Here is a 461,373-nt window from a genome sequence, read left to right on the forward strand (position 1 = left end):
CAACCTGCTGGCCTCCCGCACCGTCCAGGGCAATGTGGAGCTCCCGCTGGAGATCCTCGGCGTCACCGGCCGCGAACGGTCCCGCAAGGCGCTCGAACTCCTCGACCTGGTCGGCCTCGCCGACAAGGCCAAGGCCTACCCGGGGCAGCTCTCCGGCGGCCAGAAGCAGCGCGTCGGCATCGCCCGCGCACTCGCCGGCGACCCCAAGGTGCTGCTCTCCGACGAGGCGACCTCGGCCCTGGACCCCGAGACCACCCGCTCCATCCTCCAGCTGCTGCGCGACCTCAACCGGCAGCTCGGTCTCACCGTCCTGCTCATCACGCACGAGATGGACGTCGTCAAGACGATCTGCGACTCCGCCGCGCTGATGCAGAAGGGACGCATCGTCGAGTCCGGCACCGTCGGCGACCTGCTCGCCACTCCCGGCTCCGAACTCGCCCACGAGCTGTTCCCGGTCGGCGGCAGCGCCTCCGGCCCCGACACCACGGTCGTCGACGTCACCTTCCACGGTGACGCGGCCGGCCGGCCGGTGATCTCGCAGCTCTCCCGTACGTACAACATCGACATCTCGATCCTGGGTGCCGCGATGGACACCGTCGGCGGCAGGCAGATCGGCCGGATGCGCATCGAGCTGCCCGGCCGGTTCGAGGAGAACGTCGTCCCGATCGGCTTCCTGCGCGAGCAGGGACTGCAGGCCGAGCTCGTCGACGGCACAGAGACCGAACCCGTCATCATCCCCGCACCGCTCACCAAGGAGGTGGCGAAGTGACCTGGTCCGAAATGCAGCCGCTGCTGACACAGGGCACCGTCGACACCCTCTACATGGTCCTGTGGTCCGCGGCCGTCACCGTCCTCGTCGGACTGCCGCTCGGTGTCCTGCTCGTTCTCACGGACAAGGGCGGGCTGTTGCAGAACACCCCGGTGAACAAGGTCATCGGCGTGATCGTGAACATCGGCCGCTCGCTGCCGTTCATCATTCTGCTGATCGCCCTGATCCCCTTCACCACCTGGGTCGTGGGCACCTTCATCGGCCCGACCGCGATGATCGTGCCGCTCGCCGTCGGCGCCATCCCCTTCTTCGCCCGGCTCGTCGAGACGGCGGTCCGCGAGGTCGACCACGGGCTCGTCGAAGCGGTCCAGTCCATGGGCGGCTCCATCCCGACGATCGTCCGCAAGGTCCTCCTCCCGCAGGCGCTGCCGTCCCTCGTCTCCGGCGTCACCACCACCGTCATCGTGCTCATCGGCTACTCCGCGATGGCCGGAGCGGTCGGCGGCGAAGGGCTCGGCTCCAAGGCCGTCACCTACGGATTCCAGCGCTTCGACAACCAGTTCATGCTCATCACCGTGGTGCTGCTGGTCGTCATCGTGACCGTGATCCAGCTGATCGGCGACGGAGCCGTACGCCTGCTGGCCCGCCGCGGCCGCACCACCTCCTGAGACTTCTCCTCCCCGAGCCCGCACTCCTTGTCCGGGCGTACCACCATCACCACCTGAAAGAGGCACTCTTCGTGCGTAAGAACATCAAGATCACCGCTGCTGCCGCCGCCACCGCCGCACTCGCCTTCGGCCTCACCGCCTGCGGTACGGACTCCGACCCGGCGTCCAAGGCCGAGACCGGAGCCAAGGCCGACACCTCCAAGGCCCTCGTCGTCGCCGCGTCCCCGACGCCGCACGCCGACATCCTGGACTTCGTCAAGAAGAACCTGGCGGCCAAGGCCGGCCTCAAGCTGGAGGTCAAGGAGTTCACGGACTACGTCCTGCCGAACACCGCCACCGAGACCGGCCAGGTCGACGCCAACTTCTTCCAGCACCAGCCCTACCTGGACGACTTCAACAAGAAGAACGACACCCACCTGGTCTCCGTCGGCACCGTGCACCTGGAGCCCCTCGGCCTCTACTCCAAGAAGGTCAAGGACCTGGGCGACATCAAGTCCGGCCAGACCATCGCCGTACCCAACGACACCACCAACGAGGGCCGTGCGCTCCAGCTCCTCGCCGAGAACGGCCTGATCACCCTCAAGGACGGCGTCGGCACCAGCGCCAAGCTGAGCGACATCACCGACAAGAAGGGCCTGGAGTTCAAGGAGCTGGAGGCCGCAACCGTCCCCCGCGCCCTGAACGACGTGGACGCCGCCGTCATCAACGGCAACTACGCCATCGAGGCCGACCTCAAGCCCGCCAAGAACTCCCTGGCCCTGGAGAAGGCCGACGGCAACCCGTACGCCAACATCATCGCCGTGAAGAAGGGCAACGAGAAGGACCCCCGCGTCCAGAAGCTCGTGAAGCTCCTCCACTCCGACGAGGTCAAGAAGTTCATCGAGGACACCTACCAGGGCTCGGTCATCCCGGCCTTCGGTACCGCAGCCAAGTCCTGACCCCGGCACGGCACTTGCTCACAGAGCCCCGCACACCCCTCCCGGGTGCGCGGGGCTCCGCCGTGCAGACCCGGCCATGCACAAGGCCGACCCGATGCTGCATGCTGTGCCTTTACACGGTCTTCGGCATGGAGCTGCGCATGACTTCCACCTTTCCGGACATCTCCATCAGCACGGACCGGTTGGTGCTGCGCCCGTTCGACATGGCGGACGTCCCCGCGCACATCGAGATGATGAACGACGAACTCGTCGTCGCCTGGACCGAGGCACCCCAGCCCTACACCCAGGTCGACGCCGAACGCTGGGTCCGCAGGATCGCTCCCGCACAGCGCACCAAGGGCGACGGCATCGTGCTGGCCGTCACCGAGTTCCTCACCCAGCGCCTCGTCGGCTCGGTGCGGCTGCGCAACACCGACTGGCGCACCCGCGCCACCGAGGCCGCCTACATCACCGCCCCGTGGGCGCGTGGCGAGGGCTACGCCACCGAGGCCATGCTGGCCCTGTCCCAGTGGCTCTTCCGCGACCAGGCCTTCGAGCGCGTCGAACTGCGCACCGCCGCCGACAACACCGCCTCCCAGCAGGTCGCGCAGAAGCTCGGCTGCATCAGTGAGGGAGTGCTGCGCAACGCCCGCATAGCCCGCTCACAGACCGAGGACGGAGGATGGACCGACATCAGGACCGATCTGATCGTCTGGGGCCTGCTTCCCGAGGACCTCGAAGGGGTCGCCGAAGAGCTTGCCGACGCCGGTGGCTACGGCACCTACAACGACTGGAACTGAGAGCGTCCGACTTTCCCGGGGCCCCGACGCCGCACTGGTCCGGACCAGGTAACCTCACCCTGCCCGACCCCGGGCGACCAGCCCCACCTGCGACAACTCCAGGAGACTGACGACAGATGGCCGACCGGGTCACAGTGATCGGCTGGGACGGCTCGCCACTGACCAGAGTGGCCACGGCCGCGCTCTCGGCCGCCACCCTCGTCGCCGGCGCCGCCCACCACCTCGCGCTGCCCGAAGTCCCGCACGGTGCGGAGCGGATCCGCCTCGGCTCCGTCGACCTCGCGGCCCGCCGGATCGCCGGCCACCGCGGCAGCGCCGTGGTCCTCGCCGACGGAGACCCCGGTTTCTTCGGGGTCGTCCGCACACTGCGCGCACCCGAGCACGGCCTCGAAGTCGAAGTGGTGCCCGCCGTCTCCTCGGTCGCCACCGCCTTCGCCCGCGCCGGCATGCCGTGGGAGGACGCGCAGACGGTCGTCGCCCACCCCCGCACCCTGCGCCGCGCCGTGAACGTCTGCCGCGCCCACCACAAGGTCGCCGTCCTCACCTCGCCCGGTGCGGGCCCCGCCGAACTCGCCCTCCTGCTCGAAGGAGTCCACCGCACCTTCGTCATCTGCGAGGAACTCGGCACCGACCGCGAACAGGTCACCGTCGTCACCTCCGACGCCGCCGCCGACCATGTCTGGCGCGACCCCAACGTCGTCATCGTCATCGGCGGAGGGCCCGAACAGCGGGCCGAAGGAGCCTGGATCGCCGGCCGCCACCCCGCCTACCCCCAGGGCGTACGCGGCTGGGCGCTGCCCGCCGACGCCTACCGGGGCACCACGACGGACGCCAGGGGCGAGAGCGGCGAGGGCGAGGCCCCCGGGCTCCGCGCCGCTCAACTCGCCCACCTCGGGCCCCGCACCGGGGACCTGCTCTGGGACATCGGCTCCGGCAGCGGCGCCCTGGCCGTGGAGGCCGCCCGCTTCGGCGCGGCGGTCCTGGCCGTCGACAGCGACCCGGACGCCTGTGCCCGTACGGCCGCGGCTGCCCGGGCCTTCGGCGTCCAGCTCCAGGTCGTCGAGGGCCGGGCCCCGCATGTGCTGGAACGGTTGCCCGAACCCGACGTCGTACGGATCGGAGGCGGCGGCGCCCCTGTCGTCATCGCCGTCGCCGACCGCAGGCCCGAGCGGATCGTGACGCATGCGTCGACCCGGGACGAGGCGGAGGCGCTGGGTGCGGCCCTCGCGGAGAACGGCTATACGGTCGCCTGCTCCCTCCTCCAGTCCGTCGAACTCGACACGGCCGCATGGTCGGAGCGCGAACGCACAGTCGTCTTCCTGCTGTCCGCGCTGCGTTCGGACCTTGCCCCCTGACCCGGTCGGCATACGGTGCGAGGTAGGCTGGCCGATCGTTGCACCGCGCCCGGACGTTCGTCGCTTCGTTCGTCAATGTCCGGAAAAGGGGACTGTTTTGGCCCCCGTTGTGGTACGGCAGAACCGGGGGACGCGCAACGTGGCGCAGTCCACAGCGAGCCGTGGCGAAATGTCCTGCCGCGGCGGCGAACGACCGCGAGAATGCAGTATGTCCGCGACCGATTCGTGCCGCGCGGCTCGCCCGCTCGTTCCACTGGACGAGCACCGGCGTGCCGCGTTCGGGCGTCCCGGGCGAAGGGCCGAAGAAGCACTGACGATGGGCGAGGGGTACGCATGAGTGACACCGGCCAGATCCCGGGCGAGGGACTGCCGGAGAACGCAGGCATGGTGGAGCAGACGGGCATCCCCGCCCCGGACGCTTACACCTTCCTCGACCCCTCCGAGCATGCGTCCGAGGACGACGACCTCCTGCTGATGCCGAGCGCCCAGGGCGCCTGGAGCGAACCCCAGGCCGGCCAGGCCCCGCTGCCCGGACAGGGCGGCGGGTACGAGCCAGGACCCGTCCCCCAGCCGCAGCACATGCTGCAGGGTGACGCCGGAGCACAGGCCCCGGTCCCGTTCCAGGAGCAGGTCCCGGCGTACGCCATGCAGCAGGCCGCGGCCCAGTCGCTTCAGGAGAGCGGCCAGGGCACCCATGAGTCCGGCGGCCGCAACTCCGGGCATGTCGACCTCGGCGGCGTGCGTATCCCGTCGCCCGTCCACGCGCCGGCGCAGACCCAGGTACCCGTGACTCAGTCCCAGAGCCATACCCAGGCACCTGTGCGCCGCCCGCTGCACCGCGGCCCGGCCTCCGCCGAATCCGGCCCCTCCTACGGTGGTACGTCCGGCGGCGTGGTCCGTTCGCTGGCCGACCGTGGCCCGGCGGGCGCGCCCCAGCCGCAGGCCCAGCCCCCGATGCAGGCCGCCGTTCAGGCACCCGCACGGCACGCCGGCCCGGTCACCGCCGAACCCGAGTACTTCGAACTGCCCGCCGACGAGGTGGCCGCGCTCCCGGGACCGCAGCTCGGCGAGATCCCGCCGCAGGGCGTGGGTCAGTGGGCCGCTCAGGCCTCGCCGCAGGCCGTCGTGCCCGTCGTGGACGCGGAGCCGTCGGCACCGGAGGTGACGGCAGCAGAAACGGTCGTCCCGGAGCCGGTCGCCGCGGAGCCGGTTGCGCCGGAGCCGGTTGTTGCGGAGCAGGTCCTCCCGGAGCCGGTGGCCGAGGAGCCCGTGGCCGAGGTGCAGGCGCAGGAGCCCGCGCCGGTCGAGCAGCCCGTCGAGCCGGTGGCAGTCGAGCCGGTAGCCGTCGAGTCGGTAGCCGTCGAGCCCGCGCCCCTCGTGGCCGATGAGCCGGTACCCGCACCCGCGGCGGTCGGGGCGCCGGACGAGGCCCCCGAGGAGGCGCCCCCGGCCGAGGTTCTGGCGGAAGCCGCTCCCTTGCACGCGGCACCTGCCGAGGCCGCACCTGCCGAGGCCGTCGCACCCGCTGAGGCCGTAGCCCCGTCCGAGGCCGCACCCGCTGAGGAGCCGGTCGCCGAGGCAGTGCTCGCCGAGGCCCCGGCCGCCGAAGCCCCGGCCGAGGAAGCCCCGGTCGACGTCGAGGTCGCGGCAGCCGTGCAGCCGCCGGTGGAGCCGGTTCCCGACGGAGGAACCCTGGGCCGGTTCGTGCCCGTGGCCGACACGCTGCCGACCGCACCGCACCCGGCTCCGGCGCCTGTGTCCGAGCAGTCGGCAGAGCCCGCTCCGGAGGCCGTGGCAGCCGTCACGGAGACCGGTCCGGCCGAGGCGGTGGAGACGGTCGCGGTCGTTGAGGCCACTGCTCCGGAATCCGTGGTCCTGCCCGAGCCGGAGACGGGTCCCGAGGTCATCGAGACCCCGGACCTCACGGACAGTCACGGCTACTTGGAGCCCGCACGGCCCGAGGCCGTCGAACCCGAGCCGGAGACCCGGGCGGCCGAGCCCGCGGAGACCGTCGAGGCTCCCGCAACGGTCGACGAGCCCGAAGCCTCCGACGCCCCGGCCGTCGAGGCCGAGGAGGTGCCCGTCGCCTCGCCCCCCGCCCCCGGCTACGACGACGCCGAGCGCGAGGCCGTACTGCGCGTCATGCGCGAGCGCCGCGACATCCGCAACGGCTTCCGCAGCGACCCCATCCCGCACGAGGTGCTCCTGCGGGTCCTGGAGGCCGCGCACACGGCGCCCAGCGTCGGGCACTCGCAGCCCTGGGACTTCGTCGTCATCCGCTCCGCGGAGACCCGCCGCTCCATGCACGAACTGGCTCAGCACCAGCGCGAGGCCTACGCGAAGTCGCTTCCCAAGGCGCGGGCGAAGCAGTTCAAGGAACTGAAGATCGAGGCGATCGTCGACACCCCGGTCAACATCGTCGTCACGGCGGACCCCACCCGCGGTGGCCGCCACACCCTCGGCCGGCACACCCAGCCGCAGATGGCCCCGTACTCCTCGGCGCTCGCCGTCGAGAACCTGTGGCTCGCCGCACGCGCCGAAGGCCTCGGCGTCGGTTGGGTCAGCTTCTTCGACGAGCGCGAGATGGTCCGCGCCCTCGGCCTGCCCGAGCACCTCGAAGTCGTGGCGTACCTCTGTGTCGGTTACGTCGACGAGTTCCCGGAGGAGCCCGAGCTGATGCAGGCGGGCTGGTCCAAGCGCCGCCCGCTGTCCTGGGTCGTCCACGAGGAGACGTACGGCCGCCGCGCCCTGCCCGGTGAGGAGCCGCACAACCTGCTCCAGGAGACCATCGCCGGTATCCGGCCACTGGACGCCAAGGCGCTGGGCGAGGCGTGGGAGCGCCAGAAGCGGATGACCAAGCCGGCCGGTGCGCTCGGCATGCTGGAGATCATCTCGGCGCAGCTCTCCGGGCTCTCCCGGATGTGCCCGCCGCCGATCCCGGAACCCGCGGCCGTCGCGATCTTCGCGGGTGACCACGGAGTGCACGCCCAGGGCGTCACGGCCTGGCCGCAGGAGGTCACCGGCCAGATGGTCGCCAACTTCCTCGGCGGCGGCGCGGTCTGCAACGCCTTCGCGGCCCAGGTCGGTGCCGAGGTGTGCGTGGTCGACGTCGGTGTGGCCATGGAACTGCCCGCGCAGCCCGGCCTGCTGCCCCGAAAGGTGCGCGCCGGAACGGCGGACTTCACGACCGGCCCCGCGCTCACCCGCGAGGAGGTCGTCGCCGCGATCGAGGTCGGCATCGAGACCGCCCGCGATCTGGTGGCGGCAGGCAACAAGGGCCTGCTGACGGGCGAGATGGGCATCGCCAACACCACGGCGTCCGCCGCCCTGATCTGTGTGTACACGGGGATGGACCCGGCCGAGGTGACCGGCCGCGGCACCGGTATCAACGACGAGATGCACGCCCGCAAGATCGATGTGGTGCGCCGCGCCCTCGACCTGCACCAGCCGGACCCGGCCGACCCGATCGGCGTACTGGCGGCCGTGGGCGGCCTGGAGCACGCCGCGATGGCCGGCTTCCTGCTCGGCGGCGCGTCGCTCCGTACGCCGGTCATCCTCGACGGCGTGAGCGCGGGCGCCGCGGCCCTGGTCGCACGCGCCATCGCCCCGGAGGCGCTGGCCGCCTGCATCGCGGGCCACCGCAGCGCCGAGCCCGGCCACGTCGCCGCGCTCAACAAGCTGGGCCTGCGCCCGCTGGTCGACCTCGACCTCCGCCTCGGCGAGGGCACGGGCGCGCTGCTGGCGCTGCCGATCGTGCAGAGCGCGGCCCGCGCGATGCACGAGGTGGCCACGTTCGACTCGGCGGGCGTCACGGAGAAGTAGCGCAGCCGCGGGGGTTTCGGGGGCGCTACCCCCCGGACCCCCGCTCCTCAATCGCCGGAGGGGCTTGATTCTGCCCGTCCTGCTTGATTTCGCGCGCGGGCGGAGGCAATTCCGGCCTCGCTGGCGCTTGAGGCGCGGGGTCCGGGGCGGAGCCCCGATCGGCCCCGCGCCCCACCCCGTATCGTGAACCCCACCCCCACCCCCGCCCCACCCCCGCACGTCACAGCCGCTCCACCGCCGCAGCGGCCGCAGCCCCCGCATCGCACGAGGAGCCCGCACCGCCATGGCCGAGCACGCCGATCACCCCGCCTACCCTGTCGGACTGCGCCTGAGCGGGCGCCGCGTAGTCGTCGTAGGCGGCGGCCAGGTCGCGCAGCGCCGTCTCCCCGCCCTCATCGCGGCCGGCGCCGACATCGTCCTCGTATCGCCGGCCGCCACCCCGTCCGTCGAGGCGATGGCGGACGCCGGCGAGATCCGCTGGGAGCGCCGCCCGTACGCCGACGGGGACCTGGCCGACACCTGGTACGCCCTCATCGCCTCCGACGACACAGCGGCCAACGACGCCGCCTCAGCCGAGGCCGAGCGCACCCGCACCTGGTGCGTCCGCAGCGACAACGCGGACGCCGCCACCGCCTGGACCCCCGCCACCGGCCGCAGCGAGGGCGTGACGGTCGCCGTGCTCACCACCGACGCCCACGGCCGAGACCCGCGCCACTCCGCAGCCGTCCGCGACGCCATCGTCGAGGGCCTGCGCGACGGCACCCTCGCCGCACCCCACCACCGCACCCGGGCCCCCGGCGTCTCCCTGGTCGGCGGCGGCCCCGGCGACCCGGACCTGATCACGGTCCGTGGCCGCCGCCTCCTCGCCGAGGCGGACGTCGTCATCGCGGACCGGCTCGGCCCGCGCGACCTGCTCGACGAACTCCCGCCGCACGTCGAGGTGATCGACGCCGCGAAGATCCCGTACGGGCGCTACATGGCGCAGGAGGCGATCAACAACGCCCTGATCGAGCACGCCAAGGCGGGCAAGGCCGTCGTGCGGCTCAAGGGCGGCGACCCGTTCGTCTTCGGACGCGGCATGGAGGAGGCCCAGGCGCTCGCCGCCGAAGGCATCCCGTGCACCGTCGTGCCCGGCATCTCCAGCTCGATCTCGGTTCCCGGAGCGGCCGGCATCCCCGTCACCCACCGCGGTGTGGCCCATGAGTTCACCGTGGTCAGCGGCCATGTCGCCCCCGACGACGAGCGTTCGCTGGTCGACTGGGAGGCCCTCGCCCGGCTGCGCGGCACCCTCGTGCTCCTGATGGCCGTCGACAAGATCGGCGCCATCGCCCGTACGCTCATCGCCCACGGCAAGTCCCCCGAGACCCCGGTCGCCCTGGTTCAGGAAGGGACCACGGCCGCCCAGCGCCGGGTCGACGCGACGCTCGCCACGGTCGCCGAACGGGCCGTGGCCGAGGACGTCCGCCCGCCCGCCGTCATCGTCATCGGCGACGTCGTCGCGGTCGGCCCGGAAGCCGCCGTGCGGACCGCCGAGTAACCAGCGGTAACGGATCTTCCTCCAGACCGTTGGCACCACACACCGGACAAGGCAGTATCAACCTGTGGCTGATCTCATCACCGTCGACGACCCCGACGACCCCCGCCTGAGCGACTACATCGGTCTGACCGATGTCGAGCTCCGGCGCAGGCGAGAGCCTGCCGAGGGCCTGTTCATCGCCGAGGGGGAGAAGGTGATCAGACGCGCCAGGCACGCCGGGTACGAGATGCGCTCCATGCTGCTCTCGGCGAAGTGGGTCGACCTGATGCGCGACGTCATCGACGAGGTTCCGGCGCCCGTGTACGCGGTCAGCCCCGAACTGGCCGAACGCGTCACCGGCTACCACGTGCACCGCGGCGCCCTCGCCTCCATGCAGCGCAAGCCCCTGCCGACGGCCGACGAACTGCTCCGCACGACCCGCCGCGTGGCCGTCACGGAGGCCGACGGCGACCCGGCGGACACCGGCGCGACGTCGCCTTCGGGCCCACCGGAACGTGCTGGCCAATGCCGTATCGCGATCTTCGAGGACATCGTCGACCACGCCAACCTGGGTGCGGCCTTCCGTAATGCGGCGGCTCTGGGAGTCGACGCCGTATTCCTCACCCCGCGCTGTGCCGACCCTCTTTACAGGCGGGCCGTGAAGGTGTCCATGGGGGCTGTTCTCGCGGTCCCGTACGCCAGGTTCGAGTCATGGCCGCGTGACGCCGAGGTCATCCGGAAGGACGGCTTCGTGCTCGCGGCCCTGGCCATCTCGGCGAGTTCCATCACTCTCGACGAACTCGCCGGCCGCCGTCACGAGAAGCTTGCCCTGATGCTGGGCACGGAGGGGGAGGGGCTGTCGGCCGGTGCGCTCCTCGCCGCCGACGAGCATGTACGCATCCCGATGGATGCCGGTGTCGACTCCCTGAACGTGGCAGCCGCCTCGGCTGTCGCCTTCTACGCCACCCGGCCGAGGTCCGACTGACCCCGGATGCCGAGAACCATGATCGCGTCATGAACGCGTAGGCGTTTGCCCGGGCGTGCGGCTACTGCTCGCTGTGCCCCTGGGTCTGGCCCTGGCCCGCGCCGAGACCACGGGCCGGTCCCTGACAGCCCTGAGCCGCCGCGATACCCAGCGCCACCAACAGCGTCACCACGACGAAGACCACCAACCGCTGCCGCAACAGCCGGGGATTGGCGGGACGCCGGCCGGTCGAGGTCGTGCGGGCGCCGGGCCGGGTACCCGGCCTGCCGTTCGTCCCCGCCGGGCCCTGAGGCCGCTTTCCCGAACGCGTCGTGCTGCGCGGCGGCTGCTGTTGCGCGGGCCGCGAACCACCGGTGCGGGGCGCCGCCGGACGCGCCGCCGCCTGCCGGCTCTGCGGCCGGGACACCGGAGCGGGACCGGGCGCGCGACGCGTCTGCTGCTCGGTGTACGGGCCGTCCAGGCGCCCGGTCGGCCGGTCCGCCTCCTGCGCCGAGCGCTGGGCGGGCGGCCTGCTCTCGTGCAGCCCCTGGGCCTCCCGCGCCGCGATCTCCTTCAGCCGCATGGAGAGTTGCAGCGTGCTGGGCCGCTCCTCCGGGTCCTTCGCCAGGCACGCGCTCACCAGTGGGGCGAGCGCGTCGTGCACGTCGTACAGCTGAGGCTCCTCGTGCACCACGCGGTAGAGCATCACCTCGGAACTGCCGTGCCCGAAAGGTGAGTCGGCCATGGCGGCGTATGCCAGCGTGGCCCCGAGGGAGAAGACGTCCGTCGCGGGCGTCACCGCCGCGCCCCGCACCTGCTCGGGCGCGAGGAAGCCGGGCGAACCCACCGCCGTACCGACGTGCGTGAGGGTGGAGGCACCGGTCGCCCAGGCGATGCCGAAGTCGATGATCCGGGGGCCCTTGGGGGACAGGAGGATGTTCGACGGCTTCAGGTCACGGTGCACGACTCCGGCCTCGTGCACCGCCACCAAGCCCTCGGAGAGCGCGGCCCCGATCGAGGCCACCTCGGCGGCCGACAGCGGGCCTTCCTCGGCCACCTTGTCGTGCAGCGAGGGCCCCGGAACGTACTGCGTCGCGAACCACGGGCGGTCCGCCTCCAGGTCGGCGGCGACCAGCCGTGCTGTACAGCCGCCGCGGATGCGCCGGGCGGCGGACACCTCGCGGGCGAACCGCGAGCGGAACTCCTGATCCTCCGCCAGATCGGGGCGGATCACCTTCAGCGCCACCCGCTGGCCCCGCCGGTCCGAGCCGAGGTAGACGACACCCATGCCGCCAGCCCCGAGCCGCCGGTGCAGCCTGAACGAGCCGACGACACGCGGGTCCTCGCGCCGGAGCCGCATCATCGCCATGTCTGCCCATCCCCGCTGCCTGGTCCGCCTGACGAGGCACAGCTTACGTACCCGCCGCCCGGGGCGCTCAGAGGCCGCGCCCTCGCCGGAGAATCGATTGTCAGTGCCGGGTGGGAAACTTGAGGAGTGGTCAGGGAGCCGCGGATCCAGGCTCCCGGGCCCGTGCGAGATCTCAAAGGTCCGTCGCAGAAGGGGGATTGGATCAATGAAGGGCGATCGAGTCGAGATAGTCGTGGACGCCGGAGACACGACCCGAACCTACGAAGTAGTGGCATCCAGGGCAGGGCGCAGGGTGGAGACCGCGGTCCGCCGCGGGGTGGTCGAAGTGAGTGAAGTCACTCGAAACGGATCAGTGGTGCGCACCGCCCGTTTCATGTCGACCAGGGTGCTCGCCCTGGTCGAACAACCGGTCCCCAGGGAGGACGGCTCCGAGCGTCCCCTCCGGGATGACCCCAACGTCCGGTAGACCCGTCTCCACCCAGGGGAGTACGCCGACTACCCACGGCTCATCCTCCGGGAGGCCCGGCATTCGGTACGCGGGCATGACGCCGCCCGCTTCCCGGGTACCTAATGTTGAAGTCAAGCGGCGGGCGCCGCACTCGTCCCCCGAGGTCAAACGCCCGCCGCTCCACATCAGGTCAGGAGAGGAACCATGGCGGACACGGCAGCGCGGACGATCATCCGCACGCAGGGACGCAGGGCCTATGCCTCGTTCGGCAGCCGCCCGTCGTCCGGCAAGCGTCACCCGCTGGTGGCGACGGTCATGGTTCTTCCTCTGGCGGCCCTGCTCGCAGTCGTCTTCGGCGGCTGGGAAGCGGTGGTCACACAGGCGTCGTCCGTGGGCGTGATGCTGGGGCGCTGAGCGGCGCCCCGGGTCCGGAAGAGCGGTCCGGACCGGGACATCCGGCCAACAACCCCGTGGGGACGGGGGTGCGGCGGACGGCAGCGTTTGTCCGGTCAGCTGGGGAGCTGACCGGACATCGCGCTGTCCGGGGCCGTGCGGGCACGGATGGATGCCGCGGCTGGGCCCGGCACCGGGAGCCGCCGACCCCGTGCGCCGGCCGGCCGGCGCGATCCGCGTACGCTCTCCGGCGGGCGCGGCACCGGCCGGGCCCGCCGATCCTGTGCCACCGGGGGAGTCCGTGACCACCGCAGTCGTACGTGCGCTGGGCGCCCTCGCCCACGAAGCGGCCCACGCCCGTTCCGGGCCCCGCGGCGGCTGCCCGGCACCCGCCGTCCTCGCGGACCGGGCGGACGGCACCGTGGTCCGCTGCGGCTCCGTCGTCGCCAAGGCCCACGCCGCCGGTACGGACATCGCCGCGCTGTCCGTACGCCTCGGCCTGGCCGCCGACCCAGGTCTGGCCGGCATCCTGCTCGCCCCCCTCCCCGTGCCGCCCGGCGCGGGACCGGAAGTGACCGCCGCCGTCTCGCCGTTCCTGACCGAGCTGCACGGCCGTCCGGTCACCCTGTGGCCCTACGGGGAACCGGTGGACCCCGGCGACCCGGACGACGCGCCGTGGGAGGAGGCGGCCGTCCTGCTGGCCCGCCTCCACCGTGCCGGGAGCAGGGCGGACCGGCCCGCACCGGGCGGTTCCCCAGTGCCACCGCCCATGCGCGGCCCGGCGAAGGCCGCGCTCGCCGTGGCCCGGATGCGGGCGGCCCGGCCGGGCGATCCGGCCACGGCCCCCGTGCTCGCGGCCTGGCGCGGTCTGCCGCCCTGGGCGCGGGACGAGGCCCCCGCTCCCGAACACCGTGCGCAGGGTCTCTGCCACGGCGATCTGCACCTGGGCCAGCTCGTCCGGCACCCCACCCCTCACGGTGCGTGGCTGCTGATCGACGTCGACGACGCGGGGCCTGGCGACCCGGCCTGGGACCTCGCGCGGCCGGCCGCCTGGTACGCGGCCGGACTGCTGCCCCCCGAGGTCTGGTTCCGCTTCCTGGGCGCCTACCGGGCCGCGGGCGGCCCCGCGGTGGGCGCCGACGGTGACCCGTGGGCCGAGCTGGATCCCGCCGCCCGCGCCCTGACCGTACAGACGGCGGCACTGGCGCTCGCCAAGTCCGCGGCGGAGCGCAGGGTTCCGGATGAGGTGGAACAGGTGATGATCGACGCCTGTGCCCGAATTGCCGCTCTCCCGCCCGAGTTGGCCGCCGAACACTCGTCGTAGGGTGAACCGACCGCCGTCGGGCATGCATTCCGGCGACGGCTAACCGACGGCGAGGAGTGAGCCCGCAGATGCAGTGTCCCAAGTGCCACGCACAGATGCAGACGTACAACCGCAATGGCATTCAGATCGAGCAGTGCAGCGGCTGCCGGGGGATATTCCTGGACTACGGCGAGCTGGAGTCCCTGACCCGCATGGAGGCGCAGTGGACGCAGCAGGCTCCGCCGGCGCCGCCCGCGCCGCAGGCCTACCCCGCGGCACCGGCACCCGCCTGGGGCGCCCCGCAGCACCACGGTGGACACCACCAGGGCCACTACCGGCAGAAGAGCTTCGGCCGGATGCTCTTCTCGTCCTGATCCGGACCGCCCCGCGCCGTGGCCCGGATGTGTCCCGTCCGGGCCACGGCGGCGGGCACCTGCGACAACGGCGAAGCCCCGGTCGTCGAGACGACCGGGGCTTCGAAGGGTGCGCGATACTGGGATTGAACCAGTGACCTCTTCCGTGTCAGGGAAGCGCTCTCCCGCTGAGCTAATCGCGCAGGGTGAACCTGCGTGTACTGCGTGCGCGATACTGGGATTGAACCAGTGACCTCTTCCGTGTCAGGGAAGCGCTCTCCCGCTGAGCTAATCGCGCGGGGACCCTTGCGGATCAGTGGACGATACTGGGATTGAACCAGTGACCCCTTCCGTGTCAGGGAAGTGCTCTCCCGCTGAGCTAATCGTCCTTGGAGGTGGAGACGGGATTTGAACCCGTGTAGACGGCTTTGCAGGCCGTTGCCTCGCCTCTCGGCCACTCCACCAGGGGTGGGGGTTCGGGAAAAATCCCCCACCTTCTGCGAGCGGACGACCAGGTTCGAACTGGCGACCTCAACCTTGGCAAGGTTGCGCTCTACCAACTGAGCTACGTCCGCTTGTCGGTTCCGGTTCACTTGCGCGTCCCGGCGACGTGTTGAACTCTAGCGGATTCCGGGGCCAGTACAAAAACGCGTTTGTGCAGCGTGCTGAGGTGCGCTCGCCCCGGCGCAGGTCACCGCGCGCCGTCCTAGACTCACCGACGTGCACGACCTCGCTCCAATGGCCCGCTTCGGCGGCCTCGTCGCCTCCGATCTGCAGGATGTGACCAGTGATCCCGCAGCCCTCGACTCATCCGGCTTCTGGGCGGTATCGGCCGGTTTCGAGGGCCGGCTCGTCTGCGCCCGCTTCGCCACCGTGCGCACCGCGGCGGTGCCCGCACCGGTGCGCGGTGCCTGGCGTGGCCCCGCCGCCGGTGACTGGACCTCGTCCCTCGACCGCGCCGCATACACGGCAGGTGTACGCCGCATCCGCGCGTACATCGCGACGGGCGAGGTCTACCAGGCCAATCTCTGCCGCGTACTGACGGCGCCGCTGCCCGATCCGGCCGCGGCGGACGTGGACGCCCTCACCGCACTGCTGGCGCGGGGTAACCCGGCCCCGTACGCAGGAACGATTCGGCTGCCCGGCCACGGCGTCGGGATCGCGACCGCCTCGCCGGAGCTGTTCCTGCGCAGGGACGGCCGCACGGTCGAGTCCGGACCGATCAAGGGCACCGGCCGCACCGAGGCCGATCTGCTGGAGAAGGACCATGCCGAGAACGTGATGATCGTCGACCTGGTCCGCAACGACCTGGGCCGGGTCTGCGCCACCGGATCGGTCACGGTCCCCGACCTCTGCGCCGTCGAGAAGCACCCGGGCCTCGTCCACCTCGTCTCGACCGTGCGCGGCCGGCTCGCCGACGGCGTCGGCTGGCCGGAGCTGCTTGCCGCGGCCTTTCCGCCGGGATCGGTGACCGGGGCCCCCAAGACCAGTGCGCTGAGGATCATCGAGGAACTGGAGACCGCCCCGCGCGGTCCGTACTGCGGCGGCATCGGCTGGGTGGACGCGGACCGGGCCACCGCCTCCCTCGCCGTGGGCATCCGCACCTTCTGGACCGACCGCACGGGCGACGCTCCGGTGCTGCGGTTCGGCACCGGAGCCGGTATCACCTGGGGCTCGGATCCGGAGCGTGAGTGGGACGAGACCGAACTGAAGGCGTCCAGGCTGCTCGCGGTAGCGTCGGGCGCCTACGAAGCAACCGGAAGGACCGCACCATGAAGATCTGGGTCAACGGGCGACTGCGGGCCGCCGATGACGCCCGGGTGTCCGTGCTCGACCACGGGCTGACCGTCGGCGACGGCATCTTCGAGACGGTGAGGACCGCCGGCGGCAGGCCGTTCGCACTCACCCGCCACCTCGACCGGCTGACCCGCTCCGCCCTGGGCCTCGGCCTGCCCGCGCCCGACCTGGACGAGGTGCGCCGGGCCTGCGCCGCCGTGATCGAGGCCAATCCCGCCGCGCTCGGCAGACTCCGCATCACCTACACCGGCGGGATCTCGCCGCTCGGCTCGGACCGGGGCACCGCGGGCCCCGGCCTGGTCGTCGCCCTCGGCGAGGTGACGCGTCGCCCGGACACCACGGCCGTCATCACGGTCCCCTGGACACGCAACGAACGCGGCGCGCTCACCGGGCTCAAGACCACCTCGTACGCGGAGAACGTCGTCGCCCTCGCCCGTGCCCACGAGCGCGGCGCCTCCGAGGCGCTGTTCGCCAACACCGTCGGCCGGCTCTGCGAAGGCACCGGCTCCAATGTCTTCGTCGTCCTCGACGGGCAGCTGCACACGCCGCCGGTCGCCTCCGGCTGTCTGGCCGGGATCACCCGCGCACTGGCGGTGGAGTGGGCCGGGGCGCAGGAGACGGACCTGCCGTTCGACGTCCTGGACCGGGCCGAGGAGATCTTCCTGACCTCCACCCTCCGCGACATCCAGGCCGTCCACCGGGTCGACGGCCGGGAGCTGCCCGGCGGGCCGGGTCCGGTGACCGCCAAGGCCATGCGCGTCTTCGACGAGCGGGCCGCCGACGATCTGGACCCGTGACCATAACGTCAGGACGGCAGGCCCGCTGAGCGGCCCGTCCCCGTAAAAGCGGATGACGGGCCCGTGCGCAGGGGATAGAAATCCTCTGATGACCACGACACTCCGGCCCTCCGGGCCGATCCAGCCAGGCGCCGACGGCGCACAGAGCCGCGCGTACGACGTGTGCGACAACGGGCGCCCCGTCGGCACCGTGGAAATCGCCACGGAACCCGGGTCGGACGGCGCGACGGGGATGCTGAGCTCCGTGCGGATCGACGAGCCGGTCCGGCGGCGAGGCCGCGGCACCATCGCCGCGCTGGCGGCCGAGGAGGTGCTGCGGGGCTGGGGCTGTACGCAGGTGCAGGCGGAGGTCGCCCCCGACAACACCGCGGGCCAACGGCTGACCACCGCACTCGGCTACACCGAACGCAGCCGGAACATGATCAAACAGCTGCCCGCCGACCCCCCGGCACTGCCCGACGGGCTGTCCGCACGGCCGATGACGCCCGAGGAGTACACGGACTGGGAGGACCGCGCGATCGCCGGGTACGCGGAGAGCCTGGTGACACGCGGCACCCCGCGGGAGTCGGCGCTGCGGGCGGCCCGCGCCTCGCACGCCAGGCATCTGCCGCAGGGCCTGGCCACCGAGGGCGCGCAACTGCACCACCTCATCCACGAGGACGAGAAGGCCGGGTTCCTCTGGGTGGCGCGATACGAGATGCACCCCGGCCAGGTGGTCGGCTATGTCTTCGATGTCGAGGTGGACGAACGCTTCCGGGGGCGGGGTTTCGGCCGGGCGCTGATGCTCCAGGCCGAACGTCTCGCGCTCGCCGCCGGCGACACGCGGCTGGGCCTGCACGTCGTCACGGCCAACACACCGGCACTCCGGCTGTACGAGTCGCTCGGCTACCGGCCGACCCGCCACAACCTGACCAAACCACTCTGACCTGCCGGTCGGCCGCGCGGGACATCGGCTGACGGCGGCCCCGGGGCGTCGTCGGCAGCCCGGCCCGCGCGCCGCTCCCCGTCCTCAGCCCTGTTCGGCGAGCAGCCGGTCGGTGATCGCCTCGATCCGTTCACGCAGTCCGTCCTGGCTCTTGCCGCCGTCCAGCCGCTCGCCACCGATCACGTACGTGGGCGTGCCGGTGACCCCGATCGCCTTGCCCTCGGCCTGGTCGGCGTCGACGATCAGCATGTGGCGGCCGTCGATCAGGGCGGTGTCGAACTCCTCGGCGTCCAGACCCAGTTCCCCCGCCACCTCGACCAGCAGCGGTTCGCCGGTGCGGCCCAGGTCGGCGGTGCGGGCGAGCACCGCCTCGATGTACGGCCAGTCCTTGCCCTGCGCCGCGGCCTCCTCGGCGGCCTGCGCGGCGGCGAAGGCGTGCTTGTGCTTCTCCAGCGGGAAGTGCCGGAACCGGATGTCGATCCGGTCGCCGTACCGGGCGCGCAGGGCGTGCACATCGGTGAGGGCGTGGTGGCAGTCGGGGCACTGGAGCTCGCACCAGACTTCGAGGACGACCGGTGCTGCGGGGGTGGAATCGCTCATGGGGCCAGTCTCCCAGGGTGCGCGGGGGTGCCACGACCGGCATCGGGCGGAGCGGGCGGTGGGCGGCGTCTTCCGTCGGCCCCGATCTGGGCCGTACGGCACCTGGGGAGGATTCCGGCCCTGAAATGTCCCTGATGTGGGCTCGGGGCGTGGCCGTCCGCCCGGTCGCCGGTGCAGGATGGAAGGGACGTTTCCCCTGCGCCTGGAGGCCCCGATGCTTGCCGAGACCATTTGCTCCGCGGTGTCCGCGGCGGGCTTGGGCATCGCCGCCGTCACCGCGTACCGGAAGCGGTTCCTCACGGCGACCAGGATCGCCGCCTACTCGCTGGTCCCGATCGGTCTGGTGCTGACCGGCGTCGTCGAGTGGGTGTCGGACATCGCCTTCAAGCCGAGCGTCTGGCTCGGCTTCGGAGTGCTGGGGGTGGCCTGGCTGCTGTTCATGACGACGCGCGCGATCGAGCGCCGGGGCGGTGGCACCCGCAAGGAGCGCAAGGCGGCGGCCCGGGCCGCGCAGAGCGACGCGGTGGCACCGGCGGCTTCGGCCCCCTCGCTGGGGGCGGGCGTACCGGCTGCCGACCCGCGGCAGAAGCCGAAGAAGCAGTCCACCGCCGCGGGGTCGGGCGACGACTTCAGCGACATCGAGGCCATCCTGAAGAAGCACGGCATCTGAGCACCGCCCGGTCCGGGCGCCTGCCTCTCGGACCGCTTGGGGGTCGGTGACCCCGCTCGCATGAATCGATTCAGGTATGATCCTTGACGGCATTCGGCCGGGGGGCTAGCGTCCCGACCGGATTGAAACAATTCATTCACGCCCGTCCGTAAGATGGGGTGACGCCGCTTGACGAGCGCGGCCGGGGCAGTGGGGCAGGACTAGTGGCGCGTGTGGCAGGGATCAAGGATGTGGCCCGGCAGGCCGGGGTCTCCGTGGGCACGGTCTCCAATGTGATCAACCGCCCCGAGGCGGTGCTGCCCGACACCCGGGCCCGGGTGCTGGCCGCCATCGAGGAGCTCGGCTACGTCCGCAGCGAGTCGGCCCGCCAGCTCAGGGCCGGCCGCAGCCGGATCATGGCACTCCTCGTCCTGGACATGGGCAACCCCTTCTTCGTCGACGTGGCCCGCGGGGCCGAACGTGCCGCCCGGCAGGCGGGGCTCGGCGTGATGGTCTGCAACAGCGGCCAGAGCCCCGCGGAGGAGGCCGAATACCTCGGCCTCTTCGCGGAACAGCGCGTATGCGGCGTACTGGTCACCCCGGCCGACGCGACCGGCCGCAACCTCGAGTCCTTCGCCCGCCACCGGATTCCCTATGTTCTGGTGGACCGGGTGGCATCCGGCACCGGGACCTGCGCCGTCTCCGTCGACGACGTGCGGGGCGGTACCCTGGCCGTCGGCCATCTGATCTCGGCCGGCCACCGCTCGGTGGCGTACGTCAGTGGCCCCGGCGACCTGCACCAGATCAGGGACCGCCGCCAGGGCGCGCTGACCGCCCTCGCCGAGGCCGGGCTGCCGCCCGAGGCGCTGGTGGAGATCCCCTCCGACCGCCTCGACGTCGCGGCGGGCCGTGACGCCGGGGCCCGGCTGCTCGGGCTCGTCCCGCGTCCCACCGCGGTGTTCTGCGCGAACGACCTGCTCGCCCTGGGCGTGCTCCAGGCCCTGTACGCGGCGGGGGTGCGGGTGCCTCAGGACATCGCCATCGTCGGGTACGACGACATCGAATTCGCCGCCGCCGCTGCCGTCCCGCTCACCTCTGTCCGTCAGCCCGCGGTCGTGATGGGCCGGATGGCCGCCGAACTCCTGCTGGAGGAGGCGGACGACGAGGGCGGCACCCACGAACACCGCAGCGTCGTGCTCCAGCCGGAACTCGTCGTGCGCGCGTCGAGTTCCACGCCCCGCTGAGCCCTGCCGCCCGGCCGGCCCCTCAGACTTCCCTCTCCCGTTCCTTCCTCTGCCGTTCCTTCCGCATGCCCGAAATGGAGACGCCGTGTCCCTGTTCGACCTGCCCTTGGATGAACTCCGCACCTACCGGCCGGAGTCCGGTGAACCCGACGACTTCGACGCCTTCTGGCGCCGCACCCTCGACGAAGCCGGCGCGCACCCGCTGGACGCCGAATTCAGTTCCTACGACGCCGCGTTGAGTCATGTCGACGTCCACGACGTGTCGTTCGCCGGCTGGGGCGGCCACCGCATACGCGCCTGGCTGAACGTGCCGGCGGGCGCCGAGGGCCCCCTGCCGACCGTCGTCCACTACCTCGGTTACGGCAGCGGGCGCGGACTGCCGCACGACCACCTGGTCTGGCCCGCCGCCGGCTGGGCCACCCTGGTCGTGGACACCCGCGGCCAGGGCGCCGTCAACAGCCATTCGGCGGGCTCCACCGCCGACCCGCACGGCGGCGCCAACCCGCAGTCGCCCGGATTCATGACCCGCGGCATCCTCGACCCCGACGAGTACTACTACCGCCGGGTGTTCACCGACGCGGTGCGCGCCGTCGAGGTGGCCCGCGCCCACCCGTCCGTCGACCCGGACCGGATCGTCGTGCACGGCGGCAGCCAGGGCGGCGGCATCGCCCAGGCGGTGGCGGGGCTCAGCCCGCACGTCAGGGCCGCGCTCGTCGACGTACCGTTCCTGACGCACTACCGGCGGGCCGTCGAGATCACCGACAAGGACCCGTACCAGGAGATCGTGCGTTTCCTGGCCACCCAGCACGGCCATGCCGACCAGGTGTTCCGGACTCTTTCCTACTTCGACGGCATCAGCTTCGCCGCCCGGGCGGACATGCCGGTGCTGTACTCGGTGGCTCTGATGGACCCCATCTGCCCGCCGTCCACGGTCTTCGCCGCCTACAACAACTGGGCAGGCCCCAAGGAGATCGAGGTCTACCCCTGGAACGGCCACGAGGGCGGCACATCGGTCCACCGCGCGGTGCAGCTGCGTATGCTGCGCGACCTGGGCTGACCGGAGCGGGGCCGGGGTGCGGGGCGCGGAGGACCGCAAGCCTGCCGGGGAGCGGAGTTCCGAAAGCCTGCAGGGAAGAGCGAAGTCCCGAATGCCTGACGGATGATCGGACGCCGGAGCGATTCGGCGCGCCCTGTGAGGAGTGAACTACCCTCGTGAAAAGGTGTGTTGGCTGCCCGAGGGGGCCGGTCTGCGTCATGATCGTCCCGAGATGGTGGACACCTCCCGGGGCGATGCCCCCGCACCCCCCGCCGAAGAGCCGCGTGGCTGCCTCTTCGCGCTTTCCCAGCCCCCTCTGATGATCTTCCTCACGGTGATCGGCGGCCTGCTGCTGATGGCCGCGTTGCACGATCTCTTCGTGCTGTGAACCGTCAGCCGGCCGCTTCCCTGCGGCGCGCCCGGTACGCGGCGACGTGCAAGCGGTTACCGCAGGTGCGGCTGGAGCAGTAGCGACGGGAGCGGTTGCGCGAGAGGTCGACGAAGGCGTGCCGGCAGTCCGGCGCCTCGCAGCGCCGCAGCCGCTCCGTCTCGCCCGCCACGATGATGAAGGCGAGGGCCATGCCGCAGTCGGCCGCCAGGTGGTCGGCGAGCGAGGCGTCCGGCGCGAAGTAGTGCACGTGCCAGTCGTAGCCGTCGTGGTTGCTGAGCTGCGGCGTGGTGCCCGCGGCGGCCACGAGTGTGTTGACGAGCGAGGCGGCGACCTGTGCGTCGGTCGCGGCGAAGACGTCGGCGAACCGCGCCCGTACGTCGTGGACGGCGCGGAGGTCCTTCTCGTCGAGTTCGTTCACGCCGCTCACCCGGTGGCGTCCGGCGAACGCGTAGAGCGCCTCGATGTCGGCGAGCCCGTCGACGGGTGAGCCGCCCTCGGGCCGCTCGCTCTCCGGCGCGGTGTTCACCAGATCGACCACCGTTTCGAGGGCGATCCGGGTGTCGTGGGGGATCAGCACGCTTCCGCTCCCTGGCCTCCGGCGGGCAGGACGCCCGCCGATGCCGGCTGACTCTACTGGCACGGTCCTGACGCGTCGGGGCGCGAGGGCCCTTTGAGGCCCCTGGGGCACGTTGCGGCCGCCCGTTGCGCCCACTCGCCCACTGGATGGGGAAGGGGCTCCAGGGGGCGTCTGGCGGCCTCGTGGAGGCACCGGTGGGGGTGCGGCGGTGTGACGGGGGAGCGGGGAACGCGGACCGGCGCCGTCACCACGGTGGATTCCGTGGTGACGGCGCCGGTGTCAGCCCTATGAGGTTGTCCGTGCGGTGCCGTCTCCCCGAGTCGACGGCGCCGTGCGGCTCTCGGCCTGGCTCAGCTTTCGGCCAGGATGTGTGAGAGCTCCGTATCGAGATCGAAGTGACGATGCTCGGTCCCTGGCGGAACCGCGGCGTCGGTCCTTTTCAGGAACGACTCCAGGGCCCGCGCAGGGGCCTCCAGCAGGGCTTCGCCCTCTGGAGAACTCAGTGCGATACAGACGACGCCCTGGCCGTGACTACGGGATGGCCAGACGCGGACGTCTCCGGTGCCGGTGGGCCTGTGCAGCCCCTCGGCAAGGAGGTCGCGGGCGAAAACCCACTCGACCGTTTCCTCCGCTCCGGTGTGGAAGGTGGCGTGCACGGCATACGGATCGGCCGTGTCATACCGCAGGCCCGCGGGTACAGGCAGTGAGGACTCGCTCGACACAACGAGGCGCAGGTGCAGCTCGCAGCTGACCGTGGTGTTCATAAGCGCCAGGGCCTTTCGCTCAGTGTGCGCTCGGGGATTCGCACGTCGGCGAAATCGACATGCCACCTACGGTGGTGTTGTAAACCCCTCTGACCGTTTTGTGATCCTTCAGGTAGCTCGTACAGCGGTGTGTAACTTTGGGTGATGCGGCCATTCCGGTGACGAGGAGCGTTCCGGTAGGTTGACCCCCATGAATGCGGAGAGTGACGAGCGGGACGGAGCCGCCGCACCGGCGGATCCGGCGCCCGCGACGGGGGATGTGCCGAAGAGCGTGACGGGGGACGTCACGGAGGGTGTGACGAAGGAGGACAGGGAGCTCGGCTCCAGGGCGCCCGGGTTCATCAAGGCGTCCAGGACGCTGCACCTGAGCTGGCAGGTCGGTGTGTTCGTGGTCGGCCTGGCCGTGGTGGCGGCCGGCATCGTCATGCTGCCGCTGCCCGGTCCCGGCTGGCTGGTGATCTTCGGCGGCATGGCGATCTGGGCGACCGAGTTCGTCTGGGCCCAGCTGGTGCTGCGCTGGACGCGCCGGAAGGTCACCGAGGCCGCCCAGCGCGCGCTCGATCCCAAGGTCCGGCGGCGCAACATCGCGCTCACGGCGATCGGTCTCGTGATCATCGCGGTGCTGGTGGGGATCTATGTGTGGAAGTTCGGAATCGTCATGCCGTGGAAGATCAACGAGTGACCCGGGGATGGTCGGGGGGCGCCGCTGACATGGGGTAATGTTTGGCGTGCGCCCGGGCGATTAGCTCAGTGGGAGAGCGCTTCGTTCACACCGAAGAGGTCACTGGTTCGAACCCAGTATCGCCCACCCCGGACCGACGGCCCGGAAGCTTCTGAAGCTTCCGGGCCGTCGGCGTTTTTGCGTGTGTCGTTCAAGCGCTTCGACTGATTTTCGTCCCAACTGTTGACGTCGCCGGTGCCGCTCCTTACCTTGACCCGGCAAGCGCTTTCTAAAACGATTCAATCAAGCGTAGGGGCGAACTATGTCTCGGAACCAGGGCATGGACCGGCGGCAGATGCTGAAGCTCGCGGGCTTCTCGGCTGCGGGTCTCGGGCTGACCGCGGCCGGCTGCGGCTCGGGCGGCGGCTCGAACGGGCCGGTCACCATCCGGCATGCCTGGTGGGGCGCCGACGACCGGGCGAAGAAGGTCCAGGAGTGCGTCACGCTCTTCGAGAAGAAGCACCCGAAGATCAAGGTGAAGACGGACTTCCAGCAGTACCCGGACTTCTGGAAGAAGTTCAACACCCAGGCGGCCGGCGGCAACCCGCCGGACGTCATCCAGAACGCGGTCACCTTCCTGCGCAAGTACGAGGCGAAGAACGTCCTGCTCGACCTCAACCCGCAGGCGAAGAAGGGCAACCTCAAGCTCGAGGGCTTCCGCGCCGGACTGGAGAAGTTCGCCGAGATCGACGGCAAGCTGCTCGGTGTGCCGGTCGGCAGCAACTCGATGGCCCTGGTCATCGACGAGAAGGTCTTCGAGAAGGCCGGCGTCGACCACAGCCTCGGCTGGACCTGGGACGACTGGTACGCGGGGCTGCAGAAGATCAAGTCCGGTCAGGGCATAGCCGGCGACTCCGGTCCGCACGGCGTCATGTACCTCTACGACCTGATCCTCCGCCAGAACGGCAAGGCGTTCTTCACCGAGGAGGGCATGGGCTTCGGCGAGAGCGAACTGCTGCCGTACTGGACCGAGGCGCTCGCCAGGGTCAAGTCCGGCGTCTACGCCGACCAGAAGAAGGTCGAGCAGATCAAGCCCGCCTCCGCACTCGCCAAGGGCCTCTCCGCCGGGGAGTTCACCTGGGACAACTTCTCCGTCCGCTACAGCGCGGAGGGCAAGAGCAGCTACAGCCTCGCGCCCATCCCGACCACCGACGGCAAGAAGACCGGCCAGTACCTCGGCTCGCTGATGCTCAGCGGCACGGCCCGCACCAAGCACCCCGCCGAGGTCGCCACCTTCATCAGCTTCATGACCCACGACCCCGCTGTCGCCCGCATCATGGGCTACGACCGCGGAGTCCCCGCCACCACCGCCCAGTTCGAGGCCTTCCAGCCCACCGACGCCCCGAGCAAGGCGATCGGCGCGTACGAGACCGAGATCGCCAAGGCGGGCGTGCTGGAGCCCATCACCCCGCACCCGGCCGGTGCCGACGTCGTCGAGGCCGCGTTCCTGCGCATCGGCGGCGACATGTCCCTGGGCAAGGCCTCGCCGGAGGACTCCGTCAAGCAGTTCTTCTCCGAGGCGAAGACCGCCCTCGCCTCGAACTGAGAGGAATGACGCGGTGACTCACATCCAGACCTCCACGAGCGGCCCGGTCCTCGACAAGGACCTCGCCGCCGTGGAGCGGAGCGGCCCGGGACGCAAGACCCGCCCCGCTCCGCGACCGCGGGGCCACCGCGAGAATCTGACCGGCTATCTCTTCATGTCGCCCTGGATCGCGGGCTTCCTGTTCCTGATCGCCGGACCCATGGTCTTCTCGCTGTACCTCGCGTTCACCGACTACAACCTCTTCGACGCCCCGAAATGGGTCGGCCTGAAGAACTTCACCGACATGTTCGCCGACCCCCGCTGGCGCCAGTCGGTCAAGGTGACCTCCTGGTACGTGGTGATCGGCACCCCGATCAAGCTGGCCGCCGCACTCGCCGTCGCCATGCTGCTGGCCCAGAAGCGCTGGGGTCAGTCGTTCTACCGGGCCGCGTTCTACGCGCCGTCGCTGATCGGTGCGAGCGTCTCGGCCGCCATCGTCTGGCGCGCCCTGTTCTCCGACGACGCCGTCGTCGACCGGGGGCAGCAACTGTTCGGCATCGACGCCGGCGGCTGGATCGGCGACCCGGACATGATCATCTATGCGCTGGTGGGCCTCACGGTCTGGCAGTTCGGCGCCCCGATGGTGATCTTCCTGGCCGGCCTCAAGCAGGTCCCCAGAGAGCTGTACGAGGCCGCGGAGATGGACGGGGCGGGCCCTTGGCGCCGGTTCTGGAGCGTCACCCTGCCGATGATCTCCCCGGTGCTGTTCTTCAACGTCCTGCTGGAGACCATCCACTCCTTCCAGATCTTCGGATCGGCCTACATCGTCAGCAACGGCAGCTGCGGCCCGGCCGACGCGACGCTCGTCTACACCTGTTACCTGTACGACCAGGGCTTCGCGAACAGCCGGATGGGCTTCGCCTCCGCCATGGCATGGCTGCTGCTCGTCGCCGTGGGCCTGGTCACCGCCGTGCTGTTCTGGTCCCAGAAGCGCTGGGTGCACTACGAGGAGGGGGCCCGATGACCCCGATGGACACCACTGCCGTACGACGCCGGCTTCCCGGCTCCCTCGCCTGGCACATCGGCGCGCTCGCCCTCCTGGTGGTGGTTCTCTACCCGGTGGTGTGGACGATCGGCGCCTCGTTCAAGCCGAGCGAGGACATCGTCGGCGCGCTGAACCTCTTCCCGACCGACCCGATCACCGACAACTACCACCGGCTCGCCGACGGCATCGCCGACATCCCGATCTGGAAGTTCTTCCTGAACTCGGCCTACATCTCGGTCGGTTCCGTGATCGGCGTCGTCATCTCCTGTTCGCTCACGGCCTACGCCTTCACCAAGGTCCGCTTCGCCGGGCGCAACGCCATGTTCGCCATCATGATCGGGACGCTGCTGCTCCCGTACCACGTACTGATCATTCCGCAGTACGTGATGTTCCAGAAGCTGGAGCTGATCAACACCTTCACTCCGCTGCTGATCGGCAAGTACCTGGCCACCGACGCCTTCTTCGTCTTCCTGATGGTCCAGTTCATGCGCGGGCTGCCCAAGGAACTCGACGAGGCCGCGCGGCTGGACGGCTGCGGGCACCTGCGGATCTACTGGTCGATCGTGATGCCGCTGTGCCGGCCCGCGCTCATCACCAGCGCCATCTTCACCTTCATCCAGGCCTGGAACGACTTCATGGGCCCGCTGCTCTACCTCAACGAGCCGGACAAGTACACCGTCTCGATGGGGCTGCGGATGTTCATCGACCAGGACGCCGTCGCCGACTACGGCGGCATGATCGCGATGTCACTCGTGGCCCTGCTGCCGGTGCTCGCCTTCTTCCTGGCCTTCCAGCGCTACCTCATCGACGGCATGGCCACCTCCGGCCTGAAGGGCTGAGCACCCCGTGGCGACGAAATCCCCCGCCGCACCCAGGACCTCCTTCGTCCGGGAGCGATTCAGCGTCTTCTCCGAATGCCTGCTCACCGGCGTGTGGATCACCGTCGCCGCCCTGCCGCTCGTCACGTTCCCCGCGGCCTTCGCCGCGGGGAGCCGGCACCTGCGCCGCTACCTGGCCGGTGAGGCGGGCGGGCTGCGGGAGTTCGCCGCCGATGTACGGGAGGCGTTCCGCAGCGGCTGGCGGGTCTCCCTGCTGTGGTGGGCGGCGCTCGCGCTGCTCGCCTTCGACTGGCAGGTCGCCCGGTCCGGACTGCTGCCGGGCGGCCGTCCGCTCATGGCGGTGAGCCTGCTCGGCCTGCCGGCCGTGGCCGTCTGGGGGCTGCGTACGGCTGCCGCCTGGCACCCCGGAACCCCCTGGGCGCAGACCGTGCGGACCGCGGGCCGCCGGACCTTCACCGACCCGGCAGGATCCCTCCTGCTCGTCGGCGGATTCGTCGCCCTGGCCCTCGCCACCTGGCAGATTCCGCCCCTGGCCGCACCCGCCCTCGGCTGTCTCGCCGCGGCGGCGGTCGCCGCCGACCGCCGCTGACCCGGCGGCCGGACCCACCTACCGAACCACCTCCCACCACGCGTCAGCGTGCGATCAGTCATGCCCATTTTCGCCACGAGTTCTCGCCACGAATTGGAGTCGTGATGTCCCCGATCCCCCGCCGTACCGTCCTCAAGGCAGCCGCCGTCGCCGGCGCGGCCACCTCCTTCTCCTGGGTGCTCAACGACACCGCCCAGCAGGCCAACGCCGCCACCGGGAAGGCCACCGAAGGCCCAGTCGAGATCGGCTGGCTGGAGGAGGACGGCCTCGGCGCCGCCCCCGGCTCCACCTTCGGTGTCCCCTGGGCCAAGGGCCGCTTCCCCGCCGACCAGAAGTTCGCCCTGGCCACCGCCGACGGCAAGGACATTCCCGTCCAGACCTGGGCCACCGCCAAATGGCCCGACGGCTCCCTGAAGTGGACCGCCCACGCGGTCGGCCCCGAGGCCGCGGGCGCCAAGAAGTTCACCCTCACCACCGGCGAACCCGCCACCGCCACCCACAAGGTCAGCGTCAAGAACAGCGGCGGCTCGATCACCGTCTCCACCGGAGTCATCACCGCGAAGATCGGCAAGACCGGCTCCTCGCTCGTCACCTCCCTCACCCGAGGCTCGACCGAGATCGCCAAGGACGGCCGCCTCGTCCTCATCCGACAGGGCGAGATCGAGGACGGCGACCAGGGGCAGGAGAAGTACGAACGCTTCGAGAGCGCCATCAGCAAGACCGAGGTGGAACAGAGCGGGCCCGTCCGCGCCGTCGTCCGCATCGACGGCAAGCACCGGCACGGCAACCGCTCCTGGCTCCCGTTCTCCGTCCGTCTCTACTTCTACGCGGGCGCCGAATCGTTCCGCATGATGCACACCATCACCTTCGACGGCACCCAGGAACCCGGCAAGGCGAGCGGCGACTTCATCCGCGGCCTCGGCGTCCGCTTCACCGTCCCCATGCGCGACGAGACCTACGACCGCCACGTCCGCATCGGCGGCGACGAGACGGGCATGCTCCGCGAAGCCGTCAAGGGCATCACCGGACTGCGCCGCGACCCGGGAGCGGCAGTCCAGGCCGCCCAGTTCGAGGGCACGAAGCTGCCCGACCCGGCCACCTGGGACCAGCGCGTCACCACCCGCCTCCCGCTCATCCCCACCTGGGGCGACTACACCCTCAGCCAGCTCTCCGCCGACGGCTTCTCGCTGCGCAAGCGCACCAAGAAGGGCCACGGCTGGATCGCCGCCGGCGGCGGACGGCGCGCCTCCGGATTCGGTTACGTGGGCGGCGCAAGCGGCGGACTCTCCTTCGGGCTGCGCGACTTCTGGGAGAAGTTCCCCGCCCAGCTCGACATCCGCGGCGCCGACACCGACGCCGCCGAGGTCACCCTCTGGCTCTGGTCTCCCGAGGCCGAACCGATGGACCTGCGCTTCTACCACGACGGCCTCGGCCAGGACACCTTCGCCGAACAGCTCGAAGGCCTCAACATCACCTACGAGGACTACGAGCCCGGCTTCGGCACCCCGTACGGCATCGCCCGCACCAGCGAACTCGTCTTCTGGGCCAACGACTCCACCCCCAGCGCCGAGGCCCTCGCCCAGCAGACCCGCACCGTCCGTACCCTCCCGCAGCTCGTCGCCCCGCCGTCCCAGCTCATCGGGGCCGGCGTCTTCGGCGGACTCTTCTCCCCGGTCGACCGCTCCACGCCCGCCAAGGCGAAGATCGAGGACCACCTGGACTTCCTTTTCACGTACTACAAGGACCAGGTCGAGATGCGCCGCTGGTACGGCTTCTGGGACTACGGCGACATCATGCACTCGTACGACCCCGCCCGGCACCAGTGGCGCTACGACGTCGGCGGCTACGCCTGGGACAACTCCGAACTCTCGCCCGACCTCTGGCTCTGGTACGCCTACCTGCGCTCCGGACGCGCCGACATCTTCCGCTTCGCCGAGGCCATGACCCGCCACACCGGCGAGGTCGACGTCTACCACCTCGGCGACTGGGCCGGCCTCGGCACCCGCCACGGCGTCCAGCACTACGCCGACAGCGCCAAGCAGCAGCGCATCGCCAACACCACCTACCGGCGCTTCTACTACTTCCTCACCGCGGACGAACGCGTCGGCGACCTGATGCGCGCCAACGTCGACTCCGACGAGACCTTCCTCGGCCTCGACCCCCTCCGCAAGATCCGCACCGAGCCCTACACCCCGGACCGCCACGCCCTGTCCGTCGGCTTCGGCACCGACTGGAGCGGACTCGTCTCCGCCTGGCTCACCGAATGGGAACGCGGCGGACCGCAGGCCGAGAAGGCCAAGGCCCGCGTGCTCGGCACCATGGAGACGATCGCCGCCCAGCCCAATGGATTCGTCCAGGGCAGCGGCCTCTACGACCTGGACACCGGCAAGTTCGCCGTCGCCACCGAACCCGTCGTCAGCGTCTCCCACCTGTCCGGCGTCTTCGGCCTCAACGAACTGTGCGCCGAACTCATCGGCCTGATCGACATGCCGAAGTTCAAGGAGGCGTACCTCGACTACTGCCGCTACTTCAACGCCACCAAGGCCGAACAGACCGCCCGCTACGGTTCCAACTTCGGCACCCTGCTCCTCTTCCAGGGCCACTCCAGGATGGACGCCTACGCCGCCGTGCAGACGGGCGACGAGAAGCTCGCCGCCCGTGCCTGGGAGAAGTTCTACAACAGCGACGGCTACAAGGAATCCGCCCCCTGGAAGACCGAGAAGGTGAGTGGCCCGGTCACCACCGTCCCGGGCAGCGAGGCCAACTGGGTCTACACCAACGACACCGCGCTGTACGGACTCGCCGCCATCGAGAACCTCGCCCTCGTCGCGGACCACATGCCGGCCTGAGGCCCATGAGGGCGCCCCGGGCCGGCATGCGGCAGATCACCGCATCCGGCCCAGGGCGTCCCGCAGCCGCCGGGCATCCCGCAGCCGCTTCTCGTACGTCGCCCCCACCGCCAGCAGCAGCACCCCGGCCAGCGCCGGCGCCACCCAGCGCGGCATCGCACCCACCACCTGCACCACATACGGCGCCAGCTCGTGCAACGCGTCCAGCGCCAGCACCGCACCGCCCAGCACCAACAGGGCCTGGAGCCGCAGCCGCGCCCCCAGCAGTGTGATCACCAGCGCCGCCACCCCCAGCAGCAACGGCCGCAGCCAGTGCGGATCGCCCCAGGCGGCGAAGAGCGCCGGCACCAGAGTCACCGCCAGGCCCGCCCCGTACGCAGTCCACGAGGACGCCGCGGGATCGCGACGACGGCGCAGCACGCCGATCACGAGCGCCGGCACGGTCACCGGCAGCGTGTACGCCTCCGGGGACGACACCCCGGAGGCCGACAGCCGCACCCAGGACGCCAGGACGAACAGCACCGTCGCCAGGTACCCGGCCACCTTCCGCCGCTCCGGGCGCAGCGCCGTACCCGCCGCCAGCACTCCGCCGAGGGCCAGCACCAGAGCCAGGAACGGCGGGTCGTCCAGAGCCGCCACGACCGCGGCGAGGCCCACCGCCGCGCCGGTCAGTTCGAGCGGCAGCGCCACCGGGTGCCCCTTCAGCCGTGCACCCAGCCCCGCCGTCACCGCCGGGACGACGAGCAGCACCGGCGCCGTCTCGTACGCTTCGAGCCCCATCGACGCACCGAACGCGACAGCGAGCACCGCGGCACAGACCACCGCCGCACACGCCAGCACCGCCTGCACGGACACGAACACCGCGGAACGCGACGGTTCCCCCGGCGCGTCCAACGCCGTCGCAGCTCCGGCGAACAACAGCAACAGCGCCCCGAACACCGCGTAGGTGGCAGGCTCCGAACCCAGTGACAGCAACGCCACGTCCACCGCACCCGCCGACGCACACACCCACGCGCTCACCGCCACACCCGTCATCCCGCGGCGCGACGCGCCCGACGCGAGGGCCACCACCGCCGCGACGAGCATCCACTGCAGCGCGACAGCCGCCGTGTACGAGACGTCCAGCGCGGGCGGCAGCACCGTGAGGCCCGCCCAGCCGACCACCACCGCCGACGCCGCCAAGGCCGTCCGCCACACGGGCCCGGGGGACAGCGCCGGCCCTGCCCACCGCACCACGCCCTCCCACGACCGGTACGCAGCCCCGAGCGCGGCGGCCACCATCAGCAGCACCACCGGAGCCGCCGCCATCTCCTGCCACGGCAGGTCCGTGGCCCCCAACGCACCCCGGACCCCAGTGCCCGGCATCCCCGACCACAGCCGGCCCAGCTGAGCCACCGGACCCACCAGCACCACCGCGACCGGGGCGGCGGAGAACAGCACCGACGCGACCGTCACCGAACCCGCCGCCCACACCAGCCCCCGCACGGCCGGACGCCCCAGCGGAGCCCGTACGCCCAGCAGCAGCAGCCCACCGCACACCAGATACACCGGAACCGCCCAGCCACCTGACACACCGGCGGCCGGCACCCCGCCCACCGCCGCGACGGCGGCCAGCCCGGCCACAGCTCCACCCGCCCCCGCGAGAGCCACCGGCGCCCGCCGGGCACCCGCGAGAGCGATCACCGCACCTGCGAGGAGCAGCGCCCCCGGCACCACCGCACCTGCCGGCCCCTCGGCCGACACCGACTTCACCAGAGCCACCAGCAGCCCGGAACCGCCCGTGGCCCAGAGACCGGCACAGGCCGTGACCCGGACCGCAACTCCCTTGAACCACACGGCGATCACGCAGTCCAGTGCGGCCGTCGCCAGCAGCGCGACGGCGAACACCAGGGCATCCGCCTCCCCGGCCCACGCCCACAGCACCAGCGGCAGCTGCGCGCTGAGCACTGCCAGCGGGAGCGGCAGCCGCAGCCGGTCCAGCAGCAGACCGTAGAGGGCCCAGAGCCCCGCCAGCACGGCCGAGGCGGCCGCCGCGTAACCGAGCACGCCGGCTTCCGGAACCGCGACCAGGTAGAGGGCGAAGGCGTCCAGCACCATCAGCACGGACGCCAGCGCCCCGAGCGCCTCCGCCGTCGAGGACAGGCCCCGCCGAAGGAGCATCGCGGGCGCGGCCAGAGCCGCGACCGTGACAGCGGTCAGGACCGCAGAACGGCCGCCGATCCCCATCTGACCCCAGCTGACCAGGGTGAACGCGATCGCGGCGATCGTCAGCAGCAGCCCGCCGAGGACGAGCAGCACATTCTGCGCGCTACCGGTACGGACCGGGGGAGCGGGCGGCGCGAACGGCGGCGCGAATGGAGCCGGAGCCCCGGCACGGGCCGGAAGCTGCGGGAACTGCGGCGCGTGCGGCGTGGCCGGCCGGGGACCGGGCGCCTGCAGCACGTTCAGCAGCCAGGTACGACGGGTCAGCAGCTGGGACCGGCGGAGATCGAGCCGGGCGAGCTCACGGTCGAGGATGACCAGTTCCTCGGCGGGTGGCGGCACATGTTCCATGCAGGCGAGTGTGGTCCCGGCCACGCGACCGGGTATGCGCACGCGTACTCAGATCCCCGGCTGAGTACGCGCATCCTGGAGACATGGACTGGAGTCACTACCGATTCGTCAGTGTCTGGGACCTTCCTGCTCCGCCCGGCACCGTCTACGCACACCTCGAACGCGTCGAGCACTACCCGCAATGGTGGCCCCAGGTCCGCGAGGTCACCCCCGTCGACGACACCTCCGGCACCGCCCGGATCCGCTCCCTCCTCCCGTACGACCTCGTCATGACCATGTGCGCACGCCGCCGGGACCTGCCCGGCGGCATCCTCGAAGTGACGCTCACCGGCGACCTCGAAGGCTGGGCGCGCTGGACCGTCGTGCCGCGCGGTGCCGGGAGCCGTGCCACGTACGAACAGGAGGTCGTGGTGCGCCGTGCGCTGATGCGGGTCCTCGCGGTGCCGGGACGGCCCGTGTTCCGGGCCAATCACGCCCTGATGATGCGGGCCGGACGACGCGGTCTCGCGGCCCGGCTGGAAGCGGTTTGAACCACACCCGCCGAGCCCTGTATGGTTCAACCCGTTCCCGGGCGATTAGCTCAGTGGGAGAGCGCTTCGTTCACACCGAAGAGGTCACTGGTTCGAACCCAGTATCGCCCACCCCGGGAGAGGCCGGTCCGTCAGCAACACCGACGGACCGGCCTCTGCGTGTCCGGGTGCCGGAACCGCATCCGCTCACGCCGCGGCACGGAACTCCGGGCGCAGCGGCCAGGCCGGGTCCACCGTCTCCGGCGTCCCGCTCTTGGCGAACCAGGCCTGCAGGCCACGTGCCTGGGCGGCATGCCACACCGCCTGGAGCGTGTGCAGCTCCGCCGGTGACAGCCGCTCCAGACGGGTCGCGAACCGTCGCCCCACCGCACGGACCAGCTCCAGCGACGCCGCCGCATCGGCCGCCGCGTCGTGGGCGCCGTCCAGCACCACCCCGTACAGCTCGCAGAGATCCGTGAGCGTGCGCCGGCCCTTGCGGTAGCGGTCCAGATGCTTGTCGAGCACCCGCGGATCCAGCACACACAGCGAGGTGTTCTCCAGGTAGCCGGCGAGCGACGACGCCCGGTGCCGCCGCAGCTCCCGGTCCAGCAGCGTCAGATCGAACGGCGCGTTCATCACCACCAGCGGCCGGCCCGCCGCGCTCTGCTCGGCCAGCGCCCTGGCTATCTCCTCGACCACCGGCGCGGGCCACCGCCCGTTGCGCTGCAGGTGGTCGTCGGTCAGGCCGTGGATCTCCGTCGCCCCCACGGGCACCGGAATTCCCGGATTCACCAGCCAGCGGGTGACACGCGGCCGCCCGCCGGCGCTGTCCTGGACGACGAGCGCGGCCGAAACGATCCGGTCCTGCTCGACGTCCACTCCCGTCGTCTCGGTGTCGAAAGCGGCCAGTGGCCCCTCGTACCAATGAGTCATCCCCGAACTCCTCGCGCCCGAGCGGCAGATGGTGAGATTCCTCTGCCCGGTTCGGTGATACCCGCACCCTTTGCCTGATACGCCGTTTGAGGCCCGTCCTGTGCGGTGACAACACAGTTGACGGGGCTGGAGGTTGAAACGCCGCCGCGTCCAACTCACCCATCGGCACAGCCCGGAAGGCCTACGGAGCCATGGCGCTCGCGCAGCCCGAACCGAGTGGACTGCTGCCCCAGCGGTCCGCACCGCTGCGCGGCGCACTCGCCACCACCGCCTGCATGGAGACCCTCCAGGTGGGGTACTTGCACGCGGTCGCGGCCGCGGCGGGGTGCTCTCTGTCGCAGCCCTTCCCCGACAACGGCATCGACTGGCACGTCAGCCACGGAGCCCCCGGTCATGTCGTCGACGACGAGGTGACCATCAAGGTCCAGCTGAAGTGCACCTACCAGATACCGGCCCGCCCGCCCGGCCCGACGTTCGCCTTCACGCTCGACAACGCCCACCTCGTGAAGCTCGCACGCACCCCCGTGTCCGTGCACAAGATCCTCGTCGTGATGCTCGTGCCCCGCAGCCAGGACGACTGGCTGCGGGCCGGACACGACCGCCTCGACCTGCGGCACTGCTGTTACTGGACCAACCTGGCCGGTCACGCCGTGACCGGCCGGCACCGGACCACCGTGCGGATCCCGACCTCGCGCATCTTCGACGACCGAGCGCTCTGCGAGATCATGACCCGTGTCGGGGCGGGAGGGAGACCCTGATGCACCTGCCGATGGACGAGCCCGTCAACGAAGTGTTCCCGTCAGCCGTCCGACCCCACCCCGGTGAGCCCGCAGGGCCCTGGCCCACCGGCTCACCGGACGGCGGCCTTCCCGCCCCTGCCCGCGTCGACCCCGCGGTCCTCGGCGTCCTGCTCGCCCGGCACGGCTGGCAGCGGCGCGGCGGTGCGGCCGGGCGCTACAGCCGCTGGACCCCGCCCGGCCCGCCCGGCGGCTCCACCAGCCTGCTCGTGCCCGACACCACCGCGTTCCCCGACAGCGAGGACCTGCTGGGCGAGGCCCTGACCGCCCTGGCCCGCAGCGCCGCCCCCTCCGCCCGCGAGGTCCTGGTCTCGCTCACCGTCCCCAGCGACGAGATCCGCTGGTGGCGCGACGTGCCCGAACCGGCCGCCGGAGCCGTCGGGGCGGCCAGCTGGACCGGGGCGGAGCAGCTGCACGGTGCGGCCCGGCAGATCCTGCTGGCCGGCGCGCTCGCCGTCCGCGGCCGGGCCGGCTACCACGGCGCCCGCCACCGCCGCCGCGCCCTGGCGACGCTCGGCTCCGTCCTGATCGGCCCCGCACCGGGCGGCCGCGACCTCACGGCGTTCGTCCCCGTCGAGGCGGACCGCCCCCTCGCCGTCCGGCTCTACCACGCCCTGCACGCCGCCCGGGAGGCCGTCGACTACCAACGGGCCACCGGCGGCATGGAGGCCTTCGACACCGCCGTCGAGGCGGGCGTCAGCCGCGAACTGACCGAGGCGGTCATCGCGCTCGTCCGGGGATCGGAGGGGGCCGGGATCGCACTGGACTGGGCGCCCGCGGCCGGAGCCCCCGACGGCTGCCCGGCACGCCCCGAACCGGTCGAGTTCTCCCCGGGCGACCTGCCGGCCCTTCGCCGGGCGGGCGCCCGCTACCTCCGGGACGAGCCCGCGGTGACGGTACGGATCACCGGCGCCGTCGTCCGCCTGCGCCGCTCGGGTCCGCGCGGGGCCGGAATCGTACGGCTGCGGGTCCTGGCAGGCGCGGAGGTGCCGCACGTACGGCTGGAGCTCGACGAGGAGGCGTACCGGATCGCGGGGCAGGCGCACCTGGTGGGGCTGCCGGTGCGGGTGGAGGGCAGGCTGGAGAGCCGGGGCGGCTTCCGGCGGCTGACCAGGGCCTCGCAGGTGGTTCCGGTGCAGGTCGACGAGGAGGAACGGGACCGGCTGATGAAGTCGCTCCAGGAGAACGTCGACTATTTCGAGGAGGCGTGCACGGGGGAGTAGCGGGGCGGCGGCGGCCCATTTCGCTATGGGGGCCGTGGGCTCGGTACGATTCCCCTTGCGTCCGCCATGGGAATGCGGGTGCGCCCCCTCAGTCAGGAGAGACCGGTGTCAGACGTCCGTGTGACCATCCAACGCGATTCCGAGCGGGAAGAGCGCGTGGTGACGACGGGCACTACGGCAGCCGAGCTCTTCCCCGGCGAGCGCACCGTCGTCGCCGCCCGCATCGCCGGTGAACTGAAGGACCTCGCGTACGTCCTCGCCGACGGCGAGACCGTCGAGCCCGTCCTGATCTCCTCCGAGGACGGCCTCAACATCCTGCGGCACTCCACCGCACATGTCATGGCCCAGGCTGTGCAGGAGCTCCACCCCGAGGCCAAGCTGGGCATCGGCCCGCCGGTCAAGGACGGCTTCTACTACGACTTCGACGTCGAGAAGCCGTTCACGCCCGAGGACCTCAAGGCCATCGAGAAGAAGATGCAGGAGATCCAGAAGCGGGGCCAGAAGTTCTCCCGCCGGGTCGTGACGGACGAGGCGGCCCGCGAGGAGCTCGCCGACGAGCCGTACAAGCTGGAGCTCATCGGCATCAAGGGTTCCGCCTCCTCCGACGACGGCGCGGATGTCGAGGTGGGCGGCGGCGAGCTGACCATCTACGACAACCTCGACCCGAAGACCGGCGAGCTGTGCTGGAAGGACCTCTGCCGGGGCCCGCACCTGCCGACCACCCGGTTCATTCCGGCGTTCAAGCTGATGCGGAACGCGGCTGCCTACTGGCGGGGCAGTGAGCGCAATCCCATGCTCCAGCGCATCTACGGGACCGCCTGGCCGACCAAGGACGAGCTGAAGGCGCACCTGGAGTTCCTGGAGGAGGCCGCCAAGCGCGACCACCGCAAGCTCGGCAACGAGCTGGACCTCTTCTCCTTCCCCGACGAGATCGGTCCTGGCCTCGCCGTCTTCCACCCCAAGGGCGGCGTCATCCGCCGGGCCATGGAGGACTACTCGCGCCGCCGCCACGAGGAGGAGGGCTACGAGTTCGTCTACTCGCCGCACGCCACCAAGGGCAAGCTCTTCGAGAAGTCCGGCCACCTGGACTGGTACGCCGACGGCATGTACCCGCCCATGCAGCTCGACGACGGGGTGGACTACTACCTCAAGCCGATGAACTGCCCGATGCACAACCTGATCTTCGACGCCCGCGGCCGTTCGTACCGCGAACTGCCCCTGCGCCTCTTTGAGTTCGGGACGGTGTACCGGTACGAGAAGTCGGGCGTCGTGCACGGGCTGACCCGCTCGCGCGGCTTCACGCAGGACGACGCGCACATCTACTGCACCAAGGAGCAGATGGCGGAGGAGCTGGACCGGACGCTCACCTTCGTCCTGAACCTGCTCCGCGACTACGGTCTGACCGACTTCTACCTGGAGCTGTCCACCAAGGACCCGGAGAAGTTCGTCGGGTCGGACGAGGCCTGGGAAGAGGCCACGGCAACGCTGCAGCAGGTCGCCGAGAAGCAGGGCCTGCCGCTGGTCCCGGACCCGGGCGGCGCCGCGTTCTACGGCCCGAAGATCTCGGTGCAGTGCAAGGACGCCATCGGCCGGACCTGGCAGATGTCGACCGTGCAGCTCGACTTCAACCTGCCGGAGCGCTTCGACCTGGAGTACACCGGCCCCGACGGCACCAAGCAGCGCCCGGTCATGATCCACCGCGCCCTGTTCGGCTCCATCGAGCGCTTCTTCGCCGTGCTCCTGGAGCACTACGCGGGTGCGTTCCCGGTGTGGCTGGCGCCCGTCCAGGCGGTCGGCATCCCGATCGGCGACGCGCACATTCCGTACCTCCAGGAGTTCGCGGCCAAGGCCCGTAAGCAGGGGCTGCGGGTCGACGTGGACGCGTCGTCGGACCGGATGCAGAAGAAGATCCGCAACCAGCAGAAGGCCAAGGTTCCCTTCATGATCATCGCTGGTGACGAGGACATGGCCAACGGGGCCGTCTCCTTCCGCTACCGCGACGGTTCGCAGGAGAACGGCATTCCGGTCGAGGACGCCATCGCCAAGATCGCCAAGGCCGTCGAGGAGCGCGTCCAGGTCTGATCCGTGCCCGGCAGGGGCCCCCGGCGAGCTACCCGCTCACCGGGGGCCCTTCTCGTCCTCCCGCCGGAACACCTGGACGAGCCACGACGAGAACGAACCCGTCACCGCCCCCAGCAGCGCCAGCCCGCAGGCCATCAGGAACGCCGCGACGACCCGGCCCCACGGCGTCACCGGCACGGCATCCCCGTACCCCACCGTCGTGAGCGTCGCGCAGGCCCACCAGACCGAGTCGCCGAAGGTCCGGATCGAGGCGCCGGGTGCGTCGTGCTCCTGGTGGTAGACCGCGAGGGACGCGGAGAAGCCGAGCAGCAGGGCCGTCAGGCCCGCGTACGACATCACCCGCGCGTACAGGCTCAGCCGCGGCTCATCGTGGCGCTTCTGGATGGCCGTGTAGACCTTGACCAGGCGCAGCGGGCGCAGCAGCGGCAGCAGGAGCACGATCGTGTCGAGCCAGCGCACCCGGAAGAAGCGGTGGCCCAGGCCGCTGAGCCGGATCCGTACGGCGTAGTCGACGACGAAGAGCAGCCAGGTGGCGGCGACCAGGGCGAGGGCGAGGTCGTGCCAGGGTTCGGCGTCGTCCGGGGCGAGGACGCGGACCGCGTAGCCGAGCATGAACAGCAGTGAGGCGGCGAAGAGCGGTACCTCGGTGCGCTGCTCCCAGAGGGTGAGGGCGGGTGAGGGCCGGGCCGGGGTGCGGTCGCTCATCGGCCCAGCATCGCGGCGAGTGGACGGGATCGGCCCCGGCGACACGCTTTGCACGGGGTACGCAATATGCTGATCGGCATGACGAGTGAGCCGGAGCAGCAGATCGGAGTGGGAACGCCCGATGCGTTCCAGCGCCTGTGGACGCCCCACCGGATGGCGTACATCCAGGGCGAGAACAAGCCGACCGGCCCGGAGGCCGGCGACGGCTGTCCGTTCTGTGAGATCCCTTCGAAGTCGGATGAGGACGGGCTCGTCGTCGCGCGCGGCGAGAAGGTCTATGCCGTGCTGAATCTGTATCCGTACAACGGTGGGCACCTGATGGTGGTGCCGTACCGGCATGTCGCGGACTACACGGAGCTGGACGGTCCGGAGACGCTGGAGCTCGCCGACTTCACCAAGCGTGCGATGACGGCGCTGCGTGCGGCCTCGGGGGCGCACGGTTTCAATATCGGGATGAATCAGGGTGCTGTGGCGGGTGCGGGTATTGCCGCGCATCTGCATCAGCATCTGGTGCCCCGTTGGGGTGGTGACACCAACTTCATGCCGGTGGTGGGTCACACCAAGGTGCTGCCGCAGCTGCTGGGCGACACGCGCAGGATGCTGGCCGACGCCTGGCCGCGCAGCGGCTGATTCCGTCTTTTCTCTTTCGTCGTGCGGGGCGCCCCGGTTTTCCGGGGCGCCCTTTGCCGTTCGTCCTAGGCGTCGTAGAGGTCGGCCTTGCGTGGGGTGGGGTCCTGGACGAGTCCGCTCAGTATCGAGGAGCGGTTGTCGAAGCGTTCGGTGTCGACGCCGTTCTCGTTCAGGACCTTGATGGCGGCGCTGTGCACGACGCGCAGTACGGGTGTGGCGGCGCGCATCGCGTCGTCGGCCATGAAGCGGTGGCGCCACGGCTTCTCGGCCCAGGCGTGCCGGAGTCCGAAGGGTTCGGGCAGGGCGATCTTGCCGCCGAGGTAGTCGAGGAGGGGCGGGTACCAGGTGAAGGGGGCGCGCAGGGCGAGGCGGACGACTTCCTTGGACTCGACCAGTGCCAGCGTGATGTCGCGGGTCTCCCAGAACTTGACGGTCTTGTTGACCGTCTTCTTCTTGGCCGCGGGCTTGCTGGTGAACAGGGAGTGGACGGGGCCGAGGGCGTGTCCGGTGACTTCGATGCGCAGGGTCTCGAAGAGCACGGTGACGGTGATCATCATGGTGATGACCAGCTGGCCGTCCCAGAGGGTGAACTGGACGCCCAGGTAGTGGCGGTCGCCGCCGCCGAACTGCTGGTGGTTGCAGATCCGCTGTATTTCGTGGGGCTTGACCTGGAAGGTGGCGACGTCCTCGCCCTCGGGGCGGGAGACCGCGTCGGCGTTCTCCCCGACGGGCGAGACGATCCAGTGGGTGACCGAGGGGGTGGGGAACCCGCCGGTGTTCAGCGGGCCGCGCTCCAGCATCTTGAGCTGGTCGTGCATGACGCGTATCAGGTCCCAGCTGCGGAACTGGTGGAACTCCTTGCCGGGCTCCTTGGAGACGAGGTCCTCGGCGAGCTGCCAGCTGCCCCAGCGGGTGCCCATGCCGAGGATGCCCTTGGGGCCGGCGTAGAAGACGGAGTTGGACTGCTGTTCGGCGGAGAGCTTCTCCAGCCCCTGGCGGAGTGCCTCGCGGGCTGTCTCGTTGGGGTTCTTCGGTACGGCTTCGGGGATCTTGGCAATGACGCCGCCGCCGGAGAGCAGGCCCTCCCAGCGGGCGCGCATGTCCTGGGCGGAGGTCTCGGCTATCCGTTTGGCGATCAGCCAGCCGATGACCGGGGCGATGATCATCGCTCGCAGGTACAGCCCCAGGAGTCCGGTGAGGGGCGATTTGATCAGGAGGAACAGGGCGGCGATGCCGATGATGGGCAGCAGGGCGCTGCCCAGGGCGGCGAGGGCCTTGTCCTTGGTGTTGGCGAGGCCGTCGCGCAGCCGGAAGGCGATCACCCACAGCAGCATTCCGGGCAGGAAGACGAAGCCGAACAGGGCTGTCACGACGGTGAGTTTGGTGTCGCGGGCCTTGCGGAGGCGGGTCGCGGACAGGCAGTGCTCGACGACGGTCTGCGGGTCGCTGCCGAAGGACTGGATGAGGGCTTTCCGTGCGCCGCCGAGCATGCGCTCCTGGACGGCGCGGGAGAAGGCCTCGCCGAGGTTGGGTTTGAAGTAGGCGGATTTGAAGAGCTTGGAACGCCCTTCCTTCACTTCGGACTTGTGCCACTCGCTGTTGGCTTTGAGGATTTCCTCCACCGGGGTGTCGCGGTACGCGGCAGAGGCGAGGGCGTTGGTCGCCACCGCCGCTCCTGCCGCCCCCTGGAGCGGAATCTGCGCTCCGGGAGAGAAATCGAATCCGTTGCTGGCCACTGTCGCCCCCACTCGCCGCCGAGGAACCGCTCCTGCGGCTGTTTCCCAACTGCCGGGCCCGGCACACTTTCTGAGCTGGGAGCACAGCGTATCGTCCGAATAGGTACGCCGTCCGGCCCTGTGGACAACGTTGAACGGTCGGGGTCGTTATGTACCTTTCTTATCGTTCTCCTGTTGTTCGTGGAGGCGGTCGGCGAGCTGTCGGGGCATGGCTTCGTGGCGGGCGTAGGTGCGGTCGAAACGGCCGGTTCCATGGGACAGCGAGCGCAGGTCGACGGCGTAGCGGCCGATTTCCAGCTCCGGGACCTCGGCCCGTACGAGGGTGCGTCCGGTGCCGGACTGCTCGGTGCCGGTCACCCGGCCGCGGCGGCCGGAGAGATCGCTCATGACCGGGCCGACGTAGTCGTCGGGGATCAGTACACGGACCTCGGCGACGGGTTCCAGGAGCTGGATGCGGGTGTCGTCCGCGGCCTCGCGCAGGGCCAGGGCGCCCGCGGTCTGGAAGGCGGCGTCGGAGGAGTCCACGGAGTGGGACCTGCCGTCCCGCAGGGTCACGCGCACGTCGACCAGCGGATGTCCGGCGGTGAGGCCGCGGGCGGCCTGGGCGCGGATGCCCTTCTCGACGGACGGGACGAACTGGCGGGGTACCGATCCGCCGACCACCTTGTCGACGAACTCGATGCCGGAGCCGGGCGGCAGCGGTTCGACGTCGATCTCGCAGATGGCGTACTGGCCGTGGCCGCCGGACTGTTTGACGTGGCGGCCACGGCCAGTGGACGGCCCGCCGAACGTCTCGCGCAGCGCGACGCGGTGGGGGACGGCGTCGACCTGTACGCCGTAACGGGTGCGAAGCCGGTCCAGCGCCACGTCCAGATGGGCTTCCCCGAGGCACCACAGGACGACCTGGTGGGTGTCCTGGTTCTGTTCCAGGCGCATGGTCGGGTCCTCGGCGACGAGGCGTGCGAGGCCCTGGGAGAGCTTGTCCTCGTCGGCCTTGCCGTGTGCCTCGATGGCGAGCGGCAGCAGCGGGTCGGGCATGGTCCACGGTTCCATCAGCAGGGGATGGTCCGGGCCGGACAGGGTGTCGCCGGTCTCGGCGGCGTCCAGCCGGGCGACGCAGGCGAGATCGCCGGCGATGCAGGCGGTGAGGGGACGCTGCTGTTTGCCGAAGGGGGAGGAGAGGGCTCCGACGCGGATCTCGGCCTCGTGGAAGGGCCGGGCCTCGTGGCCGGGGTCGTCGAGCCCATGGCCGGATATGTGCACCGTGTCGTCGGGGCGCAGGGTGCCGGAGAAGACGCGGACGAGCGAGAGCCGGCCGACGTAGGGGTCGGAGGCCGTCTTGACGACTTCGGCGGCCAGGTCGCCCTGCGGGTCGCAGTCCAGGGCGGGGAGCGAGGTGCCGTGCAGGGTGGTGACGGCGGGCAGGGGGCGTTCGAGCGGGGTGGGGAAGCCGCCCGTGATCAGGTCGAGGAGTTCGACGGTGCCGATGCCCTGGCGGGCGCCGTCGGCGGCGGGTGCGGCGGTGAGGACGGGGTGGAAGGTGCCGCGTGCGACGGCGCGTTCGAGGTCGTCGACGAGTGTCCTGATGTCGATGGGTGTGCCGTCGAGGTAGCGGTCCATCAGGGTCTCGTCCTCGCTCTCGGCGATGATCCCCTCGATCAGCCGGTTGCGGGCGTCGGCCAGGAGTGTCTGCTGGGACGCGGCAGGCGGGTGTTCCTGCCGTTCCCCGCCGGAGTAGTCGAAGATCCGCTGGGTGAGCAGCCCCGTGAGGCCGGTCAGCGGCGCGTGTCCGTCCGGGGTCTCGGGGCCGTGCACCGGCAGATAGAGGGGGAGCACGGCGTCGGGGTCGTCGCCGCCGAAGATCTCGCCGCAGATCCGGGTCATCGCGTCGAAGGAGGTGCGGGCGGTGTCCAGGTGGGTGACGACGATGGCGCGCGGCATGCCGACCGCCGCGCACTCCTCCCAGACGGCGCGGGTGGTGCCGGCGACGGCGTCGGCCTCCTGGGCGGCCGAGACGACGAAGAGGGCCGCGTCCGCCGCGCGCAGACCGGCCCTGAGTTCCCCGACGAAGTCGGCGTAGCCGGGGCTGTCCAGCAGGTTGATCTTGACTCCGTCCCATGTGACGGGGACGAGGGAGAGCGAGACGGAGCGCTGTCGGCGCTGCTCGATCCCGTCGTGGTCGGAGACCGTGGTGCCGTCCTCGACCCGGCCCGCCCGGTTGACCGCGCCCGCGGTCTGTGCGAGGGCCTCGACGAGGGTGGTCTTGCCGGAGCCGCTGTGGCCGACCAGGACCACGTTCCGGATGGCGGAGGGGTGGTCGGCCGTCGCTGCTCTTCCGGCGGCTCCGGTGTGCGTGTGTGTCTTGTCGCCCATGGCGCGTGCCTCCCGGGTGGTGGCGCCGGGCGGGGGCCCGCCGGCGCGGGATGGGGAGCGATTGCACGGGCACGGGGGAGCCGCCACGGCGGCTACGGCGACGCCCGCGGTAGTTCCGAGCTTTCCACTCGGGCCGGGTCACGTCCATACGCCGTGCGCCGCGGCGGGCTCCGACGCCGGTCCGGCGACATCCCCCAGGGTGCCCGGACGGTGGAGTGCGGCGGGCGTGACTACGATGGGCCAGTGCCCCTCCCGGCAAGTTTTGCCCCGTCGGGCGAACATTGCCGGTCGCGGCACTAGGAGGGTGCTGAAGGGCCCGGCCGGGCTCGCGGCGCCCGGAACGCACGTCTGCGGCGTTGCCGAAACGTTCCCATGGCGGAGTCAGGGGACGCTCCGGCGCCTTGCAGCCGCACGCACCGGACGCCGCCCTGATCCGGCCAGGACCTTCAGCACCCTCCAGCCGGTGGCCGATGGGGCCATGCGGCCCACCGAGCCCTCGGGAAGGCCATGCTGAACAAGTACGCGCGTGCATTCTTTACGCGTGTCCTCACGCCGTTCGCCGCGCTGTTGCTCCGTCTGGGCGTGAGCCCCGACGCGGTCACTCTGATCGGCACGGCCGGGGTGATGGCAGGTGCGCTGGTCTTCTTCCCGATGGGGGAGTTCTTCTGGGGCACGATCGTCATCACGATCTTCGTCTTCTCCGACCTCGTCGACGGCAACATGGCACGCCAGGCCGGTATCTCCAGCCGCTGGGGCGCGTTCCTGGACTCGACGCTCGACCGGGTGGCCGACGGGGCGATCTTCGCGGGCTTCGCGCTCTGGTACGCGGGCAGCGGCGACGACAACATCCTGTGCGCGGTCGCGATCTTCTGCCTGGCGAGCGGCCAGGTGGTCTCGTACACCAAGGCGCGTGGCGAGTCGATCGGTCTGCCGGTGGCGGTCAACGGGCTCGTGGAGCGTGCCGAACGCCTGGTGATCTCGCTGGTGGCCGCCGGTCTGGCGGGTCTGCACAAGTTCGGTGTGCCGGGGATCGACATCCTGCTGCCGATCGCGCTGTGGATCGTCGCGGTGGGCAGCCTGGTGACGCTGGTGCAGCGGGTCGTGACCGTGCGCCGCGAGTCCGCCGAGGCCGACGCGGCTGCCGCGGTATCGGCTGCGGCGGACCGGGGGAGCGAGGCCGCGCAGTGAGCGCCGTACCCGGGGACGCGAAGCCCGGACCGAAGGAGCGGCTGAGCGACGGGCTGTACGGACTCGGCTGGGCCGCGGTCAAGAAGCTGCCCGAGCCGGTCGCGCAGGCCCTCTTCCGTACCCTGGCCGACCAGGTGTGGAAGCGGCGCGGCAAGAGCGTGCTGCGGCTGGAGTCGAATCTGGCGCGGGTCGTTCCGGACGCGAGTCCGGCCCGGCTCGCGGCGCTGTCCAAGGCCGGGATGCGCTCGTACATGCGCTACTGGATGGAGTCGTTCCGGCTGCCCACATGGACCCCGGAGCGGATCAAGGCGTCCATCGACGTGACGGACGCGCACCGGCTGACCGAGGGACTGGACGCGGGGCGCGGTGTCGTTCTCGCGCTGCCGCACCTGGGGAACTGGGACCTGGCGGGGGCGTGGGTCACCACGGACCTGAAGGTTCCGTTCACCACGGTCGCCGAGCGGCTCAAGCCCGAGTCGCTCTACGACCGGTTCGTGGCGTACCGCGAGGGCCTGGGCATGGAGGTGCTCGCGCACAACGGCGGGACCGCGTTCGGGACGCTGGCGCGCCGGCTGCGCGAGGGCGGACTCGTCTGCCTGGTCGCCGACCGCGACCTGTCGGCCTCCGGCGTCGAGGTGACGTTCTTCGGCGACACGGCCCGGATGCCCGCCGGGCCGGCCCTGCTGGCCCAGCAGACCGGTGCACTGCTGCTGCCGGTCACCCTGTCCTACGACGACACGCCGGTGATGAAGGCGCGGATCCATCCGGCCGTCGAGGTGCCCGGCTCAGGTAGCCGTGCCGAGAAGACGTCCCTGATGACACAGGCCCTGGCCGACGCGTTCGCCCTGGGCATCGCCGAGCACCCGGAGGACTGGCACATGCTGCAACGGCTCTGGCTCGCCGACCTCGAATCCCGCGGGGACTAGGGCGTGTTTTGAAAGTCCCGCCTGCCCGGCGGCGTCTGGCACGCACGCTCGCGGCGTTGCGGAAATGCCCTAGTAGCTCCGCTACGAGACCACTTCCGCGCCTTGCGATCGCACGCACCAGACGCCGCCGGGCCCGCCCTTCGGGCGGACGGCGCTACTTTCAAAACACGCCCTGGGGCCTTTGGGCTGGGTCATGCCGGGCTCGCGGGTTCCGGGATGCGCATCTGCCGAGTTGTCGGCGGTCGCCCATGCTCCACAGTCTCCTCCGCCTTGCAGTTGCACGCACCGGACCCCGCTCCCTGATCCGGCCTGATCCGAACGAAAGGCCCCAGCAGTGAAGATCGGCATCGTCTGCCCGTACTCCTGGGACGTCCCGGGCGGCGTGCAGTTCCACATCCGTGATCTGGCCGAGCATCTGATCCGGCTCGGCCACCAGGTCTCCGTGCTGGCCCCGGCCGACGACGAGACGCCGCTGCCGCCGTACGTGGTGTCCGCGGGCCGTGCCGTGCCCGTCCCGTACAACGGCTCCGTCGCCCGGCTGAACTTCGGCTTCCTGTCCGCGGCGCGGGTGCGGCGGTGGCTGCACGACGGCACGTTCGACGTGATCCACATCCATGAGCCGACCTCGCCGTCGCTGGGGCTGCTGACGTGCTGGGCGGCGCAGGGGCCGATCGTCGCCACGTTCCACACGTCCAATCCGCGCTCGCGGGCGATGATCGCCGCCTACCCGATCCTCCAGCCGGCGCTGGAGAAGATCAGCGCGCGCATCGCGGTGAGCGAGTACGCGCGCCGGACCCTGGTCGAGCACCTGGGCGGCGACGCGGTGGTCATCCCCAACGGGGTGGACGTCGGGTTCTTTGCCGCGGCCGAACCCAGGCCCGAGTGGCAGGGCGGCACGATCGGCTTCATCGGGCGCATCGACGAGCCCCGCAAGGGCCTGCCCGTCCTGATGCGGGCGCTGCCCGCGATCCTGGCCGCACGTCCGGACACACGGCTGCTGGTGGCGGGCCGGGGCGACGAGGAGGAGGCCGTCGCCTCGCTGCCCAAGGAGATGCGTGCACGCGTCGAGTTCCTCGGCATGGTGAGCGACGAGGACAAGGCACGGCTGCTGCGCAGCGTCGACGTGTACGTCGCGCCCAACACCGGCGGCGAGAGCTTCGGCATCATCCTGGTCGAGGCCATGTCGGCGGGCGCACCGGTTCTGGCCAGCGATCTGGACGCGTTCGCGCAGGTCCTGGACCTGGGTGCGGCGGGGGAGCTGTTCGCCAACGAGGACGCGGACGCCCTGGCCACGGCGGCGATCCGGCTGCTGGGCGACCCGGAACGGCGTGCGGAGCTGCGCGAGCGCGGCAGCGCACATGTGCGGCGCTTCGACTGGTCGACGGTCGGGGCGGACATCCTCGCGGTGTACGAGACGGTGGCGGACGGGGCCGCGTCGGTGGCGGCGGACGAACGCACGGGGCTGCGGGCCCGGTTCGGGCTGGCCCGGGACTGAGACCCTCCCCGGACGGCGCCCGCGCCGCCCGGGGACACCGTCCGGCGCCCGCTCCCCGGTAGCCTTTCCGCCCGTGACCGAAACCCTCATCTGGACCGCCGTCGTGCTCATCGCGATCGGCCTGTACCTCAGCTGGACCGCCGGCCGTCTCGACCGGCTGCACACCCGCATCGACGCGGCCCGCGCCGCCCTCGACGCCCAACTGCTGCGCCGCGCCTCGGTCACCCAGGAACTCGCCACGTCCGGTGTCCTCGACCCTGCCGCCTCCATCGTGCTGTACGAGGCCGCGCACGCCGCCCGCCAGTCGGAGGAGGAACACCGCGAGGTCGCCGAGAGCGAGCTGAGCACCGCCCTGCGCGCGGTGTTCGGCGAGCGGGCGCAGGTCGAGGCGGTCAAGGAGATCCCGGGCGGCGAGGAGGCGGCATCGGAGCTGGCCGCGGCGGTGCGCCGGGTCCCGATGGCGCGCAGGTTCCACAACGACGCGGTGCGGGCGGCGCGTGCGCTGCGCCGCCACCGCACGGTGCGCTGGTTCCGGCTCGCCGGGCACGCCCCGTTCCCGCTGGCGTTCGAGATGGACGACGAGCCGCCGGTCGCCCTCGCGGACCGTCCGGTCAGCTGACGACGGCGGCGGGCGGGGCCCGGCGGGGGTCCGCCCGCCGCCGCACCGGGCCAAAACGATCCACCGGCCTTCCATTGGCCCTTGCTGTGGACTGGTGCCGGAGAGTTTGCTCAGCAGTGCATCACCCCTGCACGTTCAGCACCCTTTTCTCCCAGTGAGGTCGATCCGTGTCCACGAATCCCGCCACCCCGCAGTCCGCCGACGCCCCCGCCACCGGCACCGCCCGCGTCAAGCGCGGCATGGCCGAGCAGCTCAAGGGCGGCGTGATCATGGACGTCGTCAACGCCGAGCAGGCGAAGATCGCCGAGGACGCGGGCGCCGTGGCCGTCATGGCCCTGGAGCGGGTTCCGGCCGACATCCGCAAGGACGGCGGCGTGGCCCGGATGTCGGACCCGACCATGATCGAGGAGATCATCGAGTCGGTCTCCATCCCGGTGATGGCGAAGTCCCGCATCGGACACTTCGTCGAGGCCCAGGTTCTGCAGTCCCTCGGCGTCGACTACATCGACGAGTCCGAGGTCCTCACCCCGGCCGACGAGGTCAACCACAGCGACAAGTTCGCGTTCACCACCCCGTTCGTCTGTGGCGCCACCAACCTGGGCGAGGCCCTGCGCCGTATCGCCGAGGGCGCGGCCATGATCCGCTCGAAGGGCGAGGCCGGCACCGGCAACGTCGTCGAGGCCGTCCGCCACCTGCGCCAGATCAAGAACGAGATCGCCCGGCTGCGCGGCTACGACAACAACGAGCTGTACGCCGCCGCCAAGGACCTCCGCGCCCCGTACGAGCTGGTCAAGGAGGTCGCCGAGCTCGGCAAGCTGCCCGTCGTCCTCTTCTCCGCAGGTGGCGTCGCCACCCCGGCCGACGCCGCGCTGATGCGCCAGCTCGGTGCCGAGGGCGTCTTCGTCGGCTCCGGCATCTTCAAGTCCGGCGACCCGGCCAAGCGCGCCGCCGCCATCGTGAAGGCCACCACCTTCTACGACGACCCGAAGATCATCGCGGACGCCTCGCGCAACCTGGGCGAGGCCATGGTCGGCATCAACTGCGACACCCTGCCCGAGGCCGAGCGCTACGCCAACCGTGGCTGGTAGTCACTGATGAGCGACACCCCTGTGATCGGTGTCCTGGCTCTCCAGGGCGACGTACGGGAACACCTGATCGCCCTGGCCTCGGCGGACGCCCTGGCCAGGCCGGTCCGGCGGCCCGAGGAACTCGCCGAGGTCGACGGGCTGGTCATACCCGGCGGCGAGTCCACCACGATGTCCAAACTGGCCGCCCTTTTCGGCATGCTGGAACCCCTGCGCGAGCGGGTACGGGCCGGGATGCCGGTCTACGGCACCTGCGCCGGGATGATCCTGCTCGCCGACAAGATCCTCGACCCGCGCTCGGGCCAGGAGACCGTCGGCGGCATCGACATGATCGTGCGCCGTAACGCTTTCGGGCGGCAGAACGAGTCCTTCGAAGCGGCCGTCGAGGTCGCCGGGATCGAGGGCGGCCCGGTCGAGGGCGTCTTCATCCGGGCCCCCTGGGTCGAGTCCGTGGGCGCGCAGGCCGAGGTGGTGGCCGAGCACGGCGGTCACATCGTGGCGGTACGGCAGGGAAACGCCCTTGCCACGTCATTCCACCCGGAACTGACCGGCGATCACCGGCTTCACGCGTACTTCGTCGACATGGTGCGCGCAGTCAGCTGACTCGACCCCGGTAGGATCTCTCGGGTTCGTACGGAATTTGGTGACGCGAAGGAGAAGGCAGATGTCCGGCCACTCTAAATGGGCTACGACGAAGCACAAGAAGGCCGTGATTGACGCCAAGCGCGGCAAGCTCTTCGCGAAGCTGATCAAGAACATCGAGGTCGCGGCCCGCACCGGCGGGGTGGACCCCGAGGGCAACCCGACCCTTGTGGACGCGATCCAGAAGGCGAAGAAGAGCTCGGTCCCGAACAAGAACATCGACTCCGCGGTCAAGCGCGGTGGCGGTCTCGAAGCGGGCGGCGTCGACTACCAGACGATCATGTACGAAGGCTACGGCCCGAACGGTGTCGCGGTGCTCATCGAGTGCCTCACCGACAACCGCAACCGTGCCGCCTCCGACGTACGTGTCGCGATGACGCGCAACGGCGGCTCGATGGCCGACCCGGGCTCGGTCTCGTACCTGTTCAACCGCAAGGGCGTCGTGATCGTCCCCAAGGGTGAGCTGTCCGAGGACGACGTGCTGGGTGCGGTGCTCGACGCCGGCGCCGAGGAGGTCAACGACCTCGGTGAGAGCTACGAGGTCGTCAGCGAGGCCACCGACATGGTCGCGGTCCGCACCGCGCTCCAGGAGGCGGGCATCGACTACGACTCGGCCGAGGCCAACTTCCTGCCCACCATGCAGGTCGACCTCGACGAAGAGGGTGCGCGCAAGATCTTCAAACTGATCGACGCGCTGGAGGACAGCGACGACGTGCAGAACGTCTTCGCCAACTTCGACGTCTCCGACGAGGTCATGGAGAAGGTCGACGCCTGAGAGGCTGCCGACTGACCTGCACAGCTTTCCGTGGACGGGCCGACGGGGACACACCCCGTCGGCCCGTCGCATTGTCAGTGCGAGCCGATAGCCTCCAGGAACAGTTGACCGATCGGCAGGGAGGGGGCGAACCGTGCGGGTACTCGGCGTGGACCCCGGGCTCACCCGGTGCGGCGTCGGAGTCGTCGAAGGCGTCGCGGGCCGGCCCCTGACGATGCTCGGCGTCGGAGTCGTGCGCACCCCCGCGGACGCGGAGCTCGGCCACCGGCTGGTGGCCATCGAGCGCGGCATCGAGGAGTGGCTCGACGAGCACCGACCGGAGTACGTGGCCGTGGAGCGGGTGTTCGCCCAGCACAACGTCCGTACGGTGATGGGCACCGCCCAGGCCAGCGCGGTCGCCATGCTCTGCGCGTCCCGCCGCGGCATCCCCGTAGCCCTGCACACGCCCAGTGAGGTCAAGGCCGCCGTCACCGGCAGCGGACGTGCGGACAAGGCGCAGGTCGGCGCCATGGTGACCCGGCTCCTGCGCCTGGACGCCCCGCCGAAGCCCGCGGACGCCGCCGACGCCCTCGCCCTCGCCATCTGCCACATCTGGCGCGCCCCCGCGCTCAACCGCCTCCAGCAGGCGCACGCGGCGGCCGCAGCGGCTGCCCGCTCCCCGCGCGTCCCGCGCACCACAGCAGCCCCCGTCCGGAAGGTCCCCCGATGATCGCCTTCGTCAGCGGCCCCGTCGCCGCGCTCTCCCCGACCACGGCCGTGATCGAGGTCGGCGGCATCGGCATGGCCATCCAGTGCGCACCGAACACCCTCGCCGGCCTCCGTGTCGGCAAGGAGGCCAAGCTCGCCACCTCCCTCGTCGTACGGGAGGACTCGCTGACGCTCTACGGCTTCGCCGACGACGACGAACGGCAGGTCTTCGAGCTCCTCCAGACCGCCAGCGGGGTCGGGCCCCGGGTCGCCCAGGCCATGCTGGCCACACACAGCCCGGACGCCCTGCGTATCGCCGTGGCCACCGGCGACGAGAAGGCGCTCACCGCCGTGTCCGGCATCGGCAAGAAGGGCGCGCAGAAGCTCCTGCTCGAACTGAAGGACCGACTCGGCGAACCGGTCGGCGCCCACATCGGCCAGCAGGGCATCGGCACCGCGGTCTCCTCCTCCTGGCGCGACCAGCTCCAGGCAGCCCTGATCGGCCTCGGCTACGCCACCCGCGAGGCGGACGAAGCGGTGTCCGCCGTGGCGCCGCAGGCGGAGGCTGCCCTCGCGGAAGGCGCCCAGCCGCCCGTGCCGCAGCTGCTGCGCGCCGCCCTGCAGACCCTCAACCGCGCGCGCTGAGCGGACCCGGGCACCACCCCTGACGCCCGGCCCGGCACCCCACGGACCGGCACCGAAACACCCGAGGCGGGACTGACGAGATGAACTGGGACGAGACCGGACCCGACACCGACGAGCTCCTCGACGAGCGGCTCGTCGACGCCGGCGCGGACGGCGAGGACACCGCGGTCGAGGCGGCGCTGCGCCCCAAGGACCTCGATGAGTTCGTCGGCCAGGAGAAGGTGCGCGAACAGCTCGACCTGGTCCTCAAGGCGGCCCGCGCCCGCGGCGCGACCGCCGACCACGTGCTGCTCTCCGGCGCCCCGGGGCTGGGCAAGACCACCCTCTCGATGATCATCGCGGCCGAGATGAACGCGCCGATCAGGATCACCTCCGGCCCCGCCATCCAGCACGCGGGCGATCTGGCGGCCATCCTGTCCTCGCTGCAGGAGGGCGAGGTCCTCTTCCTCGACGAGATCCACCGCATGTCCCGGCCCGCCGAGGAGATGCTCTACATGGCCATGGAGGACTTCCGGGTCGACGTGATCGTCGGCAAGGGGCCCGGGGCCACCGCCATCCCGCTGGAACTGCCGCCCTTCACCCTGGTCGGCGCGACCACCAGGGCGGGACTGCTGCCGCCCCCGCTGCGCGACCGCTTCGGCTTCACCGGGCACATGGAGTTCTACGCCCCGAACGAGCTGGAACGGGTGATTCACCGCTCGGCCGGACTCCTGGACGTCGCGATAGACGTCGAGGGCGCCGCCGAGATCGCCGGGCGTTCGCGCGGCACACCCCGTATCGCCAACCGGCTGCTGCGCCGGGTCCGGGACTACGCCCAGGTCAAGGCCGACGGCAGGATCGACCGGGAGATCGCCGTCGCGGCCCTGCGGGTGTACGAGGTCGACGCCAGGGGCCTCGACCGGCTGGACCGGGCCGTTCTCGGCGCCCTGCTGAAACTCTTCGGCGGCGGCCCGGTCGGCCTGTCCACGCTCGCGGTTGCCGTGGGGGAGGAGCGCGAAACGGTCGAGGAGGTCGCGGAGCCCTTTCTCGTACGGGAAGGACTGCTGGCCAGGACGCCGCGGGGGCGGGTCGCGACCCCGGCCGCCTGGGCCCATCTCGGGCTGGTGCCTCCGCAGCACGACGGAAAGGGACAACAGGGTCTGTTCGGGGCGTGATGCATCACAGGTTGACCCACAGAGGAACCACGGTGCCATGCTGGGCGTTGTTCCATCGATGCGGACTCGCTTAGACTCCGCCGATGCCGCCCTTAAAGGTCGGTGTACCCACCCCCGTAGACCAGGCCGCCTTCCAGCGCGGTCGTGCGAAGGAAAATCGTCCCGTGAATCCCGTGACTCTCCTCCCCTTCATCGTGCTCATCGGGGCCATGTTCCTGATGACGCGGTCCGCCAAGAAGAAGCAGGCGGCGGCTGCGAACATGCGCAATGAAATGCAGCCCGGCACCGGCGTCCGGACGATCGGGGGCATGTACGCCACCGTCAAGGAGCTTCACGACGACTCGGTTCTCCTTGAGATCGCTCCCGGCGTCCACGCCGTCTACGCCAAGAACTCGATCGGTGCCGTCCTGGACGACGCGGAGTACAACCGCATCGTCCACGGTGACGAAGAGGAGCTCGACGTCGACGGCGCGGTCGTGCCGGACGACGCCTCCTCGCTGATCGAGGCGGACGACGCCGACGAGGTCACCTCGGACGACGCGAAGACCGACCTGGTCAAGAAGACCGAGGCGGACGACGCGGAGCAGGCCGACGACAAGGCCGACAAGAAGTCCGAGGGCAAGGCCGACGGCGAGGCCGACGCGAAGTAGCACACGACCCGGGGATGCCGTGAGCCCACAGGCATCCGGCCATCCCCGGACCGTGCGGTCTTCTGCGGGGGCGGGTCCCCACTAAACTTCGTGGCCGCTCGGGCGCGTACCCGGCGCGGGGCGGTTGGACAGGGAGAAACGAGAAGGTGGCAGCACCGAAGAAGGGCCGAGGACCGGCCGGCGGTCAGGGCAGGCCGGGGCGATCCCTGGCTCTGATCCTGATCGCCATGGTCGCTCTCACCGGCGGGATGTTCCTCGCCGACCAGCCGACGCCGCGACTCGGCATCGACCTGGCCGGTGGCACGTCCATCACGCTGGAGGCGAAGGCCGAGCCCGGCCAGGAGTCGGCGATCAACAAGACCAACATGGATACGGCGGTCCAGATCATGGAGCGCCGCGTCAACGGTCTTGGTGTCTCCGAGGCCGAGGTCCAGACCCAGGGCGATCGCAACATCATCGTCAACATCCCCAAGGGCACGAACTCCGCCCAGGCCCGTGAGCAGGTCGGTACGACCGCCAAGCTCTACTTCCGGCCGGTGCTGACCGTCGCCCAGGGAACGCCCACGCCCGCGCCGAGCGCCTCGTCCTCCGACAAGGCCAGCCCGTCCGCCAAGCCGAGCGCCTCCGCCTCGGACAAGGCGAGCAGCTCGTCCGCGAAGCCGAGCGCGAGCGCCACCACCCAGGGCCGCGCGGTCACCGGCGCCCTGAAGGCGGACTCCACGCCGACGCCCAAGGCGAGCACCACGCCCAAGGCGAGCTCCACCCCGACCGCCTCCGCCGAGGAGCAGGCGGCCGCAGCCGATCTGCAGAAGAAGTTCGAGGCGCTGGACTGCTCCAGCAAGGCCTCCCGCTCCAAGGCGTCCCAGGGCACCAAGGCCACCGACACGGTGGTCGCGTGTGAGCAGGACGGCTCCGCCAAGTACGTACTCGGCCCGGCCGAGGTCGACGGTACGGACGTGGACAGTGCCAAGGCGGCGATCAACCAGCAGAACGGTCAGTGGATCGTTCAGATGGAGTTCACCGGCGGCGGCGCCAAGAAGTTCCACACGACCACGGGCAAGCTCGCCCAGCAGCAGTCGCCGCAGAACCAGTTCGCCATCGCGCTCGACGGCGAAGTCGTCTCGGCGCCTTCCGTGAGCGAGGCGCTGAGCGCCAACGCCGAAATCTCCGGCAGCTTCGACCAGCAGTCCGCCGAGGAACTGGCCAACGTGCTCTCCTACGGTGCGCTGCCGCTCTCCTTCCAGGAGCAGAGCGTCACCACCGTCACCGCCGCCCTCGGTGGCGAGCAGCTCCGCGCGGGCCTCATCGCGGGCGCCATCGGCCTCGCCCTGGTGGTCATCTACCTGGTGGCCTACTACCGCGGGCTGGCGTTCATCGCGCTGCTCAGCCTCCTGGTCTCCGGCATCCTGACCTACACGATCATGTCGCTGCTCGGCCCGGCCATCGGCTTCGCGCTGAACCTGCCCGCGGTCTGTGGTGCCATCGTGGCGATCGGTATCACCGCGGACTCGTTCATCGTGTACTTCGAACGCATCCGGGACGAGATCCGCGAGGGCCGCACACTGCGCCCGGCCGTCGAACGGGCCTGGCCGCGTGCCAGGCGCACCATCCTCGTCTCCGACTTCGTGTCGTTCCTGGCGGCGGCGGTCCTGTTCGTGGTCACCGTCGGCAAGGTCCAGGGCTTCGCGTTCACGCTGGGCCTCACCACCCTGCTCGACGTGGTCGTGGTCTTCCTCTTCACCAAGCCCGTCATGACGCTCATGGCCCGCACGAAGTTCTTCGCGAGCGGTCACCCGTGGTCCGGACTGGACCCGAAGCGGCTCGGCGCCAAGCCGCCGCTGCGCCGGTCGCGCCGTGTCAACGCCCCCACCGACCCGAAGGAGGCGTGAGATGTCGCGACTCGGCAATCTCGGCGCCCGTCTCTACCGCGGCGAGGTCGGCTACGACTTCATCGGCAAGCGCAAGATCTGGTACGGCGTCTCGATCCTGATCACGATCACGGCCATCGTCGGCCTGGCGGTCAGCGGCCTGAACATGGGCATCGAGTTCAAGGGCGGTGCCGTCTTCACCACCCCGAAGACGAGCGTCTCCGTCGACAAGGCGGAGGAGCTGGCGTCCGAGTCCTCGGGACACCAGGCCATCGTCCAGAAGCTGGGCAACGGCGGTCTGCGTATCCAGATCACCGAGGTGGACACCGCCAAGTCCGACCAGATCAAGGACGAGCTCTCCAAGGGTCTCGACGTCCCGACCGAGAAGATCGCGGCCGACCTGGTCGGCCCCAGCTGGGGTGAGCAGATCGCCAACAAGGCCTGGACCGGCCTCGGCGTCTTCATGGTCCTCGTCGTGATCTACCTGGCGATCGCCTTCGAATGGCGGATGGCCATCGCGGCCCTCGTCGCGCTGATCCACGACATCACCATCACGGTCGGTGTCTACGCGCTCGTGGGCTTCGAGGTCACCCCGGGCACCGTGATCGGTCTGCTGACGATCCTCGGTTACTCCCTCTACGACACGGTCGTCGTCTTCGACAGCCTCAAGGAGGGCACGAAGGGGATCACCAAGCAGACCCGGTGGACGTACAGCGAGATCGCCAACCGTTCCATCAACGGCACACTGGTCCGCTCGATCAACACCACGGTCGTCGCCCTACTGCCGGTCGCCGGTCTGCTGTTCATCGGTGGCGGTGTCCTCGGCGCCGGCATGCTGAACGACATCTCGCTGGCCCTCTTCGTCGGCCTCGCGGCCGGTGCGTACTCCTCGATCTTCATCGCCACTCCGCTCGTCGCCGACCTCAAGGAACGCGAACCGCAGATGAAGGCGCTGAAGAAGCGGATCCTCGCCAAGCGTGCGGCTGCCGCCGCCAAGGGGGAGCCCAACGAGGCCGAGCTGGCGGACGAGCGGTCCCCCGAGGACGCCGCGCCCGCCGGTGCGGTCGTCGGACAGCGCCAGGAGCCCCCCAGGGGCCACGGCAGGACCCCGGGGAACCGTCGATGACCAGCACCACCGAAAGCACCAGGGACCTCCTGCTCAGCCGGATCCGTGATGTGGCGGACTACCCGAAGCCGGGAGTGATGTTCAAGGACATCACTCCGCTGCTCGCGGACCCGGTCGCGTTCACGGCTCTTACGGACGCCCTCGCGGAACTGTGCGTACGGCACGGCGCCACGAAGATCGTCGGCCTGGAGGCCCGCGGCTTCATCCTGGCCGCACCGGTCGCGGTACGGGCGGGCCTCGGCTTCATCCCCGTCCGCAAGGCCGGGAAGCTGCCGGGAGCCACGCTCGGCCAGGTGTACGAGCTGGAATACGGCACCGCGGAGATCGAGGTCCACGCGGAGGACCTGTCGGCCGACGACCGCGTCATGGTCATCGACGACGTCCTGGCCACCGGCGGCACCGCCGGAGCCTCCCTGGAGCTGATCCGGCGGGCCGGAGCCCGGGTCGCCGGCGTTGCCGTCCTCATGGAACTGGGATTCCTGGCCGGCCGCGAACGTCTGGCACCGCATCTGCAGGGTGCTCCGCTGGAGGCCCTGATCACGGTCTGAACGACTGCCGGACGGCAGCAGGCACAGCTACACGCACCACGCGGCGGGCATCCGGGAACAACCGGGTGCCCGTCCCGCGTTGTGAGGGCTCTCACGGTCCCCGGGCGAGCTCCGGCCGCAGGGTCGATACGATGGCCTTTCCGGGTGTCCGGATCCGCACGAGGAGTGCTCTTGCCAGACGAGGCCCAGCCAGTCGCCGCCCCGCAGCCCGACAAGCCCGAGGCGGCCCCAGCCACGCCCGCGACGCAGCAGCCCGCGGAGAAGCCGAAGCCCCCGGCCCCGGAGCCCGGCACAGGTCCGGCCCCCGCCGAAGCGAACGGGCCCGCGCCCGCTTCCCCCGCGCAGCCGGCCGTCCCCGTCCCGCCGGCCCCCACGGCGCCGAAGCCGCCCGCCAAGCCCGCAGCGGCACCGGTCGCCCCCGCAGGTCCGGTGGCCCGTACCGGCGGCTCGTCCAACCGGGTGAGGGCCAGGCTGGCCCGCCTCGGTGTGCAGCGCTCCAGCCCGTACAACCCGGTCCTGGAACCGTTGCTGCGTACCGTCCGCAGCAACGACCCCAAGATCGAGAGCGCCACGCTGCGGCAGATCGAGAAGGCCTACCAGGTCGCCGAGCGCTGGCACCGCGGCCAGAAGCGCAAGAGCGGCGACCCGTACATCACGCATCCGCTCGCCGTGACGACGATCCTCGCCGAGCTGGGCATGGATCCGGCCACCCTGATGGCAGGGCTGCTGCACGACACGGTCGAGGACACCGAGTACGGCCTGGACACGCTGCGCCGCGACTTCGGCGACCAGGTCGCCCTGCTGGTCGACGGCGTCACCAAGCTGGACAAGGTCAAGTTCGGCGAGGCCGCGCAGGCCGAGACCGTACGCAAGATGGTCGTCGCCATGGCCAAGGACCCCCGGGTCCTCGTCATCAAGCTCGCCGACCGGCTGCACAACATGCGCACCATGCGGTATCTCAAGCGGGAGAAGCAGGAGAAGAAGGCCCGCGAGACGCTGGAGATCTACGCTCCCCTGGCCCACCGCCTGGGCATGAACACCATCAAGTGGGAGCTGGAGGACCTCGCCTTCGCGATCCTCTACCCCAAGATGTACGACGAGATCGTCCGCCTCGTCGCCGAGCGGGCGCCCAAGCGCGACGAGTACCTCGCCATAGTGACCGACGAGGTCCAGTCCGACCTGCGCGCCGCCCGCATCAAGGCCACCGTCACCGGACGGCCGAAGCACTACTACAGCGTCTACCAGAAGATGATCGTGCGAGGCCGTGACTTCGCCGAGATCTATGACCTGGTGGGCATCAGGGTGCTCGTGGACACGGTCCGCGACTGCTACGCGGCGCTCGGCACCGTGCACGCGCGATGGAATCCGGTCCCCGGCCGGTTCAAGGACTACATCGCGATGCCCAAGTTCAACATGTACCAGTCGCTGCACACCACGGTGATCGGCCCCAGCGGCAAGCCCGTCGAGCTGCAGATCCGTACGTTCGACATGCACCGCCGCGCCGAGTACGGCATCGCCGCGCACTGGAAGTACAAGCAGGAAGCCGTCGCGGGCGCCTCCAAGGTGCGCACCGACGTCCCCAAGAACACCGGCCGCGGCCAGGACACCGTCAACGACATGGCGTGGCTGCGCCAGCTTCTCGACTGGCAGAAGGAGACCGAGGACCCCAGCGAGTTCCTGGAGTCCCTGCGCTTCGACCTCTCGCGCAACGAGGTCTTCGTCTTCACGCCGAAGGGCGACGTCATAGCGCTCCCCGCGGGGGCGACACCGGTCGACTTCGCGTACGCCGTCCATACGGAGGTCGGCCACCGGACCATAGGAGCACGGGTCAACGGGCGGCTCGTCCCGCTGGAGTCGACGCTCGACAACGGCGACCTGGTGGAGGTCTTCACCTCCAAGGCGGTCGGCGCCGGGCCCTCCCGTGACTGGCTCGGCTTCGTCAAGTCGCCGCGGGCCCGCAACAAGATCCGTGCCTGGTTCTCCAAGGAGCGCAGGGACGAGGCGATCGAGCAGGGCAAGGACTCCATCGCGCGGGCCATGCGCAAGCAGAACCTGCCGATCCAGCGCATCCTGACCGGCGACTCGCTCGTCACGCTCGCCCACGAGATGCGCTACCCCGACATCTCGTCCCTCTACGCCGCGATCGGCGAGGGCCATGTGGCAGCGGCCGGCGTCGTGCAGAAGCTCGTGCAGGCCCTCGGCGGCGAGGACGCGGCCAACGAGGACCTGGCGGAGAGCTCCCCGCCCTCGCACGGCCGCAACAAGCGCCGGGCCAAGGCGGATCCGGGCGTGGTCGTCAAGGGCGTCGAGGACGTCTGGGTCAAGCTGGCCCGCTGTTGTACGCCCGTGCCGGGCGACCCGATCATCGGCTTCGTCACCCGGGGCAGCGGCGTCTCCGTGCACCGCGCGGACTGCGTCAACGTGGACTCGCTCTCGCAGCAGCCGGAGCGGATCCTGGAGGTCGAGTGGGCGCCCACGCAGTCCTCGGTCTTCCTGGTCGCCATCCAGGTCGAGGCGCTGGACCGCTCCCGGCTCCTGTCGGACGTCACGAGGATCCTGTCCGACCAGCACGTCAACATCCTGTCCGCGGCCGTGCAGACGTCCCGCGACCGGGTGGCCACCTCGCGCTTCACCTTCGAGATGGGCGACCCCAAGCACCTCGGGCACGTCCTGAAGGCCGTACGGAGCGTGGAGGGCGTCTACGACGTCTACCGGGTGACTTCGGCCCGCAGGCCGTGACAGCGAGCCTGCGGGCACGTCCCAGGACATGGAGCGGGCCCGGTACGCATCGCGTACCGGGCCCGCTCCATGTCCTGCCGAAGCCGGTCAGCCGCCGAACTCCTCCAGGCCCTTCAGAGCCTGGTCCAGGAGTGCCTGCCGGCCCTCCAGCTCACGGGCCAGCTTGTCGGCGCGGGCGTTGTTGCCCGAGGCGCGGGCGGTGTCGATCTGCGTACGCAGCTTGTCGACGGCCGCCTGGAGCTGCCCGGTCAGACCCGCGGCACGGGCCCGTGCCTCCGGGTTGGTCCGGCGCCACTCCGACTCCTCGGCCTCCTGGAGCGCCCGCTCCACCGCCTGCATCCGCCCCTCGACCTTGGGGCGGGCGTCACGCGGTACGTGGCCGATGGCCTCCCAGCGCTCGTTGAGGGCCCGGAACGCGGCCCTGGCCGCCTTCAGGTCCTTCACCGGCACCAGCTTCTCGGCCTCGACCGCGAGCTCCTCCTTGAGCGTGAGGTTCTCGCCCTGCTCCGCGTCGCGCTCGGCGAAGACCCCGTTACGAGCGGCGAAGAAGACGTCCTGGGCACCGCGGAAGCGTTCCCACAGGGCGTCCTCCGCCTCGCGCTGGGCGCGGCCCGCCGCCTTCCAGTCGGTCATCAGGTCGCGGTAGCGGGCAGCCGTGACGCCCCAGTCCGTGGACCCGGAGAGCGACTCGGCCTCGACGACCAGCTTCTCCTTGACCTTGCGGGCCTCCTCGCGCTGGGCGTCCAGCGAGGCGAAGTGGGCCTTGCGGCGCTTGGAGAACGCCGAGCGCGCATGCGAGAAGCGGTGCCACAGCTCGTCGTCCGACTTGCGGTCGAGCCGCGGCAGGCCCTTCCACGTGTCGACGAGTGCGCGCAGCCGCTCACCCGCGGAGCGCCACTGCTCGCTCTGCGCCAGCTCCTCGGCCTCGACGACCAGCGCCTCCTTGGCGTGCTTCGCCTCGTCGGTCTGCTTGGCCTTCTGCGCCTTGCGCTCCTCGCGCCGAGAGTCGACCGTCGCGACCAGGGCGTCCAGCCGCTTGCGCAACGCCTCCAGGTCGCCGACGGCGTGATGCTCGTCGACCTGTCCCCGCAGATGCTCGATGGCGGTCGTCGCGTCCTTCGCCGACAGGTCGGTGGTCTTCACCCGCCGTTCGAGGAGGCCGATCTCGACCACAATGCCCTCGTACTTGCGCTCGAAATAAGCCAGGGCCTCTTCCGGAGAACCGGCCTGCCACGATCCGACGACCTGCTCGCCATCGGCTGTACGCACGTACACGGTGCCTGTCTCGTCGACACGGCCCCACGGGTCGCTGCTCACAGCGCCTCCTCCACCTGATGCCCGTGAGGGGGTTCGCCCCCCTGGCATCGTCCACAGTTTCCTGGGGCGGGCTGCGCCCGCCCTGCACAACGCCAATCTAGGCGAAGGGCCGCCCGGCTGTCCGCACTCAGCGCGGCCGAAAATTATCCGGCCGCACCGAGTGACCGCTGGACGGAGATCCTGCCGGGTCCGCCGGGGTTCAGGCCTTGTCGACGGCCGCCTTCGAGATGTCCACGGCCTTCTTCGGCGCACCGTCGGCAGCGCCGCCGGTGACTCCCGCCTTGCCGATGGCCTCGACGGCCTTCAGCGAGTCCGCGTCCATGGTGCCGAACGGCGTGTAGCTGGGCGGCAGTTTGCTGTCCTTGTAGACGAGGAAGAACTGGCTGCCGCCGGTGTGCGCCTGGCCGGTGTTGGCCATCGCCACGGTGCCTGCCGGGTAGGTCACGGTGCCGTCGGCGCCCGCCTTGCCCAGCGCGGTCAGATTCTCGTCGGGAATCGTGTAGCCGGGACCGCCGGTGCCGTCGCCCTTCGGGTCGCCGCACTGCAGGACGAAGATGCCCTGTGTGGTCAGCCGGTGGCACTTCGTGCCGTCGAAGAACTTCTTGTCGGCAAGGGACTTGAACGAGTTCGTCGTGTGCGGGGTCTTCGCCGCGTCCATGTTGAACGATATGTCGCCCTGGCTCGTCTTGAGCGACATCGTGTACTTCGCCGTTTTGTCGATCTTCATCGCGGGCTCGGGCTTGGACTCCTCGCTCGCCGAGGGAGAGGGCGCGGCCGAGGCCGACGGGCTCTGGCTCGCGGCCGCACCGGCCTTGCTGTCCTTGTCGTCGTCACCGCTGGTGGCGAAGTAGGTGGCACCGCCGATGACCGCCACCACGGCTACTGCGGAGGCGATGACGACGGTCAGCCGCCTCGTCCTTCGTCGGGCGTCCTCCCGGCGCTGCTGCTGCCGCTCGAACTTCTCCCTGGCGAGCTGCCGCCGCCGCTGATCGCTGCTGACCACCGGGTGATCTCCTTGTACGTCGTGTGATCGGGCCTGGGTTGCCCCGTACCGTATATGGGTTAGCTGTGGAATGAGGAGCGCCGGTAGGCTCTGAACTGCTGCGACCGCGCAGCCGACCTCCCTCGTCGGACGACCATTAAGGACGATCGTGCTCATTGCCGGGTTCCCCGCCGGGGCCTGGGGGACCAACTGTTACCTGGTCGCCCCCGCCGCGGGTGAGGAGTGCGTGATCATCGACCCGGGCCACCAGGCCGCCTCCGGGGTCGAGGAAGCGCTGAAGAAGCATCGGCTGAAGCCCGTCGCCGTCGTGCTCACCCACGGCCACATCGACCACGTCGCCTCGGTCGTCCCGGTGTGCGGGGCGCACGACGTCCCCGCCTGGATCCACCCCGAGGACCGCTACATGATGAGTGACCCGGAGAAGGCCCTCGGCCGCTCCATCGGGATGCCGCTCATGGGTGAGCTGACCGTGGGGGAGCCGGACGACGTCAAGGAGCTGAGCGACGGCGCGCAGCTGCTGCTGGCCGGTATGGAGTTCGGCGTCTCGCATGCGCCCGGCCATACGAAGGGGTCGGTGACGTTCAGGATGCCCGAGGCCGCGGAGATTCCGCAGGTTCTCTTCTCGGGCGACCTGCTCTTCGCCGGCTCCGTCGGACGCACCGACCTGCCCGGCGGCGACCACGCCGAGCTCCTCGAGTCGCTGGCCCGCGTGTGCCTGCCGCTCGACGACTCGACCGTGGTGCTGTCCGGCCACGGCCCCCAGACGACCATCGGCCGCGAGCGCGCCACCAATCCGTATCTGAGCGGTATGGACGCGCCCCGACGAGGAATGTGACGAGAGCGACATCGTGAGCACCTTCAAGGCCCCCAAGGGCACGTACGACCTGACCCCGCCCGACTCCGCGAAGTATCTCGCCGTGCGCGAGGCGATCTCCGCACCGCTGAAGAACTCCGGCTACGGCTACATCGAGACCCCGGGCTTCGAGGACGTGGCCCTCTTCTCGCGCGGCGTCGGTGAGTCCACCGACATCGTGTCCAAGGAGATGTACACCCTCACCACCAAGGGCGGCTCCGAGCTCGCCCTGCGCCCCGAGGGCACCGCGTCCGTGCTGCGCGCCGCGCTGGAGGCCAACCTCCACAAGCTCGGCAACCTGCCGGTCAAGCTCTGGTACTCCGGCTCGTACTACCGCTACGAGCGCCCGCAGAAGGGCCGTTACCGCCACTTCTCGCAGGTCGGCGCCGAGGCGATCGGCGCCGAGGACCCGGTCCTGGATGCCGAGCTGATCATCCTGGCCGACCAGGCGTACCGCTCCCTGGGCCTGCGGGAGTTCCGCATCCTGCTGAACTCGCTGGGCGACAAGGAGTGCCGGCCCGTCTACCGGGACGCGCTCCAGGGCTTCCTGCGTGAGCTCGACCTCGACGAGGAGACCCGCCGGCGCATCGAGATCAACCCGCTCCGGGTCCTCGACGACAAGCGCCCCGAGGTCCAGAAGCAGCTGACCGGCGCCCCGGTACTGCGCGACTACCTGTGCGACGCCTGCAAGGCGTACCACGAGGAGGTCCGGGACCTGCTCAACGCGGCAGGTGTCGTGTACGAGGACGACGAGAAGCTCGTCCGCGGCCTCGACTACTACACCCGCACCACCTTCGAGTTCGTCCACGACGGTCTGGGCTCCCAGTCGGCGGTCGGCGGCGGCGGCCGGTACGACGGCCTGTCCGAGATGATCGGCGGACCGGCGCTCCCGTCGGTCGGCTGGGCGCTCGGCGTGGACCGCACCGTGCTCGCGCTGGAGGCGGAGGGCATCGAGCTCGAACTGCCCTCCACCACCAGCGTCTTCGCCGTGCCGCTCGGCGAGGAGGCGCGTCGGGTGCTGTTCGGTGTCGTCACGCAGCTGCGCCGCGAGGGCGTGGCCGCGGACTTCGCGTTCGGGGGCCGCGGGCTGAAGGGCGCGATGAAGAGCGCCAACCGCTCGGGCGCGCGCTTCACGATCGTGGCCGGCGAGCGCGACCTGGCCGAGGGGATCGTCCAGCTCAAGGACATGGAGTCCGGTGAGCAGACGGCCGTGCCCCTCGCCGAGGTGACCGAGACGGTCCGCGCGCGCCTCGCCTGAACCATCCGTCGCGGGCGGGCCGTACGGCCCGCCCGCGACCGGTGCGTAAAGAGGGCCCCCTTCAACAGGGGGCCGCGGGTACCCCGTTCCGCTGCCGTCAACGTGGCGGTCTCTCCATCATCCTGCCGGGCGATTTCCATCCCCGGACGGCAGTGACAACCCGCGGGCGGGGCGGATGTCGTCAAAGGACGTGCGCAGACGCCCTCGTCACGGCGGCGACGGCCCGACGCCCCCTCTTTCCGCGCGGTCCGCGCCCACGTCAGCGCGCGCATCTTTATGTTCATCGAACGGAAGACCGGTGCGGCCGTACGGCACAATGACCGTGCCCCAGCAGGCCACTCACTGACGGAACGGCGATATGACGACTGCAGCGGTTGACCACCCCTCCTCCGACCAGGAGGAGGACGGCGGGAAGAGGACCATCGGCGGCAGTCGCGCGCTGGCGCTGCTGCTGATGATCACGGGCGCTGCCGGACTCCTCGCCGCGTGGGTCATCACCATCGACAAGCTCAAGCTGATGGAGGACCCCAACTTCGTTCCGGGCTGCAGTCTCAACCCGGTGGTGGCCTGCGGCAACATCATGAAGAGCGACCAGGCGTCGGCCTTCGGCTTCCCGAACCCGATGCTCGGTATGGCCACCTACCCCGTGATCATCGGGATCGGTCTGGCCCTGCTGGCGGGCGCGCGCTTCCGCAGCTGGTACTGGCTGGGGATGAACGCGGGCACGCTGTTCGGCGTCGGCTTCTGCACCTGGCTCCAGTACCAGTCGCTGTACAACATCAACTCGCTGTGCCTGTGGTGCTGCCTGGCCTGGGTCGCCACGATCCTCATGTTCTGCTACGTCACCACGCACAACATCAAGCACCGGATCATTCCGGCGCCGAGCTGGCTGCGCAACGGGCTCACGGAGTTCCACTGGGTGCCCCCGGTGCTGTGGATCGGGATCATCGGCATGCTGATCCTGACCCGCTGGTGGGACTTCTGGACCAGCTGACAGGTCCGCCCGCCGCTGCCGGGCCCCACCGGCCCGGCGGGGATGTCAGTGCGGTGACATAGGCTTCAAAACGTGGAGCCCGACCTCTTTACCGCAGCTGCCGAAGACCGCCAGGAGAAGGACCCGTCCAGCAGCCCCCTCGCTGTCCGGATGCGTCCTCGTACCCTCGACGAGGTCGTGGGCCAGCAGCATCTGCTCAAGCCGGGCTCGCCACTGCGCCGCCTCGTCGGCGAGGGGAGCGGGGGACCGGCCGGCCCGTCCTCGGTGATTCTCTGGGGTCCGCCCGGCATCGGGAAGACGACTCTGGCGTATGTGGTCAGCAAGGCCACGAACAAACGATTCGTCGAGCTCTCCGCGATCACCGCGGGTGTCAAGGAAGTACGGGCCGTGATCGAGGGCGCCCGTCGCGCCACCGGCGGCTACGGCAAGGAGACCGTCCTCTTCCTGGACGAGATCCACCGTTTCTCCAAGGCCCAGCAGGACTCCCTGCTCCCGGCCGTGGAGAACCGCTGGGTCACGCTGATCGCCGCGACCACCGAGAATCCCTACTTCTCGATCATCTCGCCGCTCCTCTCGCGTTCGCTGCTGCTCACGCTGGAGTCGCTGACCGACGACGATTTGCGCGCCCTGCTGCACCGGGCCCTGACCGACGAGCGCGGACTCGGTGGCGCGGTGACGCTGCCCGAGGACGCGGAGGAGCATCTGCTGCGCATCGCCGGGGGCGACGCGCGCCGGGCGCTGACGGCGCTGGAGGCGGCGGCCGGCGCGGCGATGTCCAAGCAGGAGGAGGAGATCACCCTCCTCACCCTGGAGGAGACCGTCGACCGGGCGGCGGTGAAGTACGACCGGGACGGCGACCAGCACTACGACGTGGCGAGTGCGCTGATCAAGTCGATCCGCGGCTCCGACGTCGACGCGGCCCTGCATTACCTGGCCCGGATGATCGAGGCGGGGGAGGACCCCCGGTTCATCGCCCGGCGGCTGATGATCTCGGCCAGCGAGGACATCGGTCTCGCCGACCCCACGGCACTGCCCACGGCGGTCGCGGCGGCCCAGGCCGTGGCGCTGATCGGTTTCCCGGAGGCGGCGCTCACCCTCAGCCATGCCACGATCGCGCTGGCGCTCGCCCCGAAGTCCAACGCGGCGACGCTGGCGATCTTCGCGGCCCAGGAGGACGTACGCAAGGGCCTGGCCGGTGCGGTCCCGGCCCATCTGCGCGACGGCCACTACAAGGGCGCCGCCAAGCTGGGCCACGCCCAGGGCTACGTCTACCCGCACGATGTCCCCGGCGGCATCGCCGCCCAGCAGTACGCCCCGGATGCCGTCCGCGACAAGCGCTACTACCGGCCCACCCGCTACGGGGCCGAGGCGCGGTACGCGGATGTCGCGGACCGGGTCCGTGAGCGTCTGGGCCGTACGGACACCGAAGGCGGCGCGAGCGCGCCGGACGGTTCGTAGGAGCCGGTCTCAGTGCGCTGCGGCATCGAAGAGGGTGCGCATGGCGTGGCGCAGCTCCACCACGTCGCGTACCGGCTCGGGGAACTCGAAGCGCGCGTCGAAGCAGGGCCCGTTCCGTTCGAAGAAGCGGACCCGCAGCCCGTGCCGGTCCAGCGCGACCGGTACGACGGACGGCGGGTTCACGGCGCCGGTCCGGGCCGCCCGCTCGCCGAGCAGTTCGCACAGCGTCCCCAGCCGGTCCCCGTGCGCCGCGTGCAGATGCTGGAGCAGCTCCGCCTCGTGGGCGGCGAGGGGGTCGGCGGCCGCGTCCCGCAGCTCCTCCGGCTCGACCGGCTCCGCGCCCCAGAGATCCTCGACGTGGGCCTCACCCGTCTCCAGCCGCAGCAGCATCCGGCCGGGACCGGCGATTCCGGGTACGGAGGTGAGCCAGCCGCAGACGCGGGCCCGGCCCCGGATGCGGTGCGGTACGGCGACCGGGGCGACGTCCGTGATCTCCAGCACGGCCGTCAGCTCGTCGTCCTGGGCGTGGGTCGCGGCCCGTACGGCCGGGGAATCAGCGGGGAATTCAAGGAAGAGGTCGCCGTCCGGACCCACGGTCCGGGACAGCGGCATCAGCTGGTCCGAGCCCGCTGTCTCCAGCCCGGGGATGAGCAGCACCGCGGAGCAGGTACTCTGTACGAGAGTTCGTGTGCGCTCGGCTGCTGACGGCATCCGTGTGTTTTCAAGCCCGCTGGGACGCGGCTGACCACGATCAGATCGGCCTTCCGTCGTAGCAGCACTTCTATGTGTGCTGCCGCTGTCTGTGCTGTCCGTGACGTGTGTGGTGTTCCCAGGGCGAGACATGCGATCTCCTTGAGTAAGGTGAGCCTAACCTAACCTACAACGGAGGTCTGGAGAACGTGCCTAATCAGTCGCGTCCCAAGGTCAAGAAGAGCCGCGCGCTCGGCATTGCGCTGACGCCGAAGGCTGTCAAGTACTTCGAGGCCCGCCCCTACCCGCCGGGCGAGCACGGCCGCGGCCGCAAGCAGAACTCGGACTACAAGGTCCGTCTGCTCGAGAAGCAGCGTCTGCGCGCCCAGTACGACATCAGCGAGCGCCAGATGGCGCGTGCCTACGACCGCGCCAAGAAGGCCGAAGGCAAGACGGGTGAGGCGCTGGTCGTCGAGCTCGAGCGCCGCCTCGACGCTCTGGTGCTGCGTTCCGGTATCGCCAAGACGATCTACCAGGCCCGCCAGATGGTCGTTCACGGCCACATCGAGGTCAACGGTGGCAAGGTCGACAAGCCGTCGTTCCGTGTCCGCCCGGACGACATCATCATGGTCCGCGAGCGCAGCCGCGAGAAGTACCCCTTCCAGGTTGCCCGCGAGGGTGGTTACGACACCGACGGTGAGACCCCGCGCTACCTGCAGGTGAACCTGAAGGCCCTGGCCTTCCGCCTTGACCGGGACCCGAACCGCAAGGAAATCCCCGTGATCTGCGACGAGCAGCTCGTCGTCGAGTACTACGCCCGCTGATTCAGGCGTAGCCGCTCTTCACCGGCGCTCAGGCCCGCCCCTCCCCGATCGGGGAGGCGGCGGGCTTTCGCGTCTTCCCGGCCGGGGGTGGCGGCTCCTGTCCGTCGGGGCGTTCGTCGGGCCGGCCCGACAGCGCCCTGGCCACCACCGCGTCCGTGCCCAGCTTGCCGCCGGTGCGCAGCTCCGCCGCGTACACCGTCTCACCCAGCTCATGACGGGCCAGCTCAGCGCACCGGACCCGGGGCCTGCCGTAGTACGCCGAACCGAACAGCGGCAACCCGACCGAGGGCCAGATCCGGTCGGCGGCTCCTTGCAGCAGCGCCGCCTCGGCGGCGTCGCCCTCGACCACCGTGACGAGCGCCAGCAGCTCCAGGGCGAGCACGGTGCCCAGCCGGTCGTGGAAGGTGTGGCTGATGGCCAGCGACTCCCCGAGCAACTCCCGCGCCCGGCCGGGGCGGCCCCGTTGCAGTGAGGCGAACCCCAGGACGTACAGGGCATAGCTGAGCGCCCACCGCTCCCCGTGGTCCTCGCAGATCTCCCGCACCTCTTCGCAGATCGCGACCGCGCCGTCCAGATCCCCCTGGAATCCGGTCGCCATGGCCAGTTCGACCTGGGCCATCAGCACATTGCTGTTCAGCTCGCCGAGCTCCCGGTAGCGGCCCAGCGCCTCCTGCAGCAGTTCGTGTGCGCGCCCCATGTCGTCCGTGACCAGGGCCAGGCAGCCTGTGCGGTGCAGCGCGTACGCCGATGCCACGGCGTCACCCGCCAGATCCGCCTCCTCCCGGCACTCGGACAGTGCCGAGATCGCGCCCACCGGATCGCCCTGGAGCACCGCGACGTACCCGAGCACCCACAGCGCCTTCAGCCGCGAGGTGTCGTACGGCGTCGCCTCCTCCCGTACGTGTTCCAGCCAGTGCCGGCCCTCCGAGAGGCGTCCGCAGCCGACCCACAGGAACCAGAGCGTGCCCGCCAGGTACTGCGCGAGATGCGCCTCCTCCGGGCTCTCCAGCGAACACTCCATGGCCCGCCGCAGATTCGGCAGCTCGCTCTCCACCCGGGCGGCGACCTCGGCCTGCCGCGGGCTGAACCAGTCGAGCTCGCACCAGGTCGCGAGCCCCAGGAACCAGTCCCGGTGGCGGCGGCGCAGCCGGTCGGTGTCACCCGTGGCCGCCAGCCACTCGGCGCCGTACTCCCGCACCGTGTCCAGCATCCGGTAGCGGGCGCCGACGGCCGATTCCTCCCGCAGGACGACGGACTGCGCGAGCAGCCCGGACAGCACGTCCAGCACCGAGTCGGCCGGCAGATCGGGGCCGCTGCAGATGTACTCGGCCGCCTCCAGGTCGAACTGCCCGGCGAAGACGGAGAGCCGCGCCCACAGCAGCCGCTGTTCCGGGGCGCAGAGCTCATGACTCCAGCCGATGGCCGTACGGAGCGTCTGGTGCCGGGCGAGGGCGCTGCGGCTGCTCCCGGTCAGCAGCCGGAACCGGTCGTCCAGCCGCTGCAGCACCTGCTCCGCCGACAGGGCGCGAAGCCGGCCGGCGGCCAGCTCCAGCGCGAGCGGAATGCCGTCAAGGCGGCGGCACAGCTCCAGGGCGGTGCCCCGCGTGTGCTCGGTCAGCCGGAACTCGGGCTGCACCGAGGCGGCCCGCTCGGCGAACAGCAGCAAGGCGTCCTCGTCGCGCATGGTCGCGAGCGGGTAGCCGGTCTCGCCGTCGAGGTCCAGCGGCAGCCGGCCGGCCGTCAGTACCCGCAGCCGCGGAGCCCGGCGCAGCAGATCCCGTACCAACTCGGCACAGGTGTCCACCAGATGCTCGAAACCGTCGATCACCAGGAGGAGCCGGCGCTCGGCACAGTGTTCGAGGAGTGTCGTGCGGGGCGGCCTGCTCGTGTGATCGGTGAGGCCCAGCGCGTCGACCAGAGCGTGTTCCAGCAGCGCGGGATCGTGGACCGCGGACAGCTCCACCAGCCAGACCCCGTCGCAGTACCGTTTCTCCAGGAGCGCCGCCACCCTGGTGACCAGCCGGGTCTTGCCGACACCGCCCACCCCGACGACGGTGACGAGCCGGGACTCCTCCAGCAGCCCGACGACCTCGGCCAACTCGCTGTCGCGCCCCACGAATCTGTTCAGTTCCGCGGGGAGATTGCCCGGGTGACGGGGGGCGGGAGCCTCGGGGGAGGTGGCGGGAGGGCTTGAATCGTCGGGGGACGGAAAGGGGCGCTGAGGGCGTCGCATGAAACACGCAGAGTACTGGCCCGAAAGCGCTCCGTACAATCTCGTTGCGGGAACTCCCACGGGGCCGGCCCGCAATGCGGTACAAGGCGTGAGCCCCGGCGCGATAGGCTCGGGAACGGTGATCGGCCGCCGCGACGGCCGTCGCCGAAGAGCAGGAAACAAGACAGACAGACGACAAGCCAGAGAGCGGTGCACTGTGTCCGGTGGTGAGGTGGCCGGGATCCTGGTGGCCGTCTTCTGGGCGATCCTGGTTTCGTTCCTCGCCGTCGTGCTGGTGAGGCTCGCCCAGACGCTCAGGGCGACCACGAAACTCGTGGCGGACGTGACCGAACAGGCCGTGCCGCTGCTCGCCGACGCCTCCGCGACCGTACGTTCCGCACAGACCCAGCTCGACAAGGTCGACGCGATCGCGACGGACGTCCAGGAAGTCACCTCCAACGCCTCGGCGCTCTCCTCCACCGTCGCCTCCACCTTCGGCGGCCCGCTGGTCAAGGTCGCGGCGTTCGGTTACGGGGTCCGGCAGGCCATCGGCCGCAAGACCGGTCCCGAACCGGAAGCGCGCTCCCGGCGCTCGGTGATTGTCGGCCGGACCGTGCCGTCCGCGCGTGGCAAAAAGCGCAACGGCAGAAACTCCCGCGGATCGAAGGACTGACGCAGCGATGTTCCGCCGTACGTTCTGGTTCACCGCCGGCGCAGCCGCCGGCGTCTGGGCCACCGCCAAGGTCAACCGGAAGATCAAGCAGCTGACCCCCGAGAGCCTCGCGGCGCAGGCCGCCGACAAGGCGCTCGTGGCCGGTCACAAGCTCAAGGACTTCGCCCTGGACGTCCGCGAGGGCATGGCCAGGCGCGAGGCCGAACTGGGCGAGGCGCTCGGGCTCGAAGCACCCGTCGACCCCGATCTCCCCGTGCAGCGCCACTTCGCCGTCGAGGCGGCCGAGCCCGAGGCGCACCGCACGCTTCCCCCCACGTCACGCACCTACAACTCGTACAACCGGAATGAGGACCACTGATGGAGTCGGCTGAAATTCGCCGCCGCTGGCTGAGCTTCTACGAGGAGCGCGGTCACACCGTTGTCCCTTCGGCGTCGCTCATCGCGGACGACCCGACTCTGCTGCTCGTCCCGGCGGGCATGGTGCCCTTCAAGCCGTACTTCCTCGGCGAGGTCAAGCCGCCCGCCCCGCGCGTCACCAGTGTGCAGAAGTGCGTCCGTACGCCGGACATCGAAGAGGTCGGCAAGACCACCCGGCACGGCACCTTCTTCCAGATGTGCGGGAACTTCTCCTTCGGCGACTACTTCAAGGAAGGCGCCATCGAGTACGCCTGGGAGCTGCTCACCAGCTCCGTGGCGGACGGCGGCTTCGCTCTCGACCCCGAGCGTCTGTGGATCACGGTCTACCTCGACGACGACGAGGCCGAGCAGATCTGGCGCGACAAGATCGGTGTCCCGGCCGAGCGCATCCAGCGCCTGGGCAAGAAGGACAACTTCTGGTCCATGGGCGTCCCCGGCCCCTGCGGCCCGTGTTCCGAGATCAACTACGACCGCGGCCCCGAGTTCGGCGTCGAGGGCGGCCCGGCCGTCAACGACGAGCGGTACGTGGAGATCTGGAACCTGGTCTTCATGCAGTACGAGCGCGGCGCCGGCGACGGCAAGGACGACTTCCCGATCCTCGGCGACCTGCCGTCCAAGAACATCGACACCGGCCTCGGCCTCGAACGCCTCGCGATGATCCTGCAGGGCGTGCAGAACATGTACGAGACCGACACCCTGCGCGTCGTCATGGACAAGGCCACCGGACTCACCGGGGTCCGCTACGGCGCCGCAGCCGGCACGGACGTCTCGCTGCGCGTGGTGGCCGACCACATCCGTACCTCCGTCATGCTCATCGGCGACGGCGTCACCCCCGGCAACGAGGGCCGCGGTTACGTGCTGCGCCGCATCATGCGCCGGGCGATCCGCAACATGCGCCTGATGGGCGCCACCGGATCCGTCGTCAGCGAACTGGTCGACGTCGTGATCAACACGATGGGGCTGCAGTACCCCGAGCTGATCACCGACCGCAAGCGCATCGAGACCGTCGCGCTCGCCGAGGAGGCCGCCTTCCTCAAGGCCCTCAAGGGCGGCACCAACATCCTGGAGACCGCCGTCACCGAGACCAGGGCCGCCGGCGGCCGGGTCCTCGCCGGTGACAAGGCGTTCCTGCTCCACGACACCTGGGGCTTCCCGATCGACCTCACCCTGGAGATGGCCGCCGAACAGGGCCTCTCCGTGGACGAGGACGGCTTCCGCCGCCTCATGCAGGAGCAGCGGGACAAGGCCAAGGCCGACGCCAGGGCCAAGAAGACCGGTCACGCCGACCTGTCCGCCTACCGCGAGGTCGCCGACCACTCCGGCGTCACCGAGTTCACCGGGTACACCTCCACCGAGGGCGAGTCGACCGTCGTCGGTCTCCTCGTGGACGGCGTCTCCTCGCCCGCGGCCTCCGAGGGCGACGAGGTCGAGGTCGTCCTGGACCGCACCCCGTTCTACGCAGAGGGCGGCGGCCAGCTCGCCGACCAGGGCCGCATCCGGCTCCACAACGGTGCCGTCATCCAGGTGCGCGACGTCCAGCAGCCGGTCCCCGGTGTCTCCGTCCACAAGGGCTCGGTCCAGGTCGGCGAGGTGACGGTCGGCGCCTCGGCCCTCGCCACCATCGACAACACCCGCCGCCGCGCGATCGCCCGCGCCCACAGCGCCACCCACCTCACGCACCAGGCGCTGCGTGACGCGCTCGGCCCGACGGCCGCCCAGGCCGGTTCGGAGAACTCCCCGGGCCGCTTCCGCTTCGACTTCGGTTCGCCCGCCGCCGTGCCCGGCACGGTCCTCGTCGACGTCGAGCAGAAGATCAACGAGGTCCTCTCGCGGGAGCTCGACGTACAGGCCGAGGTCATGTCGATCGACGAGGCCAAGAAGCAGGGCGCCATCGCCGAGTTCGGCGAGAAGTACGGCGAGCGGGTCCGCGTAGTCACCATCGGCGACTTCTCCAAGGAGCTGTGCGGCGGCACGCACGTCGGCAACACCGCCCAGCTCGGCCTGGTGAAGCTGCTCGGCGAGTCGTCCATCGGCTCCGGAGTGCGCCGCATCGAGGCCCTCGTCGGCGTCGACGCGTACAACTTCCTCGCCAAGGAGCACACGGTCGTCGCCCAGCTCCAGGAGCTGGTCAAGGGCCGCTCCGAGGAGCTCCCGGAGAAGATCGCCGCCATGCTCGGCAAGCTGAAGGACGCCGAGAAGGAGATCGAGAAGTTCCGCGCGGAGAAGGTCCTGGCGGCCGCCGCAGGCCTGGTCGACTCCGCCAAGGACGTACGGGGCGTCGCCCTGGTCACCGGCCAGGTGCCGGACGGCACCTCCGCCGACGACCTGCGCAAGCTCGTCCTCGACGTCCGCGGGCGCATCCAGGGCGGCCGGCCGGCCGTCGTGGCCCTGTTCACCACGGCCAACGGCCGCCCGCTGACCGTCATCGCCACCAACGAGGCCGCCCGTGAGCGCGGCCTCAAGGCCGGTGACCTGGTCCGTACCGCCGCCAAGACGCTCGGTGGCGGGGGCGGCGGCAAGCCGGACGTCGCCCAGGGCGGCGGCACCGACCCGGACGCCATCGGTGAGGCCGTCGCCGCTGTCGAACGCCTCGTCACCGAGACGGCGTGACGCCGGACATGACGATGCGCCGCGGTCGCCGCCTGGCGATCGACGTCGGGGACGCCCGGATCGGGGTCGCCTCGTGCGACCCCGACGGGATCCTGGCCACGCCGGTGGAGACCGTGCCGGGACGCGATGTCCCGGCCGCCCACCGGCGGCTCGGGCAGATCGTCCAGGAGTACGAGCCGATCGAGGTCATCGTCGGTCTGCCCAGGTCCCTGGGCGGCGGTGAGGGACCGGCCGCGGCCAAGGTCCGCGCCTTCACCGATGTGCTCGCCCGCGCGGTTGCACCCATTCCGGTGCGATTGGTGGACGAGAGGATGACCACAGTGACGGCCAGTCAGGGGCTGCGCGCATCGGGCGTGAAGTCCAAAAAAGGCCGATCCGTCATCGACCAGGCTGCCGCTGTGGTGATCCTCCAGAACGCTCTGGAGTCCGAACGGGCTTCGGGCAAGCCACCCGGCGAGGGCGTCGAAGTGGTTGTCTGATCGCGATACGGTAACGTTCCGCGCGATGCGGCGGTGTTCGAACAAACACCGCACAGCAAAGAGACGGAACGTCGTCTCGCGGCTCAAGGGGATCGATGACTGAGTATGGCCGGGGCCCCGGCTCCGAACCGTGGCATCCCGAGGATCCCCTTTACGGGGACCAGGGATGGGGAGGCGGGCAGCAGCCTGCTCCCGGCCAGAACCAGTACGGCAGCCAGCAGCAGCCCTACCCGCAGGACCCGTACGCCCAGCAGCAGCCGCAGGACCCGTACGCGCAGCAACAGCAGGACCCCTACGCGCAGCAACAGCAGGACCCCTACGCGCAGCAACAGCAGGATCCGTACGCCCAGCAGCCGCAGTACCAGCAGCAGCCCCCCTACGGCGCCCAGCAGGACCCGTACGCCCAGCAGCCTCCCTACAACGGCGGCTGGGACACCGGTCAGCAGCCCGCCGGGATGCCGTACGAGGGCCAGCCCGCCGATCCGTACGGCTACGGCGAGACGAACGACTACTACGGCACCCCTGAGGCCTACCCGCCGCCGCAGCCCCCGGGCCGCCGCGAGGCCGAACCCGCACCGGCTCCGGCGCAGAACCCGGACTGGGACCCCGAGGTCCAGCCGGAGGAGACGCACCCCTTCTTCACCGGCGCGGACGACGGCGGCGACGCCAAGGATGACGACTACGACGACGACCCCCGCGAGTCCCGCCGCGGTGACGGCGGGGGCGAGCGGCGCGGCAAGGGCAAGAAGAAGAAGGGCCGCAGCGGCTGCGCCTGCCTGGTGGTCTCCCTCGTCCTGGCCGGCGGCCTCGGCGGAGTGGGCTACTTCGGTTACTCGTTCTACAAGGACAAGTTCGGTTCGGCCCCCGACTATTCGGGCAGCGGCTCGGGTTCGGTCGAGGTGGAGATCCCGAAGGGTTCGTACGGGTACGACATCGGCAACATCCTGAAGAAGCTGGGTGTGGTCAAGAGCGTCGACGCGTTCGTCTCCGCGCAGAACGAGAACCCCAAGGGGAAGTCGATCCAGGCCGGGGTCTATCTCCTCCACGAGGAGATGTCGGCGGCCGAGGCCGTGAAGATGATGGTCGACCCGAAGAGCCAGAACCTTCTGGTGATTCCTGAGGGAACGCGCAATGCCGCCGTCTACGCGATGGTCGACAGCAAGCTGGACCTCAAAAAAGGCACGACCGCGGGCATCGCCAAGTCCAAGAAGTCCGAACTGGGACTGCCCGGCTGGGCGGGCAAGAGCAAGGACATCAAGGACCCGCTGGAAGGATTCCTCTACCCGGCCGCATATCCGGTCACCAAGGCGACCGAGCCGGAGGCGATTCTCAAGAAGATGGTCTCGCGGTCCAATGAGGAGTACGAAGACCTCGACCTCGAAGCAACCGCCAAGAAGTACAAGCTGGATGGCCCGTGGCAGGTTCTCACCGTGGCCAGTCTGGTCCAGGCGGAGGGCCTCACGCATGACGACTTCCGTAAGATGGCCGAGGTCGTCTACAACCGCCTGAAGCCGGACAACACGGCCACGAATCGGTTGCTCGAATTCGACTCGGCATTCAATTACCTCACCAAGCAGAGCAATATCAAGATCAACCTCGATAAGATCCGGAGCAACCCGGATCCCTACAACACCTATTACCATCCCGGCCTTCCGCCCGGCCCCATCAGTAATCCCGGCGACGAAGCTCTGCGTGCCACGCTCAGTCCCACTGCCGGCGGGTGGATGTTCTTCATCTCGCTCGACGGCAAGAAGACCGAGTTCACCAAGACGGCTGCGGAGCATGCGAAACTCACGGCGAAATTCAATGAACTCCATGACATCGGCTGACGCGCGCCATCGTGCAGCCGTCCTCGGCTCGCCCATCGCCCATTCGCTCTCCCCGGTCCTGCACCGGGCCGCGTACGCCGAACTCGGCCTCGACGACTGGTCGTACGACCGGTTCGACGTGGACGAGGCGGCGCTCCCCGGCTTTGTCCGGGGCCTGGATTCCTCCTGGGCGGGGCTCTCCCTCACCATGCCGCTGAAGCGGGCGATCATCCCGCTGCTGGACTCGGTCAGCGAGACCGCGGCCTCCGTGGAGGCCGTGAACACGGTCGTCTTCACCGAGGACGGCGGGCGGGCCGGTGACAACACCGATATCCCCGGCATGATCGCCGCCCTGCGCGAGCGCGGCGTCGAGAAGACCGAGTCCGCCGCGGTCCTCGGCGCCGGAGCCACCGCCTCGTCCGCGGTCGCCGCGCTTGCGCAGATCTGTACGGGGCCGGTCACGGCCTACGTCCGCAGCCGCGAGCGCGGTGACGAGATGCGCGGCTGGGGCGAGCGGCTCGGGGTCGATGTGCGGATCGCCGACTGGGCCGAGGCCGAACAGGCCCTGCGCGCCCCGCTGGTCATCGCGACCACGCCGGCCGGTGCCACGGACGGGCTGATGGACGCCGTCCCGGAGCATCCCGGCACGCTCTTCGATGTGCTGTACGAGCCCTGGCCCACCGGACTCGCATCCTCCTGGGCGGCCCGCAACGGCGCAATCATCGGAGGTCTTGACCTCCTGGTGCACCAGGCCGTCCTCCAGGTCGAGCAGATGACGGGCCGCTCACCCGCGCCGCTGGCCGCCATGCGGCAGGCCGGCGAACAGGCGCTGGCCGCCCGCTGACCGCACATCCGGCCCGCCCGCTCCGTCCGTCTGCTGGACCGGCGGCGGGCCGAGGGCCCCGGTCGTGGGAGGATCGAGGGCGGCGGGCCAGGGCCGCGCACCCGGTCGCGCCGTTGCAGTTACAGGCGCGAGCATGAGGAGCACCGTTGAGCAGGTTGCGCTGGCTGACCGCCGGAGAGTCGCACGGCCCCGCACTGGTGGCGACGCTGGAGGGTCTTCCCGCCGGTATCCCCGTCACCACGGAGATGGTGGCGGACGCGCTCGCCAGGCGACGGCTCGGTTACGGGCGCGGCGCCCGGATGAAGTTCGAGAAGGACGAGGTCACCTTCCTCGGCGGGGTCCGGCACGGCCTGACCATGGGTTCGCCCGTCGCCGTGATGGTGGGCAACACCGAGTGGCCCAAGTGGGAGCAGGTCATGTCGGCCGACCCGGTCGACCCCGACGTACTGGCCGCCCAGGCCCGTAACGCCCCGCTGACCCGCCCCCGGCCAGGCCACGCCGACCTCGCCGGTATGCAGAAGTACGGCTTCGACGAGGCCCGGCCGATCCTGGAGCGCGCCAGCGCCCGGGAGACCGCGGCGCGCGTCGCCCTCGGCGCCGTCGCCCGGTCCTACCTCAAGGAGACCGCCGGCATCGAGATCGTCAGCCACGTCGTGGAACTGGCGGCGGCCAAGGCGCCGTACGGGGTCTACCCGGTCCCGGCCGACGTCGAGAAGCTCGACGCCGACCCGGTGCGCTGCCTCGACGCCACCGCGAGCAAGCAGATGGTCGCCGAGATCGACCAGGCCCACAAGGACGGCGACACGCTCGGCGGTGTGGTCGAGGTGCTGGCGTACGGAGTGCCGGTCGGCCTCGGTTCGCACGTGCACTGGGACCGACGCCTCGACGCCCGCCTCGCCGCCGCGCTCATGGGTATCCAGGCCATCAAGGGCGTCGAGGTCGGCGACGGCTTCGACCTCGCCCGGGTCCCCGGATCGCAGGCGCACGACGAGATCCTCGTGACCGACGACGGCATCAGGCGCGCTTCCGGCCGCGCCGGTGGCACCGAAGGCGGCCTGACCACCGGTGAGCTGCTGCGCGTCCGCGCAGCGATGAAGCCGATCGCGACCGTGCCGCGCGCACTGGCCACGGTCGACGTGGTGACCGGTGAACCGGCCAAGGCACACCATCAGCGCTCCGATGTCTGCGCCGTTCCCGCCGCCGGCATCGTCGCCGAGGCGATGGTCGCGCTGGTCCTCGCCGACGCGGTCGCGGAGAAGTTCGGCGGCGACAGCGTCGCCGAGACCCACCGCAACGTCCAGTCGTACCTCGACAACCTCCAGATCCGATGAGCGGTCCGCTGATCGTCCTGGTCGGGCCGATGGGCGTCGGCAAGTCCACGGTCGGCGAGCTGCTCGCCGACCGGCTGGGCACCGGCTACCGCGACACCGACGCCGATGTCGTCGCCACGGCGGGCAAGCCCATCTCGGAGATCTTCTACGACGAGGGCGAGGACCACTTCCGCGCACTGGAGCGGGCGGCCGTCCGGGCCGCGGTCGCCGAGCACGGGGGAGTCCTCTCGCTCGGCGGCGGCGCCGTCCTCGACGAGGCGACGCGCGCTCTGCTCGCGGATCACGCCGTCGTCTACCTCTCGATGGACGTCGACGAGGCGGTGAAGCGGGTCGGGCTGAACACCGCGCGCCCGCTGCTCGCCGTGAACCCGCGCCGGCAGTGGCGTGAGCTCATGGAGGCCCGCCGCCACCTCTACACGGAGGTGGCCCGCGCAGTCGTCGCGACCGACGAGCGCACACCGGAAGAGGTCGCCCAGGCGGTCCTCGACGCACTGGAACTGCCGGACGCGCCGTCCGGCCGGGAGAAGCGAACGATGACCGACCAGCCACCCACCCGTATCCAGATCGCCGGCAGTGCGGGCACCGACCCGTACGAGGTACTGATCGGCCGGCAACTCCTCGGCGAGCTGCCCACGCTCATCGGCGACCGCGCCCAGCGCGTCGCGGTCCTGCACCCCGAGGCGCTCGCCGAGACGGGTGAGACGGTCCGTCAGGATCTCGCGGACCATGGCTACGAGGCCATCGCGATCCAGCTGCCCAACGCCGAGGAGGCCAAGACCGTCGAGGTCGCCGCCTACTGCTGGAAGGCGCTCGGTCAGACCGGCTTCACCCGCACCGATGTCATCGTCGGCATCGGCGGCGGCGCCACCACGGACGTCGCCGGCTTCGTCGCCGCCTCCTGGCTGCGCGGAGTGCGCTGGATCGCCGTACCCACGACCGTGCTCGGCATGGTCGACGCGGCCGTCGGCGGCAAGACCGGCATCAACACCGCCGAGGGCAAGAACCTCGTCGGCGCCTTCCACCCCCCGGCCGGGGTGCTCTGCGACCTGGCCGCGCTGGACTCGCTGCCGGTCAACGACTACGTCTCCGGCATGGCCGAGATCATCAAGGCCGGCTTCATCGCCGACCCGGTGATCCTCGACCTCGTCGAGGCGGACCCGCAGGGCGCGCGCACACCGGCCGGACCGCACACCTCCGAGCTGATCGAGCGGGCCATCCGGGTCAAGGCCGAGGTCGTCTCCAGCGACCTCAAGGAATCCGGGCTCCGCGAGATCCTCAACTACGGACACACACTGGCCCACGCGATCGAGAAGAACGAGCGCTACAAGTGGCGCCACGGCGCCGCCGTCTCGGTCGGCATGGTCTTCGCCGCCGAACTGGGCCGCCTCGCCGGACGCCTGGACGACGCCACCGCCGACCGGCACCGCGCCGTCCTGGAGTCCGTCGGACTGCCGCTCACCTACCGTGGCGACCAGTGGCCCAAGCTGCTGGAGAACATGAAGGTCGACAAGAAGTCGCGCGGCAACCTGCTGCGCTTCATCGTCCTGGACGGCCTCGGCAAGCCCACCGTCCTGGAGGGCCCCGACCCGGCCGTGCTGCTCGCCGCCTACGGAGAGGTGTCGGCGTGACCCGCCGGGTGTTCGTCCTCAACGGACCCAACCTCGGCCGGCTCGGCTCCCGTGAGCCCGACGTCTACGGCGCCACGTCGTACGCCGGGCTCGTCGACACCTGCCGCACCCTCGGCAAGGAGCTGGGCTTCGACGTCGACGTCCGGGAGACCAACGACGAGGGGGAGCTGATCCGCTGGCTCCACGAAGCCGCGGACGGTTCAATTCCGGTCGTTCTCAACCCCGGTGCCTTCACGCACTATTCGTACGGGATGCGCGACGCGGCCGCCCAGCGCACCGCTCCGCTGATCGAGGTGCACATCTCGAACCCGTACGCACGGGAGGAATTCCGTCATCACTCCGTGGTCGCACCGGTCGCCACCGGGACCGTAGCCGGATTCGGCATCGGCTCCTACCGGCTCGCCCTGCGCGCGCTCGCGGACGAACTGTCGGACTGACGTACGCCCGCACCGGAAGGCCGACTTGGCCGACGGGGCACTGTGGACCCTCCCCGGCCGTTCCCTCCGTAGCGGCCGGGGAAGGTACGGTTGCCGTTCCACCAGCGCCAGTTGCCTGTACGAGACGGAGTGCCACCGGATGCAGCACGCAGTGGGGGCCCCGCTGCCGCCGCCCCAGGGACCCGGAAACGGACCCGTCGGCTGGTCGCACCAGGCCCAGCACCCCGGTCACCCGGGCCCGCCCGCTCAGCCCCCGGCCGGCCCGCCCGCCCAGCCCCGGGCCGGTCACCCGGGCCCGCCGCCCCCGGTGCCGCCGCCCCCGGTGCCGCCGGCCCCGCAGGGGCCGGGCTGGACCGGACCCGCGCCGCACCAGGCCCCCGCCCCGGTCTCCAGGGAGACCACCGGGCACATCCAGCTGCCGCCCGGCGGGCCCGTACCGCTGCCCGCGGCGCCCGCCGGGCCCGGCACCGGCACCGCGACCCTCGCCGTGCTCCTGATCGGCCCGGCAGGCGCAGGGAAGACCACCGTGGCCAAGCTCTGGGCCGCCCGCCGCAGGGTCCCCACCGCCCACGTCAGCCTCGACGACGTCCGCGAGTGGGTCTGCTCCGGCTTCGCCGACCCGCAGGCGGGGTGGAACGACCAGTCGGAGGCCCAGTACCGCCTGGCCCGCCGCACCTGCGGCTTCGCGGCCCGCAATTTCCTGGCCAACGGCATCTCCTGCATCCTCGACGACGCGGTCTTCCCGGACCGGCCCGTCGTCGGCCTCGGCGGCTGGAAACGCCACGTCGGCCCCGGACTGCTCCCCGTCGTCCTGCTGCCGGGCCTGGAGATCGTCCTGGAGCGCAACGCCGCCCGGAGCGGCAACCGCCGTCTCTCCGACGAGGAGGTCGCCCGGATCCACGGGCGGATGGCCGGCTGGTACGGCTCCGGGCTGCCGATCATCGACAACTCCACGTACGACGTGGAGACCACAGCCCGCGTCCTGGACGACATACTCGCCCGCTCCCTCGCGAGCCCCCCGGCCTGGTGAGCCGGCGGCCCGTCCGCCGAGGGCAGGGCGTACCCCCGGTCGGGTGCGCTGACCGCGCGGGCCCGCGCCCACGCTCGTACGCTCGATGCATGTCAGAGGTGTACGCCGTCCGCCGCGGGCTGCTCCGCGACCGGTGCGCCGCCGTCGGATCCGCGGCCGCCCTGGTCTCCCGCCCCGCCAATGTCCGCTACCTGGCGGGCGGAGCGCCCCCGGGTGCCGTGCTGCTGCTCGGCCCCGACGAGGACGTCCTGCTCTGCCCGCGCCCTCCGACCGGTGATCCGGCCGACGGGCGCACCGACGAACAGCTCCGGGTGGACCTGCTGCCGGTGACCGGCGGTGATCCCGTCGTGGCCGCCGCGGATCTGGCCACCGCAGGCGGGGCGGAGTCCCTGGCCGTGGAGGAACACGATCTGACGGTCGCCAGGCACCGGGCCATGGCCTCGGTCGCCCCGAAGCTCAGGCTGGCCGATCTCGGCGCGACCGTCGAGCAGCTGCGCATCGTGAAGGACGAGGAGGAGATCGGCTGTCTGCGGATCGCCGCCGAGATCACCGACCAGGCGCTGGGTGAACTCCTCGAATCGATCCTGGTCGGCCGCACGGAGCGGCATCTCGCGCTCGAACTGGAACGCAGACTGGTCGACCACGGGGCCGACGGCCCCGCCTTCGCGACCTCCGTCGCCACCGGCCCCAACTCCGGCCGGGGCCGCCACCGGCCCTCGGACCGACGGGTGGAGGAAGGAGATTTTCTCTCCGTCTGCCTCGGCGCCAACTACCGCGGATACCGGTGCGAGATCGGCCGCACCTTCGTCATCGGCACGGCTCCTGCCGACTGGCAGATCGAGCTCTACGACCTGGTTTTCGCCGCTCAGCGGGCCGGACGCGAGGCTCTCGTGCCCGGCGCCGCCTACCGTGACGTGGACCGTGCGGCCCGCCATGTACTGGACTCCGCGGGGCACGGTGAGGGCCTCGCACCCTGGACCGGGCACGGGGTGGGGCTCGAAATCGACGAGGACCCGCAGCTGGCACCCGCTGCCATGGGTAAACTGGACGCTTGTGTGCCGGTCACCGTCGAACCGGGGGTCCACCTCCCGGGCCGGGGCGGAGTCCGGATCGATGACACGCTCGTCGTGCGCCCCGAGGCGGACGGCGGACCCGAGCTACTCACCATTACGACCAAGGAGCTGCTCGCGCTCTAGCGCGCATCCTTGGCCGTTCCACCAGCTTCAGTCCAGGAGATTCCGCAACCGTGGCTTCCACGAACGACCTCAAGAACGGCCTGGTGCTCAAGCTCGACGGAGGCCAGCTCTGGTCCGTCGTCGAGTTCCAGCACGTCAAGCCCGGCAAGGGCCCGGCCTTCGTGCGCACCAAGCTCAAGAACGTGCTCTCCGGCAAGGTCGTCGACAAGACGTTCAACGCCGGCGTGAAGGTCGAGACGGCCACCATTGACCGGCGTGACATGCAGTTCTCGTACATGGACGGCGAGTACTTCGTCTTCATGGACATGGACACGTACGACCAGCTGATGGTCGACCGCAAGTCCGTCGGCGACGCCGCCAACTTCCTGATCGAGGGCTTCACCGCCTCCGTCGCCCAGCACGAGGGCGAGGTGCTCTACGTCGAGCTGCCGGCCGCCGTCGAGCTGACCATCCAGCACACGGACCCGGGCGTCCAGGGCGACCGGTCCACCGGTGGCACCAAGCCCGCCACGCTGGAGACCGGCTACGAGATCGGCGTCCCGCTCTTCATCACCACCGGTGAGAAGATCAAGGTCGACACCCGCTCGGGCGATTACCTCGGCCGGGTGAACAGCTAACCGTGGCTGCCCGGAATACGGCCCGCAAGCGAGCCTTCCAGATCCTCTTCGAGGCCGACCAGCGCGGTGAGTCCGTGCAGACGGTCCTCGCGGACTGGGTCCGGCACTCGCGGTCCGACACCCGTCAGCCGCCGGTCACCGAGTACACGATGGAGCTCGTCGAGGGGTACGCGCAGTACGCGGACCGCATCGACGACCTCATCGTCACCTACGCCGTGGACTGGGAGATCGACCGCATGCCGGTCGTCGACCGGAACATCCTGCGGCTCGGTGCGTACGAGCTGATCTGGGTGGACGCGACACCCGACGCGGTGGTGATCGACGAGGCGGTCCAGATCGCCAAGGAGTTCTCCACCGATGACTCCCCGTCCTTCGTGAACGGCCTGCTGGCCCGTTTCAAGGACCTCAAGCCGAACCTTCGCCGGGAGCAGTAGCCCCCGGCGGCGTTCTGCCGACGAAGGGCCCACGGTCGCGAGACCGTGGGCCCTTCGGCTTGTCCGGGAGCCGACCTCGTGCGGACTGCCCGGAAAACGGAAACGCCGGGTCCGGCGGGGCGCCCGGGAAGGGCCCCGCCGACCCGGCGGTACGTTTCTTCTGGGGTGGTCAGCCCTCGTCGTGAGCGACCGCGCGGCGCGCGTCCGCGTCGAGGACGCCCCAGCTGATCAGCTGCTCCGTGAGCACGGACGGCGACTGGTCGTAGATCACGGCCAGCGTGCGCAGGTCGTCCTGGCGGATCGAGAGCACCTTGCCGTTGTAGTCGCCGCGCTGGCTCTGGATCGTCGCCGCGTAGCGCTGCAGGGGTCCGGCCTTCTCCGGCGGGACGTGGGCGAGGCGCTCAAGCTGGAGAACGAGCTTCGGCGGCGGCTCGGCAGCCCCGCCGGGGGTCGTGCCGGGCAGGAGCTCCTGCACCGGAACACCGTAGAAGTCCGCCAGCTCGGCAAGGCGCTGGACGGTGACGGCGCGGTCGCCGCGCTCGTACGAGCCGACCACGACGGCCTTCCAGCGGCCCTGCGACTTCTCCTCCACGCCGTGGAGGGAGAGGCCCTGCTGGGTGCGGATGGCGCGGAGCTTGGCCCCGAGCTGTTTTGCGTATTCGCTGGACATATGGCTCCCCGGACGCTGGAACATTGTGCGGCTCCGCCGCGTGGCTGGTAACTCACTGTGAGGTTACGCAGCGTTACTTGGGTGCGTCAAGCTGAATGGTCCGGACCGGTACCTCCCGGGGGTGGGGGCAAGGCCCTGCTCAGGCCCTGGTAACGTGAATGACGTAATTTCGACGTCCTTTAAGATCCGTCCAGTGAGGCGGAGAAGGAGGTCCGTTTCTTATGGACGCACAGCACGACGCCACCGGCAATGCGGCACGCCCCGTTCTCGAGGCTCCCGACATCGCCCGAGTACTGACCCGCATCGCCCACGAGATCGTCGAACGCGCCAAGGGTGCCGACGACGTGGTGCTCCTCGGCATCCCGACCCGGGGCGTCTTCCTCGCCCGCCGGCTCGCCGACAAGCTCGAAGAGATCACCGGCCGGAAAATGCCGGTCGGATCGCTCGACATCACCATGTACCGGGACGACCTGCGGATGCGCCCCGCGCGCGCCCTGGCCCGCACCGAGATCCCCGGCGAGGGCATCGAGGGCCGCCTGGTCGTCCTCGTCGACGACGTACTCTTCTCCGGCCGCACGATCCGCGCCGCTCTCGACGCGCTCGGCGACATCGGCCGGCCCCGCGCGGTACAGCTCGCGGTCCTCGTCGACCGCGGACACCGCGAACTCCCGATCCGTGCCGACTACGTCGGCAAGAACCTCCCCACGTCGCTGCGGGAGACGGTCAAGGTCCAGCTCGCCGAGGAGGACGGCCGTGACGCCGTGCTGCTCGGGGTCGAGCAGGCCGCCCCGGCGGTCGAGCAGTAGCTGCCATTTCCGTACGGCCCACTGCCGTACGGCGGCTTCCGCACGCCCGCATGCCTGAACCCTCCAGCCACCCGGAGAACACCCAGATGAAGCGCCACCTCATCTCGGCCGCCGACCTCACCCGCGACGACGCCGTCCTGATCCTCGACACCGCCGAGGAGATGGCCAGGGTCGCGGACCGGCCGATCAAGAAGCTTCCGACCCTGCGCGGCCGTACCGTCGTCAATCTCTTCTTCGAGGACTCGACGCGTACCCGCATCTCCTTCGAGGCAGCCGCCAAGCGCCTGTCCGCCGACGTCATCAACTTCTCCGCCAAGGGCTCCTCGGTCTCCAAGGGTGAGTCGCTCAAGGACACCGCCCTGACCCTGGAGGCGATGGGCGCCGACGCCGTCGTCATCCGGCACGGCGCCTCCGGCGCCCCGTACCGTCTGGCCACCTCCGGCTGGATCGACGGCGCGGTCGTCAACGCAGGGGACGGCACGCACGAGCACCCCACCCAGGCACTCCTGGACGCCTTCACCATGCGCCGCAGGCTGGTCGGGGCCGACACCGGACTCGGCAAGGACCTCGACGGCCGCCGGATCACGATCGTCGGCGACATCCTCCACAGTCGCGTCGCCCGCTCCAACGTCCACCTGCTGACCACCCTCGGCGCCCACGTCACCCTGGTGGCCCCGCCCACCCTGGTCCCCGTCGGCGTCGAGCAGTGGCCCTGCGACATCAGCTACAGCCTCGACGAGGTGCTGCCGAAGTCGGACGCTGTGATGATGCTTCGTGTGCAGCGTGAGCGGATGAACGCCGCCTACTTCCCGACCGAGCGCGAGTACTCCCGGCGCTACGGCCTGGACGGCGAGCGGATGGCGAAGATGCCCGAGCACGCCATCGTCATGCACCCCGGCCCGATGGTCCGCGGCATGGAGATCACCGCCGAGGTGGCCGACTCCGACCGCTGCACCGTCGTCGAGCAGGTAGCCAACGGCGTCTCGATCCGCATGGCCGTGCTCTACCTGCTGCTCGGCGGTTCCGAGCCCGCCGCCGCACCTGCTGCCCCCGCCCGTACCGAGGAGAACAAGTAACCATGAGCAAGATCCTTATCCGCGGCGCGAAGGTCCTCGGCGGCGACCCCCAGGACGTCCTCATCGACGGCGAGACCATCGCGGCGGTCGGCACCGGGCTCGACGCCGGCGACGCCACCGTGATCGAGGCGGCGGGCCAGATCCTGCTGCCCGGCCTGGTCGACCTCCACACCCACCTGCGCGAGCCCGGCCGCGAGGACTCCGAGACCGTCCTGACCGGCACCAAGGCCGCGGCGGTCGGCGGCTTCACCGCCGTGCACGCCATGGCCAACACCTTCCCCGTCGCCGACACCGCCGGTGTCGTCGAGCAGGTCTGGCGGCTCGGCAAGGAGTCCGGCTACTGCGACGTGCAGCCCATCGGCGCCGTCACCGTCGGCCTGGAGGGCAAGCAGCTCGCCGAACTCGGCGCCATGCACGACTCCGCCGCCGGAGTGAAGGTCTTCTCCGACGACGGCAAGTGCGTCGACGACGCGGTGATCATGCGCCGCGCCCTGGAGTACGTGAAGGCGTTCGACGGAGTCGTCGCCCAGCACGCCCAGGAGCCCCGCCTCACCGAGGGCGCCCAGATGAACGAGGGCATCGTCTCGGCCGAGCTCGGCCTCGGCGGCTGGCCCGCCGTCGCCGAGGAGTCGATCATCGCCCGCGACGTCCTGCTCGCCGCCCACGTCGACTCCCGCGTGCACATCTGCCACCTGTCGACCGCCGGCTCCGTGGAGATCGTCCGCTGGGCCAAGTCCAAGGGCTGGAACGTCACCGCCGAGGTCACCCCGCACCACCTGCTCCTCACCGACGAGCTCGTACGGTCCTACAACCCGGTCTACAAGGTGAACCCGCCGCTGCGCACCGAGGCCGACGTCCTGGCCCTGCGCGAGGCGCTGGCCGACGGCACCATCGACTGCGTCGCCACCGACCACGCCCCGCACCCGCACGAGGACAAGGACTGCGAGTGGGCCGCGGCCGCCATGGGCATGGTGGGCCTGGAGACCGCGCTCTCCGTCGTCCAGCAGACGATGGTGGACACCGGTCTGATCGACTGGGCCGGCGTCGCCGACCGCATGTCGTTCCGCCCCGCCGCCATCGGCCGTCTCGACGGACACGGCCGGCCCGTCTCGGAGGGCGAGCCCGCCAACCTCACCCTGGTCGATCCGGCATACCGTGGAGTCGTGGACCCCGCGGGCTTCGCCTCCCGCAGCCGCAACACCCCCTACGAGGGCCGCGAGCTGCCGGGCCGAGTGACCCACACCTTCCTGCGGGGCCGTGCCACGGTCGTCGACGGGAAACTCGCGTGACAACACTCACCCCCACCCACCAGCTGTACCGACTGGCCGCCGAGCAGAAGTCGGCGGAGGTCACCGACTGGTCCGCCCGCATCAGCTGGGTGATCGGACTGATCGTCCTCATCGCCTTCGTCTACTGGCTCATGCGCCAGGGATGGAAGTGGCGCGGCAGCCTCCAGTCCGGTCTCTCCGACCTCGCGACCACGCCGGACGGCTTCGCGGACGGCGAGAAACTGCTCACCCTGACCGGGCGCTACCACGCCTCGACGACGGCCGGGCAGTGGCTCGACCGCATCGTCGCCCACGGCCTCGGTACCCGCAGCCGCGTCGAGCTCACCCTCACCGAGCAGGGCCTCGACGTCGTACGGCCCGGCGCGACGGACTTCTTCGTCCCCGCCGCCGACCTGCGCGAGGCCCGGACCGACAAGGCCCTCGCGGGCAAGGTCCTGCCCGAGGGCGGACTCCTGGTCATCACCTGGGCGCTCGGCGACCAGCTGATCGACTCCGGATTCCGCTCCGACCACTCGGCCGAACACCCCGCCTGGGTCGAAGCCGTCAACCACCTCACCAGCACTACGGAAGGCACCGCACGATGACGATCTCCACCCGGGGAGCCGCCAAAGCTCCCGCCGTACTCGTCCTGGAGGACGGCCGCGCCTTCCGCGGCCGCGCCTACGGGGCTGTGGGGGAGACCTTCGGCGAGGCGGTGTTCTCCACCGGCATGACCGGCTACCAGGAGACACTGACCGACCCCTCGTACCACCGCCAGGTCGTCGTGATGACCGCCCCGCACGTCGGCAACACCGGTGTGAACGACGAGGACCCCGAGTCGAAGCAGATCTGGGTCGCCGGCTACGTCGTGCGCGACCCCGCCCGGGTGCCCTCCAACTGGCGCTCGCAGCGCTCGCTGGACGAGGAACTCGTGAGCCAGGGCGTCGTCGGCATCAGCGGCATCGACACCCGCGCCCTCACCCGCCACCTGCGCGAGCGCGGCGCGATGCGCGTCGGCATCTTCTCCGGCAACGCGATCGCCGACGAGGGCACGCTCCTCGCCCGGGTGCGCCAGGCCCCCGAGATGAACGGCGCCGACCTCTCCGCCGAGGTCGCCACCAAGGAGACGTACGTCGTCCCCGCGATCGGCACCAAGAAGTTCACCGTCGCCGCGATCGACCTCGGCATCAAGGGCATGACCCCGCACCGGATGGCCGAGCGCGGCATCGAGGTGCACGTCCTGCCCGCCACCGCCACCCTGGAGGAGGTGTACGCGGTCGAGCCCGACGGCGTCTTCTTCTCCAACGGCCCCGGCGACCCCTCCACCGCCGACCACCCGGTCTCCGTCATGCAGGGCGTCCTGGAGCGGAAGACCCCGCTCTTCGGCATCTGCTTCGGCAACCAGATCCTGGGTCGCGCGCTCGGCTTCGGCACGTACAAGCTGAAGTACGGCCACCGCGGTATCAACCAGCCCGTGCAGGACCGCTCGACCGGCAAGGTCGAGGTCACCGCGCACAACCACGGCTTCGCCGTCGACGCCCCGCTCGACAAGGTCTCCGACACCGCCTACGGGCGCGCCGAGGTCTCCCACGTCTGCCTGAACGACCAGGTCGTCGAGGGCCTCCAGCTCCTCGACCGGCCGGCCTTCAGCGTCCAGTACCACCCCGAAGCAGCCGCCGGCCCGCACGACGCCGCGTACCTCTTCGACCGCTTCGTATCCCTGATGGAGGGCCAGCGTGCCTAAGCGCTCCGATATCCAGTCCGTCCTGGTCATCGGCTCCGGTCCGATCGTCATCGGCCAGGCCGCCGAGTTCGACTACTCCGGCACCCAGGCCTGCCGCGTCCTCAAGGCCGAGGGCCTGCGCGTCATCCTGGTGAACTCCAACCCGGCGACGATCATGACCGACCCGGAGATCGCCGACGCCACGTACGTCGAGCCGATCACCCCCGAGTTCGTCGAGAAGATCATCGCCAAGGAGCGCCCCGACGCGCTGCTCCCGACCCTGGGCGGCCAGACCGCGCTCAACACCGCGATCTCCATGCACGAGAACGGTGTCCTGGAGAAGTACGGCGTCGAGCTCATCGGCGCCAACGTCGAGGCCATCAACAAGGGCGAGGACCGCGAGCTCTTCAAGGGCGTCGTCGAAGCCGTCAAGGCCAAGATCGGCTACGGCGAGTCCGCCCGCTCCGTCATCTGTCACTCGATGGACGACATCATGAAGGGCGTCGACACCCTCGGCGGCTACCCCGTCGTCGTCCGCCCCTCCTTCACGATGGGCGGCGCCGGCTCCGGCTTCGCCCACGACGAGGACGAGCTGCGCCGCATCGCCGGACAGGGGCTCACGCTCTCCCCGACCACCGAGGTGCTCCTGGAGGAGTCCATCCTCGGCTGGAAGGAGTACGAGCTGGAGCTGATGCGCGACAAGAACGACAACGTCGTGGTCGTCTGCTCCATCGAGAACTTCGACCCGATGGGCGTCCACACCGGTGACTCGATCACCGTCGCCCCGTCGATGACGCTCACCGACCGCGAGTACCAGCGGCTGCGCGACATCGGCATCGCGATCATCCGCGAGGTCGGCGTCGACACCGGCGGCTGCAACATCCAGTTCGCCATCGACCCGGTCGACGGCCGCGTCATCGTGATCGAGATGAACCCGCGCGTCTCCCGCTCCTCGGCGCTCGCCTCCAAGGCCACCGGCTTCCCGATCGCCAAGATCGCCGCCAAGCTGGCCGTCGGCTACACGCTCGACGAGATCCCCAACGACATCACCGAGAAGACGCCGGCCTCCTTCGAGCCGACCCTCGACTACGTCGTGGTCAAGGCCCCGCGCTTCGCCTTCGAGAAGTTCCCGTCCGCCGACTCCACCCTCACCACCACCATGAAGTCGGTGGGCGAGGCCATGGCGATCGGCCGGAACTTCACCGAGGCGCTGCAGAAGGCGCTGCGCTCCCTGGAGAAGAAGGGCTCGCAGTTCGCCTTCACCGGCGAGCCCGGCGACAAGGCGGAGCTGCTGGCCGAGGCGGTCCGCCCGACCGACGGCCGGATCAACACCGTCATGCAGGCGATCCGGGCCGGCGCCACCCAGGAAGAGGTCTTCGACGCCACGAAGATCGACCCCTGGTTCGTCGACCAGCTCTTCCTCATCAAGGAGATCGCCGACGAGCTGGCCGCCGCCGAAAAGCTCGTCCCCGAACTGCTGGCCGACGCCAAGCGGCACGGCTTCTCCGACGTCCAGATCGCCGAGATCCGCGGCCTGCGCGAGGACGTCGTCCGCGAGGTGCGGCACGCGCTCGGCATCCGCCCGGTCTACAAGACGGTCGACACCTGCGCCGCCGAGTTCGCCGCCAACACGCCGTACTTCTACTCCTCCTACGACGAGGAGAGCGAGGTCGCGCCCCGCACCAAGCCCGCGGTGATCATCCTCGGCTCCGGCCCCAACCGCATCGGCCAGGGCATCGAGTTCGACTACTCCTGCGTCCACGCCTCCTTCGCGCTGAGCGACGCGGGCTACGAGACCGTGATGGTCAACTGCAACCCGGAGACGGTCTCCACCGACTACGACACCTCCGACCGCCTGTACTTCGAGCCGCTGACGCTCGAGGACGTGCTGGAGATCGTGCACGCCGAGTCCCTCGCGGGCCCGATCGCGGGTGTCATCGTCCAGCTCGGCGGCCAGACCCCGCTCGGCCTGGCCCAGGCACTCAAGGACAACGGCGTGCCCGTCGTCGGCACCTCCCCGGAGGCGATCCACGCCGCCGAGGACCGCGGCGCCTTCGGCCGCGTGCTCGCCGAGGCCGGTCTCCCGGCCCCGAAGCACGGCACCGCCACCACCTTCGCCGAGGCCAAGGCCATCGCCGACGAGATCGGCTACCCCGTCCTCGTACGCCCCTCGTACGTGCTCGGCGGCCGCGGCATGGAGATCGTGTACGACGAGACCCGGCTCTCCTCGTACATCGCCGAGTCCACCGAGATCAGCCCCACCCGGCCGGTCCTGGTCGACCGCTTCCTCGACGACGCGATCGAGATCGACGTCGACGCGCTCTACGACGGCACCGAGCTCTACCTCGGCGGCGTCATGGAACACATCGAGGAAGCCGGTATCCACTCCGGGGACTCCGCCTGCGCGCTGCCCCCGATCACGCTCGGCGGCTACGACATCAAGCGGCTGCGCGCCTCCACCGAGGGCATCGCCAAGGGCGTCGGCGTACGCGGACTGATCAACATCCAGTTCGCGCTCTCCGGCGACATCCTCTACGTCCTCGAAGCCAACCCGCGCGCTTCCCGCACCGTCCCCTTCACCTCGAAGGCGACCGCGGTGCCGCTCGCGAAGGCCGCCGCCCGCATCTCCCTGGGCGCGACCGTAGCGGAGCTGCGCGAGGAGGGCCTGCTGCCCAGGCACGGCGACGGCGGCACCCTGCCGCTGGACGCGCCGATCTCCGTCAAGGAGGCCGTCATGCCGTGGTCGCGCTTCCGCGACATCCACGGCCGCGGCGTCGACACGGTGCTGGGCCCGGAGATGCGCTCCACCGGTGAGGTCATGGGCATCGACTCGGTCTTCGGCACGGCGTACGCCAAGTCGCAGGCCGGTGCGTACGGCCCGCTGCCCACCAAGGGCCGCGCCTTCATCTCGGTCGCCAACCGCGACAAGCGCTCGATGATCTTCCCCGCCCGCGAGCTGGTCGCCCACGGCTTCGAGCTGATGGCCACGTCCGGTACCGCCGAGGTGCTCAAGCGCAACGGCATCAACGCCACCATCGTGCGCAAGCAGTCCGAGGGCGAAGGCCCGAACGGCGAGAAGACGATCGTCCAGCTCATCCACGACGGCGAGGTCGACCTCATCGTCAACACGCCGTACGGAACCGGCGGCCGGCTCGACGGCTACGAGATCCGCACCGCGGCCGTCGCCCGGTCCGTCCCGTGCCTCACCACGGTCCAGGCGCTCGCCGCGGCCGTCCAGGGCATCGACGCCCTCAACCACGGAGACGTCGGCGTACGTTCCCTCCAGGAACACGCGGAGCATCTGACGGCAGCGCGCGAATAGCAGCCCAGGAGGGGGACACCGGAAACGGTGTCCCCCTCTTCGCGAGAACAGCAGTTCGTGAGATCACCGACGCGCCGAGACACCACCGAGGACACACCCCGATGTACAAGCTCTTCTTCCAGCTCGTCTTCAAGCGGATGGACCCCGAGCAGGCCCACTACCTGGCCTTCCGCTGGATCCGCCTCGCCGCCCGTACCCCCGTCCTGCGCACCTTCGTCGCCGCCGCGCTCGCCCCCCGCTACAAGGAGCTGCGCACCGAGGCCCTCGGCCTTCGGATGCACGGCCCCTTCGGCCTCGCCGCGGGCTTCGACAAGAACGCGATCGCGATCGACGGCATGGCCATGCTCGGCTTCGACCACGTCGAGATCGGCACGGTCACCGGTGAACCGCAGCCGGGCAACCCGAAGAAGCGCCTGTTCCGCCTCGTGGCGGACCGCGCGCTGATCAACCGCATGGGCTTCAACAACGAGGGTTCGGCCGCCGTGGCCGAGCGCCTGGCGGCACGGGTGCCGGTCATCCGGACCACCGTCGGCGTCAACATCGGCAAGACGAAGGCCGTCCCCGAGGCCGACGCCGCCGCCGACTACGTGAAGTCCACCGAGCGCCTCGCCGCGCACGCCGACTACCTCGTCGTCAACGTCTCCTCGCCCAACACCCCCGGACTGCGCAACCTCCAGGCCACCGAGTCGCTGCGCCCGCTGCTGACCGCCGTGCGCGAGGCCGCCGACCGGACCGTCACCGCCCGCCGGGTCCCGCTGCTCGTCAAGATCGCCCCCGACCTCGCGGACGAGGACATCGACGCCGTCGCCGACCTCGCCGTCGAGCTGGGCCTGGACGGCATCATCGCCACCAACACCACCATCGCCCGCGAGGGCCTGGGACTGAAGTCCCCGGCCTCCCTGGTCAAGGAGACCGGCGGACTGTCCGGCGCGCCCCTCAAGGAGCGCTCCCTGGAGGTCCTGGGCCGCCTGTACGCGCGCGTGGGGACCAGGATCACCCTGGTGGGCGTCGGAGGCATCGAGAACGCCGAGGACGCCTGGCAGCGCATCCTTGCCGGCGCCACGCTCGTCCAGGGCTACAGCGCCTTCATCTACGAGGGCCCGTTCTACGCCCGCGCGATCCACAAGGGCCTGGCCGCGCGCCTGGCCGCCTCCCCGTACGCGACCCTCGCCGACGCCGTCGGCGCGGAAACCAGGAAGGCCGTGAAATGACCCAGGAGCCCTTCGGCGCACGTCTGCGTCACGCCATGGACACCCGTGGACCGCTCTGTGTGGGCATCGACCCGCACGCGTCCCTGCTGAGCTCCTGGGGGCTCGGCGACGACGTCGCGGGCCTGGAGCGCTTCACCCGTACGGTCGTCGAGGCACTGGCCGACCGGGTCGCCGTGCTCAAGCCGCAGTCCGCGTTCTTCGAGAGGTTCGGCTCGCGCGGCGTCGCCGTACTGGAGAAGGCCGTCGAGGAGGCCAGGGCGGCCGGTGCGCTGGTCCTGATGGACGCCAAGCGCGGCGACATCGGCTCCACCATGGGCGCCTATGCCGCGACCTACCTGGACAAGGACTCGCCGCTGTTCTCGGACGCGGTCACGGTCTCGCCGTACCTCGGCTTCGGCTCGCTGCGGCCCGCGCTCGACGCCGCGGCGGTCTCCGGCTCCGGCGTCTTCGTGCTGGCTCTCACCTCCAACCCGGAGGGCGCCGAGGTGCAGCGGGCCACCGCGGCCGACGGCCGCTCCCTGGCCCAGGTGATGCTCGACCACATGGCCGCCGAGAACGAGGGGGTCACCCCGCTCGGCTCGGTGGGCGCGGTGGTCGGGGCGACGCTCGGCGACGCGGGTGCGAACCTCGCGATCAACGGCCCGCTGCTCGCGCCCGGCATCGGCGCCCAGGGCGCCACACCGGCGGATCTGCCGGGCGTCTTCGGCGACGCGGTCGGCAACGTGGTGCCCAGCGTCAGCCGGGGCGTGCTGCGCCACGGTCCGGACGCGTCAGGGCTGCGCGAAGCCGCCGAACGGTTCGCGGACGAGGTCCGCGCGGCCGTCTCGGACCGCTGACACTGCCACGTAACAGGCTGTTGACGGAATCCTGACCAAAAAACTCAGGTGTTATGCCGGGAATGTCCTGGTCGGCTAAGGCTGACCAGGACTTTTAGTCCGTTCTCGCTGACTCCGGCGGCCTTGGCCGCTAGTCTCCGTCGAGAGCCAACGAGCACAGGTTGTTCGCGGCTCACCAGGTGAGGGGCGATCCCGCTGCCTCACCGGTCCGTATCCGACAGATCGACATCCGAGGTGACGTAGGCGTGGCTCTTCCGCCCCTTACCCCTGAACAGCGCGCAGCCGCGCTCGAAAAGGCCGCCGCGGCTCGCCGGGAGCGGGCCGAGGTCAAGAATCGACTCAAGCACTCCGGCGCCTCCCTCCATGAGGTCATCAAGTCGGGCCAGGAGAACGACGTCATCGGCAAGATGAAGGTCTCCGCCCTGCTGGAGTCCCTGCCCGGCGTGGGCAAGGTCCGCGCCAAGCAGATCATGGAGCGGCTCGGCATCTCCGAGAGCCGCCGGGTCCGGGGTCTCGGCTCCAACCAGATCGCATCCCTGGAGCGTGAGTTCGGCGGCAGCGCCGCCTGAGGTTCTCAGGCACTCCTGAGAACCTGGATAATCGCCCCATGGTTGCAACATCCCGGGGGACGTCCCCCGTACCCCCGGACGTACGTCCGCGGCTGACCGTGCTCTCCGGCCCCTCGGGGGTCGGCAAGAGCACGGTCGTCGCGCATATGCGCAAGGTTCACCCCGAGGTATGGCTCTCGGTTTCGGCGACGACCCGCAAGCCCCGCCCCGGCGAACGCAACGGTGTCCACTACTTCTTCGTGGACAACGAGGAGTTCGACAAGCTGATCGCCAACGGTGAACTGCTGGAGTGGGCCGAGTTCGCCGGCAACCGCTACGGCACGCCCCGGCGTGCCGTGCAGGAGCGGCTGGAGGCCGGTGAGCCGGTGCTGCTGGAGATCGACCTCCAGGGCGCCCGGCTCGTCCGTCAGTCCATGGCCGACGCCCAACTGGTCTTTCTCGCCCCGCCGAGCTGGGACGAGCTGGTGCGCCGGCTCACCGGCCGCGGCACCGAGGCGCCCGAGGTGATCGAGCGCCGTCTCGGCGCCGCGAAGGTCGAACTGGCCGCCGAATCCGAGTTCGATACGACGCTCGTCAACACCTCCGTCGAGGACGTCGCACGTGAGCTGCTAGAATTGATGCTGGAGGCTTCCGGCCACCGTGCCGGCGGCGAATGAGCACAATGAACGCACCGACGCGGGGGCACCGGCCACAAAGCCCCTGATCGTCAAAGATTTCTTTGATCTTCACCCCCTTCGGAAGGCAGAGAGTGTCCTCTTCCATCACCACGCCCGAGGGCATCATCAACCCGCCGATTGATGAGCTCCTCGAAGCAACCGACTCGAAGTACAGCCTCGTGATCTACGCCGCCAAGCGCGCGCGCCAGATCAACGCGTACTACTCGCAGCTCGGTGAGGGACTCCTCGAGTACGTCGGTCCGCTCGTCGACACCCACGTCCACGAGAAGCCGCTCTCGATCGCGCTCCGCGAGATCAACGCGGGCCTGCTCACCTCCGAGGCCATCGAGGGCCCCGCGCAGTAAGCAGGAAAACGCACCTTCACCACAGGCCCGGCGGTCACGACCGCCGGGCCTGTGGTGTGTCCCGGGGCGACGGACCCGAGCCCGCGGCGGTGAGGCAGCATGGGGGATGTACGGAGCGCGTACGTATCCGAGTGCGGGGAGACGCAGTGGACAAGCCGAAGGTCGTTCTGGGGGTCAGCGGCGGCATCGCCGCGTACAAGGCGTGCGAGCTGCTGCGCCGGCTGACCGAGTCCGGCCACGACGTCCGGGTCGTCCCGACCGAGGCATCGCTCCACTTTGTGGGCGCCGCCACCTGGTCGGCGCTGTCCGGCCATCCGGTCTCCACCGAGGTGTGGAACGACGTCCACGAGGTCCCGCACGTGCGGATCGGACAGCACGCCGACCTCGTCGTCGTCGCCCCCGCCACCGCCGACATGCTCGCCAAGGCGGCCCACGGCCTGGCCGACGACCTGCTCACCAACACCCTGCTCACGGCCCGCTGTCCGGTCGTCTTCGCACCCGCGATGCACACCGAGATGTGGGAGCACCCCGCCACCCAGGAGAACGTCGCCACCCTGCGCCGCCGGGGCGCCGTCGTCATCGAGCCCGCCGTCGGGCGTCTCACCGGCGTCGACACCGGCAAGGGCCGGCTGCCGGATCCGGGGGAGATCTTCGAGGTCTGCCGCCGCGTCCTGGCCCGCGGCATCGCCGCCCCCGACCTCGTCGGCCGGCACGTGGTGATCAGTGCGGGCGGCACCCGTGAGCCGCTCGACCCGGTCCGCTACCTCGGCAACCGCTCCTCCGGCAAGCAGGGGTACGCGCTCGCCCGCACCGCCGTCGCCCGCGGCGCCCGGGTCACGCTCGTCGAGGCCAACACCGGACTGCCCGATCCGTCCGGCGCCGACATCGTCCGCGTCGGCACCGCGGTGCAGCTGCGCGAGGCCGTGCTGAAGGCGGCGGCGGACGCCGACGTCGTGGTGATGGCGGCGGCGGTCGCCGACTTCCGCCCCACCGAGTACGCCCAGGGGAAGATCAAGAAGAAGGACGGCCAGGAGCCCGCCCCCATCGCCCTCGTACGCAATCCCGACATCCTCGCCGAGGTGTCCGCCGAGCGCGCCACGCCGGAGCAGGTCGTCGTCGGATTCGCCGCCGAGACCGACGACGTCCTCGCCAACGGCAGGGAGAAGCTGCGCCGCAAGGGCTGCGATCTGCTGGTGGTCAACGAGGTGGGGGAGCGCAAGACCTTCGGCTCGGAGGAGAACGAGGCGGTGGTACTCGCGGCGGACGGCGGCGAGACCCCGGTGCCCTACGGGCCCAAGGAAGCGCTTGCCGACACGGTCTGGGACCTCGTGTCGTCGCGTCTTGGGTGAATTTCTCGTGTCGTCGCCCCGCGGGCCCGACCCCCCGCAACACGGGCGTGAACGGCGCCGGGGCGGCCTTCCGGGCACTTCAGAGCGCCGGTGCCGCATGTCACAGATCTCCCAAAGGGCGAGACACGTTGTCCGGCAGCCGGAGCCGACCGATAAACTGGTCGAGGTTCGTACCGGGCGCAGCTCCCGGGCCGTCCGCCAAATGATCAGCCAGCAGCCGCTGCAACCCCAGGGAGCGATGTGTCCCGCCGTCTCTTCACCTCGGAGTCCGTCACCGAGGGTCACCCCGACAAGATCGCTGACCAGATCAGCGACACCATTCTCGATGCACTCCTGCGCGAGGACCCGACGTCGCGCGTCGCCGTCGAGACCTTGATCACCACCGGTCTGGTGCATGTTGCGGGTGAGGTCACGACCAAGGCCTACGCCGACATCCCGACACTGGTCCGCAACCGGATCCTTGAGATCGGCTACGACTCCTCGAAGAAGGGCTTCGACGGCGCCTCCTGCGGCGTGTCGGTGTCCATCGGCGCGCAGTCGGCCGATATCGCACAGGGCGTCGACACCGCGTACGAGAAGCGGGTCGAAGGCGACGAGGACGAGCTCGACAAGCAGGGCGCCGGCGACCAGGGCCTGATGTTCGGGTATGCCTGCGACGAGACGCCCGAGCTGATGCCGCTGCCCATCCACCTCGCCCACCGGCTCTCGCGCCGGCTGTCCGAGGTCCGCAAGAACGGGACCATCCCGTACCTGCGCCCCGACGGCAAGACCCAGGTCACCATCGAGTACGACGGCGACAAGGCCGTCCGTCTCGACACGGTCGTCGTCTCCTCGCAGCACGCGAGCGACATCGACCTCGACTCACTGCTCGCTCCCGACATCCGCGAGTTCGTCGTCGAGCACGTCCTGAACCAGCTCATCGAGGACGGCATCAAGCTCGACACCGACGGCTACCGCCTGCTGGTCAACCCGACCGGTCGTTTCGAGATCGGCGGCCCGATGGGCGACGCCGGCCTGACCGGTCGCAAGATCATCATCGACACCTACGGCGGCATGGCCCGTCACGGCGGCGGTGCCTTCTCGGGCAAGGACCCGTCGAAGGTGGACCGCTCGGCCGCGTACGCGATGCGCTGGGTCGCCAAGAACGTCGTCGCGGCGGGCCTCGCCGCCCGGTGCGAGGTGCAGGTCGCGTACGCGATCGGCAAGGCCGAGCCGGTCGGTCTCTTCGTCGAGACCTTCGGCACCGCCTCGATCGAGACCGAGAAGATCGAGCACGCCATCGGCGAGGTCTTCGACCTCCGCCCGGCCGCGATCATCCGCGACCTCGACCTGCTGCGTCCGATCTACGCCCAGACCGCTGCCTACGGCCACTTCGGCCGTGAGCTCCCCGACTTCACGTGGGAGCGCACCGACCGCGTGGACGCGCTGCGCAAGGCCGCAGGCCTGTAGGCCTGCCGGCCGCCCCTCCAGGGGCGTCGTACGTACGCCGGAGCCCGGATGCCGTCACGGTGTCCGGGCTCCGGTGCGTCCGTGTCCGGTCAGGGCCGCCCGGGACGGCCGGTCCGCGGAGGCCTGTTCGCGGAGACCCGTTCGCCCAGGCCTGTTCTCGCAGGCCCGGGTGATCGACGGCCTCGGCTGTCAGTGACATCTGGTAGGAATTTGGCTGTGAGCAGCGACGACAGGCGGTCCGACGAGCCCGGTGCCGGGGAGCCGGAGCAGCTTGCGCTGATCCGGGAGACCGTGCGCCGGGCCAAGGTGCCGCGTGCCAAACCGCGTACCTGGCGCGGGGCCGCGCTCGCCAAGGAGCTCCCCGTCGCCCGCGTGCTGGTCAACAAGGGCGTGCTCCACCTCGACCAGTACTTCGACTACGCCGTGCCCGAGGAACTCGACGCAGAGGCACAGCCCGGTGTGCGGGTGCGGGTGCGATTCGGGGCCGGGGGACGCAACGTCCGGGGCGGACGGCGCGAGGGCGGCGGGCTCATCGACGGATTCCTGGTCGAGCGGCTGGCCGAGTCCGACTACAACGGGGCGCTGGCCGCGCTCGCCTCCGTCGTCTCACCCGAACCCGTCCTCGGCCCGGGGCTGCTCTCACTCGCCCGGTCCGTCGCCGACCGGTATGCGGGCAGCCTCGCCGACGTCCTTCAGCTCGCGGTGCCGCCGCGGAACGCCCGTGCCGAGGGCAAGCCGTCGCCCGAGCCGCTGCCCCCGCCCTCGCCGCCGTCGCCCGGCACCTGGCAGCGGTACGCGCAGGGCCCCGCCTTCCTGTCCGCGCTGGCCGACGGGGGAGCGCCCCGCGCGGTGTGGACCGCGCTGCCGGGTCCGCACTGGCCGCAGGAGATCGCCGTCGCCGTCGCCGCGACCCTCGCGTCGGGACGCGGCGCGCTGGTCGTCGTCCCCGACGGGCGGACCGCGGGGCGCGTCGACGCCGCCCTGACCGGACTGCTCGGCGAGGGCCGCCACGCGACGCTGACGGCCGGTTCGGGGCCCGAGAAGCGCTACCGGGAGTGGCTCGCCGTGAGCCGCGGATCCGTGCGGGCGGTCGTCGGGACCCGGGCCGCGATGTTCGCCCCCGTCGCCGACCTCGGCCTGGTCGCGGTCTGGGACGACGGGGACTCCAGCCACAGCGATGACAACGCCCCCTTCCCGCACGTCCGTGAGGTCCTGGAGCTGCGGGCCGTGCACGGCCGGTGCGCCTTCCTGCTCGGCGGGACGAGCTGCACCGTGGAGGCCGCGCAGCTGGTCGAGAGCGGCTGGGCGCTGCCGCTGCGCGCGGACCGGGAGCAGCTGCGGATCGCTGCACCCCTGGTCCGCACCGTCGGTGACGGCGAGCTCGCGCGGGACGGCGCCGCCCGCGCGGCCCGGCTGCCGAGCCTGGCCTGGCAGACCGTGCGCGACGGGCTGCGCACCGGTCCGGTGCTGGTGCAGGTGCCGCGCCGTGGCTACGCCCCCCGGCTGGCCTGCGAGCGCTGCCGCGAGCCCGCGCGGTGCCGGCACTGCGCCGGGCCTCTGGAGGCGCCCGACCAGCAGGATCTGAACTGTGCCTGGTGCGGGAAGGCCGAGACGTCCTGGACGTGCGTCGCCTGTGGCTCCCGCCGGCTGCGCGCACAGATCGTCGGCGCCCGCCGGACCGCGGAAGAGCTCGGCCGCGCCTTTCCCGCCGTGCCGGTACGCACCTCCGGCCGCGACCACATCCTGGACTCGGTGCCCGACCAGCCCGCGCTGGTGGTCAGCACCCCGGGCGCCGAGCCGGTCGCCGAGGGCGGGTACGCGGCGGCATTGCTGCTGGACGGCTGGGCGATGGTCGGCCGCCCCGACCTGCGGGCCGGTGAGGAGGCGCTGCGCCGCTGGACGGCCGCTGCCGCGCTGGTGCGGGGGCAGCCGGAGGGCGGCACGGTGGTGATCGTCGCCGAGCCGACGCTGCGGCCCGTGCAGGCCCTGGTGCGCTGGGACCCGGTCGGCCACGCCCGGCGTGAACTCGCGGAACGGGCCGAGCTGGGCTTTCCGCCGGTGTCCCGGATGGCGTCGGTGACGGGGACGCCGGAGGCCCTCGCCGGGTTCCTGGCCGCCGCGGAACTGCCGGCGGACGCCCAGGTGCTCGGTCCGGTGCCGGTCCCGGTCGGTGAGCCCGGACGGCCCCGCAGACCCTCTGACGCACCCGTGGGCGAGGCCTGGGAGCGGGCCCTGATCAGGGTGCCACCGGGCAGCGGGGCGGCGCTGGCGGCCGCGCTGAAGGGGGCCCAGGCGGCACGCATGTCCCGTGGCGGCGGGGGCGGCGGCGCCGGCGGTGCGGTGCGGATCCGGGTGGACCCGCCGGACATCGGGTGACCCGGCGCGTGGGGGCCGGGGCCCCTGGGCTGGGGGTTCCGTCCTCAATCGCCGGACGGGCTTGGGTGCGGGTGCCCCGCGGGCGCTGTTGCCCGGTGGGTGGGGGTCCGGGGCCCCTCCGGGGCGTCTCCTCGGACGACGAACGTTCCGCGGGTACGTGATGGACCCGGGTATCTGTTCGTCGTCCTGCGGGGACTCCCCTGCACGGCCCCGGACCCGGCCGTCGCGCGTCTGCGGCAGCAGTATCGCCGGTGTTCAGACGCACGCGATGCAGGGTGGGGGCGTGCAGGGGAGTCCCCGCAGAAAATGGCGTACGACCCGGGTCCGCAGCGTTGCCGGGTGCACACGCCATTTTTGAGGAGTCTCCCCGGAGGGCCCTCACCCCCACCCACCGGGCAAGGGCGAACCCGCGGGGGACCCGCACACAAGCCCGTCCGGCGATTGAGGACGGAACCCCGCACCCCAGGGGGGTCAGCCGTTGCGCGGTCCCGGGAAGGCGCCCGGGCGCAGCTCCTCGCGCAGTGGCGGGCGGTCCGTGGACGGCTGCGGCGGCATCGAGCGCGCGGCCGGGACGGTGGGCAGCGCGGCCGCGGGGGACCCGGGAACCGCCGGCATCGGGCGCGGCACGCCCTCGGCCGCACCCTCGGCCGGCACCGGCTGGGGAGCGGCGCGCCGTGCGCCGTAGCGGCGGTGGACCGCCTGCTTGGTCACTCCGAGCGCGGAGCCCACCGCGTCCCAGGAGAAGCCCAGCGAGCGGTCGAAGTCCACTGCCGCCGTGACCAGGGTCTCGACGCTGTCCCGCAGTTCCTGGGCCAGCCTGACGGTGGGGGCCGGGGCCCTGCCGTAGACGACGAAGCCCGCGGAGGGGCCGGAGCGGCGCGGGCGGTAGACGTTGCCCAGCTGGGCGGTGAGTGTGCGCAGCGCGTCCACCTGCCGCCGGACCCGCTCGATGTCCCGCACCAGAAGATGCAGGCTGGCCCGCGCTTGGGCGTCGTGGGTTGCGTGGTCGGCCATGAAGAAGCCTCTCGAACCGGCGTTGAAAGGGATCGGGCCGCACCAGGGCGGCTCGCTTCGGTCAATCTCTCTTGACCAACGCCTCACCGGGGGATCTGGTCACGCTCCGGGGGCGTATACGCATATGAAAGGGGCGCGCAACCGTGCGTACGCCCCCCGGCGCCCTACCGGCTTCCGGGCCCATAGACTTGTGCGTTGCTCGTCACCGTAACGTTTCGGCCTGAGAGGCAGTCAGCCACCCATGAAGCTCGTCTTCGCAGGCACCCCCGAGGTAGCCGTACCCGCACTGGACGCCCTGATCGCATCCGGTCGCCATGAGGTGGCCGCCGTCGTGACCAGGCCCGACGCGCCCGCGGGGCGCGGTCGCCGGCTGGTGGCCAGTCCCGTCGCCGAGCGGGCGCAGGAGGCCGGTATCGAGGTGCTCAAGCCGGTCAGGCCACGGGACGAGGACTTCCTGGCGCGGCTGCGGGAGATCGCGCCGGACTGCTGCCCCGTCGTCGCCTACGGGGCACTGCTGCCCAAGACCGCACTCGACATCCCGGCCCGCGGCTGGGTCAACCTCCACTTCTCGCTGCTGCCGGCCTGGCGCGGTGCCGCGCCCGTCCAGCACGCCGTGATGGCGGGCGACGAGGTGACGGGAGCCTCCACCTTCCTCATCGAGGAGGGGCTCGACTCCGGACCGGTCTACGGCGTCCTCACCGAAGAGGTGCGGCCCACCGACACCAGCGGTGACCTGCTGACCCGGCTGGCCTTCGCCGGCGCCGGGCTGCTCGCCGCGACGATGGACGGCATCGAGGACGGCACCCTGCACGCTGTGCCGCAGCCCGCCGAGGGGATCACCCTGGCACCGAAGATCACCGTCGAGGACGCCCAGGTCCAGTGGGGGGCGCCCGCCCTGCGCGTCGACCGGGTGGTCCGCGGCTGTACCCCGGCCCCCGGCGCCTGGACCCTCTTCCGCGGGGAGCGCCTCAAGCTGATCCAGGCCGTGCCCGTCGTGGACCGGGCCGATCTGGCGCCCGGCGAGCTGTCCGCGGCCAAGAACAACGTGTACGTGGGCACCGGATCGCACGCGATCGAGCTGCTCTGGGTCCAGCCCCAGGGCAAGAAGCCGATGCGCGCCGCGGACTGGGCGCGCGGGGTGCGTATCGTCCCGGGCGAGCTCGTCGGCATCTGAGGGGCTTCGCGGACGGGCGGACCGGGCCGGGGACGTAGGCTGGGACGGTTCGCCCTCTCACCATCAGCGGAGCACCTTTCACGTGAACGACCAGCCGCGTCGCCGTCCCGCCAAGCCGCACCGCCGCCCGCAGAAGGATCCGGTCCGGTTCCTTGCCTTCGAGGCCCTCAGGGCCGTCGACGAGCGCGACGCGTACGCCAACCTCGCGCTTCCACCGCTGCTGAAGAAGGCCCGGGCCAAGGGCGACTTCGACAACCGGGACGCGGCGCTGGCGACCGAGCTGGTCTACGGGACGCTGCGCCGCCAGGGCACGTACGACGCGATCGTCGCCGCCTGCATCGACCGGCCGCTGGTCGAGGTCGACCCGCCGGTGCTGGACGTACTGAACATGGGCGTGCACCAGCTGCTCGGTACCCGCATCCCCACCCACGCGGCGGTCTCCGCGAGCGTGGAGCTGGCCCGGGTGGTGCTCGGTGAGGGGCGCGCCAAGTTCGTGAACGCCGTGCTCCGCAAGGTGTCCGCGGACGACTTCGACGGCTGGGTGGCGAAGGTCGCCCCCTCGTACGAGGACGACGCCGAGGACCACCTGGCGGTCGTGCACTCGCATCCGCGGTGGATCGTCTCGGCCCTCTGGGATGCCCTCGGCGGCGGGCGCGCGGGCATCGAGGACCTCCTCGAAGCCGACAACGAGCGGCCCGAGGTGACCCTGGTCGCCCGCCCCGGCCGCTCGACCACCGATGAACTGCTCGACGCCCTCGGCGAGGAGAACGGCCTGCCGGGCCGCTGGTCCCCCTACGCCGTACGCATGGCGGAGGGCGGCGAGCCCGGTGCTCTGACCGCCGTGCAGGAAGGCCGGGCCGGTGTCCAGGACGAGGGCAGCCAGCTCGTCGCCGCCGCCCTCGCCAACGCCCCGCTGGAGGGCCGGGACACCCGCTGGCTCGACGGCTGCGCCGGCCCCGGTGGCAAGGCCGCGCTGCTGGCCGCCCTGGCCGCCGGCCGAGGCGCCGCCCTGCTCGCCGCCGAGAAGCAGCCGCACCGGGCCCGCCTCGTCGAGCGCTCACTGGCCGGCAACCCCGGCCCGTACCAGGTGATCACCGCCGACGGCACCCGACCGCCGTGGCTGCCCGACACCTTCGACCGGATCCTGATGGACGTCCCGTGCTCGGGCCTCGGTGCGCTGCGCCGTCGCCCGGAGTCGCGCTGGCGCCGCCGCAAGGAGGACCTGGAGAGCTTCGCGCCCCTCCAGCGCGGACTGCTGCGCGAGGCGCTGAAGGCCGTACGGATCGGGGGTGTCGTCGGATACGCGACGTGCTCGCCGCATCTGGCGGAGACCCGGGTGGTCGTCGAGGACGTGCTCAAGGGCCGCGGCGGCGCACCGGTCGAGGCCGAGTGGGTGGACGCCCGCCCGCTGATGCCCGGAGTGCCCGCACTGGGCGACGGTCCGGACGTCCAGCTCTGGCCGCATCTGCACGGCACGGACGCGATGTACCTGGCCCTGCTGCGGCGGACCGCCTGATCGCCCCGGAAGACCTGGGCCGGGGGCGATAAGGGCGGGAATGCGCGAACTGTAATGATCCCGTGAGGCTTTGGAGCGCACCGAAGCGGGGAAGTGACCCAGGACATGGCAGGCTTGACCCCATGGCCCAGATCAACCCCAGTATTCTCTCCGCCGACTTCGCACGTCTCGCCGAGGAGGCGCAGGCCGTCGAAGGCGCCGACTGGCTCCATGTCGATGTCATGGACAACCACTTCGTGCCCAATCTGACGCTCGGCGTCCCGATCGTGGAATCACTCAGCAGGGCCACCAGCACGCCGCTGGACTGCCATCTGATGATCGAGGACGCCGACCGCTGGGCCCCGCAGTACGTCGAGGCGGGGGCGGGCTCCGTCACCTTCCACGCGGAGGCCGCGGCGGCCCCCGTCCGGCTCGCGCGGGAGATCCGGGCCAAGGGAGCACGCGCCTCCATGGCCCTCAAGCCGGCGACGCCCATCGAGCCGTACGAGGACCTGCTCCCCGAGCTCGACATGCTGCTGATCATGACGGTGGAGCCGGGCTTCGGGGGCCAGTCCTTCCTGGACATCATGCTGCCGAAGATCCGCCGCACCCGTGAGCTGATCTCCAAGCACGGACTGGAACTGTGGCTCCAGGTCGACGGCGGCGTCTCCGAGTCCACGATCGAGCGATGCGCGGAGGCGGGGGCGGACGTTTTCGTCGCGGGCTCCGCTGTGTACGGCGCCAAGGACCCGGCCGAAGCCGTCCGGGCCCTGCGCGCCAAGGCCGACGGGGCCATCGCCTCGGCGGGGTGGGCGTGCGGCCACTGACGCCGATGACGGCGCAGGCATCCGCCCCGGCCCCCGACTGCAGGTCGGCCAGGCCAAGTGCAGATGAACGCGGTCCGACGGGACCGATCAAGGATCGCCGTATCTGACAGGATGACGGCGTATCGAGAGCGTGAACAGCAGTGAGGAGAACGCGGTGTCTGCAATGTCGGCGGGCCGGTCCGCCCTGCGGATGGGGCCCGCGGAGCTGGTGCAGGCGGCGGCCATGGCCCGCCGCTTCTACCTCGAGGGCAAATCCAAGATCCAGATCGCCGAGGAGTTCGGCGTCAGCCGCTTCAAGGTGGCCCGGGTCCTGGAGACGGCCCTTGAGCGTGACCTCGTACGGATCGAGATCCGGGTCCCCGCCGAGCTGGACGCCGAGCGCTCCGACGCGCTCCGCGCCCGCTACGGGCTGCGCCACGCGGTCGTGGTCGAATCCCCGGCCGAGGAGCAGGACGACGCGGCCGACCCGGAGAACCTGGGCGAGGTGGCGGCCGATCTGCTCGGCGAACTGGTGAACGAGGGCGATGTGCTCGGCCTCGCCTGGGGACGGTCCACCATCCACATGGCGGCGGCCCTCGACCGGCTGCCGCCGTGCACGGTCGTGCAGCTCACCGGGGTGTACGACGCGGGAACGGCCGAGCGCGGCTCGGTCGAGGCCGTGCGGCGGGCCGCCCAGGTGTCCGGTGGCGAGGCCCACCCCATCTACGCGCCGATGCTGCTCCCCGACCCGGCGACGGCCGCCGCGCTGCGCCATCAGACGGGCATCGCGCGTGCCTTCGAGTACTTCGACAAGGTGACCGTCGCCGCGGTCTCCATCGGCTCCTGGGAACCCGGGATCTCCACGGTGCACGACATGCTCTCCGACTCGGAGCGCGAGCACTACGCCTCGCTGGGGGTGGCCGCCGAGATGTCGGCGCATCTCTTCGACTCGGACGGCCGCCGCGTCGGCCGTGACCTCGGCGAGCGCTGCATCACGGTCGAGGCGGACCGGCTGCGGCGGATCCCCGAGGTGGTCGCGATCGCCGGCGGCCAGCGCAAGGCCGCGGCGATCGGAGCGGTGCTGCGGTCCGGCCTCGTCACCAGTCTGGTGACGGACACCGCGGCGGCGGACTACCTGCTCACCGAGTCGGCCGCGCCGCGCAGGCCCGCACTGGAGCGGGCCGACCCGGACGGGGAGTGACAGCCGGAAGGGGGCGGGCGGTGTCATCACCGCCCGCCCCCTTCCGTGTGCTCCGCTGCGTTGCGGTCAGTCCGGCCTGACGCCCAGGACGGTCGCCTCCAGATACTGCTCCGGCTCCTTGTACTGGCTGACGTCGGCCGGGTTGTAGCGCGGTGTCTGCCGGGACCAGTCGAGATTCCCGCGCATCCAGCTCCGCATCCCGTCCAGGTACGGCTCCAGCATCCGGGCGAGCTGCGGATAGGCGGCCAGCAGCTCGGCCTCCGCGGTCAGGAAGCGCTCGGTCTCCGTGGCTATCTCCGCACAGACGTGTTCCAGCGCCTGCTGCTTGCCGAAACCGCGGTGGTGGCGGACGAGGTGGACGAGGTTGTGGATCTCGCCGAGCACCTGCTCCTTCTCGTAGGAGTAGACGTCGTTGGCCCAGCACACGACATTGCACGAGGCTTCGAGCGCGGTGATGAAGCGCGAGTCGTTGTGGATCGACTCGGGCGCCTCGATGCCGGCCACGATCTCTATCAGGTCCATGCAGACGTGTATCGCGCCCGTGTGACGGCGCTTGCCGATGTACGTCGCCTCGGACGGGACCACGCCGTCCGCGCGGTTCCCGGCCTCCCACGTGGTGGCCGTCGTGAGATAGGCGATCAGGTGCCAGGCGAAGCGCCGCCGCCAGTGCGCCGCGGCGGCCGGTGTCGTGCGTTCCCACAGGTCCGTGAGGGCGACGACCGCGGCCGGCAGCCGCTCGTTCGCCAGGGTGCCTGTGCCGGTGCCCTCGACCACGGACTGCATCAGCGCGACGACGTCCCGTACGCGGTCCGGGCTGCGGCCCAGGTGCCCGTCGTCCAGCTGGTCGTCGACGAGAAACAGCCAGACGAACCAGTCGGCGACGAGGTCCAGATTCTTGCTGTCGGCGGTCGGGTAGACCATGCCGACGAAGGCCCCGAAGTCCGCCTGTTCGAAGCGATCCCTGGCTGAATCCCGGTGCACCAGACCGGTGTTGCGGGTCCAGCTGTCGAGATGCTCCCTTACGTGCCCGACGTGCGGGTTCGTCCGCTGGGGGAACGGGCAGTAGATGTCCGGCAGTTCGCTCTCCACGGGTGGGTCGTGATCCTCTCCGGTCGTATGCGTGGCGGGAGTTGTGACCGCTCCGCCTGATGCTCCGGGGTGTTGGGTGACCCGCGGGACCTGCGCGTTTGAAGCTACCTGACCCCCAGTCACCAGGTCCAGGGAAGATGATCACGAATGATTCGCAGGTCCCTCGGGTAGGGTCTGTGGGCAAGGCAGGTTCCACTTGCCCGGGACTCCCGATCCTGTTCCTTGGAGGAACATACGAAGGCGGGAGTCGTTTGCTGTGTCTTCGTGGAAGCGACCTGCGTCATTTCGTATGAAAAAATGAGTCTTATGCGTTTTCTTGAGCCCGGCACCGGTCGATACACAGAGTCCCCCTCCGTTCCGTACGACCTCACGTACGACGATGTCTTCATGGTTCCGGGCAGGTCAGCGGTCGGATCCCGTCAGGGCGTCGACCTGTCCTCGCCCGATGGCACCGGCACCACCATCCCGCTCGTCGTCGCGAACATGACGGCCATCGCGGGCCGCCGGATGGCCGAAACCATCGCCCGTCGCGGTGGGCTCGTCGTCATCCCGCAGGACATCCCGATCGAGGTCGTCACCGAGGTCATCAGCTGGGTGAAAACGCGCCACCTCGTGCTCGACACCCCCATCGTGCTGGCCCCCGGCCAGACGGTCGCCGACGCACTGTCGCTGCTGCCCAAGCGCGCCCACGGCGCCGGGGTCGTCGTCGACGGCGAGCGGCGTCCCATCGGCGTGGTCACCGATCACGACCTGACCGGCGTCGACCGCTTCACCCAGCTCTCCGAGGTCATGTCCAAGGACCTGGTGCTGCTGGACGCGGACATCGACCCGCGCGACGCGTTCAACAAGCTCGACGGCGCCAACCGCAAGCTCGCCCCCGCGGTCGACGCGGACGGCCGGCTCGTCGGCATCCTCACCCGTAAGGCCGCACTGCGCGCCACTCTCTACACACCCGCCACCGACGCGGCGGGCAAGCTGCGGATCGCGGCCGCCGTCGGGATCAACGGCGATGTCGCGGGCAAGGCCAAGCAGCTCCTCGACGCCGGTGCCGACACCCTCGTCGTCGACACCGCGCACGGCCACCAGGAGTCCATGATCAGCGCGGTGCGCGCCGTCCGGGCGCTGGATCCGCAGGTGCCGATCGTCGCCGGCAACATCGTCGCCGCCGAGGGCGTGCGCGACCTCATCGAGGCCGGCGCGGACATCATCAAGGTCGGTGTCGGACCCGGCGCCATGTGCACCACCCGGATGATGACCGGAGTGGGCCGGCCGCAGTTCTCCGCCGTTCTGGAGTGTGCCGCAGAGGCGAAGAAGTACGGCAAGCACGTCTGGGCCGACGGCGGCGTCCGTCACCCGCGCGACGTGGCCATGGCGCTCGCCGCCGGGGCTTCCAATGTGATGATCGGCTCCTGGTTCGCCGGGACGCACGAGTCGCCCGGTGACCTCCAGCAGTCCGCCGACGGGCGCTTCTACAAGGAGTCCTTCGGCATGGCGTCCGCACGAGCCGTGAAGAACCGCACGTCGGACGAGTCGGCGTACGACCGGGCCCGCAAGGCGCTCTTCGAAGAGGGCATCTCCACCTCGCGGATGTTCCTGGACCCCTCCCGCCCCGGCGTCGAGGACCTGGTCGACTCGATCATCGCGGGCGTCCGTTCCTCCTGCACGTACGCCGGTGCGGGTTCCCTCGCGGAGTTCGCCGAGAAGGCGGTCGTCGGTGTGCAGAGCGCCGCCGGTTACGCGGAGGGCAAGCCGCTGCACGCCAGCTGGGGCTGATCCCGCCCCCTGGCATCGCTCATCGACCGTGCCTCTTCCGGCTGTTCACGCCGGGAGGGGCATCGGTGTGTTCGGGCCCCCAGGGGCCGGGGCATGACGGGGCCTCCATGGACCGGGCGTGGCCGGAAACGATGCCTGGGGCGGGCCGATCTCCATACCAACTCTGTTGAAAAATAAGTAATATGAATCCCACTCAGCTGCCCGCCACTCTGCGGTAAGGGATCTCATGTCCTTCTTCACTGACCTGGCCCATCAGTACATCGACGGAGAGTGGAGGCCGGGCAAGGGGTCCTGGGACATCATCGACTTCAACCCGTTCGACGGGGAGAAGCTCGCCTCCATCACGGTCGCCACGGCCGACGAGGTGGACCAGGCCTACCGTGCGGCCGAGACCGCTCAGCAGGCGTGGGCGGACACCAACCCCTACGCCCGTCGAGCGGTGCTGGAGAAGGCTCTGCGGGTCGTCGAGGAGCGCGAGGGCGAGATCGGTGACGCGATCGTCGCCGAGCTCGGCGGCACCCGGCTGAAGGCGGCCTTCGAACTGCACCTGGCCAAGGAGTTCCTGCGCGAGGCGATCCAGCTCGCGCTGCGCTCCACCGGGCAGATCCTGCCCTCGCCGACCCCGGGCAAGGAGAACCGGGTCTACCGGGTGCCCGTCGGCGTGGTCGGGGTCATCAGCCCCTTCAACTTCCCCTTCCTGCTGTCCCTGAAGTCCGTGGCTCCGGCCCTGGCACTGGGGAACGCGGTGGTGCTCAAGCCGCACCAGAACACCCCGGTCTGCGGCGGCACCCTGGTGGCCAAGGTGTTCGAGGACGCAGGCCTGCCGGCCGGTCTGCTGAACGTCGTCGTCACCGACATTGCGGAGATCGGTGACGCGCTGCTTGAGCACCCCATACCGCAGGTCATCTCCTTCACCGGCTCCGACAAGGTCGGACGGCACGTCGCCACGGTGTGCGCGGCGAACCTCAAGCGCTCGGTACTCGAACTCGGCGGCAACAGCGCGCTGATCGTCCTCGACGACGCCGATGTGGACTACGCCGTCGACGCGGCGGTGTTCAGCCGGTACGTACACCAGGGGCAGGTCTGCATGGCCGCCAACCGGATCCTCGTGGACCGTGCGGTGGAGCAGGAGTTCACCGAGAAGTTCGTCGCGAAGGTCGCCTCCCTGCGCGTCGGCGACCCGGCCGACCCGGCGACCCAGATCGGCCCCCTGATCAACTCGACCCAGGCCGAGGCCATCGGCGCGCTCGTCGACCAGACCGTCGAGGCGGGTGCGACGGCGCTGCTGCACGGACGGGTCGAGGGGAACGTCGTCAGCCCCTCCGTCCTCACCGGACTGGCGCCCGATTCCCCCGTGCTGTCCCAGGAGATCTTCGGCCCGGTCGCGCTCCTCGTGCCGTTCGACGGCGAGGACGAGGCGGTCCGGATCGCCAACGACACCCCGTACGGGCTGAGCGGCGCCGTGCACACCGGCAACATCGAGCGCGGCGTCCGGGTCGGGCAGCGGATCCGTACCGGCATGATCCACATCAACGACGGCACGGTCCACGACGAGCCCATCGTCCCCTTCGGCGGCGAGAAGAACTCCGGGCTCGGGCGGCTCAACGGCGACTCGATGCTGGAGGCCTTCACCACCCAGAAGTGGATCTCCGTGCAGCACGGGCGCTCGCAGTTCCCCTTCTGATCCTCTTCCGGCCCGGCGCCACCTGCGCTGAGCGCGCCCCGCGGGGCGGGCCCATGGTCTACTTCCGGGGGCGGTACGACCGCCCCCGGCAGCAGCCGTGCCCCGCCCCGACCAGGGCCCTCGCCATCGCAGAGAAGTGACCCGTACGACGTGCGACTGAACGACCTCGACGAACGCATCGTCCACGCCCTCGCCGAAGATGCCCGCCGCTCCTACGCCGACATCGGCTCGATCATCGGGCTGTCCGCACCCGCGGTGAAACGCCGGGTGGACCGGCTGCGCGCCGAGGGGGCGATCACGGGGTTCACCGTCCGGGTGGACCCGGCGGCGCTCGGCTGGGAGACCGAGGGGTACATCGAGATCTACTGCAGCCGCAACACGTCACCGGAGTCCATCAAGCAGGGGCTCGCCCGGTATCCGGAGGTCGCCTCGGCGTCCACCGTGACAGGGGACGCGGACGCGCTCGTCCAGGTGTTCGCGGCGGACATGCGCCACTTCGAGCAGGTGCTGGAGCGGATCGCGGGCGAGCCGTATGTCGAGCGGACGAAGTCCGTGCTGGTGCTGTCGCCGCTGCTGCGGCGCTACTCGTCGGGTTCACCGGGGTAGCGGTGCGGCTGTCCGCGCAGTGGTGCCTGTTCGTCGGCCGGTGACGAAGAGGCGGCCGGGTATTCGGCCACGGTTCCGTCCGCAAACGCCGGACGGGCTGGATTCGCCACGGCGTGCAATGAATCGCTGCGCCCGGGCGGATGGACGCAACGGATCGACGGTCGGTGCGCAACACTCGCGCCTTGTCCGGGGGGAATCGCGGAACGTACCGTCAATACGTCCCCGCCACCCGCATCGTCCGAGGTCAGCCATGCCGCCGTTGCGCACCGCCCTGCTCCAGAGCTCCGGGACTCCGGGCTCGGTGGCCGGCAATCTCGACCTGCTCGACGACGCCGCGCGACGCGCCGCAGCCGACGGTGCCCGGCTGCTGGTCTGCCCCGAGATGTTCCTGACCGGGTATGCGATCGGCGACGACGTGCCCCGGCTGGCCGAAGCCGTTGACGGGCCCGCCGCCCGGGCCGTCGCCGAGATCGCCGTACGGCACGGGATCGCCGTCCACTACGGCTACCCGGAGCGTGACGGCGACACCCTGTACAACGCCGCGCAGCTCATCGGGCCCGACGGGACCGCGCTCGCCGACTACCGCAAGACCCACCTCTTCGGCGACTTCGAGGAGCGCTGGTTCACCCCCGGCGACCGACCGGTCGTCCAGGCCGAGCTCGACGGCGTCCGCATCGGCTTCCTGATCTGCTACGACGTCGAGTTCCCGGAGAACGTACGGGCGCACGCACTCGCCGGAACCGATCTCCTGCTGGTGCCGACCGCGCTCATGCACCCCTTCCCGTTCGTCGCGGAGTCCGTCGTCCCGGTCCGCGCCTTCGAGAACCAGCTCTACGTCGCCTACGCCAACCGGACCGGCACCGAAGGCCCCTTCGAGTTCGTCGGGCTGAGCGCTCTCGCCGGCCCCGACGGCACGGTCCGCACCCGCGCCGGACGCGGCGAGGAACTCGTCATCGGCGACGTCGACCCCGGCCTCCTGACCACGTCCCGGGCCGGCAACCCGTATCTGCGCGACCGCCGCCCCGGCCTGTACGGCTCCCTCGTCTGAGACACGCCGCCCCGCCCTCACCCCACTTGTTCCCGCAAGGAGTCCGTACCCCATGACGTCCACGGTGCCCCCGGCCGTCCCGCACACCGACGCAGCCCCGCCGATCACCATGTTCGGGCCGGACTTCCCCTACGCGTACGACGACTTCCTCGCACACCCCGCGGGACTCGGACAGATACCGGCGACCGAGCACGGCAGCGAGGTGGCCGTCATCGGCGGTGGGCTCTCCGGCATCGTCACCGCCTACGAGCTGATGAAGATGGGGCTCAAGCCCGTCGTCTACGAGGCCGACCGCATCGGCGGACGGCTGCGCACCGTCGAGTTCGACGGCTGCACCACGGACGGCGAGCCCCTCACCGCCGAGATGGGCGCGATGCGCTTCCCGCCGTCCTCGACCGCCCTCCAGCACTACATCGACCTGGTGGGTCTGGAGACGAAGCCGTTCCCCAACCCGCTCTCCCCGGTCACGCCCTCGACCGTCGTCGACCTCAAGGGCGAGTCGCACTACGCCAGGACCATCGACGACCTCCCGCAGGTCTACCGCGACGTGATGGACGCCTGGAACGCCTGCCTGGAGGAGGGTGCCGACTTCTCCGACATGAACCGGGCAATGCGCGAGCGCGACGTCCCGCGGATCCGGGAGATCTGGGCCCGGCTCGTCGGGAAGCTCGACAACCAGACCTTCTACGGCTTCCTCTGCGACTCCGACGCCTTCAAGTCCTTCCGTCACCGTGAGATCTTCGGGCAGGTCGGCTTCGGCACCGGCGGCTGGGACACCGACTTCCCCAACTCCATCCTGGAGATCCTCCGCGTCGTCTACACAGAGGCGGACGACCACCACCGCTCCATCGTCGGCGGCAGCCAGCAGCTCCCGCTGCGTCTGTGGGAACGCGAACCGCGGAAGATCGTCCACTGGCCGCTCGGCACCTCGCTGGCCTCGCTGCACGACGGAGAACCGCGCCCCGCGGTGACCCGGCTCAACCGCACCGCCGGGAACCGGATCACCGTCACCGACGCCACGGGCGACATCCGCACCTTCCGGGCGGCCGTCTTCACCGGACAGTCCTGGCTGCTGCTCTCCAAGATCGCCTGCGACGACGCGCTCTTCCCGATCGACCACTGGACGGCGATGGAGCGCACCCACTACATGGAGTCGTCCAAGCTGTTCGTCCCCGTCGACCGGCCGTTCTGGCTGGACAAGGAGGAGACCACCGGGCGCGACACCATGTCGATGACGCTGACCGACCGGATGACCCGGGGTACGTACCTCCTCGACGACGGCCCGGACAAGCCGGCCAGCATCTGCCTCTCGTACACCTGGTGCGACGACAGCCTGAAGTGGCTGCCGCTCTCCGCGACCGAGCGCATGGACGTCATGCTGAAGTCGCTCGGCGAGATCTATCCGAACGTGGACATCCGGGGGCACATCACCGGAAACCCGGTGACGGTCTCCTGGGAGAACGAGCCGTACTTCATGGGCGCGTTCAAGGCCAATCTGCCCGGCCACTACCGCTACCAGCGGCGGCTGTTCACCCACTTCATGCAGGACCGGCTGCCCGCCGACAAGCGGGGCCTGTTCCTCGCGGGCGACGACATCTCCTGGACGGCCGGCTGGGCCGAGGGGGCCGTCCAGACCGCACTGAACGCCGTCTGGGGTGTGATGACCCAGTTCGGCGGTGCGACCGACGGCACCAACCCCGGCCCCGGCGACGTCTTCGACGAGATCGCCCCGGTCGAACTACCGGAGGACTGAGACCGGTTGCGTCCCCGGTTACGCGGGGCGGCAGAGGCTGCGCTGCCGGCCCAGGCCCGAGATCTCGACCTCCATCACGTCGCCCTCGGCCAGGTACGGGAAGCGGCCGGACAGGGCCACGCCCTGCGGCGTACCGGTGTTGATGATGTCGCCGGGCTCCAGCACCAGGTACTGCGACAGATGGTGCACCAGATGCGCCACGCTGAAGATCATGTCCGCGGTGGAGGAGTCCTGCCGGGGCTCGCCGTTGACGAAGCTGCGCAGCCGCAACTGCTGCGGATCGCCCACCTCGTCGGCGGTCACCAGGACCGGGCCCAGTGGGTTGAAGGTGGCGCAGCTCTTGCCCTTGGACCACTGGCCCCCCGACTCCTCCAGTTGGAAGGCGCGCTCGGAGACGTCGTTGCTGACCGCGTAACCGGCGATGTGGGCGGCGGCGTCGGCGGGGGAGTCCAGGTAGGAGGCGCGGCGGCCGATCACGACGGCCAGCTCCACCTCCCAGTCGGTCTTCTTCGAACCGCGCGGGATGAGGACGTCGTCGTACGGACCGACCACCGTGTTCGGCGACTTGTAGAAGAGGATCGGCTGCTCCGGCGGTTCGGCACCGGACTCGGCGGCGTGGGCCGCGTAGTTCTGCCCGATGCACAGGAGCGCGGAGGGCCGGGCCACCGGGGCGCCGATGCGCTGCCCGGTGATGTCGGTCTCCGGGAGCTTCGGCTCGGCGGGGATCAGGTGCGGCTTGTCGGCCAGCGCGGCGAGGAAGGCGCCGTCGATGTCGTCGGTGATGCCGGACAGGTCGTAGTGGCGGCCCTCGGGGCAGACGGCGACCGGGCGCTCATGGCCCGGCTCGCCGATGCGCATCAGTCGCATGACGGTGAGATCTCCTGAGAGGTACGGGTACGGGGACTTGGGGACGGTCAGTGCAGGCGGGTGAGGGCGTCGGCGGTGACGGCGTGGACCGGCGGACGCCCGGCGAGCAGTCGCAGCACCTCGTTGACGGCGCTGGTGCCCAGCCGCTGCCGGCACTCGACACTGCCCGCCGCCTGGTGCGGGGTGAGCAGCACGTTCGGCAGCGCGCGGAAGGGGTGGTCTGCGGGCAGCGGCTCGGCGTCGAAGACGTCGATCGCCGCGTCCAGCCGGCCCGTGGTCAGCTCGGCGAGGAGCGCGTTCTCGTCCACCAGCCAGGACCGGGCGGTGTTCACGAGGCCCGCACCGTCCGGCATCAGGGCCAGCTGTGCGGCGCCGATCATCCGGTGGGTCTCCTCGGTGACCGGTGCGTGCACGGCCACGATCCGGCTGCGGGAGAGCAGCGTCTCCAGTGGTACGGACGTCACGCCGATGGCCTGGGCCTCGGCCTCCGAAAGGAACGGGTCGGTGACGCTCACCCGCGCCCCCATCGCCCGCGCCAGCCGGATGTAGGCGCGACCGGTGCGGGAGGCGCCGATCACACCGATCTCGCTGCCGTGGATCTCGTGGCGAGGTGGGGCCTCGCTCGCCGCCGCCCAGTCCAGTCCGCCGCGCAGGGCATGGTCGAAGCGCTGGATGCGGTGGAGCAGCGAGAGCGTGAAGGCGAGCGCCACCTCGGCGACCGGGCGGGCCATCTCGTCACCGGCCTGGGTGACCAGGACGGAGCGCCGGAACACCTCCTCGGTGACATAGGGGGCCACCGCCGAGCCGGTGTGCGCCACCAGCTCCAGCCGGTCCGCGTGCGCCAGCAGTTCCGCGTCCACCTTGGGCGCCCGCCACGAGGTGATCAGCGCACGGGCGCCGGGCAGGGCCGCCGCGACCGCCGCCCGGTCGGAGTGGTCGTCGACGACGGTGACTTCGGCGGCCCGCTCCAGCTCCTGCCACACCTCGGCCGTGAAGAACTGGGCACGCAGGCCCGGCGGTACGGCGACGACGACCCGTGAGGGGCGGTCGGCGGGTTCAGGAGAGCCAGGCATCGAGGTGCTCCGCAACGAAGGCGTCATCGGTCAGCCAAGGGTAGGCCGCGGCCACCCGGGTGATCTCGTCGGCCTGTCCGGGGGAGAGCGTCTCGGCCGGGTCCAGGCAGCGGATGTTCGCCAGCAGGCCCTGGCGGCGCAGCACTTCGTGCACCCCGGCGATGCAGCCGCGGAAGGCGCCCCGCACGTCGAAGACCGCGCTGTTGGCGTCCGTGAGCTCGGAGCGGCGGGCCAGGCAGCGGACCATCGCTCCGTGGTCCCCGGCGCGGGCCCGCCGTACGTCGTCGAGCAGGGTCACGGCGGAGCTCGTCCACACGGCCCACTGGCCGAGCAGCCCGCCCGCGAACCAGCGCGGGGTGCCGGTGGCCGTCTCGTACGGGGTGAGCAGATCGCCGATGATGTCGTCGTCGTTGCCGGTGTACAGCGCCACCTCGTCGGCCCGGTCGGCGGCGGCGACCGCCCGGACGACATCGGCGGTGCGGTAGCGGTCGAACGGGGCGATCTTCACGGCGACCGTGCTGGGGAGGTCGGTGAACGCGGACCAGAACGCGGGCGACAAGTACCGTCCGCCGACGGCCTCCTGGAGGTAGAAGCCGATGACCGGAAGCACCTCGCCGACCGCCCGCGCCCGCTCCAGCAGCCCCTTCTCGTCGGCCCCGGGCACGGCCGGGCTGAGCAGGACCGCGTCGTAGCCGAGCGCCGCGGCGGTCTCCGCCTCCGCGACGGCCTGGGCGGTGTAACCGCAGGCACCGGCGACCTTCACGAACGGGCGGCCGGCCTCGGCGTCGATCGTCTCGGCGGCGAGCTCCAGCACGGGACGGAACAGGCCCACCTCCCGCTCGCGGATCTCGAACTGGGTGGTGTGCACGGCGACGGCGGCGCCGCCCGCGCCCGAGGCGAGGTAGTAGCGGGTCAGCGCCCGCTGCCGGCGCTCGTCGAAGGTGCCGTCCGCGTGCAGGGCGAGCGGATGGGCGGGGATGGCCGCGCCATGGGCGAGCAGCTCCAGGGCGGGGGTGGACCGGAGGGTGGGAGTGGACATGGAGTGGATCAGAACCTTCCGTCACGTACCTGGAACTTGGTGGGCTTGCCGGACAGCGGCAGCCCGCGGCGCAGCCAGTCGGCCTGCCATTCGACGAGGGTGCGCAGGGCGACATCCGGGTAGCCGAAGAGAGCATGGCAGCGGCTCGCGTCGGAGAGCAGCGCGGTGGGCGCCTCCGTACCGGCGAGCACCGGCTCACGGTCGAACTCCTCGCCGAACCACTGCGCGATGCGGCGCACCGAAGCGGTCTCGGGTCCGGTGAGGTTGAGGGTGAACGCCTCGCCGTCGGTGGCGTGCAGCAGGGCGCGCAGGGCGACCTCGTTGGCGTACCCCTGCCAGACCACATTGGCGTGACCGGTCGTCACATCGACCGGCTCCCCGGCCTGCACCCGGTAGGCGATGTCGGCCAGTACGCCGTAGCGCAGGTCGACCGCGTAGTTGAGGCGGATGTTGGCGACCCTGGTGCCCCGGGTCAGCGCCGCGTGATCGAAGATCCGCTCCCGGCCGAGGCAGGACATCGCGTACTCGCCGACCGGGCCCACCGGGTCGGTCTCGGTGCAGCCGCCGGAGGAGACCGGCACCAGCGGGTAGACGTTCCCGGTGGAGAACGCGGCGATCCGCGAACCCGACCAGCGCCGGGCCACCCGGTCGGGCATCGCGGCGTTCACCGCCCAGGCGTGCGAAGGCGCCCCGGCGGAACCGAACTTGGCGCCGACCATGAAGACGACGTTCCCGGCATCGGGGAGTCGGGCCAGATCGGCGGCCGGGTCCATCAGGTCGAAGGCGACGGTACGGACCCCGGCGGACTCCAGCTCCTCGGCGGCGGCCTTGTCGGACCAGCGGGAGACCGCGTACACGGTCACGTCCGCACGGCCCGCGGCGTCCAGCGCCCGGCGCGCCAGCCGGCACAGACTGGGGCCCATCTTGCCTCCGGCGCCGAGCACCAGCAGATCGCCTTCGAGGCGGCCGAGATCGGCGACGAGCGCGGGGGAAGGGGTGGCGAGCCGCTCTTCGAGTGCGGCCTCATCGGTGAACATGTGTGGCTATCCCTTGATTCCGGACGCGGTGACGCCCTCGGTGAAGTAGCGCTGGCCCACCATGTATGCGGCGAAGATGGGCACGAACGCGATGACGGAGCCGGAGAGCACCACATTGAGCGGCACGTTCTGCTGCTGGAGCGAGGCGATGCCGACGGTGAGGGTGCGCATGTCGGTGGACTGGCCGATGACCAACGGCCACAGGAAGTCGTTCCAGTGCCACAGGAAGACGAAGACGCCGAGTGTGGCGAGGATCGGCTTCAGCAGTGGCAGCACGATCCGGTAGAAGATCTGCCACTCGTTGCAGCCGTCCAGCCGGGCAGCCTCGAAGAGCTCGTCCGGCAGGCCCTGGATGAACTGCCGCATCAGGAACACCGCCTGGGCGTTGGCCAGGGTCGGCACGATCAGACCCCAGTACGTGTCGACGCCGCCCAGCTTCGCGATCATCGCGAAGGTCGGGATCATCGTGACGTGGTACGGGACCATCACCATCGACAGGAACGACCAGAACATCGTCTCCCGGCCCGGGAAGCGCTTCTTGGCGAAGGCGTAGCCGGCGAGGGAGGCGAGCAGCAGCACGCCGACGACGGAGACGACCGAGTAGATCAGCGTGTTCAGCAGCCAGCGGGGCACGTCCTGGGCGCCCATGACGGTGTCGTACGCCTCGCCGGTCAGCGGCCACGGCAGCAGACTTCCGGGGAAGTCGACCGCCGCGGACGGCTTCAGGGAGAGCACGACCATCGCGTAGAACGGGAAGACCGTGACGAGCGCGGCCACCGTCAGGAGCACGCCGCGTGCGATCTTTCCGGTCCGGGTGGCGCGCATGCCGTACGGGACGGTGTCCTGCTCGGAGAGCTTCTGCAGTTTGCGCATGGCCCGGCGCTCCGCCCGGTCAGGCGGTGCGGGAGCCCGGCCTGCGGGCTGGGCCTTCGTCTCTGCGGGTGCTGCGGTCATGGTCACTGGTCCTTCCCGATCACGAGCCGCTGGATCACCGCGACCACCACGGTCAGCACGAAGAGCGCGACCCCGATGGCGGAGGCGTAACCCAGGTCGAAGTACTTGAAGCCCGCGTCGTAGAGCTGGAAGACGAGCGTGTAACTGGCGTTGGCGGGACCGCCGCCCGTCATCGTGTACACGGCGTCGAAGACCTGGAACGAGGCCGTCGTCTCGATCACCGCGAGGAAGAACAGAGCGGGCTTGAGCTGCGGGAGCACGATGTACCGGAACCGCTGCCAGGGGCCGGCCCCGTCGGTGAGGGCGGCCTCCTCCAGCTCGCGCGGGATGTCCTGCATCCGGGCGAGCAGGATGAGCATCCCGTACCCGAAGCGGGACCAGACGCCGACGATCGCGAGCGCGGGCAGCACCAGCACGTCGTCGGAGAGCCAGGAGCCCTCGGACATCCCGAACCAGCCCATCAGGGTGGACCACGGGCCGCCGGTCGAGAAGATCCACACGAAGACGGTCGCGGCCAGCACCAGCGAGGTGACGACCGGCAGGAAGAACACCGAACGGAAGAACTTGGCGCCGCGGAACGCACGCCGGGTGATCAGTGCCAGGGACACCGAGGCGATGAGCGTGCCCGGCACGGCGAGCACGGTGTAGAGGACGGTGACCTTCAGCGCCTGCCAGAACAGCGGGTCGTCCCACAGGCGGGTGAAGTTGTCGAGCCCGATGAAGCTGCCGCCGCCGGTGAGGGAGTAGTCGGTGAAACTCATCAGCACACCGGCGACGCCCGGACCGAACCGGAAGGCGAGGAACAGCAGGAAACACGGGAGGACGAAGAGCAGGCCGATCCGGGCCTCGCGGCGCGCCTGCGGCCCGCTGCGACGGCCCCGGCGGGTGGGTTCCGCGACGACTGCCACGGGGATCTCCTTGCGGTACGGGGGAATTGCGGGGGGTCCGGGGGTGTCACCCCCCGTGGGGTCGCGGGGCCGGAGACCGGCCCCGCGACGGTGGATCAGCGGCCGAGCATCGCCTGCGCGGCCTTCTGAGCGGCGTCCAGCGCCTCCTGCGGGCTCTTCTTGCCGAGCAGCGCGGCCTGGATCTCCGGCGCGAGCATGCCCTGGACCTCACGCGCCTTGCCCTGGAGCGGGCCCACGTCCATGCTCGGCAGCGTGGCGCCGACGGCGGTCTGGAGCGCGTCGTCCGGGTAGAGGTCGCCGCCGGACTTGCGGGCCGGGAAGAAGCCGGCGGCCTTCTGCAGACCGGCCGTGTTCTTCGACTCGGCCACGAAGTTCAGCCAGTCGCCGGTGTTCTTCTTGTCGGCGCCCTTCAGCATCGACAGCGCGCCCACGGTGCCGTAGCCGACCGATGCGGTCTCCTTCAGCGGCGGCTGGACGACGATGTTCTCCTTGCCCCAGAACGGCTCGACGTCCGCCGGGGTGTTCTGCCAGGTGCAGGCGACCTTGCCCTTGGCGGTCGGGGTCTGCTCCAGCTTGGGCGTGGTCGTGACGAGGTCCTTGTCGGTGTAGCCGCCGTCGACCAGCTTCTTCAGGTATGTCAGCGCCTTGACGCCGGCCGCGTCGTTGAAGGTGACGTTCTTGCCGTCCTCGGAGAAGACGTCGCCGCCGGCCTGCCACAGCAGCGGGTAGAAGGTCATGTTCAGCGTCTGCTGGGTGTCGCCGCTGTAACTGGTGGCGTAGTAGCCCTTCTCCTTCAGCTTCGGGGCCAGCGCCTCCAGGTCCGCCCAGCTCGACGGGTAGTTCTTCTCCCCGATGGCGGCGAACACGCGCTTGTCGCAGATCAGCGGGTTGGCGCTGGTCAGGACCGGGGTGGCGAGCGCCTTGCCGTCGACCGTGACGGACTTCAGGGCGAAGTCCGTGTAGTCGGACTTGGCGTCGGCCGGCATGTAGTCGTCGGCCGGGACGATGTTCTTGGCGTACTTCGGCAGCTGGTCCGGGATCAGGTAGACCGCGTCCGGGCCCTTGCCGGAGGCGATGGCCGTGGCCAGAGCGGTGTCGCGGTTGGCCCACGGGAAGGTCTCCACCTTCACCGTGACGCCCGAGTGCTCCTTCTCGAACGCCTTGACCAGGCCGTCCCAGTACGCCTTGTTCTTGGCCTCGTCGAAGATGACCGGGTAGGTCCACATGGTGACGGTGTTGCCGTCGTCGCCGCCGCTGGAACAGCCGGCCAGCACACCGGCGGCGAGCGCGGTGGCCACGACGGGCGCGGCGAGGGCACGGACTCTGGAACGACGGGTGAGGAGACGGGACATGAGGGGGTCCTCCGAAGACGTGAGGGCGGGAAGAGAGGGAGTCACTGCGCCGGGACCGTCTGGACGGTTCCGGTGTGCCGGGCGCGCTCGGCGGCGAACGCCGCGAGATGGCTGCCGAGCGAGGTGGCGGGGCCGGAGCGGACGGCCCCGGCATCCCCCGTGGCGACGGCGGTGACGAACGCCTCGACGAGCGCGGCGTCCCCGCCGCCGTGCCCGTCGGCCGCGTTCGAACCGGACGTGCCGAGTTCGTGGACGGTGGACTCGCCGGTCCGGAAGTCCTGCACGGTGACACGCTCACCGTCACCGATGAGCCAGCCGTGCGAACCGAAGATCCGCGTCTGCCGGTGCGTCTGCTCGGTGAACGCCACCATCTGGAAGGTCGCGGTCACCCCGCCCGACAACTGCATGGCGAGCACCTGGTGGTCGACCACGTCGTTGTCGCTGCGGTACGCGCAGACCCCGTACGGGCCTTCGCGCAGCGCAGAGACGAGACCGGCCTCGTCGGTCGCCTCGGTGACATGGGTGACCGGCCAGACCGCGCCCTTCTCGCGCAGCGTCGGCATGTACAGCTTCAGCGCGCTGTACGGGCAGTCGTGCTCGACCGCACAGTCGAGGCAACGGTCGGCCGAACCGGCCGGGGCGTTCTCCGGCCGGAAGTGCTTCAGCCCGCCGAAGCCGGTGACCTGCTCGATCCGGCCGCCCATGACGTACGTGATCCAGTCCAGGTCGTGGCAGGACTTGGCGAGCAGCATCGGGGAGGAGTCCTTCTCGCTGCGCCACGGACCGCGTACGTAACTGTGGGCGTAGTGCCACCAGCCGACCGGCTCCAGGTGGTCGATCGAGACCAGCTGCCCGAGCACACCGGAGTCCACGACCTCCTTCACCAGGTCGGTGTACGGGGTGTACCGCATGACGTGGCACACCGCGAACAGCACCCCGGCCCGCTCCACCCCTTCGACGATCCGGCGGGTCTCCTCCTCGGTCGGGGCGAGCGGCTTCTCGGCGAGGATCGCGTAGCCGGCCTCGGCCAGGGCCAGCACCGGTTCCACATGGAAGCGGTCCTGGGTGGCGACGATCACGGCGTCCGCGATGCGGTCGTCGACGAGCGGCCGCCAGTCGTCGAACTCGACGGGAGCACCGGCGGCCGCCCGCGCCGCGGGGCGCGGATCGGCGACGGCGACGAGTTCGGCGCGCTCGGGGTGCGCCTTGATCCACTCGGCGTACGTCAGACCGCGGTTGCCGGCGCCGACGAGGGCGACCCGGACGGGCCGGCCGGTGATCGGGGTATGCGTGGACACGGGGAATCCCTGGTGCTCGGTGATGCTCGACGGGAGGGGGGTCAGAAGCGGAGCGTGGCCGTGGTGTGGGCGACGCGGTCGCCCTCGTCCGGCAGCGCGGTGCGCTCGGTGCCGTCCTCGACGCAGCCGGTGTGCAGCAGATGGCTGTCTGCGCCGAATGCCGCGGGCCGCAGTTCGAGCCGGCCGCCGGTGAAGGTGGAGCCGGTGGCCCGGTAGCGGTTGGTGCCCTCGGTGACCAGCACATGGGCGGTGCCCTCGGGCGCGGTCGAGTCGAGGCCGCTGAGCTGCCAGTCGACGGTCCGGCCGGATCCGGTACGGGCGAGCAGGGCGCCGTCCTTGTTGGTGCCGGAGAGGCGTGTTCCGTCGACGCGCAGCCGTTGGTCCTTCGCCGAGGTCAGCTTGAGCCCGGTGTCGCTGAGTTCGCCGCCGAGCACGGTGATGTCGGCGTGGGCGAGCGCGACGGGGGCGGTGTCCTTCGATCCGGTCAGCGTGCACTGGTCGAGGACGAGCGGCCCGGTGCCGTTGAACACCGCGCCGTCGACGCCCTTCAGCGTGGTGCGCTGGAGGGTCAGCGGGACGGTGACGCCTGCCTGGGTGACCTCGGCGCCCGCCGCGAAGGCGAAGGAGGAGTCGGCGATGACGTTGGGGCGGCCGGAGAGGTCCGAGGCCCGCGAGACGATGAGGGGACCCGTCGCCGTGCAGCCCCGCATCTGGATACCGTCCGCGTTGACCCAGAGCATTCCGGAGCCGGCCAGCGACTTCTTGCCGATGACCAGGACGTCCTCGAGCGTCAGATCGGTGATCTTGACGCGGGCGACGAACCAGGAGCAGGCGTGCCGCCGTACGGTGATCCGCTTGGCCCTGCCACCCCACGCCGCGCCCGAGTTGGCGAAGGTCATCAGGCCGGAGTTGCCGGTGTAGACGAGGTCGTGCTCGAACTGGCCGTGCGTGACGAACGGGCCCTCGTCGTCGCCGTCGCCGTGGCAGTTGGTGACGTAGCAGTAGGCGGAGGCCGTGAAGTCGTTGAGGTGGCGGGCGTTGGAGGTGTGACAGTCCTCCACGTGCCCGTACAGGCAGTAGATCTGCTGCGTGAGATAGCCCGCGCCGCCGTAGGTGACGGACTTCGGGTTGGTGAGCGAGCACTGCTCGGTGCGGTAGTACGTGCACCAGCGGCGCATCACGACCGGCCAGAAGGTGCCGACGGCCTCGATGCCGGAGACGTCGCAGCGCACCGCGTACTCGTAGGCGACCGGGTGCGAGCCGGTCATCTCGTCCTCGCCCCAGCCCTCGAAGACCATGTTGCGGACGTGGGCGCGCTCGACGGGCTCGACCCGGGTCCAGGTCAGGGTGCGGCCGGCCGACAGGTCCCAGCCGATCTGGTAGTTGACCCGGATGTGCGTCGGGTCCACGACGCCGGTGACCTGGACCAGGCGCTGGATCTCCTTCTCGTACTTCCCCGCCAGGGCGTTGATCTCCACGGCCCACCACTGGCCTACGGCGAACTTCGTGGAGTCACCGACCTCGAAGAGGTCGGAGAGGTCCGGCATCGCCGTGCTCAGGGTGTGTTCGACGGTGGTGGTGGTGACGGTGCCGCGGAAGGAGAGGACGGCGCCGAAGGGGTTGTCGTGGGTGTTCTTCTCGATGTTCTCGGTGCGGATGTGGTGGCCGCCGAAGTCGAGTTCGATGTGGGAGCGGTCGAAGAGGTGGCGTCGGGTGAGGAGGAGGTCGGTGTGGGCTTCGATGCGGTGGACGCCGGGGTCGTTGATCATGGTGTCGAGTGCGGCGTCGGCGGGGGTGGTGGCGTCGAAGTGGCCGAAGGTGCGGAAGTCGAGGGTTCCGGTGTGGAGTTGGTGCCAGCGTCCGGTCTTCGCCGTGCCGTTGGGGGCGATGACGGTGCCGCCGTTGTGCGGGGTGGTGGACTTCTTGTTCCAGCGCAGGGCCATGGTGCCGCCGTCGCCGGGGGTGTGGTAGCCGGCGACGATGACCTGGGTGCCGTCGGGGAGGGGCTTGGTGTTCAGGGCGCGGAGGGCGGTGACGGTGTCCAGGTGCAGTACGTCACCGGTGTGCGCGGGTGCGGCCTGCGCGGAACCGGCGGCCACGGCCGTACCGGCCATGACCAGACCGGCCAGACCCGAAGCCCGAAGCACATGGCGACGGGACGAGGCAGGGGAGGGGTGGTGCGGAACGCTCATGCGGACTTCGCCTTCCGAGAAGTGCGACGAGTGAGGGAGCGTTCCTGCGGTGGACTGCCATGAGGCGGATGGCTGAAAAGGGTCCGGTCGTCGGATGTTCACGGCGCGGTGGGCAGGCGCCGGAAGCGGACCGGAAGGGGGTAAATCGTCGGTGACGGCTGAATGTCACCTCGGTTGGCAGGGAACCTACGGCGGGTGATGCCGATCGGTCAAGACCCGAATCCGTCGGAATGCGCCGTGTCGGCCCCCGCGGCATCGTCGTCCGGGTCCTCGACCCAGCCCAGCGAGACGCTGATCCGGCGGGCCGCGTCCCGTACCTGGCCGCCCAGTTCCTGGTAGCGCCAGGCCGGCAGTCCGAGCTTGAGGCCGGTGATGGACACGGCCCCCGCACACACCGACCGGTCGTCGAAGACCGGTGCGCCGATGCAGATGATGCCCTCGGCGTCCTCCTCGTCGTCCAGGGCGTACCCGACCCGGGCGATGTCGCGCAGATGGGACAGGAAGGTCGCCGGGTCCGTGATCGTGCGCGAGGTGCGCCGGGGCAGCCCGAACCGCTCGATCACCGACGCGGCCTCGCTCTGCGGCACGGCGGAGAGCAGCGCCTTGCCCAGACCCGTGCAGTGCGGCAGTTCGCGCTGTCCCATCCGCAGATCGAGCCGGACGCGCTGGTCGAGCTCGACCTGGTCCACCACGACCGCGTGGCCGTCCTCGGGCACGGCGAGTCTGGACGCCATGCCGGTGGCCCGGGTGAGGTCGCGCAGCACGGGGTGGGCGACGCCGCGCAGGGAGACCTGGGACCTGGCGCGGTCGCCGAGCCGGGCCAGGCTCATGCCCAGCCGGTAGCGGCGGTTCATGCCCTCGCCGTCGTCCGAGACGAGTCCGTACGCACGCAGGGTCTGGAGCATGCCGAAGGCGGCGCTCTTGGAGATGGAGCAGGCCTGGCCGACCTCGGTGACGCTCAGGCCGTTGCCCTGTGAGGGGGCGGCGAGTGCTTCGAGGATGTCCGCAGCCCTGGCCACGCTCTTGACCCAGTACTTCGGTTCTTCTGCGGCAGCACTGTTCGTCATAGCAGAACAGAGTAGTGCCTTCGAGGGGGCGGAGAGTGCCTCCGATTCAAGAATTCCCCCACATCCGGGCGTTGATGGGGCAGAAGGGGGTTGACCGGCTTTCTGGGCGGACGTAATATCCAGGCACTGTTCTGCTCTACAGAACAGCGTTCTGAAAATGCGAGACGCATTACCGAGCACCACGGATCACCTTCTTCCTGCGGCGACTGCCGGGCGGATGGCGCCAGGGACTCACGGGCCGGGCAGGGCCCGCGAAAACCGACGACTCTCGACGCAAGGAGCAAGCACCATGAGTTCAGGCCCGGTAGGCAACGAATCCGGAGCCCGACTCGCCGAGCGCGCCCGCCAGGTCGTACCCGGCGGCGTGAACAGCGGTCAGCGCAGCGTTCCCGGACTGACCGACCTGGTCGTCACCGGGACGCACGGCGCACGGTTCCGTACCGCCGACGGACGCGAGTACACCGACTTCCACTCGGCGTTCGGCCCGCCGCTGCTCGGCCACAACGACCCCGACGTGGCCCGCGCCACCGCCGAAGCCGGCGCGACGCTGGGCCACATGGGCGTCGGTGTCACCGAGGGCGAGGTCCTCCTCGCCGAGCAGCTCACCGAGCTGATTCCCTCCATCGAGAAGGTGCTGCTCACCAGCACCGGCAGCGAGGCCACGTTCCACGCGCTGCGCGTCTCCCGCGCCGCCACGGGCCGCCGCCTGGTCGTCAAGTTCCAGGGCTGCTACCACGGCTGGCACGACGCGGTCAGCCTCAACGTCATCTCCGAGCCTTCGAAGGTCGGCGGCCACGACCCGATCTCGACCGGCATCCTCCCCGAGGTCCTCGAAGCCACGCTCGTCCTGCCGTTCAACGACAGCGAGGCCGTCCGCCGCACCTTCGCGGAGCACGGATCCGACATCGCCGCCGTCATCGTCGAACCCGTCCCGCACAACGTCGGTGCTCTGCTCCCGTACCAGGAGTTCCTCACCACGCTGCGCGAGGAGACCACGAAGGCGGGCAGCGTCCTGATCTTCGACGAGGTCATCACCGGCTTCCGCCACGACGTTGGCGGCTGGCAGAAGATCTCCGGCGTCACCCCCGACCTCACCACCCTCGGCAAGGCCATCGCCAACGGCGCCCCCGTCGGCGCGATCGGCGGCCGTGCCGACCTGATGGACCTCTTCTCCACCCGCCCCGGCGCCCCCGCCTTCTTCGCCGGCACGTACAACGGCCACCCGTCCGTCGTCGCCGCCGCCCTCGCCACCCTGCGCAAACTCCGCGAGGAACCGGTCCACGACCACGTCTTCCGCCTCGGCGACCGGGTCCGCACCGAACTGACCGGACTGTACGAGCGCCTCGGCGTCCCCGCGGTCGTCACCGGCTACGGCTCCGTCTTCGTCAGCTACTTCATGCCGGGCGAGGCCCCCCGCACCTATGCGGACCTGCTGAACAACGACGCCTCGCTCTTCGTCGGCTACCGCCGCAAGCTCCTGGACCACGGTCTGTTCGAGCTCCCGCTCAACCTCAAGCGCAGCCACATCAGCTACGCGCACACCGATGCCGACGTGGACCGTCTGATCGAAGGCACCGAGGCAGCGGTCAAGGCCGTACTCGCCGACGGCGGCGCCCGCGACCTGGAGAACACCTCCACCATGGGCGGGGCGACCCGCTGATGCTGACTGTCAACCGCACCCGCCCCGCCGGCCCCGCCGGACGGATCACCCGCGTCGAGACCCTGATGCTCGGCACCTCCTGGCGCGACTTCGGCTATGTCCGGGTCCACACCGACGAGGGCCTGACCGGCATCGGCGAGATCACCCACCCGTACCGGGTGAGCGAGGTCTGCGCCCTCACCGAGGCCATCGCCGGACGGCACCTGATCGGCGCCGACCCCTTCGACATCGAGGAGCTGTGGCTCCGCGTCTACCAGGGCGACTTCCTGCGCGGCGGCGACATGGGCGGCGTCGCCCTGTCCGGTCTCGACCAGGCGATGTACGACCTGATGGGCAAGGCGCTCGGCGTCCCCGCCTACCGGCTGACCGGCGGCGCCTGCCGCGACGACGTCCGGGTGTACGCCAACGGCTGGTACACCGGCGAACGGGAGCCCGAGACCTTCGCCGCCAAGGCGAAGGAGACCGTGGCCAAGGGCTACACCGCCCTCAAGTTCGACCCCTTCGGTCCCGGACTGCACGAGCTGGAGCGCGCCGAACTCCGCCGCTCCATCGACCTCGTCGCCGCGGTCCGCGAGGCGATCGGCCCCGACATCGACCTCTTCATCGAGGGACACGCCCGCTTCGCCATGCCGACCGCCGCCCGTCTCGTACGGGAACTGGAGCCCTTCGACATCGGCTGGTTCGAGGAGCCGATGCCCTGGACCCACATCGAGCGGTACGCGGAACTGCGGCAGCGCGCCGCCTTCCCCATCTCCGGCGGCGAGCACTTCCACAACCGCTACGAGTACAAGCAGCTCTTCGCGACGAACGCCGTCGACATCATCCAGCCCGACCTCTCCATGGCCGGCGGCTTCACCGAGGTACGGAAACTGGCGGCGATCGCCGACACCCACGGCATGCTCGTGGCCCCGCACAACTCCAACTCGCCGCTCTGCACCACCGTCTCGGTGCACGCGGCCCTCGGAATCCCCAACTTCAAGATCCTCGAAACCTTCGACGGGCTCCTGGAGCCGTTCGTCTTCGACGCCCTGAAGGGCACCCTCCCGATGAAGGACGGCCGCATCGGACTGCCGACCGCCCCGGGGCTCGGCGTCGAACTCGTCGACGAGGTCTTCGAGGAACACCCGCCCAGCCACCGCTTCTGGAACATGTTCGCGGACGGCTGGGAGAAGCGGAACCGCACATGATCACCGACGTTCACTCCCATCTCTTCCGGCACAGCCACGACTTCACCGACCCGTTCAGCTCCGACTCCGCCCGCGCCCACGCGGGCGAGGTCGACCTCACGGTGAAGTGGGAGGAGTACGCCGCCACCGCACCCGAGTCCACCCGCACGATCGTCGTCGGCGGCAAGGCGCGCCGCAGCGGGCTCTGGGTCGACGACGCCGCCGTGGCCGCGTACGTCGGAGAACACCCCGACCGGCTGATCGGTTACCTGGCGCTCGACCCCACACAGCCCGGCTGGCAGGAGGAACTGCGCTACGGCCACCAGGAGCTGGGCCTGCGCGGCATCAAACTCATGCCGATGTACGCGGGCTTCGACCCGGCAGCCGAGGAGTACGACGAGCTGTACACGTACGCCGAACGGCACGGGCTGCCGCTCCTGGTGCACACCGGCACGACGTTCGTCTCCAGCGCACCGCTGGAGTGGGCGATGCCCCGGCACCTGGATGCCGTCGCCATCCGCCACCCGGAACTGCGGATGGTCCTCGCCCACCTCGGCCACCCCTTCGAGGGCGAGTGCATCGCGGTCATCCGCAAGCACCCGCACGTGTACGCCGACCTCAGCGCCCTGCACTACCGGCCCTTCCAGCTCTGGCACAGCCTCCGGCTGGTCCAGGACTACGGGGTCTTCCACAAGGTGCTGTTCGGCAGCGACTACCCGTTCACGACGGTCGACGACTCGGTGAAGGGACTCCGGGAGATCGCCCGGATCCCCGGCATTCCCGGGCTGCCGCCGCTCGACGCGGACGCGGTCGAGGAGATCATCCACCGGCCCTCGCTCGATCTGCTGGGCCTGAACGGCTGACCGGCCGTTCCCCATGACCTGCGGGCCGGCGCCCGGATCACCCCCCTGTCCCCGGGTGCCGGCCCGCAGCCGGGCCGCCGCGCTCCCACCCTGTTGTGTCCCGGCGCGGCGGCCCACCTCTCGTCCCTCCCCGTCCGAAGGAATCCCGTCATGACCGCAGCCGTCCCGCCCCGCGGCACCGACCGCTTCGACCTGACCGGCCGCACCGCGGTCGTCACCGGAGCCGCCCGGGGTCTCGGCCGGTCCTTCGCCGTCGGGCTCGCCGAGGCGGGCGCCGATCTGGTCCTGGTCGACCTGCCCGGGGCCGAGGGCGTCGCCGAGACCGCCGCGGCGATCGAGGCACTCGGCCGGCGGTGCCGCGTCCACGGGCAGGACCTCGCGGACATCGAGGCCCTGGCAGGCTTCGTCGACACCGTGCGCGCCGAGGCAGGACCCCTGCACATCCTGGTCAACAACGCGGGCACGGCGGCCCTGGAACGCTTCAACGAGATCACCCCGGCCAGTTGGTCGCACATCATGCGGGTCAACGTCGACGCCGTGTTCTTCCTCAGCCAGCGCATCGCCGAACACATGACGGCCGACTCCATCGCCGGCCGCATCATCACCATCACCTCGAAGAACGCCCTGGTGGCGGAGGCCGGCCTGGCCCACTACAACGCCTCCAAGGCCGCCGCCCAACTCCTCACGGAGACCCTGGCGGTCGAACTCGCCCCGCACGGCATCACCGCCAACACCCTGGCCCCCGGCATGGTCGAGACCCCCATCGACGGCGAGTTCCCCTTCGACCGGGAGGCCTTCGAATCCGCCTACCGGGAGCGCATCCCGCTCGGCAGGTACGCACAGCCCGACGAATGTGTCGGCGCACTGCTGCTCCTCGCCTCGGACGCCGGGGCGTACCTCACGGGGGCGCGTCTCGTCGTCGACGGGGGAGTGCTGGCCGACCAGATGCCACGGATGCGTTTCATGCCGCCGTACCGCAACACGATCTGACCGCGACCGGCCGTCGGTCCGGACCCACTGATCCTCATCGAGCACGCATCGACCACGCGAGGAGCACCTCCGTCATGCCCGTCAATGCCTCGTCCTCTTCTTCGTCCCGTCGCCATGTGCTTCGGGCTTCGGGTCTGGCCGGTCTGGTCATGGCCGGTACGGCTGTGGCCGCCGGTTCCGCGCAGGCCGCACCCGCGCACACCGGTGACGTACTGCACCTGGACACCGTCACCGCGCTCCGCGCCCTGAACACCAAGCCCCTCAGCGACGGCACCCAGGTCATCGTCGCCGGCTACCACACCCCCGGCGACGGCGGCACCATGGCCCTGCGCTGGAACAAAAAGTCCACCACCCCGCACAACGGCGGCACCGTCATCGCCCCCAACGGCACGGCGAAGACCGGACGCTGGCACCAACTCCACACCGGAACCCTCGACTTCCGCACCTTCGGCCACTTCGACGCCACCACCCCCGCCGACGCCGCACTCGACACCATGATCAACGACCCCGGCGTCCACCGCATCGAAGCCCACACCGACCTCCTCCTCACCCGACGCCACCTCTTCGACCGCTCGAACATCGAACTCGACTTCGGCGGCCACCACATCCGCACCGAGAACATCGAGAAGAACACCCACGACAACCCCTTCGGCGCCGTCCTCTCCTTCCGCGGCACCGTCACCACCACCACCGTCAGGCACACGCTCTCCGCCAAGGTCATCGAGCTCACCGACACCTTCCCGGTCCCCGACGCCCAGGCGTTCGAGGTCGGCCAGTGGTGGGCCGTGCAGGTCGACCCGGTCGGGGGCGGCGGCGGTGACGAGCGCGAGCTCCAGAAGCTGGTCGAGATCACCGAGATCGTCGACGCGGGCCGCATCCGGATCGGCTACCTCAACGGCTGGGAACTCGCCGAGGGACGCACCCTCACCTGGACCCGTATCGAACCAGTGCGCAACACCCACATCCGCAACATGGTCTTCGAGGGCGCGGGAGACGACGAGTACACCGGCTCCCACCCCGTCAGCTTCGAGTACGCCGTCGGCTGCGACGTCTCCGGCATCCACGCCACCGGCACCTTCTGGCCGGTCATCATGCGCCGCTGGTGCACCCGGTTCCGTACCGAGGACTGCTCCCTGAAGAACCCGCCCACGGTCGAGTACGGCGGGGCGGGCTACCTCACCCAGCAGATCTACTGCCTGTACGGGCGGGTCGCCGACTGCACGACGAGCAATGTGCGCCACCTCAACGACCTGACCGCCTCCGCCTACTGCACCGTCGTGAACTGCCACGGCGACGGCGACGACGCGGGCGGCAACCCCTTCACCACCCACGGCCAGTACGAGCACGACCTGCTCTTCGACGGCAACTCCGGGCTGATGGACATCGCCAACTCCGGTGCGCAGTGGGGCATCTCCGCCAAGCGGATCACCGTACGCAGACACGTGTGCTCCTGGTTCACCGCCAACACGAAGATCACCGATCTGACCCTGGAGGACATCACGGTGATCGCGCGCCCCACCTTCGACCAGGCCGGCACCCTCACCGTGAACGCCGACGGGGCCCAGGTGCGCGGCTGCACGGCGAAGACCTTCGCCGTCGCGCAGCGCTCCGCCCGCTCCACCCGGCCGACCACCATCAGCGACTGCTCCTTCGAACCGCCCGCCGGCGCCGTCCTCGTCCAGACACCGGTCACCGCGCCGGTCCACTTCGTGCGCTGCACGTTCACGGGCGTCGACGGCGCGATCCTGCGCGGTGCGGGCCCCGTCCACTTCACCGACTGCACCCTCACCGGCGCCGAGAACGCGGCCCCGCTCTCGGTCGGTTCCGCGGACCTGCGGATCGACGGTGGTACGTATGACAACACCGGCATCGAGCTCAGCGGCGTGCGCGACCAGCGCCTCACCGTGACCGGCGGGGCCAGGTTCACCGGCAGCAACAAGGCCAAGGCGCTGCTCGGCCGCGCGGCCGGTCCGGGGAAGGCGACCTGGGACATCACCGGCCTCGGCAGCGCGGCAGCCGGGGCCGACACCGCGCACGTCCGGATCGCCGACGGCACGAACCACTACGCGGCCACCGGCAGCCGTTTCACCGGCGGCACGCTCCATCTGGCCCCCGAGGCCCTCGCATCGGTCCTGCACACCGCGTGCGTCGAGGACGGCACGCGACGCAGCGCGATGCCCCCGGCCGGTGACACGGTGCGCACGGACGGGAACCTCATCCTGTGAGCGCCGTCATCCGCACGGCGACCCCCGCCGACGATCCCGCCCTGGCCGCCTTGTGGCGTCGGTGCTTCGATGCCCCGCACATCGCCGCCCTGCACACCCTCGACCCGGAACGCCACCGCCACACCTTCGTCGCCGAGAACGCCGAAGGAGACGGGATCGACGCGGTTGTCGTCTACGTGCCGAGGCTGATCCGCGACGCGGCGGGCACCCCGCAGCGCGTCGGCGGCATCGGCAGCGTCGCCACCCGTCCCGAGGCCCGGGGCCAGGGGCTGATACGGCGCCTGCTGGTGGCGGCGGAACACACCATGACGGCCGAACAGTGCGCCTGGTCACTGTTGTTCACCGGCACTCCCGGCGTCTACCGGAGCTCGGGATGGCAGGAGTTCGCAGTCACGTACACCGAGGGAACGCTCGCACCCTCGTCCGGCCGCGACGCCTTCCCGGTCCGCGAGGCCACCGCTCAGGACGCCGTGGAAGTGGCCGCGCTGCACCACGCGTACAACGCGAACCGACCGCTCAGCTCACTGCGGGCGCCCGAGGACTGGGCAGTGCGCGTGCCCGCCTGGTACGGCGCGGCCGAGCGGTCGCTCGTGGCGGTGGACCCCGCCTCGGGGGCGCTCACCGGGTGGATCGTGGCGCAGCACGCGGGGGACCGGGTGGAGGTGCGCGAGTTCGCGGGCGCGGCCGGAAGTCTGGAGACCCTGCTTGCCGCGGCCGGCTCGCGCGGCCGGGCGGCGGGGCTGACCCGGGTCCGGCTGCCCGACGCCCCTGGGGTGGCGGCCGCGCTGCCCGCCCTGCTGGCGGATGCCCGGCAGGTGACGGAACACGTGGGAATGGCACGGCCGTTGCACGCTACGGCGGAGTCCGTGCGGGCCACGGTCACGGCGCCGGGCGCGGTGCACTGGTACGGCGACTGCTTCTGAACGGGGGCGCGGTGGAGCGGGGCCGGCGCCCGTAGGTCCCGGACCGGGTCGCCGGCCACCGCGTCGCGCGCTGCCCCGATGACGCCTGCCGGCTCGCGACGGGCCGACCGGGTCAGGCCCCGGCGGCCGGCGGCTTCTCGTCGTACGAGGACGTGCCGGAGTCCAGAAGTGGCTCCTCCGTCTTCAGATGCGCAGGGGCAAGGGCCCGCAGCACGTGATAGCCGGTGATCACGACGATGGTGCCCAGCGCGATCCCGCTCAGCTCGAAATTGTCGGTGATCTTCAGGCTGACCCCGCCGACGCCGATGATGATGCCCGCGGCGGCCGGCACCAGGTTCAGCGGATTGCGCAGATCGACCTTGGCGTTCAGCCAGATCTGGGCGCCGAGCAGCCCGATCATGCCGTAGAGGATCACGGTGATACCACCCAGCACCCCACCGGGGATGGCGGCGACGACGGCACCGAACTTGGGGCACAGACCGAACAGCAGGGCGAAGCAGGCGGCGGCCCAGTAGGCGGCGGTTGAGTACACCCGGGTCGCGGCCATCACGCCGATGTTCTCGGAGTACGTCGTGTTCGGCGGACCGCCCGCCGCGGTCGAGAGCATCGAGGCGGCGCCGTCGGCGGCGATCGCCATGCCCAGCTTGCCGTCCAGGGAGCGGCCGGTCATCTCGCCGACGGCCTTCACATGACCGGCGTTCTCGGCGATCAGCGCGATGACGACGGGCAGTGCGACCAGGATCGCCGACCACTCGAAACTCGGGGCGTGGAAGGACGGAAGCCCGACCCAGTCGGCCTTCCCCACACCCGACAGGTCCAGCCGCCAGTGGTCCACGGCCTCGGCCCCGCCCACCGGGGAATGGATCTTCCCGAAGACCCGGTCCAGCACCCAGGACAGCACATAACCGAAGACGAGACCGAGGAAGATCGCGATGCGCGAGAAGAACCCGCGCAGACAGACCACGGCCAGTCCGGTGAACAGCATCACCAGCAGGGCGGTCCACTGGTCCTGGGGCCAGTACGTCGAAGCGGTCACCGGCGCCAGGTTGAATCCGATCAGCATGACCACCGCGCCCGTCACCACCGGCGGCATGGCCGCATGGATGATCCGCGCACCGAAGCGCTGCACCGCGAGACCGGCGAGGGAGAGCACCGCGCCGACGACGAACACCGCGCCCGTGACGACCGCACTGCTGCCACCACTGGCCCTGATCGTGGCGGCGACGCCGACGAAGGAGAGGGAACAGCCCAGATAGCTGGGCACCTGGCCGCGCGTGGCCAGCAGGAAGATGGCCGTGGCGACACCCGACATCATGATCGCCAGGTTCGGGTCCAGGCCCATGAGCACCGGGGCCACGAACGACGCCCCGAACATGGCGACCACGTGCTGGGCGCCGAGCCCGAAGGTCCGGGGCCAGGTCAGCCGCTCGTCCGGGCGGACCACCGCGCCCGGTGCGGGCGTCTTCCCGTCGCCGTGCAAGGTCCAGCGCACGCCGAGGCCGCCCATGGTTGCTCCCTGTGTGTAGGTACGGAGTCCAGCGCCTCACCCGGCACGGCATCACCGCAGAAATGATCAGCGCCATGTTAGTGCCGGAGCGGGAGCCTTTCTCGGCCGGGCTCCGGGCCTGGCGTTCGGCCCGCCGCGCGTCAGGGACGCGGCTCGGCCACCGCCCGGCTCGCCGTGCCGGCGTCCGAAGCCGCCGTCACGGCCTTGCGGTCGCCCGCCCGCAGCACCCCGGCGCCGAGCACCAGCCCGAACGCCAGCACCGACACCACACCGAACGAGACGACCAGTGAGGTGGCCTCGGCCAGGGAGCCGATGGCCGACGGGGCGATGAGGCCCGAGGTGTACGTGATCGTGGCGACGCCGGCGATCGCCTGGCTCGGGTTCGGGCCGCTGCGCCCGGCCGCCGCGAAGGCGAGTGGGACGACCACGGCGATGCCGAGCCCCAGCAGTCCGAACCCGGACATCGCCATCGCCGCGTTCGGCGCGGTGACCACCATGACCCCGCCGACCGTGGCGAGGACGCCGCCGGTCCGCACGGTCCGCACCGCCCCGAAACGGTCGACGATCCGGTCGCCGGCGATCCGGGCGATGGCCATGGTCAGGGCGAACGCGGTCGTCGACGCGGCCGCCAGACCGGCCGAACTGTCCAGTACGTCACGGAGGTAGACCGCCGACCAGTCCAGGCTGGCTCCCTCGGCGAAGACCGCGCAGAAGCCGACCGCGCCGATGATCAGGGCCGACTTGGGCGGCAGGGCGAAGCGCGGCGGCGGCTCCTGGTCCGGTTCGCTGTGCAGGTCCAGCACCCGCTGGCAGGCGATCAGGCCCAGGGCGGTCAGGACGAGCGCGACGATCATGTGGTGCAGCCGCGCGTCGGCCTCCATATGGGCGGCCACGGTGCCTGCCGCCGAACCGATCAGGGCGCCGACGCTCCACATCCCGTGCAGCCCGGACATGATCGACTTGTCGAGGCGGTTCTCCACCTCGACACCGAGCGCGTTCATCGCCACGTCCGACATACCGGCCGACGCCCCGTACACGAAGAGCGCCGCGCACAGCGTGACCAGATTGGGGGCCAGGGCGGGCAGGATCAGGGCCAGCGTCCACAGGGCCAGCAGCCCGCGCAACGCGGTCCTGGCGCCGAAGCGGTGGCTGACCGTGCCGGCGAGCGGCATCGCGAGCGAGGCGCCGATCGCCGGGAAGGCCAGGGCGATACCGAGCTGCCCGGCGCTGACCCCGGCGTGGTCCTGAATCCAGGGCACCCGGGTGGCGAAACTGCCGGTCACCGCGCCGTGCACGGTGAAGACCGCGGCGATGGCATACCTGGCCCGCCGCACTTCCTGTGTGCCGAAACCCGTAGCCGTGGAATCCGTTGTCATCCCGCGTGTCCTCCCCTGGAAAATCTGCACTCCACGATGCGGGCAGTAAACTATCAGGAACCCTGCCTGATAAATAGACCGCCCGGTCCGGCACTGTGGCGGAGATCTGGAAGGATCCCGGCATGCCCGCATCACCGAGCACCGCCCGGGCCATCAACGACCGGCTCGCCCTGCGCCTCCTCCAGCAGGACGGCCCGCTGACGGCCACACAGTTGAAGACCCTGACCGGACTCTCCCGGCCCACCGTCGCCGACCTGGTCGAACGGTTGCAGGGAGCGGGCCTGGTCCAGGTGGTCGGCGAGGCCGGGGCCGAGCGCCGCGGGCCCAACGCCCGGCTCTACGGCATCGTCGCCGACCGCGCCCATCTGGCCGGCCTCGACGTACGCACCGACAGCGTCGCCGTGGTCGTCGCCGACCTGCTGGGCGTGACCCTCGCCGAGGCGACCCTGCCGATCGGCGGCGGCACCGCCGTCGACGAGGCGGTGGAACAGGCCGTCGCACTCCTGGAACGCACCGCACGCCGGGCCGGTACGGCTCCGCTGCACAGCGTGGGTATCGGCGCACCCGGCCTGATCGACCCGGTCACCGGGGAGCTGCGGGACACCACGGGTCTGCCCGCCTGGCACCGCAGCCTGGTCCGGGTGCTCCAGCAGCGGCTGCCCGCGACGGTGCTCGTGGAGAACGAGACCAATCTCGCCGCCGTCGCCGAGCACCGCGTCGGAGCCGCCCGTGACCACGACACCTTCGTCCTGCTCTGGCTCGGCCATGGCGTCGGGGCGGCGGTCATGCTGGACGGGAAGCTGCGGCGAGGCGCCTCGGGCGGCGCGGGCGAGATCGGCTTCCTTCCGGTACCCGGCACGATCGGCACCCCGTCCGCCGTCAACTGCGACGGCGGCTTCCACTCCCTGGTGGGTTCGGCGGCGCTCTGCGAACTGGCCGCCGCCCATGGCATCACCGCACCCGCGGCGGGGCAGGAGCCCGGCGCGGCGGCCGCCGTGCGTGCGGCGCTGGCGGGGGAGGGGGACAGCGAGGCCTTCCTCGGCATCCTCGCCGACCGCCTCGCCCTCGGCGCCGCGGCCGTCGCCTCGGTCCTCGACCCGGGCTGTGTCCTGCTGTCCGGAGAGGTGGGCCGCGCGGGCGGCGAGGCGCTGGCCTCGCGTGTCGAGGAGCGACTGGCCATGATGTCCCCGCTGCGCACCGAGGTCAGGGCCGGCCTGCTGGGCGGCACCGCGGTCCTGCGCGGCGCGCTGCTGACGGCGCGCGAGGCGGCCCAGGATGCGTTGTTCACCCCGGTGGCGTGAGGCGGGGTTCCGTCCTCAATCGCCGGACGGGCTTGGTGGTGCGGGTTTCCCGTGGGGTTCGCCGTGGCCCGGTGGGTGGGGGTCCGGGGCCCCTCCGGGGCGTCTCCTCAGACGACGAACGTTCCGCGGGTACGTGATGGACCCGGGTCGATGTTCGTCGTCCTGCGGGGACTCCCCTGCACGGCCCCGGACCCGGCCGTCTTGCGTCTGCGGCAGCACTGTCGCCGGTGTGCAGACGCACAGGATGCAGGGTGGGGGCGTGCAGGGGAGTCCCCGCAGAAAATGGCGTACGACCCGGGTGTCTGTTCGTCGTCGGGTGCACACGCCATTTTTGAGGAGTCTCCCCGGAGGGCCCCCACCCCCACCCACCGGACAGGGGCGAGCCCGCGGGGGACCCGCACACAAGCCCGTCGAGGGGGTCCCCCCATGCCCTTAAGGCTATGGGGGAGATTGAGGACGGAACCCCGCACCCCCCTTACCGCGTCAGCAGGCGCCGAGGTCCTGCCAGACGCCCCATTCACCGGTGGAGCCGGGCGTGTCACCCTTCGTCCACCACTTGGCCTTCCACTGGTGCGACCCATGGCTCACCGTCGCACCCGCGCCGTACTCGGCCGAAGCGCTCCAGGCGGCTGCGGCGCAGGTCCCGCCGGTCGGGTCAGGGCTCGGCCCGCCCGTGCCGGTCGGGTCCGGCGTCGGCGTGCTGCCGCCGGGCTCGACGAGCGTCGTGCCCCGGGCCAGGTCGGCGGCCAGCGCGTAGGACTGCCCGCCGAAGGTCACCGTCCAGTTCGACGGCGTGGACGTCGGCAGGTAGTACGTGAAGTCCACCTGGACCGAGGCGCCGGGCGCCAGGGTCTGCCAGGACGGCAGCTTGAGCGAGACGCGGTTGTAGTCGCCCTTGAGGCCGCCGATGTTGTTCGCGGCGGTGTGGTCGCTGCGCACGATCGTGGTGCCGAAGCCCGACTGGTCCTTGGCGTTGGCGGGTGCCGAGGTCGCGTAGTCGAACTGGAACTCCGTGCCGCCGGGCAGCGTCGCCTTCGTGTTGTTGGTGATCTTCAGCTTGGGGCTGATCGGGTAGTTGGAGTCACCCAGCGGGAACTGGTCGAAGGAGACGTCGATGTCCAGCGCCCGGGTGGGCAGCTCGATGTTGGAGCGCTTGGCTCCGTACGGTGCGGCCGACTTGAAGGTGTCGTACATCGTCGAGGTGAGGGTGGAGCCGGGCTCGTACTGGCCCTTCGCGGCGTTCCAGCCGTAGTCGCCCGCGAGCTCCCAGATCATCGTGCCGCCGATGCCCTTGTCGGCGACGTAGTCGGCCTTGGCCTTCACCGACTGCTCGTCCTCGGTGGAGAGGAAGACCTTCTTCTCGGCGTTCCACAGCCACGGCGCGACCAGTGTGGAGTCGTAGTTGCGGACGTAGGTGCCGGTCAGCTTCGTGTCCGCGGGGAATCCGTAGTCCGTGACGTAGTCGCCGACCACGCCCTTCTCCAGGTTCTTCGCGTGCCACGTCGGGTTGGAGCCGGCCGGTGCCTCCTTGCCGTTGGTGTCCTGGTCGTGCCAGAGGTTGTCGATGCCGACGGCGCCGTCCCCGCACTTGGTCAGCCCCGCGCCGGCCGGGCAGTCGGTGGAGGCCGCCTTGCCCCAGAGGCCGTTGGTTCCGCCCTGCACGTTCTTGAAGCCGCGGGTGTAGTACGGCAGGCCGATGTTGATCCGGCCGGAAGGCATCGAGCCGCGGAAGTAGTGGTAGGCCCAGTCGGTGTTGAGGTAGCCGGTCCCGCTGTACTGCGAGGTCGAGTAGACGCTCGCCTGGGCGAGTTCGGCGTCCTTGCCGTCGTCGAACAGGGAGGCGTTCGGGCCGACGTACTCGTTCCAGGCGCCGTGCAGGTCGTACGACATGATGTTGACGTAGTCGAGGTACTTCTGGACCTGGAAGGTCTCCATGCCGCGCAGCAGATAGCCGGACGAGGGGGCGGCGACGCTGAGCAGGTAGTGCTTGCCGTCGGCGGCGGACGCCCGGTCGAGCTTCTCGCGCAGGGTCTTCATCAACGCGGCGTAGCTCTTGACCAGACCGGCCCGGCGGGCGTTGGACAGGGTCCAGTCGAGCGGGTTGCCCGCGTCCTTCATGGTGGTCGGGTACTCGTAGTCGATGTCGACGCCGTTGAAGCCGTACTTCTTGATGAAGTCGACCGTCGAGTCGGCGAAGGTGTTGATCCCGGCCTGGTTGACCGAGCCGTCGGCGTTGGTCGCCATCGAGTAGAAGCCGCCGGAGTCGACCCGCTTGCCGCTGTCGTCGAAGTAGCCGCCGGTCTCGGCCCAGCCGCCCACCGACACCATCGTCTTCACGTTCGGGTACTGCTTCTTGAACTTGTTGAGCAGGTTGAAATGCCCCTTGTAGGGGAGATCCGGGTCCATCTCGGCTCCGGCGACTCCCGGCCACGTCATGCCGGTCGAGGCGTTCTCGGGCCCGTCGCCGCCGACCGAGATCTTGTTGGCGCCGTCGACGTGGGCGAACGCGTAGTTGAGGTGGGTGACCTTGTCCCAGGGGATGTCGGAGGCGAGGTAGGCGGGCTTGCCGTCCTTGCCGGTCCGCCAGTTGGTGAAGTAGCCGATGACCCGCCGCGGGTGGTCGGCGCCCATCTTCTCGCGGCCCTCGGAGTCGTACACGGAGCAGTACGGGACGGCGACGCCCGGGGTCTCGTAGAGCCCGTCGGGGCGACAGGACTCCTGGTCGGCGGCTTGCGAGGGGGTTGCGGCGAGCGAGCCGATGAGCAGGGCGGCGATGGTGGCGCCGGCTGCGAGCAGGGTGGCTCTCGCGCGGGTGGGGGACAGCACGTTCGGTTCCTCCTGGGGAGGTCGGCAGAACACAACTGACAAGGGGGTGGGTCATGTTGGTCCCCGGGTGTGCGCACACCCGGGACCGTTCCTCGGAGGTGACGCAGAGATTAAGAGGACTAGACCACTGCGTCAATAGGTCTGGACCAATAGGGTGCGAGTGTCCGAAAAGAGCCCTTGTCACAGCCCGTCTGTGAGCCACTCCACAGCGTTCACCCGTATGGGTCACGGCCACTCGTGGCACACTGATCGTGTACCAGCAGCAGCGCACTCCGGGGTCGGTGCAATTCCGAACCGGCGGTTATAGTCCGCGACCCGTCCGCATCCAGCGGCCGGTTGACCAGGTGAGATTCCTGGACCGACGGTTAAAGTCCGGATGGGAGGCAGTGCGCGGCGGGCCGTTTCGCGGGTACGCCGCCGTCGGCGGATGGGTTTCGGGCGACCGATCCATCCGTTTTTCGGGCATTCGGCGTCCCTGTTCGGCGTTCCGCTTCATCTGTCGTCATCGACAGGCCCCGGAGTCCGTGCCCGAAGAGGCAGGAGGACCCGGTGGACACCGCAGCCGACACCACCGCCATGCGCCGAGCCATCACGCTCGCCGCCCGCGGTCTCGGCTCCACCAGCCCCAATCCGGTCGTCGGATGTGTCGTCCTCGACGCGACGGGGCACCCCGTCGGCGAGGGCTTCCACCAGCGCGCCGGAGGGCCGCACGCCGAGATCCACGCCCTGCGCGCGGCCGGCGAGAAGGCCCGTGGCGGCACCGCCTACGTCACCCTCGAACCCTGTAACCACACCGGTCGCACCGGCCCCTGCGCCCAGGCGCTCGTCGAGGCCGGGATCGCCCGGGTCGTGTACGCGGTCGGCGACCCGAACCCGCAGGCCACCGGCGGTGCGGACACCCTGCGCGCCGCCGGGATCAAGGCCGAGCAGGGCCTGCTCGCCGGTGAGGCGGAAGCGGTCAACGCGGCCTGGCTGACCTCGGTGCGCCTCGGCCGCCCGCACGTCACCTGGAAGTACGCGGCGACCCTGGACGGCCGGATCGCGGCCGCCGACGCCACCAGCCGCTGGATCACCTCCGCCGAGGCCCGTGCCGACGTCCACCGGCTGCGCGCCGAGGCGGACGCCGTCGTCGTCGGCTCGGGCACCGCCCGCACCGACGATCCCCAGCTCGGTGTACGGGGCATCGACGGCGCCGTCCAGCCCCTGCGGGTCGTCGTGGACACTGCAGCCACCGCTGTACGGCCCGGCGCCCGGGTCCTCGACGCCACCGCGCCCACCGTGATCGCGGTCGCCGATGACGCCGACGCCCGCCACCTGCCCGAGGAGGCCGTTCTGCGGCTGCCCCGCGCGGCGGGCGGCCCCGGGCTCGACCTTCCCGCACTTCTCGCCGCGCTCCACGGGCGCGGCGTCCGCTCCGTACTCCTCGAAGGCGGCCCGACGCTGGCCGGGGCCTTCGTCGCGGCGGGACTGGTCGACAAGGTCGTCGGCTATCTCGCCCCCGTGCTCCTCGGCGCCGGCCCTGCGGCCCTCGCCGACGCCGGAATCTCCACCATCGCCCAGGCGTTGCGCCTCGATGTGACCGAGACCGTACATATCGGCCCCGATCTGCGCATCACCGCCGTCCCCGGCCCTGCCCCGAAGGGAAACTGAGTGTTCACCGGAATTGTCGAAGAGCTGGGTGAGGTCACCGCCGTCGAGAACCTCGGCGACGCCTCCCGATTCCGCCTGCGCGGTCCCGTGGTCACCGAGGGCGCCAAACACGGTGACTCGATCGCCGTCAACGGCGTGTGCCTGACCGTCGTGGAACTCGGCGAGCAGGACTTCACCGCCGATGTGATGGCCGAGACCCTGAACCGCTCCAGCCTGGGCGCTCTGGCGACCGGCTCCCGGGTCAACCTGGAGCGCCCCATGGCGCTCGGCGGCCGGCTCGGCGGACACATCGTCCAGGGACACGTGGACGGCACGGGCCGCATCATCGAACGCAAGATCTCCGAGAACTGGGAGATCGTGAAGATCTCCCTCCCGGCGGACCTGACCCGCTACGTGGTCGAGAAGGGATCGATCACCGTCGACGGCGTGAGCCTGACCGTCGTGGACGCCGGACCCGACTACTTCACCATCAGCCTCATCCCCACCACCCTCGCCCTGACCACGCTCGGCATCAAGGAGCCCGGCGACCCGGTCAACCTGGAGGTGGACGTCATCGCGAAGTACGTCGAGCGGCTGCTCGGCACCTCCGCGCAGGAGCCCGGGGAGACGGCGAAGTGAGCGCCCTGCACTGGCTGAACTCGGAGGCGTTCACCGTCTTCGACCAGCACATCATCTGGTCCGACATGATCGGCAACACGATCGGTCTGATCGCCCTGACCCTGGGCTGGCTCCGCTCGATCTGGACCTGGCCCGCCCAGCTCCTGTCCGGCGTCGTGCTGGTCGCCGCCAACGTCTCCGTCCACCAGGCGGGCAGCGTCGGCAAGCAGCTCGTCGTCATCGCCGTCGCCGTGTGGGGCTGGCAGCAGTGGACCCGCGGCCGGCAGCAGGCCCAGGACGGCTCCATCGCCGTACGGTTCGCCACCTGGCGCGAGCGCGGCTACCTGCTCGGCGGCGCCGCCCTCGGCACTCTCGCCGTCGGCGGCCTGTTCACCGCGTTCCCCTCGCTCTCGTGGAGCCCGTGGGCTGACGCGTACATATTCGCCGGAACCCTCGTGGCGATGCTCGCCCAGGCCCGCGGCATGGTCGAGTTCTGGTTCGCCTGGCTCCTCGTCGACCTGGTCGGCGTACCGCTCAACTTCCACAGCGGACTCGCCTTCTCCGGTCTCATCTACGTCGTCTACGGGGCCCTCGTCCTGTGGGGCATGCGCGACTGGTGGCTGCGTACGCGGACACCCGCTCTGGAAGGAGCCACGGCATGACTGCCCAGCCCACCTGGTTGCACCGGGAACACGACGCATCCGTCGAGGACCTCTCCCTGGACCCCGTCGAGCAGGCCATCCGTGACATCGCGGCCGGCCGGCCCGTCGTGGTCGTCGACGACGAGGACCGGGAGAACGAGGGCGACCTCGTCATCGCGGCCGAGAAGGCCACCCCCGAGATCGTCGCCTTCATGATGAGCGAGTGCCGCGGACTCATCTGCGCGCCCATGGAGAACGACGAGCTGGAGCGGCTCGAACTGCCGCAGATGGTCGACCACAACACCGAGTCGATGAAGACCGCCTTCACCGTCTCCGTCGACGCATCGGCCGCACACGGCGTGAGCACCGGCATCTCCGCCGCCGACCGTGCCACCACGCTCCGGCTGCTCGCGGGCGGCACGGCGGGCCCCGGCGACTTCGTGCGCCCCGGCCACATCTTTCCGCTGCGCGCCCGTACCGGCGGGGTGCTCGTGCGCAACGGCCACACCGAGGCCGCCGTCGACCTCGCCCGGCTGGCCGGACTGCGGCCCGCCGGGGCCATCGTCGAGATCGCCGGGGAGGACGGCGTCATGCTGCGCCTGCCCCAGCTGGTCCCGTTCGCCCGTAAGCACGGGCTGACGATCATCTCCATCGAGGACCTGATCGCCTACCGCCGTACGTCCGAGCCGACCGTCCGCCGCGAGGCCGAGGTGCGGCTGCCGACCAACTTCGGCGCGTTCACCGCATACGGCTACCGCTCCACCGTGGACGGCGTCGAGCACGTCGCACTGGTCCACGGCGACATCGGGGACGGCGAGGACGTCCTGGTCCGGGTCCACTCCGAATGCCTGACCGGCGACATCTTCCAGTCCCAGCGCTGCGACTGCGGTCCCCAGCTGCACGCCTCCATGCGGCGCATCACGGAGGAGGGCCGCGGCGTGGTCGTCTATCTGCGCGGCCACGAGGGCCGTGGCATCGGACTGCTGTCCAAGCTCCGTGCGTACGAACTCCAGGAGCGCGGCGTCGACACCCTCGACGCCAATCTGGAGCTCGGCCTGCCCGCCGACGCCCGGGACTACGCGGCCGGTGCCCAGATCCTCAAGGACCTCGGCGTCCACAGCCTGCGGCTCATGACGAACAACCCCGAGAAGACCGCCGCGATCCTGCGGCACGGCCTGGCCGTCACCGGCCGTGAGCCGATGCCGGTGCAGGCCGGCGAGCACAATCTGCGCTACCTGCGCACCAAGCGCGACCGCATGGGTCACGATCTGCCCTGGCTCGACGCCGCCACCGCGTCGACCTGCGGCAACCAGTAACACACCAGCACGTATCCGGAACGAAGTAGGAGAGACATGAGCGGCAAGGGCGCACCCGAACTGTCCGTACGCAACTGCGGTGACCTGCGCGTCGCCGTCGTCGCGGCGCAGTGGCACGAGAAGGTCATGGACGGACTCGTCGACGGTGCACTGCGCGCGCTGCACGAGCTGGGCATCGACGAGCCGACCCTGCTGCGGGTTCCCGGCAGCTTCGAGCTCCCCGTCGTCGCCAAGGTGCTGGCCGGCCGCGGGTACGACGCGATCGTCGCCCTCGGCGTGATCATCCGCGGCGGCACCCCGCACTTCGAATACGTGTCCCACGGCGTCACCAACGGCCTCACCCAGGTCGCCGTCGACACCGGCGTCCCCGTCGGCTTCGGTGTCCTCACCTGTGACACCGAGGAGCAGGCACTCGACCGGGCCGGCCTGGAAGGGTCCAACGAGGACAAGGGGCACGAAGCGGTCACCGCCGCCGTCGCCACCGCCACCACACTGCGCTCGGTCAGCGAACCCTGGCGCTGAGTGCGGGTCCGGGACCCCGTATTCTTAAGGACATCATGGCGAACAAAACCTTCGAAGAGCTCTTCGCCGAGCTGCAGCTCAAGGCCGCCAACGGCGACCCCTCCACTTCCCGTACCGCCGAACTGGTGGACAAGGGTGTGCATGCCATCGGCAAGAAGGTCGTCGAGGAGGCCGCCGAAGTCTGGATGGCCGCCGAGCACGAGAGCAAGGACGCAGCCGCCGAGGAGATCTCGCAACTGCTCTACCACGTCCAGGTGATGATGGTCGCGCGCGGAATCTCCCTCGACGACGTCTACGCCCACCTCTGAGCACGACCTCCGCCCCCGTCCGCACGTATCCGTACACCCCTTTCGCAAAGGAAACCCGACCTCATGCTGCGCATCGCCGTCCCCAACAAGGGTGCTATCTCCGGGCCTGCGATGGCGATGCTCCATGAGGCGGGCTACAAGCAGCGCAAGGAGTCCAAGGAACTCGTCCTCGTCGACCCCGAGAACCAGGTCGAGTTCTTCTACCTCCGCCCGCGCGACATCGCGATCTACGTCAGTTCGGGCCGCCTCGACATCGGCATCACCGGCCGCGACCTGCTGCTGGACTCCGGCGCCGATGCCGAGGAGATCCTCCAGCTCGGCTTCGCCCGCTCCACCTTCCGCTACGCCACCAAGCCCGGCACCGCAGTCGGCCCCCAGGACTTCGACGGCATGACGATCGCCACCTCCTACGAGGGCATCGTCGCCAAGCACCTGGCCGAGACCGGCGTCAACGCCTCCGTCGTCCACCTCGACGGTGCCGTGGAGACGGCCATCGAGCTCGGAGTCGCCCAGATCATCGCCGACGTCGTCGAGACCGGCACCAGCCTGCGCAACGCCGGACTCGAAGTCATCGGCGAGCCGATCATGAAGTCGGAAGCGGTCGTCATCCGCCGCACCGGCGCCCCCGGCGACGACCCCAAGGTCCAGCAGTTCCTGCGCCGCCTCCAGGGCGTCCTGGTGGCCCGCAGCTACGTGATGATGGACTACGACTGCCGCGTCGAGCACCTGGAGCGCGCCGTGGCCCTCACCCCGGGCCTGGAGTCGCCGACCATCTCCCCGCTGCACCACGAGGGCTGGGTCGCCGTCCGGTCCATGGTCGCCTCCAAGGAGGCACAGCGGATCATGGACGACCTGTACGACCTCGGCGCCCGCGCCATCCTCACCACGGCCATCCACGCCTGCCGCCTCTGACGGCGGGAGACGGAAGAAGACCATGTCAGCCCCCGCACTCCCCGACCTTCCGGTCACCTTCCGGCCCACCCGCACCCGAGTGGTCCTGCTGAGCGTCGGGGCGGTGATGTTCGCCGTCATCACCGTCGTCGCCTTCACCCTGGAACAGCTCAGCGGGGGAGAGCGGGTCAGCTTCGTCTTCACCGCGCTGCTCTTCTTCGGCGTCCTGGCGCTGCTCAGCCGCCCCAGGATCGTGGCGGACGACAGCGGGGTGACCGTGGTCAACCTCACCCGCACCCGGCGGCTGTCCTGGGCGGAGATCGTCCGCGTCAACCTGCGCGCCGGCGACCCGTGGGTCTTCCTCGACCTCAGCGACGGGACCAGCATGCCCGCCCTCGGCATCCAGCCCGGAATCGCCAAGCAACAGGCCATCCGCGACGCCAAAATGCTCCGCGCCCTCGCCGAGAACCGCGGCACCGGCAAGGACAACGGCTGAGCCCCCTGCCCCGTACGGCCTCTTGTTGATTACTCTGGAGGGTGGCGGCGCCCTGTGCGCCCCGCCCCGCACCAGAGGCCCCCGAGGCCCGCGGGGCTTTCCTGCGACCCAAGGAGTGACTCCCTCCAGCAATGGACGGATCGTCCGGTAGTACCTGCGCCGCCCCTTCTGTGGAGGCGGCGGCATGACCACCCCCCTGCTGCTTCTCAGCGCGGCATTCCTTCTCATCCTCGCCAACGGGTTCTTCGTGGCAGCCGAGTTCGGGCTCGTCACCGTGGAACGGGCGGACGCCGAGCGCGCCGCCGCCGAGGGCGACCGACGGGCCCGAACCGTCGTCGGCGCCCTGCGCGAACTCTCCTTCCAGCTCTCCGGCACCCAGCTCGGCATCACCATCACCTCACTGGTGGTCGGCATGCTCGCCGAGCCGGCTCTCGCCCAGCTGCTGGAAGGCCCCCTCTCCCTGACCGGTCTGCCCGACGGTGCCGTCCCCGGCATCAGCGTGGTCATCGGCATGCTGCTCGCGGCTGCCGTCCAGATGGTCATCGGCGAACTCGTACCGAAGAACTGGGCGGTCTCCAAGCCGCTCCAGGTCGCCCGGTTCGTCGCCGGACCCCAGCAGGGCTTCACCCGGGTCTTCCGCCCGGTGATCGGCCTGCTGAACACCGTCGCCAACCGTCTGGTGCGGCTTCTCGGCGTCGAGCCGACCGAGGAGCTGGCGTCCGCCCGTACGCCGGGGGAGCTGGTCTCCCTCGCGCGGCACTCGGCCGAGGCCGGCACTCTCGAACAGGACACCGCGGACCTCTTCGTACGGACCCTCTCGCTCGCCGGGCTCACCGCCCAGCATGTGATGACCCCGCGCGTGAAGGTCAGCGCCCTGCAGTCCTCCGCGACCGCGGCGGACGTTCTCAACCTCACCCGTGCCACCGGCCTCTCCCGCTTTCCCGTCTACCAGGACCGCATCGACGAGGTCGTCGGCATGATCCACCTCAAGGACGCGCTGGCCGTCCCCGCCCAGGACCGCCTGCGGACCCCGGCCGGCCGGATCGCCGTGCCGCCGCTGCTGGTGCCCGAGTCCCTGCCCGTCGAGCAGCTGCTCCAGCGGCTGCGCAACGAGCAGCCGATCGCCGTCGTGGTCGACGAGTACGGCGGCACCGCCGGCGTCGTCACGCTGGAGGACATCATCGAGGAGCTCGTCGGCGAGGTGCGGGACGAGCACGACGCCGAAGGCGCCGACCGCCCCGAGCTGGCCGCCGCCGCCCCCGAGGACGGGCGGCCCGCCTGGGACGCCGAAGGCAGCTGCCGGGTACTGACCCTGCGCCGGATAGGCCTCGACGTACCCGACGGCCCCTACGAGACCGTCGCCGGACTGGTCGCCGACCTGCTCGGCCGGATCCCCGCCCCCGGTGACCGGGCCGAGCTGGCCGGCTGGCGGATCGCCGTCCGCCAGGTCGGCCACTACCGGGCCGAGAAGGTCCGCTTCGTGCGCCTGGCCGAGGCACCCGCACCGGCCGCCGAGCCGCGGGCGTCCCGCCGGGTCCTGGAGGCTGCGCGATGAGTCTGGTCCAGTTGCTCTTCGCCGGACTTCTCGTCCTGGCGAACGGCTTCTTCGTCGGGGCGGAGTTCGCCCTCGTCTCGGTGCGCCGCAGCCAGATCGAACCCCTGGCGGCAGCCGGGTCGAGCCGGGCCCGCCAGGTGCTGTACGGCCTGGAGAACCTGCCGCAGATGATGGCGGCCGCCCAGTTCGGCATCACCATCTGCTCACTGACCCTCGGCGCCGTCGCGGAGCCGACCGTCGCCCATCTGCTGGAGCCGGTCTTCCACACGGTGCACCTGCCCGAAGGACTGATCCATCCGCTCGGCTTCGTGCTGGCGCTGGTCCTCGTCGTCTTCCTCCACCTCGTGATCGGCGAGATGGTCCCGAAGAACCTGGCGATGGCGGCCCCGGAGAAGACCTCGCTGTGGCTCAGCCCCGGGCTCGTCGGTTTCGCCAGGCTTTGCCGGCCGGTCACCTCGGCGCTGGGCGCCTGTGCCCGGCTGGTCCTCCGTCTCTTCGGTGTCGAGCCCAAGGACGAGGTGGAGGCCGTCTTCACCAGCGAGCAGCTCAACCGGCTCGTCGAGGACTCCGGACAGGCCGGGCTCCTGGAGCCGGAGGCGCAGGAACGGCTGGAGGACGCCCTGGAGCTGGGCAGCAGGCCCGTCACCGACGTGCTCCTGCACCGGGCGGCCCTGGTGACGGTGGACCCGTCCGTCACCCCGCGCCGGATCGAGGAGCTCACGGTACGGACCGGCTACTCGCGCTTCCCCGTCTGCGCGGAGGGCGGCGGCCCGTTCATGGGCTACCTGCACGTCAAGGACGTCCTCGACCTGGAGGACGGCGAGCGGGCCGTCCCGCAGCACGTGTGGCGCCCCATGGCGACCGTACGGGCCGAGCTGCCCCTGGACGACGCCCTGACCGTGATGCGCCGCGCGGCGACGCACCTGGCCCAGGTCGCCGACGCATCGGGCCGGGTACTCGGCCTGGTCGCCATGGAGGACGTACTGGAAATGCTGGTCGGCGAGGTACGGGACCCGGCCCACCGGGTCTCGGAGCCCCGCCGCACCGAGGAACGGCAGACCGGCGCGGACGAGCTGTCCGCCCTGGTCGGCTAGTACCTCTCCTCCGGGCCGTGGCCGGCGGGAACCGCCCTCACATCTCAGGCGGCTCCTGCCGGCCCCGGCCCACCGGGCCCCTGCCCGACAGCACCTCGCCGTACGCCTGCATCAGATCCGGCAGCCGCAGCGTCGCCAGATCGTCCCGCGTCGGCACCGTCGCATAGCCCGAGAGCCGAAGATCGCGGTAGGCGCAGCTCTTCTCGTACAGCGTGCGCAGGAAGCGCCCGTTGCCCAGCTCGTCCAGCCAGCCCTGGTCGACGACATGGCCGCTGATGGACCGCAGCTCCTCCACCGACTCCTCGTCCCACATGTCCCCGTTCTCCGCGGCCAGCACTTCACCGATGGCGGTGAGCTCCAGCGGCCGGTAGCTGGGGAAGTCCACCCGGGTGGTGAAGCGCGAGGAGAGCCCGGGGTTGGTGGACAGCAGCCGGTCCATGCCCTCCGGGTAGCCGGCCAGGATGACGACGAGATGGTCGCGGTTGTCCTCCGCGCGCTTGAGGAGGACCTGGAGGGCCTCGTCGCCGTACGCGTCGCCCTTGCTGTATCCGGTGTTGGAGAGGCTGTACGCCTCATCGACGAAGAGCACCCCGCCCAGCGCCGAGTCGATCAGCTCATTGGCCTTCACCGCAGTCTGGCCCAGGAACTCGCCGACCAGATCCGCCCGCTGGGCCTCGACGAGATGCTCCCCGCCCAGCAGGCCCAGCGCGTAGAACACCCGGCCAAGAATCCGCGCCACCGTGGTCTTGCCGGTCCCGGACGGCCCCGAGAAGACGAAATGCCGCTTCGGCGGCTGGACGGGCAGTCCCTGGCCCGCCCGCAGCCGCGCCATGTTCAGCTGCGCCGACAACGCCTTGACCTGACGTTTCACCGGCTCCAGGCCGACCATCCGCTCCAGCTCCGCGAGCGCCTCGGCGAGCAGCACGGGATCGCTGAGCCCGGCCGGGAACGGCTGCTCGGCGGACTGGCCGGGGACCGCCGTCTTCTCCCGCGCGCCGCCCGGCGGAGGGGACACCCCGACGCCCGGCAGATCCGTCGGCTCGTCGCCCGGCCGCAGTTCCCGGCTGTCCACCAGATCGGTGCCCAGCAGCGAGTCGCCGTCCGGCTGCGCCTCCAGGAACATGCCGTCGGTGCCCAGCCCGGTCAGCGAGACCGCGGCCAGGCCGGACGCCTCCTCGGAGCCCTCCAGCCCGTCGTAGTCCGCGATCGCGGCCAGCCGCGCCGAGGTGTCCATGAACGCCGGGTCGATCCGGTGGACCGCCCGGTACAAGGGGAGAGCGGCCGCGCTGCGGCCCGTGCCCTCGTGCGCGCGGGCCAGCCAGTAGCGCAGTTCCTTGCGTTGCGGCTGTTCACTGCGGCAGCGCATGAGCGCGGTGGACAGCAGGGGTTCGGCCTGCCCGTACATCTCCAGCCGTACCCGCGCCATCCCGCCGAAGAGCCCGGCCTCGATCCCGAGCAGCGGATCGTCGATCAGCTGCTCCGTATGGCGTACGAGCTGCTCCCAGTCCTTGACGAGGTAGGAGCGGCAGGCGTGCAGGAAACGGACCTGGGGGTCGGCGTCCACCGGCGGCAGGCCGGCCAACGCCCGGTCGAGCTCCGGGACATGGCGGCCGTCCAGCCAGTGCGAGGCGTGCGCGAGCAGCAGGTCGCGCGGACTCTCCAGCACCGGCTGCACCCACCAGCCCAGCCAGTACCAGGAGTTGATGGTGCGACGGTGGCGCCCGCGCTGATCGCCGAACCGGTCGCGATGGCGGTACATGTGCAGCAGCGCTGTCGTCGTGTCGACCCGCAGTGCGTGGAGACCGAGCCAGGCGTCCGCCATGCCGGGATCGAGGCGTACCGCGGCTCTGAACTCCTCTTCGGCCTGCGGGTAGGCGCCCATCGTGTAGGCGTCCACGCCGCGCAGCCACGCGAGGTCGGCCGGGGCCTGTGCGCCCTGCGTGCCGATATCCATCAGGTCCCCCACAAACCGTGCCCCAGGATGTCCCGCCGCACGGCGGCCCGCCGAGGCGCGCCGAATCACTGTGCCATGGACGGGAATTGACCGCACCGAGAGGCATCGTACCTGCGCAGGGAGTATGCGACTAAGGGTGCCGCAGGCCGAGGACGGGCCGTGACCCAGGGTAAGCGGAAGGGGGTGCGGTGAGGCCGGAATCAGGTGTCGGACACAGAACGAAGCCCCCGATCACGGGGGAACAACCGGGGGCTTCGCGTCTGCGGGGGCTCCGAAAAGCCGCACATTGAGAACGTAAGACCTGTACCGCCCCCGGGTCAAGCGGAGTTGAGGCACATCCAGCCCGATTTCCGACTGCTCAGTATGGCCGGTCCCGGTGATCACGATGGGTGACGGAATGATTCATTCCTGCTGTCGTGGGGGATCCCTCCAGCCACTCGTACCCCACAGGCAACTGGCGTACCAGGACATCGGCCCAGCGGCGCGAGGGATCGGCCGAGAAATGGGCCGTCTCGGCGGCCGTCCAGCCGTCCCAGAAGGAGTTCAGCGCCGGTCCGTCCCGCCGCCGGCCACGCTCCCAGGACTCCGTGGCCGGCAGATCCATCCACAACAGGTGTGCGAGGCAAGGGCGCAGGGCCCGCCGTCCCGCGCCGACTCCTTCGATCAGCACCAGCGGAGCCGGGGCCAGGGTGCGCGGCGGCCCGAAGCCGCGCGCGGTCCAGTCGTACGGCGCGTAGCGGGCGGTCTCGCCGCGCGACAGCGGGCAGGTCACCTGCTCCCGCAGCCGTCCGGTCCAGCCGAACAGTTCCTCGTGGGTGGCCAGATCGTCCAGATGCAGCACGGGGGCGTCGCCGAGCGCCGCCGCGAGCCGGGCGGCGAAGGTGCTCTTGCCCGATCCCGCGTGGCCGTCGACGGCGATCAGCCGGACCGGGCCGCAGGACGGCGGCAGGGTGCGCAGCCGTGCGGCAAGGCGCGAGAGGTCGTTCATGGCCCCAGCCTACGAGCCGGTGGCCGACGGCAAGCAGCCGCAGGTCACGCCAGTGGTCCAGACCCATATTGGTCCGTCGGCACAAGCCGAATCGCTGGCCGAACCGGGGCACGACCCGCAATAGTTGGCGCACTGTCGTGCACCCGCAGCGCCATTCCGCTTACGACCGGGGGTCTCGCCCATGCCCAGTCCGACCTCACGCAGAACCGTGCTCACCGCCGCGATCGCGGCAGCGGCCGGCGCCGGAGCGGTGTCGTCCGCCGCTACCGCGTCCGCCGCGGCCCCGCCCCGTACCCGGCCCGACGCACCTTCGGCGGCAGCCTCTCTCGTGGACAACCGTTTCTGGACGACCTACACCGACTGGCGCTGCGGTTCCGGCGCCGGGACCCGTGCCGTGGCAGGCCGCCGGGCAGGACTGGTGATCGGGCACCCCCTCGGGCGCACCGACTACACCGACCCGCACACCGGCACCACCGCGGCATGGGACTACGCCACCTGGACCTCGCCGGTCCACCGCTCCGCCGTCCCGGCCACCGAGGTGATCGCGTCCTGGAACGCGGACACCCCGGCCGGCACCTGGATCCAGATCGAACTGCGGGGCGGCTACTCGGACGGCACCGAGACCCCCTGGTACGTCATGGGCCGCTGGGCCGCGGGCGACGGCGACATCCGCCGTACCTCCGTCGACGACCAGAGCGACGGCAAGAGCTCCATCTGGACCGACACCTTCTCGGTGGACGACGCGGCGAGCGGTCTGCGCCTGTTGTCCTACCGGCTGAGGCTGACCCTGTACCGCACGCCCGGCACCCGGCTGACGCCCACGGTGTGGCGCCTCGGCGCGATGGCCTCGGACGTCCCCGACCGCTTCACGGTGCCGGCGTCCGCCCCCGGACTCGTCCGGGAGCTGCCGGTGCCGCGCTACTCCCAGAACGTGCACGTGGGGCAGTACCCCGAGTACGACAACGGCGGCGAGGCGTGGTGCAGTCCGACCTCGTCGCAGATGATCATCGAGTACTGGGGACGCAAGCCCTCTGCGGAGGACCTCTCCTGGGTCAAGCCGGAGCTGGCGGACCCGCAGGTGTGCCACGCGGCGCGCTTCACGTACGACAACCAGTACGAGGGCTGCGGGAACTGGCCGTTCAACGCCGCCTACGCGGCGACGTATGACGACATGAACGCCGTGGTGACCCGGCTCGGCTCGCTGGAGGACCTGGAGACCCTGGTCCGGGCCGGCATCCCGGTCATAACGTCGCAGTCGTTCCTCAAGACGGAACTGACCGGTGCGGGCTACGGGACCTCCGGCCACCTGATGACGGTGATCGGCTTCACCGAGGACGGCGATGTGATCGCCAACGACCCGGCGTCGCCGAGCGACGAGGCGGTCCGGCGTGTCTACCTGCGGCACGAGTGGGAGACGATCTGGCTCCGCACGAAGCGCTATGACGCGAACGGTCAGGTCAGGAGCGGTACGGGCGGGGTCTGTTATGTCTACTGGCCTGTTGACCCGGCACCGAGTCAGCGCCGGGCTCTGAAGTCGCTCGGCCTGCTGTGAGCAGGAGCTGCGGCACGGCCGTCCCCACCACCTGACGGCGGCGTTCCCGGCCGTCCTGTGTGACGTGGCCGGAGCGGACCACCGTGACCTTGATCGAGCGATGCCCGAGCCGGCGAGACACTTCGTGGCCGGACACACCGCTCGTCAAGGTCACGGTGGTCCACTTGTGTCGCAGGGCGCCGCCGTGAACGTCTTCCGGGGTGGCATACATTCCTTCTCGCTTGCCGTTCTTCGCCTTGATGGCGAAAGCGGCCATGTGACGCTCGACGGGCCGCGCCCGGCCCAGCCGGTCAGCGGGTCGGCGTGGGATGCGGACAGCGTGGGAGCGCCGGGCGCCCCTTGGTCCGGACGGCGGGCAGCCAGGCCATGGCCCGTACACCCGCCCGCGGAAGGCGAACACGGAACCAGAGAGCGGACTGCAGGTCCTCCTCGTCCGTGATGGGCTCACCATCGGGCAACTGGCAGTAGGCATCGAGGACATCACCGTGCCAGACCCGCGTCGGGACGACGTTCTCGGCGGTGTACGACCGCAGCGGATCGATCGCCAGGCCGAGACTGCACTGCGGATCCCGGTCCGTACGGTTCTGGCAGCCACGTTGGGCGTTGAAAACCCTTATCTGGAGCGGGGGTTGGCCGGCTCCGCCCGGCGACCCGGATCCCTCCCGTCCGGCGGACGACCAGATCGCCGCGCCCACCGCTCCGAACACCGTGACGACCAGGACCGCGGCGCGGATCCAGCGCCGCAGGCGGGACGAGCCGCTCCCGGAAGCACGGCCCGGCCTGCCGGACTGCTGGGCCGAGATCCGAGCCAGCAGGCTGTCGGCCGTATGGGCGGCGCGCGCGGCGTGGGTGGGGGCGAGGCAGTCGGCGGCCAGGGCGCGCCAGAACTCCGGAACCGCGTTGTCCATCCGTAACGGCGCGCGCCCCTCGGCGTACTCCTGCACGGCGGCACCCCGCGCCAGCGGTGTCGCGCCGGGGAACGGCGAGGAACCGGACGCGAACACCTCGTGGATCAGGATGCCGAGGGCCCAGACATCGGCACTCGGCCGGATCTGCACCCCCAGGTCCCCCAGCGGGGCCTTCCACCGCTCGGGCGGGAGATAGTCGGGGGTGCCCATCGGCGGTGCGTGACCGTGCGTCCCCGTCAGTTCGGTGGCGAGCCCGAAGTCCGCGAGTTTCACCGAACCGTCCTCGCCGATGAGGACGTTCTCGGGCTTGAGGTCGGCGTGTACCCAGCCGGCCCGATGCAGATGGGCCAGCCCCTCGCAGATGCCCGCGATCAGCCGGCCGCCTTCGGCTTCCGTCACCAGGGCGTCGAGGAGGTCCCGCAGCGTGCACCGGCCACGTTCCATGACCAGGACGATCGCGCCGTCCAGGGACGGGTGCTCCGGTGCGGCGAGGACGACATGGTCCAGCAGCCGGACGAGCCGAGGATGCTCTGCCCGGCGGCCGATCTCGACCTCGCGCCTGGCGGCTTCGGCCACTTGGCGGGCCTGGCGGGGCGCGAGTCCGGCGGTCGGCATGATCTTGAGCGCGACCTCACCCCGTCCCCGGGGCCGGTCCACCGCCGCCCGGCCCGTCGTGGCCACTGCCTCGTCCTCGGCCTGGCCGGCGCCGTCCGGGCTGTGCGGGCCGTCCGGGTGATCATGGGAGGGCCGTCCGGCGTACACGGTCGCCCAGCCACCGGCCCCGATCGGCTCGGTGACCACCCAGTCGCCGATCCGGTAGCCCCGGGGCAAGTGGTCCGTCCGGTCGCTTCCCCATGACGCGGCTCGGCTCGGCACCACCGTCACGCCCTCCACTGTCCCGGCGCGGCGGGTTCGGCCCGAGGGGGTAACAGCGCCAGATGCTCCTCCCGGACTATGCCGAACCGCAAGGCGAGTCCGACGACGGCTTCGCGCTTGCCGTTCCGGCGGTCCCCTCGGCGAACCTCGGCCTCCGTGGGGGAGTCGATCCTCAGCTTCTCCTCGGCGAGGTAGTCGATGTGCGAACTGACGGCACGCGAAGTCAACTTGACGCAGGCCGCGTGGCCCCTGAGCCGCTCGACGACCTGGGGGGTGGTCGGTATCGCGACCGGCGACTCGTCACGCAGCCAGGGTTCGCAGAGCGCGACCAGCACCAGGAAGTACGTGGCTGTCTCGTCCAGGGAGTACGCCGTGACCGTGAGGCTCTCGCCTGAGTCGCCGGCGCCCTCCGGGTCCAGGTAGACGTGGGCGGGCGCGAACACCTGGAAAGAGACCGTGGTGTCGTGGCGCGTGGGCAGCACCACCCGGGAGAACTCGAACGGGATGGGTGCTCCTACGCGGCGTGGCGGCACCCGCAGGTACTCGCCCGCCCCTTCGGGATTCTCCACCAGATAGCTGTGGGTCGAGCTGTGGTTGGTCAGCTGCCAGTGGTCATCGGTCACCCGGATCTCACCCGCGAGGCGGGAAATGGCCGCATCGGCGAGACGCAGCTCGACCGGCGTCCTCGAGGAGCCGCGGCCGAAACGCGCGCCTTCCCCCGGGCCGAGCCTGAAGGTCACCGCGTCGCCGTACGGCTCCCCGTCGACGACACCGCCGCTCCCCCGCGGCAGATGAACGACAATGCCGCTCACCACTCCCCCTGTCACACGCGTGATCAGTTGCCCTGCACAACGAACGCTACCGCGTGTGTGCGGGAATTCACCGTCTAGCACTGGCCACTTCTGCGACCGGCCGCCCGGTCGGCAAGAGCCCGGATCGTGGCGAAAGGGCTCGTTCGGTACGCGGCACAGGGGGTGGAACCCGATGAGACCGTCGAGGCCGTCCTTGTTCTCCTCCACCGGTTCCGGCACGGCGACGGCGGCGAAGGTCCCGGAGTGCCGGTCCCGGTCGCGCGGGACGCGGGACGCGGGCGGCGCCGGCCGGTGACGGCGTGAGCGAGCGGGTCCTCAGTGGGCCGGTGCCGTCGGGGCCGGCACGGGCGTGGCCGTCCGGAGTCCGGCAGTACCCGCGCCGACAGCCTGTCAGTAGCCGGGACTGCCCGAACGGGCGGGTGTGACCGGGTGATCGCCGAACGCCGTCCACGGGCGCCAGCCCCCACTGGGCTGTGTCTGCACACGGGTGCGTACCTGGCCGTCGGTGGTGACGGCGAAGAGGTGGATCCGGCCGGTGGCGTCGGCAGCGGCGGTCGGTGCGGCGGCGAGGCGGACTCCGGGCTCGCCGAAGCTCTCCTCGGTACTCCAGCTGCCGCCGGGCGCGACCTGCCACCGATGGCTGAGGCGCTCGCCGCCGGGGGAGAGCGCGAAGGCCTCCAGCCTGCCGTCGGCACCAGGGGCGAGCACGGGGGTGACCGCCGTCCAGCCGAAGAGCGGTTGCCAGTCCTCCCAGCCACCGCTCGGCACGGCCTGTCGCCGGTAGAAGGACGCCACACCGGACGGGGCCATCGCGACGACGGTGAGTCTGCCGCTTCCGTCGATGCTCACGCGCGGCGTGGCGCCGGCCGCGGTGCCGAAGCTGTGCCACGCGGACCAACCGCCACCGGGTGACTCCTGCCAGCGGTGCATGATCCCGGAGCCACCGGGCGAGAGGGCGAAGACCTCCAGGCGGCCGTCGGCGTTGGCCGCGACGACCGGCGGTCCGCCCGTCGCCCCACCGAATCCCGGGTCCCACGCCTCCCACGTCAGCGATCCGGGCGACCACTGCCGCCGTCGCGCGATGGCGGTGCCGCCGGGGCTCAGCGCGAAGACGTCCAGGCGGCCGTCGGCGCCGCGCCCGACCGCGGGGGCGGCCCCCGCCGGGCCGCCGAACTCCTCCCAGTCGTGCCAGCCGCCGTCGGGCCGCTGGACCCTGTGGTGCAGGCCGGTTCCCCCCGGGGCGAGGGAGAACACCTCCAGCCTGCCGTTGGTGTTGCGGCCGAGGGTGGGAACCGCTCCGGCGGGTCCGCCGAAGGGCTCCCACGCCGACCAGGTGTCGGAGGCCGGGTCGAGCTGGACGCGCCGAAGCACCGAACGGTCCGCCGCGTCGAGCGCGAACACGGTCAGCCGGCCGTCGACGTCCGGGGCGGCGACCGGGTTGTCCGCGCTCTGCCAGGGAGGTGGCGTGTTCCGCCAGTACAGGGGCGCGAGGTGCAGGCCCTGCTGGAACCACCCCGCGGCGCTCGCGAACCACTCCTGCCCGTCGGTGACCGGTTCGACGGCGTGACCGGGTACGTGGCCCGCGTAGCCGTCGAGGGCGAAGTGGAAGGGGTCCGGGGACGCGAGGACGTCGGTGCCCTCGTAACCGTTGCGCGGCCCGATGAACAGGTAGTACCAGCCGTCCCGTTCGACGACGAAAGGCGACTCGGTGACCGACACGGTGGCTTCGGTGGTCTCGTCGGTGTACGCCGTGCCCGGCTCGCTCCAGTGCACCAGGTCGTCGGACCGGCGGAAGGACACGATGTGCCGGCCGCCGGGGCCGGACAGTTCCGTGTAGTACATCACCCAGGCCCCGCCGATCCGCAGCACCATCGGGTCACGTGCCACGAGCCCCCGGAACAGCGGGCCCGACGGAACACGGGTCCAGACGAACAGGTCGGCCGAAGTGGCGAGGCTGATGGCGGCCCCGTCCCGGCCACCGGCGGCGTAGAACATCCAGAACGTGCCGTTCGCCTCGACGACGTGCGGTGCCCACAGGTGTTCCTCCCCGTGGTACGAGGGATCGACGGTCAGTGCGTCGGGGTGCGTGGTCCACGGGCCGTGCGGGTCCGGTGCGGAGGCGTGCGCGAAGGAGATCTCGGAGGCACTGTCCGGGACCTCGCCGGGGGGCGCGCTCTCGCCGACGATGCTGAACAGGTGCCATCGGCCCGCTGCCCTGATCAGAGTGTGGTCGTTGAGATATCGCTGCCGTCCGAGCACGGAGGGGTCGTAGACGTGGCTGAAGGGACCGGCGCCGATCCACTGGTGGGACTGAACGGCCTCGGCAGCGAACGCGGGCCGTCCGGTGTACAGGAGCGCGCCTGCGCCCGCTCCCGCCGCCGCCCGCAGCACGTGCCGTCTGCTGATCGGATGCATGCTGTTCTCCAGTGAGGACCGCGGCCGGCCGAACCGGCCGGCCGCGGTTTCGGGGTCAGTTGACGGGTGGGCCGGCGGTGTTGTTGAGCCAGGACCAGTCGGACCATGTGGAGAAGCCGGTCTGCCATCTGTGGTAGATGCCTGCGTGGCTTGTTCCGAATACTTCGATGCGGCCGTCGGCGTTGGTCGCGGTGGTGATTTCGGTGCCGGCTTCGCCGAAGTTCTCCCATGGTCCGTAGGGTGCGTTCACTCCGGTCTGCCAGATGTGTTGTGCGACGTTGTTGTTGATCGCGAAGACTTCGACGCGGCCGTCCGGTGTCCGTTCGCTGGTGAGTTGGGAGTCGGCGGGTCCTCCTGTGCTTTCCCAGTCTGACCAAGTCGTCGGGTTTGTTTGGTATTTGTGGAAGACGCCTACGGGGCCGGATGCGAAGATTTCGAGTCGGCCGTCGGCGTTGTGGTCCACGGTGAGGTCGTGTCCGCCTTCGCCGAAGGTTTCCCAGGGTGACCAGCCGCCGTTGACGGCTGTCTGGTATTGGTGCTGGAAGACTTCGCCGTTGAGTGCGAATGCTTCGAGTCGTCCGTCGGGTGATTTGCCCATTTCGACTCGGGCGTTGGCCGGTCCGCCGCCGGTCGGTTCCCATTCGCTCCAGCCGCCGCTGGGGGCGGTCTGGTATTTGTGGAAGAGGCCGACGGGGCCGGATGCGTAGACCTCGATCCTGCCGTCCGCGTTCACTCCGGCGGCGATGTCGTGTCCGCCTCCGCCGAATGTTTCCCAGCCGGACCAGTTGCCGGAGGGTGAGAGCTGGTAGCGGTGTTGCAGTGTGTTCCCGTTGACGGCGAACATTTCCAGGCGTCCGTCCGCGTTCGGTGCGATCGCGAGTTCCGCGCCGCCGGGGCCGCCCAGTGGTTCCCATGGCGACCAGTCACCGTTCGCGCGGAGCTGCCATGCGTGATGGACACCGTCCGCACCGGCTGCGAACGCTTCGAGCCGCCCGTCGGCCGACCGTGCCGACACCACCCGGCCCGACTCCGCCGGATACACCAACGGCGTGGGGCCGGGGCCGCCCGGATGCCCGAGGCGCTCGACCGCAGCCCACGCCTCGTCCATGTGCCGCCAGTGCATGCCCTGGTTGTAGGTGGACCAGGGCTCCCAGTTCGCACCGCCGGAGGAGATGTCGAAGGCCGCGTTCGCGTTGCACTGGGCGTCGTACGCGCAGGCGTCGTCGACCTCGGCGTGCCAGTAGCTGTTGATCTGCCACAGACCGCGGTCCGTGGAAGGGGGAGTGTTGTTCTGGACGTTGGACGCCGACGGGTTGCAACTGGACTCGGCCAGGGCGACGGCGACAGCGGTGACCAGACCGTCTCCCCGGAAGCCGGCGTTGTAGCCGACCTGGGCGCACAGGTCACTGGGGGCGGCGTACGCGGGCGAGGCGCCGACGAGAGCACCCGCCGCGAGAAGTAACGAGGCAAGCGTCGACAGGATGATGCGACGGGGAGCTCGGGAGGAGCGCCGACTGCTACTCAACTGCTGTCTCCTTCGAAGGTGGTGCCGAAATGCCGGGTCAGTTGACGGGTGGGCCGGCGGTGTTGTTGAGCCAGGACCAGTCGGACCATGTGGAGAAGCCGGTCTGCCATCTGTGGTAGATGCCTGCGTGGCTTGTTCCGAATACTTCGATGCGGCCGTCGGCGTTGGTCGCGGTGGTGATTTCGGTGCCGGCTTCGCCGAAGTTCTCCCATGGTCCGTAGGGTGCGTTCACTCCGGTCTGCCAGATGTGTTGTGCGACGTTGTTGTTGATCGCGAAGACTTCGACGCGGCCGTCCGGTGTCCGTTCGCTGGTGAGTTGGGAGTCGGCGGGTCCTCCTGTGCTTTCCCAGTCTGACCAAGTCGTCGGGTTTGTTTGGTATTTGTGGAAGACGCCTACGGGGCCGGATGCGAAGATTTCGAGTCGGCCGTCGGCGTTGTGGTCCACGGTGAGGTCGTGTCCGCCTTCGCCGAAGGTTTCCCAGGGTGACCAGCCGCCGTTGACGGCTGTCTGGTATTGGTGCTGGAAGACTTCGCCGTTGAGTGCGAATGCTTCGAGTCGTCCGTCGGGTGATTTGCCCATTTCGACTCGGGCGTTGGCCGGTCCGCCGCCGGTCGGTTCCCATTCGCTCCAGCCGCCGCTGGGGGCGGTCTGGTATTTGTGGAAGAGGCCGACGGGGCCGGATGCGTAGACCTCGATCCTGCCGTCCGCGTTCACTCCGGCGGCGATGTCGTGTCCGCCTCCGCCGAATGTTTCCCAGCCGGACCAGTTGCCGGAGGGTGAGAGCTGGTAGCGGTGTTGCAGTGTGTTCCCGTTGACGGCGAACATTTCCAGGCGTCCGTCCGCGTTCGGTGCGATCGCGAGTTCCGCGCCGCCGGGGCCGCCCAGTGGTTCCCATGGCGACCAGTCACCGTTCGCGCGGAGCTGCCATGCGTGATGGACACCGTCCGCACCGGCTGCGAACGCTTCGAGCCGCCCGTCGGCCGACCGTGCCGACACCACCCGGCCCGACTCCGCCGGATACACCAACGGCGTGGGGCGCGGACCGCTGCCAGGAGTGCAGGGCAGCACCACGCCGCGCTCGGCGAGGTAGGGCTCGGGGTCGATACCGTACGAGGCGGACGGGTCCCCCCAGATCCGCAGATGCAGGTGGGGACCGGTCGAGTTGCCTTCGGAGCCCATCAGAGCGATCCGCTGACCGGCCGTGACGTGTTCGCCGACGAACACGTCACGCTGGTACATGTGCCCGTATTCGGATATCCGGCCGTCGGCGTGCTGGATGCGGATCCACTGACCGTAGCCGCTCGCGCTACCGGAGTTGATCACCTCGCCATCACTCACGGCGTAGATCGGCGTTCCGTAGTCGTTGGCGATGTCGACGCCGTTGTGGTCGCCGCCGTAGTGCTGGGACACGATGCCGGCGGCCGGGCACGCCGCGAAGTCGACGGCGTGGGCTGCCGTCGACGACGTCAGCACCAGTGCGGGTACCAGGGCCGCGGTCGCGGCGAGCAGGACGCGCAGTGCGCGTCCGGAGAGTGGTCGGGAACGACTGAACAGCATGCCAGTTCCTCCCGTCACGCCTTGCGGAGGTGGGCGACGACGCCGTCGATGTCGGTCTGCAGCAAATCGGGCCGGATGACGTGGCCTCCTCCCACTTCCCGGCCGTCGAAGGGGATCCCCGCGTTCTGCAGCAGGCTCTTGAACTCCTGCTGGCCGCGCAGCACATGACCCTCGTTGGCCACGTCGGCCCAGTTGATCGGGTCGGGACTGGTGCCGGCCACCAGGAAGATCCGCTTGTTCCGGTAACTCTCGATGCGTTGCACCGGGTTGTCGGCGTTCACTCGCGCCTCGTCCCACAGCGGCACGCCGTAGATCGTGCCGCCGCCCAGGTCCACGGCCGCGGAGGAGAGGTTGGCCCAGTGGGCCACGATGCCGCCTTCCCGGCGGAGGCTGGCCGGGCCCGAGTGGGCGCTGACCGAGGCGAAGTGGCCGTAGTACTTGGCGGCGTACTTCAGCGCGCCGAAGCCGCCCATGGAGAACCCTGACACGGCACGGCCGTTGTACTCGGCGTAGGTACGGAAGTTCGCATCGATCCACGGGATCAGCTGGGACATGTGGAAGGTTTCCCAGTTCCGCGGGCCGACGTTCGAGCTGACGGGGTTGGAGTACCAGCCGGTGTGGCCGCCGTCAGGCATGACCACGATGAGCGGCCTGCCCGCGGTCATCTCGCGGATGCCGTGTCGGTCGAACGTGATGAAGTCCTGGTCGAGACCGCCGCCGTGCAACAGGTAGAGAACGGGATAGCGGCGGCCGCTGGTGTGGTAGTCGTCGGGCAGCAGCACGTTGACAGCGGGATTCCAGCCGATCGCGCTCGTCTGGAACCGGTAGTACCACATCCGGCGGTCGTCCTCGTTGTGGTTCACGATGTGCAGGCCGAAACCGTCGTCGGCGGCCGCGGCCGGTGACGCCGCCGAGAGCATTCCTCCGGCACCCAGCGCCATCGCGGCAGTGAGGCCGCCGGCGGACTTGAGGAGGTTTCTGCGGGTGGGGTGCTGCGCGGTCAAGGTGACCTCCTGGTCGGAAGTACGATGAGGGTGAACTGGCGCCCTGTGAACGGTGGTTCGGAGGGTAGCGAGGGGACCGCGGCCAGAGAACCCGGAACCTTACGGACTGACAGTCACCGTTGCTTACGCTAGGCGTGGAGTTGGCTCCGCCCGCCCCGGTCGGTGGTGTCACCCCAACCGCCGTGGATCCGGCCACAGCGACGGGTACGCCTCGGTCGATCGGCCGAGGCCCGGTCGTTCCCGGCCGCGGCACCCGCGCGGCAGTTGGGCGGCACGGTGCTGCGTACCCGGCACCGGGTCAGTGCGAGCGTCTGAGCGACCGATTCGTCTTGTGTCTTACGCGCCTGTGACCTGCATGTTCATGCAGGAGGCCTCGCGTGACACGCGGCACCCTTGCGCCAGGAGACGATCTGGCTCCGCGCCAAGCGCTACAACGCATACGGCGGTGTGGTCTCGGGCACAGGCGGCGTCGGTCACCCGCGCTTCGCCGCGCCCCCGACGCCCGCCCAGCGCCGGGATCCGGCGGCCGTCGGCATCCGCGGACGCGGTCCGGCCGCCCCGGGGCAGTGACGCACGTCTCTACCAAGGCGCCCTTCGGGCTGGCACTGTGGTCGGGTCCTCGGGGGACACCGACTGCCGGCCGACCGAACGAGATGCCATGACAGCGACTGCCGCCGCAACCACCACCCCTGCCCGCCGCCGCGCACGGACCGGCGGGCCCGAGGACGGCTCGAAGCTGCTGGAGAACGTCCTTGGCTGGACACTCGTCGTCGTCATCGCCATGTTCGTCACGCAGCTCGGCCTCATGTGACCCGCACCCGTCGCCGGACGTGACAGGGGCGGGGAGCCCGCCCGGCTCCCCGCCCCTGTCATGCCTGCTGTGACGACGTCAGTTGATCGCCTTGATCAGCTCGCCGTCGGTGGTGTCACCGCTGAGCTCCCAGAAGAAAGTGCCGCCGAGGCCCTGCTGGTTCTTGTACTCCATCTTGGTGCCGATGGTGGCCGGGGTGTCGTAGCTCCACCAGTTGGTGCCGCAGTGCGCGTACGCCGTACCGGCGATGGTGCCGGTGGTGGGGCAGCTGTTCTTGAGGACCTTGTAGTCCTCGATGCCCGCCTCGTAGGTGCCGGGAGCGGCGCCGGTGGCGGTGCCGCCGGGTGCGTCCTGGGTGACGCCGGTCCAGCCGCGGCCGTAGAAGCCGATGCCCAGGAGCAGCTTCGAGGCGGGGACGCCCTGGGCCTTCAGCTTGTCGATGGCCGCCTCGCTGTTGAAGCCCTCCTTCGGGATGCCCGTGTAGGACGTCAGTGGGGAGTGCGGGGCGGTCGGGCCCTTCGCGTCCCAGGCGCCGAAGAAGTCGTACGTCATCGGGTTGTACCAATCGACGTACTTCGAAGCGCCGCCGTAGTCGACCGCGTCGAGCTTGCCGCCCTCGGAGCCGTCCGCGCTGATCGCCGAGGTGACCAGGTTGTCCGTGCCGAACTTGGAGCGGAGTGCCGACAGCAGGTTGCCGTAGGCGTCACGGCCGCTGGTGTCGCAGGTCAGACCGCAGGCGTTGGGGTACTCCCAGTCGATGTCGATGCCGTCGAAGACATCGGCCCAACGCGGGTCCTCCACCAGGTTGTAGCAGGACTCGGCGAACGCGGCCGGGTTCTTGGCCGCCTCACCGAATCCGCCGGACCAGGTCCAGCCGCCGAACGACCAGATGATCTTGAGCTCCGGATGCAGCTTCTTCAACTTGCGCAGCTGGTTGAAGTTGCCGCGCAGCTCCTGGTCCCAGGTGTCCGCGACCCCGTCGACCGACTGGTCGGCCGTGTAGGCCTTCTCGTAGTCGGCGTACGAGTCACCGATCGTGCACTTGCCGCCCTGGACGTTGCCGAAGGCGTAGTTGATGTGCGTGAGCTTGTCGGCCGAGCCGGATGTCTCGACGTTCTTGACGTGGTAATTGCGCTGGTAGACACCCCAGTTGGTGAAGTATCCGACCACCTTGTCGCCGGCCGCTGTGGGGGCGGCCGGTGCTGCTGCCGGTGCGGGGGCCTGCTGGGCGGCGGGGGTCGCTCCGGCGGACCCGGTGCCCGCGACGCCCAGCAGGGCGGCGCCCAGGGCGGCGGTACAGGCGGCAGCGGCGAGAGCCCGCATGCGGGCCCCCGGGCGATGCAGTCCGGTCATGGTTGCTCCTCGTGGGGGAGGGGACGTGCCAGTGGACGACCGGCTTCGGGCGGACATGCGAACTTGGCATGAACGCGGAAAGCCGGTTCGCTGGGAACCGTAGATGGACTAGACCAGTTGGGTCAATGGTTCGGACCAATTCCAGTGATCGTCGCGGCCGTCATCGCCCGTTTCAGGGCCTGTTCTGTCAACCGGTGACGGATGCCGTCCGATCGGGCATACTCAACCCGCCACGGCCGCCGGCCTGCGCCTCTCGTAATCCGGGAGGGCAACATCGGCTGGGCAGCAGTGTTTTCCGGGCCTCGTCCGGAGATCCCCCGGCGGCGCCGCTCACACCCCGCGCGCGCGACCGCCGCAACGCCCGACAGGGAGGAGAGCGCCGTCATGTCCGACCGTGCCCCGCAATTGGTGGAACGCCGTCTGCCCACCGACGAATCCAGGCAGCTCATCGCGCTCGTCCGCGACATCGCCCAGCGGGAGATCGTGCCGCGGGCCGCCGAGGAGGAGGACGCGGGCCTATTCCCGCGCGAAGTCTTCACTCTGCTCTCCGAGTCCGGACTGCTGGGCCTGCCCTACGACTCCGCCCACGGCGGCGGGGACCAGCCGTACGAGGTCTACCTCCAGGCCCTCGAGGAGCTCAGCTCCGCCCGCCTCACCGTCGGACTCGGCGTCAGCGTCCACTCCCTCGCCTGCCACGCGGTCGCCGGCTACGGCACCAAGGACCAGCAGGCCGAACACCTCCCGGCGATGCTCGGAGGCGGCCTGCTGGGCGCCTACTGCCTCTCGGAGCCCGCCTCGGGCTCCGATGCCGCCTCGCTGCGCACCAAGGCCGTACGGGACGGCGAGGACTGGGTCATCACCGGGACCAAGGCGTGGATCACCCACGGCGGCATCGCCGACTTCTACACGGTCCTGGCCCGCACCGGCGTCGAGGGCCCCCGCGGAATCACCGCCTTCCTCGTCCCCGGAGACGCCGCAGGCCTGAGCGCCGCCGTCCCCGAGAAGAAGATGGGGATGAAGGGCTCGCCCACCGCTCAGCTGCACTTCGACGGTGTGCGGGTCCCCGACGCGCGCCGGATCGGTGAGGAGGGGCAGGGTTTCGCGATCGCCCTGTCCGCGCTCGACTCCGGCCGGCTGGGGATCGCCGCCTGCGCCATCGGCGTCGCCCAGGCGGCGATGAACGAGGCCGTTGCCTACGCCACCGGGCGCAAACAGTTCGGCCGCCCCATCGCGGACTTCCAGGGGCTGCGGTTCATGCTCGCCGACATGGCCACACAGATCGAGGCGGGCCGTGCGCTCTACCTGGAGGCCGCCCGGCTGCGCGACGCGGGGAGCCCCTTCTCGCGACAGGCGGCGATGGCCAAGCTGTTCTGTACGGATGCCGCGATGCGGGTCACGATCGACGCCGTCCAGGTCCTCGGCGGATACGGCTACACGCTGGACTTCCCCGTCGAGCGCCTGATGCGTGAGGCGAAGGTCCTGCAGATCGTCGAGGGCACGAATCAGATCCAGCGGATGGTCATCGCCCGCCACCTCGCGGGTCCTGAGACGCGCTGACCCGCACCGGCCGGTCCGACCACACGGGCGTTGTCATGATCCGGTTCCACTCCTGGTCGTGGCGGCCCGGCAGGGTCCTGCTGGTGCTCTCCCAGTGCCGGAGCAGCGCCCGGTAGATGGGCGGATCGGTCGAGTGGGGTGCCGAGCGCGGCGCGGGGCGGGGCGCCGGGCGGGGTGGTTCCGAGGGTGTCGGTGAGGTTCGGGACTGCGGAACCGATACTTCGGAGGGTGGAGCGGCGAGACGGCGGCGACCGGGGCCGGCCGTGGAGTGCGGCGGGGTCATGCCGGGCCAACGGTGCGGAGCCGGGCCGGGTCACTGCTCAGCCGAATCGAGCGGCTGTTCGCCAGGTCCTCTCGGCGTGCCGCACCCGGCCGGAGTCGGCGTGCCGCGCCCGGCCCGAACGGCCGCGGACCGCCCGCACGGCCACGGCCCGGCCGCCGGCGTGGTGCGGGCCGTCCGTCCTCCGCGCGCCGGCGCCCTTCGGGAGTTCGGGACTGCCGGCCTCAGGCGGCGTCGCGACGCGGTTGGCGGGGTACCCGGAGCGGGCGCGAGCCGGCCCCTCCGGCGTGCGAGAACGGCTGCATCCTCCAGTCGAGCCCCTGGGGGAGCGTCAGCAGCAGGGCCGTCTCCTGCTCCTGGGCGTCGGCCGACTCGTCGGCGGGTCGGGCCTTCGACGCGGCGCGGCCGGTGCCGGCGCACACCGTCAGGACGAACGGGTTCCACGGGGTGGGGCACCGTGCGTGCTCAGGCAGCACGTCCTCGTCGGCCAGGAGCGCGATGGGCTGCGCGCAGTCCGGGCAGACGACCCGGTACATCTCGAACGTGTCGTACGCGTCGGGAGCGGTGTCCTCGAAAGGATCAACAGGCTCCGGTTCGGTACGTCCGGTGAGCTTCAGGCTCTGCATGGGAAATTCCCCCCTCGGGTGGGCCGACAAGGCGCCGCGGCCTCGACCACAGCAAGCACTTCCCGTCGGGCATTCGCGGTAACCGCGAGAGGCTCGGCTACTGGCGCGTAAACCTGTGGCATTCGTCACATGCCCGCCGCAGGTGCCCCTCACCGCCCTCCGCGACTGTGCCTGGAGGGCTCGGGGCCATAGATTGATCCATATGGAGGAGCTGGACCGTCAAATCGTGGAGTTGCTCGTCAAGGACGGGCGGATGAGCTACACCGACCTGGGCAAGGCCACCGGCCTGTCCACATCGGCCGTTCATCAGCGCGTCCGCAGGCTGGAGCAGCGCGGGGTGATCCGGGGCTATGCCGCGGTCGTCGACCCCGAGGCCGTCGGCCTGCCGCTGACCGCGTTCATCTCGGTGAAGCCCTTCGACCCGAGTGCGCCGGACGACATCGCGGAGCGGCTGGCGGGCGTCCCGGAGCTGGAGGCATGCCACAGCGTCGCGGGCGACGAGAACTACATCCTCAAGGTGCGGGTCGCGACCCCGCGGGAGCTGGAGCACCTGTTGACCCGGATCCGTACACTCGCCGGCGTCTCCACCCGCACCACCGTCGTCCTGTCCACGGCCTACGAGGCGCGCCCGCCGCAGATCTGAGGGGGCCGCGCACGGCGCGCGGACCGACAGGCGGGAGACTGGTCCTCATGACCGAGAGCACCGCCCCCCAGAGCGAACACCGCACCGTGCTGCTGCGCGGTGGAGACGTCCACAGCCCCGCCGATCCCTTCGCGACCGCCATGGTGGTCGAACGGGGCCATGTCGCCTGGGTGGGCTCCGAAGGGGCCGCCGACGCCTTTGCGAGCGGTGTCGACGAAGTGATCGACCTCGACGGGGCGCTGGTCACTCCCGCGTTCACCGACGCGCACGTCCACACCACGTCGACCGGCCTGGCCCTCACCGGCCTCGACCTCTCCGGCGCCCGCACCCTCGGGGAGGCGCTCGGTCTCGTGCGGACGTACGTGGCGGCGCACCCCGCCGACCGGGTGATCCTGGGGCACGGCTGGGACGCCACGCGCTGGCCGGAGCAGCGTCCGCCCACACGCGCCGAGCTCGACGCGGAGGCGGGCGGGCGGGCGGTCTATCTGCCCCGGATCGACGTCCACTCGGCGGTCGTCACGACCGCGCTGCTCGACCTCGTCCCCCGGATCGCCTCCATGGCCGGCTACCGGCCCGACGCGCCGCTTACGGGCGCCGCCCACCACGCGGTGCGCGCGGCCGCCCACGAGGCCGTCTCGCCGCGGCAGCGGGCCGACGCCCAGCGTGCCGCGCTGGCCCACGCGGCGTCCCTCGGGATCGGTTCGGTCCACGAGTGCGGTGGCCCCGACATCTCCGACGAGGAGGACTTCACCTCGCTGCTGAAGCTGGCTGCGGGGGAGCCGGGGCCGCGGGTCTTCGGCTACTGGGCCGAACAGGTCGGAGACGAGAAGGACGCCCGCCGCGTCCGGGAGCTCGGCGCGGTGGGTGCGGCGGGGGACCTCTTCGTCGACGGGTCGCTCGGCTCGCACACCGCCTGCCTCCACGAGCCGTACGCCGACGCCCCCGGCTCGGGCACCGCCCACCTGGACGCCGCGCAGATCGCCGCCCATGTCGCGGCCTGCACCGAGGCCGGGCTCCAGGCGGGTTTCCACGCCATCGGCGACGCGGCGCTCTCCGCCGTCGTCGACGGCATCAGGGCGGCGGCCGAGAAGGTCGGCCTCGGCCGGGTGCGGGCCGCCAGGCATCGCGTCGAACATGCGGAGATGCTCACGCCCGAGACCGTGGCCGCTTTCGCCGAACTCGGCCTCACCGCCTCGGTCCAGCCCGCCTTCGACGCCGCCTGGGGCGGTGAGGAGGGCATGTACGCCCGCCGGCTGGGTGCCGGGCGGGCGAGGACCCTGAACCCGTACGCGGCGCTCCTGCGGGCCGGTGTGCCCCTCGCGTTCGGCTCCGACAGCCCGGTGACCCCGCTGGACCCGTGGGGAACGGTGCGGGCAGCCGCGTTCCACCGGACGCTCGAGCACCGGATCTCGGTACGGGCCGGTTTCACCGCCCACACCAGGGGCGGCTGGCGGGCGGTCGGCCGTGACGACGCGGGCACCCTGGTCCCCGGCGCCCCGGCCGACTACGCGGTCTGGCGCACCGAGGAACTGGTGGTCCAGGCCCCGGACGACCGGGTGGCGCGCTGGTCTACGGACCCCCGGTCGGGAACGCCCGGACTGCCCGACCTCAGCCCCGGTGGTGAACTCCCGGTCTGCCTGCGCACAGTTGTCTTCGGACAAACTGTCTACGTACGGCCGAACGAGTGACGTGCGGACATTTCGTACCGCCGATCGAAGTCGCCCCCGTTCTGCCGCGACCTGGGGATCTTCGGGACTGACCAGGCAAGTTCGCTAAACGATGCAGGTCAGGCAACTATTGACAGAATGCGCCCACCGGCCGGTAGGTTCGGCCGAGTCCACCACAGGACGTCCGACCGGTTAAACCTCCACGCAGTCGTCGAACGCCGCTGGGTCATGGGGTGGTGTGCCGCACCGGCGCACCACCACTGACAGCCAGGTTCAGCGCCCGCGCCTCGGGGGCGAGGGAAGGTTTCAGCCGGGCGGAGGGTGTGACCCGGGTGGGGCCCGGACGTTCAGTAGACAACGGCTCTAGGTCGACCCGCAGCCAGCGGGTCCCAGGTCGGCCCGAAGGGCGCCGGGCCCCGATCCGCAGTTCTGTCCGTACTTCCGCTCTTCTGTCCGCCACCACTTCCCGCGCCGCCCGACCGGGTCGGTCAGCGTTGGTGCCGCGCTCGATATGGTGTGCATCTGCGTACGGACTTAAGGGGCAGTAAGTGAACGACGGCGGTCAGAGGCGATACGGCCCGCTCGGCAGAGCATTGGTGATCATTCCGACCTACAACGAGGCCGAGAACATCAAGCCGATCGTCAGCCGGGTGCGTGCCGCCGTGCCGGAGGCTGACATCCTGGTCGCCGACGACAACAGCCCGGACGGCACCGGCAAGCTCGCCGACGAACTCGCCGCGACCGACGACCAGGTCCACGTGCTGCACCGCAAGGGCAAGGAGGGGCTCGGCGCCGCCTACCTCGCCGGCTTCCGCTGGGGCATGGACCATGAGTACGGCGTCCTCGTCGAGATGGACGCCGACGGCTCCCACCAGCCCGAGGAGCTGCCCCGCCTGCTCACCGCCCTCAAGGGCGCGGACCTGGTGCTCGGCTCCCGCTGGGTGCCGGGCGGGCGAGTGGTCAACTGGCCCAAGTCCCGAGAGATGATCTCCCGCGGCGGCAGCACGTACTCCAGGCTGCTGCTCGGACTGCAGACGCGGGACGTCACCGGTGGTTACCGGGCCTTCCGCACCGAGACGCTGCAGGGTATCGGCCTGGACGAGGTCGCCTCGCAGGGCTACTGCTTCCAGGTCGACCTGGCGCGCCGCGCGATCGAGGCCGGTTTTCACGTCGTCGAGGTCCCGATCACCTTCGTGGACCGGGAGGTCGGCGACTCGAAGATGAGCCGCGACATTCTGGTCGAGGCGCTCTGGCGGGTGACGGCGTGGGGTGTCACCACGCGCGCGAGCCGGGTGCTCGGCCGCCGGACGACCTGACCCCGGAGCGCGGCGGGCCCCTTACCCCGTTCGGATGCCGGTCCAGGCACACTGGGGGCATGACGACCGGCACACCGCCCCCGACCGCCCGCAAGCGCTCGCGCGCCCGGACCTTCGTACCTCTCGCCATCGCCGCCTGGGCGGTGCTGGAGATCTGGCTGCTCACCGTGGTGGCGGACGTGGCAGGCGGGTTCACCGTGCTGCTGCTCCTGGCCGCGGGCGTCGTCCTCGGGGCCGTGGTGATGAAGCGGGCAGGCCGCCGCGCCTTCCGCAATCTCACCCAGACGCTCCAGCAGATGCCGGGACAGCCCGGGGCCGGCGGCTCGTCGCCCGCCCCTTCGAGCACCCGGGGCAACGGCTTCCTGATGCTCGCCGGGCTCCTGATCATGATTCCGGGGATGATCTCGGACGTGGCCGGACTGCTGCTCCTGGTGCCGCCGGTCCGGTCGGCTCTCAGCAGGTCCGCGGAACGCTCACTGGAACGCCGGATGAGGGCGGCCGGACCCGGCGGCCTCTCGGACGCCTTCCAGCAGGCCCGTATGCACCGCCCGGACGGAAAGGTCGTCCAGGGTGAGGTGATCCGCGAGGAGCCCTCCCGCCCGGACGACAACCCGCGCCCGCCGCTGACGCCGTAACCACGCCGACGGCCCTCAGGGCCGAAACCGCCGACTCGGACCCGAGCCGGGCAAAATCAAGCCCGTCCGGCGATTGAGGACATCTTTGACGGCGGCCCGACGAGCCCGAGCCATGCCCCACGGCGGCGCGCAAGGCACGGCGCCGCACCGCCCACCACAGCAGGCCGCCCAAGGCCCCGAGACAGAGCCGTGGGCCGCGACACACAAGGTGTCGCGGCCCACGGCTCTGTCTCGATGCGGTGCTACGCGGTCAAGCAGACTTCCTGCTGTCCCGCGGATGCACGGCGATATTCATGGCGCCGGAGCGCAGAACCGCCAGCCTCTCGGCCAGCACCTCTTCCAGCTCCTCGCGTGTGCGCCGCTCCATGAGCATGTCCCAGTGCGTGCGCGCAGGCTTGCCCTTCTTCTCCTCGGGGCCATCCCCGTCCACCAGGAGTGCCATGGCGCCACACGCCTTGCACTCCCACTCCGGCGGAATTTCCGCCTCTACCGAGAACGGCATCTCAAATCGATGTCCGTTCTGGCATGCGTACTCCACCGCCTGGCGCGGGGCCAGATCGATGCCGCGGTCCGTCTCGTAGCTGGTAACCACGAGTCGCGTGCCGCGGAGAGCTCGCTCACTCATGAATCGTGCCTCCCGGGCTTGTCGCCCACAGGACAAATGTCGCTGTCGTCGTCATCCGGTCAACGTCCGGTCGGCGGCAAAGATTCCCGTTGCCGGTCATGCGTCGCCCGTCGTGCCGCTGCTTTTTCAGGTTTGCGAGTGTTCACGTACCCGCCAATGCCCGGTTTGTCACATCTGGCGGAAGTTGTCACCCAACGGTTTGGATTCTTCCACTCGCAGTAACGGTCCTCCGGGCAGGCCAAAGGCGTACACTACCGGCCTTTCACTTCAACGTCTAAATCCGTTCGGGAACGGGATTCCCGGCCGCCGCCACAGCCTGCCGGACCGGCACCCTCGCGAGCAGCACGGAACCGACCACGAAGAAGACCACCAACGAGATGATCGCATCCCGATAACTGCCGGTCAGCTGGTACGCGAGCCCGAACACCAGTGGCCCCAGCCAGCTCAGTCCGCGGTCGCTCATCTCGTACGCGGAGAAGTACTCGGCCTCCTTGCCGCGCGGCACGAGATGCGAGAAGAGCGACCGGGACAGCGCCTGGCTGCCGCCGAGGACCAGGCCGATCGCCGCGGCCAGTGCGTAGAAGAAGACCGGCGAGCCGGCGGGCAGGAAGTAGCCGGCCACGAGGATCAGCGTCCAGACGACGAGCGACCCGAGGATCGTGTGCTTCGCACCGTACGTCCGGGCCATCCGTCCCATTCCGAGCGCACCGGCGACCGCCAGCACCTGGACCAGCAGCACCGCCGTGATCAGTGTCGTCTGGCTCAGGTCCAGTTCCTCGGAGCCGTACACGGACGCCTGGGAGATGACGGTCTGCACACCGTCGTTGTAGACGAGGTACGCCAGCAGGAAGGAGAGGGTCAGGGGGTGGCGGCGCATGTCGCGCAGGGTCGCCCTGAGCTGGCCCCATCCGGAGCCGACCGGCTCGCCCCCGCCCGTCTTCACGCTGCGGTCGCGCAGCCGGCGCAACGGTATGACGGTGAAGGCACCCCACCAGACGCCGGCCGAGGCGAGACAGATCCGCACGGCGTCCGACTCGGAGAGGCCGAAGGAGTCGTGGCCGGTGTAGAGGATCAGGTTGAGGACGAGGACCAGCGCCCCCGACGTGTAGCCGAAGGCCCAGCCGCGCGAGGAGACCGCGTCGCGTTCGTCGGGCTCCGCGATCTGCGGCAGATAGGCGTTGTAGAGCACCATCGACACCGAGATCGAGGCGTTCGCCACGATGAGCAGGAAGGCGCCGAGCAGATAGCGGTGGCCGTCCAGGAAGAACATCGCCGCCGTCGCGGTGGCGCCCGTGTAGGCCGCTGCCGCGAGCAGCGGCTTCTTGCGGCCCGTACGGTCGGCCGCGGCGCCCGCCATCGGCATCAGGATCACCGCGAGCACGAGGGACGCCGAGATCGTGTACGCGAACAGCGATCCGGCGCGGACCGGGATGCCCAGCGGATGCACGTAACCGTCGGCGTCGGCGGCGGCCTTGGCGACCGAGGTCAGATACGGCCCGAGGAACACCGTGACGACGCTGGTCGAGTAGACGGAGCAGGCGAAGTCGTAGAAATACCAGCCGCGTTGCTCGCGGCGTCGCTCGTCCGGGTCCGGTGACCCGGCAGCCGTGCCGTCCGCCGGGTCGGCGGTGTCCGCGGTCTCGGCGCTCATTGCGCACCCCTCGTCTCTCCCCGTGGAGACGTCACCGGGGCCGGCGTCAGGCCCAGGCCCCCCGCTCGCTCAGCACCGTACGCAGCGTCTCGATGTGATCGGTCATGATGCCATCCACTCCGAGGTCCAGGAGCGCGGCCATCCGCTCCGGTTCGTTCACCGTCCATACGTGCACCTGGAGCCCCCGCGCATGCGCCTCGCGTACGAAGCGCCGGTCGACGACCCGGACGCCGCCCTGGCTCTCCGGGACCTGCGCGCAGACCGCACCGGCGCGCAGCGCCGCCGGGATGCCGTACGAGCGGAGCCGCAGCCCCAGGACGCCGCGGACGCCGTAGGAGGTGGCGAGCCTCGGCCCCGCCAGCCGGTGCGCCCTGGCGACCCGCGCCTCGGAGAAGGAGCCGACGCACACCCGGTCCCAGGAGTCCGTCCGGCGGATCAGCTCCACGAGGGGCACGAGCGCCGGCCCGGCCTTGATGTCCACGTTCCAGCGGGCCTCGGGGAACGCCTCCAGCAGTTCCTCGAACAGCGGCAGCGGTTCGCGCCCCGCCACCCGGGCTTGCCGTATCTCGCTCCACGGCAGCTCCGCTATCCGGCCCCGGGCGTCCGTGACCCGGTCCAGGGTGGGGTCGTGGAAGGCGACCAGCCGGCCGTCCGCCGAGGCGTGCACATCGGTCTCGAAGTACCGGTACCCGGCGTCGGCGGCCCGGCGGAACGCGGCCGCGGTGTTCTCGATCCCGTCCGCCGCCCCGCCCCGGTGGGCGAACGCGAGCGGTGCGGGGTGGTCCAGATAGGGGTGGCGTACGGAAGTCACTGCGGCAGTATGGCCTGCGCGGATGACGGGGTGGCGACCGTGGTGCCACCGCTGTCCGAGATCGTGAAGAAGCGCAGGAAGAACTGGGCGAGCGGGCCGATGGCCAGGGCGTACAGGACCGTGCCCACGCCGAGGGAGCCGCCGAGCAGGAACCCGGTGGCCACGACCGCGATCTCGATCGCCGTACGGACGAGCCGGATGGAGCTGCCGGTGCGCCGGTGCAGTCCGGTCATCAGCCCGTCGCGCGGCCCGGGACCGAACCTGGCGGCGATGTAGAGCCCGGTCGCCACGCCGTTGAGGACGACCCCCGCCACCATCACCCCGGCCTGGGCCGCGAGCCCGTGCACCTCGGGGGCGAGGGCGAGTGTGCCGTCCATCGCGAGACCGACGGCGAAGACGTTCGAGACGGTGCCCAGCCCCGGCCGCTGCCGGAGCGGAATCCAGAGCAGCAGCACGATCGCGCCGATGATGATCGAGACGACCCCGATGCTGATCCCGGTGAGCTCGGCGAGCCCCTGGTGCAGCACGCCCCAGGGCTCCAGACCGAGCCCGGCGACGACCAGCAGTGCCGAGCTCGCCCCGTACAGCGCCAGGCCCGCGTAGAGCTGGATCAGCCGACGGGTGAGGTGAGCCCCGCGCGGAACGGCGGTGATGGACAAGTGGTGCCCCCTGGTGTGGTGGTGGTGGACTGCTGCATGTCACTCTGTGGCAGGGGATTGGCTGCCAACTATGGCCAATCCGAGGAAGGTGGACTGATTCTCATGGCGCAGTGGACTTCGGCCGTCGGCGCGGCGCAGCTCGCCCGGCAGCTCCACGCCCAGCAGCCCCGGCCCGCCGGCCCCGGCACTCGCAGGCCGCCCGCCTATCGCGCGCTCGCCGACGGGATCAGGCTGCTCGTGCTGGAAGGCCGTGTCCCGGTCGCCGCCAGGCTGCCCGCCGAGCGCGAACTGGCACTCGCCCTCTCCGTCAGCCGTACGACGGTCGCCGCGGCCTACGAGGCGCTGCGGGCCGAGGGCTTCCTGGAGTCGCGGCGCGGGGCGGGCAGCTGGACGGCGGTCCCCGCCGGCAACCCGCTGCCCGCCCGTGGACTGGAGCCGCTGCCGCCCGAAGCGCTCGGATCGATGATCGACCTGGGCTGCGCCTCGCTGCCCGCCCCCGAGCCGTGGCTGACCCGGGCCGTCCAGGGCGCGCTGGAGGAGCTGGCCCCGTACGCCCACACCCACGGCGACTACCCGGCCGGCCTTCCCGCGCTGCGGCAGATGATCGCCGACCGGTACACCGCCGACGGCATCCCGACGATGCCCGAACAGATCATGGTCACCACCGGGGCGATGGGCGCCATCGACGCGATCTGCCACCTCTTCGCCGGCCGCGGCGAACGGATCGCGGTGGAGTCCCCGAGCTACGCCAACATCCTCCAGCTGATGCGGGAGGCGGGTGCCCGTCTCGTGCCGGTGGCCATGGAGGAGGGGCTCGGCGGCTGGGACATGAACCGGTGGCGCCAGGTTCTGAGGGACGCGGCACCCCGGCTCGCGTACGTCGTCGCGGACTTCCACAACCCCACCGGCGCCCTCGCCGACGAGGACCGCCGCCGCGCGCTGGTGGACGCCGCGCGCTCGGCCGGCACGGTCCTGGTCGTCGACGAGACGATGCAGGAGCTGTATCTGGACGACGACGTGCACATGCCCCGCCGCGTCTGCGCCTTCGACCCGGCCGGCAGCACGGTGCTCACCGTCGGATCGGCCAGCAAGGCGTTCTGGGCCGGCATGCGCATCGGCTGGGTCCGTGCCGCGCCGGACGTGATCCGCAGCCTGGTGGCCGCCCGCGCGTACGCGGACATGGGGACCCCGGTCCTCGAACAGCTGGCCGTCAACTGGCTGATGCGCACCGGCGGCTGGGAGCAGGCCGTGCAGATCCGCCGGGAGCAGGCGCGGGACAACCGGGACGCGCTCGTCACTGCGGTGCGCCGGGAGCTGCCGGACTGGGAGTTCGCCGTGCCGAGCGGCGGGCTGACGCTCTGGGTCCGCACCGGCGGCCTCTCCGGATCGCGGCTCGCGGTGGCCGGGGAGCGGGTCGGGGTGCGGGTGCCGTCCGGACCGCGGTTCGGGGTCGACGGGGCCTTCGAGGGCTACGTACGGCTGCCGTTCACGGTCGGCGGTCCGGTGGCGGACGAGGCGGCCCTGCGGCTCGCGGCAGCCGCCCAGCTGGTCGGCTCGGGGGCGGGTGCGGGGGCGGAGGCGCCCCGTACGTTCGTGGCCTGAGCGCCTGTGGCACATGACGAGGGGCCCGCGGATCCGTTGATCCGCGTGCCCCTCGTCATGCCCGGGTCAGTCGCTGAGGGCCAGGCCCTCGACGGCGACGGAAGCGGTCACGGTGTCGGCCATCACCGGGTCGGGCACGCTCGCCTCGACCGCGGTGCGCCGCTCGGGGAGCAGGTCCAGCACCGCCTGGCGCTGCGCCTTGCTGGTCGCGTCGTCGTACGGGTCGGGCGTGGCGGGCACCTGGATGCGCAGCACCTGGCCGGAGCCGAGCCGTGCGTACCCACGGCCGGGCGGGACGTCCGGAGTGGGGGTGGTGTGCGGCTCCAGGCCGAGGACGGACTCGATCTGGCCCGGCGAGCAGTGGCCGAGCACGACCCGGGCCCTGGTGTGGGAGCGGACGGTGTCGCTCAGGCCGTCCAGGCAGTCGAACTGCTCGGTCATCACCACGGTGACGTTGGCGGCCCTGCCGTGCCGCAGGGGCACCTGGAGCAGCTCCTGCGGATCGGGTCCGCCGCCTGCTGCGGCGAGGTGCGCGAGCGCGCTCGGCCGGTCCAGCAGGATCCACAGGGGGCGCCGGGTGTCCTCGGGAGCGGCCTGACCGGCCTGCCGGGCCCGGTTGGCGTCGATCAGCCGCCGCTCCGTCTCGTTGGCCGCCCATTCCAGGGTGGACAGCGCCCCGGCCAGTCCGCACTCGACGGCCAGGACCCCTTCGCGCCCGGTGAAGCACGCGTACTCGCCGGTGCCGCTGCCGTCGACGATCAGGATGTCGCCCTGCTGGAGCGCCTGCAGGGCGATGGAACGCAGAAGTGTGGTGGTGCCGCTGCCGGGCTGCCCGGCGATCAGCAGGTGCGGCTCGGTGGAGCGTGCGCCGGTCCGCCAGACGACTCCGGGGGCGTCCCGGGTCTCGTCCCCGTCGCTCACCGGCACGGTGCGCTGCACCGCGTCGTCGTCGGTGAACCCGAGGACGGTCTCGCCGGGGGCGGTGACGAAGCGCTGGGCGGTGAGGGAGGTGGGCAGGGCGTCGAGCACGTTCATGACGAGCTGGTTGCCCTCCTCGTCCCAGCTGAACAGGTACTCCCGGCCGCGGCCGGACTTGGCGTGCAGCAGCTGTTCGATCCGGGCGCGGGAAGCGGCCTCGCTGTCGGTGAAATAGGCGGGATATGTCACACGCAGGCTGCTGACCCGGCCGTCGCCGTCGAACTCGTACCCGCTGAAGACCGCGTCCCAGTCGCCGCCGTGGGTGAACAGCGGACTGGGGTCGTCGGCCGTCGAGAAGTACGGCACGAGCGCCTCGTACAAAGCCTGCAGGCGCCCGGTCTCCGCCTCGTCGGGGCCGGTCTTGACGGGGGTGCGTTCCCTTCCCTTCCATGCGGCGGCGCCCATCACCATGACGAGGGCCAGCAGAGGCCCGTACGGGATGAGCGCGACCACGAGCACGCAGGCCGCGACGAGGAACAGCGTGGGACCACGCCGGTCCTTGGGCGTCGCGGCCCACTTCTGCCGTCCTGCACCGGCCAGCAGCCGCAGACCACGAGTGATCATGATCAGCGGATGGAGTACGTCGGTGGCGCTGTCGGCGGCCGTGCGCGCGAACTCTCGACTGCGAGTGATCGAAGCGCTGCCGCTGCTCAGAATGCGGGGGAGTGGTCGCCGGGCCACGTCTGTCTCCTGGAGGGGGTGGGAGCGGGTGCGGAGGGTCAGAACTTGATCCCGCCCAAGAGGCCGGCGAGGCTCGCTCCGCCCGCGGTGATGCTCGGTGCGATGGCGGTGCCGGCCAGGTAGAAGCCGAACAGGGCGGTGACGAGGGCGTGCGACGCCTTGAGGCCGTCCTTCCTGAAGAACAGGAAGACGATGATGCCGAGGATGACGACGCCTGACATGGAAAGGATCATGAGTGGTTCTCCTGGTTGGGGGGACAGTCACCATGAGTCCTTCCAAGCTCACCGGAAGTATCTATAGGATAAAAGCTGCAATTGGGTGAAAAGTCGGTTTTTTCACTGGACTGGCGGACACGAAGGCGTGGGCAGGAGGGATTTCCGGGGTCCGGCAGCTCTCCGCCGTCACTCGACGTGATCTTTTGCCATGGGCGGGCCGGGGCGTGTGTGCGCCCGGGCAGTACCCTGTCGATTCACTCGTACGGCCCACGCGGCACCCGCCCCGGCAGGCCGGCTCCGGCGTAAACGGTTAATGGAAGGTGGTCCACCGATGAGCGAAACCCCTGATCCCGAGGTGGTCGAGCTGGCGACCAAGGTCTTCGACCTGGCGCGCTCCGGCGACACCGACGCGCTCGCGGCCTACGTCGATGCCGGAGTCCCGGTCAACCTCACCAACGACCGGGGTGACTCGCTGCTGATGCTCGCGGCCTACCACGGGCACGCTCCCGCCGTCACGGCCCTGACAGGCCGCGGCGCCGACCCGGACCGTGCCAACGACCGCGGGCAGACGCCGCTCGCCGGAGCCGTCTTCAAGGGCGAGGACGCGGTGATCAAGGCGCTGCTCGACGCGGGGGCCGATCCGGCGGCCGGAACACCCTCCGCGCTGGACACGGCGCGCATGTTCGGCAAGGCCGACCTGCTGGAACTCTTCGGCACCCGCTGACCGGGCTTCGCCGTAAATGTGGTCGCGGTGGCGAAATGGCTGGGTCATCATGACGTCGCGGGCCCGGTTCGGGCCACCGACGAGAGGCAGAGGAAGATGGTCTACACCAGGCAGAAGACGGCGGTCGGCCGATCATGTTGCTGCGCGGCCTAGGGCACGTCCCCAGTGCCCACCCGGCACGTGGAACTGCACAGTCCCGGTTGCGTCGACAGCTTGATGTGAGGCTTTTTCCATGTTTGATCCGTTCATAGCGCCGAGCGGCACCCTGCTCGGTCTGCTGCAGAGGGGCCGCGGCGACGGCACGCTCCACGCACTCGCCGCACCACGCCCCGAGGCCCTGGCGGCTCTCAACCACTGCGTCCTGAGCGACCCGCGTCACGACTGGCAGGTCGAGAACCGCTCCCTCTACTACGCACGTCTGTATCTCGACCTCGACGGCGGGATCGAGGAGATCGAGCGGCACCTGTGCGATGCCGACGACCACCTCGACACGGACGACTCGCGGACCGGCCTGGCCCTGGCGGTCCTCGGACACCTCGCCTCGTACGGCCGCGACGACGCCCTGGCCCTCCTGCGGCGCTACGCCGCGACCGGCTCCAACTGGGCCTGGGCCCTGGACGAACTGGCGCTGCGTGACGACGACGCCGGGCTCCGCTCACTCGCCGTGCCCGTACTCGCCCGCTTCCCGGAGGATACCGAGGGCCGCGCCGAGCTGGCCGCCACCGTGCGGGACGCCTACGAGCCGCGCCCCTGGCGGCTCTGGGCCGACGATCCACGTGAATCGGTCGGCGCCCGGGTGCGAGCCGCCTCCGAACAGGGCTCGTTCGACCGCTGGCAGCGGCAGATGCGGCCCGGCGGACCCCGCCCCGGATGGAGCGTCCAGGCAGTCTTCGACTGGGCCCAGGAAGGGCTCGACCGCGGCAGCTCCCTCCACGTGCCGGCCGCCCGCTGCCTCTCCGCGGTGGCGGGTCCCGAGGACCGGTCCGTGATCGTCGAAGCGGCCCGCAGCGGTCCGGAAGGCGCCCGCTGCGCCGCGTTGCACTACCTCGCAGCCGAGGTCCGCGACCCGGCCGTGCTGGACCTGATCGAGGCCGCGACGGCCGGCGCCTCGCGCACCGTCGCCGAAGCGGCCGTCGCCGCCTTCGAGCGGATGTGCGGCGAACCTGCCGTGGAACGTGCGCGCCGCTGGGCACGCCGGCCCGACGCGCTCGGTGCCTCGGCGGCCGGTGTACTGGCCGGCCGCGGTGGCGCGCAGGACGCCCCACTGGTCCTCGGCGCGCTGCGTGACGCCGTACGCGGCGAGGGACCGGACGCGCCCCGTCTGTGGTCCCTGGTCGACGGCGCCGGCCGGCTCGGCATCGCCTGCGCCGCTCCCGTACTGCGTCACGTCTACCGGGAGACGTCCTCCTCCCATCTGCGGGGCAGGGCCGCCCGGGCCCTCGCCGCCACCGACCCCTCCTTCGCCACCGGCTTCGCCGTCGAATGCCTGTGGGACTGCGAGGAGACGACCCGGGAGGTCGCCGCACGCCACGCGGAGACCGGTGACATCAGGGTGGCCGAGCGCCTGCGCCGGCTGGCAGCCGATCCGGCCGAGGAGGCCGAGGTGCAATCGGCCGTACGCAGCAGGATCGGGCCGGACGCACCGGCGGTCTGACGGGGCCGACACCCCGCCCCGGGGACCGCACAGCCGAGAAACGCAGGAGCGCAGCGCGTCGGGGGGCGCGCCGCGCCATACCGCCCCGCCACCCGGGCCCCCGTCACTCCCCAGCCGGATCCCCGCCGCGCCCTGCGCCCCGTTCGAAGGACGGCGCGCCACTATGGAGGGATGACCGGACGCTGGGAGTTCTGGATCGACCGAGGCGGCACGTTCACCGATGTGGTGGGCCGGGACCCCGAAGGGCGGCTGGTCACCCGCAAGCTCCTCTCGTACGACCCGGAGCGCCACCGGGACGCCGCCGTGGCCGGCATCCGGCTGCTGCTGGGCCTCGCACCGGACGAACCGGTCCCCGCCGACCGGGTCGCCGCCGTCAAGATGGGCACCACCGTCGCCACCAACGCCCTGCTGGAGCGGCGCGGCGAACCCACCGTCCTGGTCATCACGGAAGGATTCCGGGACGCCCTGCGCATCGCGTACCAGAACCGGCCCCGGCTCTTCGACCGCCGCATCCTGCTCCCCGAGGCCGTGTACGAGCGGGTGATCGAGGTCCCCGAGCGGGTCGACGCCCAGGGGCGGACCGTCAGGCCCCTGGACCGGGCCGCGGTGGCGGAGCGGCTGCGTGCCGCGCACGCCGACGGCCTGAGCAGCGCGGCCGTCGTCCTCATGCACGGCTACCGCCACCCGGACCACGAGAAGGCGGTCGCCGCCGAGGCCCGTGCGGCGGGGTTCACCCAGATCAGCTGTTCCCACGAGGTCAGCCCCCTGATCAAGCTGGTGCCGCGCGGCGACACCACCGTCGTCGACGCCTACCTCTCGCCGATCCTGCGCCGGTACGTCGACACGATCGCCGCCGAGCTCGACGGCATCCGGCTGATGTTCATGCAGTCCAACGGCGGCCTGCGCGAGGCCGCCCACTTCCGGGGCAAGGACGCGGTGCTCTCCGGGCCGGCCGGCGGGGTCGTCGGCATGGCCCGTACGTCGGGGCAGGCCGGATACGACCGGGTGATCGGCTTCGACATGGGCGGCACATCCACCGATGTCTCGCACTACGCGGGCGAGTTCGAACGCGAGCTCGGCACCGAGGTGGCGGGCGTACGGATGCGCGCCCCCATGATGAACATCCACACCGTCGCGGCGGGCGGCGGTTCGGTCCTGCACTTCGACGGCCGGCGCTACCGGGTCGGTCCCGACTCGGCCGGAGCGGTGCCGGGCCCGGCCTGCTACCGCAGAGGCGGACCGCTGACCGTCACCGACGCCCAGGTGATGCTCGGACGGATCCAGCCCGCCCACTTCCCCGCCGTCCTCGGGCCGGACGGCGACCTGCCCCTGGACGCGGACATCGTGCGCAGACGTTTCGAGGAGCTGGCCGACGACGTCGAACGGGCCACCGGGACGAGGCGCACGGCCGCCGGGACCGCCGCCGGGTTCCTGGAGATCGCCGTGCTCAACATGGCGAACGCGGTCAAGAAGATCTCCGTGCAGCGCGGGCACGACATCACCCGCTACGCCCTCACCGGCTTCGGCGGCGCCGGCGGCCAGCACGTCTGCGCCGTCGCCGACGCCCTCGGCATCGACACCGTCCTCGTACCCCCGCTGGCCGGTGTGCTGTCCGCCTACGGCATCGGGCTGGCCGACGCCACCGCCATGCGCGAACAGTCCGTCGAGGCACCGCTCGACGCCTCCACCCGGGCCCGCCTGGGCGAACTCTGCGACGCGCTGGCCGCCCGTACCCGGGCCGAACTGCGCGCCGACGGTGTCCCGGACCGTGCGATCAGCACCCGGGCGCGTGTGCTCCTGCGGTACGAGGGAACCGATTCGAGCCTCTCCGTCGACCTGGACACGGCGACCGCCATGACCGAGGCGTTCACGGGCGAGCACCGCGCGCGCTACGGCTTCACGATGGACCGGCCGCTCGTCGTCGAGGCGGTCTCCGCCGAGGCGACCGGGACGGCGGGGGAGCATGCCGCGGAGCGGCCGTCCGGGCCGGAGCGGGGCGAGGCCACTGCGCCGCAACCCCACGAGACGGTACGGATGTTCGCCGGGGACCGCTGGCAGGACGCCGCACTCCACCGCAGAGCGGACCTGCGGCCCACGGACACGGTGACCGGTCCGGCCGTCATCGCCGAGGCCGACGCCACCACCGTCGTCGACCCGGGCTGGCAGGCCGTCCTCGGCACCACCGGCCACCTGATCCTGACCCGCGCCTTTCCGCGCCCGGCGAGAGCAGCCGTCGGTACCCGGGTCGACCCGGTCATGCTGGAGGTCTTCAACAACCTCTTCATGTCCATCGCCGAGCAGATGGGCGTGCGCCTGGAGAACACGGCCCACTCCGTCAACATCAAGGAGCGGCTCGACTTCTCCTGCGCCCTCTTCGACGCGGACGGCAGCCTGATCGCCAACGCGCCGCACATCCCGGTACACCTCGGCTCCATGGGGGAGTCCATCAAGGAAGTGCTGCGCCGCAACCGCGGCACGATGCGGCCCGGCGACGTGTACGCCATCAACGATCCGTACCACGGCGGTACGCATCTGCCCGATGTGACCGTTGTGACACCGGTGTTCGACGAGACGGACGGCGCTCCCGCACTGAGGTTCCTGGTGGCCTCGCGGGGCCACCATGCCGAGATCGGCGGCATCACACCCGGCTCGATGCCGGCCTTCAGCCATACCGTCGACGAGGAAGGTGTGCTCTTCGACAACTGGCTCCTGGTCCGGGACGGCACCTTCCGCGAGCCCGAGACCCGCGAGCTGCTCACCACCGCCGCGTATCCCTCCCGCGACCCGGACACCAACCTCGCCGACCTGCGTGCACAGATCGCCGCCAACGAGAAGGGCATCGCCGAACTGCGCCGCATGGTGGATCAGTTCGGCCCCGACGTCGTCGACGCCTACATGGGCCACGTGCAGGACAACGCCGAGGAGTCCGTACGCCGCATCGTCGCCGGACTGCACGACGGCCACTGCCGGTACGAGACCGACAACGGCGCCGTGATCGAGGTGACGCTCACCGTGGACCGGGAAACCCGCAGCGCGGTCGTCGACTTCACCGGCACCTCACCGCAGCAGCCGGGCAACTTCAACGCGCCGAAGTCGGTGGTCATGGCCGCCGTGCTGTACGTGTTCCGGACCCTGGTGGCCGACGACATCCCGCTCAACAGCGGCTGCCTCACCCCCCTGGAGATCAGGGTCCCGGAGGGCTCGATGCTGGCACCCGTCCACCCCGCCGCCACGGTCGCCGGCAACGTCGAGACCTCGCAGGCCGTCACGGGAGCGCTGTACGCCGCCCTGGGCGTCCAGGCCGAGGGCTCGGGCACCATGAACAACCTCACCTTCGGCAACGACCGGGTGCAGTACTACGAGACGGTGGCCAGCGGTTCGGGAGCGGGGGACGGCTTCGACGGCACCGACGCCGTGCAGACCCACATGACCAACTCGCGGCTCACCGATCCCGAGATCCTCGAATGGCGCTACCCGGTGCTGCTGGAGAGCTTCCGGGTGCGCGAGGGAAGCGGCGGGTCCGGGCACTGGCGCGGCGGCTGCGGGGTGGAACGGCGGATCCGCTTCCTCGAACCCGTCACGGTCGCGCTCCTCACCGGGCACCGCCGGGTTCCTCCGTACGGCATGGCAGGCGGCGGGACCGGTGCGCTGGGCAGCCAGCACATCGAACGTCCCGACGGCGGCCGTACCCCGCTGAAGGGCTGCGACACCGCCGGCCTGGAAGCCGGGGACGTACTCGTCATCCGCACCCCCGGCGGCGGGGGCTACGGGGCGCCGGACACGACGGGCGACCGGGGCTCTGAGACGGGGGCTGCGGAGCGCCGGGACACGACGGGCAACCGGGGCTCTGAGGTGGGGGCTGCGGACGGCCGGACGTGACGGGCGACAGAGCTCATGGAGGCACCCACGGCGGGGCATGACCGACTCGGGGCAACCGGCCGTATCTGCGCCGTTTCGACCGTTGTCAGTCCGAGGACCTAATCTGTGCAGCGTGACTTCGCCTGCCTACACGGAAAACGCTGCGCCCCAGCTCAGCGCGGGGCCGCGGCCCGCACCGGGCCCGGCCGCCGACGAGGGGCTCTCGCGACGGCTGCGCGCGCTCGCCTGCACGGCGCCACTGCACGACCTCGACGTGCGCAAGACGAACCTCGCCGGTGAGTACACCGTGTACGCGATGGCCGAGGTCGCCCTCGCGGCCATCGACCACGTCACCCTCAACATGGACTTCGACACCGGAGCCGACCACGACCAGATAGTGGCCAGACTGCTTCCGCGGGTCGCCGCGCAGGCCCCGGGCCGCCCCGTCGCCGAGCACGAACGGGTCGCCCGCTGGGTGCTGGAGAACCTGATCAACGTCGGCAGTGTGGACCGCGGTTTCCGGGCGGTCTACGGCACCTTCGGGTCCGACGGCGTCTACGTCCGCCGGGACTACGACTTCAAACTGATCGAGGAAGTCCCGGGATACGGCGGCACCGTCTACCTGCGGGCCACCGACGAAGCGGTCAACGTCCTGGTCGGCGCGCTCGACACGGATGTCACCAGCGCCCAGATCGCCGCCGAGGTGAAGCTGGAGGTCCTGATCAGCCGGGGCCGCCTCGCCGACGCCCAGCTCGCCGCGGAGCAGGCCCGCTACCGGACCGTGCAGTACGCGGAGACGCTCCGCAAGACTCTCGACGCGACCCGGCGCAACGTCCGCGCGGTCGACTGGCTCAACGCGGTGCCCGACATGATCGCCGAGGCACTCGACCACGTGGCCGACCGGTACCGCCACGAGAACGCCATCCTCACCAACATCCGCAAGGCCCGGGACGAGGCCGAGGAGCCCGAGCACAAGCGGCGCGCCGCCGAGCTCGTCGACATCGTCAAGGACTGCATCCGCCGCCACACCCAGCTCCAGTCCCGCCTCCTGGAAGCCGGACCGCTGTTCCGCGCCGAGCAGGACCGCCAGGCCTTCGCCGCGCCCGCCGCCCGCACCGGACTCGACCTGTACGGACAGCTCCTCGCCCCGCTGCTCCCGCTCCCCGTCGAACAGGCCATCCGGGCCACCGACGCGTTCTTCGCCCACGGCACCGGGCTGCGCACCCCCACCTCGGTCCGGGTGGGCGACCTGGTCGACCTGCTGCTCACCCCGCCACTCGAACGGGAACACCTGGGCGCCGAAATGCCCGAACCGGATCTGATCGCCACCCCGGACGACAGCCGGTTCAGCGAGGAGCAGCTGGCCTCCGCGATGGAGCTGCTCGACCTGGAACACGACGCACCGCGCCGCCTCTCCGGGCTCCTGGCCGAGGCCCGGCGGCGCGACGCGGACCTGCCCTACCTGGTCGCTCTGCTCGCGGTGCACGCCGCCAGCCCGCCGGTCGGCACCGCATACCGCCAGGGCGAGCGTCGCCTGCTGTTCTCCGTGGACGACGGCACCCCGCTGGAGGATCCCGAGTTCGGCGGCGCGGACCTGATCGTGGGCATGGCTCTGCTGGACGCCGTCGGCATGGCGGCGGACCGCTCGGAGGCGACATGAGGACGCGCCCCACCCCGGCCGCTCCCGTGCGAGCCGCAGCGACCCGCCGCGCGGCCGGCCACCCCGTACCGAAGACTTTCCGCAACAAGGAGCGACCGTCGTGAGCGACCACCGCGCAGAGCACGCCGAAGCGTGGAGCGAGCCGACCGCCACGCATGCGGCCGACCGGGCGGCACTCCTGGCCGGCCACCCCACCGACCGGCCCGTCTCCGGACCGTCGGCCGCCCCCGCCGCCATCACCCCGGCCGATGCGGCGGACGCCTCCCGGCTCGTCGCCTTCGGTCTCCAGCCCAAACTGCTGCCCGCCCGCGACGCCGAGTACGCCGAGCTGCTCCGCCGCTACCGGGAGGAGCCGGCCTTCGCCCGGCTCGCCGACGCCGTGGCCACCGGACTCGGCCTCGTCGTGCTGGAGGTGTCCACCCGGGCCGGCATGGCCGTCACGGCGGGCGAGGACTCGGTCTTCGCCGTGCGCATGGGCGACTACGCCCGCAGGGCCTCCTCGGACTCCGCGGACCGCTTCCTCCACGGGCTCGCCCACCTGGCCGTTGCCGCGATGGCATTCCCGCGCCCCGAGGACCTCGCCGACGACGCGTACATCGGCCGGATCACGGTCAACGGCGTCGACGCCTTCGTCCGCCAGGCGTGCCACCGGCTGGAGGAGCGCGCGGAGGAACACGGCGACAACACAGACCCGGCCAGTGACGCCCCCGGTCTGGAGGCCGGCTGGCGGATCTACGCCCGGCGCAGCGCCACCGGAGCGACGAAGGACGCCCGCCGGCTGGCCGGATCCACCACCGGCATCGTCGGCAAGGCCGTGGCCTTCCTCACCGACTCCGGCTTCCTCCAGCGCACCGGGGACGACGCCGGAGGCGCCTTCCGCACCACCGCCCGCTACCAGCTCCAGGTCCGGGACATGGCGGGCGGTGCCGCCATGGCCGAGCTCCTGGAGCTGGGCGTGGTACCGGTCACCGACGGATCGGCGACCCTGCTGCCACCACCCGACCCCGACGCCCTGGAGCTGGCGGCCGACGCCGGTCTGCCCTTCCACAGCTGACCGCCCCCACAACCGGGGCCGGCCACCGACCGGCCCCGCCACCGACATCTCCTTCCCGCTGCCTGAACGACGAGAGTCCGCCGCCATGTACGAGCTGTCCCGGGTCCGCCTCTACTCCATCGGGCCTGCCGGCGCGCGCTACGCCGACACCGTGCTCGATCTGCGCGGTGTCGGCGAGCCAGTGCCCCACCCCGCACCGGCCCAGGCGGAGTTCTTCGAGGACGAGCCGGTCGGCCCGCCGCGCCGGCCCGCGCCCGCCGGGGTGCTCTTCCTGGAGAACGGCGGCGGAAAGTCCGTCCTGCTGAAGCTGATCTTCTCGGTGATGCTGCCCGGTCACCGCAACACCCTCGGCGGCGCCAGTTCCGGCGTGCTGCGCAAGTTCCTGCTCGCGGAGGACTGCGGACATGTCGCGCTGGAGTGGCAGCACACGCTGACCGGCGAGTGCGTGGTCGTCGGCAAGGCCAGCGAATGGCGCGGGCGCCAGGTCTCCAACGACCCCAGGAAGTTCGCCGAGGCCTGGTACTCCTTCCGTCCCGGACCCGGGCTCAGCCTCGACTCGCTGCCCGTCGCCGAAGCCACCTCGGTCGGCCGCCCCACCGAAGGCGTCTCCGGCGCACGCGGCAGGCGCCGAACCATGAAGGGCTTCCGCGACGCGCTCACCGAGGCGGGCAAGTTCTACCAGCACCTCGACGTGCACTGGGAGGAGATCCACGACCGCTGGAACGAACACCTCGGCGATCTGGGCCTGGACCCCGAACTCTTCCGGTACCAGCGCGAGATGAACGCCGACGAGGGCGAGGCGGCCGGACTCTTCGCGGTGAAGAAGGACTCCGACTTCACCGACCTGCTGCTGCGGGCCGTCACCGACACCCGCGACACCGACGGCCTCGCCGACCTCGTCAGCGGCTTCGGCAACAAGCTGGGCCGCCGTGCCGAGCTCACCGCCGAACGCGACTTCACCGCAGGCTCCGTCGACCTGCTCGGCCGCATCGTGGAAGCCGCCGAAGCACGCTCCAGGACCCGGGACATCCACGCCGGTGCCGAGCGCCGCACCCGCACGCTGGCCCGCAGGCTCTCCGCCCGCGCCGGCCTGGAGCGCGGCCGGACCGCGGAGCTCGCCCAGCAGGTCACCGGCGCCGCCCACACCGTCACCGGTGCCGAGGAGACCCGCAGCCGCAGCGCCCTGATCGCCGCCGAACTCGCCTACCGGCACGCCTCCCTGGCCCTGACCGCCGCCGAGAAGAGTGCCGCCGCCCAGCGCCGCGAGCTGGGTGACGCCCGCACCCTGCACTCCGCCTGGCAGGCCGCCGAGGCAGTGCTCCGCCACCGGGCCGCCGCCGACCGCTCCGCCCGCGTCGCCGTCGCCATCCGGGAGGCCGAGCGCGACGCCGCCCCGGCCCTGGCCGCACGTGCCACCGCCGCAGGCGATCTCGTACGGGCTCTGCACACCGCCGCCGAAGCGGGCGAGAGCGTGGCCAACGAGGAGGAGGAGCGCTCCGACACCCTCCAGACCGCGGGCGAGGCCGCACACCGGGACGCCACCACCGCCGCCACCGAGGCCCAGCGCGCCCGCAGCGAGGCCGGCCACCTGCGCCAGCGCCTGGCCGAGGTGGAGCAGGAGACCGCCGAAGCCGTCCGGGCGGGCTGGCTCGACGACACCGCGCCCAACGCGGACCCGGCCCGCGCAGCGCTCGCCGCGAATGATGCCGAGAAGTCCGCGGTAGCCGCCTGGGACACCGCCCGCGAGGCCGCCGGGGCCGCGGCGGACCGGTCCAGGCAGGCCGCCGCTGCCGAGAGCCGGGCCGAACTCGCCGCAGCGCGGGCCGCCGACGGCGCACGCGCCGCGGAGCAGGCGTACGAGGCCGAGCTCAGGGCCGCCGAGTCCATCGCCGCCGACCACCGCCTCGCCGACCTCCTCGGTCTGCCCGCTGTCGGAGGTGTTCCCCGGCCCCGGCGCGGCACGCAGGGCACTCAGGGCACGCAGGACGGTGCCGAGGACCAGCAGCAGTACGACGAGGGCGCGGGCACGGAGTCCGGTTCCGCCGCCCCGGACGGGACCGAACCGGCCGCCCACGGCGCCCACACGGCCACGGCCGCACAGCCGAGGCCGGTCGAACAGCCCCTCACCGCAGACGAGTTCGACCGCAGTGCGGAGGAGCTGCGGGACCTCCTCGACCAAGGCGTCGCCTCCGCCGAACGGCGGCTCTTCGAGCTGCGCACCGCGGCCGCGGACGACTCCCGCATCCTGGGCGCGCTGGGCGACGGCGGACTGCTGCCTCCGGGGCCCGACGTCCTCGCCACCGTCGAATACCTCGGCGAGCACGGCATCCCGGCGCTGCCGGGGTGGCGCTACCTCGCCCAGGCCGTCGACCCCGCCGACCACGCGGCCGTGCTCGCGGCCCGCCCAGAACTCGTCGACGGCGTCGTCATCACGGACCCGGACGCGCATGCCCGGGCCCGTGAAGTCCTCGGTGCCGCCGCACTGCTGCCGCGCTCCGCCGTGGCCGTGGGCACCGCCGCCGCACTGCTCGCGCCCGTCCCGGACCCCGCCGCCGGATCCGCCACGGGCACCGACGGGGTGTTCCTCGTCCCGCCGAACCCGGCGATGCACGACGAGCACGCAGCCGACGAGGAGCGGCAGGCGCTCAGGAGCCGTACCGCGGCCCGCGACGAGGACATCCGTACGCTGGCGGCCCGACTCACCGGGGACCGCTCGCTCGCCGCCCGTATCGGTTCCTGGCGCGCGGACTGCCCGCCCGGCATGCTCACCGAACTCGCGGAGGCCGCCGGCACCGCCCGTACGGCCGCCGAGACGGCACAGGCCGTACTCACCGAGGCCCGTACCGTGCGGGCCGAGGCCGACGAGGCCGCGGCGGACACCGCCCGCGTCCGCGACGAACGCCAGGAGGCCGCCCAGCGCGCCCGCCGGGCCGCCGACGCGCTCGCCGGACTCGCCTTCCGGCTCCGCGAACGGGCGGGCTGGCAGGTCAAGCTGCGCGAACTGGTCGACGAGGCGGCCGAGTCCGAGGCCCGGGCCACCGTCTGCCTGGAGCGGGCCCGCGCCGCCGACGAGGACCGCAGGGCCGCCCAGCGCGCAGCCGACGACGCCCGCCGCACCGCCCGTGCCCTGCGCGCCGAACGGGCCGAGATCGCCGGCGCCCCGGAGCACCTCCCGGAGCCGGAGGCGGGCGCCCCGCGCCACACCCTGCCCGCCCTGCGCGAGGCCTACCGGGCAGCGTCCCAGCTCTACGAGAAGGTCGGCGTCGGAGCCGACCTGCGCGCCGAACAGGCACGCGCGGAGAGCGACGAGAGCGCCGCGCTCGCCGAGCTCGACCGGCTCACCAACAAGGTCCGTACCCGGGCCGCCCAGCTTCTGGAAAGCACGGACGGCGCCGACGGCCCCTCCAGGCAGGCCGCGGCCGCCCGCGCCGAGTCCCTGGTCCAGCTCCTGGAGACGCGCGCATCGGCGGCCAGCGAGCAGCTGGGCCGGTTCCGCGGCGAGGCCGAGCGACTGGCCCCGGCCGACGGCGAGAGCCTGCACACAGAACTCCCCGACGAGCAGGCTCCCGCCGACGCCGAACAGGCCCAGGCCCTGCTGCGTACCGCGACGGCCGAGCTCTCCGCCGCGACCGCCGCACTGGACACCGCCCGCGCCGCACACGCCGAGCTGCTCCACGCCCACCGCACCGCCGAGGACTCGGCGGGCGGCTTCGACGAGACCGCGGCCCTGCTGCGCGACCTCCTGAGGGACCACGGCGCCGAGGACGACCCCGAGAACCCGGAGCCGTATCCCGGCAGCCTGGAGGAGGCCCGGCAGTCCGCAGCCGAGGCCCGCCGTTCACTGCGCGGCTGCGCCGCCGACCTCTCCACCGCGGAAGCGGCCGTACGGGAAGCGAGCGACGTCCTCGTACGGCACGCCAACTCCACCCGTTACGAACAGGTCCGCACCCCGGCCCGCCAGCAGATCCGCGAACTGCCGGCCGCGGCGCTGCCCGAGCACGCACAGAAGTGGGCGACGGCCTTCGCACCCCGGCTGCGGGTCCTCACCGACGAGCTGGCCCAGCTGGAGCGCAACCGCGAATCCATCGTCGACCGGCTGCGCGGCCTGGTGGACTCCGCGCTCACCACGCTCCGTTCCGCCCAGCGGCTCTCCCGGCTTCCCGAGGGCCTGGGGGAGTGGTCCGGTCAGGAGTTCCTCCGGATCCGCTTCGAGGAACCCGACCAGGCCACCCTCACCGAACGGCTCGGCGAAGTCGTCGACGAGGCGACCAAGGCGGCCCTGAAGAAGAACTCCGACCTGCGCCGGGACGGGATGTCCCTGCTGCTGCGCGGAGTGCAGGCGGCGCTGGAGCCCCGCGGCATCGCCGTGGAGATCCTGAAGCCGGACGCGGTGCTGCGCGCCGAGCGGGTGCCGGTCGGGCAGATGGGCGACGTCTTCTCCGGCGGTCAGCTGCTCACCGCCGCCATCGCCCTGTACTGCACGATGGCCGCCCTGCGCAGCAACGACCGCGGCCGTGACCGGCATCAGCACCGGCACGCGGGGACGCTGTTCCTCGACAACCCCATCGGCCGCGCCAACGCCACGTATCTGCTGGAGCTCCAGCGCGCGGTCGCGGATGCGCTGGGTGTGCAACTGCTGTACACCACAGGGCTTTTCGATACGACGGCGCTCGCCGAATTCCCGCTGGTGATCAGGTTGCGCAACGACGCGGACCTGAGGGCCGGGCTGAAGTACATCAGCGTCGAGGAGCATCTGCGCCCCGGGCTGCCCCAGCAGGACCCGGGCAGCGAGACGGTGCACGGAGAGATCACCGCCACCCGTATGTTCAAGCGGTCCGCACCGGCACCGGACGCGCCCACGACCCGGACCGAGAACGCATAGCCCGCGGCCCGGACACCGAAGAAGCGGAAGTGGGCCGGGGCGCGGGTCAGGCCCGGGAGAGGCGGCGTCCCGCGTCCCGCCGCCGTATTCGCGCGCCGTCCCGCTCGGCGGTCCGCGCCGCCCGCCTCGCCGCCCGCCGCTCGCGGCGCAGCTGACGGGCCGAACTGCTGGGCACCGACACCACACCGTTGCGCTGGTTCCACACCTGCCGGGTGACCCATACGTCCAGGACCGACCAGGTGGCGACCACCGTGCTGGCCACACTGCTGAGCACTATCGGAAAGGCCAGCCAGGAACCGGTCAGCTCGGCCAGGAAGGCGACCATGGCCTGGATGAGTGTCAGCGACGCGATGAGTACGGCCCGCACGGCGGCCGTGCGCACCGGATCCGGCATCCGCCGACGCGTGGCCGGCTCCTCGACCCAGAGCGGCTGCCGCGGACCCTCCGGTCGGCCGTGCTTCCCCGGGGCCGCGACGTCTGTCTCCTGCATCGTCCGGGCCGGTGGCACTTTCACCGCACCGTGACGCTCCTGCGTGTCCAAGGACTTTCAACTCCCCACCACTGTCCGACTTCAGGTTTGCTGCCCCGCATGCACCCTTTCTACGCGGACGGGACGCCCCGTCCTGCCCAGTGCACTCCTGCGACTCTCCTGCCCCCGTACAGACAGACGAGTGCCGGAAGATGAAGATTCCCTCGGTCCCGCCCGGAACGAAGAGATCCAGCCAACCGACAAGGGGAGGAATATGCCGCTCTGATAGGCGTCTTCTGTCGCTTTCGCGAATTTCATCTCCCGGAATACCGGGACAAGTCATGGTCAACTCCCAGTAAGGCGGCCGAAAATCGTCCGGACACGCCTTCGAGTTGTCTGTGTGTCGGTAGTAGGCTCGCGCCGTTTGTTGACGGAACACCATCCCCGCCCCGCGGGGCCGAGCTGGGGGAGGCCATGCGCTTTCGCGGAAAGTCCATCCGCAGGAAGATCGTGGCGTTGCTTCTGGTGCCGCTCGTCTCCCTCACCGCACTCTGGGGTTTCGCCACCTACCTGACGGGGCGCGAGGCGGGCCAGCTGCTGAGTGCGAGCACCATCGTGGAGAAGGTCGGCCACCCCCTGGAGGACACCGTCAGGGCCGTCCAGAACGAGCGCCGCCAGACCCTCGTCTTTCTCGCGGACCCGCGGGCCTCCGACGCCCTGCCGATCCTGCGCACGCAGCGCGCGGTCACCGACCGGGTCGTGAAGCGCGTGACGTCGAGTGCGCAGCAGAAGGACATCCGCGACGCCCTGCGCCCCGACGCCGAGACCCAGCTCAGCTCGATCCTCGGAGCGGTCGAGGAACTCGACGCGCTCCGCGACTCCGTCGACCGGCGCACCATCGACCGCACCAGGGCGATGGACTACTACAACCGCCTCATCGACCCCTGCTACAGCTTCTTGACCGGCCTCCACACGATGGAGAACGTGTCCATGGACAAGCAGGTCAGGGCGCTGACCGGTGTCTCGCGCGCCCGCGAGATGCTCTCCAGGGAAGACGCACTGGTCGCCTCGGGGCTCCTGGCCGGGCGGTTCACCGCCCCCGAACTCCGGCAGATCTCCGACCTCGTGGCCAACCGGGGGCTGCTGTACGAGATCAACCTCCAGGTGCTCCCCGCGTCCGAGCGACGCCGCATGGAGCAGTACTGGACGGGACCCGACAGCGAACCGCTGCGCACCGCCGAGGACAACCTCCTCGCCCAGGGGCCCACCCGCAACTCCCGTGCCGTGGACACCGCCCGCTGGCAGGAGGTGGCTCCGCCGGTCCTGGACCGGCTGGCCAACGACTCGACCGAGATGAACAACCGCTTCCAGGACCGGGGCAGGCCCGCCGGCTACGGCGTCCTGATCAAGGCGGGCGCCGCCGGCGTGCTCGGATTCCTGGCCCTGCTCGTCTCCGTCTTCGTGTCCGTACGCATCGGCCGTGAGCTCATCCGTGACCTCTCCCGGCTGCGCAAGGACGCCCACGAGGTCTCCGGAGTGCGGCTGCCGAGCGTGATGCGCCGCCTCGCCGCGGGCGAACAGGTCGACGTCGAGACCGAGTCCCCGCACCTCCAGTACGAACGGGACGAGATCGGCCAGGTCGGGCAGGCGCTCAACACCCTGCAGCGGGCCGCGGTCGAGGCGGCCGTCAAGCAGGCAGCCATGCGACGCGGGGTCTCCGAGGTCTTCGTCAACCTCGCCCGCCGCAACCAGGTGCTGCTGCACCGCCAGCTGACGCTCCTGGACACGATGGAGCGCCGCACCGAGAACACCGACGAACTCGCCGACCTGTTCCGCCTCGACCACCTCACCACCCGGATGCGGCGCCATGCCGAGGGCCTGGTGATCCTCTCCGGAGCCGCCCCCTCCCGGCAGTGGCGCAAGCCCATCCAGCTCATGGACGTGGTGCGCGCCGCGGTCGCCGAGGTCGAGGACTACGAACGGATCGAGGTCCGCAGGCTCCCGCGGATCGGCGTGGGCGGCCCCGCCGTCGCCGACCTCACCCACCTCATCGCCGAACTGCTGGAGAACGCCACGGTGTTCTCGCCCCCGCACACCGCGGTACAGGTGCACGGCGAACAGGTCGCCAACGGCTTCACCCTCGAAATCCACGACCGCGGCCTCGGGATGCCCCCCGAAGTGCTCCTGGACGCCAACCTCCGGCTTGCCGAGACCCCCGAGTTCGAACTGTCCGACACCGACCGGCTCGGCCTCTTCGTCGTCAGCCGGCTGGCCCAGCGCCAGAACGTCCGCGTGTCGCTCCAGACTTCCCCGTACGGGGGCACCACCGCCGTCGTCTTCATCCCGGCCGCGCTGCTCACCGACGCCCCGGACTCGCACGGCACCGGATTCCGTCTCGACCGCAGGTCCGAGAAGGCGATCGCCAGCAGCAGGCCGGGCAGCGAGCCGAAGGAGGGACCGGGGGAGGCAGCACCGGACCGCCGTCTCGCCGCCGCCCGCCCGCAGGGCCGGCCCGGAAGCCTCTCCCCGGTCCCCAGCGGGCTGGTGGACCCGGCTCTGCTGGACGGCCCGGTCGAGCTCGAAGGACCGCTCGCGCCCCTGGGATTCGACCGCGATCCGCTTCTCGAAGCCGTCACGGAGCGGGGTCTGGATCCCGTGTTCGACGGGGTCCCCGACCTGGACGACACCGAGAGCGAGCGCGGCGGCATCTTCCGCGCCCGCGAGCTCCGGCGCGACGACGACCGCGAGCAGCATCAGCAGGCGGCCGACCGTACGGCGGAGCCGGACGGTGTCCGGGCCCTGCGCCCGGACGGCGCGCGCCCGCTGCCCCGCCGCAAACCGCCGACTCTGGTCACCGACCGGGGCCGCCGCGTCGACGAGGGCGGCCGGGCCCACCCCACGGCCGCCGGTCCGGAGCCCACAGGCGGCTCTGTCCGGCCCCTGGCGACCGGCCCCGTTCCGCACGAGGACCGCCGCCGACCCACCGAACCCCGGCCGCCCACCGGCTTCCGGCCCCCCGCAGGGCCCGCCGAAGGCACGCCGTCGGCGCCGGCGCCCCGGTCGTCCACATCCGCCGTCCCGTCCCCGTCGGCGGCTCCGGACACCGTGGGCGGACTGCCCCGCCGGATCCGTCAGGCGAGCCTCGCCCCGCAGCTCCGCGAGGGCTCGGGCGCGCCCGGTCCGGACCCGGTGGAGAGCGCCGAGGACATCGAGCGGGACGCCGACGAGGTACGCAACCGCATGGCCTCGCTCCAGCGCGGCTGGCAGCGCGGACGCCTGCAGAACGCCGAGGACGTGACCGGCCCCGGTGACACAGCACAAGGAACCACTCCGGGAGGGGACGGTCCATGACCGCACCGAACGCCGCAGCACTCAACTCCGCACGTCAGGGGTCAGGTGAACTCAACTGGCTCCTCGACGAACTCGTCGAGCGCGTCGCCAGCATCCGCAAGGCGCTGGTCCTCTCCAGCGACGGTCTCCCCACCGGCGCGTCCAAGGACCTGACCCGGGAGGACGGCGAGCACCTGGCGGCCGTCGCCTCGGGGTTCCACAGCCTGGCCAAGGGGGTCGGCCGCCATTTCGACGCAGGCAGGGTCCGGCAGACCGTCGTCGAGCTCGACGAGGCGTTCCTGTTCGTCACGGCGGCCGGTGACGGCAGCTGCCTCGCGGTGCTGGCCGACTCCGACTCGGACGTCGGACAGGTGGCGTACGAGATGACGCTGATGGTCAAGCGCGTGGGAGCTCACCTGGCCAACGCCCCACGGACGACCGGTCTGTCCTCCGGAGGGTGAGTGGACGGGATGAGCGCCGACACCTCCCGTACCCCGGAGAACCCCGGCGGCCCGCAGTCATCGCGCTGGTACGACGCCGACGCGGGGCCGGTGGTCCGCCCGTACGCGATGACCAGGGGACGTACCAGCAGCGCGTCCCGCCATCGCCTCGACCTGATCGCGATCGTCATGCCCGAACCCGCGGCCGACGATCCCGGCAGGGACCAGATGCTCTCCCCGGAACACGTGGAGATCGTCGAACTCTGCAGTGACATGCCTCAGTCGATCGCCGAGCTCGCTGCCGGTCTGGACCTCCCTGTCGGGGTGGTCCGGGTCCTGGTCGGCGATCTCGTCGAGGACGAGCTGGTGCACGTAACCCGTCCCGTTCCGCCGGCCGAGCTGCCGGACGTGAACATTCTTCGCGAGGTGATCAATGGCCTTCGGGCGCTCTAGCCGCAACAGGCGGCCCGTTGAGCCCGTTACCCTGAAAATCCTGGTGGCGGGCGGCTTCGGAGTGGGCAAGACGACCCTGGTGGGCGCGGTCAGTGAGATCAGGCCGCTGCGTACGGAGGAGATGCTGAGCGAGGCGGGACGTCCGGTGGACGACCTGGACGGTGTCGAGGCGAAGACCACGACCACGGTGGCGATGGACTTCGGGCGGATCACGCTCCGCGAGGACCTCGTGCTGTATCTCTTCGGGACCCCGGGGCAGGACCGTTTCTGGTTCCTCTGGGACGAACTCGCCCAGGGCGCCCTGGGGGCGGTGGTCCTCGCGGACACCCGCCGGCTGGAGGACTGCTTCGCGGCGGTCGACTACTTCGAGCGTCGCGAGATCCCGTTCGCCGTGGCCGTCAACTGCTTCGAGGGCGCCGACCGGTTCCCCACCGGGACGGTGCAGGCGGCGCTCGACCTGGATCCGCAGGTGCCGGTGCTCATGTGCGACGCGCGGGACCGGGCGTCCGTACGGGACGTCCTGGTGGCCGTCGTCGAACACGCGGTGGCCCGAGTGGACCGGCTCCGCGAGCCCGTCACCACGTAGGACCGGCCGGCGTAACGCGGCCCGTACCCCCGCCGACGAGGGTACGGGCCGCGCGTCCACGGGCGGCGGGGGAGCGGAGGCCTCCCGCTACTCCTGCCAGCCGAGGCTCCGCTCCACCGCCTTGCGCCAGTTGCCGTACTCGCGTTCGCGGACCTCCGGCTCCATCCGGGGCTGCCACTCCACATCGCGCTGCCAGTGCGTCCTGAGCTCGTCGAGCCCCGACCACACGCCGGTCGCCAGCCCCGCCGCGTACGCCGCGCCCAGGCACGTCGTCTCCGCGATCCTCGGCCGGATCACCGGGACACCCAGCACATCCGCCTGGTGCTGCATCAGCAACTGGTTGGCCGTCATGCCGCCGTCCACCTTGAGCGTGGTGATCGGCACGCCGGAGTCCTGGTACATCGCGTCGACGACCTCACGCGTCTGCCAGCTGGTCGCCTCCAGGACGGCCCGTGCCAGATGCGCCTTGGTGACATAGCCGGTCAGCCCGGTGATCACACCCCGGGCGTCGGAGCGCCAGTAGGGGGCGAACAGCCCGGAGAAGGCGGGCACGATGTAGGCCCCGCCGTTGTCCTCGACGCTCGCGGCGAGGGTCTCGATCTCCGCGGCGCTCTCGATGATCCCGAGCTGGTCGCGGAACCACTGCACGAGCGCCCCGGTGATCGCGATCGACCCCTCCAGGCAGTAGACGGGCGCCTCGTCGCCGATCCGGTAGCCGAGGGTGGTGATCAGCCCGTTCTTCGAGGCCACGGGGCGGTTGCCGGTGTTGAGCAGCAGGAAACTGCCGGTTCCGTACGTGTTCTTGGCCGTGCCCGGGTCGTAACAGGCCTGGCCGAAGACGGCGGCCTGCTGGTCGCCCAGGGCGGAGGCGACCGGCACCCCGGCGAGCGCGCCGACGGCCGTTCCGTACACCTCGGACGAGGACCTGATCTCCGGAAGTACCGCTTCCGGAATGTTCATGGCGGCCAGGATGGACGGGTCCCACCGGAGTGTCTCCAAGTCCATCAGCATGGTCCGCGACGCGTTGGTCACGTCCGTGACGTGGACGCCGCCGGCGGTGCCGCCGGTGAGATTCCAGATCAGCCAGGAATCCATGGTGCCGAACGCGATCTCGCCCCGCTCGGCCCGTTCGCGCAGCCCGGGGACGTGCTCCAGCAGCCAGGCCGCCTTGGGGCCGGAGAAGTAACTGGCCAGCGGCAGGCCGGTGGTGGCGCGGAACCGGTCCTGCCCGTCCGCACCGCCGAGCTCGTGGCAGAGAGCGGCGGTACGGGTGTCCTGCCAGACGATGGCGTGGTGGACGGGGACCCCGGTGGCCCGGTCCCAGAGCACGGTCGTCTCGCGCTGGTTGGTGATGCCGAGCCCGGCAAGCTGGTCCGCCCGCAGCCCGGCCCGGTCCAGGGCGCCGGCCACGACGGACTGCACGGTGGTCCAGATCTCGGAGGCGTCGTGTTCCACCCAGCCAGGGCGGGGGAATATCTGCCGGTGCTCGCGCTGGTCGACGGCGACGACGGCACCGTCCTGGTCGAAGATGATGCAGCGGCTGGACGTGGTGCCCTGGTCGATGGCGGCGACATACCTGATCGTCATGACTCCCCTTGTCCGTCGGGTACTTCCGGCACGGTCCTCAGAACGCGGCGTTGAACACGAGGCCGCCGAGCAGCCCGCCCAGGAGCGGCCCCACGACCGGAATCCAGGCGTAACTCCAGTCCGACGTGCCCTTGTTCGGTATCGGAAGCAGCGAATGCACCAGCCGTGGACCGAGGTCACGGGCCGGATTGATGGCATAGCCGGTGGGCCCGCCCAGCGAGAGGCCGATGCCCACCACCAGGAGGGACACCAGGAGTACGGAGATCCCGGAGCCGTAGATACCGGCACCGGCCCCCGCGACCGGGCCGATCCCGATCCCCGGGTTCTTCCCGAAGGCCAGGATTGGCAGCACCAGAGCAGCCGTCGCGATGATCTCGGTGACGAGGTTGGCCACCGGATTCCGGATCTCCGGAGCGGTCGCGAAGATCCCGAGCGTGGGCCCGGACGTGTCCTCGTCGGCGTTGGCGCGGAACTGGGCGTAGTACGTCAGCCAGGCCAGCACCGCGCCGATGACGGCGCCCGTCAGCTGACCCGCGATGTAGAGCGGGACCTTGTCCCACTCGCCGGTGTCGACGGCGATGCCGACGGTCACCGCCGGATTGAGGTGCCCGCCCGACAGCGGGGCGGCGGTGTAGGCCCCGGCGAGTACGCCGAAGCCCCAGCCGAAGGCGATGACGACCCAGCCCGCGGCCCTGGCCTTCGAGTGGTGGAGCGTGACGGCGGCGCAGACGCCGGCGCCGAAGAGGATGAGGATGGCCGTTCCGAGGACTTCCCCGGCGAAGATGTCTCCATTGCTCATGGCGCTCCCAGTGGTTGTCCGGCGGGTTTCGCCGGGCGCTTCCATGGCTACGGAGGCCGGGAGCAGGCAGGAGCCGTGCCCCGCCCGGCGACCGTGACGAGCGTGGGACCAGCCGGCCGCCGTGGTGTGGGAGGACGGCATCGGCTGGGAATGGAGTGTTCTCCGAGCTTGATGGGTCGTCAAGGAGGCGGACAACAAACGCTGTTGACGGCCTGTGCCCGCGACGGGCGTCGCTTCAGCGCACCGCCACGACAGCGGAGCCGTGACCGAACAGCCCCTGGTTCGCCGTGATTCCGGCCCGCGCACCCGGAATCTGCCGTTCCCCCGCCGTGCCCCGCAGCTGCCAGGTCAGCTCGCAGACCTGGGCGATGGCCTGGGCCGGCACCGCCTCACCGAAGGACGCGAGCCCGCCGCTCGGGTTCACCGGAATGCGCCCGCCGAGCGCCGTGGCCCCCGCGCGCACGAGCGCCGCCCCCTCACCCGGCGCACACAGCCCGATGTCCTCGTACCACTCCAGCTCCAGCGCCGTGGAGAGGTCGTACACCTCGGCCAGGGACAGATCCCCGGGGCCGATGCCCGCCTCCTCGTACGCCGCCCGCGCGATCGAGGCACGGAAACTCATGGGCGAGGGTTCCACGGCGACCGCCGAATCCGTGGCGATGTCCGGCAGGTCGAGCACCGCCTTGGGGTAGGTGGGCGTCACTGTCGACACGGCGCGGATACGGACCGGGTCCGCGGCCCCGTGGCGCCGGGCGAAGTCCATGCTGGACAGGACGAGGGCCGCCGCGCCGTCGGACGTGGCGCAGATGTCCAGCAGCCGCAGGGGATCGGCGACCACCGCGGAGGCCGCGACCTGTTCGGCGGTCACCGGTGCCCGGTAGCGGGCGTTCGGGTTCAGCGCTCCGGCCGCCGCGTTCTTCACCTTGACCAGCGCGAAGTCCTCCGGGGTGTCCCCGTGCAGGGCCATGCGGCGGCGGGCGTACAGCGCGAAGTAGGCGGGATTGGTCGCGCCGAGCACCCGGAACCTCAGCCAGTCCGGATCGTCGGGCCGTTCGCCGCCCGCCGGTGCGAAGAACCCCTTGGGGGCGGCGTCCGCGCCCACCACGAGCACCACGTCCGCCATGCCGGCCAGGATCTGCGCCCTGGCCGTGTTCACCGCCTGGGCGCCCGAAGCGCAGGCCGCGTACACACTGGTCACCCGGGCGCCCTGCCAGCCCAGCGCCTGGGCGAACGTCGCCCCGGCCACGTACCCCGGGTAGCCGCCGCGCACGGTGTCCGCGCCGACCACCGACTGCACGTCCCGCCACTCGATGCCCGCGTCGCCGAGCGCGTCACGGGCGGCCACGGTGCCGTACTCCACAAAACTGCGGCCCCATTTCCCCCAGGGATGCATCCCCGCCCCGAGGACGGCCACGTCCCCGCTCATGCCGCACCGTCCCCGGAGCCGGTGGTGACCGGCCGCCAGTGCCAGGTGGTGCGCACCGCACCGTCGTCGTCACCGGGGCCGGAGTCCATGACTCCCGGTACGGCCTCCACTGCCATCCCGACCGCGAGATCCCCGATGCCGACCCCAGGGGCCGCCTGCCCGAGCACGACCATCCGCTCGGCCGCCAGCTCCACCGCCACCAGCGTGTACGGCTCCCAGGGCACCTCCGGATCGGAGAGGTAGGGGGCGGGTGGTCGGTAGCGGCCGTCGGTGTACGACCAGACCGTGCCGCGCCGGGACAGCGGCACCTCGGCGAGCTCGCCCCCCGTGCAGCCCGGATTGCGGCAGAACCCCTTCTGGGGCGGGAAGAAGACCGACGAGCAGAGCGGGCAGCGGGTGCCCAGCAGCCGGAAGTCCTCCTCCGTACTGTCCTCGGTGAACCACCCGGCCACCACAGGTATGCGCTTGCGCGACAAAGCCCCTCCCGGCACTGGGTCTGACGGAACGTCAGAAGTGTGCCACGGTCAGCTGTTGTCGGCGAGCCACTTGGCAGCGGTCTCCGCGAGCTCCCGGTCGCGGCCGGCCAGCATCATCCCGATCATCTGCGCGTCACCGCGCAACGACCAGGCGGGATGACCGAAGGTGGCCGGGTTGTTCTTCTCGATCAGGAAATGGGCGGGCCAGGCGGTCCCGTACCCGATCAGCGGCAGTGCCGCCGCATACCGCTTCCGGCCGCGCGCCAGTCCGTAGACGGTGATCGCGAGACCGGTCAGGGTGCCGGTGAGATGGACCCAGCGGGTCGCGGCCCGGGAGTGCATCGCGACGTAGTAGGGCCAGAATTCTTCGTACGAATCGAACGTCTCCTGTGACATACGGGCACCGTAATGGCTGGATCGGCAACCGGATACGGCCGATCCGCGTCCGAGAGGGAGAACGGGCGGCCGGAACCCACGGGGGTGGTCCCGGTCGCCCGCTCTCTTTCCTCCCCGGACGTGCGCTTCAGTGGCCGGCTACGGACCTGTGGGCCACCGGGAAGTCGAAGTAGGTGTCCGGAAACAGCTCGGGCTTGAAGGTGTAGTGCCACCACTCCTCGGCCAGATTCACGAACCCGGCGTCGGTGAGCGCCTTCTTGAGGAACTGGCGGTTGGCGCGTTGTACGCCCTGGATCCGCGGGTCGTCCGTGTGCGACAGCGTGTCGAAGCAGTCGAAGCCGGTTCCCATGTCCACCGAGTTGTCCGGGAAGCGGTCGGCCTGCGGCGCGTAGCACGGCACCAGTTTCTCGCCCGGACGGTAGGGCCTGGTCGGCAGGGCCGGCAGCCGCACCAGGGTCAGGTCCACCGTGCTGCCCCGGCTGTGCCCGGACTTCTCGGCGATGTAACCGTCCGCGAACAGGCGGGTCTTGTCGACCTGCGGATAGAACTCGCCCTTCATCGTCTCGTCGCCGAGGTCCTTCGCCCACCGCACGAAGTGGTCGACGGCTCGCTGGGGCCGGTAGCAGTCGTACACCTTCAGCGAGTACCCCTGGGTGAGCAGCCGCACCTGGGCCCGGTGCAGTGCCTCGGCCGCCGGCCGGGTCAGGATGCACAGCGACTGGCGGTATCCGTCGACCGGTACACCCATGAAGTCGTGACCGGTGGGGTAGCGCATCTCCTGGATGATCGTGGGATCCACCGACCGCAGCGCGACGAACTCCCGGGGAGCTTTCGGCTCGGGCTTCGCCTGCGCCGCCGGGGCGGCGGCGGTGACGGCAAGCAGAGTGGCGGCAGTCGCTGCCAGGACACGGAAAACGGAACCAATACCTGTCATGAGCACATCGTCCACCAGTCGGGCGGTCCCGGGTGGGCGATCGGATACAGTCCGCCCGTGTCCGCGACGACGAGGAAGCCGGTCAAGCCTGTGAAGCACTCCCACTGCGGCAGTTGCGGAACCCCGTACACCGCACTCGCGTCCCCCGACGCCTGGCCCCGCACCTGCACCGCCTGCGGAACCACCGCCTACCGCAACCCGCTGCCGGTCGCCGTCGCCCTGCTCCCCGTCACCGGCCACGACGGCACCGGACTCGTCGTCATCACCCGCACCATCGAACCCTGCCTCGGCGGCACCGCCCTTCCTGGCGGCTTCATCGACCACAACGAGGACTGGAAACACGCCGTCGTACGCGAACTCCGCGAAGAGACCGGCATCGAGGCCGACCGCGACGACGTCCGCCTCGCCGACGCCCTCAGCGACCCCGACGGCCATCTGCTCCTGTTCGGTCTGCTCCCCGCCCGGCCGGCCGCCGCACTCCCGCCGTCCGTACCGACCGACGAGACCTCCGGGTACGCGGTCGTGTACGGCCCCGCCTCGCTGGCCTTCCCCCTCCACACCGAGGCGGTCCGCTCCTGGTTCGCCGGCCGCTACCGCTGACCGCGCCCGCCCGCGCCGCGCTCAGATCCCGCGCACCCGGACCGGACAGTCCACCAGCCCCTCCTCGCCGTCCCGCTCCACCACGACCCGCCCGCCCACCAGCCGCGTCGCGTACCGCTCGACCACCGCCGGCTCCCAGCCGTCACCCGCGTCACGGACCACCGAACCGCCCCCGCCGGCCCCCTCCACCGGAGCCCACACCTCCAGCTCCACCCCGCCGTCCGCACCCCGCACCGGAATCACCGCACCGGCCCGCGCCAGCACCGGCACCCGCGACAGCGGCGCGTCGACCACCACCCGACCCGGCCCCTCGTACACCGCCCCGCTCACCGTGTCGTACCAGCGCCCCGCCGGCAGCCGCACCGACCGCTCCCCGACCCCCGGCTCCAGCACCGGCGCCACCAGCAGCGCGTCACCCAGCAGGAACGCGTCCTCGCACTCCCGCAGCGCCCGGTCGCCGGGCGCCGCCCACCACAGCGGACGCACATACGGGGCCCCGGTCAGCCGGGCCAAGTGCGCCAGCGTCACCCAGTACGGGCGCAGCCGCTCCCGCTCCACCAGCACCTCCCGCGCACCGTCGAGCACCCGCGGGCCGAACTCCCACGGCTCCCGGCGCCCCGCATCGATCGCCGCATGTGTACGGAACAGCGGAAGATACGCCCCCAGCTGGAACCACCGCAGATACAGCTCCGGCGACGGCGAACCGTCGAACCCGCCCACATCCGGCCCCGAATACGGCACCCCGCACAGCCCGAGACCCAGCACCAGCGCCAGCGAGGCCCGCAGCCCCGGCCAGCCGGTCGCCACATCACCGGACCAGGTCCCCCCGTACCGCTGCATCCCCGCCCAGCCGGACCGCGAGAACAGGAAAGGCCGCTCGTCCGGCCGTAGCCGGAGCAGCCCCTCGTACCCGGCACGCGCCATCACGAGGCCGTACACGTTGTGGGCCTCCCGGTGATCGCCACCCCGCCCCTCCAGCGAGTGCCGGGAAGAACGGGGCAACGTCGGCTCACCGAACGCCGTGAACGACACCGGCTCGTTCATGTCGTGCCAGACACCGGAGAACCCCTGCGCGAGGCGCTCCTCGTACAGCCCGCCCCACCACTCGCGCACCTGCGGATCCGTGAAGTCCGGATACACGCACTCACCCGGCCACACCTCCCCGCGCACGGTCCGACCGCGGGCGTCCCGGACGAACGCACCCGAAGTCCCGACCGCCGCACCGGTGTCGAACACCGCGTTCCCCGGCACCGCGGCCACCGCCGGGTCCACGATCGACACCAGCCGCACCCCGTCCTCGCGCAACTCCTTCGCCAGCCCCGGCAGATCGGGGAAGCGCTCACGATCCACCGTGAACACCCGATGCGCGTCGAAGTGGTCGATGTCCAGATGGAGCACCGACAGCGGCAGCCCCCGCTCCCGGTACCCCGCGACGACCCGACGCACCTCCCGCTCGCTCCCGAACCCCCATCGCGCATGCTGCGGACCCAGCGCCCACGACGGAGGCAGCGCCGGCGCGCCCGTCAGGGCCGACCACCCCTGGAACACCCGGGCCGGCGTACCCACCACCACCCAGCAGCGCAGCGGGCCCCCGTCCATCCGTACCTCGGACGTCCCCGGCCGGTCATGACCGGAGCCCGCCCCCTCCTCGCCCTCGCGCAGAGCCACCCGCCCCGCCCAGGAGTTGTCGTGAAACGCCAGATGCGTCCCCGCGTCCGAGACCACGACCTGCACCGGCATCGTCAGATACAGCGGATCGTCCCCGGGCCCGAACCGGCCGCCCGGATCGGTGTTCCACAGCCCGTACACACCGTCCCTGAGCCGCGGGCCCGCAGCCCGCCCGCCCAGGCCGAAGAACCGCGCGTCCGCCGGAAACTCGGACCGCTGCACCCACCGCGCCGGACCGCCGGCCACCGGCTCCCACCACCGGGGCGGCAGCTCCCGCCTCAGCACCACCCCGCCCGGCGTCCGCAGTTCCACCGCCCCCAGCCGGGACACCACCACCGTCAGCCGCTCCGACACCACCTGCCAGCCGCCGTCCTTGTCCGGCTCCAGCAGGGCGCGCGGATCGGCGTCGGGCGCAGACCCCGGCAGCGCGTACGACGGCAGCGGCTCCGCGCCGTCCCACCCCCAGAAGACCGCGCCGCCCACCGCCACCCGGATCCGCAGCTCGGAACGGGCGAACCGCACCACGCCGCCGCCCGGCTCCGGTTCCGCGTCCACCACAGCCCCCGGCACCCGCGCCCGCTCAGGACCGCGCGCAGGCAGGGCCCGCGCATCCGCCCGCGCCCGCCGCCACGCGGAGCGCACCGTACGCAGCCCCTGCTTCGAACCGACCAATTTCACCGAGCGCACCAGGTCACGACCGTCCATGCAGCTCACCCTGCCACCCGGTGATCCGGTATCGGGTTCTGTTCAACTTCCGTTCACCCGTGGCCGGCCGGGACGGGAGTGGCCGCACCACATATCAGGACACGCGGCCATGTGCGGGCAGCCCTGGTGCGAAAGACGATCACATGGCATCGTCCGTGAGGCCGCCTCACGCGCACACCCCAGCCCGTGCGCGCGACACACGCACACCCCGCGTACCCGTACAGCCAGGGAGCAGCCCCATGACCTCAGCAGCCGAAGAAGCCCCCCTGTGGCAGCCCGGCCCGGACCGCATCGCCGCCGCGGCCGTCACCCGCTTCCAGCGCTGGGCGGCCGATCGCCACGGAGCACCGGCCGAGGGCGGCTACGCGAGCCTGCACCGCTGGTCCGTCGACGAGCTCGACACCTTCTGGCAGGCCGTCGCCGAATGGTTCGACGTACGGTTCTCCACCCCGTACGAGACCGTCATCCGCGACCGCGCCATGCCGGGCGCCGAGTGGTTCCCCGGTGCCACGCTCAACTACGCCGAACACGCGCTGCGCACCGCGGAGGACCCCCTTCGCGCCGACGCCCCCGCGCTGCTCCACGTCGACGAGACCCACACCCAGGTACCCGTCTCCTGGGCCGAACTGCGCCGCCAGGTCGGCTCGCTCGCCGCCGAACTCCGCGCCCTCGGAGTCACCCCCGGCGACCGCGTCAGCGGCTACCTCCCCAACATCCCGCAGGCGGTCGTCGCCTTCCTGGCCACCGCCGCCGTCGGCGGCGTCTGGACCTCCTGCGCACCCGACTTCGGCGCCCGCAGCGTCCTCGACCGCTTCCAGCAGGTCGAACCCGTCGTCCTGTTCACCGTCGACGGCTACCGCTACGGCGGCAAGGAACACCACCGCGCGGACACCGTCGCCGAACTGCGCCGGGAACTGCCCACCCTGCGCGCCGTCGTCCATATCCCGCTGCTCGGCACCGACGCGCCCGAAGGCGCCCTCGACTGGTCCGCACTCACCGCCGCGGACACCGAGCCGGTCTTCGAGCAGGTCCCCTTCGACCACCCCCTGTGGGTCCTCTACTCCTCGGGCACCACCGGCCTCCCCAAAGCCATCGTCCAGTCCCAGGGCGGCATCCTGCTCGAACACTTCAAGCAGATCGGCCTGCACTGCGACCTCGGCCCCGAGGACCGCTTCTTCTGGTACACCTCCACCGGCTGGATGATGTGGAACTTCCTCGTCTCCGGCCTCCTCACCGGCACCACCCTTGTGCTGTACGACGGAAGCCCCGGCTACCCCGACGTCAGCGCCCAGTGGCGCGTCGCCGAACAGACGGGTGCCACCCTCTTCGGCACCTCCGCCGCGTACGTCATGGCCTGCCGCAAGGCGGGCATCCACCCGGGGCGGGACTTCGACCTCTCCCGCATCCAGTGCGTCGCCACCACCGGCTCCCCCCTCCCGCCCGACGGCTTCCGCTGGCTCCACGACGAGGTGGCCGACGACCTGTGGATCGCCTCCGTCAGCGGCGGCACCGATGTCTGCAGCTGCTTCGCCGGCGCGGTGCCCACGCTCCCGGTCCACGTCGGCGAGCTCCAGGCCGCCTGCCTCGGCACGGACCTCCAGTCCTGGGACCCCGCGGGCCGGCCGCTGACCGGAGAGGTCGGCGAACTCGTCGTCACCCAGCCCATGCCGTCCATGCCGATCCGCTTCTGGAACGACCCCGACGGCAGCCGTTACCACGACAGCTACTTCGACACGTATCCCGGCGCATGGCGGCACGGGGACTGGATCACGATCACCGACCGCGGATCCGTCGTCATCCACGGCCGCTCCGACTCCACCCTCAACCGGCAGGGTGTCCGCATGGGTTCCTCGGACATCTACGAAGCCGTCGAGCGCCTCCCCGAGATCCGCGAGTCCCTCGTCATCGGCCTGGAGGAACCCGACGGCGGCTACTGGATGCCGCTCTTCGTCCACCTGGCCGAAGGCGCCGCGCTCGACGACGAGCTCCGCGACAGCATCAAGCGCACCATCCGCGAGAACCTCTCACCGCGCCACGTTCCGGACGAGGTCATCGAGGTTCCCGGCATCCCGCACACCCTCACAGGCAAGCGCATCGAGGTTCCGGTCAAGCGCCTGCTCCAGGGAACCGCCCTGGCCAAGGCCGTCAACCCCGGCTCCATCGACAACCTGGAACTCCTCCACTTCTACGAGGAGCTGGCCCGCAAGCGCCGCTGACCGAGGCCACTGTCAGTGCCCGCGATTACTCTGAGTGAGCAATGTTCGACAGCGCACTGGGGGAATCATGGCGCAGACCAGGAACAAGCGGGCCACCGTCCGCGGCCGGACCGGCACCACGATGCGACGCACACTGCGCCGCGAAGCACCGAGCACCATCGGCCTCCTGACCGATGAACAGGACTTCGCGGCGATGCGGCGGTACCGCACCTTCACCTTCGACGACCACACCGTCTATCTGCAGCAGGTGGAAGGACTGCTCAGGACACTCGCCGCACAGGGCATGCACACGACCGTCGCCCTCTTCGATCCCGAGGAGTACGCGGAGTTCTGCGCCGAATCGGGAATCGCACCCGACACCCCGGCCGGCCGCAGCCGGTTCACCGCGGAGGTCGCGGCCTGCGGCGCCACCGTCGCCTACACCGGGCAACCCATCGACACCCTGATCCCGCTCCTGGTCGCCCGAGCGGTCCGGCAAGCCACCTGGGAGTACGCCACGATGCTCCTGGCCGGGCTCGGGGACTGCGCGGACTGCGGACAGGACATCGGCCGCGCCGCCTTCGACCGCGCCTCCCACCTCCTGCTGCGCACCCTGGAGACGGCCGGCCCCGGCACCCACCATCTGGTCTGCAGCACTCCCACGGAGAACGAGCAACTGCTCGCCGCTCTGCACACCGAGCGCGACACCACCGGCCCCGCACACCTCGATTCGGCGGAAGGCGCCGAATTCGTGACCGTGCTCGCCGTCGGGATCGCCCTCGAAAGCCATGGGGGAGTCGTCCTGCGGACGAGCGCCCCGGGGACCGCGGACCGGGTCCACGGATGGCGCCTGACCGGCGGCAGCCTCGCTCCGCTCACCGCGGGGGAGGTGTTCAGCGCCTACTGCACCGACGCCGACACCGGTGAACCCGTCTCCCCCGAATCCGGAGTGGAGTACTGCGCGGGCTTCGACATCGGTGCCGACGCCCCGGAGGAGCACCGCTGACAGCAGGAAGGGGCTCCCCGCCACGATGGGCGGGAAGCCCCTTCTCCCACCGCGCACGACCAGTGGTCCTGCGCGGTGTCCTACTCGCCCGACAGCACCGCCTGCGCGGCAACGCGCGCTTCCTCGGCGGAGTCCGCCGCACGCGCGGCCGCCGCGGCACGCTCGCACTGGGCGAGCGTGTACTTCGCCAACGTGCTGCGTACATAAGGAATGGACGCGGCGCCCATCGACAGCGACGTCACACCCAGACCGGTCAGGACACAGGCCAGCAGCGGATCGGAGGCGGCCTCACCACAGACACCACAGCTCTTGCCCTCGGCCTTGGCCGCGTCGGCCGACATCGCGACCAGGTCCAGCAGTGCGGGCTGCCACGGGTCCTGAAGCCGGGACACCGCTCCCACCTGACGGTCCGCGGCGAAGGTGTACTGCGCCAGGTCGTTGGTGCCCAGCGACAGGAACTCCACCTCCTGCAGCACCGAACGCGCACGCAGGGCGGCCGACGGAATCTCGACCATCGCACCGAATTTCGCCTGCAGCCCGGCCGTACGGCACGCGTCGGCGAAGGCCTTGGCGTCCGCCCGGTCCGCCACCATGGGGGCCATGACCTCCAGGTAGACAGGCAGCCCCTCGGCAGCCTTCGCCAAGGCGGTCAGCTGGGTCTGCAGCACGTCGGGGTGATCCAGCAGACTGCGCAGCCCGCGCACGCCCAGCGCCGGGTTCGGTTCGTCGGCCGGCGTCAGGAATTCCAGTGGCTTGTCCGCCCCGGCATCCAGCACCCGCACCACGACACGGCCCTCGGGGAACGCCTCGAGCACCGCACGGTAGGCCGCGATCTGCTTCTCTTCGGACGGAGCATGCTTGCTGTCGTCCAGGAAGAGGAACTCGGTACGGAAGAGCCCCACCCCCTCCGCGCCCGCCGCCACGGCTGCCGGCACATCGGCGGGCCCGCCGACGTTGGCGAGCAGTGGCACCTTGTGCCCGTCGGACGTCGCACCCGGACCGGTCGACGCCGAGAGCGCCGCCTTGCGCGCGGCGGCGGAGCTCTCCAGCTCAGCCCGCTTCTCGTCACTCGGCTCGACGAAGATCTCGCCGGTGCTGCCGTCCACGGCGATCAGGGTTCCCTCGGCCAGCTCGCCGGCGCCGGGGAGCGCCACGATCGCTGGCACACCGAGAGCCCGCGCCAGAATCGCGCTGTGACTTGTCGGCCCGCCCTCCTCGGTGACAAAGCCGAGGACCAGCGTGGGGTCGAGCAGGGCCGTGTCGGCCGGAGCCAGATCGCGCGCGATCAGCACGTACGGCTCGTCGCTGTCCGGCACACCGGGCATCGGCACGCCGAGCAGGCGGGCCACGATCCGGTTGCGTACGTCGTCGAGGTCGGCGACGCGGCCGGCCAGGTACTCACCGGCACCGGCCAGCAGCGCGCGGTAGGAGGCGAACGCGTCGTACACACCGCGCTCGGCGGTGCTGCCGACAGCGATACGCCGGTCCACATCGGCCATGAGCTCGGGGTCCTGCGCCATCATGGCCTGGGCCTCCAGCACGTGCTGGGCCTCGCCCCCGGCCAGGTTGCCGCGCGCGATGAGGTCGGCCGCCACAGCCTCCACGGCCTGCCGGGCCCGCCCCTGCTCGCGCTCGGCCTCCTCGGCGGGAATCTGCTTGGCCGGCGGTTCGAGCACTGCCGTGCCCATGTGCCGTACCTCGCCGATCGCCACACCGTGGCTGACGCCTACGCCTCGCAGCGTTGTCTGCATTTCACCCGTCTCCGGTTGTGCGGCGGTCGATGCCCCCGCGGTGGATATCCAGTCGGCTGTCACTGCGCCGAATGCGTTACTGCCAGCCGAACAGTGCGTCGCCGACCTTCACGTCGCCGTCCTCGATGACGGCGGACAGCGAATCGGCAGTGGCCTCGAGCGCCACGATGGGGCACACCGGTGACTTGCCGGCCGCCTCGACCGCAACCGGGTCCCACCGGACGATGCCCTGGCCGCGCGTGACGGTGTCACCCTTGTTCACGAGCAGCTCGAAGCCCTCGCCGTTGAGCTGGACCGTGTCGATGCCGAGGTGGGTCAGCACCCCGTGGCCCTCGCTGTCCACCACCACGAAGGCATGCGGGTGCAGGGAGACGACGATTCCGTCGACGGGCGAGACGGCCTCGGACGGCTCGCGCACGGGGTCGATGGCGGTCCCGGGACCCACCATCGCCCCGGAGAAGACCGGGTCGGGTACGGCAGCGAGCCCGATGGCACGTCCGGCAAGAGGGGACGTCACAGTGGTCATGGGGGAGCCTCCCAGAGTGGAGCTTCAATGGCGCCGCCGCGGCTTGTAGGGGGACGGCGTACTGCTCAGCAGAGTAAGTCATAAGAAGTCCCGGTTCCGCCCGAGTCCTGGTGGTTCGAGGACCTAGGGGTGTACCGGAAACGATTTGCCTCGACTCCCAGCAGCCTGTACTGTCGTACTCCTGCCTGGCCCCAACGCGACTTTGAGTCGGGGGTCGGCGGCGACTATTAAGCCCAAACCCTAACCCGATATCGGGCACCCGCATGTCTGCGGGGGGCCGGTCAGGGAGAGCGAAAAGGCCTGATAGTGTCGGACCCGCCGGAAAGGAAAACGCGAAAGCGAATTCCCAAAGGCGAGAAATGCGGGGCCCGCTTCGACCGGGAATCGGACACGAAAGAATCTGATAGAGTCGGAAACGCAAGACCGAAGGGAAGCGCCCGGAGGAAAGCCCCAGAAAATGTTCTGAGGGTGAGTACAAAGGAAGCGTCCGTTCCTTGAGAACTCAACAGCGTGCCAAAAGTCAACGCCAGATATGTTGATACCCCGACCTGCTTCGGCAGGTTCGAGGTTCCTTTGAAAGTCCTAACAGGCCTCTGGCCTGGTAGGCAATGCACACAGCGAGGATTCAGTGGACGACCGGTCATATTCCGACATGGTCGTTCCGCTCTCGTGGTGTCTACCCGATTACGGGAAAACATTCACGGAGAGTTTGATCCTGGCTCAGGACGAACGCTGGCGGCGTGCTTAACACATGCAAGTCGAACGATGAAACCCTTCGGGGTGGATTAGTGGCGAACGGGTGAGTAACACGTGGGCAATCTGCCCTTCACTCTGGGACAAGCCCTGGAAACGGGGTCTAATACCGGATAACACTTTCCCTCTCATGGGGGAAGGTTAAAAGCTCCGGCGGTGAAGGATGAGCCCGCGGCCTATCAGCTAGTTGGTGGGGTAATGGCCTACCAAGGCGACGACGGGTAGCCGGCCTGAGAGGGCGACCGGCCACACTGGGACTGAGACACGGCCCAGACTCCTACGGGAGGCAGCAGTGGGGAATATTGCACAATGGGCGAAAGCCTGATGCAGCGACGCCGCGTGAGGGATGACGGCCTTCGGGTTGTAAACCTCTTTCAGCAGGGAAGAAGCGAAAGTGACGGTACCTGCAGAAGAAGCGCCGGCTAACTACGTGCCAGCAGCCGCGGTAATACGTAGGGCGCAAGCGTTGTCCGGAATTATTGGGCGTAAAGAGCTCGTAGGCGGCTTGTTGCGTCGGTTGTGAAAGCCCGGGGCTTAACCCCGGGTCTGCAGTCGATACGGGCAGGCTAGAGTGTGGTAGGGGAGATCGGAATTCCTGGTGTAGCGGTGAAATGCGCAGATATCAGGAGGAACACCGGTGGCGAAGGCGGATCTCTGGGCCATTACTGACGCTGAGGAGCGAAAGCGTGGGGAGCGAACAGGATTAGATACCCTGGTAGTCCACGCCGTAAACGTTGGGAACTAGGTGTTGGCGACATTCCACGTCGTCGGTGCCGCAGCTAACGCATTAAGTTCCCCGCCTGGGGAGTACGGCCGCAAGGCTAAAACTCAAAGGAATTGACGGGGGCCCGCACAAGCAGCGGAGCATGTGGCTTAATTCGACGCAACGCGAAGAACCTTACCAAGGCTTGACATATACCGGAAAGCATCAGAGATGGTGCCCCCCTTGTGGTCGGTATACAGGTGGTGCATGGCTGTCGTCAGCTCGTGTCGTGAGATGTTGGGTTAAGTCCCGCAACGAGCGCAACCCTTGTTCTGTGTTGCCAGCATGCCCTTCGGGGTGATGGGGACTCACAGGAGACTGCCGGGGTCAACTCGGAGGAAGGTGGGGACGACGTCAAGTCATCATGCCCCTTATGTCTTGGGCTGCACACGTGCTACAATGGCCGGTACAATGAGCTGCGATGCCGCGAGGCGGAGCGAATCTCAAAAAGCCGGTCTCAGTTCGGATTGGGGTCTGCAACTCGACCCCATGAAGTCGGAGTTGCTAGTAATCGCAGATCAGCATTGCTGCGGTGAATACGTTCCCGGGCCTTGTACACACCGCCCGTCACGTCACGAAAGTCGGTAACACCCGAAGCCGGTGGCCCAACCCCTTGTGGGAGGGAGCTGTCGAAGGTGGGACTGGCGATTGGGACGAAGTCGTAACAAGGTAGCCGTACCGGAAGGTGCGGCTGGATCACCTCCTTTCTAAGGAGCATCTAGATTCCGTAAGGAATCCAGAGCCACTACGTCGGCAAATGTTCGGCGGTGGTTAGCTCATGGGTGGAACGTTGACTATTCGGCACGGTTGGCTGGTTTTCGTAAGTACTGCTTCGGCGTGGAAAGCGTAAACGGGTTGATTGTGTCGGGCACGCTGTTGGGTATCTGAAGGTACGGCCGTAATGGTCGTCCTTCGGTTGCCGGCCCCAGTGCACTCGTTCTTCGGAACGGGGTGATGGGTGGCTGGTCGTTGTTTGAGAACTGCACAGTGGACGCGAGCATCTGTGGCCAAGTTTTTAAGGGCGCACGGTGGATGCCTTGGCACTAGGAACCGATGAAGGACGTGGGAGGCCACGATAGTCCCCGGGGAGCTGTCAACCAAGCTTTGATCCGGGGGTTTCCGAATGGGGAAACCCGGCAGTCGTCATGGGCTGTCACCCACTGCTGAACACATAGGCAGTGTGGAGGGAACGAGGGGAAGTGAAACATCTCAGTACCCTCAGGAAGAGAAAACAACCGTGATTCCGGGAGTAGTGGCGAGCGAAACTGGATCAGGCCAAACCGTATGCGTGTGATACCCGGCAGGGGTTGCGCATGCGGGGTTGTGGGATCTCTTTTTCATGGTCTGCCGGCCGTGAGACGAGTCAGAAACCGTTGATGTAGGCGAAGGACATGCGAAAGGTCCGGCGTAGAGGGTAAGACCCCCGTAGCTGAAACATCAACGGCTCGTTTAAGAGACACCCAAGTAGCACGGGGCCCGAGAAATCCCGTGTGAATCTGGCGGGACCACCCGTTAAGCCTAAATATTCCCTAGTGACCGATAGCGGATAGTACCGTGAGGGAATGGTGAAAAGTACCGCGGGAGCGGAGTGAAATAGTACCTGAAACCGTGTGCCTACAAGCCGTGGGAGCGTCGCGCATCGAGCTTGCTCGGTGCGTCGTGACTGCGTGCCTTTTGAAGAATGAGCCTGCGAGTTTGCGGTGTGTTGCGAGGTTAACCCGTGTGGGGAAGCCGTAGCGAAAGCGAGTCCGAATAGGGCGATTTAGTAGCGCGCTCAAGACCCGAAGCGGAGTGATCTAGCCATGGGCAGGTTGAAGCGGAGGTAAGACTTCGTGGAGGACCGAACCCACCAGGGTTGAAAACCTGGGGGATGACCTGTGGTTAGGGGTGAAAGGCCAATCAAACTCCGTGATAGCTGGTTCTCCCCGAAATGCATTTAGGTGCAGCGTCGTGTGTTTCTTGCCGGAGGTAGAGCACTGGATAGGCGATGGGCCCTACCGGGTTACTGACCTTAGCCAAACTCCGAATGCCGGTAAGTGAGAGCACGGCAGTGAGACTGTGGGGGATAAGCTCCATGGTCGAGAGGGAAACAGCCCAGAGCATCGACTAAGGCCCCTAAGCGTACGCTAAGTGGGAAAGGATGTGGAGTCGCAGAGACAACCAGGAGGTTGGCTTAGAAGCAGCCACCCTTGAAAGAGTGCGTAATAGCTCACTGGTCAAGTGATTCCGCGCCGACAATGTAGCGGGGCTCAAGCGTACCGCCGAAGTCGTGTCATTCCAGCATGTACCCCCAACGGGGGCTGGGATGGGTAGGGGAGCGTCGTGTGCCGGGTGAAGCAGCCGCGGAAGCGAGTTGTGGACGGTTCACGAGTGAGAATGCAGGCATGAGTAGCGATACACACGTGAGAAACGTGTGCGCCGATTGACTAAGGGTTCCTGGGTCAAGCTGATCTGCCCAGGGTAAGTCGGGACCTAAGGCGAGGCCGACAGGCGTAGTCGATGGACAACCGGTTGATATTCCGGTACCCGCTTTGAAACGCCCAATACTGAATCAGGCGATGCTAAGTCCGTGAAGCCGGCCCGATCTCTTCGGAGTTGAGGGTAGTGGTGGAGCCGACGAACCAGACTTGTACTAGGTAAGCGATGGGGTGACGCAGGAAGGTAGTCCAGCCCGGGCGGTGGTAGTCCCGGGGTAAGGGTGTAGGCCGTGTGGTAGGTAAATCCGTCACACATTAAGGCTGAGACCTGATGCCGAGCCGATTGTGGTGAAGTGGATGATCCTATGCTGTCGAGAAAAGCCTCTAGCGAGTTTCATGGCGGCCCGTACCCTAAACCGACTCAGGTGGTCAGGTAGAGAATACCGAGGCGTTCGGGTGAACTATGGTTAAGGAACTCGGCAAAATGCCCCCGTAACTTCGGGAGAAGGGGGGCCATCACTGGTGATCCGATTTACTCGGTGAGCTGGGGGTGGCCGCAGAGACCAGCGAGAAGCGACTGTTTACTAAAAACACAGGTCCGTGCGAAGCCGTAAGGCGATGTATACGGACTGACGCCTGCCCGGTGCTGGAACGTTAAGGGGACCGGTTAGCTGACTTTCGGGTCGGCGAAGCTGAGAACTTAAGCGCCAGTAAACGGCGGTGGTAACTATAACCATCCTAAGGTAGCGAAATTCCTTGTCGGGTAAGTTCCGACCTGCACGAATGGCGTAACGACTTCTCGACTGTCTCAACCATAGGCCCGGTGAAATTGCACTACGAGTAAAGATGCTCGTTTCGCGCAGCAGGACGGAAAGACCCCGGGACCTTTACTATAGTTTGATATTGGTGTTCGGTTCGGCTTGTGTAGGATAGGTGGGAGACTTTGAAGCGGCCACGCCAGTGGTTGTGGAGTCGTCGTTGAAATACCACTCTGGTCGTGCTGGATGTCTAACCTGGGTCCGTGATCCGGATCAGGGACAGTGTCTGATGGGTAGTTTAACTGGGGCGGTTGCCTCCTAAAGAGTAACGGAGGCGCCCAAAGGTTCCCTCAGCCTGGTTGGCAATCAGGTGTTGAGTGTAAGTGCACAAGGGAGCTTGACTGTGAGACCGACGGGTCGAGCAGGGACGAAAGTCGGGACTAGTGATCCGGCAGTGGCTTGTGGAAGCGCTGTCGCTCAACGGATAAAAGGTACCCCGGGGATAACAGGCTGATCTTCCCCAAGAGTCCATATCGACGGGATGGTTTGGCACCTCGATGTCGGCTCGTCGCATCCTGGGGCTGGAGTCGGTCCCAAGGGTTGGGCTGTTCGCCCATTAAAGCGGTACGCGAGCTGGGTTTAGAACGTCGTGAGACAGTTCGGTCCCTATCCGCTGTGCGCGTAGGAATATTGAGAAGGGCTGTCCCTAGTACGAGAGGACCGGGACGGACGAACCTCTGGTGTGCCAGTTGTCCTGCCAAGGGCATGGCTGGTTGGCTACGTTCGGAAAGGATAACCGCTGAAAGCATCTAAGCGGGAAGCCTGCTTCGAGATGAGTATTCCCACCCTCTTGAAGGGTTAAGGCTCCCAGTAGACGACTGGGTTGATAGGCCAGATGTGGAAGCCCGGTAACGGGTGGAGCTGACTGGTACTAATAGGCCGAGGGCTTGTCCTCAGTTGCTCGCGTCCACTGTGTTAGTTCTGAAATAACGAACGGCCGTGACTGTATTTAATTAAATACAGTATCCGGTGTTGGTTAATTTCATAGTGTTTCGGTGGTCATTGCGTTAGGGAAACGCCCGGTTACATTCCGAACCCGGAAGCTAAGCCTTTCAGCGCCGATGGTACTGCAGGGGGGACCCTGTGGGAGAGTAGGACGCCGCCGAACTCCTTTTGATAGTTAAGCCCCGTGCCCTTGTGGCACGGGGCTTTTCTGCGTTCCGGCGGTGTTCCTGGTACCCCTGTGTATCTGCCGGCCGCGGCTGAGGGTAGGGTCAGGGGGCATCATTGGCACGTTCTTTCACAGGAGGCCCCCGGGTGGAGGTCCAGGAGACTCGCGTTCAGACGGACCGGGTCCTCACCATCCCCAACATCCTCAGCATGGCTCGCCTTGTTGGCGTACCTGTCTTCCTGTGGCTGATTCTCCGCCCTGAGTTCGGCGGGCCCCAGAGCGATAGCTGGGCGTTGCTGGTACTGATGTTCAGCGGCGTGAGTGACTACCTCGACGGTAAGCTCGCGCGCCGATGGAACCAGATCAGCAGCCTCGGACGGCTGCTTGACCCTGCCGCCGACCGTCTCTACATTCTTTCCACGCTGGTCGGTCTGACCTGGCGGGAGATCCTCCCGCTCTGGCTCACCGCCGCGCTCCTCGCCCGTGAACTGATGCTTCTCGTGATGGTGGGAATCCTTCGCCGTCACGGCTATCCGCCGCCACAGGTGAACTTCCTGGGCAAGGCGGCCACGTTCAACCTGATGTACGCATTTCCCTTGTTGCTGCTCAGTGACGGAGGTGGTTGGCTTGCATCGGTGGCCACCATTTTCGGATGGGCGTTCGCAGGATGGGGTACAACGCTCTACTGGTGGGCAGGGATCCTCTATGTGGTTCAGGTCCGCCGGCTGGTCAAGGCGGATGCAGTAGCCGATTGAGCTCGTTGATGCGGTGCCGCGCAACGTGGCCGGCCCGCGGCTGATGACACAGATGCTGCCCTGACGGGCGAAGTCGGCTAGACCGTCGTCTCTTCAAGGAGGACGTTCCGACATGAAGGCCGTCGTGATGGCAGGTGGTGAAGGCACTCGCCTTCGCCCCATGACCTCAAGCATGCCCAAGCCGCTCCTGCCCGTAGCCAATCGGCCGATCATGGAGCACGTGCTACGCCTGCTCAAGCGGCACGGGCTCAATGAGACGGTCGTGACCGTCCAGTTCCTTGCCTCGCTCGTGAAGAACTACTTCGGAGACGGCGAAGAGCTCGGGATGGAGCTCAGCTATGCAAACGAGGAGAAACCCCTCGGTACTGCAGGCAGTGTGAAGAATGCCGAGGAGGCATTGAAGGACGACACGTTCCTCGTGATTTCCGGTGATGCACTCACCGACTTCGACCTCACCGACCTCATCGCCTTCCACAAGGAAAAAGGCGGACTGGTCACGGTCTGTCTCACTCGTGTCCCGAATCCCCTGGAATTCGGGATCACCATCGTGGACGAAGCGGGCCAGGTCGAACGCTTCCTGGAGAAGCCGACCTGGGGACAGGTCTTCTCGGACACCGTGAATACGGGCATCTATGTCATGGAGCCCGAGGTTTTCAACTACGTCGAGGCCGATGTCTCCGTGGACTGGTCCGGTGACGTCTTCCCGCAGCTCATGAAGGAAGGCAAGCCCATCTACGGCTATATCGCCGAGGGCTACTGGGAGGACGTCGGCACGCACGAGAGTTACGTGAAGGCCCAGGCCGACGTGCTGGAGCGGAAGGTCGACGTCGAGATCGACGGCTTCGAGATCTCCCCCGGTGTGTGGGTGGCCGAAGGTGCGGACGTACACCCCGACGCGGTGCTGCGGGGGCCTTTGTATATCGGTGACTATGCCAAGGTCGAGGCCGGCGTGGAGATCCGGGAGCACACCGTCATCGGATCGAACGTCGTCGTGAAGAGCGGAGCCTTCCTGCACAAGGCCGTGGTGCACGACAACGTGTACATCGGTGATCACAGCAATCTGCGCGGCTGCGTGATCGGCAAGAACACCGACATCATGCGCGCTGCCCGGATCGAGGACGGGGCGGTCATCGGCGACGAATGCCTCGTCGGCGAGGAATCGATCATCCAGGGCAATGTTCGCGTCTACCCCTTCAAGACCATTGAGGCCGGTGCGTTCGTCAACACCTCGGTGATCTGGGAGTCGCGCGGACAGGCCCATCTCTTCGGCGCGCGAGGCGTTTCGGGAATTCTGAACGTCGAGATCACGCCGGAGCTGGCGGTGAGGCTCGCCGGAGCGTATGCGACGACACTGAAGAAGGGCTCCACGGTCACCACGGCACGTGACCACTCCCGTGGCGCCCGGGCACTGAAGCGCGCGGTCATCTCGGCCCTTCAGGCCAGCGCCATCGACGTTCGCGACCTCGAGAACGTTCCGCTGCCCGTGGCCCGCCAGCAGACCGCACGCGGCAGCGCAGGCGGCATCATGATCCGTACTTCGCCGGGTGTTCCCGACTCCGTCGACATCATGTTCTTCGACGAACGGGGAGCGGACCTCTCCCAGGCGCGGCAACGCAAGCTGGACCGGGTCTACGCCCGTCAGGAATACCGCCGTGCCTTCCCCGGCGAGATCGGGGACCTCCACTTCCCGTCCAGTGTCTTCGACTCGTACACGGGATCGCTGCTGCGGAACGTGGACACCGCGGGGATCTCCGACGCCGGCCTCAAGGTGGTGGTCGACGCTTCCAACGGCAGTGCGGGGCTCGTACTCCCCAGCCTGTTGGGGCGGCTCGGTGTGGATGCCCTGACCATCAACCCCGGCTTGGACGAGTCCCGGCCGACCGAGTCCGCCGAGACCCGAAGGTCCGGACTGGTCCGGCTCGGGGAGATCGTCTCGTCGGCGCGGGCGGCGTTCGGCGTCCGGTTCGACCCGGTCGGTGAACGGCTTTCACTGGTCGACGAGCGTGGCCGGATCGTGGAGGACGACCGGGCCCTGCTGGTCATGCTCGACCTCGTCGCCGCGGAGCGTCGTAGCGGCCGGGTGGCGCTGCCAGTGACCACTACCCGCGTGGCCGAGCAGGTGGCGGCGTACCACGGGACGCAGGTCGAGTGGACGACGACGTCGCCCGACGACCTGACGCGGGTGGGACGCGAGGAGGGCACCATCTTCGGTGGAGACGGACGCGGCGGGTTCATCGTTCCCGAGTTCAGCAGCGTCTTCGACGGCTCCGCCGCCTTCGTGCGGCTCATCGGGCTGGTGGCAAGAACGCAGCTCACGCTCAGCCAGATCGACGCCCGCATCCCGCGCGCGCACGTGCTGCGGCGTGATCTGGCGACCCCGTGGGCGGTCAAGGGACTGGTGATGCGACGGGTCGTCGAGGCGGCGGGAGACCGCAACGTGGACACGACGGATGGTGTACGGGTCGTCGAGGCGGACGGGCGCTGGGTGATGGTGCTTCCGGACCGGGCCGAGGCGGTCACCCATCTGTGGGCCGAGGGGCCCGATGACGCCTCGGCCCAGGCGCTGCTGGACGAATGGTCCGCGATCGTCGACAGCGCAGGTCAATGACGTGACCGGATGCCGGGGCGGGTGAGCGCCGTCGCCCCGGCACCCGGACCCGGTCCGGCATCAGGGCGGCGGCGGGAGGAATCGCGCGACCGTATGCGGGGCTTCGGTGGGGCCATTCGGCGGTAGCCGCCGCGACATGCGACGATGTGCGGCATGTCGCAGCAGCCCCCCGATCGGAGTAGCGCCCCGCCGCCCCCGCGTCCCGACGCGTCCATGTCGCTGCTGACCAATGTGATGGACCACAGCCTGGACGACGGATATGCCGAGGCGTCGGCGCGTCGCAAGGCCGACGGACGTTCGGGGATGCCCCGGACCCTCAAGGCAAAGCTGGGCTTCGCGGCGTGTCTGGTGCTCGCAGCGCTTGTTGTGACGCTCGGTGCCGCGCAGGCGCGGGTTGCCGCGCCGGTCCTGGCCAAGGAGCGCGGGGAGCTCATCGACCGGATTGACGCGGAGACGTCGTCGGCCGACACCCTTGAAGCGCAGGTGGAGGAGATCCGCGACGACGTGGGCAGGCGGCAGCGCAAGGCGCTGGAAAAGCATGGCGGTGACCAGGCCGAACTGGTGGCCCTGCTCTCCGGGGCGACACCGGTGCAGGGTCCAGGGGTGAAGCTCGTCGTCGATGACGCGAAGGACACCGACCAGGGGGGTGGCGGACCGCGTGAAAGCAGCGGGTTCTCCGACACGGGGCGGGTGCGTGACCGGGACATGCAGCGGGTCGTCAACGGTCTGTGGCAGTCCGGCGCCGAAGCGATCGCCATCAACGGTCAGCGTCTGACCGCCCTGTCGGCGATCCGTGCCGCGGGCGACGCCATACTGGTCGACAACAAGCCGCTCGTGCCGCCGTACACGGTGCTCGCGGTGGGGGACGGGAAGAAGCTCGGCGCCGCATTCCAGGACAGTGCCGATGGCCAGTACCTGCAGGCGCTCAAGGACACCTTCGATATCCGGACCAGCATCTCCGTTCAGGACAAGGTGAGCCTCCCGGCGGCCCCGAGCCTGATCGTACGGACAGCAGAGCCTTATAAGGCCGCAGACACCGGCAGTGGTGCGGCAGACACAGGGAAGGGCACATCGTGATCGCCGTACTGGGCCTCGTCGTGGGAGTCGTGGTCGGACTGTTGGTCCGGCCCGAAGTACCGGCGGTGGTAGAGCCCTACCTCCCGATCGCGGTCGTGGCCGCTCTCGACGCCGTCTTCGGCGGCCTGCGGGCCATGCTCGACGGTATCTTCGTCGACAAGGTCTTCGTGGTCTCGTTCCTCTCGAACGTGGTCGTGGCCGCGCTGATCGTCTTCCTGGGTGACAAGCTGGGCGTCGGAGCGCAGCTCTCCACCGGAGTGGTCGTCGTCCTCGGTATCCGGATCTTCTCCAACGCCGCCGCGATCCGCCGGCACGTCTTCCGGGCCTGACGCCGATGAGCAACGACGCATTCAACGGCGACCGCGAAGAGCCCGGCGAGCGGGCCGAGGAGACGCCGGGGGAAATGACCGGGCGCCAGCGGCTGATCGCCGGAATCTGGCCACCTCGGGTCACCCGCGCCCAACTCATCGTCGCGGTGCTGTTGTTCGTGCTCGGCCTGGGGCTGGCCATCCAGGTGCGGTCGAACAGCGACAACAGTGCCCTGCGCGGTGCCCGCCAGGAGGACCTGGTCCGCATCCTCGACGAGGTGGACGACCGTACGCAGCGGCTGGAGGACGAGAAGCAACGCCTCGTCGACCAGCGCACGGAGCTGGAGAACAGCTCCGACCAGGCGGAAGAGGCGCGGAAGCAGACGGTGGAGAAGGAGCGCCAACTCGGTATCCTCGCGGGCACCGTGGCGGTGCACGGCCCCGGCATCACGCTCACCGTCAACGACCCCGGTGACGCGGTACAGGCCGACATGCTGCTCGACGCTCTCCAAGAGCTCCGGGCGGCCGGCGCCGAGGCGATCGAGGTCAACGGCGTGCGTGTAGTGGCCAATACGTACTTTTCCGGGGACGGCGGAGCCGTCAAGGTCGACGACCACAAGATCTCCGCTCCGTACGTCTTCAAGGTCATCGGCAAGCCACAGGATCTGGAACCGGCGCTGAACATCCCCGGCGGCGTGGTGCAGACGCTGGAGAAGGAGCAGGCCACCGTGCATGTGGTGCAGTCGGACGACATCGTCATCGACGCCTTGCGACCGGCGGAGCGGCCTGACTACTCTCGGTCGTCGGCCCAGTGAACCCGGGACGCGTGGGTGTGCGGGGACATGGGCCGGAGGTTGCGGGGGGTCGCCGCATCGTAATGGTGGTGCGTGGTGGAAACTGTCGAGTGCCTACGGACGTTGTGAAGATGTCCGGGTCGGCAGGTGTGTTCATTCAGGGTTCGTCCTGCCCCACGGGCGGGTCTGTTTCGGTCAAGGGGAATCGCCCGTGAAGTTGTTTGGGAAGTTGTTCGGCAAGAGCGCTCGCGATGAAGCCGCACGCCATCGCGCGCCGCGCCATGGCCAGACCGAGGAGCAGGGCGGCGAGCGCCCCCTCTTCCGCGATCAGGTGGCTGGTTCGGGGGGTGACAATCCGGGTGGTTCCGGCGCGTCGTCCGTTGACCCTGCCGGTCCCGGCCGCATAGGTTTCGGAGAACCGTCAACCTCAGGTACGGGTGGAGGGTTCGCCCCGAGGCAGGAGGCTTCGTCCATGCCGGTCTGTACGAGGTGCGGGCACCGCAATGCCGAGGCCAGTCGTTTCTGTTCCAACTGCGGCGCGCCGCTGCGTGGCGGGGTCCCCGAGCGGGCCTCGGAGACGACGTCGACCATCTCCATCTCCGGCCTGGAGGCCTACGAGGCGGAGGCGACCGGGCAGACGTCCGTGCCTTCGCTCTCGCCCGAGGCCCAGGCCGCTGTGGATGCCCTGCCGCTCGGTTCGGCGCTCCTCGTGGTGCGCCGGGGTCCCAACTCGGGCAGCCGCTTCCTCCTGGACAGCGAGCTGACCACGGCCGGCCGTCACCCGCAGAGCGACATCTTCCTCGACGACGTGACGGTGTCGCGTCGGCACGTGGAGTTCCGCCGGAGCCCCGACGGCAGCTTCACCGTGGGCGATGTGGGCAGTCTCAACGGCACCTACGTCAATCGTGAGCGCATCGACTCCGTCGCGCTGTCCAACGGCGACGAAGTGCAGATCGGCAAATACCGGCTGGTCTTCTACGCAAGCCAGCGCGGTATCTGACTCGCCCCCTGACCTGGTCGGGGGGATCCCCCAGGAAGGTCCATGCTGAGAACACCGACGGGCGGTGCCGGACACGGCACCGCCACCGCCGACGACCGTCCGATGAGCATCGGCACGGTACTCCTGCAGCTACGGGACGAGTTCCCCGAAGTCACGATCTCCAAGATCCGCTTCCTGGAGGCCGAGGGGCTCGTCGAACCGCAGAGGACACCTTCCGGCTACCGGAAGTTCCGCTCCGAAGATGTCGAGCGGCTCGCTCAGGTGCTCCGGATGCAGCGGGATCACTATCTGCCCCTGAAGGTCATCCGGGAGCACCTGGACGCCCTCGCCCGGGGTGAACAGGTCGCTCTGCCCTCCCCGGGCGGTGAGCGGGACCTGACCGACGGCGACTGGATCAGTGGGCCGGGACGTGCCACAGCGGCCCGTATCGGCCGTGCCGAGCTTCTGGCCGCTGCCGAGGTCACGGAGAGCGACCTCGACGCGTGGGAGTCCTACGGCCTGGTCGCACCGTCGGCGGAGGGCGGCTACGACGCCGAGACGGTCACCATCGCCAGGCTTGTGGCGGATCTGGGCCGATTCGGTCTGGAACCGCGACATCTTCGGGCGATGAGAGCGGCCGCGGATCGGGAAGCCGGGCTGATCGAGCAAGTTGTCGCACCCCTGCGCCGGCACCGGAATCCGCAGACCAGAGCGCATGCCGAGGCTACTGCGAAAGAGCTTGCCGAGCTCTCCGTGCGGCTGCACTCGGCCCTCGTCCAGGCCGCTCTGCAGATCCGTCTCCACTGATCCCGGTGGGGCCCGACTACCCAAACCTGCCGAGCACGTCCTAGGGTTGCTGTGTGAACGAGCTCGACGTTGTGGGTGTCCGGGTGGAAATGCCCTCCAACCAACCGATCGTGCTCCTGCGTGAAGTGGGAGGCGACCGGTACCTCCCCATTTGGATCGGTCCTGGTGAGGCGACCGCGATCGCCTTCGCCCAGCAGGGCATGGCTCCGGCCAGGCCGCTGACCCATGATCTCTTCAAGGATGTGCTCGAGGCCGTCGGCCAGGAGCTCACCGAGGTCCGGATCACGGATCTGCGAGAAGGGGTCTTCTACGCGGAGCTGGTCTTCGCCAGCGGAGTCGAGGTGAGCGCGCGGCCTTCCGATGCCATAGCGCTCGCCCTGCGCACCGGCACGCCGATCTACGGCAGTGACGGGGTGCTCGACGATGCGGGAATCGCCATTCCCGACGAGCAGGAGGACGAGGTGGAGAAGTTCCGCGAGTTCCTCGACCAGATCTCTCCGGAGGATTTCGGTACGAACAGTCAGTGACGTCCCAAGGGGCTCCAGCGCATCCGACAAGCCTTTCCCGGTCGTGAGTCACGGGAAACCACCCTCAGGGTGATTATCACTCGGCGTGCCGAGTGTGGCGATCGTTGACGCACCCCGGGTGACTGCCTACCTTCGAGTGGGCAGGTCAAGGACGGAGGTCGGCGTGAGAAGCAGCGGCGACGGTACGGCAGTGGGTGGGCCGTATCCGCAGCAGGGGAGTACAGCCGGCCACACCATCAGGCAACCGGCTGCGCCGGATGCGGTGGCGGGGGACGGCATGACATCGGCCAACGAGATCGGCTACCGAGGACCGACGGCGTGCGCGGCTGCGGGGATCACCTACCGGCAGCTCGACTACTGGGCTCGCACGGGCCTTGTGGAGCCGAGTGTCCGTCCGGCCTACGGGTCGGGCACACAGCGGCTCTACAGCTTCCGGGACGTGGTGCTCCTGAAGATCGTGAAGCGTTTCCTCGATACCGGGGTGGCGCTTCAGAACATCCGCACCACGGTGCAGCACCTGCGGGCCCGAGGCTTCCAGGATCTCGAGCGGATGACGCTGATGAGTGACGGAGCGACCGTCTACGAGTGCTCCTCGCCCGCCGAGGTCGTCGAGCTGCTCCAAGGGGGGCAGGGGGTCTTCGGCATCGCCGTCGGGGTGGTGTGGCGGGACGTGGACGCCGCGCTGTCGCAGTTGCACGGGGAGCGCGTGGACACCGGCGAGACACTGATCGGCAACAACCCCGCCGACGAACTCGCCCGTCGGCGCAACCGGGCGGGCTGAACCGGACGGGAGAACGGCCGCGCCCCGGAAATCCGGGGCGCGGCCGCCGTTGCGACAGGGCGACTGTCAGTGCCGTAGGGCACCATCGATTGATGTGAGAGCCGCGCCCACCATCCTGCATCTGGACATGGATGCCTTCTACGCCTCTGCTGAGCAGGCGGCGAAGCCGAGTCTGCGCGGCAAACCGGTCGTGGTGGGTGGACTCGGGCCCCGGGGGGTCGTCGCCACCGCCTCGTACGAGGCGCGGCGTTTCGGGGTGCACTCGGCGATGCCGATGGCGCAGGCCAGAAGGCTGGCACCGAACGCGGCCTACCTGGTGCCGCGCTTCACGCTCTACCGCACGGTGAGCGACCAGGTCATGGAGCTGCTGGGCCGCCTCTCACCTCTCGTGGAGCCGCTCAGCCTCGACGAGGCCTTCGTCGACCTGGAGGCGGGCGGCACAGCGGACGACACGGCTTCGGCCATGGAGATCGGCGAGCAGCTGCGCGGGGCGATCGAGGCGGTCACGGGGCTCAGCGGCTCCGTCGGGCTCGCAGGATCCAAGATGCTGGCGAAGATCGCCTCCGAAGAGGCGAAACCCGACGGAATCCTGTTGATAGAGCCGGGCACGGAGCGGGAACTGCTGGCGCCCATGACGGTGCGCACCCTGCCCGGCGTCGGGCCCGCCACCGCGGACCATCTGCGCCGCGCCGGCATGACCACGATCAACGACCTCGCCGAAGCGGGCGAGGCGGAACTCGTACGGCTCCTGGGCAAGGCGCACGGCAGCTCCCTGCATCGCATGGCCTTCGGCTACGACGACCGGCCCGTGGTCGCCGAGCGGGACGCGAAATCGGTATCGGTCGAGGACACCTTCGACACGGATCTCCACGACCGGGTCCGGGTCAGGGCCGAGGTGGAGCGGCTGGCCGACCGCTGCGTCCAGCGCCTGAGGGCCGCCGGCCGGTCGGGGCGCACGGTGGTGCTGAAAGTGCGGCGTTACGACTTCTCGACCCTCACCCGCTCCGAGACGCTCCGAGGGCCCACCGACGACCCCACAGTCGTCAGAGAGGCCGCTGCACGGCTTCTGGAGTCCGTGGACACGACCGGGGGCGTGCGGTTGCTGGGCGTCGGCGTCACCGGGCTCGCCGACTTCACCCAGGAGGACCTGTTCGCCCAGGCGGCGGGCGAGCGGACGGCCGCCGAGCCCCCCGGAACCGCCGAGACGGGTGGGGACGCGGTGGCGGACGAGGGAGAGCGGACGGACGAGGGAGAGCATGCGGGCGAGGAGGCCGTGCAGGAGAGCGCCGAGCAGCTTGCCGCGCGGCGCTGGCCGGCCGGGCACGACGTCCGCCATGACACGTACGGGCATGGCTGGGTGCAGGGGAGCGGGGTCGGGCGGGTGACGGTGCGGTTCGAGGAACCGGAATCGGAGCCCGGCCGGGTCCGCACGTTCCGTATCGACGATCCGGAACTGCAGCCGGCCGATCCGCTGCCGCTTGTGCGGAACCCGGTGGACTACTCGTCCTGGCCGGCGAGTCTGCCGAAGTCACGGTCCGGGGCGCTCTCGCCGGGCGCCGAGTCCAGACCGTAGTGCCGGTAGAGCTGAAGCTCCTGTTCCGGCGAGAGATGGCGGCCGACGCCGAAGTCGGGTGCGTCCTTGATCAGGGCGCGGTCGAAGGGGATGCGCAGCGTTTCCTCGACGAATTCGCTGGGCTCCAGCGGGACGAAGGCATCCCGGCTGAACAGTCCGGTGCGAACGGCCGCCCATTCGGGCACACCGGTCGCGTCGTCGAGATACACCTCGTCCACGGTTCCGATCTTGGTGCCCTTGCGGTCGAACGCCTTGCGGCCGATCAGACTGCGCGGATCGATGTCGGTCTGCACGGTCCCTCCCATGGGTCGCGGCTACTCCACAGGCACTACAGAAGTGCAGATTCGTGGGGTTGGCCACTCGAGATCTCTGCCGGGTACCCCGCTGGTAGGCTGACTATGGCTGCTGACCCCGTGCGGGAGAGTCCTCCGGAGAGATTCCGGAGGCGCCGAAGGAGCAAATCCTCCCCGGAATCTCTCAGGCCCCCGTACCGCATGGACGAGGTCACTCTGGAAAGCAGGGCGGGTTCCGCATGGCCACGGCCGGACCGGATCTCTCCCTCACCGACGGTGAAAGCCGGTGCGCCCCGCGGGCACCGGTGAAGCTCTCAGGTTGAGATGACAGAGGGGGAGGCCGTTCGGGCACCCCGCGCCGTGGTGCCCCTCGCAGGTCGTGACAGACCAGGAGGCCTCCATCATGACCCCCCGTCGCACTTCGCTTTCCCAGCTCGAACAGGGAATCCCGTTCGAGCAGCGCCACATCGGTCCCGATGCCGAGGCACAGGCGAAGATGCTCGCCCAGGTCGGTTACGGTTCGCTCGACGAGCTGACCGCCGCCGCGGTGCCCGATGTGATCAAGAGTGCCGAAGCCCTGAAGCTGCCGGACGCCCGGACCGAGGCCGAGGTCCTTGCCGAGCTGCGCCTCCTCGCCGACCGCAATCAGGTCCTCGCCCCGATGATCGGGCTCGGCTACTACGGCACCTTCACCCCGCCGGTGATCCTCCGCAACGTGATGGAGAACCCTGCCTGGTACACGGCCTACACGCCGTACCAGCCCGAGATCTCCCAGGGCCGCCTCGAAGCCCTCCTGAACTTCCAGACGATGGTGGCCGAGCTCACCGGGCTGCCCACCTCCGGCGCCTCGCTGCTCGACGAGGGCACCGCCGCCGCCGAGGCCATGGCGCTGGCCCGGCGCGTCGGCAAGGTGAAGAAGGGCGTCTTCCTGGTCGACGCCGACACGCTGCCGCAGACCGTCGCCGTCATCGAGACCCGCGCCGAGCCGACCGGGGTCGAGGTCGTCGTCGCGGACCTCACCGACGGCATTCCGGCCGAGATCGCCGAGCAGGGCGTCTTCGGCGTGCTGCTGCAGTACCCGGGCGTATCCGGAGCCGTGCGGGACATCAAGCCCGTCATCGAGCAGGCCCACGAGCTCGGCGCGATCGTCACCGTGGCCGCAGATCTGCTGGCACTCACCCTGCTCACCTCGCCCGGCGACCTGGGCGCGGACATCGCCGTCGGCACCACGCAGCGTTTCGGCGTCCCGATGGGCTTCGGCGGACCGCACGCCGGTTTCATGGCGGTACGCGAGAAGTTCGCGCGCAGCCTTCCGGGCCGTCTCGTCGGTGTCTCCGTGGACGCGGACGGCAACAAGGCGTACCGGCTGGCCCTGCAGACCCGCGAGCAGCACATCCGCCGCGAGAAGGCCACCAGCAACATCTGCACCGCCCAGGTGCTGCTCGCCGTGATGGCCGGCATGTACGCCGTCTACCACGGCCCCGACGGGCTGCGCACGATCGCGCGGCGCACCCACCGCTACGCGGCCATCCTGGCCGAGGGGCTGCGGGCCGCCGGTGTCGACGTCGTGACCGGTACCTACTTCGACACGCTCACCGTCCGGGTCCCGGGCAAGGCCGCCGAGGTGGTCGCCGATGCCCGTGACCGCGGGGTCAACCTGCGGCTGGTCGACGGCGACCTGGTCTCGATGGCGTGCGACGAGACCACGACCCGCGCGCAGATCGCTGCCGTCTGGGCCGCGTTCGGCGCCGAAGGCGACATCGAGGCACTGGACGCCACGACCGCCGACGCGCTGCCGGAGGGTCTGCTGCGCACCGACGCGTTCCTGACCCACCCGGTCTTCCACCAGCACCGTTCCGAGACCGCGATGCTGCGCTACCTGCGCAAGCTCGCCGACCGCGACTACGCGCTGGACCGCGGCATGATCCCGCTCGGCTCCTGCACGATGAAGCTGAACGCGACCGCCGAGATGGAGTCGATCACCTGGCCCGAGTTCGGCGCGCTGCACCCGTTCGCACCGGCCGAGCAGGCCGAGGGCTTCCTGACGCTCATCCGTGAGCTGGAGGAGCGCCTGGCGGAGGTCACCGGCTACGACGCGGTCTCCATTCAGCCGAACGCCGGCTCGCAGGGCGAGTTCGCGGGGCTGCTGGCCGTCCGCGCGTACCACCGTGCCAACGGCGACGAGGGCCGGACCGTCTGCCTGATTCCGTCCTCCGCCCACGGGACCAATGCCGCGAGCGCCGTGATGGCCGGCATGAAGGTCGTCGTGGTGAAGACCGCCGACGACGGCGAGGTCGACATCGAGGACCTCCGCGCCAAGATCGCGCAGCACCGCGACGAGCTCGCGGTGCTCATGATCACCTACCCGTCCACCCACGGTGTCTTCGAGGAGCACGTCGCCGACATCTGCGCCGAGGTGCACGACGCCGGCGGTCAGGTGTACGTGGACGGGGCCAACCTCAACGCTCTCGTCGGCCTGGCCAAGCCGGGCCACTTCGGCGGCGACGTCTCGCACCTGAACCTGCACAAGACCTTCTGCATCCCGCACGGTGGCGGCGGTCCCGGCGTCGGTCCCGTCGGCGTGCGTGCGCATCTGGCGCCGTATCTCCCGAACCACCCGCTGCAGCCCGCCGCAGGTCCGGAGACCGGTGTCGGACCGATCTCGGCAGCTCCGTGGGGCTCGGCAGGAATTCTTCCGATCTCCTGGGCCTATGTACGCCTGATGGGTGGCGAGGGCCTGAAGCGTGCGACGCAGGTCGCCGTACTCGCGGCCAACTACATCGCCAAGCGGCTGGAGCCGCACTACCCGATCCTGTACAACGGCCCGGCGGGACTGGTCGCGCACGAGTGCATCGTGGACCTGCGTCCCATCTCCAAGGCGACCGGAGTCAGCATCGACGATGTTGCCAAGCGCCTCATCGACTACGGCTTCCACTCGCCGACCATGTCGTTCCCGGTCGCGGGGACGCTCATGATCGAGCCGACCGAGAGCGAGGACCTCGCGGAGCTGGACCGATTCTGCGACACGATGATCGCCATTCGTGGCGAGATCGAGAAGGTGGCCTCGGGCGAGTGGAGTGCGGACGACAACCCGCTGGGCAACGCGCCGCACACCGCGGCCGCGCTGGGCGGGGAGTGGGAGCACGGCTACAGCCGTGAGGTGGCCGTCTTCCCGGCCGGGGTCTCGGTAGCCGACAAGTACTGGCCGCCGGTGCGCCGGATCGACGGTGCGTTCGGTGACCGCAACCTCGTCTGCTCCTGCCCGCCGCTGGACGAGTACGACAACTGAACGATGACGCCGGAACACAGGGCGTGACGCGGACATGCGTGGGGGCCGGTGCGGAGACTTCTCCGGGCCGGCCCCTTTCGTACCGGCCGCTCAGGCCGCCTTCACGACCCGGCCCGTTTCCAGCGGCCGGTGCGGGGCGATGATCTGCCCGTCCGGGAGCAGCTCACCGGTGTCCTCGAAGAGCAGGACGCCGTTGCACAGCAGGCTCCAGCCCTGCTCAGGATGGTGCGCCACCAGGCGGGCGGCTTCCCGGTCGGCTGAGTCGGCTGTCGGGCAGGGTGGCTGGTGCTGGCACATGGACGGGTTCTTTCGCTGCGTTGAGTTGAGTGTCCTGCGGCTTGAAGAGGTGTTCATGGCCGCCCCCGTATCGATCGGTCCGGTCCCAGTGTTGCCCCACGGGCGTCAATCCGCAGGGATTTCGCAGCAGCACTTCTTCTCCTCTGATGACGCATCACCCGCCCGGGCGGTTCAACGCAACTGCACTGTCACTTCGGGTGGTTCGGGGTGGCCGGATGGGGCTAGTCCGGATGGGCACGAGGGCCCCCACTTGATGGCACTGTGCCCCGCCACCGAGTCCGGTGGCGGGGCACAGTGCCATCAAGTGGGGGGAGCCGGGAATCAGGCGGGAGAGCCGAGCAGGGGGCCGGGGCCGGGTGCGATACGGGTGGTGATCACGGGGAGTAGATCAGCGACCCGGTGCGGACGGTGCGCCGCGATACCCGGTGGGGCGGGAGCCAGCGGAACCAGTAGATCGGCCGGGGCCGGGGACCCGCCGGAGGCGTCTGCCTGTGTGTCGCCGTGGAGCCACAGTGCCAGCATGTAGAGCTCGGGAATGGACAGCAGCCGCGGCTGGTAGGGCGTCGCCGCCGCCTCCGCCTGGCGCAGGGCGAGTTCGGTCGAGGCGATGTACGGGCCTTCGAAGAAGTGCGAGAAGGCCCAGCCGTCCGGGGTGAGCATCGTGTCCGCCGCGGCGACGGCCCGCTCCGTGCTGCGGATCAGGAAGCGCCATGCGGCGAGCCGGGTGGTGGGTGCGAGCCCGTCCGGGCCGATTCGGTCCAGTACGTGGACGGGGAGCGGGTGTTCGGGGCTCAGCGGTCCCTGGGCGGACCGCAGAGCGGGGGTGCGGGCCTCGCGGACCGCGGTCGGTGAACCGAGCGCCGCGAGAACGCTGCGCAGAGCGGGCGCGGGAGCCGGGGGTACATGCAGCGGCATAGTGGGTCGCCTCTCACTTCGGAGACACGGTGGAGCGTGGGCGGGTGCAGACGGCGCTGTCGGCGTGCGGGGCCAGAGGAGGCCGGTGACTGGGCCGGTGCGTCAACTCTCTGCCTCGTCCGCGGAGTTTATACGACACGTGTTCACGCGGTGTTTCCACTAGCCGCCACGGCTATTGCCGGCAAGGCGGTATCCGGACTCAATTATGCGGAGATTACGCTGATTCGGCGCGAGCGGCGCAGCCACCGCCTCGGGTTTTTCCCGCGCCGCGGTAGGCCGAAACGTGTCGGTGCTTTCCCTGTATGCCGAACGGGGAATCTGCGCACTGTGTCATGCCGAGTGAATGTGCCCCGGGCCTCGGTCATCAGATTAGCGGGTGTGCGACACCGGCGGGGCGTTATGGATCTCCCCGCCTGGGCATTATCGATCGTGACGCGAGCGGCCTGGGCCGCGGGCCGCCCACTCGAGGAGGGATGCTTCGATGGGGAAGAAGGTCGTTGCGGGCGCGTTTGACCTGTCCGACCGGCAGAAGTACCGGAGGAAGCTCCACCAGTGCCTGGAGGGGCTGGGGAGGCTTCTGGCGGAGCGGAGGTTCGACCGGCCGCGCAGCCTCATGGGCATGGAGATCGAGCTGAATCTGGCCGGTGCCGACGGTATGCCGAAGATGTTGAATGGGCAGGTTCTGGATCGCATCGCGAGCGGAGATTTCCAGACGGAACTGGGGATGTTCAATCTCGAAGTGAACATAGTTCCACACAATCTTTCAGGCCGCGTTCTCGACCAGTTGGCGGAAGAGCTGAGGACCGGTCTCGGATATGCCGACCGCAAGGCCGCCGAGGTCGATGCCGGGATCATGATGATCGGAATACTTCCCACCCTCGGACGCGAGGACATGGTCCGGTCCAATCTCTCGGACGTGGACCGCTACGCGCTGCTGAACGATCAAATGGTGGCAGCGCGCGGCGAGGATTTCTCCCTGGATATCGAAGGCGTGGAGAGACTGGTCTGCACCTCCGGGTCGATCACCCCCGAGGCGGCCTGCACCTCGGTGCAGCTGCATCTGCAGGTGACTCCGGAACGTTTCGCGGACGTGTGGAACGCGGCCCAGGCCGTCGCGGCGGTGCAGGTGGCCATGGGTGCCAATTCCCCCTTCCTCTTCGGCCGGGAGCTGTGGCGGGAGTCGCGGCCGCCCCTCTTCCAGCAGGCCACGGACACCAGGCCGCCCGAACTGCAGAATCAGGGGGTGCGGCCGAGAACCTGGTTCGGTGAGCGGTGGGTCGATTCGGCGTACGAGCTCTTCGAGGAAAACCTCCGCTTCTTTCCCCCACTGCTGCCCATCTGCGACGAGGAGGACCCGCTCAGGGTCCTCGACGACGGAGGGGTGCCGCGGCTCCAGGAGCTCGTCCTGCACAACGGCACGGTCTACCGGTGGAACCGCCCGGTGTACGGGCTCGCGGACGGCGTCCCGCACCTGCGGGTGGAGAACCGGGTGCTGCCCGCGGGCCCGACCGTCGCCGATGTGATCGCCAACACCGCGCTCTACTACGGACTGGTACGGGCTCTTGCGGAGGAATCCCGTCCGGTGTGGACGCGAATGCCGTTCACTGCCGCGGCCGAGAACTTCGAGACCGCCTGCCGCCGGGGGATCGACGCCGAACTGCTCTGGCCCCGGCCCGGCCGCTCCGGCGGGCTGACCCGGGTGCCGGCCGTCAAACTCGTGCGGGACGAACTGCTGCCCATGGCCGCCGCGGGCCTGGACGCCTGGAACATCGAGCCCGCGGACCGGGACCACTACCTGGGGATCATCGAGGAGCGCTGCAGGCGGCGGGTGAACGGGGCGGCTTGGCAGGCCGACGCCTACCACCGGGCGCGGGAGGCCGGGCTGGGGCGGGCCGAGGCGCTCGCCGCCATGACCCGGCGATACGCCGAACTGATGCAGGACGGCGAGCCCGTGCACACCTGGCCGGTGGACTTCCCCGGACGGTGAGACGGCCGGGCGGCCGGTTGCTCTGACGCTGCTTCTGACATGCCGCGTTCCGGACGTACCGTGTTCCGGACACGCTCTGTCACGAACATGCCCCGCTCTCGGGCGCCCCGCTCCCGCCGCGGCTGCGGGAGGGGCCCGCCCCGGCCGTGCGCGCCCTACTCTCCGGCTGCGCCACCGCTCTGTCCGGCGGTCATCACGGCCTGCAGGATCACCGCCTGGATCTCCGCCGGGTCGCTGACCTGATAGCCGCCACCGCCGGTCACCTTCGCTATCTCGTTCACCTCTTCGCGGTCGGCGTCGGGGCCGACCGCGATGGCGAGCAGCGGAACCGGGCGTTCCGGGTCGGTGATCTTCTTCAGCTCGGCGATCAGGGCGGAGCGGGAGATGGACTTCTCATCCTGGTTCGAGCCGTCCGTGAGGATCACGACGGCGTTGAACTTGCCCTTCACGTAGGTGCGCTGCGCCTCCTTGAATGCGGCCAGCGCGGTGTCGTACAGACCTGTCGCGCCGTCGGGGACGGGCTTCAGTGCGGCGAACGCCGCGGCGAGCTTCTCGCGGTGCGTGCCGCCGCCCTTGGCCGGGTCGCCGAGCCGGGCGGTCGGCACCAGCCTGCGGTAGTCCTTCTCGCCGTCGAGCGTGGTGGCGAACTCCCAGAGGCCGATCTCGTCGTTCGGGGTGAACTGGTTGAGCGCCTGGATCAGGGACGCCTTGGTGACGTCCATCCGGGACTGGTTGCGGCCCGGCACGATCGTGGCCATCGACCCCGAAGCGTCGACGACGGTGGTGAGCCGCGCGCTCTGCACGGTGATCGTCCACATGCCGAGCGTCTCCTGCAGCGTCTCGTCCGAGGGCGCTATCCCGGGGGACGTGGCGTACGGCTGCGGCGATTTGCCGCCGGCCGAGGCGACGAGGCCCTCGTCCGCCGTACCGTCGACGGTACGGAAGCCGTGGGCCTCCAGCGTGCGCTGTGCGGCGTCCTCTGACAGCAGCGTCATGAACCGTAGTGCTGCACGGCTCTCGTCCGTCGTCTGCTCGTCCTCGTTGACCAGGGTGAACGGGTAGTTGAGGAGCGGGGCGCCGTCCTTGGGGTAGAAGAGGTCGAGCTTGCCGCCGTCCGCCGACTCGGCGTTGTGGGCGAACGCGGCCTGTTCGGAGAGAAGCACCGCCTGGTTGCGTGCCGGATTGCCCTGTTCCGCGCCGGAACTGTCCTGGGGCAGGGTCGCGACGACCTGGGCATCGCCGTCCGACATGCGCTGGGCGAGCAGCTTGGCGGTGGCCGCGGCTCTGGTGTCGCTGTCCCCGCCCAGCTTGTCGGACGAGATTCCGATGCTCGTCAGCGCGAGCAGCCCCGTGGCGCTGCGCGCGGGGTCGGCCGAGCCCAGGCGCACCTTGTCGGACTCCATGGCCGCGGCCGTCAGCTCTGCCCAGGAGTACTTCTTCTCCGGCCAGCCGAGGCTCTTGGCGGCGGAGGGCACCATGGCGAGTGCCACCGGAGAGGAGGCGACGGAGTCTCCCGGAGTGATCGGGATGGCGTCTCCCGTGCCCTTCGCCCGGTTCAGCCAGAGATCGGAGTCGGGAAGCCACATCTGGTAGTCGGGTGCGCGGGTGCCGCGCGCGAGCGCGTCCGCGACCTTGTACGAGTCACGGGCCACCACATCCACGTCCACGCAGCGGCCGTCGGATCTCAGATCGTCCTTGCGTGCCTTGTCGGCGACGGCACGCACGGCGGGGGCGATGTCGGGTGAGGTCATCATGGACAGGTGTACGGCGGTGTCCTCGCAGGACTTCGAGAACGACAGCAAGCCGCCCTGCGCCGCGACCGCCGTTCCCGCGGCTACGGCGATAACGAGCGTGGTGGCGATGGCCACGGTGCGACGGCGACGCGGTGGACGGTCCCCGCTTCCGTCCGCGGCGTAGTCGTCGGGCAAGCTGTGACGTCCCATGTCGGTGGTGCCCCTCCTTGAGGATGAACAAGGAAAAGGGGGACCACACCATCGGCAATGGTGCTCGTCCCCCGGCCTGTCGCGCATGATCTTCGTACCTGCATTCGAGACCCTAGCGGGACGGGGAGCGGCATGGGACGTGAATGCACAACTGAGGGCAGGTGTACAGGTGGAGGCGGGGCAAGTGGCTGATTCTTTTCCTCAAGAGGCCGTCTCACGACGGATCTTGCGGTCGGAGACGGTGTTGGTGCTGGCCCTCTCGCTGGGAGCCAGCGGGGTGTCTGCCCTGATCAGTTTTGTCGGATCCTTGACGAAACCAGGGGGTTTGAAGGATCAGGCGGCCACGCTCAACAGCTCCTATGCGCCGGGACGCCCATGGCTGGATCTCGCCTGGCAGCTGTTCGGGATCACGACGGCGCTGGTGCCTGTCGCTCTGGTCGCGCACCTGTTGATCAGGGAGGGTGCCGGGCTGCGGGCCATCGGCTTCGACCGGACCCGGCCGGGGTCCGACCTCGGGCGCGGGGTGTTGGTGGCGGCGGGTATCGGCAGCGCGGGTCTGGCCTTCTATCTGGTCGCCCGGGCCGCCGGTTTCAACCTCACGGTCGTCCCCGAGTCGCTGCCTGACGTGTGGTGGAAGTTCCCGGTACTGATCCTGTCGGCGGTCCAGAACTCCGTCGTGGAGGAAGTGATCGTCGTGGGATATCTGCTGCGCAGGCTGGGGCAGTTGGGGTGGACCCCGATGGCCGCCCTGATGGCCAGTTCGGTCCTGCGTGGCTCCTACCACCTGTACCAGGGCGTCGGAGGCTTCGTCGGCAACATGGTGATGGGTGTCGTCTTCGTGCTGTTGTACCGCCGCTGGCAGCGGGTGGGGCCGCTGGTTGCCGCGCACGCCCTGCTCGATATCGGTGCGTTCGTCGGCTACGCGCTGCTGGCCGGGAAGGTGGGCTGGCTGCCGACGCCGTAGGCCCGGGGGCGGAACGTGCCAGGGAGGGGGGTGTGCGGGAGGATCCGCATACCCCCTCCCTGGCGTCGTTACAGGGTGACGAGCAGTTCGCCGTCCACGACCGTGACCGCGCGACCGGTCAGCAGGGTGCGGTCGCCGCGCATCGACGTACGGACCAGACCGGACCGGGCGGACGCCTGCAGGCCTGTCAGCTCGTCGCGGCCCAGCCGGGCGGACCAGAACGGCGCAAGCGCGGTATGGGAGCTGCCCGTCACCGGGTCCTCGTCGATGCCCACGGCGGGGAAGAAGCCGCGGGAGACGAAGTCGTAGCCGCTGTCGGGGGCGGCGGCAGCGGCCGTGGCGATGACACCGCGGCGGGAGAGGGTGGTCAGGGCCGCGAAGTCCGGCGTGAGTGCCCGCACGGTCGCCTCGTCGGCCAGTTCCACGAGCAGGTCACCCACGTGCGGGCCGGTGTCGTGCACGGACACGGGCTCCGCGCCCAGAGCGGTGGCCAGTCCCTGCGGCGGGGTTTCGGGTGTCAGCGGGGCGGTGGGGAAGTCGAGTGCGATCGAGCCGTCCGAGGCCGTGGCCGAGGTGAGGACTCCGCACCGGGCGGCGAAGCGCACCGTGCCACTCGCGGCCGACGTGGTGTGCAGGACATGAGCCGTGGCGAGGGTGGCGTGGCCGCACATGTCGACCTCGGTGGACGGGGTGAACCAGCGCAGCGCCCAGTCGGCGGCGCCACCCGGAGGCAGTGGGTGGGCGAACGCGGTCTCGGAGAGGTTCAGCTCCGTGGCGATCTGCTGGAGCCGGCTGTCATCGGGAAAGCCCTCCGGGCCCAGGAGCAGGACACCTGCGGGATTGCCGGAGAAGGGGCGGTCGGTGAACGCGTCGACGATTCGGATCCTCATGATCCGACCCTAGGAGCGCGGCAAAGCGGCGGGCCAGGGCCAATTCCGGGTCGGCGGCTCGGGAATTGTCCTGTGGCAGCGAACCTTGACCGATCGCCCCTGAGGTTCGACCGCCTGGAGGTGCTCTACCGGCGGACCGCCGAGATCAGTCCGCCGGGCCGCTCCTCCCGCTGCGGAGGCGTGCTGATCGGGCGGCCGTAGGCGGCAGCGCGCTCGCGCAGGGTGTAGCTGTCGGCCTCCCAGCCGTGCCCCGCCAGCCAGCCCACCGGGTCGTCGGGCATCTCCGAGACCCACATGGACGCCGCCGATCCGGGCGCGGAGTCCGCGCCGAAGCGCTCGATCACGCCGCGCGAGCCCAATGTCAGCCCCATCCGACTGCCTGCCGCCGACTGCGCGCTGATCCGGGCCAGCAGTAGCTCCACCGCGTCCTCGGGCAGATAGATCAGCAGTCCTTCGGCGATCCACGCGGTCGGCACCGCCGGGTCGTGCCCTGCGGCGGCCAGCGCGGCCGGCCAGTCCTCACGCAGATCCACCGCGACGGTGGTCCGCTCGCAGCGTGCGACGGCCCGCTCCTGGCGCAGCACCGAGGCCTTGAAGGTCAGTGGCGCGGCAGTGTCGACCTCGAACAGCCGGGTGCCCTCTGGCCAGTCGATCCGGAAGGCCCGGCTGTCCATGCCGGCGCCGAGCAGCACGACCTGCCGGATCCCGGACGCGGAGGCCTGCTGCAACAGGTCGTCGAGGAACTTCGTCCTGATGACGATGGAGAGCGACACGGCCAGTCGGCGGCGCGCGGCCTCGTCATCGGGCAGCGGCGGCGAGGAGGGCCATAGGCCGCCGGCGGTGGCGAAGGCCTGTGCCAGTGGATCGCGGAACAGCGCGTTCTCCCGCTCGGTCTCCAGCGCCCGCACCCGGGCCACCCCCACCGCCGTGGCCCACACTCCCGACGGCTGCACCCGCTTCTGCTCATCAGTCACCGCGTCAGCCTAGGCGGAGCCGGTGGGGCCTTCCGCTGCCGGTATGCCTTCCGGCGGCAGCGCTCTGAGTATGTCCGGCGTGGCGTCGTTGCCGGCAGGGCCTTGCCGGTGCAAGGGGTTTGTCAAGCGACCGGTTCCGATATATCGTTGACGCATCGCGACAGTATGCGATGCGTCAACGATCAATACGAGAAGGAGTACGGTCATGCGTTCACATGGACACGAGCAGGGATACGGACGCGGTCATGGGTCTGGCGCCCACGGGCCCGGCCGGCACGAGCGGGGCGACTTCGAGGGGCGCCGGGCGGCCTTCGGGCAGTTCGGCCCGCCGTTCGGTGGCGGCCCGTTCGGCGGAGGGCGCGGCCGCGGCGGCGGCCGGGGAAGGGCGCGCCGCGGTGACGTGCGTGCGTCGATCCTTGCGCTGCTGAAGGACCGGCCGATGCACGGCTACGAGATGATTCAGGAGATCGGCGAGCGCAGCGGCGGGGCCTGGCGGCCCAGTCCGGGCTCGGTGTACCCGACCCTTCAGCTGCTGGAGGACGAGGGCCTGATCGTCAGTGCGAGTGAGGGCGGCAAGAAGCTGTTCACCCTCACCGATGCCGGCCGTACCGAGGCGGAGTCGGGGGCCGACGCGCCCTGGGAGGAAGCCGGGCGCGGCGTCGACTGGGAGAGCCTCAATGAGGTCCGGCAGGCCGGATTCGGCATGATGGAGGCGTTCGGGCAGGTCTGGAAGACGGGCTCGGCCGACCAGCGCGAGAAGGCGCTGACGGTGATCAACGACGCCCGGAAGAAGCTCTACCTCATCCTCGCCGACGAGCACTGAGCCGACGGTGGGAGAGCTGAGGGAGGGTGTGCCGAAGGGCCCCGCGGCGGTGCCGCGGGGCCCTTCGGCGTTGTCGGTGCGGGGCGGCTGTCCCGGGGGTGGTCAGGCGACGATCAGTCCGTCCAGCTTGCGCAGCGACTCGACGAGTGCCGCGGTGGCGGAGTCCTTGAGCTTGCCGGCCATCAGGGAGACCGCCGCGCCGGTGAATTCGCCGTCGATGCGGATCGTGGTGGCGTCTCCGTCCGGCGTCAGTACATAGCTCATCTTCAGATTGACGCCCATCGGCCCTTTCCCCGTGGTCGTCAGCAGGCGGCCGTCCTCCAGCTCCGCCACCGTCCAGGTCACCTCGGCGGGGAACCCCATGAGTTTCATGTTCTCCTCGTAGGTGCCCGCGAGTTCGAGCGTGGCGGGACCCCCCTTGGGGAAGCTGGTGTGGGTGGCGTTCCACTCCCCGTACGTGCTGAAGTCGGTCAGCTGGGCCCAGACCTTCCCGGCCGGTGCTTCGATGCGTGCCTCTGCACTGACTTCGGCCATGCGACCACCCCTTCTCGACGGGTTTCGGTGTCGCGGAACGTAGCCGCAGCGGCGAGAACATTCAATACTGATGAAGTGTCAGATCTGTTGAGCCGGTCCGGTCCGCCAGATCAGGGCTGCGTCGAACCGGTCGTAGGCGCGGGGGTGCGGTCCGTCGTCGTGGCAGTGGAACGCCGCCCAGAAGAGATCCGCGAGCAGGGCGTCGGACGGCGCGTGGACCCGGTAGACGTAGTCGCGCCCGTCGAGCGCCGGCAGCGAGACGAGCCAGCTCACCTCCGGCCTCCCTCCCGCCGCCGCAACAGTGCTCCGGACTGTGGGACGTGTGCGGGGATGCTTCCGGTTGCTCCTGGGGGAGTGTGAGGCAAGGCGGCGCGCGCCGGCAGTGGGAATTCGTTCCCGGTATGGCGCGATCTCATCCGTAAGGAGGAGGTCTCGCTCCTCTGTGCCCAACTCGGGTGGGATGCGGCAATGGGACTCTCCGGGGACGCTCGGGACCATTTCGGCTGATGGGGTGGAAGGGTGCAGAACCGGACGCCGCGGATTCCTCAGCAGCCCGCACCGAGCCACCGTGCTGAGTTCGACGCCAGACTCGCTGTGGAGCTGGCCGCCGTGGTGACTGGTGCGCGCAGGCGCGCCCTGCGGGACGGCGACCGGCAGATCGACACGGCTCATCTGCTGCACTCCCTCATCGAGTCGGACCCCGAGGTCCGCACCGCCTTCGACGGTGGCGCGCAGCTGGCCAAGGTGCTCGGCTACCTCGTCCAGCGCAGTATCGGATACGGGCTCCGCTGGCAGGGGGCGATCGAGGACTCGGGTGCGCTCCCGGTGGTGGCGGACGCGGGTGCCGAGGGCTGGTCGCCCTCCGCGGCGTCCGCGATGGCGGGTGCGTACCGTCGTGCGCGGTCGCTCGGACGCGAACGGGCCGGCGGCATCGACCTGCTCGTGTCGCTGACCGCGGACCGGGAGTGCCGGGCTGTCGAGGTGTTGGAGCGGGCGGGCGTCGACGCGGCGCTGCTTGAGGACCGGATCGTGGAGGCGTCCTCCCAGGGGTGAGCGGCGGGGCTCAGCCGGGTGGCTGTGTGAGCGCTTCGAGGGCCGGGCGGAGCAGGGCGGTGACGCGGTCGGCCGGGGCGTCCCGGAGAGCGGTGAGGCTGAGCAGCTGATGGCCGATGGTGACGCCCACCATCGTGGTGACGATCAGCGCGGCGCGCAGTTTCGCTTCCCCGTCGTCCCCGTCGTCCCCGTCGTCCCCGTCGGCCGACAACGCGTCCCCGATGTCGGCGATCTGCCGGTCGAGCGCCCCGCGGGCGTGATCGGCAGCGGCCGGGTCGGTGAGCATCGAGCGCAGCATCGCGCGTGTGCCGTCGGGCAGTCCGCCGAGCTTGAGGCCCAGGGTGACCAACAGATGGTCGAGGAGTGCCTCGCCGTCCCCGGCCTCGCCGCCCTCTGGTGTCCGGGGCGCCGATGGTGCCTGTACCGCTTGGGTGAACAGTCCGCGCTTGGAACCGAAGTACTGCATCACCAGGGCCGGGTCGACACCTGCCGAGGCGGCCACCGCGCGGATGGTGGTGCGGTCGAACCCCTTGGCCGCGAACAGCCCGCGAGCGCTGTCGAGAATGCGTGCCTCGGTGGCCCGGCGGCGGTCCGTGCGGGAAGTGGCGTGAGTGGTCACGGATTGACTCTACAGATGTTGACCGATGCCGGGCCGGCTCCTAAGGTGCTTCACTCAACGATCGTTGAGTGAATGGGGTGGGTTTCATGACGGGTTCGCAGGCAGTCGCCTCCCGCACACCGCGCGCAGTGCTTGACCGGTACCACCGGGCCATGCTGGACAAGTCGGCCGACGACCTGGCCGATCTGTACGCCGTGGACGCGGTGCACGAGTTTCCGTTCGCCGCTCCGGGCTTCCCGGCCCATTACGCGGGCCGCGAAGCGGTGCGGGGTGGGTATCGGGCGGCCTGGGGTGCCAGTCCGTTCGAGGTGGTGGAGATCAGGGATGTCGTCGTCCATGTGTCCGACGATCCGGGCACGGTCATAGCCGGGCATGTGGTCGTGGTCCGGTCGGCGGGGGGTGATCGCGCCGCCGTCCCCGGACTGCTGATCATCGACGTCAGCGACGGCCTGATCACGCGGGTGCGCGACTACATGGACGCGCTGGCTGTCGCCCGTGCGGCCGGGGTGGCCGGCGCGTAGGGGCCGCGCGCCAGGGGGTGGGCGGTGCGGGTCGCTGCTCGGCCGTATGTGTCAGGGGTGCGAATGACATCGGAGTGTTACCCGGGTCAGGTGTCACAGGGGTGACGCTCCTGACGTCAGCTGCCATGATGTGCCGATGCACGCGTCTCAGGGGAGAAGCGCCGGCCTGGGACTCGCCCTGGCCTCGGCCTTCGCATTCGGCGGTTCCGGAGTGGCGGCCAAGCCGCTCATCGAGGCGGGGCTCGACCCGCTCCACGTGGTGTGGCTCCGGGTGGCGGGCGCCGCGCTCGTCATGCTGCCCGTCGCCTGGCGCCACCGGGATCTGGTCCGCAGCCGCCCGGTGCTGCTGCTGGGATTCGGACTCCTTGCGGTTGCCGGCGTCCAGGCCTGCTACTTCGCCGCCATCTCCCGTATCCCGGTGGGCGTAGCGCTGCTCGTCGAGTACCTCGCGCCGGCGCTCGTCCTCGGCTGGGTGCGCTTCGTCCAGCGCCGACCGGTGACCGGGGCGGCCGCTGTGGGGGTTGTCCTCGCGGTGGGGGGACTGGCCTGTGTCGTCGAGGTGTGGTCCGGGCTGAGCTTCGACGCCGTGGGGCTTCTGCTCGCCCTCGGTGCGGCCTGCTGTCAGGTCGGCTACTTCGTCCTCTCCGATCAGGGCAGCGCCGACTCGGCCGAGGGAGTCGAGCCTCCGCATCCGGTCGGTGTCATCGCCTACGGCCTGCTGATCGGGGCCGCCGTGCTCACCGTCGTGGCGCGGCCGTGGGGCATGGACTGGTCCGTACTCCGCGGCGACACCGCCATGAACGGCGCGGAAGTACCCGCCTGGCTGCTCCTCGTCTGGATCGTGCTGCTGGCCACCGTCATCGCGTACGTGACCGGCGTCATCTCGGTGCGGCTGCTGTCGCCCGCGGTGGCGGGCGTCGTCGCCTGTCTGGAAGCCGTCATCGCCACCGTGCTGGCGTGGGTGCTGCTCGGGGAGCATCTGGCGGCCCCGCAGCTCATCGGCGGTGCGCTCGTGCTGACCGGCGCCTTCATTGCGCAGTCGTCAACGCCCAAGGCGCCTTCCGGCCCCATTGCCTCAGGGGCGGGCGGGGAGCGGACGGCGGTCGAGGGGGAGTTGCCTGCCGGCCGCACCGCCTTCTAGGGTGACGATCATGCGTTTGACCGTACTTCCGCCGCCTGCCGCCTAGCGCGGGCAGCCACACCTGACGAAGACCGGGCTCGGGCAGTCCCCGAGCGGTTCGTCGCTGCCCGCGTGCGGAGCCGAGCGACCACCTTCCTGTCTTCCTCTGGAGAAGTCACGTGTCGAACCCTGCTTCCGGCCTGCCCGTCGGGCGGAGCCTGTGCTATCTGATCATCGCCGGAGTGGCCTGGGGTACGGCCGGTGCCGCCGCCTCACTGCTCTTTGAGTTCAGCGATCTCGGCCCACTCGGCCTTTCGTTCTGGCGCTGTGCGGGCGGCCTCGTGCTGCTGCTCGCCGCGCTCGCGCTGCGGCCCGGCCGGGCCGCAGCGGTTGCCGAGTCCGGGCGTCGGCGGCTGCTGCGCATTCTCGGTACCGGAATCGGTCTGGCCGTGTTCCAGACCGCGTATTTCGCCGCCGTCCAGGCCACCGGCCTTGCGGTCGGTACCGTGGTCACGCTCGGCGCGGGTCCCGTCCTCATTGCCGTCGGTGCCCGGCTGACGATGGGGGAGCGGCTCGGGCTCGGCGGACTTGCCGCGGTCGCCGGGGCACTGGCCGGTCTCGCCGTGCTGGTGCTCGGAGGCGACGCGGGTACGGTGCGGCCTGCCGGAATCGCGCTGGCACTGCTGTCCGCGGCCGGCTACGCCGCGATCACCCTGCTCACCCGGTGGCTCGGCCGCGACGGCGGCGGCGCGGACCCGCTTGCCACCAGCGCCTGGGCTTTCGCCGTCGCCGCAGTGATCCTGCTGCCGATGGCGGCGGGAGAGGGACTCGTCCCGCAGACGGGCCACCCGGCGCAGGTGGTGATGCTGCTCGTCTACGTCGCAGCGATCCCGACTGCCCTCGCTTACGCGCTCTACTTCGCGGGGGCCGCGATGGTGCGGGCCGCCACCGTGTCGGTGATCATGCTGCTCGAACCGGTCAGTGCGGCGGTCATCGCGGTCGTCGTACTCCGGGAGCAGCTCACGCCCGCCACGGTCGCCGGAACGCTCCTGCTGCTCACAGCGGTGGTGGGGCTGGCCGTCGCCGAGACACGTGGCGCCGCGAACGCCCGCCGGGAGACGGCCGTCCCCGTGTGACGGCAGGGGCGGCGGGGCGGTGACCGTCGCACGGTCCCGCCGCCTCGGGCCGGTTCAGAGCGTCTTCAGATACTCCGGGACGGCGATCGAAGGATCGAGGTTGTCCGCCGGAACCGGCGTGCTGTAGCCGGGCGCCACGGGAACGACGCCCGCCCAGTGGGGCAGTGTGAGGTCGCGTTCGTCGTCGGTCGGGCCACCGGTGCGGAACTTGGCGGAGACCTCCCGCAGGTCCAGTCGGATCACGGCTGTTGCCGCCAGTTCCTTCTCGTCAGCGGGGCGCAGGTCCGTGGACCGCCCGGGCACGACCTGTTCCACGATCGCGTCGAGGGCGACGCGCCGTTCCTCGGGATCGGTCACCGTCTGTGCCAGGCCGTGAACGATCACGGAACGGTAGTTGAGCGAGTGGTGGAAGGCGGAACGCGCCAGCACCAGCCCGTCGACATGCGTCACCGTCAGGCACACGGGCAGTCCCTCGTCGCTTCCGCCTGCCGCCCGCAGCGGGCGGGATCCGGTCGAGCCGTGTACGTAGAGTCGCTCGCCGACCCGGGCGAAGAGCGTGGGAAGGACGACGGGTGCGCCGTCCCGTACGAAGCCGAGGTGGCAGAGGTACGCCTCGTCGAGTATCGAGTGGACCTGGTCCCGGTCGTAAGAGGCCCGTTCGCGGGAGCGGGTCGGGACCGTACGCCCGGTGGGTTCGTAAGTGCTTGCCGTCTCGGCTGTGGCTGCGGGGCCCGGGGGCGTGGTCAGCTGGGGTTCGGTCTCCGGCATTGCGTACTCCATTGCACTAGTGCATACTTGTCTTTGTGCTAGGAGAGTATCGGATCAGTGGGCGGCGTGCGTCAGAAATTGCCGCCAGTGTGGAGCGGGCGGTCGGTTCGGGTGAGCTGGCACCCGGACAAGTGCTGCCTCCCATGCGGGAGTTGGCGAATCAGCTGGAGGTGAACCCTAATACGGTGGCGGCCGCTTACCGCACGCTGCGGGAGCGGGGCGTGATCGAGACGGCCGGGCGCAGAGGCAGCAGGGTCAGGCCGCGGCCGGCGAGCACCGCGCGCGGGTCGGTGCGTGTGGAGGCGCCGCCCGGTGTGCGGGACCTGGGGGACGGCAACCCCGACCCGGCGCTGCTGCCCGCACTGGGAGAAGCCTTCGCCGCAGTCACCGAGGCATACGCGCGGGCGCCGGGGATGTACGCACAGGCGCCCGTGGACCCGGAGTTCGCCGCGCTGGCACGCGCGGGGTTCGACGCGGACGGTGTTCCGGCCGGGCCGGTGATCGCCACTTCGGGCTCGCTGGACGCGATCGAAAGGGTGCTGGTCGCCCATCTCAGACCCGGTGACGCGGTCGCGGTCGAGGATCCGGGCTGGGGCGGCCTGCTGGATCTCGTCCCGGCGCTCGGCATGCGTCCGGTGCCCGTTCCTGTCGACGACGACGGGCCCCTGCCGGACGCCCTCGACGCCGCGCTCAGGGCGGGTGCGCGCGCGGCCGTCATCACGGACCGGGCGCAGAATCCGACCGGAGCCGCGATCGGGGCCGGGCGCGCGGCCGAACTGCGGGCGGTCCTCGCCGGGTACCGGGGCGTGCTGCTCATCGAGGACGACCACGGGCACGCCATCGTCGACCTGCCGCTGCACCCGCTGGCAGGCGCCACGGACCGCTGGGCGTTCGTGCGGTCCGTGGCCAAGGCGTACGGGCCGGACCTGCGCGTCGCCGTGCTGACCGGGGACGCGGTCACCGCCGACCGGGTCTCGGGCCGGCAGCGCCTGGGGCCGGGCTGGGTCAGCCGGCTGCTGCAACGGGCGGTGGTCCACCTGTGGACGACGGACGCGGTCGACTCCCATGAGGTGGCCCGCGCGTACGCCCGCCGCCGGGACGCACTCGTCCGGGCGTTGGAGGACCGGGGCGTCGAGGCGCACGGACGCAGCGGGATGAACGTGTGGGTTCCGGTGAGCGACGAGACGGGGGCCGTGGCACGCCTGCTGCACGCGGGCTGGGCGGTGGCGCCCGGAGCCCGCTTCCGGATATCCGCTCCTCAGGGGATCCGGCTCACCGTGTCGCCGCTCACCGACGCCGACATCGGGCCGCTCGCGGACGCGGTGGCGGCAGCGGCGGGACCCGCAGACCCGTTGAGCTACGGATGAGCTACGCCAGCTCTCGGTGACGCGGTCCCGGTGCCCGTTCCGGCGGGGTGGCTGCTTGGGCGGTGCGGGGCCTGCTCTGGGTCAGTGCGGCACCCGCCAGGACGACGAGAGCGCCGACCGGGGTGTTCCAGCTCAGTTGCTCACCGAGCACGGCGACTCCGGCGGCGGTGGCGATCACCGGGATGAAGTAGGTGACCATCTGCGCGGTCGTCGGACCGACCTCGGTGACCAGGCCGTACTGGAGCAGTACGGCGAGCCCTGTTCCCAGGGCCCCCAGGGCGACGACGGCCAGGGTGGGCCACAGGGGGAATCCGTCGGGTGCCGAGGTGAACAGCGGGGTCACCAGGGCGAGCTGCACCGTACCGAGAAAAAGCTGGCTGCCGGTGAGGGAGAGGGCCGAGGAGCGGCTGCCCGCCAGAGTGCGGCGGACGTAGATCCAGCCGACCGGATAGCTGAGAGAGGCCAGGAGCGCCATCGCCGTACCGCTGAAGTCCAGGCCGGAGAAACCCTGCCAGGCGCCCAGCACGGTGAGTACGCCGAGGAAGCCGAGCCCGAGTCCGGCGACGCGGCGGCGGGTCGGGCGGTCCTCGGAGAGCGCGACGAGGGACAGTGCCATGCCCCACAGGGGTGAGGTCGCGTTGCAGATGCCGGCCAGGGTCGAAGGGATGGTCAGTTCCGCGTAGGCGAACAGGGAGAACGGCAGGGCGTTGAGGAAGAAGGCGGCGACGGCCAGATGGCCCCAGGTGCGGGCGGCGCGCGGCAGCCGCTCCCGCTTGATCGCCATGGCGACGGCCAGGACCGCGGTCCCCGACAGCAGTCGGCCGAGAGTGACCTGGAACGGTGCGTAGCCGTCGGTCCCGACCTTGATGAGGAGGAAGCTGAAACCCCAGATGAGCGAGAGTGCCGCGAAGCGCAGCCGCCAGTCCAGTGCCGGGCGACCGGAGGGCCTGGAAGGCGCGGCCGGAGTGGCTGGCGCGGCCGGAGCGGCGAGGGGGGATGCCGGGGCGGTCTGCTTGATTCCCGGGGTCGCGGTGGCCGTGGACGTCTGCTCGGTCCGCCGTGTGAGGGTGGTCTCGGCGGCCGGGACTCCCGGCGCGGATGGTGCGCTCATGTGGTCAACGATGACGAATGCAATCTCGTAGCACAAGTGAGACTTTGTGCCGGTGTCCGCGTAGCATTGCTTACATGTTGAACCTGGAGCGCCTGCGTACCCTGGATGCCCTGGCCCGGCTCGGCTCGGTCAGCGGGGCCGCCGAGGGGCTGCACGTCACCACGTCCGCCGTCTCCCAGCAGATGGCGAAGCTGGAGCGGGAGGTGGGTCAGCAGCTGCTGGCCAGGAACGGCCGGGGGGTCCGGCTCACCGATGCGGGGCAGCTGCTCGCCGACCATGCGGCCCGGATCCTCTCGCAGGTAGAGCTCGCCCAGTCCGACATCGAGGCCCAACGGGGCGAGGTGGTGGGCGAGATCCGGCTGAGCGCGTTTCCCACCGCGGCGCGCGGACTCTTTCCGGCGACACTCCTTGCCCTGCGTTCCGGCCACCCTGAACTCAAGGTGCATACGCGGGAGTTGGAGCCGGAGGACGGGCTCCGGGCGGTACTCAGGGGTGACATCGATCTCGCTGTGGTGCTGGACTGGAGCAATAAGCGCCTGCCGGTCCCGGGTGGCCTCGCCCGTGCGCAACTGCTCGACGACGCGCCGGACATCGCCATGCCTGCCGGTCATCCGCTCGCGGGGCGGGACAAGGTCGACCTGGAGGACTTCGCCGACGACGACTGGGTGTCCTGGCCCGAGGGTGAGTTCTGCTACGACTGGCTGATGTTCACCCTCCGCTCCAAGGGGATCGAACCGCGCATCGCCCACCTGGCCGGCGAGCACCATACCCAACTTGCCCTGATTGCCGCGGGTATGGGTGTCTGTGTGGCGCCACGGCTGGGCCGCGGTCCCGTGCCGGACGGGGTGCGGCTGGTGCCGGTGAGGCAGAAGATGCGGCGGCATGTCCACGCGGTGTGGCGGGCGGACGCGGACCGGCGTCCGTCGATCAGGGCGGCGGTCGCGGCGCTCCGGGAGGTGGGGCGGGAGCTGGACGATCCGTTGAGGGATGCCTGAGGTTCCGCGTCGGGGTCAGGCCGGGCCGGCCAGTTTGCCGAAGTCCCAGGATGTGACGGCGTCGGGCGTGAGCCGCATCCAGGCGTGCCGGCCGTCGTGCGGCATCGTCTGCATGCCGAAGTACTTCGCGGCGAACAGCCTCTCGGGGACGGTGAGTTCCGGGCAGGGCTCGCCGGTGCGCGGTACCTCGCCGACGAAGACGGCCTCGCCCGAGAGCTCGATGCCGCGCAGCTCTCCGTACTCGACCCCGTCGTCGACGACCACGGAGATCCTCGGGTCGTGGCTCAGCTGCGACCAGCGCAGACTCCGGGTGATGGAGTAGAGCCACAGTGACGTACCGTCCCAGCAGAACCAGAGCGCACCGACGTGCGGGCGGCCGTCCGCACCGACGGTGGCGACCCGGCAGGTGCGCTGTCCGGCGAGGTAGGCGTCCCGCTCCTCGTCCGTCATCATGATCCGGCGACCCCGCCGCTGACTGACGGCCATGGGAAAGCCCCCTCCTATTGGCTGACTATGTGTCAGGAATCATGAGGCCTCTTCCTTCATCGCGCAATGGAGGCTAGCCTCGCGCGGCCGATCCGTCATCGAGAGGGGCTGCCGTGCCGTCCAGGGAACAGCTAGCCGAGCAGACCGATCCGGCCACCACCGTCCTGCTGACGGTGGAATGCCAGCAAGGTGTGGTGGGACCCGGCAGCGCGCTGCCCGAACTGGCCAAGGAGGCCAGGTCCTCCGGAGCCCTGCACAACGTCGCACGACTGGTCTCCGCCGCCCACGAGGCAGGCGTCCAGGTGCTGCACGCGGTGGCCGAACGCCGCCCGGACGGCCGGGGCGCCAACAGCAACGCCCGTCTCTTCCGTGCCGCGGGGCGGCTCCCCGTACAGCAGCATTCCGGCACCACGGCGGTACGGATCGCCGAGCCCATCGAGGTGGCGGACCAGGACCTCGTCGTCCGCAGGCTGCACGGGCTGTCGCCGATAGCGGGTACGGACGTGGACGCTCTGCTCCGTAACCTGGGCTGTCGCACCCTGGTCGTCACCGGCGTATCGGCGAATGTGGCGATTCCCAACGCGGTCTTCGACGCGGTGAACCTCGGGTACACCGCAGTGGTGCCGGCCGATGCCATCGCGGGGGTGCCCGCCGACTACACCCCCGCGATGATCCGCAACACCCTGGCCCTGGTCGCCACCGTGACCACGACCGACGCCCTGCTCGGCTGCTGGCTGAGCGGACGGACCGGGACGAGGGGGTGAAGGGGCGCCCCGGGTCGGCAGGGAGGCCGGCTAAGACGCCAGGCTGATCGAGTCGCCCTCGACCGTGATCGCGGCGGCGGGCAGCGGCGTGGTGGCGGGCCCCGTCTTGACCGCACCCGTCGCCACGTCGAACTTGCTTCCGTGACACGGGCAGTTGATGGCGCCGTCGGAGACGCTCGACACCGCGCACCCCGCGTGGGTGCACTTCGACGAGAACGCCTTGAACTCACCGGGCGCGGGCTGCGTCACCACGACCCCCTGTTCCGTGAAGATCTTGCCGCCGCCCTCCGGGATGTCGGCGGTCTTCGCGAGGACCGGGCCTCCGCCGCCGTCCCCGCCGTCATCGGTCTGCTTGACGACACCGGAACCGGCTGCCTCCTTCGAGCCGCCGCACGCGGTCAGTACGGCGGCCACGGAGACGGCGCCGACCGCTGTGACGACGGTCCGGCGTCCGATGTGGACCTCGTGGTCCTGCGATGCGCTCATGCTGGTGCTTCCTTCCGCGGTGTTCTCGGCTCCGACGCTTCGTCCAGAGGTACGCGCAGCCGGTTGTCTGTGTTCAACGCCCCAGGGACTTCCACAGGAAGTCCCGCTCCAGCAGCAGCAGATTGCTTGCGGTCTGCTCCCGTCCGACCAGGTGGCCGGCGCCCGACAGCGGCAGAACCGTGTGCGGCCTGCCCGCGGCGAGCAGTGCTGCGGAGAGCCGCAGTGTGTGCGCCACGGCCACATTGTCATCGGCAAGACCGTGCACGAGCATGAGCGGCCGGGTCAGTGCCGCCGCCTCGTCCAGGAGCGAGTTCCGGGTGTAGTTCTCGGGCTGCACGTCCGGGTGTCCCAGAAAGCGTTCCTCCCAATGGGTGTCGTAGAGCCGCCGGTCGGCGGGGGCCGCTCCCGCCACCGCCGCGTGGAAGACCTCCGGGTGCCGCAGGACGGCCGCCGCCGCCAGATACCCGCTGAACGACCAGCCACGCATCGCCACCCTGGTCAGGTCGAGGTCGGGGTGACGGGCGGCCGCCGCGTGCAAGGCGTCGATCTGGTCCTCCAGGACGGCCGTGAGGCGGTCGCCGTGCACCGACTTCTCCCACGCCTCACCACGTCCCGGGGTGCCTCGTCCGTCCGTCACCAGCACCGCGAACCCCTGCTCGGCGAACCACTGGGCGACCGCGACCCACCACGCCCGTACCTCCAGGACGACCTGCATGCCGTGGCCGGCGTAGGGGTTGAGCAGCACCGGCAGGGGACCGTCGCCCGGCCGGTGCCACGACGGCAGATAGAGCCTGCTGCGCAGTTTCCGCCTCCCCAGGCTCAGGGCCAGCGGCCGCGGGGTGACGAGGGGTTCCTCGGCCAGTACCGCGATGCTTCCCACGGGCACGCCGGCGCGCAGCACCGTCACCGTGTGGCCGTCCGGCGTCCTGCTGTCCAGAACCACCGTGGCACCGCCGACTGCCGCCGTGTGTACGCCGGGTGAGCTGCTGACCCGTACGAAACCCTCACCCGGATCATCGGTGGCGTACGACCAGACATGGATCTCGGTGGGCTCCTCGCCCGCCGTGAAGTACACACGACCGTCGGCCGCGCCGATCACCTCGCGGACCTCCAGGCCCGGCGGCGTCGTGGTGCCGCCGATGTCCAGCCCCTGGCTGTCGCCTCCCGGCCGTGCCGGGACGACGAGCGCTCCGGAGGCGAGGCGCAGCGGCGTGCCCGGACGCAGGGCGACCCAGGCGGAGTCCTGGGTCCGGTGCGAGACGCGGGTCGCACCCGACGCCTCGTCCACCTCCAGGACATGGACCGACCGCTGGTCCCGTGTCTGTACGGAGACGAGCGGCCCGTGGCCGTCCCAGCCCGCCGCCACGACGTACTCGAACGCGCGGTCCGTCCATACGTCTTCGGGGTGTCCGTCCCCGGCCTCCGCGGGCAGGCGGACGGCGATCCGCTCCCCGCGGACCGGCACCAGATGCATCGACACCTTCGCGTTCGCGGTGCCGGCGGCCGGATACGCCACCACGCGGGGCGGCCGTTCCGGGTCCGAGGGATCGGCGATGTACCGGCGCCTGACCGCTGCCGTGTCCACCCGGGCGACCAGGAGCGCATCGCCGCGAGGCGACCACCAGTAACCGCGCGAGCGTCCGATCGACTCCTGCGAGACGTAGTCGGACAGACCGTACGTCACGTGCTCTCCGTCCGGTTCGGCCAGCGGCCGGTCGCCGGTCCCGTCCGCCCGTACGATCCGCAGCGCGCCCCCGGACACGTACGCGATCAGGGAGCCGTCAGGAGAGGGGCGCGGATCGACGACCGGTCCGGCCGTGGTGACCCGGCGCGCGGCGCCGCCGTCGGTGCGGAGCACCCACAGGACGCCCTGGAGCGCGAAGGCGACCAGCCGCGCTGAGGCGTCGGTGGCGTAGGACACCAATCCCGAGGACGTCACGCGGGCCCGCTCCCGGCGGGCCAGCTCCTCCGGGGGAACCTCGCCCGGTTCCTCGTTCGTGAAGCAGGGATCGAGCGGATCGGCGAGCAGCCGTTCCGTACCGTTCTCATGCAGCCACAGCCTGCTCACAAGATCGGTTCCCGAGGCGCTCCGGACGAACAGCACCCGTTCGCCGTCGGGGGAGACGGTGAGCTGCCGGGGCACGCCGAGCGAGAAGCGCCGGGTGCGGGCGAACTGGAGGGGGAAGCGCTCGGAGGCGGTCGCGTGTGCGTCGGCGGGTGCGTCGGAAGGGGGAGTCATGGCGACACCATGACAGGTCGAAATGTGCTCGATCCATCCCGGTCAGCCCCCATGTGATGCGGGGCTCCCCTCCGGAGGGACGGCGGCCCTGCGGACACCGGCCCTGACGCGACGGAGCCCCGCATCACACGCGACGGGCGCGTGCGATGCGGGGCTCCGGGTGACGGTGTGCCTGTGCGGCGGAGATCAGTGCGTCGGGGCGGTGGCGGACTTCGCCGCGGCGGCGCTCTCCTCCGCGAGGCGCTCCATGCCGCTCTGCGTCTTGAGCGGCTTCTCCTTGATGAACAGCACCGCGATCAGGGCGAGGAACGCGAAGGGGGCGCCGATCAGGAAGACGTCCGCGGTCGCGACGCCGTACGCGTTCTCGACCACCTGGCGGGCCGGTTCGGGAAGGGTGCTGAGGTTGGGAACGCCGTGCCCGGCACCCCCGTTGTCCGCTGCCCCGCCGAAGCCCTTCTCCATCTCCGAGGCCACCCGGTGGCCGAGGACGGCGCCCAGTGCGCTCGTACCGATCGCCCCGCCGAGGCTCCGGAAGAACGAGAGCACCGAGGTGGCCGCACCGAGTTCCGACGCGGGTACGTCGTTCTGTGCGGCCAGCACCAGGTTCTGCATCAACATGCCGACGCCGACGCCGAGCACGACCATGTACAGGCTGAGCACGGCGAACGAGGAGTCGGCGCCGATCGTGGACAGCAGGCCCATGCCCGCGGTCATGATGACGCCTCCCGCGATCAGGAAGCCCTTCCACTTGCCCCTGGAGGAGATGATCTGTCCTGCGACGGTCGTGGAGACCATCAGGCCGAGGATCATCGGCAGGCTCATCAGGCCCGCGATGGTCGGCGTCTTGCCGAGCGAGATCTGGAAGTACTGCGAGAGGAACACCGTGCCGCCGAACATGGCCACGCCGACCAGCATGCTCGCGACCGTCGTCAGTGCCACGGTGCGGTTGCGGAAGATGTCCAGCGGGATGATCGGTTCCTTGACCCTGGATTCGACCAGGATCGCGGTGCCCAGCAGGACGACACCCGCGGTGACCAGGGCGGCAGTCTGCCACGACGCCCAGTCGAACTGGTTGCCCGCCAGGGTCACCCACAGCAGCAGGGCGCTGACGCCGCTCATGATGAGGACGGCGCCGAGATAGTCGATCTTCACTTCCCGGCGGACCGTGGGCAGTTTCAGGGTCAGCTGGAGCAGCACGATGGCAAGCAGCGCGAACGGCACGCCGATGAAGAAGCACCAGCGCCAGCCGAGCCAGGAGGTGTCGACGAGTACGCCCCCGATGAGCGGGCCCGCGACGGTGCCGACGGCGAAGACGGCACCGAAGATGCCGGAGTAGCGGCCGAGTTCACGCGGCGGGATGATCGCCGCCATCACGACCTGGGCGAGTGCGGTGAGACCGCCCGCGCCGATGCCCTGCACGACGCGGCTCACGATGAGCAGCCCGACGCTGTGCGAGAAGCCGGCGACGAGCGAGCCGACGACGAACATCGACAGCGAGAGCTGGATGAGCAGCTTCTTGTCGTAGAGGTCGGACAGCTTGCCCCAGATCGGGACGGTCGCCGTCATGGCGAGAAGCTCGGCCGTGACGACCCAGGTGTACGAGGACTGGCTGCCGTTCAGATCGGCGATGATCCTGGGCAGGGCGTTGGAGACCACGGTGGAGGCCAGGATGGCCACGAACATTCCGGCCATCAGGCCGGACATGGCCTGAAGTATCTGGCGGCGCGTCATACCGGACGCGGCCCCCTCGGGTGAACCGGCGGTACCGGTTTCGGGTGTGACGGCAGCGGTCATCGGCTGACGTTCCTCATTCTCTGGTGACTGGTTCTGTGGTGACTGGTTCTGTGGAGAGTGGTTCTGTGACGAGTGGTTCTGCGGTGACGGGTGAAGCCCCGGTGATGCAGGTCTTCAGGTCTTCACGTCTTCAGGCCGGTGGCCAGTGAGGCGAACGCCTCGCGGTAGAGGCTCTGGAACGTACGGGTGCGGCCGGAGGACACCCAGACCTCGACGGTGGCGCGCACGGCGGCGATCGCCACGTGCGCGAGCAGCCGGGGCTGGAGATCGGTCTCGGGGTCCTGCCCCAGACGCTCGGCCAGAACGGCGACCAGGGCGCGCTCGTCGGCACCCTGGGCGGCCAGGAAGCCAGGAAGCAGTGAAGGGCTCGTCCTGAGCACCGTCATCTGGAGCTCCCAGCGTTCGTGGTCCTCCTCGATCTGGGCGAGTTCCCGGGCGAGCGCCTCGCTGAGAGCTTCGAGTGCCGTGAGGTGTTCCGGGGCGTTCAGTACGGCCCGGCGGGTCCGTTCGGCGCTCTCGATGCCGGGGCGGGTGATCGCGTCGTCGAGGCACGGGAAGTAGTTGAAGAACGTGCGTACGGAGACGCCGACCGCGTCGGTGACCGCTTCCACGGTCACGTTCTCGATCCCCCGGTCCGCGGCCATGCGCAGCGCCATGTCGGCAAGGGCGTCGCGCGTCGCGCGCTTCTTGCGTTCGCGCAGCCCGAGGGAGGTGTCGTCGGCACTCATGAAGGTGCATGCTATGCAATTTTGCACCCTGGGCAAAATTCCTTGCGGTGCGGGCCGGGGGGCGGTGTGCCGCCTGCCGGTGACGTGTGCGGTCAAAAGAGACGGTGCGTATCTCTTCACTGGGCTCGGGGGGCGCTGTTACATTCCGGAAAACAAGAATTCATTTCAGTCTGTGACTGGAGGCACCCATGACGGCTGTCCAAGATGCTCCCCACGTGCCTGCGCCGGTTCGTCGCGAACTGCCACCGTCGATGGTCGAGCGGATGACGCTGATCATGGACGTCTTCGAGGGCCGGACGGCCCGGCTCTCGCTGGAGGAAGTGGCCCGGTCCACACAGCTGCCCAGGTCGACGGCGCACCGGATTCTTGACCAGCTGGTACGGCTGCGCTGGCTCGAACACACCGGCCTCGGCTACGGACTCGGGCGCCGCGCCCTCGGCCTCGGCGGCGGGGACGGCGCGCACAGCAGGATCCGCGAGGCCGCCGCCGCCCGGCTGCACCACCTGCAGATCCAGACCGGACTGGTGGTCCACCTGGCCGTCCTGGACGGGGCGGAGGTGCACTACCTCGACAAGGTCGGCGGCCGTTTCGCCGCGGCTGTTCCCTCCCGTGTCGGCGGCCGGGCACCCGCCCATTCGACCGCGCTCGGCAAGGCCATGCTGGCCTGGCACGAACCGGAGGACGTCGAGGCCAGGGCCGCCGAATCCATCGGTCGTCTGACGCAGCGGACCATCGCGGACCTCGGCACCCTGCACCAGGAACTCAACCGCATCCGCCGCCGCCACGGCCTCGCCTTCGAGCGCGGCGAGTGCTTCCCGGACATCGCCTGCGTCGCCGCCGCGGTGCGCGGGCCCGAGGGGCCGGTCGCCGCGATCTCCCTGGTGGGGGACGCCTGGTCCCCGCTGGAGAAGGTGGCGCCGCTGGTCGTGGACGCGGCGCGGCAGGTGTCGCACGAGTTGTTCCCCGAGCCGGAGACGCCGGTCAGAGCGGCGCGCCGGGCTGCCGCCGTGCCGGAGGAGACGTGGTCCCCGCAGGCCATGGACCGCCTGCTCGCCGCGGGGCAGTACGGCGACTGGCAGTAGACGAGGCGGAGATGAGGAGGGCCCCGTATACGACCGGGGCCCGCCGCTCCTCACCCCCAGTGGTCGCCCCAGCCCCACGGGCCGGGGGGCGCCGCCGGGCTGCCGAGGCCGAAGCCGCCGCGGAAGAAGAGCATCGGCTGCCGGTCGGTCACGGTCTCCAGGGCGAGGACCCGGCCCACCACGACATCGTGGTCGCCCGCGCCGTGCACGTCGTGGATGTCGGCGTGCACCCGGGTCAGGACGCCGGGCAGCGACGGCGTTCCCCAGCGGGAGACCTCCCAGTCCAGCCCCTCGTACTTGCGGCCCCTGCTCGAACCGAACCGGCCGCAGAGATCAGTCTGTTCCTCGGCCAGGATGTTCACGGTGAACCGCCCCGCCTCCCTGATCCTCGGCCAGGCCCGCCCCCGGTGGTCGGCGCAGAACAGGACCAGGGCCGGTTCGAGCGACACCGAAGCGAACGACTGGCACGCGAAACCTGCGGGGTCGCCGTCCCGGCCGATCCCCGTCACCACCGTGACCCCGGACGCGAACGTCCCCATGGTGTGCCGCATCCGTGCAGGGGTCGGCTCGGTCTCCTCGCATGCCTCGGGCGCGGACAGGGACTCTGCGGTCATCGGGTTCACCTCGACGGGGACGGTGCGGTGGTGTGCCCGGGGCCGGGCAGGGGGCCGAAAGTAGGACAGCGGCCGAAGCGTCGGGGGGCTGTTCCCGATGAGTGGAACGGCCCCGAGCGGTGGGCCGCCGCAGGCCGCCCGCATCCCGGCGGCCGTACGCATCCCGCTCACCGAGACGCCCGCCGCGTGGCCCGGCAGGCCGTGGCTACCGTCCAGGAACCGATCACACGGCACCCATGGCCGCCCGGAGGGATCACCACCCTGGCCGGCACACCGGGTCCACCGGACACCGAGGTCAACCGAGGCAGGGATGATGACGGCGCTGAGCCATGACTCCACACTGCGCGAACTCGCCACCGATGAAGGCGTGTTGTGCTACCACGAGGCCGGAGACGGCCCGCCCCTGCTGTTGCTGCACGGATCCGGCCCCGGGGTCACCGGATGGCGCAACTACCGGCACAACCTGGGTGCGTTCGCCGAACACTTCCGCTGCCTGGTCCTGGAGTTCCCCGGATTCGGGGTCAGCGACCCGGCCGACGGCCACCCCATGGCGACAGCCGCCTCGTCCGTCACCCGCCTCCTCGACGGACTCGGGCTCCAGCAGGTCGACATCATCGGCAACTCGATGGGCGGCATCGTCGGCACGCAGTTCGCGCTGGCCCACCCCGACCGGGTGCGCCGCCTCGTGACGATCGGCGGCATCGGCCGGAACCTGTTCAGCCCGGGGCCCGGTGAGGGGATCAAGCTGCTCTCCGAGTTCACCGACGCACCCTCCCGCGAGGGCCTCGTCCGCTGGCTGAACTCCATGGTGTACGACCGGTCCCTGGTGACCGAGGAACTCATCGAGGAGCGGTGGGCCCAGGCCACCGACCCGGACACGCTCGCCAGTGCGCGCCTGATGTACGGCAGCGAGGCGTTCGCCGCTCGTTCCGCCGCGGCCGCCGCGTCCGACGCGGCACCGTACTGGGCCATGCTCCACCGGCTCCGCGCGAAGACGCTGCTCACCTGGGGCCGCGACGACCGGGTCAGCCCTGTCGACATGTCGATCGTGCCGATGCGCACCATCCCCGACGCCGAACTGCACGTCTTCCCGGACTGCGGGCACTGGGTGATGATCGAACAGAAGGCCGCCTGGGAAAGCGCGGTCCTCGCCTTCCTCACCCGCAAGGACGCGGCGTGAGCGCCGCCGCCCAGGGCGCCTGGGACGAGGAGTTCGACTTCGTCGTCGTCGGCAGCGGCGGAGGCGGCATGGCCGCCGCGCTGACCGCGGCCGACAGCGGACTGAGCACCGTTGTCGTGGAGAAGGGAGCGATGTACGGGGGGACGACCGGCATCTCCGGGGGTGGCATCTGGATCCCCAACAACCCCACCCTGCGGGCCGAGGGGCACGACGACAGCCGCGAGTCCGTACGCCGCTATCTCGACCTGCTCACCGAGAACCGCGTGCCCGCTGCCCGACTCGACGCCTACGTCGACCAGGGCCCCGCCGCGATGGAGCTGCTGGAGAAGAGCCGCTGGATGCGGTTCTTCTGGGTCAAGGGCTACGCCGACTACCACCCCGAGTACGACGGCGGCCGCCCGCGCGGCCGGTCCATCGAGGCGCTGCCCTTCGACACCCGCAATCTCGGCGAGGACGAGAAGCACCAGCGGCCCAACAGTCTCAAGGGCCCCCTCGGGCTCTGGATCACCGCCAAGGACTACCGCGACCTCGCGATGGTCAAGCGGACCTGGCGCGGACGCCGGGCCTCAGTGATCGCCGCCTGGCGCGTCTCGTCCAACATGGTCCGCCGCCGCCACATGGCGACCGGAGGCAGGGCGCTGGTGGCGCGGATGCGGATGGCGCTCAAGGAAGCCGGCGTACCGGTGTGGCTGCGCAGCCCGATGACCGAGCTCGTCACCGACGCACAGGGCACGGTCACCGGCGTCGTCGTCACCCGCGACGGCAAGGCCGTACGGGTCGGCGCCCGGCACGGCGTGCTCCTCGCCACGGGCGGTTTCGACCACAACCGGGAGATGCGCGAGAAGTACCTGCCCGAGGGCGGCCGCGACAACCACAGCGCCGGAGCCGTCGAGAACGTCGGCGACGGCATCCTCGCCGGCCAGGCACTCGGCGCAGCCCTCGACTTCATGGACGACGCCTGGTGGATGCCGTCCGTGCACCACCCCTCCGGTGCCACGATCCCGCTGGTCTCCGAGCGGTGCATCCCGCCGTCGGTCATCGTCTCCGCCGACGGCAGACGCTTCACCAACGAGTCGTCCCCGTACGTCAACTTCGTCCACGACCAGCTCGAAGGCGGGCACACCACCGCCTGGTTCGTCATGGACGCCAAGGCCCGTGCCCGGTATCCGTTCGCGCAGATCCTCCCCGGCATGCCCTTCCCCAAGGCGTTCTACGAGAACGGCACCGTGCACCGCGCGGACACCGTCGCCGATCTCGCCCGGAGCATCGACGTCCCGGCCGACGCCCTCACCGGGACCGTCGAACGGTTCAACGGCTTCGCCCGTACCGGCAAGGACACCGACTTCGGCCGCGGCGACAGCGCCTACGACCGCTACTACGGCGACCCGACGATGAAGAACCCCAACCTCGACGAACTCGTCAAGGCCCCCTACTACGCGATCCGTATCGAGGTCGGCGACCTCGGGACCAAGGGCGGCCTCGTCTGCGACGAGCACAGCCGGGTGCTGCGCGAGGACGGCTCGGCCGTCGCCGGGCTGTACGCCACCGGCAACACGTCCGCGGCCGTCATGGGCAACGAGTACGCCGGACCCGGTGCCACCATCGGCCCCGCCATCGTGTTCGGCTACCTCGCGGCCCGGCACGCGGCCGCCGTCACCCGCTCGGGGGCCGGGGCCGCCGGAGGCACCCCGTGAGCCCGGCGCCGCTGACCGTACGCGTCGTCAAGGTGATCCGGGAGACGGCCGACGCGCACTCACTCGTCCTGGAACCGGCGGACGGGGACCGGGCCCGGTTCACCTACCGGCCCGGCCAGTTCCTCACCGTACGGGTGCCCTCCGAGCGCCCCGGCGGAGCGGCCCGCTGCTATTCGCTGTGCAGCTCCCCGGCGCGCGACGAGCACCTGAAGGTGACCGTCAAGCGCACGGCCGGGGGGTACGCCTCCCACTGGATCTGCGACCACGTCACCGAGGGCGACACCTTGGAGGTGCTGCGGCCCGCCGGCACCTTCACCCCGGACTCGCTCGACGGCGACTTCCTGCTGTGCGCCGCGGGCAGCGGCATCACCCCGGTCATGTCGATCCTCGTCTCCGCCCTGCACGCGGGGACCGGCGCGGTCACGCTTCTCTACGCCAACCGTGACGAGCAGTCCGTCATCTTCCGCGACGAACTGACCGCGCTGGCACAGGAGTACGGAGACCGGCTCACCGTCCTGCACTGGCTTGAGTCCGTCCAGGGCCGGCCCACCGCAGCCGGCCTGCGCACCCTCGCCGGCCCCTACGCCGGGAGGCCCGCCTTCGTCTGCGGTCCCGGCCCCTTCATGGAACTGGCGGCCGGCGCGCTCACCGGACTGGGCGTACCACCGGACCGGATCACGGTCGAGCGCTTCACCTCACTGACCGGCGACCCGTTCGCGGAACGCGAGCCCGCGCCCGAGCCGGACACCGCAGGGCCCGTCAGTACGGCCGACGTGGAGCTGGACGGGGTGCGCCACACCGTCGACTGGCCCCGGAACACACCCCTGCTCGACGTGCTGCTCGCCGCCGGACTGGACGCGCCGTACTCCTGCCGCGAGGGCAGTTGCAGCGCCTGCGCCTGCGTACTCACCGAGGGGGAGGTGGCCATGGAGCGCAACGAGGTCCTCGACGTGACCGACCTCGCCGACGGCCTGATCCTCGCCTGCCAGGCGCGCCCGCTCAGCGACCGTCTCAAGGCCACCTACGACGGCTGACCGCGCCCTCCCGCACCCCTTCTCCCTTCCCCACTCGACCCGGATGAGGTTCGAACCGTGACCAAGGCGACCGCCGCGATCGTCGGATCCGGCAATATCGGCACCGACCTGATGTACAAACTCCTGCGCTCGCCGGACATCGAGCCGCGCTGGATGATCGGCATCGACGAGCAGAGCCCCGGCCTCAAGCGTGCCGCCGACCACGGCCTGCACGCGAGCGCCGACGGAGTCGACGCCCTCCTGGCCGGCCAGGAACGGCCGGACCTGGTCTTCGAGGCCACGTCCGCGTACGTCCACCGGGCCAACGCCCCCAAGTACGCCGGACTCGGCATCCAGGCCATCGACCTGACGCCCGCCGCGATCGGCCCGGCCGTCGTGCCCGCCGTCAACCTGGGCGACCACCTCGACGCACCGAACGTCTCCCTCATCACCTGCGGCGGCCAGGCCACCATCCCGATCGTGCACGCCGTCTCGCGGGTCACCGAGGTGGCCTACGCGGAGATCGTCGCGAGCGTCGCCTCGCCGTCGGCGGGACCCGGCACCCGCGCCAACATCGACGAGTTCACGCTCACCACGAGCCGGGGCATCGAGACGATCGGCGGCGCCGCCAAGGGCAAGGCCATCATCATCCTCAACCCGGCCGAGCCGCCGATGCTGATGCAGGACACCGTCTTCTGCGCCATCCCCGCCGATGCGGACCGGGACGCCCTTACCGAGTCCATCCACGAGACCGTTGCCCGGGTCGCCGCGTACGTACCCGGCTACCGGCTGCGCACCGAGCCGCAGTTCGACGGACCGACCGCGGTCAGCGGCGGGCCCGCCCGCGTCGCGGTCTTCATCGAGGTGGAGGGCGCGGGCGACTTCCTGCCGCCGTACTCCGGAAACCTCGACATCATGACCGCCGCCGCCACCAGGGTCGGCGAGGGCTTCGCCCAGCGGATCACCGCCCGCCGCGCCGGCGCCTGACCGCCGCACACCGAGGAGTACACGAGCCATGCCCTACAGCTCCGACCTGGACATCCGGGTCACCGACTCGTCCCTCAGGGACGGATCGCACGCCAAGCAGCACCAGTTCACCGTCGACCACGTCACCTCCATCGTCGCCGCCCTCGACGACGCGGGCGTGCCCGTCATCGAGGTCACCCACGGCGACGGCCTCGGCGGGTCCTCCTTCAACTACGGCTTCAGCCACACCCCGGAGCAGGAGCTCATCAAAGCCGCGGTGAAGACCGCCCGCCGGGCGAAGATCGCCTTCCTGATGCTGCCGGGGCTCGGCCTCCAGGACGACATCCGCGAGGCCGCGGACAACGGCGCCGCGATCTGCCGGATCGCCACCCACTGCACCGAGGCGGACATCTCCGTCCAGCACTTCGGCCTCGCCCGCGAACTCGGCCTGGAAACCGTCGGGTTCCTGATGATGTCGCACAGTCAGCCGCCCGAGGTGCTGGCCCGGCAGGCCCGCATCATGGCCGACGCGGGCTGCCAGTGCGTGTACGTCGTCGACTCCGCCGGTGCCCTCATCATGGAACAGACCAGTGACCGGATCGCCGCCCTGGTCACCGAGCTGGGCGACGACGCGCAGGTCGGCTTCCACGGCCACGAGAACCTCGGCCTCGGCGTCGCCAACTCGGTCCTTGCCGTACGCGCCGGGGCCAAGCAGATCGACGGGTCCACCCGCCGCTTCGGCGCGGGCGCCGGCAACACACCTGTCGAGGGCTTCGCCGCCGTCGCCGAGAAGCTGGGGATCCGTACCGGCATCGACGTACTGAAGATCATCGACGCGGCCGAGGACGTGGTCCGGCCCGTCATGGACGGCGAGTGCCTGCTCGACCGGCTGTCGCTGACGATGGGTTACGCCGGTGTCTACTCCAGCTTCCTGAAGCACGCCGCCCGCCAGGCCGCCACCTACCAGGTCTCCGGCGCCGAGATCCTCATGGAGGCGGGCCGCCGCAAGCTCGTCGGGGGCCAGGAGGACCAGCTCATCGAGATCGCCGTCGCCCTCGCGGCGAGGAACCGGTCCGAGACCGCCCAGCTCTCCTCGGGGAAGTGAGAACCACCATGCCCAATCCCGTACTCGAAGCCGTCGAGGCACGCGCCGACGAGATCCGTGCCCTCGGTCCCGCCAATGAGGCGCTCGGCCGGCTCGACGACCAGGCGGCGAAGATCCTGCGGGACGTCGGGGCGATGCGCATGCTCCAGCCGAAGACGTACGGCGGCCTCGAACTGCATCCGCGCGAGTTCGCCGAGACCGTCATGAGGATCGCCGCTCTGGACGGAGCGACCGGCTGGGTCACCGGTGTCGTCGGGGTCCACCCGTGGGAGATGGCGATGGCCGACCCCCGGGTCCAGCAGGAGATCTGGGGCGAGGACCCCGACACCTGGATCGCCTCCCCGTACGCACCGATGGGCCTGCTGAGGCCCGTCGACGGCGGGTACGTCTTCAACGGCCGCTGGCAGTTCTCCTCCGGCACCGACCACTGCCGCTGGATCTTCCTCGGCGGTTTCCTCGCCGACGCGGACGGCAAGCGGCTCAACCCGCCGCAGTCCGTGCACGTCATCCTGCCCCGCGCCGACTACGAGATCGTCGAGGACTCCTGGGACGTCGTCGGGCTGCGCGGCACCGGCAGCAAGGACGTCATCGTCAAGGACGCGTTCGTACCCGACTACCGCGTGATCGAGTACGCCAAGGTCGTGGACGGTTCCCTGGCCGCCGAGTCCGGGCTGGCCAACCCCGCCTACCGGCTGCCCTTCTCGGCCGCGTTCCCGCTCGGCATCACCGCCGCGGTGATCGGAATCTGCGAGGGCGCTCTCGCGCACCACCTCGACTACCAGCGCGGCCGGGTGCAGATCACCGGCCAGGCCGTGAAGGACGACCCGTACGTCCTGTACGCCATCAGCGAGGCGGCGGCCGAGATCGCGGCGGCCCGCTCGGCGCTGCTGGACAACATCTGCCGGCTCCACGACGCGGTCGCGGCCGGGCAGGAGATCAGCTTCGAGCGCCGCGCCGTCGGCCGGCGCACCCAGGCGGCCGCCGCCTGGCGGGCCGTCCGAGCCGTCGACGAGATCGTCGCCCGCTCCGGCGGCAACGCGATGCGGCTGGACAACCCGATCCAGCGCTTCTGGCGCGACGCGCACGTGGGTCTCACGCACGCCATCCATGTGCCGGGATCCGTCTTCCACGCCTCCGCCCTCACCGAGATCGGCATCGAGCCGCCGCACGGCCCGATGCGCTCGATGATCTGACGCCTTCGACCGACGGCAGACCGGTTCAGAGAGGAACACTCATGACACAGATCCGCGGACTCGGCTATCTCCGGGTCCAGTCCAGTGACATCGGGCGCTGGCGCGAACTCACCGTGGACGCCCTCGGCTTCGCCGAAGGATCCGGGCCGGACCCCGACGGCCTGTACCTGCGCATGGACGAGCGCCGCTCCCGGCTCGTCGTCCTGCCCGGCGACACCGACCGGGTGCTGTCGATCGGCTGGGAGGTGCGGGACCAGTTCGCGCTCGCCGCCGTCGGCCGTGCCGTCGAGGCGTCCGGTACGGGAGTGAAGCCGCTCAGCCGTGAGGAGGCCGACGACCGGGGCGTCGAGCAGGGCATCACCTTCGAGGACCCGGCAGGCGTGCCCGTCGAGGTGTTCTTCGCCCCGATCCTCGACCACAGTCCCGTCGTCACCAAGCTCGGCCAGCGGTTCGTCACCGGCGGTCAGGGGATGGGACACATCGTCCTGCCCACCACCAGCCCCGACGAGACGATCGCCTTCTACACCGAAGTGCTCGGATTCCTGCCCCGCGGCTCGATGCGGCTCGGCGGCGGGTCGCCGCGCCGGGTGCGTTTCATGGGGGTCAACGAACGCCACCACAGCCTGGCCGTCTGCCCCGCCCCGCACGGCGAGGCGCCCGGCCTCGTACATCTGATGGTCGAGGTGGACAGCCTGGACGCGGTCGGCCGTGCCCTCGACAACGTGGCCGAGCAGGGCTTCTCGCTCTCCTCGACGCTGGGGCGGCACACCAACGACAAGATGGTGTCGTTCTATGTGCGGGCTCCCGGCGGCTGGGACCTCGAGTACGGATACGACGGGATGCGCGTCGACGAGGCGCACTACACCGCCGAGGAGATCACCGCCGACAGCTACTGGGGCCACGACTGGTCCGGCTCCGAGCCCCTTGCGGCGTTCACCCCGCCCGGGACGACCGCATGAGAGCCGCCCGTCCGGTGTCACCGGTGCCCGCCGGGACCGTCGGCCACTACGACGGGGAGACCGACGTGCTGGTCGTCGGCTTCGGATGCGCCGGAGCCGCCGCGGCATACGAGGCCGCGGCGGCGGGCGCCGACGTCCTCGTACTGGAACGGGCCGGGGGCCCCGGCGGGTCCTCCGCGCTGTCCGGCGGTGAGCTGTATCTCGGCGGCGGGACCCCGGTGCAGCGGGCGTGCGGCTTCGAGGACAGCGCGGACGACATGTTCGCCTATCTCGACGCCGCGCTCGGGCCGCATGCCGACCAGGAGAAGCTGCGCCTGTACTGCGAGGGCAGTGCCGCGCACTTCCAGTGGTTCGTGGACCGCGGGCTGACCTTCGAGCCGACCCTGTGGGACGCGCCGACCTGGATGCCGACCACCAAGGACGGACTGATGTGGCTGGGCGAGAACGCCTGGCCGTACAACGAGATCGCCCGCCCGGCGCCGCGCGGCCACCGCTGCGCGACCGACGCCTTCGGCGGCTGGCTGGTGATGGAGAAGCTGGTCGCCGCAGCCGAGGACGCGGGGGCCGCCGTACAGGCCGACACCCTGGCCACGGCACTGATCGTGGACGACAGCGGCCGGGTCGTCGGGGTCACCGCACGCCGGCACGGCCGGGACCTCGCCTTCCGGGCCCGCAAGGGGGTCGTGCTGACCACCGGCGGGTTCGCCGACAACGAGGAGATGCTCGCCGACCACGCCCCGCACCTCCTCGGCCACGACAAGGTCAGCGACGGACTGGACGACGGCAGCGGCATCCGGATGGCCGCCGCGCTCGGCGCCGCCACCCGGCGGATGGGCGTGGTCGAACTGGCGCTGACCGCGCTGCCTGCGATGGTCACCCGGGGCATGCTGGTCAACGCCCACGGGCAGCGCTTCGTCAACGAGGACGTGTACCCCGGCCTGTTCAGCGTGGCCGCCGTGCTGAAGCAGCCCGCCCCCTACTGGGTGATCATCGACGAGGAGGGCTACGAGTCGATTCCGGAGGCGGATCGCTGGGGCGTGGTACCCCGGTTCGTCACGGAGACCCTGGCGGAGCTGGAGGCCGAACTCGGGATGCCGCAGGGTGCCCTGGAGTCCACGGTCGGCACGTACAACACGCATGCGGCGCGCGGCCGGGACCCGTACTTCCACAAGGACCCGCGCTGGCTCAGGCCGTTGGCGGGGCCGTTCGCGGCGGTCGACCCGCGGGCCGGCTTCCACCGGCGCGGGCAGCCCGGTGCGGGCGCCGGGACGGGGGTCGCCGGGTTCACCCTGGGCGGGCTGCACACCACCGTGGACGGGGCGGTGCTCGACGTGTCGGGCGACCGGGTCCCCGGCCTGTACGCCGCGGGGCGGGCCGCCTCCGGCATCCACGGCGAGGGATACGTCAGCGGCACGTCCCTCGGCGACGGCACGTTCTTCGGGCGCCGCGCGGGTGTTGCCGCGGCGGGGGGTGCCTGAGTTCGCACAGAGGAGGCCGGGCGGGTGCCCGGCCTCCTCTGTTTCTGTGCGTCGGCGCGTGCCGGGTTCAGGCCTCGCCGCCGTCCACGAGCGCGATCGTGCCCCGGAGCGCGGCCTCGCGGATCGTGTCGCGCAGGGATCCGCAGCCCTCGAAGGCCGCGCCGGCTCCGTCGCGCTCCGCGCAGAGGGCCACCGCCGCGCCGTTCCACTGCACACTCGTCTGCTGCCGGCTGCTCTTGCGGACGAGCACCTGCGCCGCGCACCGGTCGCACGCCAGGGGCCGCATCGGCGCGACGTCGGCGAGGCGGTTGTCGATCCGCATCAGACCGGCCGGTCCTCGGCGGCGGCAGCGGCGGCCTTGTGGGCGAGGTTCGCCTCGACCTCCTGCTGCCACGCCTCGACGGGCCGCGTCGTGTCCAGCTCGAACTCGAACCGGTCGGTCATCTCCGGCTTGATGTCGGCCACGTCCACGTAGAACTGCTCGTACCAGCGGCGCAGTTGGTAGACCGGCCCGTCCTCCTCGCAGAGCAGCGGGTTGTCGATCCGGGCCTTGTTCTGCCAGATCTGGATGTCCTGCTCGAAGCCGAGCTTGATGAACTGCGCCATACCCGAGGCGAGTTCGTCGGCCGCATCGCCCGTCATGGACGGCGAGCGCTTCACGATGATCCCGTACTGGAGAACGAACCGGTTGGCGTCGACGGGATAGTGACAGTTGATCAGTACCGACTGCTGGTCACCGGTGTCGTAGTGGTAGGTGAGATCGTCGATCATGAAGGACGGGCCGTGGTACGCGGCCAGCGAGTTGCTGCCGGTGGTCTTCGGCTTGTCGCCCTGCTCCTGGGGGCGGGCGTCGGGGCGGCCGGTCGCGCGCATGTGCTGGGTGGCGGTGTGGCCCTCGAAGACGTTCCTGAAATACGTCGGGAAGGAGTAGTGGACGTAGAAGAAGTGGGCCATGTCGACCACGTTGTCCACGACTTCACGGCAGTTGGCGTCGATGGTGGTCTCGTACCAGAGCCAGTCGGTCCACTCGTCGCTCGTCGCGCCCTCGATCCGGGGGATGGTCACATCGGCGGGCGGGGGATTGCCCTCCGGGTCGTTCCAGACGAAGAGCATGCCGTCCTGGTCGAGCGTCGGCCAGGACGCGGTGCGGGCCCGCAGCGGGACCCTCTTGGAGTACGGGATCTGCTTGCAGCGGCCGTCACCGCCCCAGCGCCAGTCGTGGAACGGGCACGCGACCTCGTCGCCCTTGACGGTTCCCTGCGAGAGGTCGCCGCCCATGTGCCGGCAGTACGCGTCCAGGACGCTGAGTGTGCCGTCCCCCGCCTGGAACACCACGAGCTTCTGGCCGAACGCCTGGACCGAGTGCGGCTTTCCGTCCCTGTACTTCTCCGAAAGGCCCAGGCAGTGCCAGCCGCGCGCGAAACGCGTGGGTGCCGCTGCGGCTTCGATGGCCCTGACGTCGTCGGGTGCTGACTCGACTGCGCTCACGTTCTCTCATCCCCTTAAGGACGCATGGTTTCCAGGTTCCCGGACGGTAGGCCCGCACGCCGGTGCCCGGCCGGGGGAGTCCCACTGACCGGAACCGGCGTTCCGGGGCCGGCCGGTGGGCCGCTCCGCGTGCCGATCCCGGTCGGTGGGACCGAGGCTTCGCAGTGTTGTCGCCCGTCAGTACGGTCCGCCGACCTGCTCACCGCACGACACAGCCAAGGAGCCCGTGATGAACCGATTCGACGGCGTGAAGGTCCTGCTCACCGGGGCAGGATCAGGGATCGGGCGGGCGACCGCACTGCGCCTGGTGTCCGAAGGGGCGGCCGTGTTCGCCGTCGACCTGTCACCCGAGGGCCTGGCGGGCACCGCCGCGGCGGCGGAGGGGCCGGGGCGGATCGTGACCCGGGTCGCCGACGTCGCCGACGAGGACGCGGTGGTCGAGAGCGTACGGGCCGCGGCCGACGGCCGCGGCGGCATCGACGTCCTGGTCAATGTGGCGGGGATCCACCGGACGACCCCGATCGACCGGCTGACCGTGGCCGACATGGAGCGGCTCTTCGCGGTCAACACGGTGGGTACGGCCCTGTTCTGCCGGGAGGCACTGCCTCATCTGCCGGACGGCTCCGGTGTCATCGTCAACGTGGCGTCGTCGGCGGCGGCGCACGGGAATCCGTACATGACCGCGTACGCCGCCTCCAAGGGTGCGGTGCTCGGCTTCTCGCTGTCCCTGGCCGCCGAGGTCGCACACCGCGGCATCCGGGTCGTGCCCGTGTCGCCCGGCACCGTCGCCACGCCCCTGGTCGGGCCGCACGTGCTGCCGCCGGACCTCGACACCTCGTACTACGCGCGGATCCGCGCACCGTTCGGCGCCGCTCGGCCCGAGCAGATCGCCGCGGTGATCGCCTTCGCCGCCTCGCGGGACGCGGCCTACCTCACCGGGGCGGAGCTGCGGGCCGACGGCGGATCCCACATCTGACTGTGCCACGAGCGTTCCGTGGGGGAGCCGGGCCACTGAGCGGGACTGACCCTTGCGCATTTCGAGAACGAATTCTAGTTTTCGTATCGCACCGTCCCGGCCCCCACGGGCCCCTCACACTCTTTGGAGAGTCATGACCGAGGCCGTCATCGTCGAAGCCGCGCGGACACCGGTCGGCCGGCGCCGCGGTGTCCTGTCCGGGCTCCACCCGGCGGAGCTCCTCGGGCTCGCCCAGAAGGGGCTGCTGGAGCGGGCCGGCGTCGCCCCCGACACGGTGGAACAGGTCATCGGCGGCTGTGTCACCCAGGCCGGTGAGCAGTCCAACAACGTCACCCGCAACGCCTGGCTGCACGCCGGACTGCCGTACACCACCGCCTGCACCTCGATCGACTGTGCCTGCGGGTCGTCCCAGCAGGCCGTCCACCTGGTCGCGGGCCTGATCGCCTCCGGCGCCGTCGAGGCCGGCATCGGCTGCGGCGTCGAGTCCATGAGCCGGGTCTTCCTCGGCGCCGCGCTCACCCCCGACAACGGCTCCCCGGCGCCGGACGGCTGGACCCTGGACATGCCCGACCAGTTCACCGCCGCCGAGCGCATCGCCCGCAACCGGGGCATCACCAGGGCCGACGCGGACGCCCTCGGCCTCGCCTCCCAGCAGAAGGCCGCCCGCGCCTGGGCCGAGGGCCGCTTCGCCGGGCAGATCATCGACATCCAGGCCCCCGTCCCCGGACCCGAGGGGCCCACCGGCGAGACCGCCCTCGTCAGCCGCGACCAGGGGCTCCGCGACACCACCCCCGAGGCGCTGGCCGCCCTGCGGCCGGTACTCCCCGACGGCATTCACACCGCCGGGAACTCCTCCCAGATCAGCGACGGAGCCGCCGCCGTCCTGATGATGAGCCGGCAGCGCGCCGCCCGCGAGGGACTGCGCCCCCGCGCCCGGATCGTCGCCTCCGCCATGGTCGGCTCCGACCCGTATTACCACCTCGACGGACCCGTCGCCGCGACCGAACGGGTCCTGCGCACCGCCGGGATGAGCCTCACCGACATCGATCTCGTCGAGATCAACGAGGCCTTCGCCTCCGTCGTCCTGTCCTGGGCGCAGGTCCACAAGGCCGACATGGACAAGGTCAACGTCAACGGCGGCGCCATCGCACTCGGTCACGCCGTCGGCTCCACCGGTGCCCGGCTCATCACCCAGGCCCTGTACGAACTGGAGCGGACCGGGAAGTCCACCGCGCTGATCACCATGTGCGCCGGCGGGGCGCACGCGACCGCCACCGTCATCGAACGCATCTGAGGGGCGCGCCATGACCATCGGACTCACCCAGGAGCACCTGGACCTGCGCGACGCCGTACGCGCCTTCGCGAACCGGCACATCACCGAGGACACCCTCCGCGCGGCGGCCGACGCCGACAAGGAGACCCTCCCCGCCCACTGGAGCGGCCTCGCCGGACAGGGCCTGCTCGGGCTCCACCTCCCGGAGGAGGACGGCGGCGCCGGGTACGGACTCGTCGAACTCGCCGTCGTCACGGAGGAACTGGGCCGGGCGACAGCCCCCGGACCCTTCCTGCCGACGACGCTCGCCTCGGCCGTCCTGCACGCGGCCGGACACCGGACGTACCTTGCCGCGCTCGCCGCCGGCACCACCCTCGGCGCGGTGGGGCTGGCCCCCGGCACCCTCGCCCTGACCCGCGCCGCCGACGGCACGGTCTCCGTCACCGGAACCTCGGAGCTCGTGATCGGCGGACACCTCGCCGACGTGTTCGTGCTGCCCGCCTCCGACGAGGGCCGGACCACCTGGCTGGTGCTGCCCCGCGCCGCCGTGGACACCACCGACCTCCGCAGCCACGACCTCACCCGCCGCTCGTCCCGGGTGACCGTACGGTCGGTGCCGGTACCGGCCGTCGACCTGCTGGACCTCGACCCGCGGACGCCCCGGGACCTCGCCGCGACGCTGTTCGCCGCGGAATCGGCCGGCCTCGCCGACCGCTGTGTGACGACCGCTGCGCAATACGCCCGGGTGCGGGAGCAGTTCGGCCGCCGCATCGGCCAGTTCCAGGGCGTCAAGCACCGCTGCGCCCGCATGCTCGCCCAGGCCGAACAGGCCCGCGCCTGCGCCTGGGACGCCGCCCGCGCGCACGACGTCGTGGACCGCACGGAGGCATCGCTGGCCGCCGCAGTCGCGGGAGCGGTCGGCGTCGACGCCGCGTTCGCCGTCGCCAAGGACTGCATCCAGGTCCTCGGCGGCATCGGCTTCACCTGGGAGCACGACGCCCACCTCGCGCTGCGCCGCGCCCAGACCCTGCGGATCGCGCTGGGCCCGGCCGCCGCCTGGCGCCGCCGCGTCGCCCGCCTCACCCTGGACGGAACCCGCCGCACACTGAGCGTGGAGCTGCCGGCCGAGGCCGAAGCCGTACGCAAGGGCATCCGCACCGAACTGCGCGCAGCCGCGGCCCTGGACGGCAAGGACCGTCTCATCCACCTCGCCGACCACGGCTACACCGCGCCGCACCTGCCCGCCCCCTGGGGCAAGGGCGCGGGCCCGGTGGACCAGCTCGTCATCGCCGAGGAGCTCCGGGCCGCGGAGCTCACCCCCGTCGACATGATCATCGGTGGCTGGGTGGTGCCCACGATCATCGCGCACGGCGACCCGGGCCAGCAGGAACGCTTCCTCGGCCCGAGCCTGCGCGGCGACATCGTCTGGTGCCAGCTGTTCAGTGAACCGGGGGCGGGTTCCGACCTCGCCGGCCTCACCACCCGCGCCGAGAAGGTGGACGGCGGCTGGCGGATCACCGGGCAGAAGGTGTGGTCGTCCATGGCCCACCTCGCCGGCTGGGGTGTCCTGCTCGCCCGAACCGACGCCGACGTGCCCAAACACAAGGGCATCTCCTACTTCCTCCTCGACATGACGAGCCCCGGCATCGACATCCGGCCGCTGCGCCAGATCACCGGCGACGCCGAGTTCAACGAGGTCTTCCTCGACGAGGTGTTCATCCCCGACGAGCTGCTCGTCGGTGCCCCGGGCGCCGGCTGGAAGCTCGCCCGGACCACGCTCGCCAACGAACGCGTCGCCCTCTCCCACGACTCGGTCGGCTCGGGCGCCGAGGCCCTGCTGGAGATCGCCGCCGTATCGGACGGCCTCGACGACGAACAGCTCAGCACGCTCGGCGGCCACCTCTGCGACGCCCAGACCGGTGGTGTCCTCGCCCTGCGCACCACCCTGCGCACCGTCTCCGGGCAGCAGCCCGGCGCCGAGGCGTCCGTCGCCAAACTGCTCGGCGTCGAACACCAGCAGCGGGTCTGGGAGACCTGCATGGACTGGCAGGGATCCGCCGCGCTCACCGGCGAGGGCGAACGCCTGGACGCCACCTGGCAGTTCCTGAACGCCCGCTGTCTGTCCATCGCGGGCGGCACGACGGAGGTCCAGCTGAACATCATCGGCGAGCGCATGCTCGGCCTGCCCCGCGACCCCGAGCCCACGAAAGGCTGACCATGCCCATCGACCGCGACAAGGCGCTGACCGCGGATCCATCGGTCCGTGAGATCCACTGGACCACCCGCGACGTGCTCCTCTACCACCTCAGCCTGGGCGCGGGAGCCGACGCGGCCACCGGTCCGGAGCTGCATCTGACCTACGAGAACGGCCTCGGCGTGCTGCCGGCCTTCGCCATGGTGGCCGGCTCCGGCATCTCCGCCGGTGAGGCGGGCCCGCCGGGATTCCATCTGCCCGGCATCGACATCGACCTGCGGGCCGTGCTCCACGCAGGCCAGGGTCTCCGGGTCCACCGGCCCCTGCCGGTCTCGGGCACCGCCACCCTCACCTCGCGCGTCGCCGAGCTGTGGGACAAGGGCAAGGCCGCACTGATCGTCCTGGAGTCCGCGGCCACGGACGGCGACGGCGAACCGCTGTGGACGTCCACCACGCGCATCTGGGCGCGCGGCGAGGGCGGCTTCGGCGGCGAGCCGGGCCCGACGGAGGAGTGGGCGGCGCCGGACCGGCCCGCCGACACCGTGCTCACCTCCGCCACCACTCCCCAGCAGGCACTGTGGTACCGGCTCAACGGTGACCTCAACCCGCTGCATGCCGACCCCGCCTTCGCGCGGGCGGCCGGCTTCGAGAGGCCGATCCTGCACGGGCTCGCCTCGTACGGCCTGGTCTGCAAGGCCCTCGTCGACGGCCTTCTCGGCGGCGACGTCACCCGCCTCACCGGTCTCACGGTGCGCTTCGCCGGACCTCTCGTCCCCGGCGAGTCCCTCACCACCTCCGTATGGCGCGAAGGACCGGACGCCGACGGTACGGAGCAACTCCTGCTCCACGCGGGCTGCCCCGAGCGCGACGGTGCGCCCGTGCTCACCCACGCGACGGCGACGGTGACGGCATGAGCAGCCACCGCGACGAGAACACCGCACAGGTCACCGGCCCCCGTCTGGTCGCCGAGCCGCACAAGGACGGCGTCGACGCGGCAGTGGCCGCGGCCCGCCGGGTGGTCACCGCCCTGCTGCGCGCGGGCGACGGGACCGGCGCCGACATGAACGAGATCGCCGCCCGCCTGGACGCCGTCGCCGACGGGCTCACCGCGAAAGCGCCGTCCACGGAGGCACGCCTGGCCGAGATGTGGCGCGGCGAGGGCGTCACCCGGCACGACCCCGTCACCGGCCCGGAGAACGCCCTCGCGCCACCGCTGCACCTGCACGGCAGGGAAGACGGCTCCGTCGAAGGCGTCGTCACGCTCGACCTGCCCTACCAGGGCCCGCCCGGCCATGTGCACGGCGGGATCTCGGCGCTCCTCCTCGACCACACGCTGGGTGTGGCCAACCACTGGGGCGGCCCCTCCGGCATGACCGCGGAACTGACCCTGCGCTATCTGCGGCCCACCCCGCTGTTCCAGCCGCTGACGGTCATCGGACGCCAGGTCTCGGTGGACGGTTCACGGATCCGTACGGTCGGCGAGATTCAGGTCGGCGGCCGCGCCTGCGTCACCGCGGAAGCCCTGTTCATCAACAAGCAGCTGCCCAGGCCCAGTTGAAGGAGCGTGCTGAGATGGGAAACCTCGACGGCAAGGTCGCGGTCATCACCGGCGCGGGCCAGGGCGTCGGTCAGGGCATCGCCCTGGCCCTCGCCTCCGAGGGAGCCTCGGTGGCCGTCCTCGGGCGGACCGCGGCGAAGCTGGAAACGACGTGTGAACTGCTTCGCGAACGAGGGGTGAAGGCCGAGCCGTTCGTCCTCGACGTACTCGAAACGGACCGGATCCCCGCCGTGGTGGAGGATGTCGCCGCACGCTTCGGCTCCATCGGCATCCTGGTCAACAACGCCTACACCGGATGCTACGGACCGCTTCTGTCGCTGAGCGACGAAGAGTTCCAACGGGGCTTCAACAGCGCCCCGTTCGCGGCATTCGCCTTCATGAAGGCCGCGCATCCGTACCTGAAGCGCGACGGTGGTGGCAGTGTCATCAACCTCGTCACCTCCGCCATGGTCCGCTGGGACCTGAGCACGTACGGTGCCTACGCGGCGGCCAAGTCCGCGCTGCGCTCCCTGACCAGGACCGCCGCCAACGAATGGGGCCGCGACGGCATCCGGGTCAACGCGATCGCCCCGCACGCCGTGTCGCCCGCCTACGCGGGCTGGCAGGCCGCCCACCCGGAGGAGGCCGCCGAATTCTGCGCGTCCATTCCGCTCGGGTACGTCGGCGACTGCGAGCAGGACATCGGCCGGGCCGTGGCGATGCTGTGCGGCCCGGACGCCCGCTACCTGACGGGCGCCACGGTGCCCCTCGACGGCGGTCAGGCCAACTTCGACTGACCGTGGCGGCCCGGCCGGAGCCCTCCCGGTCAGCGGGACGGTCCGGACCGGGCCGTCCCGCCCGCGGCTAGCGTCACCACGCCGGGCGCCACGATCACCACGAACCGCGCCGCGGCCACCACAGGGCGCGCCGCGCGGCCCGCCCCCGTACCGACACCGGCAGACCCGGCCACCGGGTGAGAGGGACCGACGTTGCCACACGAGACGATTGCCGACCTGCTGCTCGCCCGGACCGGGGACGACCACCCGGGCCTGCTGACCCGTGACAGGTCCTGGACCTGGGGAGAAGTGGTCGAGGAGAGCGCGGCACGCGCCGCGTGGGCGCGGAAGCTGCGGACCGACGGACCGTTCCACATCGGCGTGCTCCTGGACAACGAACCCGAGTACATCTTCTGGCTGGGCGCCGCCGCCCTCGCCGGTGCCGCCGTCGTCGGGATCAATCCGACCCGCGGTGGCGCCGAACTGGAGCGCGAAGTGCGGCACACCGACTGCCAGTTGGTCATCACCGACCGGGCGGGTCTCGCCCTGCTGGAAGGTCTGGACGTGGGCGTGGACCGCGACCGCTTCCTCGTCATCGACACTCCGGAGTACACCTCCTGCCTTGCCGCGCACGACCGCCTTCGCGCCGCCGCCCCCGACGTCACCGCCACCACCCGGATGCTGCTGCTTCTGACCTCCGGCACCACCGGCACGTCCAAGGCGGCGATCTGCTCGCAGGGCCGGCTCGCCGCGCTCGGCGCCTCCAACAGCGCCAAGTACGACATCACCCGGCAGGACACCTGCTACTGCCCGATGCCGCTGTTCCACGGCAACGCACTGATGGCGCTCTGGGCCCCCGCCCTCAGCGCCGGCGCCACGATCGCCCTCACCCGCAAGTTCTCCGCCTCCGGATTCCTCCCCGATGTGACCCACTTCGGTGCCACCTTCTTCACCTACGTCGGCAAGGCGATCGGCTACATCCTGGCCCGCCCCGAAACCCCCGACGACGCCGACAACCGGCTGACCCACGCCTTCGGCACCGAGGCCTCGCCGGAGGACGCGACCCGCTTCCTTGACCGCTTCGGCTGTCGTCTCGTCGAGGGCTACGGTTCCAGCGAGGGCGCCGGCATGCTCAAGCGGGTCCCCGACGCGCCCACGGGCGCGCTCGGCAGGCCGGCCCGGGACGGCGTCCGCATCGTGCACCCCACGGACCGGACCACCTGCCCGCCCGCCGTACTCGACGCCTACGGACGGGTGCGCAACCCGGAGGAGGCCATCGGGGAGATCGTCGACACCGAGGGTGCCGCGCGCTTCGAGGGCTACTACAACAACGAGGCCGCGAACGCCGAACGCGTCCGGCACGGCTGGTACTGGACCGGCGACCTCGGATACGTGGACGAGGCCGGTTACTTCTACTTCGCGGGCCGCTCCGGCGACTGGATCCGCGTCGACGGCGAGAACATCTCCGCCCTGCTCACCGAACGCATCCTGCGCAGGCACCCCCGTGTCATCGCCGCCGGCGTCTTCGGCGTACCCGACCCGCGCTCCGGCGACCAGGTCATGGCCGCCGTCGAGATCGCCGAGGAGGTTCGCTTCGAGGACCTGGACCTGCCCGGCTTCCTGGAGCGCCAGGAGGACCTGGGTACCAAGGGAGCCCCCCGCTTCGTCCGCGTCTCGCACGCGCTGCCGACGACCGGCTCCAACAAGCTGCGCAAGAAGGAGATGCAGCTCGACGGCTGGCGCACCGACGACCCGGTGTACCGATGGGCCGGCCGGGGCCGGCCCGCGTACACGCCGATGACCGACGAGGACAAGGCCGCGCTGCGCGAGGAGTTCCTGGCCAACGGGCGTGCGCGATTCCTTCCCTGACGTGGCGACCGACTTCAGTGGCACCGAGCGAGGAGAACCACACATGCAACTGCGCGAGAGCGCCGCGCACCAGGAGCTGCGGCGGGAACTGCGGGCGTACTTCTCGGGCCTGATGCCCGAGGACGAACGCCGTCGCGTCGGCGAGGAGGGCGTGGGGGGCGACCGCTTCCGGGAGGTCGTCAAGAGGCTCGGTTCCGACGGCTGGCTGGGCAGCGGCTGGCCCACCGAGTACGGCGGCCAGGGCCGTTCGGTGGAGGACCAGTACGTCTTCTTCGACGAGGTCCAACGAGCCGGTCTGCCCTTCCCGTTCGTCACCGTCAACACCGTCGGGCCGACCCTGATGGCGTACGGCTCCGAGGAGCACCGCAAGCGGTTCCTGCCCGGCATCCTCTCCGGCGACATCGTCTTCGCGATCGGCTACACCGAGCCGGCGGCCGGCACCGACCTCGCCTCGCTGACCACCCGCGCGGTCCGGGACGGCGACACGTACGTCGTCGACGGCAGCAAGATCTTCACCAGCGGCGCCAACACCGCCGACTACGTGTGGCTCGCCGCCCGCACCGACCCGGAGGCCCCCAAGCACAAGGGCATCTCCATCCTCATCGTGCCCACCACCGACGACGGCTTCTCCTGGAGCCCCATCCGCACCGTCGGCGGCCTGGCCGTCACCGCGACGTACTACAGCGGAGTACGCGTCCCGGCCACCGATGTGGTCGGCGACGTAGACGGCGGCTGGCGGCTGATCACCGCCCAGCTCAACCACGAGCGCATCGGCCTCGCCGCCCTCGGCGGCCGGATGATCCAGCTGTGGGAAGGGGTCCTGGAGTGGTCCCGGGAGAACGGCACGGCCGATATCCCCTGGGTGCGGCAGGAGTTCGCGCGCACGTACGCCCGGCTGGAGGCGATGCGGCTGATGAACTGGAAGATGACGTCCGCCGTCGCCCGGAACGCGCTGACCGGAGCCGACGCGGGAGCCGCCAAGGCCTACGGAACGGAGACCCACATCGCCGTCCAGCGCGGGCTGACCCAGATCCTCGGCGCCGCCGGGCGCATCCGGCCCGAATCGCCGGGAGCCGCCCTCGCCGGGCAGATCGAACAGCTCTCCCGCCAGGGCCTTGTGAACACCTTCGGCGGCGGCGTCAACGAGATCCTGCGCGACATGGTCGCGACCCAGGGCCTCGGGCTGCCGCGCAAGGGGCGTGGCGCATGACCGGGGCCGTCGAGCAGCCGCAGCCGGGGTACGAGGAGCGGCTGCGGGCCTTCACCGGGCGCGAACTGCGGGCCACCACAACGGCGCAGGACCCGGTCAACCAGCCGATGATCCGGCACTGGGCCGAGGCGATGGGCGACACCAACCCGGTGTACACCGACGCCGAAGCGGCACGTGCCACCGGCCGCGAGGGGGTCGTCGCACCCGCGTCGATGGTCCAGGCCTGGACGATGCGCGGATACGCGGCCACGGTCGCCCCGCAGCCCGGGGGCCCGGACGGTTTCGGCGAACTGGTAGCCCTCCTCGACGAGGGGGGCTACACCTCCGTGGTGGCCACGGACTCCGAGTTCACTTTCCTGCGGGAGCTGACGCCGGGGGACCACGTCGCCGTTCGCGAGACCGTCGAGTCGGTCTCGGCGGAGAAGAGGACCGGGCTCGGCTGCGGACGGTTCGTCACCACCCTGAAGACCTACACCGATCAGCACGGCGAGACGGTCGCCACCCAGCGCTGGCGAACCCTGAGATTCCGGCCCGCGCCGGCAGAGGCCGTGCCCCCCGCCCCCGCCCTGCGCCCGCGCCCCGCCGTCAACCGGGACAACGCCTTCTTCTTCGAAGGCGCGCAACAGCACCGGCTGCTCATCCAGCGCTGCACCGCGTGCTCCGTACTGCGTCACCCTCCGGGGCCGTGCTGCCCCGAGTGCGGCTCCCTGGAGTGGGACACCGTGGAGGCCGGCGGGCACGGTCACGTCTACAGCTTCGTCGTGAACCACCATCCGCGGCACCCCGCGTTCGACTCGCCGTATCTCGTCGCCGTCGTCGAACTCGCCGAAGGCACCCGGCTCATCACCAACCTGACCGGCATCGCCCCCGACGAGGTCACCATCGGCATGCCCGTGGTCCTCGACTGGCTCGACGCCGACCCCGATCTGACCCTGCCGGTGTTCCGGCCCGCCCCGACGGAGGCGCCCTGATGGATTTCTCCCTGGGAGAAGAGCTCGAAGCGGTCCGTGACCTGGCACGGGAGATCTTCTCCGACCGTGTCACGCCCGAGCGGCTGCGCGAGGTGGAGACCTCGGCGGGCCGCGTGGACGAACGGCTGTGGGCGGACCTCGCCACCGCCGGGCTGCTCGCTGCCGTCCTGCCCGAACAGGACGGCGGAGCGGGACTCGGCATGGCCGGGCTCTGCGTCCTCCTGGAGGAACAGGGGCGGCGCGTGGCCCCGTTGCCGCTGTGGCCCGCGCTGACCGGCGCGCTCACCGTCGCCGCGTACGGCACCGGAGCCCAGAGGTCGACGCTGCTGCCGGACCTCATGGACGGTACGAACCGGCTGACCGTCGCCCTGGAGGAGTTCGGCCCCGCCGAGCCCCTGACGCCCCGCACGGCCGCGGTCGCCGACGGACCGGACTGGCGCCTCACCGGGGTCAAGGCCGTGGTGCCCGCGCCCGCCGGTGCCCGCCACGTCCTGGTGACCGCCGCGACCGGTACCGGGCCGGGACTCTTCCTCGTCGCCTCGGACGCCACCGGTGTGAGCTGGGAGTACGCGGAGACCACCAGCCACGACATGAGTGCCCACCTCACCCTGGACGGCGCCCCGGCGGAGGCCGTCGGCACGCCGGGCGAGGGGGCCGCCGCCCATCTCGTACGGATCGCCTTCGTCGCTTTGGCCGCCGTCCAGGCCGGTGTGGCCGACGGGGCGCTGGGGCACGCGGCCGGGCACCTGCGCGAGCGCGAGCAGTTCGGCCGTCCGCTCGCCACCTTCCAGGCCGTGCAGCACCAGCTCGCCGACTGCTACATCGACATCGAGGCGATGCGGGTCACGCTGTGGCAGGCGGTGGACGCACTGGCGGAGCCCTTCGACGCGGAGAGCGCCGACCGGGCGGCGCTGGTCGCCAAGTGGTGGGCCACCGAAGGGGGCCTGAACACCGTCCACCGGGTCCAGCACGTGCACGGCGGCATCGGCGTCGACACCGACTACCCGGTGCACCGCCATTTCCTGTGGGGCAAGCAGATCTCCACCACCCTGGGCGGCGCGGGTGCCGACCTCGAACGCCTCGGAACCCTTCTCGCCGGTGCGGCGGTGACCTCATGACCCTGCCGCCGGGTGCCCTCCCGCCCTCACGTACCTACGCGTCGGTGGCCGTCGGCGAGGTACTCCCCGAGCTGCCGATCCCGGTCACCCGCACCTTGATCGTCGCCACCGCCCTCGCGAGCCGGGACTACCAGGACGTGCACCACGACCCCGAACTGGCGCGGGAACGCGGCTCCAAGGACATCTTCATGAACATCCTGACCAGCAACGGTCTCGTCGACCGGTACGTCACCGGCTGGGCCGGCCCGGCAGCCGTCGTCAAGGCCATCCGGATCCGGCTCGGCGCCCCCAACCACCCGGGCGACACCATGGTGTTCACCGGCACGGTGACCGCGAAGTCGGACGCCGACCACCGCGTCGAGATCGCGGTCACGGGCGCCAACAGCCTGGGTGCCCATGTCACCGGGAGCGTCTCGGTACAGCTGTCTGGGGAGGACCGATGAGCATCGTCCCGCTGTCCGGGGCCGCGGCGGTGGCCGGGATCGGAGCCACCGAGTTCTCCAAGAGCTCCGGGCGCAGCGAACTCCAGCTCGCCTGCGAGGCGGTGCTCGCCGCTGTCGCGGACGCGGGCCTGAAACCGTCCGACGTGGACGGTCTTGTCACCTTCACGGCGGAGACCAACGCGGAGAACCACGTGGCCCGCAACACGGGCATGGGCGACCTGACGTTCTTCTCCCGTATCGGTTACGGCGGCGGAGCCGGCTGCGCCACCGTGCAACAGGCGGCCATGGCCGTGGCCACCGGGGTCGCCGACGTGGTCGTCTGCTATCGGGCGTTCAACGAACGCTCCGGCGAGCGCTACGGGCTGGGGCAGGCGGCCCGCCCCATGGACACCACCGCCGACCGGGCGGCGTACGCCTGGATGACCCCCTTCGGGCTGAGCACCCCCGCCCAGTGGGTGGCGATGTTCGCCCGGCGCTATCTGCACGAATACGGCGCCACCACCGACGACTTCGGCCGGGTCGCCGTCGTCGACCGCAAGCACGCGGCGAACAACCCGGCCGCCTGGTTCCAAGGCCGTCCCATCACCCTCCAGGACCACCGGGACTCCCGCTGGATCGCCGAACCGCTGCGGCTGCTGGACTGCTGCCAGGAGACCGACGGCGGCCAGGCCCTGGTGGTCGTCTCCGCGGAACGCGCGCGCGACCTTCCGCACCCGCCCGCGATGATCCGCTCCGCGGCCCAGGGGCTCGGCGCCGACCAGCACATGATGACCAGCTACTACCGGCCGACGATCACCGGCATTCCCGAAATGGGGCTGGTCGGACGGCAGTTGTACGCGCAGAGCGGCCTCGGTCCGGACGATATCGACGCGGCCGTGCTCTACGACCACTTCACCCCTCTGGTCCTGCCGCAATTGGAGGAACTGGGCTTCTGCAAGCCCGGCGAGGCGAAGGACTTCATCGCCGACGGCCACCTGGAGCTCGGCGGCCGGCTGCCCTTCAACACCCACGGCGGGCAGCTCGGCGAGGCGTATCTGCACGGCATGAACGGCATCGCCGAGGGGGTCCGGCTGGTCCGCGGCACCTCGGTGAACCAGCCGGACAAGGCCGACCACGTCATGGTCACCGCCGGCACCGGGGTGCCCACCAGCGGACTGATCCTGGGAGCCGACCGATGACCGCGTCGCCGTGGGAGGGCCGTGAACTCGGCACCCGTACCGTCTCCTGGACCGAGCGGGACGCGATCCTGTACGCGCTCGCGGTCGGCGCCCCCGCCGACCGGCTCGACCTCGTGTACGAGGAGCGGCTGCGGGTGCTGCCCACCTTCGCGCTGACCCTGGCCCAGTGGGCGCCCGACGCGCTCGGCGCACTCGGCGCCTTCGATGTCACCACTGCCGTGCACGGCAGCCAACACCTCGTGGTGCACGGCCTGTTGGCGGCATCCGGTGAGCTGACCACCACCGCACGGGTCTCCGCGGTCCGGGACAAGGGGGCAGCCGCCGTCTTCGACGTGGAGGTGTCCTGCGAACGCTTCACGGCCACCTGGTCCATCTTCGCACCGGGCTGCGGAGGCTTCGGCGGCGAACGCGGCCCGTCCGCCCCGCGCCGCCCGGACCGGCCGGCCGAACACGCCCTCACCGTCTCCACGCACGACCGGCAGGCGGCCCTCTACCGGCTGCTCGGCGACCGGCACGCCATGCACATCGACCCCGAGGCGGCGAAGGCGGCCGGGATGGACCGGCCGTTCCTGCACGGGCTGTGCACGCTCGCCGCGAGCCTGCTGCCCCTGGCCGACAGCCTGGGCGCGCACCCGGCCGAACTGGTGGAGCTGGAAGCCCGGTTCGCCGCACCGGCCTTCCCCGGCGACCGGCTCGACCTGGCCGGCTGGACCGACACCCCCGGCCCGGACGGCCCCGGTGACCGTGCCGTGCGCTTCGAGGCGACGGCCGGCGACGGCCGTGCGGTGCTCACCGGCGGCCGCGCTCGATTCCGCACCACCACCCCCGACCGGACGGAGAACCCCGATGCTTGAACCCGCGCAGCGCGCCGAAGCCGCCGCGGAGCTGTGGGCCGCCCAGTGCGACCGCAGCCCGGTCGAGCCGCTCACCACCACCTGGCCGGGCATCGACGCGAGCGACGCCTACGGGATCCAGCTGATCAACATCCGCCGGCAACTGGCCGAGGGCCGTACCGTCCACGGACACAAGGTCGGCCTGTCCTCGAAGGTCATGCAGCAGATGATGGGCGTCGACGAGCCGGACTACGGTCATCTGCTCTCCGACATGGTGCTGGCCGAGGAGACCCCCGTCGAGGCGGACCGCTACTGCTGTCCGCGGATCGAGGTCGAGATCGGCTACGTACTCGGCCGGAGTCTCCCGGGGGAGGGGTGCACCACCGAGGATGTCCTCGCGGCCACCGAGTACGTCGTCCCGAGCCTCGAACTCATCGACAGCCGGATCAAGGACTGGCGGATCGGGCTCGCCGACACCATCGCCGACAACGCCTCGTCCGCCGGGGTGATCCTCGGCTCCGCCCGGGTACGGCCGGCCGACCTGAACCCGGCCGACATCGAGGCGGTCCTGTACCGGGACGGTGCGGAGATCGCCCGGGGCAACACCAGCGCCGTGCTCGGCGACCCCACCGAGGCCGTCGCGTGGCTGGCCCGCAAGGTCGCGTCCTTCGGGGTGAGGCTGGAAGCCGGTCACGTGATCCTGCCGGGGTCGTGCACCAAGGCCGTCGACGTGAAGCCGGGGGAGTCCTACCGGGCCGACTTCGAAGGTCTCGGGTCCGTCTCCGTCGACTTCGTCCACTCAACGGGACACCACCCGGCCCGGAACTGAAATCAATACTAGTTTCGTGTGTGTGGCGCACCCCGGCGGCAGTTCCCCGGGGTGCGCCCGCGTATCCAGCGGATCGACGGAACACGGAATGAGGCAGCATGAGCGCGACGCACACCCCCTCGGCGAAGACCCTTCAGGGGCGCACCGCCGTCGTCACGGGTGCAGGAGCGGGGCTCGGCCGCGCCGAGGCACTGGCACTCGCGGCGCTCGGCGCCAATGTGGTGGTGAACGACATCGGCCCGGCCGCCGACGATGTGGCCGCGGAGATCAAGTCTCTCGGCACGGGGGCCGTGGCGGTGACCGGCGATGTCGGCGACTGGTCCATGGGCGACCGCCTGGTCGAGGCCGCCGTGGAGAGCTTCGGCAGCCTGGACATCGTCGTCAACAACGCGGGCGTCCTCCGCGACAAGATGCTGTTCAACCTCACCGAGTCCGACTGGGACGACGTCCTGCGGATCCACCTCAAGGGGCACGCCGCGGTCTCCCGCGCCGCGGCCGTCCACTGGCGCGCGGCGAGCAAGGCCTCCGGCGCCCCGGTCTACGGCCGCGTGATCAACACCTCGTCCGAGGCCTTCCTGTTCGGGGCGCCCGGCCAGCCGAACTACTCCGCCGCCAAGGCCGGCATCGTCGCGCTGACCCTCGCCACCTCGCAGGGCCTGGCCCGCTACGGCGTACGCGCCAACGCGATCTGCCCCCGGGCCCGCACCGCTATGACGGCCGAGGCCTTCGGTGCGGGCTCGACCGCACCGGGAGGCCTCGACATCATGGCCCCCGAGCGCGTCGCCACTCTCGTCGGGCACCTGGCGTCACCGGCCGCCGACGAGATCAGCGGGCAGGTCTTCGTCGTCTACGGCGACATGGTCGCGCTGCTCGCCCCGCCCACCGTGGAGCAGAAGTTCACCGCCGCGGACGGCACCTTCACCCCGGCCGAACTCGACGAGCAGCTGACGACGTACTTCCGCGGCCGTGACCCGCACCGGACGTACGCCGCCTACAGCGTCGCCGGACTCGACACGACGGGGACGCAGCAGACCCGCTGAAGCGATGAGCGTGCCCGCCGCCCGGCCGGCCCCACCGTGACCGGGGTCAGCCGGCGTCCGTCTCCGGGGCGAGCAGGAGATGGCACGCCATCCGCAGATCGGCGTCGGCCTCCTGCGGGGTGAGCCGCTCGTTGAGCCGCGACTGCAGCACCCCGTACCAGAGCAGGATCAGCAGCCGCAGACGGGTGATGTGGTGGTCCGTGGGCTCCTCCACACCCCAGGCCCGCACCAGCAGATCGATGAACCCCGAGTCGATCCGCGCCAGGTCCGGGACCGTCGAGGCACGGGCCGCGTTCGCCGACTGGATCATCGCCGTGGCGAGGGCCGGCCTGCGCAGCAGATTGCGTGTCGCGCTGCCCAGCGTCTCGAAGACGGCGTCCTCGGGCGAGGTGCCTGTCGGGCGTTCGGGCACCCGGGCCGCGAATCCCTCGATCTGGTCGGCCATCAACGCGGTGAACAGATGGGTCTTCGACGGGAAGTACCGGTACAGGGTGGCAATGGCGACGCCGGCCGACTTGGCGACCTCCTGCATCTGCACCCGTTCGAGTCCCGTCGTGGCGGCGATGTCCGCCGCCACCTTCAGGATGCTCTGACGGCGTGCGCGCTGCCGGGGCGAACTGGGCTCGGCCCCGGCCCTGGCCTCGGCGATTCTGGGCACGCGCTCTCTCCCGGAGCTCGGTGGTGTCTACAGCTGTACAGACAATACGCCGGGCCCGGCCACGCGTCAGGTGCGCTCGCCCCGGCATGCGGCCGGCGAGGCCGGTGCCCCGGATGCCACTCACCCCGCAGTACCGCTCAGCGGGACCGGACCCGCTGACCCCGGCCCCGAACGGGTCTGCTGAGGGTGCACACCACCGAGCGGCAGGAGGGGTCATCCCATGCAGGACGGCCGGCAGGACTGGGACGCCACCCACGACGTGATCGTCGTCGGATCCGGGGCGGGAGCGATGACCGGGGCCCTGGTGGCCGCGGGCGACGGCCTCGACACCGTCGTGCTGGAACGGACGGCGTTGCTCGGCGGCACCTCCGCGTACTCCGGAGCCGCCTGCTGGCTGCCCGGGACCCAGGTGCAGGAACGCGCCGGGCTCGGCGACTCCACCGAAGCGGCCGACACCTATCTGCGAGCCCTCACGGGCGATTCCGAAGCGGCGCGCAGGGAGGCGTTCCTGCGCCACGCTCCCGAACTGGTGGCCCGGCTGGAGCGCGACCCGGCGATCGATTTCGAGTGGCGTGCCTTCCCCGACTACGTCGCCGCCCCCGGCCGGATGGACGCCGGCCGCTCCTTCGTACCCCTGGACCTGGACCCGGAGCTGCTCGGCGAGCTCCTGACCCTGGTACGTCCGACGATCGACCGGGACCGTGCGGGACAGGGCCACCCCGCCGGCGCACCGCTGACCGCGGGCCGCGCCCTGATCGGCCGCCTCCTGCTCGCGGCCACCCGCACCGGCAACGCGCTCGTCCGCACCGGGCACCACGTCACCGCTCTCGTCACCGAGGACGGCCGGGTCACCGGCGTCGAGGCACGCACACCGCACGGCACGGTCCGGATACGGGCACGCCGCGGCGTGCTTCTGGCCGCCGGCGGCTTCGAGGGCGACGACGCCCTGCGTACCGAGCACAACGTGCCCGGCGGGGCCGCCTGGAGCATGGCGCCCCGCGGCACCAACACCGGAGAGCTGCTCGGCGCAGCCGTCGCGGCCGGTGCCGCCACCGGCCTCATGGGCGAGGCATGGTGGTGCCCGGGGACCGAGCTCCCGGACGGTTCGGCCGCGTTCACCCTCGGTCTGCGCGGCGGCCTGATGGTGGACGGCTCGGGGCGGCGGTTCGCCAACGAGTCGCTGCCGTACGACCGCATGGGCCGCGCCATCGCCGCCAACGGGGGATCGGACGCGCCCGTGCACCTGATCTTCGACTCCCGCGAGGGCGGCGCCCTGCCCGCCATCACGGTGCCTCCCGCCGACCCGGCGGACCACCTGGCGGCCGGCACCTGGGTGCGGGCGGAATCGCTGCCGGAGCTGGCCCGGCTCATCGGGGTGCCGGCCGACACCCTGGCGGACACCGTCGGCCGGTTCAACGGCTTCGCGGCCGCGGGCACCGACGAGGACCACCACCGCGGCGAGGACCCGTACGACCTGTTCTTCGCCGACCGGAAGAACGCCCCCGGCCCCAACCCGTGCCTGGTCCCGCTCGACCGGCCGCCGTACTACGCGGCCCGGGTGGTCCTCGCCGACCTCGGCACCAAGGGCGGTCTGCGCACGGACATGGACGCCCGCGTCCTGGACACCGACGGCAGCCCGCTGACCGGCCTGTACGCCGCCGGGAACACCAGCGCCTCGTTCACCGGCGGCGTATATCCCGGCCCAGGCGTCCCGATCGGCACCGCCATGGTCTTCGCCTCCCTCGCCGTCCGGCACATGGCCGGGCAGCCCGCCGAAGCCGTCTGAGGAGGGCTTTGCGGGCATCCCGGCCAGTGGGATGCCCGGGGCGCGTCCCCGGAGCGGCGCTCTACGGTCGCGGCACCGCTCCGTCCGGCACACGAGAGGCACGCGATGATCGACAAGAATCTGTACGGGCCCTGGGCGGTCGTCGCCGGCGGCTCCGAAGGGGTCGGCGCCTCGTTCGCCGACCAGCTCGCCGACGCCGGGATCAACCTGGTGCTCATCGCCCGCAAGCCGGGCCCCCTGAACGAGACCGCCGACAAGGTGCGCGCCAAGGGCGTCGAGGTCCGCACACTCGAACTGGACCTGCTCGACCCCGGGGCCCTGGCCGCGGTCCGCGCGGTCACCGACGGTCTGGAGGTCGGTCTGCTGATCTTCAACGCGGGAGCCAACAGCTACGGCCACGAGTTCGTCACCGGCGACCTGACCCGCGTCCAGGGCGTCCTCGACCTCAACATCACCGCGCAGCTTGCCCTCACCCACCACTTCGGCGCGCTGATGAAGGAGCGCGGCCGGGGCGGCATCATGCTGGTCGGCTCGCTCTCCGGATACCTCGGCCAGGCGCAGATCAGCATCTACTCGGCGGCCAAGGCCTTCAGCCGGGTCTTCGCCGAGGGGCTGTGGCTGGAACTGCGGCCGCACGGTGTGCACGTCCTGGAGCTCGTCCTCGGAGTGACCCGGACCCCCGCCATGGAGCGCGCCGGGCTGCGCATGGACCTGCCCGGTCTGCGGGTCGCGGAACCGGACGACGTCGCCCGGGAAGGGCTGGAACACCTCGCCGACGGCCCTGTTCTGGTCGCCGGCGGCAATGCGGCGGCCGCGCAGAAGCGCAGCGGATTCCCCCGGGCGGATCTCGCTCTCGCCGCACACGAAGCATCCAAGAAGATGCTGCCACCGTCGTCTTGACGGCATGTCAGATTCTGTCCGCGCTGGCCGACCGCCCCCTCCCGGAGAGCAGATGAGCGAAACCGAGCACCCTCTCACCCTTCCCGGCGCCCTCGCCCTCGCCGCGAGCCGGCACCCCGACAGGGAAGCGGTCGTCGACGGTGAGGTACGGCTGACCTGGAGCCGGCTGCACGCAGCGGTACGGGCGGCAGTGAAGTCGCTCCTTGCGCTCGGCATCCGGCCGGGCGACCGGATCGCCGTCTGGGCGCCCAACAGCCACCGCTGGATCGTCGCGGCACTCGCCGCCACGTCGGCGGGTGCGGTCCTGGTCCCCGTCAACACCCGCTACAAGGGCGCCGAGGCGCGCCTGCTCCTGCAACGCAGCAGTGCACGGCTGCTGTTCGTCGAGAACGGCTTCCTCGGCAAGGACTACGTGTCCATGCTGACCACCGGGGACGAGGGCGCTGCGGAGCCCCGGCCGGCCGCGCTGGAAGAGGTGGTGACCCTCGATGCCACCACCCCGCCCGGCACCCTGCCCTGGGAGGAGTTCCTCGGACGCGGCGCACACGTCCCGGACGCCGAGGCCACGGCCCGTACCGCCGCCGTACACCCCGACGACCCCTCCGACCTGCTCTTCACCTCGGGTACGACGGGCCGCCCCAAGGGCGCCCTGACCACGCACCGGCAGAACCTCGCCACCTACTGGGCCTGGAGCGGCCGGACCGGAGTCACCGGCGACGACCGCTACCTCGTCATCAACCCGATGTTCCACTGCTTCGGCTACAAGGCCGGCGTACTCGCCTGCCTGCTGCGCGGCGCCACGATGGTGCTGCAGCCGGTGTTCGACGTGGACCGGGCCCTGCGCGCCGTCGAGGCCGAGCGGATCACCGTACTGCCCGGCCCGCCCACGATCTACACGGAACTGCTGGACGCGCCCGGCCGGGACCGCTTCGACCTGTCGTCGCTGCGGCTGGCGGTCACCGGTGCGGCCGTCGTGCCGGTCGCCCTCGTGCGGCGGATGCGCGCCGAGCTCTTCCCCGAGGTGCTCACCGCCTACGGTCTGACCGAGACCTGCGGCACGGTCACCGTGTGCTCGGCGGACGACGACGCCGAGACCGTGGCGCTGACCGCGGGCCGTCCGATCGACGGTACCGAGGTGCTCGTCGCCGACGGCGACCGGTGTCCGCTGCCGGCCGGGCAGGACGGCCGGATCCTGGTACGCGGCTACCACGTGATGCACGGCTACCTCGACGATCCCGAAGCCACCGCGGCGGCCGTCGACGCCGACGGCTGGCTGGACACCGGCGACATCGGCCATCTCGATCCCCGCGGCAATCTGGTGATCACCGGACGGTCCAAGGAGATGTTCGTGGTCGGCGGGTTCAACGTCTATCCGGCCGAGGTCGAGCAGGTGCTCACCGGCCACGACGCCGTCGCCGAGGCCGCCGTGGTCGGAATTCCGGACGCGCGCCTCGGCGAGGTCGGACGCGCGTACGTGACGGTCCGGCCGGGCACCGGGACGGAGCCGGACGAACTCGTCGGCCACTGCCGCGAGCGGCTCGCCAATTTCAAGGTCCCCCGCGAGGTCGTCATCCTCGGGGCCCTTCCCCGCAATGCCACCGGAAAGGTGGACAAGACCGTCCTGCGGACGGTCTGACCGACACGCCTCACCGGGCGACAAGGGTATGGAGGACGGACTATGGGCAACGAGGTTCTGGAATCGGTACGCGCCCTGCTGCCGGCCATCGAGAAGCGGGCCGTCACCACGGACGAGGCACGGCGCATCCCGGACGCCACGATCCGTGAACTGTCCGGGGCCGGGGTGTTCCGGATGCTCCAGCCGACCCGGTTCGGCGGCCTGGAGAGTGATCCGGTCGACTTCTACCAGGTGGTCCGGGAGATCTCCGCCGTGTGCTGCTCCACGGGCTGGGTGGCATCCGTCCTGGGCGTCCACCCGTGGCAGCTCGGCCTGTTCCCCGAGCAGGCGCAGCACGACGTGTGGGGCGAGGACCCGGACACCCGCATCTCCTCGTCGTACGCACCCGTGGGCCGGCTCACCCCCGTCGACGGCGGCTACGAACTGGCCGGCCGGTGGAGCTTCTCCTCCGGCTGCGAGCACGCCTCCTGGGCGCTGCTGGGCGCCCTCGTCGTCGGGGCGCAGGGGCGGCCCGTGGACTTCCTCACCGTGCTGGTGCCCCGCTCCGACTACCGCATCGAAGACATGTGGGACGTGGTCGGGCTCCGCGGCACCGCCAGCAACGACGTCGTCGTCGAGACGGCGTTCGTCCCCGCGCACCGGGTGCTCCGCAACTACGAACAGGCGCAGTTGAAGGTGCCGGGTCAGCAGGTCAACCCGGGACCGCTGTACCGGCTGCCGTTCGGCGCGATCTTCACCAGCGCCGTCACCGCACCGGTGCTCGGCGCCGTTTCCGGCGGATACGGCTCGTACGTGGCGCGGATGAAGGAGCGGGTGCGGCTCAGCCTGGGCGGCGGGAACTTCGCCGAAGACCCGTTCGCCCAGGTCGCCATCGCGCGCGCCGCGTCCGACATCGACGCGACCGTGCTCCAGATGGACCGGAACATGAGCGAGCTGCTCGAACTTGCCGCCGCCGGCCAGGAGATACCGATGGAGCTGAGGCTGCGCACCCGGCGCGACCAGGTCCGGGGCACGGAACGTGCCGTCGCCGCGATCGACCTCCTCTTCAAGACCGCCGGCGGCAACGCGCTGCGGCGCGGCAACCCCGTCGAACGCGCCTGGCGCGACGCCCACGCGGGCAGCGTCCATGTCGCCAACGACGTGGAACGCGCCCTCGCGATGTACGGGCGCGGAGCGTTCGGCCTGACGGTCGAGGACAACCTGGTCTGATCGAGCGTTACGCGAAGCGGTCCCGGACCCCGGAAGGGTCCGGGACCGCTTCGCGTGCTCAGTACTGCCCGCCGGCCGACTTCGCCGCCAGGTAGCGGGCGGGGAACTCCCCGCCGCCGTGCACCGCGAGGTCCGCGCCGTTGATGTACTCGGACAGCCCGCCCGCGAGGAACAGGCAGGCGCGGGCGACATCGTCGGGGACCGCCATCCGCCCCATGGGAATGACACCCGCCACCGCCGCGCCGCCGTCCGGGCCGTAGACCGACGCGGCGCTCTCGGTGCGGATCAGCCCCGTGGTGATGTGGTTGACCCGGACCGCCGGTGCCCACTCCAGGGCCAGCGCCTTGGTGAGGGCCAGCAGGCCGGCCTTGGCGGCCGTGTAGGCCGCGGTGCCGGGCTGCGGGTCCTGGCCGGAGACGCTGCCGATGTTGATGACCGAACCGCCACCGTCCTGGGCCCTCATGATGCGGTGGGCCGCCTGGGCCACATAGAAGGGCGCGAGCAAGTTGAGCGCGACGATCTTCTCCACGAAACGCGGCGAGACGGTGGCGGCGTCGGCGTCCGGGGAGCCGCCCGCGTTGTTGACGAGTACGTCGAGCCGGCCGAAGCGATCCACCGCGGCATCCACCAGCGAGGACGCCGCCGCCGGATCGCGTACGTCGGCCGGGACGAAGACCGCCTCCCGGCCCCCGGCGGCAGGCAGGGTGTCCGGTGTGGTGCGGCCGCAGACCACCACCTCCGCCCCTGCGCCGAGAAATGCCCCGGCAATGGCGGCGCCGATGCCCTTGGTGCCGCCGGTGACCAGCACCACGTGCCCCGTGAAGTCCAGCGGGTTGCCGATGTCCATGCGTTGCGCCTTCTCTCCGTCTTCCGGATCCTGCTCAGTGGGTGGTCAGGCCCAGCCCGGTGGCGAGCCGTGCCCGATGGCGGGCGGGCGGCCCGAACAGCTCGCCCGTCCCGTGCGCCCGTTTGAAGTAGCGGTGCGCGTCGTGCTCCCAGGTGATCCCGATCCCGCCGTGCAGCTGGATCATCTCGCCGGCCACCGCCGAGAACGCCTCGGAGCAGACGGACTTGGCGACGGCGGCGGCCCGCGGCAGCGCGCCCGGGTCCTCGTCGGCGGCGAACGCGGCGCCCAGCGCCGCCGAACGCGCCGACTCCACGAGCACATAGGCGTCCGCCAGCCGGTGCTTGACCGCCTGGAACGATCCGATGGGCCGGCCGAACTGCACCCGGCTTTTGGCGTATGCGACGGTGAGCTCCAGGCAGTGCTCGGCCGCGCCCACCTGCTCCGCGGCCAGTGCCGTGCAGGCCAGATCCCGCACGTGGTCCAGATACCGCCCGCCGTCACCGTCGACGCCCAGCAGGCGTCCCCGGGCATCGTCCAGCACCCATCGGGCCTGGGCCCGGGTCCCGTCCATGGTCACGACGGGTTCCCGCCGGGCCCCGGGGGCGCCGGGAGCCACCTCGAAGAGCGCTACCCCGTGGGTGGTACGGGCGGCGACGATCAGGACGTCCACGCCGGGCCAGTCCAGCACGTGTTCCTTGGTTCCGGTGATCCGCCAGGCGCCCCCGGACGGCCGGACCGCTTCGGCGCGTATCACCTCGTGATCCCAGGAACCCTGCTCGGCCCAGGCCAGGGTGCCCACCGAGGTGCCCTCGGCGAGCCCCGGCAGCAGCCGCTCGCACGCCTCCTTGTCACCTGAGGCGAGCAGGGCGCCCGTCGTGAGCACCGTGGAGCCCAGGCACGGCAGCGGGCTGAGGGTCCGGCCCAGCTCCTCCATCAGTACATGGACATCACGGGCGCCGCCGCCGGCCCCGCCGTACTCTTCCGGCACGGTCAGACCGCCCGCGCCGATCTGTGCGGTCAACGGTGCCCAGGCCGCTTCGTCCTGATGCTGCGTCAACAGGTCGCGCACGGCCGTGCGCAGCTCTTCCTGCTCCTGTGTGAGTCTCATCGGTCCGTTCCCATGACGCGGGCCCGGCACGCGGCCGGTGTGCCCCACGCGTCGCGCAGCGGCCGGGCCTTGCGGATCCACAGGGACAGGTCGAGCTCATCCGTGTAGCCCACGGCGCCGTGCAGTTGCAGGGCCGTGCGCGCCGCCGCGTAAGCGGCCTCGCCCGCCGTGACCTTGGCCGCGGCGATGTCGGCGCCCGCCCCCTCGTCGCCCGCGGCGAGCGCGAGCGCGGCGCCGTGCACCAGCGGCCCGGCGAACTCCAGGGCCAGCAGGGTGTCGGCCAGCCGGTGCTTGACCGCCTGGAAGGAGCCGATCGGCATCCCGAACTGGGTGCGCTGGGTGACATATTCGACGGTGCGTGCCAGCAGGGTCCGGCCGACCCCGAGGGACTGGGCGGCCGTGGCGAGCGCGGCCACATCGGCGGCGTACCCGGCGGCGGCGGCGACCGCGGGGCCCTGGGCGAGGACCGTCCCGCCGGACGGCCGTGACAGTCGGCGCGCGGGGTCCGCCGAGGGCTGAACGGTCCCCGTCCCGGCGGCGAGGCGCAGGGTGTCGCCGTCCACCACGAACACCGCGTCGGCCATGTCGGCGTCCAGGGCGTACGGGCCGAGCGAGGTCGGACAGAGGGAGACGACCGACTTCCCGGAGGCGATCCGGGGCAGCCTGTCGGCGGCGATGCGGTCGTTGCCGAGCCGGTCCAGCAGGGCCGCCGCGGCAACCGTCTCGACCAGCGGTCCGGGGACGGCGTGCCGTCCCAAGGCCTCGAAGGCGAGGGTGAGTTCGAGGGGCAGTGGGCCGAAGCCCTCGTGCTTCTCCGGTACCGCGAGTGCGAACACCCCGGCCTCGGCCAGCCGGGCCCAGACGGCTAGCCCCGGGCCGTGGTCGCCGGCCGCCCAGGACCGTACGACGGCTGGGGTGTCGCAGGAGGTGAGCAGGGCGTCGAGGGAGCGGGCGAAGTCCCGCTGCTCGGCGTCCAGGAGGAAACGCATCAGCGGCGTCCCTTCGGCAGGCCGAGCAGCCGCTCGGCGATGATGTCGCGCTGGATCTCGTTGGTGCCCGCGTAGACGGGACCGGCCAGCGAGAAGGTGTAGCCCTCCGCCCAGCCGCCCGAAGGCGATTCGCCCGCGTGGTCGGCGAGTTCGCCGTACGGGCCGAGCAGGTCGAGCGCCGTCTCGTGCAGGGCGATGTCCAGCTCGGACCAGTAGATCTTGTTGAGGCTGGAGACGGCCCCGGCGGGTCCGCCGTCGCCGTGCAGGACCTGGGAGACGCCCGCGTAGGAGAACAGGCGGTAGGCGCGGGCTCCGATCACCGCGTCGGCCACCCGGTCGCGCAGCGCCGTGTCCGCGGGGTCGCCGTGCTCCCGCCACAGAGCGGTCAGACGGTCCGCTGCGGCCGTGAAGCGCCCCGGGCTGCGCAGGGTGAGCCCGCGCTCGTTGCCGGTCGTGCTCATCGCGACCCGCCAGCCCTGGCCGGGCTCGCCGATGACGTCCTCGTCGGGTACGAACACCTCGTCCAGGAAGAGTTCGGCGAAGGCGGGCTTCCCGTCGAGCCGTCCGATGGGCCGTACGGTCACGCCCTCGGCGTCCAGCGAGAACATCAGATACGTGAGCCCGCGGTGCGGCCGGTCCGCGTCCGGGTCGCTGCGGAACAGGCCGAAGGCCCGGTCGGCGAAGGCCGCCCGGGAGGACCAGGTCTTCTGGCCGCTGATCAGCCAGCCGCCCTCGGTCCGTACGGCCGTCGACTTGAGGGAGGCCAGGTCGGAGCCGGACTCCGGCTCGGACCACGCCTGCGCCCAGATGACCTCACCGCGCGCCATGGCGGGCAGGATCCGGGCCCGCTGCTCGGCGGTGCCGTTCTCGAAGAGGGTCGGGGCCAGCAGGTTGATGCCGTTCTGGCTGACCCGGCCGGGCGCCCCGGCGGCGTAGTACTCCTCTTCGAAGATCATCCAGTGCAGCAGGGAACTCCCGCGCCCGCCGAACTCCTCGGGCCAGGAGACCACCGACCAGCGGTCCGCGGACAGGGTCGCCTCCCACTCCCGGTGGGCGGCGAAGCCCTCGGCGGTCTCCAGGGACGGCAGGGGAGCGGCCGGGACGTGGGCGGCCAGCCAGTCGCGTACCTCGGTACGGAACGACTCGTCGGCCGCGTCGAAATCGAGATCCATCAGGCGCCCGCCTTCTTCATCGCCCGGATGTCCATGCCGCCGAGCGCGTCCGGCGCTGTCTCGGCGTTGTGCGCGTGCGCCAGATGGTGCAGGCCGAACACCGAGTCCATTCCGGTGTGCATGCCCTGGAGGTCCTCGGCCTGGTTGACCGCGCGCTTGGTCAGCGCCAGGCCCATGCGCGGCATCTCCGCGATGCGCAGCGCCAACTCCTCCGTACGGTGGGCCAGTTCCTCCCGGGGGACGACCCGGTTCACCATGCCGACCTCGTACGCGCGCTGCGCGCTCATCCGGTCACCGGTGAAGAGGAACTCCTTGGCGATCCGTGGCGGCATCACCCACGGGTGGGCGAAGTACTCGACGCCCGGGATGCCCATCCGGACCACGGGATCGGCGAAGAACGCGTCCTGCGAGGCCACGATCAGGTCGCACACCCAGGCGAGCATCAGACCGCCCGCCACACACGCGCCCTGCACGGACGCGATGACCGGCTTGGGCAGCTCCCGCCAGCGGCGGCACATCCCCAGATACACCTCGGACTCACGGGCGAAGCGGCTCTCCGCCCCCTGCTTGTCCGAGTGGTCCCACCAGAGCCCCGCCCTGCGCTCGAACGGCAGATGCGCGTCCCGCTCCGGGGTTCCGATGTCGTGACCGGCGGAGAAGTGCTTGCCCGCCCCGGCCAGGACGACCGTCTTCACCTCGCCGTCGTCGGCCGCGCGGTAGAACGCCCGGTCCAGGGCGTAGGTCATCGCAGAGTTCTGCGCGTTGCGGTAGTCGGGCCGGTTCATGGTGACCGTCGCGACAGGGCCCCGCTTCTCGTAGCGCACCGGTTCGTCGTGGGCAGCGGACATCGGCCCCTCCTTCCCTAACAAGTGTTTGGTAGATTAACGTACCCCCATGAGCAGCGTCGAGGAGTTCCGCACCGAGATCCGCGGCTGGCTGGCCGCCCATCTCACCGGTGCCTTCGCGGGCCTTCGAGGCCGCGGCGGGCCCGGACGTGAGCACGAGGCCTTCGCCGAACGGCTGGCCTGGGAAAGGCACATGGCGGCCGAGGGGTGGACCTGCGTGGGCTGGCCCGAGGAGCACGGGGGCCGGGGCGCGACCATCGAGCAGCAGGTCGCCTTCCATGAGGAGTACGCCCTGGCCGACGCCCCCGCCCGGGTCAACCACATCGGGGAGCAACTGCTCGGCCCGACCCTGGTGGCTTTCGGTACACCCGAGCAGCGGGCCCGCTTCCTGCCGCCGATCGTCGCCGTCGAGGAGCTGTGGTGCCAGGGCTACAGCGAGCCGGACGCCGGGTCCGACCTGGCGAACGTGCGGACCAGGGCCGAGCGGGACGGCGAGGGCTGGTTGGTCACCGGACAGAAGATCTGGACGTCACTCGCCCACGACGCCCAGTGGTGCTTCGTCGTCGCCCGCACCGAGGCGGGCTCCACCCGCCACGCGGGTCTCTCCTATCTCCTGGTCCCGCTCGACCAGCCGGGAGTGGAGATACGGCCGATCCAGCAGCTGACCGGCACCTCGGAATTCAACGAGGTCTTCTTCGACGGCGCCCGCACGGACGCCGCACACATCGTCGGCGAACCCGGCGACGGCTGGCGGGTCGCCATGGCCACCCTCGGCTTCGAACGCGGCGTCTCCACCCTCGGCCAGCAGGTCGGCTTCCGGCGCGAACTGGAAACCCTGATCGCCCTGGCCCGGAGCAACGGCGCCGCCGACGACCCACTGATCCGCGACCGGCTCGCCCGCGCCTGGACGGGCCTTGAGACCATCCGGTGCAACGCCCTGCGCATGCTCGACGGTGTGGCGGCCGGCGCACCCGGCCCCGAGGCGTCCATCGGGAAGATCTTCTGGGCCACCTGGCACCGTGAACTGGGCGAACTCGCCATGAGCGTCCTGGGCGCCGGCGGCATGACCGCCCCCGAGGCCCCCTACGAACTCGACGACTGGCAGCGGCTGTTCCTCTTCTCCCGCTCCGACACCATCTACGCAGGATCCAACGAGATCCAGCGCAACATCATCGCCGAGCGCGTCCTCGGCCTGCCCAAGGAGATCCGCCCGTGACCCCGCAGCCGCCCTATGTACAGGGCCACTCCCTCCTGGCCGGACGCACCGCCGTGATCACCGCCGCCGCGGGCGCCGGAATCGGTGGAGCCACCGCCCGCAAGTTCCTGGAGGAGGGCGCCCGGATCGTCATCGGCGACGCCCACGAACGCCGCCTCAAGGAGAGCGCCGCCGCCCTCGCCGAGGAGTTCGGTGCGGACAACGTCGCCGCACTGCCCTGCGACGTCACCGACCAGCAGCAGGTCGACGCCCTGTTCGCACTCGCCGCCGAACGCCACGGCGGCCTCGACATCGTCGTCAACAACGCCGGACTCGGAGGCACCGCCGACCTCGTCGAAATGACCGACGACCAGTGGTCCAAGGTCCTCGACGTCACTCTGAACGGCACCTTCCGCTGCACCCGCACCGCCCTGCGCCACTTCAAGGACCGCGACACCGGCGGCATCGTCGTCAACAACGCCTCCGTGATCGGCTGGCGCGCCCAGCGCGGCCAGGCCCACTACGCCGCCGCCAAGGCCGGAGTCATGGCCCTCACCCGCTGCGCCGCCCTGGAGGCGGCCGACTTCGGTGTACGCGTCAACGCCGTCGCCCCGAGCCTCGCCATGCACCCGCACCTGGTGAAGGTGACCACCCCGGAGCTCCTCGCCGAACTCACCGAACGCGAGGCCTTCGGCCGGTACGCGGAGCCCTGGGAGATCGCCAACGTCATCGTCTTCCTGGCCAGCGACTACTCCTCGTACATGACGGGGGAGACCGTCTCCGTCAGCAGTCAGAGGGCGTGAAGGCCATCACCGGGACCGCCAATGCCGAACGGCGCGCCGAACTCCTGGCGACCGCCGCCGAGGTGTTCGCCGCCCAGGGCTACAACGCCACCACCGTCCGCCGCATCGCGGACGCTGCCGGGATGCTCGCGGGCAGCCTCTACTACCACTTCGATTCCAAGGAATCGATGCTCGACGAGATCCTCTCGGCCTTCCTCGACGAACTGTGGACCGGCTATGACACGGTCCTCGCTGCCGGACTGGGGCCGCGCGAGGCGATCGGGGCGCTCGTCACCCAGTCCTTCCGCCAGATAGACCGGCACGGCCCCGCGGTCGCCATCTACCAGCGGGAGTCCAGGCATCTCTCCGCCCAGCCGCGCTTCGCCTATCTCGCCGACTCCCAGCTGAAGTTCGAGAACGCCTGGCTGCGCACGCTGGAACGCGGAGTGGCCGAAGACGCCTTCCGCAGCGATCTGGACGTCCGGCTGGTCTACCGCTTCGTCCGCGACACCGTCTGGGTGGCCGCCTCCTGGTACCGCCCCGGCGGCACCCACAGCCCGGAGGAGATCGCCCGCCAGTACCTGTCGATGGTCCTCGCCGGCATCACCACCAAGACCTGATACACCCTCACCTCACTTACGAAGGAGCAGTCATGGCCGAGGCCTACATCGTCGAAGCGGTACGCACCCCGGTCGGCCGGCGCAAGGGCGGTCTCTCCGCCGTCCACCCCGCCGACCTCGGGGCCCACGTCATCAAGGCACTGGTCGAGCGCAGCGGGATCGACCCGGCCGCGGTGGAGGACGTCGTCTTCGGCTGCCTGGACACCGTCGGCCCCCAGGCCGGGGACATCGCCCGCACCGCATGGCTCGCGGCGGGCCTCCCCGAGGAGGTGCCCGGCACCACCGTCGACCGGCAGTGCGGCTCCTCCCAGCAGGCCGTCCACTTCGCCGCCCAGGGCGTCATGTCCGGCACCCAGGACCTGGTCGTCGCGGGCGGCACGCAGAACATGTCGATGATCCCTATCGCCTACGCCAGCCGCCAGGCCGCCGAACCCCTGGGCCTGACCGACGGCCCGTACGCCGGCTCCGAGGGCTGGCGCGCCCGCTACGGCGACGCGCCCGTCAACCAGTTCCACGGCGCCGAGCTCATCGCGGAGAAGTGGGGCATCTCCCGTGAGGACATGGAGCACTTCGCGCTCCGCTCGCACCAGCGGGCCGCCCGCGCCATCGACGAGGGCCGCTTCGCCCGCGAGACCGCCGCGTACGGCGAGGTGGCGGTGGACGAGGGGCCGCGCCGTGACACCTCCCTGGAGAAGATGGCCGGCCTCAAGCCGGTCGTCGAGGGCGGCCGGCTGACGGCCGGGGTCTCCTCACAGGTCTCCGACGGGGCCTCGGCGCTGCTCATCGCCTCCGAGCGGGCCGTCGCCGAACACGGCCTCACCCCGCGCGCCCGCATCCACCATCTCTCCGTGCGTGGCGAGGACCCGATCCGGATGCTGTCGGCCCCGATCCCGGCGACGGCGTACGCGCTGAAGAAGGCCGGAATGTCCATCGGTGACATGGACCTCGTGGAGATCAACGAGGCGTTCGCACCGGTCGTCCTCGCCTGGCTGAAGGAGACCGGTGCCGACCCCGACAAGGTCAACGTCAACGGCGGCGCCATCGCGCTCGGCCATCCGCTCGGCGCCACCGGTGCCAAGCTGATGACGACGCTGCTGCACGAACTGGAGCGCACCGGCGGCCGTTACGGCCTGCAGACCATGTGCGAGGGCGGCGGCCAGGCCAACGTGACCATCATCGAACGGCTCTGACGGAACCGGCGGCCGGCCGGACCGGCTCCGCTCCGCGGGGACGGTCCGGCGCGCGCCGTTGTCCCCGGGCGAGCGAAACGAACGCCGCCCACTCCTCACGGCCGCCCCGCAGGGCGGGGCCGTCGCCTGCGGCCTTGGAGTTGTGCTCGCACGTCGTCGCCGCGTCGCCCGGCCTCGGGCCTGCCGCGAGTACGAGGGTCAAGAGGAACCGTGCGCCGAACCTAGACATCTGATGTCTGATCTTAGGTAGAATGCGACCCCATGAACATCGAACGGCCCGCCGCTCTCGTCGGCGCCTATGCGGCCCTGCCCTCCCTGCGTGCCGACCAGGAACGCTTCTACGAGGGCCTCGCCGATCGGGATATCGCCGACGGGCTGGAGATCCCGTTCCGCGACGGCCTCGGCGAGGACGTTCGTTGGCTGGCCACGCAGATGCGCGGCCGTTTCGCCCGCTCGGTGATCACGCTGATTCCCGGGACGATGGCGCGCGTGGGTGCCTCGGGTACCTTCGGGCTCGCCTCCGGGGACGAGGACGGCCGGCGGGCGGCGCTGGTGTTCGTGCGCGAGGCGCGCATCGCCGCCGAGGAGTTGAACCAGCTCACCGGCGAGCAGTCGGTCTCCGTCATCCACATCCACACCGCGCCTTCGGTGACGGCCGTCGCGGAGAAGTTCGCCCGTTCGATCGACGAGATGGTGGCGAGCGAACCCGCCTCGGTCGCCTGGTCCACCCGGCTCGTCCTGGAGCACTGCGACGCGTACGCGCCGGCCGTCCCGGGTGAGAAGCGGTTCCTGTCGCTGGAGGACGAGATCCCCCTCGCGCGCGACGCAGGGCTCGGCGTCGCCGTCAACTGGGGCCGTTCGGCGATCGAGGCGCAGGACGCCGGCCGGCCCCTCGCCCAGATTGCCCGGCTCGCCTCCGAGGGCCTGTTGGCAGGCGTCATGTTCTCCGGCGCAGGCCCCACCGCCAACCGGTACGGGGGGCCGTGGGCGGACGCGCACCTGCCCCTCGCCGAGGACGAGCCCACCTCGCTCATGGACGCCGACGAGGTACGCCGTTGCCTCCGTGCGGCCGAAGGCGCGATCTCCTACGCGGGCGCCAAGATCCAGGTTCCCGGCGATGCGGCGGTAGACGAGCGGCTCGCGATGGTGGGCCGCGTCATGCGGCTCGTGGCCGAGTGCGGTGCCGCCCCGGCGCCGCACTCGCCGGGGCTGTGAGCGGGAGCGTGTGCGACGCCGCACGGTCGGCCGTCAGCGGCGCTTCGGGGCCTTGGGTCCGGAGGCCTTGACCGTCCAGGTCAGGCGTTCGGTGGCCTCGGCGCGGACCAGCGGGTCGCGGACCGACTCGGTCCGGTCTGCGGCCTCGGCCGTGACGGTGTGCTTCCTGCCGTCCGCGGGAACACCCAGTGCGGCGGGGACGGCAGCGGTCAGACCCTGCGCCCGCTTCACCCGCACACCGTCGACGTACCAGCGCAGCTCCGGTGCGGCGAGGCCCGTGAGTCCGGCCAGTGAGACCTTGATGCGGCTGGACCTGAGGATCGCGCTGCTCGTGCCGACCTCGCTGCTCAACGCGTTGGCCTCGCGGTAGAAGCCGGCGATCATGGCCTCGCGTCCGGGGAGGTTGAACTCGCTGATGTTCAGGGCCCGCATGATGGAGTTGGACGTGGGGCGGTAGATCCCGAACGGGTAGTAGCTGCTGCCCTCGTACGTACCGACGGTGCCGCCCGTGGGGTCGCTCTCGCCGAGCCAGCGGTACCACTTGGACTGGTTCGCGGCCATCTGTTCCGCGGTGAGGACGCTGGAGTTGATGTCGGGGAGTTCGCCGCCCGTCCAGGTGCCGTAGCTGTCGTACGTGTACTCGTCCGCCAGCAGGCCCACCGAGTGGGCGATCTCGTGGGCGGCGATCATGCTCGACTGGGCGTTGTCCGAGGAGAGGGTCGAGACGCCGTCGAACGGGTATCCCTCCGCTTCGAGCCCCGAGTAGCCGGCGCCGCCGTACTTGGCGGAGTTGGAGACGACGACGACCAGGTCGGCCTCGGGGGCCTTGGCGGCGTAGGACGCGACCTTGTCGATGTCGGCGCAGATCAGGCGCTCGGTCTCGGAGCACCAGAAGTAGCTGCCGAGGGCGGTGTCCTTGGTGACGTCGGGGGTGGGGTCGCCGGTGATGCCGGTTTCGGCGGACACCGCGTCCACGGTCCACACGTTCATCAGACCCTGATAGCTCGCATAGGGCTCGATGCCGGTGATGTCCGCCCACTTGGCGGCTGCCGCGGCGTGGAAGGCGTCCTGCTGGTCGGCGGTGTAACCGTCGCCGACGATGACCACGTCGAGCCGGTCGGCCGAAGGGCCGGTCACGGCGAGCTCGCCGACCTCCCCGTCCGTGGTCGACGCGGAGGGTGCCGCACTCCGGGCGGTGGCCCGGCCGGTCGCCGTCTCCGTGGTGAGCGGCACCTCGGTCCGCCGGCCCTCGCCGCCGGGCTGGGGGAAGTACTCCACGGCCACCCGCGGTTCCGGGGCGGGCTCCGGGTCCACGGCGACCGCGGGAGTGGCGAGGGCCGCCCCCATGATCGCCGTGAGCGCGACGCCCATGGATATTGCGGCTGCTCTGGAAGTGCGCATGCCAAACCTCGCTCTGGTGTCCGGCCGGAAGTGGTGTAAAGGAAAGATGTAAATGTGCTTAACTTTTCGCATAACCTAGGTGGGTGGTGGGCCCGTTGGCAACAGTCCCGCAGGCTCCGGGGAAGGGATCAGACCTCCGTGGTGCCCGCGGCGGAGTCCGGACCACAGAATGATCCAGCCGGTGACCACCGGCAGACGCGGCACGAGGGGCGGCCATGGCGGGAACCAGCAGGGCGACCGGCGAACCGGAGCGGTCGCCCGGGGTCGGAGTTCCGCCCCGGCCGCACCGGGCCCATGGCGACGAGAGGGACGCGCCGGCCGCGATCGGCCTCCGGGTGAAACGGCTGCGCAAGGCCCGTGAACTGACTCAGCGGCAACTTGCCGAGCCCGCGTACACCGCCGCGTACGTCTCCACTCTGGAAGCCGGCAAGGTGCAGCCCTCCGAGGCCGCTCTCCGGCATATCGCCGGCCGCCTCGGTGTCGCCTACGACGAGGTCGCCACAGGCAGGCCCACCCACATCACCACGGCGCTCCGGATGGAACTGGCCGACGCCCAGCGGATACTGGCCGTCGAGGACGCCGCCGACGCACGGGCCGCCTACGAGCAGATCCTCGGCCGCGCCGAGGAGTACGGGCTCACCCAGGAGCGGGCGGTGGCGCTTGTGGGCCTCGGGGAATGCGCGTTGGAGACGGGCGAACTCACCGAGGCCCTGGCCCGGTTCGAAGCGGCCGAGCATGCACTGGCCGACGATCCGCTCCCCGCCCGCGCGCGGGCGGTCCGGGGCAGGTCGGTCGCCCACTACCTGGCCGGTGAACTGCGCTACGCGTGCTACCTGCTGGAGAGCGCCATCGACGGACTGAACACGTCCGGGCTGCACGACCCCGGCGCGCTGCTCCAGCTCTACACGGCCTCGATCGCCCCGTACATGGACATGGGCGCCCACGCCCGTGCCGCGCAGGCGGCCGAACTCGCCCTCGCCCTGGTACCGCAGGTGTCCGACCCCGCCCTGGTCGCCACGATGCACCGGACGGTGGCGCGCACGCTGCTGGCCGAGGGCAGGGTCGACGCCGCACAGGCGTCGCTGGCACGGGCCACCGAGCTCTACGAGCAGCTCCAGATCCGTACCGAACTGGCTCACTGCCATTGGATGCGGGGCTACGTCTGTGCCCAGCACGACGACCTTGTCCGGGCGGAGACGGAACTGCGCATCGCGCACTCGATGCTGGTGTCCAAGCGGGCCGCCCTGTACGTCTCACAGGTGGAGGTCGAACTCGCCGATGTCCTGCGAAGGGGCGGGAAGTCGGCGGAGGCCGCGGAACTTCTGGAACGCCTGCTGGCCGGACTCAAGCCCGGCCGCGGTGCGTTGCACGCCGGCGGCGCCCACCGGCTGCTCGGGCTGATCGCCGAGGAGGCCGGTGACGCCGAGGCGGCCGAGCTGCACTACGCCACCGCGCTCTCCCTGCTCGAACAGACGGGAGCCGCCGGGGATCTCGCCGACATCTGCCGGCTGCTGGGAGACCTGCTGCGCGGTGAGGGGCGGACGGAAGCGGCGCTGAACGCCTACCGGACCGGCCTCGGACACCGCGCCGAACCGGGTACCACCACCCTCGGCCCCGCCCCTGCCCGGCCGCCGTTCGGCCGCTGGGTCTGACGGAGGGCCCGGCAACTGCCGTCGCCCCAGCGACGACATTCTTACAAGACCTACGCCGGACGGCCCCGGCATCATCCCGGCATGAGTGAATTCGAGGTTGAACTCGCGCAAGGCATGCATGTGGTCCACGACGGACCGAGGGAGGGGCCGCCGATGTTGCTCATCCACGGATCAGGGGCCTCGGGCTCCACCTGGAGCCCGATGATGCCGGCCCTGACCGCCCGCCACCACGTCATCCGGGTCGACCTCCCCGGCTGCGGCCAGTCCCCGCCCGCGGCGTCGTACGACGTGGCCGTGCAGGCGGGCCGGGTGGCGGCGCTGCTCGACGATCTCGGCCTCCGTCAGGTCGCCGTGGCCGGGCACTCCAGTGGCGGCTACGTCGCCACCGCGCTCGCGGAAGGGCGCCCGGACCTGGTGAGGTCGCTCGCGCTGGTCAGTACCGGACCGAGTCTCGACGCGCTCCTTCCGCAGCCCGCCATCCTCCGCCTCCTGCTGGGCCCGCCCTTCGGCCCGCTCCTCTGGTCGCTCCGCTCGGACGCGGCGATCCGCAGCGGGATCAGGGCGACGACCGTTCGGCAGGTGGACATCCCGGACGACCTCGTCGCCGGCGTACGGGGCACCACGTACCGCGCGTTCCGGGCGGTGTCCCGTTGCAACATCGCCTACATCGACGAGCGGAGCGTGCCCGAACGTCTCGCCGCCCTCAAGGTTCCGTTGCTGGTGGTCTTCGGCGCGGCGGACCCCCGCTGGGAGCCGTCGTCGGCGCACCGGTACGAGGCGGTGCCGGGCAGCAACGTCGAGCTGCTGCCCGGGGTCGGGCACATACCGCTGCTCGAAGCGCCGGAGGCGACCAGTGATCTGCTCCTGCGCTTCGCCGGGAGGCCCTAGGACTGCAGGCGCGTCAACCCGCCGCCGGCAGCGACTTCAGCGTCGCCCGTGCCTCGTCCATGATCCGCTCGACCAGCTCCGAACAGGACGGCAGATCCTCGATCAGGCCGGCCACCTGGCCCGAGGCCATCACCCCGATGTCCGTACGCCCCTCGACCAGTGAGGCCTTCAGCAGCATGGGGGTGTTGGCGGCCAGCAGCACCTGGCTCCAGGTCAGTTCCTTGCCGTGCTTCATCGCCAGTCCGTCGCGGACCAGCTGGGGCCAGCTCGCACCGGACTCCTTCCGGAAGGCCGAGGCGTGCCGCAGCGCCCGCAGGGTCGAGGTGACGCGGCCGGAGCGCTCCAGTGAGTCGACCATGGTGGTACGCAGCATGCGGTGCGGCAGACCGTCGACCTGTGTGGTGACCGTGACGTCCTTGACGGTGGCGTCCAGGTACTTCGCCTTCACCGCGTCGGGGACGGTGCTGTCGGAGGTGAGCAGGAAGCGCGTGCCCATGCCGATCCCGGCCGCCCCGTAGGCGAGCGCGGCGACCAGGCCGCGGCCGTCGTGGAAGCCGCCCGCCGCGATCACCGGGATGTCGACGGCGTCCACCACCTGGGGGAGCAGCACGGTGGTGGCCACCTCGCCCGTGTGGCCGCCGCCCTCGCCGCCCTGCACCATCACCGCGTCGGCTCCCCACGCGGCGACCTTCTCCGCGTGCCGGCGGGCGCCGATGGACGGGATGACGACGACGCCGGCGTCCTTGAGGCGGGCGATCAGGTCCTTGGAGGGGGCGAGCGCGAAGGACGCCACCCGCACCCCCTCGTCGATGATGATCCGGACCCGCTCGCCCGCGTCGCCCGCGTCCGCCCGCAGATTCACGCCGAACGGCGCGTCCGTACGGGACTTGACCTCGCGAACGGCCGCGCGGAGCTGCTCGACCGTCATCGTCGCGGAGGCCAGGATGCCGAGCGCCCCGGCGTTGGCGGAGGCCGACACCAACCGGGGACCGGCCACCCAGCCCATCCCGGTCTGCACGATCGGGTACCGCACCCCGGTCAGTTCGGTGAGCGCGGTGGGAATCGGCACGGGCCCGCTCACGCCGGGACCTCTCGTTCGCGGAGCCCCTTGGGGTCGATGACCTCACGGATCAGCCGGAGTTCGGCCCCCGTGGGCTCCCGGGTGAAGGGCACCGCGTCGGGGACGGTGAGGGCGAACCCGGTGGCCTCGATGACCTGTTCGAGGCTGACGCCGGGGTGCAGGGAGCGCAGCCGCATCGTCCGGTCGGGGGTCTCGAAGTCGAAGACGCCCAGATTGCTGACGACTTCGGGGATCCGGTGGTAGCGGGTCGCGGACGTACCGGCCTCGGCCGCCCGGTCGTACCCGACCCCGCTGACCATGTCGACGTGTTCCACGAACACCCGCGCCGAGTGCTTGGGCACCCAGTAACTCGTCGGGTTGTTGAGGGTGTTGACGGGAGCGCCGCGCACCCCGAGCAGCTGGCGCGTGGGCCTGGCCCAGTCGCCGATACAGGAGATGTTCTGGTTGCCGTGGCGGTCGATCTGGCTGGCGCCCATCATCACGTGCCGGCGGCCCGTGGCGGTCAGCGTCAGGTGCTGGCGGAACGGCAGCCAGCCTTCGATGCTTCCCGGCTTCGCCCCCACCGCGGGGGTGTCGGCGATCAGCAGCGCCTCCCCGTCCGTCAGCAGCAGCTCGGGGGAGAAGGTCAGCCGCGCCAGGCGCGCACCGATCGCCGGGACGGTGCCCATGGGGCTGGCGAGGATCTCGCCCGCGTCCCGCCAGGCCTCTGCGCAGGCCACCACGCAGTACTCGGCGCGGGTCGGCGCCTGGATGGCGGTGGTCTCGGTGCCGCTCATGCTTCCTCCTGGTGGAACGCGGTGACTGCGGCCTGGTATGCGGCCTCGTCGCCGGACAGGAACCGTTCGACGAAGGCGGGCCAGGCCTCGGGGTCGCGGGCGGCCCGGACATAGGCGCGCTGGAAGGCCTCGTCCCGGTCGTGGTCGGGCACGCAGGAGGTGAAATGCGCGCCGTTCGGTGTCTCGACGACCCCGTCGACGAACATCCGCTTGATCAACAGCGTCTGCGGCCCCTGCTCCTTGAGCAGATCCGCTGTCTCCACGATCCGCTCGCAGGAGACGAATCCCTGGTCGGCGGCCTCGCAGAACAGGTCGTCGAAGTACGGGTCGGGGCCCAGGTACTGGCCGTTGCCCTGTACGTCGGAGCGGTTGAGGTGGACCAGGGCCGCGTCCAGCCGCAGCGCCGGGGCCGCGACCAGCTTCTCCCCGTCCTCGTACGGTGAAGTGACCGTACGCAGAGCGGGGTTGACCTTCATCAGGTCCGAGCCCAGGCCGGCGCGCACCGGCATGAACGGCAGCCGCTGCGCCCCCGCCGTCAGGCCCCACATCATCATCGCCTCGTCCATCTCGACCATCTCGAAGGCGCCGCGCTGCCGGGCCGCCGTGAAATGCGGCTCCAGCGGTATCGAGTCGAGCGTCCCGAAGGCCGCGACCAGCTTGCGGATCTTCCCCGCCGCCGCGAGCAGACCCACGTCCGGGCCGCCGTACGACACCACGGTCAGGTCGGTGACGTCCGAGCGCAGCAGCGCCCGCACCAGAGCCATCGGCTTGCGGCGCGACCCCCAGCCGCCGATGCCGATCGTCATTCCGCTCTCCAGCCGGCCGACGACATCGTCGGCCGTCATCGTCTTGTCCTGTGTCACGTCTGCTGCTCCTTGTCCGTGCCGAAGGTGTCGCGCACACGGTCGGCGACGCCACTGAGGTTGGCCTCGAAGGTGAAGCCCTGCTCGAAGCGGTAGCTGCGGCGTACGTCGACGGGGTCGATGCCGTTGATGGCGGCCTTGGCCAGCCGGATGAGATAGCCGTCCTTGGCGGCGATCTCCCCGGCGAGCTCCAGGGCGGCCCCGGTGAGCTGCTCGCGCGGCACGACGCTGAACACCGAGCCGTGCCGGTGCAGTTCCTCGGCCGACACGGTGCGCGAGGTGTAGTACAGGGTCCGCATCAGGTGCTGCGGAACCAGCCGGGCCAGGTGCGTGGCCGCGCCGAGTGCGCCGCGGTCGAGCTCCGGCAGGCCGAAGGAGGCGTCGTCCGCTGCCACGATCACGTCCGCGTTGCCCACCAGGCCGATGCCGCCGCCCAGGCAGAAGCCGTGCACGGCGGCGACGACCGGGACCTCGCACTCGTAGACCGCCGCGAACGCCTCGAAGCAGCCCCGATTGGCGCCGATCAGCGCCTCGGGTCCGGCGGCGCGCTGCATTTCCTTGATGTCCACGCCCGCGTTGAAGCCGCGTCCCTCGGCGGTGAGCACCACACAGCGGATGTCCGGGTCGGCCCCGGCGGCACGTACCGCCGCGGCCAGGTCGTACCAGCCCTGTACGGGCAGGGCGTTGACCGGGGGGTAGTCCACGGTGACGACGGCGACGCCCTCGCGTGGGACGGAGGTGGAGACACCCATGAGCAGATCAGCTACCTTTCCACCAAACGTTTGTTAGGCCCAAAAGGTAGCAGCGATACGAACGCCGCGGGAGGGTGTCATGCCACTCAGCGGTACCGGCACCCCGTTCCCCCCGCGCACCGGACGTCGCTCGTTGCCCGGCCCCCATCGAAAGGACACTCGTCATGACCTCACCGACCGCCCTGTGTGCCGGACGCGTCGCAGTCGTCACCGGCGCCGGCCGTGGACTCGGCCGCGCACATGCCCTGGCTCTCGCCGCCGAGGGCGCGAAAGTCGTCGTCAACGACCTGGGCGTCGGGCTCGACGGCTCCGGCTCGGGCACCGGGCCCGCACAGCAGGTCGTGAAGGAGATCCGCGCGGCCGGGGGTGAGGCCGTCGCCCACAACGGTGACATCGCCACGTCCGAGGGCGCCGCCTCCCTCGTCGCCGTCGCGCTCGACTCCTTCGGCCGGCTCGACACACTCGTCAACAACGCCGGATTCCTCCGCGACCGGATGCTGGTCAACCTGGACGAGGACGACTGGGACGCCGTGATGCGCGTCCATCTCAAGGGGCACTTCCTGCCGCTCAAGCACGCTGCGGCGCACTGGCGCGCCGAGGCCAAGGCAGGCCGGACGCCGGCCGCCCGGGTCGTCAACACCAGTTCCGGGGCCGGGCTGCTGGGCAGTGTCGGCCAGGGCAACTACGCGGCCGCCAAGGCCGGCATCGTCGGCCTGACCCTGGTGGCCGCCGCCGAGATGGGCCGCTACGGCGTCCAGGTCAACGCCATCGCCCCGGCCGCCCGGACCCGGATGACCGAGGCGACCTTCGCCGAGACGATGGCGGCCCCCGGGGAGGGCGCCTTCGACGCGATGGCCCCGGAGAACGTCTCGCCGCTCGTCGTCTGGCTGGGCTCCGCCGCATCCGCCGGGGTGAGCGGCCGGGTCTTCGAGACCGAGGCCGGGCGGATCACCGTGATGGAGGGCTGGCGGCCCGGCCCCACCGCCGACAAGGGTGCCCGCTGGACCCCGGCCGAGGCCGGAGCGGCGGTGACCGGTCTGCTGGCCGCGGCCGAGACCCCGCAGCCGGTGTACGGCGCCTCCTGAGACGCCGCGGCACGGGGTGGTGACCAGTCGTCACCACCCCGCGCAGGAAGCCTGTTCAGGCTCCGGCCGACTCTCCCCGTACCCCGGCCACCAGCAGCGTGGGGGACTCCGTGCGGCCGTCCAGGATCCGGTTGGTCCGGGTGACCACCTCCCACCCCGACTGCGTGCGGCGCAGCCGCCAGTGGTTGGCCGTCGCCCGGCGCACCACGTACCGCCCCGACTCGTGCACCACCATCAGCGAATGGCACACCGCCACCGCCTCGTCGCCGTCGAGCGTGATGTGCGGCGGGCCCACGACATGGGCGCAGCCCTGCCGGATCCAGCCCCGGTGCGCGGGGGAGCGGACCATCTCGCGGATCTGCTCCCGGCCGGCGAGGAAGATCTCGTCGATGTCGTACACGCCGTCCGGTGCCCAGAGGGCAGCCACCCCTTCCGCGTCGCCTCCGTCCACCAGAGGCCCGTACGAGGCCATCGTGCGCGCGATGTCGCGCTCGTCCTCCAGCAGCCCGAGCCGCGCCTCGACCGCGGCAAGCCGGTCCTCGATCATGCCCGGACCTCGGCGTCCACCGTGAGGCCCGCGATCGCGGCGAGGGCCTCCAGCTGTTCGGCGTAGTGACTCGCCGAACCGGCGGTCAGGGACGCGCTGACCAGCGTGGCACCGGCCTCGGACACCTTCCGCAACGCCTCGGACGTGCCGTCCGGATCGCCCGACGGATCGAGCGGGCGCCCTGCGCTCAGCACCACCTCGAAGCCCTCGGGCAGCGAGGCCGCGCCGACCATCTCGCGCAGCCGGTCGAGCGGCAGTCCGAACGGCACCCAGCCGTCGCCGTGTGCGAGCGCCCGGCGCAGCGAACGCGGTGTGCGGCCTCCGATCCACAGCGGCACCCGGTCCTGCACGGAGTGCGGCTCCACCACGAGACCCTCGTAGTCGAAGTGCGTCCCGTGGTAGGCGGGTTCGCGCCGGGACAGGGACGCGCGCAGGGCCGCGAGGGCGTCGTCGGCGATCGCACCCCGGCCTTCGAACGCGGCGCAGAGCAACTGGAACTCCTCCTCCAGACTGCCCACACCGAGGCCCAGGATGAGCCGCCCGCCCGAGACGCGGTCCAGCGTGCCGTAACGCTTCGCGATCTCCAGCGGGTGGTGGTAGCCGAGCACCAGGACCTGGGTGGCGAACCGGATCCGACGGGTCCGGGCGGCCAGGTAGCCGAAGACGGACAGCGGATCCCAGTAGGTTCCGCCACGCTGTCCGGCGATGTCCACGGGCACCGCCACATGTTCCGAACAGGTCAGATGATCGAAGCCGAGCCGGTCCGCGGCCTCGGCGACCGCCCCCAACTCCTCGATGCCGGCGCCGCGTTCCCACGGGGAATGGACGCCGGGGACGGCCGTGACGACGGGACTGTTGATGCCGAGCCGCATGGGGGCACCTCTCTGGGGCAGAACGGGACGGGACGGAACGGAAGAGTCCATCCAAGTCCGCCGCCCCGGCCCGCGCAGGCCGCGTCCCGGTGGGCGGGAAGCACCCGGGACCACGGGTTCCGGCCGGGTCCCACTCAACGGAACGACGCCCACCGGCCCGTGCGGCGCACGAGAACATCGGCGGCCGGCGGAAGGACGTCAGTACCGTGCCCCGAACGAACTGCGAGAGAACCCCCGCGCAACCCAGCTCGGCCAAGCAGCGCCAGCGCTACGCCCGCATGCTGCGGGCCGCGGCGCACCTCGGAGCCGTACACGGCCTCGAAGGCGTGCAGATGCACGACGTGGCCCGGCGGTCCGGCGTCGCGATCGCCACCCTGTACCGCTATTTCCCGTCCAAGACCCACCTGTTCGCCGCCGTCCTCCACGACCAGGTGAGCCGCCTCGACGCCGGCGCTCCGCCGCCGTCGCCGGGCGCCGGCCCGGTGGAAGCGGTGAGCGAGCTGCTCACCGGGGCGAGCCGGCAGCTCTTCGAGCAGCCGCTGCTGGCCCTGGCGATGCTCCAGTCCAACAACGTCTCCCACGTGGGCGACGGCAGCCCGGTCCGCCGCACGGACGAGATCCTCGTGGACCTGGTCCTGCGCACGGCGGGGGTGACCGATCCCGGCGAGCAGGACCGGCGGGTGGTCCGCATCCTTGAACAGGCCTGGTACGGACTGCTCACCACCGTTCTGTACGAGCGTTCCTCGCCCGAGGCGGCGCAGGACGGCATCCGGCTGGCCTGCCGCCTCCTCCTCGGCCCGGTCCTGGCCGGACGGCCCGCCTGAGGGCGTGCGTGACGCCTCGCCCGCGTCCGGTCAGCGGGACGGCGGGTGCCCGTTGCGTGCCGGAGCTCCTACGGTGCGCGGGAGGGCGGTTTCCGCGTGTGCCGAGGGGACCGGCCCTCACGTGCCAGCAGCACCGACCCACCCGAGGAGTACTCATGCCGCGCAATGTCGTCGTCACCGGATCCGGTTCCGGGATCGGTGCCGCTCTCACCACCCTGCTCCGAGCCCAGGGGGACCGTGTGATCGGCGTGGACCTCCGGGGCGGCGAGGTCGACGCCGATCTGTCCACGCCCGAAGGCCGGGGCGCTGCCGCGGCGGCGGCCGCCGAGGCGGCCGGCGGGGTCGTGGACGCGGTCGTCACCTGCGCCGGCACCTCCGTACCGGGAACCGCGATGGTGACCGTCAACTACTTCGGCACCACCGAGTTCCTGACAGCACTGCGACCGGCCCTCGCCGCGGCCGAGCGGCCCCGGGTCGTGGCCATCGGCTCGATCTCCGGCACCCAGCCCCACGACCCGCAGGTCGTTACCGCCTGCCTGGCCGGCGACGAGACCACGGCCGTGGAGCACGCCGAGCGGGCGGTGGCCGACGGCCGAGCCCGGCAGCTGTATCCCTCGTCCAAGGCGGCTCTCGCGCAGTGGGCGCGGCGCACCGCGGTCGCCGAGGGCTGGGCCGACGCCGGAATCCCCGTGAACGTCGTCGCGCCCGGCGTCGTCCTCACCCCGATGAGCGCGGGACTCTTCGACGACCCGGAGATGAAGAAGGTCATGGACGCGGCGGTCCCCATGCCGCTCAACGGCTATCTGGAGCCCGAGGACGTCGCAAGGGCCGTGCTCTTCCTGGCCTCCGAGGGAAACAGCCACATCACCGGGCAGGTGGTGTACGTCGACGGGGGCGCCGAGGCGACCCTGCGCGGGCCTGCCCACTTCTGAGCCGTACGCACGGAGCCCCGGCCGCGTCACGCGGCCGGGGCACCGTCGCCTCTCTGCGGGCGTCAGACACGCACCTGGTTACGGATCACCTTGCCGGTGGCATTGCGCGGCAGCTCGTCGCGCGTCAGCCGCCACTGCTTGGGCACCTTGAAGTAGGCCAGCGCGTCCGCTGCGTACTCCCGCAGCGCCTCCTCGGTGACGGCCGAGCCCGCCGCGAGGACCACGACAGCGGCGACCTCCTGGCCCAGGTCGGGATGCGGCACCCCCATCACCAGGCACTCGCGGACGTCTGGGTGCTCGACCAGAACCGTCTCGATCTCCGCGGGGTAGACGTTCTCGCCGCCTCGGATGATCAGGTCCGAACGGCGGCTGCTGAGATACAGCCGGCCCTCGCGCAACTCACCCAGGTCCCCGGTGCACAGCCAGCGGTCCGCGCCGATGGCGCCGGCGGTGGCCTTCGGATCGCGCCAGTAGCCCAGCATGTTGAACTGGCTGCGGACCCAGACCTCGCCCTCCTCGCCCTCGCCGAGCACCTCACCGACGGGGTCACGAATCTCCAACTGCACACCGGTGACCGGCCGGCCGAGGGTCCCGGGAGCGGCCGCCAGCTCCTGCGCGCTCGCCGCGGCGACGCCGGTGCAGGTCTCCGTCAGCCCGTAGCTGTCCACCAGCGAGTCCTTCGCGAACGGCAGGCCCTGGCGCAGCCGCTCCTTGAACGCGGTCGACGACGGCGCGGAGGCCAGCGAGAACGAAGTCAGCGAAGACGTGTCGTAGCGGTCGGCCCCGCCGTGTTCGAGCATCCGATGGGCCATGGTCGGCACCGCGCCCCAGTTGGTGACCCGTTCGCGCTCGACCATGCCCAGGACGGCATCCACCTTGAACGAGCCCTGGTGCAGGGCGATCCGGCTGCCGGTGGCGAGCCGGGGCACGGCCAGATTGTGCAGGCTCGCGATGTGGAACAGCGGCAGCGTCAGCAGGTAGACGCGGTCCTGCGGCGACAGCGGGTCGCCGAACTCCTGGAGCAGCGCGTCGTTCATCCGGTGGTACTCGACGACGGCCAGCAGGTTGCGATGCGTGTGCACGGCCCCCTTCGGGCGGCCCGAGGTGCCCGAGGTGTAGAGGATGACCGCCGGATCGTCCTCCGCCACATCGGCTGACGGCAGCGGTGCGCCGGGGTGTGCCGTGAGGAAGCGGGCGATGTCGTCCTCCACGGACAGCACCGGCACCGCGCAGTCGGCCAGCTTCGCCCGCTGCCTGGCGTCGGCCACCACCAGCGCCGGTTCCGCGTTGTCGATGCCGTGCGCCATCTCCCGCGCCGACCACCAGGCGTTGAACCCGACCGCCACCGCACCGATCGACACCGTGGCCCAGAACGTCTGGATCCACTCGGGGGAGTTGGCGGCGGCGATCGCCACCCGGTCGCCCTCGGCGATCCCGTACTCCTCCCGCAGCACCTGGGCCAGCGAGGCGACCTGGGCGGCGTGCCGGGCGAAGGTGATCCGCCGGTCAGCGGTGACGATGTAGTCACGGTCGCCGTGGGCGACGGAATCGTGCAGGACCTCGTGCAGGGCCCGCTGCCGGTGGGTGAACACCGGTAGACGGGCACCCAGCACATCGGCGTCGGACAGCTCGAAACGGCCGCCCGGGCCGGTGAGCCGGCCGATGATCTCGGCCGCTCCGGCGGGAGCGGCCGAGCGGTGATCCGTATCGCTGGACATCAGGTGACTCCTGGTACGTCTCGAACTCCACTGGGATCGCGGTCGAGGTCAGTGTCAGCAGGACCGGGCCCTCTTCTCATGGCTGATTCCGGTCACTGGGACACCGTGTCACGGCGGCTACCCGGCGACAACGACGGCGACAAGCGGGCAGACAAGGCCCCACCGGGCGCTCCCAGTGAGTGGGATGCGTCACGTCGGCCGGATTTCGCCGGCCATAACGTCCCCCCACCTGCTCAGGCCCCGGGCCGTATTCCCCCGGTGCCATCTGCCTTCCGGCACCCGTCTTTCCCACCTTCCGGCACCGGTCCGACCGGCCCGGGCTCATGGAGGAAGAAATGAAGCGAGCACCACGGCCGCAACTCCGTCTCGCCGCCACCCTGGCCGTCGCGGCGATGCTCACCTCCGCGTGCGTATCGTCCGACACCGGGAAGTCCGACGGCGCGAAGACGCAGAAGACCGAACGCGGCCGGTACACCTTCGGCCTCATCGGCAACCAGCCGGACGGCGGCGCTCCCGTCGACGGCGGCACGCTGCGCATCGCCGACTACGCCGAGGCCCGCAGCCTCAGCCCCGCCGTCACCTATGCCACCGGGTCCTCCGGCGGCTCCGCGCTCGCCGCCGTGTACGACGTACTGATGCGGTACGACACCGCCGCCAAGAAGTACGAGCCCCAGCTCGCCAAGTCCCTGCAGAGCAGCGACGACAAGAAGACGTGGACGCTGAAGCTCCGCGACGGGGTGAGGTTCTCCGACGGCACCCCGCTCGACGCCGACGCCGTGACCGCCTCCCTCGCCTGGTACCAGGAGAACAAGGGCGCCGACACCGCGCTGCTCGCGCCGAACCTGGCCAGGACCGAGGCGACCGACGACTCCACCGTCGTGTTCACCCTCCGCAGTCCCTGGGCGACGTTCCCCGCGATGCTCGCCCAGGCGCCCGGCATGATCGTGGCCCCCGCCGCGTACGCCGGGAAGACGTTCAAGCCCGTCGGGGCCGGGCCCTTCGTCCTGGGCAAGTACGCCCCCCAGGAGGAGTTGATCCTCAACGCCAACAAGAAGTACTTCAAGGGCAAGCCCCACCTCGACGCCCTCCGGTTCACCTGGCCGCAGTCCGACCGCTCCAAACTGGAGGCGCTCGACGACGGCACCGTGGATGTGGCGCACATGCGCGGCCCCGACGTGGTCGACGAAGCCGTCAAGGCGGGCCACTTCGGCGAACTGACCCTCACCGGTCTCGGCAACGTGATCACGGTCAACACCCGCAAGGGCCGGCCCGGCGCCGACCTGCGCGTCCGCCGGGCGATGGCCCTGGCCCTCGACCCCAAGCTCGACACCGAGCGCGCCTACGCCGGCAAGGGCCTGCCCGGCAAGGAGATCTTCCCGCCGGAATCGCGCCTGCACTCCGACGTGAAACCCCTGGGCGTCGATCTCGACAAGGCGAAGAAGCTGCTCGACGAGGCCAAGAAGGACGGCTACGACGGCAAGATCACCTACATGGACGGCAGCGACCCCGTCGCCAGGTCCAAGGGCGTGGTCATCAAGGCCATGCTGGAACGCGTCGGATTCACGGTCCAGCTCGACCTGGTCTCCTCCATCGCCGACCGGGTGGCCAAGACGTATGTGGAGCACGACTTCGACATCAGCCGAAGCGCCGCCAGCATCTCCGAGAACGACCCCTACCACCGGCTGCAGAGCGTCCTGAACTCCACGAGCTACGGCAATCCCGGCGCCTACGCCAACCCGAAGATGGACGCCCTGCTGGACCGGCTCCACCGCGCGGACGGCGACGCCGAGACCCAGAAGGTCCTCGACCGGATCCAGACCCTGTTCAACGAGGACGTCCCCATGATCAACCTCGGTGCCAGCGCCGCACTCACCGCCTGGGGCGAGAACGTGCACGGTGTCGTCCCCACCGACGAGTCCATGACGCTCTTCGGCGAGGCGTGGATCAGCAAGTGACCGCCGGCGGCCCGGCCTGCCCGGACGGATACAGCGAATCCGCAGCGAGCCGGGCCGCTCCCGTCGGCCGGACCGTTCCCGCTCACCGGGACACCGCCCTGGGCCGGGAGGCCCGCCCGCCCATAGCCTCACCGCACCGTGGTGCGCATCCCGTAGACCCGTGTACCGCCACCGGGCAGATCTGGAGGAACCCATGAGTTTCGCTGCGCTGCGCCGACCGGCCCTCAAAGTCCTGGAACTGCTGGGCGTGCTCCTCATCGCGAGCATGGGGGTCTTCTCCCTGGTGGTCCTGCTGCCCGGTGACCCCGCCGTCGACATCCTCGGCGGCGGCCGGTCGCCCGCCGAGTACGCCGAGCTCCGCACGGAACTCGGCCTCGACCAGTCGCTGGTCACCCGCTACCTCGACTGGCTGGGCGGCGTCCTCACCGGGGACCTCGGCCAGTCCGTCGTACCGCCGCAGAGCGACGTCACCGACCGCGTCATGTCCGCCCTGCCCGTCAGCTTCGAGATCGCCGCACTCGGGCTGCTCATCGCCCTGCTGATCGCCGTGCCGCTGGCCATGTGGTCGGCGTACCGGGAGAATTCCACCGCCGACCGGATCATCGGCGCCGGCACCTTCGGGGTGCTGTCCGTGCCCAGCTTCCTGGCCGGACTGCTGCTCATCATGCTCCTCGTCAACTCGGCGGGCTGGTTTCCGCGTTCCGAATGGATCCGGCTCGGCGACGGCGACCTGCTGGGCAATCTGCACCACGCCTTCCTGCCGGCACTGACCGTGGCCCTGGCCGAACTCGCCATGTTCACAAGGGTGTTGCGCGGCGACCTGATCGTGACCCTGCGGGAGGACTACATCCTCGCCGCCCGCGCCAAGGGCATGAATCCGCTGCGCATCCTGTTCACCGACGCCCTGCGCCCCTCCTCCTTCTCCCTGGTCACCCTGCTCGGCCTCAGCCTCGGCCGGCTCATCGGCAGCACCGTCGTCGTCGAGTACCTCTTCGCGCTGCCCGGCATGGGAACCCTCGTCGTCAACGCCGCGGGGCAGGGCGACTACCCGATGGTCCAGGGCGCCGTGCTCACCATCGCCGTCATCTACGTGGTGATCAACGCCGGCATCGACCTCTCCTACGGCTACCTCGACCCGAGGACGCGACGTGTCCATATCTGACATCGCCCCGCGCACGCGGGCCGCCTTCCCACTGCCTCTGCTCACCGCCCTGACCCTCACCGTCGTCGGCCTCGTCCTGCTGGGGTTCGGCGCGACGACCCCCAGCATCGTCACGCCCGGCAAGGTGGCCCTCGCCCTCCTGGGCCTCGGCATGACGTTCGCCGGAGCCTCCAGGCTCGGAAAGCTCTGGGCCGGCCCCGGCTTCGACCTGGTGTTCTGGTTCGGCGCGGGCTGGCTGATCCTGCTCGGCCTCGCGATCCTGTTCGCCCCGTGGCTGCCTCTCGGGGAGGACCGCGATGTCGCGAGCACCGTCCTCGAACCGGCCTTCGCCACCCCGACGTTCACCGGGGCCAACCCCCTCGGCACGAACGGCTTCGGTCTCGACCTGCTCGCCCGGTCCCTGTACGGGGCGCGGTCCTCGCTGGTCATCTCGCTGTCCGCGGTCGCCGTCGGCACCGTCCTCGGCGGTGCGATCGGCATGGTGGCCGGCTACTTCCGGAAGAGCGTCGACCGGGCGGTGGGCATCGCCACCAACTCGCTGCTCGCCGTGCCCCCGCTGATCCTGCTCATCGCACTCGCCACCGTGCTGGAGCCGCATCTGCGCAATGTCGCCCTCTCGTTGGCCCTGCTCACCATCCCCGGCATGGTGCGGCTCGCCCGCGCCACCACGATGGCCTACGCCAACCGGGAGTTCGTCGTCGCGGCCCGCGCCATGGGCGCCACCCGCTCCCGGATCATGCTGCGCGAACTGCTGCCCAACGTCCTGCTCCCGCTGCTGTCCCTGGCGGTGGTGATGATCTCGGTCCTCATCGTCGCCGAGGCCTCGCTCAGCTTCCTCGGACTCGGCATCCAGCCACCCGAACCCACCTGGGGAAACATGATCGCGGAGGGGGAGGGACAGGTCTTCGAGCAGCACCCGCACATCGTGCTCGTACCCGGTGCGTTCCTCTTCCTCACCGTCTTCGCCTTCAACATCGTCGGCGAGAAGGCTCGCAGGCGCTGGGACTCCCGGAGCGTGAAACTGTGACCACCACACCGCTGCCCGACGGCACGGCACCCGCCGGCCCCGACGCGTCCGAGCTGCTGACCGCCACCGGCGTACGCACCGCCTTCCACACACCACGCGGCCCCGTGCAGGCCGTCGACGGAGTCAGCCTGTCGCTGTCCGAGGGCGAGACCCTCGGCATCGTCGGCGAGTCCGGCTCGGGCAAGTCGGTGCTCGGCCGCACCCTCATGGGCCTGATCACCGACGGCCCCGGCACCACCGTCTCCGGCACCGTCCTGCTCGGCGGCAGGGACGTCCATGCGCTGAGCCCGGCCGGCCGCAGAGCCCTGTGGGGCACCGAGGTCGCCATGGTGTTCCAGGACCCGATGACCTCCCTGAACCCGGTGAAGAAGGTCGGCACGCACCTGTCCGAGAGCGTCCGCGCCCACCTCGGTCTGAGCCGTGCCGAGGCCCGGGAACGCGCCGTCGAGCTGCTCCGCCAGGTCGGCATCCCCGAACCTGCCCGGCGGGCCCGCCAGTACCCGCACGAGCTCTCCGGCGGAATGCGCCAGCGCGTCGTCATCGCGATGGCCCTGGCCTGCGGTCCGCGCCTGCTCATCGCCGACGAGCCGACCACCGCGCTCGACGTCACCGTGCAGAAGCAGATCCTGGACCTCCTCCAGTCGCTCGCCCGCGACCTGAGGATGGCGACTATCCTGATCAGCCACGACCTCGCCACCGTCGCCGGCCGCACGGACCGGGTCGCGGTCATGTACGCGGGCCGCCTCGTCGAGTACGCGCCCACCGAGGCCGTGTTCGAACGCCCCCGGCACCCGTACAGCAGCGCCCTGATCGCCTCGATCCCGCGCCTGGACCTGCCCCCGCACACGCTGCTGCCCACCATCGAGGGCCGCCCGCCCAACCTGCTCCACCCGCCCCCCGGCTGCCGGTTCGCCCCGCGCTGCGGGATGGCCACCGACCACTGCACCACCGAGCCGCCCCCGCTCACCGGATACGACGGCGACCGCGACGCGGGCGGCCTCGTCGCCTGCCACCACCCCCTGGGCGCCGTCGAGGAGGCCGCCGTATGACGACCACCCGCACCACCGAACGGGACCCGCTGCGGCCCGCACTGAGCGCGGAGAACCTCGTGGTGGAGTTCCCGGCCGGCGGCGGCCGCAAGGTACACGCCGTCTCCGGTGTCGGCCTGGAGGTCGCGGCAGGCGAAACCCTGGGCATCCTGGGCGAGTCCGGCTGCGGCAAGTCCACCGTCGGCCGCTCCCTGATCCAGCTGCCGCCCCCGGACTCGGGGACCGTACGCCTCGGCGAGGTGACCCTCACCGGCCTCGCCCCCGCGGAACTGCGCCGGGCCCGCGCCCGGATGCAGATCATCATGCAGGACCCGGTCTCCGCCCTGAACCCGCGCCGCAAGGTCAAGGACCTGGTGTGGGAGGGGCTGTCGATCTGGGGGAGCGGCGACGACCCCCGCGACAAGGACACCCGGATCGACGCGGCCCTGCGCGACGTCGGCCTCGACCCGGCGACCGTGCGCGACCGCAGGCCGCACGAACTCTCCGGCGGCCAGTGCCAGCGGGTCTGCATCGCCCGCGCCCTGCTCCTGGACCCCGAGGTGCTGATCTGCGACGAACCCGTCTCCAGCCTCGACGTGTCCGTGCAGGCGCAGATCCTCAACCTTCTGGAGACGGCGACGCAGCGGCGCGGACTGAGCATGGTCTTCATCGCCCACGACGTGTCCGTGGTGAAGAACATCAGCGACCGCGTCATGGTCATGTACCTCGGCAAGGTCTGCGAGGTACTGCCCTCCGACGGAATGCAGCACGAGGCCGTCCACCCCTACACACGGCTGCTGCTCGCCTCGCTCCCCGAGGCCCAGCGCGGCCCCGGCACCGTCGGGGACCCGGCCGCCGCCGGTGCCGCCGCCGAGCTCCCGTCGCCCCTCGACCCGCCGTCGGGCTGCCGCTTCCGCACCCGTTGCCCGCTGGCCACCGACCTGTGCTCCGAGGCGGAGCCACCGCTCAGGGACATCCGGCCCGGCCACCGGGTCGCCTGCCACCACGTCGAACCGAAAAGGAACCACGCGTGACCCCCACCGAGACACCCGACGTCCTGTCCCCCGCCCAGCTGGGCCCGCTCAAGCTCCGTAACCGCGTCATCAAGGCGGCGACCTACGAGGGGCTCAGCCACAAGTCCCTGGTGACCCAGGACCTCGTCGACTTCCACGTCGCCTACGCGCGAGGAGGCGTCGGCATGACGACCGTCGCCTACTGCGCCGTATCGAAGGAAGGGCGGACCGACCGGCACCAGATCCACTGGACCGACGAGGCGATGCCGGGACTGCGCGTACTCACCGACGCCGTGCACGCCGAGGGCGCCGCGATCTCCGCGCAGATCGGCCACGGCGGGCCCGTCGCCAACCCCAAGGGCAACGGCGCCCCCGCCCTCTCCCCGTCCCGGCATTTCCACGCCACCACCATCAGCTGGGCGCAGGAGGCGTCCATCGACGACCTCCGGCGCATCACCGAGGCGCACGCCGAGGCCGCCCGCCGCGCCATCGACGCGGGGTTCGACGCAGTGGAGGTCCACCTGGGCCACAACTACCTGGCCAGCTCCTTCCTCAGCCCCAAGATCAACCACCGCACCGACCGGTACGGCGGCAGCCTGGAGAACCGGGCCAGGTTCGCCCGGGAGATCATGCGGGCCGTCCACGACGCGGTCGCCGGCAGGATCGCCGTCATCGCCAAGATGAACATGGACGACGGCGTCCCCGGCGGCTTCTGGCTCGACGAGGCCATCCCCGTGGCGCAGTGGCTCGAACAGGACGGCACCGTCGACGCCCTGGAGATGACCGCGGGCAGCTCGCTCCTCAACCCGATGTACCTCTTCAAGGGCGACGCCCCGCTCAAGGACTTCGCCGCGATCATGCCGCAGCCGATCAAGCTCGGCGTGAAGCTGGTCGGCAAGCGCCTCCTGCACAGCTACCCCTACCGGGACGCCTACCTCCTGGAGGACGCCCGCCAGATCCGTGCCGCCGTGAAGCTCCCGATGATCCTGCTCGGCGGCATCACCGACAAGCCGGCCATGGACCTCGCCATGCGCGAGGGATTCGAGTACGTGGCCATGGCCAGGTCCCTGCTGCGCGAGCCCGACCTCGTGAACCGGATCCGGGAGGACGCCACCACCCCGTCCCTGTGCATCCACTGCAACAAGTGCATGCCGACCAACTTCACCGGTACCCGCTGCGTACTCGTCGACCGGGGCACCACCCGCCGCGAGACGTGGGGCAAGCCCGCAGGGTACGTGGCGTGAGTGCCCCGGACGCCGTCGCCACGGCCGCCGCGGTCCGAAGCGGCGAGACCGACGCCCGTACCGTCACCGAGCAGGCGATCGCCCGCATCGAGAAGCACAACCCACGCCTCAACGCCGTGGTCCACAGCCGGTTCGAGGCGGCGCTGGCCGAGGTGGCGGCCGGCCTGCCGCAGGGCCCGCTGCACGGCGTCCCGGTGCTGGTCAAGGACCTCGGCACCGAGGTCGATGGTCTGCCGGCGACGGGCGGCAGCCGTCTCTTCGCCGACGCCACCGCCCGGCGCGACAGTGAACTGGTGGCCCGCTACCGGCGTGCCGGAGCCGTCGTCCTCGGCACCACCAACACCGCCGAACTGGGCCTCAACGCCTCGACGGAACCGGTCCTCTTCGGCCCCACCCGCAACCCCTGGAACACCGCCCGCTCAACGGGTGGCTCCAGCGGCGGCTCGGCGGCCGCCGTGGCGGCCGGAATGGTGCCGGTCGCCCACGCCAGCGACGGCGGCGGCTCGATCCGCATCCCGGCCGCCGCCTGCGGACTCTTCGGCCTCAAGCCCAGCCGGGGACGCGTCTCGCCGGCACCCCGCCCCACCACCCTGTCGGGCCTGGCCTCGGGCCACCACGCCGTCACCACGACCGTCCGGGACAGCGCCCTGCTCCTCGACGTCGTCGCCGGCCCCCTGCCCGGGGACGCGTACGCCGCTCCGGCCCCGGCCGCCCCCTTCGCCGAACTGGCCCGCCGCGACCCCGGGCGCCTGCGGATCGGCCTGATCACCGCACTCCCGGAAGGCCCGGACGTCCACCCGGACTGCGAACGGGCGACACGCGCCGCGGCCCTCCTGTGCGAACGGCTCGGCCACGACGTCGTCGAGACCACCGCCCGCTACCGCCCCGCCGATGTCGGCCGCACCTCCGGAGTCCTGATGGGCGCCGACCTCGTCGCCCAGATCGAGGCCCGGCTGGACCGGCTCGCCAGGCCCCTGGCCGACGACGACATCGAGCCCTTCACCCGGGTCGTGTACGACACCTACCGCGCCCTGCCCGCCGCCGACGTCAGCCGGGCGCTGCGCCGCGTACAGGAGATCGGCTGGGAGGTCGGTGCGGCGTTCGGCGAGTTCGACGTCCTGCTCAGTCCCACCCTGGCCCAGCCCACTCCGCTGCTCGGCACCCTCGACACCACGGCCCCGGAGTCGATCTACCGGCACGCGTCCGTCTACTCCGCCTTCACCAGCGTGTACAACATCACCGGGATGCCGGCCATGTCCGTCCCCTTCGGCCACGACAGCGAAGGCCTGCCCCTGGGCGTCCAGTTCGCCGCGCCTCTCGGCGGCGAGGGCACGCTGCTCACGCTCGCGGCCCAGCTGGAACGGGAGGCGCCTTGGGGGACGCCGCCCGGCGGGTGAGCCTCAGGCCGCCATGGCATCGGGTGAACGCTGTACGGCCCTGCCCCCGGTCCGTCGATCTGCGGGATGTGGTGCCGTATAGCCTGGCGAAATGCTCACCGAAGTCACCGCGACCCGCTACGTCACGCCCTTGCGTGAGGGCGGTTCGCTCCCCGGGATCGTCGAGGCCGACGACTCGGGTACGTACGTCATGAAATTCACCGGGGCCGGACAGGGCCGCAAGACGCTTGTCGCGGAGGTGATCTGCGGGCAGCTCGGGCGGCGGCTCGGACTGCGCGTCCCCGATCTCGTACAGATCGAGCTGGACCCGGTGATCGGCCTCGCCGAGCCCGACCAGGAGGTGCAGGAGCTGCTCAAGGCCAGCGGTGGGCTGAACCTCGGGATGGACTTCCTTCCCGGCTCCCTCGGGTTCGACTCGCTGGCCTATCAGGTGGACCCGCGCGAGGCAGGACGCGTCGTCTGGTTCGACGCGCTGATCAACAACGTCGACCGGTCCTGGCGCAATCCCAACATGCTGATCTGGCACGGCGACCTGTGGCTCATCGACCACGGCGCCACCATGATCTGGCACCACAACTGGCCGGGTGCCCAAACGTCCGCCGCCAAGCCGTACAACGCGTCCGACCACGCGCTGGCGCCCTTCGGGCCCGACATCGCGGCAGCCGCCGCCGAGCTGGCCCCGCTGGTCACCGAGGAACTGCTCACCGAGGTCGCGGCCGACGTCCCCGACGAGTGGCTGGTGGACGAGCCGGGCTTCGATTCGACGGACGAGCTGCGCCGCGCCTATGTGGCGGCGCTGCTGCCGCGCGCCGCCACCATTCACGAGCGGATCACCCTGGACGCGCCGACCGCGTCCAAGCCCTCCCAGGCCCCGGGCTGGCTCAGCGAACGCCTCGCCCCGCGGCACGACAAGCAGAACAGCGACAAGGGCGGCCGGCCGTGAGCAAGCGCGATGTCTTCGAGTACGCCCTGCTGCGCGTGGTGCCACGGGTCCAGCGCGGCGAGTTCTTCAACGCCGGTGTGGTGGTCTACTGCCGCGCCAAGGGGTTCGTCGCCGCCCGTACCGAGCTCGACGAGGCCAAGCTCCGGGCCCTGGACCCCCGCGCCGACGTGACCGGGGTGCGGGCCGCCCTGCACGCCGTGGAGGGCGTCTGCCGCGGCGGTACGGACGCGGGCCAGGCGGCCGGTGACGATGCGGGGCGGCGGTTCCGGTGGCTGATCGCGCCGCGCTCGACCGTCATCCAGCCGAGCCCCGTGCACAGCGGCCTCACCACCGACCCCGCCGCCGAGGTCGAGCGGCTGCTGGACCTGCTGGTGCGCTGACCGCACCTCTTCGCCGCCCCCTCCGGCGCCGCCTTCGCACGGTGCGCGGGCGGCGCCGTCCGGTGTGACATGCGCCGCTGCGTCCGTGGGCCGTTGACACCGGGTGCCAGGGCTTCTAGCGTCTCGTCTGCTGAAGGTACTAAGCGGTTGCTCAGTTATCGGGGGCGTTCTCGCGGGAATGTGTCCGACGTCCGCTGAGCCGCGATCCAAGGGCGAGGAGAGCCAAGCATGTCCACCACCGAGCAGCGCGTAGCCATCGTGACGGGAGCCGCACGGGGCATCGGTGCCGCCACCGCGGTACGCCTGGCGGCCGAGGGCCGCGCCGTCGCCGTACTCGACCTCGACGAGGCGGCCTGCAAGGACACCGTCGAGAAGATCACCGCCGCCGGCGGCCGGGCCCTCGCCGTCGGCTGCGACGTGTCGGACAGCGCTCAGGTGGAGGCCGCCGTCGCGCGGGTCGCCGCCGAGCTCGGTGCCCCGACGATCCTCGTCAACAACGCGGGCGTGCTCCGCGACAACCTGCTCTTCAAGATGAGCGAGTCCGACTGGGACATCGTGATGAACGTGCACCTCAAGGGTGCGTTCCTGATGGCCAAGGCCGTCCAGAAGCACATGGTGGACGCCAAGTTCGGCCGGATCGTCTCGCTGTCCTCCTCCTCGGCCCTCGGCAACCGCGGCCAGGCCAACTACGCCGCGGTCAAGGCGGGTCTGCAGGGCTTCACCAAGACCCTGGCCAAGGAGCTCGGCAAGTTCGGCATCACCGCCAACGCCGTCGCGCCCGGCTTCATCGTCACCGAGATGACCGCGCAGACTGCGGAGCGCGTCGGCATGGGCTTCGAGGAGTTCCAGGCCGCCGCCGCCACCCAGATCCCGGTGCAGCGTGTCGGCTTCCCCGAGGACATCGCCAACGCCATCGCCTTCTTCTCGGGTGACGACGCCGGCTTCGTCTCGGGCCAGGTCATGTACGTCGCCGGCGGACCGCTCAACTGACCCGAAGGGCTACGGACATCATGACTGTGCAGGACAGTGGCAAGGTCGCGCTGATCACCGGTGCGAGCCGGGGCATCGGTTACGGCATCGCCGAGGCGCTCGTCGCCCGCGGCGACCGGGTGTGCATCACCGGACGCGGCGAGGACGCGCTGAAGGAGGCCGTCGAGGCGCTCGGTTCCGACCGGGTCATCGCCGTGGCCGGCAAGGCGCACGACGAGGCGCACCAGGCGATCGCCGTCGAGCGCACGATGGAGGCGTTCGGCCGGGTCGACTTCCTGGTCAACAACGCCGGTACGAACCCGGTCTTCGGGCCGATCGCCGAGCTCGACCTCAACGTGGCCCGCAAGGTCTTCGAGACGAACGTGATCTCGGCGCTCGGCTTCGCCCAGCAGACCTGGAAGGCCTGGCAGAAGGAGAACGGCGGGGCGATCGTCAACATCGCCTCCGTCGCGGGTGTCTCCGCCTCGCCCTTCATCGGCGCATACGGCATGAGCAAGGCGGCCATGGTCAATCTGACCCTGCAGCTCGCGCACGAGTTCGCGCCGGTCGTCCGGGTCAACTCGATCGCACCCGCGGTCGTGAAGACGAAGTTCGCGCAGGCGCTGTACGAGGGCCGGGAGGCGGAGGCGGCCGCTGCCTACCCGCTCGGGCGGCTCGGCGTTCCGGCGGACATCGGCGGGGCCGCGGCCTTCCTCACGTCGAGCCAGTCCGACTGGATCACCGGGCAGACCCTCGTCGTCGACGGCGGGATTTTCCTGAATGCCGGCGTGGGCTGAGAACGGCCTGGGCCGGTTTGGCCCTGATTGACTCAAGTGCCCCGCCGGGCCAGCGGATTGACCTGGTGGGGCACTGCGGTATGGTCTGCCGACCCATGGCTGATCGAGGAGCGTGCGCGTGTTCTACCGGGCCAGTCTGCAGGCTGCTGCAGCCCTTGCTTCCCTGTCTCTGCTGGCCGGTTGCGGTCTGCTTCCCGGCGGTGGTTCGGACGTGGAACAGAAGCTGGCGGTCGGGACCACCAGCTCTCCGTCCACACTCGACCCCGCCGCCGCTTGGGACAACTCCTGGGAGCTGATGCGCAATGTGTTCCAGACCCTGGTGAGCTTCCCCACCGGCAGTACGAGCCCCGAGCCCGACGCCGCGGACAACTGCAGGTTCACCGACCTGACCAGCACCGCCTACCGCTGCGAACTCCGCAAGGGGCTGAAGTTCTCCAACGGGGAGACGCTCGACGCCGAGGCCGTGAAGTACTCCATCGACCGGATCAGGTCGATCGGGGTCAAGGGCGGCCCCATCGGGATGCTGGGCTCGCTCGACCGGGTGGAGACCAAGGGCGACGACGTCGTCATCTTCCATCTGGTCAAGCCCGACGCCACGTTCCCGTTCGTGCTGGCCACCCCGGCCATGTCGCTGGTGGCGCCCGGCGAGTACTCGAAGCACAAGGTCCGCGACGACGGCAAGGTGACCGGGTCCGGCCCCTATCTGCTGGACGCGTACAAGCCGGGGGACCGCTCCGAGCTGGTGAAGAACCCCCACTACAAGGGCTTCGCCGACCGCAAGAACGACGCGGTGACCATTCGGTACTTCAAGGAGTCCGCCGCCCTGGTCCCGGCCCTCAGGAAGGGCGAGATAGACGCCACCTACCGCGGGCTGTCCGCCGAGGACGTCGTCGCCCTGGAGGACAGCAAGGACAAGGACAGCGATCTCCAGATCATCGAGAGTGTCGGCGCCGACATCCGCTTCCTGGTCTTCAACCCGAAGGACCCGGCCGCCGGGAACCCCGCTGTCCGCCGCGCGATAGCGCAGCTCGTGGACCGTGACGCCCTGGTGGCAAAGGTCTACCGGGGCACCGCGGAGCCGCTTTACTCCATGATCCCCAAGGGCATCGCGGCGCACACGACCAGCTTCTTCGACACGTTCGGCGACCCGGACAAGAAGAAGGCCAGGAAGATTCTCACCGACGCGGGCATCACCAAGCCGGTCGAGATGACGTTCTGGTTCACGACCGACCGCTACGGATCGTCGACGGCACCCGAGTTCGCCGAGCTCAAGCGCCAGCTGGAGGCTTCCGGGCTGTTCAGGATCACCCTGAAGAGCAAGCCCTGGACGACCTTCCAGGAGGGCTTCAAGAAGGGCGATTTCCCCGTCTTCGGGCGAGGCTGGTTCCCGGACTTCCCCGACCCCGACAACTTCATCGCCCCGTTCGTGGGCAAGGAAAGCGTCACCGGCATGCCCTACCTGAAGAACGAGATCACGACGGAGCTGCTGCCCCAGTCCCGCAAGGAGAGCGACCGCGGCGCGGTCAGCAAGCAGTTCGAACGCGCCCAGGAGATCCTGGTCGGCGACGTCCGGATGCTGCCGCTGTGGCAGGGCAAGCTCTACGTTGCCGCGGGCGAGGACATCGGCGGCGGCGAGCGTGCGCTGGACCCGCAGACGGTCATGCAGATGTGGGAGCTGTACCGCAAGGCCAGCTGGTAGCGGTCCCCAGGGCCTCGCGGAGGGCTCCCCGGAGTCGTTGTCAGTGGCCCCCGGTAGGTTCTGAGGTCTGGAACCGATTGCTTACCGGAGGTTGTTGACGTGACCGACACCTACCCGCTGCCCGAATCCTGGCGCGGCGTCCTCGGCGAGGAGCTTGAGAGCCCCTATTTCAGGGAGCTCACCGAATTCGTCGAGAAGGAGCGGGCCGACGGGCCGGTCTATCCGCCCCGGGAGCAGGTGTTCGCGGCTCTGGAGGCGACTCCGTACGACAAGGTGAAGGTCCTGGTCCTCGGCCAGGACCCGTACCACGGCGAGGGCCAGGGGCACGGCCTGTGCTTCTCCGTGCGGCCGGGCGTGAAGACGCCGCCCTCCCTGCGCAACATCTACAAGGAGATGAAGGAGGAGCTCGGCCTGCCGGTCCCGGACAACGGGTATCTGATGCCGTGGGCCGAGCAGGGTGTGCTCCTTCTCAACGCGGTGCTGACGGTGCGCGCGGGCGAGGCCAACTCCCACAAGGGCAAGGGCTGGGAGAAGGTCACCGACGCCGTGATCCGCGCCGTCTCCGCCCGGCCCGACCCGGTGGTCTTCGTGCTCTGGGGCAACTACGCACAGAAGAAGCTTCCGCTGATCGACGAGGAGCGCCATGTGGTGGTGAAGGGTGCGCACCCCTCGCCGCTCTCGGCGAAGAAGTTCTTCGGCTCGCGTCCGTTCACCCAGATCAACGAGGCGGTCGCGGCGCAGGGGCACCAGCCCATCGACTGGCGCATCCCCGACCTGGGCTGAGGGCGCGCCCGAGCCTGAGTGCGAATGTCCGTTGCGGCGGCTAGCGTCGAACCGGCTGTAACCGGAGGGAACCAGCAGGAACTGTCAGGTTCCGTCGGGATTCAACCGGAGCAGCCGAAAAGCGATCGGCCGGGCGTGGGCGGACAGGTGCGAGGGAGACCGCAGTGACGGAGCAGCAGGAGGCGTCGCCGGACGTCGTCATGACCAGAATCGGCCAGGCGATCATGTTGCTCCACGGCGGTGACCGGGAGGAGGCCCGCAACCGCTTCGGCGCGCTCTGGACGGAGACCGCCGAGAGCGGTGACGCGTTGCACCGGGTCACCCTCGCGCATTACATGGCCGACACCCAGGACGACCCCGGCGACGAACTGGCGTGGGATCTGCGGGCGCTCACCGCCGCGGAGGCGCTGACGGCAGGGCGTGCGGCGCAGCACCGGGACGCGCTCGCGGTGCGCGCCTTCTATCCCTCGCTGCACCTCAACCTCGCGGCGGACTATGTGAAGCTCCGGCGTCCGGCCGCCGCCCGGATCCATCTGGACCGGGCCCGGGAAGCCTCGGGCGTCCTCGCGGAGGACGGTGCGGATGACGGGTACGGAGGAGGCGTCCGGGCCGCCATCGGCCGGCTGGAGCGGCGGTTGCGGGAGCTCTGACCACCGGCCGGCGGTTTGCGCCGGTGCGGGGGAGCGCGGAAGCCGGTGGCCGCCCGGGTGGGCCACCGGCTTCCCTGCGCCGGCTGTCCGGCCGCGTCAGCGGCCGTAGGTGTCGTCGCAGATTCGCGACTGCGGGCTGCCCGCGGGCCAGTGCCCGTACCCCCGTCCGAGCGCACACACGTCTGCCCCGGTCACCGGCTCCGGCAGAGCCGGGGCGGGGACGGGCGGAGCGGCCGGGCGTGGCTGCGGGCGGGCGTGGCCGGGGCGCTGCTGCTGCGGGGGCCGTGGCCCGTCGCGCCGGGCTGCCGGGGGCGCCGGGGCTTCCCGGCGGGAGGCCGAGGCCGAGGGCTTCGGGTCCGGCAGCGCCTCCAGCGTGTCGCGTACCGGAGGCCGGCCGATCTGCGGGTCCAGCTCCTGGGCGGGCCGGCTGCTCTCCGGGCGTGTCGGCGCGCTCGGCTGCGGTTGTACGGACACACACCCGGACAGGGCCGTGACAGCCACGCCGACCAGGAGACTCACGGTGGTTCTGGTTCGATGCACCTGATCAACTCTGGGGTGCGGACCGGCCGTCGGGCGAGCAGGGAAGCCCGGATTGGCTCGCACGAGTGACCCGGTCAGTATGACGCCCCGCGTGTCGCCGGTCTCCGCCACCCCGCCCGGCCGTGCTCGTCAACCGTCGCCCAGCATCCCGCGGAGCAGTTCGCCGAAGCCGGTGCGCAGCTCCGCCTCGGTCGGGACGGAGCGGTGGTAGGAGCCCGCCGCGCAGGAGAACATCAGCCCCTCGCACCAGGCCACCAGGGACAAGGCGTGCCGTTCCGGCTCCGGCGATCCGGCCGCCGTCATCAGTGCTTCCAGCGGTTCGCGGAACTGTCGTCCCGTCGCGTCGTAGAACGCACGCAGTTCGGGTCTGCGGGTGGCCTCCAGGGCGAGTTCGTACCGGCAGATGAGCAGGTCGGGGTGGCGGGTCAGATAGCGGTGGAGGGCCAGCGCGAGACCTGCGATCAGGGCGTCGGGTCCGGGGGGTGCGGCCGCACCGGACGAATCGCCCGGCGCGGCCGCTCCGGTGGCGGGCTCAGCTGCCGCTCCGGCGGCTCCCGGGGACCGGTCCGTTGTCGCGCCCGGTGCCGGAAGGTCTCCCGGGGCGAGGACCCGTGCCTCGCGTTCGGCCAGCCGTCGCACCGTCGCCTCCAGCAGGGACTGCCGGGTGCGGGCGTAATTGGATGTCGACCCCTGGGGGAGGCCCGCGCGCTCGTCCACCGCGCGGTGGGTCAGTCCCCGCATGCCGCGCTCGGCGAGGAGCGCGAGTGCGGCGTCGGTGATGAGCGCGGTCCGGGAGGAACCGGCGGCGGTGCGTGTGGCCATGGGATCAACCTACCGCTTTCACTACACCTGTAGTAGCTTGGTCGTGTCACTACAGGTGTAGTCCTGAGAGATTGGGAGGAGCCATGGACGCTCCGCGCGCGGTTGTCATCGGCAGCGGAATCGGTGGTCTCACCGCAGCGGTGGCGCTGCACCGTTCCGGCTGGCAGGTCACGGTCCTGGAACGGGCCGGTTCCCTGGAGCCCGTCGGCGCCGGCATCGGCCTCGCTCCCAACGCCCAGCGCGCGGTCGACGTCATCGGGCTCGGCGACGAGATCAGGTCCCTGGCCGCCTGGCAGGGTGAGGGAGGCCTGCGCAGCCCGGACGGCCGCTGGCTCTCCCGGACGGACAACGCCGCCGCGGCCGAACGGTTCGGCGGCCCGCTCGTCCTGGTCCACCGCGCCACCCTGATCGACCGCATCGCCGCCGGGCTGCCCGAATCCGCCATCCGCGCCAACTGCCCCGCGTACCTCGTGGACCCGGGCGTCGCAGGGGGCAGGCGCGCCATGGTCCGGACGTCGGACGGGACGATCGAGGCGGATCTCGTCGTCGGCGCCGACGGCATCCACTCCGCGGTACGCGGAGCCCTCTTCCCCGACCACCCCGGACCCTCCTACGCCGGACTCACCACCTGGCGCGTCGTCGTCCCCGCATCCCCCGAACCCTTCGCCCCGCACGAACCTGGGGCCGCGGCGCCCTCTGGGGCACCCAGCCGCTCAAGGACGGCCGCATCTACGCGTACGCCGCGGCCGCCGCGCCGGCCGGGGAGCGCGCCGACGACGAACGGGCGGAACTGCTGCGCCGCTTCGGCGACTGGCACACCCCGGTCCCGGAGATCATCGCCGCCACCCGGCCCGACGGCGTCCTGCGCAACGACGTGTACCAGATGACCCGACCGCTGCCCGCCTTCCACCGGGGGCGCACGGTCCTTGTGGGGGACTCCGCCCACGCGATGGCGCCCACCCTGGGCCAGGGCGGAAACCAGGCGATCGAGGACGGGATCGTGCTCGCCCACCACGTGGCGCCGGGCGGGGACCTCGGCGCGGGTCTGGCCGGGTACACCGCCGACCGGCTGCCGCGGACCACCGCCGTCGTCCGCAAGGCCGCACAGATCACCCGGCTGGTGCGGCTGAGCTCCGCCCCGGCCGTCGCCGTACGGGACTTCATGATGTCCACGGTCTCCCGGCTCGGGCCGGGGCTCGTCCTGCGCACCTTCGACGGCATCGCCGACTGGCGGCCACCGCAGCACACGTATGCTGCCGGGACGAAGGACGCGCCTGCCCGGCCGCGGTCGGCCTCCACGGAGGAGGACCGCGACGTGCGACGCTGAACAGCGAGAAGGAGACCCTGTGAAGGTCGGCTGCATCGGGCTCGGCGACATCGCGCAGAAGGCGTACCTGCCGGTACTCACCACCCTGCCGGGAGTCGAACTGCATCTGCAGACCCGCACCCCCGCCACCCTGGCCTCGGTCGCCGCCGCCCACCGCATCCCGGCCGGGCAGTGCCACACCGACCTCGACTCGCTGCTCGCCCAGGGCCTGGACGCGGCGTTCGTGCACGCCCCGACCGCCGTGCACCCGGAGATCACCGGCCGGCTGCTCGAAGCGGGCGTCCCCACCTACGTCGACAAGCCGCTGGCCTACGAACTCGCCGAGTCGGAACGGCTGGTGGAGCTCGCCGAGGCACGCGGTGTCACGCTGGCCGTCGGCTTCAACCGACGGACGGCGCCCGGCTACGCGCAGTGCCTCGAGCACCCGCGCGAGCTGATCCTCATGCAGAAGAACCGGGTCGGGCTGCCCGAGGAGCCGAGGACCATGGTCCTCGACGACTTCATCCACGTGGTCGACACGCTGCGCTTCCTGGCGCCCGGACCCGTCGAGCACACCCTCGTCCGGGCCAGGATCCGCGACGGCCTGATGCACCACGTCGTGCTCCAGTTGTCCGGGGACGGCTTCACCGCCATCGGGGCGATGAACCGGCTCAGCGGCTCGACCGAGGAACGGCTGGAGATCTCGGGCCAGGACTCCAAGCGCGAAGTGCTCAACCTCGCCGAGGTGATCGACCACAAGGGCCAGCCGAGCGTGCGACGGCGCGGCGACTGGGTGCCGGTGGCCCGGCAGCGCGGCATCGAGCAGAGCGTCCTGTCGTTTCTGGACGCCGTCCGGGCCGGAAAGACGCTGAGCGCCCGGGACGCCCTCCAGACACATGAACTGTGCGAGCGCGTCCTGCGGGACCTCGACTGCGCCTAGCCAGCACCCGCCGCCGGTGCCGTTGACGGCTCCGGATGCGTGCGGACCGGCGCCGATGCAGGCTGGATGGACCGCCGGCCCGTGGAGGTGACCTGGTGAAGCCCCACCGCGAGCCACCGGGCTGGGGTGCGCTCCAGCCCCCTCCCGGCTACTACTCGGCCGACGGGCGCCCGCCCGACACCATGCAGCGTGCCCTGATCCTGGACTGGGCGGTCAATCAGCGGATCGCGAGCGGCTGGCGCGTGGAATCCCGCTCCGAGACCCAGGTCGTCATGGTCAGGGGCCGGCCGCTGAACCATGTGCTGCACGCCGTCCTGACGGCCCTCACCTGCTTCCTCTGGGGCGCGGTGTGGCTGGTTCTCGGCGTGACCAACAAGGTCGAACGGGTCGCGCTCACCGTCGACGCCATGGGAGACATCGTCACGGTGCACGGACCGGGCCGCACCGCCGCCGCCTGAGACCCGGACTCACCGCGGTCCCATGGCAGCCCGGTCACCCGGACGCATCGCGGTCCCACGGCCCGGCCACGGTGGCTCACCGCGGTCCCACGGCCCGGCCACCGTGACTCACTCCGGCGCGGACTCTGCCGGGGATTCCCCGGTCGTACGGGCGGAGCCCACCGACCCCGCACCACATGCCGCAACCGCTGCGGCCGCACCCGCCGGCTCCGCCCGGTCGCGCCTGCGCACGGAACGTACGCCTTCGAAGGCGCCGAAGGCGGCCAGCACACCCAGCGCGCCGTACAGCGGCCAGTCGCCCAGCCGCACATACAGCGTCGTGCCCCGGGCCAGCGGCACGCCGTACACCGCCGCCCCGCTCGTGTCCGTACCGAGCGGAGCCCCGACGCGCTGCCCCTGCGGGCCGTACACCGCACTGACGCCCGTGAGCGTGGCGTGCACCATCGGGCGGCCGTTCTCGGCGGCCCGCAGCGCACCCAGCGAGGCGTGCTGGCCGGGTGCCCAGCCGTGCTGGAAGGACGACGTGGACGACTGGGCGACCAGCAGCCGGGCGCCGTCACGGGTCAGCCGCCGGCTCATGTCGGGGAACGCGGACTCGAAGCAGACGAGCGGACCGATACGCAGGCCGTGCGCGCCGGGCAGCGTCATCGTCACCGGACCCGTGCCGCGCAGGCGGTCCTCGCCCGCCGCCTTGCCCATCGAGGTGGCCCACCCGAGCGCCGAGCGGGCCGGGACGTACTCGCCGAAGGGAACCAGACGCATCTTGTCGTAGCGGTCCCCGGTCAGCCCCTGCGGACCCACCAGCACAGCGCTCTTGAAGATCCCGGTCCGGCCCGACGCATCGGTCTGTCGGGCATCCACGTTCACCAGCACGTCCGCACCCACCAGGCGCGACAGCGCGGCGATCCGGGCGGTGACATCGGGCCGCCTCGCCGGATCGACGCCGACGCTGCTCTCACCCCACACGACCAGGTCGAGGTCCCGGCCCGCCAGTGAGCGCGTCAGCTCCTCACTGCGCGCCAACCGGCGCTGCACGCTGCCGGGCCCCTCGACGACGCCGGGCTGCACGACGGCGATCCGCGCCGTCCCGGTCCGCTCGGGCTGCGGCGCCCACACCCACACCGATCCCACGGCCACGGCGGCCACCACGAGTGTCACGACAGCCATCGCGCGGGCGGCAGGGCGCGTGAGCAGCAGGACGAGGGCCGTGTTCACCGCGACCACGAGCAGGCTCACCAGCCAGACCCCGCCCACCGACGCCAGCCGGAGCGCCGGCGGCACCTGCCACTGGCTCGCGCCGAGGAGCCCCCAGGGGCCGCCGAGACCCTCCCAGGAGCGGACCGTCTCGATCATCAGCCAGCCGCACGGAACCACGACCACAGCCACCACGACCTTGCCGCCGGAGACCGGTCCGCGCAGAAGCCGGCTGACCAGCAGCCCCCAGGGGGCCCACAGCAGACCGAGCAGGGCCGCCAGCACCACGATGAACACATGCAGGCTCGGCATCAGCCAGTGGTGCACCGCCAGCATGTAGCCCGTTCCGCCGAGCCAGCCGTCGAGCGCCGCCCTGCGCCCCGTACCGGCGGACCGGATCAGCAGCAGCAACGGGACCAGGGCGACGTACGCGAACCACCACAGCCCCGGCGCGGGGAACGCGAGCGCGGGCAGCGCGCCGGCCAGGAGCGCGGCGCATCCGCGTCCCAGGGCCGAGCCGAGTATCCGTTCGCCCCGCTCGCGCCCCACGGCCCCGCTCGGCATGCCGCGCCTCCTCGTCCTGCCAGGTGGCAGGCATCATCCTTGAATCCGTTCGCCCTGTTGTCCCCCAGTGTGGGGCAGCCGAAGCGAGCCGGGGCGGATCACCTGGCGGTGAGGACGTCCGACAGGCTCCGCCACTTCTCGTGGACCGTCACGCCCTGGATCCGCCAGCCGTCGTCGGTACGGAGCAGCTCGAAGGCGTACCGCCCGCCGGAGACGAAGTTGGGTGCGGTCGGACGGTCCGCCGAGCCCGGGTCCCCGTCCGGTCCGCTCACGAGCCGCATCGGGTTCATGTAGTCGGCCTGCACCCGGGCCCGGTCGCCCGGATAGCCGCCGAGGTCCTGAAGGTCCAGGCGGCGGTTGACGATCAGGTGCTGCCGTACGGGGAAGAGCAGCATGGTTTCGGAGAGCCACTGCGCCACCTCGGCGGCGGGACCCTCGATGCCGCCGGCGGTGCGGTAGTCGGCGCGCCCCTCCGTGGTGAACAGGGCCCGGTAGTCCGGCCACGCGCCGTCGTCCACCGCCACCGCGTAGCCGGTGATCACTGCATCGATGGAGAGCCGGTCCATCACGGTCGAGAGATCCACGCGCTGCGTCATCGGGTCAGTGTGGGCCCACGGACGTCAGGGGCCAAGTGCCGTGCACCCGCGGCGGGCCGGGAAAGGCGGGAACCGGCCGCCGAAGGGCCCGGCGGCCGGGGACCACGAGGCAGTTCAGCAGGGCACCACGGCCACCGGACCGAGCGCGTGCGTGAGCGTCGTCTGCGCCACCGGGGAGAGACCGAGCCCGAGGGATTCGCCGCCCTTGCGCCGGCCGATGACCGTCAGGGCCGCGGTCGCGGACGCGGTCACCAAGGTGCGCGACGCGGAGCCGTTGACGGGCTCCTTCACGACCTCCACCTGCGGATACTTCTCGCGCCGGCCCGCTGTCAGCTCGGCGAGGGACCGCTCGGCCGCGTCGGCCGCCGCATCCCGGTCGAAGACGGGGCCGCCGGAGAGCATCGACGAGAACATCGTCCAGCCGTGCACGATCCGCAGCCGCGCACCGGGACGGGCCGCCGCCGTCTCGAAGGCGAACTCCAGCACCGCCTCACTGCTCTCGTCCGCGGCCACCCCCGCGACGACGTCCCGGAAGGAATCCTGGAGGCTCTCGTCCGGCTCCTCGTCCGCCCGCCCGCCGTTGATGACAACCACGGGACACTTGGCCATCGAGGCGGTCGCCAGGCTGTTGGAGCCCAGCATCAGGGAGCGGAACCCGCCCAGTCCGCGTGAGCCGACCACCACCAGCGACGCATCACGACTGAGCGAGACGAGCGCTGCCGAAGGGAAGTCGAGCGGTGCGAGCGTCGTGGCCCGCAGCCCGGGCGCGATCCGGTTCACGCGACGCACGGACTGGGCAAGCAGCTCCTGCGCCTCGCGCTCCTGGGCCTCCTGGCCGGTACGCCTGGTCAGCAGCCGGACGTGCACGACCACCAGGGGAAGCCCCCGCCCGGCCGCCTCACGGGCCGCCCAGTCCAGCGCGTCGCGGCTGTGCGTGGACCCGTCGACTGCGGCGATCACGGGAAGCTCTGTACTGGTCATGCGTACCTCCTGAAGTGAGGTGGTGCGTCCTTCGGGCCGGTACGTCCGCGTGGCGCGCGGCAGCGCCCCGGCCTGCCGGGCCCTGCCCCGTACGCTACGGCCGGTCGGCTGCCGCTGCCCGGCCGGGTCGCCCGGCGGGAGGCGTCGCCTGGGGACCGGCACGGCGGACCGGCCAGGACCGTTGTCCTCGTCGGCCGGTGCGCCTGCACCTATGCTCGCGGGATGGAGCAGAGCGAAGTCGTGAAACGTGTGATCGGCATCCTCACCGAAGCGGGCGAGATGCGCCGCCTCTTGGAGGAGAACCCGGACCGTGACGACCCCAGCACCGATTCGACCGTGGTGACCGCGCTTCTCAACGAGACGATGCCACGGATCGCGATTCCCGAGGACGCCACGATCGAGGACGTGGTGGCCCTGGTCGGACGGGAGGTCGGCGGCGCGGTGGAGCAACTCGTCGGTGCGTTCACCCTGGCGTTCGCGATGCTGGCGCAGGTCCACGACTCCGGGCAGACGGATGTGTCGTCCGCCGACGTCCTCCAGGACCTCGCCCTGCGGGCCGAGCAGTTCGGTTCCGAGGGGCCGGGAGGCCCGGGGGAGACGGAGGCGTAGGAAGGCGGGAGGGCCGGACGCCATACTCGGCGTCATGCGCATCGACTTCGACCCCGGGGCCACCGACACCGGCACGTTCTACCGACTGCTCACCGCCGTGGTCGTGCCCCGGCCCATCGCGTGGATCTCCACCGTCACCCCCGACGGCGAGACGGCCAATCTGGCCCCCCACTCCTTCTTCACGATTGCCTGCGTCAGCCCGCCCGTCGTGCAGTTCACCTCGGTGGGGCGCAAGGACACGCTGCTCAACATCGAGGCGACGGGCTCCTTCGTGGTGAACTTCGCCCCGGAGCACCTCTTCGAGCAGATCAACGCCACAGCGACCGACTTCCCGCGCGGCATCAGCGAGTTCGAGGCCGTGGGCGTCGAGCAGGAACCCAGCCTGCGGGTGAAGCCGCCGCGCGTGGCGGGCTCGCCGGTCGCGCTGGAATGCGAACTGCACAGCACGGTCCTGCTCGGCGACTCCACCGTCGTGTTCGGCCGTGTGGTGCATGCCGCGGTCGACGAGGACGTCATGACGGACGGCCACCCGGAGGTCACCGCGCTGCGCCCGCTGACCCGGCTCGGCAAGGACGAATGGGGAACGTTCGGAGGCGTACGGGAGATCTCCCGCGTCCCGTACACCCGCTGGCAGGAGGACCGCGAGGCACGCTGACGCGGCTGTGCAGGCGAATGACGAGCGGACCGGGCGACGGTGCCGACCGCCGGAGCTGGGACAACGGATACTCTCAGCATGCCTCGTCGGATACCGGTGCCCTGGTGGGTGTGGGACCGGGACGGTGCCTTACCCCGTCGCCGCCGCGGTCCGAGGACCGGACGGCGCCCCGGGGCCCCCAGAAGCAACTGCGAAATAACAGGAGACCCGATGGCTGATACCCCGCCCCGCCAGGTTCAGCGGCGCTCGGACGAGAGCGCGGCGGGCTCGGCGTCCGAGGCCCCGGGCCGTGTCGAGGCCGTGCCGACACCGCGCTACCAGGGGCTGTTCGTCGAACCCGATCTTCCGCCCTTCGTCGAGACCGAGTGACACCACCCGCGCCGAGGCCCGCGCTGCCCCCGTACCCGCTTTTGCGGAGACGGGGGCAGCGCGGCGTCCGGGGCCGGACAGCGTTGAAGGCGCGGACGGACCGTCTGCCGGGGCGGTCGCCGCTCAGGCTGCTGCGAAGTCGTGGGCGGCAGCGCCCTGCCACTCGACGAGGGACGGGGTGTCGAGGGCACGTGCCGGGTCCGCCATGCCTGCGTCGGCGAGGAACACGATGACATCGTGATCGCTGTGGGCGAGCCCGAGCCTCTCTTCGCGGCCGGCCAGGTGCACGGTGACGAGCCGCGCGCCGGACGGTGTGGGTCGGTGGATCACAATCGGGGGAGTAGCCATATGTCCAGCCTGGCCCCATGCGCACGTGCCCGCATCCGGTTCGGCTGTGGCAGGGGCGCGCGGGCGGGGAAACGGGGGCCCCGGACCCGGGGAACGAACTCGTCAGCCGGCGGACTCGCGTGCCTACGGCTCGGGACCATCGGCCGTCATCCGCCGGTCCGAGATGCTGCGGAGACTCCGGCGTGCAGTGAGTCAGCGTTTGATGCGGCTACGCATGGCGAGGACGGCAAGGGCGAGCAGCACGGGCTCGGTGAAGCGGCTGACCATCTCCGTGTACGTGCCCCAGGTGGTGAGGTCCTGGCCGCTGGCACGGAACACAACGGAGTTCAGCACCACCTGCACGGCCTTGTCGGCGCGTTCCCCGGTGAACCGCTCACCGGCAGGCAACGTCAGCCGGGGGTCTTCCTTGTCCACTGTCAACGTCACCTGCCCGCCACCGGCGGGGACAGCACCCGTGGCGACCTGCTGGGGTGAGGAGTCAGGCAGACCGAGACCCATCATGAGCACGATGGTGGCCGCCACAGCGGCGAGCAGCCAGCCGAGCGCTCGCGAGGCACGCAAGCCGTATCCGGAGAGCAGCCAGTACCCCCACAGCAGGAACCGTTCGCCGGCGGGGGTGTCGACGTGGTCGTGTCGGCGCATCTCCATCTCGCCGTAGTAGAAGTCGGCAGCGCCCGGTTCGTTCTTGCCGTCCTCGAACGCCTTGCGCAGCTGCCGGTAGAGAGCGGCCACGTCCTCCGGGTCGGGGGTGAGGGCCGGGTCGGGGTGGTGCGGACCGGGGCGCCAGACCCGAGGAGAGGGCTGCTGCTGCGCCGGAAGGGCGGGTTGGCCGGCCGTCTGCGCGCGCCAGTGGTGCTCCTCGGCCAGGGTGCGCCGGCTGCTCCACCGGTGTGGCCATATGAGGTGGCGGCGGTGCAGGCCGGTGGGGGTGGAAGCGAAGGTGCAGCGGCCTTCCAGCCGCAGCTGGTCCAGATGGAACGCCCCGGCGAACAGGCAACCGACCAGGTCGATGTCGCTGAGAACCAGGTGCGCGGCATCCACCCCGCGCACCGAAGTCACCCGCACTCCCGGCGGGCCTGCCAGGAGGTGTTCCACCACCGCCGTACCGGATTCGGTGACGAACGGGGCTGGATGGGCGGTGACCGAGACGGGGAAATGCGGCACCGCATGACTGAGGTCCACGCTCGCGTACCGCAGGCGCAAGGTCGCTGTGGACTCCCAGCGCGTCCGCTCGCAGTCCAGCTTCCGTGCAGCGAGCTCCAGCGTCACGGGAACCTCGAAGACCGCCCCCGACAGGTCGAGCGTCCCCGCGCACACCACCGGTCCGAAGCGAGGCAGTTCGGAGAACCGGGCAGCCGGGAAGAGCGCGTTGCCGGAGAACTGGTTGTTCATGAAGGAGGTACTGCTGGAGAACTGTGCCGCGTCGAAGTGGGCGTCGCCGGTGAACTGCGCGTCGTCGAACCAGGTGTAACCGGTGAACTGTGCTTCGTGGAAGTGGGAGTCTCCGGAGAATCGCGTCCCATTGAAACGAGCGACGCCGGAGAATTGCGAGGCACTGAAATGCGAAGTTCCAGTGAAATGTGCGTAGTCGAACGAGGTGGCGCCGGAAAACTGTGCTGCGTCGAACCTGGCGGCACCGGAGAACTGTGCACTGATGAAGCTGACCTCCCCGGATGTGATCACCTTTTGGAAGTCTGCAGTGCCGCAGAATTCAACCGAGTCGAACTTGCAGTTGTGGGAGAAATGCGCCTTGGTGAAATCGCCGTCGCTGAGGAATGTTGTCTCGTGGAACCAGGCGTTGCTTGCAAAGTGAGTCCCGGAGAATGAGGCTTTGCCAGAGAACCGCACCTCGTCGAGAATGGCTGTATCGGAGAACTGCGCGTCAACGAATGAGGAGGCCGTGAGGAATTTTGCTCCGTGGAATGTGGAATCGCCCGAGAACTCTGCCCTGTCGAACAGGGTTTCACCGGAGAACTGTGCCCTGGTGAAGTAGGCGCCGCCGGCTAGCCGGGCGTCGCTGAACCAGATACTGCCGGAGAGCTGCGTCTCGTAGAACGAGATGCCGCCGGAGACCTGGACCCGATGGAAATTCGCACCTTCGGCAATATGTGCACGATCAAAATTTGCGCTGCCGGTGATCTGTGCTTTGTTGAAGTCGGTTCCTGCGGCGAATTGGGCCTGGCTGAAAATGGCGCCGCTGCGGAACTTCGCCCCGACGAAGTCGGCAAGTGCGGAGAAGTGCGCATCGTTGAACCGGGCGACATCGGCGAACTGCGCCCCCCGGAAGTCCGCGTTGCCGAAGCGAGGTCTCTCGGCTGCGGGGTCGTAGAGAGCTTCGCGAAGGGCATCGAGGAGGGATTCGGTGAACGGCGTGTCCCGGTGGTCGATGTCGTCGCCGGGGGTCAGCCCCGCGAGGTAGGCGTCGCGACCGGCGTCGGCGATGTGCGCCAGGCATCTGGTCTGCCCCGGAACCAGGGTGCCGGAGCAGCCCGCGAATCCGGCGTTGAGGTTTACGGCGTAGCCGCAGATCTGCCCCGGTGACGGGGCTGGGGCAGGGGTTGGCGTGGGGCTCATGGCGGCAACTCCCGAGGCGCATCGACTCATGACAGGAGGGACTGTCCGGCCGTCGAGCCCCCGAGTGGCGCAGCCTAGGAGCGCGTCTCGGTAACCGGCAACCCGCCTGCGTGCGTGCGGGGTTGTTCTCGGTGAGGCCACAGCCCGGAGCCGCCACGCCATCGGGTGATGCGGCTCAGCCAGGGGAGTGACAGCGGCTGCCGCGGGCTGCTGCCGGGCGGGCCGGTGTTCCAGGATTCGATGCCTCCGCCGTCTCCGGCGGAATGTGCATCGACCGGGGTCCGTGCCGTGCGAGCGGCGCGACCAAGGCTGTTCGAGGAGTCCCATCCCATGCGTTCACGCATCATCGCTGTCATGGCCGCCACGGTTGCCGCCACCGCGGCACTTGCGCAACCCGCCCACGCCGCCCCGCTCGTCGACGGGGTGTACCGGTTCGCGGCTCTCCAGGACGGCAAGTGCCTGATCTGGCCCAAACCGAACGGAAACAGGGGCATGGTGTCGCTGGGCGACTGCACGGAGAACGCGAACACCTCGGCGAACTGGCAGGTACGGCAACGCCCCAACGGAACGATGGAAGTCTCCACGCCGGGCTCGAACCCCCGCACCTGCCTGAGCCTGGCCACGGATTACCGGGTGATGGCCAACGACTGTGCCGGCAAGTACGCCGAGTGGACCGTCTCCTACGGCTCCGCCGGACCCGGCAGCGTGGTGTGGGCCGACATCGAGCACACCCCCAGCGACCAGTCCAACTCATGGGGCAAGCTGGTGGACGACCCCGGCGTAAACGGTCACATCGTGGTGAGGCGGGCCCCCATCGAGCCGCACTACTGGGCATTGCAGCAGGTCGGCTAGGAGTGCACCTCGCACCCGCACCACCCCGCGCTCCCGGGACGCGATTCCCCGGGGGGCGCGGGGTGCGCCGGCTGCGTCATGACCCGCAGACGCGCCAAAGTGTCGGATCGCGCTGGGTGCGGCCACTCGGCTAGCCCGCAGATTCACCCGCGTGCGGGCTCAGGGACCCCGCGCCGACCAGGATGAACAGGACGATGCCCAGGATGATCCGGTAGATCACGAACGGCATGAAGCTCTTGGTCGTGATGAACTTCATGAACCAGGCGATGACCACGTACCCCACACCGAACGCGATGAAGGTCGCGAAGATCGTCGGGCCCCACGACACATGGCCCTCACCCGCGTCCTTCAGCTCGAAGACGCCGGAGGCGAGCACCGCCGGAATGGCAAGCAGGAACGAGTAACGTGCCGCCGCCTCACGGGTGTAGCCCATCAGCAGACCACCGCTGATGGTCGCGCCCGACCGGGAGACGCCCGGGATCAGCGCCATCGCCTGGCAGAAGCCGAAGATCAGCCCGTCCTTGACGCCGAGCTCCTTGAGCGACTTGCGCTCCTTGATGGCACGGTGCTTGCCGCCGTTCTCGTCGCGTGCGGCAAGGCGGTCGGCGATGCCGAGGACGATGCCCATCACGATCAGCGTGGTGGCGATCAGGCGCAGATCGCGGAACGGGCCCTCGATCTGGTCCTTGAACGTCACCCCGAGCACGCCGATGGGAATCGAGCCGACGATGACCAGCCAGCCCATCTGCGCGTCGTGGTCGCCTCGCATCGAACGGTCCGTCAGCGACTTGAACCACGCCGAGACGATGCGGACGATGTCCTTGCGGAAGTAGATGAGGACTGCGGCCTCCGTGCCGATCTGGGTGATCGCGGTGAACGCCGCGCCAGGATCGTGCCAGCCGGCGAACGCCGCGGTGAGCCGCAGATGCGCGCTGGAGGAGATCGGCAGGAACTCGGTCAGTCCTTGAACGAGGCCGAGGACGAACGATTCGAACCAGCTCATGGGGCTTGGGCCATCCCGGAGTGATCATGCATCGGCCGACGGCGTGGCGCCGTCGGCTGCGTGCGGATTGCGGTCGTGCGATGACAGGGCCGCGCCGGGCCCGGAGATCGTCTGTCGGTCGCGGGCAGCGTATCGCCCCCGGATGAACAGAGTTACGACAACCCCCGTGCGGCCCGTCGCATCACTCCGCGCCCAGCCGGTGACGCCGGCGCCAGGCGACCACGGCTCCGGCGGCGCCCGTCAGCACGATGAAGCCCATCGCGGCCAGGAAGGCGGGCGAGGTCGGCGAGGAGGCCGAGCTCCCCGCCACGACGTACGCGGCTGTGTTCGGGATCGACCCGAGGCCGGTCGCGACGAGGAACGGCGGATACCCCATGCGCGAGACGGCCGCGCAGTAGTTGGCGGCGGCGAACGGCACCCCGGGGAACAGCCTCAGCGCCAGCATCGAGCGGAATCCGTGCCTGCTCAGCTGGCCGTCCGCCGCCCGCATCCAGCGCCCGCGCAGCAGCGTACGCAGCGCATCCTGCCCCAGCACCCGGCCGAGCATGAACGAGATGCCCGCGCCCAGCACCGTGCCCGCCAGCGCAGCCGCCAGCCCCGCCTGCGACCCGAACAGCGCACCGGCGGCGAGATTGAGCAGCGGTCTCGGCACGAAGGCCACCGTGCAGACCCCGTACGCGAGGCCGAAGAGCACGACCGCGGCGGCCCCGCCGCTCAGCTCGGCCGGCCAGCCGGAGGCCAGCAGCCGCTGGGGTTCCAGGAGCAGCATCGTCGTCGCGGCGGCCAGCAGCACCGCGACGAGCAGGGAGAACCGGGACCAGGGCGACAGCAGCACCCGCGTGCAGCGCACGGCGAGGCCACCGGCGGGCCGGGTGGCGGGGACGGGGTCGAGCATGCGGGGAGAGTAACCGACACCCATGTGTGATCGCCGTAATGTGACCGTGATGAGCCATGGAGCCGAACCGGACAGGGAGACCGCCGAACCGGGACCCGGCCTGCCCCGCAGCGTGCTCGCCGACACGGTGCTGGACCGGCTGACCGTGCTGTACCCCACGGCCGCCGACCCCGTGCGCGCCCGCTCGGCCGCCGCGTACATGAAGCACGTCGCGCCGTTCCTCGGCATTCCCACACCCCGCCGCCGGGCGCTGTCCCGTACGGTCCTCGAAGGCACCGCACGCCCCGAGGAGACGGACTGCGTGGCGATCGCGGTGCGCTGCTGGGCGCTGCCCGAGCGCGAGTACCACTACTTCGCCGCCGACTACCTGCGCCGCCACGTCGCACGCTGCTCGTCCGGATTCGTGCCGGTACTGCGCCACCTGGTCACCACCGTTTCCTGGTGGGACACCGTCGACCTGCTGGCAGCCCATGTCGCAGGACCGCTGGTGGCCGCCGACCCGGAGCTCCGGCGGACCATGGACGCGTGGATCGAGGACGACGACCTCTGGATCGTCCGCACCGCACTGCTGCACCAGCTCCGCTTCAAGGAAGCCACCGACACGCAGCGGCTCTTCGCCTACTGCCTGCGCCGCGCGGACCACCCCGACTTCTTCATCCGCAAGGCGATCGGCTGGTGCCTGCGCGAGCACTCCAAGACGGACCCGCAGGCCGTACGCGACTTCGTCGACGGCGCCCGGGACCGGCTGGCGCCGCTGTCCGTACGAGAGGCCACCAAGCACCTCCGATGAGGTACGGGGGCTGCCCAGCCCCCGTACCGCCCAGCCCCCGTACCGCCCAGAGAAATTCGCTCGACGAGCCCGCAGGCGTCGGACATGATCGAGCCATGTTCCGGTACGCCTTCCTCGCAGCGCAGTCCGCAGTCGCGGACACGCCGAAGGCTGCCGTGAGCCCCCTCGCAGCAGTTGTCGCAGCAGCGTTCACCGCTGCCGCAGCGCCCATCGGCGGCGCCCGAAGCTGACCCTCCTCCGACTGTCCGGCGGACCCCGCAAGGGGAGGGTCGGCCGGGCCCCGGGGTCTTCGTTCCTCAGCTTCGCACCCAAGGAATTCACCATGCCCAAGACGGCATACGTGCGCACCAAGCCACACCTCAACATCGGCACCATGGGCCACGTCGACCACGGCAAGACCACCCTGACCGCCGCCATCACCAAGGTCCTCAGCGACCGCGGCACCGGCACGTTCGTCCCCTTCGACCGCATCGACCGGGCTCCCGAGGAGGCGCAGCGCGGCATCACCATCAACATCGCGCACGTCGAGTACGAGACCGGCACCCGCCACTACGCGCACGTCGACATGCCAGGACACGCCGACTACATCAAGAACATGGTGACCGGCGCCGCCCAGCTCGACGGGGCGATCCTCGTCGTCTCCGCGCTGGACGGGATCATGCCGCAGACCGCGGAGCACGTGCTGCTCGCCCGTCAGGTGGGTGTCGACCACATCGTGGTCGCCCTCAACAAGGCGGACGCGGGTGACCCCGAGCTGACCGACCTGGTCGAGCTGGAGGTACGTGAGCTGCTGAGCTCCCACGGCTACGGCGGCGACACCGTGCCCGTCGTGCGGGTGTCGGGTCTGCGGGCGCTGGAGGGCGACCCACGCTGGACCGCGGCGGTGGAGGCGTTGCTCGACGCCGTCGACACATACGTACCGATGCCGGTGCGCTACACCGACGCGCCGTTCCTGCTGTCGGTAGAGAACGTCCTGACCATCACCGGCCGGGGCACGGTCGTCACCGGTGCCGTGGAGCGCGGCACCGTGCGCGTCGGCGACCGGGTGTCGGTGCTCGGCGCGGACATCGAGACGGTCGTCACCGGTCTGGAGACCTTCGGCAAACCGATGGAGTCCGCCGAGGCCGGCGACAACGTCGCGCTGCTCCTGCGCGGGGTGGAGCGCGACCGGGTACGCCGCGGACACGTCGTCGCGGCGCCGGGCAGCGTCACCCCGAGCCGGCGTTTCACCGCGCAGGTGTACGTCCTGTCGGGGCGCGAGGGCGGCCGCACCACTCCGGTCGCCACCGGCTACCGGCCGCAGTTCTACATCCGCACCGCCGACGTCGTCGGCGACGTGGACCTCGGTGCGGCGGCGGTCGCGCGGCCCGGCGAGACGGTCACCATGACCGTGGAGCTGGGCCGGGACGTACCGCTGGAGTCCGGCCTCGGTTTCGCCATCCGTGAGGGCGGCCGCACCGTCGGCGCGGGCACCGTGACCGGACTGCTCTGAGGCGTACGGCGGTTCCCGGGTCCGCCTCCCGTACCCACGGGAGGCGGACCCTTCGCCGTGGTCGGGAACAGCTGATCCCACGCCGCACAATAGGGGCGTGAACGAGTCGATACCCGTCGTCCGCGATGTGGACCACGGCACCGCCAGACTGCTCCCCGACGTGGACCAGGAGCGGGCCTGGCTGCTCACGGTCGACGGCTCACCCCAGTCGTACGTCGATCTGGACGCGCCGGAGCACCTCGAATTCGAGTACGCACGAAGGCTGGCCCACGTCGTGGACTGCGCGGCCGGAGCGGGCGCACCGCTGGACGTCCTGCACCTCGGCGGCGGCGCCCTCATGCTGCCCCGGTACGTCGCCGCGACCCGGCCGGGCTCCAGGCAGCAGGTCGCCGAGGCGGACCGCGGGCTCCTGGACCTCGTCACGGAACACCTGCCACTGCCGGACGGCAGTGGGATCACCGTGCGTGCCGAGGACGCCCGCAAGCAGCTGGAGGAGACCGCAGCCGGCTCGCTGGACGTGGTGATCGCGGATGTCTTCGGCGGCTCGCGGGTGCCCGCTCACCTCACCTCCGTGCCCTATGCGCAGGCTGCCGTACGGGCTCTGCGCGCGGACGGCGTCTACGCGGCCAACCTGGCGGACGGGGCGCCCTTCGGCTTCCTGCGCTCGCAACTGGCCACCTTCGCGACCGTATTCGGGGAGTTGGCACTGATCGCCGAGCCCGCCGTGCTGCGCGGGAGGCGCTTCGGCAACGTGGTCCTCGTCGCCTCGCGGGCTCCCATCGACACGGCCGCCCTGATCCGTCGCTGCGCGGCCGACGCGTTCCCTGCCCGGGTCGAGTACGGCGACGCGGTGGCCGCGTTCATCAAGGGTGCCCGACCCGTCGGCGATGACGAGGCGGTCGCCTCACCCGAGCCGCCCGACGGCGCCTTCAGCATCGGCTGACACGGGCGGAACCTTGGACAGCACCTCGGTGGACGCGGTCCTGCGGGTCAGATTCCGTACGTCCGGCACGAACAGCACCGCTCCGGTGACCAGGACGACCAGACCCGCGCAGCCCCACAGCGCCTGACTGCGTCCGACCAGCGACTCCACCGGGCCGGCGAGCGCCGTGGCGAGGGGCACCATGGCCACCGAGCCGAACCAGTCGTACGCCGAGACCCGTGAGAGCTTCTCCTCCGGGATCTCCTGGTGCATCGCCGTCATCCAGGAGACGCCGAACACCTCGATGGCCGCCCCGCTGACGAACATCACCGCGCAGAGTCCCGTCACCGGCAGTGGGATGGCGAGCCCCGCCGAAGGCAGGGCCAGCGGGAAGACGCAGAGCGTCCCGGCGAGCAGCAGCCGCCGAGGCTTCCAGCGCACCATCAGCAGACCCCCGGCCACGGTGCCGACGCCGAACGCGGCGAGCGCGAAACCCCAGGGGCGGGCGCCGCCGAGCTCGTCCCGGGCGACGAGCGGCCCGTACACCGCCTCCGCGGCCCCGACCGCCGCGACGACCACGGAGAACTGGGCCACGACGGCCCAGAGCCAGGGACGGCCGATGAACTCCTGCCAGCCGTCCCGCAGATCGGCGAGAAGACCGCCGCCGGGTTCCCGCGACGGGATGTGACTCACGTCGAGGAAGGCGCGCAGCGCCCCGGCCACCGCGAAGGCGACGGCGTCGACGGCCAGCACCCACCCCGGGTCCATGGCCGCGATCATGGCGCCGCCGAGCGCCGCGCCGCCGATGGCCGCACCCTGCATCGACATCCTGAACAGGGCGAAGGCGCGGCTCGCCTGTTCGCCGCTGACGCTGGACATCAGCATGCCCTCGGCCGCCGGGTTGAAGAAGGCCTGCCCGGTGCCGCACAGAGCGGTCAGCAGCATCATCTGCCACAGCTGGGGGTCACCGGCCAGGACCAGCCAGGCGAAGACGCCCTGCGAGACGAAGTTGAGCGCGTTGGCCGCGACCATGACGCGGTGGCGCGGCAGGCGGTCCGCTATCGCTCCGCCGATCAGCAGGAAGAGCACCAGCGGCGCGGTCCTGGCCGCGGCCACCAGGCCGACGTCCCCGCCGTCCCCGCCGGACTGCAGAACCGCGAACGCCGCCGCGATCAGCGCGCCATGGGTGCCAAGGCCCGTGATGATCGCGGCGGCGGTCAGCAGCCGGTAGTTGCGGCCCGCCGGGGTGGGGCGGTCCGAGCGGGATGCGGGGTCGGCTGCGTCAGTCACTCAGGGACTATCGCGGCAGTGACCCCGTTGTGCCAAATGCATTCCGGCCGAGGTCAGGACTTGGTGATCTCCACCAGCCGCACCGTGCTCAGGATCTTCTGGATCGTCGCGTCCGGCAGCTCGCCCTCGACGCCGGCCGCGGCGTACAGCACCCAGGAGGAGAACGCACCGCTGCTGTTCTTGAAGGTGAAGGCGATGGTCTTGCCGTCGCTGTCGCACTTCGTCTTCTTGGTGACGTTCGGGGCGGTGGCGGTGACCACGCTGCCCGTCAGTCCCGACTTGGTGGTGTACTGCTTGGCCTTGCTGATCTTGATGGTCTTCTTCGGCATGTGCTGCGCGTACGCGCCCCACGCCCAGGTGCCCGCCTCGTTCCGGGCGTTCAGAGCGGCGTCCGTGGCGCCCTCCGCACCGCGGGTGCCGGTGCCGGCCAGGCTGTAGTTCTCCTTGGTGCCGTCCTTGTCCTCGTCGTCGACGCACCACTTCTTCTTGTAGTCCGCCGGCGCGGAGAAGCCGATGAGCGGCGGCTTGCTCTCCTTCGACTCGTCCTCGAAGTACGAGAAAATGCCGGGGGCCGCCACCTCCCAGTCGCCGGGCACGTCGAACTGGGTGCCCCACTTGGGGTTGGTCACGACCTTCCAGCCCGCGATGAGCGGCTTGGCGTCCCCGTCGGCGCCGCGCGGGTTCGCCTCGGGCGAGGACGCGGATTCGGAGGGCTTGGCGGGCGCGGACGACTTCTTGTCGTCGGCGACGTTCTTGCCGTCCTTGTCATCGTCCTTGTTCAGCACGACGACGCCGGTGACCGCTGCGGCCACCACGACCGCGGTGGCCGCGACGATGGCGACGACGGTCGTCTTCTTCTTGTCGTTGCCGGGCTGGGGCCCGCCGGGCGGACCGGGCACCGCGTACTGCGGGACGGTCGGCTGCTGGTAGGGATTGGGCTGCTGGTATCCCGGCTGGCCCTGCTGCGGGTACCCGGGCTGCTGCCCGGGCTGGCCCTGCTGCGGGTAGCCGTACCCGGGCTGCTGCTCGGGACCGGGCTGCTGGTACCCCGGCTGCTGATAGGGGTTCGGCTGCTGGTACCCCGGCTGCTGGTACGGGTTCTGGTTCTGGTCCTGCGGGTTTTGCTCGCCCCCGGGCGGCTGCTGTCCTGGCCACATGGCGAGTAACGATAGAGGTGCGGCGCCCGGGCGGCTACGGCCGCCCCCGTGAGCGGACGGTGAAGGATGCGGCCGGGGCGCAGGTGCGTGGCCGCGGAGCCATGGCCAAACCTCTCTACTCATGAGTAACATCAGGCTCATGAGCGCTGAACAGATGACCGCCGGCGAGATGGTCGCCGCGTCGGTTCCGATGGTCCGGACCCTCAACCTCGAATTCCTGGAGTCCACCGCCGAACGCGCGGTGGTCCGCATGCCGGACCAGGCCGACTACCACAACCACCTCGGCGGACCGCACGCCGGCGCGATGTTCACGCTGGCGGAGTCGGCGAGCGGCGCCATCGTCATGGCCGCGTTCGGCGACCAGCTGACGCGGGCCGTGCCGCTCGCGGTGAACGCCCGGATCGACTACAAGAAGCTGGCGATGGGCGAGGTCACCGCGACCGCCACACTCGGCCGCCCGGTGGCCGACGTCGTCGCCGAGCTCGACGCGGGCAAGCGCCCCGAGTTCCCGGTGGACATCCGGATCCAGCGCGCCGACGGCGGTGTGACCGGTGAGATGACGGTGCTCTGGACGCTGCGGCCGAACGCCTGATTCCGGCCTGCGCCCCCACGGGCCGCCACGCACCCGGGAGGGAGCGGGCGGCCCTTCGCGCTGTCCGGGCCGACGGGGCGACCGGTAGGCTTCCCGCCGTGCGCCGAGGAGTTGTCCGGCGGGCGATGAGGACATCACTACGGAGGAACCGGCGTTGCACATCCAGGAGTGGCTGGAGACCGTCCCCGCGATCAGCGTGTACGTCCTGGTGGGCGTCGTGATCGGACTGGAGAGCCTGGGCATCCCGCTGCCCGGCGAGATCGTCCTGATCAGCGCGGCGCTGCTGGCCGCCGGACACGACGGGATCAACCCGTGGGTCCTGGGCGCCTGCGCCACGGCCGGGGCGGTGATCGGCGACTCGATCGGCTACGCCATCGGCCGCAAGGGCGGACGGCCGCTGCTCGCCTGGCTCGGCGGGAAGTTCCCCCGGCACTTCGGCGAGGGCCAGATCGCCATGGCGGAGCGCTCGTTCCAGAAATGGGGCATGTGGGCCGTTTTCTTCGGCCGCTTCGTCGCGCTGCTGCGGATCTTCGCCGGACCGCTCGCGGGCGTCCTGCACATGCCGTACTGGAAGTTCCTGATCGCCAACGTGCTCGGCGGGATCGCCTGGGCGGGCGGCACCACGGCAGTCATCTACTCCGTGGGTGTCGTCGCCGAGGAGTGGCTCAAGCGGTTCTCGTACCTGGGGCTGGCGATCGCGGTCCTGATCGGGCTGGCCTCGATGCTGATCATCAAGAACCGGGCCAAGAAGGCGGCCGCGCACTCCACCGCCGAGGCCGTACCGGAAGCGGGTTCCGTGCCGGTCGCCGACTGACGGGCCGGGACCGGCCGGGGCCTTCGCGCTCAGCCCTCGTGCGCCTGCCGGTGGGCCTTGGCCAGCTCCACGTAACCGACCGCGTTGAACTTGATGCCTTCCAGCTCCTCCTCGGTCAGCTGCCGCTTGACCTTGGCGGGCACGCCCGCGACCAGCGAGCCCGGGGGGACGCGCATCCCCTGCGGGACGAGGGCCTGGGCGGCGATCAGCGAACCGGCACCGATGTGGGCGCCGTTGAGCACGGTGGCACCCATGCCGACCAGGACGTCGTCCTCGATGGTGCAGCCGTGCAGCACGGCGTTGTGCCCGACCGAGACACGCTCGCCGACCGTGACGGGGAAGCCGGGGTCGACGTGGACGCTGCAGTTGTCCTGGATGTTCGATGCGGCGCCGATGACGATCGGGCCGCAGTCCGCCCGCAGCACCGCGTGGTACCAGAGGCTGGAACCCGCGGCCATCGTGATCTCACCGATCGCGACCGACGTCGGTGCGGTGAAGGCATCCGCGTGGATGACCGGCTCCTTGCCGCCCATGGCCGTGATCAACGCCTGCTCTGCCATCGCGCGTCCTTCCCTGCTCCGGTGCTGTGGGGCGCGATCGTCCGATCGTCGCCGGACGGCCCCGCCCGGGAAACGGTAAGCGACGGGTGCGCCGCTCAGTGGTGCGGTGGGGTGAAGATCACAGGCCGGCGCGGCGGCCGCCCGCGGGCCTGCCGATACCGTGTGCGAGTGCCGAAGAACAGAAACACGTTCTCCTCCCTGACCGCCTGGCGGCGGCGCGCCCTGTCCGGGGCCGTCCACCGCTGCTGGCGCTGGGTGCAGCAGACGGGCGCGGTCACGGCATCACACCCCGGCGGGCTGCGGTTCGGCCGGATCGGCGAGGGTACCCGGCTGGCCTTCCCGCAGGGAACGGTGTTCGGGGAGCGGTGGATCGAGCTGGGAGACCACTGCGTCATCGGCGAGCAGGTCACCCTCACGGCGGGGCTCATGCCCGATCTGGATCTCGGATCCGATCCCATCCTGACGCTCGGCGACGGCGTGGTGCTGGGCCGCGGGAGCCATGTGGTCGCCGACACCACGGTGACCATCGGCTCGGACACGTACTGCGGACCGTACGTCTACATCACCTCGACCAACCACAGCTACGACGACCCGCAGGAGCCGGTCGGCAAGCAGTGGCCACGGATGGAGCCGGTGGCCATCGGCCCCGGCTGCTGGATCGGCACCGGCGCGGTGATCCTGCCGGGCGCCAGGCTGGGCCGCAACGTCGTGGTGGCCGCCGGTGCGGTGGTGCGCGGCGAGGTGCCCGACCACGCGGTGGTGGCCGGGGCCCCGGCCCGTGTCGTACGGAGCTGGGACGCCGAGAAGGGGTGGCAGCCGCCCCTGCGGACGCCGGCCCCGGTACCGATTCCCGCAGGTGTGACCCCGGAACAGCTCCTGGCCGTGGCGGAGCTCGACGAGAGCTGAGGGACCGGGGCGGAGCGCGAGGTCATGAGGGGGCCTCGCAGTACAGTGCGATGAATGGTGGGGTACACCACACCGTAGTGCGATATTTTCGACCCCTTCATCCAGAATATTGGACGGAAAGTGACTGATCTCGACCAGCTGACCCAGTCCCTCGCGCGAAACCTCAAGCGCTGGCGCGGCGAGCGGAGCTTCACCCTGGACGCACTTGCCGCCCGGGCCGGGGTCAGTCGCGGAATGATCATCCAGATCGAACAGGCCCGCACCAACCCCAGCGTCGGCACCACGGTCAAGCTCGCCGACGCCCTGGGGATCAGCATCACCACGCTGCTCGACTACGAACAGGGTGCACCGGTCCGCCTGGTCCCCGAGAGCCAGGCCGTCCGCATGTGGTCCACGGAGGCGGGCAGTTTCAACGCCCTGCTGGTCGGTACGGAGGCCAGGGGCCCGCTGGAGCTCTGGTCCTGGCAGCTGATGCCCGGCGACGGCAGCGCGTCCGACCCGCACCCCCAAGGAACCGTGGAACTTCTCCACGTCACCGCGGGCACCCTCACCCTCGTCGTCGACGACACCGTGTACTCCGTGCCCGCCGGCGCCTCCGCCACCTTCGAGGCGCACCACGCGCACGCCTACCGCAACGAAGGTTCCGAGCCCGTCGGCGTCACCATGGCCGTATCCATCCCGCCCGCCAGATGAGACGTCCAACCGGGAAGGCATGAGGGGTTGTTAGCGTGGCGCGCATGCGCGCCCCCATCGGCTCCTTCGAGGATGCCCACCCCGCTGCCGACCGTCTCGGACTTCTCACCGCCCCGGTGGCGCGAGCGGTACGGGAGGGCTGGGGCGGCGTTCCTGCCGAACAGATCATTTACGTCGACACGGACCCGGAGATCGCCGACACGGCGGCCTTCGTCGAGCACCACGGGGCCGATCTGCTGAGCCGCTCGGCCAACTGCGTCGTGGTGGCGGGCAAGCGGGGCGGCGAGGTCACCCTGGCCGCCTGCCTGGTCCTGTCCCACTCCCGGGTCGACGTGAACGGCGCCGTCCGCAAGCACCTCGGCGCCCGCAAGGCCTCGTTCGCCCCGATGGAAAAGGCGGTCGGCGAGACCGGGATGGAGTACGGCGGCATCACGCCCGTCGGACTCCCGGACGGCTGGCCCCTGTTGATCGACTCCGCCGTGGTGGACGAGGAGTGGGTCCTCATCGGCAGCGGCTCCCGCCGAGGCAAGCTGATCATGCCGGGCAAGGCGCTGGCGGCCCTGCCGGGCGCCGTTGTGGTCGAAGGACTGGGGATCACCGGCTGAGACCGCCGACCGCCGACCGCCGCCGGGTCACGGCGGCGGAACGTCAGGTGGCCGGGGTGCACGGTTCGCTTGCGACGGCACCGCGGCGATGCGACGGCAGCCATCGCACGGCGAACGCGACCGCTGCCGGGAACCGGAACAGGCGGCCCGTGGCGGAGCCCACCGCAGCGGTACGGACCGCCGTGCCGTGGTCCGATCGTTCGAAGTCCGCGCCCAGCGCCGTGAAGTCGCTGTCGTCCAGCGCCACGTCCTCGTACTCCCACCACCGGCGGCGGCCTCCGTCCCGCACCACGCACCGGTAGGTGCGGCGGGGTGGGGACGGGACGCGGTACTCGGCGAGGTGGAAAGCCGTGCAGGAGCCGAAGCCGGTCCCGAGCAGCAGAATCCCGGCCCGCAGTTCGTGCAGACGGGCCAGCGGGGAGTCCTCGCCCAGGTGGCAGTCGGGGTGATGGTCCGCCACCACGTGGCCGGCCAGCGGGCCGAGTGCGGCGAAGGAGGTCTGCGGGTGCGCGCTGCGGGCGGCGCCGTGGGTCCGGCGCACCGCCTCCGAGAGCCGGCCCATCGACGGGGCCGCCGTGGTGGCCGGATCGAACGCGGGCATCGCCGCCCGAACGGCTTCCCGCTCCTGCTCGCCGAGGCCACGGACCCGGGCGTGGTACAGCGCGGAGGTGTCGGAGTTCTCCGGGGTGAAAGCCGGCACCACCAGCGTGCCCTCGGGGCCCAGCGCATCCCGCAGCGCGGCCGCGACCGCATCCGCGCCGCCGTCCACCGCTCCCACCGCGCGCAGCGACGCGTGCACCATCAGCACGCTGCCGCGCTCGACACCGAGCGAGGCCAGCTCTCCGGCCAGGCGGGCCCTGCTGTGCGGAACGGTCGGCACCCTCGGGATGCGGGCAGTACTCACAGCACGTCATTGTCCCGGTCCGGAGCGGCGTGTGACACCCCGCACATGCGAGCGGGGCCCACCGCGCCTCAGCGGTTCAGCGCGGGAATTTCGATGGCGGGGCAGCGGTCCATGACCATGTCGAGCCCGGCCGCCCTCGTGCGCTCGTACGCCTTCTCGTCGATCACCCCGAGCTGGAACCAGACCGCCGAGGCACCGATCGCCACCGCCTCGTCCGCCACCGCACCGGCCAGCTCACTGTTGACGAAGACGTCCACCACGTCGACCGGGAAGGGGATGTCCGCAAGCGAGGCGTAGCCCTCCTCGCCGTGCACCCGTTCCGCCTTGGGATGGACGGGTACCACCCGCTTGCCGAAGCGCTGGAGCACCTCGGCCACGCCGTAGGCCGCGCGCGAGCGGTTGCCGGACAGCCCCACCACCGCCCAGGTGTCGCCGGTCTCCTCGAGAATCCTGCGGATCGTCTCCGTGTCTGCGTACATGATCCGCACAACGGACGGCCGCTCCGGACCATTCCCGCGGCTGCGCATAGGCTGGCCGGATGCAGGAGCAGTACCGGACAGTCGCCCGCGCGGGCGTGCACGAGACCGAGATCAACCGATCACGCTTCCTCTGCGCGCTCGCCCCCGCCGCCACCGAACAGGACGCCCAGGACTTCGTCGCACGCGTCCGCCGGGAACACCCGACCGCCACCCACAACTGCTTCGCGTACGTGATCGGCGCCGACGCCTCCGTACAGAAGGCCAGTGACGACGGCGAGCCGGGGGGTACCGCCGGCGTCCCCATGCTGCAGATGCTCACCCGCCGCGAGATGCGGTACGTCGTCGCCGTCGTGACCCGCTACTACGGCGGGGTGAAACTCGGCGCAGGCGGACTGATCCGGGCCTACGGGGGTGTGGTCGGCGAGGCCCTCGACGCCATCGGCACGCTCACCCGGCAGCGGTTCCGGATCGCGACGGTCACGGTGGGACATCAGCGCGCCGGCCGGCTGGAGAACGAACTGCGGGCCACCGGACGCACCGTGCGCGAAGTCCGTTACGCGGAGGCCGTGACCATCGAGATCGGCCTGCCGGACGCCGAGGTCGAGGAGTTCCGGCGCTGGCTGGCCGACGCCACGGCGGGCGAGGCGGAGCTGGAGCTGGGCGCGGAGGCGTACGGGGACGCCTGAGCGGACGGACCCGGCGAGCTGCCCGTGGCCGTCTTCCCGGCTGTTGCCCCGGCGGCGTATCGGGTGGTGGGAGACTGTGGTGCGTGGGGGAACAGGGGCGGGGGGCGCACGAGTGGCGGGCCCCGGTGCCGGGGCCCTGAACGGGCGCGCTGCACGGCCGGACAGGACCCGGGGGACGAGGAAGCGAAACATGCAGGTCGGAGCCGGCTCTTGAGGATTTTGCACACATCGGACTGGCACCTGGGCCGGTCGTTCCACCGTGTCTCGCTGCACGAGGCGCAGGCCGCCTACCTCGACCACCTGGTGGCCACCGTGCAGGAGCACGAGGTCGACGTCGTGCTCGTGGCAGGTGACGTGTACGACAGAGCAGTGCCGCCGCTCTCCGCTGTGGAGCTCTTCGACGACGCGCTGCACCGGCTCGCCGCCGCCGGGGTGCCCACCGTGATGATCTCCGGGAACCACGACTCGGCCCGGCGGCTCGGTGTCGGCGCGGGACTCATGGGGCGGGCCGGCATCCATCTGCGGACCGACCCCGCCGACTGCGCCACCCCAGTCGTGATTCCGGACACACACGGCGACGTGGCGTTCTACGGCCTCCCCTATCTCGAACCCGCCCTCGTCAAGGACGTGTTCAAGGCGGAGCGGGCCGGGCACGAGGCCGTGCTGACGGCCGCCATGGACCGGGTCCGCGCCGATCTCGCCGAGCGGCCGGACGCCACCCGGTCCGTGGTCCTCGCCCATGCCTTCGTCGCGGGCGGCGAGCCGAGCGACAGCGAACGCGACATCACCGTCGGCGGAGTGGCGGCCGTCCCCGCCGGAGTCTTCGACGGGGTCGACTACGTGGCACTCGGGCACCTGCACGGCTGCCAGACCGTCGCCGAGCGCGTCCGGTACTCCGGCTCCCCGCTCGCGTACTCCTTCTCGGAGACCGCCCACCGCAAGACGATGTGGCTGATCGACCTCGACGCCACAGGCGCGATCGCCGCCGAGCGGATCGACTGCCCGGTGCCCCGACCGCTCGCCCGGCTCCGGGGCCGGCTCGACGCCCTCCTCGACGACCCGGCCCTCGACCGGCACGAACACTGCTGGGTCGAGGCCACCCTCACCGACCCGGTCCGGCCGGCCGAGCCGATGGCCCGTCTCGTCGAGCGCTTCCCGCACACGCTCAGCCTCGTCCTCGAACCGGACCGGGCACCCGACGACCCGCACACCTCCTACGCCCAGCGGCTGCGGGGACGCGACGACCAGAGCATCGCGGAGGACTTCGTGGCCCATGTCCGCGGCGGATACGGCATCGACGAACACGAGCGGACCGTACTGCGCAGCGCCTTCGACCACGTACGGGTCGACGACGGCGTACGCGAGGTGAACCGATGAGGCTCCACCGGCTCGGCATCACCGCCTTCGGCCCCTTCGGCACCACTCAGGAGATCGACTTCGACGCGCTCTCGGCGGGCGGGCTCTTTCTGCTGCACGGACCGACCGGCGCCGGCAAGACCTCGGTCCTCGACGCCGTCTGCTACGCCCTGTACGGGGCCGTGCCCGGCGCCCGGCAGAGCCCCGGCACCTCGCTGCGCAGCGACCACGCCGCCGCGGACCTGCCGACCGAGGTCCGGCTCGAACTCACCGTTGCCGGGCGCCGTCTGGAGATCACCCGGCGCCCGGCCCAGCCCCGGCCCAAGAAGCGGGGCGGCGGCCACACCGTCGAGAAGGCGCAGAGCGGGCTGCGCGTGTACGACACCGAGCAGGGCTGGCAGGCGCTGAGCCGTTCGCACCAGGAGATCGGTGAGGAGATCACGCAGCTCATCGGGATGAGCCGGGAACAGTTCTGCCAGGTGGTGCTCCTGCCGCAGGGCGACTTCGCCCGTTTCCTGCGGGCCGACGCGGAAGCCCGCGGCAAGCTGCTCGGCCGGCTCTTCGACACCCGCCGCTTCGCTGCCGTCGAGGAGCGCCTCGCCGACCTGCGCCGGGCCGCCGAGAACCAGGTCAGGGCCGGGGACGAACAGACCCTCGCCCTCGCCCAGCGGATCGCCCAGGCCGCAGGGCCTGCCGGGCGCGAATGCCCGCTGCCGGACGTCCAGCCGGGCGAACCGGGGCTCGCGGACGCCGTACTGGCATGGGCCGCGACGGCCCGCAGCAGCGCCCGGGAGCGGCTCGACATCGCCGCCGAGGTGCTGTCCGCGGCCGAGAGCCGCCATGCGGCAGCCAGGTTCGCTCTGGACGCCGAACGGGAACTGGCCGCGCTTCAGCAGCGGTACGCGGAGACGCGGCGCCGCGCCGCCGCGTCGGAGGCGGGCCGGCCCGGACACGACGACGCCCGGGAACGGCTGAGCCGCGCCCGCAAGGCGGACCGCGTCGCCCCGGCACTGGAACTGCGCGACGAAGCGGAGCGGGCGTACCGGCGCGCGAGCGCGGCCCGGGACCGCTCGCGGTCCCGGCTGCCGGGCAGCCTGGCCGACGCGGGCGCCGAGCAGCTGGCAGCCCTGGAACGCAGACTGCGCGAGGAGCTCGGCGGCCTTGACGCCGCGCGCCGTGCCGAGCGGCGCAGCGCGGAGATCGACAGCGAACGCACCGCGCTGGAACGGCAGGCGCGGGCCGATGACGAACTGATCCGCGACGCCGAGGGCTGGCTGACCGGCTGGGAGGCCACCCGCAGCGGACTGCACGCCCGTATCGAAGCGGCGCAGGAGGCCGCGACCCGTGCCGAACTGCTGGCCGGGCGGCTGGATCCGGCCCGGCGACGGCTGGAAGCGGCCCGCCGCAGGGATGAGCTGGCGGACGAGTCGTCCTGCGCCGAGGACCGGCTCGCCCGTGCCCGCGAGCGCGCCCTGGGCACCCGCGAGCACTGGCTCGACCTGCGCGAGCGACGGCTGCGCGACATCGCGGCCGAACTCGCGCGGGAACTCGTCGAGGGTGAGGCCTGCACGGTCTGCGGTTCCGCCGACCACCCGCGGCCGGCCCGCGCCGGGGAGGGGCACGTCGACCAGGCGACGGAGGACGCCGCGGAGGGCGCCCACCGGCGTGCCGAGCAGGCGCGCACCGAGGCGGAGCACGCGCTCGGAGCCGTACGCGAACGCTATGCGGCAGCGCGTGCGGAGGCAGTGGAGGGCGCGGAAGCGGCCGTCACCGACAGCGCGGCGGCCGATCCGACGGCCGACGCACTGGCCGCGCTCGTGGACACGCTGACCCGTGAGCACGCGCAGGCATACCGGACCGCCGCCGGGATGCACGCCGCACGCGAGGCGCTCGCAGCAGCCGAGCGGGAACAGGCGCAGCGGGCCGAGGACCGGCAGCACGCCGAACGCCGGGCCGCGGCCCGCACCTCCCGGCGCGAGGGCCTCGACGGTGAACAGGCCGCGCTGGAAGAGGTGCTGGCGCAGGCACGCGGCGAGTCGGGCAGCGTCACCGAACACGCGGCACTGTTGCAGAACAGGGTCGCTCTGCTCGTCGAGGCGGCCACGACGGTGCGCGAGGAGGAGAGCGCGGCAGCGCGGCTCAAGGATGCCGACGACCGGCTCGCCGACGCCGCGTTCCGGGCGGGCTTCGACACACCGCAAGCCGCGGCGGACACCCTGCTCGCCGACGCCGGACAGCGTGCGCTTCAGCACCGTATTGACGCCTGGCAGGCCGAGGCGGCCGCGGTGGCCGACCGGCTGGCCGAGACCGACGCCCGTGCGGCCGCCGACCGGGCCCCGGCCGTACCGGAGGTCGCGCAGCCGGCCTACGACGCGGCCGAGCGCCTGCTGCGGGACGCGTCGGCAGCCCTCGCGTCGGCACGGGAGCGCTGCGCCGAACTCGGCCGGCTCTCCCGCCGCGCGGCCGACGAGGTGCGCGGCCTGGGGCCGGTGCGCGAGGAGTTCGAACGGGTCGCCCGGCTCGCCGGGCTCACCGCGGGCACGTCCGCGGACAACGAGCGCAAGATGCGGCTGGAGTCGTACGTGCTCGCGGCCCGTCTCGAACAGGTGGCGGAGGCCGCCACCGCCCGGCTACGGCGGATGTCGTCGGGCCGCTACCAGCTGGTCCACTCCGACGCCCGTACGGGAGGCCGCCGGGCCGGCCTCGGACTGCACGTCATCGACGCCTGGACGGGGCGCGAACGCGACACGGCCACACTCTCCGGCGGCGAGACGTTCTTCGCCTCGCTCGCCCTGGCACTGGGCCTCGCCGACGTGGTCACCGACGAGGCGGGCGGCGTGCGGCTGGACACCCTGTTCATCGACGAGGGTTTCGGCAGCCTCGACGAGCAGACCCTGGACGAGGTGCTCGACGTGCTGGACTCCCTGCGTGAGCGGGACCGCAGCGTCGGCATCGTCAGTCATGTCGGCGATCTGCGCCGGCGTATTCCCGCCCAGCTCGAAGTGGTGAAGGAACGGCACGGATCGGCCGTGCGGCACCGGACCGCGGACGGGATCAGCGACTGACCGCCCGCCTCGGCAGCGGCGAGGAGTAGACGACACTGGTGGTGACGGATCCGAGGGCGCCGATCTTTCCGGTGACGGCCTCCAGATGCCGCATGGAGTGGGCTGTCACCTTCAGTACGAAGCAGTCGTCGCCGGTGACGTGGTGGGCCTCCACGATCTCCGGCGTCGTGTCGAGAAGGTCGTGGAACGGCTTGTAGTTGCCGTTCGGATACCGCAGCCGTACGAAGGCGAGAACCGGCAGACCGAGGCGTTCCGGGTCGACCACCGCCGCGTAACCGCTGATGATTCCGGCCTCCTCCAGCCGGCGCACCCGCTCCGTCACGGCGCTCGACGACATCGCGACGGCCCGCGCGAGCTCGGCGAACGTCGCACGGCCGTCGCGTTGAAGGACGTCGAGAATGCGCCAGTCGGTGTCGTCCGGGGAATAGTCGGTCATGGGAAGAGGAAACAGGGAATTCCCCGGCGGAACAAGAGGTGTGCCGGGGATCTCATCTTCCGGCGGACCCTCGCCGATCGTAGATTTTCACCATGACTTCGCAGCTCACCGCCACCGACACCGCGGTCGCCACCCGTACCGATACCGCGGTTGCCACCGCCACCGCCACCGATACCGCGGTCGCCACCGCCACGAACCCCGTACTGCGCGTTCCGCCGGCGGCTCCGGCCGTGGCCGCCGCCTACTTCGGTGCCTCGCTCGCCTTCCACGCCGATGTCTCGGACGTCGCCGCGGCACTGGCGGCCGAGGGCGGCCCCGGCTTCGTACTCCTCGACTCCCGCTCCACCGCGTCCTGGGACCAGGGGCACGTCCCCGGGGCCGTACATCTGCCGACGGCGCTCATCGCCGCGCAGGCACGGGACCTGCTCGACCCCGCGGTGCCCGTGGTCACCTACTGCTGGGGACCCGGATGCAACGGCGCCACCCGTGCCGCACTCGCCCTCGCCGAACTCGGCTACCAGGTCAAGGAGATGCTCGGCGGCTTCGAGTACTGGGCGCGAGAGGGCTTCGAGTTCGAGACCTGGCAGGGGCGTGAGCGTCGTACCGCCGACCCGCTCACCGCACCGGACACGTCCGGCGACTGCGAGTGCTGACCCCGCCCGGCCGGTCCCGGACACCGCGTCCGGGACCGGCCGGGCGCTCCGGTCAGAGCTTCGACAGCTCGTCGACCAGATCGTCCAGACCCAACGGGCCCTGGGACAGGGCGGCCATGTGCCAGGACTTGAGGTCGAAGGCGTCACCGTGCGCCGCCCGGGCGTTCTCCCGGCCGAGCAGCCAGGCACGCTCGCCCAGCTTGTAACCGATGGCCTGACCCGGCATCGAGAGATAGCGGGTCAGCTCGCTCTCCACGAAATCCGCGGGCCGGCCGCTGTGGTTGCCGAAGAACTCCTGGGCCAGCTCCGGCGTCCACCGCTCACCGGGGTGGAACGGCGAGTCGGCCGGGATGTCCAGCTCCGCGTGCATGCCGATGTCCACGATCACCCGGCAGGCCCGCATCATCTGGGCGTCGAGATAACCCAGCCGGCGCTCGGCGTCGGGCAGGAAGCCCAGCTCGTCCATCAGCCGCTCCGCGTACAGCGCCCAGCCCTCGGCGTTCGCGCTGACGATGCCGATGGACGCCTGGTAGCGCGAGAGGCTCTCGGCGACATGGGCCCACTGGGCCAGCTGGAGGTGATGGCCGGGCACGCCCTCGTGATACCAGGTGGAGACCAGGTCGTACACCGGGAACCGGGTCTCGCCCATCGTCGGCAGCCACGTGCGTCCGGGGCGCGAGAAGTCCTCGGACGGACCCGTGTAGTAGGGCGCCGCGGCGCCGCCGGGCGGAGCGATGCGGGACTCCACCTTGCGGACCCGCTCGGCGAGTTCGAAGTGCGTCCCGTCCAGGGCCTCGATCGCCTCGTCCATCAAGCTCTGCAGCCACACCTGGACCTCGTCGACCCCCTCGATGTGCTTGCCGTGCACGTCGAGATGGGCCAGCGCCTCCCAGGGACCCGCGCCCGGCAGCACCTTCTCGGCCTCGGCCCGCATCTCGGCGAGCAGCCGGTGGTACTCCGACCAGCCGTACGCGTAGGCCTCGTCGAGGTCCAGATCGGTGCCGTTGAAGTAGCGCGACCACCGGGCGTACCGCTCGCGGCCCACCGTGTCCGGCGCGCCCTCGATCGCGGGGGCGTACACCTCGCGCATCCAGTTACGCAGCTCCTCCAGCGACCGGGTGGCCTGCGCCGCGGCGGCGACCAGTCCGGTCCGCAGTGTGTCCGGGCCGGAGGCGGCGAAGTCCTGGAAGAACCCCGTCGTGCCGTCGCCGATCCACTCGTCGAGCTGGCCGATGAAGGTGGTGGTGGCGCGCGGACCGCCGTACAGCTTCCGCTCCAGGCCGAGCGCGAGGGACTCGCGGTAGCCGGCCAGCGCGCCCGGAACCGCCTTGAGCCGCTCGACGACGGCAGCCCAGTCCTCGTCCGTCTCGGTGGGCGTCACCGTGAACACCTCACGGATCGAGTGGGCCGGAGAGTGCAGGTTGGAAACGGCCCGCAGAGCCTCATCGGCTTCGTGTACGGCCAGTTCGGCCGTCAGGCGCTCGCGGAGGAGGCGGCCGCAGCGGCGTTCGGAGTCATCGGTGGCGCCGGGGAGCTGCTCGGCGCGGTCGAGCGACGCGAGCGTGGTGCGGGCCAGTTCGGCCAGTGCTTCCTGGCCGGCGGGGGAGAAGTCGGGAAGGCGGCGCGAGCTCTCCGCGACACCCAGATAGGTGCCGGAGATCGGGTCGAGTTCGATAAATGCGTCGACGTAGGTGTCGGCGACCTGGCGGGGCAGCGCGCTGCTCGGAGTGTCTGACATATGGACATCCTCGTACGGAGAGGGGCTCCGCGTCACTACCGATCGGCACCGTGGACCTGACCCGGACCCGCATCGGCCGTCCGGCCCGAGGGCGGCAGCAGCGGACCGCATTCCCACTGCTGGAATATCAGCCGCGTCTCCACGCGGGCCACTTCGCGCCGCGAGGTGAACTCGTCCAGGACCAGCCGCTGGAGGTCGGCGGTGTCGGTCACCGCCACATGGACCAGATAGTCGTCGGGGCCGGTCAGGTGGAACAACGCACGGGACTCGGGCAGTGTCCTGATCCGGTCGACGAACGGGCCGATGAGCTCCCGGCGGTGCGGCCGGACCTGCACGGAGAGGAATGCCTCGAGGCCGCGGCCCATCCTGGCCGGGTCCAGCCGCAGCTGATGGCCGAGGATGACGCCGGTGCGGCGCAGTCTGGTCACCCGGTCCAGACACGTTGACGGGGCGACCCCGACCTCGGCCGCGAGCTCGCGGTACGTGGTCCGGGCATCGTTCTGAAGCAGCCGCAGAATATGCAGATCCACCGTGTCGAGAGCGACAGAATCGGTCATCTGCCGAACGTAGCACGGCGTACTGCGTAGCTGACCCGGCGGTTGTTCAGAGTGGGGGCATGGACATCCACTCCTCGACGGCGCCCTCGACGACACCCCCGTACCGGGCACCGGCCACCGAAGCCGTGCACGCCGGACGCGAAGACCTCGCAGCACTCGGCCTGCACGCCCCGCCGATCGACCTGTCCACCACCTACCCCAGCTACGACTCCAGGGGCGAGGCGGAACGGATCGACTCCTTCGCCGCCACCGGCGCCCGGCTCGACGGGCCGCCCGTCTACGCCCGGCTCGACAATCCGACCACTGCCCGATTCGAAACGGCCCTGGCCCGCCTCGAAGGGACCGCGAGCGCTGTGGCGTTCGCCAGCGGGATGGCCGCGCTCACCGCCGTCCTGCTGGCGCGCGCGAGCATGGGACTGCGCCATGTGGTGGCCGTCCGCCCGCTCTACGGCTGCAGCGACCATCTCCTGGGCGCCGGGCTCCTCGGCACGGAGGTGACCTGGACGGACCCCGCGGGCATCGCCGACGCGATCCGCCCCGACACGGGGCTGGTGATCGTCGAGACGCCCGCCAACCCGACCCTTGCGGAAGTGGACATCCGGGCGGTCGCGCACTCCTGCGGCTCGGTGCCGCTGCTGGTCGACAACACCTTCGCCACGCCGGTTCTCCAGCGGCCCGTCGAACACGGGGCACGGATCGTGCTGCACAGTGCGACGAAGTACCTGGGGGGCCACGGGGATGTGATGGGCGGAGTCGTCGCCTGCGACGAGGAGTTCGCGGCCCGGCTGCGCCAAGTGCGCTTCGCCACCGGCGGGGTGCTTCATCCGATGGCCGGATACCTGCTGCTGCGCGGTCTCGCCACGCTGCCGGTGCGCGTCCGGGCCGCGTCGGCGAACGCCGCGGAACTCGCCCGCCGACTCTCCGCAGACCCGCGGATCGCCCGTGTGCACTACCCGGAACTGGGCGGTGCGATGGTCTCCTTCGAGGTGTACGGGGACCCGCACGGGGTGATCGCCGCGGTACGGCTGATCACTCCCGCGGTCAGTCTGGGCAGTGTGGACACCCTGATCCAGCACCCGGCCTCCATCAGCCACCGCATTGTGGATGAGGGAGACCGTCAGTCCTCGGGGGTCGGCGACCGGCTGCTGCGCATGTCGGTCGGGCTGGAGGACGTGGAGGACCTGTGGGCCGATCTGTGCCAGGCGCTGAGCGGCGAGGAGCCCGTACGTCAGGCGGTCAGCGCTCCGCCTGCTCGTACGGCGGCAGGGGCAGTGCCGGTGTCGCGGCCAGTCGGGCGGTGATCACGAGAGTCCCCTCCTCGATCTGGTAGTCGAGGGGCAGCGAGAGCGCCCGCATGGCGGCGACCATGCCGGTGTTCGACGCCTGGGTGACGGCGTAGACGCTCTCGCAGCCCGCCTCCAGGGCGAGCGCCACCAGGCGGCCCAGCAGCTCGGAGCCGATGCCGCGGCGCTGCCAGTCGTCCTCGACGAGCAGGGCGACCTCGGTCTCGTCGCCGTCCCAGAGGAGATGGCCGAGGGCCACCGTCCGGCCGGAGGCCGTCTGCACGGCGAGAGTGCGCCCGAAGCGCGGGCTCAGCAGGTGTTCGAGATAGCGGTCGGCGTCCCGGACCGGCCCGTGGTAGCGCAGTCGCAGGGTCTGCTCCGAGCAGCGGTCGTGCATGGCCCTGGCCGCTTCGAGGTCGCTGCGGTCCGCCCGGCGCACGGTGATCGCGTTGCCCTCGGGAAGGGTGAGTACGTGCTCGCTGCGCGGGACGCGGGGGCCGAGCCGGGCATCGAGTTCGACCAGGGCGCGGGCCCTGGCGAACTCCGTGGGCGTGAACGGGAGATAGGGGCGCTCGACGGTGATGACGCCGCCCGACGGATCGCGCAGCCGCATCACCGTCTCCTCCAGCACACCCTCCACGGGAGCGGTCTCCCCGGTGGCGCGCCCGGTGATCGACACGGCGGGCAGCGAGTGAATCGTGCACCGGCCGAGCAGCTGGCGCAGCGCGAGGGGGAGTTCGGCGGCGTCCAGGGCGGTGCGGGTGGCGAGGCCGAGCACCCGGGTGGGTGCGTCCACCAGATCGTGGGCGTCGGCGCGCTCGATCCAGGTGGAGCTGCCGCCGGCTTCGGAGATCGCCCGGGTCAGTTGCGGGGCCGGCAGCGTGGCGGGGGCGCGCAGCAGGAACTCGTCGACCGTGCCCTCGGCCAGTGGATGGGTCTGAAGGGTCAGGATGTCGATCCGGTGGCGGGCCAGCACGATGCAGAGCGCTGCCAGGCTGCCGGGAGCGTCCCGGACCGTCGTGCGCATCCGCCACAGCACCGTCTCGGTGGCGGCGGCGTCCGGCGACGGGGCATCGGACCCGGGGGCCGTCCGTATGGCCGGGGCCCCCGTACCGTCGGCATCCGGCGGTGGTGCGTGGCTGTGGCGCCGTGCCCACCAGGTGTGGAACGCGGCGGTGGCGGTGAGCGCCACGGCCGAGGCGATGAGCAGATACGGTCCGTCCGGCTGGTGTCCGATCAGGTTCGCGATCGCGTCGGCGACGGCGACGGCGGTGAACAGGGCGGCGAGTTCAATGAGGTCCCGCCGCCAGTGGTGGGGGCGGCGAGCACTCTTCGCGGAGGTCACATCAGTCATGACCCCACTGTGACCGAGTGGTGTTGCCTGATCACGAACTCCTTGTGACCGATGGGTTAAGTGTGGATCTAGTCGCCTATCGTCTGTTTTTGGCCGGTTGGCAAGCCGATTTTGAGCGAGGTTGGAACGGGAATCGGCGCGAGGTGCCTGCTTCTCACCCCGGCCCGGTGCCGGCAGGCCGAGCCGCCGGGCTCACTGCCCCACGCGCCCCGGCTGCAGCGTGGTGCTGAACAGGACGGACCCGCCCTGTTCGCGAAGGTGCACGGTCAACTCGCCGCTGTCACCGTCGATGTCCACCTCGCCGAAGAGCGCAGGCGTCTCCATCGGCGAGACGTTCGCCCGGTCGGGCGCCTGAACGAACACCTGGTCGGGTCCGAACGTGCCGTCCAGCGCGTTGGACGGGAACTGTCCGGCCGCCAGCGGCCCCGTGACGAACTCCCAGAAGGGTGCGAAGTCCTTGAAGGCCGCACGCTCGGGGGCGTAATGCTGGGCCGAGGTGTAGTGCACGTCCGCCGTCAGCCACACGGTGCCGGTGATCCGGCGGTGCTTGATGAACCGCAGCAGTTCGGCGATCTGCAGTTCGCGGCCGAGCGGAGCCCCTGGATCGCCCTGCGCCACGGCCTCGAAGTCCGTGGCACCGTCGGCGACGACCAGCCCGAGCGGCATGTCCGCGGCGATCACCTTCCATACCGCCCGGGACCTCGACAGTTCCCGCTTGAGCCAGGCCAACTGCTCGGCGCCGAGGATTCCGGTGGTGTCGTCGGGCTGCCGGCCGGGGGAGTTGGCGTTGCGGAAGGTCCGCATGTCCAGCACGAACAGGTCGAGAAGCGGTCCGTGCCGCACGACCCGGTGGACCCTGTCCCCGCCCGTGACTCCGTGCAGGGTCGACACCGGGAAGTACTCGCGGAAGGCCCGCATCGAGCGCGCGGCCAGCACGTCCACGTTCTTCTCGGTGTACCGGACGTCATCGAGGATCTGCCCGGGATACCAGTTGTTGCGCACCTCGTGGTCGTCCCACTGAATCACCGAGGGAACCTGCGCGTTGAACCTTCGGAGGTTGTCGTCCAGCAGGTTGTAGCGGAAGTTCCCCCGGTACTCGGCGAGTGTCTCGGCGACCTTCGCCTTCTCCTCGGTGGTGACGTTGCGCCAGACACGCCCGTCGGGCAGCGTCACACGCGGCTCGATCACCCCGTCCGCGTAGATGTTGTCCCCGCTGCAGAGGAAGAAGTCGGGGTCGAGGCGGCGCATCTCGTCGTACACCCGGTAGCCCCCGATGTCCGGGTTGATGCCCCATCCCTGGCCCGCGATATCGCCGGACCACAGAAATCGCACACCGTCCCGCCGGCGTGCGGCCGCGGTCCGGAAGGTGCCGTACACCGGTTCGCCGGTGCGGCGGGGATCGTCCGGAGCGGCGAGCGTCACCCGGTAGTGCACCTGCTCGCCGGGCGGCAGCCCGTACAACGGCGTCGTCCCGGTGAAGTCCGTACCGGGACCCAGCAGCGGGCCGTGCCAGGTGCGGGCACGCCGGAACGACTCCGTCGCCGATGTCTCCACCACCATCCGGGCCGGCCTGTCGGAGCGCACCCAGACCAGTGCGGAGGAGGACGTGACATCGCCCACCTGCACACCCCAGGCCGCGTCCGGGCGGCCGGACCGTGCGAAGGCCGGGGCCGCCGCGCCCGCCACGGGGAGTGCGAGAGCGGCCGAGGCGGCCAGCGAACCGCGCAGCACGGTACGTCGGTCGGGGGACGGGAATCGCGGACGGGACGGCATCGAAGGGCCTCCGGGGCAGCGGGTCGGACGCGCGGACTGATGAGCGAGGGGCCCACCCTCGCGTCCGCCGGAGTCGTGCACACCAACGCGAGGTGAATACCCGGCCCGCCGCCTCAGCGATTTCCCTGACAGGCCGCGGCCAGCCGCTGCACGCCGTGTGCGATGTCCGCCGGCGACAGGTGCGCATAACCCAGCACCAGACCGACGGATCCGTCGTCGCTTCGCGTGGCACCGCAGTCGCTCAGCGGCCGTAGGGCGATCCGGTCCTCCTCGGCGCGGGCGATGAACTCCGCCTCGGGGCCGTACCGTTCGGGCAGCCGGGCGATGATGTGCAGCCCTGCCGCGATTCCGCTGACCTGGGTGCCCGGGAAGTGTTCGGCAAGTGCCGTCGTCAGGACGTCACGGCGTTCCCGGTACGCGCGCTGGCAGCGGCGCAGCTGGCGGTCGTAGCCGCCCCGGGCGATGAAGTCGGCGAGCACCGCCTGGTCGACGGCGGGGTTGCCCAGGTCCATGGTGCGCTTGCGGTCGGTCAGTTCGTCCGTCAGCGACGCCGGTGCCAGCAGCCAGCCCAGCCGGAGGCCGGGCGCAAGCGACTTGCTCACCGAGCCGGTGTACGCGACGCGCTCGGGGTCGAGTCCCTGCAGGGCGCCGACGGGCGCGCGGTCGTAGCGGAAATCACCGTCGTAGTCGTCCTCCATGATCAGCCCGTCGGTTTCCCTGGCCCAGTCGAGCAGTCGGCTGCGGCGGGCAGCGGAGTACGCGATTCCGGTGGGGAACTGGTGGGCCGGCGTCGTCACGACGGCGCGTACGCCGGAGCCCACGAGAGGGCCGACCTCCAGTCCTTCGTCATCGAGCGGCAGTCGCGTCGTGGTCAGGCCAGCCGACGCGAAGAGCGAGGCGTGTTCGGGGCTTCCCGGGTCCTCGACACCGACCGTGCGCAGTCCACGGCCGCGCAGGACGAATCCGAGCAGTGTCGTCGCCTGGGCGACGCCCGAACAGACCAGCAGGCGCTCAGGGTCGGCCACCACACCGCGGCGCCTCGTCAGCAGGGCGGCCAGGGCGTCGCGGAGTTCGGGAAGCCCGCGCGGATCCGGATATCCCAGGGCGCTGTGCGGCAGCCGGCCGAGAACCGAACGGTAGGTGGCGGCCCAGGCGCTGCGGGGGAAGAGCGAGAGATCCGGGGTGCCGGGGCGGAAGTCGATACGGGTGCATCGGGCGCGTGGAGCGCGATCGCGGGCACCACCGGCCGCCGCACGAACCGATCCGCTCACCCATGTACCGGCCCCGCGTCCGCTGCGCAGATAGCTCTCGGCGGTCAGCTGTTCGTAGGCCTCCGTGACCAGGCCGCGTGAGACGCCCAGGTCGGCGGCGAGCGCGCGGCTGGAGGGCAGCCGGGTGCCCGGCACCAGCCGACCGGAGCGGACCGCCTCACGCAGCGCCGACTGCAGGGCGCGTCCGCGCCCACGGACGGGTGCCGAAGCGGCCGGGAGCAACAACTCCCAGGCGGCCGAAACGGATTCCTGTGCACCGCCACCACTGCCGGACACTGAACTGGTCCCCGAAGACGTCATGAAGGTGGACCTTAAACCGGACCGCCCGGCTGTCTAGCGTCGTTGCCATGAACGTGACCTACCTGCGCGGCGCGCTCCTCGCCGCATTCGCCTGCATCCTCGTGGGTGCTTCCTTCACCGCCAACAGCGTTCTCGGCGACTATCCCTACGCGGGTGGTCAGGCCCTGCGCTACGGTCTGGCGGGCCTGCTGCTCGTGCCTCTCCTGACACGGGCCGGGGAGCCCCGGCCCGTCGCCACGCTGAGGGGGCTCACCGGCAGGCAGTGGGGGCGGCTCGCCCTGCTCGCCGCTGTGGGTATGGTCGGCTTCAACCTGGCGGTCCTTGCCGCGGAGCGGTCCGCGGAACCGGCGGTTCCAGGAGTGTTCGTCGGGTGCGCGCCGATCCTCGTGGCTGTTCTCGCACCCTTGCTGGAGAGGCGCCGGCCGGCGCGGGCCGTGCTCTACGCCGCGGTGCTGGTTGCCGCGGGAGCCGTCACCGTCCAGGGCTGGGGGCGTACGGACACGGCCGGCATCGTCTGCTCCGTCGGTGCGCTGGCGGGCGAGGTGGGCTTCGCGGTGCTCGCCGTTCCGGTGCTGCGTCCGCTGGGGCCCAAGCTGCTGTCCGCCACGGTGTGCGCGATCGCGGCCGCGGAGTCGGCGGTGCTGGGCGTACTGGTCGACGGCGCGGGATTCCTGCGGCTGCCCACGCCGGGCGAGGCGGCTGCGCTCATCTGGCAGGCCGCTGTGGTCACCGTGGTCGGCTTCGTCTGCTGGTACAGGGGTGTGCAGCGGATCGGAGCCGAGCGGGCCACGCTCTTCTCGGGTCTGATCCCCGTCTCTGCCGCGCTCACGGCCCCGCTGGTCGGTGCGGGCTCGTACGGTCCCGCCCAGGCCGCCGGCAGTTGTCTGGTCGGGCTCGGCGTGGCGATCGGCTCGGGCATCCTGCACCGACGAGGCCGCGAGCGGGCGGTGGACTCAGCGGCTGGTGTCGAGGATCACCCGCGCCACCAGAGCCGGGTCGTCGTTCATCGGGACGTGGCCGCAGCCGGGAAGCCGGACCAGCCGGGCGCCGGGGACGGTGTGCTTGGCCCGGATGCCCTGGCGCCGCAGGAGCAGCCGGTCGCGGCTGCCCCAGGCGATGGTCACCGGCAGCCCCGGCACGTCGTCGGCGAACAGGACGTCACGGCCGGCGGCCAGCGTCCGGTGGAAGCCGGTCGCCCGGCGCAGGGCCAGGGTCTCGGACACAGCGGCCTCCGGTGAACGCCGCCCGGGCCGGGCGTAGATGGTGCTGGTCAGGACCGTGCGGCCGGCCGCGGAACGGGACAGTCGCTCGATGAGGGGCAGCGGCATCGACTCCGCTGCCAGCCTCATGGCGCGGAGCGTACCGAACGCGTACCGGCGTTCGCGGTCCGTCCAGAACCCGGCGGGGGAGAGCGCGGTCACCGAGCGTGCGAGCTTCTCGCGCCCGAGCTCCAGTGCCAGCAGGCCGCCGAGCGAGTTCCCCGCCACATGGGGGCGGTCCACGCCGATCGCCTCGCAGAAGGTCCCGAGCAGCGGTGCCACGGTGGTCAGGTCGTACGGAAGGTCGTCGGGAAGCCCGGGGGAGGCGCCGAAACCCGGCAGGTCCATCGCGATGACATCCCGTTCCACGGCCAGGACCGGGATCACCGGGTCCCAGGCCTGACGGTGGTGGCCGATGCCGTGGAGCAGCAGCAACGGCTCTCCGGAACCGGCACGTTCGTAGGCGACGGACACGGTCCGCGGTCGTCCTCGGGGTGACTCGACGGTGAACGAGACCGTGGTGGCCATGGAGGGTGCTCCCGGGTGAGGCGACACGTACGAACCGTGCCTGCAAGCGGCTTAGACATTCCGTCAACAACAATTACCGCAGGTAGCTTGTAGTTCAAGAGGGCGACGGCGGGGAACTGGACACCGTGCTGCGGGTCGGCTGGGATGGGCAGGTGGCAGCCGAAACCGTGACCGACGTCTTCGAAGAGCACCGGCCCGTACTCATCGGGGTCGCCTATCGCATGCTCGCCCGGATCGCCGACGCCGAGGACGTGGTCCAGGAGGCCTGGCTCCGCTGGTCGGCCGCTTCACGGGAGGACGTGCGTGAACCGCGTGCATTCCTCGTCAGGATCGTCACCCACCTCGCCATCGACCGGCTGCGCCAGCTCGGTACGCGACGCGAGGCGTACGTGGGGCCGTGGCTGCCGGAGCCCCTGGTCACCGACTTCGGGCCGACCGCGCCCGACACGGCGGAGCAGGCTGTGCTCGCCGACTCCGTGTCCGTCGCCGTCCTTGTCGTCCTCGAGTCGCTGTCCCCGCTGGAGCGCGCCGTCTTCGTCCTGCGCGAGGCCTTCGGATTTCCCTACGCGGAGATCGCCGCGACGCTCGACAGGACCGAAGCAGCCGTGCGCCAGCTCGCCGGGCGCGCCCGCCGTCACGTGGAGGAACGCAAGCCGCGCTACGACGTCGACCCCGCTCAGCGCCGTGACCTCACGGAACGCTTTCTGGCCGCGGCTGCCGGCGGTGACATTGCCGCGTTGCTCACGCTGCTCGCACCGGACGTGCGGCTCGTCGGCGACAGCGGCGGAAAGTCGAAGGCGCCCCTGCGGATCCTGCAGAGTGCGGACAAGGTCGGCAGGTTCCTCTTCGCCGTCGCCGGTCAGATCCCCGACCTGACGATCCGCTTCCTGGAGCTGAACGGCGGTCCGGCGGTGCTGGTGCTCTCCGGCGGCAAGCCGGACTCCGCAGTCCAGGTGGACGTACGGGGTGGAGTCATTCAATGCGTATATATCGTCCGTAACCCTGACAAGCTCACTTTTTTCGCCCGCGAGTAGGTGACCGGAGCCGATGGGCCGCTTCTCCGGAATCGGCTCCCGACTGCTCGTGCCGGGAAGTTGCCCAACCGACTGCCTCAGCCCCACGGACCCGCTCGGACGTGGGGCTTTGTGCTGCGTACGGCCCTTCTTCCGCGAACGTCCTGTGAACGCTGTGCGGCGGATCGCCGGTTCGCGGCCCTTCGGCCGGAGGATTGGTCTTGACCAAGGGGATGCGCCGTCCTATGGTCTCAACGTTAAGACAGGAACCTTTAATAAATAACGTCGCGGAAAAGCCGCTGGGCGAATGCGGAGGACAGGGTGGGGACCACGCAGCTGGAATCGGTACAGGAGCCGAAGTACTGGCACCTCAAGACCGTGCTCAGTGAGGCACTCGACTCGGACTTTGCGGTGGGGGAGATCCTCCCCAATGAGCGCGAGCTCGCCGCCCGGTTCGGCGTCGCCCGGGCCACGCTCCGGCAGGCCCTGGAGCAGCTCGAACTCGAAGGCAGGCTGCAGCGCCGCCGAGGAGTGGGTACCACCGTCGCCCCGCCGCGCGTGGGCGTCGCCGTCTCCACCGCTCAGCACGACTGGACCGGAGGCGGTGCGGGCGAGGCATGGCAGGCGGCCGACTGCCGGACGGCCGCCGCACCGGCCGCCGTGGCCGGCCTGCTCGACGTGGCAGGCGAGGAGCCCGTCCACATCGTGCGCCGGATCCGACTCACCCACGGACAGGCGGTCGCGGCGGAGCTGCTGTACGTACCGGCGTCCTCTGTCCCGGATCTCTCCGCGATAGACACCCCGTCCGGCCCCGCCAGGGCCCGCAGCGTCGTCCGTGAACTGCACCGGCTGGGCCTCGACGGACAGGACCGATCCGTGGAGCTCGGCTCGGCTCGCGCGGACGACGCCAAGGAACTCGACCGGCTTCCCGGCGCCCCCGTGCTCGTCGTGACGACCCGCTACCTCGCGGCCGGTGGCACGGCTGCCGTCTCCGTCGCCACGTACCGGGCCGACACCTGCCGGCTCACCTTCGGCGACTCGGGCGATCTGGAGATCAGTCACCACGATCAGACCCGCCAGGCATCCTGACCGAATGACCGCCCGCCCGGGGCGTGCACCGTACGGCCCGTCGCACTCAGCGGCGGGCCGTCACCGTTCCCTCCACGGCGAAGAGCTGCTCCTCGACATGGTCGAGCGCCAGCCGCAGGGCACCGGTGGCCACGGCCGCCTCACCGAGCAGTGACAGCGTCACCCGAGGGGGCCGCAGGCAGTACCGGGCCAGCTCACCGCGGAGAGGGTCCAGCACCCCATCCAGCCCGGCGGCCCAGCCGCCGATGACCACCAGCTCCGGATCGAGCGCCAGGACCAGCGCCGCCACATCATGGACCAGGCGCTGGATGAACCGCTCGACGGCGGCCTGCGCCTGCTCGTCGCCGTGCCGGGCCTTGGCGAACACTGCGGCGACCGCGTGCTCGTCCAGCGGGTCCAGGGGGGTGTCCGTCGTCGACAGCAGTCGCTCCGGTGTGACGTCACGTCCCAGGAGATGCAGCGCACCGATCTCGCCGGCCGCCCCGCCGAAACCGCGGTGCAGCCGTCCGCCGATCAGCGAGCCCGCCCCCGGGCTCAGGCCCGCCAGTACGAACACGATGTCGTCGGACTCCGTGGCCGCGCCCTTCCAGTGCTCCGCGACGGCCGCCGCGTTCGCATCGTTCTCCACGAGGACGGGGCAGCGGAACGAGCGCCGCAGGCGCTCACCGAGCGCCAGGCCCGTCCAGTCCGGAAGAGCGGTGCCCAGCCGGACGGTGCCGTCGGCCTCCACGATGCCGGGGCTGCCCACGCCGACCGCGCGCAGGCTGCTGCGGGCCACGCCCGTGCGCCGAAGGACATCGGCGACCACGGTCCGTACCCTGTCGAGGCGGTCGTCCGCGCAGGCGGTCTCCGAAACCTCACGAGAGCCGGCGCCGATGATCCGGCCGTCCAGCCCAGACAGCAACGCCGAGACCCGGTGCGGGCCGATCTCGATGCCCAGCAGATGTCCCGCCTCGGCCCGGAACCGGAACCGGCGGGCGGGGCGGCCCTGACGACGTGCCTCGGCACCGTCGGGGGCCGACTCGACGACCAGCCCGGCCTCGAACAGCCCCTCCACGACGCCCTCGACCGTAGGCCGGGACAGGCCCGTGATCCGGGTCAGGTCCGTGAGGGTCGGTGATTCCGCACCCCGGAGGGCATGCAGAACCACCGCAGAATTGATCCGACGCAGCAACGACGGGTCCCCACCGGTCAGCCGGCCCACGGTGTGTCCTCCCAGCTCGTGCGCATGTCAGGCGGATCGTACTCGCTGCTCAGGGACTGGGCGAGCGTGGGCGGCAAGTCGCCGGACTCGGGTGGCCAGGCTGCCAACCCTTGGATGGACAAGCCCCGGAATCCCTGGGTGGCGTGGCCGCCAGGAACACCCGCGGTCTCAGCTCGGAGAGACGAATCCGGACTCGTAGGCGGCGATGACCGCCTGGGTGCGGTCCCGCGCCCCCAACTTCGCCAGCACGGCGCTGACATGGGTCTTCACCGTTTCGACGCCCACCACGAGCCGGGCGGCGATCTCGGCATTGGACAGACCTCGGGCCATCAGCCGCAGCACGGCCGCTTCGCGCTCGGTGAGCGAGGCCTTTTCCATGGCCTCCCGAGCCTTGCTCGTGCCGTACTCGGCGGCGAGCCGGCGGACCGCGGCCGGGAACAGCAGGGACTCGCCCTCTGCCACGAGCCGCACCGAGTGCACGATCTCGGCCGGCCGGGCCCGCTTGAGGAGAAAGCCGTCCGCGCCCGCACGCAGCGCCTCGTAGACGTACTCATCGTTTTCGAACGTCGTCACCACCAGAATCTTCGGTGGGTCGGGCACCGTGCGCAGCACCACCCGAGTCGCCTCGATGCCGTCCATCAGCGGCATGCGGACGTCCATGGCCACCACATCAGGACGCAGCTGACGCACCAACGGAATCACCGCGGCGCCGTCACCCGCCTCTCCCACCACCTTGATGTCGGGCTGGGCCTCCAGGACCGCGCGCAGTCCTGCACGGACCAGGGGTTCGTCGTCGACCAGAAGAACGGTAACCGGCATTCGGTCAGCGTATGCGGTGGGCTGGTCAGCCTATGCGGTGCAGAGGAAGGCTCGCGTGCACCATCCATTCCCCCTTGCACGGTCCCGTCCTGGCGCTGCCGCCCAGCAGAGCGGCTCGTTCCCTGATGCCCCTCAGACCACTTCCACCCCCAGGGGCGGCGGTCGAACCCACGAGCGGATTTGATACTTCCAGGTCAAGTCGGCCGTCGGCGACGGTGATGCGGACGCGGACCGCAACCGATCCGGAATGACGCAGGACGTTGGTGAGGGCCTCCTGGAGGATGCGGTACCCCTCTCGGGACACCGACGGCGGTACCTGTTCCAGCGGACCCGAAACATTCGCATCGACCTCGGCACCGGAACCGCGTGCGGAGTCCAGCAGACGGCCTGCCTCGCTCAGCGACGGCCGCTGCCCCGACGGCGTGCCCGATTCGCGCAGCACTCTCAGCACTCGTTCCAGGTCGTCAAGCGCATCACGGCCCGTCTCCTCGATCGCCGCCAGTGCCCTCTCGGTGAACGCCGGGTCGCGCGCGGCGCGGGCCGCACCCGCCTGAACAACGGCGATCGTCAGGGCGTGCCCGATCGAATCGTGCAGCTCGCGCGCGATCCGGTTGCGCTCCAGCAGCTGCTCCGTACGCTCCTCCAACGCGGTCATCCGCTGTTTCGGAGTGGGGCCGAGCAGCCACCGGGCGGCAGCAGTGATCAGCTCCCCGCATCCCACGACCACGGCCAGCAGTATCACCAGGGGAACCGGAGCGAGGAGCGCGGCCCACCAATGCGTGCCCAGCCCGGCGGCGAACCATTCGGCGCTCGGCTCCGAACCGGCCGCGGAGCGGACGAGATCAACCGTCGTCGCCGGCAGCCACACCGTCGCCATACCGGCCAGTCCGGCACACACCAGCCGTATCTCCAGCCAGAGCGCAGTCCGCCATCGTTCGGACCACGAGGCGGAGGGGGCTACTGAAATGGTTGCCTCGGGGCGGCCCCGTTCCTCGGGCGTCAGCAGCAGCTGCGCCTGGATCCCCTCGGCGAGGCGCATGCCGGGAATCAGCCCCACCAGGGCCGCGAGGACGACCGGAACCCAGGGCGTGTCCATCGAGATGAACAGCCAGACGCTCACTGCGGCGCCAGGCATGAGCAGATGCAGCCACCGGGTGTAGGTGACTGGCGCAGTCAACGGGCGGAGGAAGCTGAGCATGCTGTCATCGTGCCAGCGCGCTCGACCCGACGGCTCCCCCGCGCGGGGGAGATGATCCACACCGGCGGGGGAGGACCGCTGCCCGGTCCGGCGGCCAGGCTGAGCACATGACCACTATCGACGTCAACGACCTCACCAAGGATTACGGCGCCACCCGCGCCGTGGACCGTCTCACGTTCAGTGTGCGTCCCGGCCGGGTCACCGGATTCCTCGGACCGAACGGCGCGGGCAAGTCCACCACCATGCGACTGGTTCTCGGCCTCGACCGGCCCACCGGCGGCACCGCCACTATCGGCGGGCGGACGTACGCATCTCTGGGTGATCCACTTCGCCATGTCGGGGTACTGCTTGACGCGCAGGCCGCCCACGGCTCGCGGACGGCGCGCAATCACCTGCTCGCCCTGGCCACGAGCAACGGTCTGAGCGGGGCAAGAGTCGAGCAGGTACTGGAGGAGGCCGGACTCGGTCACGTGGGGGGCCGGCGGATCAAGACGTTCTCCCTCGGCATGCGCCAGCGCCTCGGGATAGCGGCGGCACTGCTCGGCGATCCCGAAGTGGTCATGCTCGACGAGCCGTCGAACGGTCTGGATCCGGAGGGCATCATCTGGATCCGCGAGCTGATGAAGCGGTTGGCACGGGAGGGCCGCACAGTATGGGTCTCCAGCCATCTGATGAACGAGACATCGTCGTTCGCCGACCATCTGATCGTCCTCGGGCAAGGACGTCTGCTCGTCGACCTCCCGATGCAGGAGTTCCTCGACTCCCGGAGCCGGCCCCGGGTACGAGTGCGGGTTCCCACGATCGAATCACCCCGGCTCGGTGAGCTCCTGACACGCAAGGGGTATCGGGCCCAGCAGAGTGACGACGGGTACTGGACCGTCGACGGGGCGCGAGCGGACGAGATCGGGGCACTCGCCGCCACGGAAGGCGTTCCGGTTCTTCAACTCGTGGACGAGCAGCCCACGCTGGAACAGGCCTACCTGGATCTCACGGCCGGGGCAGCGGAGTTCGAGTCCGCCGCTTCCACATCCACCACCCGACAGGAGGCCTGACCATGTCGACCACCGCAGTTCTGCGCTCCGAGTGGATCAAGATCAGATCGGTGCGCTCCGTCGCCGGATCCCTGACGGCTGTATTCCTCGCCACGATGGCCGTCACGGTGCTCACCTTCGCCACTGTCGGACAGGCCGAGGCGGACAATGCGGATGCCGACCTCGTGTTCGGTGCCTTCTACGCTCTGAACTTCGGTCAGATCGCGGCCATAAGTTTTGGAGCGACAGCGATCTCGTCCGAGTACGTCAGCGGCGCGCTGCGCATGTCGCTGGCTGCGGTTCCGCGCCGCACCCTCTTCTACACAGCCAAGATGTCGCTCATCGGAGGAGCAGCTCTTGCCGTAGGCCTTGTCACGAGCTTCAGTTCGTTTCTGGTCGGGCAGTTGTTCATGGGGGAGTACGCCATCGGGCTGGGAGAACCCGGCGCTCTGAGGGCCGCCGTCGGCAGCGGCATATATCTCGCTCTGATGACTCTCTTCGCCGCTGGGCTGACAGTCCTTTTTCGCAGCGCGGTTGCTGTGCTCAGCCTGCTCATCCCATTCATCTTGATCGTTTCGTTCGTCGTCGGAGACATCGCAGGCGGAGTGGCTGACTATCTGCCTGATCGAGCCGGACAGCTGGTGCTGCACCAGCATCCGGACAGCAGCCTGGGGCCCTGGACGGGGCTATGTGTTACGGCTGCGTGGGCCGGAGTGGCCTTGCTGGCCGGATGGTGGGCACTGCGACGCAGAGATGCCTAGTTGGTGCCGTTCGGGCGCCGTGTTCAGTTGATCGAACATGCTTGTCTTCATCTGGGCACGACGCGGCCGGCCGAGGAGATAGAACCTTTCCATGTCACGCTTCGAGGTCACACCGATAGGTACGGTCCGCAACGACCGGACGGACGTCCAGCACACGGACAACTGGGGTTCCGTCCGCAGCACGATCACCGTCGACGAGCGCTTCGGCGATGCGTGCCTCCAGGGATTGGAGGGCTTCTCCCACGTGGAGGTCCTTTTCGTCTTCGACCGGTTCCCGGAAAGCGCCGACTACCGTGAGCCCCACCCGTATCGCGGCCGCCCCGACCTCCCGCCCGTTGGTGTCTTCGCCGGCCGCGGCCCCCGCAGGCCGAACCGCATCGGGGTGACGTGTTGCGCCATCGAATCCGTCGATGGCCGCGAACTGACGGTGGTGGGCCTCGACGCGGTCTCCGGCACCCCGGTCATCGACCTGAAGCCGACGATGGCGGAGTTTTGCGCAGTGAACATCCAACAGCCGGAATGGGTGAGCCGCTTGATGTCGGAGTACTTTCAGCCATAGGACGGATCCGTCCGCGGGAACCCAGAAGCCCTGCTCCTGCGTTCAGCGCCTCGTGGGCTCGGTCAGCTGCTCACAGGTATGTCAGGTATGTCGGGAGTGGCGAAGCCCGCTCGACTATCGGAACCCGGCGGTGGAAGCCGAAGGCGGTGATCGAGGCGGTGGCCGAAGGGCAGCTGAAAACGTCTCACACTGGAGGGCGAGGGCCCCGTTGTCAGTGCCGGACGGTTTACTGACGGCATGACCACCGCACATCACCTCCGCCTCATCGACGGGATGCGCACCCGAGAGTTTCCCGCGGATCACATCCGATCGGGTTCGGGAGTCAGCGGGCCCGGCTACCACAGGGCGTCCTTGCACGCCGACGACGATCACTGGGACGATGACGAGGTGGGGCGGCTGGAGCACCGTGCGCAGTGTCTCGCGGAGCATGAGGCCCTGATCACCGTGCTTGGCGCACGCTGGGGCGAGCCGCAGTTGATCAGCTTGTGGAGTGCCCAGGAGCGAATGATGTCGGGTGAGGAGATACCCGACCCGTGGGCCGAAACCATTGCGGGCTGTGAGTATCTCCGGCTCTGGAACATAGAGAGTCGGTGGATCGCCCTGGCGCTGTATCTGGAGGAGGAGGGCCTCGGGTGCGAGCTCAGCGTGGTGGTGACGGAGATCGATCCTCCGTGAGTTCTGTCGCGGGGCGGCGGGGCGGGGTAGCAGTGCGGGGCCAGGGCATGCGCGAGGTGCTGCGGGCATGAAGGCATGAGGGCGTGCAGGGGCGTGCAGGAGCGTAGCCGTAGCGTGAGGCGCGATTCACCCCGTTGAGTCCCTGGGGCAGTGCCCGTCCCGCGCCTGTGCCGGGTCCGGCCCTGCTGGGGTCGTGGCGCTGTCTGACAACGGGGGCCCGGGACCGTTCCGGCAGGGAGGTCGGGCGTCGGCGGCGCTGTCGCGACGGACGTGTGTCCGGCGCGACAGCGCCGCCGGAAGGCGCGTTCGGTCGTCAGGCCTCAGTGGTGGGGCTCGTGGGGTCCGAGTCGACGGCCGACCGGAGACGTCCGTACTCATCGGCCATGGAGCTGATGGTCCAGTGGGCGTTCAGGCCGCTGGGGTTGGGCAGCGCCCAGACGCGGGCCCCGCCGATCCGCCGGTCCTGCGGCCCGATGCGGGCCTGTCGCTCGCCGAATGCCGTCCGGTAGGCCGTGATCCCGACGACGGCCAGCCATTGTGGTCGCAGCTCCTCGACCTTCGAGGTGAGGAGCCGGCCTCCGGCGCGGAATTCCTCAGCTGACAGTTCGTCGGCCCGGGCTGTGGCTCGGGCGACCACATTGGTGATGCCCAGTCCGTGGAGGAGCAGTTCGGACTGCTCGCAGGGCTTCAGTTGCCGCGGGGTGAACCCCGACCGATGCACCGTTATCTGCACCATCTCTTCTCGTTGATCGCGGTGACGGTCCCCGAGATCAACGAGGAGAGTGGAAGTGGACCTGCGACACGAACTCATGGAGGGACGGGCGGATATTCCCCGCGTCGGGGCTGTGCTCCCGGCGCGAGGCGTCCATCCGCCGTACATCGTCGTCAACGGGTACGACGACGAGATCAAGCCGGTCACCGCGTACCTGCGGGACCTGGCCCTCAACGACAGCAGTCCGCTGACGGTCCGCAGCTACGGGTACGGGCTGCTGCGCTGGTTCCGGCTGCTGTGGCTGCTCGGTGTGACCTGGGAGAAGGCGACCGAGGCCGAGACGGCTGCTCTGACCGGCTGGCTGCGCTCGGCGGTGAACCCGCAGCGCCGACGGAAATCGGCGGACGGACCGGCCCCGGGCTCGGTGAATCTGCGGACCGGGAAGCCGGTGCTGCGGGCCGGGTACGCACCGCGGACGATCAACCACGCCTTGTCGGTGGTCAGCGGGTTCTACGAGTTCCACGCCCACCAGGGCAACGGTCCGGTCACCAACCCGGTCCCCGTCTCGCCGCAGCGTCGCCGGGCGCTGGCCCACCGCAGCCCGCTGGAGCCCAAGCCGGTGCTCGGCCGGGCCCGGCTGCGGCAGAAGGTCGCCGACCGACCGCCCCGGTCGATCCCCGACCAGCTGTGGGACGAGCTGTTCGAGCGCATGGGCTGCGAGCGCGACCGCGCTCTGCTGGAGTTCTACGTCTCCAGCGGCGCCCGCGCCGAGGAACTGCTCGGCGTCGGCATCGGCGATCTCGACTGGGCGGGCCAGAAGATCTACGTGATCTCCAAGGGCACGCGGGAACGCCAGGCGGTTCCGGCCTCGCCGCAGGCGTTCGTGCGCCTGGCCCGCTACCTCGATGAGATCGGCACCCCGCCGACGGACGGGCCGTTGTGGCGGACCCGTCGCGGGGCGGACCGGCCGATGTCCTACTGGGCGATGCGCCGCGTCCTCCAGCGCGCCAACGAGGCACTGGGCACCAACTGGACCCTGCACGACCTGCGGCACACCGCCGCCAACCGGATGGCCAACGGCGGCAAGCTCACCCTGCCCGAGGTCCAGGCCGTCCTGCGCCACGCCAACATCCAGACCACCAGCCGCTACCTGGCGGTCCGCGTCGAGGAGATCTTCGACAAGCTCACCGAGCACTACAACGCCCCGCGCATTGAGCGGAGCTACCCCACCGGCTATGCCGCCGACGACATCGCGGCGGTGTTCGGTGCCTGAGACGCAGCTCCGTACCACCGGCCTCAGCCGCCGCCACGGCCCGGTCGCCGAGGGCCTCCAGTTCCCCAGCCGCTTCGTCGGCGGCCCAATCACACCGGAGCCCGCCGTCGCGGCTACGCCTCCGCGGCCGCATGGAGAGTTTGCAACCGCCTCCGTCTCAGCCCTGTCGCAGGTGGCCGGCTCCTCCTCGATCTGGCCCGACAGGCCCCGCGCCACCCGCCTGAACTGGAAAGACTCCACGCGCGTGCTGCTGGAGTACCTCCTCACCTTCCCCGGGAAGAGGTGGCAGGAGCGATGGGACGCCAGCCCGCTGGGGCAGGGGCAGATCGCTGCGGAAGAGGTGGGATCGCGCCGGACTACGGGCAACGGCGTCGTCGCTGGAATCCGGGCTCTGTACTGCCTGCGAGTCATCCAGCCGACACCGCTCGCCTTCCGGCGCAATCCTCTGCCGAACTACGGGGCGATGTTCATGGCCGCCCAGGAGGATCCGCTCCTGCACGAATACGCCGAGCAGGTGCGCGCCCACCAGTTCCGCCAGGTGCACCGCCGCGACGCGATCAACGAGCTGTGCATGCTGCTGACCATCCAGGGCGTCGCCCTCAGCGATGTCACCCCGGCCGCGTTGCTGCACTTCACCCATGAGAACCGGAAGGCACGTTCCAGCCTGAAACCGGGCAGTCCGGTGTCCAACCGCCTGATCGGCCGGGGCGTCTGGAACGTCTTGCACGCGATGGGGCACTTTCCTCCCTCCACGCCCGAGTCGATGCGGGCCGCCCTGCTGCGCGGACAGCGCAGCATCGAGGAACTCGTCGATCAGTACGAGATCTCCAACCAGGCCGTGCGCGGCCTGCTCATCAACTACTTCGCCCGCCGCAAGGCCGACACCGACTACGCCACCCTCAAGGACCTCATCTGCAAGCTCACCCGCCATTTCTGGAAGAACATCGAAACGATCAACCCGGACCAGACCGACCTGCGGATCTCACCGGAGGACTACACGACCTGGCGCCAGATGATCACCGTCAAGGACGACGGCAAGCCCCGCGTCGGCCAGGACAGCATCGTCATCGCACTGCGCAGCTTCTACTACGACCTGCACACCTGGGCCGCCGAGGAGCCCGAACGCTGGGCGGTCTGGGTCGCCCCCTGCCCGGTCCCTCCCGCTGAACTGCGCGGGCTGGGCGCCCGGCGCCGGCGCGTCAACGAGCGCTCCGCCGACCGCACCCGTCAGCGCCAGCCGCTGCTTCCGCTGCTGGTCAACCACGTCGAGACCCGATACGACCGGGCCCGCCTGCTGCTGGAACGGGCCGACAAGGCCGCCGAGGACGAGGTGTTCACCCATGAGGGCACCGAGTACCGGCGCGTCATCAGCGAATCAGACCGTAAGTTCCTGCGTCACGGCGACGCGGTCCCCACCCGCGTCCGGGAGGTCGACAGCGGGCGGATCATCCACATCGGCACCGATGAGGAGGCCGCCTTCTGGGAATGGGCCACGGTCGAGACCCTGCGGCACTCAGGCGTGCGCATCGAAGAGCTCTGCGAACTGACCCACCTGGGCATCCGCCAATATCAGCGGGCAGACGGCGAGGTCATCGCGCTCCTGGTCATCGCGCCCTCGAAGACCGACCGCGAGCGCGTCATCCCGATGTCCGCCGAGCTCTTCCACGTCGTCGCCTCGGTCATCCGCCGCCACACCCGCACCGGCCGGCCGATCCCGCTGGTCAGCCGGTTCGACTACCACGACAAGGTGTGGAGCGCACCGATGCCGTTCCTCTTCCAGCGGCAGAACGGCACGACCCCGATGGTCTTCAGCAGCGCGACCTTCCAGGTCATGCTCGCCAGGCTCTGCGAACAGCTCGCCGAGACGCACCACGAATTCCGAGGGCTGAAGTTCACCCCGCACGACTTCCGAAGGATCTTCGCGACGGAACTCGTCAACAGCGGACTGCCCATCCACATCGGCGCCGCCCTGCTGGGCCACCTCAACATCCAAACCACTCGTGGATACGTCGCGGTCTTCGACGAGGACGTCGTCCGCCACTACCAGGAGCACCTCCAGCACCGACGCCATATCCGTCCCCAAGGCGAGTACCGCGACGCGACCAACGAGGAGTGGTCCGAATTCGAGGAACACTTCGACCGGCGCAAAGTCGAACTCGGCTCCTGCGGACGTCCCTACGGCACCCCCTGCCAACACGAACACGCATGCATCCGCTGCCCGGTGCTCCACATCAGCCCGAAGATGCTCGGCCGCCTCGAAGAACTCGAAGCCGACCTCCTCGCCCGCCTACGGCGGGCCGAGGAAGAGAACTGGCTTGGTGAGGTCGAGGGCATCAACCTCACACTCACCTTCCTCCGCGCCAAGCGCGACGAAACCCAACGCCGGACACGACGTCCCGCCGTCGATCTGGGCATCCCGCAGCCCCGGCCCCGCGCGACGGGGGGCAAAGAATGATCACTTCGGCCGGTGGTCCGGCCCCGGACGCATCAACAGCAGATCCTCGCCCCAGGCATCCAGCGTGGGCCCGAGGCCGGCTTTTCGTGTCACGGCCTCGACCCGTCCGAAGAGCCGCCGCTGGAAGTCCAGGTCACCAGTCCCCGAGATCCGTCCGATCGCGTCCAGAAGCATGCCTGTTTCCCATCCCGGCAGGGGGAATCTCTCCAGCTCCCACTCCAGGTACTTGTTATAGGGACGCGGGCGACGATCCAGCGTGAACAACAGGTCCAGGAGGAAGCCCACGCTGTCGGCTGCGTCGAGACGGGCGGCCAGCAGGTGGCCGTCTCGGGCGTTCTTGACTGATCGATACAGAGAGTTGGCATAGGCATCCAGCCAACCAGCCGCCGCCTGAAACGCCTCGTCGCTGTCAAGCTGCCCCTTGGCAGCGACGAGCTTGGCGATTTCGCCGTCGAGCCGGTCGATCACAATCTGGGCGCGACTGAGGGCATAACGCTCATAGCCGCCGAGCCGACGGAAATCGTCGACCGTGGTGACGACGACATCGACCTCAGCGGAACGGTGACCGTCGAGATCCAAAAGGCCGGTATCCAGCCCCTCTGCCACGATGACGTACACATCGCGGTCGGAATGCTCGGTGGCCATGCCGTCGTGAGCGTGAGAGCCCTTGAGGACGAGTCCGACGACTGCGGGGTCGGTTGCTGCGCGGGCGAGCAACGCCTCATAGGTCAGCTTGGGAATCATGCCGTGATCTCCAGTGAGTTGGACGGACTGCACAGGCCGAACAGCCCTCGCCGCCACACCGACGGGAGAGCGGTCACTCCGTCTGCGACGGCCGCAATGCCGCCGCCCTGAAGATCAACGCACGTTCAGAACGTTACCGGCTCCGGCCTACGGCCGCAGCCCCTTTCCCATCCCGGCTGCGGCCACCGGCCTGAGCCGTTGAAACCGAATCAGGAGACTCATTGACGAACTACCTGCGAGGCATAACACGAACGAGTGAAGTGCAGAGAAGGAGCACCGGCCAGAAACGATTACCGGGGAAGGCGAAGTGATGGCCCGTGGCACCTGTCATCAAGCTCGGGTTGATTCCGCAGAACAGTACGCGCAGGCCGCCCGAGACCACATCGGGAACAATGCGGTCGCGGGCGGCCAGAAGCTGTTCGGGTGTCACCGGTCGGTGGTCCGGTGCATCAGAGGATCGAGCCCGGTGTGTAACCGGCGGCCTCCGGGTGCTGCTTGGTGATCTCCTCGATCCGGCCGACGAGCGCGGTGACCTGATCGCCCGCAGCGCCCGTGAAGGAGAGCTTGTCAGCCATGAGTTCGTCCAGCTGCGCGCGGTCGAGCGGAATGCGCTCGTCTGCCGCGAGCTTGTCCAGCAGTTCGTTGCGCTCCGTGCCCTGCTCGCGCATCGCGAGCGCGGACGCGACCGCGTTCTCCTTGATGGCCTCGTGGGCGACCTCGCGGCCGACACCGGCGCGAACCGCGCCCATCAGCACCTTGGTCGTGGCGAGGAAGGGCAGGTAACGGTCCAGCTCGCGAGCGACGACGGCGGGGAACGCACCGAATTCGTCGAGCACCGTCAGGAAGGTCTCCACCAGACCATCGAACGCGAAGAACGCGTCCGGCAGTGCCACCCGGCGGACCACGGAGCAGGACACATCGCCCTCGTTCCACTGGTCGCCCGCCAGCTCACCGGTCATCGACGCGTAACCCCGCAGGATGACCATCAGGCCGTTGACGCGCTCGCAGGAGCGGGTGTTCATCTTGTGAGGCATGGCGGACGAGCCGACCTGGCCCGGCTTGAAGCCCTCGGTCACCAGTTCGTGGCCGGCCATCAGCCGGATGGTCTTCGCGACCGAGGAAGGGGCCGCGGCCAGCTGCACCAGGGCCGTCACCACGTCATAGTCGAGCGAGCGCGGGTAGACCTGGCCGACCGAAGTGAAGGCCTGCGCGAAGCCGAGGTGTCCGGCGATGCGCTGCTCCAGCTCGGCGAGCTTCGCGGCGTCCCCGCCCAGCAGGTCGAGCATGTCCTGGGCCGTGCCGACGGGGCCCTTGATTCCGCGGAGCGGGTAGCGGCCCAGCAGGTCCTCAAGCCGTCCGTAGGCCACCAGCAGCTCGTCCGCCGCGGTGGCGAAGCGCTTGCCGAGCGTTGTGGCCTGAGCGGCGACATTGTGGGACCGGCCGGCGATGACCAGTTCGCGGTACTCACCGGCGAGCTTGCCGAGCCGGGCCAGGACCGCCACCGTGCGGTCGCGCATCAGTTCCAACGACAGTCGGATCTGGAGCTGCTCGACGTTCTCCGTCAGGTCGCGGGAGGTCATTCCCTTGTGGACCTGCTCGTGGCCGGCGAGGGCGTTGAACTCCTCGATTCGGGCCTTGACGTCGTGCCGGGTCACCTTCTCGCGCTCGGCGATCGAGGCCAGGTCGACCTGGTCGAGGACGCGCTCGTAATCGGCGAGGGCCGCGTCGGGTACCTCGATCCCGAGGTCCTTCTGGGCGCGCAGCACCGCCAGCCACAGCTGACGTTCCAGCTTCACCTTCTGCTCGGGGGACCAGAGGACAGCCAGCTCCGTAGAGGCGTAGCGGCCGGCCAGGACATTGGGGATGCGAGGCTTCGCAGACACAGCAGTCACGTGTCCAGATTCTACTGGCGGTTTGTGCAGGTCGGCGCCGCCCCCGGTTTGTGCGTTGCTACGAGTGCGAGCGGGCGTACGCGCACTTGCACTCGCACTCGCACTCGTACGCGCACTCGTACTCGCACGAGCGTGTGTGAGCGCACGGACGTGGACGCATGTGCCCGGGCGCATCCGTCATCGGTGGCTCGGCTACTCGCCGGCGTCCACCCGTCGCCACGTGGCGACGGGGCCCGGGGCCTTGCCGTCCACGGGGGTGACCCAGAAGGGCCGCCCCAGCTCGGTGCTGAACTGCGCTCCCGTACGGCCGTCGCCCGACGAGCGTCCGGTCAGACGCCGTCCTATCCAGGGGAACAGGTGCCGGCGGGCAAAGCGCACGTCGTCGACGCGCCGGGTGGTCCAGCGCGGCGGGGTTGCCACGGGCAACAGCGCCTGCCAGTCGTTCTCCGGGGGCAGCCCCAGCGTCTGCCAGACCGCCTCCGCCACCCGGCGATGCCCCTCGGCGGTCAGGTGCAGCCGGTCCACGTCCCACATTCTGGGGTCGCCCAGTACGGGTGCCCCGTACAGGTCGGCGACCTCCGCACCGTGCCGGGCGGCAAGGTCGTCTACCAGGGAGAACAGCTCCTCCATCCGCGGCCGGAACCGTTCCATCACCGGTCCGTTGCGACCGGGACTGCGCATCAGGACCAGCTTCTTGCACGAGGGCGCGAGACGTTCCACGGCCTCTTCCAGACGACCGCGGACCATGCCCATGTCGCACTTGGGCCGCAGGGTGTCGTTGAGACCGCCCACCAGTGTCACCACGTCCGCCTGCATGGCTGCCGCCACGTCCACCTGCTCGTCCACAATCTGACCGATGAGCTTTCCGCGCACGGCGAGATTGGCATACCGGAATCCGGGGGTGCGGGTGGCCAGCCGGGTGGCGAGAACGTCGGCCCAGCCCCGGTACGAACCATCGGGCAGCAGGTCCGACATGCCCTCGGTGAACGAATCGCCTACCGCGACGAGACTAGTGTATTTGGCATCTATTTCCATGGCTCTGCGATCGTATCGCGGTGCGGTCCCACCGTTCGCGGAAGACCGCGGCAGCACCGTCCCCGGACCCGAGCCCGGTTCCGCACCCCGAGAGGGGCGCGGAACCGGGCTCGGGAGCCGCGGTCAGCGCGGCTGAGGCCGGCCCACCAGCTCGCGGAGCACGTCCTCCATCGTCACCATGCCGGCCAGCCGGTCGTCCTCGTCGAGGACGGCCGCCAGGTGCGTACGGCTGCGCCGGAGCGCGGTCAGTACGTCATCGAGCGGCGTCGCCGCCCGAACCCGGGCGATCGGACGCATCGCGGTCACCGGGAACGGCATGTCGCGGGGTGTGACGTCGAGGGCGTCCTTCACATGGAGGTAGCCCAGGATCCGCTGCTCGCTGTCCATGACCGGGAACCGCGAGAACCCCGTCTCGGACGAGAGCCGCTCCAGTTCCTCGGGCGTCGTCCCGACCCTCGTGTACATCACCCGGTCCACCGGCAGCACCACATCCCGCACCGGCCTGCGCCCCAGTTCCAGCGCATGGTGCAGTCGCTCGGCGGCGCGGTCGTCGACCAGCCCGGCGTCGCCCGCGTCCTTGACGAGCCGGGCCAGCTCGTCGTCCGAGAACGTGGCCGACACCTCGTCCTTCGTCTCCACCCGCAACAGCTTCAGCAGCGCGTTGGCGAAGGCGTTGATCGCGAAGATCACCGGACGCAGTGTCCGGGCCAGCGTCACCAGCGGCGGCCCGAGCAGCAGCGCGGTCTTCACGGGCTCGGCCAGCGCGATGTTCTTCGGCACCATCTCGCCGAGCAGCATGTGGAGATAGGTCGCCACCGACAGCGCGATCACGAACGAGATCGGATGGACCAGCCCGTGCGGCACCCCCACGGCGTCGAAAACAGGCTCCAGCAGATGCGCGATGGCCGGTTCGGCGACGATACCGAGGACCAGGGTGCACAGCGTGATGCCCAGCTGCGCCGCCGCGAGCAGCGCCGAGACGTGTTCGAGGCCCCAGATGACACTGCGCGCCCGCCGGTTCCCCTCCTCGGCCTGCGGCTCGATCTGGCTGCGCCGCACGGAGATGAGCGCGAACTCCGCACCGACGAAGAAGGCGTTCACGACCAGGGTCATCAGCCCGATGAAGAGCTGTACAGCGGTCATCGCTCGTCCTCCGACGGCTCGTCCGAACCGGGCAGCGGCGCATGCAGCAGCGCCCGTGCGGCGCGGCGTCCGGAGGCGTCCACCACATCGATCCGCCAGCCGGCCAGCTCGATCGTGTCACCTACGGCGGGGATGCGGCCCACCTCCGTGGCGATCAGCCCGGCAAGGGTCTCGTACGGTCCGTCCGGCACACGCAGTCCGATGGTCTCCAGCTGGTCGGTGCGGGCCGCGCCGTCGGCCGACCACAGTGTGCGTCCGTCGGCGTCCTCGCCGGCCGGTGCGAGATCGGGTGTCTCGTGCGGGTCGTGCTCGTCCCGCACCTCGCCGACGACTTCCTCGACGATGTCCTCCAGCGTCACGACGCCCGCCGTGCCGCCGTATTCGTCGATGACGACCGCCATCGCGAGTTTGCCGGAGAGCCGGTCGAGCAGCCGGTCCACGGTCAGGGTCTCCGGTACGAGCAGTGGCTCGCGAAGCATGTCCGAGACCCGCTTGCGAGGCCGCTGCTCGGCGGGGATGGCCAGGACGTCCTTGATGTGGGCGACGCCGACGACCGTGTCGAGGCTGCCCCGGTACACGGGGAACCGGGACAGTCCGGTGGCCCGGGTGGCGTTGGCGACGTCCTCCGCTGTCGCCTGCACGTCGAGTGCCGTGACCTGGACCCGGGGAGTCATCACGTTCTCCGCGGTCAGCTCCGCCAGATTGAGCGTGCGGACGAAGAGCTCCGCGGTGTCGGCCTCCAGGGCGCCCGCCTTGGCGGAGTGCCGGGCCAGCGCCACCAGCTCCTGCGGACTACGGGCGGATGCCAGCTCCTCGGCCGGTTCGAGTCCGAAGCGGCGCACGATGTGGTTGGCCGTGTTGTTGAGGTGGCTGATGAAGGGCCGGAAGAGAGCGGTGAAGGCCCGCTGCGGGGTGGCCACCTTCTTCGCCACGGTGAGGGGCGAGGAGATGGCCCAGTTCTTCGGGACGAGCTCGCCGACCACCATGAGGAACACGGTGGACAGAGCGGTGCCGATGACCAGGGCCACGGACGACGACACGCTGGGCGACAGTCCGACGGCCTCGACCGGGCCGCGGATCAGTTTCGCGATGGACGACTCGGAGAGCATGCCGACGACCAGGTTGGTGACGGTGATGCCGAGCTGGGCCCCGGAGAGCTGGAAGGTGAGGCTGCGTACCGCCTTCATGGCGCTCGCGGCGCCACGCTCCCCTCGCTCGACAGCCCGTTCGAGTTGGCCGCGCTCGACCGTGGTCAGGGAGAACTCCGCCGCGACGAAAGCGCCGCACGCGAGGGAGAGCAGTACCGCCACGAGCAGCAGAAGCACTTCGGTCATCGGTTCACCTCCGTCCCATGATCGGGCAGGGACACGAGGATCGCGCGATGTCGGCGATATCGGCTACTGGGAGGCTCGCCCATGGGACGGACGCTCACACCTTTCCTATGGATCGACGGGGGAGTACCTATAGTAAAGGATCGGCAAAGTGGCGAGGCGGGGTGGTCGTCCGGCTCCCGGACGACCACCCCGGATCCGGCGGGCCCGCCCCGTCCCTGTCTCAGAGCGGCTTCACCCAGCGCCGCCAGTGGTCCTCACGGTGGTACCCGGCCGCGGCCCATGCGTGGTGCGCGCGCTCGTTGGCCTCCAGGACCATGGCATCGGCCCGGCGGCCGCCGAGCGCGACGAAGCGGGCGTCCGCCGCTTCCAGCAGAGCCGTGGCGATGCCCTGCCTGCGCAATCCGGGATGCACTGCCAGCCGGTAGACGTGGCAGCGCCATCCGTCGAAGCCGGCGATGACGGTGCCCACGAGCAGGCCGTCCCGCTCGGCGAGGAGCAGGGCCTCCGGGTCCCTGCCGATCAGCCGGGACACCCCGGCGCGGTCATCACTGATGCTTGTTCCCTCTGCCGCCTCGCGCCAGAACGTCAACACGTTGTCGACATCGGCGAGGGCGGCGCAGCGGATGCGGAGATCACTCATGGGACGAGCCAAGCAGAGCGTCATCCGGATGGGCGAACGAATTCCGAAGCCGTTCGTTCGTGCGGGGTGGCTCCGGTGCCTCAGCGCAGATGCACCGGGAGTGACTCGATGCCGTAGACGATCGACAGCTTCCGGAAGCCGAGCTCCTGCGGTGGCACGGCGAGCCGCATGCCGGGAAACCGCCTGGCCAGTGCGGGGTACGCCACGCGCAGTTCCATGCGCGCCAGCTCGGCGCCGATGCAGCGGTGGATGCCGTGGCCGAAGGCCAGATGGCCGGCCGGGGTGGTGCGGTGCGGGTCGAAGCCTCCGTCGTCCGTGACGTACGACGGATCGCGGTTTGCGCCGCTCAGGGAGCAGAGCACCATGTCGCCGCGTGGGATGACCACCCCGGCTATCTCGATGTCCTCACGCGCGAACCTGGGGAACGCCATCTGCACCGCGGAGAGATACCGCAGCACCTCCTCGACGAACGGAGCGGTCATCGTGTCGTCCGTGCGCAGCCGGTCGAGGACATCCTCGTTCTGCAACAGGACCAGCGAGCCGAGCGCGATCGTGCTGGCGGTCGTCTCGAAGCCGCCGGTGAGGACTCCGTCGGCGAGACCAGCCAGTTCCTCGTCGTCGACGCTGTCCCCGTGCTCCCTCACGATCATGCCGAGCAGCCCGTCCCCGGGCTTGTGGCGCTGCGCCCTGACGACCTCCCTGAAATAGTCCAGCGAAGCGGACATGGCCCCGAAGGGCGCAGTCGTCCCGCCGAAGAGGTCGAAGCGGTCCATCGCGAGCTGCTGGAAGTCGTGCCGGTCCTCATACGGCACACCCAGCAGTTCGCAGATGGTGAGGGAAGGGACGGGCAGAGCGAATTCGTGCACCAGGTCGACCGGGCCGCCGGCGGCCTCCATCGCGTCAAGACGTTCCTCGACGATCGCTTCGATCCGGGGTGCCAGGCGCCGGAGGCGGCGCATGGTGAACTCCGGGGTCAGGATGCGGCGCAGCCGCGTGTGAACCGGCGGGTCGCTGAAGCCGAGCCCGCCGGGGCTCTGCTCGGCGGCGATCCCGGCGTTGCCCGCGAGGTTGGCGAAGTCGGTGCTGAACCCCTCGGCGGATCCGAGTACGGCCTTCGACTCCTCGTACCCGGTGACCACCCAGGCGTCCATGCCGAACGGCAGTGAAACCCTGGACACCGGGGCGCTCGCCCGGGTCGTGGCCACCTGGCGCACGGGATCGAGACCGTCGCGGCGCAGGAGCATGAGCAGTTCCTCCGGCAGCAGCCTGATCGTGGAGGAGCCGATTCCGTGCCGTTGGATCCTGGCCAGGTAGGTGCGCCCGAGCCGGGCGGTGATACGGGAACGGAACGTCGTACTCAATGTGCACTCCATGAGTCGTCGCGAGATCTGGTCGGTTGGCAGGCGTTCGCCGCCAGGACGTGGCCGACTGCGCTGACTTCGGCTGCCTGACCAGGAATTATGACCACTTGTTCGGAAGAGGGGGCGGCCGGGTGCGGTATCGGTCATTCATGCTTCGACGGTACGGCTGCCGGGGCCCCCACGCCCGGGGCGGCCGATTGCGGTGATATGCCAGGTGGCGGCGTTGCGCCGGACTTGCGGAGTGCGCGGAGGCCGGTCCCGGAAGGCCGCCTTCGGCCTTGCCGTGTCCCGTTCCCCTTGCCGGTGCTAGCAATCCCGCGCTAGCTTGAGGGAGTGCCCAAGACGCAGCTCAACGTTCGAGTGGACGAGGCCACCGCCGAGGCCGCGCGGCAACGCGCGCTCCAGAGGGGGATGAGCGTGAACCGCTACATAGAGGAACTCGTCAAACAGGATGCGGGCGAAGTCGGCCACACCTTCGTCGAGGCCGCCGCCGACTTCATGAAGCAGTACGAATCGGTGTTCGCCGAGGAGTTCGGCCCGGAGCGCAAAGGCACCCGTTGAACCTCCGGATCCATCTTTCCTGGCTGCTCATGGTCGCCGAGCACAAGACCCCCGGTGACCCCCAGGTCACCGACTGGGGCGCGCTGGTTGCCGCGGTCGCACGGCACGAGGCGGAGATCTTCGGCAGCCCCGTTTACAGCGACCCGCACTCCAGGGCCGCCGCACTGCTGCAACTGCTGCTGCACGTGCACGCGCTGGAGCGCTCGAACGCGATGTTCGCCTCGGCCGTGGCCTACGCCTATCTCGTCGCGTCTGGACTCAAGGTCATCACCTCGCCGGAACAGGTGCGCGATCTGGCGCTGCTGGTCAAGGAGGGCAAGGCGGACGTCCGGGCCATCGCCGACGAGCTGCGCCAGTGGAGCCTGTGACCGGGACGTCGTGACCACACCGGTGCGCGGCTGGCGACAACCCGCCCTACGCCCTGCTCGGCGCGGGTGGCAATCCGCCGTGCGTGTCCGTGGCCGTCAGCGGAGTCCCTCCCGCCGCCGGTCCACCACGGTCGACCGTCGTGCCGCACCCAGCACGCACGAGGACGTGGGAAGCCTGATGCCGCCCTCCGGCATGTTCACCTTCCGGTACGTCTCCACCACGAAGCCGGCCGCTTCGATCGCGGCGAGCGCGTCGCGCGAGGTGTGACATCCACCGGCCATCAGCGGCCAGACGGTCCGGTCCAGTGCGTGCTGGGTGGCGGCCATGACCCGGCCATCGGCCCGCACGTGCTCGAAGAAGCGCAACTCGCCACCCGGCCGCAGGACCCGTCGGACTTCCGCGAGCGACTGCTGCACATCGCGTACGGTGCACAGCACGAGCGAGGCGACGGCTCCGTCGAACGCCTCGCTCTTCACCGGCAGCGCCTCCGCCGTACCCGGCACCACGTCCACCGGGATTCCCGCGCGCAGCGCGGACCGCACCGCCAACTGCCGAAGCGTGCGCTCGGGTTCGATCGCCACCACCTCGGACACCGCCGGGGGGTAGTGGGCGAAGTTCAGCCCGTTGCCCGCCCCGATCTCGATGACCCGTCCCGACAGTCCCGACAGCAGCTCCGCCCGCACCCCGGCCATGCCCGCCGCGGACTCCGCGGCCACACTCAGGCGGGCGTAGCAACGGGCGAAGACGGGGTGGTGCACCGCATCCCTCTGGACCTTCGTGCTCCGCAACCGCATGACGGACCTCCTCGACGGGCCGGTCCGCGCGGGCCGGGGTGCGGGTGTACGCCCCGCCGCCCCGCTCGGCCGGAAAGGTTCGGCTACCTCGATTCTGCCTCTTCGGGGCACCCCCGTCCTGCGGCACCCACCGTCATTCCGGCGGCCGGGTCCCGCCCAACCGCTCCGCAAGCCAACTCCCGGCCCGGGCGCGGAAGTCCACCGGGTCGAGGGATCCCGCGCCCGCAGGGACCACTCCCAGCAGCGGCGCATTCGCCGCCACCGGAAGATCCGCCAGATTGCAGCGCTCCGCCAGGCCCGGCCCGGCGGGCATGCTGCCGACCACCACCCCGAGGCAGTCGAGCCCGCGTGCACGCAGCGCCTCCGAGGTCAGCGCCGTGGAGTTGAGCGTGCCGAGCCCGGCAGGCGCCACCACCAGGACCGGCGCCGCCAGCAGCCGTGCGGCGTCCGCCAGGGTCGCGCCGTCGTCGTCGAACCGTACGAGGAGCCCGCCCGCGCCCTCGACCAGTACCAGATCGTGCTCGGTCGCCAGCTTCTCGGCGGCCTCGGCGACCTCGTACGGCCTGACCGGCGCCATCCCGGCCCGCCGCGCGGCGGTCGCAGGCGCCAACGGCTCCGGGAAGCGGGCCAGTTCGACCGCCGTCACATGACGGCCCGCCAGCCGTGCGACCTCGGCGGCGTCACCCGGCTCACCCGGTTCCAGGCCCGTCTGGGCCGGTTTGAGTACCGCCACCCGACGGCCCGCGGAAGCCGCCGCGACGGCCGCGGTCACGATCGTCTTGCCGATCTCGGTGCCCGTCCCCGTCACCACCAGAATGCCCATCTCAGCCCTCCCGCGCCGCAGCGCACACGGCGCGGCAGATCCGCGCCACGTCATCGTCACCCGTGACGTACGGCGGCATGGTGTACACGAGGTCGCGGAACGGCCGCAGCCACACTCCCTCGCGTACCGCCGCCCGCGTCGCGGACTCCATGTCCACCTCGTGGTCGAGCTGGACGACGCCGATGGCGCCCAGAACGCGCACGTCGCGGACTCCGGGCAGCTCCCCGGCCGGGGCCAGACCGTCGCGCAGACCGGCTCCGATCCGTTTGACCTCCTGCTCCCAGTCCTGGCCGAGCAGCAGATCGATCGAGGCGCAGGCCACCGCCGAGGCGAGCGGATTGCCCATGAACGTCGGCCCGTGGGCGAGTACCGGGACCTCGCCGCGCGAGATGCCCTCGGCCACCGCTGTCGTGCACAGAGTCGCGGCCATCGTCAGATAGCCGCCGGTCAGGGCCTTGCCCACACACATCACATCGGGCGAGATTCCGGCGTGCCCGGCTGCGAACAGCTTGCCCGTCCGTCCGAAGCCCGTCGCGATCTCGTCGAACACCAGCAGGACGCCGTTCGCGTCGCAGGCCTCGCGCAGGACCCGCAGGTACGCGGGCGAGTGGAAGCGCATGCCTCCCGCACCCTGCACGACGGGTTCCACGATGACCGCGGCCAGCTCGTCCGCGTGGTGCGCGATCAGCTCGCGCAGATGTGCCGCGTACGCGGCGTCGGGCTCCGCGTCGAAGCCCGACGGCGGCTCGTCGGCGAAGACCTGCCGGGGCAGCGCCCCCGACCACAGCTCGTGCATGCCGCCCTCGGGGTCGCACACCGACATCGGCTGCCAGGTGTCCCCGTGGTATCCGCCGCGCCACGTCAGCAGACGCTGCTTGGCCGGCCGTCCGGCCGAATGCCAGTACTGGAGGCACATCTTCACGGCGACCTCGACGGACACCGAGCCCGAGTCGGCGAGGAAGACGTGCTGCAACGGCTCCGGGGTGATCTCGACCAGCTTCGTGGCCAGCCGCACGGCGGGCTCGTGCGTGAGCCCGCCGAACATCACATGGCTCATCCGGTCCAGCTGGCCGCGTGCCGCCTCGTTCAGCACCGGATGGTTGTACCCGTGCACGGCCGACCACCACGACGACATGCCGTCGACCAACTCGCGCTGCCCGTGCGCGGGTTCGGCGAGCCGGAGCCGTACGCCGGACGCGGATTCCACGACCAGCGGCTCCTGCCGGCCAGGCATGGGACCGTACGGATGCCAGACGTGCGCCCGGTCCAGGGCCCGCAGCCCGGCGGGGGAGAGCGGCTCAGGCATTGGGTGCGAGATCCGTACCCGCGCCGCGACGGCGGACCGCCACCAGATCCGTGCGTGCCGCCTGGGGTTCGGCGGCTTCCACGGGAGCGGTCTCCGGCTCCGGGGCGTCGCCGCAGGGCGCACATCCGCCGGCATGCGAACCGCAGCCGCCACCCGCGTCCGTACGATGCCCGGGCAGCGTCGTCGTACCGGCGCCCTCCACCTCGAAGCCGGCGTCCGCGATCATGTCGAGGTCCGTCTGCCCTGCCTGGCCCTCACTGGTCAGATAGTCGCCCAGGAAGATCGAGTTGACGAGATGCAGGGCCAGCGGCTGCATCGAGCGCAGATGCACCTCACGCCCGCCCGCCAGCCGTACCTCCACGTCCGGGCAGACGAACCGCACCATCGCCAGGATGCGCAGACAGCGCTGCGGCGTCAGGTTCCACTCCTTGGCGAGCGGAGTCCCCTCGAACGGGATCAGGAAGTTGACGGGCACCGAGTCCGGGTCGAGCTCACGCAGGGCGAAGACCACGTCGACCAGGTCGGCGTCGCTCTCCCCCATGCCGGCGATCAGCCCGGAACACGCGGAGAGCCCCGCGGCCTGTGCCTGGTGCACCGTCTCCACCCGGTCGGCATAGGTATGGGTCGTGGTGATCTCCCCGTACGTCCCCTCGGACGTATTGAGGTTGTGGTTGTACGCGTCGGCACCCGCCGACCGCAGCCGGTCGGCCTGGCCGTCGGAGAGCAGGCCGAGGCAGGCGCACACCTCGACGCCCTCGTTCTGTTCCTTGATCGCCTCGATGGTCTGTGAGACCCGGTCGACGTCCCGGTCGGTCGGGCCCCGGCCGCTGGCGACCAGGCAGACGCGCTTGGCGCCACCGGCCACTCCCGCAGCGGCCGCCTTCGACGCCTCGTCGGGCTTCAGCCAGGTGTACTTCAGGATCTCGGCCTTGGATCCCAGCCGCTGGGAGCAGTACGAGCAGTCCTCGGGACAGAGCCCGGACTTGAGATTGACCAGATAGTTCAGCTTCACCCGCCGTCCGAACCACTGACGGCGCACCTTTCCGGCCGCGGCCACCACATCGAGCAGTTCGTCGTCCGGGGTCGCCAGCACGGCGAGCGCTTCTTCACGGGTCGGCAGCTCGCGCCGCAGCCCCTTGTCCACCAGCGTGTTCAGGAGGTCCATGGCGATGATCCTGACGCACGGCACCGCCCTGAGCCAAGGAGGAACCGGACAAGAGAGCCTGCTGAGGGTGTGTGCATTGCCACACCATGCCCGGCTGCGCCCCCGGTTAGGGTCTGTGAGCTGCCTACAAAAGGGACCCGCTCATGCCCTTCGCCCCGTTCGACTGGATCGACGACGAGGCGCGCCGCCGCGCGGACGCCGGACTCGTCCGGACGCTCCGGCCGCGGCCCGTCGATCCGGACCTGCTGGACCTCGCGAGCAACGACTACCTCGGCCTGACCCGGCATCCGCAGGTGACCGCCGCGGCGGCCGACGCGGCACGCCGCTGGGGCGGCGGTGCCACCGGCTCCCGGCTGGTCACGGGTTCCACCGCGCTGCACGCCGAGCTCGAACACGAACTGGCCGAATTCTGCGGCTTCGAAGCCGCCCTGGTGCTGTCCTCGGGCTATGCCGCCAACCTCGCGGCGCTCACCGCCCTGACCGCCCGGGGCTCGCTGATCGTGTCGGACGCGGGCAATCACGCCTCGATCGTCGACGGCTGCCGGCTCTCCCGCGCCGAGACGGCCGTGGTGCCGCACGCCGACCCCGAAGCGGTACGCAAGACCCTGCACACGCACCGGGGCAGGTCCCTGGCGGTCACGGACTCGGTCTTCTCGGTCGACGGCGACGCCGCGCCGCTGGCCGAACTGGCCGACGCCTGCCGCGCGGAGGGCGCCGCGCTGCTCGTCGACGACGCCCACGGCCTGGGAGTGCTCGGGGACGGCGGCCGCGGTGCGCTCGCGGCGGCGGGCCTGGCGGGCAGTGACGGCATCGTCGCCACGCTCACCCTCTCCAAGTCCCTGGGCAGCCAGGGCGGCGCGGTCCTCGGCCCGGCGCGCGTCATCGACCACCTGGTCAACACCGCCCGTACGTTCATCTTCGACACCGGTCTCGCACCGGCCGCGGTCGGCGCCGCACTGGGCAGCCTGCGGCTGCTGCGCCGCGAGCCGGCACGGGCGGGCCGGGCCCGTACGGTCGCCACCGCACTGTACGAGCAGCTGACCGCGGCCGGTCTGACCGCGGTCCGTCCCGACGCGGCCGTGGTCTCCGTGCGCGCGCCCTCGGCCGAGGCGGCCGTCCGCTGGGCGGCGGACTGCCGTACGGCCGGCATCGCGGTCGGGTGCTTCCGGCCGCCGTCCGTACCGGACGGCATCTCCCGGCTCCGGCTGACCGCGCGGGCCGACCTGACCGACGAGCAGATCGCATGGGCGGTGGCGATCGTACGGCGGACCGCGCCGGCGGGCTGACCCGCCGGTGGACGGTGGTCCGAGCGTCGGCCCGCCCGGCGGGTCAGCCGACCGGACCGCTGTTCAGGGCGGTGACGAAGGAGGTCCAGGCGGCGGCAGAGAACTGCAGCGGCGGCCTGGACACGTCCTTGGAGTCACGCACGGCCAGTCGCCGGCCGCCGAGCGGTGCGGCCTCCACGCAGTTGTTCATTCCCGTGCTGCGGCTGCTGCGCCGCCACCGTAACGCGTGCTGTGCGAGGCAATCCGACATGACGCCCCCCTCGGGCAGTCCGGGGTCACTGACCGTCGCGGTCGATTGCGGCGATCAGTTCCAACGAGTGCTCCGGCGACAGCGCGTGTGCCTGCAGGGTGCGGAAGGCCGAGCTGTACGCCTCAAGGTCTTCTTTCCGCTCCAAGTAGAGGCTACTCATCAGATGGTCGAGAACGACCACATCCAGATCAGAAGTGTTCGGAAAGGAGAAGATAACGAAAGGTCCAGTGAGGCCTACATAGCCGCCGACCGAGAACGGCAGCAACTGAAGCTGTACATGCGGGAGTTGTGCCACCCGGCTGAGGTGGCGCAGCTGTTCCCGCATCACCAGGCGGCCGCCGACCTGCCGTCGTAGTACCGCCTCGTCCAGCACCGCGCTCAGCCTCAGCGGTGGATCGCTCCGCAGGACCCCCTGCCGCGCCAGCCGTACCTCCACCAGCGAGTCCAGCTGTCCGGTGGGCAGCCCGTCGAGCGAGGCCCGGGTCACCGCGCGGGCGTAGTCGGCGGTCTGCAACAGGCCTGGAACCACTGACGTCTCCAGTGTGCGAGCTGTGCGCGCCTGCGACTCCAGGCTGATGAAGTCGCGGTACTGCGGCGGGATCAGACCGCGGTACGCGTGCCACCACCCCGCGCCCCCGCCGCCCGCCGAACCCGCGAGCGCCTCCAGGACCTCGCGCAACTTCGGGTCGTCCGTGCCGTACGCGTCGAGCAGCCGGGTCACATCACCGGTCTGCACCCCGCTCACGCCGGTCTCGATCCGGCTGACCTTCGACTGGTGCCAGCCGAGCAGACGGGCAGCGTCCCGGCTCGTGAGTCCCGACGCATGGCGCAGACTTCGCAGTTCCTCCCCGAGTTTGCGGCGTCGTACCGCAGGGCCGTGCTGCATGCCGTGCTCCCTCCCCGTTCCTGTCGAACGCTCCCTGCCGATCGGACAGTGTGGCGCCCTTACGGGGTATCCGGGGCAGAGTTCACCGCTTTGAGCGACAGATATATGCATATCTTGGTGGATCGCCGTCACAGAGGGCAGCATCAGTGGCAATCTGGCGCGAAGCACAACCCGGACCATCGATCGCGGGGTCGCTTCCGGGTGGGAAAGGGACGGACTCGCCATGGCAGACCATCAAGAAGCAAGCGTCACTCTGCCGAGCGAGCCGGTTTCGGTCTCCGCGGCACGGCGGTATGTGGCCCGGGTACTGGCCGAATGGGGACTGCCCGAAGGTACGGACACAGGAGAGACGGTCCGGCTCATCGTCTCGGAGCTCGCGACCAACGCCGTCCAGCACACCTTCGGACAGTCACCCACCTTCACCGTGGACCTCCGGCTGGAACGGGAGGAAGAGCTGCGCCTCGGGGTGACGGACAGTCACCCCCGTTGGCCCCAGCGGCTCCCGGCGGCCGTGCAGCAGGACAACGGGCGCGGCATGGTGATCATCCGTTCGCTGGCCAAGGAGTACGGTGGCCGGCTGGCCGTCACCCCCACCCCGGACGGCGGAAAGACCGTCTGGATCGCACTGCCGTGGCACGTACCCGTCCAGCAGTGACTGCCCCGCCGCGCACTCCGGTCACTGAGGCGCGGCGGCCCGCCCGAATCCGCTGCGCAACAGAGCCCGCAGCGTCGCAGCCGCAGCGCTCGTGCGGTCACCGCGGTGCACCACCGAGATCGTCCGGCGAAACGCGGCCGGCTCCAGCCGCCTCACGGACAGCGGCGTCGGCGACATCGCGGCGACCATCTCGGGTACGACCGCCATGCCGATGCCCGCGCTGACCAGAGCACACACCAGCGCATAGCCCGGTGACTCGCAGACCACCGCCGGCAACGCCCCCGCCTCGGCGAGCGCGCTCTCCACCCCGCGGCGCGGCGGATGGGTGGGCGCGCTGCTGATCAGGGGCCGGCCTGCCAGCTCCGTGACCGGGAGCCGTCCGCTGCCGTCGGCCAGGACCTGCCCGACAGCAGTGATCAGGACCAGTTCCTCGATCAGGAGCGGCTCGGCCAGGATGCCCGAGGGCAGTGCCGTCGCGGCAGCCGGCTCATAGGCATGGGTCAGTGCCAGATCCACCTCGCCCGCCGCCACCGCTGCCACCCCGCCCGGTGGTTCGTATTCGGTGACGACCAGTTCCACGTCCGGGTGGGCCCGGCGGAACGCGCTCAGCACCGGGGGCAGCAGATGGACGCCCGCCGTGGTGAAGGTGCCGACCCGCAGGCGCCCGCCGGACAGCCCGGCGAGGCGCGCCAGCTCGTGGCGGGCCTGGTCCATCTCGTCGAGGACCCGCCGGGCGCGCCCGGCAAGCAGTTCGCCCGCGGCAGTCAGGCGGGCGCCACGGTGGTGGCGCACCAGCAACGCCGCACCCGCCTCGCGCTCCAGCTTGGCGAGCTGCTGGGAGAGCGCGGGGGCGGTGTACCCCAGGCGGGCGGCGGCCCGGGTGATCGAGCCGGCCTCGGCGACCGCCACGAGCGCCGCGAGCCGTGTGGGGTCGTACATTAAGCATTCCTTTTGGCAGACCCAGAAGATTGCAAGTACATGCTAAAGGCTCCGGGGGTCCAGGGTGGAGCCATGGACGCACAGCTCACTGCCTTCGTCGGGGTCGCCGCCGCAATGGTCGCGCTGCCCGGCGCGGACTTCACCGTCGTCGTACGCAACGCCCTCGCCTCGCGTGCGGCGGGGGTCGCGACGGCATTGGGGGTTGCCGGGGGCCTCCTCGTCCACACCGCTCTTGCCGTCGCCGGTCTGGCGGCCGTGCTGGTGGCGGTGCCCGTGCTGTTCCGGACCGTCCAGCTCCTGGGCGGCGCATACGTCCTCTACCTGGGCATCAGCGCCCTGTACGCGGCCCGGCACCGCATACGGCCGGGACCGGAGGCCGGGCCGGGCGAGGAGGGCGGCGCGCGGGCCGCGAGGGGCACCGGGCGCGCTCTGCGCCAGGGCTTCCTCACCAATGCGCTGAATCCCAAGGCGCCCGTGCTCTTCCTCAGCCTTCTGCCGCAGTTCGTGCCCACCGGGGCGGCGCCGCTGCCCAGAACGCTGCTGCTGGCCGCGATCGTCGTGGTGCTGGCGCTGATCTGGTTCCCGGCCGTGGCGCTCCTGGTGGACCGCCTGGGCCGGTGGCTGCGCCGGCCGCGTACCGCCCGGGCGATCGAGGGCGGCAGCGGCGCGGCACTCACCGCACTGGGGCTGGTCCTGGTGACCGGTCCGCTGCTGCACTGAGGCGGGAGCGCGGGCAGGGACGAGGGAGAGGCCTCGGCGGACCCGTCGGCCGCGGACCGGGGTGGGGCCTCAGCGGACCCGGCCGTAGTAGACGCTCTTCGTCCAGATCTTCTCCAGGCGGACCACGGCCCCGGTCTTGGGCGAGTGCCAGATCTTGCCGCTGCCCGCGTAGATGCCCACGTGGTAGATGCTGCGGCCGGAATGGAAGAAGACCAGATCGCCGCGCTGCCGGCTGGAGGACGAGATGTGGCGGGTCTTGTTGTACTGCTGCTGGGCCGTGCGCGGGAGCTTCTTGCCCGCCTTCTTGAACGAGTAGAGCGTCAGCCCGGAACAGTCGAAACGGCTGGGCCCGGCCGCGCCCCACCGGTAGGGCGCCCCCTTCTTGGAGGCGGCGATGTTGAGCGCCTTCATCGAATGTGTCGCGGCCTGGGCATCGGTCACGGCGCCGGGAACGAACAACGTGCCGCCGACAGCGGCGAGAGTCATGGCCGAGGCCGTCGTGGCCCGGGCGAGCAGAGACGGGACATGAACCTGCGCAGTCATGCGCAACCCTTCGTCAGCCGCCTGTGAAGGATGACCTGTCGGGTTCGGGCTGGCGAAGTTGCCCGGCCGCAGATGCGGCTTCACCCCGAGGGTCGACCGGAATCCGGTCGGCCCGTTGTGCTCGGGTCCTCCACTCCTGCCGATCCACTCCTGTCGACCAGGCATCCGGACGGCGGCAGGACTCGGCGTCCGCCCGGACCGCCCCGCCGCGGTGGCGGGGGCTTGTCGTCCCAGGGATCTTGACTCACCGAGTGCCGGATTTCCGAGGCGAAACGGCGATATGTGAGGCTCATCACGACTGACCCGTTCGGGTGGACAGGTGTCATTACGGGAAACTCCCGGCGCTCGCCGGCCAGTGCCGTACCAGCGGCGGAACGGGAGATTTCACCCATCGTCCACCTCGATTGCGCAAATCGAGTTGTCCCTCGTGCGAAGTAACGTCTACGCCGAACGAGCGAGAAAATTCGGTCGACGCGTCGGGCGTGTCGAGCCGGAGGGCTGATCAACTCGGCGGGGCGGGCGGGATGGTGACCCGCCCGGAGCGTCGTTCGCCATCCAGTACGCGTAGCGCCCGGGTCAACGTGGCCGCGTGGATCCGGGATTCGCCCCGCTCGTGCATCACGGCGAGTGCGTCCCGCAGAGCGGCCGCGAACGAAGCCAGTGCCTGGGCGGCGCGCAGCGCGCCGTAGGTGTCGCCGCCGTGGGCCGGATTGATCCGGCCCACCTGGTCGAGGACTTGCAGGTAACGGTCGATGAACTCGCCCTCCGCGCGGGTCAGGGCGGGCAGTGGCGGGAACTCCGGTGACGGCATCGGGGATTCACCGTGCCGGGTGCGGAGGCAGCGACAGTGAGCGGTTGCGGATGATGTGGTCGACCAGCCCGTAGTCCTTGGCGCCCTCGGCGTCGAGGATGAGATCGCGTTCGGTGTCGGCGGTGATCTGCGTGGCGGGGCGGCCGGTGTGACGGGCCAGAATGCCGGTCAGCGTTTCGCGCATACGGGCCACTTCCCGTGCCTCGATCTCCAGGTCGGAGGGCTGTCCCTGCACCGGCTCGGCGAGTTCGGGCTGCTGCACGACCACACGGGCACCCGGCAGAGCGTGCCGCCTGCCCGGAGCGCCTGCCGCGAGCAGCACGGCCGCGCCGGCCCCTGCCTGGCCGAGACAGAAGGTCTCCACCTCGCAGGTGAGGAACATCATCGTGTCGTAGACGGCGGTCATGGCGCCGAACGTGCCGCCGGGGGAGTTGATGTAGAGCGAGATGGCCCGGTCCGGCGCGTCGTGCTCCAGGTACATGAGCTGTGCGACCAGGTCGCCGGCCGCGGTGTCGTCGACGGGGGTGCCGAGGAACACGACCCGTTCGGCCAGCAGTTTGGAGTACGGGTCGAGCGTCCGGGTCCCCTGGGACGTGCGCTCGGTGAACTCGGGAAGTACATGGCGGGCGGCAGGGCGGTGCATGGCGTGGCCTCTCCTCCGGGGCGCGCGGAGGCCCGGAAGGCGTCCCGCGCACGCTTCTGTGAGAAATGTACAGGACGTACAGAAGATTGTGATGGGGGAGCCGTGAACGGCCGGCCGGGGTGCGATGAACAGACAGGACCAGAGCGCCGGCGGGGCGCGTCCGTCGACATCTGCTCTCGCTCTGCTCTCTGCGCTCCCGAGCGAAACCGCCGGACCACGCGCCCTCGAACCGCTGCGCAGCTGTGTGCGACGCGGGCCGTACCACCGATCGGCGAGTACGGCCCGATGTACGTGCACTCCAAGACGCACCTTGTCCACGAGGGCCGCCACGTCAATGGAGGGTGCGAGGAGCGATGCCCCTCGTTGCAAGGTCTGCGAGCTCAACCGAGTCGCTCCCTCGGCCATGACGACTCTTTCGAGCTCGTTTGTGGAAAGGTTCTTCCGGATGAGGGCTACGCGCGCTCCCAGCGCCACATGCGGTACGTATACGGCGCCCGCGACGGTCGGCGGTGAACGAGGGTCCTTGCCCGGGCGCCGGAGAGCACCGGATATGTCGCCGGAGAGCGGCGGATCTATCGCCCCGTTGCCACATGAACCTTTGCCTACCCGGAAACGGTTACCGGTTTGGGCGGGGGGCCGTACTTCAGGATCGACTCCAGTTGCGGAACCAGGTCGTCGTCCGGAAGGAGCCGCTCAGGTGTTGCCTTGAGCTCGGAGAGACTCCACCACCTGTACCCCTTAATGGACTTGCGCTCGTGGTCCTGGAGGCTGCGATGGTCAACCTGCGTCGAAATCGTGCGCACGAGCACGTAGGACTGTTTGACTAGTTGTGCGTATCCACGTCGATGCGTGATCCAAGGCGTACCCACCCACACCAGCGGTCCCACCTGAACGGCGACCAAGCCGGTTTCTTCCCGAAGCTCTCTTCGAACAGCTTCGTCCAACCCCTCGCCTTCTTTGAGGCCACCGCCTGGACATGTCCATCTTGGTACACCCTCAGAGTCCACCAGTCTGAACATGAGAAGCCGATCAGCGCTGTCCAGCAAAACGGCCCTGACTGTCTCTCTGGTCTCCATGACAACTCCACTGATCCATTCCGGCCTGAGTATCGCCCGGGGCGGGGTGTGTCCCGCGCGCCTTTCGGTGATTCAACTCCTCGGGCCTCGTTGCTGTCTTGCTCCTACCTCGCGCAGCGTCCAAGCTGGTGGCCGAGACCCACGCCAACGCCGTCGCCATCACGGCTTGGGAGCCGTTCGGCTGTCCCGAGCTGCTGACCACGTACCGGCCGAGGGTGGCCAGCGTCGTCCCCAGCCTTCTGGACGCCTTGACCGAGACCTGGCGCCGCCGCGAACTGCCCGGGAATTTCGGCTACTTCGTCTCGGCTGCGGCACCGTTGTCGACGATGACCGCCCGCGCCGTGCACGACCGGATCGGCGCGCGCGTGATACAGGGATACGGCCTGACGGAGACGACGAACTTCTCCGTGACCATGCCGACGGACCTGTCCGACGAGGCGTACCGGCATCTGGTTCTCGACGCCGACATCCCGTCCGTCGGTATCCCTGTGCACGGAAACGAGGTGGCGGTTCTGCTGCCGGACGGCAGCCTCGCGGAGCCGGGCGCGACGGGGGAGATCTGTATCCGTGGCCACAACGTCATGTCGCGGTACGCGAACAACGAGGCGTCCACCGCGAAGGCGTTCCGCGGCGGGTGGTTCCACTCGCAGGACCTGGGACATCAGACGGTCGACGACGAGTCGGGCCGCACCGTGTTCGTCCTCACCGGTCGCACCAAGAACGTCGCCAAGGTGCGGGGTGAAACGGTGTCCTTGGAGGAGATGGAACGTGTGCTGCGCGCACACCCCGGCCGAACTCACGGACAGCGAGCTGCGGGACTATCTGCGCCGGCACTTCGCCGCATGCGTGCTTCCCACCCGGATCGTGCGGGTCGACACGGTGCCGAGAACGGCCACGCGCAAGATCCTGCGGCCGGCTCTCCAGGATCTGCCGACCCCGCCCGCTCCATGAGTCCTGAGCCCTCTGACCTGGATGAGCGCTGTGGCCAGGGACTACGACGGACCGGGCGGACATTGCATAGGCTGGAGGACATGGCCTACGAGATTCCGGTGACGCAAGCCCGAGCTGAGCTCGCCGAACTGATCAACCGAGTCGTCTACGGCGGCGAGCGCGTGGTCGTGACGCGGCACGGCAAGCCGCTGGTGGCGTTCGTGTCGGCCGCTGACCTGGAGCGGCTGGAGAGCGAGGAGGAGGCCGAGCGTGAGCAGGTGATCAGTTCGGTCTCCTCGATCGGCTCCGCAGCGTCCGCTCCCGGTGCTCCGCGCCGCTTCGGGATCGCCGCGGAACACCGGGGGCAGCAGGATCCGGAACCCGGACGCTGACCTGATGTGCCGGGAGGCCGTGCACCCGCGGCGGCGGGGTCACGGCCTTCCGGTGGTCGGCCTCAGCCCGCCAGGGCGGCCTGTCGTACGGGTGCCGGCTCGGGGGTCTCGGGGGCCCGGGCCCGGCGGCGGCCGCCGATGAGGACCGCGGTCAGGCCGAGTACGGCCCACGCGGTCAGGGTCAGGGCCGCTCCGCCCGCCGCGTGACCGTCGAAGAAGGCGACCGAGCGCAGCAGCGAACCGCCCGCGCCCGGTGGCAGCCACTGGCCCAGCGCGCCGATGGGCCGGGGGAGCAGCTCGGGCGCGCTCGTGACGCCGGAGAACGGGTTGCCGATCAGGACCATGAGCAGGGCCCCGAGGCCGATGCCCGCCGGTCCGATCAGGGCCGCGAGCCCCGCCACGGTGCCGCCGATGGCGAGCACGGTGAGGCCGAGGGCGCCCGCCTCGCTCGACCAGTCGCCGGTGAGCACTCCGAGCCAGCTGTCGGTGAGCGCGGCGGCGATGACACCCACCAGGGCGGCCACACCGAGCAGGGCCACGGCCGCGCGCCCGCCGCGCAGGCGCAGCAGTGTCACGGCCGAGCCGGCCGCCACGCCCGCGATCGCCAGGGGCAGGATGCTCGCGCCGAGCACGCTGCCACGCGGATCCGTGGAAGGCGCCGCCACCACGTCGGTGACCGGCACGGAGGAACCGGCCGGGGCCGAAGCCGTCACCGCGTCGTGCAGGAGCTGGGCGACCACCGGGCCGGCCGCGGACGCGGTCAGCAGTTCGGGGCCCTTCGCGCTCACGACCACCGCGCCGTATACGGCCCGGTCCTTGATCGCGGTCCGGGCGGCGTTCGCGGAGTCGTACCGGTGGATCTCGAAGGCGCCGTCCTGCTGTTCGAGGCGTTGCTGGAGCTGATCGGCCGCGGGTGCGGAACCGGCGACGCCGACGGGGAGATCCCGTGGGGCCATCCGGGCGGCGGGCCAGGCGAAGGCCCAGAGGGCGAGCGCCACCACCACGGGGACCAGGAGGACGACCGCCACCAAACGGCGGTTCGGGGCAGCGGGCATGACGGGAACCTCGATTCAAAGAGAAGGATCGTTCGTTTTACGTGATGGCGTCACTGTCCCCCGAGGTGTCACGGTTGTCAAGAATGAATGTTCGTTTTAGATTGGGGGGCATGGCTCGCGTATCCCAGGAACACCTCGACGCCCGCCGTCGGCAGATCCTCGACGGCGCCGCACGCTGCTTCGCCCGTGACGGATTCCATGCAACCTCCATGCAGGACGTCCTGAAGGAGGTCGGGCTGTCGGCCGGTGCGGTCTATCGCTACTTCACCGGCAAGGAGGACCTGATCGCCGCCATCGCGGGGGAGGCGGTCGGCGGTGTCCGGCTGGCCTTCGAGCGTGCCGCCCGCGTCAGTCCGCCGCCCACCCCCGACGTCCTGATCGGCCGGGTGGTGCGCACCCTGTTCGGCGAGGAGGCGGGCGGCAGGGGCGGGCTGGACCGGCGGGCGTACGCCGGACTGATCGTGCAGGTGTGGTCCGAGACGCTGCGCAGTGAGCGGCTTGCGGCCACCCTGGGCGAGGCCTACGCAGGTCTGCGGATCTCCTGGGCGGAACTGGTCGGGGTGTACCGCGAGAGCGGGATGCTCTCGGCCGAGGTGCCCGACGAGGACATCGCGCGCACGCTGATCGCCACCGCCCAGGGGTTCATCACCCAGCTCGCCATGTTCGGCGACGCGACGCCCGAGCTCCTCGAAAGCGGTCTGCGCGGGCTGATGTCCATGGATCTGCAAAGGGCCAGTTAACGCGCCGGAAAAACTTCGGCTCTAACGTGCAATACCTCGCCGTGCGGCACCGGTTCGACGTTCAACAGACTGTTGAAGGCGGCTAGTGTCTCGCTGCGCCCAGGGCCGGTACTGGGCGGACGACTGTGAGGTGGACACGTGCAACTGACCCCGCACGAGCAGGAACGCCTGCTCATACATGTGGCTGCGGACGTGGCCGGGAAGCGCCGCGCGCGCGGACTGCGGCTCAACCACCCCGAGGCCATAGCCCTCATCACCTCCCACCTGCTGGAGGGGGCGCGCGACGGTCGTACGGTCTCCGAACTCATGGCGTCCGGACGCAAGGTGCTCACCCGCGACGACGTCATGGACGGCATAGCCGAGATGATCCACGACGTGCAGGTCGAGGCGACCTTCCCCGACGGCACCAAGCTCGTCACCGTCCACGACCCGATCGTCTGACGGGGCGGCGCTCGTGATCCCCGGAGAGATCCTGTACGCGGACGAGCCGGTGCCGCTCAACGCGGGACGGCCCGTCGTCCGCCTCACCGTCCTCAACGCGGCCGACCGGCCGGTCCAGGTCGGTTCGCACTACCACTTCGCCGAGGCCAACCCCGGCCTCGCGTTCGACCGCGCGGCCGCCCGAGGACTGCGGCTGAACGTCGCCGCAGGAACCGCCGTCCGGTTCGAACCCGGCATCCCCGTCGACATCGAACTCGTCCCGCTGGCGGGGCGGCGGATCGTCCCGGGCCTGCGCGGCGAGACCGGAGGCCCCCTCGATGACTGAGCTCCACCGCGCCGTGTACGCCGACCTGTTCGGCCCCACCACCGGCGACCGGATCCGTCTCGCCGACACCGACCTGCTCGTGGAGATCGAGGAGGACCGCTGCGGCGGACCCGGACTCGCGGGCGACGAGGCGGTGTTCGGCGGCGGCAAGGTGATCCGTGAATCCATGGGGCAGGCGCGGACCACCCGCGCCGAAGGCGCCCCGGACACGGTCATCACCGGCGCCGTCGTCATCGACCACTGGGGAATCGTCAAGGCGGACATCGGTATCCGCGACGGCCGGATCACCGGGATCGGAAAGGCCGGCAACCCGGACACGATGGACGGCGTCCATCCGGACCTGGTGATCGGACCCGAGACCGAAATCATCTCGGGCAACGGGAAGTTCCTGACCGCAGGCGCCATCGATGCCCATGTCCACTTCATCTCGCCGACCCTCGTGGACCAGGCGCTCTCCAGCGGCATCACCACCCTGGTCGGCGGCGGCACCGGACCGGCCGAGGGCACCAGGGCGACCACCATCACCCCGGGTCCCTGGCACCTTGCCCGGATGTTCGAGTCGCTGGAGGCGTACCCGGTCAATATCGGACTGCTCGGCAAGGGCAACACGATGTCCCATGACGCCATGCACTCCCAACTGCGGGGTGGAGCACTCGGGTTCAAGATCCACGAGGACTGGGGTGCGACACCCGCCGTCATCGATGCCTGCCTGCGCGTCTGCGAGGAGACCGGGGCTCAGCTCGCCATCCACACCGACACGCTCAATGAGGCCGGGTTCGTCGCCGACACCCTGGCCGCCATCGCCGGGCGCACCATTCACGCATACCACACCGAGGGTGCGGGTGGCGGGCACGCACCCGACATCATCAGCGTCGTCTCGGAGCCGTACGTCCTGCCCAGCTCCACCAACCCGACGCGGCCGCACACCGTCAACACCATCGAGGAACACCTCGACATGCTGATGGTGTGCCACCACCTGAACCCTGCCGTGCCCGAGGACCTGGCGTTCGCCGAGTCCCGGATCCGGCCCTCGACCATCGCGGCCGAGGACATCCTGCACGACCTCGGTGCCATCTCGATCATCTCCTCCGACTCACAGGCCATGGGGCGCATCGGCGAGGTCGTCCTGCGCACCTGGCAGACCGCCCACGTGATGAAGAGGCGGCGCGGCGCACTGCCGGGCGACGGGCGGGCCGACAATCACCGAGTCCGTCGCTATGTCGCCAAATACACCATCAATCCGGCGGTGGCCCAGGGGCTCGACCGGGAGATCGGCTCCGTGGAGACCGGCAAGCTCGCCGACCTGGTCCTGTGGGAACCCGCCTTCTTCGGGGTCAAGCCGCAGACCGTCATCAAGGGCGGCCAGATCGCGTACGCACAGATGGGCGACGCCAACGCCTCCATCCCCACCCCGCAACCCGTCCTGCCGCGTCCGATGTTCGGTGCGGTCGGCAGGGCCCCGGCCGCCAACTCGTTCAACTTCGTGTCGGGTGCGGCGATCGAGGACGGGCTGCCCGAGCGGCTCGGGCTGGGGAAGCGGTTCGTGCCGATCACCAGTACCCGGGGCGTCACCAAGGCCGATATGCGGGAGAACGATGCGCTGCCCCGGGTCGACGTGGACCCCGACAGCTTCGCCGTGACGATCGACGGCGATCCGGTCGAACCGGCCCCCGCCGCCGAACTCCCCATGGCCCAGCGCTATTTCCTCTTCTGAGAACGGACGACGGATGAGCCGTGCCGCCCTGCTCGTTCTGGCCGACGGCCGGTTTCCCGCCGGTGGCCACGCCCACTCCGGCGGTGCCGAGGCCGCCGTGGTGGCGGGACGCATCCGCAACGCCGACGACCTCGCCGAATTCTGCCGGGGCCGTCTGCACACGGCCGGGCTCACCGCCGCCGCGCTCGCCGCAGCGGCCGCCCACGGGCACGATCCACTGGCCCTGGACGAGGCGGCAGACGCCCGTACGCCCTCACCCGCGCTGCGGGCGACCGCGCGCAAGCTCGGCCGGCAACTGATGAGGGCCGCCCGTGCGACCTGGCCGGGCGAGGAACTCGACGCATTCGCCCTGGCCCGGCCGCGCGGCGGCCATCAGCCGGTCGTGCTCGGCCTGACCGCACGTGCGGCAGGGCTCGGGCCCGAGGACGCCGCACACTGCGCCGCGTACGAGACGGTCGGCGGACCGGCCACAGCCGTGGTCCGGCTGCTCTCCCTCAACCCGTACGACGCCACCGCCGTCCTGGCCCGGCTTGCCCCCGAGCTCGACCGCGTTGCCGAGCGGGCCGCTGCCGCCGCGCACGGATCCATTGATGAACTGCCCGCCGCTTCAGCCCCGTTGCTCGACATCTCCGCCGAGGTCCACGCCGTACGGCCGGTCCGGCTCTTCGCCTCATGACCCCCGGCGCGCCGAACGGCACGCCGCCCGAACCGCACAGGAGCCGCACCATGCACCTCGACCACTCCCACCCGGGCCCGGCCGCTGTCGGCGCCGATGCCGCACGCCCCGACGGCACCCGCCGGGCCCTGCGCATCGGCCTCGGCGGGCCGGTCGGATCCGGGAAGACCGCGACCGTGGCCGCGCTCTGCCGCGCCCTGCGCGACCAGCTGTCCCTGGCCGTCGTCACCAATGACATCTACACCCGTGAGGACGCGGCCTTCCTGCTGCGCAACGCGGTGCTGCCGCCGGAGCGGATCCAGGCCGTCGAAACCGGAGCCTGTCCGCACACCGCCATCCGCGACGACATATCCGCCAACCTCGAAGCCGTCGAGGACCTGGAGGACACCGTGGGACCACTCGACCTCATCCTCGTGGAATCCGGCGGTGACAACCTCACGGCCACCTTCTCCAAGGGACTCGTGGACGCCCAGATCTTCATCATCGACGTCGCGGGCGGCGACGACATCCCACGTAAGGGCGGCCCCGGCGTCACCACATCCGACCTGCTGGTGATCAACAAGACCGACCTGGCGCCGTACGTCGGCTCCGACCTCGGCCGGATGGCCCGCGACGCCGCACAGCAGCGCGGCGACCTGCCCGTCGCCTTCACCTCGCTCACCTCGGGCGAAGGGGTCGGGCCGGTCGCGGACTGGGTACGGGGGCGGCTCGCCTCCTGGACCGCATGAGCGTCCGGGCCGACGCCCGCATCACCGCCGTACGCGACGGGCGCGGTGTCACCACGCTCCCCGTCCTGGAGAGTGACGGTCCGCTCGCCCTGCGACGGACGAGGGCCGCCCTACCCGGGACCGCGCGCGTCACTGTCGTCGGCGCGATGAGCGCCCCGCTCGGCGGTGACCGGCTCGCCGTCGAGGTGCGGGCCGGGCAGGGCGCCCGGCTCACCGTCGACTCGGCGGCGGCCACGGTCGCCCTTCCCGGCCCCGAAGACGTACCGGCCCACTACGGCATCGCGCTGAACGTGGAGGAGGGAGCCGAGCTCAACTGGCTTCCCGAACAGCTCATCTCGGCACACGGCAGTGAACTCCTGATGACCACGACCGTCGAACTCGCCCCCACCGCACGGCTGATGCTGCGCGAGGAACAGGTGCTCGGCCGGCACGGAGAGGCCACCGGCACACTCCTGAGCAGGCTCACCGTCCGCCGTTGCGGACGCCCGCTCCTCGATCAGCAACTGGCGTACGGGCCGGGCGCACCCGGCGGCTGGGACGGCCCGGCCGTGCTCGGCGGGCACCGAGCCATCGGCCAACTGCTCGTCGTGGACCCGGCCTTCGACGACAAGGGCCCGGAGACCCGGCTGCTGGGATCCACCGCCGTACTCACCCGGCTCCAGGGCCCCGCAGTCCTGGTGACCGCTCTCGCTGCCGACGCCAGGGACCTGCGCTCCGTGCTGGACCGGACGGCGGCCGGACTGGCCGGCCACGCGATCAGCTGAACACCGCTGTCAGGACACCGATGTCCGGTTATCGATTCGGTAAAGAAGTAGGGGCGCGACCTGTTCTCAGGCGGCTCACAGGAGACAGGATCCGCAGGAGGCACCTACTGAACAGCGCCGCACCCGAAGGCGCTTCACCATGGGGGAGGTTCCACTTGAGACGCACAGCAGCGCTCGGCTCGGCCGGGGCTCTGATCGCGGGCACGCTCATAGCGAGCGCGATAGCCGCACCGGCTGCCACCGCCGGCGGCCGCCACCACAACGGCTCCGAGGCGCGCGGCGTCCAGCTGGCCGCGGCACGCGCGGCCGGGGCCGGCATCGACTGGGCGGACTGTCCGGCCGACTGGGCCATCGCCGCGCCGATCCAGTGCGGATGGGTCACCGTCCCGCTCGACTACGCCAGGCCCGACGGCAAGCAGATCAAGATAGCCGTCGACCGGCACGTCAGCACCGGAACAAGCAGTGAGCGCCAGGGCGCCCTGATCTACAACCCGGGCGGCCCCGGCGGCTCGGGCATGGCGTTCCCCAAGCGGATCGCGACGAAGAGCCCGCTCTGGCTGAACACGGCGAAGGCCTACGACTTCGTCGGCTTCGACCCCCGAGGCGTCGGCCACTCGGCGCCGATCTCCTGCATCGACCCGCAGGAGTTCGTGAAGGTACCCAAGGCAGACCCGGTGCCCGACTCCGAGGCCGACAAGCGCGCCCAGCGCAAGCTCGCCGCCGAGTACGCCGACGGCTGCGCCGAACGCAGCGGCGACATGCTGCCGCACATGACCACCCCCAACACCGCGCGTGACCTGGACGTCATCCGTGCCGCGCTCGGTGAGAAGAAGCTCAACTACCTGGGCGTCTCCTACGGCACCTACCTCGGCGCGGTCTACGGCACGCTCTTCCCGTCGCACGTCCGCCGCATGGTCGTCGACAGCGTCGTCGACCCGTCGAAGGACAACATCTGGTACCAGGCCAACCTGAACCAGGACATCGCCTTCCAGAAGCGCTGGGGCGACTGGAAGGCCTGGGTCGCCGCCAACGACGCCACCTTCCACATCGGCGACACGCCCCAGAAGGTCGAGCAGGAGTGGCTGGCGCTGCGTGCGGCCGCCAAGAAGAGCCCGATCGGCGGCGTCCTCGGACCCGCCGAACTCATCGGGTTCTTCCAGAGCGCCCCGTACTACGACTCCGCCTGGGCGCCCACCGCCCGGACCTGGAGCGCCTACCGGGCCGGCGACACCCAGGCACTGATCGACGCCGCCGCCCCCGACCTGTCGGACACGGCGGGCAACATCCGTGCCGAGAACAGCAATGCCGTGTACACGGCGGTCGAGTGCGCGGACGCCAAGTGGCCCACCAGCTGGCAGAAGTGGGACCGCGACAACACCCGGCTGCACAAGGACCACCCGTTCATGACGTGGGCCAACGCCTGGATGAACCTGCCCTGTGCGACCTGGCAGGCCAAGCAGCAGACCCCGCTGGACGTCCGTACCGGCAAGGGCCTGCCCCCGGTGCTGATCGTGCAGTCCACGCGCGACGCCGCGACTCCGTACGAGGGCGCCGTCGAACTGCACAAGCGTTTCCGCGGCTCGCGCCTCATCACCGAGGAGGGGGCCGGATCGCACGGCGTCACCGGCCTGGTCAACCCCTGCGTCAACGAGCGGGTGGACAACTACCTGCTCACCGGGAAGACCGACCGGCGCGATGTGACGTGCACCCCGCACGCCACGCCGAAGCCGTAGCACCTGATTGACAGGACGGGCCGCCGGCAGGTTTCCGGCGGCCCGTCCGCAGGGGCGGGGCCCGGTTCACGCCTCCCGGTCGTACCGCTCCAGCCAGGCGTCCTCCGCCGCGTAGTCGAAGAGCCCGGTGCCGTAGGACCGCACCATCGCGGGATAGGCGTCCGTCCAGTCGCGGCCCGCCAGCTGCCCGGCGATCCACTCGACCGTCTCCGGCAGCGACTCGGCATAGTCCGTCACCGCCCGGTACCCGAGCTCCCGCTCAGCCGCGCTCATGTCATAGACGATGGGATGCGGGCTGCTCCAGGGTGTCCCACCCACGCCCTCCGGCGTGGCGTCCCCCGGCATCAGCACGGTCTGCGCGCTCCGGCCCAGCACCGCATCCACCGCCTCGCCGATCTCCGCGACCGTCGGTGCCTGCGGATCGGCGGCGTTGAGCACCCGCGAGCCCGGCTTCAGAGCGGCGAGGCGGATCAGCTCCGCCACATTGGCGGCATGGACGGGATGGAAGCGCGAGGTTCCCCCGTACGCCAGGACCCGCCGCGTGCGGCCGTCCAGGGCCCGCTTCACGAAGTAGAGCTCCCGAGGCGAGCGGCAGTACGGACCGTGGACCGCGCCCGCCCGCAACAGCGTGACCGGCAGCGACTCACCCGCCGCCAGCAGGTCCCGCTCCAGCCGGATCTTCCGTGTCGCGTACGTGGCCCCGCCCGGCGCGACCGTGGCCTGCGACTCCGGAAGCGGCACCGGGTAGCGCGGCGCCCCGTCCGGCTCGCCCTGCGTGTCGAAACTGCGACCGTGGTCGTCCTCGTACACCGCACCGCTGGAGACGACCACCGCGGAGCCGACCCGGTCCGCGAGCGCCGTCAGCTGCCGGGCATGCGGTTCTCCGTACGCCACCATGTCGACCAGCACGTCACAGCCGTCGCCCAGCGCCGCCGCGAGCGCACCGTCCTCGTCGCGGTCCAGTGCGACCGTCCGGACGTCCTCGTGCCAGCTGGTGTCACGGCCACCGCCGCGCGAGGCGGCGGTGACGTCCCAGCCGTCCTCGACGAGCGAGCGCACCGCCGCCCGCCCGATCTGACCTGTCGCTCCCAGCACCCATGCATGTCCCTTGCTCATACACCGGACGCTAGAGCCTGCGCACCGTCCCGACCAGCGGGGTTCACCGACCGCGAATCCGCCGTCAGCGTCGACGTTTCGGGAACTTCCCCGCACCGTCCTCCTGTTCGGCGGCCTTCACCTTGGCCGCGTACTCGTCGACGTACTCCTGACCGGAGAGACCGAGGATCGCGTACATGATCTCGTCGGTGACCGCCCGGATCGCCGCCTTCTCGTTCTCCAGACCGGCGTAGCGGGAGAAGTCCAGCGGTTCGCCGAAGCGGATGGTGACCTGCTTGATGCGCGGGACGACCTTCCCGGGCGGCTGGATCTCGAACGTGCCGACCATCGCGCACGGCACCACCGGAACCTGCGCCCGGATGGCCATCACCGCCACACCGACCTTGCCCTTGTAGAGCCGGCCGTCGTGCGAACGGGTGCCCTCCGGATAGATCCCCAGCAGCTCGCCCCTGCCCAGCACCCCGAGCCCCTCGCGGATCGCCGCCTGCCCGGCGTTCTTGCCCGACCGGTCCACCGGGATCTGACCGATGCTGCGGAAGAACGCGGCGGTCAGACGGCCCTTCACACCGGGTCCGGTGAAGTACTCCGCCTTCGCGAGGAAGGTGACCCGCCGCTTGATGATGGCCGGCATCAGGAAGTGGTCGGAGAAGGACAGATGGTTGCCGGCGATGATCGCTCCGCCGTCGGCCGGAATGTTCTCCATCCCCTTGATGACGGGGCGGAAGAACAACCGCAGCAGCGGCCCCAGGACGACGTACTTGAGCACGTAATAGAACACGGGCGGCTCCAAGCTCTGCCGGATCGGCTCCGGGGCTGCGTTCTCCCAGGTCGGCGGATGTCTCTGCGGGAACAGCCTAGGGCCGGCCGGCGACTCCTGTAACCGTCTGCGACCGTGCCGACCTGATGTCGTACGCATCGGTGCGGAAGTGGATCCTCCGATGTTACGGGGCCACAGGCGTTCTCCCCGGACCCGTAGCGGGTCAGGGACAGTACTGCGGTGCCTGGTCCAGGTTGTTCTCCGTGACGAGGACCAGGGGGACGGAGTCGATCCGGGCAGCCTTCTTCCCGGCGAGCAGCGCCAAGGTGTTCCTGACGGCCATGGTCCCGTTCACCAAGGGGGAGTTGGTGACGGTGGCGGACAGCCGACCGCTCCTGATCGCGGCCAGGCCCTTGTCGGTTCCGTTCACCGTCACGATCCTGACGCCCTTCGTCCCGGCCGCGTCGAAGGCATTGCGCACCGCGAAGGCCATTTCCTCGTTGGCGACGAAGGCGTAGTCGAGGCCCGGGTGTTCACGGATCATCGTGGCTGCGACATCACGCGCCCGCACCGGGTCGAACATGCCGGGTCCTTCGGCCACGATCTCTGCGTTGTCGGGCAGCCCGGCAGTGAAACCGGAGACGAGCAGATCGGAGGCTGCGCCCGGCGCGCCGGCGACGACACCGACCTCGGCCGGCTTCCCGTTCGCGTCCTTATCGATCCACTCGGCGTCGAGACGGCCTGCCTGTTCGAGGTCCACGACGACCGCCCCGAGGATGTCCGAGGTGTCCTTCGGCACCACCGAGGTCAGGAAGACGGGCGTGCCGGCGCTCCGGGCCCGGGCGATGTCGCCCGGCAGGGCGTCGATGTCCACGGGCTGAACGATCAGCGCGTCCACCTTCCACGACGTCATCTTCCCGATGTTCTCCAGCTCCTTCGCCGCGTCCTGCTGCGAGTTCGCGGTGAACAGCCTGACGCCCTCGTTCTCCGCCGAGAGTTCGACGGCACCCTGGAGGCACGTGTGGAAATCGGTGTGGGCCCCGTTGACGAATCCGAGCGTGACGGTGGTGTCGTGCCCCGCGCCGGAGCCGCCACCGCAGCCGCTCAGCACGAGAGCGGCGCCGGCGGCCGATGCGGTCAGTGCTCTGCGGGACGTGCGCGGTCTCTTCGGTTCGTCCGGTCTGTCATGAGGAAGGAGCACGGGGGAGTACCGCCTTTCGTGGGGCTGTTCAGCCCATCTGGTCCTGCGGCGACAGGTGTTCCACCGTCACGCCGGTGTCGGTGAACGTGCGGGTCACATGCCCCGAGCTGTAGACCCACAGAATGCGCAACGGCGTGTCGCCCACGTTTCGGAAGAGGTGCGGTACGGGGGCGGGGACGTACGTGGTGTCGTACCTCTCCAGACGGGTCACCTCGCCATCGATCACCACCTCCGCGTCACCGTCGAGGACCGTGACGTGCTCGTCGCAGTTGTGCGAGTGCAGGGGCGCCCCGGAGCCGACCGGATAGACGCTGATTCCGCTGGTGATCCGGTTCTCGCCACCGGCGGAGGCTGTGGTGACCAAGGGCGTCGTGACGACCGCGCCGCCACGGTCGAGGAGGGGGACGTCGGCGACTTTGATGACGGTGGACATCAGGGGGGTTCCTTTCGGCAGGGCTGCGCCGAACGAGGCTAGGGCCAGGAACCGGGAAGGGATGCCCTCCGGTATGCAGTTTTACATTGCACGTCAGGAGGGATGTGGTTGCCGGATACGCGGGTACGGTCGGCCACCATTGCACGGCGAAACCGGACCGTGCCCGAGGCTAAGGCGGATCGCCGACATGAGGCTCCCCGTACTCACCGAACACGAAATGACTCCGCCCCAGAAGGAGCTGGCCGACCGCATCACGGCCCGCCGCGGTGCGGTGCGGGGGCCGTTCCGGGTCTGGCTGCACAGCCCGCAGATGTGTGAACGCGCCGAATCGCTCGGTGCCTTCGCCCGCTTCGACTGCAGCCTTCCCGAGCATCTGCGCGAGCTCACCCTGCTGCTCGCGGCCCGCAACTGGGACGCCCAGTACTCATGGAACGCGCACGTGCGCAGCGCGATAGCGTCCGGGGTGCCCGAGGAAGCGGTGCAGGCCATCGCCGAGCGGCGCCGGCCGGACTTCGGGAACGAGCCGGACCAGGCGTTCTACGAGTTCTGCCGGGAGATCCTCCAGGACCACTTCGTCTCCGACGAGACGTTCGCCCGCGCCCACGAGCACTTCGGTTCGCAGGGCCTGGTCGACACCATCGGGGCGCTCGGCAACTTCACCATGCTCGGCATGTGTCTCAACGCCTTCCAGGTCGACCTCCAGGCCGACCGCGAGCCCCCCTTCCCGGACATCCGCGGATTCGAGCGGGTCGTCCGTGACGGGGACGGGCCCCGGCCGTGACGGGGCGGACCACCCGTCCCGGCGCCACCGAGGCCCCCGGCCCCGGCCGCTGCGCACCCCTGGTCCGGCTCCGCGGGGTCACCAAGAGCTTCGGCGGGGCCGCCGCGCTCAAAGGGGTCGACCTGGACCTGTATCCGGGAGAGATCCACGCGCTGATGGGCATGAACGGTGCCGGCAAGTCGACGCTCGTCCAGGTCCTCTCCGGAGTGCACCAGGCGGACGGCGGCACCATCGGCGTCGACGGGCACGACCACAGCGGCCTCACCGTGCGCAGGGCCCGCCACCTCGGCATCGCCTTCGTACCGCAGCGCCGCGAGCTGGTCATGGGCCTGAGCGTGGCCGAGAACATCATGCTCGGCGACCTGCCCCGCCGGGGCGGCATCGTGAGCCGGCCGCGGATGGTCTCCCTGGCCCGGACCGCCCTCGCCGGCCTGGGCATCGACATCGACGTGCGGCGCATGGCGGGCGAACTCACCGTCGCCGAGCAGACCATGGTCGAGGTCGCCCGGGAGGTCCGGCGCGGCGGACGTGTGCTGATCCTCGACGAGCCGACCGCGTGCCTCGGCGCGGAGGCCGCCGGACGGATCAGGGAGCTGGTCCGCAGACTGCGCGACGAAGGTGTCGCCGTCGTCTACATCTCGCACTACATCGACGAGGTACTGGGCCTCGCGGACCGGGTGACGGTGCTGCGCGACGGCGCGGTGGTGCGCAGCGCACCGGCCGCCGGCTTCGACGCGGCGGAGCTCGTACGCGGCATGGTCGGCCGGGACGTGGTGTCGTACCGGCCGGAGCGGCCCGCCCCCGGGGACGAGGTCGGCCTCGCGATCCGCGGTCTCACCCACGGCAGGTCCATTCGCGACTTCACCGCGCAGGTCCGCAAGGGCGAGGTCGTCGCCGTGCTCGGTCCCGCCGGGGACGCCCAGTCGTGCCTGTTCGACCTGCTCTCCGGACGGCAGCGGCCGCAGGGCGGGGAGCTCCACGTGGACGCTCGGTCCGTGCCGCTGGGACGGGTGCCGGCCTCGCTCGCGAGCGGGCTGCGCTGTGTCACGGGGGACCGCCGCGCCCTGGGCCTCGTGCCGGGACTCTCCGTGGACGAGAACCTGATGCTCGCCGACGACCGGTTCCACCGCAGGCGGCTGCACCGCCGGGGCGACCTGGCCCGGCGTTCGGCGACCCGCCGCAAGGACTACGGGGTCGTGACGCTCGGTGGTGACCCGCCGGTCGGCAGTCTGTCCGGCGGCAACCAGCAGAAGGTGCTCCTTGCCAAGTGGCTGGAGACCGCCCCCACGGCCTGCTTCCTCGAAGACCCCACCAACGGCGTGGACGTCGCAGCCGTGGCGGACATCCACACCCTCATCGACGCCCTCGCCTCGCGAGGGGTCGCGGTTCTGCTCGCCTCCTCGTCCGCGGAGGAGGCGATGCGCCTGGCCGACCGGATCCTCGTGGTCCGGGCGGGGCGCACCGTCGCGGAGTACGACACCACTGCCATCACCCGCGACGAACTCGTCGCCACCGCCCTCGGAGGAGCGCCGAAGTGAGCCTGAAATCCCCCTCCGTCGCCCCTGGCCGGGCGACCGTTCCGGCCGCCGGCCGGCCCCGCCCGACGATCAGGTCGCTGGGCCGGATACCCCACGGCGGACTGATCGCCGTCCTGATCCTGATGATCGTCTTCACCGCTCTGCGGGCGGACTCGTTCACCACCTCGCAGAACCTCCTCAACATCCTCCGCCAGATCAGCGTGACCGCCGTCATCGCCGGCGGACTCACCCTGCTGATGACGGCGGGCGGCATGGACTTCTCGATGGGCAGCAATGCCGCCGTGACCACAGCCGTGGCCGCGCAGCTGCTTTCCCACGGCCAGTCCACGACCGTCACGGTGGTCGTCACGCTCCTGCTGGCCACGGTGATCGGCCTGGTCAACGGCTTGGTCGTGACCTTCACCCGGGTGGCGCCGTTCGTCGCGACACTGGCGACGGCCATGCTGCTCGACGGGGTCGCCCTGCTCGTCCTGAACGGCATGAGCATCTCCATCGGGGACCGGATGTCGGCGCTCGGCAACTCCAAGGTCCTCGGCATTCCCTGGCTGCTGATCGTGGCCGTCGTGGTTCTGGCGGCCGTCGGTCTGGCGATGCGGTTCACCACCTTCGGGCGGGACGCCTTCGCGATGGGCGGCAACGAACACGTCGCCCGGCTGAGCGGCATCAACGTACCCGCCCGCAAGCTCGCCCTCTACGCTCTCGCCGGAGGTCTGTCCGGTCTGGCCGGACTGATGCTCCTCTCCCGCCTGGGCGCCAGCGCACCCAACACCGGAGGCCTTCAGCTCCAGCTCACCGCAGTGGCCGCCGTGGTCATCGGGGGCACCCTGCTGTCCGGCGGGCACGGCACGATTCCCGGCACCGTGCTCGGTGTGATCCTTCTGGGCGTCGTCGCCAACGCGCTGAACCTGCTCCAGGTCAACAGCTACTACCAGCCCGTCGTCACCGGTGCGGTGCTCCTCGTCGCGGCCGTGGTCAACGAGTTCAACCGCAGGTCCGGGCCCGGTCACTGACCCACGGCCCCGCCGGCTCCCCCCACACCCTTCCCGTCAATGTCGCAGGAAAGGTCATACCTCCATGCCATCGACCACCCGCTCCCGTCGCGTCCTCGCGGCCTCGCTCGCCGGCGTCGCCGCGCTCGTCCTGTCCGGATGTTCCGACAGCGGCGACGGCGGATCCGGTGACGGCGCCAGCTCCCTGGGGTTCGTCAACGGCGCCAACACCCACTTCCACACCTGTCTGCTCAAGGCCGTCGAGCAGACGGCCAAGGTGAAGGGGGCGAAGCTGTACTCCGCCAACTCCAAGCAGGACGCGGGCACCGAACTGTCCAACATCGAGGACATGATCGCCCGGAACGTGAGCGCGCTGATCGTGCAGACCGTCAACGTCGACGCGCTCGAAGGTGACATCACCAAGGCGAAGAACGCGGGTATCCCGATCTATCTCACCTCGGTCGCCACCGACGACCTCTCCGACATCCTGGGTGCCGCCGTCGTGGACCTCAAGAAGGTCGGCGCCATGGACGCCGGCTGGATCGAGAAGGACGCTGCCGGAAAGCAGGTGCAGGTCGGCGTGGTCGCCGGTGCGCCAGGTGCCGCATCCGACCTGCTGGTCGGCGGCTTCAAGGCGGCGCTCCCGGCCACCGCGAAGGTGGTGGCGAACCAGCCCGGCATGTTCAACCCCGCCAAGGCGCAGGACGTCGCGGAGAACATGATCCAGGCGCATCCCGACCTCGACTACGCCTTCGTCGCCAACGAGGAGATGGCCTTCGCCGTTCGTAAGGCCTTCGATGCCGCCGGCGCGAAGGACGTCAAGATCGTCTCGGTGAACGGTACGGAGGAGGGGATCGCCGCCGTCCGGGCCGGCACGCTCTCCGCGACCGTGGCCAACTCGGCCATGACGATCGGCCAGACCGCCGTCGAGAAGACGCTGGCCCTGCTCGCCGACAAGAAGGGCGACAAGATCAGCAATGTTCCGTTGACTCTTGTCACCAAGGACAACGTGGCGCAAGCTCCTCAATACTGCCCCAAGTAACCCGGACGGGCCGGTTTCCGGTGCCCACGCTGCGGCTCGGTCACAGCAAACGCCCGTACCCTCGCCGCACCACCACCCCGGCCGCGCGGCCGGCGGCAGCGGCAACACCCGCCCTTACGCCGGCCGCGCGGCCGGCGGCAGCGGCAACACCCGCCCTTACGCACGACCGGCCCCGGGTCCACCGGCCCCGGGGCCGTCCGGAGGATCCATGGACCGCCTGCTCGTCATGCACAGCTTCGTCACCGTCGCCCAGACCGGCAGTTTCAACGGTGCCGCCAAGAAACTGGGTTCCTCGGGATCCTTGGTGTCACGGCATGTGGCGGAGCTGGAGCGACAGGTGGGCGTACGCCTCGTCCATCGCACCGCGCGCTCGGTGAGCCTGACCGAGCAGGGCCAGAGATACGCCGAATTCTGCATACGCATTCTCGGGGAGATAGAGACAGAGGACGCCTCGATCGCCCATCTTCACGACCGCCCCGAAGGGGCGCTGAGCATCAGCTGTCCGAAATGGATAGGCAGTCTCGATCTGGGTGACGCCATCGCGGCCTTCTCCGCGGCGCATCCGAAGATTCAGGTGCGCTTCGAACTCGGCGGAATGTCCGACCGTACCTATGACTTCCTGGAGGGCGGCTTCGATGTCGCGTTCCACACCCGGGACCTGCGCGACTCCGGCGTACGCCTCAAGAAGATCGCCTCGCTGCCCTTCATGCTGTGTGCCGCCCCCTCGTACCTGAAGCGGCACGGGGCTCTGACCGAACCCAACGGCGTCGCCTCCCATGACTGCCTGGTGCACGTCAATGACCCGGTCTGGCGCATCGGCCACGGACACGCCTCCACGCTGCACAAGATCCGTAACGTGGCGTTCTCGTCCAACTCCTACATCGCGTTGCAGAAGGCCGCCGTCCACGGCCGCGGTATCGGTCTGCTTCCGCAGCGGTCGGCCTACGACGACCTGCTGTCCGGGGCGCTGGAGGTCCTCCTTCCCGAACGGGGCGTCCCCGACCGCCCGCTCTTCGCCATCTACGGACCCGGCCCGTCCACTCCCCGTAAAGTCGGCGTATTCCTTGAATTCCTTACCGAATGGTTTTCCAAGAACCCCATTCCCAGGATTCCCGAAAGCGTCTGAGCGGTAGGCCGCACCCCGCGCAATCAAGGATTGCGGAGCCTGCACCGCAGGACCGTTGAGGTGTGCGGCCGGCAAATCTAGGATCGCCGGGAACGGTGACCGGTCCGCATGCGGCGACATCATCTGAAGTGAGGAATCCATGGGGATCCAGCGAATCGAATCGGTCACCTACAGCGTCGAGGTACTCGAGGAGTCTGTGCGGTTCTTCGAAGACTTCGGCCTCTTCCTGGTCGAACGGACCGAAGAGCACGCGGTGTTCGAGACCCTCGCCGGGCAGACCCTCCACCTGGACACCTGCCCCGGACCGATGCTCCCGGCGCCCGTCGAGGACGGCCCCACCCTCCGCGAGGTGGTGTGGGGCGTCGACACGGCCGAGGAACTGGAACGGATCGTGGAAGCGGTGCGGCGCGACCACCCCGTCCGCACGAGCGCCGACGGAGTCCACCGAACCGTCGATGTGACCGGCTTCGGGGTGGGCCTCACCCTCGCCCGGCCCAGGCCCCTGCCGGCCCGCTCCCGGACCGCCAACGTCTCCGGCGACATCACCCGCTGGAACGCGCCCCTGGGAACGGTCGGACAGGTCCGGCCGCTGCGGATGTGCCACGTCGCCCTCAACATCGCCAAGGAGGGCCGGGAGGAGGCCGTCGCCTTCTACACCGGCCTGCTCGGCTTCCGGCCGACCGATGTCGTCGAGCCCATGGGCGTGTTCATGCAGGCGCCCGGCGACGACGACCAGCACACCTTCCTGCTGTGCCACCGACCCGACCGGGCGGGCGTCAACCACATCGCGTACGAGGTCCCAGGCTTCGACGACGTAGTCGAAGGCGGCAACCACATGATCGAGCGCGGCTGGCGGGAGGCCCGGAAACTGGGCCGGCACACCATCGGCTCCAACGTCTTCCGCTTTCTGCACGCCCCGTGCGGCGGCCGTGTGGAGTACGCCTGCGACATGGACCGGGTCGACGACACCTTCGAGACCCGCGTCCACGCGACCGCGCCGCCGCACACCATCTGGGCGCTGCGCTCCAACCGGGACGCCCAGGACGCCCCGGCCTCCTGAACCGACACCTCCCCGTTCCCCCGAGAGGGCACCCACCCATGACCACCGACCACGGCTACCCGCCCGTCCGCATGTTCATAGCGGGCGAGTGGTGCCAGGGCAGCACCGGACAGACGTCCCCCGTCGTCAACCCCGCCACCGAGCAGGTCATCGGCGAGGTGCCGCTGGCCACCCCCGCGGACCTGGACCGCGCCGCCGAGGCCGCCGCCGACGGCTTCGAGGTCTGGCGCAACACGCCGATCGCCCGCCGCACCACGATCCTGCACGCCGCGGCCGACCTGGCCACGGAGCGCGCCGAGGCGATCGGCCGCATCATGACCGTGGAGCAGGGAAAACCGCTCGCCGAAGCAGCCGGGGAGGTCCGCAGGGTCGCCGACTCGCTCCGCTGGCACGCCGACGACGCCCGCCGCGCCTACGGCCGCATCATCCCCGCCGCCCCCGGCACCCTGCTCACGGTGCGCCGCGAGCCCATCGGTCCGGTCGCCGCCTTCGTCCCGTGGAACTTCCCGGCCGGCTCACCGATGCGCAAGATCTCCGCCGCACTCGCCGCCGGCTGCTCCCTCGTCATCAAGGCGTCCGAGGAGACCCCCGGGACGGCCTGCGCCCTGGTGCGCTGCTTCGAGGACGCAGGTGTTCCGGCGGGGGCCCTCAACCTCGTCTTCGGCGAGCCCGCGGAGGTCTCCTCCCGGCTGATCGCCCACCCGGCCGTCCGGCTGATCGCCTTCACCGGATCCGTCCCCGTCGGCAAGCTGCTCGCCGCCGACGCCGGTGCGCGGATGAAGCCCTCGCTGATGGAGCTCGGCGGGCACGCCCCGGTCATCGTCTGCGCCGACACCGATCCCGTTGTCGCCGCCCGCCGTGCGGCCGGCGCGAAGTTCGCCAACGCCGGGCAGGTGTGCACCTCGCCCAGCCGGTTCCTGGTGCACGAGAGCATCGTCGAGGAGTTCACCGCCGCCTTCGTGAAGGCCGCCGACGCCCACCGCGTCGGCGACGGGCTCGACGCCGCGACCACCATGGGGCCGCTCGCCAACGAGCGGCGGCTCGCGGCGATGGAACGTCTCACCGCCGACGCCGTGGCCCGCGGCGCGACGGTCCTCATCGGCGGCGAGCGCGTCGAGGGGCCGGGCTACTTCTACCCGCCCACGGTCCTGACCGACGTCCCCGCCGACGCCCTCGTCATGACCGAGGAGCCTTTCGGCCCGATTGCCCCCCTCGTCTCCTTCACCGAACTGGACGACGCGCTGGAGCAGGCCAACTCCCTTCCGTACGGACTCGCCGCGTACGGCTTCACCGAGTCCGCGGCCACCGCCGAGCGCCTTGCGGGCGGGCTCCAGGCGGGCATCGTGTCGATCAACCACTGCGGTGGCTCCGTCCACGAGGCACCCTCCGGCGGAATGAAGGACAGCGGCTACGGGCGCGAGGGCGGCCCGGAGGGGCTGGACGGCTACCTCGTCACCAAGCGCGTCTCCCACCTGCTGGCCGGCTGAACACCATGCGATACACGCGTGTCGCGGCCGGCGGAATGGCGGTGTGGGGCCGCGTCCACGACGAGCACATCGAGCTGCTGTCCGAGTCACCGCTGGACGGCCGGCCCACCGTCATCGGGACCGTGGCGCAGTCCGAGGCCGTGTGGCTGCCGCCCGTCGTCCCGCCCGTCTTCTACGCCGTCGGACTCAACTACACCCGCCACATCGAACACGCCCGCGCGCTCGGCAACACCGCAGCGGTCATGCCCGAGCGGCCGGAGATCGGCTACCGCGCCAACAACGCCCTGACCGGACACCTCTCGCCCATCGTGAAGCCGCGCGAGGTGACCGGCAGGTTCGAGGCCGAGCCCGAACTGGTCGCCGTCATCGGCCGCACCCTGAGGCACGCCACGTACGAGCAGGCGAGGGAAGCGGTGTTCGGCTGGACGATCGGCAACGACGTCAGCGCCCGCACCTGGCAGCACGAGGACCGCACCTTCTGGCGCAGCAAGAACGCCGACTCCTTCAAACCGATGGGGCCGTGGATCGAGACGGACGTGGACGCACTCGCCCAGACGACGACCCTGCGGGTCGACGGCCAGGTGCGCGCCTCCTTCCCGACAGGCGGAATGGTGTTCGACCCGTACGAGTACATCGTCGAGATGACCCGCTACCTCACCCTGCAGCCCGGCGACGTCCTGTGGATGGGCGCCGAGTCCACCTGCGGACTGGAACCGGGCAACACGGTCGAGGTCGAGATCAGCGGCATCGGCGTCCTGGCCAACCCCGTGCACGAGGAGCCGCCCCGATGCTGAGCCGCCGCGAGCAGCCACCGAAAGGAAACGAGCCATGAGCAGGGAACCCCGCTACATCCATCACGTCAACTTCCCCACCACCGACCCCGACCGGACCGCCGAGTGGTACGCCAAGGTCTTCGGGATGAAGCGCATCATGCCCAAGTCCAACACCCGTGTGGTGCTGATGACCCGGGGCAACTTCGACCTGCACTTCACCCCGGTCGAGGAGATGGAACGGATGGCGCCGTACCACTTCGCCGTCGAGGTCGACGACTGGGACGACTTCATGGCGCACCTGAAGGAACTGGGCATCCGGCACACCCGCCCGATCGAACGCCCGGAGAACCAGTCCAAGTTCTGCTACATCCACGACCCCGACCACACCATGATCGAGCTGGTCTTCCACGGCAGGCGCCCCAACTGACCGGTTCTTGCGAGGAGATGTTCCATGCCCTACGCCGATTCCGACGGCACCTCCATCTACTACGAACGCCATGGCAGCGGTCCCGCGATCCTCTTCGTGCACGGATCGGGCGGGCACCACGCCGCCTGGTGGCAGCAGGTCGCCGCACTCCGTGCGGAGTTCACCGTCGTCACCGTGGACCTGCGCGGTTTCGGCAGGTCCGACTCGTCCATGCCGGAGTTCGACGGACAGGACTTCCCCGGCGACGTCGTCGCCGTCCTGGACGCCGAGCAGCTGACCGATGTCATGGTCGTCGGCCAGTCCATCGGCTCCGTCGCCGCACTGCGCGCCGCCCTGCTGCGCCCCGACCGGGTCTCCGCCGCCGTCCTCGGCCACTCCCTGGGCGGCATCAGCCACCCGGAACTCACCGAACTGGCCGCCGCCGACCGCGCCGAGGCCGTCAAGCTGCCCGTCATCGACCGGCTGCTCACGAAGCGGTTCCAGCAGGAACGGGCCGACCTCACCTTTCTGTTCCAGCAGATGGGCACGTTCAACGTCGCCAAGATGGCTGACCTGCGCAACCTTGACACCGACGGTCCGAGCCTGGACGACATCCGGGACTCGGGTGTGAAGGTCGCCTTCCTGGCCGGCGAGAAGGACGCGGTCCTCAGCGAGAAGACCGTCACCCGCGCCCACGAACTGCTCCTGGGCTCCCATCTGGAGATCGTCCCCGGCGCCCCGCACTCCATGTACTGGGAGGTGCCCGCGCAGTACAACGCGGCCGTCGCCCACCTGCGCCGCACTCTCACCGCACCGAAGGAAGCAGCATGACCAGCTCGAAGGAAGCAGCATGAGCAGCCTCACGCTCGACGCCGCCGACGCGATCGCCGACGCCGTCATCGAGCGCGCCCAGGCGCTGGGCAAGGCCGTGAGCGTCGCCGTCGTGGACGCCGGCGGGTTCCCGGTCAGCATCCGCCGCTCGGACGGCGCCCGGCCGCTCACCCCCGACATCGCGCGGGCCAAGGCGTACACCGCGGCCGTGATGCAGCGGCCCGGCAAGATGCTGAAGAAGTGGCAGGAGAGCCAGCCCGTCTTCTTCTCCCAGCTCTCCCAGCTCCCCGGCGCCGCCATGCCGATCATGGCCGCCGACGGCAGCGTCACCGTCAAGAAGGACGGCGTGATCATCGGCGGCCTCGGCGTCGCAGGCGGCACCGCCGACGAGGACCAGCAGATCGCCGACGAGATCCTCGAATCCCTCGGCTACGAGCTGGAGTTCCCCGCCTGGGGCGTCCCCGGCAAGTCCACCGGTAAGGAGTGAGTCATGGCGGATACGTTCAACTACCGCATCGACCACCACGGCAGCCTGGTCCGCCCCGCGGCCCTGCTGACCGCCCGCGCGCAGTACGCACGGGGTGAGACCGGGGCCGACGTGCTCCAGGAGGCCGAACGCACCGCGGTCGAGGAAGCGGTGACGTTCCAGCGCAGGCTGCGCACCACCGTGGTCACCGACGGCGACCTCCCCCGCGAGGACTTCCGCAGCGCCGTGCTCGACCATGTCTCCGGATTCCGGCGTACCGGCGAGGAGACCGACGGCCTGGCCCACTGGGTGGCGGAGACCCTTCCGAAGGCCGACGGTCCGCTGGTGGCCGACGGGGTGGCACGGTTCGCCGGACTGACGGTGATCGCGCCCAAGGTGTCCCTGCCCTCGCCGGCCTACCTCGCCGCGACGTGCTTCGACCCGGACCTCGCCGGCTCCGGCGGTCCCGCGTCGGCCCGGGAGCTCGGCGAGGCGCTGGCCGAGATCATCCATCGGGAGATCGAGCTGCTGGTCGCCCGTGGGGTGAAGCTCGTCCAGCTCAACAACCCGCTCCTGCTCGCCCACACCGCGACCGGGGCCGCCGCACCCACCGCGCTCTCCTTCGAGGACGCGCTGGCCGTGGACGCCCTGGCGGTACGCCTGGACACGCGCCCCGAAGGCGTCCGGGTGGGCCTCTGCCCCGGCTGGTCGGCGCCCCCACAGGTGGACCGGGCCGCGGCCGAAGGGCTCTTCGAGGCTGTCCCGGCAGACCGCTGGGTGCTGCCGTTCGACCAGGGCACGGCGGCCGAGCTCGACCTGCTGGCAGCCCTGCCCGAGGACCGGGACGCCTGTCTGGGCGTCGTCGACCCCCGGGTCGCCGAGGTCGAGGAGCTGGACGCGGTGCTGACGCGCATCGACGCCGCTGCCGAGGTCAAGGACCTTGAGGACATGGCCCTTTCACCCTCCCGCGGCTTCGCCGACACCGCCGGCCGGCCGCTGCTGACCACGGAGGAGCAGCGCCGCAAACTGGTCCTGGTCGAGACGCTGGCCCGCTACTGCTGGGGCAACGAGTTCTGACCCGCACGCGGGACGGCCGGGAAGCACCGTGGTGCTCCCCGGCCGTCCCGGAACCGTCCCTCAGAGACGTTCGGCGAACGTCACCGTCCGGTCCGTCAGCAGCGGACGCACCGTTCCGGCGATGAGCTCCGCGAAGTGGTCCGTCGACGCGTGCGCGTCGAATCCCGCCCGGTCGGTGTACACCTCGTACAGCACGAAGCCGCCCGGCACCTCCTCCTGCGCGTGCACCTCGTACACCAGGTTCGCGGGCTCGTTCCGGGTGTGCTCGCGCATCTTCAGCAGCGCGGCCCGCACCGTCGCCCCGTCGGCGGGCTCACAGCGGTAGTGGGCGAAGACGGCGTACGCCATGGGTGTCTCTCTTTCGGTCCTGCGATGGTGCGCAACTGCGCGCCGGGCCAGCCGATTCCAGCACGGATCATGCAGGCCGCGGCCCTCACGGCGCGCAACCAATGACTGCCGCCCCGGCTCTGTCCGTGCCGCCCTCCGATGGTGTGTCGTACATGCGGTTCCCCGAAACCGGATCCGCGACCGCGACGACCGCATCGCGGCGAACGAGAGAAGTGATTGTGATGCGTACCGTGGAAACACTCCTGGGCGGTCAGTGGGTGGACTCCGGCGAGTGGATCGACGTGCACGACCCGGCCGACCTGCGCGCCCCCGCCTTCCGCGTCCCCGCGCTGACCCCCGAGGACGTCACTCGCGCCTACGACGCCGCGGAGGCGGGTGCCGTCCTGTGGCGGCGCACCAGCCCCATCGAGCGGAGCGCGGTGCTGGGCCGCGCGGCCGGGCTGCTGCGGGAGCGCATCGAGGAGATCGCCGCCGACGTTGCCACCGAGAACGGCAAGACCCGCGCCGAAGCGCGCGGCGAGGCACTCAAGGCCGCCGACTTCCTGGAGTACTACGGCCTGCTCGTGGGCCGCGGTGGCTACGGCACGCTGCTCCACGACGTCCGCCCCGACACCCGCACCAGCGCCCACCAGGAGCCGCTCGGGGTCGTATTGGCGATCACTCCGTGGAACGACCCGCTGATCACCCCGGCCCGCAAGCTGGCGCCCGCCCTGGCCGCCGGCAACGCGGCCGTCCTCAAGCCCGCCACCGAGACCCCCGTCTCCGGACTCCACCTGGCCCGCGCCCTGCACGACGCCGGTCTGCCCGCCGGCGTCCTGAACGTCATCACCGGCCGCACCGGCGAGATCAGCGAGGCGCTGCTCGGCGACCCGCGCATCGCCGCGGTCACCTTCACCGGCGGCAACGAGGTCGGCGACCGGCTGCGCGAGCGGTTCGCCATCCGCAACATCCGCTTCCAGGGCGAACTGGGCGGCAAGAACGCCTCCGTCGTCCTCGCCGACGCGGATCTGCCCAGGGCCGCCAGGACCGTCGCGGCGGCCTCGTTCGGGCAGGCCGGACAGCGCTGCACCGCCACCAGCCGGGTGATCGTCCAGCGGCAGGTGTACCTGGAGTTCACGAAGCTGCTCCTCGACGAGGTCGCAGCCCTGCGCACCGGACCCGGCCTCGCCGAGGGGACGACGATGGGACCGCTCTCCGGAGCCCGGCAGCGCGACGGTGTGCTCGCCGCGATCGCGGGCGCGGTCGAGCAGGGCGCGACGGTGATCGCGGGAGGAGACGGCGCGGGGAAGGACCTGCCCGCACACGGCTGCTTCGTCCGTCCCACCGTCCTCGCGGACGTCACGCCGGCCATGGACATCTGGCGCGACGAGGTGTTCGGCCCGGTCCTCGCGCTGCGCGCGGTCGACTCGTTCGACGAGGCCGTCGACGCGGTGAACGACTCCGCCTTCGGACTCGCCGCCGCCGTCTTCACCCAGGACCTGGGCGCCGCCCACCGCTTCGCGGACCGGGCCGAGTGCGGGCAGGTCGCCGTGAATCTGACCACTCCGGGCTGGGATGTCCACCACCCCTTCGGCGGGTTCCGGGATTCCGGTTCACCGTTCAAGGAGCAGGGTATTGAGGCCCTTCGCTTCTACACCCGCGTCAAGACCGTCGCGATCCACTTCGGCGCATGACGCCCGTAGCGACCGGACAACCCGCACCAACCGAACAGAGAGGAGGAGCCGATGGCTGACGAGACGATCGGCGTCGTCGGCGCCGGCATCGTGGGCCTCGCCACCGCCCGCGAGATCGCCCTGCGCCGCCCCGGCACCCGCGTCGTGGTCCTGGAGAAGGAGAGCGGCGTCGCCGCCCACCAGACCGGCCACAACTCCGGCGTCGTACACGCCGGGATCTACTACACACCAGGCAGCCTCAAGGCCCGGCTGTGCACCCGCGGCGCCACGCTCCTGCGTGAATACTGTACGGACAGGTCGCTGCCGTACGAGGAGTCCGGCAAGCTCGTCGTCGCCGTCGGCGACGACGAACTGGGCCGCCTGGACGACCTCTACGCCAACGCCCTGGCGAACGGCGTGCCCGGCGTGCGCAAGGTGTCGGCCGGCGAGATCCGCGACATCGAACCGCACGCCGTCGGCAAGGCGGCGATCCACTCGCCGCGTACCGCGGTCACCGACTACGTCGCCGTCGCCCGCGCCTTCGCCGACGACATCGTCGCCGCCGGCGGCGAGGTCCGCCTCGGCTTCCCCGTCACGCGTGTCACCCGGCTCGACAGCGGCGGTCTGGAGGTGGCGTCCGGCGACGACAGCCTCACCGTGGACCGCCTGGTGCTCTGCGCCGGCCTGCACAGCGACACCGTCGCCGAACTCGCCGACGACGGGGCCGAACCCCGGATCATTCCGTTCCGCGGCGAGTACATGACGGTGAGCCCCGACAAGGCCCACATGGTGCGCGGGCTGATCTATCCCGTACCCGACCCCCGCTACCCGTTCCTCGGCGTCCACTTCACCCGGCGCGTCACCGGCGAGGTGGAGGTCGGCCCCAACGCCGTCCTCGCCCTCGCCCGCGAGGGCTACCGCCGCACCCAGGTCGACGTACGGGAACTCCTGCGCATCGCCGCCTTCCCCGGCACCTGGCACCTGGCCCGTCAGCACTGGCGCACCGGCATCAAGGAGATGCGCGGCTCGCTGTCCGCCCGCGCCTACATGAAGGCCGCGAAGCGGTACGTGCCCGAGATCGGCGCCGGCGACGTCCGGCGCGGCGGCGCCGGTGTGCGGGCCCAGGCGCTGGGCCGCGACGGGTCGCTCGTCGACGACTTCCGCATCCACCGGGTCGGCGCGGTGACCGTCGTGCGCAATGCGCCGTCGCCCGCCGCGACGTCCTCGATGGCGATCGCCGAACACATCGTGGACACCGTTTTCGGCGACGGATCCACGGGCTGAACTCCCGCCTGTACTGCGGCTTTTCATGCAACAACAGCTTGCGCGCACGGATATCGGCAGAGCTGCTCCGGCCGCCTAACGTCTCATCCGTAGCACCCCCACACCCTTCCGAACGAAAGAGGAAACGCCATGTTCGTCGTCGACACCCAGATCCACATCTGGAAGGAAGAGTCCCCGGACCGCCCCTGGGTCCCCGGAGCCCGTGAGCGCATTCGCCTCAACGGCCACCGTGAGGAGGCCTTCAGCTACGAGGAGGCCCTGGAGCTGATGGACGAGGCGGGTGTCAACCGGGCGCTGATCCTCCCGCCGTCCTGGGAGGGCGACCGGATCGACTACGCCCTGGAGGCGTGCGAGGCCCATCCGGACCGCTTCGGGATCATGGCCCGCATCCCGCAGAACAAGCCCGAAGAGGGCACGGCCATGCTGAAGGACTTCGCCCAGAACCCGCACATCAAGGGGACCCGGCTCACCTTCCACCGGCCGCAGGACCGCAACTGGATGATCGACGGGACCAACGACTGGTACTGGCCGATCGCCGAAGAGCTCAAGACCCCCACCATGGTGCACGCCCCGATCTGGAAGAAGGAGATCGGCCAGATCGCCGGCCGGCACCCCGACCTCAAGATCATCATCGACCACATGGGCATCATGGCCCGCTGCGTGGACGACGCCATCGGGTACTGGGTCCAGGAGACCGCCGACCTGCACGAGCACCCGAACGTCTACGTGAAGCTCTCCGCCCTGCCGGGCTACTCGACGCAGCCCTTCCCGAACGGCAACATCGAGCAGTACGTGCGCTCCATGGTCGACAGGATGGGACCCGAGCGCTGCTTCTACGGCACCGACATCACCCGCCTCCTCGGCCACGGCATCAGCTACACCGACACGATCGAGCAGTTCACCAAGCACTGGGACTTCACGCCCGAGGAGCTTGAATGGATGATGGGCCGCGGCATCGCCGAGGTCCTCGACTGGCCGATCGAGGGCTGAGGACACACACGAGATGACGGACACCTTGAACACGCCAGGCGCCGACGGCGGGGATGCCTTCGTCTCGGCCTGCACCGCCGTCGGCGCCGACTACATCTTCTGCTCATCGGGGTCCGAGTGGGCCCCGGTGTGGGAGTCCCTGGCCCGCCGCCACCGCGACGGGATCCCCTGCCCGCACTACCTCGACCTCACGCACGAGACCGTGGCGGTCGGCATGGCCACCGGATACGGACTCGTCAGGCGCCGGCCGCAGGCAGTCCTGCTGCACGCCGCCCCCGGCCTTCTCCAGGGATCGATGGCCGTCCACGGGGCGCTGCTCGCCGGTGTCCCGATGGTGGTCACCTCCTCGGAGTCGAGCACATACGGGGACGGGCCGGGCCAGGACCCCGGTGGACAGTGGTACCGCAACCTGTCGATCGTGGGCGGACCGCACACCATCGCGCAGCCGTTCACCAAGTGGTCCAACGAGGCCGCCAGCGTCCACACCCTGCCCGGGATGATCACCCGGGCCGCGGAGCTCTCCTGGCGGGCCCCGGCCGGTCCCGCCTACCTCAACATCCCGCTGGAAGTGCTGCTGGAGGAGTGGGACGGGCGTGAGGCCAAGCCCGTCGTGCCGCCGGGCTCGACACACAGCTCGCCGGAAGAGGTCGATCCGGTCGCACAGATGATCCGCGAGGCGGCCAACCCCGTGATCGTCACCGAGACGGCGGGACGCGAGGCGGGCGGATTCGAGGCCCTGCTGGCCTTCGCCGAGGCATGGGGCATCCCTGTCGTCGAACCCGACTCCGCGGTCTGCGCCAACTTCCCCCGCACCCATCCGCTGCACGCCGGCAGCGACATCGGGCCGTGGATGGACGAGGCCGACCTGATCCTCCTGGTCAACTGCCGGGTCCCGTTCTACCCGCCGAGCCGCAGCCCCTCCAAGGCGAAGGTCGTCGTGATCGACGAGGTGCCGCAGCGTCCGCACGTCGTCTACCAGGTGCTCTTCGCCGACCGCTATCTGGAGGGCAACGTGACGAACACGTTGCGCCAGCTCACCAGAAGGGCGAAGGACCTCGACGAGGCGGCCGTCGCGGTGCGGCGCGCCGCCCAGACGGAGCGCCACACGGCCGAGCGGGCCGCAGCGGAACACGCCGAGACGAAGGCGGCAGGGGCCGAGGGCATCGACCCGGTGCTGGTGGCGGCGACCCTGCGGACTCTGGTCGCCGGCCGTGACGCGATCGTCGTCGACGAGACCATCACACACAGCCGGGTCGTCAGGCGCCATCTGCTCACCGAGACCCCCGACTCGTACTTCTACGTGCAGGGCGGACTCGGCCAGGGCATCGCGGTCGCGCTCGGGGCCAAGCTCGCCGCTCCGGACCGGCCCGTCGTCCTCACCATCGGCGACGGCGCGTTCACCTACAACCCGGTCATCCCGTCGTACGACGCCTCGAAGGCGTACGACGTGCCCGTGCTGATCGTGGTGTTCAACAACCGTGTCTACAAGTCGATGAACCTCAACCACCGCAGGTTCTACCCCGACGGCGCGGCGGCCGAGACGGGAGAGTGGCTGGGTACCGACCTGCACCGGCTGCCCCGGCTCGCGGCCTTCGCCGAGCCGTTCGGCATGCACACCGAGACGGTCGACGCCCCGGACGACCTCGGCCCCGCCCTCGACCGGGCCCTCAAGGCCGTGGCGGGCGGCACCACCGCCGTCGTCGACGTCCTCGTCACACGCTGACCCCCAGGAGAACCTCCATGACCGACACACCGACCACCGTGCCGGCGAAGATCCTGGTCCCCGCCGAGGACCTGCGCACCTTCTCCGCCGCCCTCCTGGAGACCGGCGGCCTCAGCCCCGAGCACGCCGCCACCACCGCGGACGTGTTCGTCTGGGCCGCGCTGCGCGGCGTCGACTCCCACGGCATCGCCCGCGTCCCCGCGTACCTGGAGCTGCTGGCCAAGGGCGTCGCCAATGCCGAGCCCGAGCTCACCGTCGAGTCCACCACGCCCGCCGCTGCCGTCCTGGACGCCGACCGCGCCCCCGGTCCGGTGGCCCTCACCGCCGCGGCCGAGGAGGCCGTGAACCGGGCGCGTATCAACGGCATCGCCACGGTCGGCGTACGCCGCACCGTGCACACCGGCGCCATCGGCTACTACGTGTCGAAGATCGCCGAACAGGGCCTGGTCGGCATCGGCTTCGTCTCCGGGATGCCCAACATGGGCTACACCGGGGTCAAGGGTGCCGCCGTGGCCACCAGCCCCCTCGCCATCGCCGTGCCCGCAGCCGACCGTGCGCCGCTGCTCCTCGACATGGCCACCGCCACCATCGCGCTGGGAAAGATCCGCCAGGCGAAGGCGAGCGGCACGCCGCTGCCCGAAGGAGCCGCGGCCACCGCGGACGGCCGGCCCACCACCGACCCGGCCGAGGCCGTCATGCCGCTGCCGCTCGGCGGCGCCAAGGGATCCGGGATGTCCCTCGCGTTCGAGCTGATCACCAGCGTGCTCGTCGGTGCGCCGATCTTCTCGGCCTTCCACTCGGACGACCCCCAGGGCCGCAAGCACCGGCAGAACGCGCTCCTGGTCGCGATCGATCCGGCGGCCTTCGGTGACCCGGACGCCTTCGTCGCCTCCGTGGACGCCACCCTGGGCACGCTCAAGGAACTGCCCCCGGCCGACGGCGCGGACGGGGTCTTCTACCCCGGCGAGCGCAGCGCCGCCACGGCCGCCACCCGTGGTGAGAAGGGAATCGCGGTGGCGCCCAAGGTCTGGCAGCAGCTGACCGAGGCCGCCGCGAAGGCGGGCATCACACTCCCCACCGTGCTCTGACCGTCCCTCACCCATGACACCGCCCCCTGCCGGTTCTCCGGCAGGGGGCGGGTCCGTAGGGAATCCCGGGGCCCGGCCCCCGTCACCGTGTCAGGACGGGGACGGGGGCCGGAGCGCGGGATCAGGGGGCGGTGCCCCAGGAGAGCGCGCCGGTGACGTACACACCGATCTTCGCCGCGTCGGCGAAGCTCGTCGACGTCGAACGGCTGTAGTCGTCCGCCTCGTTGAAGTTGGACCAGTCGCTCTTGTTCAGTCGCAGCTGCATCTCACCCGTGGACGCGCCCGCCGCCAGGGTGCCGCTGCCGAAGCCGACCTCCAGGTAGTGGCTGGCACCGGCCGCCGAACCGGCGGTCTTCACACCGTGCGTCAGGGTCCCGCAGCCGATGACCGCGTAGTCGCACGAGGTACCGAAGGTGGAGGCACCCGCCTCGGGGGTGAACCAGTAGCGCAGCTTCACGGTGGACAGGTCCACCGCGGTGCTGCCGGTGTTGACCAGCTGCAGACCCATCCGGATCTGGTTGTCGGTCGCGGAGGAGTCGGTGTTCTTGTACTGGACCTTGAGCGCACCCGTTCCGGTGCCGCCGCCCGCGGACGTGGTGGCGGACAGCGCGGCGGAGGCCGCCGAGATGTTGCCGGCCGCGTCCTTCGCCTTGACCGTGTAGCTGTACGCGGTGGACGCCGTCAGCGACGAATCGGTGTACGAGGTCGTGGTGGAGGAGCCCACCTGCACACCGTCACGGAACACGTTGTAGCCGGTCACGCCGGTGTTGTCGGTGGACGCCGTCCAGGACAGCGAGACGCTGCCACTGGTCTTCGCCGTCACGGTCACACCGGTCGGCGCGGTCGGCGCCTGGGTGTCGTCGCCGCCACCCGGGTTGCCACTGCCGTCGATCGGCGGGTAGGCGTTCTTCACGAGCTCCTGGAACTGCGCGGAGAACCAGTGACCCGCGAGCGGGGAGTTCGGCAGAGCGCCGGTCATGCTGTTGCCGTTGCGGCCGTTGCCCTCGTACGTCGGGTCGCACATCCGGTCGAAGCCCTTGCCCTCATCGTTGTCGATGGGGGCGCTGTTGCCGTCCGACTCGCCCGGGGGCTTGGCCCACACGTACGCGTCGATGCCGGCCTCGGGGGCCGCGGTGGGACGCTCGCCGATTCCGGCACCGCTCTGGTTGCACCAGTTGCCGGCGTGGATGCGCCGGTCGACCCGGCCGCCGTTGACGTAAGCGTCCACACTGGTCGTCGGGCCCGCGGAGGTCGGGCGCGCGGAGCCGCCCCAGCCGTTGCGGGCGGTGTCGATCAGCATGCCGATGTTGGAGTTGAAGCCCTGGCTCACCAGCAGCGTGCGCAGCGCCTGGGCGAACGTCAGCTCATCGGTGTAGTAGTTCCAGTCGACCCACTTGGACTGGCGAACCGTGGTGCCGTTCACCGAGTCGGTGATCTTGAAGTTCGGCTCCTTGAGAGCCGAGTAGTTGGCCGTGTTCACGATGAAGCCGGCCACGTCGTCGACCGTGGCGCCTTCGGACGTGGCGGCCTTCTTGAACTCCGTGGCGGCCGGACCCATGTTGCTGTCCCAGCCCAGCCAGCCGTGGTGGGCGGCGTCGATGTAGTTGTAGACGTTCGGGATGGCGCCGAGGGTGTGCAGGGCGTAGCCGACACCCTTCTCGTAGTTGCCGTTCGCCTTCATCGTCGCGCAGGCGTCGGTGGAACCGGCGGTGCCGCCCGCGTTGGTGACGATGTTGGGCAGCGAGTCGGGCTCGATGATGGTGACGATCCGCAGGCTCGCGTAGGCCGGGTCGGCGAGGATGTCGGAGATCGGGTCGATGTACTCGTTCTTGTACCGGTCCAGCTCGGTGGGACCGAGCTCACCGTTCGACGCCAGCGCGGCGCAGTCGCGTCCCGGCAGGTCGTAGATGACGACCTGGAACAGGTTCGCGCCCTGGTCCAGCGCGGTGTCCAGGTGTTCGCGCAGGCTCTTCGCGGAGGCCGAGCCCTCGATGGCCGCGATGCGGTCCATCCAGACGAAGGCCGGAGTGTCGGCGATGGCGGCGCCACCCGGTTCGGCCTTCGCCTTGGCGGACCAGTCCGGGTTCACGTATGCCGTGGCGCCCACATAGGGGTTGTCGACCCGCGCGGCTGCGGAGGCGGGGGTCGGGATCGCCACCATCAGTGCTGCGCCCATGGCCAGGGCGGAGGTTGCGGCAAGCCTCCGGCGTAGCCCGTGAATGATCGTGCCTCTGGTACTCATTGCGGCTCCGTATTCCTCTCGTACGCCCGCGGAAACTCCCGCGGACGGCTTGTGGGGGTGTCGCTCCGGTGCGCCGTCTGCGGAGACGGCGAGCCGGGTGGTGCGTCGGTGAGGACGCTGGTGGTTTCCCGATGGCGGGCACAGCGGGGTGATTGGACAGCCCGCCATCGGGAGTTCGCTGGGTGCCGGCCGTTCAGCGGCCGGTCACGGGGCGGTGCCTGCGGACAGGGCGCCGTTGACGTACACCCCGACCTTCGAGGCGTCGGCGAAGGCCGTGTTGGCGGCCCTGCTGTAGTCGTCGGTCTCGTCGAAGGAGGACCAGTCGGCCTTGTTGAGCCGCAGCTGGAGCTCCCCGGTGGAGGCGCCGGGTGCCAGGCTGCCGCCGGTGAAGCCGACCTCCAGGTAGTGGTCCGCTCCGGTCCCTGCCGAACCGGACTGCGCCACGCGGTGGGTGACTCCGCCGCAGCCGATCACCGCGTAGTCGCACGAGGTGCCGTACGAGGCGGAGCCGGACTCACCGCTGAACCAGTAGCGCAGGGCGACCTTGCTCAGGTCCACCGCCGTGGTGCCGGTGTTGACCAGCTGGAGGCCGGGCCTGATCTGGTTGTCGCCGGGCGACGAGTCGTTGTTCTTGTACTGCACCTTGAGCGCACCGGTGCTCCCGCCGCTGCCTGCCGCGGTGGTCGCGCCGACCGCCGCGGAGGCCGCGGAGGTGTTCCCGGCCGCGTCCCTGGCCCGCACGGTGTAGCTGTGCGATGACGAGGCGGCGAGACCGGTGTCGGTGAACGAGGCGGATGCGGTGGAGCCCGCCTTCACCCCGTCGCGGTAGACGTCGTACCCGCTGACACCGGTGTCGTCCGTCGCCGGGGTCCAGGACAGCGAGACCGAACTACTGGTCGTGCCGGTCACGGCCACGCCCGCCGGCACCGTCGGCGCCTGGGTGTCCTCCCCGCCGCCACCGGACTCCGTGCTCGCCTCGAAGGAGAACGCGTTCATCCCGAGGCCCTGACCACCCTGCCAGATCTCGAACCCGGCCTCGGCGTCGATCAGGTAGTGCGCCGGGTCGATCGACCCGCGGCCCACGCCGTCGTCGATCAGGCCCTTCACGTCGAAGTCGGCGAGCTCGGTGGCGCCGCCCTGAAGGACGTACGAGATCACCTTCCAGCCCGAGGCACCGGGACCCGTCCAGACGTCCCAGGTCCGGCCGTCGAGCTGCACCGTAGCGGTGCGGGACCCGATCGGCTGGACTCCGCCGCGGTGGTTCATCCAGATCATGACCTCGGTGCCGTCCGGCTGGTCGTCGGTGACCGGCGCCGAGTTGAACCAGATGTCCATCGACACGTTGTACGCGCCGGAGTCGACCTGGGTGGTCGACCAGTCGGTCGTCACGCTGCCGAGCTCGTCGACGCGCAGCGGCAGCCCGCTGTCCGTCGTGCACACCCCCCAGTGACAGCCCTTGTAGCTGGAGGGGTACGTTGCCGGGGCGCCGTTCGTCGGGAGGGAGAACGAGGACTTGGTGACGCTCCAGGCGCCCGTTGCCGGGTCGACGCTGACGCACTGCTCGGTCTCGGAGTTCCACTCGTTCTGCTGGTAGAGGTACTCCCCGCCCTGCAGTTCGGTGGTTCCCCACTGGGTGCAGTCGGTGACCGGTGCCGCCGATGCGGCCGAGGCGCCGGTGAGCATCGACGCGGCGGCGAGCACGAGTGCCGCGGCCGTCCCGGCCAGCGCCGGGAACCTCAGGCCTGTCACGGCTCGACTCCCCAGGCAAGGGCGCCGGCGACATAGGCCCCGACCTTGGAAGTGTCCGCGTACGCGGTGTTGGTGGCCCGGCTGTAGTCGTCGCTCTCGCTGAAGTTGGACCAGTCGCTCTTGTTGATCCGAAGCTGGAGCTCGCCCGTCGACGCACCGGCGGCCAGCGTGCCGGCACCGCCCGTGAAGCCGATCTCCAGATAGCGGTCGGCCCCCGTCTTCGGGGCGGCCACGGCGACCACGGAGTGGGTGATGTTGGACGAACCGAGCGCGGCGTAGTCGCAGTACGTGCCGAAGGTGCTCGGGCCGCCGTCGGCGGTGAACCAGTACCGCACCTTCACCGTCGACAGGTCGATCGGGGCGCTGCCCGTGTTCAGCACCTGCAGGCCCAGCCTGATCTGGTTGTCGGTGGCGGAGGAGTCGGTGTTCTTGTACTGGACCTTCACCGCGCCGGTGCCGGTCGAGCCGCCGCTCTTCGTGGTGGCGGTGACCGCGGCCGACAGTGCCGATGTGTTGCCGCCCGCGTCCCGTGCCGCGACCGCGTAGCTGTACTCGGTCGCCGCGGCGAGGCCCGGGTCGGTGAACGTCCGGGTGGTGGCGTTTCCTGCCAGTACCCCGTTGCGGTAGACGTCGTAGCCGGTCACGGCGACGTTGTCGGTGGCGGCCGACCAGGAGAGCGACACGCTGTTGCTCGTCGTCGCCGTCACGGTCAGGCCGGCCGGAGCCGTCGGCGCCTCGGTGTCCCCGCCGGGCTCGCTGCCGCCTTCCACCAGCAGCTCCGCGTAGATCGCGAAGGCCAGCGCGAGTGCCGCCTGTGCCCAGAACCGGTGGTAGGTGAAGGTGGGGGCGGCGCCGCCGTCCAGGTAGGCCTGCACCTTCGGCCAGTCCGGGTCGTCCTTGTACCAGCTGCGGATGTCGAGGAAGGTCGAACCCGGCTCGATGGTGTCGCCGTTCGGCATCGTGCCCGACCATCCGGCCGGGATGTACACCTCGTCGTTGAAGCGGTTGTAGTCCTTCCTGGTCTCCGGCACTGAGATGCCCTTGTCGGTGGCGTTCAGCGCCATCGCGTCCAGCAGCGCCTTGGCCAGCGCCGCGGCGTCCTCGTCACCCGACTTGGCGGCGTAGTAGGTGAGGGTCTTGACGTACGCGGCGCCCACACCGACGTCGTTGGCGTAGTCGACGACCGAGACGTGCAGACCCGCGTTGTCCCCGGGGGACGCGGCGTCCCAGGTGTCGGGCTGCCCCGTCCAGCTGAGCGTGGACGGGAAGCGGAAGCTGCCGTCGGCGCCCACCGTGGTCTCGGACGAGGCCCAGGCGACCCACTTGGACAGCACGGCTTCGGCGCTCGCGTTGCCCGTCTCGTGGTAGTACGCGGCGAGGCGCTCCATGCCCCAGGCCTGGAAGCCGAACCAGTTGTTGCTCGGCGGGTCGTGGTAGACCGGCTGCCAGTCGTAGGCCATGCCGTAGAAGGTGGGCGTACCGGCCGGCGGCTCGCTGTAGCTCCCCTCCCAGCTGTTGGTGCAGCCGCCGGCGAAGGCGCCCTCGCTCGACTGCAGCCAGGTCAGGAACTCCAGCTGCCGGGTCAGGCTCTTGGACCAGTCGCCCCTGGCCGTAGCGGACTTGGGGGTCAGCGACGGCACGTTGGACAGCGCCCAGGCCGCCAGCGGGTTCTGGTAGCCCTGGTGGGAGGCACCGTCACCGATGCGCCAGGCCCAGCCACCGCCGCTGCCGGCCGCCGCGCCGCCCCAGGCGTAGTACCAGGACAGCAGGTAGTGCTGGGAGTCCCGGCCCGTGGCGGCCGGGCAGGAAGCGGGATCGGTGCAGTCGCCGACCCGCTTGAAGTACTTGTCGAACATGGCGTAGCGGAGGTAGTCGCCCATCTTGGCGGCCTTCGCGACCGAGGCCGAGACCTCGCCGGCCTTGCCCTGGGCCGAGGCCCATCGGAACGCCCAGTAGGCAGCCTGCACCGCGCGGGCGTCGGCGTCCGGCGCGTTGGTGTACTTCCACTGCTTGGCGTAGCTCGCGTCACCGACGAACAGGTCCAGATATCCGTTGGGACCGCCGTACTTGAACAGGTCGGTGGTGGGCTGCGGGACGGTCTCCCACACCGACTCCTGCGCCCCGCGCTGGTAGGTGTTGATGTAGGAGGCGCCGGCGCCCGGCCCGGACTCGCCGCCGGTGCCCGGCTTGTTGCCGTATCCGTAGACGTTGTCCAGGTCCATCAGCCAGTGCATGCCGTATACGTCCATCGTCCCGTAGGACGAGGCGAGTTCGGTGGCGAGCGGGTCCGTGCCCACCTTGACCGTGCCGTCCAGGGCGGACGGGTAGCCACTGGGCAGCGGGTGCTCCGGGGCGTAGGTCGCGGGGGCCGAGGGGTTGTAGGAGTCGGCGGTCGACTGGTCGGCGTGCTGGGGAATGATGGTCTTCTCGGCCACCGTCCAGGCCGCGTTGAAGGGCGCCCAGTCGCCGGTCACCCGCCCGTACGCCGCCTCCAGCCACATCCAGAAGCTGACGGCCTCCGACGTGGTCTGGTGGCCGTGGTCGGGCGCCTCCACCATCAGGGTCTCGACCGAGTGGTACGGCAGACCGTCCGGGCTGAAGTAGCCGTTGGCGGACGCCTTGATCTTGCCGTACTGGGTGAGGAAGGCCTGCGTGTAAGGGTCGTCGGCCGCGGCCGCACGGGCGCCGGTTCCGGCCGCCGGGGACGCCGGCTTGGCGACGGCGGTGCCCTGTACCAGGCCTGCGGCGAGCAGGCTGCCACCCAGGGCGCTGCTGAATGTTCTACGAGATATCGACACAAATCCTCCATTGGCGGGTGTCATCGGGGGGAGGGAGGGGTGAAGAAAGGGGACGGGGGATGAGCGGGGAAACGCGTGGGGGAGCGGAAGACGGTGCGGGCCGGTGTGGCCGGCGGTCAGGGCTCGATGCCCCAGACCAGCTCGCCGCCGGCATAGACGGCGATCTCGGTGGCGTCCGCGTACGAGGTGCCGGACCCATGGCTGTAGTCGTCCGACTCGTCGAAGTTCGACCAGTCCGTCTTGCTGAGACGCAGCTGGATCTCCCCGGTGGAGGCGCCCGGCGCCAGACTCCCGCCGGTGAAGCCGACTTCGAGGTAGTGGTCGGCGCCGGCCTTCGGGGTGCTCGCGGCGGCGACCCGGTGGGTCACGGTGGAGCAGCCGATCGGGGACCAGTCGCACCAAGTGCCGTATGTTGAGGCGCCGTTGTCGGAGCTGAACCAGTAACGGACCGTCACGTCCAAGAGGTTGACCGCCGCGGTGCCGGTGTTCACGAGTTGGAGACCGGGCTTGATCTGGTTGTCGCCCGCCGAGGAGTCGCTGCTGCGGTACTGCGCCTTGAGCGCGCCGCCCTCGCCGCCCTCGTCGTCGCCGCCGAGTGCGGTGCGCACGGCGGAGTACGCGGGCTTCGGCAGCAGGTTCTCGTCGTACAGATTGGCCGCGCCCTGTCCCGGGAACGTGCTCGGGACCCAGGAGTACTTGTCCGTGTAGTCCCAGACGGTGATGCCGACGCAGCGCTCGACCGCCAGGCAGGCCTCGGTGACCTGCTGGTAGTACGAGGACTGGGTGGCGGTCTTGGCCGCGTCGGCGGGCAGCTGCATGCGCACGTCGAGTTCCGTGACGGCCACGTCGAGACCGAGGTCCGCGAACCGCTGCATGTTCGCCTGCATCTGGTACGGGAAGCCGTACTGGACGGCCAGATGCGCCTGCATGCCGACGCCGTCGAGCGGCACACCCTCGTCGAGTAGTTCGCTCACCAGGGCGTACATGGCGTCGCTCTTCGCGCCGAGCCCCTCGATGTTGTAGTCGTTGATGTACAGCTTGGCGTCGGGGTCCGCGGCATGGGCGGCCCGCAGAGCGGTGGCGATGTAGTCGCTGCCCATGGCGGTGTAGAAGGGGCTCGTGCGGAAGGTCCCGTCCTCGTTGAACGGTTCGTTCACCACGTCCCACGCCGAGACCGCGCCGCGGTAGTGCGTGGCCTCCTCGGTGATGTGGTTCGTCATGGCGGCCTCCACCTGCGCCGACGGAAGCGAACCCACCCAGCCGGGCAGCTGGCTGTGCCAGACGAGGGTGTGGCCGCGCACGGTCTGGCCGTGCTGCTCCGCGAAGTCGGTGATCACATCGCCCTTGGCGAAGTTGAACTGGCCCTGCACCGGCTCGGTGGTGTCCCACTTCATGGAGTTGCCGGGCGTGATCTGCCCGAACTCGGAGCCCAGCGTGGCCGCGTAGGCGGCATCGGGCAGTTCGGGGTTGTCGGTGGCGGAACCGAAGTACTTGCCCTGGGCGGCGGCGAGTTCATGCAACGTGCCCTGCGTGGCCGCGGTCGCCGGTCCACCCGTCAGGGTGGTGGCGAGGGCCAGGGCCCCGACCAGGAGGGTCGGGAGCCCTCCGGTGCGGCTGTGTCTACAGCGCTTCACCAAGCTCATGACAAACGCCTTCCTCGGCCGGGCGGCGTGGGGCGTTGCGGGGAGCGCGGCTGCGCCCCGTAACGCCCTTTTCGCCACCCGGCATTGGGGGAGAAGGGAGGGGAGTGGAGTGTGCAAGTCTTGATTGTGGGAGCGCTCCCAAGGTGGCGTGGTGATGGGCACCTGTCAAGACTTAAATCACAACTGCCTTACGGGCGCGTTAACTCGGCCACACGTCGAACGGACGCCGGGAGTGGCGCGGTTGACGGAGCTGGGAGTCGCTGGTGGTACTCGTCCGCGGGGCCGCTCCCGCTGTCATGTGAACGCTCCGCCGGGCGCGGGGATGAAGGTGCGTGCGGGGCGGGCGTGGTGTGTTCGCGATTGCGTCCGCACGGCAGTGGGGGCGTCGTGGATGTCGCGAAGGGTGTGCACGTTGGGTGATGGACGCGGAGGGTTCATGTGTCGGCTCAACGACTTCCGGCGGGCTGGTTTCCCGGCTGCGCACCGCTCGCGCGCGGTCCGCAGAATCCGCTGGCCAGTCGTGGGGGAGAGGGTGGCCGGTGGCTGCACGGTGAGGTCTGCGCCGGGCGCCCGCCCGTCACACAAGTAGTGCAACTGTGTACCAATCTTGGCGGAGAGTGACGAACGGGGCTGCGTCGAGGGCGGCGCGGGTGGGGCGCCCGGGTGGCTCGCTCGGCGTACGCGAAGGCGTATGCGAAGGCGTGCGCGAGCGGGCGCCCGGCCAGGAAGGCCGGTCCGCCGGGCGTTGCGGAAGGCTGTCTCAGTGGACCGTGAGCGAGCCGGTCATCGTCGGATGGATGGTGCAGATGTACGGATATGAGCCCGGCCGGGCCGGAGCGGCGAAGGTGACCTTTTGCCCCGACTTCACCTGGCCGGTGTCGAAGGCCTTGTCGCCGGTGGCCGTCACGGTATGCGTTGCCGCATCCTTGTTGATCACGGTGACCTTCGTACCCGGGGCGACGGTCAGGGCGGCCGGATGGAACGCGAAGTCCTTGATCGTGATCAGCGCGTCGTCTGCGGGCCGCGAGACGGTGGGCGGGGTGGGGGAGGCGGAGGGCGAGGAGTCGCCACCGCCGCCGGAACAGCCGGCCAGGGCGGTGGCGCAGGCCGCCGAGACCGCCACGGCGATGCGCGCCCTCGCGGGAAGCAGTGCGAGCACGGCTCAGTACCCCCCGTTGTCCGAGGGTGAGGGGGAGGGCGGGGCCTTTGTGATCTTGTTCCCGGCGGTGTCGAGCACGTACCAGGCCGCACCGAAACCGTTCGATCCCTGTCCGTTGGTGTCGCCGGCCCCCGTGTCGCCCGCGTAGCGGTACAGAGGGTGACCGTTGTACGTGATCTCCTTGCGGCCGTCGTCACGCGTCGTGGTGCCGAGCAGGGAGGCCTTCACACCCTCTCCGGCGACCGGCTTCCCGGTGACGGTCGCGGGCGGCCAGGCCGTGGCGCAGTCGCCGTCGCAGGTCGACTTCGAGGAGGTGTCCGCCTCCCAGAGGTACAGGGTCCGCCCCTCGCCGTCCACCAGGATGGTGCCCAGCGGGCTCGACGCGGTCGCCACGGTCCCGGACGCCGCCGCGCCGGTCGCGGACGGTGTGGCGGAAGCCGGGCCACTGCTCCCGCCGTCGTCCGAACATCCGCCGAGTACGGCGGCCAGCAGGCTCACCGTCGCGGCCGCGGCCGTTCCTGCGCGGTTCCCCATCACGAACTCCTCGGACCCGGCCGCCGTACCGGCGGCATCGTGGCCCGACAGTAGGCGCGCACCCGTCCGGCCCCGGACAGGCGCTCGGGGCGAACCCCGGGCCGGCACCGTCCGGGTGTACGGAGCCGGACGGAGCAGGGCCTCTCGTTCGGATCATGCCGGGCTCGCCGATCAGGCCCGATCCGAACGAAAGACCCTGCTCCGTCCCGCTCAGGTCTCGCGGGTGGCGACCATTCCCATCGTGATCAGCCCCAGCACCACCCAGCCGAACCAGAGCCAGCCATTGCTCCCCAGCGCCACCGTGTACGCGGTGACTGCGACCAGCGCACCTACGGTGAGCATTCCCATTGCCTTCGTGGATCCGGACATGCGCGCACCCTCCTGGAGGTTCTGCGGCCGTGACTGCCATCGTCACCCCGAAGGCACCTCCACCGCTACTGTCCGCGCGCCTGCAACGAGGCGAGATAGGCGTTGTACGCCTGGAGCTCCTGGTCGCCGTCCCGGTCCGCGGCCCGGTCCGTGCGCTTCGCCGTCCGCTGTTCCGAGCGGTACCACTGGAACACCAGGGCCACCAGAACCAGCACCGAAGGGATCTCGCTGAACGCCCACGCGATGCCGCCCGCGGCGTTCTGGTCGGACAGGGCGTCGATGCCGAGCGAGGCGGGCGGGTTCTCGTAGACCTTCACCATCGGCTGGCTCGCCATCATCAGCGCGATACCGAAGAAGGCGTGGAACGGCATCCCGGCGAACAGCTCCAGCATCCGCATCAGATAGCCGGGGCGGTGCGGCCCGGGGTCGATGCCCATGATCGGCCAGAAGAAGACCAGCCCGACCGCCAGGAAGTGCACCATCATCGCAAGGTGCCCGAGGGTCGAGCCCATCAGGAAGTCGAAGAGCGGCGTGAAGTACAGCGCGTACAGGCTCGCGATGAAGAGCGGGATGGTGAACACGGGGTGCGTGATGATCTTCATGTAGCGGCTGTGCAGCAGCATCAGGAGCAGCTCACGGGGCCCCTTGCTGCCTCGCGCCGCGACCGGCAGGGCGCGCAGTGCGAGGGTCACGGGCGCACCCAGCAGCAGCAGGATCGGCGACAGCATGCTGATCACCATGTGCTGCACCATGTGCACGCTGAACATGACCATGCCGTAGTCGTTCAGCTTGGTGCACATCACCAGGGCGATGGTCAGGACCCCGACGAGGAAGAAGGCGATCCGGTTGACCGGCCACGGGTCCCCGCGCCTGCGCAGCCGCAGCACCGCGTACCCGTAAAGGACCACCGCGAGGACGCAGCCGGTCAGGAAGAACGGGTCCGCGGAGAACTGGAGCCCGCGTCCCAGCGTGAACGGCGGCAGATCCATGTTCATGCCGTGCCCGCTGTGATCCATCTGTTCACTCCCGATGGGGACGCCGGGACGTCCCCGTTTCGTGCCGGTTGTCCCGACCAGAGTAGAACCGCCCCCGGCCGCAGGTGCGGCCGGGGGCGGTCTCAGGTCGTGGTGTGGCTCAGAGCACGCACTCGGCCTCGGAGTACCGCTCCGCCGGGACCGTCTTCAGCGTCTCCACGGCGTCCGCGAGGGGCACCATCGTGATGTCCGTGCCGCGCAGGGCCGTCATCATGCCGAACTCGCCGCGGTGCGCAGCCTCCACCGCGTGCCAGCCGAAGCGGGTCGCGAGGACGCGGTCGTACGCGGTCGGCGTGCCGCCGCGCTGTACGTGGCCGAGGATCACCGGGCGCGCCTCCTTGCCCAGGCGCTGCTCCAGCTCGATGGAGAGCTGCGTCGCCACACCGGCGAAGCGCTCATGGCCGTAGACGTCCTTGACGCCCGCCTGGAACTCCATGGAGCCCTCGCGCGGCTTCGCGCCCTCGGCGACCACGACGATCGCGAACTTCTTGCCGGCCGAGAAGCGCCGGCCGACCAGCTCGGTCAGCTCGTCGATGTCGAAGGGCCGCTCGGGAACGACGATGGCGTGGGCGCCGGCCGCCATGCCCGAGTGCAGGGCGATCCAGCCGGTGTGACGGCCCATGACCTCGACGATCATGACGCGCTGGTGGGACTCGGCGGTGGTCTTCAGCCGGTCGAGGGCCTCGGTGGCCACGCCCACCGCGGTGTCGAAACCGAAGGTCACGTCGGTGGAGGCGATGTCGTTGTCGATCGTCTTCGGTACGCCGACGATGGGCAGGCCCGCCTCGGACAGCAGGTTGGCCGCCTTCAGTGTGCCCTCGCCACCGATCGGGATGATCGCGTCGAGGCCGAGGTCCGCGACATGGCCCCTGGCCGTCTCGACACCGCCGCGCAGATGCGCGGGCTGCACCCGGGAGGATCCGAGGATCGTGCCGCCGCGGGCGAGGATGCCGCCGACCGCGTCGAGGTCGAGCTTGCGGTAGTCGCACTCGAGGAGGCCCCGCCACCCGTCGTGGAAGCCGATGACCTCGTCGCCGTGGTCGACCACAGCGCGGTGGACGACGGAACGGATGACGGCATTGAGGCCGGGGCAGTCGCCGCCGGAGGTGAGCACACCAATTCGCATTGCCCGGGGAACCTTTGCAACGTGGGCCGACGACCGGACCACGTCGTCCGGTTGGATCCCCGCCACCCTACCGGCGCAGGGTGGCGGGACCGAACCGGGCGTCCGCCTGCTGGACTCCGCTCAGCTGAGCGAAATAGGCCTCATCAGGCGGGCTGTGTCGCCGCGGCGATCCGCTCGGCGCGCAGCGCCTCGTACCAGCGGTCGTCGGTGGGCGGCAGCGCGTTCACATCGAGGGCCAGCTTCAGCAGCAGATCCGCGATCAGCGGGTTGCGCGCCATCACGGGCCCGTGCATGTACGTACCGAAGACGGTGTCGTTGTACGCACCCTCCGTGCCGTCTCCCGTGCCGTTGCCCCGGCCGAACCGCACCCGGGCGAACGGGCGTGCCGTCGGCCCGAGATGGGTGATGCCCTGGTGGTTCTCGAAACCGGTCAGCGGCGGCAGTCCGAGGTGCGGGTCGATGTCCCCGAGTACGTCGCCGACGCATCGTGCGCCCTCGCCGCGGGTGGAGACCACGTCGAGCAGCCCGAGACCCTGCTCGCGCTCACCGAGGTCGTTGACGAACTCGTGGCCGAGGATCTGGTACCCGGCGCAGACCGAGAAGATGATCGCGCCGTTCGACGCGGCCCGGCTGAGACCGCCGTCGCGGCGCAGCCGCTCCGCCGCGAGCCGCTGCGGCCGGTCCTCACCGCCGCCGATCAGATAGATGTCCCCGGACGTGGGGACCGGCTGGTCGCTGCGCACGTCGACGCGCGACACGTCGAGACCGCGCTGACGGGCCCGGCGCTCCACCACGAGGGCGTTGCCCTGGTCGCCGTAGGTGCTCAGCAGGTCCGGGTAGACCCACACCAGCCGCAGGCTGTTGTTGCTCATGCTTCGTCCTCTCCGGAGGGGCCCGGGGCCGGGGTCAGTTGCCGACACGACGGCGCAGATCCTGGAAGGCGGTGTAGTTGGCGATGACCTCGATGCGTCCGGGCGGTGCCTGCTGGACGGCCTCGTCGAGGTTCTCGCAGACCCGGAAGTCGAGACCGGCGACTTCGAGACGGACCGCGAGGTCCAGCTTCCGGTCACCGAGCACGAAGATCGGGTGCCCCGCGAGCTGGGTGTAGTCCACGTCCCACAGCCACGAGGTGTCCGTGCCGTCCGCGCCGCGGGCGTTGACGGACAGGATCACCGGGGTGGGCGGCGGATCGATCAGGGAGAAGGTCTCCAGCCAGCCCGCCGGGTTCTTCGCCAGCAGGAGCCGCAGCTCACGCCCGAGGAAGGTGACCACGTCGTAGCGGCCGGCGACGGCCTGCACCTGGTACATCCGCTCCAGGGCGACCTGCGGCGGCACCCCGAAGACGGCGGCCACGGCGGCCGAGCTGGTCGCGTTGGCCTTGTTGGCGCGGCCGGGCAGCTGGAGGTGGATGGGCCACGCCGAACCGTGCGGGTCGAGCACGTAGTCGCCGTGCAGGACCCAGCTGGGCGGCGGGCGGCGGAAGCCGCACTCGCCGCAGAACCAGTCGTCGCCGGGGCGCTGCATCACACCGCCGCAGGACGGGCAGGACCAGGCGTCGTCCTTCCACGCCTGGCCGGCCGCGACCCACACCACGTTGGGAGAGGAGGAGGCCGCCCAGACGATCAGCGGGTCGTCGGCGTTGGCGACGATCACGGCCTTCGAGCCGGACAGGCCCTCCCGCCACTTCTCGGCGAGCATCCGGGTCTCCGCGGCGCGGTCCAGCTGGTCGCGGGAGAGGTTGAGGAGTGCGATCACCTTGGGCGTCGTGTCGCGGGCGACGCCCGCGAGGTACTTCTCGTCGACCTCGATCACGCCGTACTGCGCGTCCGAGCCACCGGCCAGGGCCGAGGTGATGCCCGCGGGCATGTTGGCGCCCAGCGCGTTCGACACGACCGGGCCGGCGGCCCGCAGCGCCTCGGCGATCAGCCGGGTCGTGGTCGTCTTGCCGTTCGTCGCCGACACGAGGATCACGTCCAGGTGCTGCGCCAGCCGCCCGAGCAGGTCGGGGTCGAGCTTGAGCGCCACCCGGCCGCCGATCACCGATCCGCTGCCCCGCCCGGCCGCCCGTGACACCGCCGCAGCGGCCTTGCCCGCCGTCACGGCCAGCTTGGCCCGCGGCGACAACGGCTCCGTGTTGCCTGCCATCGTCCTAGATCCTCCTTGCATCGGTCCGCGCCCAGCCTATCGATGTCCGGTGCGGCGGAGGCACGGCGGCACCGTCCGGGGTGTGGAGTTCCCGTGGAACGGAAAACGCGCGAAATAACACCGCTTCATTGATCTGGCAAACATACAGGTCAGGAGGGATTTGTAGCCGGCAGGTGCGGCGGCGCCACGTGACTTCACCGGAGGATCCGGTCGGCCTTGATGTCCTGTATCCCACTTCGGGGTTCCGTATCGGCCGCGGTGCCGCCCGCGGCCGCCCGGTCGCCGGTGACGTGGGCGGTGCCGGCGCCGGCTCGCCGCTCCGCGCGGCGAATTGTCCAGTCCGGTTTCCGCCATGTCGTAAGTGCGACATCGGACAAGGCTGTGCAGGGGCCGCCACGCCCGTTAAATCCATCCCATGAGATCCATAAACAGGAGCCGGTTCCTGCCGGCTGCCACCGCGCTGACCATGGCGCTCACCGGGTGGGCGGGGGTGTCGGCGGCTGCGGCGGCGGACCCCACCACGGCCGCTCCGGCGAGCGGCCCCGCAGGCCCGTCGTACGACATCACCCTGGTCACCGGCGATGTCGTCCACTACACCGACCTGCCCGGTGCCAACGATGTCGTGACGGTCGATCTCGCCGATCCGAACGCCGGCGGCGTGCAGGTGCGGACGCAGGGGGACCACACGTATGCGGTGCCGACGCAGGCGATGCCGTTGCTGGCCGCCGACCGGCTCGACCCGCGCCTGTTCGACGTCACCGAGTTGGTGGCGATGGGGTACGACGACGCGCGGACCGGCTCCGTGCCGCTGATCGCGACGGCGCCGGAGAACGCCCGTTCCGCCCGGCCTCCGGCCGCCCCCGAGGGCGCGACGACCGTGCACACACTGAAGTCGATCGACGCGACGGCGATGCGCACCGCCAAGGACGACGCCCGTGCGTTCTGGACGGACGTCGCTCCCGGGAAGGCGCCGCGCACCCTCGGCGGCGGCATCGGGAAGCTGTGGCTGGACGGGAAGGTCAAGGCTTCCCTGGCTGACGAGACGTCACAGATCAAGGCGACCGATGCCTGGCAGAAGGGCTACGACGGCAAGGGTGTGAAGGTCGCGGTGCTCGACACGGGCGCCGACCTCGACCACCCGGACCTCGTCGGCCAGGTGGACGTGTCGAAAAGCTTCGTCCCGGGTGAGGATGTCGACGACGGCCACGGCCACGGCACGCACACCGCTTCCACGATCGCCGGAACCGGTGCCGCCTCCGGCGGCAAGGAGAAGGGTGCCGCCCCCGGCGCCCGGCTGCTGATCGGCAAGGTACTGAGCAACAAGGGCAGTTCCGGCAGCAACTCCGATGTCATCGCCGGCATGGAGTGGGCCAAGGACCAGGGCGCGGACATCGTGTCGATGAGTCTCGGAACCCCCGACGGGTCCGACGGCGAGGACCCCATGTCCGAGGCCGTGAACACCCTGTCGGCGAACGGCGGCCCACTGTTCGTGATCGCCGCGGGCAACGCCTACGACCCGGGCACCATCGGCGCCCCGGGCGCCGCGGCCTCGGCGCTGACCGTCGCCGCCGTCGACAGGAACGACGAGCGCGCGGAGTTCTCCAGCCAGGGCCCGCTGACCGGCACGCACCAGCTCAAGCCCGACGTCTCGGCGCCCGGTGTGGACGTCTCCGCCGCCGCGTCTCAGTCGGTGCCCGGCTGGACCGGCGGCTTGTACCGGACGATGAGCGGCACGTCGATGGCGACGCCACTGGTCGCCGGCACCGCCGCGATCCTGAAGGAGCGGCACCCCGGCTGGAGTGGTGAGCGCATCAAGAACGTGCTGATGAGCACCTCGCACCGCACCGACGAGACCCCCTTCGAGACCGGCACCGGCCGCGTCGACACCGTCGCGGCGATGGACTCCACGATCGAGGCGACCGGCTCGGTGGCCGCGGCCACGTACAACTGGCCGAACGCCGACGCCAAGGCGGCCACCCGTACGATCACCTACCGCAACGACGGCGACGCGGACGTGACGCTCGACCTCGCCACGGGCACCGAAGGGGACGCGTACACGCTGTCCGCCTCCTCGGTGAAGGTCCCGGCGAACGGCACCGCGGAGGTCACCCTGACTCTCGACCCCTCGAAGGCCGCCGCGGGCACCACGTTCTCCGGCCAGGTCGCGGCCACGGACGCCGCCTCCGGCGCCGTGGTGGCGCACACCGGGTTCGGTCTGTTCAAGGAAGCCGAGATGTACGACTTCACCATCAAGGTGAAGGACCGCGACGGCAAGCCCGCGTCGGACTCGGTGGCGTTCTACGACGCGGCCGCCGCCCTGCCCTCGTACATCAACGTCGACGGCGAGAAGACCCTGCGCCTGCCGCCGGGCCGCTACTCCGTCTCGTCGTACATGGACGTGCCGGGTGAGAGCTCCGACTCGCTCGGCGAGGCGCTGCTGATCTCCGACGAGGTCACGTTGGACGCCGGGCACAAGCAGGGCACCGCCGTCCTCGACGCGACCCGGGCACGCAAGGTGTCCGCGGTCCCGGAGCGGAAGAGCGAGACGTCCCAGACGGTCTTCGGCCTGTCGCGCCAGTACGCCGACGCCGCGCAGCACGGCTGGTCCACCTCGCTGTTGCTGCCTGCCAAGTACGACTCCGTCTACCTGACGCCGACCGAGCAGGTCGCCGACGGCTCGCTGAAGGCGTTCATGAGTTGGCGGATGCGCCAGCAGGCGCTCGCCGCGACGACCGGAACCCGCCGCGAGGTCACGCTGGTCCCGCAGGGCGGCACCGCGTACCACGACGGCACCGACACCCTGAAGACCGTCTACGCGGGTCAGGGTGCGGCAGCCGACTACGACGGGGTCGACGCGCGCGGCAAGGCCGTCGTGATCGACCGCAGCGACGCCGTGACCGCGGCCCAGCGCGCGCAGGCCGCCTCGGCCGCCGGCGCCGCGATGCTGATCGTCGCGCACGACACCCGTGGCCGCCTCTACCAGACGTACAGCGGAGGCGGTGACGTCACCATCGCGTCGGTGCCGCAGGCGGACGGCGCGCTGCTGATCACCGAGGCGAAGTCCGGCCGCGGCACGCTGCGGGTGACGCAGCGGCAGTTCCCGGACTACACCTACGACCTCGTCGAGAAGTTCGACGGCCGCATTCCGGACAGGTCGCTGGCCTACAAGCCGGACAACGGCGATCTGACCCGTCTGAACACCAGCTACTACGGCGCCAAGGGCACGCTCGGACTCGGCGGCCGGTACTTCGTCCCGACGTGGAGCCCGGCACTCGGCGGCGACTCGTACGAGCAGTACGGGCGCACCCGCACCGAGTACGTGACCCCGGACACGAGCGACGTCGGCGCCTGGTGGGAGCAGCACCAGGGCCTGGGTGACGCGGCGAACTACTGGGAGAGCGGCTATACGCAGGCGCCCGCCGCCCGGTCTGCGGAGGCCGCCTGGTTCAAGCCGGTGCAGGCCCCGCGCCCGGCCGACGGCTACTCCGTCTACGCCACCGGCAGCAACACGCTGATCTGGAACATCCCGATGCTGTCGGGCGGCGACGCCGGCCACGTCGGCTTCGGCGGAACGGCCCGGACCTCGCTCCACCGGGGCGACACCCAGCTGGCGCAGGTCGACTCCCGCGCCGGCCGGGCGTACAACCTGACCACGGGCTCGTACCGGCTGGTGGCCGCAGGGCAGCGCGGAACGACGGCGTGGAGCACCTCCACGACGACCAGCACCACATGGGGCTTCGACTTCAAGGCTGCGCCTGCGGGCACCCTGGCCCGGCAGGACGTGCCGATGCTGAACCTCGGCTACGACGTCGACACGGACCTCCAGGGAGCGGCGCGGGCCGGCAAGCACCTGCGACTCGGCCTGCACGCGTACTCGTTCCCCGGTGACGTCACGGCGGACTCGGCCACTCTCCAGGTGTCGTACGACGACGGGGCGACCTGGCGCGACGCGAAGCTGAAGCGGGCCGGTGACGGCCGGTGGACGGCGCAGCTGGACACACCGCGCAACGCCCGGGCGATGTCGCTGCGGGCCGGCGCCACCGCACGCGGCGGGCTCTCCGTCCAGCAGGACGTCATCAGGGCGGTCACACTGCGCTGACCTCGCAACGACCCCGGGGGCGGGGGTGAGCCGGTGCGACCGGCTCACCCCCGCCTCGTCACACCCAGCCCCGGTCTCTCGCGTGCCACCCCAGCTGGAGACGGGTCGTCGCGTCGGTCCTCACCATGAGCGCCTGGAGCCTGCGCTGCACGGTGCGCACCGACAGCCGCACCTGACCGGCCACCGCCGTGTCCGTGAGACCGGCGAGCAGCAGTCGCAGGATGTGCGCGTCGAGGTCGTCGATCTCCGCGTGCGGCAGCTCCTGGTACGGGCGGGCACGCCCCCACACCTGCTCGAACAACTCCCGCGCCACATGGGCCAGTCCGCCGCGCAGCACCACCGCCGGGTCCACGTCGGCGTCCCGTCCGTGCAGCGGCAGCATCGCCACCGCGCCGTCGCACAGGATGAGCTTGTAGGGGACCTCGGTGACCGTGCGTACGTGGACCCCGTCGGCCAGTGACTGCGCCACCTGATCCGCAGCGCCCGGCTCGCCCAGGAATCCCTGATCGATGACGGCCCGCACCCGCACATCGCGCGACATGGCCGTCACTTCCGCGCTGTCCGCCGGGGTGACCGCCTGGGGTGTGCCGGCGGAGAAGATGTCGATGGTGCTGCGCGCGGAGAGCTGGAGTTGGAGATAGCGCGTGCGGATCGCGTCGGTGCCCTCGACGATCTCCACGAGGTCGCGCTGGGCCCGGTCGGCGGTCGCCGTGCGGTACGTCTCCGCGAGCCGCGCCACCGCGAGTTCGGCGCGCTGGAGGCGTTCGCGGTGGGCGGCGAGTTCGGCCCCGAGGGCGACGGCGGGAGGCGCGGCCGCATAGCGCAGGCCGTCGGCCACCCGCAGGACCAGCCCGCGGTCGGCCAGGGTGCGCAGCGCGGCGGCGGTCCGCTGTTCCGGCAGGCCGACCGCGTTGGCCAGCTGTTCGTAGCCGGGCGAAGGCAGCGCTATCAGCACCTGGTACACCGAGTCCTCGTCCGCCGTGAGGCCGAGATCCTGCAGGCTCATCGGCGCCCACCTCTGTTCTCCTCGTACGCACCGGACCGTGCCGCCTGAAGTGTCGCAGGTTGCCGGCGGCGAACCGGCCACGGCCACGGCCGCGACCGCGGCCGGCACCCGGCATTTCCGTGGAACGTACGATGGCCCTCATGCGAAACCGCCCCATCCCCGGCAGCTCCGGCCTCGTCCGGACCATGAGCCTGCTCGGTGACCCGGTGCTCCACGCCGCGTGCGAGCCCGTCACGGACTTCGGGCCCTCGCTCGCCCGGCTGGTCGAGGACATGTTCGCCACGATGTACGCGGCGCAGGGCGTCGGTCTCGCCGCCAACCAGGTCGGTGTGCCGCTCCGGGTGTTCGTCTTCGACTGTCCCGACGACGAGGACGTCCGCCATCTCGGGCATGTGGTCAACCCCACGCTCGTCGAGGCGGACGGCGTCACGGTGCGTGGCCCGGAGGGCTGCCTCTCCCTGCCGGGGATCGAGGCGGGCACACCTCGCTACGACCACGCAGTGGTCGAGGGGCTGACGGTCGGGGGCGAGCCGGTGCGGATCAGCGGGACGGGCTTCTTCGCCCGTTGCCTCCAGCACGAGTGCGACCATCTCGACGGTGCCGTCTACACGGACCGGCTGACCGGGCTGCGCCGGGCACGCGCGCTGCGTGCGGCCCGCCGGGCGCCCTGGGGGCGCACCGGTTGACCGGCGGCTTCAGAACCCGGTTCCGCCGGGGCGGTCGCCGACCTCGGCCAGCCTGCCCCAGAGCAGATCGGCCAGACTCCGTACCAACTGCTCGCGCGAGCAGGGGCGTTCGCTCAGCCACCAGTCGCCGGCCGCTTGTGCCATGCCGATGATGCCGTGGCCCCAGATCCGGGCCATCTGCTGGCTGTCCGGGCCGAGATCCACCCGTTCCGCGATGACTGTGGCGAGCTCCTCGCCGAGGCGGCGCAGCAGTGGGGCCGAGTGCCGCCCCACATCGAAGCCCTGCTCGGACGAGGGCGCCGCGTCGTCGGACGGGTGCATCAGGAAGCGGTAGACCTGCGGACGCGCCTCGATCGCCGCGAGATAGGTGTCGAGCGTCGCCTCGATGCGTTGGCGGCGGTCGGCGGGGGCGTCGAGCGCGGCCCGCAGGGCGCTCAGCAGTGCGTCGGTGTGCCGCTTGGCCAGGGCGCGGTAGAGGCCGCCCTTGTCGCCGAAGTGCCGGTAGAGGATGGGCTTGGTGATGCCGGCCTCTGCCGCGATGGCGTTCATCGATGCCCCGGGGCCGTCCCTGAGCACCACGCGGTCGGCGGCCTCCAGCAGCTCGCGGCGGCGGCTTTCGGCCGCGGTCCGCTGTCGCTCGGCCTGTCGTGTGGTCTCCATGGCGTTTCTCCCACCCCTGGCCCTGCA

The 461,373-nt window shown here is 70.6% G+C and carries 406 protein-coding genes, 7 tRNA genes, 3 rRNA genes, 6 pseudogenes and 3 riboswitches (1 of these 425 cut by a window edge); of the genes and pseudogenes, 266 read left to right on the top strand and 156 right to left on the bottom strand.

Going from position 1 to position 461,373, the window contains the following annotated elements:
* The 8 genes from OG912_RS29815 to OG912_RS29850 all read left to right on the top strand — a co-directional run.
* Positions 1–769, top strand: partial view of a methionine ABC transporter ATP-binding protein gene (locus tag OG912_RS29815; RefSeq protein ID WP_327712020.1) — the 3' portion only. Its footprint begins 290 nt before the window's first position; 769 of the gene's 1,059 nt are visible here — the last part of the coding sequence; the start codon falls outside the window, past its left edge; its stop codon occupies positions 767–769.
* Complete coding sequence (locus tag OG912_RS29820; protein ID WP_326735161.1) at positions 766–1,437, top strand: methionine ABC transporter permease; 672 nt, start codon at positions 766–768, stop codon at positions 1,435–1,437. Before OG912_RS29815 ends, OG912_RS29820 begins: the two co-directional genes overlap by 4 nt.
* Positions 1,438–1,508: 71 nt before the next feature.
* On the top strand, positions 1,509–2,375 hold the full coding sequence (locus OG912_RS29825; protein ID WP_327712022.1) for a MetQ/NlpA family ABC transporter substrate-binding protein: 867 nt from the start codon (positions 1,509–1,511) through the stop codon (positions 2,373–2,375).
* Positions 2,376–2,476: 101 nt separating this feature from the next.
* A complete protein-coding gene (locus OG912_RS29830) occupies positions 2,477–3,154 on the top strand; it encodes a GNAT family N-acetyltransferase (protein ID WP_327712023.1) in 678 nt (225 codons plus the stop codon).
* 116 nt (positions 3,155–3,270) lie between these two features.
* A complete protein-coding gene (gene cbiE, locus OG912_RS29835) occupies positions 3,271–4,509 on the top strand; it encodes a precorrin-6y C5,15-methyltransferase (decarboxylating) subunit CbiE (RefSeq protein WP_327712024.1) in 1,239 nt (412 codons plus the stop codon).
* A gap of 333 nt (positions 4,510–4,842) precedes the next feature.
* On the top strand, positions 4,843–8,331 hold the full coding sequence (gene cobT, locus OG912_RS29840) for a nicotinate-nucleotide--dimethylbenzimidazole phosphoribosyltransferase (RefSeq protein ID WP_327712025.1): 3,489 nt from the start codon (positions 4,843–4,845) through the stop codon (positions 8,329–8,331).
* Positions 8,332–8,614: 283 nt separating this feature from the next.
* Positions 8,615–9,868: a uroporphyrinogen-III C-methyltransferase gene (gene cobA, locus OG912_RS29845; protein ID WP_327712026.1), complete on the top strand. Its 1,254-nt coding sequence runs from the start codon at positions 8,615–8,617 to the stop codon at positions 9,866–9,868.
* Between the two features lie 64 nt (positions 9,869–9,932).
* Positions 9,933–10,832, top strand: coding sequence for a TrmH family RNA methyltransferase (locus tag OG912_RS29850; protein ID WP_327712027.1), 900 nt, complete (start codon positions 9,933–9,935; stop codon positions 10,830–10,832).
* A gap of 61 nt (positions 10,833–10,893) precedes the next feature.
* On the opposite strand, the gene OG912_RS29855 is transcribed toward OG912_RS29850, so the two are convergent.
* Positions 10,894–12,180, bottom strand: a complete 1,287-nt coding sequence (locus OG912_RS29855; protein WP_327712028.1) for a serine/threonine-protein kinase — start codon at positions 12,178–12,180, stop codon at positions 10,894–10,896.
* Between the two features lie 205 nt (positions 12,181–12,385).
* Between OG912_RS29855 and OG912_RS29860 the strand changes: the two genes are divergently transcribed.
* The 4 genes from OG912_RS29860 (at position 12,386) to OG912_RS29875 (ending at position 14,698) form a co-directional block, all read left to right on the top strand.
* A complete protein-coding gene (locus OG912_RS29860) occupies positions 12,386–12,646 on the top strand; it encodes a hypothetical protein (RefSeq protein ID WP_326735153.1) in 261 nt (86 codons plus the stop codon).
* 186 nt (positions 12,647–12,832) lie between these two features.
* Positions 12,833–13,042 carry a hypothetical protein gene (locus tag OG912_RS29865; protein ID WP_326735152.1) on the top strand — a complete coding sequence of 70 codons (210 nt, stop codon included), beginning with the start codon at positions 12,833–12,835 and terminating at the stop codon, positions 13,040–13,042.
* 280 nt (positions 13,043–13,322) lie between these two features.
* On the top strand, positions 13,323–14,345 hold the full coding sequence (locus OG912_RS29870; protein ID WP_327712029.1) for a phosphotransferase enzyme family protein: 1,023 nt from the start codon (positions 13,323–13,325) through the stop codon (positions 14,343–14,345).
* A 68-nt stretch (positions 14,346–14,413) separates the two neighbouring features.
* Positions 14,414–14,698: a TFIIB-type zinc ribbon-containing protein gene (locus tag OG912_RS29875; protein WP_326735150.1), complete on the top strand. Its 285-nt coding sequence runs from the start codon at positions 14,414–14,416 to the stop codon at positions 14,696–14,698.
* A gap of 110 nt (positions 14,699–14,808) precedes the next feature.
* Here OG912_RS29875 and OG912_RS29880 read toward each other — a convergent pair.
* The 5 genes from OG912_RS29880 to OG912_RS29900 all read right to left on the bottom strand — a co-directional run bounded on the left by OG912_RS29880 (position 14,809) and on the right by OG912_RS29900 (position 15,252).
* Positions 14,809–14,880, bottom strand: a tRNA-Val gene (locus tag OG912_RS29880).
* Between the two features lie 23 nt (positions 14,881–14,903).
* A tRNA-Val gene (locus OG912_RS29885) sits at positions 14,904–14,975 on the bottom strand.
* Between the two features lie 19 nt (positions 14,976–14,994).
* A tRNA-Val gene (locus OG912_RS29890) sits at positions 14,995–15,066 on the bottom strand.
* 1 nt (position 15,067) lies between these two features.
* Positions 15,068–15,141: transfer RNA gene (locus OG912_RS29895), tRNA-Cys, on the bottom strand.
* 38 nt (positions 15,142–15,179) lie between these two features.
* A tRNA-Gly gene (locus OG912_RS29900) sits at positions 15,180–15,252 on the bottom strand.
* A 163-nt stretch (positions 15,253–15,415) separates the two neighbouring features.
* On the opposite strand from OG912_RS29900, the gene OG912_RS29905 reads away from it, so the two are divergent.
* The 3 genes from OG912_RS29905 to OG912_RS29915 all read left to right on the top strand — a co-directional run bounded on the left by OG912_RS29905 (position 15,416) and on the right by OG912_RS29915 (position 18,196).
* Positions 15,416–16,453 carry a chorismate-binding protein gene (locus OG912_RS29905; protein WP_327713584.1) on the top strand — a complete coding sequence of 346 codons (1,038 nt, stop codon included), beginning with the start codon at positions 15,416–15,418 and terminating at the stop codon, positions 16,451–16,453.
* Positions 16,450–17,271 (top strand): aminotransferase class IV, encoded by an 822-nt coding sequence (locus OG912_RS29910; protein ID WP_326735149.1) that lies wholly within the window; start codon positions 16,450–16,452, stop codon positions 17,269–17,271. The genes OG912_RS29905 and OG912_RS29910 overlap by 4 nt, the downstream gene beginning before the upstream one ends.
* An 88-nt stretch (positions 17,272–17,359) precedes the next feature.
* Positions 17,360–18,196, top strand: coding sequence for a GNAT family N-acetyltransferase (locus tag OG912_RS29915; RefSeq protein ID WP_327712030.1), 837 nt, complete (start codon positions 17,360–17,362; stop codon positions 18,194–18,196).
* A gap of 84 nt (positions 18,197–18,280) precedes the next feature.
* On the opposite strand, the gene OG912_RS29920 is transcribed toward OG912_RS29915, so the two are convergent.
* The gene (locus tag OG912_RS29920) at positions 18,281–18,796 is read right to left on the bottom strand and encodes a DsbA family protein (RefSeq protein WP_327712031.1); all 516 of its coding nucleotides are present in this window, start codon (positions 18,794–18,796) and stop codon (positions 18,281–18,283) included.
* Between the two features lie 214 nt (positions 18,797–19,010).
* On the opposite strand from OG912_RS29920, the gene OG912_RS29925 reads away from it, so the two are divergent.
* The 4 genes from OG912_RS29925 (at position 19,011) to OG912_RS29940 (ending at position 22,113) form a co-directional block, all read left to right on the top strand.
* On the top strand, positions 19,011–19,466 hold the full coding sequence (locus OG912_RS29925) for a hypothetical protein (RefSeq protein ID WP_327712033.1): 456 nt from the start codon (positions 19,011–19,013) through the stop codon (positions 19,464–19,466).
* A gap of 203 nt (positions 19,467–19,669) precedes the next feature.
* Positions 19,670–20,689 carry a LacI family DNA-binding transcriptional regulator gene (locus tag OG912_RS29930; RefSeq protein ID WP_326740524.1) on the top strand — a complete coding sequence of 340 codons (1,020 nt, stop codon included), beginning with the start codon at positions 19,670–19,672 and terminating at the stop codon, positions 20,687–20,689.
* An 85-nt stretch (positions 20,690–20,774) separates the two neighbouring features.
* Positions 20,775–21,746, top strand: coding sequence for an acetylxylan esterase (locus OG912_RS29935; RefSeq protein WP_327712034.1), 972 nt, complete (start codon positions 20,775–20,777; stop codon positions 21,744–21,746).
* Positions 21,747–21,957: 211 nt separating this feature from the next.
* Positions 21,958–22,113: a hypothetical protein gene (locus tag OG912_RS29940; protein ID WP_164494018.1), complete on the top strand. Its 156-nt coding sequence runs from the start codon at positions 21,958–21,960 to the stop codon at positions 22,111–22,113.
* 4 nt (positions 22,114–22,117) lie between these two features.
* Here OG912_RS29940 and OG912_RS29945 read toward each other — a convergent pair whose 3' ends face one another.
* Both OG912_RS29945 and OG912_RS29950 read right to left on the bottom strand, forming a co-directional pair.
* Entirely contained in the window at positions 22,118–22,693 is a 576-nt protein-coding gene (locus tag OG912_RS29945; protein WP_326735144.1) for a CGNR zinc finger domain-containing protein, read from the bottom strand.
* Between the two features lie 350 nt (positions 22,694–23,043).
* Positions 23,044–23,457 carry an SsgA family sporulation/cell division regulator gene (locus OG912_RS29950; protein WP_003959770.1) on the bottom strand — a complete coding sequence of 138 codons (414 nt, stop codon included), beginning with the start codon at positions 23,455–23,457 and terminating at the stop codon, positions 23,044–23,046.
* Positions 23,458–23,647: 190 nt separating this feature from the next.
* On the opposite strand from OG912_RS29950, the gene OG912_RS29955 reads away from it, so the two are divergent.
* The 7 genes from OG912_RS29955 (at position 23,648) to OG912_RS29985 (ending at position 31,025) form a co-directional block, all read left to right on the top strand.
* Complete coding sequence (locus tag OG912_RS29955; protein ID WP_326735143.1) at positions 23,648–24,139, top strand: TIGR02611 family protein; 492 nt, start codon at positions 23,648–23,650, stop codon at positions 24,137–24,139.
* Positions 24,140–24,193: 54 nt separating this feature from the next.
* Positions 24,194–24,265, top strand: a tRNA-Val gene (locus tag OG912_RS29960).
* Positions 24,266–24,440: 175 nt separating this feature from the next.
* Positions 24,441–25,724, top strand: coding sequence for an ABC transporter substrate-binding protein (locus OG912_RS29965; RefSeq protein WP_326735142.1), 1,284 nt, complete (start codon positions 24,441–24,443; stop codon positions 25,722–25,724).
* Between the two features lie 13 nt (positions 25,725–25,737).
* Complete coding sequence (locus OG912_RS29970; protein WP_398972249.1) at positions 25,738–26,727, top strand: carbohydrate ABC transporter permease; 990 nt, start codon at positions 25,738–25,740, stop codon at positions 26,725–26,727.
* On the top strand, positions 26,724–27,587 hold the full coding sequence (locus OG912_RS29975) for a carbohydrate ABC transporter permease (RefSeq protein WP_327712035.1): 864 nt from the start codon (positions 26,724–26,726) through the stop codon (positions 27,585–27,587). Before OG912_RS29970 ends, OG912_RS29975 begins: the two co-directional genes overlap by 4 nt.
* Positions 27,588–27,594: 7 nt before the next feature.
* Positions 27,595–28,176 (top strand): hypothetical protein, encoded by a 582-nt coding sequence (locus OG912_RS29980; RefSeq protein WP_327712036.1) that lies wholly within the window; start codon positions 27,595–27,597, stop codon positions 28,174–28,176.
* Between the two features lie 104 nt (positions 28,177–28,280).
* On the top strand, positions 28,281–31,025 hold the full coding sequence (locus tag OG912_RS29985) for an exo-rhamnogalacturonan lyase family protein (protein ID WP_327712037.1): 2,745 nt from the start codon (positions 28,281–28,283) through the stop codon (positions 31,023–31,025).
* A gap of 36 nt (positions 31,026–31,061) precedes the next feature.
* Here OG912_RS29985 and OG912_RS29990 read toward each other — a convergent pair whose 3' ends face one another.
* Positions 31,062–33,578: an SCO7613 C-terminal domain-containing membrane protein gene (locus tag OG912_RS29990; RefSeq protein WP_327712038.1), complete on the bottom strand. Its 2,517-nt coding sequence runs from the start codon at positions 33,576–33,578 to the stop codon at positions 31,062–31,064.
* An 83-nt stretch (positions 33,579–33,661) separates the two neighbouring features.
* On the opposite strand from OG912_RS29990, the gene OG912_RS29995 reads away from it, so the two are divergent.
* Both OG912_RS29995 and OG912_RS30000 read left to right on the top strand, forming a co-directional pair.
* The gene (locus OG912_RS29995; RefSeq protein WP_327712040.1) at positions 33,662–34,108 is read left to right on the top strand and encodes an SRPBCC family protein; all 447 of its coding nucleotides are present in this window, start codon (positions 33,662–33,664) and stop codon (positions 34,106–34,108) included.
* A 39-nt stretch (positions 34,109–34,147) separates the two neighbouring features.
* Positions 34,148–34,219 (top strand) — tRNA-Val (locus OG912_RS30000).
* Positions 34,220–34,294: 75 nt separating this feature from the next.
* Here OG912_RS30000 and OG912_RS30005 read toward each other — a convergent pair.
* Entirely contained in the window at positions 34,295–35,020 is a 726-nt protein-coding gene (locus tag OG912_RS30005) for a 3'-5' exonuclease (protein WP_326735136.1), read from the bottom strand.
* 191 nt (positions 35,021–35,211) lie between these two features.
* Between OG912_RS30005 and OG912_RS30010 the strand changes: the two genes are divergently transcribed.
* The 3 genes from OG912_RS30010 (at position 35,212) to thrS (ending at position 39,122) form a co-directional block, all read left to right on the top strand.
* Complete coding sequence (locus tag OG912_RS30010; RefSeq protein ID WP_326735135.1) at positions 35,212–35,778, top strand: DUF4365 domain-containing protein; 567 nt, start codon at positions 35,212–35,214, stop codon at positions 35,776–35,778.
* Positions 35,778–37,040 carry a hypothetical protein gene (locus OG912_RS30015; protein ID WP_327712041.1) on the top strand — a complete coding sequence of 421 codons (1,263 nt, stop codon included), beginning with the start codon at positions 35,778–35,780 and terminating at the stop codon, positions 37,038–37,040. Before OG912_RS30010 ends, OG912_RS30015 begins: the two co-directional genes overlap by 1 nt.
* Before the next feature lie 105 nt (positions 37,041–37,145).
* Entirely contained in the window at positions 37,146–39,122 is a 1,977-nt protein-coding gene (thrS, locus tag OG912_RS30020) for a threonine--tRNA ligase (protein WP_327712042.1), read from the top strand.
* 36 nt (positions 39,123–39,158) lie between these two features.
* On the opposite strand, the gene OG912_RS30025 is transcribed toward thrS, so the two are convergent.
* Positions 39,159–39,827, bottom strand: coding sequence for a potassium channel family protein (locus OG912_RS30025; protein WP_327712043.1), 669 nt, complete (start codon positions 39,825–39,827; stop codon positions 39,159–39,161).
* Positions 39,828–39,893: 66 nt separating this feature from the next.
* On the opposite strand from OG912_RS30025, the gene OG912_RS30030 reads away from it, so the two are divergent.
* A complete protein-coding gene (locus OG912_RS30030; protein WP_326735131.1) occupies positions 39,894–40,457 on the top strand; it encodes an HIT family protein in 564 nt (187 codons plus the stop codon).
* A gap of 65 nt (positions 40,458–40,522) precedes the next feature.
* On the opposite strand, the gene OG912_RS30035 is transcribed toward OG912_RS30030, so the two are convergent.
* Positions 40,523–42,193 (bottom strand): hypothetical protein, encoded by a 1,671-nt coding sequence (locus OG912_RS30035; RefSeq protein WP_327712044.1) that lies wholly within the window; start codon positions 42,191–42,193, stop codon positions 40,523–40,525.
* Between the two features lie 147 nt (positions 42,194–42,340).
* Complete coding sequence (locus OG912_RS30040; protein ID WP_327712045.1) at positions 42,341–44,566, bottom strand: elongation factor G-like protein EF-G2; 2,226 nt, start codon at positions 44,564–44,566, stop codon at positions 42,341–42,343.
* Positions 44,567–45,073: 507 nt separating this feature from the next.
* Between OG912_RS30040 and pgsA the strand changes: the two genes are divergently transcribed.
* The 15 genes from pgsA to OG912_RS30115 all read left to right on the top strand — a co-directional run bounded on the left by pgsA (position 45,074) and on the right by OG912_RS30115 (position 60,713).
* Positions 45,074–45,754, top strand: coding sequence for a phosphatidylinositol phosphate synthase (gene pgsA / locus OG912_RS30045; protein ID WP_326735128.1), 681 nt, complete (start codon positions 45,074–45,076; stop codon positions 45,752–45,754).
* Positions 45,751–46,680, top strand: a complete 930-nt coding sequence (locus OG912_RS30050; protein ID WP_327712046.1) for a phosphatidylinositol mannoside acyltransferase — start codon at positions 45,751–45,753, stop codon at positions 46,678–46,680. Before pgsA ends, OG912_RS30050 begins: the two co-directional genes overlap by 4 nt.
* Before the next feature lie 334 nt (positions 46,681–47,014).
* Positions 47,015–48,175, top strand: coding sequence for a glycosyltransferase family 4 protein (locus OG912_RS30055; protein ID WP_327712047.1), 1,161 nt, complete (start codon positions 47,015–47,017; stop codon positions 48,173–48,175).
* A gap of 73 nt (positions 48,176–48,248) precedes the next feature.
* Entirely contained in the window at positions 48,249–48,794 is a 546-nt protein-coding gene (locus OG912_RS30060) for a hypothetical protein (RefSeq protein ID WP_326735125.1), read from the top strand.
* Between the two features lie 167 nt (positions 48,795–48,961).
* Positions 48,962–49,882, top strand: coding sequence for a pyridoxal 5'-phosphate synthase lyase subunit PdxS (gene pdxS, locus OG912_RS30065; protein WP_148016286.1), 921 nt, complete (start codon positions 48,962–48,964; stop codon positions 49,880–49,882).
* Between the two features lie 6 nt (positions 49,883–49,888).
* On the top strand, positions 49,889–50,482 hold the full coding sequence (gene pdxT / locus OG912_RS30070) for a pyridoxal 5'-phosphate synthase glutaminase subunit PdxT (protein ID WP_327712048.1): 594 nt from the start codon (positions 49,889–49,891) through the stop codon (positions 50,480–50,482).
* A gap of 61 nt (positions 50,483–50,543) precedes the next feature.
* Positions 50,544–51,296 (top strand): YebC/PmpR family DNA-binding transcriptional regulator, encoded by a 753-nt coding sequence (locus tag OG912_RS30075; RefSeq protein ID WP_123468415.1) that lies wholly within the window; start codon positions 50,544–50,546, stop codon positions 51,294–51,296.
* Between the two features lie 133 nt (positions 51,297–51,429).
* Complete coding sequence (ruvC, locus tag OG912_RS30080; protein ID WP_327712049.1) at positions 51,430–52,005, top strand: crossover junction endodeoxyribonuclease RuvC; 576 nt, start codon at positions 51,430–51,432, stop codon at positions 52,003–52,005.
* The gene (gene ruvA / locus OG912_RS30085) at positions 52,002–52,628 is read left to right on the top strand and encodes a Holliday junction branch migration protein RuvA (protein WP_327712050.1); all 627 of its coding nucleotides are present in this window, start codon (positions 52,002–52,004) and stop codon (positions 52,626–52,628) included. Before ruvC ends, ruvA begins: the two co-directional genes overlap by 4 nt.
* A gap of 80 nt (positions 52,629–52,708) precedes the next feature.
* A complete protein-coding gene (gene ruvB, locus OG912_RS30090; RefSeq protein WP_326735120.1) occupies positions 52,709–53,782 on the top strand; it encodes a Holliday junction branch migration DNA helicase RuvB in 1,074 nt (357 codons plus the stop codon).
* Between the two features lie 164 nt (positions 53,783–53,946).
* Positions 53,947–54,432: a preprotein translocase subunit YajC gene (yajC, locus tag OG912_RS30095; RefSeq protein WP_327712051.1), complete on the top strand. Its 486-nt coding sequence runs from the start codon at positions 53,947–53,949 to the stop codon at positions 54,430–54,432.
* Positions 54,433–54,578: 146 nt separating this feature from the next.
* Positions 54,579–56,321 (top strand): protein translocase subunit SecD, encoded by a 1,743-nt coding sequence (gene secD, locus OG912_RS30100; RefSeq protein ID WP_327712052.1) that lies wholly within the window; start codon positions 54,579–54,581, stop codon positions 56,319–56,321.
* A gap of 1 nt (position 56,322) precedes the next feature.
* Positions 56,323–57,426, top strand: a complete 1,104-nt coding sequence (secF, locus tag OG912_RS30105; protein ID WP_327712053.1) for a protein translocase subunit SecF — start codon at positions 56,323–56,325, stop codon at positions 57,424–57,426.
* Positions 57,423–57,974: an adenine phosphoribosyltransferase gene (locus OG912_RS30110; RefSeq protein ID WP_327712054.1), complete on the top strand. Its 552-nt coding sequence runs from the start codon at positions 57,423–57,425 to the stop codon at positions 57,972–57,974. Before secF ends, OG912_RS30110 begins: the two co-directional genes overlap by 4 nt.
* Positions 57,975–58,145: 171 nt before the next feature.
* Complete coding sequence (locus OG912_RS30115) at positions 58,146–60,713, top strand: RelA/SpoT family protein (protein WP_327712055.1); 2,568 nt, start codon at positions 58,146–58,148, stop codon at positions 60,711–60,713.
* An 87-nt stretch (positions 60,714–60,800) separates the two neighbouring features.
* On the opposite strand, the gene OG912_RS30120 is transcribed toward OG912_RS30115, so the two are convergent.
* A complete protein-coding gene (locus OG912_RS30120) occupies positions 60,801–62,030 on the bottom strand; it encodes a DUF349 domain-containing protein (RefSeq protein WP_327712056.1) in 1,230 nt (409 codons plus the stop codon).
* A gap of 199 nt (positions 62,031–62,229) precedes the next feature.
* Positions 62,230–63,033, bottom strand: a complete 804-nt coding sequence (locus OG912_RS30125; RefSeq protein ID WP_327712057.1) for a peptidylprolyl isomerase — start codon at positions 63,031–63,033, stop codon at positions 62,230–62,232.
* A 148-nt stretch (positions 63,034–63,181) separates the two neighbouring features.
* Between OG912_RS30125 and OG912_RS30130 the strand changes: the two genes are divergently transcribed.
* The 4 genes from OG912_RS30130 (at position 63,182) to OG912_RS30145 (ending at position 67,596) form a co-directional block, all read left to right on the top strand.
* Positions 63,182–63,868, top strand: a complete 687-nt coding sequence (locus OG912_RS30130; protein WP_326735112.1) for an MBL fold metallo-hydrolase — start codon at positions 63,182–63,184, stop codon at positions 63,866–63,868.
* 13 nt (positions 63,869–63,881) lie between these two features.
* Entirely contained in the window at positions 63,882–65,144 is a 1,263-nt protein-coding gene (gene hisS / locus OG912_RS30135; protein WP_326735111.1) for a histidine--tRNA ligase, read from the top strand.
* Positions 65,145–65,502: 358 nt separating this feature from the next.
* Positions 65,503–66,138: a vitamin K epoxide reductase family protein gene (locus tag OG912_RS30140; protein WP_327712058.1), complete on the top strand. Its 636-nt coding sequence runs from the start codon at positions 65,503–65,505 to the stop codon at positions 66,136–66,138.
* Between the two features lie 72 nt (positions 66,139–66,210).
* On the top strand, positions 66,211–67,596 hold the full coding sequence (locus tag OG912_RS30145) for a replication-associated recombination protein A (protein ID WP_327712059.1): 1,386 nt from the start codon (positions 66,211–66,213) through the stop codon (positions 67,594–67,596).
* A 9-nt stretch (positions 67,597–67,605) separates the two neighbouring features.
* Here the strand turns inward: OG912_RS30145 and OG912_RS30150 are convergent, their stop codons facing one another.
* Positions 67,606–68,307 (bottom strand): DUF2470 domain-containing protein, encoded by a 702-nt coding sequence (locus OG912_RS30150; RefSeq protein ID WP_327712060.1) that lies wholly within the window; start codon positions 68,305–68,307, stop codon positions 67,606–67,608.
* 188 nt (positions 68,308–68,495) lie between these two features.
* Here OG912_RS30150 and rpsD point away from each other — a divergent pair, with 188 nt between their 5' ends.
* Positions 68,496–69,110 carry a 30S ribosomal protein S4 gene (gene rpsD / locus OG912_RS30155; protein ID WP_326735107.1) on the top strand — a complete coding sequence of 205 codons (615 nt, stop codon included), beginning with the start codon at positions 68,496–68,498 and terminating at the stop codon, positions 69,108–69,110.
* A gap of 18 nt (positions 69,111–69,128) precedes the next feature.
* Here the strand turns inward: rpsD and OG912_RS30160 are convergent.
* Positions 69,129–71,343, bottom strand: a pseudogene (locus OG912_RS30160) (ATP-binding protein).
* A gap of 211 nt (positions 71,344–71,554) precedes the next feature.
* Between OG912_RS30160 and OG912_RS30165 the strand changes: the two are divergent.
* The 13 genes from OG912_RS30165 to nusB all read left to right on the top strand — a co-directional run bounded on the left by OG912_RS30165 (position 71,555) and on the right by nusB (position 84,826).
* The gene (locus OG912_RS30165) at positions 71,555–71,995 is read left to right on the top strand and encodes a DUF948 domain-containing protein (RefSeq protein ID WP_327713585.1); all 441 of its coding nucleotides are present in this window, start codon (positions 71,555–71,557) and stop codon (positions 71,993–71,995) included.
* Positions 71,996–72,002: 7 nt separating this feature from the next.
* Positions 72,003–72,353 carry a DUF6167 family protein gene (locus OG912_RS30170; RefSeq protein WP_326735106.1) on the top strand — a complete coding sequence of 117 codons (351 nt, stop codon included), beginning with the start codon at positions 72,003–72,005 and terminating at the stop codon, positions 72,351–72,353.
* On the top strand, positions 72,353–75,022 hold the full coding sequence (gene alaS / locus OG912_RS30175) for an alanine--tRNA ligase (protein ID WP_327712061.1): 2,670 nt from the start codon (positions 72,353–72,355) through the stop codon (positions 75,020–75,022). The genes OG912_RS30170 and alaS overlap by 1 nt, the downstream gene beginning before the upstream one ends.
* A gap of 14 nt (positions 75,023–75,036) precedes the next feature.
* Positions 75,037–75,501 (top strand): Holliday junction resolvase RuvX, encoded by a 465-nt coding sequence (gene ruvX, locus OG912_RS30180; protein WP_326740521.1) that lies wholly within the window; start codon positions 75,037–75,039, stop codon positions 75,499–75,501.
* A gap of 95 nt (positions 75,502–75,596) precedes the next feature.
* On the top strand, positions 75,597–77,330 hold the full coding sequence (mltG, locus tag OG912_RS30185; protein ID WP_327712062.1) for an endolytic transglycosylase MltG: 1,734 nt from the start codon (positions 75,597–75,599) through the stop codon (positions 77,328–77,330).
* On the top strand, positions 77,317–78,153 hold the full coding sequence (locus OG912_RS30190; protein ID WP_327712063.1) for a shikimate dehydrogenase: 837 nt from the start codon (positions 77,317–77,319) through the stop codon (positions 78,151–78,153). Before mltG ends, OG912_RS30190 begins: the two co-directional genes overlap by 14 nt.
* 146 nt (positions 78,154–78,299) lie before the next feature.
* A complete protein-coding gene (gene aroC / locus OG912_RS30195; protein WP_327712064.1) occupies positions 78,300–79,484 on the top strand; it encodes a chorismate synthase in 1,185 nt (394 codons plus the stop codon).
* Positions 79,481–81,112, top strand: a complete 1,632-nt coding sequence (gene aroB / locus OG912_RS30200; RefSeq protein WP_327712065.1) for a 3-dehydroquinate synthase — start codon at positions 79,481–79,483, stop codon at positions 81,110–81,112. The genes aroC and aroB overlap by 4 nt, the downstream gene beginning before the upstream one ends.
* Positions 81,109–81,549, top strand: coding sequence for a type II 3-dehydroquinate dehydratase (gene aroQ / locus OG912_RS30205; protein ID WP_327712067.1), 441 nt, complete (start codon positions 81,109–81,111; stop codon positions 81,547–81,549). The genes aroB and aroQ overlap by 4 nt, the downstream gene beginning before the upstream one ends.
* 139 nt (positions 81,550–81,688) lie before the next feature.
* Positions 81,689–82,579 (top strand): Pro-rich N-terminal domain-containing protein, encoded by an 891-nt coding sequence (locus tag OG912_RS30210; RefSeq protein ID WP_327712068.1) that lies wholly within the window; start codon positions 81,689–81,691, stop codon positions 82,577–82,579.
* An 89-nt stretch (positions 82,580–82,668) separates the two neighbouring features.
* Positions 82,669–83,775: an aminopeptidase P family protein gene (locus tag OG912_RS30215; RefSeq protein WP_327712069.1), complete on the top strand. Its 1,107-nt coding sequence runs from the start codon at positions 82,669–82,671 to the stop codon at positions 83,773–83,775.
* Positions 83,776–83,825: 50 nt separating this feature from the next.
* On the top strand, positions 83,826–84,392 hold the full coding sequence (gene efp, locus OG912_RS30220; protein ID WP_014157376.1) for an elongation factor P: 567 nt from the start codon (positions 83,826–83,828) through the stop codon (positions 84,390–84,392).
* 2 nt (positions 84,393–84,394) lie between these two features.
* Positions 84,395–84,826 (top strand): transcription antitermination factor NusB, encoded by a 432-nt coding sequence (gene nusB, locus OG912_RS30225; RefSeq protein WP_024490948.1) that lies wholly within the window; start codon positions 84,395–84,397, stop codon positions 84,824–84,826.
* A 169-nt stretch (positions 84,827–84,995) separates the two neighbouring features.
* Here nusB and bldD read toward each other — a convergent pair whose 3' ends face one another.
* Positions 84,996–85,496, bottom strand: coding sequence for a transcriptional regulator BldD (gene bldD, locus OG912_RS30230; RefSeq protein WP_018103903.1), 501 nt, complete (start codon positions 85,494–85,496; stop codon positions 84,996–84,998).
* Positions 85,497–85,717: 221 nt separating this feature from the next.
* Between bldD and pyrR the strand changes: the two genes are divergently transcribed.
* The 14 genes from pyrR (at position 85,718) to OG912_RS30300 (ending at position 102,502) form a co-directional block, all read left to right on the top strand.
* A complete protein-coding gene (gene pyrR / locus OG912_RS30235) occupies positions 85,718–86,302 on the top strand; it encodes a bifunctional pyr operon transcriptional regulator/uracil phosphoribosyltransferase PyrR (RefSeq protein WP_266776531.1) in 585 nt (194 codons plus the stop codon).
* Positions 86,303–86,388: 86 nt separating this feature from the next.
* On the top strand, positions 86,389–87,378 hold the full coding sequence (locus tag OG912_RS30240) for an aspartate carbamoyltransferase catalytic subunit (protein ID WP_326740520.1): 990 nt from the start codon (positions 86,389–86,391) through the stop codon (positions 87,376–87,378).
* A 2-nt stretch (positions 87,379–87,380) separates the two neighbouring features.
* Entirely contained in the window at positions 87,381–88,667 is a 1,287-nt protein-coding gene (locus tag OG912_RS30245) for a dihydroorotase (protein WP_326735097.1), read from the top strand.
* On the top strand, positions 88,664–89,251 hold the full coding sequence (locus tag OG912_RS30250; RefSeq protein ID WP_326735096.1) for a PH-like domain-containing protein: 588 nt from the start codon (positions 88,664–88,666) through the stop codon (positions 89,249–89,251). The genes OG912_RS30245 and OG912_RS30250 overlap by 4 nt, the downstream gene beginning before the upstream one ends.
* Positions 89,248–90,390: a glutamine-hydrolyzing carbamoyl-phosphate synthase small subunit gene (carA, locus tag OG912_RS30255; RefSeq protein WP_327712070.1), complete on the top strand. Its 1,143-nt coding sequence runs from the start codon at positions 89,248–89,250 to the stop codon at positions 90,388–90,390. The genes OG912_RS30250 and carA overlap by 4 nt, the downstream gene beginning before the upstream one ends.
* Positions 90,383–93,691: a carbamoyl-phosphate synthase large subunit gene (gene carB / locus OG912_RS30260; protein WP_327712071.1), complete on the top strand. Its 3,309-nt coding sequence runs from the start codon at positions 90,383–90,385 to the stop codon at positions 93,689–93,691. Before carA ends, carB begins: the two co-directional genes overlap by 8 nt.
* Positions 93,692–93,792: 101 nt before the next feature.
* Complete coding sequence (locus OG912_RS30265) at positions 93,793–94,902, top strand: quinone-dependent dihydroorotate dehydrogenase (protein WP_327712072.1); 1,110 nt, start codon at positions 93,793–93,795, stop codon at positions 94,900–94,902.
* Entirely contained in the window at positions 94,899–95,738 is an 840-nt protein-coding gene (gene pyrF / locus OG912_RS30270) for an orotidine-5'-phosphate decarboxylase (RefSeq protein ID WP_326735092.1), read from the top strand. The genes OG912_RS30265 and pyrF overlap by 4 nt, the downstream gene beginning before the upstream one ends.
* 245 nt (positions 95,739–95,983) lie before the next feature.
* The gene (locus OG912_RS30275) at positions 95,984–96,307 is read left to right on the top strand and encodes an integration host factor (RefSeq protein WP_018524251.1); all 324 of its coding nucleotides are present in this window, start codon (positions 95,984–95,986) and stop codon (positions 96,305–96,307) included.
* A 38-nt stretch (positions 96,308–96,345) separates the two neighbouring features.
* Positions 96,346–96,963 (top strand): guanylate kinase, encoded by a 618-nt coding sequence (gene gmk / locus OG912_RS30280; RefSeq protein ID WP_326735091.1) that lies wholly within the window; start codon positions 96,346–96,348, stop codon positions 96,961–96,963.
* 92 nt (positions 96,964–97,055) lie between these two features.
* Positions 97,056–97,328 (top strand): DNA-directed RNA polymerase subunit omega, encoded by a 273-nt coding sequence (gene rpoZ / locus OG912_RS30285; protein ID WP_003970369.1) that lies wholly within the window; start codon positions 97,056–97,058, stop codon positions 97,326–97,328.
* A 146-nt stretch (positions 97,329–97,474) separates the two neighbouring features.
* Positions 97,475–98,677 carry a bifunctional phosphopantothenoylcysteine decarboxylase/phosphopantothenate--cysteine ligase CoaBC gene (gene coaBC, locus OG912_RS30290; RefSeq protein WP_327712073.1) on the top strand — a complete coding sequence of 401 codons (1,203 nt, stop codon included), beginning with the start codon at positions 97,475–97,477 and terminating at the stop codon, positions 98,675–98,677.
* Positions 98,678–98,917: 240 nt separating this feature from the next.
* The gene (metK, locus tag OG912_RS30295; protein ID WP_326735089.1) at positions 98,918–100,126 is read left to right on the top strand and encodes a methionine adenosyltransferase; all 1,209 of its coding nucleotides are present in this window, start codon (positions 98,918–98,920) and stop codon (positions 100,124–100,126) included.
* A gap of 216 nt (positions 100,127–100,342) precedes the next feature.
* Positions 100,343–102,502, top strand: a complete 2,160-nt coding sequence (locus OG912_RS30300) for a primosomal protein N' (protein WP_327712075.1) — start codon at positions 100,343–100,345, stop codon at positions 102,500–102,502.
* Between the two features lie 471 nt (positions 102,503–102,973).
* Here the strand turns inward: OG912_RS30300 and OG912_RS30305 are convergent, their stop codons facing one another.
* Complete coding sequence (locus OG912_RS30305) at positions 102,974–103,516, bottom strand: hypothetical protein (RefSeq protein ID WP_327712076.1); 543 nt, start codon at positions 103,514–103,516, stop codon at positions 102,974–102,976.
* A gap of 241 nt (positions 103,517–103,757) precedes the next feature.
* Here OG912_RS30305 and fmt point away from each other — a divergent pair, with 241 nt between their 5' ends.
* The 4 genes from fmt to OG912_RS30325 all read left to right on the top strand — a co-directional run bounded on the left by fmt (position 103,758) and on the right by OG912_RS30325 (position 108,192).
* Positions 103,758–104,690 (top strand): methionyl-tRNA formyltransferase, encoded by a 933-nt coding sequence (fmt, locus tag OG912_RS30310; protein ID WP_327712077.1) that lies wholly within the window; start codon positions 103,758–103,760, stop codon positions 104,688–104,690.
* 82 nt (positions 104,691–104,772) lie between these two features.
* Positions 104,773–106,206 carry an RsmB/NOP family class I SAM-dependent RNA methyltransferase gene (locus OG912_RS30315; RefSeq protein ID WP_327712078.1) on the top strand — a complete coding sequence of 478 codons (1,434 nt, stop codon included), beginning with the start codon at positions 104,773–104,775 and terminating at the stop codon, positions 106,204–106,206.
* A 122-nt stretch (positions 106,207–106,328) separates the two neighbouring features.
* Positions 106,329–107,012 (top strand): ribulose-phosphate 3-epimerase, encoded by a 684-nt coding sequence (rpe, locus tag OG912_RS30320; protein WP_326735084.1) that lies wholly within the window; start codon positions 106,329–106,331, stop codon positions 107,010–107,012.
* 163 nt (positions 107,013–107,175) lie between these two features.
* Positions 107,176–108,192: a sugar-binding transcriptional regulator gene (locus OG912_RS30325; RefSeq protein ID WP_326740519.1), complete on the top strand. Its 1,017-nt coding sequence runs from the start codon at positions 107,176–107,178 to the stop codon at positions 108,190–108,192.
* Positions 108,193–108,258: 66 nt separating this feature from the next.
* Here OG912_RS30325 and OG912_RS30330 read toward each other — a convergent pair whose 3' ends face one another.
* On the bottom strand, positions 108,259–109,281 hold the full coding sequence (locus tag OG912_RS30330) for a terpene synthase family protein (RefSeq protein WP_327712079.1): 1,023 nt from the start codon (positions 109,279–109,281) through the stop codon (positions 108,259–108,261).
* Between the two features lie 306 nt (positions 109,282–109,587).
* On the opposite strand from OG912_RS30330, the gene OG912_RS30335 reads away from it, so the two are divergent.
* From OG912_RS30335 to OG912_RS30355, 5 genes are all read left to right on the top strand, one after another.
* On the top strand, positions 109,588–111,054 hold the full coding sequence (locus OG912_RS30335) for a GuaB1 family IMP dehydrogenase-related protein (protein WP_326735082.1): 1,467 nt from the start codon (positions 109,588–109,590) through the stop codon (positions 111,052–111,054).
* 226 nt (positions 111,055–111,280) lie between these two features.
* The gene (locus tag OG912_RS30340) at positions 111,281–112,738 is read left to right on the top strand and encodes an aldehyde dehydrogenase family protein (RefSeq protein ID WP_327712080.1); all 1,458 of its coding nucleotides are present in this window, start codon (positions 111,281–111,283) and stop codon (positions 112,736–112,738) included.
* 150 nt (positions 112,739–112,888) lie between these two features.
* Positions 112,889–113,344: an Lrp/AsnC family transcriptional regulator gene (locus tag OG912_RS30345; protein ID WP_018103925.1), complete on the top strand. Its 456-nt coding sequence runs from the start codon at positions 112,889–112,891 to the stop codon at positions 113,342–113,344.
* A gap of 250 nt (positions 113,345–113,594) precedes the next feature.
* The gene (locus OG912_RS30350) at positions 113,595–114,392 is read left to right on the top strand and encodes a carbon-nitrogen hydrolase family protein (protein WP_327712081.1); all 798 of its coding nucleotides are present in this window, start codon (positions 113,595–113,597) and stop codon (positions 114,390–114,392) included.
* A 52-nt stretch (positions 114,393–114,444) separates the two neighbouring features.
* Positions 114,445–116,145: a flavin monoamine oxidase family protein gene (locus OG912_RS30355; RefSeq protein ID WP_327712082.1), complete on the top strand. Its 1,701-nt coding sequence runs from the start codon at positions 114,445–114,447 to the stop codon at positions 116,143–116,145.
* Positions 116,146–116,163: 18 nt separating this feature from the next.
* Here OG912_RS30355 and OG912_RS30360 read toward each other — a convergent pair whose 3' ends face one another.
* The 10 genes from OG912_RS30360 to OG912_RS30405 form a co-directional block, all read right to left on the bottom strand.
* The gene (locus OG912_RS30360; RefSeq protein WP_327712083.1) at positions 116,164–117,012 is read right to left on the bottom strand and encodes a fumarylacetoacetate hydrolase family protein; all 849 of its coding nucleotides are present in this window, start codon (positions 117,010–117,012) and stop codon (positions 116,164–116,166) included.
* Between the two features lie 47 nt (positions 117,013–117,059).
* Positions 117,060–118,085, bottom strand: a complete 1,026-nt coding sequence (locus OG912_RS30365) for a hydroxyacid dehydrogenase (RefSeq protein WP_327712085.1) — start codon at positions 118,083–118,085, stop codon at positions 117,060–117,062.
* Positions 118,069–119,124 (bottom strand): dihydrodipicolinate synthase family protein, encoded by a 1,056-nt coding sequence (locus OG912_RS30370; protein WP_327712086.1) that lies wholly within the window; start codon positions 119,122–119,124, stop codon positions 118,069–118,071. Before OG912_RS30370 ends, OG912_RS30365 begins: the two co-directional genes overlap by 17 nt.
* Positions 119,125–119,132: 8 nt before the next feature.
* On the bottom strand, positions 119,133–120,161 hold the full coding sequence (locus OG912_RS30375; protein WP_327712087.1) for an NAD-dependent epimerase/dehydratase family protein: 1,029 nt from the start codon (positions 120,159–120,161) through the stop codon (positions 119,133–119,135).
* A gap of 6 nt (positions 120,162–120,167) precedes the next feature.
* Positions 120,168–121,115: a carbohydrate ABC transporter permease gene (locus tag OG912_RS30380; protein ID WP_443061033.1), complete on the bottom strand. Its 948-nt coding sequence runs from the start codon at positions 121,113–121,115 to the stop codon at positions 120,168–120,170.
* Positions 121,116–121,117: 2 nt separating this feature from the next.
* On the bottom strand, positions 121,118–122,023 hold the full coding sequence (locus tag OG912_RS30385; protein WP_326668918.1) for a carbohydrate ABC transporter permease: 906 nt from the start codon (positions 122,021–122,023) through the stop codon (positions 121,118–121,120).
* A gap of 95 nt (positions 122,024–122,118) precedes the next feature.
* On the bottom strand, positions 122,119–123,375 hold the full coding sequence (locus tag OG912_RS30390) for an ABC transporter substrate-binding protein (RefSeq protein ID WP_327712089.1): 1,257 nt from the start codon (positions 123,373–123,375) through the stop codon (positions 122,119–122,121).
* Between the two features lie 41 nt (positions 123,376–123,416).
* On the bottom strand, positions 123,417–124,673 hold the full coding sequence (locus OG912_RS30395; RefSeq protein WP_327712091.1) for a Gfo/Idh/MocA family protein: 1,257 nt from the start codon (positions 124,671–124,673) through the stop codon (positions 123,417–123,419).
* A 41-nt stretch (positions 124,674–124,714) separates the two neighbouring features.
* On the bottom strand, positions 124,715–126,865 hold the full coding sequence (locus OG912_RS30400) for a peptidase C14 (protein WP_327712092.1): 2,151 nt from the start codon (positions 126,863–126,865) through the stop codon (positions 124,715–124,717).
* Positions 126,866–127,074: 209 nt separating this feature from the next.
* On the bottom strand, positions 127,075–127,932 hold the full coding sequence (locus OG912_RS30405; protein ID WP_327712093.1) for an IclR family transcriptional regulator: 858 nt from the start codon (positions 127,930–127,932) through the stop codon (positions 127,075–127,077).
* Between the two features lie 289 nt (positions 127,933–128,221).
* Between OG912_RS30405 and OG912_RS30410 the strand changes: the two genes are divergently transcribed.
* The 6 genes from OG912_RS30410 to OG912_RS30435 all read left to right on the top strand — a co-directional run bounded on the left by OG912_RS30410 (position 128,222) and on the right by OG912_RS30435 (position 135,759).
* Positions 128,222–129,592, top strand: a complete 1,371-nt coding sequence (locus OG912_RS30410) for an aspartate aminotransferase family protein (protein ID WP_327712094.1) — start codon at positions 128,222–128,224, stop codon at positions 129,590–129,592.
* Positions 129,592–130,779, top strand: a complete 1,188-nt coding sequence (locus OG912_RS30415) for a mandelate racemase/muconate lactonizing enzyme family protein (RefSeq protein WP_327712095.1) — start codon at positions 129,592–129,594, stop codon at positions 130,777–130,779. The genes OG912_RS30410 and OG912_RS30415 overlap by 1 nt, the downstream gene beginning before the upstream one ends.
* Positions 130,776–131,621 carry an amidohydrolase family protein gene (locus OG912_RS30420; RefSeq protein WP_326735067.1) on the top strand — a complete coding sequence of 282 codons (846 nt, stop codon included), beginning with the start codon at positions 130,776–130,778 and terminating at the stop codon, positions 131,619–131,621. The genes OG912_RS30415 and OG912_RS30420 overlap by 4 nt, the downstream gene beginning before the upstream one ends.
* Positions 131,622–131,771: 150 nt before the next feature.
* Positions 131,772–132,611, top strand: coding sequence for an SDR family NAD(P)-dependent oxidoreductase (locus OG912_RS30425; RefSeq protein WP_327712096.1), 840 nt, complete (start codon positions 131,772–131,774; stop codon positions 132,609–132,611).
* A gap of 74 nt (positions 132,612–132,685) precedes the next feature.
* On the top strand, positions 132,686–134,836 hold the full coding sequence (locus tag OG912_RS30430; RefSeq protein WP_327712097.1) for a peptidase C14: 2,151 nt from the start codon (positions 132,686–132,688) through the stop codon (positions 134,834–134,836).
* Complete coding sequence (locus OG912_RS30435) at positions 134,833–135,759, top strand: GNAT family N-acetyltransferase (RefSeq protein WP_327712099.1); 927 nt, start codon at positions 134,833–134,835, stop codon at positions 135,757–135,759. Before OG912_RS30430 ends, OG912_RS30435 begins: the two co-directional genes overlap by 4 nt.
* 112 nt (positions 135,760–135,871) lie before the next feature.
* On the opposite strand, the gene OG912_RS30440 is transcribed toward OG912_RS30435, so the two are convergent.
* Both OG912_RS30440 and OG912_RS30445 read right to left on the bottom strand, forming a co-directional pair.
* Complete coding sequence (locus OG912_RS30440; protein ID WP_327712100.1) at positions 135,872–137,266, bottom strand: uracil-xanthine permease family protein; 1,395 nt, start codon at positions 137,264–137,266, stop codon at positions 135,872–135,874.
* Positions 137,267–137,406: 140 nt separating this feature from the next.
* Entirely contained in the window at positions 137,407–138,642 is a 1,236-nt protein-coding gene (locus OG912_RS30445) for an MFS transporter (RefSeq protein ID WP_327712101.1), read from the bottom strand.
* A 122-nt stretch (positions 138,643–138,764) separates the two neighbouring features.
* Between OG912_RS30445 and OG912_RS30450 the strand changes: the two genes are divergently transcribed.
* Positions 138,765–139,943 carry an ROK family transcriptional regulator gene (locus OG912_RS30450; protein WP_327712102.1) on the top strand — a complete coding sequence of 393 codons (1,179 nt, stop codon included), beginning with the start codon at positions 138,765–138,767 and terminating at the stop codon, positions 139,941–139,943.
* A gap of 483 nt (positions 139,944–140,426) precedes the next feature.
* Here OG912_RS30450 and OG912_RS30455 read toward each other — a convergent pair whose 3' ends face one another.
* Positions 140,427–142,769, bottom strand: a complete 2,343-nt coding sequence (locus tag OG912_RS30455) for a chitinase C-terminal domain-containing protein (protein WP_327712103.1) — start codon at positions 142,767–142,769, stop codon at positions 140,427–140,429.
* 263 nt (positions 142,770–143,032) lie between these two features.
* Positions 143,033–143,163: riboswitch (FMN riboswitch) on the top strand.
* Positions 143,164–143,318: 155 nt separating this feature from the next.
* On the opposite strand from OG912_RS30455, the gene ribD reads away from it, so the two are divergent.
* From ribD to OG912_RS30505, 10 genes are all read left to right on the top strand, one after another.
* Positions 143,319–144,419: a bifunctional diaminohydroxyphosphoribosylaminopyrimidine deaminase/5-amino-6-(5-phosphoribosylamino)uracil reductase RibD gene (gene ribD / locus OG912_RS30460; protein WP_327712104.1), complete on the top strand. Its 1,101-nt coding sequence runs from the start codon at positions 143,319–143,321 to the stop codon at positions 144,417–144,419.
* Complete coding sequence (locus OG912_RS30465; protein ID WP_327712105.1) at positions 144,420–145,037, top strand: riboflavin synthase; 618 nt, start codon at positions 144,420–144,422, stop codon at positions 145,035–145,037.
* Positions 145,034–145,678, top strand: a complete 645-nt coding sequence (locus OG912_RS30470) for a nicotinamide mononucleotide transporter family protein (protein WP_219573224.1) — start codon at positions 145,034–145,036, stop codon at positions 145,676–145,678. Before OG912_RS30465 ends, OG912_RS30470 begins: the two co-directional genes overlap by 4 nt.
* The gene (locus OG912_RS30475; protein WP_326735057.1) at positions 145,675–146,973 is read left to right on the top strand and encodes a bifunctional 3,4-dihydroxy-2-butanone-4-phosphate synthase/GTP cyclohydrolase II; all 1,299 of its coding nucleotides are present in this window, start codon (positions 145,675–145,677) and stop codon (positions 146,971–146,973) included. The genes OG912_RS30470 and OG912_RS30475 overlap by 4 nt, the downstream gene beginning before the upstream one ends.
* 36 nt (positions 146,974–147,009) lie before the next feature.
* A complete protein-coding gene (gene ribH / locus OG912_RS30480; protein WP_266776450.1) occupies positions 147,010–147,495 on the top strand; it encodes a 6,7-dimethyl-8-ribityllumazine synthase in 486 nt (161 codons plus the stop codon).
* A gap of 35 nt (positions 147,496–147,530) precedes the next feature.
* Positions 147,531–147,803, top strand: a complete 273-nt coding sequence (locus tag OG912_RS30485) for a phosphoribosyl-ATP diphosphatase (RefSeq protein WP_018524273.1) — start codon at positions 147,531–147,533, stop codon at positions 147,801–147,803.
* Positions 147,804–147,866: 63 nt separating this feature from the next.
* Positions 147,867–148,715, top strand: a complete 849-nt coding sequence (gene hisG / locus OG912_RS30490) for an ATP phosphoribosyltransferase (protein WP_326735056.1) — start codon at positions 147,867–147,869, stop codon at positions 148,713–148,715.
* Positions 148,716–148,737: 22 nt separating this feature from the next.
* Positions 148,738–149,190: a PH domain-containing protein gene (locus OG912_RS30495; protein ID WP_326735055.1), complete on the top strand. Its 453-nt coding sequence runs from the start codon at positions 148,738–148,740 to the stop codon at positions 149,188–149,190.
* 184 nt (positions 149,191–149,374) lie between these two features.
* On the top strand, positions 149,375–150,745 hold the full coding sequence (locus tag OG912_RS30500) for a hemolysin family protein (protein ID WP_326735054.1): 1,371 nt from the start codon (positions 149,375–149,377) through the stop codon (positions 150,743–150,745).
* A complete protein-coding gene (locus tag OG912_RS30505) occupies positions 150,742–151,839 on the top strand; it encodes a hemolysin family protein (protein WP_327712106.1) in 1,098 nt (365 codons plus the stop codon). Before OG912_RS30500 ends, OG912_RS30505 begins: the two co-directional genes overlap by 4 nt.
* A gap of 37 nt (positions 151,840–151,876) precedes the next feature.
* Here the strand turns inward: OG912_RS30505 and OG912_RS30510 are convergent, their stop codons facing one another.
* Positions 151,877–153,793 carry an AAA family ATPase gene (locus OG912_RS30510; RefSeq protein WP_327712107.1) on the bottom strand — a complete coding sequence of 639 codons (1,917 nt, stop codon included), beginning with the start codon at positions 153,791–153,793 and terminating at the stop codon, positions 151,877–151,879.
* 358 nt (positions 153,794–154,151) lie between these two features.
* Complete coding sequence (locus OG912_RS30515) at positions 154,152–154,781, bottom strand: uridine kinase family protein (protein ID WP_327712108.1); 630 nt, start codon at positions 154,779–154,781, stop codon at positions 154,152–154,154.
* 181 nt (positions 154,782–154,962) lie between these two features.
* On the opposite strand from OG912_RS30515, the gene OG912_RS30520 reads away from it, so the two are divergent.
* Complete coding sequence (locus OG912_RS30520; RefSeq protein WP_327712109.1) at positions 154,963–156,333, top strand: peptidase C39 family protein; 1,371 nt, start codon at positions 154,963–154,965, stop codon at positions 156,331–156,333.
* 290 nt (positions 156,334–156,623) lie between these two features.
* Here the strand turns inward: OG912_RS30520 and OG912_RS30525 are convergent, their stop codons facing one another.
* The 6 genes from OG912_RS30525 to OG912_RS30550 all read right to left on the bottom strand — a co-directional run bounded on the left by OG912_RS30525 (position 156,624) and on the right by OG912_RS30550 (position 165,431).
* Positions 156,624–158,126 carry a serine/threonine-protein kinase gene (locus OG912_RS30525; RefSeq protein WP_443061034.1) on the bottom strand — a complete coding sequence of 501 codons (1,503 nt, stop codon included), beginning with the start codon at positions 158,124–158,126 and terminating at the stop codon, positions 156,624–156,626.
* A complete protein-coding gene (locus OG912_RS30530; RefSeq protein ID WP_327712110.1) occupies positions 158,123–158,929 on the bottom strand; it encodes a serine/threonine protein kinase in 807 nt (268 codons plus the stop codon). The genes OG912_RS30525 and OG912_RS30530 overlap by 4 nt, the downstream gene beginning before the upstream one ends.
* 390 nt (positions 158,930–159,319) lie before the next feature.
* The gene (locus OG912_RS30535) at positions 159,320–161,344 is read right to left on the bottom strand and encodes a family 43 glycosylhydrolase (protein ID WP_327712111.1); all 2,025 of its coding nucleotides are present in this window, start codon (positions 161,342–161,344) and stop codon (positions 159,320–159,322) included.
* A gap of 55 nt (positions 161,345–161,399) precedes the next feature.
* Positions 161,400–162,869: a hypothetical protein gene (locus tag OG912_RS30540; protein WP_327712112.1), complete on the bottom strand. Its 1,470-nt coding sequence runs from the start codon at positions 162,867–162,869 to the stop codon at positions 161,400–161,402.
* A 37-nt stretch (positions 162,870–162,906) separates the two neighbouring features.
* Complete coding sequence (locus tag OG912_RS30545) at positions 162,907–164,427, bottom strand: peptidoglycan DD-metalloendopeptidase family protein (protein ID WP_327712113.1); 1,521 nt, start codon at positions 164,425–164,427, stop codon at positions 162,907–162,909.
* A gap of 14 nt (positions 164,428–164,441) precedes the next feature.
* Positions 164,442–165,431 carry an alpha/beta hydrolase-fold protein gene (locus tag OG912_RS30550; RefSeq protein ID WP_327712114.1) on the bottom strand — a complete coding sequence of 330 codons (990 nt, stop codon included), beginning with the start codon at positions 165,429–165,431 and terminating at the stop codon, positions 164,442–164,444.
* Positions 165,432–165,824: 393 nt separating this feature from the next.
* Between OG912_RS30550 and OG912_RS30555 the strand changes: the two genes are divergently transcribed.
* Together OG912_RS30555 and OG912_RS30560 are read left to right on the top strand one after the other, a co-directional pair.
* Positions 165,825–166,001 (top strand): hypothetical protein, encoded by a 177-nt coding sequence (locus tag OG912_RS30555; RefSeq protein ID WP_327713661.1) that lies wholly within the window; start codon positions 165,825–165,827, stop codon positions 165,999–166,001.
* An 88-nt stretch (positions 166,002–166,089) separates the two neighbouring features.
* Positions 166,090–166,242 carry an SCO1431 family membrane protein gene (locus tag OG912_RS30560; RefSeq protein WP_326735044.1) on the top strand — a complete coding sequence of 51 codons (153 nt, stop codon included), beginning with the start codon at positions 166,090–166,092 and terminating at the stop codon, positions 166,240–166,242.
* A 78-nt stretch (positions 166,243–166,320) separates the two neighbouring features.
* On the opposite strand, the gene OG912_RS30565 is transcribed toward OG912_RS30560, so the two are convergent.
* Positions 166,321–167,595, bottom strand: a complete 1,275-nt coding sequence (locus OG912_RS30565; protein WP_327712115.1) for a glycoside hydrolase family 18 protein — start codon at positions 167,593–167,595, stop codon at positions 166,321–166,323.
* A gap of 384 nt (positions 167,596–167,979) precedes the next feature.
* Between OG912_RS30565 and OG912_RS30570 the strand changes: the two genes are divergently transcribed.
* The gene (locus OG912_RS30570; protein WP_327712116.1) at positions 167,980–169,152 is read left to right on the top strand and encodes an acyl-CoA dehydrogenase family protein; all 1,173 of its coding nucleotides are present in this window, start codon (positions 167,980–167,982) and stop codon (positions 169,150–169,152) included.
* 504 nt (positions 169,153–169,656) lie between these two features.
* Here OG912_RS30570 and OG912_RS30575 read toward each other — a convergent pair.
* On the bottom strand, positions 169,657–170,058 hold the full coding sequence (locus OG912_RS30575) for a hypothetical protein (protein WP_327712117.1): 402 nt from the start codon (positions 170,056–170,058) through the stop codon (positions 169,657–169,659).
* Between the two features lie 202 nt (positions 170,059–170,260).
* Between OG912_RS30575 and OG912_RS30580 the strand changes: the two genes are divergently transcribed.
* The 4 genes from OG912_RS30580 (at position 170,261) to fxsA (ending at position 174,319) form a co-directional block, all read left to right on the top strand.
* A complete protein-coding gene (locus tag OG912_RS30580; RefSeq protein WP_326735040.1) occupies positions 170,261–170,701 on the top strand; it encodes an Lrp/AsnC family transcriptional regulator in 441 nt (146 codons plus the stop codon).
* A gap of 47 nt (positions 170,702–170,748) precedes the next feature.
* Positions 170,749–172,389: an amidohydrolase gene (locus tag OG912_RS30585; protein WP_327712118.1), complete on the top strand. Its 1,641-nt coding sequence runs from the start codon at positions 170,749–170,751 to the stop codon at positions 172,387–172,389.
* A 527-nt stretch (positions 172,390–172,916) separates the two neighbouring features.
* Positions 172,917–173,684, top strand: coding sequence for a polyprenol monophosphomannose synthase (locus OG912_RS30590; protein WP_327712119.1), 768 nt, complete (start codon positions 172,917–172,919; stop codon positions 173,682–173,684).
* Between the two features lie 59 nt (positions 173,685–173,743).
* Positions 173,744–174,319, top strand: coding sequence for an FxsA family membrane protein (fxsA, locus tag OG912_RS30595; protein ID WP_327712120.1), 576 nt, complete (start codon positions 173,744–173,746; stop codon positions 174,317–174,319).
* Between the two features lie 250 nt (positions 174,320–174,569).
* Here the strand turns inward: fxsA and OG912_RS30600 are convergent, their stop codons facing one another.
* The 4 genes from OG912_RS30600 to yczE form a co-directional block, all read right to left on the bottom strand.
* Positions 174,570–174,944 carry an RNA polymerase-binding protein RbpA gene (locus OG912_RS30600; RefSeq protein ID WP_007262928.1) on the bottom strand — a complete coding sequence of 125 codons (375 nt, stop codon included), beginning with the start codon at positions 174,942–174,944 and terminating at the stop codon, positions 174,570–174,572.
* Between the two features lie 274 nt (positions 174,945–175,218).
* Positions 175,219–176,595, bottom strand: coding sequence for an MFS transporter (locus OG912_RS30605; RefSeq protein ID WP_327712121.1), 1,377 nt, complete (start codon positions 176,593–176,595; stop codon positions 175,219–175,221).
* 46 nt (positions 176,596–176,641) lie between these two features.
* Entirely contained in the window at positions 176,642–177,406 is a 765-nt protein-coding gene (locus tag OG912_RS30610; RefSeq protein WP_327712122.1) for a glycerophosphodiester phosphodiesterase, read from the bottom strand.
* Positions 177,403–178,065: a membrane protein YczE gene (gene yczE / locus OG912_RS30615; RefSeq protein ID WP_327712123.1), complete on the bottom strand. Its 663-nt coding sequence runs from the start codon at positions 178,063–178,065 to the stop codon at positions 177,403–177,405. The genes OG912_RS30610 and yczE overlap by 4 nt, the downstream gene beginning before the upstream one ends.
* A gap of 102 nt (positions 178,066–178,167) precedes the next feature.
* Here yczE and OG912_RS30620 point away from each other — a divergent pair, with 102 nt between their 5' ends.
* The gene (locus OG912_RS30620; protein ID WP_326735033.1) at positions 178,168–179,667 is read left to right on the top strand and encodes an SCO1417 family MocR-like transcription factor; all 1,500 of its coding nucleotides are present in this window, start codon (positions 178,168–178,170) and stop codon (positions 179,665–179,667) included.
* 66 nt (positions 179,668–179,733) lie between these two features.
* Here the strand turns inward: OG912_RS30620 and OG912_RS30625 are convergent, their stop codons facing one another.
* Both OG912_RS30625 and OG912_RS30630 read right to left on the bottom strand, forming a co-directional pair.
* Complete coding sequence (locus OG912_RS30625; protein WP_327712124.1) at positions 179,734–181,326, bottom strand: hypothetical protein; 1,593 nt, start codon at positions 181,324–181,326, stop codon at positions 179,734–179,736.
* Between the two features lie 38 nt (positions 181,327–181,364).
* Positions 181,365–181,559 carry a hypothetical protein gene (locus tag OG912_RS30630; protein WP_018103962.1) on the bottom strand — a complete coding sequence of 65 codons (195 nt, stop codon included), beginning with the start codon at positions 181,557–181,559 and terminating at the stop codon, positions 181,365–181,367.
* Positions 181,560–181,872: 313 nt separating this feature from the next.
* Between OG912_RS30630 and OG912_RS30635 the strand changes: the two genes are divergently transcribed.
* From OG912_RS30635 to OG912_RS30660, 6 genes are all read left to right on the top strand, one after another.
* Positions 181,873–182,265, top strand: a complete 393-nt coding sequence (locus OG912_RS30635; protein ID WP_326735031.1) for an ankyrin repeat domain-containing protein — start codon at positions 181,873–181,875, stop codon at positions 182,263–182,265.
* A 232-nt stretch (positions 182,266–182,497) separates the two neighbouring features.
* On the top strand, positions 182,498–183,919 hold the full coding sequence (locus OG912_RS30640) for a HEAT repeat domain-containing protein (protein WP_327712125.1): 1,422 nt from the start codon (positions 182,498–182,500) through the stop codon (positions 183,917–183,919).
* A 171-nt stretch (positions 183,920–184,090) separates the two neighbouring features.
* Positions 184,091–187,798 carry a hydantoinase B/oxoprolinase family protein gene (locus OG912_RS30645; protein ID WP_327712126.1) on the top strand — a complete coding sequence of 1,236 codons (3,708 nt, stop codon included), beginning with the start codon at positions 184,091–184,093 and terminating at the stop codon, positions 187,796–187,798.
* Positions 187,799–187,910: 112 nt separating this feature from the next.
* The gene (locus OG912_RS30650) at positions 187,911–189,437 is read left to right on the top strand and encodes a hypothetical protein (RefSeq protein ID WP_327712127.1); all 1,527 of its coding nucleotides are present in this window, start codon (positions 187,911–187,913) and stop codon (positions 189,435–189,437) included.
* 100 nt (positions 189,438–189,537) lie between these two features.
* Positions 189,538–190,491 carry a hypothetical protein gene (locus OG912_RS30655; protein ID WP_327712128.1) on the top strand — a complete coding sequence of 318 codons (954 nt, stop codon included), beginning with the start codon at positions 189,538–189,540 and terminating at the stop codon, positions 190,489–190,491.
* 85 nt (positions 190,492–190,576) lie between these two features.
* Complete coding sequence (locus tag OG912_RS30660; RefSeq protein ID WP_327712129.1) at positions 190,577–195,373, top strand: hypothetical protein; 4,797 nt, start codon at positions 190,577–190,579, stop codon at positions 195,371–195,373.
* A 46-nt stretch (positions 195,374–195,419) separates the two neighbouring features.
* Here the strand turns inward: OG912_RS30660 and OG912_RS30665 are convergent, their stop codons facing one another.
* Positions 195,420–195,863 (bottom strand): hypothetical protein, encoded by a 444-nt coding sequence (locus OG912_RS30665; RefSeq protein ID WP_327712130.1) that lies wholly within the window; start codon positions 195,861–195,863, stop codon positions 195,420–195,422.
* 453 nt (positions 195,864–196,316) lie between these two features.
* Between OG912_RS30665 and OG912_RS30670 the strand changes: the two genes are divergently transcribed.
* Genes OG912_RS30670 through OG912_RS30685 form a run of 4 tightly spaced genes read left to right on the top strand, consistent with a single transcriptional unit; the run spans position 196,317 to position 200,651 of the window.
* Entirely contained in the window at positions 196,317–199,193 is a 2,877-nt protein-coding gene (locus tag OG912_RS30670) for a sensor histidine kinase (protein WP_327712131.1), read from the top strand.
* Positions 199,190–199,633 (top strand): roadblock/LC7 domain-containing protein, encoded by a 444-nt coding sequence (locus OG912_RS30675; protein ID WP_219568140.1) that lies wholly within the window; start codon positions 199,190–199,192, stop codon positions 199,631–199,633. The genes OG912_RS30670 and OG912_RS30675 overlap by 4 nt, the downstream gene beginning before the upstream one ends.
* 9 nt (positions 199,634–199,642) lie before the next feature.
* The gene (locus tag OG912_RS30680; protein ID WP_326735024.1) at positions 199,643–200,065 is read left to right on the top strand and encodes a DUF742 domain-containing protein; all 423 of its coding nucleotides are present in this window, start codon (positions 199,643–199,645) and stop codon (positions 200,063–200,065) included.
* Positions 200,046–200,651 carry a GTP-binding protein gene (locus OG912_RS30685; RefSeq protein WP_327712132.1) on the top strand — a complete coding sequence of 202 codons (606 nt, stop codon included), beginning with the start codon at positions 200,046–200,048 and terminating at the stop codon, positions 200,649–200,651. Before OG912_RS30680 ends, OG912_RS30685 begins: the two co-directional genes overlap by 20 nt.
* An 87-nt stretch (positions 200,652–200,738) precedes the next feature.
* Here OG912_RS30685 and glpK read toward each other — a convergent pair whose 3' ends face one another.
* From glpK to OG912_RS30715, 6 genes are all read right to left on the bottom strand, one after another.
* A complete protein-coding gene (gene glpK / locus OG912_RS30690; RefSeq protein WP_327712133.1) occupies positions 200,739–202,238 on the bottom strand; it encodes a glycerol kinase GlpK in 1,500 nt (499 codons plus the stop codon).
* A 37-nt stretch (positions 202,239–202,275) separates the two neighbouring features.
* Positions 202,276–203,037, bottom strand: a complete 762-nt coding sequence (locus OG912_RS30695) for an MIP/aquaporin family protein (RefSeq protein ID WP_326735021.1) — start codon at positions 203,035–203,037, stop codon at positions 202,276–202,278.
* A 235-nt stretch (positions 203,038–203,272) separates the two neighbouring features.
* Positions 203,273–204,463, bottom strand: a complete 1,191-nt coding sequence (locus tag OG912_RS30700) for a lipid-transfer protein (RefSeq protein WP_327712134.1) — start codon at positions 204,461–204,463, stop codon at positions 203,273–203,275.
* Positions 204,460–204,939: a Zn-ribbon domain-containing OB-fold protein gene (locus OG912_RS30705; RefSeq protein ID WP_327712135.1), complete on the bottom strand. Its 480-nt coding sequence runs from the start codon at positions 204,937–204,939 to the stop codon at positions 204,460–204,462. Before OG912_RS30705 ends, OG912_RS30700 begins: the two co-directional genes overlap by 4 nt.
* A gap of 48 nt (positions 204,940–204,987) precedes the next feature.
* Positions 204,988–205,335, bottom strand: a complete 348-nt coding sequence (locus tag OG912_RS30710; RefSeq protein WP_326735018.1) for a DUF962 domain-containing protein — start codon at positions 205,333–205,335, stop codon at positions 204,988–204,990.
* Positions 205,336–205,462: 127 nt separating this feature from the next.
* The gene (locus tag OG912_RS30715) at positions 205,463–206,269 is read right to left on the bottom strand and encodes a M15 family metallopeptidase (protein WP_327712136.1); all 807 of its coding nucleotides are present in this window, start codon (positions 206,267–206,269) and stop codon (positions 205,463–205,465) included.
* A 57-nt stretch (positions 206,270–206,326) separates the two neighbouring features.
* Here OG912_RS30715 and OG912_RS30720 point away from each other — a divergent pair, with 57 nt between their 5' ends.
* Entirely contained in the window at positions 206,327–206,869 is a 543-nt protein-coding gene (locus tag OG912_RS30720; protein WP_327712137.1) for an NUDIX domain-containing protein, read from the top strand.
* A 21-nt stretch (positions 206,870–206,890) separates the two neighbouring features.
* On the opposite strand, the gene OG912_RS30725 is transcribed toward OG912_RS30720, so the two are convergent.
* Complete coding sequence (locus OG912_RS30725) at positions 206,891–209,242, bottom strand: glycoside hydrolase family 31 protein (protein ID WP_327712138.1); 2,352 nt, start codon at positions 209,240–209,242, stop codon at positions 206,891–206,893.
* Between the two features lie 239 nt (positions 209,243–209,481).
* Between OG912_RS30725 and OG912_RS30730 the strand changes: the two genes are divergently transcribed.
* A complete protein-coding gene (locus OG912_RS30730; RefSeq protein WP_327712139.1) occupies positions 209,482–211,458 on the top strand; it encodes an acetoacetate--CoA ligase in 1,977 nt (658 codons plus the stop codon).
* Positions 211,459–211,525: 67 nt separating this feature from the next.
* Positions 211,526–212,443 carry a hypothetical protein gene (locus tag OG912_RS30735; protein ID WP_327712140.1) on the top strand — a complete coding sequence of 306 codons (918 nt, stop codon included), beginning with the start codon at positions 211,526–211,528 and terminating at the stop codon, positions 212,441–212,443.
* Between the two features lie 80 nt (positions 212,444–212,523).
* Here OG912_RS30735 and ptsP read toward each other — a convergent pair whose 3' ends face one another.
* Both ptsP and OG912_RS30745 read right to left on the bottom strand, forming a co-directional pair.
* The gene (gene ptsP / locus OG912_RS30740) at positions 212,524–214,194 is read right to left on the bottom strand and encodes a phosphoenolpyruvate--protein phosphotransferase (RefSeq protein ID WP_327712141.1); all 1,671 of its coding nucleotides are present in this window, start codon (positions 214,192–214,194) and stop codon (positions 212,524–212,526) included.
* Positions 214,195–214,270: 76 nt separating this feature from the next.
* Positions 214,271–214,720: a PTS sugar transporter subunit IIA gene (locus tag OG912_RS30745; protein ID WP_326735011.1), complete on the bottom strand. Its 450-nt coding sequence runs from the start codon at positions 214,718–214,720 to the stop codon at positions 214,271–214,273.
* 697 nt (positions 214,721–215,417) lie between these two features.
* On the opposite strand from OG912_RS30745, the gene OG912_RS30750 reads away from it, so the two are divergent.
* The 13 genes from OG912_RS30750 to OG912_RS30810 all read left to right on the top strand — a co-directional run bounded on the left by OG912_RS30750 (position 215,418) and on the right by OG912_RS30810 (position 230,791).
* Positions 215,418–216,943, top strand: a 16S ribosomal RNA gene (locus tag OG912_RS30750).
* A 298-nt stretch (positions 216,944–217,241) separates the two neighbouring features.
* Positions 217,242–220,366, top strand: a 23S ribosomal RNA gene (locus OG912_RS30755).
* A 96-nt stretch (positions 220,367–220,462) separates the two neighbouring features.
* Positions 220,463–220,579, top strand: a 5S ribosomal RNA gene (rrf, locus tag OG912_RS30760).
* The 16S, 23S and 5S rRNA genes sit together here, the layout of an rRNA operon.
* Positions 220,580–220,728: 149 nt before the next feature.
* Positions 220,729–221,337 carry a CDP-alcohol phosphatidyltransferase family protein gene (locus OG912_RS30765; protein ID WP_327712142.1) on the top strand — a complete coding sequence of 203 codons (609 nt, stop codon included), beginning with the start codon at positions 220,729–220,731 and terminating at the stop codon, positions 221,335–221,337.
* 112 nt (positions 221,338–221,449) lie between these two features.
* Positions 221,450–223,945 (top strand): mannose-1-phosphate guanyltransferase, encoded by a 2,496-nt coding sequence (locus tag OG912_RS30770; RefSeq protein WP_327712143.1) that lies wholly within the window; start codon positions 221,450–221,452, stop codon positions 223,943–223,945.
* Positions 223,946–224,098: 153 nt separating this feature from the next.
* Positions 224,099–225,022, top strand: coding sequence for a DUF881 domain-containing protein (locus tag OG912_RS30775; RefSeq protein WP_327712144.1), 924 nt, complete (start codon positions 224,099–224,101; stop codon positions 225,020–225,022).
* Positions 225,019–225,351: a small basic family protein gene (locus tag OG912_RS30780; protein WP_003970459.1), complete on the top strand. Its 333-nt coding sequence runs from the start codon at positions 225,019–225,021 to the stop codon at positions 225,349–225,351. The genes OG912_RS30775 and OG912_RS30780 overlap by 4 nt, the downstream gene beginning before the upstream one ends.
* A 5-nt stretch (positions 225,352–225,356) precedes the next feature.
* Positions 225,357–226,145, top strand: a complete 789-nt coding sequence (locus tag OG912_RS30785; protein WP_443061035.1) for a DUF881 domain-containing protein — start codon at positions 225,357–225,359, stop codon at positions 226,143–226,145.
* A 190-nt stretch (positions 226,146–226,335) separates the two neighbouring features.
* Positions 226,336–227,124 carry an FHA domain-containing protein gene (locus OG912_RS30790; protein WP_326735006.1) on the top strand — a complete coding sequence of 263 codons (789 nt, stop codon included), beginning with the start codon at positions 226,336–226,338 and terminating at the stop codon, positions 227,122–227,124.
* A gap of 42 nt (positions 227,125–227,166) precedes the next feature.
* Positions 227,167–227,910, top strand: a complete 744-nt coding sequence (gene ftsR, locus OG912_RS30795) for a transcriptional regulator FtsR (protein WP_327712145.1) — start codon at positions 227,167–227,169, stop codon at positions 227,908–227,910.
* Positions 227,911–227,963: 53 nt separating this feature from the next.
* A complete protein-coding gene (locus OG912_RS30800; RefSeq protein WP_006123076.1) occupies positions 227,964–228,437 on the top strand; it encodes a bifunctional nuclease family protein in 474 nt (157 codons plus the stop codon).
* A gap of 163 nt (positions 228,438–228,600) precedes the next feature.
* On the top strand, positions 228,601–229,218 hold the full coding sequence (locus OG912_RS30805; RefSeq protein WP_326735004.1) for a MerR family transcriptional regulator: 618 nt from the start codon (positions 228,601–228,603) through the stop codon (positions 229,216–229,218).
* A 94-nt stretch (positions 229,219–229,312) separates the two neighbouring features.
* Positions 229,313–230,791 carry a DNA polymerase IV gene (locus tag OG912_RS30810; protein WP_327712146.1) on the top strand — a complete coding sequence of 493 codons (1,479 nt, stop codon included), beginning with the start codon at positions 229,313–229,315 and terminating at the stop codon, positions 230,789–230,791.
* Here the strand turns inward: OG912_RS30810 and OG912_RS30815 are convergent.
* Positions 230,716–231,096: a PRC-barrel domain-containing protein gene (locus tag OG912_RS30815; protein WP_326735002.1), complete on the bottom strand. Its 381-nt coding sequence runs from the start codon at positions 231,094–231,096 to the stop codon at positions 230,716–230,718. The genes OG912_RS30810 and OG912_RS30815 overlap by 76 nt on opposite strands.
* Positions 231,097–231,197: 101 nt before the next feature.
* Positions 231,198–231,294: riboswitch (glycine riboswitch) on the top strand.
* 193 nt (positions 231,295–231,487) lie between these two features.
* Between OG912_RS30815 and gcvP the strand changes: the two genes are divergently transcribed.
* Positions 231,488–234,373 (top strand): aminomethyl-transferring glycine dehydrogenase, encoded by a 2,886-nt coding sequence (gene gcvP, locus OG912_RS30820; protein WP_327712147.1) that lies wholly within the window; start codon positions 231,488–231,490, stop codon positions 234,371–234,373.
* A 90-nt stretch (positions 234,374–234,463) separates the two neighbouring features.
* Here the strand turns inward: gcvP and OG912_RS30825 are convergent, their stop codons facing one another.
* Both OG912_RS30825 and OG912_RS30830 read right to left on the bottom strand, forming a co-directional pair.
* The gene (locus OG912_RS30825; RefSeq protein ID WP_326735000.1) at positions 234,464–234,670 is read right to left on the bottom strand and encodes a DUF5999 family protein; all 207 of its coding nucleotides are present in this window, start codon (positions 234,668–234,670) and stop codon (positions 234,464–234,466) included.
* Positions 234,671–234,991: 321 nt separating this feature from the next.
* The gene (locus tag OG912_RS30830; protein WP_327712148.1) at positions 234,992–235,585 is read right to left on the bottom strand and encodes a hypothetical protein; all 594 of its coding nucleotides are present in this window, start codon (positions 235,583–235,585) and stop codon (positions 234,992–234,994) included.
* Positions 235,586–236,066: 481 nt separating this feature from the next.
* On the opposite strand from OG912_RS30830, the gene OG912_RS30835 reads away from it, so the two are divergent.
* Positions 236,067–237,572 carry a glutamate-cysteine ligase family protein gene (locus OG912_RS30835; RefSeq protein ID WP_327712149.1) on the top strand — a complete coding sequence of 502 codons (1,506 nt, stop codon included), beginning with the start codon at positions 236,067–236,069 and terminating at the stop codon, positions 237,570–237,572.
* A 155-nt stretch (positions 237,573–237,727) separates the two neighbouring features.
* Here OG912_RS30835 and OG912_RS30840 read toward each other — a convergent pair whose 3' ends face one another.
* On the bottom strand, positions 237,728–239,515 hold the full coding sequence (locus OG912_RS30840) for a substrate-binding and VWA domain-containing protein (RefSeq protein WP_327712150.1): 1,788 nt from the start codon (positions 239,513–239,515) through the stop codon (positions 237,728–237,730).
* Between the two features lie 184 nt (positions 239,516–239,699).
* Between OG912_RS30840 and OG912_RS30845 the strand changes: the two genes are divergently transcribed.
* Positions 239,700–240,479: a CPBP family intramembrane glutamic endopeptidase gene (locus OG912_RS30845; RefSeq protein ID WP_327712151.1), complete on the top strand. Its 780-nt coding sequence runs from the start codon at positions 239,700–239,702 to the stop codon at positions 240,477–240,479.
* A gap of 68 nt (positions 240,480–240,547) precedes the next feature.
* Here OG912_RS30845 and OG912_RS30850 read toward each other — a convergent pair whose 3' ends face one another.
* Both OG912_RS30850 and OG912_RS30855 read right to left on the bottom strand, forming a co-directional pair.
* On the bottom strand, positions 240,548–241,369 hold the full coding sequence (locus OG912_RS30850) for a PhzF family phenazine biosynthesis protein (protein WP_327712152.1): 822 nt from the start codon (positions 241,367–241,369) through the stop codon (positions 240,548–240,550).
* A 125-nt stretch (positions 241,370–241,494) separates the two neighbouring features.
* Positions 241,495–242,343: a class I SAM-dependent methyltransferase gene (locus OG912_RS30855; protein ID WP_327712153.1), complete on the bottom strand. Its 849-nt coding sequence runs from the start codon at positions 242,341–242,343 to the stop codon at positions 241,495–241,497.
* 205 nt (positions 242,344–242,548) lie between these two features.
* Here OG912_RS30855 and OG912_RS30860 point away from each other — a divergent pair, with 205 nt between their 5' ends.
* A complete protein-coding gene (locus OG912_RS30860) occupies positions 242,549–243,166 on the top strand; it encodes a PadR family transcriptional regulator (protein ID WP_327712154.1) in 618 nt (205 codons plus the stop codon).
* A gap of 102 nt (positions 243,167–243,268) precedes the next feature.
* Here OG912_RS30860 and OG912_RS30865 read toward each other — a convergent pair whose 3' ends face one another.
* Positions 243,269–243,700: a type II toxin-antitoxin system Rv0910 family toxin gene (locus OG912_RS30865; protein ID WP_327712155.1), complete on the bottom strand. Its 432-nt coding sequence runs from the start codon at positions 243,698–243,700 to the stop codon at positions 243,269–243,271.
* Positions 243,701–243,778: 78 nt separating this feature from the next.
* A complete protein-coding gene (locus OG912_RS30870) occupies positions 243,779–243,973 on the bottom strand; it encodes a hypothetical protein (RefSeq protein WP_327712156.1) in 195 nt (64 codons plus the stop codon).
* A gap of 246 nt (positions 243,974–244,219) precedes the next feature.
* Between OG912_RS30870 and OG912_RS30875 the strand changes: the two genes are divergently transcribed.
* Entirely contained in the window at positions 244,220–244,753 is a 534-nt protein-coding gene (locus OG912_RS30875; protein ID WP_327712157.1) for a Clp protease N-terminal domain-containing protein, read from the top strand.
* Positions 244,754–244,763: 10 nt separating this feature from the next.
* On the opposite strand, the gene OG912_RS30880 is transcribed toward OG912_RS30875, so the two are convergent.
* Positions 244,764–245,372 (bottom strand): TetR/AcrR family transcriptional regulator, encoded by a 609-nt coding sequence (locus OG912_RS30880; protein WP_327712158.1) that lies wholly within the window; start codon positions 245,370–245,372, stop codon positions 244,764–244,766.
* 86 nt (positions 245,373–245,458) lie between these two features.
* Here OG912_RS30880 and OG912_RS30885 point away from each other — a divergent pair, with 86 nt between their 5' ends.
* The 3 genes from OG912_RS30885 to OG912_RS30895 all read left to right on the top strand — a co-directional run bounded on the left by OG912_RS30885 (position 245,459) and on the right by OG912_RS30895 (position 248,149).
* Entirely contained in the window at positions 245,459–245,893 is a 435-nt protein-coding gene (locus OG912_RS30885; protein WP_327712159.1) for a nuclear transport factor 2 family protein, read from the top strand.
* A gap of 136 nt (positions 245,894–246,029) precedes the next feature.
* Positions 246,030–247,034, top strand: a complete 1,005-nt coding sequence (locus tag OG912_RS30890) for an EamA family transporter (protein ID WP_327712160.1) — start codon at positions 246,030–246,032, stop codon at positions 247,032–247,034.
* 158 nt (positions 247,035–247,192) lie between these two features.
* Positions 247,193–248,149, top strand: coding sequence for a DMT family transporter (locus OG912_RS30895; RefSeq protein WP_327712161.1), 957 nt, complete (start codon positions 247,193–247,195; stop codon positions 248,147–248,149).
* A gap of 54 nt (positions 248,150–248,203) precedes the next feature.
* On the opposite strand, the gene OG912_RS30900 is transcribed toward OG912_RS30895, so the two are convergent.
* A complete protein-coding gene (locus OG912_RS30900; RefSeq protein ID WP_327712162.1) occupies positions 248,204–248,917 on the bottom strand; it encodes a pyridoxamine 5'-phosphate oxidase family protein in 714 nt (237 codons plus the stop codon).
* A gap of 35 nt (positions 248,918–248,952) precedes the next feature.
* Between OG912_RS30900 and OG912_RS30905 the strand changes: the two genes are divergently transcribed.
* Entirely contained in the window at positions 248,953–250,284 is a 1,332-nt protein-coding gene (locus tag OG912_RS30905; protein WP_327712163.1) for an aminotransferase class I/II-fold pyridoxal phosphate-dependent enzyme, read from the top strand.
* A gap of 1 nt (position 250,285) precedes the next feature.
* On the opposite strand, the gene OG912_RS30910 is transcribed toward OG912_RS30905, so the two are convergent.
* Positions 250,286–251,395 carry a DMT family transporter gene (locus tag OG912_RS30910; RefSeq protein ID WP_327712164.1) on the bottom strand — a complete coding sequence of 370 codons (1,110 nt, stop codon included), beginning with the start codon at positions 251,393–251,395 and terminating at the stop codon, positions 250,286–250,288.
* A gap of 74 nt (positions 251,396–251,469) precedes the next feature.
* On the opposite strand from OG912_RS30910, the gene OG912_RS30915 reads away from it, so the two are divergent.
* Positions 251,470–252,390, top strand: coding sequence for a LysR family transcriptional regulator (locus tag OG912_RS30915; protein ID WP_327712166.1), 921 nt, complete (start codon positions 251,470–251,472; stop codon positions 252,388–252,390).
* Positions 252,391–252,405: 15 nt separating this feature from the next.
* Here the strand turns inward: OG912_RS30915 and OG912_RS30920 are convergent, their stop codons facing one another.
* Positions 252,406–252,876: a pyridoxamine 5'-phosphate oxidase family protein gene (locus tag OG912_RS30920; protein ID WP_327712167.1), complete on the bottom strand. Its 471-nt coding sequence runs from the start codon at positions 252,874–252,876 to the stop codon at positions 252,406–252,408.
* Between the two features lie 113 nt (positions 252,877–252,989).
* On the opposite strand from OG912_RS30920, the gene OG912_RS30925 reads away from it, so the two are divergent.
* On the top strand, positions 252,990–253,640 hold the full coding sequence (locus tag OG912_RS30925; protein ID WP_327712168.1) for a cysteine hydrolase: 651 nt from the start codon (positions 252,990–252,992) through the stop codon (positions 253,638–253,640).
* Positions 253,641–253,670: 30 nt separating this feature from the next.
* Here OG912_RS30925 and OG912_RS30930 read toward each other — a convergent pair whose 3' ends face one another.
* The 4 genes from OG912_RS30930 to OG912_RS30945 all read right to left on the bottom strand — a co-directional run bounded on the left by OG912_RS30930 (position 253,671) and on the right by OG912_RS30945 (position 258,887).
* Positions 253,671–254,126, bottom strand: coding sequence for a Rieske (2Fe-2S) protein (locus OG912_RS30930; RefSeq protein WP_327712169.1), 456 nt, complete (start codon positions 254,124–254,126; stop codon positions 253,671–253,673).
* 73 nt (positions 254,127–254,199) lie between these two features.
* Positions 254,200–256,365 (bottom strand): prolyl oligopeptidase family serine peptidase, encoded by a 2,166-nt coding sequence (locus tag OG912_RS30935; RefSeq protein WP_327712170.1) that lies wholly within the window; start codon positions 256,363–256,365, stop codon positions 254,200–254,202.
* 186 nt (positions 256,366–256,551) lie between these two features.
* Positions 256,552–258,159 carry an MDR family MFS transporter gene (locus tag OG912_RS30940; RefSeq protein WP_327712171.1) on the bottom strand — a complete coding sequence of 536 codons (1,608 nt, stop codon included), beginning with the start codon at positions 258,157–258,159 and terminating at the stop codon, positions 256,552–256,554.
* A gap of 122 nt (positions 258,160–258,281) precedes the next feature.
* Positions 258,282–258,887, bottom strand: a complete 606-nt coding sequence (locus tag OG912_RS30945) for an acyl-CoA-like ligand-binding transcription factor (protein ID WP_327712172.1) — start codon at positions 258,885–258,887, stop codon at positions 258,282–258,284.
* 251 nt (positions 258,888–259,138) lie between these two features.
* On the opposite strand from OG912_RS30945, the gene OG912_RS30950 reads away from it, so the two are divergent.
* On the top strand, positions 259,139–259,969 hold the full coding sequence (locus OG912_RS30950) for an IclR family transcriptional regulator (protein ID WP_327713589.1): 831 nt from the start codon (positions 259,139–259,141) through the stop codon (positions 259,967–259,969).
* A 50-nt stretch (positions 259,970–260,019) separates the two neighbouring features.
* On the opposite strand, the gene OG912_RS30955 is transcribed toward OG912_RS30950, so the two are convergent.
* Positions 260,020–260,583, bottom strand: coding sequence for a flavin reductase family protein (locus OG912_RS30955; RefSeq protein WP_327712173.1), 564 nt, complete (start codon positions 260,581–260,583; stop codon positions 260,020–260,022).
* Between the two features lie 310 nt (positions 260,584–260,893).
* On the opposite strand from OG912_RS30955, the gene OG912_RS30960 reads away from it, so the two are divergent.
* The 8 genes from OG912_RS30960 (at position 260,894) to OG912_RS30995 (ending at position 270,171) form a co-directional block, all read left to right on the top strand.
* A complete protein-coding gene (locus OG912_RS30960) occupies positions 260,894–261,763 on the top strand; it encodes an alpha/beta fold hydrolase (protein ID WP_327712174.1) in 870 nt (289 codons plus the stop codon).
* Positions 261,760–263,457, top strand: a complete 1,698-nt coding sequence (locus OG912_RS30965) for an FAD-binding protein (protein ID WP_327712175.1) — start codon at positions 261,760–261,762, stop codon at positions 263,455–263,457. Before OG912_RS30960 ends, OG912_RS30965 begins: the two co-directional genes overlap by 4 nt.
* Positions 263,454–264,491 carry a ferredoxin--NADP reductase gene (locus OG912_RS30970; RefSeq protein WP_327712176.1) on the top strand — a complete coding sequence of 346 codons (1,038 nt, stop codon included), beginning with the start codon at positions 263,454–263,456 and terminating at the stop codon, positions 264,489–264,491. The genes OG912_RS30965 and OG912_RS30970 overlap by 4 nt, the downstream gene beginning before the upstream one ends.
* A gap of 111 nt (positions 264,492–264,602) precedes the next feature.
* Entirely contained in the window at positions 264,603–265,457 is an 855-nt protein-coding gene (locus OG912_RS30975) for an acetaldehyde dehydrogenase (acetylating) (protein ID WP_443061112.1), read from the top strand.
* 28 nt (positions 265,458–265,485) lie between these two features.
* Complete coding sequence (gene dmpG / locus OG912_RS30980; RefSeq protein ID WP_327712179.1) at positions 265,486–266,541, top strand: 4-hydroxy-2-oxovalerate aldolase; 1,056 nt, start codon at positions 265,486–265,488, stop codon at positions 266,539–266,541.
* Positions 266,542–266,549: 8 nt separating this feature from the next.
* The gene (locus OG912_RS30985; RefSeq protein WP_327712180.1) at positions 266,550–267,734 is read left to right on the top strand and encodes an acyl-CoA dehydrogenase family protein; all 1,185 of its coding nucleotides are present in this window, start codon (positions 266,550–266,552) and stop codon (positions 267,732–267,734) included.
* A 41-nt stretch (positions 267,735–267,775) separates the two neighbouring features.
* A complete protein-coding gene (locus tag OG912_RS30990; protein WP_327712181.1) occupies positions 267,776–268,693 on the top strand; it encodes a VOC family protein in 918 nt (305 codons plus the stop codon).
* Positions 268,690–270,171, top strand: a complete 1,482-nt coding sequence (locus tag OG912_RS30995; RefSeq protein ID WP_327712182.1) for an FAD-dependent oxidoreductase — start codon at positions 268,690–268,692, stop codon at positions 270,169–270,171. The genes OG912_RS30990 and OG912_RS30995 overlap by 4 nt, the downstream gene beginning before the upstream one ends.
* Positions 270,172–270,238: 67 nt before the next feature.
* Here OG912_RS30995 and OG912_RS31000 read toward each other — a convergent pair whose 3' ends face one another.
* Positions 270,239–270,493, bottom strand: coding sequence for a ferredoxin (locus OG912_RS31000; RefSeq protein ID WP_327712183.1), 255 nt, complete (start codon positions 270,491–270,493; stop codon positions 270,239–270,241).
* A complete protein-coding gene (locus OG912_RS31005) occupies positions 270,493–271,659 on the bottom strand; it encodes a Rieske 2Fe-2S domain-containing protein (protein WP_327712184.1) in 1,167 nt (388 codons plus the stop codon). Before OG912_RS31005 ends, OG912_RS31000 begins: the two co-directional genes overlap by 1 nt.
* Positions 271,660–271,888: 229 nt before the next feature.
* Between OG912_RS31005 and OG912_RS31010 the strand changes: the two genes are divergently transcribed.
* The 15 genes from OG912_RS31010 to OG912_RS31080 all read left to right on the top strand — a co-directional run bounded on the left by OG912_RS31010 (position 271,889) and on the right by OG912_RS31080 (position 287,906).
* The gene (locus OG912_RS31010) at positions 271,889–272,635 is read left to right on the top strand and encodes an SDR family NAD(P)-dependent oxidoreductase (RefSeq protein WP_327712185.1); all 747 of its coding nucleotides are present in this window, start codon (positions 271,889–271,891) and stop codon (positions 272,633–272,635) included.
* Positions 272,636–272,768: 133 nt separating this feature from the next.
* Positions 272,769–273,929, top strand: coding sequence for a steroid 3-ketoacyl-CoA thiolase (locus OG912_RS31015; RefSeq protein WP_327712187.1), 1,161 nt, complete (start codon positions 272,769–272,771; stop codon positions 273,927–273,929).
* Positions 273,930–273,939: 10 nt separating this feature from the next.
* Positions 273,940–276,123 carry an acyl-CoA dehydrogenase gene (locus tag OG912_RS31020; protein ID WP_327712188.1) on the top strand — a complete coding sequence of 728 codons (2,184 nt, stop codon included), beginning with the start codon at positions 273,940–273,942 and terminating at the stop codon, positions 276,121–276,123.
* 2 nt (positions 276,124–276,125) lie between these two features.
* Positions 276,126–277,016 (top strand): MaoC/PaaZ C-terminal domain-containing protein, encoded by an 891-nt coding sequence (locus tag OG912_RS31025; protein ID WP_327712189.1) that lies wholly within the window; start codon positions 276,126–276,128, stop codon positions 277,014–277,016.
* Entirely contained in the window at positions 277,013–277,660 is a 648-nt protein-coding gene (locus tag OG912_RS31030) for a PaaI family thioesterase (RefSeq protein ID WP_327712190.1), read from the top strand. The genes OG912_RS31025 and OG912_RS31030 overlap by 4 nt, the downstream gene beginning before the upstream one ends.
* 14 nt (positions 277,661–277,674) lie before the next feature.
* Positions 277,675–278,436 (top strand): SDR family NAD(P)-dependent oxidoreductase, encoded by a 762-nt coding sequence (locus OG912_RS31035; RefSeq protein WP_327712191.1) that lies wholly within the window; start codon positions 277,675–277,677, stop codon positions 278,434–278,436.
* Positions 278,437–278,628: 192 nt separating this feature from the next.
* Positions 278,629–280,284 carry an AMP-binding protein gene (locus tag OG912_RS31040; RefSeq protein ID WP_327712192.1) on the top strand — a complete coding sequence of 552 codons (1,656 nt, stop codon included), beginning with the start codon at positions 278,629–278,631 and terminating at the stop codon, positions 280,282–280,284.
* 43 nt (positions 280,285–280,327) lie between these two features.
* Positions 280,328–281,494, top strand: coding sequence for an acyl-CoA dehydrogenase family protein (locus OG912_RS31045; protein WP_327712193.1), 1,167 nt, complete (start codon positions 280,328–280,330; stop codon positions 281,492–281,494).
* The gene (locus tag OG912_RS31050; RefSeq protein WP_327712194.1) at positions 281,491–282,465 is read left to right on the top strand and encodes a bifunctional MaoC family dehydratase N-terminal/OB-fold nucleic acid binding domain-containing protein; all 975 of its coding nucleotides are present in this window, start codon (positions 281,491–281,493) and stop codon (positions 282,463–282,465) included. Before OG912_RS31045 ends, OG912_RS31050 begins: the two co-directional genes overlap by 4 nt.
* Entirely contained in the window at positions 282,465–283,583 is a 1,119-nt protein-coding gene (locus OG912_RS31055) for an acyl-CoA dehydrogenase family protein (protein ID WP_327712195.1), read from the top strand. The genes OG912_RS31050 and OG912_RS31055 overlap by 1 nt, the downstream gene beginning before the upstream one ends.
* Entirely contained in the window at positions 283,580–284,026 is a 447-nt protein-coding gene (locus OG912_RS31060) for a MaoC family dehydratase (RefSeq protein WP_327712196.1), read from the top strand. Before OG912_RS31055 ends, OG912_RS31060 begins: the two co-directional genes overlap by 4 nt.
* On the top strand, positions 284,023–285,204 hold the full coding sequence (locus OG912_RS31065) for a lipid-transfer protein (protein ID WP_327712198.1): 1,182 nt from the start codon (positions 284,023–284,025) through the stop codon (positions 285,202–285,204). The genes OG912_RS31060 and OG912_RS31065 overlap by 4 nt, the downstream gene beginning before the upstream one ends.
* Entirely contained in the window at positions 285,201–286,058 is an 858-nt protein-coding gene (locus OG912_RS31070; protein WP_327712200.1) for a MaoC/PaaZ C-terminal domain-containing protein, read from the top strand. The genes OG912_RS31065 and OG912_RS31070 overlap by 4 nt, the downstream gene beginning before the upstream one ends.
* Positions 286,051–286,866, top strand: a complete 816-nt coding sequence (locus tag OG912_RS31075) for a 2-keto-4-pentenoate hydratase (RefSeq protein ID WP_327712201.1) — start codon at positions 286,051–286,053, stop codon at positions 286,864–286,866. Before OG912_RS31070 ends, OG912_RS31075 begins: the two co-directional genes overlap by 8 nt.
* Before the next feature lie 98 nt (positions 286,867–286,964).
* On the top strand, positions 286,965–287,906 hold the full coding sequence (locus OG912_RS31080; RefSeq protein WP_327712203.1) for a 3-oxoacyl-ACP reductase: 942 nt from the start codon (positions 286,965–286,967) through the stop codon (positions 287,904–287,906).
* A gap of 46 nt (positions 287,907–287,952) precedes the next feature.
* Here OG912_RS31080 and OG912_RS31085 read toward each other — a convergent pair whose 3' ends face one another.
* Positions 287,953–288,564, bottom strand: coding sequence for a TetR family transcriptional regulator (locus OG912_RS31085; protein ID WP_327712204.1), 612 nt, complete (start codon positions 288,562–288,564; stop codon positions 287,953–287,955).
* Between the two features lie 220 nt (positions 288,565–288,784).
* On the opposite strand from OG912_RS31085, the gene OG912_RS31090 reads away from it, so the two are divergent.
* The 4 genes from OG912_RS31090 (at position 288,785) to hsaA (ending at position 294,095) form a co-directional block, all read left to right on the top strand.
* Positions 288,785–290,350: an FAD-dependent oxidoreductase gene (locus OG912_RS31090; protein ID WP_327712205.1), complete on the top strand. Its 1,566-nt coding sequence runs from the start codon at positions 288,785–288,787 to the stop codon at positions 290,348–290,350.
* Between the two features lie 105 nt (positions 290,351–290,455).
* Positions 290,456–291,250, top strand: coding sequence for an SDR family NAD(P)-dependent oxidoreductase (locus OG912_RS31095; protein WP_327712206.1), 795 nt, complete (start codon positions 290,456–290,458; stop codon positions 291,248–291,250).
* A 52-nt stretch (positions 291,251–291,302) separates the two neighbouring features.
* On the top strand, positions 291,303–292,886 hold the full coding sequence (locus OG912_RS31100; RefSeq protein WP_327712207.1) for a FadD3 family acyl-CoA ligase: 1,584 nt from the start codon (positions 291,303–291,305) through the stop codon (positions 292,884–292,886).
* 42 nt (positions 292,887–292,928) lie between these two features.
* Positions 292,929–294,095: a 3-hydroxy-9,10-secoandrosta-1,3,5(10)-triene-9,17-dione monooxygenase oxygenase subunit gene (gene hsaA / locus OG912_RS31105; RefSeq protein WP_327712208.1), complete on the top strand. Its 1,167-nt coding sequence runs from the start codon at positions 292,929–292,931 to the stop codon at positions 294,093–294,095.
* Between the two features lie 58 nt (positions 294,096–294,153).
* On the opposite strand, the gene OG912_RS31110 is transcribed toward hsaA, so the two are convergent.
* Genes OG912_RS31110 through OG912_RS31130 form a run of 5 tightly spaced genes read right to left on the bottom strand, consistent with a single transcriptional unit; the run spans position 294,154 to position 299,059 of the window.
* Positions 294,154–294,942: an SDR family oxidoreductase gene (locus OG912_RS31110; protein WP_327712209.1), complete on the bottom strand. Its 789-nt coding sequence runs from the start codon at positions 294,940–294,942 to the stop codon at positions 294,154–294,156.
* Positions 294,943–294,976: 34 nt separating this feature from the next.
* Positions 294,977–296,050, bottom strand: coding sequence for an acyl-CoA dehydrogenase family protein (locus OG912_RS31115; protein ID WP_327712210.1), 1,074 nt, complete (start codon positions 296,048–296,050; stop codon positions 294,977–294,979).
* Positions 296,047–297,039: an acyl-CoA dehydrogenase family protein gene (locus OG912_RS31120; protein ID WP_327712211.1), complete on the bottom strand. Its 993-nt coding sequence runs from the start codon at positions 297,037–297,039 to the stop codon at positions 296,047–296,049. Before OG912_RS31120 ends, OG912_RS31115 begins: the two co-directional genes overlap by 4 nt.
* Positions 297,039–298,211 carry an acyl-CoA dehydrogenase family protein gene (locus OG912_RS31125; RefSeq protein ID WP_327712212.1) on the bottom strand — a complete coding sequence of 391 codons (1,173 nt, stop codon included), beginning with the start codon at positions 298,209–298,211 and terminating at the stop codon, positions 297,039–297,041. Before OG912_RS31125 ends, OG912_RS31120 begins: the two co-directional genes overlap by 1 nt.
* A complete protein-coding gene (locus OG912_RS31130) occupies positions 298,211–299,059 on the bottom strand; it encodes an enoyl-CoA hydratase (protein ID WP_327712213.1) in 849 nt (282 codons plus the stop codon). Before OG912_RS31130 ends, OG912_RS31125 begins: the two co-directional genes overlap by 1 nt.
* Before the next feature lie 46 nt (positions 299,060–299,105).
* Here OG912_RS31130 and OG912_RS31135 point away from each other — a divergent pair, with 46 nt between their 5' ends.
* The 5 genes from OG912_RS31135 to OG912_RS31155 all read left to right on the top strand — a co-directional run bounded on the left by OG912_RS31135 (position 299,106) and on the right by OG912_RS31155 (position 304,058).
* A complete protein-coding gene (locus OG912_RS31135) occupies positions 299,106–300,272 on the top strand; it encodes an acyl-CoA dehydrogenase family protein (protein ID WP_327712214.1) in 1,167 nt (388 codons plus the stop codon).
* The gene (locus OG912_RS31140; protein WP_327712215.1) at positions 300,269–301,054 is read left to right on the top strand and encodes an SDR family oxidoreductase; all 786 of its coding nucleotides are present in this window, start codon (positions 300,269–300,271) and stop codon (positions 301,052–301,054) included. Before OG912_RS31135 ends, OG912_RS31140 begins: the two co-directional genes overlap by 4 nt.
* Entirely contained in the window at positions 301,051–301,653 is a 603-nt protein-coding gene (locus tag OG912_RS31145) for a TetR/AcrR family transcriptional regulator (protein WP_327712216.1), read from the top strand. Before OG912_RS31140 ends, OG912_RS31145 begins: the two co-directional genes overlap by 4 nt.
* Before the next feature lie 32 nt (positions 301,654–301,685).
* Positions 301,686–302,843 (top strand): acetyl-CoA C-acetyltransferase, encoded by a 1,158-nt coding sequence (locus OG912_RS31150; RefSeq protein WP_327712217.1) that lies wholly within the window; start codon positions 301,686–301,688, stop codon positions 302,841–302,843.
* Between the two features lie 261 nt (positions 302,844–303,104).
* Entirely contained in the window at positions 303,105–304,058 is a 954-nt protein-coding gene (locus OG912_RS31155; RefSeq protein WP_327712218.1) for a DUF4862 family protein, read from the top strand.
* A gap of 33 nt (positions 304,059–304,091) precedes the next feature.
* On the opposite strand, the gene OG912_RS31160 is transcribed toward OG912_RS31155, so the two are convergent.
* A complete protein-coding gene (locus OG912_RS31160; RefSeq protein WP_327712219.1) occupies positions 304,092–305,459 on the bottom strand; it encodes a M64 family metallopeptidase in 1,368 nt (455 codons plus the stop codon).
* Positions 305,460–305,674: 215 nt separating this feature from the next.
* On the opposite strand from OG912_RS31160, the gene OG912_RS31165 reads away from it, so the two are divergent.
* Together OG912_RS31165 and OG912_RS31170 are read left to right on the top strand one after the other, a co-directional pair.
* Positions 305,675–307,111, top strand: coding sequence for a tetratricopeptide repeat protein (locus OG912_RS31165; RefSeq protein ID WP_327712220.1), 1,437 nt, complete (start codon positions 305,675–305,677; stop codon positions 307,109–307,111).
* An 81-nt stretch (positions 307,112–307,192) separates the two neighbouring features.
* Positions 307,193–307,999, top strand: coding sequence for an alpha/beta fold hydrolase (locus OG912_RS31170; protein ID WP_327712221.1), 807 nt, complete (start codon positions 307,193–307,195; stop codon positions 307,997–307,999).
* Positions 308,000–308,012: 13 nt separating this feature from the next.
* Here the strand turns inward: OG912_RS31170 and OG912_RS31175 are convergent, their stop codons facing one another.
* The 4 genes from OG912_RS31175 to OG912_RS31190 are packed head-to-tail and all read right to left on the bottom strand — an operon-like array spanning position 308,013 to position 311,471.
* Positions 308,013–309,062 (bottom strand): NAD(P)H-dependent flavin oxidoreductase, encoded by a 1,050-nt coding sequence (locus OG912_RS31175; RefSeq protein ID WP_327713590.1) that lies wholly within the window; start codon positions 309,060–309,062, stop codon positions 308,013–308,015.
* Positions 309,063–309,076: 14 nt separating this feature from the next.
* Entirely contained in the window at positions 309,077–309,856 is a 780-nt protein-coding gene (locus OG912_RS31180; protein ID WP_327712222.1) for a CoA-transferase subunit beta, read from the bottom strand.
* Positions 309,853–310,701: a CoA transferase subunit A gene (locus tag OG912_RS31185; protein WP_326740515.1), complete on the bottom strand. Its 849-nt coding sequence runs from the start codon at positions 310,699–310,701 to the stop codon at positions 309,853–309,855. The genes OG912_RS31180 and OG912_RS31185 overlap by 4 nt, the downstream gene beginning before the upstream one ends.
* 14 nt (positions 310,702–310,715) lie before the next feature.
* Positions 310,716–311,471 carry an enoyl-CoA hydratase family protein gene (locus OG912_RS31190; protein WP_326734927.1) on the bottom strand — a complete coding sequence of 252 codons (756 nt, stop codon included), beginning with the start codon at positions 311,469–311,471 and terminating at the stop codon, positions 310,716–310,718.
* Between the two features lie 164 nt (positions 311,472–311,635).
* Between OG912_RS31190 and OG912_RS31195 the strand changes: the two genes are divergently transcribed.
* Positions 311,636–312,556: an SDR family oxidoreductase gene (locus tag OG912_RS31195; protein WP_327712224.1), complete on the top strand. Its 921-nt coding sequence runs from the start codon at positions 311,636–311,638 to the stop codon at positions 312,554–312,556.
* A 55-nt stretch (positions 312,557–312,611) separates the two neighbouring features.
* Here the strand turns inward: OG912_RS31195 and OG912_RS31200 are convergent, their stop codons facing one another.
* Together OG912_RS31200 and OG912_RS31205 are read right to left on the bottom strand one after the other, a co-directional pair.
* Positions 312,612–313,103 (bottom strand): nuclear transport factor 2 family protein, encoded by a 492-nt coding sequence (locus OG912_RS31200; RefSeq protein ID WP_327712225.1) that lies wholly within the window; start codon positions 313,101–313,103, stop codon positions 312,612–312,614.
* Positions 313,100–313,975, bottom strand: coding sequence for a TIGR03619 family F420-dependent LLM class oxidoreductase (locus OG912_RS31205; protein ID WP_327712226.1), 876 nt, complete (start codon positions 313,973–313,975; stop codon positions 313,100–313,102). Before OG912_RS31205 ends, OG912_RS31200 begins: the two co-directional genes overlap by 4 nt.
* A 206-nt stretch (positions 313,976–314,181) precedes the next feature.
* On the opposite strand from OG912_RS31205, the gene OG912_RS31210 reads away from it, so the two are divergent.
* Positions 314,182–314,799 (top strand): TetR family transcriptional regulator, encoded by a 618-nt coding sequence (locus tag OG912_RS31210; protein WP_327712227.1) that lies wholly within the window; start codon positions 314,182–314,184, stop codon positions 314,797–314,799.
* A 155-nt stretch (positions 314,800–314,954) separates the two neighbouring features.
* Positions 314,955–315,731 carry an SDR family oxidoreductase gene (locus OG912_RS31215; protein ID WP_327712228.1) on the top strand — a complete coding sequence of 259 codons (777 nt, stop codon included), beginning with the start codon at positions 314,955–314,957 and terminating at the stop codon, positions 315,729–315,731.
* Positions 315,732–315,793: 62 nt separating this feature from the next.
* On the opposite strand, the gene OG912_RS31220 is transcribed toward OG912_RS31215, so the two are convergent.
* Positions 315,794–317,449, bottom strand: a complete 1,656-nt coding sequence (locus tag OG912_RS31220) for a class I adenylate-forming enzyme family protein (RefSeq protein WP_327712229.1) — start codon at positions 317,447–317,449, stop codon at positions 315,794–315,796.
* Positions 317,450–317,784: 335 nt separating this feature from the next.
* Here OG912_RS31220 and OG912_RS31225 point away from each other — a divergent pair, with 335 nt between their 5' ends.
* The 14 genes from OG912_RS31225 (at position 317,785) to OG912_RS31290 (ending at position 332,496) form a co-directional block, all read left to right on the top strand.
* Positions 317,785–319,404 (top strand): ABC transporter substrate-binding protein, encoded by a 1,620-nt coding sequence (locus OG912_RS31225; protein WP_327712230.1) that lies wholly within the window; start codon positions 317,785–317,787, stop codon positions 319,402–319,404.
* Positions 319,405–319,597: 193 nt separating this feature from the next.
* Entirely contained in the window at positions 319,598–320,566 is a 969-nt protein-coding gene (locus tag OG912_RS31230) for an ABC transporter permease (protein ID WP_326734919.1), read from the top strand.
* The gene (locus OG912_RS31235) at positions 320,553–321,593 is read left to right on the top strand and encodes an ABC transporter permease (protein ID WP_327712231.1); all 1,041 of its coding nucleotides are present in this window, start codon (positions 320,553–320,555) and stop codon (positions 321,591–321,593) included. The genes OG912_RS31230 and OG912_RS31235 overlap by 14 nt, the downstream gene beginning before the upstream one ends.
* The gene (locus tag OG912_RS31240; RefSeq protein WP_327712232.1) at positions 321,590–322,642 is read left to right on the top strand and encodes an ABC transporter ATP-binding protein; all 1,053 of its coding nucleotides are present in this window, start codon (positions 321,590–321,592) and stop codon (positions 322,640–322,642) included. Before OG912_RS31235 ends, OG912_RS31240 begins: the two co-directional genes overlap by 4 nt.
* A complete protein-coding gene (locus OG912_RS31245; protein WP_327712233.1) occupies positions 322,639–323,655 on the top strand; it encodes an ABC transporter ATP-binding protein in 1,017 nt (338 codons plus the stop codon). The genes OG912_RS31240 and OG912_RS31245 overlap by 4 nt, the downstream gene beginning before the upstream one ends.
* On the top strand, positions 323,652–324,878 hold the full coding sequence (locus OG912_RS31250) for an NADH:flavin oxidoreductase (RefSeq protein ID WP_327712234.1): 1,227 nt from the start codon (positions 323,652–323,654) through the stop codon (positions 324,876–324,878). The genes OG912_RS31245 and OG912_RS31250 overlap by 4 nt, the downstream gene beginning before the upstream one ends.
* The gene (locus tag OG912_RS31255; RefSeq protein ID WP_327712235.1) at positions 324,875–326,275 is read left to right on the top strand and encodes an amidase; all 1,401 of its coding nucleotides are present in this window, start codon (positions 324,875–324,877) and stop codon (positions 326,273–326,275) included. The genes OG912_RS31250 and OG912_RS31255 overlap by 4 nt, the downstream gene beginning before the upstream one ends.
* Before the next feature lie 91 nt (positions 326,276–326,366).
* Positions 326,367–327,218 (top strand): HipA family kinase, encoded by an 852-nt coding sequence (locus OG912_RS31260; protein WP_327712236.1) that lies wholly within the window; start codon positions 326,367–326,369, stop codon positions 327,216–327,218.
* Positions 327,215–327,598, top strand: coding sequence for a DUF3037 domain-containing protein (locus OG912_RS31265; RefSeq protein WP_327712237.1), 384 nt, complete (start codon positions 327,215–327,217; stop codon positions 327,596–327,598). The genes OG912_RS31260 and OG912_RS31265 overlap by 4 nt, the downstream gene beginning before the upstream one ends.
* Before the next feature lie 228 nt (positions 327,599–327,826).
* Complete coding sequence (fabG, locus tag OG912_RS31270; protein ID WP_219567929.1) at positions 327,827–328,588, top strand: 3-oxoacyl-ACP reductase FabG; 762 nt, start codon at positions 327,827–327,829, stop codon at positions 328,586–328,588.
* A 20-nt stretch (positions 328,589–328,608) separates the two neighbouring features.
* Positions 328,609–329,364: an SDR family oxidoreductase gene (locus OG912_RS31275; RefSeq protein ID WP_327712239.1), complete on the top strand. Its 756-nt coding sequence runs from the start codon at positions 328,609–328,611 to the stop codon at positions 329,362–329,364.
* A gap of 118 nt (positions 329,365–329,482) precedes the next feature.
* Complete coding sequence (locus OG912_RS31280; RefSeq protein WP_327712240.1) at positions 329,483–331,063, top strand: ABC transporter substrate-binding protein; 1,581 nt, start codon at positions 329,483–329,485, stop codon at positions 331,061–331,063.
* Between the two features lie 99 nt (positions 331,064–331,162).
* Positions 331,163–331,846 (top strand): uracil-DNA glycosylase, encoded by a 684-nt coding sequence (locus tag OG912_RS31285; protein ID WP_326734899.1) that lies wholly within the window; start codon positions 331,163–331,165, stop codon positions 331,844–331,846.
* 164 nt (positions 331,847–332,010) lie between these two features.
* Positions 332,011–332,496 (top strand): hypothetical protein, encoded by a 486-nt coding sequence (locus OG912_RS31290; protein ID WP_327712241.1) that lies wholly within the window; start codon positions 332,011–332,013, stop codon positions 332,494–332,496.
* Between the two features lie 96 nt (positions 332,497–332,592).
* Here the strand turns inward: OG912_RS31290 and OG912_RS31295 are convergent, their stop codons facing one another.
* Positions 332,593–333,036, bottom strand: a complete 444-nt coding sequence (locus OG912_RS31295; RefSeq protein WP_327712242.1) for a hypothetical protein — start codon at positions 333,034–333,036, stop codon at positions 332,593–332,595.
* A 129-nt stretch (positions 333,037–333,165) separates the two neighbouring features.
* A complete protein-coding gene (locus tag OG912_RS31300; RefSeq protein WP_327712243.1) occupies positions 333,166–333,858 on the bottom strand; it encodes a TetR/AcrR family transcriptional regulator in 693 nt (230 codons plus the stop codon).
* An 83-nt stretch (positions 333,859–333,941) separates the two neighbouring features.
* On the opposite strand from OG912_RS31300, the pseudogene OG912_RS31305 reads away from it, so the two are divergent.
* From OG912_RS31305 to OG912_RS31315, 3 genes and pseudogenes are all read left to right on the top strand, one after another.
* Positions 333,942–335,185: pseudogene (locus OG912_RS31305) on the top strand (FAD-dependent monooxygenase).
* Between the two features lie 19 nt (positions 335,186–335,204).
* The gene (locus OG912_RS31310) at positions 335,205–336,104 is read left to right on the top strand and encodes a Gfo/Idh/MocA family protein (protein ID WP_327712244.1); all 900 of its coding nucleotides are present in this window, start codon (positions 335,205–335,207) and stop codon (positions 336,102–336,104) included.
* Between the two features lie 95 nt (positions 336,105–336,199).
* Positions 336,200–336,562 carry a hypothetical protein gene (locus tag OG912_RS31315; protein ID WP_327712245.1) on the top strand — a complete coding sequence of 121 codons (363 nt, stop codon included), beginning with the start codon at positions 336,200–336,202 and terminating at the stop codon, positions 336,560–336,562.
* Positions 336,563–336,670: 108 nt separating this feature from the next.
* On the opposite strand, the gene lnt is transcribed toward OG912_RS31315, so the two are convergent.
* The 3 genes from lnt to OG912_RS31330 all read right to left on the bottom strand — a co-directional run bounded on the left by lnt (position 336,671) and on the right by OG912_RS31330 (position 339,897).
* The gene (gene lnt / locus OG912_RS31320; protein WP_327712246.1) at positions 336,671–338,320 is read right to left on the bottom strand and encodes an apolipoprotein N-acyltransferase; all 1,650 of its coding nucleotides are present in this window, start codon (positions 338,318–338,320) and stop codon (positions 336,671–336,673) included.
* 98 nt (positions 338,321–338,418) lie between these two features.
* Positions 338,419–338,916 (bottom strand): nuclear transport factor 2 family protein, encoded by a 498-nt coding sequence (locus OG912_RS31325; protein ID WP_327712248.1) that lies wholly within the window; start codon positions 338,914–338,916, stop codon positions 338,419–338,421.
* 114 nt (positions 338,917–339,030) lie between these two features.
* Positions 339,031–339,897, bottom strand: coding sequence for a universal stress protein (locus OG912_RS31330; RefSeq protein WP_327712249.1), 867 nt, complete (start codon positions 339,895–339,897; stop codon positions 339,031–339,033).
* A gap of 222 nt (positions 339,898–340,119) precedes the next feature.
* Between OG912_RS31330 and OG912_RS31335 the strand changes: the two genes are divergently transcribed.
* The 3 genes from OG912_RS31335 to OG912_RS31345 all read left to right on the top strand — a co-directional run bounded on the left by OG912_RS31335 (position 340,120) and on the right by OG912_RS31345 (position 341,530).
* Entirely contained in the window at positions 340,120–340,506 is a 387-nt protein-coding gene (locus OG912_RS31335) for a hypothetical protein (RefSeq protein ID WP_327712250.1), read from the top strand.
* Positions 340,507–340,540: 34 nt separating this feature from the next.
* A complete protein-coding gene (locus OG912_RS31340; protein ID WP_326734888.1) occupies positions 340,541–341,161 on the top strand; it encodes a flavin reductase family protein in 621 nt (206 codons plus the stop codon).
* Positions 341,162–341,371: 210 nt separating this feature from the next.
* The gene (locus OG912_RS31345; RefSeq protein WP_326734887.1) at positions 341,372–341,530 is read left to right on the top strand and encodes a hypothetical protein; all 159 of its coding nucleotides are present in this window, start codon (positions 341,372–341,374) and stop codon (positions 341,528–341,530) included.
* A gap of 123 nt (positions 341,531–341,653) precedes the next feature.
* Here OG912_RS31345 and OG912_RS31350 read toward each other — a convergent pair whose 3' ends face one another.
* On the bottom strand, positions 341,654–341,878 hold the full coding sequence (locus OG912_RS31350) for a hypothetical protein (protein WP_326734886.1): 225 nt from the start codon (positions 341,876–341,878) through the stop codon (positions 341,654–341,656).
* A gap of 192 nt (positions 341,879–342,070) precedes the next feature.
* Positions 342,071–344,452, bottom strand: a complete 2,382-nt coding sequence (locus OG912_RS31355; protein ID WP_327712251.1) for a pentapeptide repeat-containing protein — start codon at positions 344,450–344,452, stop codon at positions 342,071–342,073.
* A gap of 330 nt (positions 344,453–344,782) precedes the next feature.
* Here OG912_RS31355 and OG912_RS31360 point away from each other — a divergent pair, with 330 nt between their 5' ends.
* A complete protein-coding gene (locus tag OG912_RS31360; RefSeq protein ID WP_327712252.1) occupies positions 344,783–345,304 on the top strand; it encodes a hypothetical protein in 522 nt (173 codons plus the stop codon).
* 130 nt (positions 345,305–345,434) lie between these two features.
* On the opposite strand, the gene OG912_RS31365 is transcribed toward OG912_RS31360, so the two are convergent.
* Both OG912_RS31365 and OG912_RS31370 read right to left on the bottom strand, forming a co-directional pair.
* A complete protein-coding gene (locus OG912_RS31365; RefSeq protein ID WP_327712253.1) occupies positions 345,435–346,307 on the bottom strand; it encodes an undecaprenyl-diphosphate phosphatase in 873 nt (290 codons plus the stop codon).
* 181 nt (positions 346,308–346,488) lie between these two features.
* Positions 346,489–347,202: a TVP38/TMEM64 family protein gene (locus tag OG912_RS31370; RefSeq protein ID WP_327712254.1), complete on the bottom strand. Its 714-nt coding sequence runs from the start codon at positions 347,200–347,202 to the stop codon at positions 346,489–346,491.
* A 49-nt stretch (positions 347,203–347,251) separates the two neighbouring features.
* Between OG912_RS31370 and OG912_RS31375 the strand changes: the two genes are divergently transcribed.
* The 3 genes from OG912_RS31375 (at position 347,252) to OG912_RS31385 (ending at position 350,427) form a co-directional block, all read left to right on the top strand.
* Positions 347,252–347,992 (top strand): DNA alkylation repair protein, encoded by a 741-nt coding sequence (locus OG912_RS31375; protein ID WP_327712255.1) that lies wholly within the window; start codon positions 347,252–347,254, stop codon positions 347,990–347,992.
* 322 nt (positions 347,993–348,314) lie between these two features.
* Positions 348,315–349,484 (top strand): elongation factor Tu, encoded by a 1,170-nt coding sequence (tuf, locus tag OG912_RS31380; RefSeq protein WP_326734864.1) that lies wholly within the window; start codon positions 348,315–348,317, stop codon positions 349,482–349,484.
* A 97-nt stretch (positions 349,485–349,581) separates the two neighbouring features.
* The gene (locus tag OG912_RS31385) at positions 349,582–350,427 is read left to right on the top strand and encodes a spermidine synthase (protein WP_327712256.1); all 846 of its coding nucleotides are present in this window, start codon (positions 349,582–349,584) and stop codon (positions 350,425–350,427) included.
* On the opposite strand, the gene OG912_RS31390 is transcribed toward OG912_RS31385, so the two are convergent.
* Together OG912_RS31390 and OG912_RS31395 are read right to left on the bottom strand one after the other, a co-directional pair.
* A complete protein-coding gene (locus OG912_RS31390; protein ID WP_327712257.1) occupies positions 350,389–351,696 on the bottom strand; it encodes an MFS transporter in 1,308 nt (435 codons plus the stop codon). The genes OG912_RS31385 and OG912_RS31390 overlap by 39 nt on opposite strands.
* A 53-nt stretch (positions 351,697–351,749) precedes the next feature.
* Positions 351,750–352,853: a hypothetical protein gene (locus OG912_RS31395; protein ID WP_327712258.1), complete on the bottom strand. Its 1,104-nt coding sequence runs from the start codon at positions 352,851–352,853 to the stop codon at positions 351,750–351,752.
* 154 nt (positions 352,854–353,007) lie between these two features.
* On the opposite strand from OG912_RS31395, the gene OG912_RS31400 reads away from it, so the two are divergent.
* Positions 353,008–353,445 carry a DUF4442 domain-containing protein gene (locus OG912_RS31400; protein WP_326740514.1) on the top strand — a complete coding sequence of 146 codons (438 nt, stop codon included), beginning with the start codon at positions 353,008–353,010 and terminating at the stop codon, positions 353,443–353,445.
* A 154-nt stretch (positions 353,446–353,599) separates the two neighbouring features.
* Positions 353,600–354,259: a DedA family protein gene (locus OG912_RS31405; RefSeq protein WP_327712259.1), complete on the top strand. Its 660-nt coding sequence runs from the start codon at positions 353,600–353,602 to the stop codon at positions 354,257–354,259.
* Between the two features lie 29 nt (positions 354,260–354,288).
* On the opposite strand, the gene OG912_RS31410 is transcribed toward OG912_RS31405, so the two are convergent.
* Positions 354,289–354,819 (bottom strand): gamma carbonic anhydrase family protein, encoded by a 531-nt coding sequence (locus OG912_RS31410; protein ID WP_327712260.1) that lies wholly within the window; start codon positions 354,817–354,819, stop codon positions 354,289–354,291.
* Between the two features lie 168 nt (positions 354,820–354,987).
* On the opposite strand from OG912_RS31410, the gene OG912_RS31415 reads away from it, so the two are divergent.
* The 3 genes from OG912_RS31415 to OG912_RS31425 all read left to right on the top strand — a co-directional run bounded on the left by OG912_RS31415 (position 354,988) and on the right by OG912_RS31425 (position 357,023).
* Positions 354,988–355,725, top strand: coding sequence for an acyltransferase (locus OG912_RS31415; protein WP_327712261.1), 738 nt, complete (start codon positions 354,988–354,990; stop codon positions 355,723–355,725).
* A gap of 120 nt (positions 355,726–355,845) precedes the next feature.
* Positions 355,846–356,418 carry a helix-turn-helix domain-containing protein gene (locus tag OG912_RS31420; protein WP_327712262.1) on the top strand — a complete coding sequence of 191 codons (573 nt, stop codon included), beginning with the start codon at positions 355,846–355,848 and terminating at the stop codon, positions 356,416–356,418.
* Between the two features lie 44 nt (positions 356,419–356,462).
* The gene (locus tag OG912_RS31425; protein WP_327712263.1) at positions 356,463–357,023 is read left to right on the top strand and encodes a YbaK/EbsC family protein; all 561 of its coding nucleotides are present in this window, start codon (positions 356,463–356,465) and stop codon (positions 357,021–357,023) included.
* A 43-nt stretch (positions 357,024–357,066) separates the two neighbouring features.
* Here the strand turns inward: OG912_RS31425 and OG912_RS31430 are convergent, their stop codons facing one another.
* Positions 357,067–357,927, bottom strand: a complete 861-nt coding sequence (locus tag OG912_RS31430; protein ID WP_443061036.1) for an aminoglycoside N(3)-acetyltransferase — start codon at positions 357,925–357,927, stop codon at positions 357,067–357,069.
* Positions 357,928–357,995: 68 nt separating this feature from the next.
* The gene (locus OG912_RS31435) at positions 357,996–358,406 is read right to left on the bottom strand and encodes a CoA-binding protein (RefSeq protein ID WP_327712264.1); all 411 of its coding nucleotides are present in this window, start codon (positions 358,404–358,406) and stop codon (positions 357,996–357,998) included.
* 59 nt (positions 358,407–358,465) lie between these two features.
* Between OG912_RS31435 and OG912_RS31440 the strand changes: the two genes are divergently transcribed.
* The 3 genes from OG912_RS31440 (at position 358,466) to OG912_RS31450 (ending at position 363,513) form a co-directional block, all read left to right on the top strand.
* Complete coding sequence (locus OG912_RS31440; protein WP_327712265.1) at positions 358,466–359,092, top strand: YigZ family protein; 627 nt, start codon at positions 358,466–358,468, stop codon at positions 359,090–359,092.
* Positions 359,093–359,302: 210 nt separating this feature from the next.
* Positions 359,303–360,469 (top strand): exonuclease SbcCD subunit D, encoded by a 1,167-nt coding sequence (locus tag OG912_RS31445; protein ID WP_327712266.1) that lies wholly within the window; start codon positions 359,303–359,305, stop codon positions 360,467–360,469.
* Positions 360,466–363,513 (top strand): SMC family ATPase, encoded by a 3,048-nt coding sequence (locus tag OG912_RS31450; protein ID WP_327712267.1) that lies wholly within the window; start codon positions 360,466–360,468, stop codon positions 363,511–363,513. The genes OG912_RS31445 and OG912_RS31450 overlap by 4 nt, the downstream gene beginning before the upstream one ends.
* Here the strand turns inward: OG912_RS31450 and OG912_RS31455 are convergent.
* On the bottom strand, positions 363,503–363,949 hold the full coding sequence (locus OG912_RS31455; RefSeq protein WP_327712268.1) for an Lrp/AsnC family transcriptional regulator: 447 nt from the start codon (positions 363,947–363,949) through the stop codon (positions 363,503–363,505). The genes OG912_RS31450 and OG912_RS31455 overlap by 11 nt on opposite strands.
* 92 nt (positions 363,950–364,041) lie before the next feature.
* On the opposite strand from OG912_RS31455, the gene OG912_RS31460 reads away from it, so the two are divergent.
* On the top strand, positions 364,042–364,602 hold the full coding sequence (locus tag OG912_RS31460) for a rhodanese-like domain-containing protein (RefSeq protein ID WP_327712269.1): 561 nt from the start codon (positions 364,042–364,044) through the stop codon (positions 364,600–364,602).
* 52 nt (positions 364,603–364,654) lie between these two features.
* Here the strand turns inward: OG912_RS31460 and OG912_RS31465 are convergent, their stop codons facing one another.
* On the bottom strand, positions 364,655–366,340 hold the full coding sequence (locus OG912_RS31465) for a DUF885 domain-containing protein (protein WP_327712270.1): 1,686 nt from the start codon (positions 366,338–366,340) through the stop codon (positions 364,655–364,657).
* Positions 366,341–366,375: 35 nt separating this feature from the next.
* Positions 366,376–366,897, bottom strand: coding sequence for an Lrp/AsnC family transcriptional regulator (locus OG912_RS31470; protein WP_326734847.1), 522 nt, complete (start codon positions 366,895–366,897; stop codon positions 366,376–366,378).
* A gap of 59 nt (positions 366,898–366,956) precedes the next feature.
* Here OG912_RS31470 and OG912_RS31475 point away from each other — a divergent pair, with 59 nt between their 5' ends.
* Positions 366,957–368,198: a trans-sulfuration enzyme family protein gene (locus OG912_RS31475; protein WP_327712271.1), complete on the top strand. Its 1,242-nt coding sequence runs from the start codon at positions 366,957–366,959 to the stop codon at positions 368,196–368,198.
* Here OG912_RS31475 and OG912_RS31480 read toward each other — a convergent pair.
* The 3 genes from OG912_RS31480 to pdxR all read right to left on the bottom strand — a co-directional run bounded on the left by OG912_RS31480 (position 368,134) and on the right by pdxR (position 372,878).
* Positions 368,134–369,534: a GNAT family N-acetyltransferase gene (locus OG912_RS31480; protein ID WP_327712272.1), complete on the bottom strand. Its 1,401-nt coding sequence runs from the start codon at positions 369,532–369,534 to the stop codon at positions 368,134–368,136. The two genes, OG912_RS31475 and OG912_RS31480, sit on opposite strands and share 65 nt — an antisense overlap.
* Before the next feature lie 192 nt (positions 369,535–369,726).
* Complete coding sequence (locus OG912_RS31485; protein ID WP_327712273.1) at positions 369,727–371,307, bottom strand: alkaline phosphatase D family protein; 1,581 nt, start codon at positions 371,305–371,307, stop codon at positions 369,727–369,729.
* Positions 371,308–371,420: 113 nt separating this feature from the next.
* Complete coding sequence (gene pdxR / locus OG912_RS31490) at positions 371,421–372,878, bottom strand: MocR-like pyridoxine biosynthesis transcription factor PdxR (protein ID WP_327712274.1); 1,458 nt, start codon at positions 372,876–372,878, stop codon at positions 371,421–371,423.
* A gap of 47 nt (positions 372,879–372,925) precedes the next feature.
* On the opposite strand from pdxR, the pseudogene OG912_RS31495 reads away from it, so the two are divergent.
* Positions 372,926–373,774, top strand: a pseudogene (locus OG912_RS31495) (DMT family transporter); the annotation flags it as partial.
* A gap of 57 nt (positions 373,775–373,831) precedes the next feature.
* Here OG912_RS31495 and OG912_RS31500 read toward each other — a convergent pair.
* Positions 373,832–374,665, bottom strand: a complete 834-nt coding sequence (locus OG912_RS31500) for an alpha/beta fold hydrolase (RefSeq protein ID WP_327712275.1) — start codon at positions 374,663–374,665, stop codon at positions 373,832–373,834.
* A gap of 152 nt (positions 374,666–374,817) precedes the next feature.
* On the opposite strand from OG912_RS31500, the gene sigJ reads away from it, so the two are divergent.
* Positions 374,818–375,699, top strand: a complete 882-nt coding sequence (gene sigJ, locus OG912_RS31505) for an RNA polymerase sigma factor SigJ (RefSeq protein WP_327712276.1) — start codon at positions 374,818–374,820, stop codon at positions 375,697–375,699.
* Between the two features lie 300 nt (positions 375,700–375,999).
* Positions 376,000–376,767, top strand: coding sequence for a GntR family transcriptional regulator (locus tag OG912_RS31510; RefSeq protein ID WP_327712277.1), 768 nt, complete (start codon positions 376,000–376,002; stop codon positions 376,765–376,767).
* A 46-nt stretch (positions 376,768–376,813) separates the two neighbouring features.
* Here OG912_RS31510 and OG912_RS31515 read toward each other — a convergent pair whose 3' ends face one another.
* The 3 genes from OG912_RS31515 to OG912_RS31525 form a co-directional block, all read right to left on the bottom strand.
* Positions 376,814–377,971, bottom strand: a complete 1,158-nt coding sequence (locus OG912_RS31515) for an ROK family transcriptional regulator (RefSeq protein WP_326734839.1) — start codon at positions 377,969–377,971, stop codon at positions 376,814–376,816.
* A gap of 168 nt (positions 377,972–378,139) precedes the next feature.
* Positions 378,140–378,790, bottom strand: coding sequence for a response regulator transcription factor (locus OG912_RS31520; protein ID WP_327712278.1), 651 nt, complete (start codon positions 378,788–378,790; stop codon positions 378,140–378,142).
* A 25-nt stretch (positions 378,791–378,815) separates the two neighbouring features.
* A complete protein-coding gene (locus tag OG912_RS31525; protein WP_327712279.1) occupies positions 378,816–379,988 on the bottom strand; it encodes a sensor histidine kinase in 1,173 nt (390 codons plus the stop codon).
* Positions 379,989–380,095: 107 nt separating this feature from the next.
* Here OG912_RS31525 and OG912_RS31530 point away from each other — a divergent pair, with 107 nt between their 5' ends.
* The 4 genes from OG912_RS31530 to OG912_RS31545 all read left to right on the top strand — a co-directional run bounded on the left by OG912_RS31530 (position 380,096) and on the right by OG912_RS31545 (position 383,014).
* Positions 380,096–381,040, top strand: coding sequence for an ATP-binding cassette domain-containing protein (locus tag OG912_RS31530; protein WP_327712280.1), 945 nt, complete (start codon positions 380,096–380,098; stop codon positions 381,038–381,040).
* Positions 381,041–381,042: 2 nt separating this feature from the next.
* Entirely contained in the window at positions 381,043–381,780 is a 738-nt protein-coding gene (locus OG912_RS31535; protein ID WP_327712281.1) for an ABC transporter permease, read from the top strand.
* Between the two features lie 91 nt (positions 381,781–381,871).
* A complete protein-coding gene (locus OG912_RS31540) occupies positions 381,872–382,339 on the top strand; it encodes an SAM-dependent methyltransferase (protein ID WP_327712282.1) in 468 nt (155 codons plus the stop codon).
* Between the two features lie 237 nt (positions 382,340–382,576).
* On the top strand, positions 382,577–383,014 hold the full coding sequence (locus tag OG912_RS31545) for a hypothetical protein (protein WP_327712284.1): 438 nt from the start codon (positions 382,577–382,579) through the stop codon (positions 383,012–383,014).
* A gap of 313 nt (positions 383,015–383,327) precedes the next feature.
* Here the strand turns inward: OG912_RS31545 and OG912_RS31550 are convergent.
* Positions 383,328–383,735: pseudogene (locus tag OG912_RS31550) on the bottom strand (mismatch-specific DNA-glycosylase); the annotation flags it as partial.
* A gap of 67 nt (positions 383,736–383,802) precedes the next feature.
* Between OG912_RS31550 and OG912_RS31555 the strand changes: the two are divergent.
* Positions 383,803–384,999 carry a tyrosine-type recombinase/integrase gene (locus OG912_RS31555; protein WP_327712285.1) on the top strand — a complete coding sequence of 399 codons (1,197 nt, stop codon included), beginning with the start codon at positions 383,803–383,805 and terminating at the stop codon, positions 384,997–384,999.
* A complete protein-coding gene (locus OG912_RS31560) occupies positions 384,992–387,454 on the top strand; it encodes a tyrosine-type recombinase/integrase (RefSeq protein WP_327712286.1) in 2,463 nt (820 codons plus the stop codon). The genes OG912_RS31555 and OG912_RS31560 overlap by 8 nt, the downstream gene beginning before the upstream one ends.
* On the opposite strand, the gene OG912_RS31565 is transcribed toward OG912_RS31560, so the two are convergent.
* From OG912_RS31565 to OG912_RS31600, 8 genes and pseudogenes are all read right to left on the bottom strand, one after another.
* On the bottom strand, positions 387,455–388,198 hold the full coding sequence (locus tag OG912_RS31565; protein ID WP_327712287.1) for a hypothetical protein: 744 nt from the start codon (positions 388,196–388,198) through the stop codon (positions 387,455–387,457).
* Positions 388,199–388,469: 271 nt separating this feature from the next.
* Positions 388,470–388,628: pseudogene (locus tag OG912_RS31570) on the bottom strand (uracil-DNA glycosylase family protein); the annotation flags it as partial.
* Positions 388,629–388,647: 19 nt separating this feature from the next.
* Positions 388,648–390,090, bottom strand: coding sequence for an adenylosuccinate lyase (purB, locus tag OG912_RS31575; protein WP_326734831.1), 1,443 nt, complete (start codon positions 390,088–390,090; stop codon positions 388,648–388,650).
* A 192-nt stretch (positions 390,091–390,282) separates the two neighbouring features.
* Positions 390,283–391,125 (bottom strand): SGNH/GDSL hydrolase family protein, encoded by an 843-nt coding sequence (locus OG912_RS31580; RefSeq protein ID WP_327712288.1) that lies wholly within the window; start codon positions 391,123–391,125, stop codon positions 390,283–390,285.
* Between the two features lie 123 nt (positions 391,126–391,248).
* Positions 391,249–392,268 carry a hemolysin family protein gene (locus tag OG912_RS31585; RefSeq protein ID WP_326734829.1) on the bottom strand — a complete coding sequence of 340 codons (1,020 nt, stop codon included), beginning with the start codon at positions 392,266–392,268 and terminating at the stop codon, positions 391,249–391,251.
* Complete coding sequence (locus tag OG912_RS31590; RefSeq protein WP_327712289.1) at positions 392,265–393,602, bottom strand: hemolysin family protein; 1,338 nt, start codon at positions 393,600–393,602, stop codon at positions 392,265–392,267. The genes OG912_RS31585 and OG912_RS31590 overlap by 4 nt, the downstream gene beginning before the upstream one ends.
* A 220-nt stretch (positions 393,603–393,822) precedes the next feature.
* Positions 393,823–394,242 carry a GNAT family N-acetyltransferase gene (locus OG912_RS31595; protein WP_327712290.1) on the bottom strand — a complete coding sequence of 140 codons (420 nt, stop codon included), beginning with the start codon at positions 394,240–394,242 and terminating at the stop codon, positions 393,823–393,825.
* A gap of 80 nt (positions 394,243–394,322) precedes the next feature.
* Positions 394,323–395,603, bottom strand: coding sequence for a cytochrome P450 (locus tag OG912_RS31600; RefSeq protein ID WP_327712291.1), 1,281 nt, complete (start codon positions 395,601–395,603; stop codon positions 394,323–394,325).
* 333 nt (positions 395,604–395,936) lie between these two features.
* On the opposite strand from OG912_RS31600, the gene OG912_RS31605 reads away from it, so the two are divergent.
* Positions 395,937–396,164, top strand: a complete 228-nt coding sequence (locus tag OG912_RS31605) for a hypothetical protein (protein WP_030921856.1) — start codon at positions 395,937–395,939, stop codon at positions 396,162–396,164.
* Entirely contained in the window at positions 396,161–396,532 is a 372-nt protein-coding gene (locus OG912_RS31610; protein WP_327712292.1) for a fic family toxin-antitoxin system, toxin component, read from the top strand. Before OG912_RS31605 ends, OG912_RS31610 begins: the two co-directional genes overlap by 4 nt.
* A gap of 96 nt (positions 396,533–396,628) precedes the next feature.
* Here the strand turns inward: OG912_RS31610 and OG912_RS31615 are convergent, their stop codons facing one another.
* From OG912_RS31615 to bioB, 4 genes are all read right to left on the bottom strand, one after another.
* Complete coding sequence (locus OG912_RS31615) at positions 396,629–397,327, bottom strand: class I SAM-dependent methyltransferase (RefSeq protein ID WP_327712293.1); 699 nt, start codon at positions 397,325–397,327, stop codon at positions 396,629–396,631.
* 133 nt (positions 397,328–397,460) lie between these two features.
* Positions 397,461–398,150, bottom strand: a complete 690-nt coding sequence (bioD, locus tag OG912_RS31620; RefSeq protein WP_327712295.1) for a dethiobiotin synthase — start codon at positions 398,148–398,150, stop codon at positions 397,461–397,463.
* 1 nt (position 398,151) lies between these two features.
* Positions 398,152–399,456 carry an adenosylmethionine--8-amino-7-oxononanoate transaminase gene (locus tag OG912_RS31625; protein ID WP_327712296.1) on the bottom strand — a complete coding sequence of 435 codons (1,305 nt, stop codon included), beginning with the start codon at positions 399,454–399,456 and terminating at the stop codon, positions 398,152–398,154.
* Positions 399,449–400,621 carry a biotin synthase BioB gene (bioB, locus tag OG912_RS31630; protein WP_327712297.1) on the bottom strand — a complete coding sequence of 391 codons (1,173 nt, stop codon included), beginning with the start codon at positions 400,619–400,621 and terminating at the stop codon, positions 399,449–399,451. Before bioB ends, OG912_RS31625 begins: the two co-directional genes overlap by 8 nt.
* A 143-nt stretch (positions 400,622–400,764) precedes the next feature.
* Here bioB and OG912_RS31635 point away from each other — a divergent pair, with 143 nt between their 5' ends.
* A complete protein-coding gene (locus OG912_RS31635) occupies positions 400,765–401,907 on the top strand; it encodes an 8-amino-7-oxononanoate synthase (protein ID WP_327712298.1) in 1,143 nt (380 codons plus the stop codon).
* Between the two features lie 43 nt (positions 401,908–401,950).
* Here OG912_RS31635 and OG912_RS31640 read toward each other — a convergent pair whose 3' ends face one another.
* Positions 401,951–402,157 carry a DUF397 domain-containing protein gene (locus tag OG912_RS31640; protein ID WP_326734820.1) on the bottom strand — a complete coding sequence of 69 codons (207 nt, stop codon included), beginning with the start codon at positions 402,155–402,157 and terminating at the stop codon, positions 401,951–401,953.
* Between the two features lie 25 nt (positions 402,158–402,182).
* Positions 402,183–403,043: a helix-turn-helix domain-containing protein gene (locus OG912_RS31645; RefSeq protein ID WP_327712299.1), complete on the bottom strand. Its 861-nt coding sequence runs from the start codon at positions 403,041–403,043 to the stop codon at positions 402,183–402,185.
* Between the two features lie 223 nt (positions 403,044–403,266).
* Here OG912_RS31645 and OG912_RS31650 point away from each other — a divergent pair, with 223 nt between their 5' ends.
* Positions 403,267–403,698 (top strand): ATP-binding protein, encoded by a 432-nt coding sequence (locus tag OG912_RS31650; protein WP_327712300.1) that lies wholly within the window; start codon positions 403,267–403,269, stop codon positions 403,696–403,698.
* Between the two features lie 21 nt (positions 403,699–403,719).
* Here OG912_RS31650 and OG912_RS31655 read toward each other — a convergent pair whose 3' ends face one another.
* Complete coding sequence (locus tag OG912_RS31655) at positions 403,720–404,637, bottom strand: LysR family transcriptional regulator (protein ID WP_327712302.1); 918 nt, start codon at positions 404,635–404,637, stop codon at positions 403,720–403,722.
* Positions 404,638–404,709: 72 nt separating this feature from the next.
* On the opposite strand from OG912_RS31655, the gene OG912_RS31660 reads away from it, so the two are divergent.
* Positions 404,710–405,357 (top strand): LysE family translocator, encoded by a 648-nt coding sequence (locus tag OG912_RS31660; RefSeq protein ID WP_327712303.1) that lies wholly within the window; start codon positions 404,710–404,712, stop codon positions 405,355–405,357.
* Positions 405,358–405,426: 69 nt separating this feature from the next.
* Here the strand turns inward: OG912_RS31660 and OG912_RS31665 are convergent, their stop codons facing one another.
* The 4 genes from OG912_RS31665 to OG912_RS31680 form a co-directional block, all read right to left on the bottom strand.
* Positions 405,427–405,900, bottom strand: coding sequence for a C40 family peptidase (locus tag OG912_RS31665; RefSeq protein ID WP_327712305.1), 474 nt, complete (start codon positions 405,898–405,900; stop codon positions 405,427–405,429).
* A gap of 3 nt (positions 405,901–405,903) precedes the next feature.
* A riboswitch (cyclic di-AMP (ydaO/yuaA leader) is annotated at positions 405,904–406,074 on the bottom strand.
* 328 nt (positions 406,075–406,402) lie between these two features.
* On the bottom strand, positions 406,403–406,711 hold the full coding sequence (locus OG912_RS31670; RefSeq protein ID WP_327712306.1) for a hypothetical protein: 309 nt from the start codon (positions 406,709–406,711) through the stop codon (positions 406,403–406,405).
* Positions 406,712–406,718: 7 nt separating this feature from the next.
* The gene (locus OG912_RS31675; protein ID WP_327712307.1) at positions 406,719–407,354 is read right to left on the bottom strand and encodes an ATP-dependent Clp protease proteolytic subunit; all 636 of its coding nucleotides are present in this window, start codon (positions 407,352–407,354) and stop codon (positions 406,719–406,721) included.
* 602 nt (positions 407,355–407,956) lie between these two features.
* On the bottom strand, positions 407,957–408,430 hold the full coding sequence (locus OG912_RS31680; RefSeq protein WP_327712308.1) for an NUDIX domain-containing protein: 474 nt from the start codon (positions 408,428–408,430) through the stop codon (positions 407,957–407,959).
* A 215-nt stretch (positions 408,431–408,645) separates the two neighbouring features.
* On the opposite strand from OG912_RS31680, the pseudogene OG912_RS31685 reads away from it, so the two are divergent.
* Both OG912_RS31685 and OG912_RS31690 read left to right on the top strand, forming a co-directional pair.
* Positions 408,646–408,963, top strand: a pseudogene (locus tag OG912_RS31685) (AMP-binding protein); the annotation flags it as partial.
* Between the two features lie 498 nt (positions 408,964–409,461).
* Positions 409,462–409,752: a type II toxin-antitoxin system Phd/YefM family antitoxin gene (locus OG912_RS31690; RefSeq protein WP_327713592.1), complete on the top strand. Its 291-nt coding sequence runs from the start codon at positions 409,462–409,464 to the stop codon at positions 409,750–409,752.
* A 62-nt stretch (positions 409,753–409,814) separates the two neighbouring features.
* Here the strand turns inward: OG912_RS31690 and OG912_RS31695 are convergent, their stop codons facing one another.
* Complete coding sequence (locus OG912_RS31695) at positions 409,815–410,807, bottom strand: ABC transporter permease (RefSeq protein ID WP_327712309.1); 993 nt, start codon at positions 410,805–410,807, stop codon at positions 409,815–409,817.
* 110 nt (positions 410,808–410,917) lie between these two features.
* Between OG912_RS31695 and OG912_RS31700 the strand changes: the two genes are divergently transcribed.
* From OG912_RS31700 to OG912_RS31735, 8 genes are all read left to right on the top strand, one after another.
* Positions 410,918–411,547: a TetR/AcrR family transcriptional regulator gene (locus OG912_RS31700; protein WP_327712310.1), complete on the top strand. Its 630-nt coding sequence runs from the start codon at positions 410,918–410,920 to the stop codon at positions 411,545–411,547.
* Between the two features lie 138 nt (positions 411,548–411,685).
* The gene (locus OG912_RS31705; protein ID WP_326734807.1) at positions 411,686–411,988 is read left to right on the top strand and encodes an urease subunit gamma; all 303 of its coding nucleotides are present in this window, start codon (positions 411,686–411,688) and stop codon (positions 411,986–411,988) included.
* Positions 411,989–412,001: 13 nt separating this feature from the next.
* Entirely contained in the window at positions 412,002–412,313 is a 312-nt protein-coding gene (locus OG912_RS31710; RefSeq protein ID WP_327712311.1) for an urease subunit beta, read from the top strand.
* Positions 412,306–414,027: an urease subunit alpha gene (locus OG912_RS31715; protein ID WP_327712312.1), complete on the top strand. Its 1,722-nt coding sequence runs from the start codon at positions 412,306–412,308 to the stop codon at positions 414,025–414,027. The genes OG912_RS31710 and OG912_RS31715 overlap by 8 nt, the downstream gene beginning before the upstream one ends.
* 13 nt (positions 414,028–414,040) lie before the next feature.
* Positions 414,041–414,703, top strand: a complete 663-nt coding sequence (locus OG912_RS31720) for an urease accessory protein UreF (RefSeq protein WP_327712313.1) — start codon at positions 414,041–414,043, stop codon at positions 414,701–414,703.
* 50 nt (positions 414,704–414,753) lie between these two features.
* Positions 414,754–415,431, top strand: coding sequence for an urease accessory protein UreG (gene ureG / locus OG912_RS31725; RefSeq protein ID WP_326734803.1), 678 nt, complete (start codon positions 414,754–414,756; stop codon positions 415,429–415,431).
* The gene (locus tag OG912_RS31730) at positions 415,428–416,195 is read left to right on the top strand and encodes an urease accessory protein UreD (protein WP_327712314.1); all 768 of its coding nucleotides are present in this window, start codon (positions 415,428–415,430) and stop codon (positions 416,193–416,195) included. Before ureG ends, OG912_RS31730 begins: the two co-directional genes overlap by 4 nt.
* A 155-nt stretch (positions 416,196–416,350) precedes the next feature.
* Entirely contained in the window at positions 416,351–417,928 is a 1,578-nt protein-coding gene (locus OG912_RS31735; protein WP_327712315.1) for an alpha/beta hydrolase, read from the top strand.
* A 66-nt stretch (positions 417,929–417,994) separates the two neighbouring features.
* Here the strand turns inward: OG912_RS31735 and OG912_RS31740 are convergent, their stop codons facing one another.
* The 4 genes from OG912_RS31740 to OG912_RS31755 all read right to left on the bottom strand — a co-directional run bounded on the left by OG912_RS31740 (position 417,995) and on the right by OG912_RS31755 (position 421,435).
* On the bottom strand, positions 417,995–419,044 hold the full coding sequence (locus OG912_RS31740) for an NAD-dependent epimerase/dehydratase family protein (protein ID WP_327712317.1): 1,050 nt from the start codon (positions 419,042–419,044) through the stop codon (positions 417,995–417,997).
* 64 nt (positions 419,045–419,108) lie between these two features.
* The gene (locus tag OG912_RS31745; RefSeq protein WP_327712318.1) at positions 419,109–419,822 is read right to left on the bottom strand and encodes a lysophospholipid acyltransferase family protein; all 714 of its coding nucleotides are present in this window, start codon (positions 419,820–419,822) and stop codon (positions 419,109–419,111) included.
* Positions 419,823–420,024: 202 nt separating this feature from the next.
* Positions 420,025–421,002, bottom strand: coding sequence for a sugar ABC transporter substrate-binding protein (locus OG912_RS31750; RefSeq protein ID WP_327712320.1), 978 nt, complete (start codon positions 421,000–421,002; stop codon positions 420,025–420,027).
* Positions 421,003–421,030: 28 nt separating this feature from the next.
* Entirely contained in the window at positions 421,031–421,435 is a 405-nt protein-coding gene (locus OG912_RS31755) for a cupin domain-containing protein (protein WP_327712321.1), read from the bottom strand.
* 217 nt (positions 421,436–421,652) lie between these two features.
* Here OG912_RS31755 and OG912_RS31760 point away from each other — a divergent pair, with 217 nt between their 5' ends.
* The 12 genes from OG912_RS31760 to OG912_RS31815 all read left to right on the top strand — a co-directional run bounded on the left by OG912_RS31760 (position 421,653) and on the right by OG912_RS31815 (position 433,011).
* Entirely contained in the window at positions 421,653–422,216 is a 564-nt protein-coding gene (locus OG912_RS31760) for a carboxymuconolactone decarboxylase family protein (protein WP_326734796.1), read from the top strand.
* On the top strand, positions 422,213–423,754 hold the full coding sequence (locus tag OG912_RS31765) for a sugar ABC transporter ATP-binding protein (RefSeq protein WP_327712322.1): 1,542 nt from the start codon (positions 422,213–422,215) through the stop codon (positions 423,752–423,754). The genes OG912_RS31760 and OG912_RS31765 overlap by 4 nt, the downstream gene beginning before the upstream one ends.
* Complete coding sequence (locus OG912_RS31770; protein WP_327712323.1) at positions 423,751–424,764, top strand: ABC transporter permease; 1,014 nt, start codon at positions 423,751–423,753, stop codon at positions 424,762–424,764. Before OG912_RS31765 ends, OG912_RS31770 begins: the two co-directional genes overlap by 4 nt.
* 64 nt (positions 424,765–424,828) lie before the next feature.
* Positions 424,829–425,785 carry a sugar ABC transporter substrate-binding protein gene (locus OG912_RS31775; RefSeq protein WP_327712324.1) on the top strand — a complete coding sequence of 319 codons (957 nt, stop codon included), beginning with the start codon at positions 424,829–424,831 and terminating at the stop codon, positions 425,783–425,785.
* 208 nt (positions 425,786–425,993) lie between these two features.
* Complete coding sequence (locus OG912_RS31780; RefSeq protein WP_326734792.1) at positions 425,994–426,911, top strand: LysR family transcriptional regulator; 918 nt, start codon at positions 425,994–425,996, stop codon at positions 426,909–426,911.
* Between the two features lie 139 nt (positions 426,912–427,050).
* Entirely contained in the window at positions 427,051–427,971 is a 921-nt protein-coding gene (locus OG912_RS31785; protein WP_327712325.1) for a VOC family protein, read from the top strand.
* Between the two features lie 38 nt (positions 427,972–428,009).
* Complete coding sequence (locus tag OG912_RS31790; protein WP_327712326.1) at positions 428,010–429,458, top strand: NAD-dependent succinate-semialdehyde dehydrogenase; 1,449 nt, start codon at positions 428,010–428,012, stop codon at positions 429,456–429,458.
* 5 nt (positions 429,459–429,463) lie between these two features.
* Positions 429,464–430,252, top strand: coding sequence for a fumarylacetoacetate hydrolase family protein (locus OG912_RS31795; RefSeq protein WP_327712327.1), 789 nt, complete (start codon positions 429,464–429,466; stop codon positions 430,250–430,252).
* A gap of 34 nt (positions 430,253–430,286) precedes the next feature.
* Positions 430,287–430,658: a VOC family protein gene (locus OG912_RS31800; RefSeq protein WP_326734788.1), complete on the top strand. Its 372-nt coding sequence runs from the start codon at positions 430,287–430,289 to the stop codon at positions 430,656–430,658.
* Positions 430,659–430,682: 24 nt separating this feature from the next.
* Entirely contained in the window at positions 430,683–431,468 is a 786-nt protein-coding gene (locus OG912_RS31805; protein ID WP_327712328.1) for an alpha/beta fold hydrolase, read from the top strand.
* Positions 431,469–431,487: 19 nt separating this feature from the next.
* Entirely contained in the window at positions 431,488–431,955 is a 468-nt protein-coding gene (locus tag OG912_RS31810) for a GlcG/HbpS family heme-binding protein (RefSeq protein ID WP_326734786.1), read from the top strand.
* A 3-nt stretch (positions 431,956–431,958) separates the two neighbouring features.
* Positions 431,959–433,011, top strand: coding sequence for a methionine synthase II (cobalamin-independent)-like protein (locus OG912_RS31815; protein WP_327712329.1), 1,053 nt, complete (start codon positions 431,959–431,961; stop codon positions 433,009–433,011).
* A 60-nt stretch (positions 433,012–433,071) separates the two neighbouring features.
* Here the strand turns inward: OG912_RS31815 and OG912_RS31820 are convergent, their stop codons facing one another.
* Complete coding sequence (locus OG912_RS31820; protein ID WP_327712330.1) at positions 433,072–433,359, bottom strand: putative quinol monooxygenase; 288 nt, start codon at positions 433,357–433,359, stop codon at positions 433,072–433,074.
* 221 nt (positions 433,360–433,580) lie between these two features.
* Between OG912_RS31820 and OG912_RS31825 the strand changes: the two genes are divergently transcribed.
* From OG912_RS31825 to OG912_RS31845, 5 genes are all read left to right on the top strand, one after another.
* Positions 433,581–435,032, top strand: a complete 1,452-nt coding sequence (locus OG912_RS31825; protein WP_327712331.1) for an aldehyde dehydrogenase family protein — start codon at positions 433,581–433,583, stop codon at positions 435,030–435,032.
* A gap of 51 nt (positions 435,033–435,083) precedes the next feature.
* Positions 435,084–436,295 carry an L-2-hydroxyglutarate oxidase gene (lhgO, locus tag OG912_RS31830; RefSeq protein ID WP_327712332.1) on the top strand — a complete coding sequence of 404 codons (1,212 nt, stop codon included), beginning with the start codon at positions 435,084–435,086 and terminating at the stop codon, positions 436,293–436,295.
* A 129-nt stretch (positions 436,296–436,424) separates the two neighbouring features.
* Positions 436,425–437,285, top strand: a complete 861-nt coding sequence (locus OG912_RS31835) for an amidohydrolase family protein (RefSeq protein ID WP_326734781.1) — start codon at positions 436,425–436,427, stop codon at positions 437,283–437,285.
* 13 nt (positions 437,286–437,298) lie between these two features.
* On the top strand, positions 437,299–439,008 hold the full coding sequence (locus OG912_RS31840; protein WP_327712333.1) for a thiamine pyrophosphate-dependent enzyme: 1,710 nt from the start codon (positions 437,299–437,301) through the stop codon (positions 439,006–439,008).
* Positions 439,009–439,025: 17 nt separating this feature from the next.
* Positions 439,026–440,096 carry an Ldh family oxidoreductase gene (locus tag OG912_RS31845; protein WP_327712334.1) on the top strand — a complete coding sequence of 357 codons (1,071 nt, stop codon included), beginning with the start codon at positions 439,026–439,028 and terminating at the stop codon, positions 440,094–440,096.
* 121 nt (positions 440,097–440,217) lie between these two features.
* On the opposite strand, the gene OG912_RS31850 is transcribed toward OG912_RS31845, so the two are convergent.
* The 11 genes from OG912_RS31850 to OG912_RS31900 form a co-directional block, all read right to left on the bottom strand.
* Positions 440,218–442,338 (bottom strand): glycoside hydrolase family 6 protein, encoded by a 2,121-nt coding sequence (locus OG912_RS31850; protein WP_327712335.1) that lies wholly within the window; start codon positions 442,336–442,338, stop codon positions 440,218–440,220.
* A gap of 204 nt (positions 442,339–442,542) precedes the next feature.
* Positions 442,543–444,021 carry a GH12 family glycosyl hydrolase domain-containing protein gene (locus OG912_RS31855; RefSeq protein ID WP_327713593.1) on the bottom strand — a complete coding sequence of 493 codons (1,479 nt, stop codon included), beginning with the start codon at positions 444,019–444,021 and terminating at the stop codon, positions 442,543–442,545.
* 62 nt (positions 444,022–444,083) lie between these two features.
* Positions 444,084–446,840, bottom strand: a complete 2,757-nt coding sequence (locus OG912_RS31860; protein ID WP_327713594.1) for a glycoside hydrolase family 48 protein — start codon at positions 446,838–446,840, stop codon at positions 444,084–444,086.
* Positions 446,841–447,001: 161 nt separating this feature from the next.
* The gene (locus OG912_RS31865; protein WP_327712336.1) at positions 447,002–448,528 is read right to left on the bottom strand and encodes an endo-1,4-beta-xylanase; all 1,527 of its coding nucleotides are present in this window, start codon (positions 448,526–448,528) and stop codon (positions 447,002–447,004) included.
* Positions 448,529–449,288: 760 nt separating this feature from the next.
* The gene (locus OG912_RS31870) at positions 449,289–449,687 is read right to left on the bottom strand and encodes a cupredoxin domain-containing protein (protein WP_327712337.1); all 399 of its coding nucleotides are present in this window, start codon (positions 449,685–449,687) and stop codon (positions 449,289–449,291) included.
* Positions 449,688–449,690: 3 nt separating this feature from the next.
* Positions 449,691–450,221, bottom strand: coding sequence for a COG4315 family predicted lipoprotein (locus OG912_RS31875; RefSeq protein ID WP_327712339.1), 531 nt, complete (start codon positions 450,219–450,221; stop codon positions 449,691–449,693).
* Between the two features lie 210 nt (positions 450,222–450,431).
* The gene (locus OG912_RS31880) at positions 450,432–450,590 is read right to left on the bottom strand and encodes a hypothetical protein (protein ID WP_326734774.1); all 159 of its coding nucleotides are present in this window, start codon (positions 450,588–450,590) and stop codon (positions 450,432–450,434) included.
* A 65-nt stretch (positions 450,591–450,655) separates the two neighbouring features.
* Positions 450,656–451,606: a cytochrome c oxidase assembly protein gene (locus tag OG912_RS31885; RefSeq protein ID WP_327712341.1), complete on the bottom strand. Its 951-nt coding sequence runs from the start codon at positions 451,604–451,606 to the stop codon at positions 450,656–450,658.
* Between the two features lie 118 nt (positions 451,607–451,724).
* Positions 451,725–452,750, bottom strand: coding sequence for a 6-phosphofructokinase (locus OG912_RS31890; RefSeq protein ID WP_148015275.1), 1,026 nt, complete (start codon positions 452,748–452,750; stop codon positions 451,725–451,727).
* A 143-nt stretch (positions 452,751–452,893) separates the two neighbouring features.
* Complete coding sequence (locus OG912_RS31895) at positions 452,894–453,622, bottom strand: type 1 glutamine amidotransferase (RefSeq protein WP_326734772.1); 729 nt, start codon at positions 453,620–453,622, stop codon at positions 452,894–452,896.
* Between the two features lie 34 nt (positions 453,623–453,656).
* Complete coding sequence (locus OG912_RS31900; RefSeq protein ID WP_148015277.1) at positions 453,657–454,895, bottom strand: Mur ligase family protein; 1,239 nt, start codon at positions 454,893–454,895, stop codon at positions 453,657–453,659.
* Between the two features lie 415 nt (positions 454,896–455,310).
* Between OG912_RS31900 and OG912_RS31905 the strand changes: the two genes are divergently transcribed.
* Entirely contained in the window at positions 455,311–458,994 is a 3,684-nt protein-coding gene (locus OG912_RS31905; RefSeq protein WP_327712342.1) for a S8 family serine peptidase, read from the top strand.
* Between the two features lie 58 nt (positions 458,995–459,052).
* On the opposite strand, the gene OG912_RS31910 is transcribed toward OG912_RS31905, so the two are convergent.
* Positions 459,053–460,000: a helix-turn-helix domain-containing protein gene (locus tag OG912_RS31910; protein WP_327712343.1), complete on the bottom strand. Its 948-nt coding sequence runs from the start codon at positions 459,998–460,000 to the stop codon at positions 459,053–459,055.
* Positions 460,001–460,140: 140 nt separating this feature from the next.
* On the opposite strand from OG912_RS31910, the gene def reads away from it, so the two are divergent.
* The gene (def, locus tag OG912_RS31915; RefSeq protein ID WP_326734769.1) at positions 460,141–460,686 is read left to right on the top strand and encodes a peptide deformylase; all 546 of its coding nucleotides are present in this window, start codon (positions 460,141–460,143) and stop codon (positions 460,684–460,686) included.
* Positions 460,687–460,695: 9 nt separating this feature from the next.
* Here def and OG912_RS31920 read toward each other — a convergent pair whose 3' ends face one another.
* Positions 460,696–461,346 (bottom strand): TetR family transcriptional regulator, encoded by a 651-nt coding sequence (locus OG912_RS31920; RefSeq protein WP_326734768.1) that lies wholly within the window; start codon positions 461,344–461,346, stop codon positions 460,696–460,698.
* Positions 461,347–461,373: the final 27 nt, after the last annotated feature.

Origin of the sequence: Streptomyces sp. NBC_00464 (genome assembly GCF_036013915.1) — a bacterium.
Taxonomy (GTDB): Bacteria; Actinomycetota; Actinomycetes; order Streptomycetales; family Streptomycetaceae; genus Streptomyces.

Excerpts from the sequence above, each read along its gene's own strand:
- OG912_RS29830 (WP_327712023.1), top strand. The coding sequence starts at position 2,477 with ATGCTGTGCCTTTACACGGTCTTCGGCATGGAGCTGCGCATGACTTCC.
- cbiE (WP_327712024.1), top strand. The coding sequence starts at position 3,271 with ATGGCCGACCGGGTCACAGTGATCGGCTGGGACGGCTCGCCACTGACC.
- cobT (WP_327712025.1), top strand. The coding sequence starts at position 4,843 with ATGAGTGACACCGGCCAGATCCCGGGCGAGGGACTGCCGGAGAACGCA.
- cobA (WP_327712026.1), top strand. The coding sequence starts at position 8,615 with ATGGCCGAGCACGCCGATCACCCCGCCTACCCTGTCGGACTGCGCCTG.
- OG912_RS29855 (WP_327712028.1), bottom strand. The coding sequence starts at position 12,180 with ATGGCGATGATGCGGCTCCGGCGCGAGGACCCGCGTGTCGTCGGCTCG.
- OG912_RS29860 (WP_326735153.1), top strand. The coding sequence starts at position 12,386 with ATGAAGGGCGATCGAGTCGAGATAGTCGTGGACGCCGGAGACACGACC.
- OG912_RS29865 (WP_326735152.1), top strand. The coding sequence starts at position 12,833 with ATGGCGGACACGGCAGCGCGGACGATCATCCGCACGCAGGGACGCAGG.
- OG912_RS29875 (WP_326735150.1), top strand. The coding sequence starts at position 14,414 with ATGCAGTGTCCCAAGTGCCACGCACAGATGCAGACGTACAACCGCAAT.
- OG912_RS29905 (WP_327713584.1), top strand. The coding sequence starts at position 15,416 with ATGGCCCGCTTCGGCGGCCTCGTCGCCTCCGATCTGCAGGATGTGACC.
- OG912_RS29910 (WP_326735149.1), top strand. The coding sequence starts at position 16,450 with ATGAAGATCTGGGTCAACGGGCGACTGCGGGCCGCCGATGACGCCCGG.
- OG912_RS29915 (WP_327712030.1), top strand. The coding sequence starts at position 17,360 with ATGACCACGACACTCCGGCCCTCCGGGCCGATCCAGCCAGGCGCCGAC.
- OG912_RS29920 (WP_327712031.1), bottom strand. The coding sequence starts at position 18,796 with ATGAGCGATTCCACCCCCGCAGCACCGGTCGTCCTCGAAGTCTGGTGC.
- OG912_RS29925 (WP_327712033.1), top strand. The coding sequence starts at position 19,011 with ATGCTTGCCGAGACCATTTGCTCCGCGGTGTCCGCGGCGGGCTTGGGC.
- OG912_RS29940 (WP_164494018.1), top strand. The coding sequence starts at position 21,958 with ATGGTGGACACCTCCCGGGGCGATGCCCCCGCACCCCCCGCCGAAGAG.
- OG912_RS29950 (WP_003959770.1), bottom strand. The coding sequence starts at position 23,457 with ATGAACACCACGGTCAGCTGCGAGCTGCACCTGCGCCTCGTTGTGTCG.
- OG912_RS29955 (WP_326735143.1), top strand. The coding sequence starts at position 23,648 with ATGAATGCGGAGAGTGACGAGCGGGACGGAGCCGCCGCACCGGCGGAT.
- OG912_RS29965 (WP_326735142.1), top strand. The coding sequence starts at position 24,441 with ATGTCTCGGAACCAGGGCATGGACCGGCGGCAGATGCTGAAGCTCGCG.
- OG912_RS29975 (WP_327712035.1), top strand. The coding sequence starts at position 26,724 with ATGACCCCGATGGACACCACTGCCGTACGACGCCGGCTTCCCGGCTCC.
- OG912_RS29985 (WP_327712037.1), top strand. The coding sequence starts at position 28,281 with ATGTCCCCGATCCCCCGCCGTACCGTCCTCAAGGCAGCCGCCGTCGCC.
- OG912_RS29990 (WP_327712038.1), bottom strand. The coding sequence starts at position 33,578 with ATGGAACATGTGCCGCCACCCGCCGAGGAACTGGTCATCCTCGACCGT.
- OG912_RS29995 (WP_327712040.1), top strand. The coding sequence starts at position 33,662 with ATGGACTGGAGTCACTACCGATTCGTCAGTGTCTGGGACCTTCCTGCT.
- OG912_RS30005 (WP_326735136.1), bottom strand. The coding sequence starts at position 35,020 with ATGACTCATTGGTACGAGGGGCCACTGGCCGCTTTCGACACCGAGACG.
- OG912_RS30010 (WP_326735135.1), top strand. The coding sequence starts at position 35,212 with ATGGCGCTCGCGCAGCCCGAACCGAGTGGACTGCTGCCCCAGCGGTCC.
- OG912_RS30015 (WP_327712041.1), top strand. The coding sequence starts at position 35,778 with ATGCACCTGCCGATGGACGAGCCCGTCAACGAAGTGTTCCCGTCAGCC.
- OG912_RS30025 (WP_327712043.1), bottom strand. The coding sequence starts at position 39,827 with ATGAGCGACCGCACCCCGGCCCGGCCCTCACCCGCCCTCACCCTCTGG.
- OG912_RS30030 (WP_326735131.1), top strand. The coding sequence starts at position 39,894 with ATGCTGATCGGCATGACGAGTGAGCCGGAGCAGCAGATCGGAGTGGGA.
- OG912_RS30040 (WP_327712045.1), bottom strand. The coding sequence starts at position 44,566 with ATGGGCGACAAGACACACACGCACACCGGAGCCGCCGGAAGAGCAGCG.
- pgsA (WP_326735128.1), top strand. The coding sequence starts at position 45,074 with ATGCTGAACAAGTACGCGCGTGCATTCTTTACGCGTGTCCTCACGCCG.
- pdxT (WP_327712048.1), top strand. The coding sequence starts at position 49,889 with ATGAGCGACACCCCTGTGATCGGTGTCCTGGCTCTCCAGGGCGACGTA.
- OG912_RS30075 (WP_123468415.1), top strand. The coding sequence starts at position 50,544 with ATGTCCGGCCACTCTAAATGGGCTACGACGAAGCACAAGAAGGCCGTG.
- ruvA (WP_327712050.1), top strand. The coding sequence starts at position 52,002 with ATGATCGCCTTCGTCAGCGGCCCCGTCGCCGCGCTCTCCCCGACCACG.
- ruvB (WP_326735120.1), top strand. The coding sequence starts at position 52,709 with ATGAACTGGGACGAGACCGGACCCGACACCGACGAGCTCCTCGACGAG.
- secF (WP_327712053.1), top strand. The coding sequence starts at position 56,323 with ATGTCGCGACTCGGCAATCTCGGCGCCCGTCTCTACCGCGGCGAGGTC.
- OG912_RS30110 (WP_327712054.1), top strand. The coding sequence starts at position 57,423 with ATGACCAGCACCACCGAAAGCACCAGGGACCTCCTGCTCAGCCGGATC.
- OG912_RS30140 (WP_327712058.1), top strand. The coding sequence starts at position 65,503 with ATGACGACTGCAGCGGTTGACCACCCCTCCTCCGACCAGGAGGAGGAC.
- OG912_RS30150 (WP_327712060.1), bottom strand. The coding sequence starts at position 68,307 with ATGCCGTCAGCAGCCGAGCGCACACGAACTCTCGTACAGAGTACCTGC.
- OG912_RS30170 (WP_326735106.1), top strand. The coding sequence starts at position 72,003 with ATGTTCCGCCGTACGTTCTGGTTCACCGCCGGCGCAGCCGCCGGCGTC.
- alaS (WP_327712061.1), top strand. The coding sequence starts at position 72,353 with ATGGAGTCGGCTGAAATTCGCCGCCGCTGGCTGAGCTTCTACGAGGAG.
- ruvX (WP_326740521.1), top strand. The coding sequence starts at position 75,037 with ATGCGCCGCGGTCGCCGCCTGGCGATCGACGTCGGGGACGCCCGGATC.
- mltG (WP_327712062.1), top strand. The coding sequence starts at position 75,597 with ATGACTGAGTATGGCCGGGGCCCCGGCTCCGAACCGTGGCATCCCGAG.
- OG912_RS30190 (WP_327712063.1), top strand. The coding sequence starts at position 77,317 with ATGACATCGGCTGACGCGCGCCATCGTGCAGCCGTCCTCGGCTCGCCC.
- aroB (WP_327712065.1), top strand. The coding sequence starts at position 79,481 with ATGAGCGGTCCGCTGATCGTCCTGGTCGGGCCGATGGGCGTCGGCAAG.
- OG912_RS30210 (WP_327712068.1), top strand. The coding sequence starts at position 81,689 with ATGCAGCACGCAGTGGGGGCCCCGCTGCCGCCGCCCCAGGGACCCGGA.
- OG912_RS30215 (WP_327712069.1), top strand. The coding sequence starts at position 82,669 with ATGTCAGAGGTGTACGCCGTCCGCCGCGGGCTGCTCCGCGACCGGTGC.
- bldD (WP_018103903.1), bottom strand. The coding sequence starts at position 85,496 with ATGTCCAGCGAATACGCAAAACAGCTCGGGGCCAAGCTCCGCGCCATC.
- pyrR (WP_266776531.1), top strand. The coding sequence starts at position 85,718 with ATGGACGCACAGCACGACGCCACCGGCAATGCGGCACGCCCCGTTCTC.
- OG912_RS30240 (WP_326740520.1), top strand. The coding sequence starts at position 86,389 with ATGAAGCGCCACCTCATCTCGGCCGCCGACCTCACCCGCGACGACGCC.
- OG912_RS30245 (WP_326735097.1), top strand. The coding sequence starts at position 87,381 with ATGAGCAAGATCCTTATCCGCGGCGCGAAGGTCCTCGGCGGCGACCCC.
- carA (WP_327712070.1), top strand. The coding sequence starts at position 89,248 with ATGACGATCTCCACCCGGGGAGCCGCCAAAGCTCCCGCCGTACTCGTC.
- OG912_RS30265 (WP_327712072.1), top strand. The coding sequence starts at position 93,793 with ATGTACAAGCTCTTCTTCCAGCTCGTCTTCAAGCGGATGGACCCCGAG.
- pyrF (WP_326735092.1), top strand. The coding sequence starts at position 94,899 with ATGACCCAGGAGCCCTTCGGCGCACGTCTGCGTCACGCCATGGACACC.
- gmk (WP_326735091.1), top strand. The coding sequence starts at position 96,346 with ATGGTTGCAACATCCCGGGGGACGTCCCCCGTACCCCCGGACGTACGT.
- OG912_RS30305 (WP_327712076.1), bottom strand. The coding sequence starts at position 103,516 with ATGGCCGACCACGCAACCCACGACGCCCAAGCGCGGGCCAGCCTGCAT.
- fmt (WP_327712077.1), top strand. The coding sequence starts at position 103,758 with ATGAAGCTCGTCTTCGCAGGCACCCCCGAGGTAGCCGTACCCGCACTG.
- rpe (WP_326735084.1), top strand. The coding sequence starts at position 106,329 with ATGGCCCAGATCAACCCCAGTATTCTCTCCGCCGACTTCGCACGTCTC.
- OG912_RS30325 (WP_326740519.1), top strand. The coding sequence starts at position 107,176 with ATGTCGGCGGGCCGGTCCGCCCTGCGGATGGGGCCCGCGGAGCTGGTG.
- OG912_RS30335 (WP_326735082.1), top strand. The coding sequence starts at position 109,588 with ATGCGTTTTCTTGAGCCCGGCACCGGTCGATACACAGAGTCCCCCTCC.
- OG912_RS30340 (WP_327712080.1), top strand. The coding sequence starts at position 111,281 with ATGTCCTTCTTCACTGACCTGGCCCATCAGTACATCGACGGAGAGTGG.
- OG912_RS30350 (WP_327712081.1), top strand. The coding sequence starts at position 113,595 with ATGCCGCCGTTGCGCACCGCCCTGCTCCAGAGCTCCGGGACTCCGGGC.
- OG912_RS30355 (WP_327712082.1), top strand. The coding sequence starts at position 114,445 with ATGACGTCCACGGTGCCCCCGGCCGTCCCGCACACCGACGCAGCCCCG.
- OG912_RS30360 (WP_327712083.1), bottom strand. The coding sequence starts at position 117,012 with ATGCGACTGATGCGCATCGGCGAGCCGGGCCATGAGCGCCCGGTCGCC.
- OG912_RS30365 (WP_327712085.1), bottom strand. The coding sequence starts at position 118,085 with ATGCCTGGCTCTCCTGAACCCGCCGACCGCCCCTCACGGGTCGTCGTC.
- OG912_RS30370 (WP_327712086.1), bottom strand. The coding sequence starts at position 119,124 with ATGTCCACTCCCACCCTCCGGTCCACCCCCGCCCTGGAGCTGCTCGCC.
- OG912_RS30375 (WP_327712087.1), bottom strand. The coding sequence starts at position 120,161 with ATGTTCACCGATGAGGCCGCACTCGAAGAGCGGCTCGCCACCCCTTCC.
- OG912_RS30380 (WP_443061033.1), bottom strand. The coding sequence starts at position 121,115 with ATGACCGCAGCACCCGCAGAGACGAAGGCCCAGCCCGCAGGCCGGGCT.
- OG912_RS30390 (WP_327712089.1), bottom strand. The coding sequence starts at position 123,375 with ATGTCCCGTCTCCTCACCCGTCGTTCCAGAGTCCGTGCCCTCGCCGCG.
- OG912_RS30400 (WP_327712092.1), bottom strand. The coding sequence starts at position 126,865 with ATGAGCGTTCCGCACCACCCCTCCCCTGCCTCGTCCCGTCGCCATGTG.
- OG912_RS30405 (WP_327712093.1), bottom strand. The coding sequence starts at position 127,932 with ATGACGAACAGTGCTGCCGCAGAAGAACCGAAGTACTGGGTCAAGAGC.
- OG912_RS30410 (WP_327712094.1), top strand. The coding sequence starts at position 128,222 with ATGAGTTCAGGCCCGGTAGGCAACGAATCCGGAGCCCGACTCGCCGAG.
- OG912_RS30415 (WP_327712095.1), top strand. The coding sequence starts at position 129,592 with ATGCTGACTGTCAACCGCACCCGCCCCGCCGGCCCCGCCGGACGGATC.
- OG912_RS30420 (WP_326735067.1), top strand. The coding sequence starts at position 130,776 with ATGATCACCGACGTTCACTCCCATCTCTTCCGGCACAGCCACGACTTC.
- OG912_RS30425 (WP_327712096.1), top strand. The coding sequence starts at position 131,772 with ATGACCGCAGCCGTCCCGCCCCGCGGCACCGACCGCTTCGACCTGACC.
- OG912_RS30430 (WP_327712097.1), top strand. The coding sequence starts at position 132,686 with ATGCCCGTCAATGCCTCGTCCTCTTCTTCGTCCCGTCGCCATGTGCTT.
- OG912_RS30440 (WP_327712100.1), bottom strand. The coding sequence starts at position 137,266 with ATGGGCGGCCTCGGCGTGCGCTGGACCTTGCACGGCGACGGGAAGACG.
- OG912_RS30445 (WP_327712101.1), bottom strand. The coding sequence starts at position 138,642 with ATGACAACGGATTCCACGGCTACGGGTTTCGGCACACAGGAAGTGCGG.
- OG912_RS30450 (WP_327712102.1), top strand. The coding sequence starts at position 138,765 with ATGCCCGCATCACCGAGCACCGCCCGGGCCATCAACGACCGGCTCGCC.
- OG912_RS30475 (WP_326735057.1), top strand. The coding sequence starts at position 145,675 with ATGACTGCCCAGCCCACCTGGTTGCACCGGGAACACGACGCATCCGTC.
- ribH (WP_266776450.1), top strand. The coding sequence starts at position 147,010 with ATGAGCGGCAAGGGCGCACCCGAACTGTCCGTACGCAACTGCGGTGAC.
- OG912_RS30485 (WP_018524273.1), top strand. The coding sequence starts at position 147,531 with ATGGCGAACAAAACCTTCGAAGAGCTCTTCGCCGAGCTGCAGCTCAAG.
- hisG (WP_326735056.1), top strand. The coding sequence starts at position 147,867 with ATGCTGCGCATCGCCGTCCCCAACAAGGGTGCTATCTCCGGGCCTGCG.
- OG912_RS30495 (WP_326735055.1), top strand. The coding sequence starts at position 148,738 with ATGTCAGCCCCCGCACTCCCCGACCTTCCGGTCACCTTCCGGCCCACC.
- OG912_RS30500 (WP_326735054.1), top strand. The coding sequence starts at position 149,375 with ATGACCACCCCCCTGCTGCTTCTCAGCGCGGCATTCCTTCTCATCCTC.
- OG912_RS30505 (WP_327712106.1), top strand. The coding sequence starts at position 150,742 with ATGAGTCTGGTCCAGTTGCTCTTCGCCGGACTTCTCGTCCTGGCGAAC.
- OG912_RS30510 (WP_327712107.1), bottom strand. The coding sequence starts at position 153,793 with ATGGATATCGGCACGCAGGGCGCACAGGCCCCGGCCGACCTCGCGTGG.
- OG912_RS30515 (WP_327712108.1), bottom strand. The coding sequence starts at position 154,781 with ATGAACGACCTCTCGCGCCTTGCCGCACGGCTGCGCACCCTGCCGCCG.
- OG912_RS30520 (WP_327712109.1), top strand. The coding sequence starts at position 154,963 with ATGCCCAGTCCGACCTCACGCAGAACCGTGCTCACCGCCGCGATCGCG.
- OG912_RS30535 (WP_327712111.1), bottom strand. The coding sequence starts at position 161,344 with ATGCATCCGATCAGCAGACGGCACGTGCTGCGGGCGGCGGCGGGAGCG.
- OG912_RS30545 (WP_327712113.1), bottom strand. The coding sequence starts at position 164,427 with ATGCTGTTCAGTCGTTCCCGACCACTCTCCGGACGCGCACTGCGCGTC.
- OG912_RS30560 (WP_326735044.1), top strand. The coding sequence starts at position 166,090 with ATGACAGCGACTGCCGCCGCAACCACCACCCCTGCCCGCCGCCGCGCA.
- OG912_RS30565 (WP_327712115.1), bottom strand. The coding sequence starts at position 167,595 with ATGACCGGACTGCATCGCCCGGGGGCCCGCATGCGGGCTCTCGCCGCT.
- OG912_RS30570 (WP_327712116.1), top strand. The coding sequence starts at position 167,980 with ATGTCCGACCGTGCCCCGCAATTGGTGGAACGCCGTCTGCCCACCGAC.
- OG912_RS30575 (WP_327712117.1), bottom strand. The coding sequence starts at position 170,058 with ATGCAGAGCCTGAAGCTCACCGGACGTACCGAACCGGAGCCTGTTGAT.
- OG912_RS30580 (WP_326735040.1), top strand. The coding sequence starts at position 170,261 with ATGGAGGAGCTGGACCGTCAAATCGTGGAGTTGCTCGTCAAGGACGGG.
- OG912_RS30585 (WP_327712118.1), top strand. The coding sequence starts at position 170,749 with ATGACCGAGAGCACCGCCCCCCAGAGCGAACACCGCACCGTGCTGCTG.
- fxsA (WP_327712120.1), top strand. The coding sequence starts at position 173,744 with ATGACGACCGGCACACCGCCCCCGACCGCCCGCAAGCGCTCGCGCGCC.
- OG912_RS30600 (WP_007262928.1), bottom strand. The coding sequence starts at position 174,944 with ATGAGTGAGCGAGCTCTCCGCGGCACGCGACTCGTGGTTACCAGCTAC.
- OG912_RS30605 (WP_327712121.1), bottom strand. The coding sequence starts at position 176,595 with ATGAGCGCCGAGACCGCGGACACCGCCGACCCGGCGGACGGCACGGCT.
- OG912_RS30620 (WP_326735033.1), top strand. The coding sequence starts at position 178,168 with ATGGCGCAGTGGACTTCGGCCGTCGGCGCGGCGCAGCTCGCCCGGCAG.
- OG912_RS30630 (WP_018103962.1), bottom strand. The coding sequence starts at position 181,559 with ATGATCCTTTCCATGTCAGGCGTCGTCATCCTCGGCATCATCGTCTTC.
- OG912_RS30635 (WP_326735031.1), top strand. The coding sequence starts at position 181,873 with ATGAGCGAAACCCCTGATCCCGAGGTGGTCGAGCTGGCGACCAAGGTC.
- OG912_RS30640 (WP_327712125.1), top strand. The coding sequence starts at position 182,498 with ATGTTTGATCCGTTCATAGCGCCGAGCGGCACCCTGCTCGGTCTGCTG.
- OG912_RS30645 (WP_327712126.1), top strand. The coding sequence starts at position 184,091 with ATGACCGGACGCTGGGAGTTCTGGATCGACCGAGGCGGCACGTTCACC.
- OG912_RS30660 (WP_327712129.1), top strand. The coding sequence starts at position 190,577 with ATGTACGAGCTGTCCCGGGTCCGCCTCTACTCCATCGGGCCTGCCGGC.
- OG912_RS30665 (WP_327712130.1), bottom strand. The coding sequence starts at position 195,863 with ATGCAGGAGACAGACGTCGCGGCCCCGGGGAAGCACGGCCGACCGGAG.
- OG912_RS30670 (WP_327712131.1), top strand. The coding sequence starts at position 196,317 with ATGCGCTTTCGCGGAAAGTCCATCCGCAGGAAGATCGTGGCGTTGCTT.
- OG912_RS30675 (WP_219568140.1), top strand. The coding sequence starts at position 199,190 with ATGACCGCACCGAACGCCGCAGCACTCAACTCCGCACGTCAGGGGTCA.
- OG912_RS30680 (WP_326735024.1), top strand. The coding sequence starts at position 199,643 with ATGAGCGCCGACACCTCCCGTACCCCGGAGAACCCCGGCGGCCCGCAG.
- OG912_RS30685 (WP_327712132.1), top strand. The coding sequence starts at position 200,046 with ATGGCCTTCGGGCGCTCTAGCCGCAACAGGCGGCCCGTTGAGCCCGTT.
- glpK (WP_327712133.1), bottom strand. The coding sequence starts at position 202,238 with ATGACGATCAGGTATGTCGCCGCCATCGACCAGGGCACCACGTCCAGC.
- OG912_RS30695 (WP_326735021.1), bottom strand. The coding sequence starts at position 203,037 with ATGAGCAATGGAGACATCTTCGCCGGGGAAGTCCTCGGAACGGCCATC.
- OG912_RS30700 (WP_327712134.1), bottom strand. The coding sequence starts at position 204,463 with ATGAGCGGGGACGTGGCCGTCCTCGGGGCGGGGATGCATCCCTGGGGG.
- OG912_RS30710 (WP_326735018.1), bottom strand. The coding sequence starts at position 205,335 with ATGTCACAGGAGACGTTCGATTCGTACGAAGAATTCTGGCCCTACTAC.
- OG912_RS30715 (WP_327712136.1), bottom strand. The coding sequence starts at position 206,269 with ATGACAGGTATTGGTTCCGTTTTCCGTGTCCTGGCAGCGACTGCCGCC.
- OG912_RS30725 (WP_327712138.1), bottom strand. The coding sequence starts at position 209,242 with ATGGACGGTCGTGACCTGGTGCGCTCGGTGAAATTGGTCGGTTCGAAG.
- OG912_RS30730 (WP_327712139.1), top strand. The coding sequence starts at position 209,482 with ATGACCTCAGCAGCCGAAGAAGCCCCCCTGTGGCAGCCCGGCCCGGAC.
- OG912_RS30735 (WP_327712140.1), top strand. The coding sequence starts at position 211,526 with ATGGCGCAGACCAGGAACAAGCGGGCCACCGTCCGCGGCCGGACCGGC.
- ptsP (WP_327712141.1), bottom strand. The coding sequence starts at position 214,194 with ATGCAGACAACGCTGCGAGGCGTAGGCGTCAGCCACGGTGTGGCGATC.
- OG912_RS30745 (WP_326735011.1), bottom strand. The coding sequence starts at position 214,720 with ATGACCACTGTGACGTCCCCTCTTGCCGGACGTGCCATCGGGCTCGCT.
- OG912_RS30770 (WP_327712143.1), top strand. The coding sequence starts at position 221,450 with ATGAAGGCCGTCGTGATGGCAGGTGGTGAAGGCACTCGCCTTCGCCCC.
- OG912_RS30775 (WP_327712144.1), top strand. The coding sequence starts at position 224,099 with ATGTCGCAGCAGCCCCCCGATCGGAGTAGCGCCCCGCCGCCCCCGCGT.
- OG912_RS30785 (WP_443061035.1), top strand. The coding sequence starts at position 225,357 with ATGAGCAACGACGCATTCAACGGCGACCGCGAAGAGCCCGGCGAGCGG.
- ftsR (WP_327712145.1), top strand. The coding sequence starts at position 227,167 with ATGCTGAGAACACCGACGGGCGGTGCCGGACACGGCACCGCCACCGCC.
- OG912_RS30815 (WP_326735002.1), bottom strand. The coding sequence starts at position 231,096 with ATGGGAGGGACCGTGCAGACCGACATCGATCCGCGCAGTCTGATCGGC.
- gcvP (WP_327712147.1), top strand. The coding sequence starts at position 231,488 with ATGACCCCCCGTCGCACTTCGCTTTCCCAGCTCGAACAGGGAATCCCG.
- OG912_RS30825 (WP_326735000.1), bottom strand. The coding sequence starts at position 234,670 with ATGTGCCAGCACCAGCCACCCTGCCCGACAGCCGACTCAGCCGACCGG.
- OG912_RS30830 (WP_327712148.1), bottom strand. The coding sequence starts at position 235,585 with ATGCCGCTGCATGTACCCCCGGCTCCCGCGCCCGCTCTGCGCAGCGTT.
- OG912_RS30835 (WP_327712149.1), top strand. The coding sequence starts at position 236,067 with ATGGGGAAGAAGGTCGTTGCGGGCGCGTTTGACCTGTCCGACCGGCAG.
- OG912_RS30840 (WP_327712150.1), bottom strand. The coding sequence starts at position 239,515 with ATGGGACGTCACAGCTTGCCCGACGACTACGCCGCGGACGGAAGCGGG.
- OG912_RS30850 (WP_327712152.1), bottom strand. The coding sequence starts at position 241,369 with ATGAGGATCCGAATCGTCGACGCGTTCACCGACCGCCCCTTCTCCGGC.
- OG912_RS30860 (WP_327712154.1), top strand. The coding sequence starts at position 242,549 with ATGCGTTCACATGGACACGAGCAGGGATACGGACGCGGTCATGGGTCT.
- OG912_RS30865 (WP_327712155.1), bottom strand. The coding sequence starts at position 243,700 with ATGGCCGAAGTCAGTGCAGAGGCACGCATCGAAGCACCGGCCGGGAAG.
- OG912_RS30885 (WP_327712159.1), top strand. The coding sequence starts at position 245,459 with ATGACGGGTTCGCAGGCAGTCGCCTCCCGCACACCGCGCGCAGTGCTT.
- OG912_RS30890 (WP_327712160.1), top strand. The coding sequence starts at position 246,030 with ATGCACGCGTCTCAGGGGAGAAGCGCCGGCCTGGGACTCGCCCTGGCC.
- OG912_RS30900 (WP_327712162.1), bottom strand. The coding sequence starts at position 248,917 with ATGCCGGAGACCGAACCCCAGCTGACCACGCCCCCGGGCCCCGCAGCC.
- OG912_RS30910 (WP_327712164.1), bottom strand. The coding sequence starts at position 251,395 with ATGAGCGCACCATCCGCGCCGGGAGTCCCGGCCGCCGAGACCACCCTC.
- OG912_RS30915 (WP_327712166.1), top strand. The coding sequence starts at position 251,470 with ATGTTGAACCTGGAGCGCCTGCGTACCCTGGATGCCCTGGCCCGGCTC.
- OG912_RS30920 (WP_327712167.1), bottom strand. The coding sequence starts at position 252,876 with ATGGCCGTCAGTCAGCGGCGGGGTCGCCGGATCATGATGACGGACGAG.
- OG912_RS30930 (WP_327712169.1), bottom strand. The coding sequence starts at position 254,126 with ATGAGCGCATCGCAGGACCACGAGGTCCACATCGGACGCCGGACCGTC.
- OG912_RS30935 (WP_327712170.1), bottom strand. The coding sequence starts at position 256,365 with ATGACTCCCCCTTCCGACGCACCCGCCGACGCACACGCGACCGCCTCC.
- OG912_RS30940 (WP_327712171.1), bottom strand. The coding sequence starts at position 258,159 with ATGACCGCTGCCGTCACACCCGAAACCGGTACCGCCGGTTCACCCGAG.
- OG912_RS30945 (WP_327712172.1), bottom strand. The coding sequence starts at position 258,887 with ATGAGTGCCGACGACACCTCCCTCGGGCTGCGCGAACGCAAGAAGCGC.
- OG912_RS30950 (WP_327713589.1), top strand. The coding sequence starts at position 259,139 with ATGGTCGAGCGGATGACGCTGATCATGGACGTCTTCGAGGGCCGGACG.
- OG912_RS30955 (WP_327712173.1), bottom strand. The coding sequence starts at position 260,583 with ATGACCGCAGAGTCCCTGTCCGCGCCCGAGGCATGCGAGGAGACCGAG.
- OG912_RS30960 (WP_327712174.1), top strand. The coding sequence starts at position 260,894 with ATGATGACGGCGCTGAGCCATGACTCCACACTGCGCGAACTCGCCACC.
- OG912_RS30975 (WP_443061112.1), top strand. The coding sequence starts at position 264,603 with ATGTACAAACTCCTGCGCTCGCCGGACATCGAGCCGCGCTGGATGATC.
- dmpG (WP_327712179.1), top strand. The coding sequence starts at position 265,486 with ATGCCCTACAGCTCCGACCTGGACATCCGGGTCACCGACTCGTCCCTC.
- OG912_RS30985 (WP_327712180.1), top strand. The coding sequence starts at position 266,550 with ATGCCCAATCCCGTACTCGAAGCCGTCGAGGCACGCGCCGACGAGATC.
- OG912_RS30990 (WP_327712181.1), top strand. The coding sequence starts at position 267,776 with ATGACACAGATCCGCGGACTCGGCTATCTCCGGGTCCAGTCCAGTGAC.
- OG912_RS30995 (WP_327712182.1), top strand. The coding sequence starts at position 268,690 with ATGAGAGCCGCCCGTCCGGTGTCACCGGTGCCCGCCGGGACCGTCGGC.
- OG912_RS31000 (WP_327712183.1), bottom strand. The coding sequence starts at position 270,493 with ATGCGGATCGACAACCGCCTCGCCGACGTCGCGCCGATGCGGCCCCTG.
- OG912_RS31010 (WP_327712185.1), top strand. The coding sequence starts at position 271,889 with ATGAACCGATTCGACGGCGTGAAGGTCCTGCTCACCGGGGCAGGATCA.
- OG912_RS31015 (WP_327712187.1), top strand. The coding sequence starts at position 272,769 with ATGACCGAGGCCGTCATCGTCGAAGCCGCGCGGACACCGGTCGGCCGG.
- OG912_RS31020 (WP_327712188.1), top strand. The coding sequence starts at position 273,940 with ATGACCATCGGACTCACCCAGGAGCACCTGGACCTGCGCGACGCCGTA.
- OG912_RS31025 (WP_327712189.1), top strand. The coding sequence starts at position 276,126 with ATGCCCATCGACCGCGACAAGGCGCTGACCGCGGATCCATCGGTCCGT.
- OG912_RS31030 (WP_327712190.1), top strand. The coding sequence starts at position 277,013 with ATGAGCAGCCACCGCGACGAGAACACCGCACAGGTCACCGGCCCCCGT.
- OG912_RS31035 (WP_327712191.1), top strand. The coding sequence starts at position 277,675 with ATGGGAAACCTCGACGGCAAGGTCGCGGTCATCACCGGCGCGGGCCAG.
- OG912_RS31045 (WP_327712193.1), top strand. The coding sequence starts at position 280,328 with ATGCAACTGCGCGAGAGCGCCGCGCACCAGGAGCTGCGGCGGGAACTG.
- OG912_RS31050 (WP_327712194.1), top strand. The coding sequence starts at position 281,491 with ATGACCGGGGCCGTCGAGCAGCCGCAGCCGGGGTACGAGGAGCGGCTG.
- OG912_RS31055 (WP_327712195.1), top strand. The coding sequence starts at position 282,465 with ATGGATTTCTCCCTGGGAGAAGAGCTCGAAGCGGTCCGTGACCTGGCA.
- OG912_RS31060 (WP_327712196.1), top strand. The coding sequence starts at position 283,580 with ATGACCCTGCCGCCGGGTGCCCTCCCGCCCTCACGTACCTACGCGTCG.
- OG912_RS31065 (WP_327712198.1), top strand. The coding sequence starts at position 284,023 with ATGAGCATCGTCCCGCTGTCCGGGGCCGCGGCGGTGGCCGGGATCGGA.
- OG912_RS31070 (WP_327712200.1), top strand. The coding sequence starts at position 285,201 with ATGACCGCGTCGCCGTGGGAGGGCCGTGAACTCGGCACCCGTACCGTC.
- OG912_RS31075 (WP_327712201.1), top strand. The coding sequence starts at position 286,051 with ATGCTTGAACCCGCGCAGCGCGCCGAAGCCGCCGCGGAGCTGTGGGCC.
- OG912_RS31080 (WP_327712203.1), top strand. The coding sequence starts at position 286,965 with ATGAGCGCGACGCACACCCCCTCGGCGAAGACCCTTCAGGGGCGCACC.
- OG912_RS31090 (WP_327712205.1), top strand. The coding sequence starts at position 288,785 with ATGCAGGACGGCCGGCAGGACTGGGACGCCACCCACGACGTGATCGTC.
- OG912_RS31095 (WP_327712206.1), top strand. The coding sequence starts at position 290,456 with ATGATCGACAAGAATCTGTACGGGCCCTGGGCGGTCGTCGCCGGCGGC.
- OG912_RS31100 (WP_327712207.1), top strand. The coding sequence starts at position 291,303 with ATGAGCGAAACCGAGCACCCTCTCACCCTTCCCGGCGCCCTCGCCCTC.
- hsaA (WP_327712208.1), top strand. The coding sequence starts at position 292,929 with ATGGGCAACGAGGTTCTGGAATCGGTACGCGCCCTGCTGCCGGCCATC.
- OG912_RS31110 (WP_327712209.1), bottom strand. The coding sequence starts at position 294,942 with ATGGACATCGGCAACCCGCTGGACTTCACGGGGCACGTGGTGCTGGTC.
- OG912_RS31115 (WP_327712210.1), bottom strand. The coding sequence starts at position 296,050 with ATGAGACTCACACAGGAGCAGGAAGAGCTGCGCACGGCCGTGCGCGAC.
- OG912_RS31120 (WP_327712211.1), bottom strand. The coding sequence starts at position 297,039 with ATGCGTTTCCTCCTGGACGCCGAGCAGCGGGACTTCGCCCGCTCCCTC.
- OG912_RS31125 (WP_327712212.1), bottom strand. The coding sequence starts at position 298,211 with ATGGATCTCGATTTCGACGCGGCCGACGAGTCGTTCCGTACCGAGGTA.
- OG912_RS31130 (WP_327712213.1), bottom strand. The coding sequence starts at position 299,059 with ATGTCCGCTGCCCACGACGAACCGGTGCGCTACGAGAAGCGGGGCCCT.
- OG912_RS31135 (WP_327712214.1), top strand. The coding sequence starts at position 299,106 with ATGAGCAGCGTCGAGGAGTTCCGCACCGAGATCCGCGGCTGGCTGGCC.
- OG912_RS31150 (WP_327712217.1), top strand. The coding sequence starts at position 301,686 with ATGGCCGAGGCCTACATCGTCGAAGCGGTACGCACCCCGGTCGGCCGG.
- OG912_RS31155 (WP_327712218.1), top strand. The coding sequence starts at position 303,105 with ATGAACATCGAACGGCCCGCCGCTCTCGTCGGCGCCTATGCGGCCCTG.
- OG912_RS31160 (WP_327712219.1), bottom strand. The coding sequence starts at position 305,459 with ATGCGCACTTCCAGAGCAGCCGCAATATCCATGGGCGTCGCGCTCACG.
- OG912_RS31165 (WP_327712220.1), top strand. The coding sequence starts at position 305,675 with ATGGCGGGAACCAGCAGGGCGACCGGCGAACCGGAGCGGTCGCCCGGG.
- OG912_RS31170 (WP_327712221.1), top strand. The coding sequence starts at position 307,193 with ATGAGTGAATTCGAGGTTGAACTCGCGCAAGGCATGCATGTGGTCCAC.
- OG912_RS31180 (WP_327712222.1), bottom strand. The coding sequence starts at position 309,856 with ATGAGCGGCACCGAGACCACCGCCATCCAGGCGCCGACCCGCGCCGAG.
- OG912_RS31185 (WP_326740515.1), bottom strand. The coding sequence starts at position 310,701 with ATGACGGCCGACGATGTCGTCGGCCGGCTGGAGAGCGGAATGACGATC.
- OG912_RS31190 (WP_326734927.1), bottom strand. The coding sequence starts at position 311,471 with ATGGGTGTCTCCACCTCCGTCCCACGCGAGGGCGTCGCCGTCGTCACC.
- OG912_RS31195 (WP_327712224.1), top strand. The coding sequence starts at position 311,636 with ATGACCTCACCGACCGCCCTGTGTGCCGGACGCGTCGCAGTCGTCACC.
- OG912_RS31200 (WP_327712225.1), bottom strand. The coding sequence starts at position 313,103 with ATGATCGAGGACCGGCTTGCCGCGGTCGAGGCGCGGCTCGGGCTGCTG.
- OG912_RS31205 (WP_327712226.1), bottom strand. The coding sequence starts at position 313,975 with ATGCGGCTCGGCATCAACAGTCCCGTCGTCACGGCCGTCCCCGGCGTC.
- OG912_RS31215 (WP_327712228.1), top strand. The coding sequence starts at position 314,955 with ATGCCGCGCAATGTCGTCGTCACCGGATCCGGTTCCGGGATCGGTGCC.
- OG912_RS31220 (WP_327712229.1), bottom strand. The coding sequence starts at position 317,449 with ATGTCCAGCGATACGGATCACCGCTCGGCCGCTCCCGCCGGAGCGGCC.
- OG912_RS31225 (WP_327712230.1), top strand. The coding sequence starts at position 317,785 with ATGAAGCGAGCACCACGGCCGCAACTCCGTCTCGCCGCCACCCTGGCC.
- OG912_RS31230 (WP_326734919.1), top strand. The coding sequence starts at position 319,598 with ATGAGTTTCGCTGCGCTGCGCCGACCGGCCCTCAAAGTCCTGGAACTG.
- OG912_RS31245 (WP_327712233.1), top strand. The coding sequence starts at position 322,639 with ATGACGACCACCCGCACCACCGAACGGGACCCGCTGCGGCCCGCACTG.
- OG912_RS31260 (WP_327712236.1), top strand. The coding sequence starts at position 326,367 with ATGCTCACCGAAGTCACCGCGACCCGCTACGTCACGCCCTTGCGTGAG.
- fabG (WP_219567929.1), top strand. The coding sequence starts at position 327,827 with ATGTCCACCACCGAGCAGCGCGTAGCCATCGTGACGGGAGCCGCACGG.
- OG912_RS31275 (WP_327712239.1), top strand. The coding sequence starts at position 328,609 with ATGACTGTGCAGGACAGTGGCAAGGTCGCGCTGATCACCGGTGCGAGC.
- OG912_RS31300 (WP_327712243.1), bottom strand. The coding sequence starts at position 333,858 with ATGGCCACACGCACCGCCGCCGGTTCCTCCCGGACCGCGCTCATCACC.
- lnt (WP_327712246.1), bottom strand. The coding sequence starts at position 338,320 with ATGCCGAGCGGGGCCGTGGGGCGCGAGCGGGGCGAACGGATACTCGGC.
- OG912_RS31325 (WP_327712248.1), bottom strand. The coding sequence starts at position 338,916 with ATGACGCAGCGCGTGGATCTCTCGACCGTGATGGACCGGCTCTCCATC.
- OG912_RS31330 (WP_327712249.1), bottom strand. The coding sequence starts at position 339,897 with ATGACCAGTACAGAGCTTCCCGTGATCGCCGCAGTCGACGGGTCCACG.
- OG912_RS31335 (WP_327712250.1), top strand. The coding sequence starts at position 340,120 with ATGGAGCAGAGCGAAGTCGTGAAACGTGTGATCGGCATCCTCACCGAA.
- OG912_RS31340 (WP_326734888.1), top strand. The coding sequence starts at position 340,541 with ATGCGCATCGACTTCGACCCCGGGGCCACCGACACCGGCACGTTCTAC.
- OG912_RS31345 (WP_326734887.1), top strand. The coding sequence starts at position 341,372 with ATGGCTGATACCCCGCCCCGCCAGGTTCAGCGGCGCTCGGACGAGAGC.
- OG912_RS31350 (WP_326734886.1), bottom strand. The coding sequence starts at position 341,878 with ATGGCTACTCCCCCGATTGTGATCCACCGACCCACACCGTCCGGCGCG.
- OG912_RS31355 (WP_327712251.1), bottom strand. The coding sequence starts at position 344,452 with ATGAGCCCCACGCCAACCCCTGCCCCAGCCCCGTCACCGGGGCAGATC.
- OG912_RS31360 (WP_327712252.1), top strand. The coding sequence starts at position 344,783 with ATGCGTTCACGCATCATCGCTGTCATGGCCGCCACGGTTGCCGCCACC.
- OG912_RS31365 (WP_327712253.1), bottom strand. The coding sequence starts at position 346,307 with ATGAGCTGGTTCGAATCGTTCGTCCTCGGCCTCGTTCAAGGACTGACC.
- OG912_RS31370 (WP_327712254.1), bottom strand. The coding sequence starts at position 347,202 with ATGCTCGACCCCGTCCCCGCCACCCGGCCCGCCGGTGGCCTCGCCGTG.
- OG912_RS31375 (WP_327712255.1), top strand. The coding sequence starts at position 347,252 with ATGAGCCATGGAGCCGAACCGGACAGGGAGACCGCCGAACCGGGACCC.
- tuf (WP_326734864.1), top strand. The coding sequence starts at position 348,315 with ATGCCCAAGACGGCATACGTGCGCACCAAGCCACACCTCAACATCGGC.
- OG912_RS31395 (WP_327712258.1), bottom strand. The coding sequence starts at position 352,853 with ATGTGGCCAGGACAGCAGCCGCCCGGGGGCGAGCAAAACCCGCAGGAC.
- OG912_RS31400 (WP_326740514.1), top strand. The coding sequence starts at position 353,008 with ATGACCGCCGGCGAGATGGTCGCCGCGTCGGTTCCGATGGTCCGGACC.
- OG912_RS31410 (WP_327712260.1), bottom strand. The coding sequence starts at position 354,819 with ATGGCAGAGCAGGCGTTGATCACGGCCATGGGCGGCAAGGAGCCGGTC.
- OG912_RS31425 (WP_327712263.1), top strand. The coding sequence starts at position 356,463 with ATGCGCGCCCCCATCGGCTCCTTCGAGGATGCCCACCCCGCTGCCGAC.
- OG912_RS31435 (WP_327712264.1), bottom strand. The coding sequence starts at position 358,406 with ATGTACGCAGACACGGAGACGATCCGCAGGATTCTCGAGGAGACCGGC.
- OG912_RS31440 (WP_327712265.1), top strand. The coding sequence starts at position 358,466 with ATGCAGGAGCAGTACCGGACAGTCGCCCGCGCGGGCGTGCACGAGACC.
- OG912_RS31450 (WP_327712267.1), top strand. The coding sequence starts at position 360,466 with ATGAGGCTCCACCGGCTCGGCATCACCGCCTTCGGCCCCTTCGGCACC.
- OG912_RS31455 (WP_327712268.1), bottom strand. The coding sequence starts at position 363,949 with ATGACCGACTATTCCCCGGACGACACCGACTGGCGCATTCTCGACGTC.
- OG912_RS31460 (WP_327712269.1), top strand. The coding sequence starts at position 364,042 with ATGACTTCGCAGCTCACCGCCACCGACACCGCGGTCGCCACCCGTACC.
- OG912_RS31465 (WP_327712270.1), bottom strand. The coding sequence starts at position 366,340 with ATGTCAGACACTCCGAGCAGCGCGCTGCCCCGCCAGGTCGCCGACACC.
- OG912_RS31470 (WP_326734847.1), bottom strand. The coding sequence starts at position 366,897 with ATGACCGATTCTGTCGCTCTCGACACGGTGGATCTGCATATTCTGCGG.
- OG912_RS31475 (WP_327712271.1), top strand. The coding sequence starts at position 366,957 with ATGGACATCCACTCCTCGACGGCGCCCTCGACGACACCCCCGTACCGG.
- OG912_RS31480 (WP_327712272.1), bottom strand. The coding sequence starts at position 369,534 with ATGACTGATGTGACCTCCGCGAAGAGTGCTCGCCGCCCCCACCACTGG.
- OG912_RS31485 (WP_327712273.1), bottom strand. The coding sequence starts at position 371,307 with ATGCCGTCCCGTCCGCGATTCCCGTCCCCCGACCGACGTACCGTGCTG.
- pdxR (WP_327712274.1), bottom strand. The coding sequence starts at position 372,878 with ATGACGTCTTCGGGGACCAGTTCAGTGTCCGGCAGTGGTGGCGGTGCA.
- OG912_RS31500 (WP_327712275.1), bottom strand. The coding sequence starts at position 374,665 with ATGGCCACCACGGTCTCGTTCACCGTCGAGTCACCCCGAGGACGACCG.
- OG912_RS31520 (WP_327712278.1), bottom strand. The coding sequence starts at position 378,790 with ATGCCGGTTACCGTTCTTCTGGTCGACGACGAACCCCTGGTCCGTGCA.
- OG912_RS31525 (WP_327712279.1), bottom strand. The coding sequence starts at position 379,988 with ATGCTCAGCTTCCTCCGCCCGTTGACTGCGCCAGTCACCTACACCCGG.
- OG912_RS31530 (WP_327712280.1), top strand. The coding sequence starts at position 380,096 with ATGACCACTATCGACGTCAACGACCTCACCAAGGATTACGGCGCCACC.
- OG912_RS31535 (WP_327712281.1), top strand. The coding sequence starts at position 381,043 with ATGTCGACCACCGCAGTTCTGCGCTCCGAGTGGATCAAGATCAGATCG.
- OG912_RS31540 (WP_327712282.1), top strand. The coding sequence starts at position 381,872 with ATGTCACGCTTCGAGGTCACACCGATAGGTACGGTCCGCAACGACCGG.
- OG912_RS31545 (WP_327712284.1), top strand. The coding sequence starts at position 382,577 with ATGACCACCGCACATCACCTCCGCCTCATCGACGGGATGCGCACCCGA.
- OG912_RS31565 (WP_327712287.1), bottom strand. The coding sequence starts at position 388,198 with ATGATTCCCAAGCTGACCTATGAGGCGTTGCTCGCCCGCGCAGCAACC.
- OG912_RS31580 (WP_327712288.1), bottom strand. The coding sequence starts at position 391,125 with ATGGAAATAGATGCCAAATACACTAGTCTCGTCGCGGTAGGCGATTCG.
- OG912_RS31585 (WP_326734829.1), bottom strand. The coding sequence starts at position 392,268 with ATGACCGCTGTACAGCTCTTCATCGGGCTGATGACCCTGGTCGTGAAC.
- OG912_RS31590 (WP_327712289.1), bottom strand. The coding sequence starts at position 393,602 with ATGACCGAAGTGCTTCTGCTGCTCGTGGCGGTACTGCTCTCCCTCGCG.
- OG912_RS31595 (WP_327712290.1), bottom strand. The coding sequence starts at position 394,242 with ATGAGTGATCTCCGCATCCGCTGCGCCGCCCTCGCCGATGTCGACAAC.
- OG912_RS31615 (WP_327712293.1), bottom strand. The coding sequence starts at position 397,327 with ATGCGGTTGCGGAGCACGAAGGTCCAGAGGGATGCGGTGCACCACCCC.
- bioD (WP_327712295.1), bottom strand. The coding sequence starts at position 398,150 with ATGGGCATTCTGGTGGTGACGGGGACGGGCACCGAGATCGGCAAGACG.
- OG912_RS31625 (WP_327712296.1), bottom strand. The coding sequence starts at position 399,456 with ATGCCTGAGCCGCTCTCCCCCGCCGGGCTGCGGGCCCTGGACCGGGCG.
- bioB (WP_327712297.1), bottom strand. The coding sequence starts at position 400,621 with ATGGACCTCCTGAACACGCTGGTGGACAAGGGGCTGCGGCGCGAGCTG.
- OG912_RS31635 (WP_327712298.1), top strand. The coding sequence starts at position 400,765 with ATGCCCTTCGCCCCGTTCGACTGGATCGACGACGAGGCGCGCCGCCGC.
- OG912_RS31640 (WP_326734820.1), bottom strand. The coding sequence starts at position 402,157 with ATGTCGGATTGCCTCGCACAGCACGCGTTACGGTGGCGGCGCAGCAGC.
- OG912_RS31645 (WP_327712299.1), bottom strand. The coding sequence starts at position 403,043 with ATGCAGCACGGCCCTGCGGTACGACGCCGCAAACTCGGGGAGGAACTG.
- OG912_RS31650 (WP_327712300.1), top strand. The coding sequence starts at position 403,267 with ATGGCAGACCATCAAGAAGCAAGCGTCACTCTGCCGAGCGAGCCGGTT.
- OG912_RS31655 (WP_327712302.1), bottom strand. The coding sequence starts at position 404,637 with ATGTACGACCCCACACGGCTCGCGGCGCTCGTGGCGGTCGCCGAGGCC.
- OG912_RS31660 (WP_327712303.1), top strand. The coding sequence starts at position 404,710 with ATGGACGCACAGCTCACTGCCTTCGTCGGGGTCGCCGCCGCAATGGTC.
- OG912_RS31665 (WP_327712305.1), bottom strand. The coding sequence starts at position 405,900 with ATGACTGCGCAGGTTCATGTCCCGTCTCTGCTCGCCCGGGCCACGACG.
- OG912_RS31670 (WP_327712306.1), bottom strand. The coding sequence starts at position 406,711 with ATGCCGTCACCGGAGTTCCCGCCACTGCCCGCCCTGACCCGCGCGGAG.
- OG912_RS31675 (WP_327712307.1), bottom strand. The coding sequence starts at position 407,354 with ATGCACCGCCCTGCCGCCCGCCATGTACTTCCCGAGTTCACCGAGCGC.
- OG912_RS31680 (WP_327712308.1), bottom strand. The coding sequence starts at position 408,430 with ATGGAGACCAGAGAGACAGTCAGGGCCGTTTTGCTGGACAGCGCTGAT.
- OG912_RS31690 (WP_327713592.1), top strand. The coding sequence starts at position 409,462 with ATGGCCTACGAGATTCCGGTGACGCAAGCCCGAGCTGAGCTCGCCGAA.
- OG912_RS31695 (WP_327712309.1), bottom strand. The coding sequence starts at position 410,807 with ATGCCCGCTGCCCCGAACCGCCGTTTGGTGGCGGTCGTCCTCCTGGTC.
- OG912_RS31700 (WP_327712310.1), top strand. The coding sequence starts at position 410,918 with ATGGCTCGCGTATCCCAGGAACACCTCGACGCCCGCCGTCGGCAGATC.
- OG912_RS31715 (WP_327712312.1), top strand. The coding sequence starts at position 412,306 with ATGACTGAGCTCCACCGCGCCGTGTACGCCGACCTGTTCGGCCCCACC.
- OG912_RS31720 (WP_327712313.1), top strand. The coding sequence starts at position 414,041 with ATGAGCCGTGCCGCCCTGCTCGTTCTGGCCGACGGCCGGTTTCCCGCC.
- ureG (WP_326734803.1), top strand. The coding sequence starts at position 414,754 with ATGCACCTCGACCACTCCCACCCGGGCCCGGCCGCTGTCGGCGCCGAT.
- OG912_RS31730 (WP_327712314.1), top strand. The coding sequence starts at position 415,428 with ATGAGCGTCCGGGCCGACGCCCGCATCACCGCCGTACGCGACGGGCGC.
- OG912_RS31740 (WP_327712317.1), bottom strand. The coding sequence starts at position 419,044 with ATGAGCAAGGGACATGCATGGGTGCTGGGAGCGACAGGTCAGATCGGG.
- OG912_RS31755 (WP_327712321.1), bottom strand. The coding sequence starts at position 421,435 with ATGTCCACCGTCATCAAAGTCGCCGACGTCCCCCTCCTCGACCGTGGC.
- OG912_RS31760 (WP_326734796.1), top strand. The coding sequence starts at position 421,653 with ATGACTCCGCCCCAGAAGGAGCTGGCCGACCGCATCACGGCCCGCCGC.
- OG912_RS31775 (WP_327712324.1), top strand. The coding sequence starts at position 424,829 with ATGCCATCGACCACCCGCTCCCGTCGCGTCCTCGCGGCCTCGCTCGCC.
- OG912_RS31780 (WP_326734792.1), top strand. The coding sequence starts at position 425,994 with ATGGACCGCCTGCTCGTCATGCACAGCTTCGTCACCGTCGCCCAGACC.
- OG912_RS31785 (WP_327712325.1), top strand. The coding sequence starts at position 427,051 with ATGGGGATCCAGCGAATCGAATCGGTCACCTACAGCGTCGAGGTACTC.
- OG912_RS31790 (WP_327712326.1), top strand. The coding sequence starts at position 428,010 with ATGACCACCGACCACGGCTACCCGCCCGTCCGCATGTTCATAGCGGGC.
- OG912_RS31795 (WP_327712327.1), top strand. The coding sequence starts at position 429,464 with ATGCGATACACGCGTGTCGCGGCCGGCGGAATGGCGGTGTGGGGCCGC.
- OG912_RS31800 (WP_326734788.1), top strand. The coding sequence starts at position 430,287 with ATGAGCAGGGAACCCCGCTACATCCATCACGTCAACTTCCCCACCACC.
- OG912_RS31805 (WP_327712328.1), top strand. The coding sequence starts at position 430,683 with ATGCCCTACGCCGATTCCGACGGCACCTCCATCTACTACGAACGCCAT.
- OG912_RS31810 (WP_326734786.1), top strand. The coding sequence starts at position 431,488 with ATGAGCAGCCTCACGCTCGACGCCGCCGACGCGATCGCCGACGCCGTC.
- OG912_RS31815 (WP_327712329.1), top strand. The coding sequence starts at position 431,959 with ATGGCGGATACGTTCAACTACCGCATCGACCACCACGGCAGCCTGGTC.
- OG912_RS31820 (WP_327712330.1), bottom strand. The coding sequence starts at position 433,359 with ATGGCGTACGCCGTCTTCGCCCACTACCGCTGTGAGCCCGCCGACGGG.
- OG912_RS31825 (WP_327712331.1), top strand. The coding sequence starts at position 433,581 with ATGCGTACCGTGGAAACACTCCTGGGCGGTCAGTGGGTGGACTCCGGC.
- lhgO (WP_327712332.1), top strand. The coding sequence starts at position 435,084 with ATGGCTGACGAGACGATCGGCGTCGTCGGCGCCGGCATCGTGGGCCTC.
- OG912_RS31835 (WP_326734781.1), top strand. The coding sequence starts at position 436,425 with ATGTTCGTCGTCGACACCCAGATCCACATCTGGAAGGAAGAGTCCCCG.
- OG912_RS31840 (WP_327712333.1), top strand. The coding sequence starts at position 437,299 with ATGACGGACACCTTGAACACGCCAGGCGCCGACGGCGGGGATGCCTTC.
- OG912_RS31845 (WP_327712334.1), top strand. The coding sequence starts at position 439,026 with ATGACCGACACACCGACCACCGTGCCGGCGAAGATCCTGGTCCCCGCC.
- OG912_RS31850 (WP_327712335.1), bottom strand. The coding sequence starts at position 442,338 with ATGAGTACCAGAGGCACGATCATTCACGGGCTACGCCGGAGGCTTGCC.
- OG912_RS31855 (WP_327713593.1), bottom strand. The coding sequence starts at position 444,021 with ATGCTCACCGGCGCCTCGGCCGCATCGGCGGCACCGGTCACCGACTGC.
- OG912_RS31865 (WP_327712336.1), bottom strand. The coding sequence starts at position 448,528 with ATGAGCTTGGTGAAGCGCTGTAGACACAGCCGCACCGGAGGGCTCCCG.
- OG912_RS31875 (WP_327712339.1), bottom strand. The coding sequence starts at position 450,221 with ATGGGGAACCGCGCAGGAACGGCCGCGGCCGCGACGGTGAGCCTGCTG.
- OG912_RS31880 (WP_326734774.1), bottom strand. The coding sequence starts at position 450,590 with ATGTCCGGATCCACGAAGGCAATGGGAATGCTCACCGTAGGTGCGCTG.
- OG912_RS31885 (WP_327712341.1), bottom strand. The coding sequence starts at position 451,606 with ATGGATCACAGCGGGCACGGCATGAACATGGATCTGCCGCCGTTCACG.
- OG912_RS31890 (WP_148015275.1), bottom strand. The coding sequence starts at position 452,750 with ATGCGAATTGGTGTGCTCACCTCCGGCGGCGACTGCCCCGGCCTCAAT.
- OG912_RS31895 (WP_326734772.1), bottom strand. The coding sequence starts at position 453,622 with ATGAGCAACAACAGCCTGCGGCTGGTGTGGGTCTACCCGGACCTGCTG.
- OG912_RS31900 (WP_148015277.1), bottom strand. The coding sequence starts at position 454,895 with ATGGCAGGCAACACGGAGCCGTTGTCGCCGCGGGCCAAGCTGGCCGTG.
- OG912_RS31905 (WP_327712342.1), top strand. The coding sequence starts at position 455,311 with ATGAGATCCATAAACAGGAGCCGGTTCCTGCCGGCTGCCACCGCGCTG.
- OG912_RS31910 (WP_327712343.1), bottom strand. The coding sequence starts at position 460,000 with ATGAGCCTGCAGGATCTCGGCCTCACGGCGGACGAGGACTCGGTGTAC.
- def (WP_326734769.1), top strand. The coding sequence starts at position 460,141 with ATGCGAAACCGCCCCATCCCCGGCAGCTCCGGCCTCGTCCGGACCATG.
- OG912_RS31920 (WP_326734768.1), bottom strand. The coding sequence starts at position 461,346 with ATGGAGACCACACGACAGGCCGAGCGACAGCGGACCGCGGCCGAAAGC.